429 protein-coding genes, 5 tRNA genes, 1 other RNA gene, 5 pseudogenes and 4 riboswitches (2 of these 444 only partly in view) are annotated in these 448,577 nt (G+C 66.5%); of the genes and pseudogenes, 195 read left to right on the top strand and 245 right to left on the bottom strand.

All coding sequences use genetic code 11. From position 1 onward, the window contains the following. Together ACIGJD_RS03040 and ACIGJD_RS03035 are read left to right on the top strand one after the other, a co-directional pair. On the top strand, window positions 1-5,094 hold the 3' portion of the coding sequence (locus ACIGJD_RS03040; protein WP_483689414.1) for a DNA glycosylase AlkZ-like family protein. The gene continues 45 nt to the left of window position 1, outside the view; only the last 5,094 of its 5,139 coding nucleotides appear in the window; its start codon lies off the left edge, out of view; it ends in the stop codon at window positions 5,092-5,094. Beyond that, window positions 5,087-5,917 (top strand): Fpg/Nei family DNA glycosylase, encoded by an 831-nt coding sequence (locus ACIGJD_RS03035; protein ID WP_483688243.1) that lies wholly within the window; start codon window positions 5,087-5,089, stop codon window positions 5,915-5,917. Before ACIGJD_RS03040 ends, ACIGJD_RS03035 begins: the two co-directional genes overlap by 8 nt. Before the next feature lie 17 nt (window positions 5,918-5,934). Here ACIGJD_RS03035 and yczE read toward each other — a convergent pair whose 3' ends face one another. Continuing rightward, window positions 5,935-6,555: a membrane protein YczE gene (yczE, locus tag ACIGJD_RS03030; protein WP_483688242.1), complete on the bottom strand. Its 621-nt coding sequence runs from the start codon at window positions 6,553-6,555 to the stop codon at window positions 5,935-5,937. Between the two features lie 60 nt (window positions 6,556-6,615). Here yczE and yczR point away from each other — a divergent pair, with 60 nt between their 5' ends. Further along, window positions 6,616-8,112, top strand: a complete 1,497-nt coding sequence (gene yczR / locus ACIGJD_RS03025) for a MocR-like transcription factor YczR (RefSeq protein WP_483688241.1) — start codon at window positions 6,616-6,618, stop codon at window positions 8,110-8,112. Window positions 8,113-8,218: 106 nt separating this feature from the next. Here the strand turns inward: yczR and ACIGJD_RS03020 are convergent, their stop codons facing one another. Further along, entirely contained in the window at window positions 8,219-8,911 is a 693-nt protein-coding gene (locus ACIGJD_RS03020; protein ID WP_483688240.1) for an SRPBCC family protein, read from the bottom strand. Continuing rightward, entirely contained in the window at window positions 8,904-9,542 is a 639-nt protein-coding gene (locus ACIGJD_RS03015; protein WP_483688239.1) for an ArsR/SmtB family transcription factor, read from the bottom strand. The genes ACIGJD_RS03020 and ACIGJD_RS03015 overlap by 8 nt, the downstream gene beginning before the upstream one ends. Window positions 9,543-9,648: 106 nt before the next feature. Here ACIGJD_RS03015 and ACIGJD_RS03010 point away from each other — a divergent pair, with 106 nt between their 5' ends. Continuing rightward, window positions 9,649-10,632: an RluA family pseudouridine synthase gene (locus ACIGJD_RS03010; RefSeq protein ID WP_483689413.1), complete on the top strand. Its 984-nt coding sequence runs from the start codon at window positions 9,649-9,651 to the stop codon at window positions 10,630-10,632. Window positions 10,633-10,640: 8 nt separating this feature from the next. Here the strand turns inward: ACIGJD_RS03010 and ACIGJD_RS03005 are convergent, their stop codons facing one another. After that, entirely contained in the window at window positions 10,641-11,165 is a 525-nt protein-coding gene (locus ACIGJD_RS03005; protein ID WP_483688238.1) for an O-acetyl-ADP-ribose deacetylase, read from the bottom strand. On the opposite strand from ACIGJD_RS03005, the gene ACIGJD_RS03000 reads away from it, so the two are divergent. Next, a complete protein-coding gene (locus ACIGJD_RS03000) occupies window positions 11,164-11,823 on the top strand; it encodes a DedA family protein (RefSeq protein WP_483688237.1) in 660 nt (219 codons plus the stop codon). The genes ACIGJD_RS03005 and ACIGJD_RS03000 overlap by 2 nt on opposite strands. On the opposite strand, the gene ACIGJD_RS02995 is transcribed toward ACIGJD_RS03000, so the two are convergent. The 4 genes from ACIGJD_RS02995 to ACIGJD_RS02980 form a co-directional block, all read right to left on the bottom strand. Beyond that, the gene (locus tag ACIGJD_RS02995; RefSeq protein WP_483688236.1) at window positions 11,820-12,125 is read right to left on the bottom strand and encodes a hypothetical protein; all 306 of its coding nucleotides are present in this window, start codon (window positions 12,123-12,125) and stop codon (window positions 11,820-11,822) included. The two genes, ACIGJD_RS03000 and ACIGJD_RS02995, sit on opposite strands and share 4 nt — an antisense overlap. A 121-nt stretch (window positions 12,126-12,246) precedes the next feature. Next, a complete protein-coding gene (gene ppc, locus ACIGJD_RS02990; RefSeq protein ID WP_483688235.1) occupies window positions 12,247-15,054 on the bottom strand; it encodes a phosphoenolpyruvate carboxylase in 2,808 nt (935 codons plus the stop codon). Between the two features lie 79 nt (window positions 15,055-15,133). Then, the gene (locus ACIGJD_RS02985; RefSeq protein WP_483688234.1) at window positions 15,134-15,706 is read right to left on the bottom strand and encodes a hypothetical protein; all 573 of its coding nucleotides are present in this window, start codon (window positions 15,704-15,706) and stop codon (window positions 15,134-15,136) included. An 8-nt stretch (window positions 15,707-15,714) separates the two neighbouring features. After that, window positions 15,715-16,401: an NADPH-dependent F420 reductase gene (locus ACIGJD_RS02980; protein ID WP_483688233.1), complete on the bottom strand. Its 687-nt coding sequence runs from the start codon at window positions 16,399-16,401 to the stop codon at window positions 15,715-15,717. A 103-nt stretch (window positions 16,402-16,504) separates the two neighbouring features. Between ACIGJD_RS02980 and ACIGJD_RS02975 the strand changes: the two genes are divergently transcribed. After that, window positions 16,505-17,377, top strand: a complete 873-nt coding sequence (locus tag ACIGJD_RS02975) for a DUF1684 domain-containing protein (RefSeq protein WP_483688232.1) — start codon at window positions 16,505-16,507, stop codon at window positions 17,375-17,377. A gap of 12 nt (window positions 17,378-17,389) precedes the next feature. Here the strand turns inward: ACIGJD_RS02975 and ACIGJD_RS02970 are convergent, their stop codons facing one another. Then, on the bottom strand, window positions 17,390-18,595 hold the full coding sequence (locus tag ACIGJD_RS02970) for an acyl-CoA dehydrogenase family protein (protein WP_483688231.1): 1,206 nt from the start codon (window positions 18,593-18,595) through the stop codon (window positions 17,390-17,392). Beyond that, window positions 18,592-19,386: a 3-hydroxyacyl-CoA dehydrogenase gene (locus ACIGJD_RS02965; RefSeq protein WP_483688230.1), complete on the bottom strand. Its 795-nt coding sequence runs from the start codon at window positions 19,384-19,386 to the stop codon at window positions 18,592-18,594. The genes ACIGJD_RS02970 and ACIGJD_RS02965 overlap by 4 nt, the downstream gene beginning before the upstream one ends. Window positions 19,387-19,530: 144 nt before the next feature. Here ACIGJD_RS02965 and ACIGJD_RS02960 point away from each other — a divergent pair, with 144 nt between their 5' ends. Continuing rightward, the gene (locus ACIGJD_RS02960; RefSeq protein WP_483688229.1) at window positions 19,531-20,814 is read left to right on the top strand and encodes a glycoside hydrolase family 76 protein; all 1,284 of its coding nucleotides are present in this window, start codon (window positions 19,531-19,533) and stop codon (window positions 20,812-20,814) included. Between the two features lie 15 nt (window positions 20,815-20,829). On the opposite strand, the gene ACIGJD_RS02955 is transcribed toward ACIGJD_RS02960, so the two are convergent. Beyond that, window positions 20,830-21,432 (bottom strand): YdeI/OmpD-associated family protein, encoded by a 603-nt coding sequence (locus ACIGJD_RS02955; RefSeq protein ID WP_483688228.1) that lies wholly within the window; start codon window positions 21,430-21,432, stop codon window positions 20,830-20,832. Between the two features lie 105 nt (window positions 21,433-21,537). Between ACIGJD_RS02955 and ACIGJD_RS02950 the strand changes: the two genes are divergently transcribed. From ACIGJD_RS02950 to ACIGJD_RS02920, 7 genes are all read left to right on the top strand, one after another. Then, on the top strand, window positions 21,538-22,281 hold the full coding sequence (locus tag ACIGJD_RS02950) for a VOC family protein (RefSeq protein ID WP_483689412.1): 744 nt from the start codon (window positions 21,538-21,540) through the stop codon (window positions 22,279-22,281). Between the two features lie 9 nt (window positions 22,282-22,290). After that, window positions 22,291-22,830, top strand: coding sequence for an NUDIX hydrolase family protein (locus tag ACIGJD_RS02945; protein WP_483688227.1), 540 nt, complete (start codon window positions 22,291-22,293; stop codon window positions 22,828-22,830). A gap of 88 nt (window positions 22,831-22,918) precedes the next feature. After that, window positions 22,919-23,950, top strand: coding sequence for a DUF6707 family protein (locus tag ACIGJD_RS02940; protein WP_483688226.1), 1,032 nt, complete (start codon window positions 22,919-22,921; stop codon window positions 23,948-23,950). A 72-nt stretch (window positions 23,951-24,022) separates the two neighbouring features. Further along, window positions 24,023-24,751: an SRPBCC family protein gene (locus ACIGJD_RS02935; protein ID WP_483688225.1), complete on the top strand. Its 729-nt coding sequence runs from the start codon at window positions 24,023-24,025 to the stop codon at window positions 24,749-24,751. Between the two features lie 69 nt (window positions 24,752-24,820). Beyond that, complete coding sequence (tgt, locus tag ACIGJD_RS02930; RefSeq protein WP_483688224.1) at window positions 24,821-26,107, top strand: tRNA guanosine(34) transglycosylase Tgt; 1,287 nt, start codon at window positions 24,821-24,823, stop codon at window positions 26,105-26,107. Window positions 26,108-26,143: 36 nt separating this feature from the next. Next, window positions 26,144-26,893, top strand: coding sequence for a dienelactone hydrolase family protein (locus ACIGJD_RS02925; protein WP_483688223.1), 750 nt, complete (start codon window positions 26,144-26,146; stop codon window positions 26,891-26,893). 156 nt (window positions 26,894-27,049) lie between these two features. Further along, on the top strand, window positions 27,050-27,988 hold the full coding sequence (locus ACIGJD_RS02920) for a type IV toxin-antitoxin system AbiEi family antitoxin domain-containing protein (protein WP_483688222.1): 939 nt from the start codon (window positions 27,050-27,052) through the stop codon (window positions 27,986-27,988). Between the two features lie 102 nt (window positions 27,989-28,090). Here the strand turns inward: ACIGJD_RS02920 and ACIGJD_RS02915 are convergent, their stop codons facing one another. Next, complete coding sequence (locus ACIGJD_RS02915) at window positions 28,091-28,852, bottom strand: queuosine precursor transporter (protein WP_483688221.1); 762 nt, start codon at window positions 28,850-28,852, stop codon at window positions 28,091-28,093. A 195-nt stretch (window positions 28,853-29,047) separates the two neighbouring features. Between ACIGJD_RS02915 and ACIGJD_RS02910 the strand changes: the two genes are divergently transcribed. From ACIGJD_RS02910 to ACIGJD_RS02895, 4 genes are all read left to right on the top strand, one after another. Beyond that, window positions 29,048-29,704, top strand: coding sequence for a TetR/AcrR family transcriptional regulator (locus ACIGJD_RS02910; RefSeq protein WP_483688220.1), 657 nt, complete (start codon window positions 29,048-29,050; stop codon window positions 29,702-29,704). 22 nt (window positions 29,705-29,726) lie between these two features. After that, entirely contained in the window at window positions 29,727-30,638 is a 912-nt protein-coding gene (locus ACIGJD_RS02905) for a TIGR01777 family oxidoreductase (RefSeq protein ID WP_483688219.1), read from the top strand. Further along, complete coding sequence (locus ACIGJD_RS02900; RefSeq protein WP_483688218.1) at window positions 30,635-31,039, top strand: hypothetical protein; 405 nt, start codon at window positions 30,635-30,637, stop codon at window positions 31,037-31,039. The genes ACIGJD_RS02905 and ACIGJD_RS02900 overlap by 4 nt, the downstream gene beginning before the upstream one ends. A gap of 71 nt (window positions 31,040-31,110) precedes the next feature. Further along, on the top strand, window positions 31,111-31,968 hold the full coding sequence (locus tag ACIGJD_RS02895; RefSeq protein ID WP_483688217.1) for a hydroxymethylpyrimidine/phosphomethylpyrimidine kinase: 858 nt from the start codon (window positions 31,111-31,113) through the stop codon (window positions 31,966-31,968). Between the two features lie 70 nt (window positions 31,969-32,038). Here ACIGJD_RS02895 and ACIGJD_RS02890 read toward each other — a convergent pair whose 3' ends face one another. From ACIGJD_RS02890 to ACIGJD_RS02870, 5 genes are all read right to left on the bottom strand, one after another. Beyond that, the gene (locus tag ACIGJD_RS02890) at window positions 32,039-33,313 is read right to left on the bottom strand and encodes a serpin family protein (RefSeq protein WP_483688216.1); all 1,275 of its coding nucleotides are present in this window, start codon (window positions 33,311-33,313) and stop codon (window positions 32,039-32,041) included. 138 nt (window positions 33,314-33,451) lie between these two features. Beyond that, window positions 33,452-35,200, bottom strand: coding sequence for a pyruvate dehydrogenase (locus ACIGJD_RS02885; protein WP_483688215.1), 1,749 nt, complete (start codon window positions 35,198-35,200; stop codon window positions 33,452-33,454). Between the two features lie 77 nt (window positions 35,201-35,277). Beyond that, window positions 35,278-35,892, bottom strand: a complete 615-nt coding sequence (locus tag ACIGJD_RS02880) for a TetR/AcrR family transcriptional regulator (protein ID WP_483688214.1) — start codon at window positions 35,890-35,892, stop codon at window positions 35,278-35,280. A 9-nt stretch (window positions 35,893-35,901) separates the two neighbouring features. Next, window positions 35,902-36,192, bottom strand: a complete 291-nt coding sequence (locus tag ACIGJD_RS02875) for a hypothetical protein (RefSeq protein WP_483688213.1) — start codon at window positions 36,190-36,192, stop codon at window positions 35,902-35,904. Window positions 36,193-36,391: 199 nt separating this feature from the next. Continuing rightward, complete coding sequence (locus ACIGJD_RS02870) at window positions 36,392-37,786, bottom strand: MFS transporter (RefSeq protein WP_483688212.1); 1,395 nt, start codon at window positions 37,784-37,786, stop codon at window positions 36,392-36,394. Between the two features lie 245 nt (window positions 37,787-38,031). Between ACIGJD_RS02870 and ACIGJD_RS02865 the strand changes: the two genes are divergently transcribed. The 4 genes from ACIGJD_RS02865 to ACIGJD_RS02850 are packed head-to-tail and all read left to right on the top strand — an operon-like array spanning window position 38,032 to window position 42,500. Further along, on the top strand, window positions 38,032-38,703 hold the full coding sequence (locus ACIGJD_RS02865) for a response regulator transcription factor (protein ID WP_483688211.1): 672 nt from the start codon (window positions 38,032-38,034) through the stop codon (window positions 38,701-38,703). Beyond that, window positions 38,700-40,151 (top strand): sensor histidine kinase, encoded by a 1,452-nt coding sequence (locus ACIGJD_RS02860; RefSeq protein WP_483688210.1) that lies wholly within the window; start codon window positions 38,700-38,702, stop codon window positions 40,149-40,151. Before ACIGJD_RS02865 ends, ACIGJD_RS02860 begins: the two co-directional genes overlap by 4 nt. Further along, the gene (locus ACIGJD_RS02855; RefSeq protein WP_483688209.1) at window positions 40,135-41,190 is read left to right on the top strand and encodes a TAXI family TRAP transporter solute-binding subunit; all 1,056 of its coding nucleotides are present in this window, start codon (window positions 40,135-40,137) and stop codon (window positions 41,188-41,190) included. The genes ACIGJD_RS02860 and ACIGJD_RS02855 overlap by 17 nt, the downstream gene beginning before the upstream one ends. Before the next feature lie 53 nt (window positions 41,191-41,243). Then, window positions 41,244-42,500, top strand: coding sequence for a hypothetical protein (locus ACIGJD_RS02850; RefSeq protein ID WP_483688208.1), 1,257 nt, complete (start codon window positions 41,244-41,246; stop codon window positions 42,498-42,500). A 19-nt stretch (window positions 42,501-42,519) separates the two neighbouring features. On the opposite strand, the gene ACIGJD_RS02845 is transcribed toward ACIGJD_RS02850, so the two are convergent. Then, on the bottom strand, window positions 42,520-44,031 hold the full coding sequence (locus ACIGJD_RS02845; RefSeq protein ID WP_483688207.1) for a helix-turn-helix domain-containing protein: 1,512 nt from the start codon (window positions 44,029-44,031) through the stop codon (window positions 42,520-42,522). 149 nt (window positions 44,032-44,180) lie between these two features. Here ACIGJD_RS02845 and aceA point away from each other — a divergent pair, with 149 nt between their 5' ends. Continuing rightward, a complete protein-coding gene (gene aceA, locus ACIGJD_RS02840; RefSeq protein WP_483688206.1) occupies window positions 44,181-45,497 on the top strand; it encodes an isocitrate lyase in 1,317 nt (438 codons plus the stop codon). A 224-nt stretch (window positions 45,498-45,721) separates the two neighbouring features. Next, window positions 45,722-47,374 carry a malate synthase A gene (gene aceB, locus ACIGJD_RS02835; RefSeq protein WP_483688205.1) on the top strand — a complete coding sequence of 551 codons (1,653 nt, stop codon included), beginning with the start codon at window positions 45,722-45,724 and terminating at the stop codon, window positions 47,372-47,374. A gap of 233 nt (window positions 47,375-47,607) precedes the next feature. Here the strand turns inward: aceB and ACIGJD_RS02830 are convergent, their stop codons facing one another. Further along, window positions 47,608-48,801 carry an MFS transporter gene (locus tag ACIGJD_RS02830; protein ID WP_483688204.1) on the bottom strand — a complete coding sequence of 398 codons (1,194 nt, stop codon included), beginning with the start codon at window positions 48,799-48,801 and terminating at the stop codon, window positions 47,608-47,610. A gap of 143 nt (window positions 48,802-48,944) precedes the next feature. Here ACIGJD_RS02830 and ACIGJD_RS02825 point away from each other — a divergent pair, with 143 nt between their 5' ends. Both ACIGJD_RS02825 and ACIGJD_RS02820 read left to right on the top strand, forming a co-directional pair. After that, complete coding sequence (locus tag ACIGJD_RS02825; RefSeq protein ID WP_483688203.1) at window positions 48,945-49,904, top strand: D-2-hydroxyacid dehydrogenase family protein; 960 nt, start codon at window positions 48,945-48,947, stop codon at window positions 49,902-49,904. A gap of 15 nt (window positions 49,905-49,919) precedes the next feature. After that, entirely contained in the window at window positions 49,920-50,453 is a 534-nt protein-coding gene (locus tag ACIGJD_RS02820) for a GNAT family N-acetyltransferase (RefSeq protein ID WP_483688202.1), read from the top strand. Between the two features lie 18 nt (window positions 50,454-50,471). On the opposite strand, the gene ACIGJD_RS02815 is transcribed toward ACIGJD_RS02820, so the two are convergent. Continuing rightward, window positions 50,472-52,652: an amylo-alpha-1,6-glucosidase gene (locus ACIGJD_RS02815; protein ID WP_483688201.1), complete on the bottom strand. Its 2,181-nt coding sequence runs from the start codon at window positions 52,650-52,652 to the stop codon at window positions 50,472-50,474. A gap of 58 nt (window positions 52,653-52,710) precedes the next feature. Further along, entirely contained in the window at window positions 52,711-53,772 is a 1,062-nt protein-coding gene (locus ACIGJD_RS02810) for a glycosyltransferase family 4 protein (protein WP_483688200.1), read from the bottom strand. Between the two features lie 220 nt (window positions 53,773-53,992). On the opposite strand from ACIGJD_RS02810, the gene ACIGJD_RS02805 reads away from it, so the two are divergent. Together ACIGJD_RS02805 and ACIGJD_RS02800 are read left to right on the top strand one after the other, a co-directional pair. Next, window positions 53,993-54,691 carry a DsbA family oxidoreductase gene (locus tag ACIGJD_RS02805; protein WP_483688199.1) on the top strand — a complete coding sequence of 233 codons (699 nt, stop codon included), beginning with the start codon at window positions 53,993-53,995 and terminating at the stop codon, window positions 54,689-54,691. A gap of 35 nt (window positions 54,692-54,726) precedes the next feature. Then, window positions 54,727-55,377: a TetR/AcrR family transcriptional regulator gene (locus tag ACIGJD_RS02800; protein WP_483688198.1), complete on the top strand. Its 651-nt coding sequence runs from the start codon at window positions 54,727-54,729 to the stop codon at window positions 55,375-55,377. 45 nt (window positions 55,378-55,422) lie between these two features. Here the strand turns inward: ACIGJD_RS02800 and ACIGJD_RS02795 are convergent, their stop codons facing one another. Together ACIGJD_RS02795 and ACIGJD_RS02790 are read right to left on the bottom strand one after the other, a co-directional pair. Further along, window positions 55,423-56,085: a LytR C-terminal domain-containing protein gene (locus ACIGJD_RS02795; protein ID WP_483688197.1), complete on the bottom strand. Its 663-nt coding sequence runs from the start codon at window positions 56,083-56,085 to the stop codon at window positions 55,423-55,425. Continuing rightward, on the bottom strand, window positions 56,078-56,377 hold the full coding sequence (locus ACIGJD_RS02790) for a type II toxin-antitoxin system VapB family antitoxin (RefSeq protein WP_286404266.1): 300 nt from the start codon (window positions 56,375-56,377) through the stop codon (window positions 56,078-56,080). Before ACIGJD_RS02790 ends, ACIGJD_RS02795 begins: the two co-directional genes overlap by 8 nt. A 142-nt stretch (window positions 56,378-56,519) precedes the next feature. On the opposite strand from ACIGJD_RS02790, the gene ACIGJD_RS02785 reads away from it, so the two are divergent. Both ACIGJD_RS02785 and ACIGJD_RS02780 read left to right on the top strand, forming a co-directional pair. Beyond that, window positions 56,520-57,449: a hypothetical protein gene (locus ACIGJD_RS02785; RefSeq protein WP_483688196.1), complete on the top strand. Its 930-nt coding sequence runs from the start codon at window positions 56,520-56,522 to the stop codon at window positions 57,447-57,449. An 82-nt stretch (window positions 57,450-57,531) separates the two neighbouring features. Next, window positions 57,532-59,169, top strand: coding sequence for a stealth family protein (locus ACIGJD_RS02780; protein ID WP_483688195.1), 1,638 nt, complete (start codon window positions 57,532-57,534; stop codon window positions 59,167-59,169). 58 nt (window positions 59,170-59,227) lie between these two features. On the opposite strand, the gene ACIGJD_RS02775 is transcribed toward ACIGJD_RS02780, so the two are convergent. After that, window positions 59,228-60,157 (bottom strand): phosphodiesterase, encoded by a 930-nt coding sequence (locus tag ACIGJD_RS02775; protein ID WP_483688194.1) that lies wholly within the window; start codon window positions 60,155-60,157, stop codon window positions 59,228-59,230. 159 nt (window positions 60,158-60,316) lie between these two features. After that, a complete protein-coding gene (locus ACIGJD_RS02770; protein WP_483688193.1) occupies window positions 60,317-60,829 on the bottom strand; it encodes a glutathione peroxidase in 513 nt (170 codons plus the stop codon). A 101-nt stretch (window positions 60,830-60,930) separates the two neighbouring features. Between ACIGJD_RS02770 and ACIGJD_RS02765 the strand changes: the two genes are divergently transcribed. Continuing rightward, window positions 60,931-61,725, top strand: coding sequence for a hypothetical protein (locus ACIGJD_RS02765; RefSeq protein WP_483689567.1), 795 nt, complete (start codon window positions 60,931-60,933; stop codon window positions 61,723-61,725). A 47-nt stretch (window positions 61,726-61,772) separates the two neighbouring features. Here ACIGJD_RS02765 and ACIGJD_RS02760 read toward each other — a convergent pair. Beyond that, a pseudogene (locus ACIGJD_RS02760) lies at window positions 61,773-62,078 on the bottom strand (M23 family metallopeptidase); the annotation flags it as partial. Between the two features lie 606 nt (window positions 62,079-62,684). On the opposite strand from ACIGJD_RS02760, the gene ACIGJD_RS02755 reads away from it, so the two are divergent. After that, window positions 62,685-63,620 (top strand): oxygenase MpaB family protein, encoded by a 936-nt coding sequence (locus tag ACIGJD_RS02755; RefSeq protein ID WP_483688192.1) that lies wholly within the window; start codon window positions 62,685-62,687, stop codon window positions 63,618-63,620. 114 nt (window positions 63,621-63,734) lie between these two features. Here the strand turns inward: ACIGJD_RS02755 and ACIGJD_RS02750 are convergent. Continuing rightward, window positions 63,735-63,819, bottom strand: a tRNA-Ser gene (locus tag ACIGJD_RS02750). Between the two features lie 334 nt (window positions 63,820-64,153). On the opposite strand from ACIGJD_RS02750, the gene ACIGJD_RS02745 reads away from it, so the two are divergent. The 5 genes from ACIGJD_RS02745 to ACIGJD_RS02725 all read left to right on the top strand — a co-directional run bounded on the left by ACIGJD_RS02745 (window position 64,154) and on the right by ACIGJD_RS02725 (window position 70,451). Continuing rightward, window positions 64,154-64,477, top strand: a complete 324-nt coding sequence (locus ACIGJD_RS02745) for a hypothetical protein (protein WP_483688191.1) — start codon at window positions 64,154-64,156, stop codon at window positions 64,475-64,477. Window positions 64,478-64,522: 45 nt separating this feature from the next. Further along, window positions 64,523-64,619, top strand: an RNA gene (ffs, locus tag ACIGJD_RS02740) — signal recognition particle sRNA small type. A gap of 21 nt (window positions 64,620-64,640) precedes the next feature. Continuing rightward, window positions 64,641-68,219: a DNA polymerase III subunit gamma and tau gene (locus ACIGJD_RS02735; RefSeq protein WP_483688190.1), complete on the top strand. Its 3,579-nt coding sequence runs from the start codon at window positions 64,641-64,643 to the stop codon at window positions 68,217-68,219. Window positions 68,220-68,294: 75 nt separating this feature from the next. Further along, on the top strand, window positions 68,295-68,894 hold the full coding sequence (gene recR / locus ACIGJD_RS02730; protein WP_236800949.1) for a recombination mediator RecR: 600 nt from the start codon (window positions 68,295-68,297) through the stop codon (window positions 68,892-68,894). A gap of 198 nt (window positions 68,895-69,092) precedes the next feature. Next, a complete protein-coding gene (locus tag ACIGJD_RS02725; RefSeq protein WP_483688189.1) occupies window positions 69,093-70,451 on the top strand; it encodes an aspartate kinase in 1,359 nt (452 codons plus the stop codon). A 113-nt stretch (window positions 70,452-70,564) separates the two neighbouring features. On the opposite strand, the gene ACIGJD_RS02720 is transcribed toward ACIGJD_RS02725, so the two are convergent. After that, window positions 70,565-70,780 (bottom strand): hypothetical protein, encoded by a 216-nt coding sequence (locus ACIGJD_RS02720; RefSeq protein ID WP_483688188.1) that lies wholly within the window; start codon window positions 70,778-70,780, stop codon window positions 70,565-70,567. A gap of 116 nt (window positions 70,781-70,896) precedes the next feature. Further along, window positions 70,897-71,139 carry a hypothetical protein gene (locus ACIGJD_RS02715; RefSeq protein ID WP_483688187.1) on the bottom strand — a complete coding sequence of 81 codons (243 nt, stop codon included), beginning with the start codon at window positions 71,137-71,139 and terminating at the stop codon, window positions 70,897-70,899. Window positions 71,140-71,216: 77 nt separating this feature from the next. On the opposite strand from ACIGJD_RS02715, the gene ACIGJD_RS02710 reads away from it, so the two are divergent. The 4 genes from ACIGJD_RS02710 to ACIGJD_RS02695 all read left to right on the top strand — a co-directional run bounded on the left by ACIGJD_RS02710 (window position 71,217) and on the right by ACIGJD_RS02695 (window position 73,610). Then, window positions 71,217-71,726, top strand: coding sequence for a MarR family winged helix-turn-helix transcriptional regulator (locus ACIGJD_RS02710; RefSeq protein ID WP_483688186.1), 510 nt, complete (start codon window positions 71,217-71,219; stop codon window positions 71,724-71,726). A 75-nt stretch (window positions 71,727-71,801) separates the two neighbouring features. Then, window positions 71,802-72,371: an SSI family serine proteinase inhibitor gene (locus tag ACIGJD_RS02705; protein ID WP_483688185.1), complete on the top strand. Its 570-nt coding sequence runs from the start codon at window positions 71,802-71,804 to the stop codon at window positions 72,369-72,371. Then, window positions 72,349-73,281 (top strand): 3-methyladenine DNA glycosylase, encoded by a 933-nt coding sequence (locus tag ACIGJD_RS02700; protein WP_483688184.1) that lies wholly within the window; start codon window positions 72,349-72,351, stop codon window positions 73,279-73,281. Before ACIGJD_RS02705 ends, ACIGJD_RS02700 begins: the two co-directional genes overlap by 23 nt. After that, on the top strand, window positions 73,278-73,610 hold the full coding sequence (locus ACIGJD_RS02695) for a serine protease inhibitor (RefSeq protein WP_483688183.1): 333 nt from the start codon (window positions 73,278-73,280) through the stop codon (window positions 73,608-73,610). The genes ACIGJD_RS02700 and ACIGJD_RS02695 overlap by 4 nt, the downstream gene beginning before the upstream one ends. A gap of 91 nt (window positions 73,611-73,701) precedes the next feature. Here the strand turns inward: ACIGJD_RS02695 and ACIGJD_RS02690 are convergent, their stop codons facing one another. Both ACIGJD_RS02690 and ACIGJD_RS02685 read right to left on the bottom strand, forming a co-directional pair. Then, entirely contained in the window at window positions 73,702-76,833 is a 3,132-nt protein-coding gene (locus ACIGJD_RS02690; RefSeq protein ID WP_483688182.1) for a S8 family serine peptidase, read from the bottom strand. A 250-nt stretch (window positions 76,834-77,083) separates the two neighbouring features. Beyond that, complete coding sequence (locus tag ACIGJD_RS02685) at window positions 77,084-77,269, bottom strand: hypothetical protein (protein ID WP_142131278.1); 186 nt, start codon at window positions 77,267-77,269, stop codon at window positions 77,084-77,086. Between the two features lie 245 nt (window positions 77,270-77,514). On the opposite strand from ACIGJD_RS02685, the gene purS reads away from it, so the two are divergent. The 3 genes from purS to purL are packed head-to-tail and all read left to right on the top strand — an operon-like array spanning window position 77,515 to window position 80,847. Then, the gene (gene purS, locus ACIGJD_RS02680; RefSeq protein ID WP_015935902.1) at window positions 77,515-77,766 is read left to right on the top strand and encodes a phosphoribosylformylglycinamidine synthase subunit PurS; all 252 of its coding nucleotides are present in this window, start codon (window positions 77,515-77,517) and stop codon (window positions 77,764-77,766) included. A 1-nt stretch (window position 77,767) separates the two neighbouring features. Beyond that, window positions 77,768-78,541, top strand: coding sequence for a phosphoribosylformylglycinamidine synthase subunit PurQ (gene purQ / locus ACIGJD_RS02675; RefSeq protein ID WP_483688181.1), 774 nt, complete (start codon window positions 77,768-77,770; stop codon window positions 78,539-78,541). Continuing rightward, window positions 78,538-80,847 carry a phosphoribosylformylglycinamidine synthase subunit PurL gene (gene purL / locus ACIGJD_RS02670; RefSeq protein WP_483688180.1) on the top strand — a complete coding sequence of 770 codons (2,310 nt, stop codon included), beginning with the start codon at window positions 78,538-78,540 and terminating at the stop codon, window positions 80,845-80,847. Before purQ ends, purL begins: the two co-directional genes overlap by 4 nt. Before the next feature lie 129 nt (window positions 80,848-80,976). Here the strand turns inward: purL and ACIGJD_RS02665 are convergent, their stop codons facing one another. The 5 genes from ACIGJD_RS02665 to ACIGJD_RS02645 form a co-directional block, all read right to left on the bottom strand. Next, window positions 80,977-81,786: a hypothetical protein gene (locus ACIGJD_RS02665; RefSeq protein ID WP_483688179.1), complete on the bottom strand. Its 810-nt coding sequence runs from the start codon at window positions 81,784-81,786 to the stop codon at window positions 80,977-80,979. Between the two features lie 254 nt (window positions 81,787-82,040). Continuing rightward, a complete protein-coding gene (locus ACIGJD_RS02660; protein ID WP_483688178.1) occupies window positions 82,041-82,334 on the bottom strand; it encodes a DUF503 domain-containing protein in 294 nt (97 codons plus the stop codon). Window positions 82,335-82,410: 76 nt separating this feature from the next. Next, entirely contained in the window at window positions 82,411-82,728 is a 318-nt protein-coding gene (locus ACIGJD_RS02655; RefSeq protein ID WP_483688177.1) for a putative quinol monooxygenase, read from the bottom strand. Further along, complete coding sequence (locus ACIGJD_RS02650) at window positions 82,725-83,279, bottom strand: DUF1990 family protein (protein WP_483688176.1); 555 nt, start codon at window positions 83,277-83,279, stop codon at window positions 82,725-82,727. Before ACIGJD_RS02650 ends, ACIGJD_RS02655 begins: the two co-directional genes overlap by 4 nt. Beyond that, complete coding sequence (locus tag ACIGJD_RS02645) at window positions 83,272-83,685, bottom strand: MmcQ/YjbR family DNA-binding protein (protein WP_483688175.1); 414 nt, start codon at window positions 83,683-83,685, stop codon at window positions 83,272-83,274. The genes ACIGJD_RS02650 and ACIGJD_RS02645 overlap by 8 nt, the downstream gene beginning before the upstream one ends. Before the next feature lie 45 nt (window positions 83,686-83,730). Between ACIGJD_RS02645 and ACIGJD_RS02640 the strand changes: the two genes are divergently transcribed. Then, window positions 83,731-84,765, top strand: coding sequence for an isopenicillin N synthase family dioxygenase (locus ACIGJD_RS02640; RefSeq protein WP_483688174.1), 1,035 nt, complete (start codon window positions 83,731-83,733; stop codon window positions 84,763-84,765). Between the two features lie 7 nt (window positions 84,766-84,772). Here the strand turns inward: ACIGJD_RS02640 and ACIGJD_RS02635 are convergent, their stop codons facing one another. Beyond that, on the bottom strand, window positions 84,773-85,198 hold the full coding sequence (locus ACIGJD_RS02635; protein ID WP_483688173.1) for a CoA-binding protein: 426 nt from the start codon (window positions 85,196-85,198) through the stop codon (window positions 84,773-84,775). A 319-nt stretch (window positions 85,199-85,517) separates the two neighbouring features. On the opposite strand from ACIGJD_RS02635, the gene ACIGJD_RS02630 reads away from it, so the two are divergent. The 7 genes from ACIGJD_RS02630 (at window position 85,518) to ACIGJD_RS02600 (ending at window position 93,397) form a co-directional block, all read left to right on the top strand. Beyond that, window positions 85,518-86,333, top strand: a complete 816-nt coding sequence (locus ACIGJD_RS02630; protein ID WP_483688172.1) for an ABC transporter ATP-binding protein — start codon at window positions 85,518-85,520, stop codon at window positions 86,331-86,333. Between the two features lie 148 nt (window positions 86,334-86,481). Then, window positions 86,482-87,534 (top strand): aliphatic sulfonate ABC transporter substrate-binding protein, encoded by a 1,053-nt coding sequence (locus ACIGJD_RS02625; protein WP_483688171.1) that lies wholly within the window; start codon window positions 86,482-86,484, stop codon window positions 87,532-87,534. Continuing rightward, window positions 87,534-88,436, top strand: coding sequence for an ABC transporter permease (locus tag ACIGJD_RS02620; protein WP_483688170.1), 903 nt, complete (start codon window positions 87,534-87,536; stop codon window positions 88,434-88,436). Before ACIGJD_RS02625 ends, ACIGJD_RS02620 begins: the two co-directional genes overlap by 1 nt. Beyond that, a complete protein-coding gene (gene acs, locus ACIGJD_RS02615) occupies window positions 88,427-90,379 on the top strand; it encodes an acetate--CoA ligase (protein ID WP_483688169.1) in 1,953 nt (650 codons plus the stop codon). Before ACIGJD_RS02620 ends, acs begins: the two co-directional genes overlap by 10 nt. After that, a complete protein-coding gene (gene sfnG, locus ACIGJD_RS02610) occupies window positions 90,376-91,560 on the top strand; it encodes a dimethylsulfone monooxygenase SfnG (protein ID WP_483688168.1) in 1,185 nt (394 codons plus the stop codon). The genes acs and sfnG overlap by 4 nt, the downstream gene beginning before the upstream one ends. Then, window positions 91,560-92,906: an O-acetylhomoserine aminocarboxypropyltransferase/cysteine synthase family protein gene (locus tag ACIGJD_RS02605; protein WP_483688167.1), complete on the top strand. Its 1,347-nt coding sequence runs from the start codon at window positions 91,560-91,562 to the stop codon at window positions 92,904-92,906. The genes sfnG and ACIGJD_RS02605 overlap by 1 nt, the downstream gene beginning before the upstream one ends. Beyond that, complete coding sequence (locus ACIGJD_RS02600; RefSeq protein ID WP_483688166.1) at window positions 92,903-93,397, top strand: CoA-binding protein; 495 nt, start codon at window positions 92,903-92,905, stop codon at window positions 93,395-93,397. The genes ACIGJD_RS02605 and ACIGJD_RS02600 overlap by 4 nt, the downstream gene beginning before the upstream one ends. Before the next feature lie 60 nt (window positions 93,398-93,457). Here the strand turns inward: ACIGJD_RS02600 and ACIGJD_RS02595 are convergent, their stop codons facing one another. The 5 genes from ACIGJD_RS02595 to ACIGJD_RS02575 form a co-directional block, all read right to left on the bottom strand. Continuing rightward, on the bottom strand, window positions 93,458-94,411 hold the full coding sequence (locus ACIGJD_RS02595; protein ID WP_483688165.1) for a hypothetical protein: 954 nt from the start codon (window positions 94,409-94,411) through the stop codon (window positions 93,458-93,460). Continuing rightward, entirely contained in the window at window positions 94,408-94,959 is a 552-nt protein-coding gene (locus tag ACIGJD_RS02590) for an RNA polymerase sigma factor (protein ID WP_483688164.1), read from the bottom strand. Before ACIGJD_RS02590 ends, ACIGJD_RS02595 begins: the two co-directional genes overlap by 4 nt. 271 nt (window positions 94,960-95,230) lie before the next feature. After that, the gene (locus tag ACIGJD_RS02585; protein ID WP_483688163.1) at window positions 95,231-95,623 is read right to left on the bottom strand and encodes a YegP family protein; all 393 of its coding nucleotides are present in this window, start codon (window positions 95,621-95,623) and stop codon (window positions 95,231-95,233) included. Between the two features lie 177 nt (window positions 95,624-95,800). Next, complete coding sequence (locus tag ACIGJD_RS02580) at window positions 95,801-97,090, bottom strand: adenylosuccinate synthase (protein WP_142131297.1); 1,290 nt, start codon at window positions 97,088-97,090, stop codon at window positions 95,801-95,803. A gap of 258 nt (window positions 97,091-97,348) precedes the next feature. Then, a complete protein-coding gene (locus tag ACIGJD_RS02575; RefSeq protein WP_483688162.1) occupies window positions 97,349-98,413 on the bottom strand; it encodes a M14 family zinc carboxypeptidase in 1,065 nt (354 codons plus the stop codon). A 235-nt stretch (window positions 98,414-98,648) separates the two neighbouring features. Beyond that, window positions 98,649-98,753: riboswitch (SAM riboswitch) on the top strand. 13 nt (window positions 98,754-98,766) lie between these two features. Between ACIGJD_RS02575 and ACIGJD_RS02570 the strand changes: the two genes are divergently transcribed. Next, a complete protein-coding gene (locus ACIGJD_RS02570) occupies window positions 98,767-99,975 on the top strand; it encodes a cobalamin-independent methionine synthase II family protein (protein WP_483688161.1) in 1,209 nt (402 codons plus the stop codon). Between the two features lie 204 nt (window positions 99,976-100,179). Next, window positions 100,180-100,812: a uracil-DNA glycosylase family protein gene (locus ACIGJD_RS02565; RefSeq protein ID WP_483688160.1), complete on the top strand. Its 633-nt coding sequence runs from the start codon at window positions 100,180-100,182 to the stop codon at window positions 100,810-100,812. Between the two features lie 126 nt (window positions 100,813-100,938). On the opposite strand, the gene ACIGJD_RS02560 is transcribed toward ACIGJD_RS02565, so the two are convergent. The 3 genes from ACIGJD_RS02560 to ACIGJD_RS02550 form a co-directional block, all read right to left on the bottom strand. Further along, entirely contained in the window at window positions 100,939-101,361 is a 423-nt protein-coding gene (locus tag ACIGJD_RS02560) for a DUF3151 domain-containing protein (protein ID WP_483688159.1), read from the bottom strand. Next, complete coding sequence (gene fbaA, locus ACIGJD_RS02555; RefSeq protein WP_483688158.1) at window positions 101,362-102,381, bottom strand: class II fructose-bisphosphate aldolase; 1,020 nt, start codon at window positions 102,379-102,381, stop codon at window positions 101,362-101,364. Between the two features lie 205 nt (window positions 102,382-102,586). Beyond that, window positions 102,587-103,243, bottom strand: a complete 657-nt coding sequence (locus ACIGJD_RS02550; RefSeq protein ID WP_483688157.1) for a TrmH family RNA methyltransferase — start codon at window positions 103,241-103,243, stop codon at window positions 102,587-102,589. Window positions 103,244-103,313: 70 nt separating this feature from the next. Here ACIGJD_RS02550 and ACIGJD_RS02545 point away from each other — a divergent pair, with 70 nt between their 5' ends. After that, window positions 103,314-104,150, top strand: a complete 837-nt coding sequence (locus ACIGJD_RS02545; protein ID WP_483688156.1) for an HAD-IIA family hydrolase — start codon at window positions 103,314-103,316, stop codon at window positions 104,148-104,150. Here the strand turns inward: ACIGJD_RS02545 and ACIGJD_RS02540 are convergent. The 4 genes from ACIGJD_RS02540 to ACIGJD_RS02525 form a co-directional block, all read right to left on the bottom strand. Then, complete coding sequence (locus ACIGJD_RS02540; protein WP_483688155.1) at window positions 104,147-105,187, bottom strand: alpha/beta fold hydrolase; 1,041 nt, start codon at window positions 105,185-105,187, stop codon at window positions 104,147-104,149. The two genes, ACIGJD_RS02545 and ACIGJD_RS02540, sit on opposite strands and share 4 nt — an antisense overlap. A 69-nt stretch (window positions 105,188-105,256) precedes the next feature. Continuing rightward, on the bottom strand, window positions 105,257-105,877 hold the full coding sequence (locus tag ACIGJD_RS02535; protein WP_483688154.1) for a hypothetical protein: 621 nt from the start codon (window positions 105,875-105,877) through the stop codon (window positions 105,257-105,259). 81 nt (window positions 105,878-105,958) lie between these two features. Continuing rightward, the gene (locus ACIGJD_RS02530) at window positions 105,959-106,705 is read right to left on the bottom strand and encodes a GAF and ANTAR domain-containing protein (protein ID WP_483688153.1); all 747 of its coding nucleotides are present in this window, start codon (window positions 106,703-106,705) and stop codon (window positions 105,959-105,961) included. A gap of 61 nt (window positions 106,706-106,766) precedes the next feature. Further along, window positions 106,767-107,480: an ArsR/SmtB family transcription factor gene (locus tag ACIGJD_RS02525; protein WP_483688152.1), complete on the bottom strand. Its 714-nt coding sequence runs from the start codon at window positions 107,478-107,480 to the stop codon at window positions 106,767-106,769. A gap of 64 nt (window positions 107,481-107,544) precedes the next feature. On the opposite strand from ACIGJD_RS02525, the gene ACIGJD_RS02520 reads away from it, so the two are divergent. Beyond that, window positions 107,545-108,174: a flavin reductase family protein gene (locus ACIGJD_RS02520; protein WP_483688151.1), complete on the top strand. Its 630-nt coding sequence runs from the start codon at window positions 107,545-107,547 to the stop codon at window positions 108,172-108,174. Here ACIGJD_RS02520 and pyrE read toward each other — a convergent pair. Beyond that, window positions 108,171-108,755: an orotate phosphoribosyltransferase gene (gene pyrE, locus ACIGJD_RS02515; RefSeq protein WP_483689411.1), complete on the bottom strand. Its 585-nt coding sequence runs from the start codon at window positions 108,753-108,755 to the stop codon at window positions 108,171-108,173. The genes ACIGJD_RS02520 and pyrE overlap by 4 nt on opposite strands. A 96-nt stretch (window positions 108,756-108,851) precedes the next feature. Further along, window positions 108,852-110,006: pseudogene (locus tag ACIGJD_RS02510) on the bottom strand (FAD-dependent oxidoreductase); the annotation flags it as partial. Window positions 110,007-110,129: 123 nt separating this feature from the next. Between ACIGJD_RS02510 and nadE the strand changes: the two are divergent. Next, entirely contained in the window at window positions 110,130-110,984 is an 855-nt protein-coding gene (gene nadE / locus ACIGJD_RS02505) for an ammonia-dependent NAD(+) synthetase (RefSeq protein WP_483688150.1), read from the top strand. A gap of 104 nt (window positions 110,985-111,088) precedes the next feature. Here the strand turns inward: nadE and ACIGJD_RS02500 are convergent, their stop codons facing one another. Further along, complete coding sequence (locus tag ACIGJD_RS02500; protein WP_483689410.1) at window positions 111,089-111,886, bottom strand: IclR family transcriptional regulator; 798 nt, start codon at window positions 111,884-111,886, stop codon at window positions 111,089-111,091. A gap of 162 nt (window positions 111,887-112,048) precedes the next feature. Here ACIGJD_RS02500 and ACIGJD_RS02495 point away from each other — a divergent pair, with 162 nt between their 5' ends. The 8 genes and pseudogenes from ACIGJD_RS02495 to ACIGJD_RS02460 all read left to right on the top strand — a co-directional run bounded on the left by ACIGJD_RS02495 (window position 112,049) and on the right by ACIGJD_RS02460 (window position 118,139). After that, window positions 112,049-112,765, top strand: coding sequence for a CoA transferase subunit A (locus tag ACIGJD_RS02495; protein WP_483688149.1), 717 nt, complete (start codon window positions 112,049-112,051; stop codon window positions 112,763-112,765). Window positions 112,766-112,864: 99 nt separating this feature from the next. Then, on the top strand, window positions 112,865-114,304 hold the full coding sequence (locus tag ACIGJD_RS02490; RefSeq protein WP_483688148.1) for a short-chain fatty acid transporter: 1,440 nt from the start codon (window positions 112,865-112,867) through the stop codon (window positions 114,302-114,304). Between the two features lie 28 nt (window positions 114,305-114,332). Beyond that, window positions 114,333-115,004 (top strand): CoA transferase subunit B, encoded by a 672-nt coding sequence (locus ACIGJD_RS02485; protein ID WP_483688147.1) that lies wholly within the window; start codon window positions 114,333-114,335, stop codon window positions 115,002-115,004. Beyond that, complete coding sequence (locus ACIGJD_RS02480; protein WP_483688146.1) at window positions 115,001-116,185, top strand: acetyl-CoA acetyltransferase; 1,185 nt, start codon at window positions 115,001-115,003, stop codon at window positions 116,183-116,185. Before ACIGJD_RS02485 ends, ACIGJD_RS02480 begins: the two co-directional genes overlap by 4 nt. A 208-nt stretch (window positions 116,186-116,393) precedes the next feature. After that, a pseudogene (locus ACIGJD_RS02475) lies at window positions 116,394-116,477 on the top strand (DNA-binding response regulator); the annotation flags it as partial. Between the two features lie 132 nt (window positions 116,478-116,609). Further along, window positions 116,610-116,813, top strand: a complete 204-nt coding sequence (locus tag ACIGJD_RS02470) for a cold-shock protein (protein ID WP_009357211.1) — start codon at window positions 116,610-116,612, stop codon at window positions 116,811-116,813. 141 nt (window positions 116,814-116,954) lie between these two features. Then, entirely contained in the window at window positions 116,955-117,290 is a 336-nt protein-coding gene (locus tag ACIGJD_RS02465) for a hypothetical protein (protein WP_483688145.1), read from the top strand. Window positions 117,291-117,356: 66 nt separating this feature from the next. After that, entirely contained in the window at window positions 117,357-118,139 is a 783-nt protein-coding gene (locus ACIGJD_RS02460; protein WP_483688144.1) for a MerR family transcriptional regulator, read from the top strand. A gap of 39 nt (window positions 118,140-118,178) precedes the next feature. Here the strand turns inward: ACIGJD_RS02460 and ACIGJD_RS02455 are convergent, their stop codons facing one another. From ACIGJD_RS02455 to ACIGJD_RS02440, 4 genes are all read right to left on the bottom strand, one after another. Beyond that, on the bottom strand, window positions 118,179-118,850 hold the full coding sequence (locus ACIGJD_RS02455) for a DedA family protein (protein ID WP_483688143.1): 672 nt from the start codon (window positions 118,848-118,850) through the stop codon (window positions 118,179-118,181). A gap of 109 nt (window positions 118,851-118,959) precedes the next feature. Further along, window positions 118,960-119,736 (bottom strand): enoyl-CoA hydratase, encoded by a 777-nt coding sequence (locus ACIGJD_RS02450; protein ID WP_483688142.1) that lies wholly within the window; start codon window positions 119,734-119,736, stop codon window positions 118,960-118,962. Further along, a complete protein-coding gene (gene mmsB / locus ACIGJD_RS02445; RefSeq protein ID WP_483689409.1) occupies window positions 119,733-120,692 on the bottom strand; it encodes a 3-hydroxyisobutyrate dehydrogenase in 960 nt (319 codons plus the stop codon). Before mmsB ends, ACIGJD_RS02450 begins: the two co-directional genes overlap by 4 nt. 34 nt (window positions 120,693-120,726) lie before the next feature. Further along, a complete protein-coding gene (locus ACIGJD_RS02440; RefSeq protein ID WP_483688141.1) occupies window positions 120,727-121,833 on the bottom strand; it encodes an enoyl-CoA hydratase/isomerase family protein in 1,107 nt (368 codons plus the stop codon). A gap of 160 nt (window positions 121,834-121,993) precedes the next feature. Between ACIGJD_RS02440 and ACIGJD_RS02435 the strand changes: the two genes are divergently transcribed. After that, on the top strand, window positions 121,994-122,800 hold the full coding sequence (locus ACIGJD_RS02435; RefSeq protein WP_286401434.1) for an exodeoxyribonuclease III: 807 nt from the start codon (window positions 121,994-121,996) through the stop codon (window positions 122,798-122,800). A gap of 34 nt (window positions 122,801-122,834) precedes the next feature. Beyond that, complete coding sequence (locus ACIGJD_RS02430) at window positions 122,835-123,725, top strand: DUF8083 family protein (RefSeq protein ID WP_483688140.1); 891 nt, start codon at window positions 122,835-122,837, stop codon at window positions 123,723-123,725. 14 nt (window positions 123,726-123,739) lie between these two features. Here the strand turns inward: ACIGJD_RS02430 and ACIGJD_RS02425 are convergent, their stop codons facing one another. The 5 genes from ACIGJD_RS02425 to ACIGJD_RS02405 form a co-directional block, all read right to left on the bottom strand. Continuing rightward, window positions 123,740-124,795, bottom strand: coding sequence for a LacI family DNA-binding transcriptional regulator (locus ACIGJD_RS02425; protein WP_483688139.1), 1,056 nt, complete (start codon window positions 124,793-124,795; stop codon window positions 123,740-123,742). Window positions 124,796-124,946: 151 nt separating this feature from the next. Continuing rightward, window positions 124,947-125,195: a hypothetical protein gene (locus ACIGJD_RS02420; RefSeq protein ID WP_142131326.1), complete on the bottom strand. Its 249-nt coding sequence runs from the start codon at window positions 125,193-125,195 to the stop codon at window positions 124,947-124,949. Next, window positions 125,192-126,091 carry a carbohydrate ABC transporter permease gene (locus tag ACIGJD_RS02415; protein WP_483688138.1) on the bottom strand — a complete coding sequence of 300 codons (900 nt, stop codon included), beginning with the start codon at window positions 126,089-126,091 and terminating at the stop codon, window positions 125,192-125,194. The genes ACIGJD_RS02420 and ACIGJD_RS02415 overlap by 4 nt, the downstream gene beginning before the upstream one ends. Further along, the gene (locus ACIGJD_RS02410; protein ID WP_483688137.1) at window positions 126,088-127,125 is read right to left on the bottom strand and encodes a carbohydrate ABC transporter permease; all 1,038 of its coding nucleotides are present in this window, start codon (window positions 127,123-127,125) and stop codon (window positions 126,088-126,090) included. Before ACIGJD_RS02410 ends, ACIGJD_RS02415 begins: the two co-directional genes overlap by 4 nt. Before the next feature lie 7 nt (window positions 127,126-127,132). Further along, window positions 127,133-128,428 carry an ABC transporter substrate-binding protein gene (locus ACIGJD_RS02405; RefSeq protein WP_483688136.1) on the bottom strand — a complete coding sequence of 432 codons (1,296 nt, stop codon included), beginning with the start codon at window positions 128,426-128,428 and terminating at the stop codon, window positions 127,133-127,135. A 140-nt stretch (window positions 128,429-128,568) separates the two neighbouring features. On the opposite strand from ACIGJD_RS02405, the gene ACIGJD_RS02400 reads away from it, so the two are divergent. Next, complete coding sequence (locus ACIGJD_RS02400) at window positions 128,569-130,395, top strand: glycoside hydrolase family 13 protein (protein WP_483688135.1); 1,827 nt, start codon at window positions 128,569-128,571, stop codon at window positions 130,393-130,395. A 71-nt stretch (window positions 130,396-130,466) separates the two neighbouring features. On the opposite strand, the gene ACIGJD_RS02395 is transcribed toward ACIGJD_RS02400, so the two are convergent. The 8 genes from ACIGJD_RS02395 to ACIGJD_RS02360 all read right to left on the bottom strand — a co-directional run bounded on the left by ACIGJD_RS02395 (window position 130,467) and on the right by ACIGJD_RS02360 (window position 133,215). Beyond that, window positions 130,467-131,078: a hypothetical protein gene (locus ACIGJD_RS02395; protein WP_483688134.1), complete on the bottom strand. Its 612-nt coding sequence runs from the start codon at window positions 131,076-131,078 to the stop codon at window positions 130,467-130,469. After that, a complete protein-coding gene (locus tag ACIGJD_RS02390) occupies window positions 131,075-131,713 on the bottom strand; it encodes a hypothetical protein (protein WP_483688133.1) in 639 nt (212 codons plus the stop codon). The genes ACIGJD_RS02395 and ACIGJD_RS02390 overlap by 4 nt, the downstream gene beginning before the upstream one ends. Then, window positions 131,710-132,105, bottom strand: coding sequence for a hypothetical protein (locus tag ACIGJD_RS02385; protein ID WP_483688132.1), 396 nt, complete (start codon window positions 132,103-132,105; stop codon window positions 131,710-131,712). The genes ACIGJD_RS02390 and ACIGJD_RS02385 overlap by 4 nt, the downstream gene beginning before the upstream one ends. Further along, window positions 132,102-132,293 carry a hypothetical protein gene (locus ACIGJD_RS02380; RefSeq protein WP_483688131.1) on the bottom strand — a complete coding sequence of 64 codons (192 nt, stop codon included), beginning with the start codon at window positions 132,291-132,293 and terminating at the stop codon, window positions 132,102-132,104. Before ACIGJD_RS02380 ends, ACIGJD_RS02385 begins: the two co-directional genes overlap by 4 nt. Beyond that, window positions 132,290-132,739, bottom strand: coding sequence for an Asp23/Gls24 family envelope stress response protein (locus tag ACIGJD_RS02375; RefSeq protein WP_483688130.1), 450 nt, complete (start codon window positions 132,737-132,739; stop codon window positions 132,290-132,292). The genes ACIGJD_RS02380 and ACIGJD_RS02375 overlap by 4 nt, the downstream gene beginning before the upstream one ends. A gap of 116 nt (window positions 132,740-132,855) precedes the next feature. Continuing rightward, window positions 132,856-132,931 (bottom strand) — tRNA-Phe (locus ACIGJD_RS02370). Window positions 132,932-132,979: 48 nt separating this feature from the next. Continuing rightward, window positions 132,980-133,053, bottom strand: a tRNA-Asp gene (locus ACIGJD_RS02365). Between the two features lie 89 nt (window positions 133,054-133,142). Then, a tRNA-Glu gene (locus ACIGJD_RS02360) sits at window positions 133,143-133,215 on the bottom strand. Between the two features lie 174 nt (window positions 133,216-133,389). Between ACIGJD_RS02360 and ACIGJD_RS02355 the strand changes: the two genes are divergently transcribed. The 5 genes from ACIGJD_RS02355 (at window position 133,390) to ACIGJD_RS02335 (ending at window position 138,539) form a co-directional block, all read left to right on the top strand. Next, window positions 133,390-134,406, top strand: coding sequence for a PHP domain-containing protein (locus ACIGJD_RS02355; RefSeq protein ID WP_483688129.1), 1,017 nt, complete (start codon window positions 133,390-133,392; stop codon window positions 134,404-134,406). Between the two features lie 97 nt (window positions 134,407-134,503). Next, window positions 134,504-135,484, top strand: coding sequence for a DMT family transporter (locus ACIGJD_RS02350; protein WP_483688128.1), 981 nt, complete (start codon window positions 134,504-134,506; stop codon window positions 135,482-135,484). 9 nt (window positions 135,485-135,493) lie between these two features. Beyond that, window positions 135,494-135,922, top strand: coding sequence for a metallopeptidase family protein (locus ACIGJD_RS02345; RefSeq protein ID WP_483688127.1), 429 nt, complete (start codon window positions 135,494-135,496; stop codon window positions 135,920-135,922). Window positions 135,923-135,932: 10 nt separating this feature from the next. After that, entirely contained in the window at window positions 135,933-136,853 is a 921-nt protein-coding gene (locus tag ACIGJD_RS02340) for a cation diffusion facilitator family transporter (protein WP_483688126.1), read from the top strand. A gap of 183 nt (window positions 136,854-137,036) precedes the next feature. Beyond that, the gene (locus ACIGJD_RS02335; protein WP_483688125.1) at window positions 137,037-138,539 is read left to right on the top strand and encodes a C40 family peptidase; all 1,503 of its coding nucleotides are present in this window, start codon (window positions 137,037-137,039) and stop codon (window positions 138,537-138,539) included. Between the two features lie 72 nt (window positions 138,540-138,611). Here the strand turns inward: ACIGJD_RS02335 and ACIGJD_RS02330 are convergent, their stop codons facing one another. The 5 genes from ACIGJD_RS02330 to ACIGJD_RS02310 are packed head-to-tail and all read right to left on the bottom strand — an operon-like array spanning window position 138,612 to window position 145,614. Continuing rightward, the gene (locus ACIGJD_RS02330; RefSeq protein WP_483688124.1) at window positions 138,612-139,499 is read right to left on the bottom strand and encodes an ABC transporter permease; all 888 of its coding nucleotides are present in this window, start codon (window positions 139,497-139,499) and stop codon (window positions 138,612-138,614) included. Next, window positions 139,486-140,484 (bottom strand): ABC transporter ATP-binding protein, encoded by a 999-nt coding sequence (locus tag ACIGJD_RS02325; RefSeq protein WP_483688123.1) that lies wholly within the window; start codon window positions 140,482-140,484, stop codon window positions 139,486-139,488. The genes ACIGJD_RS02330 and ACIGJD_RS02325 overlap by 14 nt, the downstream gene beginning before the upstream one ends. A gap of 18 nt (window positions 140,485-140,502) precedes the next feature. Continuing rightward, complete coding sequence (locus ACIGJD_RS02320; RefSeq protein ID WP_483688122.1) at window positions 140,503-141,624, bottom strand: LolA family protein; 1,122 nt, start codon at window positions 141,622-141,624, stop codon at window positions 140,503-140,505. A gap of 48 nt (window positions 141,625-141,672) precedes the next feature. Continuing rightward, window positions 141,673-144,522: a PEP/pyruvate-binding domain-containing protein gene (locus tag ACIGJD_RS02315; RefSeq protein WP_483688121.1), complete on the bottom strand. Its 2,850-nt coding sequence runs from the start codon at window positions 144,520-144,522 to the stop codon at window positions 141,673-141,675. A gap of 51 nt (window positions 144,523-144,573) precedes the next feature. Next, window positions 144,574-145,614, bottom strand: a complete 1,041-nt coding sequence (locus ACIGJD_RS02310) for a universal stress protein (protein WP_483688120.1) — start codon at window positions 145,612-145,614, stop codon at window positions 144,574-144,576. A gap of 473 nt (window positions 145,615-146,087) precedes the next feature. Between ACIGJD_RS02310 and ACIGJD_RS02305 the strand changes: the two genes are divergently transcribed. After that, window positions 146,088-146,723 carry an NAD(P)-binding protein gene (locus ACIGJD_RS02305; protein WP_483689408.1) on the top strand — a complete coding sequence of 212 codons (636 nt, stop codon included), beginning with the start codon at window positions 146,088-146,090 and terminating at the stop codon, window positions 146,721-146,723. A gap of 55 nt (window positions 146,724-146,778) precedes the next feature. Here ACIGJD_RS02305 and ACIGJD_RS02300 read toward each other — a convergent pair whose 3' ends face one another. Further along, entirely contained in the window at window positions 146,779-147,414 is a 636-nt protein-coding gene (locus ACIGJD_RS02300) for a copper resistance CopC family protein (protein ID WP_483688119.1), read from the bottom strand. Window positions 147,415-147,525: 111 nt separating this feature from the next. Here ACIGJD_RS02300 and ACIGJD_RS02295 point away from each other — a divergent pair, with 111 nt between their 5' ends. Further along, complete coding sequence (locus tag ACIGJD_RS02295) at window positions 147,526-148,968, top strand: NCS2 family permease (RefSeq protein WP_483688118.1); 1,443 nt, start codon at window positions 147,526-147,528, stop codon at window positions 148,966-148,968. A gap of 65 nt (window positions 148,969-149,033) precedes the next feature. On the opposite strand, the gene ACIGJD_RS02290 is transcribed toward ACIGJD_RS02295, so the two are convergent. After that, window positions 149,034-150,338, bottom strand: coding sequence for a cation:proton antiporter (locus ACIGJD_RS02290; RefSeq protein WP_483688117.1), 1,305 nt, complete (start codon window positions 150,336-150,338; stop codon window positions 149,034-149,036). A gap of 204 nt (window positions 150,339-150,542) precedes the next feature. Between ACIGJD_RS02290 and hutG the strand changes: the two genes are divergently transcribed. After that, a complete protein-coding gene (gene hutG / locus ACIGJD_RS02285) occupies window positions 150,543-151,496 on the top strand; it encodes a formimidoylglutamase (RefSeq protein ID WP_483688116.1) in 954 nt (317 codons plus the stop codon). Window positions 151,497-151,520: 24 nt separating this feature from the next. Here hutG and ACIGJD_RS02280 read toward each other — a convergent pair whose 3' ends face one another. Together ACIGJD_RS02280 and ACIGJD_RS02275 are read right to left on the bottom strand one after the other, a co-directional pair. After that, window positions 151,521-152,186, bottom strand: a complete 666-nt coding sequence (locus ACIGJD_RS02280) for a response regulator (protein WP_483688115.1) — start codon at window positions 152,184-152,186, stop codon at window positions 151,521-151,523. Beyond that, a complete protein-coding gene (locus ACIGJD_RS02275; RefSeq protein WP_483689407.1) occupies window positions 152,183-153,763 on the bottom strand; it encodes a sensor histidine kinase in 1,581 nt (526 codons plus the stop codon). The genes ACIGJD_RS02280 and ACIGJD_RS02275 overlap by 4 nt, the downstream gene beginning before the upstream one ends. A gap of 317 nt (window positions 153,764-154,080) precedes the next feature. On the opposite strand from ACIGJD_RS02275, the gene ACIGJD_RS02270 reads away from it, so the two are divergent. The 4 genes from ACIGJD_RS02270 to ACIGJD_RS02255 are packed head-to-tail and all read left to right on the top strand — an operon-like array spanning window position 154,081 to window position 157,600. Continuing rightward, on the top strand, window positions 154,081-155,091 hold the full coding sequence (locus ACIGJD_RS02270) for a Bug family tripartite tricarboxylate transporter substrate binding protein (RefSeq protein WP_483688114.1): 1,011 nt from the start codon (window positions 154,081-154,083) through the stop codon (window positions 155,089-155,091). Further along, entirely contained in the window at window positions 155,088-155,591 is a 504-nt protein-coding gene (locus ACIGJD_RS02265) for a tripartite tricarboxylate transporter TctB family protein (protein ID WP_483688113.1), read from the top strand. Before ACIGJD_RS02270 ends, ACIGJD_RS02265 begins: the two co-directional genes overlap by 4 nt. After that, window positions 155,592-157,211: a tripartite tricarboxylate transporter permease gene (locus tag ACIGJD_RS02260; RefSeq protein WP_483688112.1), complete on the top strand. Its 1,620-nt coding sequence runs from the start codon at window positions 155,592-155,594 to the stop codon at window positions 157,209-157,211. After that, window positions 157,208-157,600 (top strand): universal stress protein, encoded by a 393-nt coding sequence (locus ACIGJD_RS02255; RefSeq protein WP_483688111.1) that lies wholly within the window; start codon window positions 157,208-157,210, stop codon window positions 157,598-157,600. Before ACIGJD_RS02260 ends, ACIGJD_RS02255 begins: the two co-directional genes overlap by 4 nt. Window positions 157,601-157,610: 10 nt before the next feature. On the opposite strand, the gene ACIGJD_RS02250 is transcribed toward ACIGJD_RS02255, so the two are convergent. Next, the gene (locus ACIGJD_RS02250) at window positions 157,611-158,492 is read right to left on the bottom strand and encodes a fumarylacetoacetate hydrolase family protein (protein ID WP_483688110.1); all 882 of its coding nucleotides are present in this window, start codon (window positions 158,490-158,492) and stop codon (window positions 157,611-157,613) included. Between the two features lie 194 nt (window positions 158,493-158,686). Between ACIGJD_RS02250 and ACIGJD_RS02245 the strand changes: the two genes are divergently transcribed. Then, complete coding sequence (locus ACIGJD_RS02245) at window positions 158,687-158,947, top strand: hypothetical protein (RefSeq protein WP_236821157.1); 261 nt, start codon at window positions 158,687-158,689, stop codon at window positions 158,945-158,947. Between the two features lie 109 nt (window positions 158,948-159,056). Here ACIGJD_RS02245 and ACIGJD_RS02240 read toward each other — a convergent pair whose 3' ends face one another. The 5 genes from ACIGJD_RS02240 to ACIGJD_RS02220 form a co-directional block, all read right to left on the bottom strand. Next, the gene (locus ACIGJD_RS02240) at window positions 159,057-159,302 is read right to left on the bottom strand and encodes a hypothetical protein (protein WP_159633722.1); all 246 of its coding nucleotides are present in this window, start codon (window positions 159,300-159,302) and stop codon (window positions 159,057-159,059) included. A 162-nt stretch (window positions 159,303-159,464) separates the two neighbouring features. Continuing rightward, window positions 159,465-161,057, bottom strand: a complete 1,593-nt coding sequence (hutH, locus tag ACIGJD_RS02235) for a histidine ammonia-lyase (protein WP_483688109.1) — start codon at window positions 161,055-161,057, stop codon at window positions 159,465-159,467. Between the two features lie 98 nt (window positions 161,058-161,155). Then, complete coding sequence (gene hutU / locus ACIGJD_RS02230; RefSeq protein ID WP_483688108.1) at window positions 161,156-162,910, bottom strand: urocanate hydratase; 1,755 nt, start codon at window positions 162,908-162,910, stop codon at window positions 161,156-161,158. Between the two features lie 126 nt (window positions 162,911-163,036). Continuing rightward, entirely contained in the window at window positions 163,037-163,894 is an 858-nt protein-coding gene (locus ACIGJD_RS02225) for an IclR family transcriptional regulator (RefSeq protein WP_483688107.1), read from the bottom strand. A 137-nt stretch (window positions 163,895-164,031) separates the two neighbouring features. Beyond that, window positions 164,032-165,606, bottom strand: coding sequence for an HNH endonuclease signature motif containing protein (locus ACIGJD_RS02220; RefSeq protein ID WP_483688106.1), 1,575 nt, complete (start codon window positions 165,604-165,606; stop codon window positions 164,032-164,034). Between the two features lie 230 nt (window positions 165,607-165,836). Here ACIGJD_RS02220 and ACIGJD_RS02215 point away from each other — a divergent pair, with 230 nt between their 5' ends. Beyond that, window positions 165,837-167,306 carry an amino acid permease gene (locus tag ACIGJD_RS02215; RefSeq protein WP_483688105.1) on the top strand — a complete coding sequence of 490 codons (1,470 nt, stop codon included), beginning with the start codon at window positions 165,837-165,839 and terminating at the stop codon, window positions 167,304-167,306. Here ACIGJD_RS02215 and ACIGJD_RS02210 read toward each other — a convergent pair. The 3 genes from ACIGJD_RS02210 to ACIGJD_RS02200 form a co-directional block, all read right to left on the bottom strand. Beyond that, window positions 167,303-168,235 (bottom strand): hydroxymethylglutaryl-CoA lyase, encoded by a 933-nt coding sequence (locus tag ACIGJD_RS02210; RefSeq protein WP_236821151.1) that lies wholly within the window; start codon window positions 168,233-168,235, stop codon window positions 167,303-167,305. The two genes, ACIGJD_RS02215 and ACIGJD_RS02210, sit on opposite strands and share 4 nt — an antisense overlap. After that, window positions 168,235-169,476, bottom strand: a complete 1,242-nt coding sequence (locus ACIGJD_RS02205; protein ID WP_483688104.1) for a CaiB/BaiF CoA transferase family protein — start codon at window positions 169,474-169,476, stop codon at window positions 168,235-168,237. Before ACIGJD_RS02205 ends, ACIGJD_RS02210 begins: the two co-directional genes overlap by 1 nt. Window positions 169,477-169,735: 259 nt before the next feature. Then, window positions 169,736-170,509: an IclR family transcriptional regulator gene (locus ACIGJD_RS02200; protein WP_483688103.1), complete on the bottom strand. Its 774-nt coding sequence runs from the start codon at window positions 170,507-170,509 to the stop codon at window positions 169,736-169,738. Window positions 170,510-170,740: 231 nt separating this feature from the next. Between ACIGJD_RS02200 and ACIGJD_RS02195 the strand changes: the two genes are divergently transcribed. The 3 genes from ACIGJD_RS02195 (at window position 170,741) to ACIGJD_RS02185 (ending at window position 173,589) form a co-directional block, all read left to right on the top strand. After that, a complete protein-coding gene (locus ACIGJD_RS02195) occupies window positions 170,741-171,580 on the top strand; it encodes an ABC transporter ATP-binding protein (RefSeq protein WP_236821148.1) in 840 nt (279 codons plus the stop codon). Then, complete coding sequence (locus ACIGJD_RS02190; protein WP_483688102.1) at window positions 171,577-172,440, top strand: ABC transporter permease; 864 nt, start codon at window positions 171,577-171,579, stop codon at window positions 172,438-172,440. The genes ACIGJD_RS02195 and ACIGJD_RS02190 overlap by 4 nt, the downstream gene beginning before the upstream one ends. Window positions 172,441-172,506: 66 nt before the next feature. Further along, on the top strand, window positions 172,507-173,589 hold the full coding sequence (locus ACIGJD_RS02185) for an ABC transporter substrate-binding protein (RefSeq protein ID WP_483688101.1): 1,083 nt from the start codon (window positions 172,507-172,509) through the stop codon (window positions 173,587-173,589). A 95-nt stretch (window positions 173,590-173,684) separates the two neighbouring features. Here the strand turns inward: ACIGJD_RS02185 and ACIGJD_RS02180 are convergent, their stop codons facing one another. After that, complete coding sequence (locus ACIGJD_RS02180; RefSeq protein WP_236821146.1) at window positions 173,685-174,548, bottom strand: SDR family oxidoreductase; 864 nt, start codon at window positions 174,546-174,548, stop codon at window positions 173,685-173,687. 119 nt (window positions 174,549-174,667) lie between these two features. Here ACIGJD_RS02180 and ACIGJD_RS02175 point away from each other — a divergent pair, with 119 nt between their 5' ends. Next, a complete protein-coding gene (locus ACIGJD_RS02175; protein ID WP_236800826.1) occupies window positions 174,668-175,042 on the top strand; it encodes a winged helix-turn-helix transcriptional regulator in 375 nt (124 codons plus the stop codon). A 166-nt stretch (window positions 175,043-175,208) separates the two neighbouring features. Next, window positions 175,209-175,472, top strand: a complete 264-nt coding sequence (locus tag ACIGJD_RS02170; RefSeq protein WP_483688100.1) for a hypothetical protein — start codon at window positions 175,209-175,211, stop codon at window positions 175,470-175,472. Between the two features lie 18 nt (window positions 175,473-175,490). On the opposite strand, the gene ACIGJD_RS02165 is transcribed toward ACIGJD_RS02170, so the two are convergent. After that, window positions 175,491-176,240, bottom strand: coding sequence for a 3-hydroxybutyrate dehydrogenase (locus ACIGJD_RS02165; protein WP_236821145.1), 750 nt, complete (start codon window positions 176,238-176,240; stop codon window positions 175,491-175,493). Between the two features lie 61 nt (window positions 176,241-176,301). After that, entirely contained in the window at window positions 176,302-177,678 is a 1,377-nt protein-coding gene (locus ACIGJD_RS02160; protein ID WP_236821144.1) for an MFS transporter, read from the bottom strand. A gap of 127 nt (window positions 177,679-177,805) precedes the next feature. Here ACIGJD_RS02160 and ACIGJD_RS02155 point away from each other — a divergent pair, with 127 nt between their 5' ends. Then, on the top strand, window positions 177,806-178,723 hold the full coding sequence (locus tag ACIGJD_RS02155; RefSeq protein ID WP_236821143.1) for a LysR family transcriptional regulator: 918 nt from the start codon (window positions 177,806-177,808) through the stop codon (window positions 178,721-178,723). A gap of 46 nt (window positions 178,724-178,769) precedes the next feature. Here ACIGJD_RS02155 and ACIGJD_RS02150 read toward each other — a convergent pair whose 3' ends face one another. The 11 genes from ACIGJD_RS02150 to ACIGJD_RS02100 all read right to left on the bottom strand — a co-directional run bounded on the left by ACIGJD_RS02150 (window position 178,770) and on the right by ACIGJD_RS02100 (window position 190,936). Beyond that, window positions 178,770-179,732 carry a spermidine synthase gene (locus ACIGJD_RS02150; RefSeq protein ID WP_483688099.1) on the bottom strand — a complete coding sequence of 321 codons (963 nt, stop codon included), beginning with the start codon at window positions 179,730-179,732 and terminating at the stop codon, window positions 178,770-178,772. Window positions 179,733-179,764: 32 nt separating this feature from the next. After that, the gene (rfaE2, locus tag ACIGJD_RS02145; RefSeq protein ID WP_483688098.1) at window positions 179,765-181,300 is read right to left on the bottom strand and encodes a D-glycero-beta-D-manno-heptose 1-phosphate adenylyltransferase; all 1,536 of its coding nucleotides are present in this window, start codon (window positions 181,298-181,300) and stop codon (window positions 179,765-179,767) included. Beyond that, complete coding sequence (locus ACIGJD_RS02140; protein ID WP_483688097.1) at window positions 181,297-182,748, bottom strand: aldehyde dehydrogenase family protein; 1,452 nt, start codon at window positions 182,746-182,748, stop codon at window positions 181,297-181,299. Before ACIGJD_RS02140 ends, rfaE2 begins: the two co-directional genes overlap by 4 nt. 103 nt (window positions 182,749-182,851) lie before the next feature. Then, complete coding sequence (locus ACIGJD_RS02135) at window positions 182,852-183,568, bottom strand: SDR family oxidoreductase (protein WP_483688096.1); 717 nt, start codon at window positions 183,566-183,568, stop codon at window positions 182,852-182,854. 43 nt (window positions 183,569-183,611) lie between these two features. Further along, on the bottom strand, window positions 183,612-185,018 hold the full coding sequence (locus tag ACIGJD_RS02130) for a PfkB family carbohydrate kinase (protein ID WP_483688095.1): 1,407 nt from the start codon (window positions 185,016-185,018) through the stop codon (window positions 183,612-183,614). After that, the gene (locus tag ACIGJD_RS02125; protein ID WP_236821965.1) at window positions 185,015-185,680 is read right to left on the bottom strand and encodes a D-sedoheptulose-7-phosphate isomerase; all 666 of its coding nucleotides are present in this window, start codon (window positions 185,678-185,680) and stop codon (window positions 185,015-185,017) included. Before ACIGJD_RS02125 ends, ACIGJD_RS02130 begins: the two co-directional genes overlap by 4 nt. Before the next feature lie 56 nt (window positions 185,681-185,736). Then, complete coding sequence (locus ACIGJD_RS02120) at window positions 185,737-187,014, bottom strand: glycosyltransferase (RefSeq protein ID WP_483688094.1); 1,278 nt, start codon at window positions 187,012-187,014, stop codon at window positions 185,737-185,739. Further along, a complete protein-coding gene (locus ACIGJD_RS02115) occupies window positions 187,011-188,045 on the bottom strand; it encodes a glycosyltransferase (RefSeq protein WP_483688093.1) in 1,035 nt (344 codons plus the stop codon). Before ACIGJD_RS02115 ends, ACIGJD_RS02120 begins: the two co-directional genes overlap by 4 nt. After that, complete coding sequence (locus ACIGJD_RS02110) at window positions 188,042-189,130, bottom strand: glycosyltransferase family 9 protein (protein ID WP_483688092.1); 1,089 nt, start codon at window positions 189,128-189,130, stop codon at window positions 188,042-188,044. Before ACIGJD_RS02110 ends, ACIGJD_RS02115 begins: the two co-directional genes overlap by 4 nt. Next, window positions 189,130-189,666 (bottom strand): D-glycero-alpha-D-manno-heptose-1,7-bisphosphate 7-phosphatase, encoded by a 537-nt coding sequence (locus ACIGJD_RS02105; protein WP_483688091.1) that lies wholly within the window; start codon window positions 189,664-189,666, stop codon window positions 189,130-189,132. Before ACIGJD_RS02105 ends, ACIGJD_RS02110 begins: the two co-directional genes overlap by 1 nt. Window positions 189,667-189,976: 310 nt before the next feature. Then, window positions 189,977-190,936 (bottom strand): sigma-70 family RNA polymerase sigma factor, encoded by a 960-nt coding sequence (locus tag ACIGJD_RS02100; RefSeq protein ID WP_483688090.1) that lies wholly within the window; start codon window positions 190,934-190,936, stop codon window positions 189,977-189,979. Between the two features lie 148 nt (window positions 190,937-191,084). Here ACIGJD_RS02100 and ACIGJD_RS02095 point away from each other — a divergent pair, with 148 nt between their 5' ends. Continuing rightward, a complete protein-coding gene (locus ACIGJD_RS02095) occupies window positions 191,085-192,125 on the top strand; it encodes an NAD-dependent epimerase/dehydratase family protein (RefSeq protein WP_483688089.1) in 1,041 nt (346 codons plus the stop codon). Window positions 192,126-192,182: 57 nt separating this feature from the next. Here the strand turns inward: ACIGJD_RS02095 and ACIGJD_RS02090 are convergent, their stop codons facing one another. Beyond that, complete coding sequence (locus ACIGJD_RS02090) at window positions 192,183-192,842, bottom strand: hypothetical protein (RefSeq protein WP_483688088.1); 660 nt, start codon at window positions 192,840-192,842, stop codon at window positions 192,183-192,185. 186 nt (window positions 192,843-193,028) lie between these two features. Between ACIGJD_RS02090 and ACIGJD_RS02085 the strand changes: the two genes are divergently transcribed. From ACIGJD_RS02085 to ACIGJD_RS02065, 5 genes are all read left to right on the top strand, one after another. Beyond that, complete coding sequence (locus ACIGJD_RS02085) at window positions 193,029-194,030, top strand: hypothetical protein (protein WP_483688087.1); 1,002 nt, start codon at window positions 193,029-193,031, stop codon at window positions 194,028-194,030. Beyond that, the gene (locus ACIGJD_RS02080; protein ID WP_286400676.1) at window positions 194,030-194,461 is read left to right on the top strand and encodes a phage holin family protein; all 432 of its coding nucleotides are present in this window, start codon (window positions 194,030-194,032) and stop codon (window positions 194,459-194,461) included. Before ACIGJD_RS02085 ends, ACIGJD_RS02080 begins: the two co-directional genes overlap by 1 nt. Then, entirely contained in the window at window positions 194,458-195,120 is a 663-nt protein-coding gene (locus tag ACIGJD_RS02075) for a DUF3618 domain-containing protein (protein ID WP_483688086.1), read from the top strand. The genes ACIGJD_RS02080 and ACIGJD_RS02075 overlap by 4 nt, the downstream gene beginning before the upstream one ends. Window positions 195,121-195,226: 106 nt before the next feature. Continuing rightward, complete coding sequence (locus ACIGJD_RS02070; RefSeq protein ID WP_483688085.1) at window positions 195,227-196,444, top strand: YihY/virulence factor BrkB family protein; 1,218 nt, start codon at window positions 195,227-195,229, stop codon at window positions 196,442-196,444. A 353-nt stretch (window positions 196,445-196,797) separates the two neighbouring features. Beyond that, complete coding sequence (locus tag ACIGJD_RS02065; RefSeq protein ID WP_483688084.1) at window positions 196,798-197,055, top strand: hypothetical protein; 258 nt, start codon at window positions 196,798-196,800, stop codon at window positions 197,053-197,055. Between the two features lie 105 nt (window positions 197,056-197,160). Here the strand turns inward: ACIGJD_RS02065 and ACIGJD_RS02060 are convergent, their stop codons facing one another. Genes ACIGJD_RS02060 through ACIGJD_RS02040 form a run of 5 tightly spaced genes read right to left on the bottom strand, consistent with a single transcriptional unit; the run spans window position 197,161 to window position 201,548 of the window. Beyond that, a complete protein-coding gene (locus tag ACIGJD_RS02060) occupies window positions 197,161-197,961 on the bottom strand; it encodes a glycosyltransferase family 2 protein (protein WP_483688083.1) in 801 nt (266 codons plus the stop codon). After that, complete coding sequence (locus tag ACIGJD_RS02055; RefSeq protein WP_483688082.1) at window positions 197,958-199,337, bottom strand: PIG-L family deacetylase; 1,380 nt, start codon at window positions 199,335-199,337, stop codon at window positions 197,958-197,960. The genes ACIGJD_RS02060 and ACIGJD_RS02055 overlap by 4 nt, the downstream gene beginning before the upstream one ends. Next, a complete protein-coding gene (locus ACIGJD_RS02050; RefSeq protein WP_483688081.1) occupies window positions 199,331-200,419 on the bottom strand; it encodes an acyl-CoA dehydrogenase family protein in 1,089 nt (362 codons plus the stop codon). The genes ACIGJD_RS02055 and ACIGJD_RS02050 overlap by 7 nt, the downstream gene beginning before the upstream one ends. Window positions 200,420-200,471: 52 nt before the next feature. Beyond that, the gene (locus ACIGJD_RS02045; protein WP_483688080.1) at window positions 200,472-201,164 is read right to left on the bottom strand and encodes an O-methyltransferase; all 693 of its coding nucleotides are present in this window, start codon (window positions 201,162-201,164) and stop codon (window positions 200,472-200,474) included. A 60-nt stretch (window positions 201,165-201,224) separates the two neighbouring features. Then, a complete protein-coding gene (locus ACIGJD_RS02040) occupies window positions 201,225-201,548 on the bottom strand; it encodes a thiamine-binding protein (RefSeq protein WP_214945464.1) in 324 nt (107 codons plus the stop codon). 121 nt (window positions 201,549-201,669) lie between these two features. Here ACIGJD_RS02040 and ACIGJD_RS02035 point away from each other — a divergent pair, with 121 nt between their 5' ends. Beyond that, window positions 201,670-202,293 carry a TetR/AcrR family transcriptional regulator gene (locus tag ACIGJD_RS02035; protein WP_483688079.1) on the top strand — a complete coding sequence of 208 codons (624 nt, stop codon included), beginning with the start codon at window positions 201,670-201,672 and terminating at the stop codon, window positions 202,291-202,293. A 210-nt stretch (window positions 202,294-202,503) separates the two neighbouring features. After that, window positions 202,504-202,731, top strand: coding sequence for a hypothetical protein (locus ACIGJD_RS02030; RefSeq protein ID WP_483688078.1), 228 nt, complete (start codon window positions 202,504-202,506; stop codon window positions 202,729-202,731). A gap of 118 nt (window positions 202,732-202,849) precedes the next feature. Here ACIGJD_RS02030 and ACIGJD_RS02025 read toward each other — a convergent pair whose 3' ends face one another. The 7 genes from ACIGJD_RS02025 to ACIGJD_RS01995 all read right to left on the bottom strand — a co-directional run bounded on the left by ACIGJD_RS02025 (window position 202,850) and on the right by ACIGJD_RS01995 (window position 207,760). Then, complete coding sequence (locus tag ACIGJD_RS02025; RefSeq protein WP_483688077.1) at window positions 202,850-203,269, bottom strand: hypothetical protein; 420 nt, start codon at window positions 203,267-203,269, stop codon at window positions 202,850-202,852. Window positions 203,270-203,352: 83 nt separating this feature from the next. Then, a complete protein-coding gene (locus ACIGJD_RS02020; protein ID WP_483688076.1) occupies window positions 203,353-203,610 on the bottom strand; it encodes a hypothetical protein in 258 nt (85 codons plus the stop codon). Between the two features lie 104 nt (window positions 203,611-203,714). After that, window positions 203,715-204,026: an AzlD domain-containing protein gene (locus tag ACIGJD_RS02015; RefSeq protein WP_483688075.1), complete on the bottom strand. Its 312-nt coding sequence runs from the start codon at window positions 204,024-204,026 to the stop codon at window positions 203,715-203,717. Next, window positions 204,023-204,811 carry an AzlC family ABC transporter permease gene (locus ACIGJD_RS02010; RefSeq protein WP_483688074.1) on the bottom strand — a complete coding sequence of 263 codons (789 nt, stop codon included), beginning with the start codon at window positions 204,809-204,811 and terminating at the stop codon, window positions 204,023-204,025. Before ACIGJD_RS02010 ends, ACIGJD_RS02015 begins: the two co-directional genes overlap by 4 nt. Beyond that, window positions 204,808-205,302: a DoxX family protein gene (locus tag ACIGJD_RS02005; protein WP_483688073.1), complete on the bottom strand. Its 495-nt coding sequence runs from the start codon at window positions 205,300-205,302 to the stop codon at window positions 204,808-204,810. Before ACIGJD_RS02005 ends, ACIGJD_RS02010 begins: the two co-directional genes overlap by 4 nt. Before the next feature lie 200 nt (window positions 205,303-205,502). Next, complete coding sequence (locus tag ACIGJD_RS02000; RefSeq protein WP_483688072.1) at window positions 205,503-206,852, bottom strand: CoA transferase; 1,350 nt, start codon at window positions 206,850-206,852, stop codon at window positions 205,503-205,505. Window positions 206,853-206,860: 8 nt separating this feature from the next. Continuing rightward, complete coding sequence (locus ACIGJD_RS01995) at window positions 206,861-207,760, bottom strand: glycerophosphodiester phosphodiesterase (RefSeq protein WP_483688071.1); 900 nt, start codon at window positions 207,758-207,760, stop codon at window positions 206,861-206,863. Between the two features lie 49 nt (window positions 207,761-207,809). Here ACIGJD_RS01995 and ACIGJD_RS01990 point away from each other — a divergent pair, with 49 nt between their 5' ends. Further along, window positions 207,810-209,171: a DUF445 domain-containing protein gene (locus ACIGJD_RS01990; protein ID WP_483688070.1), complete on the top strand. Its 1,362-nt coding sequence runs from the start codon at window positions 207,810-207,812 to the stop codon at window positions 209,169-209,171. Window positions 209,172-209,302: 131 nt separating this feature from the next. Here the strand turns inward: ACIGJD_RS01990 and ACIGJD_RS01985 are convergent, their stop codons facing one another. The 3 genes from ACIGJD_RS01985 to cycA all read right to left on the bottom strand — a co-directional run bounded on the left by ACIGJD_RS01985 (window position 209,303) and on the right by cycA (window position 212,550). After that, window positions 209,303-210,052 carry a LamB/YcsF family protein gene (locus tag ACIGJD_RS01985; protein WP_483688069.1) on the bottom strand — a complete coding sequence of 250 codons (750 nt, stop codon included), beginning with the start codon at window positions 210,050-210,052 and terminating at the stop codon, window positions 209,303-209,305. Beyond that, window positions 210,036-210,845, bottom strand: a complete 810-nt coding sequence (locus ACIGJD_RS01980; RefSeq protein WP_483689406.1) for a hypothetical protein — start codon at window positions 210,843-210,845, stop codon at window positions 210,036-210,038. The genes ACIGJD_RS01985 and ACIGJD_RS01980 overlap by 17 nt, the downstream gene beginning before the upstream one ends. Window positions 210,846-211,020: 175 nt before the next feature. After that, window positions 211,021-212,550 (bottom strand): D-serine/D-alanine/glycine transporter, encoded by a 1,530-nt coding sequence (gene cycA, locus ACIGJD_RS01975; RefSeq protein ID WP_483688068.1) that lies wholly within the window; start codon window positions 212,548-212,550, stop codon window positions 211,021-211,023. A 51-nt stretch (window positions 212,551-212,601) separates the two neighbouring features. Continuing rightward, window positions 212,602-212,696: riboswitch (glycine riboswitch) on the bottom strand. Continuing rightward, a riboswitch (glycine riboswitch) is annotated at window positions 212,697-212,795 on the bottom strand. A 291-nt stretch (window positions 212,796-213,086) separates the two neighbouring features. Continuing rightward, window positions 213,087-213,188, top strand: a riboswitch (glycine riboswitch). 159 nt (window positions 213,189-213,347) lie between these two features. Here cycA and gcvP point away from each other — a divergent pair. From gcvP to lipA, 6 genes are all read left to right on the top strand, one after another. After that, window positions 213,348-216,209 (top strand): aminomethyl-transferring glycine dehydrogenase, encoded by a 2,862-nt coding sequence (gcvP, locus tag ACIGJD_RS01970; RefSeq protein ID WP_483688067.1) that lies wholly within the window; start codon window positions 213,348-213,350, stop codon window positions 216,207-216,209. Window positions 216,210-216,220: 11 nt separating this feature from the next. After that, window positions 216,221-217,342 (top strand): glycine cleavage system aminomethyltransferase GcvT, encoded by a 1,122-nt coding sequence (gcvT, locus tag ACIGJD_RS01965; RefSeq protein ID WP_483688066.1) that lies wholly within the window; start codon window positions 216,221-216,223, stop codon window positions 217,340-217,342. Between the two features lie 161 nt (window positions 217,343-217,503). Next, entirely contained in the window at window positions 217,504-217,887 is a 384-nt protein-coding gene (gene gcvH / locus ACIGJD_RS01960) for a glycine cleavage system protein GcvH (RefSeq protein WP_483688065.1), read from the top strand. Continuing rightward, window positions 217,884-219,194 (top strand): serine hydroxymethyltransferase, encoded by a 1,311-nt coding sequence (glyA, locus tag ACIGJD_RS01955; protein ID WP_483688064.1) that lies wholly within the window; start codon window positions 217,884-217,886, stop codon window positions 219,192-219,194. The genes gcvH and glyA overlap by 4 nt, the downstream gene beginning before the upstream one ends. A gap of 95 nt (window positions 219,195-219,289) precedes the next feature. Next, window positions 219,290-220,750 (top strand): L-serine ammonia-lyase, encoded by a 1,461-nt coding sequence (locus ACIGJD_RS01950; RefSeq protein WP_483688063.1) that lies wholly within the window; start codon window positions 219,290-219,292, stop codon window positions 220,748-220,750. A gap of 58 nt (window positions 220,751-220,808) precedes the next feature. After that, on the top strand, window positions 220,809-221,822 hold the full coding sequence (gene lipA / locus ACIGJD_RS01945) for a lipoyl synthase (RefSeq protein ID WP_483688062.1): 1,014 nt from the start codon (window positions 220,809-220,811) through the stop codon (window positions 221,820-221,822). A 10-nt stretch (window positions 221,823-221,832) separates the two neighbouring features. Here the strand turns inward: lipA and ACIGJD_RS01940 are convergent, their stop codons facing one another. From ACIGJD_RS01940 to ACIGJD_RS01930, 3 genes are all read right to left on the bottom strand, one after another. Further along, complete coding sequence (locus ACIGJD_RS01940) at window positions 221,833-224,178, bottom strand: glycoside hydrolase family 65 protein (protein ID WP_483688061.1); 2,346 nt, start codon at window positions 224,176-224,178, stop codon at window positions 221,833-221,835. 140 nt (window positions 224,179-224,318) lie between these two features. Beyond that, window positions 224,319-225,056 carry an HAD family hydrolase gene (locus ACIGJD_RS01935; protein ID WP_483688060.1) on the bottom strand — a complete coding sequence of 246 codons (738 nt, stop codon included), beginning with the start codon at window positions 225,054-225,056 and terminating at the stop codon, window positions 224,319-224,321. Between the two features lie 200 nt (window positions 225,057-225,256). Then, window positions 225,257-225,874: an alpha/beta hydrolase gene (locus ACIGJD_RS01930; protein ID WP_483688059.1), complete on the bottom strand. Its 618-nt coding sequence runs from the start codon at window positions 225,872-225,874 to the stop codon at window positions 225,257-225,259. 172 nt (window positions 225,875-226,046) lie between these two features. Here ACIGJD_RS01930 and ACIGJD_RS01925 point away from each other — a divergent pair, with 172 nt between their 5' ends. From ACIGJD_RS01925 to ACIGJD_RS01905, 5 genes are all read left to right on the top strand, one after another. Continuing rightward, a complete protein-coding gene (locus ACIGJD_RS01925; RefSeq protein ID WP_141158415.1) occupies window positions 226,047-226,304 on the top strand; it encodes a DUF6458 family protein in 258 nt (85 codons plus the stop codon). Between the two features lie 294 nt (window positions 226,305-226,598). Next, on the top strand, window positions 226,599-227,405 hold the full coding sequence (locus tag ACIGJD_RS01920; protein ID WP_483688058.1) for a DeoR/GlpR family DNA-binding transcription regulator: 807 nt from the start codon (window positions 226,599-226,601) through the stop codon (window positions 227,403-227,405). Then, window positions 227,402-228,424 (top strand): 1-phosphofructokinase family hexose kinase, encoded by a 1,023-nt coding sequence (locus ACIGJD_RS01915; protein ID WP_483688057.1) that lies wholly within the window; start codon window positions 227,402-227,404, stop codon window positions 228,422-228,424. Before ACIGJD_RS01920 ends, ACIGJD_RS01915 begins: the two co-directional genes overlap by 4 nt. Window positions 228,425-228,426: 2 nt before the next feature. Further along, a complete protein-coding gene (locus ACIGJD_RS01910; protein ID WP_483688056.1) occupies window positions 228,427-230,523 on the top strand; it encodes a PTS fructose transporter subunit IIABC in 2,097 nt (698 codons plus the stop codon). A gap of 65 nt (window positions 230,524-230,588) precedes the next feature. Beyond that, the gene (locus ACIGJD_RS01905) at window positions 230,589-230,867 is read left to right on the top strand and encodes an HPr family phosphocarrier protein (protein WP_142131405.1); all 279 of its coding nucleotides are present in this window, start codon (window positions 230,589-230,591) and stop codon (window positions 230,865-230,867) included. Window positions 230,868-230,987: 120 nt separating this feature from the next. On the opposite strand, the gene ACIGJD_RS01900 is transcribed toward ACIGJD_RS01905, so the two are convergent. The 3 genes from ACIGJD_RS01900 to ku all read right to left on the bottom strand — a co-directional run bounded on the left by ACIGJD_RS01900 (window position 230,988) and on the right by ku (window position 233,556). Further along, entirely contained in the window at window positions 230,988-231,419 is a 432-nt protein-coding gene (locus tag ACIGJD_RS01900) for an SRPBCC domain-containing protein (protein WP_483688055.1), read from the bottom strand. Window positions 231,420-231,422: 3 nt separating this feature from the next. Beyond that, the gene (locus ACIGJD_RS01895) at window positions 231,423-232,265 is read right to left on the bottom strand and encodes a class I SAM-dependent methyltransferase (protein ID WP_483688054.1); all 843 of its coding nucleotides are present in this window, start codon (window positions 232,263-232,265) and stop codon (window positions 231,423-231,425) included. A 148-nt stretch (window positions 232,266-232,413) separates the two neighbouring features. Next, a complete protein-coding gene (gene ku / locus ACIGJD_RS01890) occupies window positions 232,414-233,556 on the bottom strand; it encodes a non-homologous end joining protein Ku (protein WP_483688053.1) in 1,143 nt (380 codons plus the stop codon). A gap of 40 nt (window positions 233,557-233,596) precedes the next feature. Between ku and ACIGJD_RS01885 the strand changes: the two genes are divergently transcribed. Further along, window positions 233,597-236,125: an ATP-dependent DNA ligase gene (locus ACIGJD_RS01885; protein ID WP_483688052.1), complete on the top strand. Its 2,529-nt coding sequence runs from the start codon at window positions 233,597-233,599 to the stop codon at window positions 236,123-236,125. Window positions 236,126-236,232: 107 nt separating this feature from the next. Here ACIGJD_RS01885 and ACIGJD_RS01880 read toward each other — a convergent pair whose 3' ends face one another. Then, window positions 236,233-236,490 (bottom strand): hypothetical protein, encoded by a 258-nt coding sequence (locus tag ACIGJD_RS01880; protein ID WP_483688051.1) that lies wholly within the window; start codon window positions 236,488-236,490, stop codon window positions 236,233-236,235. Window positions 236,491-236,927: 437 nt separating this feature from the next. Between ACIGJD_RS01880 and ACIGJD_RS01875 the strand changes: the two genes are divergently transcribed. Both ACIGJD_RS01875 and ACIGJD_RS01870 read left to right on the top strand, forming a co-directional pair. Further along, complete coding sequence (locus ACIGJD_RS01875) at window positions 236,928-238,517, top strand: MFS transporter (RefSeq protein ID WP_483688050.1); 1,590 nt, start codon at window positions 236,928-236,930, stop codon at window positions 238,515-238,517. A gap of 203 nt (window positions 238,518-238,720) precedes the next feature. Further along, on the top strand, window positions 238,721-239,827 hold the full coding sequence (locus ACIGJD_RS01870) for an FUSC family protein (RefSeq protein ID WP_483688049.1): 1,107 nt from the start codon (window positions 238,721-238,723) through the stop codon (window positions 239,825-239,827). Here ACIGJD_RS01870 and ACIGJD_RS01865 read toward each other — a convergent pair. Next, the gene (locus tag ACIGJD_RS01865) at window positions 239,795-240,568 is read right to left on the bottom strand and encodes an SDR family NAD(P)-dependent oxidoreductase (protein WP_483688048.1); all 774 of its coding nucleotides are present in this window, start codon (window positions 240,566-240,568) and stop codon (window positions 239,795-239,797) included. The two genes, ACIGJD_RS01870 and ACIGJD_RS01865, sit on opposite strands and share 33 nt — an antisense overlap. An 89-nt stretch (window positions 240,569-240,657) precedes the next feature. On the opposite strand from ACIGJD_RS01865, the gene ACIGJD_RS01860 reads away from it, so the two are divergent. Together ACIGJD_RS01860 and ACIGJD_RS01855 are read left to right on the top strand one after the other, a co-directional pair. Beyond that, entirely contained in the window at window positions 240,658-240,990 is a 333-nt protein-coding gene (locus tag ACIGJD_RS01860) for a hypothetical protein (RefSeq protein ID WP_483688047.1), read from the top strand. A gap of 276 nt (window positions 240,991-241,266) precedes the next feature. Continuing rightward, window positions 241,267-241,452: a hypothetical protein gene (locus ACIGJD_RS01855; RefSeq protein WP_483688046.1), complete on the top strand. Its 186-nt coding sequence runs from the start codon at window positions 241,267-241,269 to the stop codon at window positions 241,450-241,452. 85 nt (window positions 241,453-241,537) lie between these two features. Here the strand turns inward: ACIGJD_RS01855 and ACIGJD_RS01850 are convergent, their stop codons facing one another. The 7 genes from ACIGJD_RS01850 to ACIGJD_RS01820 form a co-directional block, all read right to left on the bottom strand. Beyond that, window positions 241,538-241,867: a GNAT family N-acetyltransferase gene (locus ACIGJD_RS01850; protein ID WP_483688045.1), complete on the bottom strand. Its 330-nt coding sequence runs from the start codon at window positions 241,865-241,867 to the stop codon at window positions 241,538-241,540. Between the two features lie 15 nt (window positions 241,868-241,882). Then, entirely contained in the window at window positions 241,883-243,163 is a 1,281-nt protein-coding gene (locus ACIGJD_RS01845) for an acyltransferase family protein (protein WP_483688044.1), read from the bottom strand. A 120-nt stretch (window positions 243,164-243,283) separates the two neighbouring features. Further along, on the bottom strand, window positions 243,284-243,688 hold the full coding sequence (locus ACIGJD_RS01840; protein ID WP_483688043.1) for a DUF1304 domain-containing protein: 405 nt from the start codon (window positions 243,686-243,688) through the stop codon (window positions 243,284-243,286). Window positions 243,689-243,804: 116 nt separating this feature from the next. Next, window positions 243,805-244,656 (bottom strand): class II fructose-bisphosphate aldolase, encoded by an 852-nt coding sequence (locus ACIGJD_RS01835; protein ID WP_483688042.1) that lies wholly within the window; start codon window positions 244,654-244,656, stop codon window positions 243,805-243,807. Beyond that, complete coding sequence (locus ACIGJD_RS01830) at window positions 244,656-246,122, bottom strand: GntP family transporter (protein WP_483688041.1); 1,467 nt, start codon at window positions 246,120-246,122, stop codon at window positions 244,656-244,658. Before ACIGJD_RS01830 ends, ACIGJD_RS01835 begins: the two co-directional genes overlap by 1 nt. A 185-nt stretch (window positions 246,123-246,307) precedes the next feature. Next, the gene (locus ACIGJD_RS01825; protein ID WP_483688040.1) at window positions 246,308-247,210 is read right to left on the bottom strand and encodes an NAD(P)-dependent oxidoreductase; all 903 of its coding nucleotides are present in this window, start codon (window positions 247,208-247,210) and stop codon (window positions 246,308-246,310) included. A 28-nt stretch (window positions 247,211-247,238) separates the two neighbouring features. Continuing rightward, complete coding sequence (locus ACIGJD_RS01820) at window positions 247,239-248,720, bottom strand: four-carbon acid sugar kinase family protein (protein ID WP_483688039.1); 1,482 nt, start codon at window positions 248,718-248,720, stop codon at window positions 247,239-247,241. A 172-nt stretch (window positions 248,721-248,892) separates the two neighbouring features. Between ACIGJD_RS01820 and ACIGJD_RS01815 the strand changes: the two genes are divergently transcribed. Beyond that, the gene (locus tag ACIGJD_RS01815) at window positions 248,893-249,597 is read left to right on the top strand and encodes a FadR/GntR family transcriptional regulator (RefSeq protein WP_483688038.1); all 705 of its coding nucleotides are present in this window, start codon (window positions 248,893-248,895) and stop codon (window positions 249,595-249,597) included. 121 nt (window positions 249,598-249,718) lie between these two features. After that, window positions 249,719-249,931 carry a dodecin gene (locus ACIGJD_RS01810; RefSeq protein WP_142131425.1) on the top strand — a complete coding sequence of 71 codons (213 nt, stop codon included), beginning with the start codon at window positions 249,719-249,721 and terminating at the stop codon, window positions 249,929-249,931. A gap of 73 nt (window positions 249,932-250,004) precedes the next feature. Here ACIGJD_RS01810 and ACIGJD_RS01805 read toward each other — a convergent pair whose 3' ends face one another. Then, window positions 250,005-250,211 carry a hypothetical protein gene (locus tag ACIGJD_RS01805; protein ID WP_056331347.1) on the bottom strand — a complete coding sequence of 69 codons (207 nt, stop codon included), beginning with the start codon at window positions 250,209-250,211 and terminating at the stop codon, window positions 250,005-250,007. 150 nt (window positions 250,212-250,361) lie between these two features. Beyond that, window positions 250,362-251,261 carry a helix-turn-helix domain-containing protein gene (locus tag ACIGJD_RS01800; RefSeq protein ID WP_483688037.1) on the bottom strand — a complete coding sequence of 300 codons (900 nt, stop codon included), beginning with the start codon at window positions 251,259-251,261 and terminating at the stop codon, window positions 250,362-250,364. Between the two features lie 220 nt (window positions 251,262-251,481). Between ACIGJD_RS01800 and ACIGJD_RS01795 the strand changes: the two genes are divergently transcribed. From ACIGJD_RS01795 to ACIGJD_RS01740, 12 genes are all read left to right on the top strand, one after another. Further along, a complete protein-coding gene (locus ACIGJD_RS01795) occupies window positions 251,482-252,303 on the top strand; it encodes an aldo/keto reductase (RefSeq protein WP_483688036.1) in 822 nt (273 codons plus the stop codon). Between the two features lie 53 nt (window positions 252,304-252,356). Continuing rightward, complete coding sequence (locus ACIGJD_RS01790) at window positions 252,357-253,328, top strand: aldo/keto reductase (RefSeq protein ID WP_483688035.1); 972 nt, start codon at window positions 252,357-252,359, stop codon at window positions 253,326-253,328. Then, window positions 253,322-254,344, top strand: coding sequence for an SDR family oxidoreductase (locus ACIGJD_RS01785; RefSeq protein WP_483688034.1), 1,023 nt, complete (start codon window positions 253,322-253,324; stop codon window positions 254,342-254,344). The genes ACIGJD_RS01790 and ACIGJD_RS01785 overlap by 7 nt, the downstream gene beginning before the upstream one ends. An 81-nt stretch (window positions 254,345-254,425) precedes the next feature. Next, window positions 254,426-255,151, top strand: coding sequence for a TetR/AcrR family transcriptional regulator (locus ACIGJD_RS01780; RefSeq protein WP_483688033.1), 726 nt, complete (start codon window positions 254,426-254,428; stop codon window positions 255,149-255,151). Between the two features lie 128 nt (window positions 255,152-255,279). Then, on the top strand, window positions 255,280-256,536 hold the full coding sequence (locus ACIGJD_RS01775) for an acyl-CoA dehydrogenase family protein (RefSeq protein ID WP_483688032.1): 1,257 nt from the start codon (window positions 255,280-255,282) through the stop codon (window positions 256,534-256,536). Between the two features lie 30 nt (window positions 256,537-256,566). Next, window positions 256,567-257,763: an acetyl-CoA C-acetyltransferase gene (locus ACIGJD_RS01770; protein ID WP_483688031.1), complete on the top strand. Its 1,197-nt coding sequence runs from the start codon at window positions 256,567-256,569 to the stop codon at window positions 257,761-257,763. Window positions 257,764-257,787: 24 nt separating this feature from the next. Beyond that, complete coding sequence (locus tag ACIGJD_RS01765; RefSeq protein WP_483688030.1) at window positions 257,788-259,347, top strand: long-chain-fatty-acid--CoA ligase; 1,560 nt, start codon at window positions 257,788-257,790, stop codon at window positions 259,345-259,347. A 284-nt stretch (window positions 259,348-259,631) separates the two neighbouring features. Further along, window positions 259,632-262,193: a rhamnogalacturonan lyase gene (locus ACIGJD_RS01760; protein ID WP_483688029.1), complete on the top strand. Its 2,562-nt coding sequence runs from the start codon at window positions 259,632-259,634 to the stop codon at window positions 262,191-262,193. Between the two features lie 35 nt (window positions 262,194-262,228). Continuing rightward, complete coding sequence (locus tag ACIGJD_RS01755) at window positions 262,229-263,062, top strand: aldo/keto reductase (protein WP_483688028.1); 834 nt, start codon at window positions 262,229-262,231, stop codon at window positions 263,060-263,062. Window positions 263,063-263,194: 132 nt separating this feature from the next. Beyond that, entirely contained in the window at window positions 263,195-263,461 is a 267-nt protein-coding gene (locus ACIGJD_RS01750; RefSeq protein ID WP_483688027.1) for a GlsB/YeaQ/YmgE family stress response membrane protein, read from the top strand. A 124-nt stretch (window positions 263,462-263,585) separates the two neighbouring features. Further along, a complete protein-coding gene (locus tag ACIGJD_RS01745; RefSeq protein ID WP_483688026.1) occupies window positions 263,586-263,993 on the top strand; it encodes a YtxH domain-containing protein in 408 nt (135 codons plus the stop codon). A 339-nt stretch (window positions 263,994-264,332) separates the two neighbouring features. Then, the gene (locus tag ACIGJD_RS01740; RefSeq protein ID WP_483688025.1) at window positions 264,333-266,252 is read left to right on the top strand and encodes an HNH endonuclease signature motif containing protein; all 1,920 of its coding nucleotides are present in this window, start codon (window positions 264,333-264,335) and stop codon (window positions 266,250-266,252) included. A gap of 323 nt (window positions 266,253-266,575) precedes the next feature. On the opposite strand, the gene ACIGJD_RS01735 is transcribed toward ACIGJD_RS01740, so the two are convergent. Next, window positions 266,576-267,502 carry a putative protein N(5)-glutamine methyltransferase gene (locus ACIGJD_RS01735; protein ID WP_483688024.1) on the bottom strand — a complete coding sequence of 309 codons (927 nt, stop codon included), beginning with the start codon at window positions 267,500-267,502 and terminating at the stop codon, window positions 266,576-266,578. Between the two features lie 156 nt (window positions 267,503-267,658). On the opposite strand from ACIGJD_RS01735, the gene ACIGJD_RS01730 reads away from it, so the two are divergent. Both ACIGJD_RS01730 and ACIGJD_RS01725 read left to right on the top strand, forming a co-directional pair. Then, window positions 267,659-268,720 carry a lactonase family protein gene (locus ACIGJD_RS01730; RefSeq protein WP_483688023.1) on the top strand — a complete coding sequence of 354 codons (1,062 nt, stop codon included), beginning with the start codon at window positions 267,659-267,661 and terminating at the stop codon, window positions 268,718-268,720. 176 nt (window positions 268,721-268,896) lie between these two features. Beyond that, window positions 268,897-272,055: an alpha-amylase family glycosyl hydrolase gene (locus tag ACIGJD_RS01725; RefSeq protein ID WP_483688022.1), complete on the top strand. Its 3,159-nt coding sequence runs from the start codon at window positions 268,897-268,899 to the stop codon at window positions 272,053-272,055. Window positions 272,056-272,139: 84 nt separating this feature from the next. Here the strand turns inward: ACIGJD_RS01725 and malQ are convergent, their stop codons facing one another. Both malQ and ACIGJD_RS01715 read right to left on the bottom strand, forming a co-directional pair. Continuing rightward, a complete protein-coding gene (gene malQ / locus ACIGJD_RS01720) occupies window positions 272,140-274,362 on the bottom strand; it encodes a 4-alpha-glucanotransferase (protein WP_483688021.1) in 2,223 nt (740 codons plus the stop codon). Between the two features lie 195 nt (window positions 274,363-274,557). Next, window positions 274,558-275,292 carry an ANTAR domain-containing protein gene (locus ACIGJD_RS01715; protein WP_483688020.1) on the bottom strand — a complete coding sequence of 245 codons (735 nt, stop codon included), beginning with the start codon at window positions 275,290-275,292 and terminating at the stop codon, window positions 274,558-274,560. A gap of 177 nt (window positions 275,293-275,469) precedes the next feature. Here ACIGJD_RS01715 and ACIGJD_RS01710 point away from each other — a divergent pair, with 177 nt between their 5' ends. The 3 genes from ACIGJD_RS01710 (at window position 275,470) to ACIGJD_RS01700 (ending at window position 277,548) form a co-directional block, all read left to right on the top strand. After that, on the top strand, window positions 275,470-276,513 hold the full coding sequence (locus ACIGJD_RS01710) for an aldo/keto reductase (RefSeq protein ID WP_483688019.1): 1,044 nt from the start codon (window positions 275,470-275,472) through the stop codon (window positions 276,511-276,513). A 105-nt stretch (window positions 276,514-276,618) separates the two neighbouring features. Beyond that, window positions 276,619-277,143, top strand: a complete 525-nt coding sequence (locus ACIGJD_RS01705) for a DUF488 domain-containing protein (RefSeq protein ID WP_483688018.1) — start codon at window positions 276,619-276,621, stop codon at window positions 277,141-277,143. 108 nt (window positions 277,144-277,251) lie between these two features. Continuing rightward, window positions 277,252-277,548, top strand: a complete 297-nt coding sequence (locus ACIGJD_RS01700; RefSeq protein WP_483688017.1) for a DUF3040 domain-containing protein — start codon at window positions 277,252-277,254, stop codon at window positions 277,546-277,548. Here the strand turns inward: ACIGJD_RS01700 and ACIGJD_RS01695 are convergent. From ACIGJD_RS01695 to ACIGJD_RS01685, 3 genes are all read right to left on the bottom strand, one after another. Then, window positions 277,435-278,499, bottom strand: coding sequence for a DMT family transporter (locus tag ACIGJD_RS01695; RefSeq protein ID WP_483688016.1), 1,065 nt, complete (start codon window positions 278,497-278,499; stop codon window positions 277,435-277,437). The two genes, ACIGJD_RS01700 and ACIGJD_RS01695, sit on opposite strands and share 114 nt — an antisense overlap. A gap of 124 nt (window positions 278,500-278,623) precedes the next feature. Beyond that, window positions 278,624-279,694, bottom strand: a complete 1,071-nt coding sequence (locus ACIGJD_RS01690) for an L-idonate 5-dehydrogenase (protein WP_483688015.1) — start codon at window positions 279,692-279,694, stop codon at window positions 278,624-278,626. A gap of 8 nt (window positions 279,695-279,702) precedes the next feature. Beyond that, the gene (locus tag ACIGJD_RS01685) at window positions 279,703-280,473 is read right to left on the bottom strand and encodes an SDR family oxidoreductase (RefSeq protein ID WP_483688014.1); all 771 of its coding nucleotides are present in this window, start codon (window positions 280,471-280,473) and stop codon (window positions 279,703-279,705) included. A 213-nt stretch (window positions 280,474-280,686) separates the two neighbouring features. Between ACIGJD_RS01685 and ACIGJD_RS01680 the strand changes: the two genes are divergently transcribed. After that, window positions 280,687-280,986 (top strand): DUF4193 domain-containing protein, encoded by a 300-nt coding sequence (locus ACIGJD_RS01680; protein WP_141944270.1) that lies wholly within the window; start codon window positions 280,687-280,689, stop codon window positions 280,984-280,986. A 78-nt stretch (window positions 280,987-281,064) separates the two neighbouring features. Next, complete coding sequence (locus tag ACIGJD_RS01675; protein ID WP_483688013.1) at window positions 281,065-281,820, top strand: MerR family transcriptional regulator; 756 nt, start codon at window positions 281,065-281,067, stop codon at window positions 281,818-281,820. 45 nt (window positions 281,821-281,865) lie between these two features. On the opposite strand, the gene ACIGJD_RS01670 is transcribed toward ACIGJD_RS01675, so the two are convergent. The 9 genes from ACIGJD_RS01670 to ACIGJD_RS01630 form a co-directional block, all read right to left on the bottom strand. Beyond that, a complete protein-coding gene (locus tag ACIGJD_RS01670) occupies window positions 281,866-282,348 on the bottom strand; it encodes a hypothetical protein (RefSeq protein ID WP_142131448.1) in 483 nt (160 codons plus the stop codon). After that, entirely contained in the window at window positions 282,345-284,810 is a 2,466-nt protein-coding gene (locus tag ACIGJD_RS01665) for a molybdopterin oxidoreductase family protein (protein ID WP_483688012.1), read from the bottom strand. Before ACIGJD_RS01665 ends, ACIGJD_RS01670 begins: the two co-directional genes overlap by 4 nt. Before the next feature lie 124 nt (window positions 284,811-284,934). Then, the gene (locus tag ACIGJD_RS01660) at window positions 284,935-285,957 is read right to left on the bottom strand and encodes a bile acid:sodium symporter family protein (protein WP_483688011.1); all 1,023 of its coding nucleotides are present in this window, start codon (window positions 285,955-285,957) and stop codon (window positions 284,935-284,937) included. Between the two features lie 110 nt (window positions 285,958-286,067). After that, on the bottom strand, window positions 286,068-287,630 hold the full coding sequence (locus tag ACIGJD_RS01655; protein ID WP_483688010.1) for an acyl-CoA synthetase: 1,563 nt from the start codon (window positions 287,628-287,630) through the stop codon (window positions 286,068-286,070). Between the two features lie 7 nt (window positions 287,631-287,637). Beyond that, window positions 287,638-288,963: an MFS transporter gene (locus ACIGJD_RS01650; RefSeq protein ID WP_483688009.1), complete on the bottom strand. Its 1,326-nt coding sequence runs from the start codon at window positions 288,961-288,963 to the stop codon at window positions 287,638-287,640. A 122-nt stretch (window positions 288,964-289,085) separates the two neighbouring features. Further along, entirely contained in the window at window positions 289,086-289,541 is a 456-nt protein-coding gene (locus tag ACIGJD_RS01645) for a MaoC family dehydratase (RefSeq protein WP_483688008.1), read from the bottom strand. Between the two features lie 53 nt (window positions 289,542-289,594). Further along, window positions 289,595-290,821, bottom strand: a complete 1,227-nt coding sequence (locus tag ACIGJD_RS01640; protein WP_483688007.1) for an acyl-CoA dehydrogenase family protein — start codon at window positions 290,819-290,821, stop codon at window positions 289,595-289,597. A gap of 1 nt (window position 290,822) precedes the next feature. Continuing rightward, complete coding sequence (locus ACIGJD_RS01635; RefSeq protein ID WP_483688006.1) at window positions 290,823-291,713, bottom strand: amidohydrolase family protein; 891 nt, start codon at window positions 291,711-291,713, stop codon at window positions 290,823-290,825. Window positions 291,714-291,715: 2 nt separating this feature from the next. Continuing rightward, window positions 291,716-292,657, bottom strand: a complete 942-nt coding sequence (locus ACIGJD_RS01630; RefSeq protein ID WP_483688005.1) for an SDR family NAD(P)-dependent oxidoreductase — start codon at window positions 292,655-292,657, stop codon at window positions 291,716-291,718. A gap of 130 nt (window positions 292,658-292,787) precedes the next feature. Between ACIGJD_RS01630 and ACIGJD_RS01625 the strand changes: the two genes are divergently transcribed. After that, window positions 292,788-293,255, top strand: a complete 468-nt coding sequence (locus ACIGJD_RS01625) for a MarR family winged helix-turn-helix transcriptional regulator (protein ID WP_307309780.1) — start codon at window positions 292,788-292,790, stop codon at window positions 293,253-293,255. A gap of 32 nt (window positions 293,256-293,287) precedes the next feature. Here the strand turns inward: ACIGJD_RS01625 and ACIGJD_RS01620 are convergent, their stop codons facing one another. The 8 genes from ACIGJD_RS01620 to ACIGJD_RS01585 all read right to left on the bottom strand — a co-directional run bounded on the left by ACIGJD_RS01620 (window position 293,288) and on the right by ACIGJD_RS01585 (window position 301,582). Continuing rightward, window positions 293,288-294,112, bottom strand: a complete 825-nt coding sequence (locus ACIGJD_RS01620) for a class I SAM-dependent methyltransferase (protein ID WP_483688004.1) — start codon at window positions 294,110-294,112, stop codon at window positions 293,288-293,290. Window positions 294,113-294,194: 82 nt separating this feature from the next. Further along, complete coding sequence (gene manD, locus ACIGJD_RS01615; protein ID WP_483688003.1) at window positions 294,195-295,424, bottom strand: D-mannonate dehydratase ManD; 1,230 nt, start codon at window positions 295,422-295,424, stop codon at window positions 294,195-294,197. Between the two features lie 56 nt (window positions 295,425-295,480). Then, window positions 295,481-296,521 (bottom strand): sugar kinase, encoded by a 1,041-nt coding sequence (locus ACIGJD_RS01610; protein WP_483688002.1) that lies wholly within the window; start codon window positions 296,519-296,521, stop codon window positions 295,481-295,483. After that, a complete protein-coding gene (locus ACIGJD_RS01605; RefSeq protein WP_483688001.1) occupies window positions 296,518-297,195 on the bottom strand; it encodes a bifunctional 4-hydroxy-2-oxoglutarate aldolase/2-dehydro-3-deoxy-phosphogluconate aldolase in 678 nt (225 codons plus the stop codon). Before ACIGJD_RS01605 ends, ACIGJD_RS01610 begins: the two co-directional genes overlap by 4 nt. 5 nt (window positions 297,196-297,200) lie before the next feature. Beyond that, window positions 297,201-298,349: a galactonate dehydratase gene (gene dgoD, locus ACIGJD_RS01600; RefSeq protein WP_483688000.1), complete on the bottom strand. Its 1,149-nt coding sequence runs from the start codon at window positions 298,347-298,349 to the stop codon at window positions 297,201-297,203. 9 nt (window positions 298,350-298,358) lie between these two features. After that, window positions 298,359-299,237 carry a carbohydrate ABC transporter permease gene (locus tag ACIGJD_RS01595; protein ID WP_483687999.1) on the bottom strand — a complete coding sequence of 293 codons (879 nt, stop codon included), beginning with the start codon at window positions 299,235-299,237 and terminating at the stop codon, window positions 298,359-298,361. Further along, window positions 299,234-300,187, bottom strand: coding sequence for a carbohydrate ABC transporter permease (locus ACIGJD_RS01590; protein WP_483687998.1), 954 nt, complete (start codon window positions 300,185-300,187; stop codon window positions 299,234-299,236). The genes ACIGJD_RS01595 and ACIGJD_RS01590 overlap by 4 nt, the downstream gene beginning before the upstream one ends. 96 nt (window positions 300,188-300,283) lie before the next feature. Then, the gene (locus tag ACIGJD_RS01585) at window positions 300,284-301,582 is read right to left on the bottom strand and encodes an ABC transporter substrate-binding protein (RefSeq protein ID WP_483687997.1); all 1,299 of its coding nucleotides are present in this window, start codon (window positions 301,580-301,582) and stop codon (window positions 300,284-300,286) included. Between the two features lie 138 nt (window positions 301,583-301,720). Here ACIGJD_RS01585 and ACIGJD_RS01580 point away from each other — a divergent pair, with 138 nt between their 5' ends. Then, window positions 301,721-302,470, top strand: a complete 750-nt coding sequence (locus ACIGJD_RS01580; protein ID WP_483687996.1) for a FadR/GntR family transcriptional regulator — start codon at window positions 301,721-301,723, stop codon at window positions 302,468-302,470. Window positions 302,471-302,595: 125 nt separating this feature from the next. Here the strand turns inward: ACIGJD_RS01580 and ACIGJD_RS01575 are convergent, their stop codons facing one another. The 3 genes from ACIGJD_RS01575 to ACIGJD_RS01565 all read right to left on the bottom strand — a co-directional run bounded on the left by ACIGJD_RS01575 (window position 302,596) and on the right by ACIGJD_RS01565 (window position 304,197). Beyond that, window positions 302,596-303,033, bottom strand: a complete 438-nt coding sequence (locus ACIGJD_RS01575) for a universal stress protein (RefSeq protein WP_483687995.1) — start codon at window positions 303,031-303,033, stop codon at window positions 302,596-302,598. A gap of 36 nt (window positions 303,034-303,069) precedes the next feature. Further along, the gene (locus tag ACIGJD_RS01570) at window positions 303,070-303,354 is read right to left on the bottom strand and encodes a hypothetical protein (protein ID WP_483687994.1); all 285 of its coding nucleotides are present in this window, start codon (window positions 303,352-303,354) and stop codon (window positions 303,070-303,072) included. A 120-nt stretch (window positions 303,355-303,474) separates the two neighbouring features. Next, the gene (locus tag ACIGJD_RS01565; RefSeq protein ID WP_483687993.1) at window positions 303,475-304,197 is read right to left on the bottom strand and encodes an AAA family ATPase; all 723 of its coding nucleotides are present in this window, start codon (window positions 304,195-304,197) and stop codon (window positions 303,475-303,477) included. Window positions 304,198-304,300: 103 nt separating this feature from the next. Here ACIGJD_RS01565 and ACIGJD_RS01560 point away from each other — a divergent pair, with 103 nt between their 5' ends. Then, on the top strand, window positions 304,301-304,621 hold the full coding sequence (locus ACIGJD_RS01560) for a hypothetical protein (RefSeq protein ID WP_483687992.1): 321 nt from the start codon (window positions 304,301-304,303) through the stop codon (window positions 304,619-304,621). On the opposite strand, the gene ACIGJD_RS01555 is transcribed toward ACIGJD_RS01560, so the two are convergent. Next, window positions 304,606-305,355 (bottom strand): GAF and ANTAR domain-containing protein, encoded by a 750-nt coding sequence (locus ACIGJD_RS01555; RefSeq protein WP_483687991.1) that lies wholly within the window; start codon window positions 305,353-305,355, stop codon window positions 304,606-304,608. The two genes, ACIGJD_RS01560 and ACIGJD_RS01555, sit on opposite strands and share 16 nt — an antisense overlap. Window positions 305,356-305,457: 102 nt before the next feature. On the opposite strand from ACIGJD_RS01555, the gene ACIGJD_RS01550 reads away from it, so the two are divergent. Continuing rightward, on the top strand, window positions 305,458-307,017 hold the full coding sequence (locus ACIGJD_RS01550; protein ID WP_483687990.1) for a carboxylesterase/lipase family protein: 1,560 nt from the start codon (window positions 305,458-305,460) through the stop codon (window positions 307,015-307,017). Here the strand turns inward: ACIGJD_RS01550 and ACIGJD_RS01545 are convergent. The 6 genes from ACIGJD_RS01545 to ACIGJD_RS01520 all read right to left on the bottom strand — a co-directional run bounded on the left by ACIGJD_RS01545 (window position 306,995) and on the right by ACIGJD_RS01520 (window position 311,724). Continuing rightward, the gene (locus tag ACIGJD_RS01545) at window positions 306,995-307,435 is read right to left on the bottom strand and encodes an SRPBCC family protein (protein ID WP_483687989.1); all 441 of its coding nucleotides are present in this window, start codon (window positions 307,433-307,435) and stop codon (window positions 306,995-306,997) included. The two genes, ACIGJD_RS01550 and ACIGJD_RS01545, sit on opposite strands and share 23 nt — an antisense overlap. Continuing rightward, window positions 307,432-307,704, bottom strand: coding sequence for a hypothetical protein (locus tag ACIGJD_RS01540; RefSeq protein ID WP_483687988.1), 273 nt, complete (start codon window positions 307,702-307,704; stop codon window positions 307,432-307,434). Before ACIGJD_RS01540 ends, ACIGJD_RS01545 begins: the two co-directional genes overlap by 4 nt. A 23-nt stretch (window positions 307,705-307,727) precedes the next feature. Further along, window positions 307,728-308,219 (bottom strand): RpiB/LacA/LacB family sugar-phosphate isomerase, encoded by a 492-nt coding sequence (locus ACIGJD_RS01535; RefSeq protein ID WP_483687987.1) that lies wholly within the window; start codon window positions 308,217-308,219, stop codon window positions 307,728-307,730. After that, window positions 308,219-309,967 carry a dihydroxyacetone kinase family protein gene (locus ACIGJD_RS01530; protein WP_483687986.1) on the bottom strand — a complete coding sequence of 583 codons (1,749 nt, stop codon included), beginning with the start codon at window positions 309,965-309,967 and terminating at the stop codon, window positions 308,219-308,221. The genes ACIGJD_RS01535 and ACIGJD_RS01530 overlap by 1 nt, the downstream gene beginning before the upstream one ends. Window positions 309,968-310,024: 57 nt before the next feature. Next, entirely contained in the window at window positions 310,025-310,798 is a 774-nt protein-coding gene (locus tag ACIGJD_RS01525; protein ID WP_142131488.1) for an SDR family NAD(P)-dependent oxidoreductase, read from the bottom strand. Between the two features lie 101 nt (window positions 310,799-310,899). Further along, window positions 310,900-311,724, bottom strand: a complete 825-nt coding sequence (locus ACIGJD_RS01520; protein WP_483687985.1) for a sugar phosphate isomerase/epimerase family protein — start codon at window positions 311,722-311,724, stop codon at window positions 310,900-310,902. Window positions 311,725-311,908: 184 nt separating this feature from the next. Between ACIGJD_RS01520 and ACIGJD_RS01515 the strand changes: the two genes are divergently transcribed. The 5 genes from ACIGJD_RS01515 (at window position 311,909) to ACIGJD_RS01495 (ending at window position 316,558) form a co-directional block, all read left to right on the top strand. After that, entirely contained in the window at window positions 311,909-313,246 is a 1,338-nt protein-coding gene (locus ACIGJD_RS01515) for an MFS transporter (RefSeq protein WP_483687984.1), read from the top strand. Window positions 313,247-313,282: 36 nt separating this feature from the next. Further along, entirely contained in the window at window positions 313,283-314,206 is a 924-nt protein-coding gene (locus tag ACIGJD_RS01510) for a transketolase (protein ID WP_483687983.1), read from the top strand. Then, the gene (locus ACIGJD_RS01505; protein ID WP_483687982.1) at window positions 314,203-315,237 is read left to right on the top strand and encodes a transketolase family protein; all 1,035 of its coding nucleotides are present in this window, start codon (window positions 314,203-314,205) and stop codon (window positions 315,235-315,237) included. The genes ACIGJD_RS01510 and ACIGJD_RS01505 overlap by 4 nt, the downstream gene beginning before the upstream one ends. 118 nt (window positions 315,238-315,355) lie before the next feature. After that, the gene (locus ACIGJD_RS01500; RefSeq protein WP_483689564.1) at window positions 315,356-316,015 is read left to right on the top strand and encodes a GntR family transcriptional regulator; all 660 of its coding nucleotides are present in this window, start codon (window positions 315,356-315,358) and stop codon (window positions 316,013-316,015) included. A 93-nt stretch (window positions 316,016-316,108) separates the two neighbouring features. After that, window positions 316,109-316,558 (top strand): DapH/DapD/GlmU-related protein, encoded by a 450-nt coding sequence (locus tag ACIGJD_RS01495; protein WP_483687981.1) that lies wholly within the window; start codon window positions 316,109-316,111, stop codon window positions 316,556-316,558. Here ACIGJD_RS01495 and ACIGJD_RS01490 read toward each other — a convergent pair. Then, the gene (locus tag ACIGJD_RS01490; RefSeq protein ID WP_483687980.1) at window positions 316,555-317,613 is read right to left on the bottom strand and encodes a LacI family DNA-binding transcriptional regulator; all 1,059 of its coding nucleotides are present in this window, start codon (window positions 317,611-317,613) and stop codon (window positions 316,555-316,557) included. The genes ACIGJD_RS01495 and ACIGJD_RS01490 overlap by 4 nt on opposite strands. Before the next feature lie 166 nt (window positions 317,614-317,779). On the opposite strand from ACIGJD_RS01490, the gene ACIGJD_RS01485 reads away from it, so the two are divergent. Next, the gene (locus tag ACIGJD_RS01485; RefSeq protein WP_483687979.1) at window positions 317,780-319,711 is read left to right on the top strand and encodes an adenylyl cyclase; all 1,932 of its coding nucleotides are present in this window, start codon (window positions 317,780-317,782) and stop codon (window positions 319,709-319,711) included. Window positions 319,712-319,768: 57 nt separating this feature from the next. On the opposite strand, the gene ACIGJD_RS01480 is transcribed toward ACIGJD_RS01485, so the two are convergent. The 12 genes from ACIGJD_RS01480 to arfA form a co-directional block, all read right to left on the bottom strand. Then, a complete protein-coding gene (locus tag ACIGJD_RS01480) occupies window positions 319,769-320,830 on the bottom strand; it encodes a HoxN/HupN/NixA family nickel/cobalt transporter (RefSeq protein WP_483687978.1) in 1,062 nt (353 codons plus the stop codon). Then, on the bottom strand, window positions 320,830-321,576 hold the full coding sequence (locus tag ACIGJD_RS01475; RefSeq protein ID WP_483687977.1) for an urease accessory protein UreD: 747 nt from the start codon (window positions 321,574-321,576) through the stop codon (window positions 320,830-320,832). The genes ACIGJD_RS01480 and ACIGJD_RS01475 overlap by 1 nt, the downstream gene beginning before the upstream one ends. Window positions 321,577-321,812: 236 nt before the next feature. Continuing rightward, window positions 321,813-322,427, bottom strand: coding sequence for an urease accessory protein UreG (gene ureG / locus ACIGJD_RS01470; RefSeq protein ID WP_483687976.1), 615 nt, complete (start codon window positions 322,425-322,427; stop codon window positions 321,813-321,815). Window positions 322,428-322,457: 30 nt separating this feature from the next. After that, on the bottom strand, window positions 322,458-323,168 hold the full coding sequence (locus ACIGJD_RS01465) for an urease accessory protein UreF (protein WP_483689563.1): 711 nt from the start codon (window positions 323,166-323,168) through the stop codon (window positions 322,458-322,460). 55 nt (window positions 323,169-323,223) lie between these two features. Next, on the bottom strand, window positions 323,224-323,709 hold the full coding sequence (gene ureE / locus ACIGJD_RS01460; protein WP_483687975.1) for an urease accessory protein UreE: 486 nt from the start codon (window positions 323,707-323,709) through the stop codon (window positions 323,224-323,226). 21 nt (window positions 323,710-323,730) lie between these two features. Further along, entirely contained in the window at window positions 323,731-325,461 is a 1,731-nt protein-coding gene (ureC, locus tag ACIGJD_RS01455) for an urease subunit alpha (protein ID WP_483687974.1), read from the bottom strand. Then, complete coding sequence (locus ACIGJD_RS01450) at window positions 325,458-325,811, bottom strand: urease subunit beta (RefSeq protein WP_483687973.1); 354 nt, start codon at window positions 325,809-325,811, stop codon at window positions 325,458-325,460. The genes ureC and ACIGJD_RS01450 overlap by 4 nt, the downstream gene beginning before the upstream one ends. Before the next feature lie 11 nt (window positions 325,812-325,822). Next, window positions 325,823-326,125 carry an urease subunit gamma gene (locus ACIGJD_RS01445; protein ID WP_286401053.1) on the bottom strand — a complete coding sequence of 101 codons (303 nt, stop codon included), beginning with the start codon at window positions 326,123-326,125 and terminating at the stop codon, window positions 325,823-325,825. 94 nt (window positions 326,126-326,219) lie between these two features. Then, on the bottom strand, window positions 326,220-326,777 hold the full coding sequence (locus tag ACIGJD_RS01440) for a cysteine hydrolase family protein (RefSeq protein ID WP_483687972.1): 558 nt from the start codon (window positions 326,775-326,777) through the stop codon (window positions 326,220-326,222). A 99-nt stretch (window positions 326,778-326,876) separates the two neighbouring features. Next, complete coding sequence (locus ACIGJD_RS01435) at window positions 326,877-327,881, bottom strand: LacI family DNA-binding transcriptional regulator (protein ID WP_483687971.1); 1,005 nt, start codon at window positions 327,879-327,881, stop codon at window positions 326,877-326,879. Then, window positions 327,881-328,468: an HhH-GPD-type base excision DNA repair protein gene (locus tag ACIGJD_RS01430; protein WP_483687970.1), complete on the bottom strand. Its 588-nt coding sequence runs from the start codon at window positions 328,466-328,468 to the stop codon at window positions 327,881-327,883. Before ACIGJD_RS01430 ends, ACIGJD_RS01435 begins: the two co-directional genes overlap by 1 nt. 57 nt (window positions 328,469-328,525) lie before the next feature. Continuing rightward, complete coding sequence (gene arfA / locus ACIGJD_RS01425) at window positions 328,526-330,052, bottom strand: arabinosylfuranosidase ArfA (RefSeq protein WP_483687969.1); 1,527 nt, start codon at window positions 330,050-330,052, stop codon at window positions 328,526-328,528. A gap of 466 nt (window positions 330,053-330,518) precedes the next feature. Here arfA and ACIGJD_RS01420 point away from each other — a divergent pair, with 466 nt between their 5' ends. Next, complete coding sequence (locus tag ACIGJD_RS01420) at window positions 330,519-331,307, top strand: ANTAR domain-containing response regulator (protein ID WP_483687968.1); 789 nt, start codon at window positions 330,519-330,521, stop codon at window positions 331,305-331,307. A gap of 104 nt (window positions 331,308-331,411) precedes the next feature. Continuing rightward, a complete protein-coding gene (locus tag ACIGJD_RS01415) occupies window positions 331,412-331,888 on the top strand; it encodes a hypothetical protein (protein WP_483687967.1) in 477 nt (158 codons plus the stop codon). Here ACIGJD_RS01415 and ACIGJD_RS01410 read toward each other — a convergent pair. The 5 genes from ACIGJD_RS01410 to ACIGJD_RS01390 form a co-directional block, all read right to left on the bottom strand. After that, window positions 331,878-332,687 (bottom strand): anti-sigma factor, encoded by an 810-nt coding sequence (locus ACIGJD_RS01410; RefSeq protein ID WP_483687966.1) that lies wholly within the window; start codon window positions 332,685-332,687, stop codon window positions 331,878-331,880. The two genes, ACIGJD_RS01415 and ACIGJD_RS01410, sit on opposite strands and share 11 nt — an antisense overlap. Continuing rightward, complete coding sequence (locus ACIGJD_RS01405) at window positions 332,674-333,288, bottom strand: RNA polymerase sigma factor (protein WP_483689562.1); 615 nt, start codon at window positions 333,286-333,288, stop codon at window positions 332,674-332,676. The genes ACIGJD_RS01410 and ACIGJD_RS01405 overlap by 14 nt, the downstream gene beginning before the upstream one ends. A gap of 45 nt (window positions 333,289-333,333) precedes the next feature. Then, window positions 333,334-334,056, bottom strand: coding sequence for a class F sortase (locus ACIGJD_RS01400; RefSeq protein ID WP_483687965.1), 723 nt, complete (start codon window positions 334,054-334,056; stop codon window positions 333,334-333,336). 115 nt (window positions 334,057-334,171) lie between these two features. Then, complete coding sequence (locus tag ACIGJD_RS01395) at window positions 334,172-335,008, bottom strand: DUF4397 domain-containing protein (RefSeq protein ID WP_483687964.1); 837 nt, start codon at window positions 335,006-335,008, stop codon at window positions 334,172-334,174. Between the two features lie 110 nt (window positions 335,009-335,118). Next, on the bottom strand, window positions 335,119-336,138 hold the full coding sequence (locus ACIGJD_RS01390) for a LacI family DNA-binding transcriptional regulator (RefSeq protein ID WP_483687963.1): 1,020 nt from the start codon (window positions 336,136-336,138) through the stop codon (window positions 335,119-335,121). 146 nt (window positions 336,139-336,284) lie between these two features. On the opposite strand from ACIGJD_RS01390, the pseudogene ACIGJD_RS01385 reads away from it, so the two are divergent. Beyond that, window positions 336,285-336,625: pseudogene (locus ACIGJD_RS01385) on the top strand (YciI family protein). A 32-nt stretch (window positions 336,626-336,657) separates the two neighbouring features. After that, on the top strand, window positions 336,658-337,257 hold the full coding sequence (locus ACIGJD_RS01380; protein ID WP_483687962.1) for a M23 family metallopeptidase: 600 nt from the start codon (window positions 336,658-336,660) through the stop codon (window positions 337,255-337,257). Between the two features lie 85 nt (window positions 337,258-337,342). Here ACIGJD_RS01380 and ACIGJD_RS01375 read toward each other — a convergent pair. Then, window positions 337,343-337,415, bottom strand: a tRNA-Lys gene (locus ACIGJD_RS01375). 210 nt (window positions 337,416-337,625) lie between these two features. Between ACIGJD_RS01375 and ACIGJD_RS01370 the strand changes: the two genes are divergently transcribed. The 4 genes from ACIGJD_RS01370 to ACIGJD_RS01355 all read left to right on the top strand — a co-directional run bounded on the left by ACIGJD_RS01370 (window position 337,626) and on the right by ACIGJD_RS01355 (window position 340,828). Continuing rightward, entirely contained in the window at window positions 337,626-338,285 is a 660-nt protein-coding gene (locus tag ACIGJD_RS01370; RefSeq protein ID WP_142131545.1) for a hypothetical protein, read from the top strand. A gap of 325 nt (window positions 338,286-338,610) precedes the next feature. Next, a complete protein-coding gene (locus tag ACIGJD_RS01365) occupies window positions 338,611-339,228 on the top strand; it encodes a DUF47 domain-containing protein (protein ID WP_483687961.1) in 618 nt (205 codons plus the stop codon). Window position 339,229: 1 nt separating this feature from the next. Then, window positions 339,230-340,240: an anion permease gene (locus tag ACIGJD_RS01360; RefSeq protein ID WP_483687960.1), complete on the top strand. Its 1,011-nt coding sequence runs from the start codon at window positions 339,230-339,232 to the stop codon at window positions 340,238-340,240. A gap of 180 nt (window positions 340,241-340,420) precedes the next feature. After that, window positions 340,421-340,828, top strand: a complete 408-nt coding sequence (locus ACIGJD_RS01355) for a hypothetical protein (protein WP_483687959.1) — start codon at window positions 340,421-340,423, stop codon at window positions 340,826-340,828. Between the two features lie 120 nt (window positions 340,829-340,948). Here the strand turns inward: ACIGJD_RS01355 and ACIGJD_RS01350 are convergent, their stop codons facing one another. From ACIGJD_RS01350 to pstS, 5 genes are all read right to left on the bottom strand, one after another. Then, window positions 340,949-341,404, bottom strand: coding sequence for a hypothetical protein (locus tag ACIGJD_RS01350; RefSeq protein ID WP_483687958.1), 456 nt, complete (start codon window positions 341,402-341,404; stop codon window positions 340,949-340,951). Between the two features lie 92 nt (window positions 341,405-341,496). Continuing rightward, window positions 341,497-342,276, bottom strand: coding sequence for a phosphate ABC transporter ATP-binding protein PstB (gene pstB, locus ACIGJD_RS01345; RefSeq protein ID WP_018763202.1), 780 nt, complete (start codon window positions 342,274-342,276; stop codon window positions 341,497-341,499). A 73-nt stretch (window positions 342,277-342,349) separates the two neighbouring features. Beyond that, window positions 342,350-343,462 (bottom strand): phosphate ABC transporter permease PstA, encoded by a 1,113-nt coding sequence (gene pstA, locus ACIGJD_RS01340; protein WP_483687957.1) that lies wholly within the window; start codon window positions 343,460-343,462, stop codon window positions 342,350-342,352. After that, window positions 343,463-344,395 carry a phosphate ABC transporter permease subunit PstC gene (gene pstC / locus ACIGJD_RS01335; protein ID WP_483687956.1) on the bottom strand — a complete coding sequence of 311 codons (933 nt, stop codon included), beginning with the start codon at window positions 344,393-344,395 and terminating at the stop codon, window positions 343,463-343,465. A 103-nt stretch (window positions 344,396-344,498) separates the two neighbouring features. After that, window positions 344,499-345,620 carry a phosphate ABC transporter substrate-binding protein PstS gene (pstS, locus tag ACIGJD_RS01330; RefSeq protein ID WP_483687955.1) on the bottom strand — a complete coding sequence of 374 codons (1,122 nt, stop codon included), beginning with the start codon at window positions 345,618-345,620 and terminating at the stop codon, window positions 344,499-344,501. A gap of 250 nt (window positions 345,621-345,870) precedes the next feature. Between pstS and ACIGJD_RS01325 the strand changes: the two genes are divergently transcribed. From ACIGJD_RS01325 to ACIGJD_RS01315, 3 genes are all read left to right on the top strand, one after another. After that, window positions 345,871-346,998, top strand: coding sequence for an FUSC family protein (locus tag ACIGJD_RS01325; RefSeq protein ID WP_286401016.1), 1,128 nt, complete (start codon window positions 345,871-345,873; stop codon window positions 346,996-346,998). 29 nt (window positions 346,999-347,027) lie between these two features. After that, window positions 347,028-348,401 (top strand): DNA repair protein RadA, encoded by a 1,374-nt coding sequence (gene radA, locus ACIGJD_RS01320; protein WP_376978407.1) that lies wholly within the window; start codon window positions 347,028-347,030, stop codon window positions 348,399-348,401. 122 nt (window positions 348,402-348,523) lie between these two features. After that, window positions 348,524-350,230: a sensor histidine kinase gene (locus ACIGJD_RS01315; RefSeq protein ID WP_483687954.1), complete on the top strand. Its 1,707-nt coding sequence runs from the start codon at window positions 348,524-348,526 to the stop codon at window positions 350,228-350,230. 53 nt (window positions 350,231-350,283) lie between these two features. On the opposite strand, the gene ACIGJD_RS01310 is transcribed toward ACIGJD_RS01315, so the two are convergent. Beyond that, entirely contained in the window at window positions 350,284-350,520 is a 237-nt protein-coding gene (locus tag ACIGJD_RS01310; RefSeq protein ID WP_483687953.1) for a hypothetical protein, read from the bottom strand. A 129-nt stretch (window positions 350,521-350,649) separates the two neighbouring features. On the opposite strand from ACIGJD_RS01310, the gene ACIGJD_RS01305 reads away from it, so the two are divergent. After that, window positions 350,650-351,150 (top strand): NUDIX hydrolase, encoded by a 501-nt coding sequence (locus tag ACIGJD_RS01305; RefSeq protein ID WP_483687952.1) that lies wholly within the window; start codon window positions 350,650-350,652, stop codon window positions 351,148-351,150. Between the two features lie 88 nt (window positions 351,151-351,238). On the opposite strand, the gene ACIGJD_RS01300 is transcribed toward ACIGJD_RS01305, so the two are convergent. Both ACIGJD_RS01300 and ACIGJD_RS01295 read right to left on the bottom strand, forming a co-directional pair. Further along, the gene (locus ACIGJD_RS01300; protein WP_483687951.1) at window positions 351,239-352,468 is read right to left on the bottom strand and encodes a beta-ketoacyl-[acyl-carrier-protein] synthase family protein; all 1,230 of its coding nucleotides are present in this window, start codon (window positions 352,466-352,468) and stop codon (window positions 351,239-351,241) included. A gap of 16 nt (window positions 352,469-352,484) precedes the next feature. Then, the gene (locus ACIGJD_RS01295) at window positions 352,485-354,098 is read right to left on the bottom strand and encodes a peptide chain release factor 3 (protein ID WP_483687950.1); all 1,614 of its coding nucleotides are present in this window, start codon (window positions 354,096-354,098) and stop codon (window positions 352,485-352,487) included. A 194-nt stretch (window positions 354,099-354,292) separates the two neighbouring features. Here ACIGJD_RS01295 and ACIGJD_RS01290 point away from each other — a divergent pair, with 194 nt between their 5' ends. From ACIGJD_RS01290 to disA, 3 genes are all read left to right on the top strand, one after another. Next, window positions 354,293-354,538, top strand: a complete 246-nt coding sequence (locus ACIGJD_RS01290; protein ID WP_483687949.1) for a hypothetical protein — start codon at window positions 354,293-354,295, stop codon at window positions 354,536-354,538. Between the two features lie 17 nt (window positions 354,539-354,555). Beyond that, window positions 354,556-355,056, top strand: coding sequence for a 2'-5' RNA ligase family protein (locus ACIGJD_RS01285; RefSeq protein ID WP_483687948.1), 501 nt, complete (start codon window positions 354,556-354,558; stop codon window positions 355,054-355,056). A gap of 247 nt (window positions 355,057-355,303) precedes the next feature. Further along, window positions 355,304-356,380 carry a DNA integrity scanning diadenylate cyclase DisA gene (disA, locus tag ACIGJD_RS01280; protein WP_142131575.1) on the top strand — a complete coding sequence of 359 codons (1,077 nt, stop codon included), beginning with the start codon at window positions 355,304-355,306 and terminating at the stop codon, window positions 356,378-356,380. Window positions 356,381-356,470: 90 nt separating this feature from the next. Here the strand turns inward: disA and ACIGJD_RS01275 are convergent, their stop codons facing one another. After that, window positions 356,471-357,166 (bottom strand): hypothetical protein, encoded by a 696-nt coding sequence (locus ACIGJD_RS01275; RefSeq protein ID WP_483687947.1) that lies wholly within the window; start codon window positions 357,164-357,166, stop codon window positions 356,471-356,473. 273 nt (window positions 357,167-357,439) lie between these two features. Between ACIGJD_RS01275 and ACIGJD_RS01270 the strand changes: the two genes are divergently transcribed. Both ACIGJD_RS01270 and ACIGJD_RS01265 read left to right on the top strand, forming a co-directional pair. Continuing rightward, window positions 357,440-358,258, top strand: coding sequence for an HhH-GPD family protein (locus tag ACIGJD_RS01270; protein WP_483689561.1), 819 nt, complete (start codon window positions 357,440-357,442; stop codon window positions 358,256-358,258). A 58-nt stretch (window positions 358,259-358,316) separates the two neighbouring features. Continuing rightward, entirely contained in the window at window positions 358,317-358,748 is a 432-nt protein-coding gene (locus ACIGJD_RS01265; RefSeq protein ID WP_483687946.1) for a DUF3592 domain-containing protein, read from the top strand. A 30-nt stretch (window positions 358,749-358,778) separates the two neighbouring features. On the opposite strand, the gene ACIGJD_RS01260 is transcribed toward ACIGJD_RS01265, so the two are convergent. The 10 genes from ACIGJD_RS01260 to lysS all read right to left on the bottom strand — a co-directional run bounded on the left by ACIGJD_RS01260 (window position 358,779) and on the right by lysS (window position 369,773). After that, the gene (locus tag ACIGJD_RS01260) at window positions 358,779-358,952 is read right to left on the bottom strand and encodes a hypothetical protein (protein WP_483687945.1); all 174 of its coding nucleotides are present in this window, start codon (window positions 358,950-358,952) and stop codon (window positions 358,779-358,781) included. A gap of 35 nt (window positions 358,953-358,987) precedes the next feature. Then, on the bottom strand, window positions 358,988-359,698 hold the full coding sequence (gene dhaM / locus ACIGJD_RS01255; protein WP_483687944.1) for a dihydroxyacetone kinase phosphoryl donor subunit DhaM: 711 nt from the start codon (window positions 359,696-359,698) through the stop codon (window positions 358,988-358,990). After that, the gene (gene dhaL / locus ACIGJD_RS01250; RefSeq protein ID WP_142131584.1) at window positions 359,695-360,327 is read right to left on the bottom strand and encodes a dihydroxyacetone kinase subunit DhaL; all 633 of its coding nucleotides are present in this window, start codon (window positions 360,325-360,327) and stop codon (window positions 359,695-359,697) included. Before dhaL ends, dhaM begins: the two co-directional genes overlap by 4 nt. A gap of 2 nt (window positions 360,328-360,329) precedes the next feature. Continuing rightward, window positions 360,330-361,331 (bottom strand): dihydroxyacetone kinase subunit DhaK, encoded by a 1,002-nt coding sequence (gene dhaK, locus ACIGJD_RS01245; RefSeq protein ID WP_483687943.1) that lies wholly within the window; start codon window positions 361,329-361,331, stop codon window positions 360,330-360,332. A 251-nt stretch (window positions 361,332-361,582) separates the two neighbouring features. Continuing rightward, entirely contained in the window at window positions 361,583-362,092 is a 510-nt protein-coding gene (locus tag ACIGJD_RS01240) for an amino-acid N-acetyltransferase (protein ID WP_142131588.1), read from the bottom strand. Window positions 362,093-362,253: 161 nt separating this feature from the next. After that, window positions 362,254-364,377 (bottom strand): S9 family peptidase, encoded by a 2,124-nt coding sequence (locus ACIGJD_RS01235; protein WP_483687942.1) that lies wholly within the window; start codon window positions 364,375-364,377, stop codon window positions 362,254-362,256. 350 nt (window positions 364,378-364,727) lie between these two features. Continuing rightward, on the bottom strand, window positions 364,728-367,220 hold the full coding sequence (locus ACIGJD_RS01230; RefSeq protein ID WP_142131592.1) for an ATP-dependent Clp protease ATP-binding subunit: 2,493 nt from the start codon (window positions 367,218-367,220) through the stop codon (window positions 364,728-364,730). A 364-nt stretch (window positions 367,221-367,584) separates the two neighbouring features. Beyond that, complete coding sequence (locus ACIGJD_RS01225) at window positions 367,585-367,917, bottom strand: histone-like nucleoid-structuring protein Lsr2 (protein ID WP_286400989.1); 333 nt, start codon at window positions 367,915-367,917, stop codon at window positions 367,585-367,587. Window positions 367,918-368,055: 138 nt separating this feature from the next. Next, the gene (locus ACIGJD_RS01220) at window positions 368,056-368,232 is read right to left on the bottom strand and encodes a hypothetical protein (RefSeq protein WP_483687941.1); all 177 of its coding nucleotides are present in this window, start codon (window positions 368,230-368,232) and stop codon (window positions 368,056-368,058) included. Window positions 368,233-368,234: 2 nt separating this feature from the next. Beyond that, a complete protein-coding gene (gene lysS, locus ACIGJD_RS01215) occupies window positions 368,235-369,773 on the bottom strand; it encodes a lysine--tRNA ligase (protein WP_483687940.1) in 1,539 nt (512 codons plus the stop codon). Between the two features lie 68 nt (window positions 369,774-369,841). Between lysS and ACIGJD_RS01210 the strand changes: the two are divergent. Next, window positions 369,842-370,754: pseudogene (locus ACIGJD_RS01210) on the top strand (alpha/beta fold hydrolase). Here the strand turns inward: ACIGJD_RS01210 and atzF are convergent. From atzF to ACIGJD_RS01185, 5 genes are read right to left on the bottom strand one after another with little or no spacing between them, the layout of a single operon-like run. Then, window positions 370,732-372,606: an allophanate hydrolase gene (gene atzF, locus ACIGJD_RS01205; RefSeq protein ID WP_483687939.1), complete on the bottom strand. Its 1,875-nt coding sequence runs from the start codon at window positions 372,604-372,606 to the stop codon at window positions 370,732-370,734. The pseudogene ACIGJD_RS01210 and the gene atzF sit on opposite strands and share 23 nt — an antisense overlap. Beyond that, window positions 372,603-376,331, bottom strand: a complete 3,729-nt coding sequence (gene uca / locus ACIGJD_RS01200; protein ID WP_483687938.1) for an urea carboxylase — start codon at window positions 376,329-376,331, stop codon at window positions 372,603-372,605. The genes atzF and uca overlap by 4 nt, the downstream gene beginning before the upstream one ends. After that, complete coding sequence (locus ACIGJD_RS01195; RefSeq protein ID WP_483687937.1) at window positions 376,328-377,023, bottom strand: urea amidolyase associated protein UAAP2; 696 nt, start codon at window positions 377,021-377,023, stop codon at window positions 376,328-376,330. The genes uca and ACIGJD_RS01195 overlap by 4 nt, the downstream gene beginning before the upstream one ends. After that, window positions 377,020-377,910: an urea amidolyase associated protein UAAP1 gene (locus ACIGJD_RS01190; RefSeq protein ID WP_483687936.1), complete on the bottom strand. Its 891-nt coding sequence runs from the start codon at window positions 377,908-377,910 to the stop codon at window positions 377,020-377,022. The genes ACIGJD_RS01195 and ACIGJD_RS01190 overlap by 4 nt, the downstream gene beginning before the upstream one ends. 41 nt (window positions 377,911-377,951) lie before the next feature. Continuing rightward, window positions 377,952-379,454, bottom strand: coding sequence for an amino acid permease (locus ACIGJD_RS01185; RefSeq protein ID WP_483687935.1), 1,503 nt, complete (start codon window positions 379,452-379,454; stop codon window positions 377,952-377,954). 239 nt (window positions 379,455-379,693) lie between these two features. On the opposite strand from ACIGJD_RS01185, the gene ACIGJD_RS01180 reads away from it, so the two are divergent. Together ACIGJD_RS01180 and ACIGJD_RS01175 are read left to right on the top strand one after the other, a co-directional pair. Next, window positions 379,694-380,365: a TetR/AcrR family transcriptional regulator gene (locus ACIGJD_RS01180; protein ID WP_483687934.1), complete on the top strand. Its 672-nt coding sequence runs from the start codon at window positions 379,694-379,696 to the stop codon at window positions 380,363-380,365. Window positions 380,366-380,422: 57 nt separating this feature from the next. After that, entirely contained in the window at window positions 380,423-381,259 is an 837-nt protein-coding gene (locus ACIGJD_RS01175; protein ID WP_483687933.1) for an alpha/beta fold hydrolase, read from the top strand. A gap of 11 nt (window positions 381,260-381,270) precedes the next feature. On the opposite strand, the gene ACIGJD_RS01170 is transcribed toward ACIGJD_RS01175, so the two are convergent. Together ACIGJD_RS01170 and ACIGJD_RS01165 are read right to left on the bottom strand one after the other, a co-directional pair. After that, complete coding sequence (locus ACIGJD_RS01170) at window positions 381,271-382,785, bottom strand: DHA2 family efflux MFS transporter permease subunit (protein WP_483687932.1); 1,515 nt, start codon at window positions 382,783-382,785, stop codon at window positions 381,271-381,273. Between the two features lie 122 nt (window positions 382,786-382,907). Next, complete coding sequence (locus tag ACIGJD_RS01165) at window positions 382,908-383,474, bottom strand: type 1 glutamine amidotransferase domain-containing protein (RefSeq protein WP_483687931.1); 567 nt, start codon at window positions 383,472-383,474, stop codon at window positions 382,908-382,910. Window positions 383,475-383,785: 311 nt separating this feature from the next. Between ACIGJD_RS01165 and ACIGJD_RS01160 the strand changes: the two genes are divergently transcribed. Then, window positions 383,786-385,243 carry an HNH endonuclease signature motif containing protein gene (locus ACIGJD_RS01160; protein WP_483687930.1) on the top strand — a complete coding sequence of 486 codons (1,458 nt, stop codon included), beginning with the start codon at window positions 383,786-383,788 and terminating at the stop codon, window positions 385,241-385,243. A gap of 32 nt (window positions 385,244-385,275) precedes the next feature. Here the strand turns inward: ACIGJD_RS01160 and ACIGJD_RS01155 are convergent, their stop codons facing one another. Next, complete coding sequence (locus tag ACIGJD_RS01155; RefSeq protein WP_483687929.1) at window positions 385,276-385,950, bottom strand: TetR/AcrR family transcriptional regulator; 675 nt, start codon at window positions 385,948-385,950, stop codon at window positions 385,276-385,278. Window positions 385,951-386,079: 129 nt separating this feature from the next. Between ACIGJD_RS01155 and ACIGJD_RS01150 the strand changes: the two genes are divergently transcribed. Then, window positions 386,080-386,346 carry a hypothetical protein gene (locus tag ACIGJD_RS01150; protein ID WP_483687928.1) on the top strand — a complete coding sequence of 89 codons (267 nt, stop codon included), beginning with the start codon at window positions 386,080-386,082 and terminating at the stop codon, window positions 386,344-386,346. Window positions 386,347-386,357: 11 nt separating this feature from the next. On the opposite strand, the gene ACIGJD_RS01145 is transcribed toward ACIGJD_RS01150, so the two are convergent. The 13 genes from ACIGJD_RS01145 to ACIGJD_RS01085 form a co-directional block, all read right to left on the bottom strand. Next, complete coding sequence (locus tag ACIGJD_RS01145) at window positions 386,358-387,281, bottom strand: 4-phosphopantoate--beta-alanine ligase (RefSeq protein ID WP_483687927.1); 924 nt, start codon at window positions 387,279-387,281, stop codon at window positions 386,358-386,360. Then, window positions 387,282-388,175, bottom strand: coding sequence for a Rossmann-like and DUF2520 domain-containing protein (locus ACIGJD_RS01140; RefSeq protein ID WP_483687926.1), 894 nt, complete (start codon window positions 388,173-388,175; stop codon window positions 387,282-387,284). Continuing rightward, window positions 388,168-389,787 (bottom strand): PH domain-containing protein, encoded by a 1,620-nt coding sequence (locus ACIGJD_RS01135; RefSeq protein ID WP_483687925.1) that lies wholly within the window; start codon window positions 389,785-389,787, stop codon window positions 388,168-388,170. Before ACIGJD_RS01135 ends, ACIGJD_RS01140 begins: the two co-directional genes overlap by 8 nt. Next, the gene (locus tag ACIGJD_RS01130; RefSeq protein WP_483687924.1) at window positions 389,784-390,296 is read right to left on the bottom strand and encodes a PH domain-containing protein; all 513 of its coding nucleotides are present in this window, start codon (window positions 390,294-390,296) and stop codon (window positions 389,784-389,786) included. Before ACIGJD_RS01130 ends, ACIGJD_RS01135 begins: the two co-directional genes overlap by 4 nt. Then, window positions 390,277-390,822 carry a DUF3180 domain-containing protein gene (locus tag ACIGJD_RS01125; RefSeq protein WP_483687923.1) on the bottom strand — a complete coding sequence of 182 codons (546 nt, stop codon included), beginning with the start codon at window positions 390,820-390,822 and terminating at the stop codon, window positions 390,277-390,279. The genes ACIGJD_RS01130 and ACIGJD_RS01125 overlap by 20 nt, the downstream gene beginning before the upstream one ends. Then, entirely contained in the window at window positions 390,819-391,364 is a 546-nt protein-coding gene (gene folK / locus ACIGJD_RS01120; protein ID WP_483687922.1) for a 2-amino-4-hydroxy-6-hydroxymethyldihydropteridine diphosphokinase, read from the bottom strand. Before folK ends, ACIGJD_RS01125 begins: the two co-directional genes overlap by 4 nt. Further along, the gene (gene folB / locus ACIGJD_RS01115; protein ID WP_483687921.1) at window positions 391,361-391,750 is read right to left on the bottom strand and encodes a dihydroneopterin aldolase; all 390 of its coding nucleotides are present in this window, start codon (window positions 391,748-391,750) and stop codon (window positions 391,361-391,363) included. The genes folK and folB overlap by 4 nt, the downstream gene beginning before the upstream one ends. 13 nt (window positions 391,751-391,763) lie before the next feature. Then, the gene (folP, locus tag ACIGJD_RS01110; protein WP_483687920.1) at window positions 391,764-392,702 is read right to left on the bottom strand and encodes a dihydropteroate synthase; all 939 of its coding nucleotides are present in this window, start codon (window positions 392,700-392,702) and stop codon (window positions 391,764-391,766) included. 9 nt (window positions 392,703-392,711) lie between these two features. Beyond that, window positions 392,712-393,356: a GTP cyclohydrolase I FolE gene (folE, locus tag ACIGJD_RS01105; protein ID WP_483687919.1), complete on the bottom strand. Its 645-nt coding sequence runs from the start codon at window positions 393,354-393,356 to the stop codon at window positions 392,712-392,714. 9 nt (window positions 393,357-393,365) lie between these two features. Next, window positions 393,366-395,426 carry an ATP-dependent zinc metalloprotease FtsH gene (gene ftsH, locus ACIGJD_RS01100; protein ID WP_483687918.1) on the bottom strand — a complete coding sequence of 687 codons (2,061 nt, stop codon included), beginning with the start codon at window positions 395,424-395,426 and terminating at the stop codon, window positions 393,366-393,368. A 184-nt stretch (window positions 395,427-395,610) separates the two neighbouring features. After that, window positions 395,611-396,162 carry a hypoxanthine phosphoribosyltransferase gene (gene hpt / locus ACIGJD_RS01095; RefSeq protein ID WP_142042755.1) on the bottom strand — a complete coding sequence of 184 codons (552 nt, stop codon included), beginning with the start codon at window positions 396,160-396,162 and terminating at the stop codon, window positions 395,611-395,613. Between the two features lie 30 nt (window positions 396,163-396,192). Continuing rightward, entirely contained in the window at window positions 396,193-397,251 is a 1,059-nt protein-coding gene (gene tilS / locus ACIGJD_RS01090) for a tRNA lysidine(34) synthetase TilS (protein ID WP_483689560.1), read from the bottom strand. 99 nt (window positions 397,252-397,350) lie between these two features. Further along, a complete protein-coding gene (locus ACIGJD_RS01085; RefSeq protein ID WP_483687917.1) occupies window positions 397,351-398,526 on the bottom strand; it encodes a zinc-dependent metalloprotease in 1,176 nt (391 codons plus the stop codon). A gap of 152 nt (window positions 398,527-398,678) precedes the next feature. On the opposite strand from ACIGJD_RS01085, the gene ACIGJD_RS01080 reads away from it, so the two are divergent. Then, window positions 398,679-398,804, top strand: coding sequence for a hypothetical protein (locus tag ACIGJD_RS01080; protein WP_483687916.1), 126 nt, complete (start codon window positions 398,679-398,681; stop codon window positions 398,802-398,804). Here the strand turns inward: ACIGJD_RS01080 and dacB are convergent. Next, on the bottom strand, window positions 398,801-400,297 hold the full coding sequence (dacB, locus tag ACIGJD_RS01075; RefSeq protein ID WP_483687915.1) for a D-alanyl-D-alanine carboxypeptidase/D-alanyl-D-alanine endopeptidase: 1,497 nt from the start codon (window positions 400,295-400,297) through the stop codon (window positions 398,801-398,803). The two genes, ACIGJD_RS01080 and dacB, sit on opposite strands and share 4 nt — an antisense overlap. Window positions 400,298-400,453: 156 nt before the next feature. Between dacB and ACIGJD_RS01070 the strand changes: the two genes are divergently transcribed. From ACIGJD_RS01070 to ACIGJD_RS01060, 3 genes are all read left to right on the top strand, one after another. After that, window positions 400,454-400,942 (top strand): inorganic diphosphatase, encoded by a 489-nt coding sequence (locus tag ACIGJD_RS01070; RefSeq protein WP_018762663.1) that lies wholly within the window; start codon window positions 400,454-400,456, stop codon window positions 400,940-400,942. A gap of 124 nt (window positions 400,943-401,066) precedes the next feature. After that, on the top strand, window positions 401,067-402,410 hold the full coding sequence (locus tag ACIGJD_RS01065) for a carboxylesterase family protein (RefSeq protein WP_483687914.1): 1,344 nt from the start codon (window positions 401,067-401,069) through the stop codon (window positions 402,408-402,410). 7 nt (window positions 402,411-402,417) lie between these two features. Continuing rightward, on the top strand, window positions 402,418-403,173 hold the full coding sequence (locus ACIGJD_RS01060) for a DUF429 domain-containing protein (RefSeq protein ID WP_483687913.1): 756 nt from the start codon (window positions 402,418-402,420) through the stop codon (window positions 403,171-403,173). A 1-nt stretch (window position 403,174) separates the two neighbouring features. Here ACIGJD_RS01060 and ACIGJD_RS01055 read toward each other — a convergent pair whose 3' ends face one another. After that, window positions 403,175-405,598, bottom strand: coding sequence for a phosphoketolase family protein (locus ACIGJD_RS01055; protein WP_483687912.1), 2,424 nt, complete (start codon window positions 405,596-405,598; stop codon window positions 403,175-403,177). Window positions 405,599-405,784: 186 nt separating this feature from the next. On the opposite strand from ACIGJD_RS01055, the gene ACIGJD_RS01050 reads away from it, so the two are divergent. Both ACIGJD_RS01050 and ACIGJD_RS01045 read left to right on the top strand, forming a co-directional pair. Continuing rightward, window positions 405,785-408,028 (top strand): catalase, encoded by a 2,244-nt coding sequence (locus tag ACIGJD_RS01050; RefSeq protein ID WP_483687911.1) that lies wholly within the window; start codon window positions 405,785-405,787, stop codon window positions 408,026-408,028. A gap of 153 nt (window positions 408,029-408,181) precedes the next feature. After that, window positions 408,182-408,781 (top strand): hypothetical protein, encoded by a 600-nt coding sequence (locus ACIGJD_RS01045; protein ID WP_483687910.1) that lies wholly within the window; start codon window positions 408,182-408,184, stop codon window positions 408,779-408,781. Window positions 408,782-408,832: 51 nt separating this feature from the next. Here ACIGJD_RS01045 and ACIGJD_RS01040 read toward each other — a convergent pair whose 3' ends face one another. Both ACIGJD_RS01040 and ACIGJD_RS01035 read right to left on the bottom strand, forming a co-directional pair. Further along, a complete protein-coding gene (locus ACIGJD_RS01040; protein ID WP_483687909.1) occupies window positions 408,833-409,417 on the bottom strand; it encodes a histidine phosphatase family protein in 585 nt (194 codons plus the stop codon). Window positions 409,418-409,484: 67 nt separating this feature from the next. Then, window positions 409,485-410,372: an HAD family hydrolase gene (locus tag ACIGJD_RS01035; RefSeq protein WP_483687908.1), complete on the bottom strand. Its 888-nt coding sequence runs from the start codon at window positions 410,370-410,372 to the stop codon at window positions 409,485-409,487. Window positions 410,373-410,817: 445 nt separating this feature from the next. Between ACIGJD_RS01035 and ACIGJD_RS01030 the strand changes: the two genes are divergently transcribed. Beyond that, on the top strand, window positions 410,818-411,663 hold the full coding sequence (locus tag ACIGJD_RS01030; protein WP_483687907.1) for a hypothetical protein: 846 nt from the start codon (window positions 410,818-410,820) through the stop codon (window positions 411,661-411,663). Window positions 411,664-411,704: 41 nt separating this feature from the next. Here ACIGJD_RS01030 and serS read toward each other — a convergent pair whose 3' ends face one another. Then, window positions 411,705-412,985 (bottom strand): serine--tRNA ligase, encoded by a 1,281-nt coding sequence (serS, locus tag ACIGJD_RS01025; RefSeq protein WP_142131656.1) that lies wholly within the window; start codon window positions 412,983-412,985, stop codon window positions 411,705-411,707. 88 nt (window positions 412,986-413,073) lie between these two features. On the opposite strand from serS, the gene ACIGJD_RS01020 reads away from it, so the two are divergent. After that, a complete protein-coding gene (locus ACIGJD_RS01020; RefSeq protein WP_483687906.1) occupies window positions 413,074-414,153 on the top strand; it encodes a diacylglycerol/lipid kinase family protein in 1,080 nt (359 codons plus the stop codon). Between the two features lie 58 nt (window positions 414,154-414,211). Here ACIGJD_RS01020 and ACIGJD_RS01015 read toward each other — a convergent pair whose 3' ends face one another. From ACIGJD_RS01015 to ACIGJD_RS01005, 3 genes are all read right to left on the bottom strand, one after another. Then, entirely contained in the window at window positions 414,212-414,436 is a 225-nt protein-coding gene (locus ACIGJD_RS01015; protein ID WP_142131659.1) for a hypothetical protein, read from the bottom strand. Window positions 414,437-414,530: 94 nt separating this feature from the next. Continuing rightward, on the bottom strand, window positions 414,531-415,511 hold the full coding sequence (gene pheA, locus ACIGJD_RS01010; protein ID WP_483687905.1) for a prephenate dehydratase: 981 nt from the start codon (window positions 415,509-415,511) through the stop codon (window positions 414,531-414,533). Continuing rightward, entirely contained in the window at window positions 415,511-415,837 is a 327-nt protein-coding gene (locus ACIGJD_RS01005; RefSeq protein WP_142131663.1) for a rhodanese-like domain-containing protein, read from the bottom strand. Before ACIGJD_RS01005 ends, pheA begins: the two co-directional genes overlap by 1 nt. 210 nt (window positions 415,838-416,047) lie before the next feature. Between ACIGJD_RS01005 and ACIGJD_RS01000 the strand changes: the two genes are divergently transcribed. The 5 genes from ACIGJD_RS01000 (at window position 416,048) to ACIGJD_RS00980 (ending at window position 419,421) form a co-directional block, all read left to right on the top strand. Further along, window positions 416,048-417,454, top strand: a complete 1,407-nt coding sequence (locus tag ACIGJD_RS01000; RefSeq protein WP_483687904.1) for an amidase — start codon at window positions 416,048-416,050, stop codon at window positions 417,452-417,454. A 145-nt stretch (window positions 417,455-417,599) separates the two neighbouring features. Further along, window positions 417,600-417,827 carry a hypothetical protein gene (locus ACIGJD_RS00995; protein WP_483687903.1) on the top strand — a complete coding sequence of 76 codons (228 nt, stop codon included), beginning with the start codon at window positions 417,600-417,602 and terminating at the stop codon, window positions 417,825-417,827. Between the two features lie 79 nt (window positions 417,828-417,906). After that, a complete protein-coding gene (locus ACIGJD_RS00990) occupies window positions 417,907-418,131 on the top strand; it encodes a hypothetical protein (RefSeq protein WP_483687902.1) in 225 nt (74 codons plus the stop codon). A gap of 202 nt (window positions 418,132-418,333) precedes the next feature. After that, a complete protein-coding gene (locus tag ACIGJD_RS00985) occupies window positions 418,334-418,786 on the top strand; it encodes a LapA family protein (RefSeq protein WP_483687901.1) in 453 nt (150 codons plus the stop codon). 50 nt (window positions 418,787-418,836) lie between these two features. Next, window positions 418,837-419,421, top strand: a complete 585-nt coding sequence (locus ACIGJD_RS00980) for a dihydrofolate reductase family protein (RefSeq protein WP_483687900.1) — start codon at window positions 418,837-418,839, stop codon at window positions 419,419-419,421. 73 nt (window positions 419,422-419,494) lie between these two features. On the opposite strand, the gene ACIGJD_RS00975 is transcribed toward ACIGJD_RS00980, so the two are convergent. From ACIGJD_RS00975 to ACIGJD_RS00965, 3 genes are read right to left on the bottom strand one after another with little or no spacing between them, the layout of a single operon-like run. After that, window positions 419,495-421,012 carry a carboxyl transferase domain-containing protein gene (locus tag ACIGJD_RS00975; protein WP_483687899.1) on the bottom strand — a complete coding sequence of 506 codons (1,518 nt, stop codon included), beginning with the start codon at window positions 421,010-421,012 and terminating at the stop codon, window positions 419,495-419,497. 1 nt (window position 421,013) lies between these two features. Continuing rightward, window positions 421,014-422,222: a CaiB/BaiF CoA transferase family protein gene (locus tag ACIGJD_RS00970; protein ID WP_483687898.1), complete on the bottom strand. Its 1,209-nt coding sequence runs from the start codon at window positions 422,220-422,222 to the stop codon at window positions 421,014-421,016. A gap of 49 nt (window positions 422,223-422,271) precedes the next feature. Continuing rightward, the gene (locus tag ACIGJD_RS00965; protein ID WP_483687897.1) at window positions 422,272-423,642 is read right to left on the bottom strand and encodes an SLC13 family permease; all 1,371 of its coding nucleotides are present in this window, start codon (window positions 423,640-423,642) and stop codon (window positions 422,272-422,274) included. 144 nt (window positions 423,643-423,786) lie between these two features. Between ACIGJD_RS00965 and ACIGJD_RS00960 the strand changes: the two genes are divergently transcribed. After that, on the top strand, window positions 423,787-424,485 hold the full coding sequence (locus tag ACIGJD_RS00960) for a FadR/GntR family transcriptional regulator (protein ID WP_483687896.1): 699 nt from the start codon (window positions 423,787-423,789) through the stop codon (window positions 424,483-424,485). Between the two features lie 119 nt (window positions 424,486-424,604). Here ACIGJD_RS00960 and ACIGJD_RS00955 read toward each other — a convergent pair whose 3' ends face one another. Together ACIGJD_RS00955 and ACIGJD_RS00950 are read right to left on the bottom strand one after the other, a co-directional pair. After that, a complete protein-coding gene (locus ACIGJD_RS00955; protein WP_483687895.1) occupies window positions 424,605-425,072 on the bottom strand; it encodes a DUF4190 domain-containing protein in 468 nt (155 codons plus the stop codon). 34 nt (window positions 425,073-425,106) lie between these two features. Continuing rightward, window positions 425,107-425,679: a LysE/ArgO family amino acid transporter gene (locus ACIGJD_RS00950; protein WP_483687894.1), complete on the bottom strand. Its 573-nt coding sequence runs from the start codon at window positions 425,677-425,679 to the stop codon at window positions 425,107-425,109. A gap of 94 nt (window positions 425,680-425,773) precedes the next feature. Between ACIGJD_RS00950 and ACIGJD_RS00945 the strand changes: the two genes are divergently transcribed. After that, window positions 425,774-426,700, top strand: a complete 927-nt coding sequence (locus tag ACIGJD_RS00945; protein WP_483687893.1) for a LysR family transcriptional regulator ArgP — start codon at window positions 425,774-425,776, stop codon at window positions 426,698-426,700. Here ACIGJD_RS00945 and ACIGJD_RS00940 read toward each other — a convergent pair. Further along, entirely contained in the window at window positions 426,660-427,625 is a 966-nt protein-coding gene (locus ACIGJD_RS00940; protein WP_483687892.1) for a nuclease-related domain-containing protein, read from the bottom strand. The two genes, ACIGJD_RS00945 and ACIGJD_RS00940, sit on opposite strands and share 41 nt — an antisense overlap. Before the next feature lie 240 nt (window positions 427,626-427,865). On the opposite strand from ACIGJD_RS00940, the gene pgm reads away from it, so the two are divergent. Further along, a complete protein-coding gene (gene pgm, locus ACIGJD_RS00935; RefSeq protein WP_483687891.1) occupies window positions 427,866-429,530 on the top strand; it encodes a phosphoglucomutase (alpha-D-glucose-1,6-bisphosphate-dependent) in 1,665 nt (554 codons plus the stop codon). Here the strand turns inward: pgm and ACIGJD_RS00930 are convergent. Beyond that, window positions 429,527-430,075: a 2'-5' RNA ligase family protein gene (locus tag ACIGJD_RS00930; protein ID WP_483687890.1), complete on the bottom strand. Its 549-nt coding sequence runs from the start codon at window positions 430,073-430,075 to the stop codon at window positions 429,527-429,529. The genes pgm and ACIGJD_RS00930 overlap by 4 nt on opposite strands. Window positions 430,076-430,245: 170 nt before the next feature. Next, a complete protein-coding gene (locus ACIGJD_RS00925; protein WP_483687889.1) occupies window positions 430,246-430,851 on the bottom strand; it encodes a malonic semialdehyde reductase in 606 nt (201 codons plus the stop codon). A gap of 200 nt (window positions 430,852-431,051) precedes the next feature. Between ACIGJD_RS00925 and ACIGJD_RS00920 the strand changes: the two genes are divergently transcribed. Continuing rightward, entirely contained in the window at window positions 431,052-432,404 is a 1,353-nt protein-coding gene (locus ACIGJD_RS00920; protein WP_483687888.1) for a uracil-xanthine permease family protein, read from the top strand. A gap of 80 nt (window positions 432,405-432,484) precedes the next feature. Next, complete coding sequence (locus tag ACIGJD_RS00915) at window positions 432,485-432,952, top strand: hypothetical protein (protein ID WP_483687887.1); 468 nt, start codon at window positions 432,485-432,487, stop codon at window positions 432,950-432,952. Between the two features lie 65 nt (window positions 432,953-433,017). Here the strand turns inward: ACIGJD_RS00915 and ACIGJD_RS00910 are convergent, their stop codons facing one another. Both ACIGJD_RS00910 and ACIGJD_RS00905 read right to left on the bottom strand, forming a co-directional pair. Then, entirely contained in the window at window positions 433,018-433,926 is a 909-nt protein-coding gene (locus ACIGJD_RS00910) for an SGNH/GDSL hydrolase family protein (protein ID WP_483687886.1), read from the bottom strand. Continuing rightward, complete coding sequence (locus ACIGJD_RS00905; RefSeq protein ID WP_483687885.1) at window positions 433,923-434,807, bottom strand: GAF domain-containing protein; 885 nt, start codon at window positions 434,805-434,807, stop codon at window positions 433,923-433,925. Before ACIGJD_RS00905 ends, ACIGJD_RS00910 begins: the two co-directional genes overlap by 4 nt. A 277-nt stretch (window positions 434,808-435,084) precedes the next feature. On the opposite strand from ACIGJD_RS00905, the gene treS reads away from it, so the two are divergent. Continuing rightward, complete coding sequence (treS, locus tag ACIGJD_RS00900; RefSeq protein ID WP_483687884.1) at window positions 435,085-437,361, top strand: maltose alpha-D-glucosyltransferase; 2,277 nt, start codon at window positions 435,085-435,087, stop codon at window positions 437,359-437,361. Between the two features lie 31 nt (window positions 437,362-437,392). Here the strand turns inward: treS and ACIGJD_RS00895 are convergent, their stop codons facing one another. After that, on the bottom strand, window positions 437,393-438,610 hold the full coding sequence (locus ACIGJD_RS00895; RefSeq protein ID WP_483687883.1) for an ROK family transcriptional regulator: 1,218 nt from the start codon (window positions 438,608-438,610) through the stop codon (window positions 437,393-437,395). 192 nt (window positions 438,611-438,802) lie between these two features. Between ACIGJD_RS00895 and ACIGJD_RS00890 the strand changes: the two genes are divergently transcribed. The 10 genes from ACIGJD_RS00890 to ACIGJD_RS00845 all read left to right on the top strand — a co-directional run. Beyond that, a complete protein-coding gene (locus ACIGJD_RS00890; protein WP_483687882.1) occupies window positions 438,803-439,900 on the top strand; it encodes a Gfo/Idh/MocA family protein in 1,098 nt (365 codons plus the stop codon). Then, on the top strand, window positions 439,897-440,727 hold the full coding sequence (locus tag ACIGJD_RS00885) for a hypothetical protein (RefSeq protein WP_483687881.1): 831 nt from the start codon (window positions 439,897-439,899) through the stop codon (window positions 440,725-440,727). The genes ACIGJD_RS00890 and ACIGJD_RS00885 overlap by 4 nt, the downstream gene beginning before the upstream one ends. Before the next feature lie 114 nt (window positions 440,728-440,841). Further along, window positions 440,842-442,170 carry an ABC transporter substrate-binding protein gene (locus tag ACIGJD_RS00880; protein ID WP_286400879.1) on the top strand — a complete coding sequence of 443 codons (1,329 nt, stop codon included), beginning with the start codon at window positions 440,842-440,844 and terminating at the stop codon, window positions 442,168-442,170. A gap of 12 nt (window positions 442,171-442,182) precedes the next feature. Beyond that, window positions 442,183-443,145: a carbohydrate ABC transporter permease gene (locus ACIGJD_RS00875; protein WP_286400877.1), complete on the top strand. Its 963-nt coding sequence runs from the start codon at window positions 442,183-442,185 to the stop codon at window positions 443,143-443,145. Beyond that, on the top strand, window positions 443,145-444,035 hold the full coding sequence (locus ACIGJD_RS00870) for a carbohydrate ABC transporter permease (RefSeq protein WP_142131714.1): 891 nt from the start codon (window positions 443,145-443,147) through the stop codon (window positions 444,033-444,035). The genes ACIGJD_RS00875 and ACIGJD_RS00870 overlap by 1 nt, the downstream gene beginning before the upstream one ends. 41 nt (window positions 444,036-444,076) lie before the next feature. After that, entirely contained in the window at window positions 444,077-444,823 is a 747-nt protein-coding gene (locus ACIGJD_RS00865) for a sugar phosphate isomerase/epimerase family protein (protein ID WP_483687880.1), read from the top strand. Continuing rightward, complete coding sequence (locus ACIGJD_RS00860) at window positions 444,820-445,938, top strand: Gfo/Idh/MocA family protein (RefSeq protein WP_483687879.1); 1,119 nt, start codon at window positions 444,820-444,822, stop codon at window positions 445,936-445,938. The genes ACIGJD_RS00865 and ACIGJD_RS00860 overlap by 4 nt, the downstream gene beginning before the upstream one ends. 45 nt (window positions 445,939-445,983) lie before the next feature. Then, the gene (locus tag ACIGJD_RS00855; RefSeq protein WP_483687878.1) at window positions 445,984-447,162 is read left to right on the top strand and encodes a Gfo/Idh/MocA family protein; all 1,179 of its coding nucleotides are present in this window, start codon (window positions 445,984-445,986) and stop codon (window positions 447,160-447,162) included. A 23-nt stretch (window positions 447,163-447,185) separates the two neighbouring features. Further along, the gene (locus tag ACIGJD_RS00850) at window positions 447,186-448,187 is read left to right on the top strand and encodes a sugar phosphate isomerase/epimerase family protein (RefSeq protein WP_483687877.1); all 1,002 of its coding nucleotides are present in this window, start codon (window positions 447,186-447,188) and stop codon (window positions 448,185-448,187) included. 44 nt (window positions 448,188-448,231) lie between these two features. Beyond that, on the top strand, window positions 448,232-448,577 hold the start of the coding sequence (locus ACIGJD_RS00845; protein ID WP_483687876.1) for a TolB family protein. The gene runs 503 nt beyond the window's last position; 346 of the gene's 849 nt are visible here — the first part of the coding sequence; the start codon lies at window positions 448,232-448,234; its stop codon lies off the right edge, out of view.

The raw sequence follows: 448,577 nt of genomic DNA, 5'->3' as shown, positions 1-448,577 counted from the left end.
TTTTCCGAGCCAACACCTGCGCAGGCAGGAGCCTGGAACGCCATTTCCTCGGGCTCGCATGCGCTGGTGGTGGCCCCCACGGGCTCCGGCAAAACCCTTGCCGCCTTCCTTTGGGCACTGGACCGGCTCTTGGCGTCTGCCCCCGGAGCCCCTGAACCCGTGGCAGCTGAGAAGCCCGCGAAGGGAAAGCGGGCCCGCGCGCCCAAGCGCAAGACCCGGGTCCTTTACATTTCGCCCCTGAAGGCTTTGGGCGTGGACGTGGAACGCAACCTGCGGTCACCCCTGATCGGCATCACCCAGACAGCCAAGCGGCTGGGGCTTCCCGCGCCGCTGATCACTGTGGGGGTCCGGTCCGGGGATACGCCCGCCGCGGACCGGCGTGCCCTTTTGAGCAACCCGCCGGACATCCTCATCACCACCCCCGAGTCCCTGTTTCTCATGCTCACCTCCAAGGCCCGGGAGACCCTTACCGAGGTGGACACCATCATCATCGACGAGGTTCACGCCGTGGCCGGGACCAAGCGCGGCGCGCACCTTGCGGTATCCCTGGAGCGGCTGGACGCGCTGCTGCCTAAACCTGCACAGCGCATCGGGCTTTCCGCCACGGTGGAACCCAAGGAACTCGTAGCCCAGTTCCTTGCCGGTTCAGCTCCAGTGGAGATTGTGGCACCGCCTGCCAGGAAAAATTGGGACCTCACGGTCTCCGTACCCGTGGAGGACATGTCGGACCTGCAGGGTGCAGCGGGAGCGTTCGATTCCGGGCCGGCCTCCGGGCTCCAACCGCAGGCATCCATCTGGCCGCATGTGGAAGAGAAGATCGTGGACCTGGTGCTGGCCAACCAGTCCACCATTGTCTTCGCCAACTCCCGGCGCCTCGCCGAGCGCCTGACGGCCCGGCTCAACGAGATTTACGCTGAACGCCAACTGATCGCGGTAGGCGGTGGCTGGGACGACCCCAGTCCGGAAGGGCACGCGGGTGCGTCCGGTACCCGGGAGGCAACGGCGTCGGGCATTCCCGCGTCAACCGCCACGCCCGCCCACATGATGGCCCAGGCCGGAAGCTCCGCCGGTGCGGATCCTGTCATGGCCCGCGCCCACCACGGCTCCGTCTCCAAGGACCAGCGCGCCCTCATTGAGGACGACCTCAAGTCCGGCCGGCTGCGCTGCGTGGTGGCCACGTCGTCCCTGGAGCTCGGCATCGACATGGGAGCAGTGGACCTGGTGGTGCAGGTGGAGTCGCCGCCTTCGGTGGCCAGCGGCCTGCAGCGCGTGGGCCGGGCCGGGCACCAGGTGGGTGAGATCTCCCAGGGCGTCCTTTTCCCCAAGCACCGGGCGGACCTGGTCCACACCGCCATCACTGTGGAGCGCATGCTGGACGGCAAGATTGAGCGCCTCAGCATCCCGGCCAACCCACTGGACATCTTGGCCCAGCAGACCGTGGCCGCCACCGCCCTGGGCAGCATCGATGTGGAGGAATGGTTCAGCACCGTCCGGCGCTCAGCACCATTTGCCTCCCTTCCCCGGTCAGCATTCGAGGCCACCCTGGACCTGCTGGCCGGCCGCTACCCCTCCGATGAGTTCGCTGAGCTGCGGCCCAGGATCATTTGGGACCGCAATGCCGGCACCATCGAAGGCCGGCCCGGCGCCCAGCGCCTGGCCGTCACGTCCGGCGGCACCATTCCGGACCGCGGTTTGTTCGGCGTCTACATCATCGGCACCGAGCAGGAAGGGGCGGCGTCCCCTGCGGAGGACGGAAAACCGGCGCGTGCCCCGAAGGGCGGCCGTCGCGTGGGCGAGCTGGACGAAGAGATGGTCTACGAGTCCCGGGTGGGCGACGTCTTTGCCCTGGGTGCCACCAGCTGGAAGATCGAGGACATCACACACGACCGCGTCCTGGTCTCCCCCGCTTTCGGGCAACCCGGCAAACTTCCGTTCTGGAAGGGTGACTCCCTGGGGCGGCCGGTGGACCTGGGCCGTGCGCTGGGAGCGTTTGTCCGCGAGCTGTCGGCGTCCGACGCCGGCCCTGCCGCTGCGCGTTGCAAGGCCAGCGGGCTGGACGACTTCGCGGCGAACAACCTTATCCAGTACCTCACCGAGCAAAAGCAGGCCACGGAGGTGGTCCCCAGCGACACCACCCTGGTGGTGGAGCGGTTCCACGACGAACTGGGCGACTGGCGCGTCATCCTGCACAGCCCCTTCGGCATGCCGGTGCACGCGCCGTGGGCACTGGCCGTGGGGCAGCGGCTCCACCAGCGCTACGGGCTGGACGGCTCGGCAATGGCGGCCGACGACGGCATCGTGCTGCGGGTACCCATGATGGAGGACGAGCCGCCGGGCGCTGAACTGTTCCTCTTCGATCCGGAGGAACTGGAGCAGATCATCACTGCCGAGGTCGGCGGCAGCGCCTTGTTTGCGTCGCGGTTCCGCGAATGTGCAGCCCGCGCGCTCCTGCTGCCCCGGCAGACCCCCGGCAAGCGGCAGCCGCTGTGGCAGCAACGCCAGCGGTCAGCCCAGTTGCTGGATGTGGCCCGGAAGTACCCCACGTTCCCAATCGTCCTGGAAACAGTGCGTGAATGCCTCCAGGATGTCTACGACCTGCCGGCGTTGAAGGACATCGCTGCATCCGTGGAACGGCGGGAACTGCGGATCCTGCAGACCACCACCCAGCAGCCCTCACCGTTCGCCAAGTCCCTGCTCTTCGGCTACGTGGCCCAGTTCCTCTACGAGGGCGATTCCCCGCTCGCGGAACGGCGGGCAGCGGCCCTGGCGCTGGACTCCACCCTCCTGAACGAACTGCTGGGCCGGGTGGAACTGCGCGAACTCCTGGATGCCAAGGTCATCGAGACCACCGAGCGCGAGTTGCAGCGCCTGGCGCCGGACCGCAGGGCACGCGGGATGGAAGGCGTCGCGGACCTGCTGCGGCTGCTGGGCCCGCTGGCGCCCGAAGAAACCGCGGCACGGCTGCAGGGTGGGGCTGGGGCTGATCAGGAAACTACCACGCCGGGGCCGGCCGGAAGCGCGGCCACTGCAGCTCCGGAGCCGCCGAGTGAAAGCGGCAACATGGGGCAGGCTGAAGCGGAACCCGCCTCCAGGCCGGCCGCCACCGTGGCAGAAGCGGCAGCACATCTCGCGGCGCTGCAGCGAGCCAACCGCGCCATCAAGGTCAACATCGGCGGGGTTGAGCGTTTCGCCGCCGTGGAAGACGCAGCGCGGCTGCGGGATGCCATCGGTGTGCCGCTGCCCATGGGTGTGCCGCTGGCTTTCATTGAACCGGCTGCCGATCCCCTGGGTGATCTTGTCTCCCGGTACGCACGGACGCACGGCCCCTTCACGGCGGCCGAAGCAGCCGCCCGGCTCGGCCTGGGCGTGGCCGTGGTGGGAACCGCGCTGAAACGGCTGGCAGCGGACGGACGCGTCGTTGAGGGCGAATTCCGGCCCCATGTCACCTCGACGGCAGCCGCACTCGCTGAACCAGCGGTGGATGAAGCCGCACTCGCTGAAGCGGCGCCGGCAGAAGCCGGCGCCGCTGGGGCCGCCCCGCTGGAAGCGGGCCATCCTGCCACCGCACCTGGCGCTGATGAACCAGCGCGGCCAACTGACGAAGTGGTTCCGCCGCCCGCTGAAGCACCCGCGCCGGAGGTGCCGCACTCCATCGCCAGCGAATGGTGTGACGCCGAGGTGCTGCGCAAGCTCCGACGTCGTTCGCTGGCTGCCCTGCGGGCGGAAGTGGAGCCGGTGGATGCCGCTGCCTATGGGCGCTTCCTGCCCGCGTGGCAGCACGTCAGGACACCCGGCGGTGGCCGCGGCCAGCCCTCGCTGCGCGGACTGGACGGCATCATCACCGCCATCGACCAGCTCTCGGGGGTGCCCGTCCCGGCGTCAGCCTGGGAGCCGCTGGTGCTGGCCACCCGTGTATCCAACTACCAGCCCGCCATGCTGGACGAGCTCATGGCCGCCGGCGAGGTGCTCTGGTCCGGGGCAGGCGCCCTTCCCGGCAACGACGGCTGGATCAGCCTGCACCTGGCGGACTCGGCCGAGTTAACGCTCAATCCCGCGCCCGAGTTCGAACCGGGGGACGCTGGACAGCGCCTCCTGGACCATCTGCGCAACAACGGCGGAGGATACTTCTTCCGGCAACTGACGGAGGTGGCCGGCGGCATGGACGCCGTCCTGGGCGACCAGGAAGTGGTGGCTGCGCTCTGGGATCTCGCGTGGGCAGGCAGAATCACCGGCGACACCTTCGCCCCCGTCCGGGCCCTGATCGCCGGTGGCCACACTGCACACCGGCAGGTGGCCCGTGCCCCGCGTGCCAGGGCGCCGCGGCTTAGCCGATTGGGCCGTTCCCATGGCACCGGCCTGATGGGGTCGCCCGGGCTGTCCGGCGGCCGGTACGGAACGCAGGGTGCCGCCGCGCCGCCCACCGCGGCTGGCCGCTGGTCCGCGCTCCCGAAGCCGGAACTCGATCCCACCATCCATGCCCGCGCCACCGCCGAACTCCTGCTGGACCGCTACGGCGTGGTCACCAGGGGCTCGGTCATGGCGGAACAAATCCTGGGCGGCTTCGGGCTCATGTACAAGGTGCTCGCGCGGCTCGAGGAAGCAGGCCGGTGCCGGCGGGGCTACTTCATCGAGCACCTGGGCGCCGCCCAGTTCGCGGTTCCCGCCACCGTGGACAGGCTCCGCTCCTATTCGGAGGACACCCAGCTGGCAAAAGCCGAACCGGTGGCCCTGGCCCTCGCCGCCACCGACCCTGCCAACCCCTACGGCGCCGCCCTGCCCTGGCCGGCGCTCCAGCAGGACGCCGGCACTGGCCACCGGCCGGGCCGCAAAGCGGGGGCCCTGGTGGTGCTGGTGGATGGTGCGCTGGTGCTCTACGTGGAGCGCGGCGGAAAGACCCTCCTGGCGTTCAGCGAGGACGACGCCGTGCTGGCGGCAGCAGGTGCTGCGCTGGTGGGGGTGGTGACCCGCGGGGCGGTGGACAAGCTGATCATGGAGAAGGTGAACGGTCACGACCTCCTGGACACCCCGGTCGCTGCTGCCCTTAGCTCCGCCGGCGCCTACTCCACCCCGAAGGGACTGAGGATCCGTGCCTGAGGGCGATTCCGTTTGGCGGGCCGCCCACCAACTGCACGAAGCCCTGGCCGGACAGACACTGCTTGCCTCCGACTTCCGCGTGCCCCGGTTCGCCACACTGAACCTTGCCGGCTGGACCGTGGACGAGGTGGTCCCCCGCGGCAAGCACCTGCTGATGCGGGTGATCAGCCCGGAGGACAAGAGACTCACCATCCACTCACACCTGAAGATGGAAGGCGCGTGGCAGGTCTATCCGCCCGGCGGAAGGTGGCGCAAGCCGGGCTTCACCGCCCGGTGCGTGCTGCGCACGGCAGCGGCAGACGCCGTCGGCTTTTCGCTTGGCATTGTGGAAGTGGTGGCAACAGCCAACGAAGACTCCATCGTCGGATTCCTCGGCCCGGACCTCCTGGGTCCGGACTGGGATCTGGACGAGGCCGAACGCCGCATCCGCTCCCGTCCCGAAGTCCCCATCGGAGTAGCCCTGCTGGACCAGCGAAACCTTGCGGGCATCGGCAACATCTACCGCTGCGAAGCGTGCTTCCTGTCAGGGGTGCATCCCGCCACGCCTGTCTCCGAGGTGGCCGACGTCCGAACCATGATGACCGACGCCAAGCAGCTCCTGGAGGTCAACCTCGGTCCGGGCCGCCGCGTCACCATTCTCAACAGCCGGGGCATGCCGGTGGGCCGGCTGGCAGGCAGGCCCGGGTACTGGGTCTACGGCCGTGAACGCCAGCCGTGCCTCAAATGCCGCACACCCATCCGGCGTGGGCTCCTCGGCAAGCCGAACGGCGAGGAAGAACGCGACATCTACTTCTGCCCGAAGTGCCAGCCGGCGCCTACCTGACGTCGTTCAGCGGGCCGTCAACAGTTCGCGGCGCTGCTTTCACTGCTGGATGTCCGCGGCGCGGCAGCCACCGTGAAACGCGGCAGCAGCACATGCACCAGGGGGCCGATGGCCAGGGCGTAGACCACCGTGCCCACGCCCACCGAACCGCCCAGCAGCCACCCGGCCGCCAGCACTGTCACCTCAATGAGGGTGCGTGACACCCTGACGGTCCATCCGGTACGGCGGGCCAGGCCGGTCATCAGGCCGTCGCGTGCGCCCGGGCCAAAGCCGGCGCCAATGTAGCAGGCTGAGGCCACGGCATTTACCAGCACGGCCCCCGCGAGGAGCACAATCTGCAGGGCCAGGTGGGACACCAGCGGCAGCATTGCCAGTCCGATGTCCGCGAAGACCCCCACGAGGATGGCGTTGCACAGTGTTCCAAAGCCGGGCATCTGCCGCAGCGGGATCCAGAGCAGCAACACCAGGAAACTCACGATGATGACCACCAGGCCGATGCTCAGCCCGGACCGGTTGGCCAGTCCCTGATGGAAGACGTCCCAGGGATCCAGGCCCAGTCCGGCACGGATGAACATGGCCAGGGAGATGCCGTAAAGGGCAAGGCCGGTGAAGAGCTGGATCAGTCTGCGGGTCATCATGGAATCATGCTCGCAGCCAACTGGCATTCAATTACATATCCAGTCTGAAATACTGGCTACATGGCTGCCGCGCTTACTGCCCTTGCTTTGTCCCGCCTCCTTGGCCCCTGGAACAGTGGAACCGGCCCGGCCTACCGTGAACTGGCCGACGTGGTGCGCCTGCTCATCCTCGATGGCCGGATCCCACTCGACACGGCCCTCCCCAGTGAGCGCTCGCTGTGCGCAACCCTGGCAGTCAGCCGGACCACCGTCACCGCGGCCTACGCCAGCCTCCGGGACCAGGGCTTCCTCAGCAGCGGGCAAGGCAGCCGCGGCAAGACCCGCATCCCCGAACTGACTCCGTTCGGCCCGGCCCTTTTCGGCCCCCAGCCACCTACCGCCGGCCCCTCGGCGGGGCCAGGGCTGACAGCCCCCGGGCTGGCTGCGCCCGGAGGACTCATCGATCTCGCATACTCCGCGCTGCCCGCAAGCGGCGAGGTGGTGCACCGGGCGTTCGCCGCGGCACTTACGGAGCTCCCGGCCCTGCTGCCAGGATTCGGTTACGACGCTTTGGGCCTGCTGCCGTTGCGCCAGGCCGTGGCGGACCGGTATTCAGCGGCCGGAGTGCCCACCCAGCCGGGCCAGATCATGGTGACCTCCGGCGCCCAGCACGCCCTCACCATCATCATCCGCACCCTGACGGACCGGCAGGACCGGGTCCTGGTGGAACATCCCAGCTACCCCCACGCACTGGATGCCATCCGCGCCGCCCGGTGCCGTCCCGTCCCGGTCGCGTTCACAGACTCCGGCTGGGACCTGGCCGCACTGGAATCCGCCATCGCGCAGCAACAGCCAAAACTTGCCTACGTGGTCCCGGACTTTCACAACCCCACTGGCATGATCATGCCTGACGCCCAACGCCGCCGGCTGGCGCGCGCGGCCGCCGCGGCCGGAACCGTGCTGGTGGCAGATGAGACGCTTCGCGACCTCAACCTCGACGGCGTTGCCACTACTCCCCTCGCCGGGTTCAGCAGCACCGTGGTGTCCATCGGGTCGCTGAGCAAATCCCACTGGGGCGGCCTGCGGACTGGCTGGATCCGGGCATCGGAACCAATGATCCAGCGTTTCGCCGCCGCGCGTACCACCTTGGACCTGGGCGGCCCTGTGATGGAGCAACTGGCAGCAGCCCACCTGGTCCGGGCACTGGAGGAACCACTGCCCGCGCTGCTGCAGACGCTCCACCGCAACCGGTCCGCACTGCTCGGCTTCCTTGCCGAGCACCTCCCGGCATGGCAGGTGGCACCACCGCCCGGGGGGCTGTCCGTCTGGTGCCGGCTGCCTGGACCCATCAGCACGGCCCTGACCGTGCTGGCACCGGACTTTGGCCTCAGGCTTGCAGCCGGTCCACGATTCGGGATCGGCGGCGCCTTCGAACGCAACCTGCGGCTGCCGTTCACTCTTCCGCCCGACAAGCTGGAGACCGCGGTCCTGGCGCTGCGGGCGGCCCAGGACAAACTCGACGCCGCACCCCAGCTCCGGCGGTCTCTGACCCAGGCCCCCGCCGTCGCCATCGCGTGACCGGCCGCGGAACCAGCGCGGAACCGCCGAAAGCGTGCCAAATCGCCGGGAAGGTACGGCGGCCCCGCACCGTTCCGGCGATCCGGGCGGGAAACGGAAGGAACCGCTACGCGTACACACGCTCCAGGAATCCACCCCACGCCTTGGCAGTTGCCTCGGAATCACCCGCGCCGCTGAAGTCGTGCACCGTCATGCCCACGGGGGCGCCCCACGCGTTGCGGCCGAAGAACCGGTACATCGCGTCAGCGGTGCGAATGCCCAGGAAGTGCTGGTTGGAGAAGTCCACCTCGCCCTCAAGCCGGCCGACGCCGTCGAGTTCCACGCCAATCCGCGCCCCCTGTCCGGAAGCGCCGAGGCCCAGGGCTTCGCGCAGCCGGGTGAATCCGCCCGGCTCTTGGGAGGCCGCAGGCGCCTGGATGTCGGTGAAGACCACGGGCCGCCCGTCAAAGTACTGCAGGTACTGGCCCAGCGTGTGCAGGTAGAACTCGGTGTGGCGGCTGGCGCCGTCGTACTGCTGGTCCCAGTTGTCCGCGAAGATTCCACTGTGGACGTAGTGGAGCCGGGCGCGTCCGCCGTCGAGCGGTTCCAGGACGTGCTCCAGCTGGTTGAACCAACCGTCCGGGCCGTCCATCCGGGACACCAGGTGGCGGGGGTACTCCTCCACGGTCTTGACGTCCGGCCACTGGTCCGTGGGGAACATCCACGCCGGCGTCCCGTTGGTGACGGCTTCCCAGACCCGCTCGGGAGTGCCGGGAAGTTCAGTGTCGTAGACGATTTCGAAGTCTCGGTTCTCAGTCATTGTCCTGCTCCTTTTGCGAAGGGGTGTGATCGGGAGTTGGGAGTGCCGGTTCTTTGAGGGCAGGGTGCAGCGCCACGACGAGCCGGTGCCGCCGCCCCTGGGGTGCTGCCCCGACGTCGTGGTACTTGTCCACCAACCGTGTGACCTCCACACCGAGCTCTTCGGCGAAGGCGGCCCGGTCAGCGGCGCTGCGGAAGGTGATGTCGCCGTCGATGGCGAACGTGGCCAGCTTTTGCCTGGCAGCAGCGGCGCCGGCAATCAGCTTGCCCACCTCCTGGACCATGCGGCCCGCCAGCGCCAGCAGCCAGAAGGCGGAGAAACGGTCCGCGAACCGCCGCGGGTCCGGGGACACCGCCGCGAGCGCGGTGGGTGAGATGAGGTAGGACGCCGCCGTGGCCTGCACCACGCGCTCGGTGACATTTCCCTTGCGCCGCTCCTCCACCAGCTCCACCAGTCCGTGCCGCTCCAGGGCCTTGAGGTGGTAGTTCACTTTCTGGCGCGGCAGGCCCACGCGGACCGCCACCTGCGTGGCTGAGCCCGGCTGGACCAGCTCGCGCAGGATCTGCGTACGGATGGGGTCAAGGGATGCCCCGGCCGCCGCCGGGTCCTCGATGATTGCGATGTCCTGCATGCCTTCAGTCTGGCAACCGACAAGTTTTTTTGTCAAAACTTTTTTATCGTCGGAGGGGGCCCGCGTCAGGAAGGCGCCGACCCCGCCCCGGTAGAATGGACCGGTGATGCAATCCCCCCTCCCCGTGCGCGACGGCGTCAACGCCACCCGCCTGCGGCTTCCGGACGAGGGGCCGTGGGACACCGCGATGGACTACATGATGCACCGCTGGGGCCACATCGATCCGCAGGGCATCGAGGACCGGTTCGACGCCGGCGAGATCGTCGGCGAGGGCGGCATCCCCCTGAGCCGGCACACCAAGCTGGAGGACCACACCTTCATCTGGTACTACCGGACCCTGCCGCCGGAAACCCGCCTGCCGGTGGAGCTCAGCATCCTGCACCAGGACGAGCACCTGCTGGTGGTGGACAAGCCGCACTTCCTGCCCACCACGCCGGGCGGCACCTACATCCAGGAATCCGCCTTGGTGCGCCTGCGGAACCAGCTGGACCTGCCGGACCTGATCCCCATGCACCGGCTGGACCGCATGACCGCCGGCGTCCTGCTCTTTTCCACCAATCCGCAGACACGCGGCAAGTACCAGGTGCTGTTCGAAAAGCGGCAGGTGCAGAAAGAGTACGAGTGCGTGTCCGCCGCCGAGCCCGCGCCGGGGTATCCCGCCGTCGAATTTCCGGTGGTGGTCCGCAACCGGATGACCAAGTCCCGCAGCTACCTCCTTGCGGAAGTCATCGACGGCGAGCCGAACGCCGAAACCAGGATTGAGCGGCTGGAAACGTTCGACGGCGGCACGGCCACGAGTGCCCGGGGAACCAGTGCGAACGGAACCTCGGGCGCCAGGCGCCTCGCCAGGTACCGGCTGGAACCGCACACCGGCAAGACCCACCAACTGCGCGTCCACATGGCCTCGCTGGGGCTGGGGATCGTGAACGATGCCTTCTACCCGGACCTGCTGGACAAGGCCCCGGACGACTACACCAAGCCGCTCCAGCTCCTGGCCCGCGGCATCCGGTTCGTGGACCCGATCTCGGGGAAGCCTATGGAGTACCGCAGCGGCCTGGAGCTCAGCGAAGCGGTCCGGGCACGGCCTTAGCACCGGCCTTAAGCACCGAGCACGTCCCTGAACACAGCTTCGACCTCGGCGGTGTGCAGCACGAACTCCACCAGTTCCAGTCCACTGTCCCGGTGCAGGGATTGGAACCCCGCCACGGCATCTTCCGCCGCCTGCGCCACGACCGCCGCACTCCACCCATAGGCTCCTGCCCCCACCGCGGGAAAGGCCATGTCCTGGGCGCCCAGCGAATGGGCCAGCCGCAGGCTTTCGCTGAAGCAGGACACCAGGAGCGCGCGGTTGGTCTGGCCGGCGTGCCGGTTGGGCCCCACGGTGTGGACCACCCAGCGGGCAGGCAGCCTGAACGCAGGGGTTGCCACGGCGGCTCCGGTCTGGAGCCCGTGCGGCAACGCGTTTTCCCGCAGTTCCCGGCACGCGGCCAACAGTTCCGGCCCCGCAGCCCGGTGCGGCGCCCCATCCACTCCCCCGCCGCCGAGCAGCGACGCATTGGCGGCGTTTACCACCACGTCCACCCGCCGCTGGGTAATGTCGCCCTGCAGAACAGAGATCCGCATGCCGCCAGTTTCCCAAGTGCGGTACCTTGTGGCAATGGACTTCGGCGGCATCGACAGCTGGGGAGCGACCTTCTATTTGTGGGTCATCCCCATGGTGATCGGGGACGCCATTTTTCCGCCCATCCCGTCCGAAATGGTGGTGATCACCGGCGGGGCGCTGTCCGCGGACGGGCGGGCCAACGTGTTGCTGGTGCTGGTACTCGCTGCCCTGGCGTCCTGGCTGGGCGACATGGTGGTCTTCCATCTCTTCCGGCGCCGCCTCAGCCATGTGCTGGACCGCTGGAAGTGGGGCAGGCGCGTCCATGCCGGCATCCATTCGGCCCTGGCCAAGGCGGGGCGGTCCTCCACCTACGGAACCATCATCGGCGCCCGCTTCATCCCCGGCGGCCGGCTTGCCACCTCGGCAGCGTCCGGGGTGGCAAACGTTTCGGTCCGCGGCTTCAGCCTGTGCGCGGGCCTGGGGGCGGTGCTGTGGGCCTGCTGGCTGGTGGGGCTTGGCTACTTTACCGGCTCAACCACCAAGCTGCCGTTCTGGGCCAGCTCGCTCATCGGCGTGGCGGTGGGCCTGGTGATCGGCGCCGTCGTGGGCATCATCGTCACCCGCCGGCGGGGCACCCGCTCCCCTGTCGAGGATGAGCCCCTCCCCGACGCAGGCTAGACGGGCAGCCACTTGCCGCGGCTGCGCCGCAGCACGCTGAGGGTTCCCGTCAGCGCAACGCGTTCGACGGCGTCGCGCATCATGGCTGCCGATTCCACCGCCTGGCGGTTCTCGCCGCTGTATTCGCTCGCCTCCACGAGGAAGCGCAGGTTCAGCTGCGGCACGCCTCCGGCGATCTGGAGCTGGTGCGCCTCCACGTGGTGCCGGGTGCCCAGCGCCTCCACGGCCGCGTCCATGACGGACTCCGGCGGATTGCCCGGCCGGAGCCCGGTGATCTTGAGGCGGGTCTGGAAGGAAGGCATGCCCCCAACCCTATCCAAACCCCCGCTCACATCCGGCCCTTAAAACCCAAACGCCCGCTCACTCTGCATAAGAAAGTGAGCGGGCGTTTGAGGAAAAGCCGCCAAAAGTGAGCGGGCGTTTCTAGCCGGTGTTGCGGAGTCCGGCGGCCACCCCGTTGACAGTGATCAACATGGCCCGCTGGAGGCGTTCGTCGAGCTCGGCCCCGGTAATTTCAGCCTCGGTGCGGATGCGGCGCAGGAGTTCCACCTGCAGGTAGCTGATGGGATCAAGGTACTGGTCGCGGATCTCCAGGGAGCGCTTCAGCGTGGGCTGCGCGTCCAGGAGGACATTCTCGCCGGTGAGCTTCTGGATCTCTGCCACGGTGAGCTCGTACTCTTCGCGGATGGCCCGGAACAGGTGGTGCAGTTCCTCGGGGACCAGCGTGGACACGTAGTAGCCGGCGATGTCCATGTCCGTCTTGGCAAGCGTCATTTCCACGTTGGACAGCACGGAGCGGAAGAAGTGCCAGTGGTCCATCATCTCCACCAGCTGGGCGGAATGCCCGGCCTCACGTGCGGCCTTCAGCCCGGAGCCCACACCGAACCAGCCGGGCACGATCTGCCGGGACTGGGTCCAGCCGAAAACCCACGGGATGGCGCGGAGGCCTCCCAGGCCGGCCCCCGAATCAGGGCGCTTGGAGGGGCGGGACCCAATGTTCAGGGAGCCCAGCTGCTCCACGGGGGTGGAGGCCATGAAATAGGCGGGCAGGTCCGGGTGGTCGATGAGCTTCCGGTACCGGTCAAAGGCGGCGTCCGAGATGGCCTCCATGACATGCCCGTAGCGCTCGCGCTGGTCCTCGGAGGTGCGCGGGTCGCGGTGCAGGGCCGAGCCCTGCAGCACCGCCGCCAGGGAGAGCTCAAGGTTTTCCCGCGCGAGCTCCGGCAGGGAGTACTTGTCGGAAATGACTTCGCCCTGCTCGGTGAACTTGATCTCGCCTTCCAGGACGCCGTTGGGCTGCGCCAGGATGGCATCATAGGTGGGCCCGCCGCCGCGGCCCACGGAACCGCCGCGGCCGTGGAACAGGCGGACACGGACACCGTGCTTGGCGGCGACGTCGCGCAGCTTGCGCTGGGTCTTGTGGATCTCCCACTGGCTCGTCATCACACCGGATTCCTTATTGGAGTCCGAGTAGCCCAACATGACTTCCTGGATGTCGCCGCGCAGCCGCACCAGTTCGCGGTAGGAGGGGTCGGACAGGAGCTGGTCGATGATCTCGGCGGAGGCCCGCAGTTCCTCCACGGTCTCCAGCAGCGGCGCGAAGCCGAGCTTCGCGTAGGGCTTGTCACCGAAGAGGTTGATCAGCCCGGCCTCGCGGGCCAGCACGGCTGCGGCCAGGACGTCGTCGGCACCGCGGGTCATGGAGATGATGTACGTCTCGATGACGTCCGGACCGTACATGCGCAGGGCGCGGCGGATTTCGCGGAAGACGTCGTAGGTGCCGTCTGCGGCGCCGTCGAGCTTGATCGGGTGGCCGGACAGCGGGCGGCGGGAGGCCAGCTCGGAGCCCAGCACCTCAAAGCGTTCTTCCCGGCTGAGTTCGGCGTAGCGCAGCCCCGGACCGCCGATCCGGTCCATCAGCTGCCCTACGGCGTCGTGGTGGTGGTCCGCATGTTCGCGGATGTCCAGGGTGGCCAGGTGCAGGCCGAAGGAGGCGATGGCCCGGCGGACCCGGGCCAGGGAGCCGTCCGCGGCGAGGGCTGCGGAGTGGTTGCGGAGCGACAGCTCCAGCAGGTGCAGGTCAGCCAGGAGCTCGTCGGTGCCGCTGTAATCGCGGCCATGCTCGTGGTTGGAGTTCACGGCAACGCGCTTGCCGGTATTGATGAGCTTGGCCTTGATGCATGTGAGCTTAAGCCGGTAGGGCTCCTGCGCGTTCAGCTCCAGGACGCGCTTGTCCAGGCCGGGGAGCTTCTTCAGGTCCTCGTCGATGGAGGTGAGCAGCGCTTCGTCCGCGCCTGCGAGTGCGGTGGAGTTGGAGAGGATGGAGATGAGCTCGTCGATCATCCCGATGCTGATCCGGATGGCGCTCTGGTTCTGGATCTGCAGGATTTCCCGGGTGACGGCCGCGGTAACGTTCGGGTTGCCGTCACGGTCACCGCCGATCCAGGAGCCGAACCGGATGGGGGCGTCCTTGGAGGCAAGCGTGACGCCGTGTTCGCCCAGGAGTTCGGAGAGTTCGGAGAACATCTCGGGCATGGCGTCGGTGAGGATGCCGCCCAGGTAGTAGATGGCGTTCCGGGCCTCGTCCACCGGGGTGGGCCGGACCTGGCGCAGCTCGTCCGTCTGCCACATCTGGTCGATGATCTCCGCCAGCTGGCGGTCCTGCCGGCGCCGGGCCGTGGACCCTTCGGGGGCGGACTGGGACAGCACGTCGGAAAGCTTCCGGATCTTGTCCAGGACGGAGCGGCGGGACGCCTCCGTGGGGTGGGCAGTGAAAATGGGGCGCACGTCCAGCCCGTTGACCACTTCCTGAAGCACGTCCGGGCCGGCCTTGGCGGCGATGTCCGCCACAGTCTTGGCAAGCCAGCCGTCCTTTTCGGCGCGGGTCCGCAGCCCGCGGACGCGGTGGACCTGCTCGGCGGCGTTGGCCAGGTGGAAGTAGAACGCGAACGCGCGCACCAGGTCGGTTGCCTGCTCAATGGGCAGGGAGCCGAGCAGTTCGCGGACCTGGGCAACGACGTCGTGGGCGCTCCAGGGCCCGGTGGCGTGCGCACCGCCACGCGCGGCTTCCTTGGATTCCTTGGTCAGGAGCCGGACCTGCTCCACGAGGTGCAGGAGTTCCGGTCCGTGCTGGCGGACCAGGGATTCGCCCAGCAGGGTGGACACGCGCCGGACATCCGCGCGCAGTTCGGAGGCAAGATCGGTCTCGGGAGGTGTTGCAGTGTGAGCCATTGAAACAATCTTTCGAGGGATTCGGACTTGGCTCGTACACTGCGCTGGATACTGTGAGCCACGTTACTAGCTAAAGATGCTACCCCCGCTCCTGCGCGGCAGGGGAATCCGTCTCAAAAGATGTCGTGATACCCACGTGGCGTTTGACGGCGTCGAGTTCCATCCGTAGTTTTTCCACTTCGCCCTGCCACGCAGCAGCCTCAGCCTTTCGGCGTCGTGCGCGCCTGGCCTGCACTGCCGCGGCTGCCAGCGCCACCGGGACGGAAAAGGCCAGCGCCCAACCTGCGGCCGCGAAAAAACCCAGCGCAACAGGAAGCGCGGTCCGGAAGTCGATGAAGTCGTTGACTCCGCCGGCCATTCCGGCCATGGCACCGTCAAGGGGTTCGAGGAACTGCCCCACCACCGGGGTCCCGGACAGTGACGGCGGAGCGAGCTTGGCCTGCCCATCCCCGCCCCAGCGCCCGTCCGCCAGGTGGTTGAGGACGTAGATGCCTGCGCCTACGTTCGCTGCCATGAAGACGACGACGGCGGCGAGCGCAGCGAGGTCCGCCCGCCTTCGCCGCCACACCAGTACGCCCGCACAGGCAGCCGCGGTTGCTATCCAAGTGAGCGCCGCCAGCCACTCCCGATTCACTCCGCCAAGAATGTCCACCTCCCCATTCAACCGCGGCGGACGATCTTGAAGTTGAAATCCGGGGTGCCCAGCGCGCCGAACAGCCGCAGCCAGAGCGGCAGCACCATCTCGGCACCGCGGGCCGTGGTGATGTCGCCGAGGTCGATGATGTCCTGGTGCCCCAGGGATTCCAGCAGGCCGGTGACAAGCTTCTTGGCTTCGGCGTCGTCGCCGGAAACGAACACGGAGTGGTCTCCGTCCGCCAGCCGGCGCGGGTCCACCATCAGGCCGGCATTCATGGTGTTGAGCGTTTTTACCACCCGCGCCTCCGGGAACGAGCGCTGGATCCGTTCGCCCAGACTTTCGGTATTGACGGGATTCAGCACCGGCGGCATGCCCTGCGAGAAGTCGAGCGGATTGGAGACGTCCATCAGGACTTTTCCGGCCAGCCGCGCGGCACCGGCCGCCCCCAGGGCCGCAAGGGAAGCGGCGCCGTTGGTGGCATTGACCACCAGCTCACAGTCACCCGCCGCGGCCGCGAAGGTGTCCAGCCGGATTTTGCCGTGCCCTGCATGCCATTCCTTGAAGGGCGGGCCGCCCATGGGATCCGGGCTGGTCCGGCTCCCGGTTTCGGCGGGGTCCCGCGTACCCAGGACCACCTCGTGGCCCAACCCGCTGAATGCTGCTGCCAGCGCGCGCCCTACAGTGCCGGTACCAAGAACTGCGATCTTCATGGCAGAACGCTACTCCCGGCGGCGCAGGGAACAAGAGGACTTAGGGCGGAATGAACACGCCATGCATGCGGTTGTAGCGGGGGCACACGCAACGGAAGGAACCATGGCAACCACCCCAGCCGCCCCAACGTCAACTGCCACAGCACCAACTGCCACCGCCCCAGCCGCGAAAGTGGAGCGCTGGCAGCGCTTCCGCACCAACCGGGACAAGGCACTGGCCTCGCCCCACGGCTGGCTCACCCTCACCTCCTTCCAGTGGCTCGCGGACTCCCCTGCCGCCGTCGACCTTGCCCCGGGCCTGTGGTCCACTGACGCAAAGGGTACGACGGCGTTCCTCACCGCCGTCCCGTCCGACGGGCTCACGCTGGTGGAGACAGGCGAAAAGGTGGACGGCACCGTGTCCGCCGTCCTGGCGGACGAGGAATCCCTGATGTGGGTGCGGTACGGCGGCCCGGACGGGGACCAGGTGGTGGTGGAACTGGCCATGCGCGGCGGCCGGTACGCCATCCGCACCCGGGACGCGGCCTCACCGGTCTTCACGGAGTTCGACGGCGTCCCCACCTACCCCTACAACCCGGACTGGGAAGTGACGGGCCGGTTTGAGCCGTACCCCGAGCCGGTGGACGTTCCGATCGGCACTGCGAACCCATTGGTGGACGGCGTGCACCGGAGCGTGGGCGAGGTGGTCTTCCGCCTGCCTGGCAGCAGCCACGAGTTCCGGCTTCAGGCCGAGGAGGAGAAACTCGCCGCCCTGACCGTCACCTTCCACGACGAGACGAATGGGGACACGACGGACGACTGGCGAAAGCTCGCGGTGCCCAGGCCGCGGCCGGACGGCTCCGTAGTCCTGGACTTCAACAGGTCCATCAACTATCCCAGCGCCTTCACCCCGTACGGCACCTGCCCCATGCCGGTGAAGAACAACAGCCTGGATGTGCGGGTTGAGGCAGGCGAGAAGCGGCCGTATCCCGCGTAGCGTCCGGGAAGCTCAGGAAATAGCGGATATCCCGGTGATGGCCCGGCCCACGATCAGGGTGTTGACCTCAAATGAGCCCTCGTAGGTATAGATGGCTTCCGCGTCAGCGAAGATCTTGGCCATCCGGTAGTCGGTGACGATGCCGTTTCCGCCCAGGATGGAACGGCCCAGCGCCACGGTTTCCCGCATCCTGGCGCTGAGGTAGGACTTGGCCAGGGCCACCTGCGGCATGTCGGCGGCGTCCTGGTCCTGCAGCCTGGCGATCCCGGCCATCATGGACATGCTGGCCACGGCGTTGCCCAGCATGGTCACCAGCTGCTGCTGGATCAGCTGGAAATGGGCCAGGGGCTGGCCGAACTGGTGGCGTTCCACCGCGTACTGCCGGGCGACGTCGAAGGCCGCCAACTGCTGGCCCACCGCCTGCCACGCCACCATGATCCGGGAGCTGCGGAGCAGTTCCTTGGTGTCCTCGAAGCTGTTGATTCCGGCAAAGCGGTCCGCTTCCGGCACCACGACGTCCCGGAACTCAATGTTGGCGTTTTGGACCGTGCGCAGGGCGATCTTGTTCTCGATCCTGTTCCGGCTGACCCCTGGCAGCGTGGCGTCGACAATGAAGCCCCGGACCGCGCCGTCCGCCTCGTCCCGGGCCCACACCAGCATGTAGTCGCAGAACGTCCCGTTGCCGATCCAGCGCTTGGCGCCGTTGAGCACCCAGGCGTCGCCGTCGTCGTCTGCTTCTCCTGTTGTGGACGAAATCCGCCGGGCCCGCGTCTCCATGCCGCCGGCCACGTCCGAACCGTGCAGTGGTTCGGTGAGCGCGAAGGCACCGGTGGTGCGCAACTCCGAGGCGTCGGCGAGCAGCCGCTCCTTCTGGTCGTCGGTGCCGAAGGTGTGGAGGGATTCAACAAAGAGGTCGTGGTGGACCAGGAAGAAGGTGGCCAGGGATGTGTCCACCCGGGTGATCTCCGCGATGACCAGCCCGGCGAACAGGTGGCTGTAGCCGCGGTGCACAGGCGTACTCAGCTCCAGGGCGGCCAGCTTGGGAAGGATGTGCGCCGGAAACTCGGCCTTGTTCCACCAGTCCCCCGCGTAGGGTGCGACCTCGGCGGCCAGGAAGTCACGGAGCTCGGCCAGCTTGTTCCGTTCGGCCTGCCCCAGCATGGATTCGACCTCGAAGAAGTCCGCGGCAGGCAACTGTGAAAGGTCCGGGACGCTCATTTCGGCCCCATCCGAATGGCACCGTCCAGGCGGATGGTTTCGCCGTTCAGCATGGCGTTGTCCACAATATGCGCCACCAGGTTGGCATACTCCTCGGGCTTGCCCAGGCGGGAGGGGTGCGGGACCTGGGCGCCGAGTGAGTCCTGCGCCTCCTGCGGCAGGCCCGCCATCATGGGCGTCTCGAAGATGCCCGGGGCGATGGTGACCACCCGGACCAGCGAGCGCGCCAGCTCCCGGGCGATGGGCAAGGTCATCGCCGCCACCGCGCCCTTGGATGCGGAGTACGCGGGCTGGCCGATCTGGCCGTCGAAGGCCGCCACGGAGGCCGTATTGATGATGACCCCGCGTTCGGGGCCGCCCAGCGGGGTTTCGGTGGGCTCCGTGGCCACCATGGCTTCGGCCGCCAGCCGCAGGACGTTGAACGTGCCCACCAGGTTCACCTGGATGACGCGGCTGAACGTCTCCAGCGGCAGCACGCCGTCGCGTCCCAGCACCTTGCCGGGCGTGGCGATCCCGGCGCAGTTCACCACGATCCGGAGCGGGCCCAGCCCCGCGGCGGTCCCGACGGCGGCCCGCACGTCAGTCTCATTGGTCACGTCCGCGGGGGCGAAGACGGCGGACTGGCCGGCTTCGGCGCGGCCGTTGAGTTCGTCCGCTTTTGCCTGCCCATTGGAGGACGGCAGGTCAACAAGCACCACCGATGCGCCGCCGTCGAACAATCTCTGCGCGGTGGCCGCTCCCAACCCGGACGCACCGCCTGTCACCAGTGCGACGCTGCCTTTGATGTCCATACATCCTCCTTGATGCGTGTCCCCGTGCCGCGGCGCGGCGTCGAGCAACAGTTAATGCATGTTAACTGAAATTGTGATCTCCCGCACCCTGCACGCATGGCGCCTTGCCCCGGCGGCTCCGCAGGCACGGTTAGGGTGGACGGCATGACGTCCAGCAGCACTTCCATGACCGCCTGGCCGGACAGGGCAAACCACGCGGCCCAGTCCGTCACCGCCCTGTTCGGGCACAAGCTGCTGTTCCTCCCCGGCACCCATCTGGGCGCGGTGCTGTGGCAGGGCAGGCACCCGGGCCGGCAGGCCCAGCAGGAACAACAGGATCAAGCCGCCCATCCGGGTACCCGGTGGCTCGCTTTGCTCCGGCGTGCCCGGCCGGCGGCTGCCCTGGCCCTTCCCTGGCACTACTGGTGGCAGGCACATTATGTGGACTGCCTGGTGGATGCCGGCCGGCGCGAACTTGGCGGCGGAGGAACACCCGCGGCCCGGTTCGAGGGCCCGGAGCGTCCCAGCGCTGGCCGCCTGGCCTCCCGGCTGGTGACGGGCATCAGGCTCCGCAACGCCCTGACCTTCGTGAACAGCTACTACGACGACATGGCATGGCTTGCCCTGGCAACCCTGCGGCTTGACCGGCTGGCCGAGGAGACGCGCCGCCCCGGCCGCCGCCGCAACGCCAAAGTCCGTGCGTCACTGGCGCTCCAGTTCGACGCCGCCTGCACCGACGACCTGGGCGGCGGCACATTCTGGAGCAAGAAGCGCGACTTCAAGAACACGCCTGCCACCGCGCCGGTGGCACTGTTTTATGCCCGCACCGGCCGGCACGCCAAAGCGCAGGCACTGCTGGACTGGCTGGACGCCACCTTGTTCGACGGCGGGCAGGGGCTGTACCTGGACGGCGTCCGCCTCAACCCGGCCGGCGAGGTGGTGGTGGAACGGGCCGTGTACACCTATAACCAGGGCCCGGTGCTGGGCGCGCTCCTGGAATTGGGCGGCGAAGCGAACCTGGCCCGGGCGGCCGCCCTGGTGGACGCGGTGCAGCGGCTCCTGACGGTCCCGGCCGGCGGGCCGGAGGCGGATTCCGCCGGCGGTTCGGTGCTCCGCTGCGAAGGAACCGGCGACGGCGGCCTGTTCACCGGGATCCTGTGCCGTTACCTGGCGCTTGCGGCGGCTGATAACCGGCTTCCCCAAACCACCCGCACCACGGCTGCCCGGCTGGTGACGGACACGGCCCAAGCGTTCTGGTCCGGCCGCCGTCCGGTGGGTCCCGGTGAAGCCGGTGCGCGGCTGCGGGGCAGGAGCATTTTCTCTATGCACGCTGCGCAACCGGCGGGTGCGACGTATCCGCCGGGCGCCGCCGTCGAGCTCGCCACCCAACTGCAGGCATGGATGGTGCTGGAGGCTGCCGCGGCGGTAACCGCCGCGGGCCTGCCCTAGCCTCCCCTGACTTCCCTAATCCAGCCCGGCGGGCCGCTTCTTCTGCGGGTAGGGCGTCTCGCCGCGCGCCAGCATCTCAACAAACCCGGCGATCCTGCGCTCCCGTGTGGCCGCCTGCTTCGCCGAGTTGGTCCGGTACACCAGGGAGAACAAGTTGGTTTTGGTGAGCACATCGAAGGTTGCCTGGGCCGCCGGGTTCGCGGCGATGGCCGCTGCCAGGTCTGCCGGTACCTGCACGTCGGCCTGCCCGCCGTAGGCCGCATCCCAGCGGCCGTCGGCTTTGGCGGCCTCCACTGCCGCCCTGCCGGCATCGGTCATCTTCCCCTCCTTCTCCAGCCGGGCAACGTGGCCCACATTCCGTGCCGACCAGATGCTGCGCGGGCGGCGGGGCGTCATCCGCTGGAACACGCTTTCGGCGTCGCGGCGCTTGCCCTGCCCGTCGATCCAGCCAAAGCAGAGCGCTTCGTCCAGCGCCGCCGGATAGTCCAGGCTGGTCACGTTCCCGCCTTTCTTGTGCAGGACCAGCCATACGCCCGGGCTGGTCCGGTGGTTTTCTTCCAGCCAGGCGCGCCAGGCAGCGGCATCAGGCACCAGCAGTTCCTTAAGGTCATCGGCCATGGCCCAATTGTGCCCCCGGAAGCACAGGCCACAAGCCCCATGTGCACCGGGTCTTCACGTGGCATCATGGCCGTACAGACCGTCCCCCTCCTCAAGGACAACGCCATGCTTCGAGTCCGCCCCATCCACTTCACCTCACGCACCGACTCCTGGAAGCGGTTCCTCGCCGCGCTGGGCATGGTGCAGACAGAGGACGACGGCGGCTGGCACGTCTTCGATTCAGCGTCCGGACGGCTGGCGCTCCACGGAGCGGAGGCCGGGTCCGGGCAGGACGGCCACACCGTATTCGCGGTGGAGGTGGGCGACGTGGCCGAATTCGCGCGCCGCACCAACCTGTCCGCGCAGGAGAATGGGACACAGGCGGAAGGAGCGCAGCCGGCCGAGCTGGTCACGGTGGCCCACGGCGAAGCCTGCCGGATCAGCGCCCCGGACGGCTTCAGTTTCATGGCTGACAAAGCAGCCCACGGCGCCCAGTGCGCCGACGCCGACCCCGCCCTGGCCGTCGTCGCGGTCTGGTACACAGCGGACCCCGAGGGAGCCGTCCGCACCCTGCTGCATGTCGGCGCGCGTCCCCGCCCCGTCCCGGACAATGACGAGACCGCCGACTTCACGGCCAAGAACGGCGGCGTCCTCCTGGTGCGGCCGGCGGCAGGGCCATCACGGTCCGGCCTGGGCTTTGAGTACGACGGCGGACTGGAACCTTTGCGGGACCGGCTCACCGCTGCCGGTTTTGCCGCCAGCCTCACCGAGGAGGCGTTTGGAAGCACCCTCCACGTGGCCAATCCGGACGCCGGCAGCCCCAACGCGCCCGCCACGGTGTGGATCTCCCAGCGCCGCCCCATGGGGTAGAACTTAAGCATGAACGTGCGCACACCTGACCCGAACCCCGGCTGGCTCTCCGAAGAAGACCTCTTTGAGGCGCGCGGGCGGCTGCCCATGGTGTACGTGGAGGCAGTACCGGTCAGGCTGGACCCGCTGGGTTATGTGAATGAAGTGGGCACGCTGCTGCAGGCGGATGCCGACGGGACCATGGTGCGCTCCCTGGTGTCCGGCAGGGTTATCTACCGCGAGACCATCCGCGCCGCCCTGCTGCGGCATATGGAAAAGGACCTGGGTCCGCTGGCGTTCCCGCAGCTGCCGCTGAGCCCCGTGCCGTTCACCGTTGCCGAATACTTCCCAGCGCCCTCACAGACGGGGTTCACTGACGAGCGGCAACACGCCGTGTCCCTGGCCTACGTCATCCCTGTGACAGGCGAGTGCGAACCGCGCCAGGACGCCCTGGAACTGACCTGGATGACTCCCGAGGAAGTCCTCAGCCCGGGCGTCCAACTGGAGTTTTCCGGCGGCCGCGGCGGCCTCATCCGGCAGGCCCTGGCGTTCGCAGGCGTGGGCTTCTAACCACCCCGCCGGGACGTGGGGGTCCCCGGTTTTGAGTGCCCGCCTTTGTAGACTGTAGGGCGGACCGCAAGAGAACTTAAGGACTCCCATGACCGAATCACCAGCCGCCAGGCACCACAGTGAACAGCAGGCTGGATCTCTGACCACCGGCAGCCACATCCTCCTTCCCGACGGCCGGCGCACTGCCGAAATCGACCAGGTGGAGCTGGAGCACGACGACTACGGTTCCCCGGCACTGGTGCTGGCAAGCCTTTCCGGCGGCGGCACGCTGCGCGTGGCCATCGGCACCATGGTCACGGTGGTGGAAGGAGCGCACGACGACGTCACCCAGCTTCCGCTGCCGGCAAACCTCCCGGAGCCCACACCGCCGGCGGAAACAGCCGCACCCAACGACGGGCGGCAGGAGCAGCCCGGCGCCGGGACCGGTCCCATCAACGTGGCGCCCGCCGTCGTCGTCCCTCCCCTTCCGCCGGTGCCGCCGGCGGTGATGGGCCCCAGCGAAGAGGAACTCGCGCTCATCCCGGCCCCTGCCGGCACCCCTGAATCGGTGGTGGAAGCCGCCGCCGAGGCGCACCCGGATGCGGAGGGCGTCCTGCTCCTGGCCGACCGGCTGTCCAAGGGCGTCAACTTCAAGTCCGGAAGCTGCCTGAAGGACCTCAGCGACCTGGCGCATGAGCTGTTCATCACGCTCAAGGACGCCGACGGGGCATTGTCCGTGGCGGACCTTTTGACCGTGCTGCCCTATGACGGAAACCCGGGCCGGTGGACCTCGGTGGAGGCATCCCTGGCGCTGGCCAGCTACATCTGCCGGCAGGACGGCCAGGACGAACGCGCCGAGGTCTACGAGAAGCTGATCCGAACGCCGGAAAACCAGGAAACGGACCCGTTCAAGGCCCGCATGGCCGCCAAAGTGCGGCAGCGCTCGCTCAACGAGCCCAACCTGTACGACAAAGAGATTTTCCGCTCCATCGACAACTCCAACCATGACGCCGAGCGTGAATGGCGGCTGCTGCGGCTGGAGTCCCTGCTCTTCCTGCGGGCGCACGGCGGCTCGGAAACCATCGGGATGTCGGAGCTGGAACGGCGCATCAACAACGAGCTGGAGGCCGTCCGCTCCTGAGCTTTCCGGTGACTGCCCGGGTGGGGAAATTACCCCTACCCGGGGCAGTTTCCGGAGCGTACATTCGGGGCTATGACGAACAATCTCAGCGTAGTGATCAATGCCGACGCGCCGCAGGTCTGGACCATGCTGCGTGAACCGTCCAGGGTGGCCCAGTGGCATGGCTGGCAGGCCGAAGACCTGGAATCCGAGATCAAGGAGATCTATTTCTCCGGCGACGTCGAGGAAGCCGCGGACCACACCAGTCTTACCGTGCACGGCGGGGACACGTTTGAACTGCATCCGGTGGCCGGCGGGACTCAGGTTTCAGTTACCCGCGGAGCCGTGGACCACGATTCCGAGTGGGCTGCCTGGGACGAAGACATCACCCAGGGCTGGCTGACGTTCCTGCAGCAGCTCCGCTTCGCCCTGGAACGGCACCCGCACGGCAAGCGGCACACCCTGTTCCTTCACCTGACCGAAGGCAACGGCTCGGCCATCGAGAAGCTTGGTCTTTCAGACCTCCCGGCACCTGGGGAGCCGTACCAGGTGACACTGGGCACCGGCGAGGAGATCAGCGGCAAGGTCTGGTACCGCACCAGCCACCAGGTGGGTCTCACGGTGCACAGCTACGCGGAGCACGGCGAAGGGCTGCTGGTGGTGGCCGACCATCCCGCCATCAAGGATGTGCGTGCCGAGGGCGACGGCTCGCTGGTTGTCGCCTCCACCTACGACCTCGGGGCCGGGGCGTTCGACGCCATCCGGCAGTCCTGGGATTCCTGGCGGGCGGCGAACTACCCGGCCTCGGAACCAGCCAGCTAGGCGTTCGGGCACCCGGCCTGCGGGGCCGGCGTTTACGGGGCGCGGGCGGATTGCTGGCACACTGGTACGGTGCCTGCCGACCCCGCCTTCGCCCTGCCTGGAACCCAATCACAGTTCTCCTTCACCGTAGGCACCCGCCTGGCGGAATCCTGCCCGCCCTCCGGCGCACAGGTGGCGGACAACGGCGGGGAGTTCCTGGGCCGTACCGGCACCATCACCACCCCGCACGGTGAGATCCAAACGCCCGCGTTCATCGCCGTCGGCACCAAGGCCACGGTCAAAGCCGTGCTGCCCGAATCCATGGCGGACCTTGGCGCCCAGGCGCTGTTGGCCAACGCTTACCACCTGTACCTGCAGCCCGGACCGGACATCCTGGACGAGGCCGGCGGGCTGGGCGCCTTCATGAACTGGCCCGGCCCCACGTTCACTGATTCCGGTGGATTCCAGGTGATGAGCCTCGGTTCGGGGTTCAAGAAGGTCATCGACATGAAGTCCGTGGATACCTCCGGGCCCGATGATGCCGTGGCCCCCGGCAAGGAGCGCCTGGCGCACATCGACGACGACGGCGTCTGGTTCAAGTCCCACCTGAACGGCGACCGCCACCGGTTCTCCCCCGAGATCTCCATGCAGGTCCAGCACCAGATCGGCGCGGACATCATGTTCGCGTTCGACGAGCTCACCACCCTGCAGAACTCGCGGCGGTACCAGGAGGAGTCACTCGAGCGCACCCGGCTGTGGGCGGAGCGGTGCATATCGGAGCACTTCCGGCTGACGGAGGCACGTTCGGCCAAGCCTTACCAGGCCTTGTTCGGCGTGATCCAGGGCGCCCAGTACGAGGACCTGCGCCGCAAGGCCTGCCGGGACCTTGGGGCCATGCCCTTCGACGGATTCGGCATCGGAGGTGCCCTGGAGAAGGAAAACCTGGGCACCATTGTCCGCTGGTGCAACGAGGAACTCCCGGAGGACAAGCCGCGGCACCTGCTGGGCATTTCCGAACCGGATGACATCTTCACCGCCATCGAAAACGGCGCCGACACCTTCGACTGCGTCTCCCCCACCCGGGTGGCCCGGAACTCCGCCTTCTACACTCCGGAAGGCCGGTTCAACCTCTCCGGTGCCAAGTACAAGCGGGACTTCGGGCCGCTGCAGGAGGGCTGCGACTGCTACGCCTGCGCCAATTACTCGCGGGCGTACATCCACCACCTGTTCAAGGCCAAGGAAATGGTTTCCGCCACCCTGATCTCCATCCACAATGAGCGGTTCGTGGTGAAGATGGTGGACGACGCCCGGTTGGCCATCGAGTCCGGCACGTTCTTCGACTTCAAGGCCGAGACCCTGGGCCGGTACTACTCCTGAGCGTCCCTCCAGGGCGCCTCCGGTAGGGTATCCCCCATGTTCATCGAGATTCCTGCCGCAGACGGCACCGCCGAAGCCATCGTTGCCCGACCCACCACCGGTGAAGGCCCGTTCCCGGGGGTCATCTTCTACATGGACGCGTTCGGCCTGCGCCCGCGCATCCAGGAGATGGCCCAGCGCATCGCCGACTGGGGATACGTGGTGCTCGCGCCCAACGTCTTCTACCGTGAAGGAACCGTCGCCGAGCTGGCACCCTCCGGAGACATGTCCACCCAGGAGGGCCGGGAAGCTGCCGGCAAGGCTGCGTTCCCGCGCGTTGGTCGCCTCACCAGCGACAAGGCCGGTCCGGACATTGACGCGTGGGTCCGCGACCTTCGCGAGCTCGACAGCGTCGCGGACGGTCCCATCGGCACCACCGGCTACTGCATGGGCGCCCGGCTCGCGGTCCGCACCGCCACTTCCCACCCGGAACAGGTGGCAGCGTGCGGCGGCTTCCACGGCGGCGGGCTGGCAACCGAGGATCCGGACAGCCCGCACCTGCGGCTCGGCAATGCGCGGGCACGGTTCGTCTTCGGCCACGCGGACCACGACCGGAGCATGGCCCCCGACGCCGTGGCCCGCCTGGGCGAAGCGCTCCAGGCTGCGGGACTGGAGGCATCCAACGAGATCTACGGGGGCGCGCCGCACGGCTACTCCATGGCGGACACCTCGGCGTTCCACCCGGAAGCCACCGAGCGGCATTTCCAGGAACTGCGCGCCCTGCTGGACGGTACGCTGAAGGCCTAAGCCGGCCAGCCGCCGTCGAACCCGCCGGAAAGCTGCCGGCCCGCCGGAACGTTCCGGCGACCCCGCACATTTCCGGCGAGCCCGGGAGGCAGGACGTTGTCCACATGACGACGGCGGCCCCTTCCGGAGGTGCCACAGCTGCAGGATCGTGTCGGCATGACACCACAGCAGCCGGTCCGCCTCCCCGCCCTTCCGAGCACCGGCAACCTGTGGCGGACGGGACAATTGCACGAGCACGGGCTCAATTCCCGGGCCATCAAGGCGCTGGTGCTCCACGGGAAGCTTGTCCGCCTCCGCCACGGCTGCTACATCCGCTCCGAGCTGTGGGAGAAGCAGTCAGGGCCTGTCCGCAGCAGGCAGTTGATTTACGCCCATGCCCACGGGACGCTGACCTCCTCAGCAGGCGGCTATGTGTACAGCCACACTTCGGCGGCCCGGCTGCACCGTTTGTATGTCTGGGACGTCGATGACCTGATCCACCTTCTGCTGCCAGGCAGCCCATCAAGCGAACGGCTCGGCAAGGATGTCCGTGGCCACACCCGGCCCTGGACGGAGGCGGATGTGGTGACTCTCGGCAGCCTCCGGGTGACATCGCTTGAGCGGACGGTAGTGGATTGCGCCATGATGCTGGGCCACCGGCAGGCACTGGTGCTGATGGACCACGCCCTCCGGCTCGGTGCGGACAAAGCCGTCATGGAAAGCATGGCTGACGGCCTGCCGGGAAGCCGTGGGATCCGGTGGCTCCGGCTCGCGCTCACCCACGCAGATCCTCGATCGGAGTCGGCCGGTGAGACGCTTACCCGTGAACTCCTCATACGGCTGAACCTTCCCCTGCCGGAGCCCCAAGTCACCGTTGACACGCGCGCGGGCCGGTACCGCCTTGATTTTGCCTGGAAGGAAAAGAAGGTCGCCCTGGAATTCGACGGTAAAACGAAGTACTTCGACTACAAACCGGCCGCCGAAGTGCTGTACCAGGAACGGCAGCGGGAGAATGCCCTCACCGAGGGCGGCTGGACCTTCGTCCGCGTGAAATGGGCCGACCTCTTCCGCGAACAGGAGTTCAAAGCCCAAGTTCTTGGCGCGCTCCGGCGGTAGTCATGCCACGGGGCACCAAAACGCCGGTAATTTCCGTCGATCCGGCACCTTTCCGGCGATCCCACGCGATCAGCAGTCGGAAGGCACGACGCCGGGAGGTAGCTATGCGGCGTTGGTCACCGCTTCCGCGGGGCGGGCCGGGGCGCCGTAACCGGGCTCGCGCCGCTTGACCCAGTTGATGGCCAGCGAGGTCACGGGGATGAAGAGGAACTCCACCAGTATCTTGTAGACGAAACCCACCAGCACGTAGTTCACGAAGCTGCCGAAGTCGGCGATGCCGATGACGGGCGCGGCGATGCTGCAGAAGATCAGCGTGTCCACAAACTCCCCGGCCCCCGAGGATCCCATGAGCCGTGCCCACAGGGATTTCTCCCCCGTGCGGGCCTTCATTTGGACCAGGATCCAGGAGTTGATGGTCTGCCCGGCCAGGAATGCCAGCAGCGAAGCCAGGACGATCTGCGGCACGGGGCCAAGGGCGCCTTCCAGGGCGGACTGCTTGGCTGCGCCGTACTCGTCGTCGAACCCGGGCAACGCAATGACCACCCAGTAGCAAAGGGAAGCGAAAACAGACAACGCGAAGGTGGTGAAAATGGCCTTCCGGGCAACTTTGAAGCCGTAAACCTCACTGATCACGTCCCCGAGGATGTACGCGAGCGGGAAGAGGAAAAAGCCGCCGTCGGTGACGATGGGGCCGAATGCCACTCCCTTGGACGCTCCGATGTTGGACAGGATCAGCACCACTGCCATGACCGCCAGCATGATCCCGAAGTAGGGCGAACCGATGTCCGCGAATCTGGCGGCGGAACGTGCGGCAGTTTGCTGAATGTCTTCGGGCACGGCGCTGCGGCCGGGGGCAGGGGTCATCAGGGAATCCGTTCAGGAGTGGTTGGCCGGCCTGCCGTCATGGGCGGCCGGTTGTATTAGCACTCGTGCCATTCTCGCACCGCGTTGCTCAACAAAGCTCTTCGAGCAGCAGGGCTGACCGGCGCAGAGCATTTTTTGAACATGTTCAAGTAGTGTGGCACACTGCTTTTGAACACGTTCAAGAATGGGGATGCCGTGGCAGCGAAGAGTGAACTGACCAGGCAGTTGGTGGCGGACACCGCGCTACGCATGTTCCGGGACATCGGGTTCGAGAAAACCACCATGCGCGCCATCGCCGCCGAGGCAGGCGTCTCTGTGGGCAACGCCTACTACTACTTCGCATCCAAGGATGACCTGGTTCACGAGCTGTACATCCAGGTACAGGCAGAGCATGCGGCGCGGGCCTCGGAGGCGCTGGACGGGACCGCCGCCCTGGCCGACCGGTTGAAGGCCACGCTTCATGCGGGCCTGGACGTCATGGCCCCGTACCACCGCTTCGGTGCGGACTTCGTGGCCACCGCTATCCGGCCCACGTCACCGGTGAACCCCTTTTCAGCAGGCTCCACGACCGCGAGGGAGGCATCCTTGGACATCTTCAGGAACACGGTGGATGGTGCCAAACCTGCCGTGCCGAAGAAGCTGCGGGCTGACCTGCCGGAACTGCTGTGGCTCTGCTACATGGGCATCACCCTGTTTTGGGTCTACGACACCTCGGAAGGCCAGCAGCGAACCCGGAAACTGGTGGACGGAGCGGCGCCGCTCGTTGCGCGCGGACTATCACTGGCCCGCATTCCGGGAGTCAACAAGGTTCTGGACGATGTCCTGGACCTGAGCCGCAGCATCCGCGATTAGGGAAGAAACATTGGGGGAAAAGATGGGCAGCACAAAGACCGTTGTGGTGGCAGGGGCTTCCGGCTTCATCGGCACGTACCTTCGCCGGCGTTTTCAGGAGGACGGGTGGACGGTGCGGACCATAGGACGCAAGGGAACCGGCAGTTCCGCGGCAGCGTGGGACGACGACGCCGGCATGGTCCGGGTGCTCAGCGGCGCCGGGTTGGTGGTCAACCTCGCTGGACGCTCCGTCTCGTGCCGTTACAACGACCGGAACAAGGCGGAGATTCTGAACTCGCGGGTGGCCACCACCGAGGCACTCGGCCGGGCCATCGCGCAGTGCCAGGAGCCGCCGTCGACCTGGCTGAACGCCAGCACGGGAACCATCTACCGCGACGCCCGGGACCGTCCACAGTCCGAGGACGACGGCGACCTGGGTGCGGGATTCTCCGTGGACGTGGCCAAGGCCTGGGAGGCAGCCCTCGAGGCCGCCGCCACGCCGGACACCCGGAAGATCCCGCTGCGCATCGCCATCGCGTTGGGCCGCGGCGGCGGTGCACTGGCGCCGTTCGCCAACCTCGCGCGGCTGGGGCTGGGCGGCCATATGGGCGACGGCAGGCAGCGCTTCAGCTGGATCCATGTGGAGGACCTGTACCGCAGTGTCCGCTTCCTGCACGCCCACACCGCGGTCACAGGGCCGGTCAACGTGGCCTCACCTGACGTGGTCAGCAACCGGGAGATGATGCGCCTGGTGCGGCGGGCTTACGGCGCGCGCTTTGGGCTCCCCACCCCTGCGTGGCTGCTGCGGGCCGGGGCCGTGCTGATCCGCACCGAAACCGAGTTGGTACTCAAAAGCAGGTGGGTCCAGCCGCAGAAGCTCCTGGACGCAGGCTTTGTCTACAGCCAACCGGAGTTGGGGCGGGCACTGCTGCAGATCGCCAAGGGCCACGGATGAGCCGCCCGGTGCGCGTCACCTTCGGTCCCGGCGCGTTCCTTGCCGGCGCGTTCCTCACAGTCCTGGTCTTCGGGTTCCCCCTGGGTTTCCCCGGCTATCTCTACGGAACGCTCTCCGCGCTGCTTCTAGGCATGCCCCTGGCGCTGGCTACCGGAGTTTGCATGCGGCCGGTCCGCAACCAACTGCTGCACGTCCTGGCCGTCGGCGCGGCAGGGCTGGTTACCGGGATGCTCACGCTCATGTTCATTACCGGGAGCCACTGGCCCGCCATGTGGGGCACAGTCCTGTGGACGGGGTTCTGCGCAGCCCTGGGGCGCGCTGCCGTGTCCGGCCTCGTCACCATCCATGACGCAGCCGGGCACCAACCCGGGGTACCCGCACCTGCACCGCTGGAACCCTGACCATACGGGGTCCCGGCGCACTGTACGCCACCACATGGAACGCGTCCGACGCCGGGTGGCAGGATGGGTGCATGACTTCCGTATTCCCTGACGCAACGCTGTCCGCGGACGCCCCCGCCGTCGTCCTCACCATCGCAGGCTCCGAGGCCACCGGCGGTGCCGGCGCGCAGGCCGACCTCAAGACCTTCCAGGAGCTCGGTGTCTTCGGCATCGCCAACCTGACCTGCATCGTCTCCTTCGATCCCAAGGACAGCTGGAACCACCGCTTCGTCCCGGTGGACCAGCAGGTGATCGCGGACCAGCTGGAAGCAACGACGGCGGCGTACGGGCCGGCGTCGGGCGCCCCTTCCGCCCTGGACACGGTGAAGATCGGCATGCTGGGCAGCCCGGCCACCATCGGCACGGTGGCCGGCGCCCTGCAGGAGAACAGCTTCGCCAATGTGGTGCTGGACCCGGTGCTGATCTGCAAGGGCCAGGAGCCGGGGCACGCCCTGGACACAGACCAGGCCCTGAAGGCGCAGATCCTGCCGCTGGCCACGTTCGTCACGCCCAACCACTTCGAGGCCGAATCGCTCTCCGGTTTGGAAATCACCGATGTCGAGTCCCTCAAAGCCGCGGCCGTCCGCATCCATGAGCTGAGCGGCGCCGCCGTCCTGGCCAAAGGCGGGGTTCGGCTGAAAGGCTCTGACGCCGTCGACGTCTTCTACGACGGCGACACCCTCGAGGTCCTGAGCGCTCCCAAGGTGGGCGAGGTGGCTGTCTCCGGTGCCGGCTGCTCGCTGGCTGCGGCCGTGACGGCGGAGCTTGCCAAGGGTGCCAGTCCGCTGGAGGCGGCACGGACGGCCAAGGAATTCGTCACCGCCGGCATCCGGAACCGGGTTGCCTCCGGCGCCCCCTTCGATGCCCTGTGGCAGGGCGGCCCGCGCTAGCCCTGGCCCCGACGCTCCCTCGCAGCTGAGGGAACGTCAGGACAGGCCTGCAGAATCCCCAGGGAAGGTCTCATGAGGAGCTGGGGTCGGACACCCTGCCCATAAACAGCGGCAGCCCGGTTTCGACGTGGACGATCTCGTAGAGGAACGGCCGGTCGAAACAGATCGTGCGCGAGGAGGCGGTGCCACTCACCGATCGCGCGTTGATCTGGGTCGCGGCGGCCGCAATGGTGCCCTTCTCCGCTACGGTGATGTTGGCGGCCTGCGCGGCCTGTGTGATCTTCAGGCCAGGCTGGATGGAGTCGAAGCCCGTCGCGGTCTCAAGCGTCTCCCGCAGGCCGAGGCGAGCGAAGACGTCCCGCAGCTCGAAGGTGCTCTTGTGGTCCCAGTGCGGTAGGTAAATCTGCGTAGGCTCCGGGGCAGCCGCGGCCAGTGCCGGGGCGGCGTCGGCCAGGTATGGCACCCCGGCGCCGGGGGTCCCTGCATCGGGGAGAACCAGCCGCATCACGAACCCCTCGGCGTAGGGAAGGTCGACGGCCTGCCAACCCTCGCCCCGGGCAAAGGAGACGTCCTGGACGCCGGACATGGTGGGAACGGATACCTTCTCCCCCGTGGCAGTCGTGAAGGGACGGTCTGCGGTGTCCGCCGGGTCGAAGGGAACCTTCCAGGCAGAGGCGAAATACACGGTGTTGACCATGCTGAAGGTGTTCTCGCGGCGGTATTCCGCGGGTGCCCTTTTGGTCCGTCCGCCGGTGTTCTTGTCCACCCAGGCGTCGATCGCCGGTTTGGTGGTGCCCTGATCCTGGAAATCCACCGGGTACACGCCGGCACCGTAATATCGGGCCAGGGACCGCAAGTAACCCTCCCCCGTGGGCACGCCCTTGTCCACGAACAGGCCGTTGGCGGTGTGCAGGACCGGCCGGCGTGGAGGGTTCTTTTCGTCCACGGAGCCGGGGTCGCCGTCGAAAGCCTCCAGGGAAGCGAGCAGCGCGGCCAGCGCCTCGTCGCGGTGCTGTGCGGGGAGGTCCAGGACGTTGTCCATCTCGGCGGCCGTCGCACCGGACGCACCCGTGCGCAGCATGGCCAGGGCAAGCAGCAGGCTGCCCTGGGACGCAACGACGTTGCCGTTTCCACCCTCCCCGCCGTTGGCGAGGAGCGTTGCGCCCAGTTTCCGGGCTGATGCCTGGAGCTGCGCCAGCTCGGCCTGGTAGGCGGACCGGTCCACCGACACGCGTTCGACGCCGTCGGCCTTCAGCACTGCCGGCGGCGAGGCCGCACAGGCTGTCAGAACCAGCGCCAGGCCCGCTGCGCCCGCAAGAATACGTGCCGGAATCTTTCGTTTCATCGCGTCCCCCAACGCCCGTACAAACCGCGAATAATGGCGGAGAACCGCCTACCGCCAGTCAAGCACCGGCAACAGGATAGCGGGACCGCGCCCGGGTCACGATTTGGTGCCGTTTCGTGTGGGAACCGGCGCACCGCTTTACCGACGCGGGATGTTGCGGAGGTTGCTGCGGGCCATGCTCACGGCCTCGCCTGCGCCGCGGTTGAGCACCACCTTTGACATGGCGGTGGCGAAGCCGAGGACCTGCGATCCGGAGATCTTGGGCGGGATGGACAGTGCGTTGGGGTCGGTGATGAGCTCTACCAGCGACGGGCCGGGGTGGGCGAATGCCTCCCGGTAGGCCGCCTCGATCTGGCCTGGGTCAACCACCCGCACGGCGTGGAAACCCAGCGCCTGTGCCACGGCTGCGTAGTTCGCGTCCGGCACGTCCACGCCGAAGTCGGGCAGGCCGTCCACCAGCATCTCCAGCTTCACCATGCCCAGGGTGGAGTTGTTGAACACCACAACATTGACCGGCAGCTTGTACGCGGCGGCGGTGATGAGCTCGCCCAGCAGCATGGACAGGCCGCCGTCGCCGGAGACCGAGATGACCTGGCGGCCCGGATACGCCAGCTGGGCGCCGATGGCGTGCGGGAGGGCGTTGGCCATGGAGCCGTGCAGGAAAGACCCGATCAGCCGGCGCGTGCCCAGCGGGTTGATGTAACGCGCGGTCCAGACGTTGCACATGCCGGTGTCCGCGGTAAAGATGGCATCCTCGGCCGCCACCTGGTCCAGCAGCGACGCCGCGTATTCCGGGTGGATGGGCTGCTTCTTCTCAACCTTCCGCGTGTAGGCGCCCACAGCCTTGTTCATCAGCCGGTCGTGCTTCTTCAGCATCTGGTCCAGGAACCGGCGGCTCTTCTTGGCCTTCACCAGCGGGATCAGCGCCCGCAGCGTGGGCAGTATGTCACCGTGGACAGCTATGTCGACGTCGGTCCGCCGGCCCAGCCGCTGCGCTGCCCGGTCCACCTGCGCGGTGCGGGTGTCCGGCAGGAACTGGTCGTACGGGAAGTCCGTTCCCAGGAGGATGAGCAGGTCGGCGTCCTCGATGCCTTCCGCCGCGGCCCCGTAGCCGAGGAGGCCGGTCATGCCGATGTCGAACGGGTTGTCGTACTGGACAAAGTCCTTGCCGCGCAGCGAGTGTCCCACCGGTGCCTTGGCCAGCTCTGCGAGCGCCATAAGCTCACTGTGCGCCCCCTCGACGCCGGCACCGGCAAAGATGGCCACCTTGCCGGCGTCGTTAATCGCATCGGCGAGCTCCTGCACGCTGGCGGGATCCGGCACCAGTGCGGCTGGCCGGAAGGTGGCCGGTGCAGGGGTGGAACCTACAGCCTCCAGGCCGGCAATGTCCCCGGGAAGGGTCACGACCGCGACTCCCCCAAGCCCCAGCGCATGCTGGATGGCGCTGTGCATCACGCGCGGCGCCTGCTCGGCGGTGCTGACCAGTTCGGAGTACACCGAGCACTCGTTGAAGAGCCGGTCCGGGTGGGTTTCCTGGAAAAAGTCCGTGCCGATCTGCTTGCTGGGGATGTGCGAGGCGATGGCCAGCACGGGCGCCCCGGAGCGGTTGGCGTCGTAGAGGCCGTTGATCAGGTGCAGGTTGCCGGGCCCGCAGGATCCTGCGCAAACGGCGAGCCGTCCGGTGAGCTGCGCTTCGGCCGCTGCGGCGAAAGCGGCTGCTTCCTCATGCCGGACGTGGATCCAGTCGATGCCGCCCTTCGCAGAGCCTCCCGTCTGGCGGACGGCGTCCACGATCGGGTTGAGGCTGTCACCCACGATTCCATAGATCCGCTGCACGCCGGCAGCCTGGAGTTGTTCGATGAGCTGGGTGGCAAGTTCCTTGGCCATGGATGCAGACTCCCGCGTTTGTGGTGGTGTTCTGACATGGCCCAATATAGTCCGCCCGCCTCAGCGCCCTGCCTCCCCTAGTTCAGGGCGGCCTCCGGTGCGGGCTTCGCCTCAGCCGCGAGGGCTTCAGCGAGCAGCGTTGCGGTCCGCACAATGAACGCACGACGCCGGGTGGTGCGGTCTGCGCTGCTGCCGGCCAGAAGGGTGTCGATCTGGGGCAGCACGGGCCAGCCGTCGCAGAGGGTGATGACGGTAATCAACAGGTCCGCCGCGTCTGTCCGGTCGATCCCCGGCAGGACGTCCAGGACCTGGCCCACCTTGATGGCGCAATGGTCGGAGCGGGTGGCCCGGCTTACGGTATCCCCGCCCCGCTCCAGGCCCTCCCAGAACAGGAGCCTGGGCAGAACGCCGTCGGTGGTATGCCGATCGAAAAGACGGCCGGCGTATTCGCCGAACGCCGCCGGCCCGCTGCCCGTAATGGGCACCTCGGTCATCACCCGGACCATTTCGGCGGCCAGGACGGCATCGAACAGCTCGTCCTTCTTGCCGAAGTACTGGTAGATGCGTTCCTTGTTCACGCCTGCTGCAGCTGCGATACGGTCCACCCGGGCGCCGGCCAGGCCCTTGGCACTGAACTCCTCGGTGGCAGCTGCCAGCAGCAGCTCCTTGGTCCGCTCCGTGTTCCATGCCATGACATAAGTCTACGCAATTCCAACCAAATAGTTGCAATTGTAAACAACCGCCTTTATTGTCAATGCAAGCAAAAGCAACCAACTAGTTGGAGTTTCTATGGACACGGTTACAAAACCCGCAGCCGCCGCGAGCGCCCGACCGGCCGCGCCAACCCCGTCGGAGCCCGTGGCTGTGGCTGCGCCGATATCGATCCATGTCCGGGCCGTCATCACCTGGCTGGCGATTTTCCCGCTTGTTGCCATCGGAATGATCGCTTCCGCCCCCTTGATGGAAAATTGGCACCCAATTTTCCGTGCCATGGGGCTGACCATGGCGGTGGTCCCCACTGCGGTCTATCTGGTGCTTCCGCGGTTGTTCGCTGTTCACGGTTTCCTGGCAGCCAGGCGGAGCACCCGCCGCTAGGGCCCCTAACGCACGCAAAAGGAGGCGTACGACGGCGGCCCGGCAGCCGCCGTCGTACGCCTCCTTGGGAGACACGTCCCTTTGGACGCCCGAACGTTAGACGCCGAGCGCGTCCTTGTCCTTGCCGCCGCCCTGCGGCGCCTGCTCCCAGGCGTGGCCCTGCTCATCGTCGAGGTGGGTGGCCTTCTTGTTCTTCAGGGCGAAGATGTAGACCACCAGCGAGATGGCGATCGCCACGGTGACGTAGGTGAAGAAAAGGTCCTCCCGCTCCGCCTTCTGGAAAGCCGCACCGATCAGCGGCACGGTGCCGCCGAAGAGTGAGTTGGCGATGGCGTAGCCCAGGCCCACGCCGAGGGCGCGGATGGAGGCGGGGAAGAGTTCAGCCTTCACCAGGGCGTTGATGGAGGTGTAGCCGCCCACGATCACCAGGCCACCCATCATGAGCAGGAACGCTGTGAACGGATCCTTGGTGCCGGCCAGGGTGGACAGCAGCGGCCAGGTGAACAATACGCCGGTGATGCCGAACCACATCAGCAAGGGCTTGCGGCCCACCTTGTCGGAAATGATGCCGTAGACGGGCTGGAGCAGCATGAAGATGAACAGGGCCCAGAAGTTGATCACGGAGGTGTCCGTCTTGGCGATGCCGGACGTATCGTTCATGAACTTCAGGATGAAGTTGGTGTAGGTGTAGAAGGCCACGGTGCCGCCCAGGGTGATGCCGATGCAGACCAGCAGCGGCTTCCAGTAACCGGTGAAGAGCAGCTTGAGTGTGCCGGGCTGTGCCTGGCCGGACTTCGCAGGCGTCTTGGCGGCGTTGATCTGTTCAGCGGAAACGGTCTCTTCCATGGAGCGCCGCAGCCACAGCACCACCAATGCGGCCACGCCGCCGATTGCGAACGGAATGCGCCAGCCCCACTCGCCCAGGTCACCCTTGGGCATGACGTTCTGAAGGATCACCAGGACCAGCAGGGCCAGCATCTGGCCGCCCACCAGGGTGACGTACTGGAAGCTGGAGAAGAAGCCGCGGCGCTTGGTGGTGGCGGCCTCGGACATGTAGGTGGCGCTGGTGCCGTATTCGCCGCCGACGGAGAAGCCCTGGATCACGCGGATGAGGACCAGCAGGATCATGGCCCACAAGCCGATGACGTCCTGGGTGGGCAGCACGGCGATGGCGAAGGAGCCTGCGGACATCAGGGTGACACTGAGTGTCAGCGCAGCCTTCCGGCCGTGGCGGTCGGCGTACCGGCCGAAGAACCAGGCACCGATGGGCCGCATGAGGAAGGACGTCGAGAAGACGGCCATCGCTTCGAGGCCCGCCTGGAGCTCATCCTTGGAGTTGAAGAAGTGGGCCTGGAAGTAGGCGGCGAAGACGGTGTAGACGTAGAGGTCGTACCATTCCACAAGGTTGCCCGCGGAACCCTTCAGGATGTTGCCCACGGCACGCCGGGTCTGGGCGGCCTCCGATAAGGGCGCGGTTTTTTGGGTGCTCATCGGTGAGTTCCTCCTTGTGGTGACGTGCGTCCTCCAACGCCGGAGGGCCTCATCAACGGTATGGGTGATCCACCGCACAACCAACGTGGCGGAGCATTTCCTAACACTTCCTTAGGTTTTGGCTGACTGCCCTCCCCGCCTTGCCCGCTTTGCCGGGCCGCCGCCGTCGGGCATAACCGTTCCTTAGGCGGTAGTCTCCAAAGGCGGGGGATGATCCGGAACCGCGGCAAGAGCAAGGAATGGCAATGGACGTGCTGATCGTCGAGGACGACGACGCCATGGCCGGCGCCCTCACCGCCGCCGTCGAAAGCGCAGGGCACCACCCGCAGCGGCTCGCCCGCGGCGCCGACGCGCTGCTGTCCCACCGGAACTTCCAGGTGATCCTCCTGGACCTTGGCCTGCCGGACATGGACGGGCTGGAGGTGCTGCGCAAACTCCGGCAGGTTACCGACGTTCCCATCCTCATCCTGACCGCCCGCGACGACGAGCGCAGCGTGGTGCTGGGGCTCCGGTCCGGCGCGGACGACTACCTGGTCAAGCCGGTCAAGCTGGTGGAACTGCTGGCCCGGATCGAGGCGGTGACCCGGCGGGCCGGGCGCGCGGGCAGGACCCCGCAGGAGGACGTCGTCGTGCTGGACGACCTCGCCATCGACCTGAACCGGCGCACGGCGTTCAAGGCCGGCCTTCCCATCCCCCTGACGGCCACTGAGTTCGAACTCCTGGCCCTGCTGGCACGCCACGCGGGGTCTGTCGTCACCCGCGAGCAGATTCTCGACGCCCTGTGGGGCGACGCCTTCCTGGCCTCATCCCGGTCGCTGGACGTCCACCTCACCGGCCTGCGGGCGAAACTGCAGAAGCCCGGTTTCATTATCAACGTCCGCGGCGTGGGCTACCGGGTGGAGGCGGCCGGCGCATGAGGCTGCGGGTCCTGGGCGTGCTCAGCGTCCTCTGCCTGGTGGTGGTTTTCCTGATTTCGGGCACCATCCTCACGTCGGCATCCCGCGAACTGACCCAGGAACTGCAGATCAACCGGGCGGCGTCGCTGAACCGCGTGGCGCAGGTGGCCTTCGATGCGGCTAATGACGGCGACACCGTGCGCCTGCAGCGGGAGATGGACACCTACTCCGGGCTGTATGGCGAGGGAATAGTGGTGCGGGTGCAGGCGTCCACCCTGGCCTCCGGCGGCCTGTCCGCCGAACGCGCGGATGTGCAGACTGCCTTGTCCCTGGCCCGGCTGAATGTGAGCGGCACATCGCTGAAGCCGCTGGAGCCGTTCAGTTCCGGCTCCCAGGTCATCTTCCGCCCCTTCGGCAGCGCCAGCCAGGTCCTTGGTGCAGTGGTCCTGGACGTCCACGCGGACACGGCGCGGCAGAAGCTGCGCGAACGCTGGCTGGGGGTAGGCGTGGCCGCGCTCGCGCTGGCCACCATACTCCTGGTGGGGGCGGCACGGGTTACAGGCTGGGTCCTGAGGCCCGTCCTCCGCCTGGATTCGGCGGTGCACGAGCTGGAGCGGACCGGGCGGATGGAACGGCTCCCGGAGGACGGCCCACCGGAGCTGCGGGAGCTGAGCCGGTCCTTTACGGCGATGGCCAGGACCGTGAGCGCCAGCATGGCGGCGCAGCGGCAGCTGATCGCCGATACCTCGCACCAGCTGCGAAACCCGGTGGGTGCCCTCCGGCTGCGGCTTGACCTGCTGCAACTCGAGCTGAAGACGGCCCGCGAACACGATGCGGCCGAGCGTGCCGTGGCGGAGCTGGACCGGGTGGAGGAGATCCTGGACGGGGTGCTGAAGCTTGCCGCGGCGGAGCACCGGGCGTCCGAAGGCTACCTGCGGGCTGCCGGCAGTTCCGGGGAGCATTTGCCTGCCCGGCCGGTGGATCCTTATCCGGTGCTTCAGGGTGAGATCGAGCGTGCAGCTCCGCTGGCGGAACAGGCGGGCTGCCGGCTGGTCCTCGCCGGGCCGCCGCGGCCGCCGGCGCTGGTTGTCTGCCACCCGGCAGAGCTTGCCCAGATGGCGGGCGAACTCCTCAACAACGCCATCAAGTACGCCCCCGGTGCCACGGTGGCGGCGGGGGTCCGGCCGGAGCAGGACGTGGTGGTTGTGGAAATTTCCGACGACGGTCCTGGGCTTCCGGCCGCAGAACGCGCCTCCGCTGCCACCCGGTTCTGGCGGTCCCCGCGGCACTCTTCGATTCCTGGGACCGGGCTGGGCATGACGATCGTGGGTGAGCTTGCCGCGGCCAACGGCGGCCGGCTGGTGCTGGCCGAGGCCTCTCCGCATGGCTTGTCAGCACGGATCGAGTTTCCTGTGCCCCGCGCCGGCGGTGTGGAGCCGGCGTCCAACGGGGGTGATGCCCGTGCGTGATCCTGGTGCCCTGGATGGCTCTGGTGCCTGGGGCCATGCCGGCTCCCCCGGCAAGGCTGGCCCCCTGCCGCGGCGACGGTTCGTGCTGAAGTCAGCCTTCGCCGTCGGACTCGCAGCGATCCTGCCGCCTGCCCTCAGCGCCTGTACCGGCAGCGACCGGCCAGAGAATCTCGTGGTGGCCGGCGGCGAACCGGGCGGGTTCTACCTGGAGTTCTCAACGCTGCTGGCCGCGGCCCTGGAACGGCACGGCGTTGCCGCCCACGCGCGGGCGGTGGCCACCGGCGGAAGCCTGGACAACATCGCGGAACTGCGGGCCGGGCGGGCCGCCTTTGCCGTAGCCCTGGCCGACGCCGCCAGCCAACCCGGCGGGGAGACGGCGGAGATCGCCGCGATCGGGAAGGTGTACGAAAACTACGTCCACTGCGTGGTGCGCAAGGACAGCGGCATCCGGGATATTTCCGGGCTGGCCGGGCGCAGGGTCGCGGTGGGCCAGCCGGGATCGGGCACCTCGCTCACCACTCCCAGGCTCCTGGAAGCGGCCGGGCTGGGCACCTCAACGGACGGAGCCGCGCCCGCTGCCGGAACTGCCGCCGTCGAAAATCTTGGCCTGAATGACGGGATCGCCGCCCTCAAGACGGGAAGCGTGGATGCCCTTTTCTGGTCCGGCGGGGTTCCCACCGCTGCCATCGCCGCGGCCCAGCAGGAGGTTGCTCTGAGACTGCTGGACCTGTCCGGCCTGCTGCCGGAACTGCGCCGGCGATATGGCGGCATGTACGACCGAGTCCTCATTCCGGAAGGCAGCTACCCCGGAATCCCGGCGGTATGGACGGTGGGCGCACCCAACCTGCTCCTGTGCCGCAGCGACCTGGACAACGCCACCGTGGAGCGGACCGTCCAGTTGCTGGTGCACAACGCCGGCGAGCTGATTCCGCAGTCCACCCTGGGCGTGCAGTTCCTCAGCGCGGAAAGCCTCATCAACACCGCCGGCGTCCCCCTGCACCCCGCCGCCGCGGACGCCTACCGGGCCCTCCACGGCTAGACGCAGGCACCTCTCTAGAAGAAACTGTCACAGGTCGCCCCTAATGTGATGACATGTTTGGTCCCGGAATGTTGGCATCTGTAAATCACCTTCACGAGACTGGTCGCCAGGAGCGAAGAAATATTGCCTGGGACGCAGCTCCAATCTTCGGCGGAGGCCTTGTCCTTTACGTGATGCTTGTACTGCTGGTCAGCAATCCCGGCTTCGCTTCCGCAGAAGGATCGTCCGAGGCATTTTCGAAGCTCAGTAATTCGCTGAACTACGTCGCACTGGACGCAGCCGGGATGGCACAGTTTGTGGCCGTTGCTGGTGTGGTCTTAGCCCTTAACCGACTCGATCGCCACTCCCCGGACGAACTAGGCGTTGACGACGCTGTGCGGCTTTGGACGCGATTAGAGTATCGAAGCATCCTCCAATTCCTGTTGACTCTGACAGCAGCTACTGCGCCATATCGATCAATGTCCTGGATATTGCTGCATTCCGGCGAGGCCGATTGGCACAAGAAATCCATGGAGATTGCGGGGGCTTGCACGATTCTCTGGCTGCTCTTGCTGGTGGCTGGGCCCATGGGAAGGACGTTCGGGCTTCATGTCATTCAGCGGCAATGGCAGCTAAGAGACATTGTTTACCGTGCGGGCCGACTCGAGCACGTTTGGGGAAATCGTTGGGGCCTGAGCTTGGATCTTCCACCGCTCAAAAGTGGGCAAGCGTTGCGAATTACGCTCAACTGGGCGGCAATCACGACTCTCACCGCATCTACGTCTCTACTGGTCACTGCGCTCACGTATCACCGCTTCCCTTTCGAAATTACCAGTTCGTATTGGCAGTTCCTATTCATGCTCTGGATCTACTTCTCATTTGTTGGGTTGTTCGTGCTGGTTCTCGCCGTGAGCGCTTCCCTCATGGCATTGCGCACATCCAAGGACAGCCGGTCGAAAGCAACCACGTTCTGGAAGTTTGCAGCCATCGTTCTTCCGTTTGGCTTCGCCGCTGGGAGTGTTTGGGTATTTGCCAGAGATTATTTGCCGGTTACAGTTCCAGTTCTTGTCATGGGAGCAGCACAGTACGCCTGCGTCCAAGGCATTCTCCGTGTGAGCCCTTTGCAGCCGCGCGCGTGGGATCCCATTCGCAACCTTGTCTTGGCTATAAGGACGCTGTCGCATCAAAGGGCATGCACAAATTGGCAGTCCTTAAAGTCCCAGTGGGATTTGCGTTTGGACCATATGCCGAGACGTGAGTCCCGGAAGGCTAGAAGAGAAGCACAACATTGGAGAAAGAAGCACAACCTGACAGCTCCTTTTCTCGACTGACACCAGCCCCGACCCAATATCAGCTCCCTGAGTGCGCCTGGAGGAAGCTGTACACCTCGGTCTCATCCACGCCGGGGAAGGCTCCCGGCGGCATGGCGGCCAGCAGGTGGGAGTGGGCCCGGGCTGACGGCCAGGCGTTGCCCGCCCACTGGGTGGCCAGCTCGGCTGGCGGACGCTTGCAGCAGGTGGGGTCCGGGCAGTTGGACGTTGCCCGGGCGGTGGTTTCGCGTCCCCGGAACCACTTCACATGCTGGTACGGCACCCCAATGCTGAGCGAAAATTCACCGCTGGCGGACCTCTCAGTGCGGGCGGTGCACCAGTAGGTTCCGGACGGCGTATCCGTGTACTGGCTGTAGGCACTGAACTTGTCAGGAACATCGAACACGGCGCGGGAAGTCCAGGCCTTACACGACGGCTGCCCCTCGATGGCGCCGGTGTGGTCCTGGGGGAAATTCACGCCGTCGTTCTCGTAGGCCTTGTAGATGATGCCGCTCTGGTGCGTCTTCTGGAAATGCGTGGTGAGGCCCAGATGCTTGGTGGCCAGGTTGGTGAAGCGGTGCGCTGCGGTCTCGTAGGACACGGCGAAAGCATCCCGGATATCCTCCACCGCGATCTCCTTGGCCGCTTTGGCTTTCTGCAAGAAATCCACGGTGGCCTGCTCGGGCAGGAGCAGGGCGGCGGCAAAATAATTGGTGGCAACCCGCTGGGCCAGGAAGTCGCCGTAGTTCTTGGGCGTCTCGTGGCCCAAAACGTAGTGGCCCAAGGCCTGCAGCAGCACCGAGCGGGGGTCGTGGTCCTGCCGCTGGCTCTGCGTCAGGTAAATTTTCCGGTTCTTCAAATCCGTCACGGAACGGGTGGAATGCGGCAGATCCCCCACGTGGTGCAGGGTGAACCCGAGGTGCTCGGCGATGTCTGCGATGACGTGCTGGCTCAGCGGGCCGGTGGTGTACCCCACCTCTTTGAGGACCTTCTGCGCCTCGGCCTCATACTCCGGGAAATAGTTGCCGCGCTCCCGCATCATGGCCCGCAGTTCACCGTTGGCGCGGCGGGCTTCCTCGGGCGTGGCCACCTGCTCGTTCATCTTCCGTTCCAGCTCGTGCAGCAGCCCCACCTGGGCCTCCAGCACATCCAGTGGCAGCCGCGAGCTGATGCGGATCCTGGGCAGGTTCAGCGACTCGTACAGCGGCCCCCGCTGGTACCGTTCCAGCTCGATTTCCAACGCAGCCCGGCGGCTCGGGGGCTCGGCGCCCAGCAGCTGGTCGATGGTGACATTGAGCGCCGCCGCCAAGTGCTGGAGGAGCGTCAGTTTGGGTTCACGCTTGCCGTTCTCGATGAGGCTCAGCTGGCTGGGAGCGGTCCCGACGGCGGCGCTCAGGTCATCGAGCGTGAGCCCGGCTTGTTTGCGCAAATGGCGGACGCGGCGGCCCAGTGCGATGACGTCCAGTTCGGCTGCGGCGGCTGAGGTTGGCTGGGAAACGTCCCTGTTCCAGCTTGAAGGCGACATTTCTGAAGAATACGTGAAGAACTGCATTTCTTTCCATACTTTTTCTCTAGAAAGTGGATTGAAAGTGCTGAAAAGTAGTTGTCACGGAAAGAAACACCGCACCGGATAAGCCGGTGGGAACCTCAACGACGCGGTTCCCACCTACTCCATCCGGAGCTCAATCAAGGAGATCAACGATGACTGCAGCATTTGAGCCAACCCAGCAGACGCCAGAAGAGCAGGCCGCCGCCCTGGAGCTCGAGTGGGCCGCCAACCCCCGCTGGGAAGGTGTGACCCGGGACTACTCAGCCTCCGACGTCGTCCGCCTCCGCGGCCGCGTCTCCGAAGAGCACACCCTGGCCCGCCGCGGCTCCGAGAAGCTGTGGAAGCAGCTCACCGAGGAGCACAAGACCGGCGGCTACACCAACGCCCTGGGCGCCCTCACCGGCAACCAGGCCGTGCAGCAGGTCAAGGCAGGCCTGCGGGCCATCTACCTTTCCGGCTGGCAGGTAGCCGCGGACGCCAACAACTCCGGCCACACCTACCCGGACCAGTCCCTCTACCCGGCCAACTCGGTCCCCACCGTGGTCCGCCGCATCAACAACGCCCTGCTCCGCGCAGACCAGATCGAATTCTCCGAAGGCATCCAGACCGTCGAGGACTGGCTGGTCCCGATCGTTGCCGACGCCGAGGCCGGCTTCGGCGGCCCGCTGAACGCCTACGAACTCATGAAGTCCATGATCCAGGCCGGCGCCTCCGGCGTTCACTGGGAAGACCAGCTCGCATCCGAAAAGAAGTGCGGCCACCTGGGCGGCAAAGTGCTCATCCCCACCCAGCAGCACGTCCGCACCCTGAGCGCCGCCCGCCTGGCAGCCGATGTTGCCGGCACCCCCACCGTCGTCATCGCCCGCACGGACGCCGAGGCCGCCACCCTCATCACCTCCGACGTCGACGAGCGCGACCAGGAATTCATCACCGGCGAGCGCACCGCCGAGGGCTTCTACAAGGTCCGCAACGGCATCGACCCCTGCATCGCCCGCGCCAAGGCCTACGCCCCGTACTCCGACCTCATCTGGATGGAAACCGGCACCCCGGACCTGGAGCTGGCCCGCAAGTTCGCCGAGTCCGTCAAGGCCGAGTTCCCGGACCAGATGCTCTCCTACAACTGCTCCCCGTCGTTCAACTGGCGCAAGCACCTGGACGACGACACCATCGCCAAGTTCCAGCGTGAACTCGGCGCCATGGGCTTCACCTTCCAGTTCATCACCCTGGCCGGCTTCCACGCCCTGAACTACTCGATGTTCGACCTCGCCCACGGCTACGCCCGCAACGGCATGAGCGCCTACGTCGAACTCCAGGAGAAGGAATTCGCCTCCGAATCCCGCGGCTACACCGCAACCAAGCACCAGCGCGAAGTCGGCACCGGCTACTTCGACAGCATCTCCACGGCGCTCAACCCTAACGCGTCCACCCTCGCCCTCGTGGGATCCACCGAAGAGGGCCAGTTCCACTAACGCTTAGCGTTCGACGGCGGACCGGTCACCTTCGCCTTCGGAGCGGCAATGCTCTGCCTGCTATCCCCATGCCCGCCCCATGACCTCGTAGAACTCGGTCGGGGGCGGGCACAGGGCCCCTTTACGCAGGCTGCCGCATCACCGCTCCTTCGGCGTTGCGTCTTCCCCGCCTTTGGTGCCGCTACCCGCCGTCGAACTTCCCTTCCGTCTTTAAGGAGACTGAGATGAACAGCTTCACTGATAGCTTCACCATCAATGGCATTACCCTGACTGCGCAGCCGATTTGCCGGCAGGACGAGGTGCTCACGCCGGATGCCCTGTCCTTTATTGCCAAGCTGCACCGGGCCACCGCCGAGCGGCGGCAGGAGCTGCTCCAGGCGCGGCGCACGCGGCGGGCCGACATCGCAGCCGGAGCCGATCCGCAGTTCCTGCGGGAGACCGAGCACATCCGCAACGATTCCTCCTGGCGGGTCGCTCCCCCGGCCCCGGGCTTGGAAGACCGCCGGGTCGAGATCACCGGCCCGGTGGACAAGAAAATGACCATCAACGCCCTGAACTCGGGGGCCAAGGTCTGGCTCGCGGACATGGAGGACTCCTCCACCCCCACCTGGCGCAACGTCATCAAGGGCCAGCTGAACCTGACTGATGCCCTGGAGCGCCGGATCGACTTCACCAGTGAAGAGGGCAAGGAATACAAGCTCCGCCCGGCCGGGGACCTGCCCACCATCGTGGTCCGGCCCCGCGGCTGGCACCTGCCGGAGAAGCACATGCTCATCGACGGCCAGCCGATCGCCGGCGGCATCGTGGACTTCGGCCTGTTCTTCTTCCACAACGCCCGCCGCCTGCTGGCCCAGGGCAAGGGCCCGTACTTCTACCTGCCCAAGATCGAGAACCACCTTGAAGCCCGGCTGTGGAACGACATCTTCATCCTGGCCCAGGACCTGCTCGGCATCCCGCAGGGCACCATCCGCGCCACGGTACTGATCGAAACCATCACCGCCGCGTTCGAAATGGAGGAGATCCTCTACGAACTGCGCGACCACGCCGCCGGCCTGAACGCCGGCCGCTGGGACTACATCTTCTCCATCATCAAGAACTTCCGCACCCGCGGTCCCCGCTTCGTGATGCCGGACCGCAGCCAGGTAACCATGACCGCCCCCTTCATGCGCGCCTACACCGAACAGCTGGTCCGCGCCTGCCACAAGCGCGGCGCCATGGCAATCGGCGGCATGGCAGCGGCCGTCCCCAACCGCAAGGACCCCGAGGCCAACGCCAACGCCCTTGAGAAGGTCCGCGCCGACAAGACCCGCGAGGCCAACGACGGCTTCGACGGCTCCTGGGTTGCCCACCCGGACCTGGTGCCCATCTGCCGCGAGGTGTTCGACGGCGTCCTCGGCGAGCGCCCCAACCAGCTCGGTAAGCTCCGCGAGGACGTCACCCCTGATGACCGTGCCCTCATCGATATCGCCTCCCTGCACGGCACCATCACCGAACAGGGCATCCGGAACAACATCGAAGTGGGCATCCGCTACATCGAGTCCTGGCTGCGCGGCAACGGCGCGGTGGCCATCCACAACCTGATGGAGGACGCCGCCACGGCCGAGATCTCCCGCTCTCAGCTCTGGCAGTGGATCTATGCCCGGGCCATCACCGACCACGGCGAGATTGTCAGCCACGAGTGGGTGGAGGAGCTCCTGGACGAGGAATTCGCCCGGCTGGAACGCTTCGACGGCGACCGGTTCGAGGACGCCCGCGACATCTTCGAGGAAGTCACCCTGGCCACCGAGTTCCCGTCCTTCCTCACTCTCCCCGCCTACGCCCGCTACCTGACCGAAGCCCGCGAGAAGGCAACGGTCGAGGAGCTGGCTGCCGCCTAGCCAGGAATAACAACTTCCGTTTGCCGGGCCGGCACGCCCTTCGCAACAGGCCCCCCCGAAATCCGGGGCGCCGGCCCGGCAACGGAGTACCATCAAACGCCCGCTCACTTGATGCGGAAAAACCCGGGCACGCCCGCTCACTTTCGCCAGGAAAGTGAGCGGGCGTCGTCGTATTCGCTACGAGACGTGAGCGGGCGTTGCCGGGAGGGAACGGACGACGGCGGGACGTCGCCTTAGCGTCCCTTCGGCACCTGGCGCACGGACAGCGTGGTGCTGACGAAGAAAGTCAGTACCGAGGCCAGGATGACAAGCAATGCCGGGGTCCATGACTCCGAGCTGTCGTGCACGAAGCCCACCAGCGGCGGGGCGACGGCGCCGAGGCAGTAGCCCAGGCCCTGGACCGTGGCAGACATCCGGCCAGCGGAAGCCTGGTCCCGGGCCAGCTTGATGATGGCGATGAATATGAGGGTGATGCCGCCGCCCTGGGCAATGCCGCCGGAGGTGGACCACAGCCACCACAGCTGCGGTGCGAGAAGCAGCCCCACGGGAACGGGAAGCCACAGGGCACCCAGGGTGACCGCCACCGCCGTCGTACTCATATATTTGGCTGCAAATGGCACGCCGAGCCCGCCCACGATGGCAAGGATCTGGAAGATGGAGGAGGCGGCCCCGGCTTCCGCGGCGGTCATGCCCAGCTCATCGTGCAGGTAGCTGGGCAGCCACGCCGTGACGCCGTAGTAGGAGAACGCCTGGCCACCGAACCCGGCCGTGAGCCCGAAGGTGATCCAGCCGGAACGGGCCGCCGGGGCCTGGGGTGCATCCCCGCCGTCCTCAGCCACGGCCAGGAATGCGGTCCGGGGCCCAACAGCCAGCACCCACACCACCACCGCGGCAACTGCCAGCACGGCGACCGCTGCCAAAGCCAGCCGCCACCCAGTCGCGGCCGCAAGCGGGGCCATGATGACCGAGGTCAGGAAGGACCCGATGTTCAGTGCGGCGGTGTAGATCCCCATGGCGGTTCCCTGCCGCCGCGGCGCAAAGTCCCGCCGGATGATCAGGGGAACAGCAATGTTGCCCACGGTGATGGCGACACCGAGCACCACCGTACCGGCCACCACCAGCACCGGTCCCCCGGCGGAGCGCACCAGCACACCGGCCAGGACCCCCAGGATGGTCAGCGTGACGGCGAACTCTGCACCGAATTTCCTGGCCGCCAGTGAGGCCAACGGAGCAGCAAGTGAAAAACAGAGCACCGGGATGCTGGTCAGCAGCCCCAGCATGACCGGCGAAAAGTGCAGTTCCGCCTGCATGAGGTCCACCAGGGGTGCGACGGCAACGAAGGGGCCGCGGAGGTTCAGCGCAAGCAGGCCGATGCAGGCCAGCAGGACCCAGCTCTTCGGGATGCGGGAGAGGACGCGGCCGCTCACAGGGGCAAAATCGGGAATGGGCGTGGATTCATCACTCCCATTGCTATCATGCCCGGCGTTGCTGGAGTTTAGGCACCCTCCCCGGCCGGCGCTGCCATACGATGAACGTGACCCAAGGACGCAGCACGCTGGGAAGGACACCCATGACGCACCGCCTCGCCATCCTCGACGACTACCAGGACGTGGCCCACGGCTTCGCCGACTTCGCGGCCCTGGAGGCGGAGGGGGTCACCGTGACGTCCTACCGTGAGCCTTTCGCTTCCCGGGATGCCATGGTTTCGGCGCTGGCGGACACCACCATGGTGATCGCCATGCGCGAGCGAACCGCGTTCCCGCGTGAGGTGTTTGAGAAGCTTCCGGGGCTTGAGCTGCTGGTCACCACCGGAATGGCGAACGCCGCGATCGACGTGGAAGCAGCGGCCGAGCACGGGGTGACAGTGTGCGGCACCCCCGGTTCACCCACGGCCGCGCCGGAACTGACCTGGGCCCTGCTGCTGGCCATCGCCCGGCACCTCCCAGCCGAGGAGGCCTCCCTCCGGGCCGGAACGTGGCAGTCGACGGTCGGGGTGGAGCTGGCCGGAAAGACCCTGGGCATCGTGGGGCTGGGCAAGATCGGACGGCGGGTTGCCGCCTACGGGCAGGCGTTCGGCATGGACGTGGTGGCGTGGAGCCAGAACCTCACTGCGGAGGCAGCCAAGGAGGCCGGGGCCCGGCTGGTGTCCAAGGAGGAGCTCTTCACGGTTGCCGATGTCGCCACCCTTCACCTGCGGCTCTCCCCGCGTTCGGAGAACACGGTGGGCGAGGCCGAACTGCGGCTGCTGGGCCCCGAGGGCATCCTGGTGAACACCGCCCGCGGGCCGCTGGTGGACCAGGAGGCGCTGATCAAAGCGCTGAACAACGGGTGGATCCGCGGCGCCGCCTTAGACGTTTTCGACCAGGAACCCCTGCAGGCCGGCCACCCCCTCCTGGCTGCACCAAACACTGTGCTCTCCCCGCACCTGGGCTACGTCACGCAGGAAAGCTACCGGCAGTTCTATGGCGGCGCCCTTGAGGACGTCACCGCCTGGTTGGCCGGCTCCCCCATCCGAACCATCACCGCCTGAACCCGAAAGACAAGCATGACCCACACCATCCGCAGGGCCACAGCGGACGACGCCGGAGCGCTGGCTGCGCTGGCGGCCGTCACCTTTCCGCTGGCCTGCCCGCCGTCGTCCTCACCTGCCGATATTGCCGCCCACCTGGCCAACACGCTGAGTGAGGAACACTTCAAGGGGTACCTTGCGGACCCGGACACCACCATCCTGGTCATCGACACCGAAGGCCGGCTCAACGGCTACAGCCTGCTGGTGGGCCGGCCCGCCTCCGACCCCGACGTGGCATCTGTCCTGACGCTGCTGCCGTCCGTGGAAGTCAGCAAGTGCTACGTCCACCCTGACTACCACGGCCTGGGCGCGGCCGCCGAGCTCATGCACGCCAGCCTCCAGGCAGCGGCAGAATGCGGGGGCGCCGGGGCATGGCTGGGCGTGAACAGCCAGAACGCCCGGGCCATCCGGTTCTACGAAAAGTCCGGTTTCCGCAAGGTGGGCACCAAGTCGTTCCGGCTGGGCAGCACCGTTGAACACGACTTCGTGCTGGAGCGCTCCCTGCCCTGAACCGGCAAGGCAACCGGTTCAGGCGCCGGGCTGGTTCAGCCCGTGCCGCACCGAACTGCCGGCAAAACCGTTCGGCGGGTAGGCCAGCGGCGGACGGGGCTCGGTCAGGAGCTTGAGCCCCGGCGGAAGGCCCTCGATGCTGCCCTTGGTTCCGGCTGCGCTGATGGTGACCCGACTGGAGTCCAGCAGGACGTTTTCCGCCCGGAAGGTGCCCACCACTTCGGGCAGGATGGGTGAAAGATGCACCACGTCGCGGGTGAAGACGGGGTCGAACCGGAGCAGGATCCGGGCGAGCTGCACGGGCGCCGCCGCCGCCCACGCTTGAGGCGAGCAGGCCGTGGGATACGGCACCGGGCTGGGAAACTCTCCGCGGTCGAAGCCGCAGAACAGTTCCGGCAGCCGGCCGTCGAAGTGGGCAGCGGCGCCGAAGATTCCCAGGGCCACGCGCTTGGCCTCGTCCACGAATCCGTAGCGCATCAGGCCGGTGGCCACCAGTGCCGTATCGTGCGGCCACACTGAGCCGTTGTGGTAGCTGACCGGGTTGTAGGCGCCCATGTCCGAGGCCAACGTGCGGATGCCCCAACCCGTGAACATCTGCGGGGACATCAGGTGCTCCATCACCGACACGGCTTTGTCCTGGTCCACGATGCCGGTCCACAGGCAATGGCCGATGTTGGACGTCAACGCGTCGACCGGCCGCTTGTCCTTGTCCAGTGCCACGGCGAAATAGCCCTTGTCCGGCAGCCAGAACTTCTTGTTGAACTCCTCCTTGAACGCCGCGGCTTTGTCGGCCCACTGCACCTCCAGGGCCGGGTCCCCGCTCCAGTGGGCCAGCAGCGACCTGCCCAGGTAGGCCGAATACACATAGGCCTGGACCTCGCACAGGGCGATCGGGGCTTCGGCGATGGTGCCGTCGGCGAAGTTGATGCCGTCCCAGGAGTCCTTCCAGCCCTGGTTGACCAGGCCGTGGTCATTGGCGCGCAGATATTCGACGAATCCATCACCGTCCCGGTCGCCGTATTTTTCGATCCAGTCCAGTGCACGGTCAGCGTGGGCCAGCAACGGCTGGATCTTGTCCCGGGACAGCCCCCAGCGGCTCAGCTCCCCGAGGACCGCCACGAAAAGCGGTGTTGCATCCGCCGTGCCGTAGTACGCCGTACCGCCCAGCGAAAGGCCCGCCGTCACGCCCAGCCGGACCTCGTGTGGAATGCGCCCGGGTTCCTCCTCCGAATCCGGGTCCACCTTCTTCCCCTGGATCCCGGCCAAGGTCTGCAGCGTGCCCAGGGCAAGGTTGGGATTGACCATCAGGCTCATGTAGGAGGTCAGCAGCGAGTCCCGTCCGAACAGGGCCATGAACCACGGTGCGCCCGCAGCAACGGCAGCCCGTTCCGGATGGTGCGCGTCGAAAATGCGCAGTGCACCGAGATCGCTTTGGCTTCGGTTGAGCAGATCCTGGAGCCCGGAGTCCTCGATGCTGATCCTGGGGAGGGCCTCCTCCCAGGCCAGGTGCCGGCGCACACCCTCGCGGTGGTGGGGCAGTTGTCCTTCCTTGAATGGCTCTTCCGGCGCTTCACCGTTCACCAGCGGCACCACAATCACACTGGTGGCCCATTTTCCCCGGGCCGGGACGGTCACCCGGAAGCGCAGTCCGTCCGTGCTGACCTCCGCGTCCCTGGCCCCGATCGCGGAGCCGCGCTGCTGGCCATGGCGGCCGGCCTCGATGACAAGCCTGCCCCCGGACACGGTCCGGGTGGTGTCATCCGCTCCCGAGGTCCGTCCACCCTTTACGTCGAACAGATCGGCTTGGTCGGCGCCGACCAGGAGTTCGATGTCACATTCCACGGGTTCGGCGGCATAATTCTCCAGCGTGATGTCGTCCTGCAGGCCCGGTCCGATATGCCGGACCTGCCGGACCACCAGTGGGCTGTCGAATCTCCCGCCGGGCCACTTTGCCCGCCCTACGAAGGTGGCCTGGAAGGGTTGCGGCCGCTGGGCCGAAAGCGGTTCGCGCAGCGAGCCGTTGACGCGGAGTACCCAGCGGGACACGATGCGGGTGTCCTGGTAGAACGCTCCGTTCGTGCCGGCGTCTGGACTGATGTCGCCACTGCCCGAGGAAATACAGAAGGACGAGCCCTCCAGGACCGTGACTGAGCCCGACTCGGAAACGGTTGCCTCATTGTCTGCATTCCAGGCGGTCATGGAAGGACTCCCTTCTGAAGGGGACGCTTCCCGGGGGATCGGGAAAGCAGTTCTGCCCCTATCGATTCTGGTGCAACCGGGTACCGTGCGGAACCCCCGGAGGCATCCGCCCTTCAATCAGGTCGCTGTACAGTTCCAGGTGCTCGGCAACCATCCGTTCAGCACTGAACCTGTCCTCCACGGATTTGCGGCAACCGGCCCTGTCCAGTGCCGCAGCAGCAGGAACGAAGCCGGCCAGTTCCTCTGTCTTTCCCAGGAATCCCGTGCGTCCGTGCTTGACAATCTCCGGGGCGGAGCCGATGTATGTCCCCACCACGGGCGTTCCGGTGGCCAGGGCTTCGATCATCACCAGGCCGAACGGCTCCGACCACTGGATGGGGTTCAGGAAGGCTGCCGCCTCCCCCATCAGCCGGTACTTGGTGGCGTCGTCCACCTCACCTACGAAGTCCTCGTTGGGACCCAACATGGGTTCAATAACATCCTGGAAGTAGCGGATTTCTTCCGGCTCCCGCATTTTGACCGCAATTTTAAGGTGCATGCCGGCCTCCCGTGCGATGGTGATGGCCTCAACCAGCCCCTTGTCCGGGCACGACCGGCCCACGAAGCACAGGTAACCGCCGCTTCCGGGCCCCACCGGCACGGCGGAAAGGTCCATTCCATGGTGGATCACGCGGGTCACGGGAACCGTGGGGGCATGTGATGCCTGGTCCCTGGAGATGGCTATGACCGCCCCACTCCTGGCTACGGCACGGTATATGTCTGCCGCCTGCTCGTGGATGGGCCCGTGGATGGTGGTTGCCAACGGAACCCCACCGGGCCGGTGCAGGTAGAGGGGACCTGCCAGCGTGTGGTCGTGGATAATATCCACGCCCTTCAGCCCCTCGTAGGCCCTGACCACGTGGCTGAGTTCGGAGAGCGTGGTCCCCAGTCCCCCATAGTCCGTGGGCCGCATCCCGGGCACCAGTTGCACGGGGCAGGTGCTGTCTGACGGTGCCGCCAAAAGCACCTCATGCCCGGCGGCCGCGAAGCCCCTGGCCAGTGTGTCCACTACCCTCTCGGTTCCGCCGTAAGTTGCCGGTGGAACCTGAATCCACGGCCCTGTGACAAGTCCAATCCGCATTCCTGGCTCCCAGGTTTGAGAGGCCGGGCTCCCCAGCTGGCCGGGCAATACTTCACCGGGCGGATTTCGTGCGCCGCGGTGCTTTCCACTACGAAAGGGCCCGCTGCTTGACCTCTGCTCCGACTATTCCGCAGGATCGCCCGCGCCACAAGACCCGGTTGTGGGCCATCTCATACCCAGGGCCAGGAATGGCGGCCGCAGCACGCAGGTTGTGCAGGACATGAAGATTGAGATCTGGTCTGACGTCGCGTGCCCGTGGTGCTTCATCGGCAAGCGCCGTTTTGAGGCTGCCCTGGCTGCATTTCCGCACCGCGACGCCGTGGACGTAGTGTGGCGGAGCTACCAGCTGGATCCCACGCTTCCGGAACACTACGACGGCACGGAACTGGAGTACCTAAGCAGCCGCAAGGGTATGCCGGCCCAGCAGGTTTCCCAAATGTTCGAGCACGTAGCCCGGCAGGCAAAAGGCGAAGGCCTGGACTACCGGTTCGACAAAGTGGTGGTGGCCAACAGCTTCACCGCCCACCGCCTCATTCACCTGGCCGCGGCACACGGCAAACAGGATGCGGCGAAGGAACGCCTGCTCAGCGACCACTTCGAGCACGGCAAGGACATCGGCAGCCGCGAGTACCTGATATCCCTGGGCAATGACCTGGGCCTGCCGGACGGCGAGGTGGAGGAACTGTTCACCACCGACAAGTATTCCGACGAGGTCCGGTTCGACTTCCAGGAGGCCCGGGGCCTGGGCATCAGCGGGGTTCCGTTCTTCGTGATCGACCGTAAGTTCGGGCTGTCGGGAGCCCAGCCCGCGGAGACGTTCACCGCTGCCTTGAACCAGGCGTGGCAGGATGCCAACCCGCTGGTCATGGTGAGTTCCCCCGACGCCGAAGCCTGCGGTCCGGACGGCTGTGCCGTCTAGCGCTTTTTACTGACACATAGCGGTAAAGTGTCTGCATGCCCAGGATTTCAGCGGCCAGCAATGCCGAACAACGCGCGGAGACCCAGCGCCGCATCCTCACCGCTTTCGGCGAGCTCCTGTTCACCCACGGCCTTCCAGGGCTGACCATGACCGACGTAGCCCGCCACGCAGGCATTGGCAGGACCGCCGTCTACAACTACTTCGCCGATATCGAAGAGCTGCTGATCTCCTACGCCCTCGATGAGACCGAGAAGTTCCTCTCCGACCTGCGCGACGCCCTGGAGCGCCTGGAGAACCCGGTGGAACGGCTGGCCCTGTACGTCCGCGCCCAGGTGGAGGACCTCACCCGCCGCCACCTCCCTCCGGGACCTGCCATGGGGGCTGTACTGTCGCCGTCGTCCTTTGCCAAACTTTCGGACCACGTAGGCGAGCTCAGCGTCCTGCTCCAGGGCATCCTGCGGGACGGCATGGAACAGGGCTACCTGCCCGCAGCCGACGTGGGCCAGCAGTCGCAGCTGATCCTGGGCACCCTGTCCTCCAGCGCGGCGCGGGGCAGCGACGAGCCTGCCGAGCTGGAGGCCCGGGTGGCCCGGACGGTGCGGTTCATCCAGTTGGGCGCCGGTGCAAGGTTCGACGACGCGGGACGGCCCATCAGGGTGGCGCAGATTCCGGCGGTGGCCAGCTGACGGGCAGGCGCCAAGTGCCCGGACAGCGGATCGGGGGCCGGAGGGTCAGGCCGCGGGCGTAACGGGCAGCTTGTCAGGATCTGCTATGCGCCGGCTTTCCCGGGGGCAGCTGAGCTGGCCTGGAGTCTGGTCAACGAGTTCCGGCGGGACGAGGCCCTTGTAGTCCTGGGCCAGGATCAAATCAACGCTGGCGTCGGTCCTGCCGTCCTGGAAGTAGTCGGACCCCTGGAGATTGCGCTGCACCGTGAAAGCGGCCGCTTGTCCGGCCGCACCTGACACCACCGCAGCCACGCCCCGGTAACCGGCGTTGATGTTCGATACGTTGCCCACCACGAACTTCCGGGCCAGGAACTCGTCCGCCACAGACCGGGCCAGCCCGGACCGGCTCGTGGAGTTCAGGACATTGAGGTTGACCTTTTCGTTGGGTGTGTAATCGAACTGCGAGGCGGGGCAGGATGACACCGGCGTCGGGGCCGGTTCGGCGGCAGGGATTTTCAGCCGCCCGTTGATGATGGCCATGGCAACGATGATGCCGGCGGCGATCAGGCCGATCAGCAGGACCAGCACCACCCCGTGCAGAACGCGGCGACGGACCCGGGCGGTCTCGTCGGCGTCTTTGGCCGCCTCCATGGCGGCGCGCAGCTCCGGGCCGGAAACAACATGGTGGCCGTGAAGGACGCTGGGGTCCTGCGGCCGCTTCCTAGCCATCGAGCACCAGGACCCGGGCGTGGATTGCGGTGCGCTGGTGCAGGGCGGTGCGGACCGCGCGGTGCAGCCCGTCCTCCAGGTACAGGGTTCCCCGGTACTGCACCACGTGCGGGAAAAGGTCGCCGAAGAAGGTGGAATCCTCCGCCAGCAGGGCCTCCAGGTCCAGGGTGCGCTTGGTGGTCACCAGTTCGTCCAGCCGGACGGGCCGGGGCGGCAGGGAGGCCCACTGTTTAGGGGTGTTGAAACCATGGTCGGGGTAAGGGCGGCCCTCGCCCACAGCTTTGAATATCACCATGCCACAGTAGGCACCGCGCCGCGCCAGCGAAAGTAGCAGGGCTGGCGGGTGCCAGGTTGTAGCCAAACAGTGACAAAACGCCATGTCACGCCCTGGCGGCCGCGCAGCGCAGCACCGTCCGTGCTGAGACAATGGAGCCATGACAGCAACCGAGTCCCCAGCCGTGCCCGCACCCGGAATCCGCCTGCCGTCCGCACCGCCGCTGGCGCTCCTGCTGGATGTGGACGGACCGGTGGCCAGCCCGGTGACCCGGGACGTGAAGGCGGACATCATCCTGGACCTCGTGGCCCTCGCCGCGGCAGGGATCCCCGTCATCTTCAACACCGGCCGCTCCGACGCCTTCATCCGGGAGCAGGTGATGGAACCGATGATCGCAGCCGGCATTCCGGCAGGCACCGTCATCCACGCCATCTGCGAAAAGGGGGCGGTCTGGTTCAGCTACACCTCCGCCGGGCCCGGACCCATCCACGTGGACCGGGAGCTGGCCGTGCCGGCAGCGTACGGCGACGACATCCGCCGGCTGGTGGCAGAGGACTATGCCGCGCACATGTTCTTTGACGAGACCAAGCGGGCAATGGTGTCCGTGGAGCAGCACATCGATGTGCCGAGCGCCGACTACCTGGCCGAGCAGAAGCTGTTTGACGCCGAGGCAATGGAGCTCATGGCGCGCCATGGCCTCGGCGTTGTCCGGCTGGACCACCACGTCCCCAATTCCGACGACGAGGTGGACTACCGCGTGGATCCCACCATTATTTCCACTGACATCGAGTCCGTGCGCCTGGGGAAGGACCTGGGCGCCAGCCGCGCCGTGGAACTCCTCGCGGCCCAGGGCATCACGCCGCAGGCGTGGCGGACCGTGGGCGATTCGCGCACCGACTACGCCATGGCCGATTGGCTGCACCACAACGACCACCCCGTGAAGCACGTAGACGTGCGCCCGGCGGACGGCGTACCCAACAAGCCCTATCCGGTACTCACGGCGGAGGACCTGGGGCTGGAAGCAACAGTGATCCACGACGACGCCGGCGGCGCCTTCCTGCGCGCCTGGCGGGAGGCGCTGGACGCCTGAGCCGCTGACGGACCGCCGTCGAACCTTCACCGGGGCGCCCCGACGGCGCTCCGAAACCTCCCGTTACTACCGCAGGACTATCATGCAGGTAAGAAGGCCCACTTCCACCAGCACGGAGACAACCATTACAGAAGCACCGGTCCAGGACGAGGTCTACTACGGCGCCCAGGCGTCCGTGGAGGAACAATTTCATGCCGAGATCACGTCACCAGCGGCGGAGCAGCGGCTCAGCCACCGGCCGGACGTCATCCGGCACAAGGGCCGCTATGCCCTGATTAATGACACCAGGACCCCTTACCAGGCCATGGTGGAAGACCTGCTGTTCCTGCGCAATGTCCTGGCCAACGCCGGCCTCTCCTACCTCCTGGTCCGGGGGAACAACGACCGTCCCGTACTGGCTTTGGACTGGAAGGACCGGAAGAAGCTTCGCGCTGCCCTGGTTGAGGCCTGCCGGGACGAGCCCTTCTACTCCATGACCGTGGATGCCAAGAAGAAGACCTCCGTCCTGGTGGCCGACGGCGAACTCTCCCCCAACCGCCAGGGCCGCATCTTCCGCCTCTACCGTCCGCGGGTGGAGCCGGTGGGCGGCTTCGAGTTTGGCGCCTCCGCCGGCGTCCAGATCGAACTGTGGTCCTTCGAGGGCGAACAACTCACCCTCCCCATCGAAAACTCCCTGACCCGCAGGACCCTGCTGCGCCAGGACGCGGTCCGCGGCACGGTGGAGCGCTACGGCCACACGTGGCCCACCATCGAAAACATGTTCGCCGACCACGCAAGCGACATCAGCTTCGACATCGACATCGTGTTCTCCTGGGTGGACGGCAGCTCCCCCGAATACATCGCGGCCCGGCGCGCCCAGCAAAAGGGACATGTCCTGGGTGAAGGCGACGACCACGAAGCCCGCTTCCGGCAGATCAACGAGCTCAAATACGCGCTGCGCTCCGTGTACATGTTTGCGCCCTGGATCCGCCGCATCTTCATCGCCACGGACTCCCCCGCGCCTGCCTGGCTGGCCGACCACCCCTCCGTCACGATCGTACGCAGCGAGGAGTTCTTCTCGGATCCCTCCGTGCTGCCCACCCACAACTCACAGGCGGTGGAGTGCCAGCTGCACAACATCGAGGGGTTGTCCGAGCACTTCCTCTACTCCAACGACGACATGTTCTTTGGCCGCCCCGTGGGCCCGGACATGTTCTTCACCCCCGGCGGCATCACCAAGTTCATCGAGGCGGAAACCAGGATCGGCCTGGGCGAGAACGATGCCGAGCGCAGCGGATTCGAGAACGCCGCCCGCGTGAACCGCAAGCTCCTGTGGAACCGGTTCGGCCGGATCACCACCCGGCACCTTGAGCACACCGCCGCGCCCCTGAGGCGCAGCGTGGTAAGCCAGATGGAGCAAGAGTTCCCTGAGGAATTCCGCAAGACGGCGGCCAGCCGGTTCCGTGCCGCGGACAACATCTCCGTGACCAACTCGTTCTACCACTACTACGCCCTGCTCACCGGCCTGGCCGTCACCCAGACAGCGGCCAAGGTGCGTTACGTGGACACCACAATGCGGTCCGGGCTGAAGTACCTGCCCAAGCTGCTGGGTAAGCGGAACATGGACTTCTTCTGCCTGAACGACGGCAGTTTCCCCGAGGTCAGCGCGGACGAACGTGCCGAACTGGTAACCGACTTCCTTGAGCGGTACTTCCCCATCAAGGCACCCTGGGAAAAGTAGCCAGGCAAAAGCCGATGCCAGTCCCTAACGGGGACCGGCATCGGCCCTCAAGCGGTTCCTAGCGCCGCGCGCTGATCCCGAGTTTGGAGCTGCCCAGCTGCTTGGTGGTTTCCGGGATCCGGACGCCCGCCGCTTCAAGACGCCGCGCCGTTTCCTCGGGTGAAACGTACTCGCCCACCGTGGGCGAACTGCCCAGCGGAACCACCGAATGCACGATGGTGTGCTCGTAGACGTGCACCAGGTTGAACGCCTGGCCGCCGTCCTGCCCGCGGGTGCCTCCCACTGCAACATTGAGGTCCTGCGTGTAGCAGGACGCGGACGCGACCGACACGGGCACGCCGGCGAAGCTGGCAGTGGTGGAGTAGTGCAGGTGGCCGGCCAGAATGGTGCGGACGTCCGAGTTGCGCACAACGGCGGCCAGAGACGCCTGGTCCCGCAGTTCCACCAGCACTGAAAGGTCCAGGACCGACGGGACCGGAGGATGGTGGAGGGCCAGGATGGTGCCGTCCGGCGCGGGCGTCTCCAGCTGCCGCGCCAGCCACTCCAACTGGGCAGCACTCAGTTCGCCGTGGTGGAAACCCGGGACGGTGGTGTCCAGTGTGATGACGCGCAGCCCATTGATGAAATAGCTGTGGTCCACCGGCTCGTCCGTGCCGGGCTGGTCGAGCAGGCCCTTGCGGAAATTGGCGCGGTCGTCGTGGTTGCCCATGGCCCAGATGACCTGGGCGCCGAGCTCCTTGCAGGCGGGTTCGACGATGGCGCGCAGTTTCACGTAGGCCTGTGCGTCGCCCTTGTCGGCGAGGTCGCCGGTAAAGATCACTGCTTCGGGCCTGGCGCCGGACGCTTTGACTTCGTCGAACAGCTGGATAAGCCTGGCTTCGCTGTCGACGGTTCCGTAGAGGGGTTCTGGACCTCCCAACAGGTGGGGATCGCTCAGGTGGAGTAGGAAGTGGCGTGGCCGTGGATGTTCGGCCTCGATGTGCTCCATTGCTACCTCTATGGTCGGTGGGAAGCCGTTCTTCCCTTGTACCCTTCAGTAATATTTATCCAATCAGACATTTGGCAAACTTGGGGTGAATCGCCGTTGCTGATGTGGAAAAAGTTAAAAGAACTGCGGTTTTGCAGAAGAAATTCGGACAACGCGCGCTTATCCGAGCGCCTGCTCGATCGCGTCCATTACTGCTGCTGAGTCCGGCTCCACGGTGGGACCGAAGCGGGCCACCACATTCCCCTCGCGGTTGACCAGGAACTTCTCGAAGTTCCACTTCACCATCCCCGGCAGCAGGCCGGTCCGGAACTTGGTGAGCTCGCCGTAGAGCAGGTGCTGGTTCCTGCCGCGGACATCGGTCTTGGCTGTGAGTGCGAACGTGACGCCAAAGTTCCGTTCGCAAAAGTCCGCAATTTCGTCGTCGGTGCCGGGTTCCTGCCCAGCGAACTGGTTGCAGGGGACACCCAGGACTTCGAACCCCCGGTCCCGGAACTTGCCGTAGAGGGCTTCGAGGCCTGCGTATTGGCGGGTGAATCCGCAGTTCGAGGCGACATTGACCACCAGCACTACTTTTCCTTCGAACTGTCCAAAATTCGTCCTGGTCCCGTCATTGAGGATCAGCGGAATGGGGTACAGGGGCCGCGGGCTTCGCATCAGCAAAGGATTGTTCATGTGAGGAGTTCGTTGCCGAAGCCCCCATGTACGGGTATGGACTGGAGATTTCCTAGGCTGGCGGCGCTGTTGGAACGGGGCCGGTCAACGAGGGTGATGGCGTGGGGGTTGGCGCAGGCGCTACCGTCGTCGGGGCCGGCGCCGGAGCAGGCGCCACAGTCGTCGGCGCCGGGGCAGGTGCGGGAGCCGGGGCCGGGGCGGGAGCAGGAGCCGGGACGGGAGCAGGAGCCGGGACGGGAGCAGGAGCAGGTGCGACTGGAGTTGGCGCAGGTTCAACCGGGGCTGGCGCGGGGGCGGTCGGGGCAGGAGCCGGGTCGACGGGGGTCGGCGAAGTGGGCGTTGGAGTCGGGCTGACAGGCTCAGCGGGGGTCGGCGACGGCGCCGGATCAGTGGGCGTGGGAGTCGGGCTCACCGGCTCTGTTGGGGTCGGCGCGGTCGGCGAAGGCGACGGCGACGGGCTCGGTGAAGTGGGTGCCGGCGTCGGCGCGGTCGGCGACGGCGACGGCGACGGGCTTGGCGAAGTGGGCGACGGCGTCGGGCTTGGCTGGGCAGCCGGCGGTCCGCTGGGTGCCGGGCCGGACCAAGGCGGCACGGCACCTCCGGAAGGCTCGGGCGGTGGCGGGGCCGACGTCGTCGTTTGCGTGCTGGGAGGTGGGAGCACAATGCCCGTCGCCTCGGACGGCACCGGGTTTGGAACACGTGGCAGGAGCGGCGGGAAGGGCGACGGCAGCAGCCCGGCCGCCGGCGACCCATCGCCCGGGTCCACCTGGAGGGGAATAGTCCAGCTGATCATGCCCGCGGAGGTCCCCTGCCCCGGCGCGTACGAAACCACGTCGGCCGGAACCTGGCCCAGCGCGCGGAGCTGGAGGAAGCTCCACCGCAGGGGGTTGGTGTAGCGGCCGTTGAGGATGGCCTCGAAATGCAGGTGGCAGCCCGTGGACCACCCGGTGGTGCCCACACGGGCGATGGCCTGGCCAACCTTCACCTTGTCGCCGGTATGCACGCCGATGGACTCAAGGTGGTTGTAGGTGGTGATGAGGCCGTCGCCATGGTCGATCTCTATCCGGTTGCCGCCGCCCCACGGATGCCAGCCGGCGGCCCGCACAACACCCGAATCAGCCGCGTAGACGGGCGTGTCGCAGGCTGCCGCATAGTCCTGGCCCAAATGGAAGTCCCCCGACGTCCCGCTGAGCGGGCTGACCCGGAAACCGAAAGGCGAACTCGGATCGAGGAACTGGAGCGGTGACATCAGGAAGCCGGCCAACGGTCTGGCCGCCCCTGCCGATCCCAAGGTCAAGGCGCCCGGACCCACTTGCCCGGCGCCACCGATGGAAGTGTGCGGGAACGCCAGCGTGACCTCGGGGCTGGACAGGACGGCAGGCGGAAGCGCACCGGCCACAACGTGGTCTGAGGCAGGCGGAGCTGGTTGCCCTTGGGTCTTTTTGCCTGGATCGGTACCCGGAGTTTCGAACCGGGCGGCAGCCCCCGGAGTTAGCCCGGCAGGGGAAACTGATCCTGCCAGTTGTCCCGGTTCTGCGGAACCGGCGGAAAGATTAACAGCGTAAACAGATGCGGCCAGCACACCCGCAACGGCGGCGGCGCGGGCAACGGGGGGAAACGTGCGCTGGTCCGGCTTCCTGCTGCCGGGTACGGATTTCTTAGCCAATTAACTGACTCCACGACGTGGCCTGCCGCACGTTGTCTCGACGGTACGTCCCATGGGACCACAGGACTGCACGGGTGGAAACCCCGCGTACGGGCAATGCGGGTTTTTTATCGGGCGTTAGGGGGGTGCGCGGTTGTGGGCATGAGCCGGCGGCCCTGCTCTCCCGAACGGAATAGGCAACAATGGTTCATGCGCAATGTCCTTCGAACATGGCAGGACGAGGTCAAGAAGACCTTCTCAGGCAAGGCCGACGCTCCGCCGGAGTGGTCGCTGCGCCTGGCGGAAGGCGACGACGCGGGCTACCACCTGCCCGGTTCAGCGGTCTGGGCTGTCCATGGCTCCATGACGCCCATCGTGGGAGGAATCCGCACGCTGCTCATGCAGTCGCTGCATCCGGGCGCCCTGGCGGGCGTCCATGAACACTCCAACTTCCGCGAGGACCCCCTGCGCCGGCTGGCCAACACCATCCGCTGGATCTTCACGGTGACGTATGGATCCACGGCCGCGGCGGAAGAGGCAACCCGGCGTGTCCGCCAGCTACATGAGCCAGTCCAGGGCAGCTACCAGGACAACGACGGCGGCCAGCGCACCTACAGTGCCAACGATCCCGCTCTTGCCGGCTGGATCCACCTCGCCTTCACGGATGGCTTCCTCGCAGCGCACAAGCTTTGGGGTGGCCCCATTCCGGGAGGGGCCGACGCCTACGTCCGGGAGTGGGCCCAGGCGGGGCGGCTGATGGGGGTGGAGAACCCGCCGACGACGGAGGCGGAGATGCGGTGTCAGCTGGAACGGTGGTACGCGCAGGGCCAGCTGAGGGCAGACGGGCGGGTGAAAGAGACCGTGGAGTTCATCCGCAAGGCTCCGCTGCATCCCCTGCTCAGGCCCGGCTACCGGATCCTGTTTGCCGGCGCCGTGTACAGCCTGGAACCCCGGTACCGCGAGATGTTGGGGCTTTCCGTGCCACGGCTGGGCCCCTTTCCCCTTCCGGTGAAGCTGGCCACGAAGGTTGTGCTCGGCGTCGTACACCTCGCCCTGGGCGGAATCGGCCGGCGCATGGGTCCGAGCGAAATCGCTGCAAGGCAGCGCCTGAAGCGGCTCGGGGAGCCCGCGGCGAACCTGGCCTGAGCACAAATCTCTGCCGGTACGGCGGGCAACAAGAAAGCCGGCAACAACAGTGCCGGCGTCGGCGGAAAAGCAAGAACCCGGCCCCAGGGTTGCTGGGACCGGGTTCTCAACCGGCGGAGAATGGGGGATTTGAACCCCCGAGGGCGTTAACCCAACACGCGTTCCAGGCGTGCGCCATAGGCCGCTAGGCGAATTCTCCATCTGCTTCTGAATCAAAAGCAGGTACTAGATTACCTGAACTTTTCCGCATCGCCCAATTGGCCCGTACGGAGCAGGTTTGGGGCGTCGGTGTCCGGCCATCGCGAAGCCCTTTTCGGGGAGAGTCCTTAATCTGAAAATGGACGCCCCCAATGCGCCCATTCCCTGGTGCACCGTTGAGCTGCCGGGTCCGGCCCGCCCAACCAGGCCACGCAGCTCACACCTTGAGATTGCCCCAATCGGTGTACGTTTCCATGATCGCGGCTGGGACGGAGTTAAGCAATGGAATCCGTGACGTGCCCGCCCCCCTGGCAGCATCGGGCAGGATGGGGTTCATGGCCGAGCTGCATGCACTGGTGGTTTATGTTCCCGCGTCCCACACCAGGAAGGTTCTCGATGCCATCGGCGACGCTGGAGCCGGCCGGCTGGGCAATTACTCCCACTGCTCTTTTGTCACGCCGGGGACCGGGAGGTTCACACCGCAGGAGGGCGCCCGGCCCTTCCTTGGGCAGCCAGGCGCCCCTGAAGCAGTTGCCGAAGAACGCATTGAGTGCGTGGTGGAAGAGCAGGTGCTGGCCGCCGTCGTGGCCGCCTTGCGGGCCGCGCACCCGTACGAGGAGCCAGCCTTCATGACCTGGCGCGTGGACGGCTGGCGGTGACGGAAGCCCGATTCGAGTCGGGCCACATGTTCGGGTAAAGTATCTGACGGCCCCTCATGTGGCGTCATCCTGTTGAACTCCCCCAGGACCGGAAGGTAGCAAGGGTAGACGGGCTCTGGCGGGTGCATGGGGGGTCTTTACTATTCCCCCACAGGGCGGCATTATGTCAGCCCGGATTGGTAGGGTTTTCTCTGTGACAGTTACTACCGCCCTGTACCGCAGATACCGTCCCGACTCGTTCGCTGACGTTATCGGGCAGGAGCACGTCACCGAGCCGCTGATGACGGCTTTGCGGAAGAACCGGGTCAATCACGCCTACCTTTTCTCCGGCCCCAGGGGCTGCGGAAAGACCACGTCCGCCCGCATCCTGGCCCGTTGCCTCAACTGCGCCCAGGGTCCCACCGACACCCCCTGCGGAACCTGCCCCAGCTGCATTGAACTGGCGCGTGGCGGCTCGGGATCCCTCGACGTCATCGAGATTGATGCCGCCAGCCACGGCGGCGTTGATGACGCACGCGACCTCCGCGAGCGGGCCACCTTCGCCCCCGTGCGCGACCGCTACAAAATCTTCATCATCGACGAAGCCCACATGGTCACCTCCGCGGGTTTCAACGCCCTGCTGAAGATCGTGGAAGAGCCGCCGGAACACATCAAGTTCATTTTCGCCACCACGGAGCCGGACAAGGTCATCGGAACCATCCGCTCCCGGACCCACCACTACCCGTTCCGGCTGGTGCCGCCGGAACCGCTGATGGCCTACCTCGAGCTCCTGTGCCGCCAGGAAAACGTCCCCGTTGCCCCGGGCGTGCTGTCACTGGTCATCCGGGCCGGCGGCGGTTCCGTCCGGGACTCGCTTTCAGTCCTGGACCAGCTCATGGCGGGTGCCGGCCCCAACGGCCTCGACTATGAACTCGCCGTCGCGCTGCTGGGCTACACCCACGCCTCACTGCTGGACGACGTCGTGGAGGCCATCGCCGCCTCCGACTCCGCCACCGTCTTCCGCGCCGTGGACCGGGTCATCCAAACCGGCCACGATCCGCGCCGGTTCGTAGAGGACCTGCTGGAGCGCTTCCGCGACCTGATCATCGTCCAGGCCATGCCCGAGAGCGCCCACGCCATCCTGCGGGGGATGCCGGCCGACCAGATCGCGCGCCTGCAGAACCAGGCCCATAACCTGGGTGCTGCGGAACTTTCCCGCGCCGCGGATGTCACCAATACTGCGCTGACCGAAATGACCGGCGCCACGTCCCCGCGGCTGCATCTGGAACTGCTGTGCGCCCGGATCCTGCTGCCCAGCTCCGAGCAGAACGAGCGCGGCATGGCTGCACGGATCGACCGGGTGGAGCGGCGGCTGAACTACGCAGGGAACGACGTCGGAGCTCCCGCCACCTCAGCGCCTGCAGCCGTTTCAGCCCAGGCAGGGCCAGCAGCGCCAGCAGCGCCAGCAGCCCAGGCAACAGCGCCTACTGGAACTCCTGGTGCGGCTTCCGGCGAGTCGCCTGCCGGACTTGGCCCGGCCCGGGGGCAGGCCAGCCCTGCTATGGGATATGCGCCGGAGCAGGCCAGCCCCGTGTCGCAGCCGGCCCAGGAAACAGACACTCCATCCGCGCCCGCTGCATCGGCGGCACCCTCGTCGGGCAGCAAGGACTCTCCTGCCGCCGAGGCACCCCGTAGCCCGCTTACGCCGCCAAGGGTCAGCACCAGCGACTGGCCAGTCGAGGAACCGGCCCGGCCCCGTGCACAACAGGGCCCGGAGACGGCCGGTTTAAACCGGACGGCAGCACAGCCGAACGCGGCGCCGCAACCCGGCGCAGCCCCGGAGCCACAGGAACACCGGCATGCGCCCGGACAGGCTTCCGCTACGCCCGCCACCCCCCACGCGCCAACACAGGGCGAAACCCAGGCCCAGGAACGGCCGTACGCCCCGGACCGCCAATCTCCAAGCCCCCAGGCGCCTGCCCACCAAACACCAGCCGGCGCGCCAGCCCTTGGCAACCAGGCACCCGCGCCGCAGCACCGGGCACCCGGAAGGCCAGCACCCGCCGGTCCCCCGGCCATGGGTGATGTGGAGGTCCTCCGCAGGGCATGGCCGGACGTCCTGCAGGCACTGTCCAAGATCAAGCGCAGCACCTGGGCGCTGGTTGAGCCGAATGCTCAGGTAAGTGCGTTCGACGGCAGCGTCCTCACCCTGTCCTTCACTACGTCGGGACTTGCAGGCGCCTTCGGCCGGGCGGACCACTCTGACAACCTGCGCCAGGCCATCCACAGGACCGTTGGCCTTGACTGCCAGATCAACGCCGTTGCCGGTGGCGCCAGCCAGGCGAGCTCTGAGCCAAACCCAAAAGTGCCCGCCAGCCCGGTGGTTCCGGCCACTTCAGCTGACGTCGCGTGGGGGCTGGCTCCTGCGCCAGCCCAACCAGCGTCCCCGGCACAGGGACCCTCCTCACCGCTCCATCAGGCACCGCCCACTCCGACCACGCCCGGGACCGCCCCTGGAACTCCGGCCGGCCCGGCAGCCCAGTCTGGCGGAAGTCCTGATGGTCCCTCCGCTGCCGGTACCAACCCAAGTGGCGGAACTTCCGGGAGCGCTGCTGTTGCCGACCGCCAAGCCATGGCCGCACCGGTGGGTAGGCCTGCTGCGGCCACCACCGCTGAAACACGGCCCGCACAGGGTGCGAACGGCCGCGCCCAGCAGGACCCGGAGCCAGTACAGACGGCGGTCGGGAGCCCCGGAACCCCTCGCAGCGCCTCCGGCCAGTCCCCCTATCCGTCAACCGGCGGCGACTATTCCTACTCGGATGACGACTGGGGCCCGCCGCGGGACGAGGACGCTCCCCCGCTGGACGAGGAACCCCCCATGGACTGGGAGCCCTCCGCGGGTCCCGGCAACCGCGGAGCCTTGTCCTCCCGTGGACCTGGCGGCCGCCAGCCTGCCAGCGGCCAAGGGGAGGCCGGGACACGTTCCCACGGAAGTTCAGCCGTTGCTCCGCGGGCAGACAGTGCCGCCCAGCAACCTGCCCCATCCTCCGCCCAGCCGGCAGACGCGCCGCACGATCCATGGACACGTGCGGTAGAGCAGGCCCCTGGTGTCTGGGTTGTTGGAGACAAGAGCAATGTGGGTGCCCAACCCGTAGCCGCCTCCGGCAGCGACAACATCGGAGCACAGGCCAACGTTCCGCACTATGCGCCGGCAACGGCCCAGGTTCCACCGTCTATTCCTGTGGCTTCGGTGCCTGCTGCCGGTGCTCCGGGGCACGGCTGGGATCCGGCGTCGGTTTCCGGCAACGGCCATGCGGCCTCCGCTACGGAAAGCTACCAGGCGTCGTCACCGCAGCCCGCCCCGGTACCCGAATACGCCATGGCCTCCGCCGCCCCCGCCGCGGGTGTGCCCGCTGCCCCTGCCCGCGCCCAGGCGCCTGCAGCTGCGTCGGCCACGGTTGCACCCGCTGCCCCGGCCCGCGCGCAGCCGCCTGCAGATGCTCCGGTCGCTGGAAGAACCGAAACACGGCAAAGCCTGTACCAGCGGCTTTCAAGCAGTCCGGAAGCTGAGGCCGGCCGGGCCAAGGCGCCTGCCAGGGCGGCTGCCGCTCCCAGCACCTATGTCCAGGACATCCCAAGCGCCGATGATGAGACCATCGAGGAATCGGGCGTGTTCGGCCGGGCGGCCGTGGAGCGAATCCTGGGTGGCAAGCTGATCGAGGAGCGGTCCCTGGACGGCAGCCCGGTCACCCCACGCTATTGACAGTGGGTGGGGCTGCCCCGGCAGTCCCACCCATGACCGCTCCATCCGCATCCATACGAATTTGAAGAGGGAAACGTGTACGAAGGTGCTGTCCAGGAGCTGATCGATGAGCTCGGACGCCTTCCGGGGGTGGGCCCCAAGTCCGCACAGCGGCTGGCGTTCCACATCCTTGAAGCTGATCCCCAGGACATGAAGCGGCTGGTGGAGGCCATCACCACCGTCAAGGAACGGGTCAAGTTCTGCACCGTTTGCGGCAACGTCACCGAGCAGGAGCTGTGCAACATCTGCCGCGACCCGCGCCGTGATCCCGCTGTCATCTGCGTGGTGGAGGAGTCCAAGGACGTGCTCGCGGTGGAGCGCACCCGGTCGTTCCGCGGCCGGTACCACGTGCTGGGCGGTGCCATTAATCCCATCGCCGGTGTGGGACCGGACCAGCTGCGGATCCGCGAACTGCTCACCCGTTTGAACGACGGCGAAATCCAGGAAGTCATTATCGCCACGGACCCCAACCTGGAAGGTGAGGCAACGGCCACGTACCTGGCCCGCATGCTGAAGACGATCGGCATCGCCGTCACCCGCCTTGCCTCCGGCCTTCCCGTGGGCGGGGACCTGGAATACGCCGACGAGGTTACTTTGGGCCGCGCCTTCGAAGGCCGCCGGAACGCCCTGGGCTGAAGCACCTGGCCGCCTTCCGCCGTCGTACGTCATCCCACCTTGACCTGCCGGCACCGGGAGGTGCTGTGGCCGGTATGTGGTCACAATTAAACGTCCCTCCGGGCACGGCGATAAACTGTCCCAAGGAAAGCTGCGCCCGCCCGGCGCCGGGCCGCCTGGCCTCCCAGAACTTCCAATTGACCCAATGAAGGTACGCGCATGAGTACGCCCACCACCGAAGTGCACAACGCAACAGAGCCGCAGGCAGCACCCGCCGCCGGCGCGGTGACCAAGCAGCTCATTGTGCAGAAATTCGGCGGCTCGTCCGTTGCGGACGCGGCAGGGATCAAACGCGTGGCCGCGCGAGTGGTGGCTGCCCAGCAGGCCGGCAACGAGGTGGTGGTGGTTGTTTCGGCAATGGGCGACACCACCGACGAACTCCTCGACCTCGCCGCCGAGGTCACCGACTCCGCGCCCGCCCGCGAAATGGACATGCTCCTTTCGGCCGGTGAACGTATCTCCATGGCCCTGCTTGCCATGGCCATAAACAAGCTTGGCGCTTCCGCCCAGTCCTTCACCGGATCCCAGGCAGGCATGATCACCGATGGTATCCACGGCAAGGCGCGGATTATCGACGTCGACCCGCACCGCATCCGCACCGCCCTGGACAAGGGCAACATCGCCATCGTGGCCGGTTTCCAGGGCATGAGCCGCACCACCCACGAGATCACCACGCTGGGCCGCGGCGGTTCGGACACCACCGCAGTGGCCCTGGCCGCAGCCCTTGAAGCTGATGTATGCGAGATCTACACGGACGTGGACGGCATTTTCACGGCCGACCCCCGCGTTGTCCCCTCCGCACAGAAAATTGACACCATCTCCAGCGAAGAGATGCTGGAACTCGCGGCCTCGGGTGCCAAGATCCTCCACCTGCGCTGCGTCGAGTACGCCCGCCGGTTCGGTGTGCCACTGCACGTCCGTTCCTCATTCAGCCAGCATGAAGGCACCTGGGTCATCCCCAGCGCCGACGACAAGATCACCACTCAAGAGGGAGTTGCCTTGGAGCAGCCAATCATCTCCGGCGTTGCGCATGACCGTTCCGAAGCGAAGGTCACCGTGGTCGGCGTCCCCGACATCCCCGGCAAGGCCGCCGCGATCTTCCAGGTCATCGCCGATGCACACTCGAATATCGACATGATCGTGCAGAACGTCTCCACCCACGGCACGGGCAAGACCGACATCTCCTTCACCCTGCCCATCATCGAAGGTGCCGACGCCCTGGCCGCCCTTCACGCGGCGCAGGACCAGATCGGCTTCGAGGCCATCGAATACAACGAGAAGATAGGCAAGCTCTCCCTGATCGGTGCCGGCATGCGGTCCCACCCCGGAGTCTCCGCCACGTTCTTCAAGGCGCTCTCCGACGCCGGCATCAACATCAACATGATCTCCACGTCCGAAATCCGGATCTCCGTGGTGACGCACGCGGACCTGCTCGACGAAGCTGTGCGGGTCATCCACAAAGCGTTCGGGCTCGATACCGAAAGCGAAGCCACGGTTTACGGCGGCACCGGCCGCTAAAACCGCGCTGGCAAAAGGCCGGGCTCCCTTTCCCTGGATTTCCCAGAGGGAAGGGCAGCCCGGCTTTTTGGTGCCGTGGTGCTTTGCGCTTTCAGGAAGCGCGGCGGAAAGAATCAGCTTTCGCGTTCCAGGTCTTCGCGGCGCACGGCGTAGTGGTGTCCGGTTGAGTCGGTTTCAACGACGAAGTGCGTGAGTTCCTCTTCGGAGGCCTGTTCAAATTCATCGTGCTTGTGCACCACCGGCGCATCGGCATCCAGTCGGGTGGCGGGACCGAAGACGAAACGGAGCCTGTCAGTCAGGCTCATGAAGCCGCTGAGGACATGTGCCACTGTATCCACCCCCTTCCCGAGCCTCGGGCGAAAGTGCAGCCGGCTCCGGTGGGAGCCAGTGCCCCTATTTTAAGCCCGGGCAGCGAAAAAGGAGCCGGCGCGTGGAGGCGGACCCGTCACCGCAGGGAGCGGTCTTCGGGGTTCTTTGGGACGACGTAGGTGCTGCCGTCCGGCCTGGTGATGGTTTCCCATTGCCGGGTCTCCGCCTGGCGCTGGGCAAGCAGCGTGCGGTTCTCTTCGGTCATGTCGTGTCCCAGGGCGGTGCGGCTGGCGGGGCCGAAGATGGCCCTCAACTTTCCCGTGGCACGCATAAAGCGTTGGGAGGCGTTGCCCTTGTCCGCGGACTTGTCCCTGCCCATGAAGAAGTTCCTTCCACTCACCGTCCAACTACATCAAATGTACACTAATAATTAGTGCACTAACAGTTGGAGGGGCCATGACCGCCACAACGGCGACGGAAGCAAAAGCAACAGACGCGGCAGGAGCAGATGTGCAGGAGGCGGCAGGAGCAGATGTGCAGGAGGAAGACCTGCTGCTGGAACACCAACTCTGCTTTGCCCTCACAGTGGCTGCCCGCAGCGTGGTGGGAGCCTATAAACCCGTGCTGGAAAAGCTCAATCTCACCCATCCGCAGTACCTGGTGATGCTCTGCCTTTGGGAAGACAGCCCGCGGACGGTCCGGAACATCAGTGAGGCGCTCGCGCAGGAGCCGGCCACGATTTCCCCGCTCCTCCGCCGATTGGAGGCAGCGGACCTGATCACTCGCCAGCGGGCCGACGGGAACGAGCGCGCGCTCTCCGTCGAATTGACACCCAAGGGTGCCGCATTGAGGCAGCAGGCACTGAGGGTGCCGGGCACCATGATGGAGCGGCTGGGGCTGACCCGCGAACAGGTCGCCGAACTGCATGCCTCGATGATGGGGCTGATTGCCGCCACCTCCCAATGAGTGATTGCGGCCAAACGAAAACCTGCCGCCGTACGCCAAGCGACTAGAATTACTGGACGAACGAGAGGTGGGCTGATGCGCAATTTTCGGACACTCGCGGTCTTCCTGGCCGTGACCGCCGGGCTGGTCTCCGGTTGCAGTGGTACCCCCGACAACGGCACAACCGGGTCCACAGCCCCTTCCACCAACCCGGGCAGCTCCTCGAGTTCTCCCGCCGGCTCTGCCACCCCCTCCCCTGACACGGAAACCTCGGTACCGGCCCCCGCTCCCGCTTCATCGCGTCCAAGCGCCGGCCCGGGACTGGGGAACGCCGAACTGGCCATCACGGTGGTGCCGTCCCAGGGCGCACCTGAGGTCGACTACACGCTGGTCTGCACCTCGGGAACACCGGCCGCGGAAAGCAGCCATCCCAATGCCGCTGCGGCCTGCGCGGCAATCAAGGCAAACCCGGACATCCTGGCTCCGTCGAAGCCGACAAGCTCCCAGGCCTGCACCCAGCAGTACGGCGGCCCCCAAAAGGCGACCATCACGGGGGTAGTGGATGGTGTCGCCGTCGATTCATCCTTCGCCCGGACCAATGGATGTGAAATCAGCGCGTGGGATGCCGCCAAGGACGTTTTGGGTGCGGCCGGTGGAGCGTCTTAAGCTCCTGGCGGCTGACGGTGCGCGGGACAGGGAGGAAGCCCATGTGCAGCGTGTCAGCCGCTATGCCGATCCCTACCTGGCCCGCCGGTCGGCCGGGCAAAAACACCCTGTTGAGGATTTTCTCTTCACCTACTACACGCAAAAACCCGGCCAGCTGAAGCGCTGGCACCCAGGTGCCGGGACAGTCCTCACCGGCGGCCAGGCCGCCGCGCGGGTTGGCTGGAAGCACTACCGGAGGCTCGACGACGACGAGCTCGCCTCCCTGGGGCTGGCGGCGGGCAGCACCGCGGTCACCTTCGACCGGAGCGCCTTCCTCGACGACCGCAAGGAAGCGGTGGCCTTTGCCGGCATTATCCTTCGCGGCACTGCGGCCAGGCCCGCCCAGTTTGGCTGCTTCGGCCTGCACGAGTGGGCCATGGTCTACCGGCAGGACAAGTTCGACCTCCGCCATGAGTACCTGCAGCTCCGGCTGGGAGCCGCCGGCACGGACAAGGTGGTGGAGGACAACAGGATCCGCTGCACCCACTTCGATGCGTTCCGCTTCTACACTCCGGACGCCATCCCGCTCAATGAACATTCCCCCAGCCGGGAAACGCAGCGGCACCTGGAGCAGCCCGGTTGCCTCCACGCCAATATGGACCTGTACAAGTGGGCCTACAAACTGCTGCCTGCACTGTCCAGCGAACTGGTCATGGACTGCTTTGAACTGTCATGGCGGATCAGGGCCATGGACATGCAGGCATCCCCCTACGATCTGGCCGACTGGGGCTACCCTGCCATCGCCATCGAGACGCCCCAGGGCAAAGCCGCCTACGTCGAGTACCAGCGCGCATTTGCAGCGGAAGCGGGAGTCCTGCGGAACAGGGTCGCGGCGGAGCTTGGGGCCATGGCAGAAGAGGTATCACGGTGATTGACCTGACTATCAGCCTCCGGGAAGATCCGGAAGCTCCCGAACACGTGTTCCGCCTGCTGGCCGGGGACGGCCACCCCCATGCCGGGACCACCTTGCCGGACCCGGGGGCGGCCCTGGCAGCCGTAGAGCGTTTCGGCGAGGATATCTTCTTCCCCAAGCCCGGGCCACCCAGGCTGTGCACCCAGCAGTACGGCGGGCCGCAGGTAGCCGTGGTCACCGGGACGTTCCATGGGCGCACCGTGCATTCGACCTTCACCCGCACAGACGGGTGCGAAATCGCGCGCTGGAAAGCGATGGCCCCCTTGCTGGGCGGCACGGCCACCTAGCTACTCCCAGGCAAGGGAAGACTCCGCAGGAACGGAAAAGGTCCCGGGCGGCCTGGCGACCACCCGGGACCTCCCCCCCATCTCTACCCTGTCAGGTGGCGGGTACCGCCTGGGCCAGGCCAAGCTGGGGAGCGCCGGCCGGGGCAGGTGTGGTGCCTGCTCCCACCTGGACGTTCACCCAGGTCTTGATGCCGTTGCTGCCGAGGCTCAGGCGCGAGAGGTAGGAGCCTTCAGCGAGCCCGGTCCAGTTCAGCGTCGCCGAGGTGGCGGTTCCGTTCGGTGCCACAATGGGGTTCGGGTTCACCGTAAGGTTGCCTGCGTCACCGGCGAAGGTCACCGCCTGCACTGAGGCAGTGGCAGGCCCGTTGTCCGGCGTGGCGTACAGATTGGCCACCACATAGTAGGTTCCGGCGCGCGGAGACTCGATGTCCAGGAACTCACTCGCAGATGCCGTGGCCACCTGGGTGGCCGTCAGCCCGCCCGAACCGTTCGGTGCGTAGACCACCATGTCCCAGTCGACGTCGTTCGACTGCGCCTGGATGCCCAGACGGGCAAACGAGACGCCTGCCGGGACTTTCACCTGGAGCAGGGCGTTGTGCGCGTCATTTGTAGGCGCGTACTCGCCCGGCGTCTTGGTGATTGCGGTCTGGCTCAGGGGTGCAAGGCCCTCGACGCCCACGGCGATGGGGCTGTCCGAGCCGGAGACCAGTTCCATGGTGCCGCTGCCGGTGCCGGTGGCGGAGCTGAAGGAGAACGACGGAGCGATCTGTGCGTCGACCGGGCGGATGGCGATCGGTGAGGTCACCGTCCGCGGGCCCTTCCAGGTGAGGCTTCCGGTGCTGAACTTGCCCACCGGTGCACTGGCGTTGCGGATGGTCACGGTCACTTCGCGGGTCTGGCCCGCCTTGGCGAAGTTCAGCGCCTTGGGTTCCACATTGACGTTGAAGCCCGGCATGTTCACCTCCGGGCGGTACATGCCCGGGACCAGTGCGGTCAGCTTGCGCTTCACCTGGACCTCTCCCACCAGGCTGCCCAGCGCAATGGAGGGCAGGTTGAGGTCGCGGGCAGCAATGGAGCCTGCCTGCGGGGCCCCGGTGTCCACGCCCTGGCCGTTGAGGAAGCCGAGCCAGTCCTGGATGCCGGAGTCATAGACCAGGCCTGGATCGAGGACCCGGGTTGAATCGATGTGTCCGGCACCGCCCTGGAAGGGGTCGGTGTTGGGCGAGCCATCGGCGTTGACCAGCGGGTAGGCGGTGGTCATCATGGCGGACTTCACCATGGCGGGGGTCCACTTGGGCTGCTTGCCCAGTACCAGGGCGCCGAAGCCGGAGATGTGCGGTGCGGCCATGGACGTGCCGGACATGAACCCGAACTGGTCGCCGTGGTTGCCAATGGTGGAGACGCCGGCCAGGACGTTGACGCCCGGGGCGGAGATGTCCGGCTTCAGCAGGTCACCGCCGGAGGCGAGGGTGGGTCCGCGCGATGAGAACCCTGCAATCTGGGGTGCCGGAGCCGGGGGAAGGCCGGTCAGGTCGCCCTTGACCAGGCTGACGGTCAGCGCCGGGTTGGCTTCCAGCTTGGACTTCAGTTCCAGGCTCTTGGGCGCATTGACGTGGACCGTGGGAATGACGTGGTTGTCGGCGTCCTCCGAGCTGCTGGTGAGGTTCACCAGGATCATACCCACGCCGCCCTTGTCCTGGACCTCCTTGCTCTTGGCGGTCCGGTCCACCACTCCGCGGTCGCAGACCACAACCTTGCCGGCCACCTTGGTGGCGTCAAGGGTTCCCGGACCGCACAGGTTGGGATTTGCGGCGCCGGGAGCAGCGGCTGCAGCGGCAACCACAACAGGCTTGTCCGCCACTTCGGACTTCATGATGGAGGCGCCGCGGTACAGCGATCCGTCGGAGACCTTGACCGTGCCCTGCAGGTCGCTGGGGAAGGTGGAGGCGGCCACCGTGGTCAGCCACGGTGATGCGTGGTTCACGGTGGAGGCCGTGGGGCCGGAGTTCCCTGCAGAGGCCGAGACGAAGATTCCTGCGGCTGCGGCGTTCAGGAAGGCCAGCGCGACCGGATCGGTGGTGCTGTTGTTGTTGCCCGAAATGGAGTAGTTCAGGACGTCGACGCCGTCCTTGATGGCTGCGTCCACAGCCTCAACGGAAGCCGAGGAGTAGCACCCGCCGGTGTCCGGGTTGGTGTCCTCCCAGCAGACTTTGTAAACGGAAACTTTGGCGGCCGGGGCCACGCCCGAGCTCTTGCCGAAGCTGGCCCCGTCGATCACCTGCTCAACATTGGCGTTGCCGGCTGCCGTGGTGGCGGTGTGGGTGCCGTGGCTGCCGACGTCCACCGGGGAGATCTGCTCCTCCGGTGCCCGGTTTCCCGGCGCAACGTACTGGAGGAAGGAATCGGCGAAGTAGCGGGCGCCGATGACCTTCGAATTGCAGAGCGAGCCGTCAAAGCCTGCCCCGGTCCCCTCACCCTTTTGGCATTCGCCCTCGAACGTGGTGCCGTCCGACTTCAGCATGGCGATCTTGCCGTCAGCGGTGCGGTAGGGGACGCCCACCTGCGGGCTGCCCTGCAGCGGCTGCAGCGCTTCGCCCTGGAGGAAGGGGTTGTCCGGTGCGTAGCCTGAGTCGATGACGCCCACCACCACGCCCTTGCCGGCGTTGGCTTCTCCGCCGAACTGCTTGGCCCAGGAACCGTCGGGACCGGTGAGCTTGAGGAAGTCGGTGGTTGTGTAATCCGGCTTGTTTTCGACGTCGGGTGCCACCACCAGGACCCGGCTGTCCTTGGACAGCGCCGAGGCCTGCGCGGCGGTCAGTTCCGCGGTGAACCCGTTCAAGGCCGCGGTGTATTGCTTGGCCGGAGTGACCCCCTGGGCGGCCGCAACGTCGCGCTGCTGCTTGCGAAGGTGGGCGTCGTACGCCTTGTAGTTGGGGCTGCCGGCGTCGAGCTTCCTGCCCTGCTGGGGCTTGGTTGCACCAAGCCCGGCAGTTCCCCCTTCATATGCCGCGGCAGCGGGTCCGGCCAGCACCACGATGTACCGGCCATCCTTGAATTGACTGTCCTTTGCGCTGGAGGAAGCGTTCCCCCCGCCCTGGCCGTCAGGGGCCGCCGATGCGGGACCCACTGCCAGCGAGCTGAGGATAAGGGGCAACCCAACGGCCAGCGCGGCCGCCTTCCGGAGTCCCCCAGCCCGCGAGGGGCTCTTTCCAGTTGATTTCACGTGCAACCCTTTCACGATGTGCCGCCCAGACTTGGTGGGCGCCCCCGAACGACTGGCACTGCAGAAGGAAATTACAGGTCTTGTAATTCGCTGAGACCAGACTGTTCACAGAGTACAGACTGAGAGCAGGATATGACATAGAGCACATTTACGAATTTTTCGCTTGTCACACCGGCATGCCCGGGCAGTTCCGGGCATGAAAAAGGGCGCCCCAAAGGACGCCCCGACGATTTGCGGGCGGGAGGCCGCGTTAGTGGCGCGGAGTCCGCACCACGTCGCTGATCCACTGCCTGGTCTTTTCGTCCACAGGGCCGGCTACCCGCGTCTCGCGGGCCACCCGGTCCGCTTTTATCTTCTGAAAAACCATCCTGCCCAGGCCGGCGAACACCGCCGCGGCGACCATCGGCAACAGCACGGACTTTGAATTCTCAGCCATCCAGCAATCCTAGTGAAGGCCTCCAGGCAACTCCATAGCACCCCTGGAAGCGGAACCGGAGCTGACGTCCGGCGGCGCATCCCTCCCCCGAACCCGCCGAATACAGAGGGACGCGCCCGGGCCGGTAGAATGATAGGGCAAGCTCGCGGAGCGCCCGTCCACCATGTCCCCCGACACCCCGGTACGGCGTGAGACGGCACCACTCCGCTGCGCCCTTACCCAAGCTCACGCACAGGAGTTACCGGATGCCCCGGATCGTTGTTGACGTCATGCCCAAGCCCGAGATTCTGGACCCGCAGGGGAAGGCAATCGTTGGCGCTCTCCCCCGGCTGGGCTTCACCAGCTTCAGCTCTGTCCGCCAGGGCAAGCGCTTCGAACTGACGGTCGACGGCGAGGTGACCGAGGAAATCCTGGCCCAGGCCCGCGATGCCGCCGAGACCCTCCTCTCCAACCCGGTCATCGAGGACGTCGTCAACGTCGAGGTCGTCGAGGCCTGAGATGAGTGAACTTCCCCTTATCGGCGAAGCTGTCGCTGTCGCGGCGGAACCGCGCCTCGCCGGCGCCCGGATCGGCGTCGTTACCTTCCCTGGCACCCTGGACGACCGGGACGCTGCCCGCGCCGTCCGCCTGGCCGGCGCCACCGCCGTCGAACTTTGGCACGGCGACACCGAACTTGGTGACGTGGACGCCGTAGTCATCCCCGGCGGCTTCTCCTACGGTGACTACCTCCGGGCGGGCGCCATTGCCCGCTTCGCCCCGCTGATGTCAAAGATCATCGACGCCGCCAACAGCGACGCCAAGCTGCCGGTCCTCGGCATCTGCAACGGTTTCCAGATCCTTACCGAGTCGCACCTGCTGCCCGGTTCGATGATCAAAAACGACCACCTGAAGTTCCTCTGCCGCGACCAGGTCCTTCGCGTGGAGAACAACAACACCGCGTGGACGCTGGACTATGAGGCGGGCCAGCAAATCACCATCCCGCTGAAGAACCAGGACGGCCAGTACATCGCTGACGAGAAAACCCTGGATGCCCTTGAGGCCGAGGGCCGCGTGGTGTTCCGCTACGTGGGCTTCAACCCGAACGGCTCCCGCCGCGACATCGCCGGCATCTCCAACGCCGCCGGCAACGTGGTGGGCCTCATGCCGCACCCCGAGCATGCCGTGGAGGCGGGCTTTGGCCCCGAGTCGCTGGACGGGATCGGCGGGTCCGACACCGACGGCCTCGGTTTCTTCACCTCCGTACTGAACAAGATTGTGGGAGGCGACAAGTGACCACCGAAACCACCAAGAAGTTCAACATCGACACCGTCGAGAACGCTGCCAAGACTCCGGACACCGAACTGCCCTGGGCCGAGCTGGGCCTGAAGCAGAACGAGTTCGACGAGATCGTCAAGGTCCTGGGCCGGCGCCCCACCGGCGCCGAGCTGGCCATGTACTCCGTCATGTGGAGCGAGCACTGCTCCTACAAGTCCTCCAAGAACCACCTGCGCCAGTTCGGCCAGAAGGTCACCGAGGAAATGAAGAAGGACATGCTGGTGGGCATCGGCGAAAACGCCGGCGTGACCAACCTGGGGGACGGCTGGGCCGTGACCTTCAAGATCGAATCGCACAACTCGCCGTCGTTCGTTGAGCCCTATCAGGGTGCCGCGACCGGCATCGGCGGCATTGTCCGCGACATCATCTCCATGGGCGCCCGCCCGGTGGCCGTCATGGACCCGCTGCGCTTCGGCGCGATTGACCACCCGGACACCGCCCGCGTCATGCACGGTGCCGTGGCCGGCATCGGCGGCTATGGCAACTCCCTGGGCCTGCCGAACATCGGCGGAGAGATGGTGTTCGACTCCGTCTACCAGGGCAACCCGCTGGTCAACGCCCTGGCCGTGGGCGTCATGCGCCACGAGGACATCCGCCTGGCCAACGCGTCCGGCAAGGGCAACAAGGTGGTCCTCTTCGGTGCACGCACCGGCGGCGACGGCATCGGCGGAGCCTCCGTTCTGGCCTCCGAGTCCTTCGACGACACCAAGCCGTCCAAGCGCCCCGCCGTGCAGGTGGGCGACCCGTTTGCCGAAAAGGTGCTCATCGAGTGCTGCCTGGAGCTCTTCAAGGGCTCCCTGGTGGAAGGCATCCAGGACCTTGGCGCGGCGGGCATCTCCTGCGCCACGTCCGAGCTGGCCTCCAACGGCGACGGCGGCATGCAGGTTGAGCTGACCTCCGTCCTGCTGCGCGACCCCACGCTGACCCCGGGCGAGATCCTGATGTCCGAGTCGCAGGAACGCATGATGGCCGTGGTCACCCCCGAGAACGTGGAAGCGTTTGAGGCCGTCATGGACAAGTGGGCCGTCGAGTACTCATGGCTGGGCGAGGTGACCGACACCGGCCGCCTCATCATCACCTGGGAAGGCGACGTGATTGTCGACGTCGATCCCCGCACCGTGGCGCACGACGGCCCCGTCTACGACCGCCCGTACGCCCGTCCCGAGTGGCAGGATTCCGTCCAGGCCGACACGTTCACCGGTTCCGTCCAGGATGCTGGCCGCCCGGCCGCCCCGGCTGAGCTGGCAAAGGCCGTCACCGAACTCGTGGCATCGCCGAACATGTGCTCCAAGTCCTGGATCACCAACCAGTACGACCGCTACGTGGGCGGCAACACCTCCATGGCATTCCCCGACGACGCCGGCGTGGTCCGCGTTGACGAGGAAACCGGCCTGGGCGTGGCCCTGGCCACTGATGCCAACGGCCGCTACACCTACCTCGATCCGTACCACGGTGCACAGCTGGCGCTGGCCGAGGCCTACCGCAACGTAGCCACCGCGGGCGCCATCCCCATGGCCGTCAGCGACTGCCTGAACTTCGGCTCCCCAGAGGACCCGGATGTCATGTGGCAGTTGGCCGAAGCCATCCGGGGCCTGTCCGACGCCTGCATGGTGCTGGGCATCCCGGTCACCGGCGGCAACGTCTCGCTGTACAACCAGACGGGCACCACGCCCATCCACCCCTCCCCCGTGGTGGCGGTCCTGGGCAAGCTCGACGACGTCGCGCGGCGCACGCCGTCAGGCTGGCGCGAGGACGGGCAGGCCATCTACCTGCTGGGCACCACCGGTGCCGAGCTGGACGGTTCCGAGTGGGCCAACATGCGCGGGCACCTGGGCGGGCAGCCGCCGAAGGTGGACCTCGAGGCCGAGCGCGCCCTGGGTGAGATCCTGATCAACGCTTCCCGCGACGGGATGATCGACGCCGCGCACGACCTCTCCGAAGGCGGCCTCGCCGCTGCCCTTGTGGAGTCTTCACTGCGCTACGGTGTGGGTGCGCGGATTGCCCTGCAGGACGTCATGGACCGGGACGGCGTGGACCTGTTCACGGCGCTCTTCTCCGAGTCGCAGGGCCGCGCCATCGTGGGCGTCCCGCGTTCCGAGGAAGTCCGCTTCACCGACATGTGCACCGCCCGCGGTTTCGCCCACACCCGCATCGGTGTGGTGGACGCAGCCAGCGGTGCCCTGGAGATCAACGGCGTGGAGAGCCTGTCCCTCGACGCCCTCCGCGAAGCCCACGAGGGGACCCTGCCGAAGTACTTCGGCTAGTCTTCCCCACCATCGATTGCTCCGTACTTGTCGTTTTGAACCGTCAGAACGACAAGTACGGTGGGCCCCCGCCGGCGAGGGGCCCGGCCTGAGCTTGCGAAGGCTGGGAGCCGGTGGGGACAATCGTTTTTAAGAACCCCTCCGCCAGCCGGCCTGAACCAGGGCAACAAGTACCTTGGCCGCGGCCGGCTTGGCGTCGTTGAGCATATGACGCTTTGAAATCATGACTTCCGTCCATCCCAGGGCCGCGTACCGTTCTGAGCGCGCTATGTCCCTGGCGATCTGGCCTTCCTCGCCGTGGTGCTCGCCCTCGTACTCAATGCCGATCTTGTATTTGCGGTAAGACAGGTCAGGTTCATGGTGCCTGGCGCCGTCCCCACTGATAATCGGAACGTTCAGCTCGGGTTCGGGCAGGCCCGCGCGGACGATGGCGAGCCGGAGCATCGTTTCCTGGGGCGAATCCGATCCGACCCGGATGAGTTCCAGGGCCTCCTTCGCCTTCCGGAGCCCCCGCTTTCCCCGGTGCCTGTCAATCGTTCGCTGCAGGTCCCTTATGCTGCACAGTGGCATGTCCCGGTCCTCAAACCCGGGCCTGGGTACGCGGACGCAGTGGTCCCCCATGGCCACGATTTCGTCGACGGACAGCAGCTCAGCCATATCCAGCCAGGTTCGCGCCCGCGTCGTCACCGGAATCCCGTTAATTTTCATGACTTCGTCCTCATACAGCTTCATCCGGTGCACGATGACGTGGGGCCTGTCCAGGTGGGCGGCGCCCTCCGGACGGATGAGGTGGTAAACGTCAAAGGCGTCGTCCTGGCGCCGCTGTGGCAGCGAATGTAGCTCCGCAGCAGTCACGTGCGAGGCTGCACACAGCTCATTGACCTCGAGGAAAGGCCGGACCCGCGTGCCCAACGGAAGCTCCGCCGTCGTTCCCTCCATCCTGATACCCCTGCCACGGTACGTTAGCGACCTGTGCCGCCAGCGGCGTGGGGAGACTCCGGCACCTGAAGCGTCAACAAGGGTGAAGGGGCGGCCCCGGAGTTCCTCCGGTAATGAGCGTGGGGTCTTCATCGGTCCATGACACCAGAACCGCGGAACCCGTGCAGAAGTTATCCACACCCTCCATCGGTTGCTCCGTACTTGTCGTTTTGAGCCGCCAAAACGACAAGTAGTCAGCAACCGATGAAGTGGGATTAATCTTCGCTGTGGAGCTCCCGCTGGCGGACGCTGAGCAGTTCAATTTCCGGGCGGCCTGCCACGAAGCGTTCGACGGCGGCCAGCACCTCCACGAGGTGCGCCCTGTCGGCTGCCACCAGGCCAACGCCAAGCTGCGTGCGCCGGTACTGGCTGTGGTCCCCCACCTCGGCGACTGAGACCTCAAAACGGCGCTTGAGCTCAGCCAGGAGCGGCCGGACCACGGAGCGTTTCTCCTTCAGGCTGTGTACGTCACCAAGGAGGATGTCGAACTCACTCCAGCCAATCCACATGGCTTCATGCTATCGACTGCTGCGTACTTGTCGTTCTGACGGGTCAAAACGACAAGTACGGAGCAATCGACGGGGGTTAGATGGTGAGTTCGCCCATGAGGTCCCAGCCTTCGCCGTCGAGCTGGCGGCTGATGATCCTGGGCGTCTCGACGAGGGCCTGGGGCATGTCAGCCATGGCCTTCTGGAAATGGTCACTGTTCACGTGGTCACCGGCGGCGTCGTCCTTGAAGGCTTCCACCAGGACATACTCGTTGGGGTCGTCCAGGCTGCGGGACCAGTCGAACCACAGGTTGCCCGGTTCTTTACGGGTGGCTTCGGTGAAATCAGCCACGAGGTCCGGCCAGCGCTCGGACCACTCGGGCTTGACCTTGAACTTGACGACGATAAAGATCACTGGGATTTTCCTTCCGCGGCGAGACTGCGTGCCCCTTCAATGTACCGGGAAGTAACGTAGCGCTGCGCCGCCCGCGTGACCGGGCCGCCTGCCGCATAGAACCAGTTGGAGGGCCTGCTGAAGGCACGGATCCTCAGCCACACCTCCCCCTGGCTGTTGATCTCCACCTCGAATGACTCCTCCCCGCGGGCGGGGTGGCCCGGCAGGGTGCCGTAACCGAAGCCGGCGGACTGCGGAACGCCGTCAGGGGCCGGCTCGTTGACCCACACCACCTGGCACGGTGCGGGCAGGCGGAAGGGCCCGACGCCGAATCCGCTCACCACGTGTGCCCCGGCCACGGCCCGCGGCGAATCAGCGCGGACCCGAAGGCCCGCCCGCCGCTGCAGTTCCCAGCCCAGGATGCCTTCTGCCACCCGCCGGTAAACGTCCAGCCCGGCGCCCAGCCGGGCTTCCTCAAGGACGCGGTCGTAACCTTCGGGCACGCTGCCCTGCTCGGTGCCGCCCACCCCCGGGTAACCGAACTTGCCGGAAAAGTGTCCCTCTTCAGTCATTGCCGCCTGCCCTCCCGAGGCGTGCCCACCCCAGTTGCTCTCGTTGCTTCCGGCTCAAGCCTGCCACCACAAGGTCGTACGAGTCCTCCACCATGTCCCGGACCATTCCGTCCGGCAGCGAGCCGTCGAGGCGGATGCCATTCCAGTGGGTTTTGTTCATATGCCAGGCGCCGGTGATCGCCGGGTGCACTGCGCGCAACTGCACGGCCAGGGCCGGTTCGCACTTCAGGTTCACGTAGAAATCGGCCTGGTCCATGGACGACAGGGCAAACAGCTTGGCCTCGTGGCGGGCCCCGCCGGCAATGTGGGCACGGACCTTGAACACCGAGGTTTCGGGCCCGAAGGGGAAATCCTCATAGGTTCCCGGGAAGGACAGGCAGATCTCCCGCAGCGCAGTTGGGTCCATAAAGGAAGCCTATAAAGCGGGCCCGCGCGGTGCTAGTGTGCAGGGATGTCACGTGACCAGGGAGCAATACCTGTTCTGGATTTGAGTTCCGCACGGCAGCCTTACGGGTCGTTCCGCCCTGAGTTTATTGAGGAGCTGCGGCACGCCACCCACGATGTGGGGTTCTTCCAGATCACCGGTTACGGCGGCCGACCGGGCCAGGCCGAAGAACTCCTGGACCTGGTCCGGCAATTCTTCAGCCTGCCGCTTGGGGAGCGGATGAAGCTGGACAACCGCCTTTCCCCGCACTTCCGCGGCTACACCCGCATGGGCACGGAGGTGACCCAGGGCCGGGCGGACGCCCGCGAGCAAATTGACTATTCGCCGGAGCGGGAACCGGTCAGGGACTATCCGGACGACCAGCCTTACTGGCTGCTGCAGGGACCCAACCTGTGGCCGGACGCGGCATTTCCCGAACTTCGGCCTGCCGCCATGGAGTGGGCCGACCTGATGTCCGGGGTGGGGATGGAGCTGCTGCGGGCCATTGCTGTTTCCCTGCAGTTGCCGGAGGATTACTTCGACGAGCCTTTCCGCGATTCACCTGCATGGATGGGCAAGCTGGTGCATTACGTGGGCGGGGTGGTGGAGGCCGCCGGCGACCAGGGCGTGGGCTCACACGCGGACTACGGCTTCGTGACCCTCCTGCTGCAGGACGAGGTGGGCGGCCTTGAAGTACTGCCGCCCGGTACCACCGAGTGGCTGCCAGTGGAACCCCTCCCCGGAGCGCTGGTGGTAAACCTTGGCGAGATGCTGGAAGTGGCCACCGAGGGGTACCTGGCGGCGACCGTCCATCGCGTGCAGGCGCCCCCGCCCGGTGTTGATCGCTACTCGGTGCCGTTCTTTTGGTCGCCACGGCTGGACGCGGTCATTGAACCCGTGCCGCTGGCTCCTGACCTGAAGGCGGCTGCCAGGGGAATCACCGATGACCCCGCCAACCCGCTCCTGGCTTCCTTCGGCATGAACATGCTCAAGGGCCGGATGCGCGCCCACCCGGACGTCACGGAACGGCACTATCCGCAGTTGCTCAAGCGCTCCAGTTGACGGCGCCCTAAAGGTTGTACTTCCACGCGAGCTGGGCGGGGCACGCGTTCATCACCACGTCCAGCCCTGCAGCCTTGGCGCGCTCCGCGGCAGCCTCGTCGATGACGCCCAGCTGCAGCCACACAGCTTTGGCCCCCACGGCAATGGCCTGGTCAACCACGCTGCCTACCTTCTGCGAGTTCACAAAGCAATCGACGACGTCGATGGGCCGCTTTTCGGCGGGAATGTCACCGAGGGTGCGGTACCCGGTTTCGCCGTGGACAGCGTCGCCGGGCAGGTTGACGGGGATGATCTCCATGCCCAGCCGGTCGCGGACGAACAGCGAGACATCATAGGCGGCACGCCATTCATTGGTGGTCAAACCCACGATGGCCCAACGCCCCTTGGTTCGCATGAGGCGTTCAATGACTGCAGGATCGTTCGTGTGGCCCATGGGATTAGCCTACGCTCCACTTTGACTGGGCAGCGGCGTCGAATAAAAGACCGATAATTGCTTACCGATTCCTCCGTGAACGAATATTACGCGCCGCGCGCGAGAGTTTGCTCTCGGAGATTCATTACGGTGTAGTGGTGCTTGACCATCCCGAGCGGCCGAGAGACCTGGATCGATGACGCCGCAGCAACCCTGGTCGCCGGACGCTCCCCAACGGCCCCGGCGATAGCAAGGATTGCAGCCGTGGGTACCGGAACTGACCACTCCGGCGAAGGCTGCCTCCGTAGGGTGCTACTGCCAGGACCGATGGAGTGATCCTATGACCGCAGTTTTGTCGCCCCTTCCTGCCGGAGCGAACCCCGCCCACGCGCCTGCCCTCCCCGTATCCTTTCGGAACCTGCGCCGCACGTTCGGAGCCGGCCCCGCAGCCCATACCGTCCTCCGCGATGTGACCTTCCATGTGGCGGCAGGGGAAGTGCTGGCCATCCTGGGACCGTCCGGCTGCGGAAAGTCCACGCTCCTGCGCGCCACGGCCGGCTTGGACTTCCCGAGCGCCGGTTCCGTGGTGATCGAGGACACCCCGGTGCACGGCATCGATCCCCGCTGCGCCTTCGCCTTCCAGGAACCCCGGCTGCTGCCCTGGCACACACTGCAGGCCAACGTGGCCATCGGCCTTCCCACCGGATGCAGCGCGAAGGAGGGGAAGGCCAAGGTGGCCCGCCTCCTGGAACTGGTGGGGCTTGAGAAATTCGCCAAGCACCGCCCGCGCGAGGTATCCGGCGGCATGGCGCAGCGCGCGTCCCTGGCCAGGGCACTGGCCCGCAATCCCGGCGTCCTGCTGCTCGATGAACCCTTCGGCGCCTTGGATGCCCTCACCCGGATCAAGATGCAGGACCTGCTCCTGGACATCCACCGCCAAGAACCCACCACCGTCCTGCTGGTCACCCACGACGTGGACGAGGCCCTGCAGCTCGCCGACCGCATCATCGTCCTCGGCCCCGACGCCGCCGGGCAGGGTGCGACCATCGTCAGGACCGTCGAGGTGCCCGGCAGCCGGCCACGCGAACGCGCCTCAGCCGAACTCGCCCTCATGCGCAGCTCGCTCCTGGAAACGCTGGGCGTCGACGGGCACTAGGCGCTTCTGACCCCGCCAAAACCCACACTCACCCGGGTTGCCCCGCGACGCCGTCGCGCTTTACCGCCTTGGCAGGCACCGCCTGGCCAACCCAGTTCCGCACCATCTATTTCCGCACCGTTCCATCACCCGCCTCCAAAGGAAACCAATGCCGCACGCATCGCCCATCTCCCGCCGTTCAGTCCTTGGCGCAGCAGCCCTTGCCGTCTCCACGGTCCTGGCACTCACCGGATGCGTTGCAGGTGAAGGTTCCTCCGGCAGTGCCGCCGCGGCCGGCAGCAGCAAGGGCGGTGGAACCCTGAATATCGACTTCGCCACCTACAACCCGCTGAGCCTGGTGATCAAGAAGCAGGGGTGGCTCGAGGCCAGCCTCAAGGACCAGGGCGTCACCGTGAACTGGGTGCAGTCCGCGGGGTCCAACAAAGCCAACGAGGCGCTGCGTTCCGGGGCCATCGACGTCGGATCCACCGCCGGATCCGCGGCTCTCCTGGCACGGGCCAACGGTTCGGAAATCAAGACCATCGACATTTTCTCGCAGCCGGAGTGGGCAGCCCTGGTGGCACCGGCCGGCTCGGACATCAAGTCCGTGGCCGACCTCAAGGGCAAGTCCGTGGCCGCTACCAAGGGCACCGACCCCTACTTCTTCCTCCTGCAGGCACTGGAACAGGCCGGACTGAAGCCCGGGGACGTGACCGTCCAGAACCTGCAGCACGCCGACGGCCGGACCGCCTTGGAGAATGGCTCGGTCCAGGCCTGGTCCGGGCTGGACCCGATCATGGCAGGGGCGGAGCAGAAGGGCGCCAAGCTCTTCTACCGCAACCTGGACTTCAACACCTACGGCTTCCTCAACGCCACCGAATCCTTCCTGAAAAACAAGCCTGAACTGGCCCAGGCCGTGGTGAACGCCTATGAAAAGGCCCGTGCCTGGGCAGCGCAGAACCCGGATCAGACCGCCCAGATCCTGGCAGACGTAGCCGGCCTGGACCTTTCCGTGGCCAAGACCGTGGTCCTGGAGCGGAGCAACCTGGACGTCAACCCGGCACCGGGTGACGCCCAGCGCAAAGTATTGGAGAAGATCGGCCCCACCTTCGTGGAAACCGGCGACGTCAAGACGCAGAAGCAGATTGACGACGCCGTAGCCTCCCTTCTCGACGACTCGCTGGTGAAGAAGGCTGATCCATCAGCCATCAAGGCCTCCTGATGAGCTACCCAGGAGAGCCCCACACCACCGGCGCAAGTGTTGCGGATGGGCGTGCTGCAGCCGCCACCGCAACCGCGGCAGACGCCGCCCAGACGGGTGCCGGCACGGCACCCGCTCCGGCACCGGGATGGTCTCCCGCCGGAGTCCGTTCCAGGAACTGGGCGCGTCTGCCCCTTGGCCTGATCATTCCGGCAGCCCTGCTGGCAGCGTGGCAGCTCGCCTCCACCAGCGGGATGTTCACCGTAGTCCAGCTCCCCCCGCCGGCCATGGTGCTGTCCGCTGCCGGCGAGCTCGTGGACCGTGGCGAACTGGGAACGCACATCGCCATCTCCACCCAGCGGGTCCTCATCGGATTCCTGGTGGGCGCGGCCCTGGGCCTGGTCCTCGGCGCAACCGTGGGGCTGTCCAAACTCGCCGACGCCCTGCTGGCACCCACTATCGGCGCCCTCCGGGCAGTGCCGTCCCTCGCCTGGGTGCCGCTGCTGATCCTGTGGATGAAGATTGGCGAGGACTCGAAGGTCACGCTCATCATCATCGGCGCCTTCTTCCCGGTCTTCACCACCGTCTCCCTGGCGCTGCGGCACGTGGACCGCAACCTGGTGGAAGCCGCCCGTGCCTTCGGCCTCAAGGGGATCCGGCTGCTGACCACCGTGCAGCTGCCCGCCGTCGTCCCTGCCGTGTTTTCCGGTCTGCGCCTGGCCCTCGCCCAGGCCTGGCTGTTCCTGGTGGCAGCCGAGCTCATCGCGTCCTCCATGGGCCTGGGCTTCCTGCTGATTGACTCCCAAAACAACGGCCGCACGGACCGGCTTCTCCTGGCCATCGTGATGCTGGCAGTGATTGGAAAAATTACCGACGCCCTGCTGGGCCTGGCCGAAAAATGGGCGGTGAAACGATGGGCTTGAGCACCACCGAAACGTTGGACCTGAACGCGGGGGTACACCCGGACAACGTTGCCTTTTGGGAGCAGCAGGCGCTGCGCCTCGACTGGGACACCCCCTGGGACACCGCGCACCGCTGGATCCCGGCAGACGCTGAGGCGGGCCGCGGCCCGGGCATCACCTGGTTCGAGGGCGGCAAACTGAACGTGGCCGTAAACTGCGTGGACCGGCACGTCGCTGCCGGGCGCGGCAACAAGGTGGCCCTCCACTTCGAAGGTGAGCCCGGCGACCGCCGCTCCATCACCTACGCGGAGCTCCAGCGCGAGGTATCCAAGGCGGCCAACGCCCTCCTGGCACTGGGCATCACCAAGGGTGACCGGGTGGTCATCTACCTTCCGGTCATCCCCGAAACCATCATCATCACCCTCGCCGTGGCGCGGATCGGCGCCATCCACTCGCTGGTGTTTGGCGGCTTCTCCGCCGAGGCGCTGAAGTTCCGGGTGGAGGACACCCGCGCCAAGCTGCTGGTGACCACGGACGGCCAGTTCCGCCGCGGCGTCGCCGTTCACGTCAAGGACAACGCCGACGCGGCCGTCGCCGGCGAGAACGCCATTGAGCACGTCCTGGTGGTCAACCGCACCACCCCGGCAGCCGAACTGGCAACCGTCCCCATGACGGAAGGCCGCGACGTGTGGTGGCACGACGTCGTCGACACCGCCGCGGATGTCCACGAGCCGGAGACGTTCGACGCCGAGACACCGCTGTTCATCATGTACACCTCCGGCACCACCGGCAAGCCCAAGGGCCTGGTGCACACCTCCGGCGGCTACCTCACGCAGGCCTCGTGGAGCTTCGAGCATCTGTTCAGCAACCCGGATCCGGCACTGCGGGACCGGGACGTGCACTGGTGCACCGCCGACCTTGCCTGGGTCACGGCCCACACCTACGAAATCTACGGCCCGCTCTCCAACGGCGTCACCCAGGTGATCTTCGAGGGTACGCCCAACACCCCGCACCCGGGCCGGCACTTCGAGATCATCGAACGCTACGGCGTGACGCAGTACTACACCGCGCCCACACTGGTCCGGTCCCTCATGGGCTGGTTCCCGGAAGGCGTTCCGGACACCTACGACCTGTCCTCCATCCGCCTGCTGGGCACCGTGGGCGAGGCCGTCAACCCCGAGGCGTGGCGCTGGCTGCGGGAGAACGTGGGCGCCGGCACCGCTCCCATGGTGGACACATGGTGGCAGTCAGAGACCGGCGCCACCATCCTTTCCCCCGCCCCCACGGACACCAGCTTCAAGCCGGGCTGCGCGGCACGCCCGCTGCCCGGCGTCAGCACCAGGATCGTGGACGACGGCGGCACCACCGTTGCGCCCGGAGTCCAGGGAAACATCGTGGTCGACTCCCCCGGGCCCGCCATCGCGCGCACGGTCTGGGGAAACCCCCGGCGCTACTTCGACTCCTACTGGAGCAAGTACGCGGACCAGGGCTGGTTCCTGGCCGGCGACGGCGCCAAATACGATTCCGACGGCGACATCTGGATCCTGGGCCGGGTGGATGACACCCTCAACGTGTCAGGCCACCTGCTCTCCACCATCGAGATCGAGTCCGCCCTGGTCTCGCATCCTGACGTGGTGGAAGCCGGCGTCTGCCCGGTGGCGGACCCGAAAACGGGGCACGCCGTCGTCGCGTTCGTGGTGCTGAAGGCCGGGTCCCCGGCTGACTGTGCCGAAGCCCTCCGCAACCACGTCGCCAAGGAGATCGGCCCCATCGCCAAGCCGCGCGACGTCGTCGTGGTCCCTGACGTTCCCAAGACCCGCAGCGGCAAGATCATGCGCCGGCTGCTCACCCAACTGTTCGAAGGAACACCCCTGGGCGACACTACCTCACTCCAGAACGAGCCGGCCATTGCCGGCATTCAGGAAGTCCTGCACCAGCGGGCCCTACCGAAGGAAGAATCATGACAGACATCAGCAACGTCGCACGTCTCTCCGAGCCCCTCAAGTTCGCCTACTGGGTACCCAACGTCTCCGGAGGCCTGGTGGTATCCACCATCGAGCAGCGCACCGGCTGGGACTTCGACTACAACAAGAAGCTGGCGCGCATCGCGGAGGAGTCCGGCTTCGAGTACGCGCTGACCCAGACCCGGTACGCCGCCTCCTACGGGGCGGACAAGCAGCACGAGGCAACCTCGTTCAGCCTGGCCCTGCTGGCTGCCACCGAGCGGCTCAAGGTGATCGCCGCGGTCCACCCCGGCATGTGGCACCCCGGCGTGCTGGCGAAGTACATCATCACCGCGGACCACATCTCCAACGGCCGCGCCGCGGTGAACATCGTCTCCGGCTGGCTGAAGAGCGAGTTCACCAACTTCGGCTTGGAGTGGCTGGAGCACGACGAACGCTACGTCCGCACCGAGGAATTCATCAACGTGCTGCGCGGCCTGTGGACCGAGCAGGAGTACAGCCAGTCCGGCAAGTACTACAACATCACCGACTTCACCCTGAACCCCGGCCCGGTGGACGTTCCGGGCCGCGCCCACCCGGAGATCTTCTTCGGCGGCAACTCGACCGCGGCCCAGGCCACCGCGGGCCGCGTGGCTGACTGGTACTTCTCCAACGGCAAGGACCTGGAGGGCTTCAAGGAGAACATCGCCGGCGTCGTCGCCTCGGCCGGTGAAGCCCGCCGCGGCACACCGGGCCAGCTGGCCGCTCCCCGGTTCGGACTGAATGGCTTCGTCATCGCCCGCGACTCCGAGAAGGAAGCACGGGACACCCTGCGCGAGATCGTGGAGAAGGCACATAAGCCGGCCGTCCAGGGCTTCCGCGACGCCGTCCAGGAAGCCGGTGCTTCCACCAAAGACGGCAAGGGCATGTGGGCCGACTCCACGTTCGAGGACCTGATCCAGTACAACGACGGCTTCAAGACCCAGCTGATCGGCACCCCGGAGCAGATCGCCGAAAGGATCGTTGGATACAAGAAGATCGGCGTGAACCTGTTCCTCACCTGCTACCTGCACTTCCAAGAGGAGGTGGCGGCGTTCGGCCGGGACATCCTCCCGATTGTCCGCGAACTGGAGGCCGACCTGGCCCGCAAGAACGGCACCGAGCTCGTCCCCACCCCGGCCGCCGAGGCGGTGGCTGTCTGATGGCTGAACGTACCTTCGGTTTCCGCACCCGCGCCCTGCACGCGGGCGGCACCCCCGACGCCGAGCACGGCGCCCGTGCCGTCCCCATCTACCAAACCACGTCCTTCGTCTTCAAGGACACCAACGATGCCGCCAACCTGTTCGCCCTGCAGAAGTACGGCAACATCTACTCCCGCATCGGCAACCCCACGGTGGCGGCGTTTGAGGAGCGCATCGCCTCCCTGGAAGGCGGCATCGGAGCGGTTGCGACGTCGTCCGGCATGGCTGCCGAATTCATCACCTTCGCTGCCCTGACCCAGGCGGGAGACCACATCGTGGCAGCCTCCCAGCTGTACGGCGGCACGGTGACCCAGCTGGACGTGACCCTCCGCCGGTTCGGCGTTGACACCACCTTCGTCCCCGGCACGGACCCCGCAGACTACGCCGCGGCGGTCCAGGACAACACCAAAGCGATCTTCGTGGAGGCGGTGGCCAACCCGTCGTCGGAGGTCCAGGACCTTGCGGCGCTGGCAAAGGTGGCGCACGACGCCGGCATCCCCCTGGTGGTCGACGCCACCTTGAGCACGCCGTACCTCGTGCGGCCCATCGAACACGGCGCCGATATCGTGATCCACTCCGCCACCAAGTTCCTGGGCGGCCATGGCACCACGCTGGGCGGCGTGGTGGTGGAAAGCGGCCGGTTTAACTGGGGCAACGGCAAGTTCCCCACCATGACCGAGCCGGTGGCTTCCTACGGCAACGTCTCCTGGTGGGGCAACTTCGGCGAGTACGGCTTCCTTACCAAGCTCCGCTCTGAACAGCTGCGGGACATTGGCCCGGCCCTTTCGCCGCAGTCCGCGTTCCAGCTGCTCCAGGGTGTTGAAACCCTGCCGCAGCGGCTTGACGAGCACCTGAAGAACGCACAGGCCGTGGCCGAATGGTTGGAAAACGATGACCGGGTGGCCTACGTCAACTACTCCGGCCTGCCGTCGCACCCGCACTTCGAACGGGCACGCAAGTACCTGCCGCAGGGCCCCGGCTCGGTGTTCTCCTTCGGGGTCAAGGGCGGGCGCGCTGCCGGCCAGAAGTTCATCGAGTCCCTGCAGCTGGCATCGCACCTGGCAAACGTGGGCGACTCCCGGACCTTGGTGATCCACCCCGGCTCCACCACCCATCAGCAGCTCAGTGCGGCACAGCTGGAGTCGGCGGGTGTGCCGGAGGACCTGGTCCGCATCTCGGTTGGCCTCGAGGATATTGAGGACATCCTGTGGGACCTGGACCAGGCGCTCACAGAGGCGTCCAAAGCAGTGCCCGGAGCCGTCCCTGAAGAATCCGCAGAAGCCTGCACGATCGGAGCAACCGCATGAGCACCGCCCAACGTACCTGGACTGGCCCGTCCGCGCCGGAGCGGCTCTCCCTGCTCCGGCAGGCGAAGTCCATTGCGATTGTTGGAGCGTCGGACAAGCCGTCGCGCGCCAGCTATTTCGTGGCCACCTACCTGCTGTCCTCCACGCGCTACAAGGTGTACTTCGTCAACCCGGTGGTCAAGGAGATCCTGGGCCAGCCCACCTACGCCTCGCTGGCGGACCTTCCGGAACGCCCGGACATTGTCGACGTGTTCCGCAAGCATGACGACCTTCCCGGTGTCCTTGACGAGGCGGTGGCCGCGGGCGCCAAGACGCTCTGGCTTCAGCTGGGCTCATGGCATGAAGGCGTGGCAGCAGCCGCGGAAGCCGCGGGGCTCAATGTGGTTATGGACCGCTGCGTGAAGATCGAGCACGCGCGCTTCCATGGCGGACTTCACCTGGCCGGTTTCGATACCGGCGTGGTTTCCTCCAAGCGCCAGGTCCTGGCCTAACGCTTCCGCTCGAATAACGAAAGCGGGCCCGTTGGCACGGGCCCGCTTTCGTCTTAAGGGCTATTTGGACGGGGAGGCGCCCTTCTGCGCGTTGCCCGGGCTTCCGCCTTGTGTCTGGCTTTGGGGCTGGCCCTGCCCCGCATTGCCCGTGGAGCCTCCCGGCTTCTGCGCGCCGGCACCCGTTGTGCCTGGAGCCCCGGCTGGAGTGCCGGCCGACGGCGGGTCGGCCTTCGCCGCTCCCTGCGCGCCCGGTGCCGCCGGAACTACATCTCCGGCCGGTCCGGCCGTGTCCTTGGCGCTGCCGGACCCATTGCCCTGTGCAGGTGCCCCGGATGCGCCGTTGCCCCCGGTCGCCCCGCACTTCGCTGGACCGGTTTCGGCGTCGTGCCGCAACGGGGCGGTGCATGGCGGGAAGTTTCCGGACAGGCCTGCAGCACCCCGCAGGAACCGGGAGGCAAGATTCGTGGCATCGGCGGCCCCGCCGGGAGCAGCGGTCGAAGCGGGTTCACCGTCTTCCGCCACTTCAGGGGCGCGGTAACCTGCCCGCATGCCCCCGGCACCTTCCCCGGCGGCGGACGCGTCCGCGGCCGGCCGGCTCCACGGCGCCCACTCCTCCAGCAGTTGCCCAATGGCGTTGCCCTCAGGAGCAGTGGTGCTGGCAGCAACTCCGCCGACGCCCAGTCCCATCCCGGCCACCAGCACCAGGCCCAGCGCGGTGGGGCGGTGGCGGCGGCGACGGCGTCGGGCGAGTTCATCCTGCGGCTGGTCACCAGGCTGCTCCTGCGTCCGGCCTGGTTGCTCTGCGGTCGGCTCACCTGCATCAGGCACTCCAGCCGTTGGCGGCACACCGGCAGCAAGCAATGCGGCCAGCTCCCCGGTGGGAGCGGGTACGCGCAGCGATGCCAGGGTGCCGAGGGAGAGCAGGGCGTCACGGAGTTCCGCGTCCTGGCCGCAGCCTGCGTCCTGGAGCATGCCATCCACCAGGGTGGCGAGGTTATCCGAGGCGGATGTCATGGCGTGAGATACTCCTTCACTGCCCTAAGTTCCCGGAGTTTGAGCAAGGCGCGCCGCTGGAGTTGTTTCACCGCACCGGCGCTCTTATCCATGGTTTCCGCTGTCTGTTCTATGGAAAGGCCGCCCACCAGCCGGAGCGACAACACTTCCCGCTGGTCCTGGGGCAGTCCGTCCAGCAACCCAAGGACCTCCCGGGGCGAGATGCGCTGCAGGGCTTCCTTCTCCGCAGAGGTGTCTTCGCGCTGGTCGAGTTCGGGCTCGAAGGACAGCTTGGCGGGAGTACGGCTTTGGCGGCGGTGGTCATCCACCATCCGGGCATGGGCCACGGAAAAGATGAATGTCTTGAGCCCGGCTTCTCCTCCATGGACGGTGTCAAGCCTGGGCAGCACCGAAAGGAACACTTCCTGCATGGCGGCCTCCGGATCCTCGACTCCCCGGGCCGTGAGATAGCCCAGTACCTGTGATGCGTATGTCCTGTACACGAGGCTGAAGGCAGCGGTACTGGAAACTGGCCGCTCCGGAGCCTCGTCTGTGTGTGCATCGGTCACTGACGTAGTGCTTTCCGTCAAAGAGGGTGTTGGCAAGGCAAGCGCTCAGTACATCCGGAACGCTGGCCCCCACTCTACCCTCCGGTAACCACCCTGCCGGAACGCCACGGTGCCCGGGACGGGCCGGTGCTGGGAAGCTACCCACGGGGAAAGATAAAAGAGCCGGTCTGGAACGTGATGGGGGACAGGTTCCAGACCGGCACTTCATAGGGGTAATCGCCAACGCTGCCGGAAGGGTTACGCGTTTTCAAAAAAACTTCCAAAAGTTTTTTCAGCGGGCTGCTGCCCTGGTCCACCGAGGGGAAGTGGCCTGCCGCCGGGGCGACTTGGCCAGCGCAAATGCGTGCAGCCTGACGGGCATGCGCGCTTCGCCGCAGACGGGTACGACGGCGGCCGGCGGCTCCGCGGCCCTGGCGGCGGCTTCCGCGGCCCTGGCGGCGGCTTCCGCAGCGGGCGGGGTTCCGGGACGGGTTACGGCTCCCGTGGGGCACAGGTCGGTGACCAGGCCGGTGCCGGCACATTCGCGTACCGCGGCGATCCCGGCTGCCACCGATGCTTTATCTTCGTAGGGACCGGAGACCGCGATTACTCCCCCGTCAGGGGCCAGGAGCCGGAACCGGAAGAACGAATCAGCGTCGACGAATGCTTCGAATTTTCCGGCCATGTCAGTCCTTCCTTGGGCACCAGGGGGTACTACCGAGTGTGGCGGCCGCGCCAACCGCCTCACAAGACCGGCGGCGTTAAGCCTTTGTAAATTGCTTCCACCCCAGTCCCAAAGCAAACGGCAGGCCACCCGCAAAGGTGGCCTGCCGCCGTCGTCATCCTGCGCTCGAAGCGCAGGTTAGTCGTTGATGAGGTCGTTCACCACGATGGTCTGGTCCCGGTCCGGCCCTACGCCGATGGCGGAGAAGCGGGTGCCGGAGAGCTTTTCCAGTGCCAGCACGTAGTTCCGGGCGTTCTCCGGCAAGTCCGCAAGGGTGCGGGCACCGGTGATGTCCTCGGTCCAGCCGTCAAAGTACTCAAAGATCGGCTTGGCGTGGTGGAACTCCGTCTGCGTCATGGGCATCTCGTCGTGGCGGACACCGTCAACGTCGTAGGCCACGCACACGGGGATCTGTTCGATGCCGGTGAGCACGTCCAGTTTGGTCACGAAGTAGTCCGTGAAGCCGTTGACGCGGGAAGCGTGACGGGCCAGGACTGCGTCATACCAGCCGCAGCGGCGCGGCCGGCCCGTGTTGACGCCGAACTCACCGCCGGTCTTCTGCAGGTACATGCCCATCTCGTCGAAGAGTTCCGTGGGGAACGGGCCGGCGCCAACGCGGGTGGTGTAGGCCTTGATGATGCCGATGGAGCGCGAGATCCGGGTGGGGCCAATGCCGGAGCCCACCGACGCGCCGCCGGCGGTGGGGTTGGAGGAGGTCACGAACGGGTAGGTGCCATGGTCCACGTCCAGGAAGGTGGCCTGGCCGCCCTCCATCAGCACCACTTTCCCTTCGTCCAGGGCGGAGTTCAGGACCAGGGTGCTGTCGATGACCAGCGGGCGGAGCCGCTCAGCATAGGACAGGAAGTACTCCACGATCTCGTCCACCACCACGCTGCGGCGGTTGTAGACCTTGACCAGGAGTTCGTTCTTCTGGCGCAGCGAGCCTTCCACCTTCTGGCGGAGGATGGATTCGTCAAAGACGTCCTGGACCCGGATGCCCAGCCGCGCCACCTTGTCCATGTAAGCGGGGCCAATGCCACGGCCGGTGGTGCCGATGGCACGCTTGCCGAGGAAACGCTCGGTCACCTTGTCCAGGACCTGGTGGTACGGGGCTACCAGGTGGGCGTTGGCGGAGACCCGCAGCTTGGAGGTGTCGGCGCCGCGGGCCTGCAGGCCGTCGATTTCCTGGAATAGGGCCTCGAGGTTCACCACGCAGCCGTTGCCGATGATGGGAACGGCATTGGGGCTGAGGATGCCCGCCGGCAGCAGTTTGAGTTCGTACTTTTCACCGCCCACGACGACGGTGTGCCCTGCGTTGTTGCCGCCGTTGGGCTTGACGACGTAGTCAACACGGCCGCCCAGCAAATCGGTGGCCTTGCCTTTTCCTTCGTCGCCCCACTGGGCTCCTACGATCACAATTGCTGGCATGGGATCCTCCCCCATTCGTTCGGGCTGCCCGGGTCCGGCCACCAGGTGGCAGGCCCATGCAGCGCCGTTCATGAGAATGCCCCGAACATACCGGCCTTCGCGCGGCCGCAGCGCGGCACGGCGAAGGAAGAGTCCCGGGGCTCTTACCACCCAAGTTTAGCCGATGGGGCACTTTGTCCATTGTTGGCCCGCCGCGGCCCGTCATGCGGGAAGAGCCGCGGCAGCCCTGGTCAGAACCGCCGCGGCGAGCCGGTGCTGCTACTCGTCTTCCGCCTCCCCTGCAGGCCGGGACGTCTGCTCGGCGAGCGTGTCCCAGAAGGAGGTGTCGGCGTCGGCAATTGAACCGTCCGCAATGGCGGCGGCGGTGGACGTCAGCGTGGTGACCGTCTGCTTGATCAGGTAGCCGTTGCTGCGCTGGCCCAACGCGTAGCCGTCCAGGTAGTGGTCGGACATGCCGCGCATCTCGAAGAGCAAAGTTGCGATGCCGTATTCCACGGAGATGCCGTTGCGGCTGATTGTCTCGGCGCTGCCGCCCTGGTACTTGCCCAGGTGGCCCCAGCCGGTGGAGTCGACGCTGTTGAAGACCACGGCGCCCAGCTGCTTCGACTTTTCGACGACGGCGGGATCTGCGTTGGGGGTGGTGGGGTACAGGATGGAGCCGGAGACCAGCTTGCCGTCACGCTCAGCGCGGGTGCCCTGGTGGTGCAGGTCAATCATGTAGTCGATCCGGTACTTGCGCATCACGTTGTTGTGCAGCGCCTGGGTCTCCGGCTGGATCTTGGCCACGTGGTCGCGGTTCAGGTCCACACCCTCGGCGTTGTAGCGGGTGAGATGCCGGTCCCCCTTGGCGAGGTAGTTGTCCAGGGAGAAGTTCACGTCCCCCATGGCGCCGTCCGCGTTGAGCATGGGCAGCACCAGGATGTTCACGCCCTTGAGGATGTCCGCCGATTTGCCGGTACCCAGGTGCTTGATGAACTCCATGGCCCCCTCGGTGGTGAGCTGTTCGTTGCCGTGCTGCTGCGTCAGGTAGAGGATGGTGGGCTTGGCCGGGTCCGAGATGTACTTGACCAGGTGGATGTCCCGGCCCTTCACGGTCTGGCCGATGACTTCCAGTTCCATGGCGGGCTGCTTGGCATCCTGGTCCTTCAGGAAGGAAACCATCTGGTCATAGGTGGCCAGTTTTGTCGTGGTGATCTGGCCGTTGCCGTCGTAGCCGGGGCCTTCGCCCACCGCGTTCGCCAGCGGAGCCGGTCCCGCCACGACGGCCAGCGCCAAGGCGCCGGAAAGGGCAAGGTTCCTGAAGGTTGCCAGGGATTTATTCACGGTGGATGACCTCTTCTTTGAGTGCGGTGGTTCTTGGGTGCAGTGGGTGCGCAGCCGCCATGTTCCCCATTTCGGCTGTGACAAAGAGCCAACCAAGCTGGACAGAATCTGTCAATACGCTGGACGAAACCTGTAAGCATGCCAAGAGGACAGCAGGGGTGAGATCAGGCCTACTGGCGCGACACAAAGCGGACCGGACTTGCCCGCGCGCAGCGGTGTCGATTTAGGTGGGAGGGAACCATCCGGAGCGGCCGAGAGACCTGGCTCGATGACGCCGCAGCAACCACGGTCCAGCAGGAGCCCTGCTGGTCGAAGGTGCTACTGCCAGGACCGATGGAAAGGAAGATTCCAGCATGTCCCTGAACACCGACCACATCCGCGTCACCCACGCCGGTTCCCTGCCCCGCACCCCGGAACTCATCGCAGCCAATGCGGCCAAGGAAGCCGACGGCATCACCCCGGAATTCCTTGATCTCCTTGAGGCCTCGGTGGCGGACATTGTCCAGCGCCAAAAAGACCTGGGCGTCGACATCGCCAACGACGGCGAGTACGGCCACACCATGTCCAGTTCCGTGGACTACGGTGCCTGGTGGAACTACTCGTTCTCCCGACTCGGCGGCCTGGAACCGACCAACGTGGACCGCTGGGCCGACTCGCAGGTGCACCGCTCCTCGCCGGGCCACATCGTCCTGACCTCCTTCCCGGACCGCCGCGACCGGCAAAAGTTCAACGAGGCCTATAACGACCCGTCCTCGGGCATCCTCTCGCACCGCAAGTCGGTCACCCAGCCCAAGATCGCCGGGCCGCTGACCTACACGGGCCAGGACCTTGTAGCGTCGGACATCAGGAACCTGAAGACCGGGCTCGCCGCCGCGGGCCTCTCCGACGGTTTCGTGGCCTCGCTCTCCCCCGGCTCCTGCGCCCGGGTGGCCAACGAGTACTACAAAACGGACGAGGAACTGGTCTACGCCTGCGCCGACGCCATGCGGGAGGAATACAAGGCGATCATCGACGCCGGCCTCACCGTGCAGCTCGATGACCCGTCCCTGGCCGAGAGCTGGGACCAAATCAACCCCGAGCCCTCCCTGGAGGACTACCTGAAGTTCATCCAGCTGCGCGTCGAGGCCACCAACTGGGCCCTCCGGGACCTCCCGCAGGAACAGATCCGGCTGCACGTCTGCTGGGGCTCCTGGCACGGCCCGCACACCACCGACATCCCGTTCGCGGACATCATCGGGTCCGTGCTGCAGGTCAACGCCGGCGCCTACTCCTTCGAGGCCGCCAACGTGCGCCACGAACACGAATGGCGGGTCTGGGAGGACACCAAACTCCCGGAAGGCAAGGTGATCATTCCGGGCGTCGTATCGCATGCCACCAATGTGGTGGAGCACCCGGACCTGGTGGCGGACCGCATTGTCCGCTTTGCCGACGTCGTGGGCAGGGAAAACGTCATTGCCTCCACTGACTGCGGCCTGGGCGGCAGGGTCCACCCGCAGATCGCCTTTGCCAAGCTGGAAGCACTGGGCGAGGGCGCCCGCCGCGCCACCAGGCGCCTCTGGTAAACGGCCGGCCGTGCCGCCGCGCCGGCTGTTCCTTCCATCACCGGAATGGGACAGCCGGCGTTTCGCTTCCGGGGGCTTGCTAAACTGGACCAGGCCGGCGAGGTCCGGCCCACCCCAACCAACCGCTGCTGATGCGTCGCGCCTCCCCGCGCCCTCATCCGGCCGCGGCAGCAACGCCAATCCCCGCAGGAGAACCAGCACTTCATGACAGCCCTGGCCACCGAAACTTTCCACGAACAGCTCATGAGCCGCCGCTACGAACCCAGCGTTGCTGCCGTCAACGAGCTGTGCGATTCCCTGCAGGAGGCCAAGCCCGGAACTGTGGTCCCCTACGTCGACCCCATGCACGACGTGGAGGAATGCCGCATCATCAGCCTGTTCTCCAACATCGGCGAGGCGGACCCGTCCGGTTTCATCACCGCCGGCGACCAGGACGCCGCCACCCGGATGCTGGGGATCCAGTGGAAGCTGGGCCTGCGCCCCGAGTTCGTGATGCCGTGGAACGTCCACCCGTGGCACGTCCCCGGCGAAGCGAACGGCAAGTTCACCCCGGACCAGGTCCAGGCCGGCCTCAAGCCCCTGCTGAAGTTCCTGGCCCTGGTGCCGCGTGCATCGGTCATCGTGGCGCACGGCACTGAAGCCAACCGCCTGGCCAACCTGCTGCTGAAGACCGAGGTCCCCCTGCTGTGGCGCCGCGGCCTGAAGACCTACAAGGTGCGTTCCCTCAGCGGCCGCGCGTTCGCCGGTTCACCTGCACGCCAGGAGGAGTTCCTCGAGGACATGCGCACGGCCTACGCAGACGCCATGGCCCGCACCGGCATCGCCCGCAAGGCTTAACTGTTGGGCCCAGCCCGCAGGGTTCCCTGGCCGAGCTTGCGAGGCCAGGGTGGGTGGGGACGACGGCGGGTGGTGACTTTCATCTGAAAGTCACCACCCGCCGTCGTCATTTAAGCTCGTGGCGTTTCACTTGCCCTCGATGGCCGCTTTCGCCGTGGGGTCGGAGTCGTTGAGGAACTTCTCGATCCGCTCCGGCTCGTCAGCCTCTCCGATTGCCGAGGATGCCCGGCCCAGCGAGTAGAGGGCGCGCAGGAAGCCGCGGTTGGGCTCGTGTTCCCATGGGATAGGTCCAACGCCGCGCCAGCCGTTGCGGCGGAGCGAATCCAGGCCGCGGTGGTAGCCCACCCGCGCATAGGCGTAGGAGTCGATAGTGCGCCCCTCCGCCCACGCTTCTTCGGCCAGGATGGCCCACAGGAGCGAGGAAGTGGGGTGCTTCTCCACCAAGTCCAGCGCTTCCTGCCCGGCGTCCAACTGTCCGTACACGTCGGTCTCGGCGGGCAGGAGCGTGGGCTCCGGCCCCATCAGGTTCCGGCGGAACTCGTCCGACATCTAGAAGGTCTTTCCGGCCGAACCGAGCTGCTTGGTGGCTTCCACCACGCGGGCTGCCAGGCCGGCTTCGGCGGAGGCGCCCCAGACGCGGGGGTCGTAGGTCTTCTTGTTTCCCACTTCGCCGTCCACCTTCAGGACGCCGTCGTAGTTCTTGAACATGTGGTCCGCCACGGGACGCGTGTAGGCGTACTGGGTGTCGGTGTCGATGTTCATCTTGATCACGCCGTAGGAAACGGCGTCCGCGATTTCCTGGTCCGAGGAACCGGAGCCGCCGTGGAACACCAGGTCGAACGGGTTCTCCTTGCCGATCTTGGCACCAACCTGGGCCTGGATGTCCTTGAGGATCTCCGGGCGCAGCTTAACGCCGCCGGGCTTGTACACGCCGTGCACGTTGCCGAAGGTCAGGGCGGTGATATAGCGGCCGTTCTCGCCGGCACCCAGGGCGTCGATGGTGGCCAGGGCGTCCTCAACCGTGGTGTACAGCTTGTCGTTGATGGCGTTCTCCACGCCGTCCTCTTCACCGCCGACGGTGCCGATTTCAACCTCGAGGATCATCTTTGCCGCAGCGGTGCGTGCCAGCAGGTCGCGGGCGATCTTCAGGTTCTCCTGCAGGGTTTCGGCGGAGCCGTCCCACATGTGGGAGTTGAACAGCGGGTTGCGGCCGGCCTTGACCTCGGCCTCGGAAGCCTCGAGCAGGGGCAGGACGAAGCCGTCCAGCTTGTCCTTGGGGCAGTGGTCCGTGTGCAGGGCGATGTTCACGCCGTAGTTCTTGGCAACCTCGCGGGCGAAAGCCGCGAAGCCCAGGGAGCCGGCGATCATGTCCTTTGTGGAGGCGCCGGACCAGTAGGCTGCGCCGCCGGTGGAAACCTGGACGATGCCGTCGGACTCGGCCTCAGCGAAGCCGCGGAGGGCAGCGTTCAGCGTCTGCGAGGACGTGACGTTCACGGCCGGGTATGCGAAGCCGCCCGCCTTCGCGCGGTCGATCATCTCGGAGTAGATCTCTGGGGTTGCAATGGGCATGCTGGCTCCTCTGCTGAGTTTCGTCTGTGGGTGGATGACCCTCAAGTAGACCGCTTACGGCTTGGCACCATCCTAGCCATTAGCGGGCCGGGAGTGCTCTGGGTTACGCCCCACCCGCACCCTAACTTCGCAAGCTCAGCCAGGGAACCCTGCGGGCGTGGGCCCACCACCCGTACCCTAGCCGTCCAAAGGGAGCGGCCCTTTCCTAGACAGGCTGGTTGAAGACGTGCCGACGGATCCAGGCGTGCATGGCGATGGCCGCGGCGGAGGCGGCGTTGATGGACCGGGTGGAACCGAACTGCTCAATGGACAGGGTGGCCAGGGCGGCCTGGTGGACTTCCGGGGTCAGGCCCGGCCCCTCCTGTCCGAAGACCAGCACGCAGTCCCGGGGCAGCTCGTAGGTTTCCAGCGGCACGGAGTCCGGGAAGATGTCGATTCCGATGATCGCGAGCCCCTCGCCCTGCGCCCACTGGACGAAGTCCTCAACGGTGGGGTGGTGGCGGACGTGCTGGTAGCGGTCGGTGACCATGGCACCGCGCCGGTTCCACCGCCGTCGTCCGATGATGTGCACTTCCTTGGCGAGGAAGGCGTTGGCGGTGCGCACGACGGTGCCGATGTTCAGGTCGTGCTGCCAATTTTCGATGGCCACGTGGAAGTTGTGCCGCCGCGAGTCCAGCTCCGCAACAATCGCCTCGTGCTTCCAGTACCGGTACTTGTCCAGGACGTTCCGCCGGTCGCCGTCAGCCAGCAGGTCGGGGTCCCAATGGTCGCCTTCGGGCAGTTCGCCTTCCCAGGGCCCGACGCCGACCTCCGCCTTTGCGGGTTCGGCCTCCCCGGGCGTGTGGTCGGGTTCGTCTGTCATGCCGGGCGTTTGGTTCACCCTCCAACACTAGACTGGACTCTTCGGGCAACCATCACAGGCGGAGGCAGGCATGGCAGAAGCAGACGAGGTAACAGGCAACCCCGCGGTTTACCGCAGCGGCCAGGAGATCGAATGCTGGCTGACGGACATGGACGGCGTCCTGGTCCACGAGAACCAGCCCATCCCGGGAGCCGCGGAACTGATCCAGCGCTGGGTGGACACCTCAAAGCGCTTCCTGGTGCTTACCAACAACTCCATTTTCACGCCCCGCGACCTCGCCGCCCGCCTGCGCGCGTCGGGCCTGGAGATTCCGGAAGAGAACATCTGGACCTCCGCCCTCGCCACGGCACAGTTCCTGAAGGACCAGGTGTCCGCCGGGGGCGCTGAATCCGGAAACCGCGCCTACACCATCGGTGAGGCAGGGCTGACGACGGCGTTGCACGAGGCCGGCTTCATCCTCACCGACCAGAGCCCGGACTTCGTGGTGCTCGGCGAGACGCGCACGTACTCTTTCGAAGCGATCACCACCGCCATCCGCCTGATCCTGGCCGGTGCCCGGTTCATCGCCACCAACCCGGATGCCACCGGTCCCTCCAAGGACGGCCCGATGCCCGCCACCGGCGCCATCGCGGCCCTGATCACCAAGGCCACCGGCAGGGAGCCTTACATTGTGGGCAAGCCGAACCCCATGATGTTCCGTTCGGCGATGAACCAGATCGACGCCCATTCAGAAACCACCGCCATGATCGGTGACCGGATGGATACGGACATCATCGCCGGAATGGAGGCCGGACTGCACACGGTCCTGGTCCTGAGCGGCATCACGCACAAGGATGACATCGCGGCGTACCCGTTCCGGCCCAACCAGGTGCTGAACTCGGTGGCGGACCTGAAGAACCAGATCTAGAAGATGCTGACCCGGGAACCGCCCCGGGGCAGGGGGAAGTACTCGTCCAGCAGTTCCTTCACCAGGGGCCGGTAGATCTGCGGATTCCAGCCGGGGCTGGCGTGGGCGGGGGCAGCCCCGGTGGTCTGCAGGTTGCTTGAGACCATGTTGGTCTTGAACACCACGGACCACGTTTCGGATGCGGTCTCGTAGTCCACGGTCCCGTCCTTGGGGTTGCCGATGTAGGCCATCTTGGCTGTGCCAAGATGGCCGGCAAACTGGCTTCCCTCGAAGTGGTAGATGTAGGCGGACTCCGTCTGGACCAGGACGTTGGACGGGGCAATCGGTGACAACTGCTCCAGCGTCTGGTTCAGGATCTGCCGCCAGCTCCGTTCGTCCTTGTGGATGATCCGCTCCCCCAGTTCATAACCGCCGCGGAGGGTGGACGGGAACCTGACGCCGCTCTCGTAGAGGAACACCACGCCGTCGAACCAGCTCTGGTCCAGGACGTCGTGGGCACTGTAGGGGCTGGAGTCCAGGAGAATGAACTGCACCTGGACTCCCTGCAATGCCAGCAGCCGGGCAGCCACCTGCGTTGCCAGCATCCCGCCGAAGCTATGTCCGTAAAAGAAGAGCTTGGTGATCTTCTCTGCGGCGATGTAGTCAGTGATTGCGTTAACCACCTCGGTGATGTTCAGGCCTAGATTGGAGTACCCGACGGCGGCGAGCCGGGCCCGCTTGTTCAGGGCACCGCGCATGGTGTTGAGGATCCACTGCGCCTCCTCCCAGCTGGTTTTGTAACCCGGGAACAGGAACCAGCTGGCGTCCGGGTAATAGGCGTCGGCGAAGTCATCGGGAACAGTCAGGATCCTGGTGCTGCGGCGCTGCGACTGCACGTCGCGGGTCACCAGCATGTCGGCAGCCAGAAGTCCGGACGCGCTGGCACCGGCCAGGAAAGTGCGCCGCGAAAAGCGCTTCAGGGCAGCCGCTTCCACCAGCAGCCGGGCGTCTGGGACCCAGCGCCGGCCCTGCGGACTTACCTCCCCCTCATACGGCACCCTCCTACCGTAAGCCCACCGAAAGTGGCCACTGCAACCGGTTCAGGTAACCGTTTGGTGACGGGAGGGTCAGCTGGCGGCCTGCCCTTCCGCAGCCGGGAACGGCGTGTGGGGTTCCTGCCGGCGGCGGAGGATTTCCAGGCCGATGTCGTTGTAGCGGCCCAGCAGGTCTGCGCCGTCGGGGGCTTCCGGGGTGTCCAGGAGCGCGAAGACAGAGTCACTCGCCTGGAGCAGTTCTTCGTCCGTGTATTCGGTCAGCGGGCGGCCGTACAGTTCCTCGATCCACATGACCGGCAGCTGGGGGAACTCGCCGGCAAACTCGCCGCCGGGAAAGAGTTCACGGACGTCGTCGTCCATCAGGAGCGGCCGGCGGCTGGCGGTGTCCTCCGGGGCCCAGTCATGGGCGGAGGGCGCGAGCTGAAGGCCGACTGAGGCGGAAGGAACACCCAGCAACGAGTTGGTGGCGATGGCGTTGAGATCTGTCCGCAGCCCTGCCAGCGCTGAGGATTCAATGAGCTCGGCCTGCGAAAGGTCAACGCAGATGCGGCAACGGATACCCATTTTTCGGACGCGGCGAATGATGTGGACCAGTTCGGCACGGGTGCCATGGTGAAGGGTCCCCCGGACTTCAATCCGGACGATGTCGGCAGGGACATCCAGGTTAACGAGTGCGTCTAATTCGCGGTCCATAGGTACTCCAAAAGAGGTCTATGGCCGACGGCTCAACCTCGGCAAGCGTACCCCCGTAGGAGCCCCCGCACAACCTGCCCCTCAGGCGCCGGGGCCCGACCCGACCTTTCCTGGCTCCTGATAATAGGTGCGCGCACCGGGACCGCCCACCGAATCAACCAGCGACTTGGCGATGTCCCGCAGCTTGGTGTTGCTGTTGCTGGACGCCTCGGTGAGGATTTCGACGGCGGCCTCCTGGCTGCAGCGGTTTTGCGCCATGACGATGCCCACCGCGATGTCGATGATGGTGCGGGATTCCAGGGTGGCCTTGAGGTTGGTCGCGCTGTCTGCGTGCAGCGAGAACCTGACGGCCAGGCGCAGGGCCTGCGAGATCTCCCGGGTGAAGTCCCTGGCCCTCTCCGCAGCCCGCCCGTCGAACTTGTGCGGGAAATCAGAGTAGAGGTTCAGGGCTGCCCGGGCTTCGCCCTGCAGGTTGAAGGGCAGGGAAAAGACCGAGCGCAGCCCATGGGAGGCAACAGCAGCGGCATAGTCCGGGCCCCACCGGTCCTCCTCCAGCAAGTCCGGAACGTAGACTTCCCGCTCTTCCTTCGCCGCAGTCAGGCACGGACCTTGGGAAAGGGAGTACTGGATTTCGTCCACTTCCCGGGCCGAGGGGCTGCTCCAGCCAATGGTGGCCGCCTTGCGGTCGCGGAGCAGTGTGATGCCGCACAGCGCGTCGTCGCCGTCCCCTGCCATCTGGTGGGCGGAGAACCGGGCGAGTTCGTTGAGAAAATCCTCGAAATCAGCGCTTTCCAGGATCAGGTTCTGCACCTGGTCGGTTGCACTCAAGGGCTGTTCTGGGGGGAGCAAGATGCATGGTCTCCAAGCAACTGAAAAGTGTTAACGCACATCATAAATCAGCGCCAATGGGGGCTCCAAGTGCATTGGCCAGCCCAAAGCCGGCGAGCTGCCCGGCGCCTGATTCGGTCAGGACGACGGAGCGGGGATGCGATCCGCGCTTGAGCCACCCTGACGACAGTGCGTGCCGGGTGAAAAGATCCGGCAGCACGCCGGCGGCATGGTCAACACGTTCGGTCCAGTCCAGGCACGGCCGGACCAAGGGGCGTGGCGGCTTGTCGGGCAACCGCAGGCCAATCGATTCCGCCCAGTCAAACCCGGCCCCGCTCACCTCCCAAGCCGGGGTGATGAACCCACGGGTTTGCCACAGGGCGGTCAGTTTGACCCCCATTGCCCCGGCCAAATGCTGGTAGCAGGTCCGGCCATGTTGCAGCTCCTGCTTATGCCTGCCTCCGCGGTAGGTCGAGGGAACTTCCGGGCCGGGCGAAGGACTGAGCCGGACCATGGCTTCGATCGCGTCGGCTACTTCCTGGTTCTTCAGCCGTACATACCGGTGCCGCCCCTGGCGCACTTCGTCCAGCAGACCGACATCAACGAGGTGGTTCAAATGCGTGGTGGCCGTGCCCTTGCTGATCCGCGCACAGCCGGCAAGTTCTGTGGCTGTCCAGGCCCGGGCATCCATGAGGGCAACCAGGATCCGCGCCCGCGACGCTTCTCCCATCGCCCTGGCTATGAGGGCGAGGTCCTCAGCCCAATACGCTGTCATACAGCCATCCTGCCCGGCGGACAGTTTGTCCCCCCTCAAACCTTCCCCCGGAAAGGATGAAGCCATGTTCACCACGATTTCCCCAAGCGTCCACTACTTCGGATCCCTGGTGGTCCTGCTGACCACCAGCAACCCGGATGGAACCACCAACATCACGCCCATCTCCTCCGCGTGGTCGCTGGGAGACCACTACGTCCTGGGGCTCAGCTCCCATCACCAGGGTTACCGGAACCTGATCCGCACCGGGGAGGTGGTGCTCAATCTTCCCGAGGAAGGCATGGCGCCGGCCATCGAACGGATCTCCATGACCACCGGCAGGGACCCGGTGCCGCCCGTGAAGGGCAGCAGCTACAGCACCGAGCACGACAAATGGGCAGTGGCGGGCTGGGACCCGCTGCCGGGCGTGCGTACCGCTCCCCAACGGATTGCGCAATGTCCCGTCCATATCGAGGCGACCCTGGACAACTCGTGGCCCTTGGAAGCCGACCTGCATGCAATCCATGTGCGCGTCCGGCAGGTGCATGTCCGCGATGACCTGGCGCTCGGTTCCTCCCGTGTGGACGTGCGAACCTGGCGGCCCATCTTCTATACGTTCCGCCACTACTTTGGGAAAGGTAGCCATCTTGGCCAAAACGCAAGGGCGGAGCAGCGGTTCACCGCCCAGACCAGCGGCCCGTCAGGCCGCGGGGTCTAGTCCAGCCCCAGTTCGTCCTTGCCGAACGCGAACAGGTACGGCACGCCGGTTTCGGCTTCGATCTTTTCCTTGGCACCGGTGTCGCGGTCCACGATCACGGCCACTGCCACAACGTTGCCGCCGGCTTTCCGGACGCCTTCGACTGCCGTGAGCGCGGAGCCGCCCGTGGTGGAGGTGTCCTCCAGGACCAGCACCTTGCGGCCATCGACGGAGGGGCCCTCCACCTGGCGGCCCATGCCGTAGGACTTCTGCGCCTTGCGGACCACAAACGCATCGACGGTGCGGCCGGCGTTAGCGGCGGCGTGCATCACGGCGGTGCCCACGGGGTCCGCACCCATGGTCAGCCCGCCGGCGCACTCAAAGTCGATGCCGGCGTCGTCCGCCAGCGCCAGCATGACCTGGCCCACCAGCTTGGACGCCTCGTGGTGCAGCGTGATGCGGCGGAGGTCGATGTAGTAGTCGGCCTCAGCTCCACTGGAAAGGATCACCTTGCCGCGGACCACGGCGAGCTCCTTGATCAGTTCGAGCAGTCGGGCGCGGGCAGCCGCGGTGTCTACCGCAGTGTCAGTGGGCGAAGTCATGGCTTCAAGTTTAGTGGGTGGGCGGACCGTGAGTGGGCGCGCAAACCCCGGCGCATGCTCCGGGCGCGGTCCCAGCGCGATGACGCGCGGGAGCACGCGCTTGACCACGGGGTTGTGGCGGAGGATGAAGAAGATGGCCCGCTGTATCGGGAACCTGCCGCCAGCCCCCTTGCCTGCCAGTGTGTCACCGGACAGCCGCCCCTCGAAGAGCGGAACGAACACCACCCTGTGCATGACGCGCTGCACGGTCTGCACCACCACCGTGGGCATGCGGCGGCGGCGCTGGATCGCGGCAAGGGTTTTGGTGCGCACGTATCCCCGGCGAAGGTCCGGGGCCAGCCGTTCCGCGGCCGCCACTGCGTCCTGGATGGCGAGGTTGATCCCCACTCCCCCGGCGGGGGACATCGCGTGCGCCGCGTCCCCAATGCACAGGAAGCCGTCCACATACCATCGGCGCAGGCGGTTCAGTTTGACGTCCAGCCAGTGCAGGTCCTCCACGCTGCGGATGGACTCGACGCGGTCCGCGAGGTCCGGGCGGAGCGCCGCCACCCGCTGCCGGAACCGGTCCACACCATTGGAGCGAATCAGGGCGTCGGAACCCTTGGGGGCGAGATAGCCCATCTGGTAGTACTTGGTGCGGTTGAGGGCGATCATGGCGTCCCGGTCGCCGATGGCGGGCACCACCCCGGCAACTTCACCTTTCTCGGAGGCGTGGCGTGGGAGCGTGAACCACCAAACGTCGAAAGGCACGGGATACTCCTTGGTCCGCATCCCGGCCGCCTGGCGCAGCACCGAATGCCGTCCATCCGCGGCCACCACCACGTCGGCGTGCAGCACCTGCTCGCCGGTGGCTCCGGCCCTGCGGCAGCGCACTCCGGTGACCCGCCCGCCGTCGAACTCCAAACCCGTTGCTTCGGTTTCCAGGAGCAATGTGAACGTCGGTTCCTCCGCGGCCGCGGACGCGAGGAAATCCAGGAAGTCCCACTGGGGCATCATAGCCACGTAGTTGTACGGGGGTTTCAGGGAGTCGAAGGCGGCAAGGGTGACCAGGCCGGTGCCGGGGACCGGGACGGCTACATTGCTCAGGCGGCTTTGCGGCAGGGCGCGGAACCCCGCGCCCAAACCCAGTTCGTCGATCAGCCGGACAGTGGAGGCATGCACCGTGTCACCGCGGAAGTCCCGCAGGAAATCGCGGTGCTTTTCCAGGACCGTTACGTGCACCCCGGCCCGGGCCAGCAGCAGGCCCAGCATCATCCCCGCCGGGCCCCCGCCCACCACGGCACACCCCGTCCGCTTCATGGCAATACGCTACGCCCCACAGAACCCTCGTGGAACAGTTGAGGGTTGTTGACAGCGCTGGCTAGGCTGGACCACATGCGCGAACTCCAGGCCAAGATCATTGCAGAAATGGGCGTCCAGCCCCGGATCGATCCAGCAGGGGAGGTGCGCAAACGCGTTACGTTCCTCAAGGAATACCTCAAGGCCACCGGCACCAAGGGTTTTGTCCTGGGCATCTCGGGTGGGCTGGATTCATCCCTCGCGGGGAAGCTTGCCCAGCTGGCAGTCGATGAGCTTGAGGCCGAGGGCGTCGAAGCCAATTTCGTGGCCGTCCGCCTGCCCTACGGGGTGCAGCACGACGAGGAAGACGCCCAGGCGGCCCTGGACTTCATCAAGGCCAAGACGGAATGGACCTTCAACATCTCCGCGGCCGTGGACGGTTTCGAGGAAGAGTTCGAAAAGACCGTGGGCTCGGAGATCTCCGACTTCCACAAGGGCAATACCAAGGCCCGCACCCGCATGACGGCCCAGTATGCGCTGGCCGGCGAGTTCAACTACCTGGTGCTCGGCACGGACCACGGCGCCGAATCCGTCACCGGGTTCTTCACCAAGTACGGCGACGGCGGCGCGGACATCCTGCCCCTGTTCGGCCTCAACAAGCGCCAGAACCGTGCCCTCCTGGCCGAGCTGGGAGCGCCGGCGCGCGTTTGGGAGAAGGTGCCCACCGCCGACCTGCTGGACGACCGGCCGGGCCGCACGGACGAAGACGAGCTGGGCATCAGCTACGACCAGATCGACGACTACCTCGAAGGCCGCGAGATTCCGGACGCCGTGGCCGAGTCGATCGAGCAGAAGTACCTGCGGACCCGCCACAAGCGCACCGTGCCGGTGACCATCTTCGACACGTGGTGGAAGGAAGAAGGCCCGGAGGAGCCCCGGGCAGGACTGTAGCCAACTCCTGAAGCTGATTCTCCCCACCTTTGGGGCGTACGACGGCGGGTCGCACCGGAAAAGCGCGGGCCGCCGTCGTCGTTCCAGGCCAAAGCCGGGGAGACTCAGCGGGTGCGCCGCCCACCGTCGCCTCCCCCGCCCAGCTGCTGGGTGATTCGATGCGCTTCCGCCATCAGCAGGCCACCCAGCTCCTCCTGCCGCTCGGGCTTGAAGCGCGGCTCGATGCCGGTCAGGGACAGCGCCCAGGCAGGCTTCCCGGATTGGTCGAACACGGTGGCACCCATTCCCCAGCTTCCCTCCAGGACCAGCCCGGGGTTCACCGAGTAGCCGGCCAGCCTGGTGCGGGCCAGGTTCTCCCGCACCAGTTGCGGGGTGTGGTTCGCGGCGAAGGCTCCGGCGTGTTCGCTCCAGTGGGCCAGCAGTTCCTCCTGCTCGCTCTTCGGCAGGAAGGCCAGGATGGCGGTTCCGGCCGAAGCTACCCCCAGCGGGAACCGGACGCCTTCGTGCAGGACGAAGGACCGGACCGGGAAGCTGCCTTCTTCACGCAGCAGGCAGACCGTCTCCGCCCCGCGCCGGATTGAGAAAAAGGCGCTCTCTCCCGTTGCCTGTGCAAGCCGGCGGAGGCTGGGCCGGGCAATGTCCTCCATGGGAAACCGGGCCGAAGCAACCGACCCCATCAACAGGACTTCCGGTCCCAGCACCCAGTTGCCCGTGACCGGGTCGTGGTCCAGGAGGCCTTCCGCCGCCAGCGAGGCCAGGAGCCGGTGGACCGTGGGCCGGGTGAGGCCCGATTCCCGGACCAGGCCGGCAAGCGGCATTCCTTCGGCGCTCCGCCCCACCAAACGCAGCAGCCCTGCGATCCGTGCCACGACCTGGGCACCCTGAACCGGCGCGGCTGCCATAAACCCTCCCGTGTCCACAATATGGATGCTTTTCATCCTACTGTCCATACTGTAATGCCTTCCATAGTGATTCTTGACACTCTTGACCACGCGCCCGTAGTCTCCAAACTCAGATCCAGGCGTCCACTAAGTGGACGCCACTGCGCTCAACGAGGAGACGTCATGAAGAAACTCCAGGCTTCTGCCGCCGCCGCCCTGGAAGGGGCTTTGCAGGACGGCATCACCCTCGCCGTCGGCGGGTTTGGCCTCAGCGGCATTCCAGCCGATCTGATCGAGGCCGTCAGGGATTCCGGTGTCCGGGAGCTCACCGTCGTGTCCAACAACATGGGCGTTGACGGCAAGGGCCTGGGCGTCCTCATCGAGGCGGGCCAGGTCCGCAAGGTGATTGCCTCCTACGTGGGCGAAAACAAACTGTTCGCCGAGCAGTACCTCGCCGGCAAGCTCGAGGTGGAATTCACCCCGCAGGGCACCCTCGCCGAGCGGCTCCGCGCCGGCGGCGCCGGCATCCCGGCCTTCTACACCAAGACCGGCGTGGGCACCCTGGTTGCCGAAGGCAAGCCGCACGAGGTGTTCGACGGCGAAAAGTACGTCCAGGAGCGCGCCATCGTGGCCGACGTCGCCCTGGTCCACGCCCATACCGCGGACACGGACGGCAACCTCATCTATCGCTACACCGCCCGGAACTTCAACCCGGTGGTGGCAACGGCGGGGATCCTCACGGTCGCGGAGGCGGAAGTGATCGTGGAGCCCGGCCAGCTGGACCCCAACCACATCGTCACCCCCGGCGTCTTTGTCCAGCGGCTGGTCCAGGCAACGGACCGGGTCAAGGACATTGAGCAGCGGACCGTCCGGCAGCGCGCCGGACTTGTCCCGGCCTAACCGTCACAGCCGCCAGACCCCGCCGCCTATAGGACGCCTGAAGGGCGCCGCGCCTAAAAGGGCTCCTGCAGCCACTACTCAATGGAGAGAAACACTGTCATGACCACCGCGCAATTGAACCACCAGGATGTCCGCCAGAAGGGCTTGGCCCGGATGGCTGAAAAGCTGGCCGGGTGGACGCAGAAGTGGTTCCCGGATGCCTATATCTTTGCCTTGGCGGGCGTACTGCTGGTGGCAATCGCGGCGCTGGCCATCGGCGCCTCACCCAAGGCCGTGGTGGATTCCTTCGGTAACGGGTTCTGGGACCTCACCGCGTTCACCCTGCAGATGGCCATGGTGGTGTTGACCGGCTACGTCGTGGCGACGTCCCCGCCGGTGGCCCGGCTGATCGACCGCCTGGCGCAGGTTCCCGGCTCCGCCCGCTCCGCCGTCAGCTTCGTGGCCGTCCTGTCCATGTCGGTGTCATTCGTCAACTGGGGCTTGAGCCTGATCTTCGGCGGCCTCCTGGCGCGTGCCGTGGCCCGGCGGGCGGACCTCCACGTCGACTACCGGGCCCTCGGTGCAGCGGCCTTCATGGGTCTGGGCGCAGTCTGGGCCCTGGGGATGTCCTCCTCCGCAGCCCAGCTGCAGGCCACCAAGGCCTCCATCCCGCCGGCACTGCTGAAGATCACGGGCGTCCTTGACTTCGGAACCACCATCTTCACCTGGCAGTCCCTGCTGACCCTGGCCATCCTGATGCTGCTGACCACGGTCATTGCGCACTTTTCCGCCCCGACGGGAAGTGCGGTGAAGACCGCGGCCGATCTCGGCGTCGACCTCGATGACCAGCCCGAACCGCCGGCCGAAAAGTCCCGGCCCGGCGAATGGCTGGAATACAGCAGGATCCTGCCCATCCTGGCCGGCGTACTGACCCTGGGCTGGCTGGTGTCCCAGCTGATGACCCTGCCCATCCTGAGCGTTGTCAGCTCGCTCAACGGCTACCTGCTGGTCTTCCTGATGCTGGGGCTGGTGCTGCACGGAACACCGCGCAAGTTCCTCCAGTCAGTCACCAAAGCCGTCCCTGCCACGGCAGGCATCCTGGTGCAGTTTCCGCTCTACGCCGCCATGGCCGCCATCCTTACCAAGGCCACCGGCGCCGGCGGCCTCTCAGTGTCGGAGCACCTTGCCCACTTCTTCACCAGCATCGGCGGAAACGGGGCGTTCGCCGTCATCATCGCAATCTATACGGCCCTCCTGGGCATGTTCGTGCCGTCGGGCGGCGGAAAGTGGCTGGTGGAGGCACCGTACGTCATGCAGTCCGCCACAGACGTGAACATGAACCTCGGCTGGACCGTGCAGATCTACAACATGGCCGAAGCTCTGCCCAACCTCGTCAACCCGTTCTTCATGCTGCCGCTGCTGGCGGTCCTGGGCCTGCGCGCCCGGGACCTGGTGGGCTTCACCTTCCAGCAGTTCCTGTTCCACCTGCCGGTGGTCCTGCTGCTGGCCTGGCTGCTGGGGATGACGTTCCAGTTCGTGCCGCCGGTGATACCCAACTGAGTCAGCTAAGAGATTAAGGAGAAACCCCATGGGATGGACCAGGGATGAAATGGCCGCCATCGCGGCCGAGGAACTGAACGACGGCGACTACGTCAACCTGGGGATCGGCATCCCCACGCTGGTGGCCAACAACCTGCCCGAGGGCGTGCGGGTGGTCCTGCAGAGCGAGAACGGCCTGCTGGGCATGGGACCGTTCCCGTACGAAGGCGACGAGGACGCGGACCTGATCAACGCCGGCAAGCAGACGGTCACGGTGCTGCCCGGCGGGAGCATCTTCGATTCCGCCACCTCCTTCGGGATGATCCGCGGCGGGCACGTCAAGGTGGCCATCCTGGGCGCCATGCAGGTCTCCGGCAACGGTGACCTGGCCAACTGGACCATCCCGGGCAAGATGGTCAAGGGCATGGGCGGGGCCATGGACCTGGTCGCCGGCACCCCGCGCGTGGTGGTCCTCACCGAGCACAACGCCAAGGACGGCACCGCGAAAATCGTCCGCGAGTGCACCTTGCCGCTGACCGGCCTCAGCTGCGTGGACCGGATCATCAGCGACCTGGCCGTCTTCGACCTGCACAAGACTGACGACGGCGGGCGGCAGCTCACGCTCACCCGGCTGGCGCCGGGGGTCACAGTGGAGGAGATCCGGGAAAAGACCGAAGCCGGCTTTGAGGTCAGGCTCGAGAATGAGGAAGTGGCAGCATGAGCCTGAAGGAACAGTTCGGCAAGGACGTCCTGCTCACCGGCTGGGGCCACAGCCGGTTTGGGAAGCTGACGGAGGAGACGCTTGAGTCCCTGATCGTCCAGGTGGCCACCGAAGCGATTGGCAACGCCGGGATCGAGCCCGGGCAGATCGACGAGATCTACGTGGGCCAGTTCAATTCGGGCATGATGCCGCTGGCGTTCCCGTCCTCGCTGGCCCTGCAGGTCTCGCCGGATCTGGCTAATGTACCCTCCACGCGCGTGGAGAATGCCTGCGCCTCGGGTTCGGCCGCGTTCCAGCAGGGCACCAAGTCGCTGCTGGCTGGGACCGCGAAGACTGTGCTGGTCATTGGCGCGGAGAAGATGACCCACGCCGGCGCCGACGTTGTGGGCGCGGCCCTGCTCGGGGCCGACTACGACATGGCCGGCAAACCCTCCACGACAGGCTTCACCGGCCTCTTCGCGGAGGTGGCCAAGCACTACGAGAAGCGTTACGGGCCGGTGTCCGACGTGTTGGGCACCATTGCAGCGAAGAACCACCGCAACGGCGTGGACAACCCGTACGCCCAGCTCCGGAAGGACCTTGGCGAGGAGTTCTGCCAGACCGTTTCGGACAAGAACCCCATGGTCGCCGATCCGCTGCGCCGCACCGACTGTTCCCCGGTCTCCGACGGCGCTGCTGCCGTGGTGCTCAGCGTGGCGCCCACGGGTGGTGCCACCGCACCGGTGCGGCTCGCCGGCTTCGGCCAGGCCAACGACTTCTTCCCCACCGACCGCAGGGACCCCACCGCCTTCGCCGCGACCCGCGCCTCCTGGCAGCGCGCCTTGGGCATGGCCGGCGTTGGACTGGAGGACCTGGACTTCGCCGAGGTGCACGACTGCTTCACTATCGCGGAGCTGCTCATGTACGAGGCCATCGGCCTGACCGAACCCGGCCAAGGCGCCCGCGCGGTCAAGGAAGGCTGGGTCTTCAAGGACGGCAAGCTTCCCGTCAACGTCTCGGGCGGCCTCAAATCCAAGGGCCACCCGGTGGGGGCCACCGGAGTCTCGCAGCACGTCATCAGTGCAATGCAGCTCACCGGAACCGCCGGTGACATGCAGTTGGCCAACGCGCGCCGGGCAGCCGTGCAGAACATGGGCGGCGTCGGCATCGCCAACTACGTCAGCGTGCTTGAAGCGGTGTAGCTGGCGGCTTCGCTGAATTTCCCCGGCTTTCACGGCCGACGGCGGCGCGTGGCACCAAAAGTGCGGCACGCCGCCGTCGTCATCCAGTCAAAGGTGGGGAATTTCGGCGGTTCGGCAAACCAAAGCGCTGGCCCCGCCCGCTGATCAGCGCTGCCCGCCACGTCCGCCCCCGCCGCCAAGGTCAACTGCAGGACCTCGTTGAAGCCTTCTGGCGCACATCTACGCCAAGCTCGGAGTGGATACACGAGCCGCCGCTATTGCCACCGCGATCTGCCGCGAGGGCATGCGCTGACGGGCTTTCTCGCGGTTACCCTTGCACCACGGCCTTGCGCCCCGTACGTTTGGGGACAGTGGGGGATTAACTCCCGCGCACTCCGGGACGATCCCCGGGGAGAGAATCAGAGTCACATGAAGGAATGCAGCCATGGCAACAGGCACAGTTAAATGGTTCAACGCCGAAAAGGGTTTTGGCTTCATTGCCCCCGATGACGGGTCCGCTGACGTTTTCGCCCACTACTCGGCAATCGCCACCAGCGGCTACCGCTCACTGGACGAGAACCAGAAGGTCGAATTCGATGTGACCCAGGGCCCCAAGGGCCCGCAGGCAGAGAACATCCGCCCGCTTTAGTCTTCGGCGGCCTCCGGCATTAGCCGCGGACCCCATCCAGCGGCCTCTCCACCACAAGGTGGAGAGGCCGCTGTTTTTGTCGACGCTGCCCCCTCCCTGCGCGGCGGCGCCCTGCGGTTCCGGTTTTGGGATAATTGACCCATGACCGGACAGGACCAGGACAGGGATCCGTGGGAGGAGTTCGATTCCCTGGGGCCCGCTATACCTGACCGCGTCCCTGGCCAGCCCGGCGGGGAGCCTCACGGCTTCGGATTCCGGACCGGCGTGCGCAGCGCCCGGGTGGCCGTCGGGTTCGCCATCTACGCGCTCGCCCTGGGCACCATCCTTGCCCTGACGGGATGCATCGTCTTCATTGCCCGGCAGCAGTGGCTGCTCATGGGCCTGATGCTGTTGTTCGAAGCGGTCTTTATTTTCGCGTTCACGCGGCTGGTGGCCCAGGCCCGGCACCGCAGGCCCCGGGACCGGCACGCCAAGTAATCCCGCTGGCGGCTGCCATCGACCGGCGGTTGACCTTGACGCAGCGTCAAACCCTAGGCTCGAAGCATGGAAGAACCACCAGGACGCGCGGGCAGGGACTGGTCCATCCAGGAGGTGGCCAGGATTGCCGGTACCACCAGCCGCACGCTGAGACACTATGACGACATCGGCCTGCTGAAACCCAGCCGGGTGGGCAGCAACGGTTACCGCTATTACGACGGCACCGCGCTCCTCCAGCTGCAGCGCATCCTTTTGCTGCGCGGGCTGGGCCTGGGCCTGCCCGCCATCCAGGAGGTCTTCCACCGCCACGCCGACCCCGTTGCGGCGCTCACCCGGCATCTCGATTGGCTGGGCCAGGAGCAGCGCCGGCTGGCCCTGCAGGCAGAGTCGGTGCGGCAGACCATTGAAACAGTGAGGGCAGGAGGCCAACTGGTGGCAGAGAAAATGTTCGAGGGCTTCGATCACAGCAAGTACAAGGATGAGGTCGAGGAGCGCTGGGGCAAGGACGCCTACGCAAGGTCAGATGCGTGGTGGCGTGGCATGTTTGCAGCGGAAAAGCGGGAGTGGAAGTCCGCGGCGGAGGAACTGGGCCGGGACTGGACGGCGGCCGCCGCGGCGGGAGCAGCGCCGGACGGAGCGGACGCCCACGATCTGGCACGGCGGCACCTTGCCTGGCTGAAGTCCATCCCCGGTACGCCTGCTGCCGGCAACGGAGACCTTCGTAAGTACGTGCTCGGGTTGGCTGACATGTACGTGGCGGACCCGCGCTTCGCCGCCAACTACGGAGGAGAGCAGGGAGCACGCTTCGTGCAGGCAGCGCTGCACGCTTACGTCGACTCGTCCCTGTAAAGACCGGGGGGACGCGGGACGTTGGGTCAGTGCTTGGTTTCAGCCCGCTCGTCCGGCGCCCGCCTGGCTCTTCGCCCGTTTGGTCCGCCGGATGACGAGCAGGACCACGGCAACGGCGAGCGCGGCGTACACGGCGTAGTTCAGGTAGTGCGAGTACTCCTCAATGAGCCGGTACTGGGTTCCCAGCAGGTAGCCCAGTCCGATGAGGGCGCCGTTCCAGAGCCCACTGCCCGCGAGGGTAAAGAGGCTGAAGGTTCCCACGGGCATGGCCGCTGCTCCCGCAGGCAGGGAAATGAGGCTGCGCACCCCGGGCAGCAGGCGGCCAAAGAAAATGGAGGACCTGCCGTGGCGCCGGAACCAGCCTGCCGCGCGTTCAAAGTCTTCCCGGTCCACCAGCGGCAGCTTGGACAACCACCGGATGGACCGCTCCAGGCCCAGCTTGGCGCCCAGCCAGTAGAGCAACAATGCCCCCAGGTACGCGCCGAGGGTGCTGGTGCCGAAGACGAGGAAGAGGTTCAGGGAACCCTGCTTGGCAAGGTAGCCCGCCAGCGGGAGTATCACCTCGCTGGGAATGGGCGGCAGCACCGTCTCGGCGAGCGTGAAGGCACCAACACCCCACTCCCCCAGCGCATCAATCGCCCTCGCCGCAAAGCCCACAATTCCCGTGAGCCCCTCGGTGGGGCTGGCTGCACCGGTCATGATTGTCCACATACGTCTGTCCCGTTCCGCTGCATGCCATGGCCGCGTGCTGGCCCGTCATGCCTACCTTACGGGGCTTCCCGTCGTCGCACGCTTTATCCGGGTAGGCGGGGCATGTGCATTACCGGTGCTTGAACTCCGGCTGGCGCTTCTCGGTGAACGCTGCCATGCCTTCCTTTTGGTCCTCGGTGGCGAACAGGGAATGGAAGAGCCGCCGTTCGAACTGGACGCCTTGGGCCAGGCCGGTTTCGAAGGCCGCGTTGACCGCTTCCACAGCGGCCATAGCAGCTGGCTTGGATTTGCCGGCTATCACCTCGGCCGCCGCCAGCGCCTCGGACACCACGTCCGCTGCCGGAACCACACGCGAAACCAGCCCGCACCGGTCCGCTTCGTCCGCGTCGATAAACCTGCCGGTGAGGATCATGTCCATCGCCTTGGCCTTGCCTACGGCCCGGGTGAGGCGCTGCGACCCGCCCATGCCAGGGAGGACGCCAAGGTTGATTTCCGGCTGGCCGAACTTCGCGTTGTCGCCGGCGATGATGAGGTGGCACATCATGGCCAGTTCGCAGCCGCCGCCCAGGGCAAAGCCGGACACAGCAGCGATCGTGGGGATTCGCAGCCGGGCGAAGTCCTCCCAACCCCGGAACCAGTCCGCCAGGTACATGTCCATGTAGCCCTGGTCCGCCATCTCCTTGATGTCGGCTCCTGCCGCGAACGCCTTGCCCGAGCCCGTGATCACCACCGCCCCCACGCCGGGATCGGAATCCATGGCGGTGACGGCTGCCACCAGCTCTTCCATGGTGGCCTTGTTCAGCGCGTTCAGCGCGGAGGGCCTGTTGAGCGTCACCAGCCCTACCCTGCCCTGCTGCTCCACCAGGATGTTGGCGTACTCCGTCATTCGGGACTCCCGTCGTCGTGTGCTGTTGTACCGTGCTTGCCGGGCGACTCCCCGGGAGGCTCCCCACTTGCCGCGTTCCGGCCAGGCTTGCCGGACGCCCGGCGGATCTCCGTGATGATGGCGGAAAAGTCACGGCCCGCGCCGCCCTCCGCCGCAAACCTATCGTAGATGTGGGCGGCGAGGGCTCCCATCTCCCCCGCCACCCCCGTGCCGTTGAGGGCGTTGACCGCGAGGTTCAGGTCCTTTGCCATCAGTGCAGATGCAAACCCCGGCTGGTAGTCCCGGTTGGCAGGGCTGGCGGGAACCGGTCCCGGCACCGGGCAGTTGGTGGTCAGCGCCCAGCACTGGCCGGAGGCGGCGGAGGCGACGTCGAACAACGCCTGATGGGTCAGGCCCAGCTTTTCGCCCAGGACGAAGGCCTCGCTCACCGCAATCATGGAGACGCCCAGGATCAGGTTGTTGCAGATCTTGGCAGCCTGGCCGGCGCCGTGGCTGCCGCAGTGCACCACCCGCTTGCCCATGACCTCCAGGAGCGGCCGCACGGCCTCGAAGTCCGCGTCGACTCCGCCCGCCATGAAGGTCAGGGTGCCGGCCTCGGCACCCACCACGCCGCCGGAAACCGGGGCGTCAACGGACCGGTGGCCTGCCTCGATGGCCAGGCGGGCACCTTCGCGGGCCTCATCGACGTTGATGGTGGAGCAGTCCAGGAACATGGTTCCCGGGCGGGCTGCTTCCAGCAGACCGGGCTCCCCGCTGGCGCCCGTGTAGGCGTCCAGGACATGCCTGCCGCTGGGGAACATCGTCAACACCACGTCGGCGCCGGCCAGGGCGTCGACGGCGGAACCCGCCACGGGGACACCTTGCGCCTGTGCCGCTTCACGTGCCTCCGGAACGACGTCGAAACCTGCCACCCGGTAGCCGGCGCGGGCCAGGTTCACGGCCATCGGGCCGCCCATGTGCCCCAGTCCCAGGAAGGCAACGCGGAATGTGTCAGGCACGGCCGGCGTCCTTCACCTGCAGGTCCAGTTCCCCGCCGTCCAGCGGCTGGAAAAACCGATCCACATCCTGGGGAAGCACCTCGGCAAGGGTTGCCGGTTTCCATTGCGGGTTCCTGTCCTTGTCCACCACCTGCGCGCGGATTCCCTCGCGGAAATCCGGCCCCTGCAGGAAGCGGAGTCCTGCCCGGTACTCCTGGGCCAGCGCTTCATCCAGGGTCAGGTTTGAAGCGCGGCGCAAGGATGCCAGGGTGACTTTCACCGACGTCGGCGACTTGGCTTCGATGGTGTCCGCAGCCGCTGCGGCGTCTTCGTGCCCGGGCCCGGTCCAGGCGCGAAGGCGGGCGACAATTTCCCCCGCATCGTCGGAGTCATAGCAGGCATCAATCCACTCCCGCTGCCCTGCCAGCACCGAGGCAGGGGCCTGCTCAGCGTAACGGGCGACGGCGTCCTCCGGGCTTTCGGTTTCCAGCGCCGCCGGCAGGCGGGGCAGCGCGGATGACGGAACATAATGGTCTGCAAGGCCCAGGAACAGGGCATCCGCGGCGCCCAGGTGTGCGCCCGTGAGGGCGGCGTGGGTTCCCGTTTCGCCCGGTGCGCGCGAGAGCAGGAAGGTCCCGCCGACGTCGGGCGCAAACCCAATAGTGGTTTCCGGCATCCCCATCCTGGTCCGCTCGGTGACCACCCGGACGTTCCCGTGCGCCGAAACGCCCACCCCGCCGCCAAGCACCAGTCCGTCCATCAGCGCGATGTACGGCTTGGGGTACCTGGAGATCAGCGAGTTCAGGCGGTACTCGGTTTGCCAGAAACCCGCCGTCGCGCTTCCGCCGTGCAGCATGTCCTGGTAAATGGCCACGATGTCTCCGCCCGCGCACAGGCCCCGCTCCCCGGCGCCCTGCACCAGGACGGCGGCCACGCCGTCGTCCCCCGCCCACTTGGTGAGCTGCCTCAGCAGCAGGTCCACCATGTCCGCCGTCAGGGCGTTGACCGCGCGGGGCCGGTTGAGGGTGGCCAAGCCCAGCCTGCCGCGGAGCTCAAAAAGTACGTCCGCACCTCCGCCGCCTGTCGTGCTGTCCGTTGTGTTCCCCGTGGCTGCGGTCATCGGCTGGGTGCTCCTTCGCATGGTGGCCCGGTGAGTGATCCAGGTCATTCTGCTTGCGAATATACCCGCCCCTTCCGGTCCGTAACCAACCTTGGGGCACCAGGGGCGGGGCCGCCTCTGGCTTTACCCGGCGTGCGGCTGCCAAGGTAAGTTAGGAACCGTGAAGATAGCTACCTGGAATGTGAACTCGCTCCGTGCCCGCGCCGACCGCGTTGAAGCGTGGTTGCAGCGCAGCGACTGCGACGTCCTGGCCATCCAGGAGACCAAATGCAAGGACGACAACTTCCCCTGGGAACTCTTTGAGCGGATGGGTTACGAGGTGGCCCACTTTGGGGTGAACCAGTGGAACGGCGTGGCCATCGCCTCCCGGGTGGGACTGGAGGACGTCGAGCGGACGTTCCTGGACCAGCCCTCGTTTGGCAAGGCCGGCAAGGACCCGGTCCAGGAGGCACGGGCTATGGCTGCCACCTGCGCAGGCGTGCGGATCTGGAGCCTGTACGTCCCCAATGGCCGCTCCCTCGACGATGAGCACATGCCGTACAAGTTGAAGTGGCTGGAAAGCCTCAAGACGCACGCCCAGGCCCTGGTCACGGACAACCCCCAGGCGCAGGTGGCACTGATGGGCGACTGGAACATCGCCCCCTTCGACGAGGACGTCTGGGACATTGACCTGTTCATCAACAACCGGTCCACGCACGTCAGCCCGCCCGAGCGGGAGGCATTCCACGCGTTCGAAACCGCCGGCTACACGGACGTAGTGCGCCCCTACACCCCCGGCCCCGGCGTCTACACCTACTGGGACTACACCCAGCTGCGGTTCCCGAAAAAGGAAGGCATGCGGATCGACTTCGTCCTGGCCTCCCCCGCCCTGGCCGCGCGCGTCACCGGCGCCTCGATCGATCGCGAGGAACGCAAGGGCAAGGGCGCTTCCGACCACGCGCCCGTGCTGGTGGAACTGGCGGATTGATGACCATGGCCTGGACCCATGCAAGGAGACCGCAATGACGGGAAACCTCTACCGGGGCCAGACAGGCCTGCCTTTCTCCTCCACCCTGCGCGTCTACGAACCCCTGGAAGCCTTTCCGGAGGAACAACGCCCGGCCATCCAGGCGGCCGGAGCGCAGGCAGTCTCCCGCGCCGCCGTCGAAAACGCTGAACTGCTGGCCTCGCTGGGACGCATCACCCGCGCCGGCGGCGATCCCTTCCCCACCGGGCGCACCGACCTTGTACGCGTCACCACAGCGCCGGCATCGGAAGGCGGAACGGCCGACGACGGTGCTGACGCCGGCTCTGAGCCCGTCCTGCTGTATTGCCCCAGCCAGCTGGTCCTGCGCGCCGGACTGGCAGCCAACGCCTTGATGGAAGGCATCCACGGCCCGCTGGCCGAGCTGCTGATTCCGGAGGAGCAGCGGGACCGGCACCAGGAGCGGATCGACCTGGTGAAAGCCAGGGACGGTTCCGTCCGGGTGCACACGCGGGCTTCCACCTGGGGTATCCCGTTCAGCTGGTTCTCGCTGTTCGCCGAATCCGACCGCAAGGACGTGGTGGAAGCCGGCGGGCGGATCCTCACCGTTCGTGTCTGGGTGTCCATCACCGATGCCCTGGAGCGGGCCCGCTATGCCGTGGCCAACCTGGCCCTCGCCGCCCCGGACCTGGACATGCTTGACGACCTGGCGCAGCTGACGGAATGGCTGGAACTGTTCCACGTGAACTCCATGGTGGAGCTGGACTACGGCGCCGTGGCGGACAAGGTCTACCCGGACGAGTCCCCCATGGATATCAGGCTGGGCATCGAGTGCCTGGCGGAGGGTGACATGACCGGTGCTGCAGCGGCCTACCGGCGGCTTGCCTCGCGCTGGATTCCCATCCGGCAACTGGCCCGCGCCTCGTAAAGGCTTCCTGGCTTTTAGAGGTTCTGAGGCGGCGCCGTGGTGCGCCGGACAATCAGCTCATGGGGTGCGACGGCGGAGCGGACAGCTCCTGCCTGGCCATCCAGTTCGTCGAGAAGCATCTTGGTGGCCAGTTCGGCCTGCTCGTCCGGCCGCTGCCCCACCGTGGTGAGGCCCATGGGTTCAGCAAAGTCGTGGTTGTCGATGCCCACCACGGAGAGTTCCTCCGGCACCCTGATCCCAAGGCGGTTGGCTTCGAAGATGACGCCCATGGCCATCTCATCAGAAGCGCAGAAAATTGCGGTCGGCTTATCCCCCTCCCGCGACCAAAGCCGGCGCAGGGCTTCCTGGCCGCTGCGTACGGTGAAGTCGCCCCATTCGTCCCATTCCGGGCGCGTGGGCAGACCGGCTGCCGCCATGACGTCCTTGAACGCCAGGATGCGCACCCGGGGAACGTCGAAGTTAAGGTCGGTCTCGTCGTCGCCGTGAAGCAGGGCGATCTTCTTATGGCCGAGGTCGATCAGGTGCCGCACGGCCGTTGAGGCGGCTCCGTAGTCGTCGATTCCGATGTACGAGCACTCCTCGACGTGGCCGCCGACGACGATGAGTGGGATGTCGATTTTCTGGAGATGGTCCAGTTCGTCATGGCTAAGCGCCATACACAAGACCAGGAGAGCGTCGATCTGCTTGTAGACCATGGTCTTGCTGAAAAGCCGCTCCCGGTTGCTGCCGTGGCCGCCGAGGTTGAAAAGGGACAAGTTGTAGTTGCGGGCATGCAGTTCGCGGTCTGCACCCTCAATGGCTTTTGAGAAGAACCAACGGCTTACGAACGGGGCCAGCACTCCGATTGTCCTGGTCCGCCCTGTCGCCAGGCCGGAAGCCGATGAGGATGCAACGTAGCCCAGGTTCCCGGCCACCTCGAGAATCTTCTCGCGGGTGGCCGGCGAAACCCTGGGCAGCCCTCTGACTGCGCGGGACACCGTGGCGGTGGAGACTCCGGCGGCCGCCGCCACGTCCTCGATGCTGACGCCGTTATGGCCGCCCCGCTGGGACCTTTCCGTTGTCCGTGCCACCGTGTCCCCTCTTTGACTCCTTTGCGGCGTAAGGCCGTCCGGCCCCGCGTTTACCCCCGGCCCCGTATTTTTCCATCCCCGGGCGGACAGTGAAAATCTAGACAGCGCGACTCCACACAGTTGCCGCGAAGGCGGGCATACGCATCAGTGCCTACCTGCGGGCCGGCAGTTTCCTGCGCAGCCGCACCATGCCGTACAGCGCCAGCAGAGTTGCCAGCAGGCCCAGCGCCCACCCAAGGGCCGGCTGGGCAGTAACTTCCATCCACACGGTGACCACCAGCAGGACCAGTGCCCAGAACCCAAGGAAGCCGATGATGATGTCGAAGTCCTCGCCGGAGCGGACCAGCCGGCTGCGGTTTCCCGCCCCCGGAGTGCGGGGACGGGAACCGTTATTCGTCACTTGACTGCACCTGCCGTGAGGCCGGCGACAATCTTGCGCTGGAAGACCAGCACCAGGATCACCAGCGGAATGGTGACGATGGTGCCCGCGGCCATGATGGCCGTGTATGGGATCTGGTTGGGCTGTGCCCCGGCGAAGTTGGCGATGGCCACTGTCACCGGCTGGGTTGCGTCGCTGGACAGCTGGCTGGCAATCAGGAATTCATTCCACGATGAAATGAACGCCAGGATTGCCGTGGTGAAGATTGCCGGTGCGGCCAGGGGCATGATGACCTTACGGAAGGCCTGTCCCTGGGTGCAACCGTCAACACGTGCGGATTCCTCCAGTTCCCATGGCATCTCGCGGAAGAACGATGTCATGGTGTAGACCGTCAGCGGGAGCACGAAGGAGATGTTCGGGATGATCAGCGCCTGGTACGTTCCCATCCAGCCGATGTTGGTGAACAGCTGGAACAGCGGGGTGATCAGGGCAACACCGGGGAACATGGAAGCGCCCAGGATGAAGCCGAGCACAAGGAACTTGCCCTTGAAGTTCAGCCGGGCCAGTGCGTAGGCCGCGAACACGCCAATGAGCAGGGACACCAGCGTCACGACGCCGCCGATGAAGACACTGTTCAGCAGTGCCTGGCCGAACCGGTTGCCGAACGATGTGTCGAAGGCGGTCTTGAAGTTGTCCAGCGTCACGTGGGTGGGCAGGATCGACGTGTCGTAGGTGAAGCCCACTTCGCGGAATGCAGTGACCACCATCCAGTACGCCGGCGCCAGGCACCAGAGCAGGATGATGGCGGCGCTTAGGTACGTACGCCCGTGGGCCCACTTTTCGCGGTTCTGGGCGGCCTTGCGGCCTTTGTCCTGTTGGGCCCGGAGCGCCGAGGCATCTGCTGTTGCCGTGGTCATTTCTTCCCCTTTCCGGTGGCGCCGCTCTGCTCAACGACGTTCGCCCCAAGGAAGCGGACGAAGATGAAGGCGACGAGGAAGATGATGATGAATGTGATGGTGGACAGCGCGGCTGCGGAGTTGAAGCCCTGCCTGATTTGGTTGATCACCAGGATGGACAGCGTGGTGGTGTTGTTCGCGCCGCCGGTCAGGATGTAGGGCAGGTCGAACATACGCAGCGCGTCCAGTGTCCTGAAGAGGATTGCCACCATCAGTGCCGGTTTCACCAGCGGCAGGGTGATCAGCCGGAACCGCTGCCAAGCAGTGGCCCCGTCCACTTTTGCTGCTTCGTAGACGTCCGCCGGAATCATCTGCAGGCCTGCAAGGATCAGCAATGCCATGAACGGAGTGGTCTTCCAAACGTCCGCGATGACGACGGCCCACTTGGCCGGCCACTCACTGCCCGTCCACAGGATGGTGGTGTTGAACAGCTTGTTGGCGATGCCCTCGAAGGCGAAGATGAAGAACCAGAGCTTGGCCGTCACGGCAGTGGGGATGGCCCACGGCACCAGGACAGCTGCGCGGACCAGGCTGCGGCCACGGAACTCACGGGCCATGATCATGGCCATCCAGAAACCCAGAACAGTTTCGAAAGCCACCGTCACCACCGTGAAGAAGAACGTGGTGGCCGTGGCAGACCAGAACTGGCCGCCCAAGGTGCCGGGCGGGCAAGCGACCGTCCCGCCGTCCGGGGCCGCACACTGCTGCGCAAGCCAGTTGACGTAGTTCTGGATGCCGGCCGGACCACCTGCAGTGAAGAGCCCGGTGGCTGGATCCAGGCCGGCGTCCTTCTGGAAGGACATGACGATGGCACTGATGATCGGGTAAACGATCACGATGCCCAGGGCGATGATGGTGGGGGCAAGCAGCCAGGACGCCCAGCGCCCCTGGCTTGCAATCCTGTTGTCCTCCCCCACGCCCTTGGGCGCATGACGGACGGGGGTCCCGCCCGACGCCGGTGACTTAACCGGCGTCGGGCCTAGTTCGGTTGCCATGGCAGAACTACGATCCCGCACCGGCGGATTCGATGGACTTCTGCATGTCGGAGAGTGCGTTATCCACTGTCTTTTCTCCCTTGATAGCGGAGTAGGCATTGTCTTGAATTGCCTTGGTGACAGCCGGGTAGAAAGGCGTCACAGGACGCGGAACGGCGTTCTCGATGGACGTCTTCAGAACCGGCAGGTAGGGCAGCTTGGCAACGAGTTCCTTGTCGTCATACAGCGATCCGAGAACCGGAGCCAGCGAACCCTGGGTAGCGTAGAATTTCTCAGTTTCCTCCGAGGTCATGAACTTCATGAAGTCCAGCGCAGTGGCCTTGTTCTTGGAGTACACGCTGGTAGCCAGGTTGTGGCCGCCCAGTGAGGATGCACCGGGTCCATCCTTGCCGGGGAGCGCAGCCAGCCCCGTCTTGTCCTTCACGGCGGAGGAGCCTTCAGTGGTGATCAGGTTGAAGGCGTACGGCCAGTTGCGCAGGAAAAGGAGCTTGCCGCTCTGGAATGCCTGGCGGCTGTCCTCTTCCTTGTAGGTGATGGCTTCCTTGGGGATGTTGCCATCCGCGTAGGCCTTTGCGAGGTTCCCCAGGCCGGCCTTGGCCTCGGGGGTGTTCAGGTCCGGCTTGCCGTCCTTGTTGAGGACCGAGCCGCCGGCCGAGTTGATGGCCTCGGAAGCGTTTACCGTGAGGCCCTCATACTTGCTGAACTGGCCCGCGTAGCAGCCGATGTTGTTCTGCTTCGCGATGGAGCACATGCTCATCATCTCGTCCCAGGTCTTGGGCGGGGTGGGAACCAGGTCCTTCCGGTAGTACAGGATGCCGCCGTCAGAGGTCTGCGGGGCCGCGTACAGGGTGCCCTTGTAGGTTGCGCTCTCCACTGTCGGCTTGAGCATGGCGCTGGTGTCGATCGCCATCTTGTCCTTCAGCGGCTGCAGCCAGCCCTTGGCCGCGAATTCAGCGGTCCAGACAACGTCCACATCCACAACGTCGTAGTCGGACTGCTTGGCCTGGAAATGCTGGACGAGGTCATCGTGCTGCTGGTCGGCCTGGTCCGTCTGCTCCTTGAAGGTGACCTTCTCATTCGGGTGGGCGGCATTCCACTTATCGACCAGGGGGCGGACCACATTGCTGTTGTCCTTGCCCTGTACGTAGGTGATGGGGCCACGGCCGTCCAGGTTGGCGCCAGCGTCACCGCCGCCACCGCTACCGCCTGTAGAGCCCCCTCCACCTCCGCCGCCGCAGGCGGACAACGTAAGGGCCAGGATGCCGGCCGTGGCAGCCGGAAGCAGGAATCTCGGGGTTTTCATTAGCTTGAAGCTCCTCGCTGAGTGACAAGTAAGTCGACAGTGCGCTTGCTAGGTGAGGTTGATGTGGTGACTGTCACACTAGTAAGGTACCTGTCAGTAATGCAAGCGTTTACATCAAAAAGTTATCAGAGGGGAACCTAATGCCCGACTCATCCGTTCCCGCATCCGGACCGGCCCCCTCTGCCTGGTGGGCCGACGCCGTCGTGTACCAGATCTACCCCCGCTCCTTCGCAGATGGCAACGGCGACGGCATGGGGGATCTGCGCGGCGTCCTGGACCGCCTGCCCTACCTTGAACGGTTGGGAGTGGATGCCATCTGGCTGTCACCCTTCTATAAGTCACCCCAGGCCGATGGCGGCTACGACGTGGCGGACTACCGCCAGGTGGACCCTCTCTTCGGCTCCCTGGCGGACTTCGACGCAATGTTGCAGGACGCTCACCGCCGCGGATTAAAAGTCATCGTGGACCTGGTTCCCAACCACACCTCAGACGAACACGCGTGGTTCCGGGAGGCGCTGGCCGCAGCCCCTGGAAGCCCGCAGCGGGACCGGTATATGTTCCGTGACGGCAAGGACGAGGTGCCTGGCTCCGGGGACGGCAGGCTGGCACCGAACAACTGGAAGTCCGTGTTCGGCGGTCCGGCCTGGAGCCGGGTAACCGAGGCGGATGGATCGCCCGGCCAGTGGTATCTGCACCTCTTCGACACCAAGCAGCCGGACCTGAACTGGGAGAACCCGGAAGTTCAGGAAGAGATGCGCTCGGTGCTGCGGTTCTGGCTTGACCGCGGGGCGGACGGTTTCCGGGTGGATGTTGCCCACGGCTTGGTCAAGGAGGCGGGACTGCCGGATTGGGACGGCGTGGCTGCCATGGTGGAGGGAACATCAGGCCCCAGGCGGGAGAGCCACCTGCCCGGGGATGCTCCCCATGCCCACACCGACGCGGAGGAACCACACAGGGCAGTCTCCCCGATGTATCCGCCGTCGCCGTTCTTTGACCAGGACGGTGTGCACGCCATCTACCGTGACTGGAACCAGGTCCTGGCCGAATACGGCGGAGACCGGATGATGGTTGCCGAGGCCTGGGTGGAGCCGGCTGAGCGACTGGCACGTTACGTCCGGCCCGATGAGATGCAGCAGGCCTTCAACTTCGATTTCCTGCTGGCCGGCTGGGATGCCGAGCGCATGGCGGAGGCCATCGACGCGTCGCTGGCAGCGGCAGCATCAGTAGGTGCCCCCTGCACGTGGGTACTAAGCAACCACGACACCGTGCGTCATGCGACCCGGTTCGGGCTGACAGACCCCACCACGTTCCCAAAGGGCATTGGCCCTGGCGACGAACAGCCGGACGCAGCCCTGGGCCTGGCCCGCGCCCGTGCCGCCACGCTGGTTGCGCTGGCGCTGCCGGGTTCGGCATATCTTTACCAGGGTGAGGAGTTGGGACTTCCGGAGCACACAACCCTCCCTGCAGAGGCCAGGCAGGACCCGACGTTCTTCCGGACCCGCGGCGCCGAGATCGGGCGGGACGGTTGCCGGGTCCCACTGCCGTGGGCAGGGGAAGAACCCGGCTTTGGCTTTTCCGGAGGTGTCTCCCCTGGAGCGCCCGGGCCGTGGCTCCCGCAGCCGGAAAGCTTCGGCCCCCTGGCTGCCGACCAGCAGGACGGCGAGGAAGGCTCAACGCTGGAGCTGTACCGCGCCGCATTGGCATTCAGGGCAACCCAGCGCCTGGGCAGCGGCACCGTGGAGTGGACCGATGAACACGCGCCGGAAAGCGGGCTGCTGGCGTTCCGCAATGGGGAAACAGTTGTCCTGTCCAACATGGGCTTCGCCTCGGCCCCCGTGCCCGAAGGCTATGCCGTGGTCCTGTCCAGTGGTCCCGAGCCCGCCGAAGAATGGGCCGGCATGCAGGAGGTTCCGGTGGACTGCACTGTTTATCTTCAAAACGTGCGGGGTCTTCAAGGCGGGCAGTAGCCGGAAAGGTCAGGCGGTAGCCGTAACGGGCGTGCAGTACCGGCAGCATTGCCAGCGGAACCAGCGGTAATCTAGCGGACGCGTTCGGCCCGGCTGAAGCGGGTCCGTGCCCCGGCTCCGATGTGGATGAGGACCGGCACCTCCTTGCCCACAACGGACTCCAGCGCGTGCAGGAGTCCTGACACCTCGGCTGCGAGCAGATGCGGTGCCACACCCTGGCGCGGCAGGAGACGGACCTTCAACGCGGGCGTTCCCTTGACGTCATAGGTAGTGACGGTGGCCCCAGCCAAATCAGGCCTTCCCTCCAGGGCCTGCTTCAGCGCCTGTTCCGCCACGCCGCCACCGATTCGGACATCGCCGGGAACGTCGCCGGGATCATATTCGGCCGCGAGGAGGTTTGACCGGCCCTTTCCCTGCTGGGCGATCCAGGCCACCATGAGCCCCATCAGCGCCAGCAAGGCCAGTGCCACGACAATCCACAACCAGCTTTCCGGCCGGCCCGGAAAACGGGTGGAGTCGAAAAGCCGGGTGATCCCGGTCCAGACTCCGCCGGACCAGGCATGCCACCAGGAAGCGACGGGAGGAACCGCCGCCAGCAGCACCAGCAGGATCCCTGCCCCAAGCAGGATCAGGCCCAGCACAGTGAGCAGGATGCGGTTGAGCATTGCCGGCGTGCTGTTCATGCCCCGATCACCCCGGAAGCAGTGACGTTGACGCGGGGAACAGGAGCCGGTTCCAGCAGCATCTGATCCAGCTCGTCGCGGACGGCGTCCAGCACCCTGTCCTGGTCCACGGGGATTCCGGACGTGGGACGCACGTTGACCAGCACCTGGCGCTGGGAAACAACGACCATGACCTGTTCAGGCGTGACGTTGGCGGCCAACCGTGCGCGGCGGGCGAGTGAGGATGCGATGACTTCGTCATCCACCACCACGGCAGGGAGCCCCTCGCCGGGCGCACCGGCCAGCAGATGGCGGGCGCGCTTTCCGGGAAGCACGCCGTTAAGGAAGAAAATTAATCCCAGCATGGCAAGAACGGCGCCGATCGCTGCCAGGAGCAATGGGGAGATTCCGGCCGGAAGGTCCACGATTCGCTGCGCGGCCACCTGCGGCTCGATCAGCCAGGCCGGCTGGCCCACTGCGTGGACCCCGGATTCCAGAACCCCGTAGGCGGCCACCACCAGGACCAGGACGGCGGCGGCGACGGACACCGCTGCACGGGACGAGTGGGTTTCCCGGTAAAGGACCCGGCGCATCCCGGGCCCGTTGTTCCCGCGGGTTCCACCAGTGACTCCGCGGTCTTCCACGCTGCTGCTCACCGCACCCGCCCTTCCGTGCTGATCCTTGCTGTACTGATCCGCGCCCCGCTGATGCGGATGTCCACGCGGCTCAACCGGGAACCGCTTAGTTGGGAAACTGTTGCCAGGATGCTTGCCTTGGCCTTGACGGTGCGGTCCCAGATGGACCCGCCGGCCGCCTGCACCCGTGCGGGGTCCAGGACCACGGAGTGCAAAGGCGGGATGCTGATGGGGGCAACGAGGGATAAAGCCAGCAGGCCGTCGTCGTCCGTCCATTCCGCCCGCACGTCCTGGGCGTCGACACCCAGGGCCCGCGCCGCTGCCACCCTGGCAAGACTGGTCAATGCCTGGGTGCTGATCCGGTTATGGCCGCTGAGCGCCCGCCCACGCACAACGGGTGCGGGTGTTGTCATGAGGAGGAACGCCGGCCGGTGATGGCATCGAACACGCCGCGCAAGTCCAGTTTTCCTTCCGCAGCTCGGCCCAGCAGTGCTCCGATGGCCATGAAGAGCAAGGAAACAAGGAAGCCCCACAGGCCGAACTGCAGGGACATGAAAGCAACGAAGGCGCCAATCGCCGCGCCTGCCACCGTAAGGCTCACAGCAGTTCCTCCCGTTCCGCGCCGGCGGGCGGGGTGGTTTTGACGGGCGGGGGTACGTAGACGTCCGTTATTTCCACGTTCACCTCGATGACCTGCAGGCCCACCAGTTCCTCGACGGCCCGGTAGACAGTGGCGCGGACGTCATTGGCCAATGAGTGCAGGGGTGTTCCATAGCTTGCCACCAGGGTGATGTCCACGGCCACCTGGGTTTCGCCCACTTCAGCATGGACACCGGCGGCATGGTCTGAGCTTCCGACGGCGTCACGGATGGCACCCAGAGCGCGGGACGGACCCGAACCAAGGGAGTAGACGCCCGGAACTGCCCGCGCGGCAATTCCTGCGACCTTTGCCACTGCAGTCTCGGAGATGACGGTCCGTCCGGGGCCCGGGGCCGGGCTTGCGGCGGGACGGCTTGGCACCACGGGTTGTGGGTTCTGGTATTCCATCAGGCACTCCCCCTTCTGTTGCTTCCACCCTATCCCCAGCCTGTGACACTGCGCTGGAAGAGTGACCAGGGGTTAAAGCAGAAAAGCACCAGCTCCGAAGAACTGATGCTTCCCAGTGGTGGCTCCGACCGGCGTCGATCCGGTGACCTTTCGATTTTCAGTCGAACGCTCTACCAACTGAGCTACAGAGCCTAGGTGACTAGTCACCATGACAGCCGGAATTTCTTCCAACAATCAGAGCGACCCTGACGGGACTTGAACCCGCGACCTCCGCCGTGACAGGGCGGCGCGCTAACCAACTGCGCTACAGGGCCTTGCGTTTCTTGCTTTGCGGTATCTCTACCGCTTTTTCAAGGCTTCCAGCCTACCAGACTTTTTCAGCCTGCTTGACCAGTTCCTTGCGTACCCCCAACGGGATTCGAACCCGTGCCGCCGCCGTGAAAGGGCGGTGTCCTAGGCCGCTAGACGATGGGGGCCAGAACCTGTCCGGAACAAAATAAAAGGCGTCAAGCGGGGCTTTCCGTCTTTGTCCTCTGCGTTTCTCCGAACGGGACTCCACAACTATAGGGGGTAACCGGGAATAATCCAAAATCGCCGGAAAACCCGCGATCCCGCCGCCGTGCGCGGTAAATACGGGTAAAGATGGACGGATGGATGCCGTCGCAGCGCTCAACGAGATTGCTTTCTGGCTTGAGCGCGGACGCGCCGCCACGTTCAAGGTCCAGGCCTTCCGCAAGGCGGCGGCCGCCATCGGGCCCCTTGGCCCTGATGAAGTGGCCGCACGCGCCCGCACCGGCCGGCTCAAATCCATGAAGGGGATCGGTGACCGCACCTATGCGGTGATCCGGCAGGCCGTGGACGGACAGGTCCCCGATTACCTCGCTGACCTCAGGGAGAAGGGGGCCCAGCCGCTGGCATCCGGCGGCGCGGACCTGCGGGCGGCACTTCGCGGAGACCTGCACAGCCACAGCGAATGGTCCGACGGCGGCTCCCCCATTGAGCTGATGGTGGCTGCTGCGGAGGTGCTGGGCAGGGAGTACGTGGCCCTGACCGACCACTCCCCCAACCTCACGATTGCCAACGGACTGTCCGCCGAGCGCCTGCTTGAGCAGCTGGATGTGGTGGCCGGTATCAACAGCAACGGCGGGACCACCCGGCTCCTGACCGGGATCGAGGTGGACATCCTGGAGTCCGGCGAACTGGACCAGGAGCCGCAACTGCTGGACCGCCTGGACATTGTGGTGGCCAGTGTCCATTCAAAGCTGCGCGCTGACCGGAAAACCATGACCACCCGGATGCTCGGCGGCATCCGGGACCCGCAGACCAACGTCCTGGGCCACTGCACCGGCCGCCTGGTGGAGGGCTCCCGCGGGACCCGGCCGCCGTCGGAATTCGACGCCAAGGAGGTCTTCGCAGCTTGCGCGGAGCACAACGTTGCCGTGGAGATCAATTCCCGCCCGGAGCGGCAGGATCCGCCCGACGCCCTGATCCAGCTGGCACTGGAGGCGGGGTGCCTGTTCTCCATCGACAGTGATGCCCACGCACCGGGGCAACTGGACTTCCTGCAGTACGGTGCAGAGCGGGCCGCCCGCAACGACGTTCCTGCCGAACGGATCATCACCACCTGGCCTGTGGAGAAGCTGCTCGCCTGGGCTGGTGGTAAGTAGGGGCCAAAGGAAAGAGGGACTCGCCCCAGCGCCAGCCGGGCACCGACGTGGCCGATTCCCGCCAGTCCGGTGCCCGCATCCGCCGTAGATTTATCTCATGCCTTCCACCAGCCCCGCCCGCCAACCACTTCCTCCCCAAGCTCCAGCGGCTGCTCCCGTCAAGGCCCTGGGCGTGGCGGCCATGGTGGTCACCGTGGTGCTGTGGGCCTCGGCGTTCGTGGGCATCCGGGCCATCGGCCCGCACTTCTCCCCCGGCTCCCTGACGCTGGGCAGGCTGGCGATTGCCGCCGTCGTCCTGGCCTTCCTGGTGGTGCCGCAACTTCTCAAGAGCCGGCTGTTGCCCATGGGCCGCGAGTGGCTGCCCATCCTCGCCTACGGCGTGATGTGGTTCGGCGGGTACAACGTGGCGTTGAACGCCGCGGAGCACATCCTGGATGCCGGCACCAGTGCCCTGCTGATCAACGTCAACCCCATTTTGGTGGCCATCATGGCGGGCATCTTCCTCAAGGAAGGGTTTCCGCGCTGGCTCCTCATCGGTAGCACGGTGGCGTTTGCCGGGGTCGCGTTGATCGCCCTCGGTTCAGGGCAGCCGCGCACACCAGGGGAAGATTCGACGGCGGACCTGGCGGGTGTGGCGCTTTGCCTCCTTGCAGCGGTCCTCGCCGCGGTCAGCGTCATCATCCAGAAACCGGTTGTGCGGAAATTCCCGGCGGCCCAGGCCACGTGGTTCGGCATCGTGGTGGGAGCGCTGTGCTGCCTGCCCTTCGCAGGGCAGCTGGCGGCCGAAGTGCAGGCCGCCCCGCCGCAGGCCACGCTGGGGCTCGTGTACCTTGGCGTTTTCCCGACCGCCATCGCCTTCACCACCTGGGCCTACGCGTTGTCACTCGTGGATGCCGGGAAGCTGGCCGCCACCACCTACCTGGTTCCGGGCACCACCGTCCTGATCTCCTGGCTGCTGCTGGGCGAGATCCCCACCGCCTGGGGCCTGGTGGGCGGGCTGGTGTGCCTGGTGGGAGTGGGGCTGACCCGGCGCAGGTCCCGGGCGGACCGCCTCCGGCAACAACGCGTCCAGCGTTAGGGTCTGGGCATGCCAGCCAATTTGCCACCGGGCCTGCCGATCGTTCCCGACGGGCCGCACGAACCTTCCGGTTTCACCATGTCCCCCGACGACTTTGAGGCCGCCGTCCAGGTCGCCCTGGACAGCATTCCCGAACGGCTGGCCCGCGCCATGGACAACGTTGCGGTCTTCATCGACGACGATTACGTGCCGGGGCCCGGCGAGGATCCGGACACCGTGCTGCTGGGGCTGTACGAAGGGGTTCCGCTGACGGAGCGCGATTCGTGGTGGGAAGCCGGCTCCCTCCCGGACCGGATAACAATCTTCCGCGAACCGATCCTGGAGATCTGTGCCTCCCGGGACGACGTGATCCACGAAGTGGCGGTGACCGTGGTCCACGAAATCGCGCACCACTTCGGCATTTCCGATGACCGGCTGCATGAACTGGGCTGGGGCTAGCCTTGTAAACATGGGACACGACCACAGCCACAGCCACGGGATCACCGCCACCGGGCGGCACCGGAAACGCCTCGTGGCCGTCCTGGGAATCACCCTTGGCGTGGTGGTCATCCAGATCGTGGGGTCCGTGTTTTCCGGGTCGCTCTCCCTGCTGGCGGACGCGGGGCACATGCTCTCCGACGCGGCCGGCGTCACCATCGCACTGCTGGCTGCATGGATTGCGGGCCGGCCCGCGAGCGATCAGCGGACTTATGGCTTCCAGCGGGCCGAGGTTCTTGCGGCGTTGGCCAACGCGCTGATCCTGATCGTGATTTCCGTGGTCATATTCACTGAAGCCATCAGGCGGTTCAGCGCACCCCCGGAAGTGCAGACGGGCATCATGCTGTTTGCCGCCATCCTCGGCGCCGTGGCCAACCTGGCGTCGCTGCTGGTCCTGCGTACTGCGCAGGAGGAAAGCCTAAACATCCGCGGCGCCTACCTGGAAGTGCTGGGCGACCTCCTGGGTTCGGTGGCCGTCATCATCGCCGCCGTGGTGATCATGCTGACCGGCTTCCAGGCAGCGGACACCATCGCCTCCGTCCTGATCGCACTGATGATCCTCCCGCGGGCCTGGAGCCTGCTGCGCGATGTGGTGGACGTCCTGCTGGAAGCCAGCCCGAAGGGAGTGGAGGTGCAAATGATCCGCGAGCACATCCTTTCGGTGGCGGGCGTAACCGACGTCCATGACATCCACATCTGGACCATCACGTCGGGCGTTCCGGTGTTCTCGGCCCACGTGGTGGTGGAGGACGGCGTGCTCAACGCCCGCGGCGCCGACCAGCTGCTGGACAAGCTCATCACCTGCCTGGGATCCCACTTCGATACGGACCACTGCACCTTCCAGCTGGAACCGGCCAGCCACTCGGAACACGAGGAACGCCAACACGCCTGAACCGACACACCCCCGCGGATTCCGACGCTAATAACACTGTTGTGGTTTATGTTATTGATGTGACTAGTGTTGCCAATGTGCAAATGGTCACGTAGCCTCGGACTGCTGGCGAGCAGCTGAGGGGCACAGTTGTGCCGCATCCAGAACCTCACTCCCAGCCTTACTGTTGCGAGGTCTCTGCAGATGGCTTTATCCGGATCCGGCCGCAGGACGGCCGTGCTTTGCGCCGCCGTCGTCCTTTTTGCTTCCGTGGCAACGCCGGCAGCCGCGGTCCCCGCGCAGTCCCTTCCTCTCACCGTTCCGGCGTCGCCCGAGATCCCGTCGCCCGAGGACATTGCCGCAGCCAAGGCCAGCGAGTCCGCGACGGCGGACAAGGTCACGGACATCGAGCGCATCCTGGCTGACGCGTCCACCGCCCAGCAGGCCGCATTCGCGGTGGCCATGCAGGCCAACAACGCCTACAGCGAGGCCCTGGTGGAACTGCAGCAGCGGACCGAGGCGGCATCAGTCGCCTCAGCCAAGGCCGACTCCGCCCGGGAACAGCAGGACAAAACCCGCAAGCAGGTGGGGCAGCTCGCCGGTGACCTGTACCGGAACGGCGGCCTGAACCCCACCCTCGGAAGCTTCGCCAGCGGCAGTGAAACCTTGCAGCAGGCCGCCACGCTCGAGGCCCTCTCCGCCAGCCGCAGCCGGGCTTTCGAAGCTGCCGACGCCGCAGCCACCGCCTACCGTTCCCTGACCGCAGCTGCGGACGACGCCACCAAGGCTGCCGACGATGCAGCCAAGACGGCGGAACAGCGGAAGTCCCAGGCGGAACAGGCCAACGCCGCGCAGGCCAAGGCCGTGGCCGACGCCAAGGCCCAGCGGACCGTCCTGGTGGACCAACTCGCACAGCTCCGCAACACCACGGTGGCGCTCGAATCAGCCCGCGTAGATGCCTTGGACCGGCAGCGCGAGGAGGCGCGCCTCGCCGCGCTGTCCGCCGCCGCGGACAAAGCGGCAGCGGACAAGGCCGCCCAGGATCAGGCAGCCCAAAACCAGGCAGCGCAGAACCAAGGCGGGCAGAACCAGGCTGCCGCCGGCCAGAACAACCGCAGCCAGGAGGCGGTTCCTGCGGCACCCGCTCCGGCGGCAGCGCCGGCCGCACCGGCACCTGTTGCACCCGCGCCGGCCCCGGCGCCCGCTGCTCCGGCACCTGCTCCTGCTGCACCTGAACCCGCTGCGCCGGCTCCTGCCCCTGCTCCCGTGGCGCCGGCACCAGCACCTGCGCCGGCACCAGCACCAGCCCCCGCCCCTGCACCTTCAACCGGTTCAGGCACCTATGAGGCAGCGATCTCCGTAGCCCTGGGGAAGGTGGGCGCCCCGTACTACTACCAGTGGGGTGGTACCGGGGTTTACGGTTTCGACTGCTCCGGGCTGGTGCAGAACGCCTTCGCCGCAGCCGGCCAGTACCTGCCGCGCACAGCCTCCCAGCAGTACGCGGCTGCCCCGGTCCACGTCCCGATTTCGCAGGCCCGCCGCGGCGACCTGCTGGTCTGGGGCTCGGCACCGAACTTCTACCACGTAGCCATCTACCTGGGGAACGGCCAGGTGGTGCAGGCCCTCAATCCGCAGGAAGGAATCACTGTTTCCAGCATCAGCTCCATGGTGGGCATGGAGCTTTACCCGTACGCGGCCCGCTACTGACAGCCCGCTACTGACCCTCACCGCTGCACCGTGCGGCGGAGGTGCCGGCACTCACATGCCCCGCCGCCGTCGTCAGCTCAGGATGTCCTTGGTAACGAACCGGCCGTAGGCAAGTGCCCCGAACACGGCTACATAGCCCGCTTGGAGCAGCGCGTTGCTGGCGAAGGAATCCCACACCAGCGGCTGGCGCAGCATGTCGCCGAAACCGAGCCAGTAGTGGCTGAAGAGCCACGGGTGCAGCCACTCCAGCTGCGGCAGCTGGTCCGCGACCTGCGACACCACCGAAACCACCACGGTGGCGGCCATCGCGCCCACCGGAACCACGGTCAGGGTGGACAGGAACAGCCCGATCGCTGACAGGCCCGCCAGGGACACGGCCAGGTAGGCGGCGATCAGCACTATGCGCAGGGCAGCTTCGCCCGGCTGGACCACGCCCCCGGAGAGCAGCGTCACCGGGCCTACCGGGAAAAGGGCCGCTCCGATGGCCGCACCGGCGACACCCACGGTCAAAGGTGCCGCGATGCAGAAGGCCAGCGCGCCTGCGTACTTGACCAGCAGGAGGCGCACCCGCCCGGCCGGCGCCACCAGCAGGTAGCGAAGGGTTCCCAGGCTGGCCTCCCCCGCAATCGTGTCCCCGGCCACCACCCCCACCGCAAGCGGCATGAACAGCGGTACGGAGACCAGCATGGCGGTGAAGGCAACGAACAGGCCGTTTTGGGTGATCCGGTCGAGGAAGGCCGGTCCCCGGCCGGGCGGGACGGCGGAGGAGACCTTCACAGCAATGGCGATGAGGACCGGGATGGCGGCCAGGGCCAGGAGCAACGCCCAGGTCCGCCGGCGCCCGAACAGTACTTTGAGCTCGGACCCCAGCAGGGAGAATCCGGAGCTTCGCGGAGCTGCTGCCAGCCGGGCCGTGCCGGCGGCTTCGGGCCTCTCGGCGGGCACGCTACTGGGCAACATCGAATCCTTCCCCGGTGAGGGCAACAAAGCGGTCTTCAAGGCTTTCACGCTCGACGGCGAAGCCCCGGACCCGGACGCCGGCCTGAACCAGGTGCGCCACGACGTCCTCCGGAAGCACCGCCGGCTGTTGGGCGCCGGTCTGGAGCACTGCCACAAGGGTCTCCCCATCGGCGTGAGCACGCGGTTCAGCCTGTCCGGGGTCAGGTGCCAGCCCCAGCCGGGCCAGGACCTCCCGGGCCGCCACGCCGTCGGGCGTCACCAACCGGAGCCGGGTGGGCCCTGCCTGCCGCAGCTCAGCCAGCGGCCCCTGCGCCACCAGCCTGCCGGCCCTCATCACCGCGGCGTGGGTGCACATCTGGTCCACCTCGGCCAGCAGGTGGCTGGACACAAAAATGGTGGTGCCCTCATGCGCCAGGGACCGCACCAGGTTGCGGACTTCCCGGGTGCCCTGCGGATCCAGCCCATTGGTGGGCTCGTCCAGCACCAGCAGGTCCCGCGGCGAGAGCAGGGCGTTCGCTATGCCCAGCCGCTGCTTCATTCCCAGCGAGTACGCGTGCACGCGTTTGCCTGCGGCGTGTTCCAGGCCCACACGCTCCAGCGCCTGCTGCACCCGCGCCTTCCGGGTGGCGGGCACGGTGTGGGGGCTGGCCGCATCCAGCCGGCGGAGGTTGGCGGCGCCGGAGAGGAAGGGGTAGAAGGCCGGCCCTTCAACCAGGGCGCCCACGCGCGGCAAGACCTCGTGGAGTTTGTCCGGCATTTCGCGGCCCAGCAGGCTTACCGTCCCGGCGGACGCAGCGGCCAGGCCCAGCAGCATGCGGATGGTGGTGGTCTTGCCGGACCCGTTGGGCCCCAGGAAGCCGAACACCGTCCCGTGCGGAACGGCCAAATCCACGCGGTCTACGGCGGCCTGCTGGCCAAAGTGCTTGCTCAGGCTCCGGGTTTCAATCGCCAGGGCGCCGCTCACCGGAGCAGCCCCTGCCACCATTCCCCCTCCGGCCACCACTTACTGGGCCGCTGCTGCTGACTGCAGCTGTTCCGGCGGCACCATTCCCGCGAAGACGCGTCCGTCGTCGGTGACCAGGACGTTCAGGAGTGCGGTGGAGAGCAGCCGGCCACCGGGTACGGCGACTGCGGCCTGGGACAGCAGTGGATCCTGCAGGACGGATGCGGCTGCCGAGGCATTACCCTTTGCGGTGCCCACCACGGTTTCCCAGCCGGTGCCGGTCACGGATACCTGTCCCTTGGCGCCCTTGGGCAGGGCATCCTGATGGGAACCGTCAGCGTGCCCACGGGACTTGTCCGGAACCGGAAGTTCCTTGACGGTGCTGCCCGGCGGCGGCGTGAAGGCGAAGACGGACTGGTCGGGCACGGCCAGGGAGAGGCTGGTGAAGCCGGAGCTGAAGGCGGGCTTGTCTGCTCCGCGTGCGGTTACCTGGATGGACAGGGGCATGCCGTTTTGACCGTCGACGGCGATGGCCACCTTGCCCACCAGGGTTGCGTCCGTGCGTGGCTGAATCAGCAGGTTGTAGGCTGTCCGGCCGGCAACGGAAACGTCCGGACCCACGGAAACGGCGGTGGTGGCGTCAACCTTTGACAGGAACTGCTGGGCCAGTTCGGCCGGCGTGTGCATTCCGCCCGCACCCTGGTGGTCCTTTGACAGCGCGGCGTCGTGCGCAGGCATCGCAATATGCGCTGCCGTGTTGTCCTTCGACGAGTAGAACCACACATCCCTGCCGTGGCGGACGACATCCCGCTCGGCCAGCTGGTCCATCACCTGCACCCGGGCATTGTCCTTGCCGTCCATGAAGACACGGGCGGTGTGCTTTCCGGACAACAGCTCAATCATGGAAGCGGCGCTGCCGGGGGTGGCAGGCGCGGATGGCTTGCCGGTGGCAGGAAGCTCCGGCAGCCCCAGATCGGCCGACTGCTCCACGGTCCCCGAGAATGCCTGCACCTGATGGCTGGCTGCCAGCTCCAGGACTTGGGCGGGCGTCTTGGCCGGCAAGGGGTCGCTGGCCCCTGCCGGGAGGGACCCTGCGAGGGCGCCCGCGGCAATGACGACCGGGGCCGCCACGGCAGGCAGCCACCGCAGCCACGCCCGCCGGCCTGGTGCTGCGGTATTCACTTGCAAGCGTCCGCTGGAATCCAGCCTGTTGGAGCCCATAAGTAAAGACTACGCCCGCGCCGGCGGCTCCGCGCCCTTTCGCAGCCCTCCGTCCAGGGGCGTTTCTGGAGGTTGCGGCACTACGGTTCCCGCACCGCCGTCGACCGTTATTTCCTGGCCGGTGCTGATGCGGCCGGTGGCGTCCGGGACTCCCACCACCGCCGGAATGCCATACTCCCGTGCCACCACGGCGCCGTGCGAGTTGGCTCCACCCATCTCCATCACCAGTCCTCCTGCAGTAAGGAACAGCGGAGTCCAGCCAGGGTCCGTGGACGGCGCCACCAGGATCTCGCCCGGTTCAAGGCGGGCGCCGACCGGGTCCAAAATGACCCGCGCCGGGGCAGTCACCGTTCCCGCCGAGGCCGGGCTGCCGGCCAAGGTCCCATTCCCGGAAGTTCCGTCCCCGGAGTTTCCGACGGCGGTCCGCACCGCTTCGGGTTCGGTACCGTCAGAGAGCAGCACCCTGGGGATGTGCCGGCGCCTGAGCTCGCGGTCGTACTCCTGGCGGCGCTCCGCCACAAGCCGCCGCAGGTCCCGACCGGGCTTTTCCGCGTCCGAAGTGGTGCCGGCCAATGCCCTGCGAACCTCAACGAAGTCCAGGAAGAAGACGTCCTCCCGGCCATCAATGGCGCCTGCCTGCTCCAGTTCCCTGCCCACCAGGAGCAGCTGCCGGCGAACTTCCCCGAGGCCAAGCACCAGCAGGTACTTTGGCAGCTCGCGAAGGCCGGCGAACAACCGGGCCCGGCGCAGGGCGGCACGCACCAGCAGTCCCCGGATCCTGCCACGGGCGGCGGCCCGGGCCACCAGGCGGTCCACCTGCTCTTCCGCGTCCTCGGCTGCCTTGCTGAACTGGGCGTCAGGGGCCAGCGCCGGGTTATCCAGCCGGAGGTAGTTTGCCAGGGTCCCCAGGATGTGTGCCGGTTCCTCCGACCATCGCGGCAGCCCGACATCGATTTCACCCACTGCCCGCTGGCCGTACCTGTCCAGGAACCGTGCCAGGCCGGCGTCCAGGCGGGCAGGCAGCTCCCCGGCGTGGAAAGCGGCCGCCAGGACGGAGGGATTCTCCGCCAGGAGCGCGGTGCGTGAGTCAGTGTCTTCCCGGATGGCCGTTGCCAAGCGCCACAATTCCAGGTCCATCTCCGTGGTGACATTGTGCGGCAGGCCGCGGATCACCGTCTGCAGCTCATCCCATGCGCTCCCGCCCAGCAGCTTTCCGGAAAGGCCCACCATGGCGAAGCCCAGGGCGGGAAGTGGAAGGATGGCCGGCACAATGAGGAACAGGCGTGACCCTACCAGCGCTTCGGCGTGGTCCAGGCGGGCCATGATGTCAGCGCCGGCATCGGGGGCCAGCGAGGCCTCAAAGTCCCGGGTGAACTGGTCCAGCCGGCGCAGGGCCGCGCGGGGCCGGAACAGTGCCTGGACGAAGGTGGCGGGAACCTTGGCGCGGATCGCTACTGGCGCGACGTGGCGCAGCAGCCCGAACGGCGTCCTGCTGGTCACCGAAAAGGCTGGATCCTCCATCAGCCGGCGCATGACCGTGGCGGTCCGCGCTTCCATGATGTCGAAAACCCGGGGAATGATGCGTCGACCTATGGCGCTGCGGATGGGGGTAGTGAAGTCAACGTAGATCCGCTGCCCGGCCTCGGCATAGGGCGACGGCCCGCGCCGGGGATCAGGGACAGGGAAACCGGCAGCCGTGGCAACGGAGGAAGCAATGAGGCGGACTGCCGCGAGCCCCATGGGGGTGAGCGGCCGGGTGAGCCCCTGGGCCAGGCTGAAGCAGAGGTAGGCCCGTGTACCGCCAACGGATTTCCCCCGCGCAGCCCTGCCCGCGGCACCGTTGCTCTTCGGAACCGGGTACAGGGTGGTAATGGGCCTGGACTGCGTGAGCCAGAGGGCGCCTGCCCCGTCGATGGCCCACTCGGTGTCCTGCGGAGCACCGAAATGCTCCTCGGCCTGCAGGCCCAGCCTGGCGAGCGCACGCAACTGGCTGTCCGTCAGGCACGCCGTGTCACGGTCCTCCGGCAACTCCCGCATATGCGTCCCGCCGCCTGGGGCTGGTAGTACCTCAATGCCCTTCGCGCCCAGTTCCCGTTCCAGCACCCTGCCGGTCAGCGCATCCACCACAAAGTGGTCGGGATTGACCGCGCCGGAGACAACCGACTCGCCCAGGCCGGGACTGGCGTCCACCACTACCTGCCGGCGGCTGCCGGTGAGCGGATTCGCTGTAAACATGACGCCCGCGATCTCCGCGTCCACCATCCGCTGCACCACCACCGCGAGCGCCACCCCCGCGGGGTCGATCCCCAGGCCTGCCCGGTACGCTGTTGCACGGTCCGTCCACAGCGACGCCCAGCAACGCCGGACGGCGTCCAGCACCGCTGGCACTCCCACCACATTGAGGTACGTGTCCTGTTGCCCAGCGAAACTGGCGAACGGCAGGTCCTCGGCGGTGGCCGAGGACCTGACCGCCACCGGAACGTTCGGACCGAGGGCCCGGTAGGCATGCTCTACGGCCTGGGCGACGGCGGCGGGAATGGGGGCCGCCTGGATTGCCGCCCGCGCCTTTCCGGCCAGCACGGCTATGCCAGGTGGTTCCCCTCCGGCTGCATCCTTCCAGGCTGCGTAGACCCCTGCCAGCTCGGGAAGCAGGGTACCGTGGGCCCCGATTGCCTGCCGATATGCGGCTGTAGCGAGGCAGAACCCCTCCGGAACCGGCAAGCCGGCGGACAACAGCTCTCCGAGGTTGGCTGCCTTGCCGCCCACCAGTGCCAGCATCCCGGCGTCGAGGCCGCGCAGCTCCAGCACCAGCCCATCGTCCGGGCTGGTGCCAGCCAACGGCGGCCCTTGCTGCGCCATGTCCCAGATGCCGTATGCCCGAAAACCCGTGTTGCCTGGCAGTCCTGTGGCTTAGGCGGCGTCGCCCAGTATCGGGCCGAACCGCGCACGGTCCGCCATCCGCGGGTCCTCCCGGTCCGGGACCACCATGACCGGTCCCTTGGCGTGGTGGAGCACGCCGTCGGACGTCGAACCCAGGAGCATGCCGGTGAACCCGCCTCGGCCGCGGGTGCCGACTACCACCAGCTCCACGTGCCGGCTTTCTTCAACGAGCACGTCAACCGGGGAACCGTCCTTCAGCTGGTACTCGGCCTCAAGGTGGGGGTAGTGGCTGCGGAGCCAGGCCATGCCGGCCTCCAGGGTGACCCGGATGTCATCGAACAGCGCTTTGCGGTCCATGGGCGCCGGAACCCAGGCCAGGGAACCGCTGTACTGGGGTACGGCGCACACCACGCGCAGGGAGGCGCCAAGGCGTTCAGCCTGGTCGGCCGCCTCAAGGACGGCAACGCGCGCCTGATCGGAGCCATCCACCCCCACCACCACCACGTTCTCCACTTGCCGGTGCCCGGCCTTGGCCTGCTCGGCCTTGACCCGGCGGTCCTCGGTGGTCTCGCCGAGCCTGTCTGAGCAGAACAACGGCACCGTCACTGTGGGGCATTTGGCGTGGGCGGGAAGTGCACTGCTGACCGAGCCCAGGAGCCGGCCCACGAAACCGCCGCGGCCGCGGGTTCCCACCACCAGCAGTTCCGCGCTTTCGGAGATTTCCAGCAGCACTCCTGCCGCGTCACCGTTTTCCACGGAGGACGTTACGTCCACGTCGTACGGCGCGATCTTCTCCAGCGCCTGCTTGAGGATGGCCTCTGCCCCTTCCCGAATGACGGAGTCGTCCACCGTGGCGTAGCCACCGTCCAGCCCGGACGCGGCAAAGATCGGCACCGAATAGGCGGTGACTATATGGAGCGGGCGACGGCGGCGCTGGGCTTCCCGCGCGGCCCACACCAGGGCGCACTGGCCATGGTCCGAGCCGTCAACGCCCACCACGATGCCATGGGGGGCGTCAGACGCACCGCCACCTTCCCGGGCCGGGTCCGGATGCAACTCTCGTGAGCCCATGGGGGCCGCCTCCTCGCGATACGCCTGATGTTGCGGCTATTCTGCCAGAAAACCGGCCCTCCCCTGCACATCCCGACCCCGGGCTGCACCGGCAGGAAATGACTGTCTTCCGACTCCCACTATTCTCCGTCCCCCTAGGCTTAGCAAGCCTGCTCAGGAGCACATTGGCCGGGTTATCCACAGGCTCAGCCAGCCCATTCAGGGGCACGCGGGTCCAGCTATCCACAGGCTTTGTGGGAACCTTCGGAAAGCGCCTTCACACGCGGAGGAATGTTTTCGCCATTGGGCTATTCACAGCCGCTTTTGTTCTGTAGTCTTCAGGACATTGTTGGTCCGGGACACCAAGTGCAACTTCCTGCCAGGACGGTTCCGGCCATGTTCTGCGTCCGGAATTTGGGGTTGCCGGAACGCGGGCCGGCGAGGATGCCGGCACCTGCTGAAAGCTTCGAAGGAGGGAAACTGTAGTGTCAAGCATGCCTGGGGATGCCGGGACCGAACAGACCACCACGGTGATCATTGGCACGGGCCTGTCCGGGCTGGCCGTGGCCGCAGAACTGCGCCGCCACGGCGTGGACTCCATTGTGGTGGACGGCCTGGACATCCTTGGCGCCAACCAACCCGCCAACACCTCCTCCCTGCAGCGCTGCGATGCAGCAGACGGGGACTCCCTCCGGGAACGGAACGAGATCCTCCGCCACCTCCGGAATTACGCGGCAAGCCATCGTGTCGATGTCCGAAACACCACCCGCGCGGTCCAGCTGACCATGGTGGAAGGCCCGGAAAACGAATCGACCCCGCAGTGGCGGGTGCACACCCCCACCGGCGTCCTGGTGGCGGACCACATTGTGCTGACCCGCTGTGCACACAGCCAGCTGCGGCGGATGCTCAACGACTTCGGCATTACTGTTGGCCGCAACGTGGCCACAGCCATGCGGGCCATCGGGATCTACCTGGTGGGAGTTGGCGAGCTGATTACGCCCTCGCCCAAGGAAGTGCTGCGCCAGGCCAAGACCGTGGGCCAGGCAATCTCCGCCAAGGTCAACCAGGGCACCGCCCAACTACCCGGCGCCTTCCCGGCAACGGGGAGCTTTGCGGTGCTGAGCTGCTGACGCTCCACCCTCTTCCCGGCGTCCGGCCACGGCCTTCCGGCTCTTCCGGCGGCAGCTACTCCCCGCCATTCCCTCCCGCATCCCCGTCGCCGTTAAGCCGTCGCCGGGCCAGGACGCCAAGGGCCACCAGCAGCCCCACCGCGACGACCGCAAAAATCACGATGCTCCACTGGAAGGGCTCCTCCGCATTGGCGGGCCTGGACGGCTCTTCCGTCACCCCGGGCTGTGCCGTGCCCATGCTTGGCACCGTACCCGCCGCCGTCGAACTTTTCGCCGTGGAAGTTCCGGAGGGCGCAGCACCGGGTGCGCCGGCGGCCACGGTAAAGGTAAAGGTGCCCTCGATGGGGTGGGAGTCGGAGCCGACCACGCGCCATGCGACGGTGTACGCACCCGACGGACCGCCCTGCCGAAGCTTCTGGGTTGCCACGTTGTCAACGATCCGGACGGAGCCGTCAGCCCATTCCGTACCACCCGCATCCTTGACCGAGAAGGACGATCCGATGCCCAGCGGCTTGTCGCTGAAGGTCACGGAGACCTCCTCCGGCGGCGCGGCGAGCGAAGCCCCTTGGGCCGGGCTGGTGGACTCCGCAGCATCGTGGGCGGAGGCCGGGCCTGCCAGGCCCAGCATCGCGGCTGCAAGGATAGAGGACCCGAGCGCAAGGCCCAGCAACTGGCGGCGAATTTGGCGCATGTTCGGGGTGCTCCTTGTGTTGGCTTCCTTACAGACTAGGCGCATTTGGCGGCCCAACCCCTCCCGCACCATTAGGATGCAGGTATTCCCACACTCTCCCCCGGAGGACTAATGCTTAAGCAAGGCTCTGCCCTGGACCGGTATTTCAGGGTCACTGAGCGCGGCTCAAACCTTTCCCGCGAGATCCGGGGCGGGTTCGCCACGTTCTTCGCCATGAGCTACATCGTGGTGCTGAATCCCCTGATCCTGTCCGGCCCCGACTCCAGCGGCACCACGCTCGGCTTCACCGCGGTGGCCGCCGTGACCGCACTCGTGGCAGGCATCCTCACCATCCTCATGGGGGCATGGGGGCGGCACCCCTTCGCCCTGGCCACCGGCCTGGGCGTCAACGCCTTCGTCGCAGTCACCGTGGCCACCAACCCCGGCTTGACCTGGCCGGACATGATGGGCCTGGTAGTCCTCTCCGGTGTCACCATGCTGATCCTGGTCCTCACCGGCTTCCGCACCGCCGTCTTCAAGGCCGTTCCGGACGGACTCAAGACCGCCATTGTGGTGGGCATTGGCCTGTTTATCGCCCTGATCGGCCTGGTCAACGCCGGCTTCGTGCGGCGCATCCCGGACGTCGCAGGCACCACAGTGCCCGTTGGCCTGGGCTTCGAAGGCAAGCTGCTGGGCTGGCCCACCGCCGTTTTCGTGTTCGGCCTGATCCTGACCATCGCCCTGGTGGTGCGCAAGGTCAAGGGCGCCATCCTGATCGGCATCATCACTTCCACGGTGCTGGCCGTCATCCTTGAATCGACCCTGCACATCGGACCCAGCTTCGATGGCAAGAACTTCAACCCGCAGGGCTGGTCCCTGGTGGCCCCCGCATTCTCCGGCTGGGCCGCCCCGGACCTGTCCCTGATTGGCAAGGCCAACCCGTTCGGCGCCTTCCAGCACCTCGGTTTCGTCGCGGCCACGCTGCTGGCCTTCGTCATCCTGCTCAGCATCTTCTTTGACGCCATGGGCACCATGGTGGGCCTGGCCAACGAGGCCGGCACGGTAGACGAGCACGGCAACATCCCCGACGTCGACCGTGTGCTCCAGGTGGACGCGCTCGGCGCCATCATCGGCGGCGGCGCCTCAGTATCCTCCAACCAGATCTACGTGGAAGCCGGCGCCGGTATCGGCGAAGGTGCCCGCACCGGCATCGCCTCCGTTGTTACCGGCCTGCTGTTCCTGGTGGCCATGTTCTTCACCCCGCTGATCAACCTGGTCCCGTTCGAGGCCGTGGCCCCGGCCCTTGTGGTGGTGGGCTTCATGATGGTGTCCCAGGTGGGCAAGATTGACTGGCAGGACTGGGGCATCGCCATCCCGGCATTCCTGACCTTCGCCCTGATGCCGTTCACCTACTCAATCGCCAACGGCCTCGGCGCCGGCTTCATCAGCTACGTCATCATCCGGACCGTCCAGGGCCGCACCAAAGACATCCACCCCCTCATGTGGGCCGTGGCCGCGGCCTTCGCGCTGTTCTTCGCCATCGGCCCCATCGAGGCTGCACTGGGCATCAAGTAACCCCCTGCGCAGAAAGGGCTGGTGCGGCATTCGCCGCACCAGCCCTTTCTCTTTTGAACCAGCGTTTACACCGGGGTGTTCGGTGCCAGCCCCTCGTCCCCGGATACTGCCAGCGCCTTCTTCTGACGCAGCCGATCGAGCCGGTTCATCAGCGGTGACGTTGTGGCACCGTGGATCACGATGGACAGCGCAATGACCAACCCAACGAAGGACCAGAGCCAGTGTGCCTGGTCCGTGAAGTGGCCCTCCGCCAACGCGAACGCAATGTAGTACACGGAACCTATTCCGCGGATGCCGAAGAAGGACAGTGCCACGCGTTCCCGCGGACCGGTCTTGCCGCCCAGCAGGCCCAGCCAGCCGGCCAGCGGCCGGACCACCAGCAGGAATGCCAGTGCCACCAGCACTTCCGCAGGGCCGACGCCGGCTAGCAACCCCCGGGCAATGGCGCCGCCGAGCAGGACCAGGATCACCACGGTCAGGAGCCGCTCCAATTGCTCCACGTAGGAGTGCAGCACACGGTGGTAGCCGTGGGTACGTTCTGCTGCGCGGATGGTCAGGGCACAGACAAACACCGCGATGAACCCGTAGCCCTCCACCATGTCCGTCAGCCCGTACGCCAGGAACGTCGCCGCCAGTGCTACGAACCCTTCGGAGTGATTGGACAGCCGGAGGCTGTCGGCACGGGCCGAGAAGAACAGCCTCGCGAGCAGCTTGCCGGTAAGGAAACCCACGAGAAGCCCCACCGCCAGCCGCCACAGCACGTCCAGGCCGAACCATTCGCCGAACCAGGCGGACGGGCTGGCCCCGACAACGCTGATGGCAATGGCCAGGTAGACGAACGGGAACGCCAGGCCGTCATTGAGCCCGGCTTCCGACGTGAGGCCGAACCGGACCTCGTCTTCCTTGTCCGCGTGCTCGTCCTGGTCCGCGGGCTCGCCCACCTGCACCTCCGAGGCGAGCACAGGGTCCGTGGGGGCGAGGCTGGCGGCCACCAGCAGCGCCGCGCCCAACCCCAGGCCCAGTAACCACATGCCCAGCAGGGTCAGGCCCACGATGCACAGCGGCATGGCAATACCCAGCAGCCGCCATGTGGTGGCCCACCGCTTCCGCCCCAGTGGCCGGTCCAGGGCAAGCCCGGCACCCATCAGCGAGATGATCACGCAGACTTCCGCGAGGTGCATCACGAAGTCGCTGTGCTCCACCGGATTCGGGTCCGGCAGCGACGGGATCAGCGCAAAGGCCCCCATCCCGGCGCCAAGGAAGACCATCGGCATGGACAGGGGCATATTGCGCAGCAGCTTGGGCAGCACCGCGGCAGTGAAGACGGCAAGGCCGGCCGCGGCAAAAAGGATGTCGGGGGCTTCAAACATGGGCTCTCCAGCCTGGAATTGTTGGGTTGACGGCCGGCAGGAATTGCATGCTGCCGCGGACCCGCTGGGTCTCACCCTATTCCTTGTACCCATCGGGCGCGCTGTCTCCCGTAAAGGCTTGCTGGAAGTGCGGGTTCTTGGATCCCGGACAGGACGACGGCGGCCTTGCTGGTTTTCGCGGCCGGCATGCGGTGAGCTTGGAGCATGTCTCTCCAGCTCCCCGCCGTCGATGTCCCGCCGCAGCCCTGGACAGGAAGGTTCGACGGCGACGGTCCCGGCCACCGCCGCTGGTGGCAGGCCGTGAACTCCGGCAGCGCATCGTGGAATGGAGAAGCGGCTGGGAAGCCTGCCGCCCTGCTGGGCTTCGCCAGCGATGAGGGCGTGCGGCGCAACAAGGGCCGCACCGGAGCCTCCGCGGCCCCGGCTGCCCTGCGCAAGGCCCTTGGCCCGCTGGCCTTCCATGTGGACCGCGCAGTGGCTGACGTTGGTGACGTGGTGGTTTCCGGCGAAGACCTGGAAGCCGGCCAGGAACGGCTTGGCCGGGCAGTGGCGGCCCTGCTCGACGCCGGGCACCAGACTGTCGTGCTGGGCGGCGGCCACGAAACGGCCTACGCCAGCTACCTCGGCGTCGCCGCATCGCGCGCCGTTCAACGCGGGCAGCGCCTCGGCGTCCTGAACCTCGATGCCCACTTCGACCTCCGCGACGAGGCCATCCCCAGCTCAGGTACCCCGTTCCTGCAGATGGCCCGCGCCGAGGCGGACGCCGGCCGCGAATTCCGGTACGCCGTCGTGGGCATCTCTGAGCCGAACAATACGCGGGTCCTGTTCGACACCGCTGAAAAGCTGGGCGTCCGGTACCTGCTGGATGAGGACTGCGACGCGGACCGGGTCCGGGACTTCGTCGACGGTTTCCTGGCAGACATTGACGTCCTGTACCTGACCATCGACCTGGACGTGCTGCCCGCAGCCGTGGCACCCGGGGTCAGCGCACCCGCCGCCTACGGGGTGCCGCTGCCCGTCATTTCCGCGGCATGCCGGCAGGTGGCACAAAGCGGCAAGCTGCTGCATCTCGACGTGGCGGAACTCAACCCTGAATTCGACATCGACGGCCGCACCGCGCGCACCGCGGCACGGCTGGTGGACACCCTGCTGCACTGACGGCCAAGGTCCCCCCATAAAGGGTCAGGCCTTCAGGACGTACCGCCGTTCCGGACGGCCCACGCCGTACTTGAGCCGCACGTCCAGCGTTCCCTCGTCATGGAGGTATTCCAGGTAGCGGCGTGCGCTGACCCGGGAGGTTCCAAGTTCCTCGGCCACCTCGGCAGCGGAGACGTCGCCGGTGGCGGCGTTCAACGCGGCCTCCACCAGCCTCAGCGTCTCGATGCTGCAGCCCTTGGGCAGCGGCCGTTCGGCGCGGTCCAGGCCGAAGACCCTGTTGACGTCGGACTGCTCTGCCACGTCCTTGGACGAGTCCAGGCTTTGGTAGGCGTTGCGGTAGTGCTCCAGCCGTTCCTGCAGATCGGTCTGCGAGAAGGGCTTGATCAGGTAGTGGACAATGCCGCCGCGCAGGGCCATCCGCACGGTCTCCACCTCGCGCGCCGCGCTGATCACCAGCACGTCCAGCTCGGGGGCCACAGCCCGCAGGCGTTGCATCAGGTCCAGGCCGTTGATGTCCGGCAGGTGGATGTCCAGCAACACCAGGTCGGGCTGGAGGCGCCCGGTCTCCGCAACCGCCTGGGCACCGGTATGCGCTGCGCCCACCACGGTGAAGCCCGGCGTGCGCTGGATGAAGCCGGCATGCACCTTGGCCACCATGAAGTCGTCGTCGACAATCAGGACCTTGATCATGGCTGGTTGGTTCCTCGTTTCAGCACAGCGGTAAAGACAGCCCCATTATCGTTGGCCACGGTCAGGTTCCCGCCAGTCCGGCGGCAGACCACCCGGGACAGCGCCAGTCCGAAGCCGCGGCTGCCGGCGGGACCCGGTTCCTTGGTGGTGAAGCCCTGGCGGAAAATCCGGTCGGTGGCTCCACCGGGAACGCCGGGGCCGTTGTCCCGCACCGTTACCACAACGTCTTCCCCGGCTCTGCCTTCCACCAACACCCTGACCGCGGCGTGCGGGAGGCCCGTGACGGCGTCGAACGCGTTGTCCACGAGGTTCCCCACCACGGTGGTGAGGTCCCTGGACAGCCCGTCATCGACCCTGTCCAGCATCGAGTCCGGGTCCAGCTGCAGGGCTGCGCCGCGCTCTGCGGCAAGGCTCGACTTGGCGATCAGCAGGGCCGCGAGCGCGGGGTCCTTGATCCGGCCGGTCACCTCATCGTTGAGCCGGGTCCGGTCCACGGTGGCACCGTTGACGAACTGAACCACGGAATCGTACTCACCGATCTGGATCAGTCCCGAGATCACGTGCAGTTGGTTGGCGAACTCGTGGGCCTGGGCGCGGAGGGTGTCCGTGGCGGTGCGGGTGGTCCCCAGTTCCTGCTCCAGCTCGGAGAGTTCCGTGCGGTCGCGCAAAGTGGTGACGGAGCCGATCACGCGGCCGCGGGATTCAAACGGCAGCCGGTTCATCACCACCAGCCGGTCCCCCACCAGCACCAGCTGGTCCGGCCCGGGCTGCTCGTGGGTGAGGACTTCCTTCAGGGCAGGTTCGACGGCGAGTCCCGACACACGCTTGCCCACACAGTCGGGCGGGAGGCCCAGCAAGGCACGCGCGCTGTGGTTGGCCACCGTAATCCGGTCGTGCAGGTCCAGCGCAACCACACCTTCCTTGAGGCCGTGCAGCATGGCTTCGCGGTTTTCCACCAGGCTGGTGATTTCGCTCGGTTCCATGCCCAGGGTTTGCCGCTTCACCCGCCGCGACAGCAGCAGCGACCCGGCGATGCCCAGGACACTCGCCACGCCCAGGTACGTCAGGAGGTTGGGGACGGCGTCGCCCAACCTCTCGAGCATGGTGGGATAGCTGCGGCTGATGGAAGCGATCCCGATCATGTGCCCGGTGTCATCCAGAACCGGGACGTGCGCGGACAGCAGCGGCGCAGGGGTTCCGCCCACCACTCCGGTCCAGGCCCTGCCCTCCATCACCCTGCTGGCGCCGAGCTCCAACGGCTCACCCAGCAGGCTGGGATCCGAGGACGCCACCACCGTTCGGTCAATTCTGGCCAGCGCCACCCTCGAGGAGCCCGACACAATGCGAACCGACTCCGCCACTGCCGGCAACACGGCGCCGCCGCGCGCCTGGGACTCGGGGAGGAGTTCACGCACCACGGGATTACCGCCCAGGGCTTCTGCAGCGGACAGGGCCCTCCTGCCTTCAGTGCGCTCGAAGGCGGCAGCGGACTGGGCCAGCGAGATGGCCACCACGCCCACCAGGACCGCGAGGACAATGAGCAACTGCAGCAGCAGGTACTGTCCCGCAAGGGACATTCCTCGTCGTCGAGTCACAATGGTCTTCCTGGTGGTGCGGCAGGGCGGGTCCTCCGGCACGGCGGGTGGCTGGCAAAGTCCGCGCAGCGGCATGGGCGCACGGCCGGGTGTACCGGGAACTATATCCCAAAGCCACGCTCCCAAGACCTGGACGGGGACGCTGTGGGGTCTCGGAAACATGAACGCAATGAACACAACTTTCTCTGCGTACACAAGAGTGATCGCCGTCACGGCCGCCCCTAGCATCGGAACCGCAAGGCATCGGAAACACAAGTCAACTGATGCTGATCAGATTTGTTTTGAGAGAAGAGGAACACATGCGCCAGATCCGCGCATTGCGAATTGCCGCCGTTGCTGCCGGCATCGCCCTGATGGCCACCGGCTGCGGTGCCACCGGCAAGAGCTCCACCGGTTCGGAAAGCACCGGCGCCGCCGCCGGACCCATCACCGGCCTGCAGATCATGGTCCCCAACTCCCCGGGCGGCGGCTACGACACAACTGCCCGCGCCGCCGCCAAGGTCCTGGACGACGCGAAGATCTCCACCAACACCGAGGTCTTCAACCTGGCCGGCGCCGGGGGCACCGTGGGCCTGGCCCGCATCGTCAACGAAAAGGGCAACGGAGACCTGGCCATGCTCATGGGCCTGGGCGTTGTAGGCGCCAGCTACACCAACAAGTCCGAGTCCAAGCTGACCTCCACCACCCCGCTGGCCCGACTCATCGAGGAACCGGGCGCCATCATGGTCAGCAAGGATTCGCCCTACAAGACCATTGACGACCTGGTGAAGGCCTGGAAGGCCGATCCCGGCTCTATTGCAGTCGGCGGCGGCTCCTCCCCCGGCGGCCCGGACCACCTGCTGCCCATGCAGCTGGCCGGTGCGGTGGGCATCGATGCCACCAAGGTCAACTACGTGGCCTATGACGGCGGCGGCGACCTGCTGCCTGCGATCCTGGGCAACAAGCTGGGCTTCGCAGCGTCCGGTGCCGGCGAGTACCTGAAGCAGATCGAGTCCGGCGAGGTCCGCGTCCTGGCCACCAGCGGCGAGAAGCGGCTGGACGGCGTGGACGCGCCCACGCTGAAGGAATCCAATATCGACCTGGTGTTCACCAACTGGCGCGGCGTCGTGGCCCCTCCGGGCATCAGCGACAAGGACAAGGAAGCCCTGATCGCTGCCTTGGAGAAGATGCACGGCACCGACGGCTGGAAGGAAGCGCTGAAGACCCACAGCTGGACTGACGCCTTCATCACCGGTGAGCAGTTCAAGACCTTCCTCACCGAGCAGGACAAGCGGGTGGCGGACGTCCTCACCAAGCTTGGGTTGGCGTGACGTCCCTGACAACAGGCCTCAAAGGCCGCTCCGAGCTGGGAGTCGCACTCCTGCTCGGGGCGGCCGGCGTCCTGGTCTTCCTGGACGCCAACGGCCTGGTAACCCCGTATTCGAAGTCGGACCCGGTAGGGCCCAAGACTGTCCCGTTCATCGTGGCCGGCATGCTGGTGGTCTGCGCGGTCCTGCTGGCCGTTAACGTGCTGCGCGGCGGCAGGGGCGAGGCCGAAGGCGGCGAGGACGTCGACCTGGACCACCCCGCCGACTGGAAGACCATCCTGCCGCTGGCAGGAGCCTTCGTTGCGAACATCCTGCTCATTGACTGGGCCGGCTGGGTGATCTCCGGGACTGTCCTGTTCTGGGGCAGCGTCCTGGCACTGGGCAGCCGCCGCTACATCCGGGACGGGCTGATCTCCGTGGCACTGTCCCTGCTGACCTTCTACGGCTTCTACCTCGGCCTGGGCATTGCCCTGCCTGCCGGCCTCCTGGAAGGAATCCTTTAAATGGACGTCTGGTCCTCATTGATGGACGGCTTCGCCACCGCCCTGACCCCCATGAATTTCCTGTACGCCGTGATCGGTGTCATTTTGGGCACCGCCGTCGGCGTCCTCCCCGGCCTCGGCCCGGCCATGACCGTCGCCCTGCTGCTTCCCGTCACCTACGCCCTGGAACCCACCAGCGCTTTCATCATGTTCGCCGGCATCTACTACGGCGGCATGTACGGCGGCTCCACCACTTCCATCCTCCTCAACACCCCCGGCGAATCGTCCTCCGTGGTTACCGCCATCGAAGGCAACAAGATGGCCAAGGCGGGACGGGCGGCACAGGCGCTTGCGACGGCGGCCATCGGCTCGTTCGTTGCCGGCACCATTGGCACCGCGCTGCTGGCCGTCTGCGCACCGATTGTGGTGAAGTTCGCCGTCAGCCTTGGCGCCCCCAGCTACTTCGCTATCATGGTCCTCGCCCTGCTGGCGGTCACGGCCGTACTCGGCTCGTCGCGGCTGCGTGGCTTCGCCTCCCTTGGCCTTGGCCTGGCCATCGGCCTGGTGGGCATGGACTCGGTCACCGGCCAGCGCCGCCTGACGTTCGGCCAGCCGCTCCTGGCGGACGGCCTGGACATCGTGGTGGTGGCCGTGGCCATCTTCGCCGTGGGCGAGGCCCTCTGGGTGGCGGCACACCTCCGCCGGACCCCGCTGCACGCGATCCCCGTGGGGCAGCCCTGGATGGGCAAGTCCGACTGGAAGCGTTCCTGGAAGCCGTGGCTGCGCGGAACCGCGTTCGGATTCCCCTTCGGTGCGCTGCCGGCCGGTGGCGCCGAGATCCCCACTTTCCTCTCATATGTCACGGAAAAGCGCCTCAGCAAGCACCCGGAGGAGTTCGGCAAGGGCGCCATTGAAGGTGTCGCGGGCCCGGAAGCGGCCAACAATGCTGCCGCCGCCGGCACCCTGACGCCGATGCTGGCCCTGGGCCTGCCCACCAACGCCACGGCGGCGGTGATGCTCGCCGCTTTCACGTCCTACGGCATCCAGCCGGGCCCGCAGCTCTTCACCAGCGAAGGCCCCCTGGTGTGGGCGCTAATCGCCAGCCTCTTCATCGGCAACCTCCTGCTGCTGATCATCAACCTGCCGCTGGCACCGATGTGGGCCAAGCTGCTGCAGCTCCCCCGCCCGTACCTGTACGCCGGCATCCTGTTCTTCGCCACACTGGGCGCCTACTCGGTGAACCTGCAGGCGTTCGACCTTGTGATCCTGCTGGTTTTGGGTGCCCTCGGGTTCATGATGCGCCGCTTCGGGCTGCCCGTGCTGCCGCTGATCCTCGGCGTGATCCTGGGACCGCGGATCGAGGGGCAACTCCGGAAGACCCTGCAGCTGAGCGCGGGTGATCCGGCAGGGCTCTTCGGCGAGCCGATCGCCGTCGTCATCTACGTCATCATTGCCCTCATCCTGCTCTGGCCCTTCGCCTACAAGCTCTTCCGCCGCAACCGCCCGGTTGCTGCTCCTGCCGGCGGGGCGGAGTCGGGCGAGGCTGAGTCCGGCGGGGCATCAGCCCTTGCCACGGAAGCCGATGATACGGTCCACTCGAACCACACTGCCGTGTATTCCGACCATAAGGAGCGACCATGACCGTTGTTGTGGGATACGTCCCCACCCCTGAAGGCGAAGCCGCCTTGACGCAGGCCATCACCGAAGCCCGGAAGAACAACAGCACCCTGGTGCTGATCAACTCCTCCAAGGGCGAGGCAACAGTGGACAACCGGTTTGCGCCCGAAGGCGAAATCCAGGACATTGAGCAACGGCTGGCCAGCCAGGGTATCCAGTACCTGATCAAGCGGCCGGTCCGGGGCCACGACGCCGCGGCCGAGGTGCTGGACGCGGCCGAGGAACACAACGCTGACCTCATCGTGATTGGCCTGCGCCGCCGCACCCCGGTGGGCAAACTGATCATGGGCAGCACGTCCCAGCGCATCCTGCTGGAGGCGGACTGCCCGGTGCTGGCCGTCAAGGCCGGCTGAGTCAGTCCGGCTAAACCGTGGTGGCCGCCGGCGTCCGGTACAGCTCCTGGCGCTGGCGGCCCAGGCCCTCCACTTCCACTTCCACCACGTCGCCGGGCTGGAGGTAAGGGAAGCGGCCGCTGAGGGCCACACCCTGCGGGGTCCCGGTGAGAATCACGTCGCCCGGCTCCAGCCGCATGTACTGGCTGCAGTGGTGGACCAGTGTGGCGGCGTCAAAGATGAGCTCAGCCGATGTTGAATCCTGCCGCGGCTCACCGTTCACCCAACTGCGCAGCCGCAGGTTGCCGCCGTCGATCTCTCCTGCCGGAACCAGCCACGGGCCCAGCGGCGTTGACCCGGGAAGCGATTTGCCCTTGGTCCATTGCCCTGCTGCCCCCGGCAGCTGGTACTCACGCTCGGAGAAATCATTGGCGGTGACGTAACCTGCAATGCACCCCGCCGCTTCGGCAGTGGAGCGGAGGTAAAGGGCTTCCCTCCCGATCACGATCCCCAGTTCCACTTCCCAGTCGTACCGGGTGGAGCGCGGGGGCATCGGGGCGGGGTCGCAGGGACCGGTGACAGTGTTGCTGGGCTTGAGGAACACGACTGGGATGGTGGGCGGCTCTGCCCCGGATTCCGCGGCGTGGGCGGCGTAGTTCATTCCAATTCCTAGGACAGAGCCGGGGCGGGCCACGGGTGAACCAATGCGGAGCGAAGCGGCGTCTTTGATCTCCGGAAGCTCCCCCGCCTCCAGCGCCTTCCGGGCCTTGTCCAGGCCACCGGACGCAAGGAACGCACCATCCACCTCCGCGGTAACCGGCAGAAGGCTGAAGTACCGGTCCTGTCCATCCTCGGAGGGAACCAGCACGGCGGGCTGTTCGCTGCCGGCGTCGCCCAGGCGCATGATCTTCATACCGAATTCTCCTCAAGGTCTTGGTAGGGGTCTTGGAGCCTGTAGCGGCTCCATCCCATGGTCCGTGATTCCCTGTCCCGCCTGCGAACGGACGCTTTATGACCGACCGCGGAAGAGCAGACATCTGACATATCGCTGGAGCAGTCGATAGAATATCGAAGCCATCTTGGCACGAAACACAGAAAGTTCAGTACATGACTACAGCCACTTTGGAGCGGATCCCCGCCGCTGCCGAAAGCATCGAAGGGTCCGCCCAGCGGTCCATCAGCCTGGAATTCTCCACCGCCGACGAGGTCCATGCCGGACTGGAAGACGCAGTAGCCCAGCTGATCGAGGTTGCTGCGAAAGACGCGTCCTGCGGCATCCTGGTCACCCGGGTACACCCCGGACGCTACACGGTCGCCCTGGACGACTCAGTGCCCTTCGGCGAGACGTACGAGTCCACCGCCGCTTAGCACCTGCAAAACCCTCGGCTTGCCCCCTGTGTCCCCGCACGGGGCGCCGGCAACAAAAATCCCCGCATGGCGTCTTGGCACTGCGGGGATTTTTTTGCTTCTGGCGGGACTAGCCGCGGCGGACCTGGACGCCGTCGGACTTCAGGAAAAGCTCCTTCTCCGCAGGACCTGACGGACCCGCCGGAACCAGCCAAAGGACGTTGCCGCTCTGCGACACCTCTTCCACTTCGCCGGCCGCCACCACATGCGCATGCTTGATGATCTCGACCCGGTCCCCGGCCTGGAGGGATTTCCAGTTGGATACCGCGGCGGAATGGGCATTGCGCCTCGACAGGACTGCCCCACGTGCTTTCATTTGAACTTCTACCCCTTTGTATCGTTCTGCTGCCACAGCTTCTTCGATGTGACTTTCACTACATCTTCAGTTCTACTACACTCCCGGCGCCACGGCGGACCGTGGCGCCGGAAATTCCGCCTTTCAGACGGGACTGCGGCAGGAGCTGAAGATCCTTCGGCGTCAGGCGAGGGGCCCGACGGCGGATTCGGCCGCCCGGAGCACGTCGCCTGAGGCCACCAGCCGGTCAGCCGCTTCCAGTTCCGGTGACAGGAACCGGTCCGTCCCCGGTCCTTCCACCACTTCCCGGAGAGCTGCCACGACCGCCGAACCTGCGGGCCCCGGCGTAAGGACACCTCCCGAGAGCTGGGTCCGGATATCGAGGGCCCGCGCGGAGGTCACCAGTTCGATGGCCAGCACCCGGCGAAGGTTCTCCACGGCTTTGCGAAGCTTCCGCGCGGCGTGCCAGCCCATGGACACGTGGTCTTCCTGCATGGCCGAGCTGGGGATGGAGTCCACGGACGCCGGGACGGCCAGCCGCTTGTTGTCCGATACCAGGCCGGCCTGCGTGTACTGCGCGATCATGAGTCCTGAGTCCACGCCGGGGTCTGCTGCCAGGAAAGCCGGGAGGCCATGTGAGCGGGCAGGGTCCAGCATCCGGTCGGTGCGGCGTTCGGCGATGGAGCTGAGGTCCGCGACGGCGATGGCCAGGTAGTCCAGGACGTAGGCCACGGGTGCGCCGTGGAAGTTGCCGTTGGAGCTGACCCGGCCGTCCGGGAGCACCACCGGGTTGTCGATGGCGGCGGCCAGCTCGCGGGTGGCCACCAGTTCGGCGTGGTCCACGGTGTCGCGGACGGCGCCGGCCACCTGCGGGGCGCAGCGCAGTGAGTAGGCGTCCTGCACCCGGGAGTCCCCCACCTTATGGGAGGCGACAATGGGCGAATCCGAGAGCACGCGCAGCATGTTGTCCGCACTTGCCGCCTGGCCCGGGTGTGGCCGCAGTGCGGCGTGCAGTTCGGGCAGGAACACCTGGTCGGTGCCCAGCAGCGCCTCGACGCTGAGCGCGGCGGTGATGTCCGCCGTCGACAGCAGCCGGCGGAGGTCCGCGATGGCCATCAGGAGCATGCCCAGCATGCCTTCGGTGCCGTTGACCAGCGCCAGCCCCTCTTTTTCGGCGAGGGTGACCGGCTCGATGCCGTGTTCTGCAAGCAGCTCAGCTACAGGCCGCTCGCCGGGCCCGCCGTACCTGACGCCGTCGGGCCCTTCCGCTTCGCCTTCCCCCATCAGCACCAGTGCGCAGTGCGAGAGGGGTGCCAGGTCGCCGGAGCAGCCGAGCGATCCGAACTCACGGACCACGGGCGTGATGCCGGCATTGAGCACGTCAACCATGGTCTGCAGGACCACGGGGCGGACGCCGGTGCGGCCGGAGGCAAGGGTCTTGGCGCGGAGGAACATGATGCCGCGGACCACTTCACGCTCCACCGCCGGCCCCATGCCGGCCGCGTGGCTGCGGATCAGGGACTTCTGCAGCTGGGTGCGCAGTTCGTTGGGAATGTGCCGGTTGGCCAGGGCGCCGAAACCGGTGGAGATGCCGTAGGCGGGGACGTCGCTGGAGGCGAGGTCGTCGATGTGCGCGCGGACCTTGGCAACGATTTCCAGGGCTTCGGGCGCGATGGTCACCTTGGCGCCTCCGCGCCCGACGGCGAGCACATCCTGGGGCGTGACGCCCGCCGGGCCAAGGGTGACGGTAAGCGGTTCGTGGGTAATGGCTGTCATTGAAATTCCTTGAAGAGGTTCCATCGACTGCTCCGTAACTGTCGTTTTCGGGACTCTAAACGACACTTACGGAGCAATCGATGTGGGGTTTGGCCGGGTCAGCTGTTTTCTGGGGCCACGCGGACAGGGTTCCCTGGCCGAGCTTGCGAGGTTAGGGAGTCCGTGGGGAGCATGGGGATGCGGACGCCGCGTTCCTTGGCAACGTCGAGGGCGCGCTCGTAGCCGGCGTCGGCGTGGCGGATGACCCCCATGCCGGGGTCGTTGGTGAGGAGGCGTTCGAGCTTCTGCGCGGCGAGGTCGGTGCCGTCTGCGACGGAGACCTGTCCCGCGTGGATGGAGCGGCCGATGCCGACGCCGCCGCCGTGGTGCAGGGACACCCAGGTGGCACCGGAGGCGGTGTTCAGCAGGGCGTTCAGCATGGGCCAGTCGGCGATGGCGTCAGAGCCGTCGGCCATGGCTTCCGTTTCGCGGTACGGGGAGGCGACGGAGCCGGAGTCCAGGTGGTCGCGGCCGATCACGATGGGTGCCTTGACCTTGCCTTCCTTGACGAGTTGGTTGAAGAGCAGCCCGGCCTTGGCGCGTTCGCCGTAACCCAGCCAGCAAATGCGAGCGGGCAGGCCTTCGAATTCCACGCGGTCCTGGGCGGCGTCGATCCAGCGGTGCAGGTGCTTGTTTTCGGGGAAGAGCTCCTTGATCGCTTCGTCGGTGACGCGGATGTCTTCCGGGTCACCGGAAAGTGCCACCCAGCGGAAGGGACCAAGCCCCTCGCAGAACTGCGGCCGGATGTAGGCGGGGACGAAGCCTGGGAATTCGAAAGCCCGCTCGTAGCCGCCCTTGCGGGCCTCGTCGCGGATGGAGTTGCCGTAGTCGAAGACCTCGGCGCCGGCATCCTGGAATTCCACCATGGCCTGGACGTGCCGTGCCATGGAGGCCTGGGCCTTCTTCGTGAAGCCCTCCGGGTCAGCTTCCGCTTCGCGATGCCATTCGTCCACGGAGATGCCCTCGGGCAGGTAGCTCAGGGGGTCGTGGGCGGAGGTCTGGTCGGTGACGATGTCCACAGTGAGCTCGCCGGCCTTGTGGCGGCGCAGGATCTCGGGGAAAACCTCGGCGGCGTTGCCCACGTAGCCCACGGACCAGCCACGGCGCTCTTCCTTGGCCTTGAGCACCTTGGCGATGGCGGTGTCGAGGTCTGTTTCCACTTCGTCCAGGTAGCGCTTGCCGGCGCGGCGGCGCAGGCGGTTTTCGTCGACGTCGACGATCAGGCAGGCGCCCTCGTTCAGGGTGACGGCGAGCGGCTGGGCGCCGCCCATGCCGCCGCACCCTCCGGTGAGGGTCAGCGTGCCGGCAAGGGTGCCGTTCTCGTCTCCGGCCAGCTTGCGGGCGATCGCGGCGAACGTTTCGAAGGTGCCCTGCAGGATGCCCTGGGTGCCGATGTAGATCCAGGAACCGGCCGTCATCTGGCCGTACATCATCAGGCCTTCTGCCTCGAGGCGGCGGAATTCGGGCCAGGTGGCCCAGTCGCCTACGAGGTTGGAGTTGGCCAGGAGTACCCGCGGGGCCCATTCATTGGTGCGGAAGACGCCGACAGGCTTGCCGGACTGGACCAGGAGCGTTTCGTCCTTTTCCATGGTTTCCAGGGTGCGGGTAATGGCGTCGAACGCGGCCCAGGAGCGGACGGCGCGGCCGGTGCCCCCGTAGACCACAAGGTCATCGGGGCGTTCTGCCACTTCGGGATCCAGGTTGTTCATCAGCATGCGCAGCGGCGCTTCGGTCTGCCAGGACTTTGCGGTGAGCTCGGTGCCGCGGGCTGCTTTGACCGGGCGGGCACCGGTGGTGAAATCGGCGGGTGCCATGATGGGCTCCTTCTGGTGATTGTCTGGTTGGGGAATGAAGTTCTGTATCAACTAAAGCCCTTCGGATGGGGCCCCCGCAGGGCTTTCATAGTTGTAGTGTCTCGTATTCCAGACGCGCGCCAGAGGCTATTTGCCGGGGCGGCCGTGGATGCGCACGGAGAGCTCGTCGGCCACTTTCTGGACGCGGGCAGCCAGCACGGGCCACTCCTCCGCGGGCAGCTTGTCCTCCAAAAAGGTGACGGCGACAGCGGCCGTGGGCCACCCCAGGTGATCGGTGACGGCGGCGGCGATGGAGCCGAAGCCGGGGGTGACTTCGCCGTGTTCGGTGGCGTACCCGCGTTGCCGGACCTGGTCCAGGTGTGAGGACAGGGCCGAGTACTTCATGATGGCTCCCTCCACCTCATGTCGTGCCGTGAAGGCCGCGGCATTCGGATAGAGCGCGCGCACCTGGGATTTGGGCAGCGCGGCCAGGATGGCGCGGCCGCTGGCGGTGAGGTGGCTGGGAAGGCGGACGCCGACGTCGGTCACCAGGGACGGGCGGTTCTTGGCCCGCTCCTCCACGATGTAAAGCACGTCCCGGCCGTGCAATACGGCAAGGTGCGCGCTCTCGCCAATAGCGTCCACAAGGCTGGCAAGCAGGGGCCGGCCGAGGCGTGACAGCGGTTCCTGCCGGGAGTAGGCGGAGCTGAGCTCGAAGGCACTGATGCCCAGCCCATACCGCTGCTCCTCATGGAGATGCAGGACGAAGCCGTTGGCCTCCATCACCCCAAGCAGGTGATAGACGCTTGACCGCGGCAGCTCCAGGCTGGAGGCGATCTGTGACGCCGCCATGGGGCCCCGCCGCGAAGCCAGCAGCTTAAGGATGCGCAGGGTGTTTTCCGCAGCAGGAACTTTCGACGACGCCTTGGCGGATGCCCGGGGCGCCTGCGTTTCGGTGTTGGGTGTTGTAGTGCCCCGTGTTGCGGCGCCTAGTGCAGTGCTCATGGAGTGGAAGGATCTTTCTGGCTAGCTCTGTCCGGTATCCCGTACTTAAGCTTGCGGCCTCTTGGACGCTCAGCGCGCCTCTTTTTGGAACCCTCCCGTCTGGAATACCAGATAGGTCATCTTGGTCAGAGGCACGCTCAGCTCGAGAGAACCGGCGCTTCCATATCTTCGAAGTCCAAGAACAGCTTCCACTCCGGGCTGGGATCAGGAGGAAGCTGATCATCCAGCGGCCCCGGGTCATCCGGGACGCCTAGCTCCTCAAGCAAGCCGGGGTGTTCGGGTACGTACACGTCCGGCCACTGCAGTGCCCGTGTTGAGGTCTCCCGTTCCGAGGTGTCGCCGAACAACGCCAGGAGCCATTGCGGCCAGCGGGTTGGTTCGGGGTCGGGGCGTTCTGGGTTGTAGTGCCGTCCTGTTGGTGAGGTCCACCCGGGTGGTTCATTCTTGTTCGCCGGGTCCGGTGTCCACTGACTGTGGTGTTTGAGCCGGTGGTGTTTCGGGCAGAGCTGTGCCAGGTTGCTGACATCAGTACTGCCGCCGTGTTCCCAGGCTTGGAGGTGGTCGGTTTCGTTGTCCGGGGTGCGGTTGGTGCAGCCGGGGAAGGTGCATTTTCCGTCGCGCATCCTGATCCAGCGTTTGATGGTCTCCGTCAGCCGGTAGTTCTTCCTCCCGATCTCCAAGGGTGTCCCGTCGCGGGGGTCGACGAGGACGCGGTAGAAGGACTCCGCCCCGTCCGCGACGAGTTTCCGGGCCATTGACGCGGGGATGGGGCCGAGTCCGTCAAGTACTGCCGGCTCATCGGTCGCCCCGAGCAGCGAGAGTACCGGCACCATGACCAGGACATCGGCCCGCGGGGTGGGTACTTCGCCGAGTTCGCTCGCTGATCCAAGGAGCTGGGAGGCTGCGATGTCGGGGCGGAGTTGGGTGATGGTGCGTGGTTCGTTGGGGCCTTGGAGGCCACGGGCGGTGGCGGTGGTGCGGTTCCAGATGGCGCAGGCGGTGTCGCCGGGCAGGTAGAGCGAGACCCAGGCCATGCCGTCACGGTCCGGGGTGTATTCCATCCGCCGGTCAGCCACGCCCTTGGCGTGGCGCTTCTCGATCGAATCGGGGTGGTGGCGTTCCCGCCACCCACGCACCTTCGCCCGGAACCGGGACGGGACGAGTTCGCCCGGGGCTGGTCCGCTGGCGGGGTGGGGAGCATCGGGGTCGAAGAAATGCGCCACCAACGCCGCCGCACCGGCCGGGTCGAGGCCTTCGGTTTCATCGGTGATGACCTTCGCGTGCTGCCACGACATATCACCGGCAGACAGAGCCTCGAACACCAACGGTAGTGAGCAGACCTTCCGGGACTGTTCCACGAACGCGCCTGCAGCGGCAGAGCTGACAGTGAGGACCCCGGCGATCTCCTCCACCGTGGACATCTCCGCGTAGGTGCGGTCGGGCAGCGACGCGTCCGGCGGCGTCATGGCCTGCTGAAACCCAACGGCTTCGGCAGCATCCCGCGCCTTCACCGCTGCAAGATGTGCTTCCAGGCATGCCGTCACCTCCAGCCGTTCCAGCCGGATCTCATACCGCCGCTGCAGTACGTCAATGCCGGTACCAATGCAGGCACCGGAAGCCAGGGAAGCGTCCTCGAACTCCAGGCCAGCGAGGGCAGCCACAGAGGCATGAACACCCTCCAAAACCGCCCCAACACCGCTGCCGCTTGCCATACCCATATCATCCATTGACCCACTGACATTCAGACTCCGGGGCTGCCGGGCGCCAAGCCCCCTGCAGCGCGGTCGTGCCTCGGCGCGTCAAGCCGCCTGCCGCCGTCCTACGCATCTCACGGCGACAGTCTGTAACCGAAGACACCAACCCCGCGTGAGCCTCATCACGGCAGGGCCGAAAATGGTCTGCTGGTTACCGGCTCCCCTCCCAAAGACGAGAAGGTAACTCTATGCAACCCACCCCAACCCGGACCGAAAGTCCGGTGGAAAAGCAAAAGCCGGCAGCCGTCGTCGGACAAGCCCTTAGCCGTGGTCTGAACGTGCGGCACATCCGCTTCATGGCCCTCGGCTCGGCCATCGGAACCGGCCTCTTCTACGGCTCGGCCTCGGCGATCCAGAAAGCCGGCCCGGCCGTGCTGTTGGCCTACATCATCGGCGGCGCTGCCGTGTTCATGGTGATGCGCGCACTTGGCGAAATGGCGGTACGGCATCCGGTATCCGGCTCCTTCAGCCAGTATGCGAGCCGCTACCTGGGCCCGCTCGCCGGCTTCGTAACCGGCTGGACGTATGTTTTCGAGATGGCCATCGTGGCCATTGCCGACGTCACCGCCTTCAGCATCTACATGGGTTTCTGGTTCCCGCAGGTGGACCGCTGGATCTGGATCCTGGCCGTCATCTGCTTCCTGGCCGCGTTGAACCTCCTCAGCGTGAAGGTCTTCGGTGAACTCGAATTCTGGTTCTCCCTGATCAAGGTCGCAGCCATCATCGCCATGATCGCAGGCGGCGCAGCGATCATCGTTTTCGGTTTCCAAACCGCCGATTCCCCGGTCGCGCCGGGCCTGGGCAACCTGGTTGAGCACGGCGGCCTGTTCCCCAACGGCTTCGAAGGCCTCCTGGCATCCTTCGCCGTGGTGATGTTCGCCTTCGGCGGCGTTGAGACCCTCGGCATCACGGCCGGCGAGGCCGCCGATCCGAAGAAGGTCATTCCCAAGGCCGTTAACACCGTCCCCGTCCGCGTGCTGCTCTTCTACGTCCTCACCCTTGGCGTACTCATGAGCCTCTTCCCGTGGGACCAGGTGGGCACCAGCGGCAGCCCGTTCGTCCAAATTTTCAGCAGCCTGGGCATCCCGGCCGCACCGCACATCCTCAACGCGGTGGTCATCACGGCCGCCCTCTCGGCCATCAACAGCGACATCTTCGGCGCCGGACGCATCCTCTTCGGACTCTCGAACCAGGGCCACGCGCCCGCCGCCTTCGGCAAGGTCTCCCGGCACGGCGTCCCGTGGATGACTGTGGTCATGATGGCGGGCATCCTGCTGGTGGGCGTAGTCCTCAACGCTGTCATTCCGGAGGATGTGTTCCTGGTGATTGCCTCGATCGCAACCTTCGCCACAGTCTGGGTATGGGTGATGATCCTGGCATCCCATGTGGCCATGAAGCGGGAAATCACGCGGAAGGGCCTGCCGGCGTCGGAATTCCCGTCACCGTGGTGGCCTGCGGCATCCGTGCTCACCATCGCCTTCATGGCGCTGGTGATCGCCGTCCTGGGCGCCTTCGAGGACACCCGGATCGCCCTGTACGTGGGCGCGGTGTGGCTGGGGCTGCTGGTCCTCGCCTACCGCCTGTGGATCAAAGGTGACGGACGACGGCGGGCCCACCTTGAGGACGAAACCTCGCCTCTGCCGGTGGTCTCCCCCTAGGCGGCGGCCTTGGGGAACACTCCTGCTCCGGCGAGGCCGGAGCGGGGAGCCGTCTCCACCTTGGCGCAGATCCAGCGGCCCAACTCCGTGGCTGCACGGGGGTCGATGGACGTGGAGTAGCCTGCCCGCTCCAACATCCAGGCCAAGTCCTCGGTGGAAACATTCCCGGCCGCGCCGGGCGCGAAGGGGCAACCGCCCAGGCCTCCCACGGCACTGTCAAAGACGCTGACCCCGGCAGCCATGGCCGCATAGGTATTCGCCAAAGCAGTGTGGCGCGTCTCGTGCAGGTGGGCGCGGAGCGGCACGTCCGTTTCCGATGCCAGGGCGGCAAAAACCCCGCCCACCTGCCAGGGGACGGCGCAGCCGATGGTGTCTGCTAGGGCAACTTCGGCCAACTGCGCCCTTTGAAGTGCGCTTCGAACGACGGAAAGAGCCTGTTCCCCGGGCACGTCGCCCTGGTAGGGGCAGCCAAAGGCGACGGCGGCCGTGACGGTGAGCGGGATGGCCGAAGCGGCAGCAATTCCGGACACTTCCTCAAGGGCACCGAGGGCGGCGGCCACCGTGGTGTTCTGGTTGGCCGCCGCGAAGGCATCCGTTACGGGCAGGACGTAGTTGATCTCGTCCACCCCTGCATCCACCGCCCTGTACGCGCCCCGGGTGTTCAATACGAGGCCGATGTAGCTGGCTCCCGCATCCCGCGGCACCCCGGCCATGACGGCGTCGGCGTCAGCCATCTGCGGAACCTTTTTGGGATTCACGAAGCTCACTGCCTCGATCCGCCTGGCCCCCAGGGCGATCAGCTCGTTGATCAGGCGCAGCTTGTCGTGGGTACTGACGGGAACCTTTTCATTCTGCAGCCCGTCCCGGGGACTGACATCCACGATGGAGACTGCGCCCCTGGACTTATCGCTTCCCGCAATTCCGTTCATCAGATCGCACCTTCATCCTTGGCATCCTGCAGTTCTTCGGCGCTGAGCTTGAGTAGGCCCGCGTAGACGTCGCTGTTGTGCGAACCGGGCGCCAGAGGCCCGTTCCATGCGATGCCGCCACTGGTCCGGGACAGCTTGGGGATGATGCCCGGCTGGACCACCGTCCCCAACTGTTCATCCGCAACGTCCACCAGCATCCCGCGCGCCCGCAGCTGTGGGTCCTCGAAGATGTCCTCGATGGTGCTCACGGTGCTGTTGGGAACAGCGTGCCGGTCAAGGCACGCCACCAGTTCCGAGTGGTTGAAGCCTGCGGCCCACTCGGCGATCAATTGTTCCAACGCCTCCTGGTTGACGCCGCGGGAAGCGTGGTTGCTGTAGAGGGGGTCGGAAGCCAGCTCCGGGGCGCCCATCGCGGCAGCAAGCCGCACGAACACCGAGTCCTGGTTGGCCGCGATCACCACCCACTTTCCGTCGCTGGAGCGGAAAATATTCGACGGCGCTATCCCCTTCAGTCCTGAACCGCTGGGTCCCGGCACAACGCCCGCAGCCGCGTAATCGGGCACGGCACTTTCCAAAAGGGAGAAGCAAGCCTCTACGAGGGACACGTCCACAACCTGCCCCGTCCCTCCCTTGGCATCCCGCCAGTACAGAGCCAACAGGATTCCCTGCAGCGCGTAGAGCGACGCCAAGCTGTCCCCCAAAGAGATGCCTGTCCGTGGCGGGGCCTGGTCCGGGTATCCGTTGAGGTGGCGCAGGCCGCCTCGCGCTTCGGCCACGGAAGCGTAGCCCGGCTTGTCCGCATCAGGCCCGGTCTGACCATAGCCGGAGACCCTGGCGATCACCAGGCCGGGGTTGCGCTGCCAGAGCACTTCGGGGGAAAGGCCAAGTTTTTCGAGCGTTCCCGGGCGGAAATTCTCAAGGATGACATCGGCTTCCTTGCAGAGTTCCAGGAACAGGTCCCGCCCGCGAGGCGACTTGAGGTCCAACGTCGCGCACTTCTTCCCCCTGGACTGGACTGACCACCAGAGGGTGTGGCCCTCGATCCGTGCCCGGCCCCATTCGCGCATGGGATCGGGACGGTCGGGAGACTCAATCTTGATGACCTCCGCACCGAAATCGGCCAGCTGCCGTCCCGCAAACGGGCCCGCGATGAGGGATCCGAGCTCCAACACACGCACGCCGGCCAAGGGGCCGCCGACCGCATCTGCGGCGGCAGCGGGATCAGGGGTAACGCCGGACATAGCGGCAACGGGCCGGGTTCCGGTCCGGGGCGCAGCTCCAGAATCCGGGTTCTGAGCACCGCGCATTTCCCCAGCGGGTGCGGATTGTGAAATTTCCACCATCTTTGGGACTCCTGTTCTGCCGGCAGCCGGCACCCGGGCCGGGCCGCGTTGCCCGGGTTGCCCGGCCTGCCGCGGGATCGCGAAGCATCGTTGGCACGACGACAATTCATATTGTGGACTGAAATCCACGATGTGGATAGAGGGAGGCGGAAAACAGCTACTGCGGGATGGTGCCTCCGATGACCCTGGTGGACTCCTCGGCCGCAGCCAGGACCTGTTCCACCCAGGACGCGCAAACGTCATAGGGCATCCTCAAAGCGGGCCCCATCACCGTGAGTGCCCCAAAAAGTTCGCCTTGGGGTCCGAAGATAGGCGCCGAAATGCCACTGGCACCGGACACCCGCTCACCGGTGGTGATGGCGAAACCATCTGCGCGGGCTTTGGTCACCGCCTCCTCCAGGCTCGCGGCATCGGTGATTGTCTGGTTGGTGAGGGATTTCAGGCCCGACCGGTACACGCGCTCCGCGACCTCCGGATTCCAGGCGAGGAGGACGCGCCCTGCCGCGCCGACGTGCAGCGGCATGATTTCACCCACGCTCACCACGCGCCGGAGCATGCGACGGGTCTCGGCCAAAGCGATGCACACCCGCTTCCCTTGGGACTCGCGAAAAATGCACGCTGTCTCGCCCAAGTCATCACGCAGCCTGCGCAGCACCGGGGTCAGCAGCTCCAGGAAATCCAGCCCCTGGGTTGCCGGCGCCGCCCAATGGGCCATGCGAACCCCCACCCGGTACCGGTCCCCGTGCCGGTCCAGGATTCCCTCCTGCACCATGTTCGCCACCAACCGCTGCACCGTGGAGTGCGGCACGCCGGTACTGGAACGGATCTCGGCCAGCGACAGCTCGGGCCGGGCGAGGGAGAAAGCATCAAGGATGGCGGTGATCTTCCGAAGGACCAACAAGGGGGTGGCCGAGGTTTCGCTGGAGCTCATGGGGAAAGTGTATGAGTCGCGGAGGCGTTGAGTGTGACGGAAGTAACTGTTAGCATCAGGTCCACATCATGATGGAGAACCCACGATGTGGCAGGAAATCAACCTGCATTGAGCAAGAACACCGGAGTCCGCAAGCGGTTCTCCGTACGCGGACCGATAAACCACTTTCGTGCCGCAGACGCGAACCAACAGGGGGAACAAGCGGCCGGAGCCGGCCGGGAAGAGGCAAAGATGCCAGCTGCACAGCCAGGCACGTCCGGATATGCGGTGGAGCTCACCGGGTGCACTAAACAATTTCCAACGTCCGGAGGCGAGACCTACTTCGCCGTGCGGGACATCGACCTGAAAGTCGAGCCCGGCCGCTTCGTCTCGATTGTTGGCCCTACGGGATCCGGCAAGTCCACCATCCTCAACATGGCAGCCGGCCTGCTGACACCCAGCTTTGGGGAAGTCAGGAGCTTCGGGGAACCCGTGACCGGCGTGAACCGCCGGGCGTCCTACATGTTCCAGCAGGACGCCCTGCTGCCGTGGAAAACCGTAATCGACAATGTCAGCCTCGGATTGACTATGGCCGGTGTCTCCAAGGCGGAGGCCCACGCTGAGTCCCGGCGCTGGCTGGAAAAAGTGGGCCTTAAGAATTTTGCGGACCGCTACCCGCACCAGCTCAGCGGCGGCATGCGCAAACGCACAGCCATTGCCCAGGCCTGGATCGTGAACCCGGACATCCTCCTGATGGACGAGCCCTTCTCTGCCCTGGACGTCCAGACCCGCCAAATCATGGAGAACGAACTTCTGCAGCTTTGGCAGGAATCCGGCAAGGCAGTGGTATTCATTACCCACGACCTCGACGAAGCGATCGCGCTGTCCGATGAAGTGCTCATCCTTGGAGCAGGCCCCGGAAGCACTGTGGTGGGAAGCTACGACATCGACATTCCCCGCCCGCGCGATCTGCTGGACATTCGGGACGACCCCCGCTTCGTGGCCCTGCACCGGGAAATCTGGGGCCGGCTGAAAGTCGAAGTCTCAAAGACCTACGAAAGTGCGCTCGCCGAGGAAGGTGAGGCCGCGTGACCATCCTCGGCTCAAGGAAAACAGGTTCAAGGAAGAACGGTTCCTTTGCGGCACAGGACCGACACACCGGCAACCGCCAGCCACGTCGAGGTGAGATGTCGTCCCTGGCCATGCGGAGCATCCAACTCCTCCTCACGGTCCTCGTGCTGGGAGCGTGGGAGGTCCTGGGCCGGGCCGGGGTGATTGATGAATTCTTCTTCCCCCTTCCCTCCGACATCTTCCAGACCGTGTGGCTCTGGGTGTCATCAGGGTTTGTGTTCCCCCATCTTTGGGTGACCATGCAGGAGGCCATCCTCGCCTTCCTGGTGGGGGCCGCCGTCGGACTCCTCCTGGGTTTCATCCTTGCCCGGGTCCGTTTCCTGGAACGGTTGCTGGACCCGTTCCTCCAGATGTTCAATGCGCTCCCGCGCGTGGTCCTCGCTCCGATCTTCCTCCTCTGGTTCGGACTGGGTATCTGGTCGAAGGTGGCGTTCGGCTTCACCCTGGTGTTCTTCATCGTCTTCTTCAACACCTTGGAAGGCGTCAAGAGCGTCGACCGGGTCCTGGTGGACAACGCCAAAATGCTGGGGGCCAGCGAAAAGCAGCTCCTGCGCCATGTCTTCATTCCCAGTGCCCTCACGTGGATCTTCTCCAGCCTGCACATCAGCGTGGGCTTCGCCATCACCGGCGCAGTGGTGGGTGAGTACCTGGGCGCCTCAGGTGGCATGGGCTACGCCATTGCCCAGGCCCAGGGCGTCTTCGACACCAAGGGCGTCTTCGCCGGGATGTTCATCCTCATGATTGTGGTCCTCATCATCGACCTCCTCGTCAACCGCCTGGAGCGGCACCTCCTCAGATGGCGCCCTGTCCGGTCCTCCTGACCAGGTGCCACAGCCCAAAGCCGCCTACCAGCGCCAACTTTCCGTAACCGCCTGAAAGGGATACCCATGACAGACAAATCAACCCGGCGCCGTGGCCGGGTCCTCCTCCGGCCGCTGACCCTGATTGCTGCAGTTGCCCTGGCACTCTCGGCCTGTGGTGCCCCCGCCGCAGCCCCTCCCGGCCAGAGCGGATCAGCCGCGGCCGGCGGAGGCGGCGGGGGCGGCAAGGTGGTTATCGGCGTGGGCGGCCAGACCCTCCTGACCTACCTTCCGACGACGCTGGCTCAGCAGCTTGGGTACTACAAGGATGAAGGCGTGGACGTCGAACTCCAGGACCTCCAAGGCGGCTCGAAGGCCCTGACCGCCATGGTTGGTGGCAGCACCAATGTGACCAGCGGCTACTACGAGCACACCATCCAGATGCAGGCCAAGAACCAGCAGATCAAGGCCTTCGTGGACATGGGCCAGTCTTCCGGCCTTGCCCTGCTGGTGGCGCCGAAGAACGAAGGCCAGATCAAGACAATTGCCGATCTCAAAGGCAAGAACGTGGGAGTGACGGCGCCGGGCTCCTCCACGGACATGTTCGTGAAGTTCCTGCTGGCCAAGAACAACATGCAGCAGTCCGATGCAGCGGTGTCCGCCATCGGCGCGGGATCTTCCGCCGTTGCCGCTGTTGAGCAGGGCCAGGTTGACGCAGCCGTAATGCTCGAACCGGACGTATCGGTCCTCACCAAGCGCATTGGCCACATTCCTGTAGTCCTGGAGGACGTCCGCACGGCCGAGGGGCTGAAGGAAGTGTTCTCCACTGATTCCTGGCCTTCCGCCTGCCTTTACGCCAAGACGGACTGGCTGAACCAGAACAAGGACACGGCCGCCAAGCTGGCCAAGGCCATCAAGCGCACCCTTGAGTACATCAACGGTCACTCCGGTGCCGAAATCGCGGCCAAGATGCCGGAAAGCTTCGCCGGCGGCGACAAGGATCTCTACGCGAAAGTCATCGACGACCTCAAGAAGACCCTGAGCAAGGACGGTACGTTCACCGAAGACGGCGTCCAGGCTGTCCTGAAAACCCAGCAGGTAGCCAACCCGGACGTGGGAAACAAGGACATCAAGCTTGCCGATACGTACACCAACGACCTCGTGAAGTAGCTGCTGCCGACGGCAGCGAACCACGCCCGGGGAGCAGCTTAAAAACGAAAGGTGCCCGGTCCCCCAAAGGGGCCGGGCACCTCGCCGTTTCTGTCCTAGGCGGAAGCAGCGGCGGAGCTGACCGCCTGGCCCAGCGACGTCGTCGGGCGCCCGATCAGCCGACGCAGGTCGCCGGTGCTGACCAGGAGATCGCCGCGCGCGATGCCAAGGTCGGAATCCGCAAGGATTTCAGCGAAAGCCTCCGGTACGCCAACACCAGTGAGCACGCCAACGTATTCCTCCGCGGGCAGGTCGTTGTACTTAATGGCCTTTCCGGTTGCGGCGCTGATCTCCGCCGCCAGGTCCGCCATGCTGAAAGCGTCATCGCCGCCCAGTTCGTAAACCTTGCCGGCCTGGGCGTCGGCCACCAGGACTGCAGCGGCCGCGTGCGCGTAGTCCACCCTGGCGGCCCCGCTGACCTTGCCCTCGCCGGCACTGCCCGCGAGAGCGCCCTGGGCAAGGGTTCCGGGCAGCTGCTCCGTGTAGTTCTCCAGGTACCAGCCGTTGCGCAGCAGCACGAAGGGCACTCCGGATTCGCGCAGCAGCGCCTCGGTTGCCTTGTGTTCATCGGCCAGCTTCATGGCCGTGGTGTCCGCGTTGGCGATGCTGGTGTAGGCCAGCAACTCCACGCCCTCCGCCTTGGCGGCTTCAATGACAGTCCGGTGCTGCTGGACCCGCTGTCCCACTTCGCTGCCGGAAATGAGCAGCACGCGCCGCGCACCCTTGAGGGCGGCTGCGACCGAGCCTGCATCGGCGTAGTCCATGGGCTTGACCTGCAACCCGCGCCCGGCGAAGTCCGCGAGCTTGTCCACCGAACGGCCGGCCGCCACGATTTCCTCCGCAGGTACTCCCCGCTCCAGGAGGGCTTCCAGAACGTGCCGGCCCAACTGTCCAGTGGCGCCTGTAACAACAATGCTCACGATGATTCCTTTCGGGATTTTGCTCTGTCGAAGAGCACAACCGCCGCCCGCGGACAAAACTTCCCAAAAGGGAGTACGCACTTCTAAGTAAGGTACTGACCTTTAGGTAAGCTACCGGTATGAAAGCAGCTCCCCTGCCCTTGGCGTTTGACGACGGCGTGTTCCCGGCAGGGTGCCCCAGCCGTGTGGTGCTGGACCACATCACCAGCAAATGGGGTGTCCTGATCCTGCTTGCGCTGTCCGAGGGCGAACAGCGCTGGAGCGATCTGCGACGCCGGGCCGAGGGCATCAGCGAGAAGATGCTGGCACAGACGTTGAAGACACTCGAGCGTGACGGCCTGGTGAGCAGGAACGCGCAGCCCGTCATTCCGCCGAGGGTGGACTACAGCCTCACCGAGCGGGGCTACGAGTTGAGCGCGCTCCTGGTACCACTTGTGGCGTGGGCATTCGAGAACGCGGAGGAGATCGTCAACGGGACCGGAGCGGGCAAGTAGCGGGTCTTCGAAACGCGAGTACCTGTTACTGGTGTGACTGGTGTGAATAGCACCTAGCGTAGGAGTACGGTGGCGGCCGGAATGGGAGGACCATCCTCTGCTGGGAGCGTTCCGCCGACCAGCACCGTTAGCAGGCGGCGGGCTGCCGCTTGAAGGAGTTGGTCACGTGGCCAAGGACTATGCGCAGGATCTTTCGGAGATGGGACAGCCCGTCAGCCTCGGCACTGTCCTCGCGGCAGCCTGGGGCCGGACGGTGGCGGCCCTCGGACCCCGTTGCCCTTACCGGGTTGGGGACACGGTGATAGGCGACGACCCCTTCAGCGGCAGGCGCGAAGGGGTCGTCGTATGGCAGGACCGCTGGTCGGTGGGAGTCAAGACGCCGTACGGTGTCTTCTTTTTCGACCACCGGATGGTCAAGCCCCTGGACTAGGGTGCCAGGGGGCCTGCGCTAGCGTGCGGACCAGCCGCCGTCCATCGTGTAGCTGGCGCCGGTGACCATGCCGGCGTCGTTCGACGCCAGCCACGCCACCAGGGAGGCCACCTCTTCCGGTTCCACCAGGCGCTTGATGGCGGATTCGGTGAGCATCACCTTGGACAGCACCTCGGATTCGGGGATGCCGTGCACCTGGGCCTGGTCCGCCAATTGTTTCTCCACCAGCGGTGTGCGCACATATCCGGGGTTGATGCAGTTGGAGGTGACTCCGTGCGGGCCGCCCTCCAGCGCCGTCACCTTGCTCAGCCCCTCCAGGCCGTGCTTGGCGGAGACGTACGCGCTCTTGAACGGGGAGGCACGGATGCCGTGCACCGAAGACACATTGATGATGCGGCCGAAGTTGTTGGCATACATATGCGGCAAGGCTGCCCGGATCAGCAGGAACGGCGCCTCCAGCATCAAAGTAACGATCCGGCGGAAGTCCGCGGGATCGAACTCCTGGATGGGGTTGATGCGCTGGATTCCGGCATTGTTGACCAGGATGTCGCAGTCCAGGCTCAGGGTGGCCAGTGCGTCTGTGTCCAGCAGGTCAACGCCCCATGCGCTGCCGCCCACCTCGTCCGCGAGAGCCTCGGCAGCGGCGGCATCGACGTCGGCCACCACCACTTTCGCGCCGCGCGCCGAGAGTGCGCGCACGCAGGCGGCACCGATTCCACTGGCACCACCGGTGACCAGGGCCTTGCGTCCATTCAGCGTGTTGTCCATTCCAGTTCTCCTTTATATGCCCTCACGATTCGTACGCCCCGCACGGTTGAGCGGGTTTCAGTCAGCGTGCGGCGGTCAGCAGCCCTTCGCGGGCAGCATCTTCCTTGTCAACGTCCTCCAGCGCAACACCCTTGGTCTCCTTCAGGCTCAGCACGGCCACTGCGGTGATGACGCAGGCGACCACCAGGTAGATGGCGGTGGGCAGCCAGGACCCGGTGTCCTTGAGCCACTGGGTGGCCAGCAGCGGCGCCAATGACCCGGCAAAGATGGACGTGACCTGCGAGCCCAGGGAGGCACCGGAGTACCGCATGCGGGTGGGGAACATTTCGGCCATGATGGCTGGCTGCCCGGCGTACATGAGGCCGTGCAGGATGAGGCCGATGGTCACGGCCAGGACGATCACCACGGCGTTGCGGGTATCGAACATGGGGAACGCGAAGAACGGCCAGGTGGCTCCGAGGACGGCGCCGGCCAGGTAGACGGGCTTGCGGCCGATCCGGTCCGCCAGGCGGCCGTACTGCGGAATGATGGCGAAGTGGATGATGTGCGCGATCAGCAGCGCCAGCAGCAGCGATGAGGTGTCGTACTTGTGCACGCTCTTGAGGTAGACAATCGAGAAGCTGACCACCAGGTAGTACATGATGTTTTCCGCGAACCGCAGGCCCATGGCCTGGAAGATGCCCTTGGGGTACTTACGGAGCACTTCGAACACGCCGTAGCTGACGGCCTGTTCCTTTTCGACCAACTCCTTGGCCTCGAGGAAGATGCGCGACTCGCTGACGTTGGTGCGGATGTAGTAGCCCACGAAGACGATTACGGCGGAGAGCCAGAAGGCCACGCGCCAGCCCCAGCCGAGGAAGGCCTCGCTGCTGAGAGTGGTGGACATGATATAGAGCACCAGGGTGGCCAGCAGGTTGCCCACCGGGACGGCGGCCTGCGGCCAGCTGGACCAGAAGGCGCGGGTCTTGTTCGGGCTCTGTTCGGCCACGAGGAGGACTGCTCCGCCCCATTCGCCGCCCAGCGCGAAGCCCTGGATAAAGCGCAGGGCCACCAGCAGCGCCGGAGCCAGGTATCCGATGTCGGCGAAACCGGGGAGGCAGCCCATCAGGAACGTGGACACGCCGATGATGACGATGGTCAGCTGCAGGGTGGGCTTGCGGCCCAGCTTGTCGCCAATCTGGCCGAACACGATGCCGCCCAGCGGGCGGGCGATGAAGCCCACGGCATAGGTCAGGAAGGCCTGGATGATTCCGTCCAGGTCATTCCCCGTGGCGGGAAAGAAGTACTTGCCGAATACCAGGGTGGCGGCAGTGGCGTACAGGAAGAACTCGTACCATTCCACCACCGTGCCCACCATTGATGCGGCAACAACCCTCTTCAGTCCCGATTCCTTGGGTGCATGCCCGGCGTCGATTGCCCGGCCTTGCTCAATGCTCATGGTTCTCCTCAGTGTCCACATTGACACGCGCTGTGATCTCCAGCACAAGTGACTCAGATGAGTATTGCTGCACAAAGAAGGCACTTCAATGGCTAAAAGAGCACTAAGTGTGTGCACAATTGCAGATATGAACGCGAATCCCGATGACCTGCTGGTCCTGCTTGCGGTGTCACGCTCGGCAAAATTTACGACGGCGGCACAGGCTTTGGGCCTGAACCACACCACGGTCTCGCGCAGGGTAGCCGCGTTGGAAAAGGCGCTCGGCGGCAGGGTCCTGTCCCGGGCCGCCGGAGGCTGGGAATTGACGGAGCTTGGCGAACAGGCGGTGCGGGCGGCGGAACAGGTGGAGGCGGTGCTGGGCACGCTGGGACCGACGGGCCAGGCACCCGACGCGATTGCCGGCGTCGTACGAATGACCGCGACGGATGGCTTCAGCGCCTATATTGCCGCCCCGGCCGTGGCACGGCTGCGCCGGGACCACCCCGGCCTCAGCGTGGAAGTGGTCACCATGACCCGCCGGGCCCTGCAACAGCGGTCGGGGCTGGACATCGAGGTGGTGGTGGGCGTACCCCAGGTGCACCGGGCCGAGGCCATCCGGCTGGGCGACTACCGGCTGGGCATGTACGCCTCCCGCACCTACCTCGAGGAGCATGGGATGCCGGCCACCGTGGCCGAACTCAACCAGCACCCACTGGTGTACTTCGTGGACTCGATGCTGCAGGTGGACGACCTCGACGCACCTCGCCGGCTGGTCCCGGCCATGCGCGATGGCCTTACCTCCACCAATGTGTTCGTCCATGTGGAAGCCACCCGGGCCGGCGCCGGCGTGGGATTCCTGCCGTGCTTCATGGCAGACCTCCACGATGACCTGGTCCGGCTGCTGCCCGACAAGATCGGCGAACTGCTCCCCTACTGGATGGTCCTGCGCCCGGACTCGCTGCGCCGTCCTGCCGTGGCTGCCGTCGTACAGGCGCTCCAGGACCGGATGGCGGAGCACCGCGAAGCGCTCCTGGGGAAGCAGGAATCCTCATCGACTGCTGGGTAACTGCCGTTTTGGACGCTGAAATTAAAAAGGGCCCACGCCGGCAGGGTTACCTGGCCGAACTTGTGAGGTCAGGGGGCCGGTGGGGATCAATCGATGGGGGCGGGACGGGGTCGTGGCGGACCGGCGTGCCGGCCGCGAACGCCCGCACCTGGGCGTCGTCCCAAAGGTGCGCGGGGACGGCACCGCCCAGGAGCCGGCGGCGCAGCTGGGGGTCGTCGCCGAAGGGCACGTCGCTGCCGGCCATCACCATGTTCCCGTAGCGCCTGCCCTTGAGCATGGCGGGGTCGGCGATGATCACCGTGTGCTTGAACGCGGCCGCGATGGTGGCGGCATCCTCCCGTGCGTTCCTGAGGTCCGGGGCATCGCCGGAGTTGGCCACGTACAGGCCGCCCGGCGCCAGGACCCGCTTGGCGTGGGCGGTGAACTCCGCCGTGGTCAGCGGGCGCGGGGTATGGGCGCCGGCAAAGACGTCCCGGATGATGAAGTCACGGGTCTGGGCGGTGAGGGTTTCGGTCACGGCGCGGGCCTCCCCCACGCGGATCCGCAGCAAAGGCGCCTTGGGAAGGTCGAACCACCCGCGCACGTACTCCGCCAGCTTCCCGTCCAGTTCCACCACCACCTGCCGGGCGTCCGGGTAGGCAGCGGAGAAGTAGCGCGCCATGGAGCAGGCGCCACCGCCCAGATGCAGCCCACGGAGTTTGTGGCCGCCCCCGGCAGGGGAACCGGCAGCGGACGACGGCGGCCACCGGGACTCGATGAGCGCCGCCATCCACCGCATGTACTCGAAGTCCAGGAACAGCGGATCAGCCAGGTCGATGTGCGAGCTCATGACGCCGTTGATCTTCAGGAGCCAACCGGTGGAATTGTCCTGGTCCGCCACCAGCTCGCAGTCACCGGTATCGATGTAATAGACACCCTCCACCGGACCAGTGGGGGCAGCACCCTTGGGCACCTCCACCACTCCCGGTGCGGGCCGGCCCCGGCCGCCTGACTTTCCGCGTTTGCCCATTACCCGTGCCCCGCTTCAGTCATGCCTCAACCCTAGTTGACCGGGCTGGCTGCCCCCTTGCCGTCCCGGATCCGGTTCACCACGGCCGTGGTGGACCGCTCTGCCACATAGTCCAGGATGGCCACCCGGCCGCCATACTCCTCCACGGCCGGTGTCTCTTCCAGCATTTCGGGGGTGTAGTCCCCGCCCTTGGCGTACACCTCAGGCCGGAGCCTGCGGATCAGCGGCGTGGCCGTAGGGGTGTCGAACACCGTCACGTAGTCCACGCAGCTGAGGGCCGCCACCACCGCTGCCCGGTCCACCCCGTTGTTGATGGGCCGGCCGGCACCCTTGAGCCGGCGCACGGAGTCGTCGCTGTTCAGGGCCACCACCAGGACGTCACCCAGCTGTTTGGCCTGGTTCAGGTAGCGGGTGTGACCGCTGTGCAGCACGTCGAAGCAGCCGTTGGTCAACACGATCCGCTGGCCCTGGGCCCGGTGCAGCTCCATCTGCCGCTCCAGCTCATCCGCGCTTAGCGCCGTGTCCGCGAAAGCCTCCAGATACCGGCTGAGCTGGGCGGTGCTGCACACGGAGGTGCCGGGCTGGTGCACCACCACGTCGGCAGCCGACTGGGCGAGGTCCAGGCTGGCGGTCAGCGGCAGCCCGGCTGCGCGGGCCAAGGTCAGGGCCGCCACAAAGGTATCGCCCGCCCCGGATGCCTGTTTCTCGGCTGCCGGCCGTGCCCACGTGCGGTGCCGCACGCCGTCGGACGTCAACAGCACGGTGCCGTCCCGGTCCAGCGTGACCACCACGGCGCGCGCGCCGGTTCCCTGGAGCAACGTTGCAGCCTCGGCACCCACCGCGTCCACCCGTTCCTGGCCTTCCGGCAGTTTCCGGTCCAGCAGCTGCGCGGCCTCCTGCGCATTCGGGGTCACCAGGTCGGGCTGCAGGGCGGCCCACGGGCGGGGGTCATGCGCGTCAACCACCACGAGCGGACGGTCGGTTCCGGCAGTGCCGCTGCCAAGGACCTCGGCAAGAGCTGTGCGGACGGGGTCCGCCACCACGCCGGTTCCGTAGTCGCACACCAGGACAGCATCCCGGCGTTCGACGGCGGCACCCACCGACGCGGTGAGCGCGGCGAGGGCGTCGGCAGGGACAGTTTTGGCCGAGTCGTCGAGGCGCAGCATCACCTGGCCCCCGCTGCTGATCCGGATCTTGGTGGTGGTGACCATGTCCGGGTGCGTGTGCAGGTGCTGGACATCGATGCCTGCGGCGGCAAGCTGCCCGCGCAGGTCCTCACCGGCGTCGTCGGCGCCGATGATGCCGGCCACCGACACCTTCGCGCCCAAGGCAGCCAAGTTCATGGCGGTGTTGGCCGCCCCGCCCGGAACCGATTCACGGGTCTGGATGTCCACCACCGGCGCCGGGGCTTCCCGGCACAGCCGTTCAATGTTGCCGCTCCACCAGCCGTCCAGCATGACGTCACCGATTACCAGGATCGAAGGCTGCTCCGCGGCCAGCCGGCCGGGCAGCCAGTCGGACAGTGCCCGCTGGGTGGAGAGATCGGCATGTTCCGGGGACGCACTCATGGCAGGTCCTGTTCCTCGGGGACGGAACCGGCTCCGGAACCTGCCGGTGCCGGCGGAGCTTCGATGTGCACCACCTTGACCTGGGTGAACTCGTCCAGCAGCTCGGGCCCGTAGCCGAACCCGGCACCGCTCTCTCCGCGTGGCTGGGCAGCACCTCCGGGTGCGCCGCCAAACACTGCGTTGACCTTCACGGTTCCCACGGGCAGCGCGGCCACTGCCTGCTGGATGTGTGCGATGTTGCCGCTCAGGACGGTGGCGGCCAGGCCGTACCTGCCGCTGCAGGCCAGGCGCAGGCCGTCGTCGAACGTGTCCACCACCTGCACCGGCGCCACCGGACCGAACGTCTCTTCGGCCATGACCTGCATATCATCGGTGCAGTCCAGCAGGACCGTAGCGGGGTAAAAGGAACCGGGCCCGTCCGGCACGCTGCCGCCCTCGACGGCGCGCGCGCCCTGCGCCAGGGCATCGGCAACGTGGGCGTGGACGGCGTCCCGCATCCGCAGGTCCACAAGCGGCGCCACGGTGCCATTGTTGTTCCGGAGCGCCGCCTCTGCCTCCAGGGCGTTGCAGAACTCCTTGGCGATATCGCGGTGGACATAGATCCGTTCCACCGAAGTACAGATCTGCCCGCTGTTGGCGAACGCACCGATCGCGGCCTGCTCCGCCGCCCAGGCCGGGTCGACGTCACGGTCCACCAGCAACGGGTCATTGCCGCCGTTTTCCCTGATGACATGGGCGCCCGTGAGGGCTCCTGCCTGGGCTATCCGGGCACCGGATGCGCTGGATCCAACATGGGCAATGACGTCCACCTCCGCCTGGGACAGGGCGGCACCTACTCCGGCCCCGCCGGAAATGGTCAGGAAGACACCGGAGGGGAAGGCCGGGGCCAGGACCTCGCCCAGCGCCTCGCCCAGGCGCGGGCAGCGCTCACTGGGTTTGTGGATCACCGCGTTGCCTGTGACCAGCGCGGCGCCGATGAGTCCGCAGGCTACGGCTACGGGGTCGTTCCACGGGGTCAGCAGGACTGCCACCCCGCGCGGTTCAGCGATGGTGTAGTCGGTGGCTGACCGGCTGCCGCGGAGGCTGTGGCCGCGCTGGACCGGGCCCAGTTCGGCATACTGCTCCAGGGTGGAGACACCGGCGGCGATGCCTGCCAATGCCTCGGCTTCCGGCCGTCCGGTTTCGCTGGCGTTCAGGCCCGCGAGTTCCTGTGCAGCTGCTTCGAGCGCCTTGGCGGCGGCACGGAGGGCTGCACCGCGTTCGGCGGGAGCTGTTGCTGCCCAGCCGGAAGCAGCCCTGCGGGCCACGCTCACGGCATCGTTCACTGCGTCCGGTTCCGCTTCGGGAACTGTCCAAAGCACCTCCCCGGTTCGCGGGTCCTGGATGGTGACGCCGGCGCCCTGGGCTGTTTCATTGCCTGCGGTTGTTTCGATGGCTGTGGTGGGCATGGTGTTCCTCCCGCCTTTCGGTGCTGGATGAGTTGCTGCTGGTGGTCCTGCTGTGGCCGCACCAGGTGCGTGCGGCCACGGCAGTGGTTCGGCCGGTTCCGGCTTAGGGCCAGGAGCCTTCTTCCTCGTGGCAGATCAGCATTTCGCGGACCTCGCAGCCCGTTGGCTGGTTGAGGGCGAACAGGATGGCCTGCGCAGTGTTGGCGGGGTCGTTGAGCCGGGAATCGTCCTGCGGCTTGTACTGCTCCGTCCGGTCATCGAAGAAGCGCGTCTTCATGCCGCCGGGGATCATGGTGGTCACGCCGATTTCGCCACCGGTTTCCGCAGCGAGCGCGTGGCTGAAGCCCACAACGCCGAACTTGGAGGCGCAGTAGGCGGTGGCATCGGCCACGGCGCGCTTGCCCAGGGTTGAGGCGACGGTGACTACCCGGCCGTGGGTTTCCTTAAGGTAGGGCAGCGCCGCGCGCACGGTGGAAACGGTGCCCATCAGGTTGACCCCGATGACCTTTTCCCATTCGGTGGCTTCGACGTCGGCCAGCTTGCCGCAGCGGTCAATCCCGGCAGCGGTGACCACCGCGTCCAGGCCGCCCAAGGTCTCGGCGGCTTCCCTGACAGCGTGCTCCACGGCGGCGCGGTCCGCCACATCCACTTCGAACGCCTTCACGCCGGAGACGCTGCTGATGTCGCGGTCCAGGACAACCGGGGTGCCTCCTGAACGGAGGACAGCGTCGACGACGGCGGCCCCCAGTCCGGAGGCACCTCCCGTTACCAGGACGCGGCCGGGCGTGGTGGAGGCAGTTGCAGTTGGTTCTGCAGTCATGGTGTTCCTTTCAATGGGGAAAACAAGTTTGCGAAGTAGCGGATCAGCTGACCTTGGCGAGTGCGTCCGCCAAGCCTGTCGTGGAGCGGGCGGGGTGGAAGGGGACGGTAAGGCAGCGGCCGCCCCAGCTTTCCACCAGGTCCGCCTCGGGGAGGCGGGCGCCTTTGTAGTCGCCGCCCTTGACCCAGATATCGGGGCGGAGCCGGTCCAGCGCGGCCTCGGGGGTGTCCTCGTCGAAGACCATCACGGCGTCCACGCACTCCATGGCCAGAAGCAGTTCCGCCCTGTCGTGCTGGCCAATGATGGGGCGCTCCGGGCCCTTGAGCCGCCGCACCGAGTCATCGGAGTTCAGGCAGACTATGAGGCAGTCCCCCAGCTCCCGGGCTGCTGCGAGGGACCGGATGTGGCCCGCGTGGATCAGGTCGAAGCAACCACCCGTAGCCACCACCTTTCCGCCGCTTTCGCGCACCGAGCGGGCAAGCAGCAGCGGCTCGGTGGTTCGCCGGGCCGGGGCCGGCGTGGGCCTGGGACTACCGGCGGCAGCATCGGGTTCATCGGTCTCCGGCAATGCCGAGACTCCCCCTGCCGCCAGGAAATCCGCGGCGTCATGGACTGCCAGCGCGGCCGCTTCCGGCAGGTCGCGTCCGGCCAGGAGGTGCACTGCAAGGCTGGCCGCCAACCGGTCGCCGGCGCCGCACGGGTCGCCCGCTTCCACCCGCGGCGCAGGAACGGCATGGGAAGCGGCCTCTCCCTGCTGCAGCAGGACGGCCCCCTCCTCACCCTTCGTCACCAGGACGGCCTGGCTGCGCCAACGCTCCAGCAGGACCTCCGCTACGGCTGCCGCGGGGTCATCGGAGTCGGGCAGGCCGCCGGCTCCGGACTGCACGGCCTTGGTGGCTTCGGAAATGTTCGGAGTCACGACGGCGACGCCCGGCACGGGTTCGGGCCCGGAGGGGTGCGGATCCCAGATGATGGGCACGGTGCCGGCGAGCCGTGCGAGCAGGTCCCGCAGCTGCGGGTTGGCCGCCAGGCCCCTGCCGTAATCGGCAACGATGACCACGCCGGCTTTCTCTACGGCACGGAGCATGGCGGGGCTGACGTCGGGGACCGGGGTCTTCTCACAGCCCTGGTCAAAACGGACCACCGGATGGGAACCTGCCCGCACCCGGGTCTTGACCGGCGAAGGGTGGCCGCTGTTCCCCGCCACGAGCCGCACCCCGGCGAGCTGTGCACGCAGCTGGCTGCCGGCGTCGTCATTCCCCAGGACCGTCACCAGGGTGACTGGCCAGCCGTCCTGCGCCAGCATGCGCGCCACCAGGCCCGCACCGCCGGCACGGCGGCGGACGCCCGAGACGTCCACCACGGGGACGGGGGCATCAGGGCTGAGCCGGGTTGCCTCACCGGAAAGGTCGACGTCGAGCATCACGTCGCCCACCACAACGATCCTCATCGCAGGCCACCGTTTGCCACCGCGGTGGTCAGGGAGGGAGTGTGCCGGGCCACCTCAAGGTCGAAGGCGCGGCACACGGCGTGCAGCGCGATCAGGTGCCCTTCCTGGGCATTGGCGTTCAAGGCGTCAACCATGACCGCCTCGTCGCAGGCCTCGGACAAGGGGTTGGGTCCGGAGCCGGTAAGCGCCCAGGTGGTCACGTTGAGGCGGGAGGCAGCTTCCGCAGCCCGCAGCAGGTTGGGGCTCTTGCCGCTGGTGGACAGCAGCATCAGCACGTCGCCCGAGCGGCCGTGCGCCCGCACCTGCCGGGCAAAGACGTCGTCGTACCCGTAGTCGTTGGCGATCGCGGTGACGGCGGACGACTCGGCATGCAGGGAAATTGCGGAGAAGGGCACCCGCTCGGAGTCGAACCGCCCCACCAATTCGGCGGTCAGGTGCTGCGCCTCCGCGGCCGAGCCGCCGTTTCCTGCCGCCAGGAGCCGATGCCCGCGAAGCAGGCGCTGGGCCAGCTCCACACCCCAGGCGGCAAGCCGGCCGGACTGGCTGCGCAGCGATTCCAGCGCCGGAAGCACGTTGTCCAGGTGGGTGCGGACGGCGTCCGCACTGGCGGGGTCCACGAACGTGGCTCCCGGAAGCACCGCAGGCAGCGCCGGCGGCACCATCAGTGTGCGGAGGTCTGCTTCGCGCAGGCTTGATTCACGCAGGGATGATTCGGCAGTCACAGTGCGGCTCCTTCCATCGGTACGATCCCGGCCGGAGCGCCCGCCTGGGCGCTTTTCTGGACGCCGGCCACGGCCAACTGGTAGGCCTTTTCGGTTTCCGCTGCCACCCGGTCCCAGGAGTAGCGGGTGCGGGCCCGGCGCTCGCCAGCCTGGCCGAGCTTGGCCCTGAGGGTTGGATTTTCCAGCAGCAGCGACAGGGCCGACGCAATGGCCTCAGGGTCCTTGGGCGGCACGTGCAGGCCGGTGGCGTGGTCCACCACCGTGTCCCGGAGCCCACCCACCACGGCGGCCACCACGGGAACACCGCAGGCCATGGCCTCAAGCGGCACGATGCCGAAGGGCTCGTACCAGGGAGCGCAGACCACGGCGTCGGCGCTGCGGAAGATGCCGGGCATTTCGGTCCGCGAGACCTGGCCCTGCAGCGTCACCTGTTCGGACACGCCGAGCTCGGCGGCCAGGTCCAGAAGGCGGCGGATTTCCGGGTCGGTGTGCATGCTGTTCGAGTCCCCGCCACCGCCCACGATCAGGAGTTCGACGTCCTCGAATCCCGCAGCCTTGAGGTACGGGAGCGCGCGGATGACCAAGTCCACGCCCTTGCGCGGCACCAGCCGCCCCACCGACAGGATCCGGTAGCGGCGCTTCCGCTCGGCCACCGGCCCCTTCGGCGAGAAGAAGGCAAGGTCCACACCGCAGGGGGCGATGGAAATCTTGCCAGTTGCGATGCCCATGGCCTTGAGCTCGAAGACCTCGTCCGAACAGGTGGCGATGATCCGGTCCGCCGAACGTCCGACGCCCGGTTCCAGCCAGCGGCGTGCCTCCGGGCTGGTGTCCTCCGCTCCCTGGTGCCTGCGCTTCACGGTTCCCAGCGCGTGGAAAGTCTGCAGCATGGGCACGCGGTACCCGGTTTCGGGCCGCCTGGCGGCGTCCAGGGCGGCGAGGCCGGACATCCAGAAGTGTCCGTGCACCACGTCCGGCGGTCGCTGGCCCCAGTCGCTGGCCACGCCGTCGGCGAGTTCACCCATATAGGGCAGCAGCTCGTCCTTGGGCACATGGCGGGCAGGACCGGCGTCGACGTGGACCACCTCCAGGCGGCGTCCCACGCGGACCCGTTCGGGGAGCTCCGTTGCGTCCCTGCGGGTATAGACGGTGACATGGTGTCCCCGGTTGGCAAGGGCTTCCGACAGCGCGGCGACGTGCACGTTTTGCCCGCCGGCATCCACCCCGCCCAGTGCCGCCAGCGGACTGGCGTGCTCGGAAATCATGGCGATCTTCATGGGGTCTTCCTCTCCCGCGCCGGAACGAGGATCCGCTCGTCCGGACGTTCGTTGTCGGAGTGCCGGGGCCGGCTCCGCAGGTCCGCCAGGAGCTCGTCCCAGCGGTCCTGGAACCTGCCCAGGCCGTAACGCTCCAGCGCCGCCTCACGGGCGGCGACTCCCCGCCGTCGGGCCTCATCCGGGTTGGCGATCAGCCGCGCCGCGCAGCGGAGCAGCTCGTCGACGTCCGCGGAAACGATGCCGGCTTCCTGGGGTACCGCCCTGGGGGCCTCCGTGGCCGCGAGCACCACCACCGGCATGCCCAGATGCATGGCTTCCAGGAGGGACAGGCCCAGCGAGGTCCAGCGCATCGGGTGGATGTAGACCCGGCAGCGGGCGAGTTCCCGGTGCAGGTCACGGGTTTTCAGGTCGCCCCGGGCCGTCAGCCGTGAAGCTTCGATTCCGGTGGCTTCGGCGAGGCCGTCCGTTTTCATGCCGAACACCTGCAGCGGCGCCACTGAGGCGAAGCCGGACAGCAGGTCCGTTCCAGTGACGCGGCCCCGGCGGACGGGCTCGTTGATCACGACGCCCAGTTCCGGCAGCTCGCCGGTGTAGAGCTGTCCCGGGTCAGGGATGCCGTGCTCGATCACTGTGGTGGGAGCGGAGCCGTTGTCCCAGGCCAGCCGGTTGAAATGGGTGACGTGCACAACGGGGATGCTTCTTTGGTCAGCGAGCGGGTGGCTGATGTTCGGGAAGTTGCCTTTGGGCGTGTTGTGCTCCACGAACACGGCGGGAAGGTCGACGCCGGGCATGCGTCCCAAAGTACGGACCACTTCGTCGATCTCTTCGGCCCGTTGGAGGACGACGGCGTCCACGGAGTCGGCGTCGAGCGTCGCCAGGTCCACCTCCCGCACGGATTCCGGCCAGTCCCTGCCGGCGCGGCCCAGCCCCCAGGCCCCACCCCCGGGCAGGACGGGGAGCAGGTACTCATGACGGCCGCGGACAAACGCGTCCGTCCAGGAACCGTGGACATGCCAGAGCAGGATTCTCATCTGTGGCGGGCCTTTCTACGGGTACTGACGTGGGTGCTGAAGGAACTCACTCCGCTGATCAGGCGTTCCACCGCCGCCACCACTTCTTCGGGCGAAACGGAGTCGAGGCAGGGGTGGCCGGGGACCGGGCAAACCCGGGCGCGGGACATGCGGCAGGGGGCGTTTTGGTCCCCGAGGAGTTCCAGGGGCACGCCGTACGGCGCCCAGCGGATGGCCGGGACCACGGGGGAAAACAGGCACGCGACGGGTGTGCCCACCGCGGCGGCCAGGTGGGCCGGCCCTGTGTTACCGCTGACCACGGCATCGGCGCCGGCCATGACGCCCGCCATGGTGGAAAGATCAGTACGTCCGCCCAGGTCCAGGGCGGAGGGGCCGGCCACCGTGGCGGTCAGCGACTTTTCCGCCGGCCCGCCGGTGACCACCACGCGGTACCCGGCACCCTGGAGGAGTTCGACGGCGGCGGCATGGTGCAGCGGCGGCCACGCCCTTGCGGGGACGGCCGCTCCGGGATGGACCACAACGTAGGGTTCGTCGCCTACCAGGCCGGTTACGTCGGGGATGGAGCCGACATGGAGTTTCCCGTCGTCCCCGGCCGGAAGCCGGAAACCTGCGGCCTCGGCAATGCCAAGCGCCCGTTCCGCCTCCGGCTGGTCTTCGGGGAAGTCCTCGCCGGGCTTGAGTCGAACGTCCAGCAGGGAGCCTGCATAGTCCGTTGAGGCCCCCGTAATGCGCTCTACGCCGGCGAGCCGCAGCAGCAGCGCCAGCGGCAGCGGCGACTGGTGGAAGGACGTAAGGATGACGGCTTCGGTGATCCGGGAATTGCGGACGAATTCGATCAGCCGGTCGGCATGCGGACCGGTCATCCGGGGCGCCGGATTCATGATCCAGGGGCTGTCCCAGCTGTACACCTCTGCCACCCCCGGCAGCATCGCGGCAGCAGCTTCACCCTGCCGGCCGCACAGCATCACCACGTGGTTGGTGCTGCCGCCGTACTGTGCCCGCCCGTTGGCCACTGCCCGGACGGCGGGGCCGGCCAGCAGGACATCGCCCATGCTGTCCAGCCGGGCCACCAGGACCCGCCCCATCAGGCAGTCCCCTGCAGGAGTCCGACGGCGGACGCAAGATCCGGGGCGACCAACCGCGCAGCGGCCACCTCTTCGGCACGCGTCACGGGGGTGGGAACCAGCACTCCGGTGGCACCGGCCGCTTCGGCAGCGCCCACGTCCGCGCCGATGTCCCCGATCAGCGCGGCTTCGGATTCGGGGATCCCAAGTTTGCGGCAGGCGCTGTGCACCATCCCGGGGGCAGGTTTGCGGCAGTCGCAGCCGTCCTGTTCCGCATGCGGGCAGACCTCCCACACGTCGAACGGTCCCAGGAGTTCTTCCACGCGGGCATTGACTTTTGACACGTCCTCTGCCGTGATCAGGCCGCGGGCAATGCCCGACTGGTTGCTGATCACGCCGGTGGCGATGCCGTCTGCCCGCAGGCTGTCCAGCACGGCCTTGGCGCCGGCCATGGGCCGTACTTTGCCGGGGTCCCCGTTGTAGGGCACATCGACCACCAGGGTCCCGTCCCGGTCGAACAGGACAGCCCGGAGCTTGGAGGTTTCAGAGCTTCCCATAACCAACCTGTTCCCTCCTGCTGCTGCTCCTAAACAGCGCCCCAGGCTTTTTCGGCCGTAGAAGCTGGCTCTTACACGGGTTTGAACAGGCAAGATAGGCATCAGGTTGCCGCAGCTGCTCCTTCCAGGGCTCTTTTCAGCCTCTCCGCGCAGGCCCGAAACGACGCCTGTGAAGCCGCCTGCCGCCGTCGTTATCAGCTGCCCAGTCGCCAAAAACCGGGACCTTGACAAAGACTGCGCTGCCGCGGGAACTGCCGGGGGCGTCCTAGACGGACTATTGCTGCGGGGACTGCTGGTTCGAGGGCCGCTGCTACCTGGTCCGTGTGCCACCAAGCCGGCGGCCGGCTCCTGTGCGGACCATGCCCTGGTGCCCGGCGCTCCTGGTCTGGCGGAACGGCGCAACCGGGCTGCCCATACGGTCAGCCCGCCCGGCATGGGTCGAGGTTCCTATGCCGGCCGCGTCCTCCGGCCGGGAGAACTGGGCGCTTGATTCCAGGCGCCGCTGCAGTTCCACCAGCACCTTGGCCAGGCGGCGGGATACCTGCATCTGGGACATCCCCAACCGCTTCCCCAGCTGCACCTGTGTTTCCTCGCAGAAGTAACGGCGGTACAAAAGCTCGCGGTCCGAGTCGTCCAGGTCCTGCATGGCATCGCGGAGGCAGGCGAGTTCCTCAAGCCGCTCGAGTGGGGTTTCCGGGCATGCCAGCACTTCGCCGATGGAGGGTGCGTCGGAGTTCGGGTTTACCGCGTCGAGGGAGTCCGGGTGCATGCTGCTCGATGCCGAAATGGCTTCCTGAACATCAGCCGGATCAGTTCCCAGTTCCCCGGCCAGCTCAGCAACGCTGGGGCTCCGGCCCAATGACTGGGTGAGCTCAGGCTCCGCCCGGAACAGACGGGTCCTCAGGTCCTGGATGTGGCGCGGCGGGCGGACAACCCACGTGCGGTCGCGGAGGTACCTCTTGAGTTCCCCGGTGATGGTGGGGGCGGCATAAGCGGGAAAGCTTTCACCCTTCGCCTGGTCGAATCCGCGTGCCGCTTTCACCAGGCCCAGGTAAGCCACTTGGTTCAGGTCAGCGCGTTCCCTCCCCCGGGCCTCAAACCGCGCAGCAAGGGCTTCGGCGAGGTCCAGGTAGCGGAGGACCAGGTCGTTTTCGAACGTCTCCCGCAGCCGTCCTGAGGTGGCGGGGGGACTCTGTTGTGGTGCCGGTTCCGGCTGTTGATGGTGGACAGGCGCAGCATCCACGGCAAATGCGGCAAAGGATTCGGGCATGAGTGTTGGTTTCCCTCGGTCTGGTTCCGAAAGCCTGCGGCAAGACTTAGAAGCAGCAAATCATAAGGTTGCTTATAAAACAATCCTTCTCCGCTGTAGGCTCGGGGTGTAAGCGGCGACCGGACCAACCCGCCAAGGAGTTTTTGCCATGCGCATCGCCATCACCGGAGCCAGCGGAAACGCCGGTACAGCGCTGCTGCGCAAGCTGCAGGGCCAGCTTGCGCGGAAGCCCGGCAGCCTGCAGCTGGTGGGCATCAGCCGCAGGCTGCCCGACACTTCGCAGGAGCCCTACGTTGGCGTGCAGTGGCACACCCTGGACGTGGGCCTGGAGCAGGACAGGCCGAAGTTGGAGAACGCCCTCCTGGGCGTCGAGGCTGTGGTCCACCTGGCGTGGCAAATCCAGCCGAACCACAATCTGGACCTCCTGCACAGGACCAATGTCACCGGCACGAAGAACCTGCTGGAAGCTGCTGCCAGGGCGGGCGTAAAACAGGTTGTCTGCGCGTCCTCCGTGGGCGCCTACAGCAAGGCTGGCAAGGAGCTGCGCAGGGACGAGTCCTGGCCGGCAACCGGAATGCCCGGCTCGCACTACAGCCGGCACAAAGCCGAGCAGGAAAAACTGCTGGATGAGTTCGCTGCCGCCCATCCGGACATTTCGGTGGCAAGGCTCAGGCCGGGACTCATCTTCCAGGGCCGGGCGGGAAGTGAGATTGGCAGATACTTCCTGGGGCACGTCTTTCCGCGGCTCATCCCGAGGAAACCATGGCTTCCGCTTCTGCTGGCTCCGGACAACCTGGTATTCCAGGCAGTCCATGCGGACGACGTTGCGGAGGCCTACTGGCGCGCGGTGGATCAGCGGGCAAGCGGCGCCTTTAACATTGCCGCAGAGCCCGTCCTGAACCCCCAGGAACTGGCCCGCATCCTCGGCGCGAAGCGGATACTGCCCGTCCCCATGCGGCTGCTCCACGCCATAGTCGACCTGACATGGCGGGCAAGGATCCAGCCCACCGATTCCGGCTGGGTGGAGATGGCCGCCGGTGCGCCCATCATGGACACCAGCCGGGCCCGGCGCATCCTGGGGTGGGAACCAAAGGTATCCTCCATTGACGCCGTCAAGGAACTCCTCGGGGGCATGGGAACGGGGGAAGGAACAGCCCCTTCCCCCGTCCTCAAACCGCGCAAGCCCTAGCCCTCTGCGGCAGCCAGCCCGCGGTTGATTTCCGCCGCGGGGAAAAAATCCGGAACCCTAGATGCGCGGATTTCCCTCGCCCCGCGCACCCTGCCCGGTGGCGGCATCCCCGGGGCCAGGCTGGCGCCTGCGCCCGGATTCGTCCCCGGGAATTTCCCGGTTCGCACCCTCAGCTGCCGCCTCCCGGTGCGCGCCGAGGCCAGGTTCGACGTCGGAATGTCCAATGTTCGAATACCCGGCGGCCGTTTGGTCCGCATTCCTTTCGTCGGCATTCACGTGGCCGGCATCCTGGTATCCGGCATTGGCATGCCCACCGTCCACGTACCCCGCATCGCGGCCGGCGGGAGTGTCATGGCGGCTGCGGCCCGCTCCGGCGTCCGGGTCGATCTCATCTGCCTTGCGGGTATGGCTGGCAACGTCACCACGCAGGGACTGGGCTTCGTGGCTGCGCTGTTCAGCCTCTTTTTGCAACCGCGCTGCATCAACCTTCGCCTGTTCGGCGTCAGCACGCGCCCGGATGGCTTTGGCCTCCCGTTCGCGGGCGTCGATTTCCATGTTCTCGGCTTCGCGCCGGATCTCCGCAGCCTTTTCCCGGTGCTCCTGGTCCCGCTTCTCCTGCATTGCTTTCCGGCGCCTTCCTCCGGCCAGAAGCAGCACCACGATGAGCACCACCACAACAACGGCAACTATCACCCATACCCATGGAGCTGTGTCCATTTTTCCCACCACTTTCCACTTCGTTGTGACCGGGCAGGCCCTCGCCATTCCGGCTGACATTTTTGGAACGGTTATAACTCTCTTAGCAAGGGTACTTACCTTTTATTAGTAATCATGCTTATCATTTTACGGCCAGTATTGCTGGTTCTTGATTCAACTACCGGCCTTCTTGGAAAGAGAGCGAAGATGACAGAGAACCAATGGTCCGAGGATCCCGCTTACACGGCCCCTCCGGCCAGCACAGGAATCCCTGGCGAGCGGGAGCCCGCCACCTTCCCATCCACCGCCGCTCCCCTCACCGGCGAGAGCCAGGCCGGCTACGCCCCAAACTTTGATGCCCAGGCCGGTGACGCCTCCGGTTCATCCCGCAAGGATGCAGCCAAGGAAGAAGCAGCCGATGTAGCCCGGACCGCCAAGGGATCGGCGCAGGGAGTGGCGGAGACTGCCAAGGGTGAGGCTGCGAACGTTGCGCAGGAGGCGAAGGCAAACGCGCAGGATTTGCTGCACCAGGCCAAGTCGGGGCTGACCAGCCAGGCGGGCACGCAGCAGCAGAAGGCTGCCGAAGGAATGCGCAACATTTCCAGCCAGCTCCACAGCATGGCCAGTGCACCGGACCAGCAGGGCGTGGCCAGCGATCTGGTCCGGCAGGCGGCAGAGCGCACCTCCACGGTGGCGTCCTGGCTGGAGAACCGCGAGCCCGGTGACCTCCTGAACGAGGTCACGCGCTTCGCCCGCAACCGCCCCGGCACCTTCCTGCTCCTCGCCGCAGGCGCCGGCGTCCTGGCCGGCCGCCTCACCCGCGGCCTCACCGCAGGCGCCCCGGAAGCCACCACCTCTACCGGCACCGGCGCCGCAGGCTTGTCCGGCCAGTACTCCGGCACCGCGTACGGCGACCAGTACAACCAGTCCTATCCCGTTGCCGGTGGAACCGTTCCGCCACCGCCCGTCCAGCTCCCCGGCCCGGCCACCACCACGGCCGGTTACGACAGCGGCGCCCCGGGCAGCAACTACGCCGAGACTGCCGGTCCGGCCAGCGGGCTCGACAGCCCGCAGCTGGTGGAGGAACCTTGGTCCGGAAACCAGCTGTCCGACGACCCGCTGCGTGACCGTGCCCTTGCTGACGATCCCATGGCGAACGATCCCCTCACCCAGGACCGCACCCGGGGTGGCCAGACGGGTGGTCTGTGATGAGTAGCCAGATTCCTGAGCCGCCACCCAGTGCGGCGCATGTGAAAGCGGACAACGCGTCCCTGGGCGAACTGTTTGGTGATGTGACCCGGGACCTGTCCACCCTGATGCGCCAGGAAGTGGAGCTGGCCAAGGCCGAACTCAAACAGTCCACCTCCCGGGCAGGCAAGGGCGCGGGCATGCTCGCCGGCGCCGGCGTGGGCGGACACTTCGTCCTGCTCTTCCTCTCCCTGGCCCTGATGTGGGCCCTGGGCGCCGTCATGGCCCTGGGCTGGGCCGCGCTGATCGTCGCCGTGATCTGGGCGATCATCGCCGCGGTCCTGGCCTCGGTAGGCCGCAAGGAACTCAAGCAGATCAAGGGCCTGCCCCAGACAGGGGAAACCCTCTCAGAAATTCCCCCAACCCTAAAACCAGGTGAGGTAAACCGATGAGCGAAAACCCTGACGTCATCCGAGCAGACATCGAAGCCACCCGGGCACGCCTGGGCACCAACGTGGACGCCGTCGCCGACAAAGTCACCCCGTCCAACATCGTCCACCGCCAAACCGACAAAGTCCGCGATGCCGTGACCGGGGTGAAGGAGAAAATCATGGGAGCCGCAGACACCGCCACCACCAAAGTCCACGACACCACCTCCACCGGCGCCGGGCACACCACCAACGCCATGCACACCGCCGGGGACAGCCTCCACCAGGCAGGAGACACCGTCTCGGCCAAACTCTCCGACGCCGGCCACACCGTCTCCGCCGCCCCGGACCAGGTCAAAGCCAAAACCGCAGGCAACCCCCTCGCCGCAGGACTCATCGCCTTCGGCGCCGGGCTGCTGGTCTCCTCCCTGATCCCGGCAAGCCAAAAAGAACGCGAAGCCGCGGACCAACTCAAAACCGCAGCCCAACCCCTGGCAACCCAGGTCACCGACGCCGCCAAAACCGTCGCCCAGGACCTGAAGGAACCCGCCCAGGAAGCCATGGAAAACGTCAAAGCCACCGCCACCGACGCCGCCCAAAACGTCAAAACCGAAGGCCAACAAGCCGCCACCGACGTCAAAGACCGCGCCACCGACGCCAAAGACAACGTCCAAAACACCTAACCCGGCCGGTCACGGCACCGCAAAGGCAACAGCCCTGTCCAGCAGGCCGGCACCGCTTCCCGCGGGCCGGCCTGTTGGCTTCGCCCCCTGATTGAGAGGACGCCCCATGGCCACTCACGACGATTCCGAAACCAGTACCGCAAAGGCGGGACAGGCCCCGGCCCCAGACGATCCACGAAAACCCAACAGCGTGCGGGATTTGGATGGCACGTCCTGGAAATACATCGCCAAGAAAACCCTCCGCGAGTTCACCAAGGACCAGTGCCCCGACCTGGCGGCAGGCCTGACGTACTACGCAGTCCTCTCACTGTTCCCGGCCCTGCTGGCTTTGGTTTCGGTGCTTGGACTCTTTGGCGACCCGCAAAAGACCACCAATGCGCTGCTCGAAATTGTGCGCGGCTTTGCTCCGGCGGAAACCGTGAACACCATCAGCGGCCCGGTATCGGAACTGACCAGTGCGCCGGCGGCAGGATTCACACTGGTCATCGGCCTCGTAACTGCACTGTGGTCCGCATCCGGCTATGTGGGCGGGTTTGGCCGGGCCATGAACCGTATCTATGAAGTGGACGAGGGCCGTGGCTTCGTGAAGCTGCGGAGCACCTTGCTCGCCATCACCCTCCTTGCCGTGGTCATCGTGGCGCTTCTGGCCGGCATGCTGGTCCTCAGCGGCCCGGTTTCCGAGGCAGTGGGCGGACTGATTGGCCTGAGCGGTGCTTTCCTCATGGTCTGGAACATCGCCAAATGGCCAGTCATGATCATCCTGATCATCGCCATCATCGCCGTGCTCTACTACGCCACCCCCAACGTCAAGCAGCCCAAGTTCCGCTGGATGAGCATGGGTTCCGCCATCGCGCTGGTGGTGTTCCTGATCGCTTCGCTGGGCTTCGGCTTCTATGTGGGCAACTTCGGCAACTACAACAAGACCTACGGCGCCCTGGGCAGTGTGATCATCATGCTGCTGTGGCTCTGGATCCTGAACATGTCGCTTCTTTTCGGCGCCGAGTTCGATGCCGAGGTGGAGCGCGCCCGTGAGCTCCAGGCCGGCATCAAGGCAGAGGAAACCATCCAGCTGCCGCCTAGGGACACCAAGAAGAGCGAGAAGCTGCAGAAACAGCTCGAGGACGACGTAAAGTACGGCCGCGAACTCCGGGAGAAGCACAGCTCGGAGAACGGCGAGGATGGACGGCACGGTTCCGATGGGGACCGGGACGGCCAGAATGACCCACGCCCCGGGGAAAGCCACCGGGACAGGATCCGTGAGAAGGTACAGCATCGTGCCGGCAGCGCAGAGTCCGACGGCGGTCCGCGGGGCGGGAGCGCCTAGGAGAGCGGGTGCAGGGCCCCACGGAAAGGGGCCGGCAAGGGGACTAGGCAGGACCTTCAGGATGGAGGAAAATTCATCTTGAAGGTCCTGTCGAGTTTTCCCGGGTTTGCACCGAACCCGGGGCATAGCGGGGTCGGCGGTGAGATGGCCTCTTCTGAGACCGAGGCCAGTCCCCCCAGTCGCCGTCGGCCCCCTCAGTCTCCCTTGGGGCGGGGCCGCAGCTGGACGGAACCGACTGGACAAATTGCACTGAACTGCAATACTTTCTTGAATACCTCGCCGGGATCCTTTGGAGACCGGCAGGTCCGCTGAAGCAGCCGGCGGCACCAAGGTCAACCTTTTAATGAGCGGACATGCCTGCTACCCATTTTGAACAGTTTCTTGCCGAAGCCGTTGTCCCTGACAAGGAGCCTGGCCTGGGCTTGGGACGCGACGAGCTATACGGCCTCTATACGAGTTGGTGCCTTCTGCAGAAGGCTGAACTCCAGCAGCCAGCCGCCCTTTGGGAGGCCATGCAGGAAGCCGGAATCAATCCGGACAGCAATAACCTGTCCATGACGGGACCAGCTGCGGCTGACTACATCGTTTCCAGCGCTCCAGATTTGGTGTAATGCGGAGATGATGGGTCTTCCAAAAGATTGACTCCTTGACCACAAGAGGGCTGTTGCCAAAAGGCAACAGCCCTTTTGCATGCCATCAAGCCGTGCTTCCTGCTGTCACGGGCAAGGCTGTGCCAGCGCCAGGAGGTAGGCCGCGAAACCCTTCGGCGCGCGTCCTGCGGTTCTCCCCGATGTGAGGATGCGTGTTGTGTCTGTGGCAATAATGTCGGCACCGCCGGCACGAAGCCGGTCCACCAGCGCGCGGTCCTCATCAAAATCAACGCCGGGGAAACCGCCCGCGGCAAGGTAGGACGAGGCACGGACGCCCAGATTGGCGCCATACACGTGCGGATGGTCCTCGGTGGAGGCATGGCGGGCGTGCCATCGGGCCACGAGTTCGTGGTGCATACCGTGCGGATCCGGGTGCACGGTGCCAAGGACACCGTCGCGTCCTGACGCAGCCAGTTCCAGCTGCCGGACCAGCCAGTGCCCGGGGACCGACGAATCGGCGTCGGTATTCGCCACCCAAACCCACTGCATCGGGTCGTCGGCAGCGGCACCGTCATCATGTGGACGCGTCCTCACGTTTTCCAGCGCTGCATTGACGCCGGCCCGCCGGCTCTTTCCGACACTTCCAAAGCTGACGGGCAGGATGTGGAACCGGGGGTCCACTTCAGCTGTTGCCGCGGCTATTGACGGTGACGCGTCAGTGCAGCTGTCCAGGACAACCACCACCTGCACCTCCACACCTGGACGTTCCGACTCGAGCAGGTCTGCGGCGCTGCCCACGGCGGCAAGTGCGTGCGTGAGGTGTTGCTCCTCGTTGTGTACTGGAATTACCACTGCCACATGCTGGATGCTGCGTGGATCGAGGCCCTTGGATTCCGCTTCGTCCCCCTGTGCGGCCGGCAGCGTCACGTCGACACCCCCTGCCCGGGAGCCACAAAGACTTCCAGCACAAAATCGCGTTCCTGGTAAAGCCCTGCCGTTCGCCAGCCCAGCCGCTGCCGGGCCAGCGCGTGGACTGTGTCGCCGTCGAGCTCCCACCCGTTGATGGGGTGCCGCCAGTGGCACAGGAGCAGGGTTCCCTTAGGTTGCAGGGAAGCCTCCACCCGGTCCCACAGCGTGGTTAGCTCTTCAGCCGCCAAGTAATAGCCGACCTCGGAAACCACCACCAGGTCATAGTTCCCCTCCGGCCAGTCGCCGGGGAGCACCCGCTGCTCCAGTTGGACGCCGGGCAAGCCCTCCAGCAACTGCCCGGCGTGCCGCAACGCAGACCCGCTGGCGTCCACAGCCAGCAGGCTGCGGCAGCGGGCTGCAAGCTCGGCCGTCAGGGTTCCGATGGAACATCCCACTTCCAGGCCTTTTTCGTAGGAAGGAGCTGGAAGTGCAGCAAGGGTCAGCGCCCGTTTGCGGCGTTCATACCAGCTCCTGGTGTAGTTCCACGGATCTGCCGAGCCGTCGTGGACTCCGTCAAAGACCGCCTCGGCATCGCTGCTGGAGTACACCTCTTCGGAGCTAGATGGCGCGGGCGTCCAGGCAAACACCTCGAAGCTGCGTGAGAAGTGCTCCAGGAATTCGCTGCTGAGCAGTGTTTCGTCCCCGGGCAGCGGTGACAGGGGCTGCACCTGTGTTGCGTGCTGGGCCATGGCCCGCTGTTTGGCCCGGCGGGAAGGTTGGTCTAGATGGAACCGGCCCCAGTCCCGCCAGTCCCGGTTCTGGGTGGATGCCCAATGCCAGAACCAGATGGGGTATTCCAGCAGTGCGTGGCCGTCCTCCCGGGCAACCTTTGCCGCCACCGCGCCGAGCGCATCATGGTCGCCGTGTCCGTCTGCGCGGTATGGCGCCACGAGGGCCAGCGTGTCGGCATTACCGGGCAGTCGGTGTGCAGCACCGCGGACAGCGCGGGCGATCGCCTCCGCGTGCCCGGCAAGCCCGCGGTCCGGCAGGCCGAGGAAGGTCCAGTGGTCCTTCAACCCGAAGACTGTGAGGGCTTCGGAAAACTCGGCCAGGCGGACCTGCGCCAGCTGTTCGGGAGTGGTGGTGGCTGATTCCGGGTGCGACCCCTCCCCCGCAGTGCAGAGCAGGACTTCCACCTTGGCCCCCAGAGCCACCAACGAGGCCATGAGGCCGCCGGCGCCGAGTGTTTCGTCGTCGGGATGTGCCGCGAGCACCACAAAGCGCATGTTGGCCAGTTCGGCCGGATCAAGCGGCAGCTCCGGCATTGTGGACAGTCCGCCGGCCGCCCAGGCGGCCTCGCTGGTTCCAGAGTCTGTATGCGAAAAGGTCACCACGGGCAGTCTCCCTTGAGCGCGAGGCGACCCAGCTGGGCATCATCGCGTGCGCCGTGATGCTGGCGCACGTAAAGTGCCAGGTCTGCCATTCTCTTGGCGTACGGTTCGTCGAAGGCGAGCGGGCCTGGACCGCGGTTGGAGCCCACCAGGGTAAGGACGCGTTCGACGGCGGCAGCAACAGTTCCGCGGACCCGCTGGGCCTCGCTCCAGGTACTGGGGCCGCCCGCGCCGCCGAGAAGGCCATCGTCCAGCCGTGCAGCAGTCCGGGCAAGATACTGCAGGGCGGCCGTAAGCGTACGGTCCACCTCACCAAGTGCGGCGAGCGCCACTTGGTCAGGTTCCCGTCCTCCCTCCGCTCCCGCAAGCAGGCCGGCGCGGAAATCCCGAGCCACGCCCACCGCGCCACCCAGCCAGCATGCAGCCACACCCATACCGCCCCAGGCGAAGCCTGGCCTGCTGTGGTACCAGCCTGTTCCGCCAAGAGGGACGGCCGGAACGTGTTCGAAGTGAACGCTTCCGCTGGGTATTTCCCGCAGCCCGCGCGCAATCCACTCCGGCTGCCCACATGTCACTCCCGGGTGGCGAAGGCTTACCGCGAAAGCCGCGCGGCCGCCGTCGTCCGTGTGGGCGGTGATAACAGCGGAGTCCAAGCTCCCGGCAAGGGAACACCACGGCTTGGTCCCGCTTATGACCGTCCCGGTGCCGGCGGAGCTCGCAACAAGTCTGGTGCCGGGGGCTTCCGCTGCGAATACACCCCAGGCTCCGTCTCCGGCGCCCTTCGGTTTGGGGTGTATGTCCGGAGACGCCTGGGCGGACTGGGCGAGAATGGCAACGGCATCGAGGTGCGGCTCCAGGACGCGGGCCGCTGCCACGTCGATGGCGGCCACGGAAGCCAGGAGCTCCCACAGCACCGCAGTCCGGCCTCCTCCGGGTTGCGGCCACGTCCGTCCGGCCTCAACAGCCAGCGACAGCAGGGCAGGGATGTCACCGATGGCAGCGGAGATTGAATCGACGGCGGGAAGCCAGGGGGACAGGTCGGTGGGGGTAGAGCTGAGGAGCACGGGATTGGATGCCGCTTGCAAGAAGGTCCTCCATCGAAGATGGCCGGCAGGGCACCGGTCGCATCTCCACAGCTTACTTACTGTTTTCCGGAAGAATGCGGGCCAGCGCGAAGCCATCCCAGCCCTTGGAGCCGACGGTCTGAATGACAGTGGCGTCCAACCGTGGATGGTCCCCGAGCAGCTTGAGCGCGTCGATGATGCCCGGGGCATTGACGGGATCGATGTCCGGGTCCAGGACAGCCCCTTCCCAGATGGTGTTGTCCAGGACCACCACGGCACCCGGCCTGCCGAGCCGCACCGCCCAGTCAAGGTAGCGGCTGTTGTTCTGCTTGTCCGCGTCAATGAAAATGAAGTCGAACGGCTCCCGCTCCTCTTCCTCGAGGGCAGCGAGCGTATCCAGAGCAGGGCCCAGCCGGATCTCCACCCTTTCACCCAGGCCAGCGGCATCGATGTTCGCCCACGCCACCTCCGCATGCTGCGGGAGGTATTCGCAGGTGACCAAGGTGCCGCTGCGTGGAAGTCCCCGTCCCATCCAGATGGTGCTGTAGCCGGCCAGCGTCCCGATCTCCAGGATCCTGTGCGCCCCGGACAGCTGGACCAAAAGTTTCAGGAACTTTCCGGAGTTCGGCGCCACCTCGATGGGCGGCATTCCCGCTTCCGCAGCCGCGCGGATGGCTTGCTGGACCGCCGCATCCGGATGCACCACGGCGCTGGACAGGAACTCCTCAGTGGCAATCCACTCCGGCCGGGGCTTGTGCTCGAACATGGGCACAGTCTGGCACGCGGCGTTGCGGCGGTCCAGATACTTTAGCCCCTCCGGACAGGCTTAGGGCTCCTGCGCCAGGGCGTTCTCCAGGCGGTCCACTTTCGCCGTCAACTCGCCGCTGTATCCGGGCCTGATGTCCGCCTTGATCACCAGTGATACGCGGCTTCCGTAGCGGCCCACGGCCTCGGTTGCGCGTTTTACGACATCGAACACTTCGTCCCACTCGCCCTCGATGGTGGTGAACATGGAATCCGTATGGTTGGGCAGCCCCGACTCCCGGACGATCTTCACTGCGGCGGCGACGGCGTCGTGCACTGACGCATCGTTGGGCCGGGAGCCTTCGCTGGGAACGCCTGACGGAGCAACAGAAAATGCAAGCAACATGCCCCCAGTCTCCCACGTGGCTGCGGGCAGTCGGCCGGGAAAACCGGCTGCTTTCCGTCACATAAGGGCCTACCCTGGAGTAACCGTGTTGGCCGCAGGCTCCGTTGCTACCCTTTTGGGCATGAGCCTCGCAGTCGCCCGAAAGCCCCTCCGCGCAGACGCAGCGCGGAACGTGGACAAGATCATCACGGCGGCGCGAAAGTGCTTCCGCGAGTTCGGACCGGACGTGCCGCTCCAGACCATCGCCACCACCGCCGGCGTGGGCCCGGCAACCCTGTTCCGCAACTTCGCGGACAAGGAGGAACTGGTGCTTGCGGCGCTCAACCGGCAGCTCCGGCTCACGGTGGACCCGGTTATGGACGGAGCGCTGGCCGATATCGATGCCGCAGCCGGGCTGCTGCGCGTCCTCGAAGCCCTGATGGCGGCGGCAAGTAACGACGCCAACCTGTTGTGCGCTGTGGCAGGGCGCCGTGAACTCCTCCCCGGAATCACGGGATCGCTCATGGACTCCATGGGTTTGCTGCTGGTTCGGGGACAGGGCCAGGGAAGCCTTCGCACGGACATCTCCATGACGGACATGTTCCGGCTGCTGGCCATGCTGATTGGGGTGGTGGACACCATGGAACCCGGCTCGGACGCCTGGCGCCGGCCGCTGGCGCTTGTCGAGGACGCCATCCGCACCGTCCGTCCGACACGCCCGCTGCCCGTGCTGGTGCCGGTTCCGGCTGCCGCGCCCAGCCTGTAACAGGCCGGGCCCGGGCAGGGCCGGCCCGCTTTTCACGGGTTCCTGGCAGACCGAGCACGCTGTTCACCGGGTTCCTTGTTAACGGGTTCGTTGTTAGCGCCGGGAAGGTGCAATAGACTTCCACTTGGGGTTAGGCAGCCAGCCTCGGTACTTCCAGCGGGAGCGACCCATGCACTTTGTGCCTATCCGCCGTTCGACGGCTGCGCTGCAATGAATCACTCAAAGCTTCTCCACTACCTCACCGATCCCCGCGGGCCGGAGGAGGTCCTGCCTGCGCTGACAGCCGGGGAACTCGTCGAACTGCTTGACGCGCTGTACCAGAACCTTGACACCCCTGAGCCAGAGTTCGGCGCGCAGGTTTGGTATGAGATGGGCGTGGAAGAAACGTGCCGCCGCCGGGCAGTGTCGCCGGACGGCACCGCCCATGGAGTGGCTTAGCCGACTGCCGCAGCAGGCGGCGCGTCGGTGCCGTCCGCCGTCCCGCAATACGAGCGTCCTGCACCACCCGCCGGCAGCGCGAAAGGACTGACTTCGTACCCGCAGTGGGAGTCACTCCCTACGCGTTGCCTTCCGTCCCGTCGTGTTGGGGCTGGCCTGGGCCTTGGTGATGCGTTTGCGTGGCAGCTTGCTCATCACCATGCTGTTCATGGCCCTGCTGTTCATGACCGGGGTGCTCACGGCCCGGGTACCCGTGTCCTTCATGCCCGTGGTGGTGCTCATGGAACTCGTTGGGAACGTGGTCCTTCGCTTCCATCAGGTGCTGCTGGAGTTTTTCTTCGGCATCACGGCGCCTCCTTGCCGTGTCCCGCAACTCCCGGGTCGACTCCGAACCCCTGGGATCCAGGTAGGCGGCCCGCTGCTTTCCTGTCTGCTCTGCCGCCGGCACCCCGGTGCCCTGCTCTTCCCTGGCGATCCTGCCGGTGTCCTCGGTGCCCTGGCCGTCCTGCGGCTCAACCGGCCGTGACTGTTCGTCCATCTCGATTCCTCCTTTGGTGGCCGCCTGGGTGTGGGCTGCCTCTCTTCCAGTGCACCACACATGGCACCCGGAAGATGCCGGCGCTAGGCGCTGCCGGCTTCTTCCCGCCTGCGGATTTCCTGATGCACCAGGGCCTGCAGCGCCGGTACGGGCGACGCCGGATCGACTTCGAGCGCCTCGCGCAGCCTTTGGGAAAGCATCTCCAGGTCCTCTTCCGGCACGTCCGAAAGCCTGGAAAAACGCCTAAAGAAGCGTTTGGCAGGCAGGCCTGCCCGCCGTCGGGCATTTTTGTGACGGGGCTTGCCCGCTAAGCCCCCTGCAGGATGCAGCTGATTTTCCATGGTCGCCGTTCATAGGAATGCCATGGCCAACTGCATAAGCCGATCTCATAGTACAACCGGCACCTTGCAGTTGGAGTGATCTGGATCACTAACCGGTGCGCCGCCTAACTCCAGCCCAGGAACCTCAACAGCGCCGCCGTGCCGGCGCCCGCGATGACCACCACCAGGAAAGGAGCCCGGAGCGTCAGGGCGATTGCAGCCGCGCCAAGCGCGCCAAGCCTCGCATCGGCGGCAAGGCCCTGCCCTGACACCACCGCGTTCACCACGGTCAGCGAAGCGAGCAGGCCGATGGTCATGGTGCCCGCGATGCGTGACGTGCGCGGATCCTCGAGGAATTTGGCGGGCACAAAGTACCCCACGATTTTCCAGGCGTAGGCCAGGGCGCAGGCAATCAGCAGCCAGATCCACAGGCTCATGTACCTGCCTCCGGATCCGTTCCTTCCCGGCATTGCAGTCCCGGACGGGTTCCGGCAGTGTCCTGGTGATGGCCGGCGTGATGCGTGTAAGGCTCGACGTCGGGCTCCAGGCCTTCGTCGCGTCGGCCATGGCTGAACCACCCCACAAGTGCAGCCACTACGGCGGCCACCAGGATGGGCACGCCTGGCGGCACGAAGGGAACAGCCACGACGGTGGCCACGGCGCAAACGGCTGCGATGGCGATGGGCTCCCGGCCCTTAAGCCGGGGCCACAGCAAGGCAAGGAAGGCGGCGACGGCAGCACCATCGAGCCCCCACTGTTTGGGATCGCCCAACCCGCTGCCGGCGAGCGCACCCACGGCCGTGAAGAGGTTCCACAGCACGTACACGCCAATTCCGGCTGTCCAGAAACCACGGCGCTGCTCCGCGGGGTCCGTCTGGCCGGTACTGGTCGCCGTGGATTCGTCGATAGTCAGCTGGGCTCCGACGTACTTGCGCCATCCGGATGGCCGGAGCAGCGCGTTCAGCTGCATGCCATAGATGCCATTGCGCATGCCCAGGAGGGTCGCGGCGCTCATGGCCGCGATGCCCGATCCGCCGCCGGCCACAACGCCAATGAAGGCGAACTGTGATCCGCCGCTGAAGAGGAGCAGGCTCAAGGCCATTGCCTGCCAGAAGTTGAGCCCTGACGTCACCGCGAGCGCGCCGAAGGAGATCCCATACAGGCCGGTGGCGATGCTGATGGAGAGGCCTACCCTGACCGCCGGCGAGGCCAGCAGCTTCACGCCCGGCCTCCGCGCCGGCTCATGGGCAGGGACGGTTTGCGCAGGCTCCAGGCCCACAGGATGAGGGGTGCCTGCAGCGGCAGCCGCACGGTGTGGATCTTCCGACGGCGGGACGTCCCTGCCGGCCCGTACGCCCGCACGAGGGCGTCCACATGCCCGGCCAGGAACGCGGTGAACATGGCGGTGAGGGCGGTGGCCGTCAGTCTTCGGGTGGGCGGCAGCAGGATTCCGACGGCGGCAGCCAGCTCCAGCAGGCCGCTCACGGCGATCCACTCGTCCCGCGACAAAAGGGCCAAAGGATGCTGCGCTGCGGCGCCCTGGTCCCCGTTACCCTGGTTTCCGCTGCTCCGGTCCGCGTTGCTTTGGTCGCCGCTGCCCTGGGTGATGCCTGGCGCGGCATCCTGGCGGCACAGGTAGTCGGGAACTACCTCCCGGTAAAAGCCCGGATCCCGGAAATGCTTGCTTGCGCTGGCCAGCAGGAGGGCTCCCATTGCAGCCGCGGACAGGTTCTGGACGGCTGGGCCTTGAATGGACAGGCTCCGAAACGCGGGGCCGGGCCAGGGAACATACATGGGACCACTCAATCACAGCAACTGCGGCGGCCAGAAACCGGCGGCTGCCGCAAGGCGGTGACGGCAGAAGAAGGCATCGTGCAGCCGTCACCCAGGACATCTGTCGCACTGCGCACCTGTCACACCCAGGCGAGCGGTGAGGCCCCATACGGCGGTGGCGGGAACGGGTAGTCCAAGGGCCGCCCGGCATCCGTCAGCGGGGGCCCAACATAGCGGAGTTCGCCATATGCGCTGCCCGTGGACCCGTAGTCGGGGGCGGGCACTTCTGAAGGACGTTCCGTGTTCCTGCCCAGTGAGAAGAGCTCCTCCGCAGTCCGGGCGAGGGACAGGTGCGCTGCGCCCCCGGTCCCCGCCTCCCGGCGTCGGCCCAACAGGTGGATGGCAGCGGCAGCGACGCCGTAGCCCGTGGCGTGGTCCAGCGCCTGGACGGGCAAGGCACCCGGGCGCCATTCGCCGTCGTGGTTTTCCTTGCCGTAGACGTGCGCGATTCCGCACGCTGCCTGGACGATGCTGTCAAAGCCGCGCAGCCCGCTCCATGGACCGGCGCTCCCCCAGCTGTCCAGGGTGGCCACCACAAGCCCGGGGTACGAGCCCAGCAGTTCCCGGGGGTTGAGCCCAAAGCGGTCCAACGCCCCATGCCGGTAGCCGGCAACCACCACGTCCGCGCCTGCCAGGAGTTGCCGGAGCCGGTGCTGGTTATCCGGCAAACTGAGATCTACCTCGGCACTGCGCTTTCCGAATGCCGTGTCCACGAACTGGTCTTCAATTTCGGGGAAGGCAGGCGGATCGATCCGCAGGACATCTGCTCCGAGGGCCGCGAGAAGGCGGGTGGCCACTGGTCCCGCGATCACCCGCGTCAGGTCCAGGACCCGCAGGCCTTGCAAAGGCAGAGCCTCCGCCTGGCCACTGCGTCGTCCGGCGCTGTTTCCGCCTGAACTTTCCTCCCCAAAATCCCGCAGCCCCATCCCGGCCGTCGTCCCGTCCGCGAACTCGAAGGCAACCCAAGCTCCTGACCCCGCCGCACGGCCCATATCCGAGGCAAGCCATTCGCTGCGCGTCCTGACTGCAGCAGCGATCCCGGCATTGCTTTGGATGGCAGCCTCGGCTTCCAGCGCGGCCATGGAGCGGAGCCGCCGCTCCGCCTCCTCGGGTGAGGTGACGCCCAGAGCCTGCAGCAGCCGCTGCTCATGGTGGGGGTAGTTGGCGTGGAGGCGGATCCAGCCGTCGCTGGTGCGGTGGAAGCCCGAAAGAGGCGCGAACCCTTTCGGTTTCCGCCCGGCAATGCGCAAGTGGCCAAAGGAGTCGAAAGCTGCTGCGGTGAGCGCAGACGTAGTCCCGAACCGGCCGGGGGTACCGGCATACAGGTTGAGGGCAGCCGCCGCGGCCTCCACCGAATGCAGTGCCAGGCCTTCGACATCGAGCGGGCCGGCCCACCACCGGCGCGGGGAGTACGTGACCGCCGCATCCACGCCAGGCCCTACTTTCCCTGCGGCGAAGCCATCCGGAGCTGGTCAAGGACACGACCCGGAACGTTGGTGGTGATCTCCTGGATGCCCAAGTCCTGGCAGAGGGTCACATCCTCCGGCGAGTCCACCGTCCACACGCGGAAGCGCCGACCCGATTCGAGCCAGCGGCGGACGGTGGCCGGGCGCTCCCGGACGTAGTCGATGCCGGGGCCAGCCATGCCCACTTCCCGGTCATCCAGGATCCGTTCGCCCTCCAGCTGCGTAGCCTTCATCAGGTTGGCGATGGCACCGCCGGTAAATGGCCCAACCCCCAGTCCGCCACGGATCTCGTGGATGGTGAGGTCGTCCACAAGCTGGCAGATGTACTGCGGTGGAACGGAAAGAAGCAGGTGGCGAACCGAATCCGGGCTGAAACTCATGAAGGTCACGGCCACGTTGTCCACCGTGGAGCTTTGCGGGTCCCATCCCTCGGCGCGAAGCACCTCGAGCACCCGGTCCTCCAGTTTGAGCTGGTACGGGCTGGGATGCTTCAGCTCGATGGCAAGTTTCACGGGGCGGCCCGCTCCGCGGAGGATGTCCAGCAGCTCCGGCAGGGTGAGGAGCTGCTCCGAGCGTGCGCCGTAGGTGTCGGGGATGCGGGCTCCCTTCCAGGACGAGAAATCCAGTTGGCGCAGCTCCCCCAGCGTCCGTTCTGCCACCGGCCCGGTCCCGTCCGAGGTGCGGTCCAGGTTGGCGTCGTGCAGCAGGACCACATGCTGGTCCCGGGTCAGGTGGACGTCGCACTCCACCCCGTCGGCTCCGTCAGCCAGGGCCTGCAGGTAGGCGGCACGGGTGTGTTCGGCATAGGTGCCGCTCGATCCGCGGTGGGCAAAGACCAGCGGCCGCTGCGGCACGGACTCGTCAGTTGTCATGGTCACACCGTAGCCGACCCGCCCCCGCCTTCGGGGCTAGGCTTGGCACATGCAGGTGAACTCTGAGGCAACTACTGGGCCAACCACGCAGGAAGCACCCGCCGAAGCAGCGCAGCCGGTGAGGCCGGGCACCAGGGCGGCAGGCGCCGTCGTAAGCAGCCAGCTTGGTGCCGGCGACGCCGAAAAGGCGGCAGCGCTGCGGAAGATGAAGCTGCTGGCGCTGAGCCTGCTCATTGCCATGGCACTGATCTTTGTCTTCGCCTTCGCGCTGCAAAAAGACTATCCGTGGCTGCAGTACGTCCGCGCGGCCGCGGAAGGCGGCATGGTAGGTGCGCTGGCCGATTGGTTCGCTGTTACGGCCCTGTTCAAGTACCCCATGGGCATCAAGATTCCGCACACAGCCATCATTCCGCGGCGGAAGGACCAGATCGGCGCCTCCCTGGGCGAATTCGTGGAAACCAACTTCCTGTCCGAACAAGTGGTCCAGGACAAACTGGCGAGCGTCAACATTGCCCGCCGGGCCGGTCAATGGCTTTCTGCACCCGCCGGTGCTGACCGGGTGGCCAAGGAGGGTGCAGCAGTGATCCGCGGCGCCTTCAAGGTGTTGAACGACGACGACGTCCAGGCCGTCATCGAGGGAATGGTCCGCAAGCACCTGCTCACTCCGCCGTGGGGACCTCCGGTGGGCAGGCTGGCGGAGCGGATCTTCCATGACGGGCACCACCACACGCTGGTGGACCTGCTGGTGGACCGTGCCGCTGACTGGGTGGACGACAACCACCAGACCGTGACCCGGCTGGTGTCCGACCGCTCCCCCACCTGGGTCCCGCAGTTCGTGGACGGGCTGGTGGGCGACAAGGTCTACCTCGAGATCCTCAAGTTCGTGCGCGCCGTCCAGGCGGACCCCAGGCACCAGGTGCGGCAGTCGATCGACAAGTACCTCAACGACCTGGCACAGGACCTGCAGCATGACCCCGCGATGATCGCCCGCGCGGAGGACATCAAGGCCCAGGTGCTGGGCGATCCCGAGGTGCGCGAACTGGCGTCCCGGACCTGGGGCACCGTGAAGAACGCGCTGCTGGGTGCCGTGGACGATCCGGACAGCGAGCTCACCATCAAGTTCAAGGCAGCGGTGCGTGATTTCGGGTCGCGGCTGGTGGACGATCCGGAACTGGCAGGGAAGGTCAACGCCTGGATCGGTGACGCAGCAGGCTACCTGGTCCGGACCTACCGTTCCGACATCGCCGGCGTCATCACAGACACCGTGGCCCGCTGGGACGCCGAAGAGACCTCGCAGAAGATCGAACTCCAGGTGGGCAAGGATCTGCAGTTTATCCGCATCAACGGCACAGTGGTGGGGTCCCTGGCCGGCCTGGCGATTTTCACGGTGGCGCAGCTGATCTTTGGGTGATTTCGAGGCGGCTAACCCCTGGCGCTGCGCATATTCCTTTCCGCGCTGGTTATTTCGGGTGCGGCAAGGAAAGTGCGCGGCGAAAACGTACGACGGCGGCGGGCGGCACGGCCAGTCCAGCACCGCGCGCTCTAGGCGAAGGCCTCCAGTTCCACGCCTGCAGCCTCAAGACCCGCCCGAACACGGGCGGCTATCTCCAAGGCACCCGGGCTGCCGCCCTGCAGTCGCAAGGAGTCCGGGCGGATCTTGACCACTGTCCCGTCCACGGCCACCACTTCCCCTTGCGTTGCAAGACGGACGGCGCGCTCAACCACCACGTCAACATCCTGCAGGAACGCGTCCTCCTCGGAGAGCGGCACCAGGCCGCCGTCGGCAAGATAGGCGCGGTCGGCGAAAGCCTCAATGAAGACCGGGTGCCCGGCTTCCTTGGCCTGCTTCAGCAGCTCGGAGCCCGGGAAACCCAGGATGGGAAGCCCTGGGTCATAGGCATTCACAGCCGCAATCACGGCGGACGCCTGCTCGGCGTCGGAAATCAGTGCGTCGTACAGCGCTCCGTGTGCTTTCACATAGTCCACCGAGGCACCCACGGCATGCGCGACGCCGTCGAGCGCCCCCAACTGGTACAGCACGTCGCCGAACAGCTCGTCGAAACCCATGCCCAGCGCGCGCTGCCCATAGCCCGCCAGGTCACGGTAGCCGAGGTGCGCCCCGACGGTGACATCGAGCTCGTACGCTGCGCGGCAGCTGTCCAGCATGGTGACGGGGTCGCCCGCGTGCAGGCCGCAGGCCACGTTGGCACTGGTGATCAGCTGGAACATGGCCGGGTCGCCTCCTGCCGTCCAGGAGCCGAATGATTGGCCTACGTCAGCGTTGAGATCCAAGTATGTTGCCTTCCAGGGTCAGGTGGTCCGGCCCGGGAGCTGCGGTCAGCTCCCCGGGGATGGTGTCCGGCATCGGCCCGAACGCCTCACGGGCATTCTTGGCCACCGCACGGCCCATCACGAGGTTACCGGCTCCACCCACAACGGCCCCTATGCCAAACGGGAGCGCCCTGCCGAACAGGGCAGTACCCTGCCGCTTGAGCAGGTTCTTGAGGAAGGCGTGCTGGATACGCTTCCGTACGCTGCCGAAGCCCGGCCCCACCATCGACTTGGAGAGGACATTGCCCCAATTATTGGCGGCACTGGTGCCGCTGCCGGAGGCCTGGCCACTCAGCGTTCCCAGCAGTGCCGTACCCTCCTCGCCGAGCATGATGGCCATGACCATGGTGCCGGCCTTCTCCGGGTTGGTGAGGCGGATGCCGTGAAGTTCGGCCAGCGAGGTTGCGTACAGCGCCGTTGCTTCCAGGAAGCCCACGGTGGCGGCGGCGGACAGTCCCAGCGACGCCACAGTGCCAACACCGGGTACGACGGCGGTAGCGCCCACCACGGCGCCGCCACCGGCGACAGCACGCAGGTAGTCGCGCTCGGCGATGTCCGCCAACTGGGCAGCCGTTGCGCGGGGGTGCTTCTTTTGGAGCCGCCGGATGTAGCCAACCACCAACGGCCGCTGGATCTGAACCGCTTTCAGGAGCATGTTGTGGACGCCGGGCTTGGGCTTGCCGTCGGAGTCGAACATGGTTCTGTGGGCGGTTTCCTGTGCGATACGAAGTGCGGGATTGCTGCGCCGGGCCATGGTCACCTTCATTCAAATCGACCTGCAGCGGGAGGCTGCCGTGCTCTTTCCATCCTATGTGGATAAACACTAAGCATGCTTAACTTCCGCGCCCGGCACCCGCGGGCGGGCTGCCTTGGCAGGCCGGACCCACCATTGGATCCAACGCACCTGCCCGGCAACCCGCCGTCGGCCGTTACTTCCTGGCCTGCTCCGCCTCTGTTACGGACGCCCCGGCGGTGCTTCGCCCGTTAGCCTCCGCGTCATTGCGGAGCTCGGCGCGGAAGACCTCAAAGCGGGCAAGGTGTGCAGGCCGGCGCCGCAGGACGGCCCAGGCCACGCCAAGGACGACGAACCAGATGGGCGTCACCAACAAAGCGATGAGGGTGTCCGGCTGGGTGGTCAGCGCCCAAAGAACGAACGCGAAGAACGCGTAAACCACCCAGACCGCGGGGATGCCGCCGGGCATCTTGAAGTTCGACGCCGCGTGCAGCTGGGGGCGGCGGCGACGGAACGAGATGTAGCTGGCCAGAATGATCGACCAGACGAAGATGAAGCAGACGGCGGACACGGTGGTCACCATTTCGAAGGCCTTGCCAACGTCCTGGCCGGCGTACATGAGGACGACGCCGGAGAGCAGCAGGACGCAGGACAGGAACAGTGCGTTGCTGGGCACCTTCCTCGTGGACAGGCGGCTGAAGATGCCCGGCGCGTCGCCCTCCTGGGCGAGGCCGAAGACCATGCGGGACGTGGAGTAGATGCCGGAATTGGCGGAGGACATGGCCGAGGTGAGGACCACCAGGTTGACCACGGTGGCCGCAGCGCCGAGGCCGGCCAGGGAGAACATGCCGATGAAGGGGCTGTGGCCGGCGGCGAACTGGGTCCACGGAGTGACGGCCATCAGGATGACCAGCGCGCCCACGTAGAACAGGAGTACGCGGACCGGGATGGCATTGATGGCCTTGGGCAGGGTCTTCTCCGGGTTCTTGGCCTCGGCGGCGGTGGTGCCCACCAGTTCAATGCCGACGAAGGCGAACACGGCAATCTGGAATCCGGCAACGAAGCCCATGAACTCGTTGGGGAAGAACCCGCCGTGGCTCCACAGGTTGGTGAAGCTGGCCGTGCCCGTGTCGGACTGGAAGCCGGTGAAGATCATGAAAAGGCCCACGATGATGAGCGCAGCGATGGCGACGATCTTGATGAGGGCGAACCAGAACTCGGTTTCGCCGAAGGCCCTGACCGTGGCGAGGTTCAGCACGAGCAGGATGCCTATGGTGGCCAGGCCCGGGATCCAGAGCGGCAGCGCCGGCCACAGTTCCTTGGAGTAGCCGGCAATGGCGATAACGTCCGCAATACCGGTGATCACCCAGCAGAACCAGTATGTCCAGCCGGTGAAGAAGCCGGCCCAGGGCCCAAGGAGGTCCGCGGCGAAGTCGCTGAAGGACTTGTAGTTGAGGTTGCTCAGCAGCAGTTCGCCCATGGCGCGCATGACGAAGAAGAGCATGAATCCGATGATCATGTACACGAAGATCACGGACGGCCCGGCCGCGGAAATGGTCTTGCCGGAGCCCATGAAGAGGCCGGTGCCGATCGCGCCGCCGATGGCAATGAGCTGGATATGGCGGTTGGTCAGCTGCCGTTCCAGGTGGGGAGGCTCGCTGCGGACCGCCGTGCGCGCGCCGTTGCGCGCTGGTTCGCCGTTGGACGTGGGGGGATGAATCGCCATGAGGAACTCCATCGATAAAGCGGCATTTTGGGTACCGCAAAAGATTTGGTTCCTCCCCGCTCTGTAGGGAACCTGAGAGTTTCCGCAGCCCAAGCCGCTTGCACCGTCGGTGAGCCAGGGCATGCCTGGCTGCTTTCCAGAGTTGCCTGTCCGCGGCGGTACGTGGGCCTGAGAGTTTCCTGGGGAGGGTTTGCTCCTACGGCGCCTGCTAAATTTACCCGGCAGGGCTCTCCCGCCGCAGGTCGAAGGCATGTTCAGTTGGACGTCGCGGCCGGTCGGGGCCACGGCGGTCATGCAATGGGACAGGCGCCGCACGGTTGAGCCGCTCCGGTTACGCTGAGCCAGCCGCCGGCAGCGCCGATCCCGGGGATCAGTGTGGTGTCCGTCACGATGCAATGTCAAACCCTGCCTGCCGCAAGCGGAGCAAGGCCCCGTCATCTTGGGATCTTTCGGGCCGTTCAGAGTCCCGCGATTTGCCACCGGCCGCTTATCCCGATACCTTGTGAGCCGAATCACCCACATTTGAATAAGCCTTTCGAGCTGTGACGGGAGAGTCCTCCCGGCGAAAACACCGGGCAGGCGCCGTAGGAGCAAATCCTCCCCAGGAATCTCTCAGGCCCCCGTACCGTCATGGCGAGGCGACTCTGGAAAGCAACCGGGCTCTTGCCTGGTTCACCGACGGTGCAAGCGGCCCCTGCCAAGAGCAGGCAACGCGGAATCTCTCAGGTCCAATACAGAGCGGGGAGGAACCCATCCCACGCCGTGCCACCTTCGGCCGGCCAGAACTGGAGTTCCTCATGACGATTCAATCCCTTCCAACATCGTTTGTTGACCGCCACATCGGCGCGCGCCGCCAGGCCGACGTCGACACCATGCTCAAGGCCGTGGGCTACGACAGCGTGGACGGCCTGGTGGACGTTGCCGTTCCGGCCTCCATCCGGCAGGAAACAGCCCTCAAGCTCTCCGACGCCCTCAGCGAAGTGGAAGTCCTCGCCGAACTGCGCCGCATTGCCGGCAAAAACAAGACCGCTGTCCAGCTGATCGGTCAGGGGTACTTCGACACCGTCACTCCGCCGGTCATTCGCCGCAACATCCTTGAGTCCCCGGCCTGGTACACGGCCTACACGCCCTACCAGCCCGAAATTTCCCAGGGCCGGCTCGAAGCCCTGCTGAACTTTCAGACCATGGTCCAGGACCTCACGGCACTCCCCGTGGCCAACGCCTCGCTGCTTGACGAGGCCACCGCGGTGGCCGAGGCCGTGCTCCTGATGCGGCGTGCCAATAAGAACAAAGACGCCAGGGACGGCAGGACCGTCCTGGACGCCGACTGCCTTCCCCAGACCATCGCCATCGTGAAGGGCCGCGCTGAGGCGCTAGGCTTCGACGTCGAAGTGGCTGATCTCTCCACGGGCCTGCCGGAAGGTGCCATTAACGGCATCGTCCTGCAGCAGCCCGGGGTTTCCGGCCGGGTGTGGGACCAGTCCGGGGTCATCAGCGCAGCCAAGGAGCGCGGTGCGCTCGTGACCGTCGCCGCGGACCTCCTGGCCCTCACGCTGATCATCCCTCCGGGTGAGCAGGGCGCAGACATTGCCGTCGGCTCCACCCAGCGATTCGGCGTGCCGCTGTTCTTCGGCGGACCGCACGCCGCCTACATGGCCGTCCGCAAGGGGATGGAACGCTCGCTCCCCGGCCGACTGGTGGGCGTGTCCAAGGACGACGCCGGAGTCCCCGCCTACCGATTGGCTTTGCAGACCCGCGAGCAGCACATCCGCCGCGAGAAGGCCACCTCCAACATCTGCACGGCGCAGGCGCTGCTGGCCATCGTTGCCTCAATGTACGCCGTGTACCACGGCCCGGACGGTCTGAAGGCCATCGCCGAAGGCGTCCACCACAAGGCCCGCGTCCTGGCCACCACCCTCACTTCCATGGGCCGTGAACTGGTCAGCGACTCCTTCTTCGACACCCTCACCGTTCACGTCCCGGGTAAGGCCGCCAAGGTCATCAACGCCGCCGAAGCACGCGGTATCAACCTGCGCTTCATCGACCAGGACACGGTGGGCGTCTCCATTGATGAGACGACGACGGCGGCAACGCTTTCCGCCGTCGCCGTCGCCTTTGGTGCCGGCCCGGTGGGGGACGGCAAGGGCTTCGAACTGCCGGGAACTGTACTGCGCACATCCGGCTACCTGCAGCACCCGGTCTTCAATACCCACCGGTCCGAGACGCAGCTGCTGCGCTACATCCGGAAGCTCTCGGACCGGGACCTGGCGCTGGACCGCACCATGATCCCGCTGGGTTCCTGCACCATGAAGCTGAACGCCACCGTTGAAATGGAAGCGATCTCGTGGCCGGAGTTCGCCTCCATCCACCCGTTCGCGCCGGACTCCCAGACCGAGGGCTGGCGCGAACTCATTGCCGGGCTGGAAACCGACCTGGCAGAGATCACCGGCTATGACCAGGTGTCCATCCAGCCCAACGCCGGATCCCAGGGCGAGCTCGCGGGCCTGCTGGCGATCCGCGGCTACCACCACTCCCGCGGTGAGCAGCAGCGCAACGTGTGCCTGATTCCGGCGTCGGCGCACGGCACAAATGCCGCCTCCGCCGTTCTCGCCGGGATGAAGGTGGTTGTCGTGGCCTCCGCCTCCGATGGCACCATCGACCATGACGACCTCTACGCCAAGATCGAAGCGAACAAGGACGTCCTGTCCTGCATCATGATCACCTACCCCTCCACCCACGGTGTCTACGACGGGGACGTCCGCGAGGTCTGCGATGCAGTGCACGCCGCCGGGGGTCAGGTGTACGTGGACGGGGCCAACCTGAACGCACTCGTTGGGCTGGCGCAACCGGGCAAGTTCGGCGGCGACGTGTCCCACCTGAACCTGCACAAGACCTTCTGCATCCCGCACGGCGGCGGCGGACCGGGCGTCGGCCCCGTTGCGGCCAAGGCACATCTGGCACCGTTCATGCCCGGGGACGCCAATAACGCTTCTTCCGGGGGCGCAGTGGAGGGGCACGGCGTTGCCATCTCAGCCTCGCGGTTCGGTTCCGCCGGGGTGCTGCCGATCTCCTGGGCGTACGTGAAGCTGATGGGCGGGGAGGGCCTGACCGAGGCCACCAAGTCCGCGCTGCTGGCTGCCAACTACGTTGCCTCCCGGCTGAACGAGTTCTACCCGGTCCTCTTCACCGGTGAAAGCGGCCTGGTGGCGCACGAGTGCATCCTGGACCTGCGTGAACTCACCGCCCGGACCGGTGTGACCGCCGAGGACGTGGCCAAGCGGCTGATCGACTTCGGCTTCCACGCCCCTACCCTGGCGTTCCCCGTCGCCGGGACCCTGATGGTGGAGCCCACCGAATCCGAGGACCTCGCCGAGATCGACCGCTTCATCGACGCCATGATCACCATCCACGCCGAGATTGAGCAGGTAGCTGCCGGGGACTTCTCCCTGGAGGCATCTCCGGTGCGCAACGCACCCCACACCGCTGCCGCCGTCGTCAGCTCCGACTGGGACCGCGCCTACCCCCGCGAACAGGCCGCCTTCCCCGTGCCCTCGCTGCGGCAAAACAAGTACTTCCCCCCGGTGGGACGCATCGACGGCGCCGCCGGCGACCGCAACCTGATCTGCTCCTGCCCGCCCCTTGAAGACTTCGAAAACTAAGGACTCACCCAATGACTGAGAACTACACCGCTCTTCACGAGCAGCACAAGAAAGCCGGGGCCTCCTTCACGGACTTCGGTGGCTGGCAGATGCCGCTGAAGTACAACTCCGAGCTCGCCGAACACCACGCCGTGCGGAAGACTGCCGGCCTGTTCGACCTCTCCCACATGGGCGAGGTCTGGGTGACCGGCCCGGACGCTGCCGCGTTCCTGGACTACGCCCTTGCCGGCAAGCTGTCCGCGGTCGCCATCGGAAAAGCCAAGTACTCGCTGATCTGCGACACCGACGGCGGCATCATTGACGACCTCATTTCCTACCGCAGGGCGGACGACAAGTTCCTCGTAGTGCCGAATGCGGGCAACGCCACAGTGGTGGCCCGGGCACTCGCCGAACGCGCCGCCAACTTCGATGTGACAGTCGAGGATGCGTCCGCCGAAACCTCGCTGATTGCTGTCCAGGGACCCGCGGCGGAAGCCATATTGCTGACGCTGGTTCCCGCGGAACAGCACGCGCTGGTGACGGAGCTGAAGTACTACGCTGCAGTCGAGGTGAAGATTGGCGGCCAAATGCTGCTGCTCGCCAGGACGGGATACACCGGCGAGGACGGGTTCGAAATTTACGTTCCCAACCTGGACGCGCCCGCGCTGTGGGAAGCACTGCTGGAAGCCGGTGAAGGCCATGGCCTGGTACCCGCCGGCCTGGCCGCCCGTGATTCGCTCCGGCTCGAAGCCGGCATGCCGCTCTACGGCAACGAACTTTCCCGCCACGTGAACGCCTACGCCGCCGGGCTGGGCCCCGTGGTGTCCCTGGCCAAGGAAAGCGACTTCGTGGGCAAGGAAGCCCTTGCCGCCATCAAGGCTGCCGGCGTCGGAGCCACCATCGGACAGAAGCTCGTGGGCCTCAAGGGTGCCGGACGCCGCGCCGCCCGCGGCCACTACCCTGTCCTCAAGGATGGGACCCTCGTAGGCGAGGTGACCTCCGGCCAGCCGTCGCCCACCCTCGGCTACCCCATCGCCATGGCCTATGTCGACGTCGAATTCGCTGAACCCGGCACCGTCCTGGACGTAGACCTCCGCGGCAAGCCCGAACGCTTCGAAGTAGTAGCCCTGCCGTTCTACCGTCGCCAAAAGTAGGCCGGCGCGGCTGGTTGGCCCAACGGGCCGCCCTCCTCTGCATGCTCGGTCGCGTAGACGCCCGCTCACTTTTGGCCGGTATTTGTCCGACGCCCGCTCACTTTTGGCGGGTTTAGTGCGGACGCTCTCTCACTTTTCACACACGAACAATAGGAAAAATTATGAGCAAAGTTGTAGCTGAACTGAAGTACTCCGCAGAACACGAATGGGTTGCTGCTGACGGGACCGGGCCGGCGGGGATTGGGATTTCCGCTGTGGCCGCCGATGCCCTGGGTGACATCGTGTATGTGGACCTGCCGGAGGTCGGTTCTACGGTTACCGCCGGCGAAACATGCGGCGAGGTGGAATCCACCAAGTCCGTGTCCGACCTGTACGCGCCCGTCACCGGTGAGGTCACCGAGATCAACGACGGCGTGGTTTCCGACCCCGCCCTGATCAACAGCGACCCCTACGGCGCCGGCTGGCTTTTCAAGGTGTCCGTCACCGAGGAAGGTCCGCTGATGTCGGCCGAGGAATACGCCGCAGCAAACGGCGGCGAACTGTGAGCGCCCCCGCGGAAGTCACCGCTTTCGAGCAGGTGGTCTCCCCCAGCCTGAACGCCGACCTGTCGGCACTGGACCCCGAGATCGCCGCCAAGATCGACGACGAACTGGGCCGCCAGCGCGACGGACTGGAAATGATCGCCTCGGAGAACCACACGGCCGCCGCCGTGATGCAGGCACAGGGTTCGGTGCTGACCAATAAGTACGCCGAGGGCTACCCGGGCAAGCGCTACTACGGCGGCTGCGAGCATGTTGACGTGATCGAGCAGTTGGCGATCGACCGTGTGAAAGCCCTCTTCGGTGCGGAGTACGCCAACGTCCAGCCGCACTCCGGCGCGCAGGCGAACGCCTCGGTGATGCACGCGCTGATCAAGCCGGGCGACACCATCATGGGCCTGAACCTGGCCCACGGCGGACACCTGACCCACGGCATGCGGATCAACTTCTCGGGCAAGCTGTACAACGTGGTGCCGTACCAGGTCCGCGAGGATACCCACACCATCGACATGGCTGAGGTGGAGCGGCTGGCGCAGGAGCACAAGCCGCAGCTGATCGTGGCTGGTTGGTCAGCCTACGCAAGGCAGCTGGATTTCGCGGAGTTCCGCAGGATCGCCGACTCCGTTGGCGCCTACCTGATGGTGGACATGGCGCACTTCGCCGGGCTGGTTGCCGCAGGCCTGCACCCGTCACCGGTCCCGCATGCCCACGTCACCACCTCCACCACGCACAAGACCCTTGCTGGTCCCCGCGGCGGCATCATCCTCTCCAACGACCCCGACGTTGCCAAGAAGATCAACTCCGCCGTGTTCCCGGGGCAGCAGGGCGGGCCGCTGGAGCACGTGATCGCCGGCAAGGCCGTGGCCTTCAAGATTGCCGCGTCCGAGGAGTTCAAGGAGCGGCAGGAGCGGGTCCTCGCCGGTGCCCGTATCCTGGCCGAGCGCCTGGTCCAGCCCGATGTCACCGCCAAAGGCATCTCCGTGGTGTCCGGCGGCACGGACGTGCACCTGGTCCTGGTGGACCTGCGCAACTGCGAGCTCGACGGGCAACAGGCCGAAGACCGGCTGGCGGCAATCGACATCACCGTCAACCGCAATGCCGTCCCCTTCGACCCCCGCCCGCCCATGGTCACTTCCGGCCTGCGCATCGGCACCCCCGCCTTGGCCACCCGTGGCTTCGGCGAGGACGCGTTCCGCCAAGTTGCAGACATCATCGCCGAGGCGTTAGTTGCCGACGCCGATGCCGACCTTTCCAGCCTGCGTCACCGCGTCGAGGAATTGGCAAAGGCCCACCCGCTTTACCCGGGGCTTTAAACCCAATCACGGCACATCGAGATGGCAGTTGACGGCAGTAGTTCGACCTGCGTGAACTGCCATCTCGGCAACAACTACCCCTAGGAGCCTCTCGCATGGCCGTTGGTGTCTTCGACCTTTTTTCGATCGGTATTGGTCCTTCTTCTTCTCATACTGTGGGGCCGATGCGGGCTGCTGCTGTGTTTGCGGAGGAGTTGGTGGGGTCCGGGGTGCTGGGTTCTGTTTCGTCGTTGCGGGTGGATTTGTATGGGTCTCTGGCGGCGACGGGGCATGGGCATGGGACGATGACCGCGATTTTGTTGGGGTTGGAGGGGTTTCATCCGGAGTTGATCCTGCCGGTGGAGGTGGAGGAGCGGTTGGCCTCGATCGCGGAGACGCGGACCCTGCACCTGGCTGCCGTGGTGGAGGGTTCCGGTGGTGGTGTGGCGTTGCCGTATGGGGTTGAGGATATGGTGCTGCGCCCGTTGACGGTGCTGCCGCGGCACACGAACGGGATGACGTTCACCGTCTCCGGCGCCGAGGGGGAGGTGCTGCATGCGGCGACGTTCTTCTCGGTCGGTGGCGGGTTCATCGTTCGGGAGGGTGAGGAGGACGCCGCGCAGCAGGAACTGGACGCGTCCAAGGAAGAGTTGCCGTTGCCGTTCCGGACCGCGGCGGAGCTGCTGGAGCACTGCGCGGTGACCGGGCTGGGCATCGCGGACGTGATGCTCCTGAACGAGAAGGCTTCCCGGGATGAGGGGGAGATCCGGGAGGGCCTGTTGCACATCTGGTCCGTGATGGAAAACTGTGTGGCCACCTCGTTGAAGCGCGAAGGGGTGCTGCCGGGCGGGTTGAAGGTCCGCCGCCGCGCCCCGGACTGGTTCGACCGGCTGCGGAAGGAATGCGCCGGTGCCCTGGAGGAGGACCGGGGCGCGGCGTGGGACGCGGGCCCGCACGATCCCCGGTATTGGCAGGAGTGGGTTAACTTGGTGGCGCTGGCGGTGAACGAGGAGAACGCTTCCGGCGGCCGGGTGGTCACCGCGCCCACGAACGGGGCGGCCGGGATCATCCCGGCGGTGCTGTACTACGCCCTGCACTTCGCCCCCGGCATGGACCAGGCCACGCAACAGGACCGGAACGGGGTGGTGGTGCGGTTCCTGCTGGCCGCCGGCGCGGTCGGGGTGCTGTACAAGGAACAGGCGTCGATCTCCGGGGCCGAGGTGGGCTGCCAGGGCGAGGTGGGGTCCGCGTCGTCGATGGCCGCAGCTGGCCTGGCCGAGGTCATGGGCGGCACCCCCGCCCAGGTGGAAAACGCGGCCGAGATCGCGATGGAACACAACCTGGGCCTGACCTGCGACCCGATCGGCGGCCTGGTCCAGGTCCCCTGCATCGAACGGAACGCGATCGCCGCCGCGAAGGCGATCAACGCCGCGAAAATGGCGCTCTGGGGCGACGGCACCCACCGGGTCTCCCTCGACGAAGTCATCATCACCATGCGCGAAACCGGCAAAGACATGAGCGACAAATACAAAGAAACCGCCATGGGCGGCCTCGCCGTCAACGTCGTCGAATGCTGACACCGGTTCCCGACACGTTCAACCAACGGCAAAACCACCAAACAAAGGAAACAAGACCATGACCCTGGCACCTGAAGGCCGGAAGATGCTGCGGATCGAGCAGCGCAACGCTGCAGTTCCGGTGGAACGCAAGCCGGAATGGATCAAGGCCAAGGTCCAGATGGGGCCGGAGTTCGTCGGCCTGAAGAACCTGGTGAAAAAAGAAGGCCTGCACACCGTCTGCGAGGAAGCCGGCTGCCCCAACATCTTCGAATGCTGGGAAGACAAGGAAGCCACCTTCCTCATCGGTGGCTCCGAATGCACCCGCCGCTGCGACTTCTGCCAGATCGACACCGGCAAACCCTCACCCCTGGACCGGTTCGAACCCACCAAGGTAGCCCGCTCCGTCCAATCCATGCAGCTCCGGTACGCCACCGTCACCGGCGTCGCCCGCGACGACCTCGAAGACGAAGGCGTCTGGCTCTACGCCGAAACCGTCCGCAAGATCCACGAACTGAACCCCGGCACCGGCGTCGAACTGCTCATCCCCGACTTCTCCGGCAACCCCGACCACATCAAAGAGATCTGCGACTCCAACCCCGAAGTCTTCGCCCACAACGTCGAAACAGTCCCCCGGATCTTCAAAAGGATCCGCCCCGCATTCCGCTACGAACGCTCCCTGGACGTCATCACCCAGGGCCACAACCACGGCATGGTCACCAAATCCAACCTCATCCTGGGCATGGGCGAAACCCGCGAAGAAATCTCCGAAGCCCTCCGCGACCTCCACCAGGCCGGCTGCGACCTGATCACCATCACCCAATACCTCCGCCCCAGTGAGCGGCACCTGCCCGTGGACCGCTGGGTCAAACCCCAGGAATTCGTCGACCTCCAGCACGAAGCCGAAGAAATCGGCTTCCTCGGCGTCATGTCCGGCCCCCTGGTCCGCTCCTCCTACCGCGCCGGCCGCCTCTGGGCCGCCGCCATGCGCAAAAAAGGCCGCGACATCCCCGCCGAACTCGCCCACATCGCCGACGGCATCCAGGACTCCGGCACCACCCGCCAGGAAGCCGCCACCCTCCTGGCAGGCTAGTAGCGCAACGTCAGCTGTTCCCGCGCACCACCGGGATGCTCGCCGTCGGCAGTCCGCTGGGGAAGACCGTGGGCTCCGGCTCCACGACAGGTTCAAGCGGGACCTGCACGGGCCCTGCCCCCACCGTGAGGAGCTGGCCGCGGACATCCACCTCCAGCGGCGCACCCTCCTGCACCGTGAGGGTGATGGAGCCGGCGGCGAGCCGGACCAGCAGCAGGCGGCCGCGGATCTTCAGGTGGAAGGCCAGTCCCTCCCACTCGGCGGGCAGCCGCGGATCGAAGTACGGCACCGGGCCCTGGTCCCGCATGCCGGCGAACCCGCAAACGAGCGAACTCCACACTCCCCCGGTGGAGGCGATGTGGACGCCGTCGATGGTGTTGCCGTGGGTGTCGTCCAGGTCGATGAAAGCGGCGTTGGTGAAGTGCTCCAGCGCTTCCTTCGAGTAGCCCACCTCCGCCGCCATGATCCCCTGCACGCAGGCGGACAGTGTGGAGTCGCCGGTGGTGAGGGGATCGTAGAAGTCGAAGGCGCGCTGCTTTTCCTGGGCAGTGAAGTCCTGCCACTGCAGGAACATGGCCAGGACAGTGTCCGCCTGCTTCAGCACCTGGTGGCGGTAAATCACCAGGGGGTGGAAGTGCAGCAGCAACGGGTACTTGGACCGGGGAGTGGTCCAGTCCCAGGCCTCCAGGGTCATGAAGTCGTTGTCCTGCGAGTGGACCTGCATGCGTTCGTCGAACGGCAGGTTCATTCTGCTGGCAGCAGCCTCCCACAGCTGGCGCTCCTCCAGCGTGATGCCGGCGTGCTCAAGGGCAGCGGCCGCGCGAAGGTTGAAGCGGGCCATGACGTTCGTATACAGATTGTCGTTCACCACTGCCGTGTACTCGTCCGGACCGGTGACGCCGTGGATATGGAAGAGCCCGTCCTTCCCGAAGAAGCCGAGGGAGATCCACATCCGGGCGGTCTCGATCAGCAGCTCAGCGCCCATTCCGTCCCGGAATGCGGTGTCACCGGTGGCCCAGAGGTACCTGTTGGTGGCGAAGGCGATGGCTGCCGCGATATGGAACTGGGCGGTTCCGGCAGCGTAGTAGGCGCTGGCTTCGAGCCCATTGATGGTGCGCCATGGGAACAGGGCACCGTCCACGCTTAGCTCCTTGGCCCGGATCCTGGCTTCGGGAAGCATGCTGTGCCGGAATTCCAGGACCTGCCGGGCGCCGTCGGGATTGGTGTAGGTAAGGTACGGCAGCAGGTACACCTCCTGGTCCCAGAAGTAGTGGCCCTCGTAGCCGGACCCGGTCACGCCTTTGGCGGGAATGCCGGCAACATCCGCACGCGCGGTGGCCTGGGCCAACTGGAACAGGTTCCACCGGATGGCCTGCTGCAGCCCGGGCCGGCCGCCTTCCACCACGATGTCGGAGGTGGCCCAGTAGCCGCGGAAGTGTTCCTCGCTCTCGGCAAAGATGTCGTTTACCGGCCGCAACGCCTCTTCCGCCACCGCGGCTGCGTCGATGTCCGGGTCCTGGATGGTGCGGCCGGCGGCGTAGCTGACGCTTTTCTCCAGCCGGAACGGCTCATCAGCGTCCACCGCAAGGACGTACCGGACGCTGCTGTCGTCCTGGTCAACCAGCGTCTCGAACGGCTGGTAGCCGGGCGAGGTCCAGTGGTCCACTGCAATGCCCACCCGCTGCTTGGACTCCGCCGCTTCCCAGGACAGGCGCAGGGAACCGTCGCCGCCGTCGAGCCTTACGGGCAGCAGCACGCGCCCCGCGTGGCGGCCGGCGCGGCGGGGATCGTGCACGGAGTGGTCTTCCACCGGCTGGTCCTGGCGATTGATCACGGATGAGGTGACGTCCAGGGAAACCTGCTGGTTCGTCGCAACTTCCAACGAAATGCCAAGGCCGCCACGGGACGCAAAGCCCACGGCCCTCCGCTCCGTGGTGGTCACCGTGGCGCCGGACCGGCATTGCCAGGTGATGCGGCATTCGTAGATTCCGGTGCAGAAATCGACAGTCCTCCGGTAGTCCACTACCTCGGACTCGGCCAGGCTGAGGCTCTCCCCGTCCACCACGATGGTGAAGTTGTTGGCGTCCGGAATGTAGAGGATGCGCTGTCCGGTCCGGGCGAAGCCAAAAGCGTTCTCGGCGTGCTTGATGTCCCAGATCTCGTGCAGCCCGTTGATGAAGCTTCCCGGCAGTTCGGCATCGGCCGACGCCCAGTGCGCGCCCCGGATGCCCAGATGTCCGTTACCCAGCGCAAACAGTGTCTCAAGTGTTCCGGCGGCGTCGGTCCCGTAGCGGGTTTCGACGAGCTGCCAGGGGGTGTCGGGGAACCGTTCGCGGTCCGCGGTGATCAATGCCATGGTCGGGGTCCTTTTGGCCTTGCTGTGCTGCCGGGCTGGCCGGCACGGAGTATTCGGGGGAAATGCTGTGGCTGGATTGGTGCTGCCGGGTGTGGAATAGCGGGGTTGCCCCGGGGAAGGCAACACCGGACGGAGTGGGTTTAGGGGATGAGTTCCTGAAGGTCGTTGACCACCAGGGTGGCGCCGGCGTCCAGGAGCGTCTGCCGCCCGGCGCCGCGGTCCACGCCGATGACGGAATGGAATGATCCCGCCTGCCCTGCCTGCACGCCGGACACCGCATCTTCGACCACCACGCACTCGGAGCTGGACAGGTCCAGCAGCTTGGCGGCGTATTCGTACGTGGCCGGGTTTGGCTTGCCGGGCAGGCCCTGCTCCGCGGCCACCACCCCGTCCACCACGACGGCGAAGTGCCGGCTGAGGCCGGCGGCCTTCAGGACCGCGGGGGCATTGCGGGAGGAAGAGACGACAGCGACCTTGAGTCCGCGGTCCAGCGCGGCTTGGAGGAAGCGGACAGAGCCCTGGAAGGGTTCGACGCCGGCGCTCACGATGTCATTGAAGACCGCATTCTTCCGGTTGCCCAGGCCATGGACGGTGTCGTGGGAGGGATCGTCATCCAGCGGGCCCTCCGGCAGGGTGATCCCGCGTGAGGCCAGGAAGTCGCGTACCCCGTCAAAGCGCGGCTTGCCGTCGATGTGGTCGAAGTAGTCGCTTTCCCGGTAGCCGGGAACACCTGGCTGTGAGGCAAGGTAGCCATCGAACAGTTCCTGCCAGGCCCGCTCATGCACGCTGGCGGTGGGCGTCAGCACTCCGTCCAGGTCGAACAGGATTGCTTTGGCGCCGGTCCAGGCGGCGGTATCAGCTGCAGTTTCTTGTGTCATCGGCGGTGCGGTGTCCTCTCGGTTTGTGGACAGCCGGCCCCGCCGGGCAGCCGAAAGGAGGTTCTGCCGCGCGGCGTGCGCGCAGCATCACTCCCTTGTCCGCCCACTGCAGGACCGATCATGGCCGTAGACGAGTGTAAGCGCTTGCAAATTTCGCTGGCAACTGTTTTTTCTTACCCTCCGCTGCAGCGGATAATCAGTCAGCGCAGGACGTAATGGCGGAGGAAAGCGCTGACGTCCACCATCTCCGTTTTGGACATCGCGTGCCCCATGCCCGGGTAAGTCCGCGGGGTCAACAACGTGTTCTGTTCCAGCCATTCGGCGGTGTAGGCGATGGCGTCCTCGTTGATGACCAGATCGGCCTTGTCCCGCCCCCAGAAGAAGGGCGGCTTGGCCTCGAAGGAATCCATGACCGAGAGGAGCTCGTTCTTGAGGACGAAGCCGGACAACCCCACAACGGCCTTGTAGTCCTCCGGGTGCAGCCGCAGGAGCGTGCTGGCCATGGCCATCCCCTGGGAATAGCCCATGAGGGTGACGCTGCTGTGCTGGTCCCTGACGGAACTGATCCATGCGCGGACGGAGTTGGCTGCGGAAATGACGTCGGCGAAGTCGTTCGCCAGGAAGTAGTCCAGCAGGAACCAGCCCCAGTGGTCGCCAATCGGCATCGGGGCGCGCAGGGCGGCAAAGGTGAACTCCTGGGGAAGGTACTCGAACAGGCGCACCATCCGGGACTCGTCCGTGCCGTAACCATGCATCATCACCAGCAACGGAGTGCCGGCTCGCCGGCCTTCCGGTTTGGACCACACAACTGTTTCCACCGGAACAGCCTAACGAGACATGTCCGTCCGCACGGCCGGGGTCATTGAATCCCGAATCACCGGGAGGTAGCGTGACGCTTGACAGACAGCAGGCTTAGCTTTTGGCAGTGACGCACCACCCTTCCGTAACGCCCTACCAGTGCCGCGCAGGACGCGGTTAAAGGAGCAAGTCATGAGAATCGGCTCGTCAATCTTCCTTATCGCCCTCGGCGCCATCCTTGCCTGGGCAGTGGCTCCCGGCCTGATTCCGTTCGTGGACCAGCAACTGGTGGGCTACATCCTGATGGCCGTGGGCGTGATCGGACTGATCGCTTCCCTCATCCTCGCCTCCCCCGGCCGCAGCCGACGCGTCAGCGAGTCCCGTTCCGTGATCGATCCCAACACCGGCGAGCGCATCACCCGCCACGAAAGCCGCGACGGCGGAATCTAACCACCGGCGGGACCGGGGACAGGGCGCCGCGAACCAAAAGAACCCGAAGAGCCGGGCTGGGCAAAATCGCCTAGCCCGGCTTTTTCGTGTCCCGCCCCATCCAATTTTGTCCGGGTCCACAGGCTTACACCCCGCCCAAGCCCGCCTTCGGAGCCAACAACTCCGACCCTTCACAGATCCGGATCTTGTTTCATGTTGGTTTCCATTGACAAACCAACAGAAGCAAAGATAAAGTCAAGTAACTCAACATCAGAGTGATCCAAGTCACGAAAGCCACTACGCAACGGAGGGTACGTGTTCGCCGAGGAGCGCCAGCAGAAGATTGCCGAGCTTGTGGCCGGCAACGGCCGGGTCAGTGTGACCCTGCTGGCTGAGCGCTTCAGCATCACCACGGAAACAGTCCGCCGTGACCTTGCCGCATTGGAAAACGCGGGTACCGTACGGCGGGTCCACGGAGGCGCCGTGGCGGCAGACCGTTTCAGCACCACCGAGGAAAGCGTCACCGAGCGGGCCATCCAGCGCCCGGACCAAAAGGTCCGGATCGCCCAGGCCGCCCTGGACCTGATCCCCCGGAACTCGCCGGCCAGCGTCCTCATGGATGGCGGCACCACCACCGAGGTGCTGGCCGACCTGCTGGCGCGGCGCACCGCCGTCGAACCTTCCGACGGCACCGGGCCGCAGCACGAACTGGTGGTCATTACCCACGCTGTACCCATCGCCAGCAAGCTCTCCAACGTCCCCGGCCTCGCCCTGCAGATCCTGGGCGGCCGCGTCCGCGGACTCACCCAGGTGGCGGTGGGCCAGGCAACGGTGAATGCCGCTGCCCGGATCCGCCCGGACATCGCGTTCATCGGAACCAACGGCATCCACGCCACCTTTGGCGTCAGCACTCCCGATCCTGAAGAAGCCGCCGTCAAGGCAGCCTTCGTCCAGTCGGCCCGCCGCATTGTGGTGCTGGCCGACTCCTCCAAGCTGGACACGGAAACCCTGGTCCAGTTCGCCTCCCTGAAAGATCTGGACACCTTGATCACAGACAGTGAACCCGGACCTGACCTCGCGGCCGCTTTGGAAGAGGCCGGCGTAGATGTGGTGATCGCATGATCGTCACCTTCACGGCCAACCCAAGCCTCGACCGCACAGTGGCCCTCCCCGGCCCCCTGGCACGCGGCGAAGTACAGCGCGCCGTCTCCGTCCGCCAGGAATCCGGCGGCAAGGGCGTCAACGTCTCCCGCGCCCTGGTGGCCTCCGGACTCGAATCCCTCGCCGTCCTGCCAGGTGCTGACAGCGATCCCGTCCTGGCCGGCCTGCGCGAAAGTGCAGTGCCCTTCGTATCCCTTCCCATCGACGAGCCGCTGCGCACCAACGTGGCGCTCACCGAGCCCGGCGGCGTGACCACGAAGATCAACGAGCCCGGGCCCCTCCTTGCCGCGGACCAGCAGGAAGCCCTCATCAAGCTGCTGCTGGAAAGCTCCCGCGGCGCCAGCTGGGTGGTCCTGGCCGGCTCGCTCCCGCCCGGATTCCCGGATAACTTCTACGCCACGGTGGCCCGACGGATCCGGGAGGCGGGCAACGGCACTGCGCCGCTGATCGCCGTCGACTCCTCCGGGGCGCCCCTCGCCGCTGCCCTCACCGACGCCGGAATCCCCGACGACGGCACAGGCACCAGCGGAACAACCACGGGTTCCGGGAAACCGGACCTCCTCAAGCCCAACGCCGAGGAACTGGCGGAGCTGGCCGCTGCCGCGGGTTTTGCCCCGGCCTCCGGTGACGATCTGGAAGCGGACCCGGCGGCTGCCGCTGCCGCCGCAGCCGCCGTCGTACGTTCCGGCGTGGGTGCTGTGCTGGCAACTCTCGGTTCCAAGGGAGCTGTCCTTGTCACGGCCGACGGCGCGTGGCTGGCCACACACCCGCCGGTCGCCGCGGTCAGCACGGTGGGTGCGGGCGACTCCGCACTTGCCGGCTACCTGCTCGCCCACGGCCGGGGCGCCGCCCCCGCCGACTGCCTTCGTCAGGCGGTGGCCCATGGTGCCGCCGCTGCCTCGCTGCCCGGATCCACTGTTCCGGCAGCAGACCAAACCACCCCGGATGCCGTAACCATCACGGCCCTTCGAAAGGATTGACAGTGACCCAGCTCATCACCACGGACCTGGTCGAGCTCGACCAGAACCTGGGCAACGCCCCCGAGACGGTGATCCGGCATCTGGCAAGCAAGGTAGCTGCCACCGGACGCGCGTCGGAAGTCGAAGGACTCTTCGCCGATGCCTTCGCCCGCGAGCAGAAGACCGCAACCGGCATACCCGGCGGCATCGCCATTCCGCACTGCCGTTCGGCCGCCGTCACGGTACCCACCCTGGCCATGGCCCGGCTGGACCCGAAGGTTGACTTCGGCGCCAAGGACGGCCCCGCTGACCTGGTGTTCTTCATCGCCGCTCCGGACGGGGCAGACCAGGAGCACCTGAAGCTGCTCTCCAAGCTGGCCCGGTCCCTCATCAAGAAGGACTTCACCGCGGCCCTCCGCAACGCGTCCTCGCAGGCCGAAATCGTGGAGCTCGTGGACGGCGCCCTGGCCGACAAGCCCGCCGCGCACGCTGCTGCCGCCCCGGTTGACGCCGTACCGGTTGGCGCCGGCGTTGGCGCTGCAGCAGGTTCATCCGTGGCCGGTGCGGCCGCAGGCGAGCCGGCAGCAGGTACTGCCCGCGGGCCCAAGCGCCTCGTGGCTGTTACGGCTTGCCCCACGGGTATCGCGCACACCTACATGGCTGCCGACTCATTGGTGGCAGCCGCCAAGGAAGTGGGCGTTGAGCTGCAGGTTGAAACCCAGGGATCCTCCGGTGCAAAGGCACTGGACCCCGCGGTCATCGCAGCCGCCGACGCCGTGATCTTCGCCGTTGACGTGGACGTGCGCGGCAAGGAACGGTTCGCCGGCAAGCCGGTCGTCAACGCACCGGTCAAGCGTGGCATCGACGAACCGGACAAGATGGTCCAGGAGGCCCTCGCAGCCGCTGACAACCCCCACGCCCGCCGCGTCCCGCACTTCGGAGCGGAGGAACAGGCAGAACACGAGGCAGAGGAAAAGGGCGAGCACATTGGGCAGAAGCTCAAGAAAGCCCTGCTCACCGGCGTGTCCTACATGATCCCGTTCGTGGCAGGCGGCGGCCTGCTCATCGCCCTGGGCTTCCTCATGGGCGGCTACCTGATCACCAAGTACGCGGACACGATCGTGGTCCAGAACAGCCTGTTCAACCTGCCCACCCAGTTCCCGGACAACGCTTGGGGCCCGCTGGGCGCCTACCTCGGCGCCGTGCTTTTCAAGATCGGTGCACTGTCCCTGGGCTTCCTTGTCCCTGCGCTGGCCGGCTACATCGCCTATGCGATCGCTGACCGTCCGGGCATCGCCCCCGGCTTCGTTGCCGGTGCAGTGGCCGGATTCATGGGCGCGGGCTTCCTTGGCGGCATTGTTGGCGGCCTGCTGGCCGGCTACATTGCCCACGTGGTGGGCCGCCTGCAGGTGGCCCGCTGGCTGCGCGGCCTGATGCCCGTGGTGATCATCCCGCTGCTGGCGTCGCTGGTCGCTTCCGGCCTGATGTTCGTGATCCTTGGCGGCCCGATCGTGGCCATCACCAACGGCCTGAACAGCTGGCTCTCCGGACTCACGGGTGCCGGTGCCATTGCCCTCGGCGTGATCCTCGGCCTGATGATGTGCTTCGACCTCGGCGGCCCGGTCAACAAGGTTGCCTACTCCTTCGCCGTTGCCGGCCTGGGCGCTGCAACCATCGACAACCAGGCCCCGTGGCAGATCATGGCAGCGGTCATGGCATCCGGCATGGTTCCGCCGCTGGCCATGGCGCTGGCCTCGACCGTCCTGAACAAGAAGCTGTTCAGCCTCGCCGAGCAGGAAAACGGCAAGGCCGCCTGGCTGCTGGGTGCATCCTTCATCTCCGAAGGCGCCATCCCGTTCGCCGCAGCCGATCCGCTGCGCGTCATCCCCGCCAGCATGCTGGGCGGTGCGGTGACCGGAGCCATCTCCATGGCTGCGGGCGTCGGTTCCAAGGCACCGCACGGCGGCCTGTTCGTCTTCTTCGCCATCGACAACTTCCTGATGTTCGTCATCTCGATCGCCGTCGGCACAGTGATCACGGCCCTGTCGGTGATCGCCCTGAAGCGCTGGGCAGTCAAGAAGACCGTTGATACGGTTGAACCGGTTCCCGTAACCGTCTGAGCCGGCTTAGCCACACACCTCACCGGCCGCTGAACCTCAGCACGCCGAAAGACAAAGGAGCAAAAATGCCAGAACGCACCGCAACCGTTGCCAGCCGCGTGGGCCTGCACGCCCGCCCGGCCGCCATCTTTGCCGAGGCAGCCGGAGAGTTCGACCTGGACATCACCATCGCCCGTGAAGGCGAGCCGGCCGACGAAGCCATGGACGCTGCCAGCATCCTGTCCCTCATGAGCCTGGGCGCCTCGCACGGCGACGTAGTGGTCCTCCGCGCCGAAGGTGCCGGCGCAGACGACGCGCTGGACCGGCTGGTGCAGATCCTGGAAACGGACCACGACGCCGAGTAGCAGCAAAGCTGCCTCAAGCAGCGCAACGCAAGCGGCCGACGTCGGGCGTTCCTCCGAAAGGGAAACGTCCGACGGCGGCCGCTTGGCTTTAAGCGCCCGGCCCCCGGGTGCCGGGAACAGTCAGCCGCGCTCGGCGAGCGACTTCACGTCCGCCAGGAGTTTGTCCCACATGCCCTTGGAGTGTGCGGCGGCTTCCTCGGTGGGGTTGTTGTCCTGCGCCAGCGACAGGCGGGTGGTGCTGCCCTGGTCCTCGAGCGTCCATTCGAGCGTGTGGTAGTTCTCCGGCTTGTCCTCCTGGCCGGACAGGGGGCTGAAGTGGGTATGCACCAGTTTCCGCCCCGGTTCCACCTGAAGGATCCGCCCTTTGTCCTGGTACGTCTTTCCGTCCCATTCGCCCTGCCAGATGATGGGGCTGCCAACCTTCCAGTCGGTCTGCAAGGTGGCGCCGAACATGAACTCCTTCACGGCGGCAGGGTCCGTGATCACGCCCCAGACGTGTTCGGCAGGTGCGTTGATGGTGGTGACGGAGGTTGCCACATGGTTTTCCGCCATTGCTCAGGCCTTCTTGGCCGTGAAGAGCAGGTATTCCCATTCCATCTGGAACGGGGAGTCGCCGTGGGCGTCGCCAAAGGAATCAGCCAAATCGGTAAGGGCTTTGTCCAACGCTTTGACCTTGTCATGGTCTTCCGCGAGCGACTTGTAAACGGAGATCATGGGTCCGTAGTGGGACTTGAAGTACCTGACGAAATCCGCGGGCTGGTGGAAGCTTTTGACGGCCAGGTTCTGCTTGCGGGTACGGACGTCCGTGATCCTGTCCCCCAGCAGTTCGCGGACATGGTCCTCGCTCCCCCACAGCGGTGCAGGCTGCGCGCCCGGCGGGGGCGGCGGCGCGAAAGGCTTCATGGCGGCAAGCATCCGGCCCACGAATCCTTCCGGTGTCCAGCACAGCAGCCCAATGGAGCCTCCCGGTTTGCAGACCCTGAGCATTTCGTCCGCGGCCACCTGGTGGTGCGGCGCGAACATCACTCCGATGCAGGACATGACAGCGTCGAACTCGGCATCGCCGAAAGGCAGGGCCTCGGCGTCGCCTTCCTGCCATTCCAGGGTGACGCCGCGGTTTGCGGCTTCCCGGCGCCCTGCTTCAAACAGCTCGGGGGTGAGGTCGCTGGCCATCACCTTGGCGCCCATCATTGCTGCCGGAATGGCAGCGTTGCCGGTTCCAGCCGCCACGTCCAGGACGCGCTGGCGCGGCCTGATGCCGCTGGCCTCCACCAGGACGGCGCCCAGTTCAAGGAGCATCTCGTCCGCGAGGGCCGGGTAGTCCCCGGACGCCCACATTGCCCGGTGCTTCCGTTTGAGCTCCCGGTCCGCCTCCACTGCATCGGTCTGCTGGCTCATGCCCGTGCCCCTCTACGTGTCCGGTCCGAATGGCTGACAGCACGCTGTTGGCACAGCGGAGGCTGTGATGCGACTCATTGTGGACGCGATGGAGTCAGCTGTAAAGGCAGGACTGCAGGCGTGCAGGCTTACCGGGCAGGCTTCCCGATCAGGCGGGCTTGCGTGTCCTGGTCTTGGCGGCCGGCTTGGCTGCGGTCTTTGTTCCGCTGGATTTGGTGTCCGCTGCCTTTGCTGCAGTCGATTTGGACGCGCTGGACCTGGACGCTGTCGACTTCGCCGCGGACGATTTGGAAGCGGTGGACTTTGCCGACGTGGATTTCGTGGACGACTTGGGGGCCGGCTTTGCATCGTCCGTGCCGGTCTTCGCGGCCGTCTTCGAGGCCGCCCCGGTGCCGGACGCTTTGGTGCCGGAGGCCTTGCGGGCGGGCTTGGCTGGCTCGGCTTCCCCATCCCCGGTGTCCGCTTCGCCGCCGGAACTTCCGCCGGCGGAGGCGGCCTCCCCGCCGCCGCGCTTCCTGTCCAGACTCCGTTTCAAGGCCTCCATCAGGTCGATCACCTCGCCCTTGCCGCCCTCGCCGGCCTCGACGCCGAAGGTCTCCTCCGTGTCCAGCGATTCGCCCTGTTCGAGCTTGGCATCGATGAGCTGGCGGAGCTGCACCTGGTACTCATCGGTAAAGGAGTCGGGTTCGAAGTCGGCAGCCATGGACTCCACCAGCGCCGCGGACATGTCCCGCTCCTGCGCAGAAATCCTGATGTCCGCTTCCAGGGACGGGAAGTTGGCCTCCCGCACCTCATCTGGCCACAGGAGGGATTGGAGCACCAGCACGTCGTCCTTGATCCGCAGCGCCCCCAGCCGGGTCTTTTCCCGCAGTGCGAACTGGACGATGGCCACCCGGTCCGTGTCCTCCAGCGCCCGGCGCAGCAGCACGTAGGCCTTGGGCGACTTGGAGTCGGGCTCCAGGTAGTAGCTTTTCTCGAACATCATGGGTTCAAGCTGCTCGGACGGGACGAACTGCACCACTTCGATCTCGTGGCTGTTTTCCGCCGGGATGGATTTGAGCTCATCCTTGGACAGCACCACGGTACGGCCGTCCTCGTCGAACGCCTTCTCGATGTCCGAGTAGTCCACCACCTCGCCGCACACCTCGCACCGGCGCTGGTAGCGGATCCTGCCACCGTCGGCATTGTGAACCTGGTGCAGACTGATGTCATGATCCTCAGTGGCGCTGTAGACCTTCACGGGCACGTTGACCAGGCCGAACGCGATGGCACCTTTCCAGATGGCTCTCATTCCTACAGTCAACATCAGAGCGGGCCGGAGGTGAAGCCCTGTGGCCGGTAGCAGGGAGCGTGTCCGGGTGGCGGGGCGGGAACTGACCCTCACCAACCTGGACAAAATCATCTATCCGGAGACCGGCACCACCAAGGCGGACGTGCTGGCCTACTACGCCGCGGTGGCCCACGTCCTGGTTCCTGCGGCAGCCAACCGCCCGGCCACCCGCAAGCGGTGGGTTAACGGAGTGGGCACGGCGGACAAGCCCGGGGAAGTGTTTTTCCAAAAGGAGCTGGAGGATTCGGCCCCGGGATGGCTGCCGCGCGCGGCGATCACGCACAAGGACCGCACCATCCACTACCCCTTGGTCAACGATGCCGCAACCCTGACCTGGTTCGGCCAGATCAACTCGCTGGAGATCCACGTGCCGCAGTGGCGGGTGGACTCGCACGGCAACCAGCTGAATCCGGACCGGCTGGTGCTGGATCTGGACCCGGGCGAGGGAGCCGGCCTGCAGGAGTGCCGCGAAGTGGCCCTCCTAGCCCGCGACATCCTGCAGGACGTGGGCCTGGACCCGGTGCCGGTGACCAGCGGCAGCAAGGGCATCCACCTCTACGCCGCCCTCGACGGGACCCAGACCTCCGAACAGATTTCCGCGTTCGCCCGGGAGCTGGCGCGCGCACTCGAGGCCGACCACCCGGACCTCGCCGTCAGCGACATGAAGAAGTCGCTGCGCAAAGGCAAGGTGCTGGTGGACTGGAGCCAGAACAATGCGGCGAAAACCACCATCGTCCCCTACTCGTTGCGTGGCCGGCCCACCCCCCTGGTGGCTGCACCGCGGACGTGGCGGGAGATCGACTCGCCCAACCTGAAGCACCTCGACTACCAGGAGGTGCTGCGGAGGGTGCGGGACGGGAAGGACCCGTTTGCCGCCGTCGTCAGCGCCGCAGGTGGCGGGGCACCAAGCGCGGCGGACGACCACGAGGAAGCGAACGACGCCGATCCCCGCCTGGGCAAGTACCGCGCCATGCGCGATCCCAGGGCCACGCCCGAGCCGTTCGCGGGCCTCCCCGCGGGCGGCAACAGCTTTGTCATCCAGGAGCACCACGCCAGCCGGCTGCACTGGGACCTCCGGCTGGAACATGAGGGTGTCCTGGCATCCTGGGCACTGCCCAAGGGCGTTCCGGAGTCCGGCGGCAAGAACCACCTGGCTGTCCAGACCGAGGACCACCCCATGGACTACCTCACCTTCCACGGGACCATCCCCAAGGGCGAGTATGGCGCGGGCGTCATGACCATTTGGGACACCGGCACCTACGAACTGCACAAGTGGATCAACGGGAGGGAGGTCATCGTCACGCTGACCGGCGCCGAGGACGGCGGGCTGGGCGGCACCAAGAAGATTGCGCTGATCCACACCGGAAGGGGCCGGGGGAAAGATGCCGAGGGGCAGTGGCTCATCCACCTGATGGACCAGGAGCAGACAGGCGGACGACGGCGGCACGCGGCACCGGCTGAGGAGCCGGCCGAGGAGCCGGACGATCCCGAAAAGGACGACGACGCTGGGCCGCCCGGGCGGGAGGCCGCGCCTCAAGTGCCAGCAGAGCCTGCCACCGGCACCGTTGCGGACCCGCTGGAATACCAGCCCATGATGGCCACGTCCGGCACCACGGTTGACCTGCAGGGCAGCTCGTGGCAATACGAGCTCAAGTGGGACGGCGTCCGGGCCATCCTGGTGGCCGACAGGGAAAGGGTGCGCATCTTCTCGCGCAACGGCAACGACGTCAGCCGCACCTATCCCGAGTTCACGGACCGGGGCTGCTGGCCGGAGCAGCCCTTCGTGGCGGACGGTGAGATCATCGCCGTCGGGCCCGGCGGACGGCCTGACTTTGGCCTCCTGCAGGGCCGGATGAAGCTCACCCGGGGCGCCGACGCCGCAAAAGCCCGCACCACCATCCCGGTCCAGCTGATGCTGTTCGACCTCCTGTTCGACGACGGGAAGGACCTCCGGCGCCTGCCGCTCAGCAAACGGCGGCAACGGCTCGAGGAGTTTTTCGAGCCGTCCGACTGCCCTGTGGACCTGTCCATGGTGCTGGCGGAGTCCGTTGAACTCCTCATGGCCAGCGCGCAGGAGCTTGGGCTTGAAGGCATCATGGCCAAGCGGACCGACAGCCGCTACGTCAGCGGCCAGCGGACCCGGACATGGATCAAACTCAAGACGGAACAGACGCAGGAAGTGGTGGTGGGCGGCTGGCGTCCGGGCAAGGGCGGCCGCCAGGAGACCGTTGGATCACTGCTGGTGGGGATTCCCGACGGCGACAAGCTGCAGTACGTGGGCCGCGTCGGCTCCGGCTTCAGCGCCCGTGAACTCACGGAGCTGCGGCAAACGGTGGAGCGGCTGGGCCGGAAGAGCTCGCCGTTCCACGAGGTCCCCCGCCCCGATTCTGCCGACGCGCACTGGGTGGCACCGGAGCTGGTGGGCGAAGTGACCTACAGCGAATGGACCGGACCGGGCAGGCTCCGGCACCCACGGTGGCGGGGCTGGCGCGTGGACAAGGACCCGGCGGATGTGGTCCGGGAAAGCTGACGGGCCTTCGATGGCTTAGTCACCCCACGATGCGCAAAGTACCTGGCGCCCACCGAATTTTGGGGGCACCAGGTACTTTGCGTAACGGCTTCGGTTTTCGGTGTCGCCTACGAGGAGTGCGGCATCTGCGGCCTTCCCGTGCGGTGGACCGCCGTCACGGCTGCTTCATGTCCCATCCGGCCATGGCCTGCAGCGTTGTCCTTCGGATGGCGCCGCTTGCCGTAGCCGTCAGGCCACCCGCTTTGCTGTGCCAGCGGGACGCCGCCGATTGCTGCCGGACCGGGCGCCACCGGCGCATCCATGGCCGCTGCGAGGTGGTCTGCCACCTCCGGCTTGAGATGGAACTGGTTGGATTCTTCACCCATTTTTGGTTCTTCCCTTCTTCCCTCGTTCTTCCTTGAAACGAAACGCCTAACGGACGTGCCCGGGCACGCGCGGACTACTGCCCGGAAAGAAGTGTTTTCATCGCTCTACCATAGGCACCCCCGGGGCGCCTGTGAACCCCCTCCAGGAACCGTGGTTGCTGTCACTTTTGCGGCCGGTTTCCCGGAAGTTGGCGGGTCCAAACGGAGCAATTTGGAAAATTTTTGGTAACGGTGCTGTTCATCAGCCTGCTTCCCAGTGATAACGCGGGAAAAGCCGGGGCAAAAAACCTCTGGAACAGGCCCGGAACGGCCCCAAAAGAGCGCACTCTACGCCATCAAACCGAACGTGCGCCAGCAGAATCCCGTAAAATTGAAGGCCTGCCCAGAGCGGGGCAGCTACAAGTCGCAAGCAAATGACCTCCACAGGAGTTGCCCAAATGCCCACAGACCGAAGCAGGACCGACTCTTCAGCAGGCGCCACAAACGCCCGCGGAACCGACCCGGCAGCCTCCACGGCTGCCAAGAAGCCCAGGCTGCTGCCACGCCGCCGCCTCAAGGAATCTGACGTCAACGTGGTTGACCAGCCGATGCTCAAAAAAGCGCTCGGCGGAACCATCGTGGGCAACACGATGGAATGGTACGACGTAGGTGTCTTCGGCTACCTCATCACCACCATGGGGCCCGTATTCCTGCCGGAATCCGATCCCACAACGCAAAACCTGTTCCTGTTGGGAACGTTCGCTGCGACCTTCATCGCCCGTCCTCTCGGTGGCGTCATCTTCGGCTGGCTCGGCGACAAGGTGGGCCGCCAGAAGATCCTGGCCACCACGCTGATGATCATGGCGGCCAGCACGTTCGCCGTCGGCCTCCTGCCCGGGTACGCCCAGATTGGACTGTGGGCGGCAGCGCTGCTGGTGCTCCTCAAGGTGATCCAGGGTTTCTCCACCGGCGGTGAATACGCCGGCGCCACCACGTTCGTCAGCGAATATGCCGCTGACAAGCGCCGCGGCTTCTTTGCCAGCTTCCTGGACCTCGGCAGCTACATGGGCTTCGCCATCGGCGCCGCTTTGGTTTCGGTCCTGCAGCTGACCCTGGGCCAGGCCACCATGGAGGACTGGGGATGGCGCATCCCGTTCCTGATCGCCGGGCCGCTGGGCCTGATCGCCGTGTACTTCCGGAGCAAGATCGAGGAATCGCCGCAGTTCCAGGCCACCCTCGATGCCCAGGAGGAGAACGCCAAGAACGCATCCGACGGTGAGACCGCCCAGGCCAAGGGACCCGTGGGGATTATCAAGGCCTACTGGCGGCCCATTATCGTCGCCATGGTTGTGGTGGCTGCTGCGAACACGGCCGGTTATGCCCTGACGTCCTACATGCCCACGTACCTGACCGACGCAAAGGGTTACGACGAGCTCCACGGCACGTTGCTGACCATTCCCGTACTGGTGGTCATGAGCCTCTGCATCCCGCTGACGGGCAAGCTGTCCGACCGTATTGGCCGCCGCCCGGTACTCTGGATCGGCGCCGTGAGCACCATCGTCCTGGCCGTGCCGGCGTTCCTGTTGATCGGCATCGGCGCCGTCTGGTCCACCCTGGCCGGACTGGCCCTGGTTGCCTTCCCGGTCACCTTCTACGTGGCCAACCTTGCCTCGGCCCTGCCGGCCCAGTTCCCCACCTCCAGCCGCTACGGCGCGATGGGCATCGCATACAACTTCGCGGTGGCGATCTTCGGTGGAACCACCCCGTTCATCGTGGAGCTGCTGATCAAGTCGACCGGCAACGACATGATGCCGGCGTACTACTTGATGGCGACCTCCTTCGTTGGCGCAGTAGCGATCTACTTCCTGAAGGAATCCGCTAACCGCCCCCTCCCGGGATCAATGCCCAGCGTTGACACCGAGGCGGAGGCCAAGGAACTGGTGGCCACCCAGGACGAGAACCCGCTGATCAACCTGGACGAGCTGCCGTTTGATACCCACGATGGCACCGACCCCCAGGCGCACCGCGGGGTTCCGGCCGGGGCATAGCTCCGCTCCTGGCGCTCTTGTAGCCCACGCTCGCAGGCCCGTCCCGCGTGCTTCCTTGGGGGAAGCACGCGGGGCGGGCCTTTGCGCGCCCGACGCATGTCCGATTGTGACCTCCGGGAATGTGACTCCTCCTGAGGGCCAGTGATACGTTCCGAAAGGCCTCCGGGCTAAGGCAGCACACCAAAACAGAACAGGTTCGGTACATGAAGCAGGTAGTGGAGCAGGTGCGGGCGCTCCACCGGCTGGAACCTGCCAGCGGGGACCACCTTGCCGCACTCCGCGTGGCGATCAGCGTTGCAATCCCCTCGCTGCTGCTGTTGACTGCGGGCCGAACCGACCTCATGATCTACGCAGTGTTCGGAGCTCTCACCGGCATGTACGGCAGGTCCGAACCCCACCAGCTGCGGCTCCGCCACCAGGGACAGGGTGCCCTGGTGCTGCTCAGCGGCGTGGCCGTGGGAGTAACGCTGTCCATCAACCACATCCACTCGTGGTGGCTGGTGGCCGTGGAAGCCACCTTGGCAGGAGTTGGCTCGGTCTACGCTGACCGGGTACGCCTCAAGCCGAACGGTCCCTTCTTCGGCATTCTTGCCCTCGGCGCCTGCGCTTCCGTTCCCACCGTGGTCCCCTGGTACGCCGCCATGGCCATCGCCTGCGCATCGTCGATGTTCTCGATCCTGATCGGCTTCAGCGGCTGGGTGCGGAGCCGGGCATGGGAACCGGGCGCAACCCGGAGCATGCCGCCCCGTTCATCGGCACGGCACCGCGAACTCTCGGTCCACGCTGCACGGTATGTTCTGGCAGTGGGGGCCGCGGGGACGGCGGGCGTCATCAGCGGCACCGGCCATCCGCACTGGGCCATGGCAGCAGCGGCAGTACCGCTCGCCGGCGCAGACCTGCCCAGCAGCGTCCGGCGCGGCGTCCACCGCATCGTGGGGACGTTCGTGGGGCTGGCAGTCACCGCCGTCGTCCTCCTGCCGGAACCTTGGGCACTGACCGGCCTCTACCCCGCACTCCGGGAGCCGGCGCACCGGGCCGCTGTGCTGGCCCTGCTGGTAATCCTCTTCCAGTTCGCCACCGAATTGTTCATGACCAGACACTATGGCTTGGCGATGGTCTGGTTCACCCCTGTCATCCTGCTGATGACCCAACTGGCCTCGCCCACCGAGCCGAGGGTCCTGATCCTTGAGCGCGCTGTGGAGACGCTGGTGGGCGCACTGCTGGGGATTCTGGTGGTGGTAACTGTGCGCCGGCCGGGTTCCCGTACCCGGATCCCCCTACTTCGGCTTCCGGGCCGGTCCGGCCATTAGGCGCGCCGGAGCAACCTTGGCCACCGCGGCCACCACCTTGTAGCGCTTGGACGGGATGGAGACTGCCTTGCCGCGCTCGTTGTCCGCCAGGCCTTCCCTGACCACCCGCTCGGCGCGCAGCCACGTCCAGGACGGGGCCACCGACTTGTCCATCCCCATCCGGTCGTGGAACTCCGTGTGGGTGAAGCCGGGGCACACAGCCGTGACCTTGATGCCACGCTTGCGGTAGGCGAGGTTGGCCCACCGGCTGAAACTCACCAGCCAGGCCTTCGCCGCCGAGTAGGTGCCGCGGGGCAGGAACGCGGCCACGCTGGCCACGTTGATGATCCTGCCCTCCCCGCGTTCCAGCATCCCTTTCAGCGCTGCGTGGGTGAGCAGCATGGACGTTTCCGCGTGCAGCTTCAGGTGCTTTTTCTCCTCCGCTGCGTGGTTGTCCTCAAAGTTGTTCAGCAGGCCAATCCCTGCGTTGTTCACCAGGATCCCCACCGGCCGCGTCGCGTCCTCGAGGCGTTCGACGACGGCCGCGACGTCGTCGTCCTGGGTCAGGTCAGCGGGAAGCACCTCAGCCGTGATGCCGTACTGCCGGCGGAAGTCTTCCGCTGTTTCTGCCAGCCTGGACGCGTTGCGCGCCACCAGGACCAGGTGGTGCCCCTGGGCCGCAAGCTGCTTGGCGAATTCATGGCCCAGCCCTGCGCTGGCTCCGGTGACGAGTGCTGTGGTTCGGGTGCTGGATGACGTCATGCTGCAAGCCTAGCCAGCAAGTGTATTTTGTGGGGCGCTAGGCTGGTACCTCCGGCGGCCTGCCAGGCTGCTGCCGTGGAGGGGGAAACATGGATCAGCAACAAACCGGAGTGGCAGGCTTTCGCGAGGTGGACCAGGACGGGAACCCGGTCCCGCCTGAACCCGAAGGTATGGAATACGCCAGGTCATGGCACGCACCCAACCCGTTCATCGTGGTGTTGTGGCTGCTGGCTGCAGGCCTGATTGCCGGCGGAGCGGGGGCGCTGTTTAGCGGACCCATGGTCACAGGGCCGTCATCGGGCGGGATCCCGCTCGCGTACATCGTTTACACCTTTGCCCCGCAGGTGGTTGTTGCCGGTTTTGCCACCGTGGTTTTCCTGTTTTTCTGGCATGCCTGGCAGTGGCAACGCCGCCGCGGCTGACCCCAATTTCCCACTTTTAACTTGTGCAACATTTAGTAAGCATGCTTTGCTTGTGGGGATAGATGAACCTCCGCAAGCAGTTCGCGGCGGGGTTGCCAATGTTGGCGGCTCCGTGAAAGAAGCCCAGGGAAGAACATAATGACCACCGCAATGGAAGACCAGTTGGCAGCGTTTGGGGAGCGCACTGAGGCAGCTGGAAATGTCTTGACCGCTACCGTACCCGTGGACGCAGGGCTGCTATTAACCCTCAACTCACGCATGCATTGCCGCACGCCTATGCAGCGCGTCGACCACGACGAACTTCCGGTCCGGCAGCCCGTGTACGTTGACGGAAACTCCGTCGTTGCCCTTCGGCCGGGATCCGTCCCGGAGAGTGTGGTCACCTACCGCTGCGCCTGCGGCTTTACGATCGATGACCCGGGAACCGCCATGACGGTCAGTGACCAGGCCCTCGCCAGCTAACCGGTCCCTGTTTGACTCCTAAGGCCCCCGCCAGCTCATCAGCCGGCGGGGGCCTTCGCGTCCCACAGGTACCCGCGCCAACGGCTCAGCGGTCCGGCCAGTCGACGAACTGTTCGTAGCCTTCGTGCTTGCGGAGGTAGCCGGAAATGAACGGGCAGTGCGGGATGATGCGCTTGCCGGTTGCCACTACGTCGTCCAGGGCGAAGTGCGCCAGGACCTTTCCCAGGCCCTGGCCTTCAAAATCCTGTCCTGTCTCGGTGTGCGTGAAGTCGATGTGCCCGGGAAGGTCGCGGAAAAAGGCCTGCACCGCAAGCCGGCCATCCACCAGGAGTTCGTACCGGTGCTGCGCGTCGTTGCGCCGCAGCGAGACGTTGGCGGTGAACTTGTCCTCAGCGGACGCGGTGTTCTCGGTCATGGTTCGACACTGGCACTACTTCACCCCGCTGGCAATGCCCCTTCTCCCCCTCTTCCTCTTCCGCCGGTCACCCAACGGAACGCCACCCAGCAGGAGAGTGGCCACGAAAAAAAAGACGGCGCCGGCTGCGAGCAGTCCCAGTGACAGTCCGTTAAGGGCGGCGTCCGCAACGGGGATGAAGACCACCACGACGCCGGCCCCCGCCAAGGCGGGCCGGCAACGGAAGGCGTGCATCGCCGTCGTCCGTTCCTCCAAGCGGCCAAAGGCCGCCGCCACCGGCAGGAGCAGCAGGACCAGTACAAGGACCACCAGGGGCCGCGACCACCACCATGCGGCCGTGCCGGAACCGGGTTTGGGGATCGGGGCCAGGAGCAGCAGCCCGGACATAGCCACAAGGAGCGGCAGGTGCCACAGGTACACCGTCAGGGACCTCCCCCCGGCCAGCTTCAGCATCCGGCTGATCCAGCCCACTTCCGCCAGCGGTGCCAGGAGCGGCCGCGCCAGTTCCATCACGGCCAACTGCGCGACGCCCAGGATCACCAGGGTCAGGTTGGGTGGGTTGAGGTTGACCAGCATGTTTCCCCGGTACAGCCCCAGCCCGGTCACGAGTCCCAGCAGCAGGTGTGCCGCCACGGCGACGCCCAGCAGCCCCGAGCGGGAAAGGCGGGAAAAGTAGCCGTCGGCGGCCAGGAACCCCAGTTGCTGAACCGCGCACCACACGAAGACCAGGTTCGCGTTGGCAAGGTCAGGCAGCGCGCCGCGGAGGCAGTCCACGGCAACCACCAACCCGGCGAGCAAGCCGAGGGTGAGCCAGGGGGCACGGGCGTGCAGCACCGCCAAAGCCGGAATGTTCAACTGCGCCGCGAGGTACGCGGCCAGGAACCATAGGGGCATGGCTGCGCCGGTGGCCATGAGCTGGACCACCTCCTGGTCGACTCCCAGCGCGCCGGCCACGGAAAGGCCAGCCACCATGGAGGCAAGCAGGGCGGTTGCGGGGCGGACCAGGCGCAGGAGCCGGGCGCGGATGAACTGTGCCGCCGTGCCGCCGCCCGCCTTGAGCCGGCGCCAGGACTGCAGCCCGGTGATGCCGCCGGTGACGAAAAACAAGGGCATGACCATGAAGATCCAGATGACCGGCTCGAACCAGTGCTGATCACCCAGGGTATTTTCCGTGGTCACGGTACCGTCCGGGTGCAGGACGGGGCTGACCATCATGGAGTGCCCCACCACCACCAGCGCCAAGCAGATGAAGCGGACAAGGTCGATGGCCGGATCACGGTTCGCCGTGTCCGGCACAGAATCTGGCCCGTGCCTGCCGGTGTTGCGCACGGGGCCCTACAAGCGCTCGAGGCTGCCCACGGCACTATTGTGCCCCCGTTGCCTGTGCTGGTTAAGGACCTTGGGCCCCTTCCGCCGCTACTGCAACACGGCCAGCAGGCCCAGAACGACGGCGAGCACGGGCGTGGTGCCCTGCGTGACGGCGGCGCGGAGGTACTTGCGTCCGGTCAGGGCCAGGACAGCCGCAGCGAGCAGCATGGACCCGCAGCAGCTGAAAATAAGGGTCCAGCCCGCCACGGCCTGCGCTGTCCCCTGGCCGCCAAACGCCAGGAGCCCGACGCCGACAAAAGTCCCTACGGCCAGGAACAGGTTGTAGAAGCCCTGGTTGTACGCCATCGGTTTCGTGGTCTCCGCATCCGACTGGGAGGCGATCCCGAAGCGCTTCCAGGTGGCCGGCCGCGTCCAAGTGAGCGACTCCATGGTGAAGATGAACACGTGGAGAGCGGCGGCAAGGAAGGCAAAAAACAAGGAGGCCAGGATCATTGCTTGATCCTAGCCTCCCTCCGCAAACTTCGGCCCGCCTGGCCGGCGGGCGATCAGGGCAAAAAGGAGGCCAGGACCGGCTGCTTGATCCTGGCCTCCCGCTTGTGGAAGATCAGCTACCGGGCCAGCGTGGCCAGGGTGGTGGCGGCAAAGCCCTTCGCGGACTGGTTCCACGTGGCCAGCAGGCCCTGAAGGTTCTCGCCGTCCACACGGTGAGCCGGAAGCTGGTCCTGGAGGGTGGCCAGCACGCCGGTCCGGAGCTCGGTGTTGAAGTTGACCTTGCCAACGTTCATTGCCGCAGCCTTGACCAGTTCCTCCGCCGGAATGCCGGAGGCGCCGTGCAGCACCAGCGGAATGTGGATCCGCGCGGCGATGTCCTGCAGCACGTCCCAGCGCAGCTTTGGCTCACCCTTGTACTTGCCGTGGACGTTGCCCACGGCCACGGCCAGCAGCTCCGCCCCGGTGCGGGACACGAAGTCCTCCACCTGCGCGGAGTCGGTCAGGCCTGCCACGTCGACACCCGCCTGGTCAGCGGAGAAGGCACGGTCCTCATCTCCCGCCAGGCCGCCCAGTTCGGCTTCGAGGACCACCTCCGAGCCCAGCAGGGCACGGGCTGCCTGGACCAGCGCAATGTTGTCCTCGTACGGGAGGGACGAACCGTCGGCGAGGACGGAATCCGCCCCTGCCGCGACGGCGTCGGCCATCACTTTGAGGTCGGAGGCGTGGTCAAGCTGTACCGCGACGGGCACGGCAGCGGCATCGGCCAAGCCACGCAGCGCCGTGATGAGGCGGAGGCCGTTGGCGGTGGCGGCGGTCTTGGGTGCCACCAGCAGGATCACGCCCCTGCCGGATTCTTCCGCGGCACCCACCACAGCCAGCGCGGTGGTGAAGTCGTAGCAGGTGAAGGCCGGCACTGCGGAACCCTGCTGCAGGGCGGAGGTGACCAGGTGGTCCAGTCGGGTATGCATCAGGCGCCCAGCCCTCCCACCAGGATCCAGGCGACGAAGGTCAGCAGGAAGCCGGCTACGCCCAGGATGGTGGTCAGGACGGTCCAGGTCTTCAGGCCGTCGGACACCGTCAGGCCGTAGTAGCGGACCACCACCCAGAAGCCGGCGTCCGTCACGTGGGACAGGCCCAGGGCGCCGAAACCGATGGCGATCACGATTACGGCGATCTGTGCCGGGCTGTACCCGCCGGCGCTGACCGCCGCGGACAGCAGGCCGGTGGTGGTCACGATGGCCACAGTGGCCGAACCCTGGGCGGCGCGCAGTGCCAGGGAGATGATGAAGCCGAGCAGCAGCAGCGGCACGCCCAGGGTGTCCAGCGTTTTGGAGAGAGCGCCGCCAATGCCGGAGACCTGCAGCACGTTGCCGAACACGCCGCCGGCGGCCACCACCATCAGGATCGAGGCGATGGGCGGCAGGGAGCCCTCGAAGATTTCGCCGGTTTCCTTGAAGGACCAGCCACGGCGGACCGCCAGCAGGAAGAAGGACAGCGCCACGGCCACCAGCAGGGCAAGGAACGGGTTGCCGATGAACGACGCGAGGCCGTACAAGGGGTCCGACTTGGAGATGACGAGCGTGCCCACGGTACCGAGCAGGATCTGCACAATCGGCGCGGCGATCAGGAAGATGATCAGGCCCGGCCGCGGCGGGGCGATGGTGGCGGCGCCGGGGCCGTCGTGGCCCACCTTGACCAGCGAATCGGATCCGAATTCCTCCACCTGGGTCTTTACAGCCGGCAGGAGCTCGTAGTCCTTGCGGTTCATGATGGACGCCACCCAGTAGGACAGGAAGCCCAGGGGAACGCAGATCAGCAGCGAGATCAGGGCGATGAGTCCGATGTCGGCGCCCAGCACGCCCGCGCCGGCCACGATGCCCGGGTGCGGCGGGACTGCCACGTGGATGGAGAGCATGATGCCGGCCATGGGGAGGCCGAACTTCACCGGGTGGACCTTGGCAATCTTGGCGAAGGCGTACACGATGGGCACCAGCACGATGATGCCCACCTCGAAGAAGACGGGGATGGCCACCAGGAAGCCAACGGCGGTCAGGGCGACGGCCACGCGGCGGGCACCGAGCTTGCGGGTGAAGTGGTCGGCCAGGGACTGGACGCCGCCGGACACCTCGATCATGCGGCCCAGCACGGCGCCCAGTGCGATCAGGATGGCAACCTTGCCCATGGTGCTGCCCACACCGCTGGAGACCACGGTGAAGATGTCCTGCAGCGGGATGGTGGCGGCCACGGCCACCAGGATGCTGACGGTGAGCAGGGCCACGAAGGCCTGGATCTTGAAGCGGATGATCATCACCAGCAGGATGGCGATGCCTGCCGCTGCGATGGTGAGCAGCAGCGGGGTGCCCAGCTCGACGGCAGGCTTGATGGCCGGAGCATCGGCCGCCCGCTGTATCAGCGGGTTGATCAGGTGGTTCACGGGGAGGTGTCTCCTATAACGTGCCGGCCTGAGGGCAGGCGGCAGCAGGGAATGGTGGGGTGGGGAATATAGGTTGCGGGACTGCGCCGGCAACGCTGGGAGGTACGACGACGGCGGAGGGGGGACCGCCGTCGTCGTACCTTTTTGCCGCAAGGGCAGGAGGGTGGCTTGTTTGGTGCGCTGGCTTACTTGGTGCGCTTGGCGGGGGCGACCACCTTGATGACCGCGGAATCATCGGCGGCCGCGAGGCCCTGGGCCTGGCCCAGCAGGTAGAGCTGTTCCGCCGCGGCGGCGACGGGGGCTGCCAGGCCGGCGGCGCGTGCGGCCTTGCCTACGATGCCCATGTCCTTCACGAAGATGTCCAGGCGGGAAAGGACCTCGGCGCCTTCCTCGTTGTAGGCCTCCAGGATGCGGGGGCCGCGGTTGGAGAGCATGAAGGAACCTGCGGCACCCGCTTCCAGCGCGGCGAGGGTCTTGGCCTGGTCCAGTCCCAGCGCGTCGGCCAGTGCCAGGGCCTCTGCAGCGGCGGCGATGTGGACGCCGCAGAGCAGCTGGTTGACGGTCTTCAGAGCCTGGCCGTCACCGGGGTTGTCGCCCACCACAGTGAGGGTGGAGGCCAGCAGTTCCAGGGCCGGAGCAGCTTTTTCGCGGGCTTCGGGGGAAGCGCCGACGACGATCAGCAGGTCGCCTTCGCCGGCGCGCTTGGGGCCGCCGGACAGCGGGGCGTCCACCAGGTCCACGCCGTATTCGGCCAGCTTGGCCACGGTGGCGGGGATGGCGTCAGTGCCCACCGTGCTGCCGAGGATGACGACGGCGCCCGGCTCCAGCACGGAGGCCACGCCGTTTTCGCCGAAGAGGACGTCGTTGAGCTGCTCACCGTTGCGGACGGCCAGGAGGACTGCGTTGGCGCCCTTGGCGGCGTCGCGGGCCGTGGTGAAGGTGGTGATGCCGGCTTCTTCAGCGAGCTTGAGGCGCGCCTCGGCGATGTCGAAGCCGTGGACGGTGAGCTGGGAAGCCAGTCGGGTGGCCATGGGCAGGCCCATGGCGCCGAGGCCCAGGACGGTGACGGTGTAGTTGCTGCTGGTCATGGTGTTTCTCCGTTGAATTCTTAGGATGTCAGAACTTAGCGCTGAGTTTGCGGGTGACCTGGGCCAGGGAGTCATCGTCGCCCACGTTGCCGGCAAAGACGATGTACGGGATGCCCGTGGCGGGGCCGTCCACGGGCTCCCACAGGCTGACGATGCCCGGAAGCATGGGGCCGCGGACAATCGCGTGGCGGATTTCCAGGCCGTGGGCGGCGACGTCCGAGGACGTGATGCCGCCCTTGGCAATGACGAACCGGGGCGGGAAGGTCTTCAGGGTCCGGTTGACCACGTCCACGACGGCGGCCGAAACGGTCCGCGCGATCCGCAGGCTTTCGGCCGGGTCATCGGTCTTGATGAGCAGCCGGCTGGTGTGGACGATCACATCGCCGGCGTGGAGGGCCTCGACGACGGCGTCCACGGTCTGGTCCAAGTGGGCGGTGGCTTCGTTTTCTTCGCCGAGGAGCTTTTCGACGTCGATCTCAATGATCCGCGCGGAGCTGTGTTCCGCGGTGAGCACGTTGAGCTGGCGCGTCGTGAGGCCAACGTGCGAGCCCACCACGATAAGGCCGCCGGCCTCCGATGGGGTGTTGCCCGCGTACGCTTCTTCGGCGGTCAGGGCGGCGCGGACTTCCTGGCCGATGCGGCCGCGGACGAACGGCGGGCCCACGCGGTACAGGAGCTTCTTGCCGCGGCGTTCGGCTTCTTCCAGGCCCAGGGCCAGGGCACGGAAGTCGTTCTCGGTGACAATGTCCGCAACGATCGGAGTGGAGTCGGTGGCTGGTTCAATGGCGTCCGCGATGGCCTTGGCGGAAATGGCGGGGTCCTGCGCGGAAGCACCGGCGCGGATGATGTTCAGGTCCAGGACGATCACGGAGTCTGCCGGGAACCGGCCCTGCGATTTCTCGGCGATGTAATCGGCCATGACGGAGGTGCTGAAGCCGAAGGTGGCGTCCTTGGCGAACTCGGTTTCGGACACCGGGACCAGGGTTCCCGTGGCGTCACCGGTGCCGCGCATGTAGTGGACTCCGCCAATGGTGAGCCGACCGGCATCCGGGAATGCCGGAACCAGCACAACGCCGTCGGTCTTCTCGCCGCTGACCTCTGCCACCGTGGCCGCGATAACGTCCGGCTCCAGGGGGAAGTGGCCGCGGAGGGTGGAGTCGCTGCGGCTGACGAAGCCCACCCGGATGTCTGCCCCCGTGGCTGCGGCCAGAGCGTTGCGGACTACTTCCTCGTTGCGGGCTGCCGCCTCGGCCGGGTCGAGGCTGCGGGTGTTGGTCAGGACGTACACGGCGGGCTTGCCCTGGCCAAAGGCCCAATCGAAGTCCTGGACCTCCCAGCGGGTGAGCACAGGCAGGTCTGCCACGGACTGCGTGCCGGTGGGATCGTCGTCGAGCACTACCAGGACGCGGGGAACCTCCGAATTGGAAGCGGCAAGCGTGCCGGCTACCAGTCCTGCGGGGATCTCGAGGTCTGCCGGATAAGCGGCCAGAACGTCTGCTTCATGCGTCACAGTGCACTCCGTTGTGTAGCGATCCGCGTAGGCGGATCCAGATGTAAAGGTAACTGTAAGATGTCTGACATCTTGCATTTGAATTTTAGTGTGGCACACGGCATACCGACGCGCAAGTACACTTGTCTGACATATCCGCCGCGGGAAGCCGGACGCAGGAATCGGGGGCAGCATGGCAAGGAAATCGCTGGTTGGCGTGGTGGCCGACGAGCTGCTGGACCGCATCATCGAAGGCGAGTTCCCGCCCGGCTCCACCGTCCCGGGCGAGCACGAACTCAGCGCCCGCCACGAGGTCAGCCGCATGACGGTCCGCGAAGCGATGAAGACCCTGCAGGCCCAGCGCATCCTGAGCGTGGAGCGCGGCCGCGGAACATTCGTGAACCCGCTGAGCAGTTGGGCCTCGCTGGAAGCCGTCCTTCGCGCCGCATCCGAGGGCAAGAACGACGCCGATGCCTCCATCCAGCTCATCGAACTCCGCCGGATGCTCGAAACCGGAGCCTGCGAGCTTGCCGCCGGACGGATCGCGGAAGAAGACATCGCCTCCCTCTTCAACTACATTTCGGCGATGAAGGCCGCCCACACCATTAATGACGTCGGCGCGTTCGTGGAAGCAGACCTTGCCTTCCACGACGTCATCCTGCGAGCCTCCGGCAACGTGTTTGTGTCTGTACTGTTTGAGCCGCTGCACCGGGTCCTGGAGAAGCGCAGGACCGAGACCTCCGCCGTTCCTGAAATCCAGGAGCACGCCATCGGCCATCACCAGAACATTGCCGAAGCCCTGCAGTCCCGGGACGCAGTCCGGTCCCGCCAGGCCATGGACGCGCACATGCAGCAGACCCTCGACGACTTGAAGCATCTGGTACTGGAAACCAAGTAGCCCCCGGTCATGCGAAAGCGGCTCCCCTAATTGCCGTTGGCCCTGTTCAACGCTCCGGCAGTCCTACTAGGCTTCAGGGACGGCCCGCAACCGGGAGCATCGACGATCACGAGGAGCGAAGTTGTCCAACCACACGTACAGCATTTCTGAAATTGTCGGCACCTCCACCGAAGGCGTGGACGACGCCGTCCGCAACGGTATTGCCAAGGCGTCCCAGACCCTGCGGAACCTCGACTGGTTCGAGGTCAAGGAAGTCCGCGGTCACCTGGAGGACGGCAAGGTCGCGGACTGGCAGGTCACCATCAAGATCGGCTTCCGCCTGGAAGAGCACTGATCTAAAGCAACCGGCGCGCAGCCGACACTTCTGGAGGTGTTGGCTGCGCGCCGTTTTTGCTTTTGCAGCTGTCCTAGTTTGCGGTGCCGGGGCTGCGCCGCCGCCATACCGTTGGGACGCCGTCGAACGCGGGGAAAACGTGGCCCTCGAAGAAAGACAGGACCGTATGGGGATCAAGGTCCGGGCTCCATAGACCGGAGGCAGGGCAGTGCGAACCGGTGGCAGTGGAGGCGGCGCCGGCGGATGCCTGGCGCTCCTTCAGCAGGGCGATGCGTTTCATCGTTGAGACCATCCTGGGGTGACATAAAGCGGGCAAAGAAGCAGTACTCCCCACCCTAGGAAAGGGTGCGCACCGGACCAATGGGCGGCCGGCCAGAATCCCCTGCTTCTGCTGGACGAATGTACAGTGGCTCACACCCAGCAAGGCAAGTCAGCCCAGTTCGCCGCTTTCCGCCACGACGGCAGCGTCCCGTTCCACGGCAAGGTCCGGCCCCGCACCAAGGCTTCCCAGCAGGGCCAGGGCGTCCGACGACGGCGATCCGGGCCGCGCGGAATACACCCGGAGCGTCTGGTCGGGGTCCTCCGGCAGGACAAGGTTTTCAAAGTTCAGTTCCAGGTCCCCCACCGCAGGATGGTGCAGCCTGACGGTGCCGGCTGCGCGGGTTGCCACCCGGTGCCCGGCCCACCACTGGCGGAAGTGTTCACTGTGGACGGCCAATTCACCCACCAGGTGGTTCGCCTGTGGATCGTTCGGATGCCGGCCCACATCCAGGCGGAGCGATCCGGCGGCTTCGGCCGCCACCGTCTTCCAGTCCCTGAAGAGTTCCCGGGCGGCTGGGTCAAGAATGGTCCAGCGGGTGAGGTTCCGCTCCGCGGGCGGCAGCGCCGAAAAATCGGTGAACAGCAGGAACGCCATCCTGTTGCCGGCAAGGACGTCGTTGCGCCGGCCTAACACCAGGGCGGGCACGTCCCCCACCGCGTCGAGCAGCTGGCGCAGCGCCGGCCGGACGCCTTGGGCCGCACCGGCACCGGGGTCCCGGGGAGCGCTGGCGCAGTTCTCGAGCAGATCCAGCATGTGCGCGTGCTCGCTGCTGTCCAGCCGCAGAGCCCGGGCCACCGCGTCCAGGACGGTGCGGGACGGGTGGATGTTGCGTCCCTGCTCCAGCCGCACGTAGTAGTCGGTGCTGACGCCGGCCAGCCGCGCCACTTCCTCCCGGCGCAGGCCGGGAACCCTGCGGGCGCCCGTGCTGGGCCCCGTCCCGGCGACTTCCGGGGTCAACCGGGACCGCATGGCTTTGAGGAATTTTCCGAACTCGGCACTTTGACCCATGCAGACCATTCTGCCTGCGTTGGGTGCCACGCTCTACAACGAAGGTAGGACTGGCAGTCCTAGGAAAAACAGGAACAGCTTTCCCTGCTGACTTGATAGCGGAAAGTGCATAGGCTCAGGAGTGAGCCGGTGGAAACCGCTTTCTCATTTGTCGAGCAGCCGGCACCGTTTTTCCAGCACCTCATCTTTCAGCCACACCTCCCAGAGAAGGAGCACACCCATGTCAGAGCTGACACTCAACAATGGCGTCACCATTCCGCAGCTTGGCTTCGGCGTTTTCCAGGTCCCGCCGGAAGACACCCAGCGGACCGTGGAGGATGCCTTGGAAGCGGGCTACCGCCACATTGACACCGCTGCGGCTTACCGCAACGAGGCCGGAGTGGGGGCCGCGCTGGCCGCCACCGGAATCGCCCGCGAGGAGATCTTCGTGACCACCAAGCTCCGCAACGGCGAGCAGGGCCGGGCCCAGGAAGCATTCCAGAACAGCCGTAAAGCGCTGGGCCTGGACTTCGTCGACCTCTACCTCATCCACTGGCCTGTCCCGTCGCAGGGGCTCTTTGTCCAGGCCTGGAAGGAGATGGAACGGCTGTACGAAAACAAGGAAATCCGCGCCATTGGTGTCTCCAACTTCCTCTCGGAGCACCTGGACACCCTGCTGGAGTCCGCTGAAACCGTGCCGGCCGTCAACCAGATCGAACTCCACCCCAGCTACCAGCAGGCGGACCTTGCCGCCAAGTGCCGCGGCCGGGGCATTGCCGTCGAGGCCTACAGCCCGCTGGGACAGGGTGGGGACCTCAATGGAAACGCCGTCACGGAAATCGCTGCTGCCCACAACGCCAGCACCGCGCAGGTGGTGCTCGCCTGGCACCTTGCCAACGGAAACATCGTCATTCCCAAGTCAGCCAACCCGGACCGCATCCGCGAGAACTTTGCGGCGTCGTCCCTGACGCTGTCCCAGGACGAACTGGCCGCCATCACGGCGCTGGAATCCGGTGCCCGCATTGGTTCCGATCCCGCAGTCGCCTCCTTTAGCCAGATGTAGGGTCCCGCGGGCTCAACATTCCCTGCAGGCTCCCCCCACCGAAAGGATTTTCCATGCAGTACACCCATCTGGGCCGCTCCGGCCTGAAAGTTTCCCGCCTCTGCCTCGGCACCATGAATTTTGGACCGCAGACGGAGGAAGCGGACGCCCACAGCATCATGGACTCCGCCCATGAGGCCGGGATCAACTTCTTCGACACCGCCAACGTGTACGGCGGTGCGGACCACCGCGGCTGGACCGAGGAAATCATCGGGCGCTGGTTCGCCAAGGGCGGCGAGCGCCGTGAGCACACCGTCCTGGCCACCAAGCTCTATGGCACCATGACGGACCGGCCGAACGAGTCCAAGCTGTCCGCGCTGAACATCCGCAGGGCCCTGGATGCAAGCCTCAAGCGCCTGCAGACCGACTACATCGATGTGTACCAGTTCCACCACATCGACCGCGACACCCCGTGGGACGAAATCTGGCAGGCCATCGAGGTTGCCGTGCAGCAGGGGAAGATCCTGTACTCGGGCAGCAGCAACTTTGCCGGCTGGCACATTGCCCAGGCCCAGGAAGCGGCGCGCCGCCGGAACTACACCGGGCTGGTCAGCGAGCAGTCTATCTACAACCTGTTCCGCCGCGAGCTCGAGCTTGAGGTCATCCCGGCGGCGCAACAGTACGGCCTGGGCCTGATCCCCTGGTCACCGCTGCAGGGCGGCCTGCTGGGCGGCGTGCTGAAGAAGGAACGCGAGGGCGTGCGGCGGACCGAAGGACGGGCCGCCGAAACGCTGAAGAAGCACCAGGACCAGATCCGTCAGTACGAGGACTTCGCGGACGAACTGGGCCACGAACCCGGCGACGTCGCCCTGGCCTGGCTCCTGCACCGGCCCGCCGTCACTGCTCCGATTGTGGGCCCCCGCACCCAGGAACAGCTGGATGCCGCGATCCGCGCCCTGGACGTCTCGCTCGACGAAGACGCCCTCAAGCGCCTGGACGACATCTTCCCCGGGCACCGCACGGCACCGGAAGACTACGCGTGGTAACCCCACTTGCGGCCGATACTGTGGCGCCGAGGAGCATCCTCTTCATCGGCGGCACCGGGGTCATCAGCGCGGCGGCAGCAGAACGCGCCGTCGCGCTGGGCCACCGGCTCACCATCCTGAACCGTGGCCAGTCCACCCGGCCCATCCCGGAGGGCACGGAGGTGCTGCACGCCGACGTCCGCGATGCGGCAGCCGTGCGGGAGGTGCTGGGCAGCAGGGAGTTCGACGCCGTCGCGGACTTCATCTCCTACACCCCGGACCAGGCGCAGACCAGTATGGAATTGTTCCGGGAGCGGACCGGGCAGTACGTCTTCATCAGCTCCGCCTCCGCGTACCAGAAGCCGCCCACGCGGCTGCCCATCCGCGAGTCAACGCCGTTGAAGAACCCCTTCTGGCAGTACTCCCGGGACAAGATCGCGTGCGAGGAGCTGCTCTTCCGGGCCTACCGGGAGGATGACTTTCCGCTGACTGTGATCCGGCCGTCGCACACCTACGACCGCACCAAGATCGCCATGGTGGGTGCATGGACGGACATCCACCGCATGCGCAACGGCCTTCCGGTCATGGTGCACGGTGACGGTACCTCGCTGTGGACACTGACGCACAGCAAGGATTTCGCCAAGGCGTTCGTCGGGCTGCTCGGCCGGCCGCAGGCGGTGGGCGAGAGCTACACCATCACCTCGGATGAGTACCTGCCCTGGAACCAGATCTACCAGCTGTTCGCCCGGGCAGCAGGGGTCCGGGAACCGGAACTGGTGCATGTGGCGTCCGAAACCATCGCCGCCCATGATGATGAACTGGGTTCCAACCTCCTGGGCGACCGCTCCCACTCGGTGGTCTTTGACAACGCCAAGATCAAATCGCTGGTCCCGGACTTCACGGCCACCATCCCTTTCGCGGACGGCGCCCGGGAGATCGTTCAGTGGTACGACAGCCACCCGGAACTGCAGCAGGTGAACGAGGCCTACATGCAGCTCTCCGACAAGCTGACCGGCTGGGCACGCCAGGGAGCCTGAGCCCACGTCCACCGTCAACTGCCCTGCCTCCGTCCGGAGGCAGGGCAGTTGCGCAGGGGCGGCTGTGCTACATTTCGGCGCATGACTTCGCCCCCTTCCAGCCAGCCCGACGACGGGCATCCCGCCGACGGGCCTGTCGCGGCAGCCATCGGACTCCTGGCGAAGCAGGGCTTCGATGCAACGTCCGTCGAGGAGCTCGCCGAGGCCTCGGGAATGAGCCGCAGCACGTTCTTCCGCAGGTTCGGGTCCAAGGAGGACGTGGTCTTTGCCGACCATGAGCGGATCCTGCGCCAGGTCAATGACCGGCTGGTCGAATCAAGGCTTGAGCCGCCCGCCGCCGTTGCGGACGCCGCCATGCTGGTCTTTGAGCACCACCTGCGGAACCCGGCAACGTCCCGCGCCCGGTACGGACTCCTGCAGGCAGTCCCGGCCCTCCGCGACCGGGAGCTGGTCACCTCCCACCGGTACGAGCGGGCATTCCTCCAGTTCCTCAATGACACGCTGCCCGGAAAGGGCCGGCACGAGTACAAGGCCGTCGCCTTCGCCGCGGCCGTGGTGGCCGTGCACAACGCCTTCCTCCGCCAGTGGCTGCGCACCACACCCAAGGCCGGGGACACCGCTGCGGCAGATCGGAAAAGGGCAGCCGCCCTGGCCGCCGAGCTCCAGTCCCTGGCGGAAACGTTCCGGCCTGCGCTCCTCGGTTCCCCAGCCCCCTCCCAACCGGCCCCGACCGTCGTCGTGACCGTCCTTCCCGGCACCGCCGACAGGGAAGCAATCGCCCAGGCGGTCCGGGACGCCCTCCCCTAGCATCCCAACCCAACTTGGAACGCAGTTTCTTGACGTGGAACTTAGTTTCATTGCATCCTTGTTTCGTGTGGCGCAAGCCACACGGCCCCGGCAGTCCCGCCGCCGCTGATTCAAAAGGATGCAGATACATGACGACGACGTCCCCCACCCGAGTGCCCGCCCGCACCGAAAGTCCCACCAGCTTTCCTGCCGGCACCGTGGAGCCGGACTACCTCCTCACTGAGGCGCTGGGCACGGACCCGGCCTCCGTCCTGGCAGGCATCGGTGCCGAGGACCGGGCGTACTGGGACCGCGCCCGCAACTTTGTCCAGGATGAGGTCCTCCCCGTCATCGATGGCTACTGGGAACGCGGCGAGTACCCCCTGCACCTCCTCCGGCGCCTCGGCGAACTGGACCTCCTGCGCGACGGCATAGCGGTGGAGGGCTATGCACCCATGAGCAGTATGGCCGCCGGACTGGTGAACATGGAGGTCAGCCGAGGCGACGGCTCCGTGGCAACGATGATCGCGGTCCAGGGCGGCCTGGCCCTGCGGTCAGTCGCGGAATGCGGTTCCCCGGAGCAGAAGGAGCGCTGGCTCCCGACGATCGCAGGCGGTGCCGCATACGCAGCCTTCGCCCTCACCGAGCCCACGCACGGATCCGACTCGGTTGCCCTCGAGACCACGGCTACCCGCACCGAGGGGGGTTTCCTGCTCAACGGTGAAAAGAAGTGGATCGGCAACGGCTCCGTAGGCGGCGTCAGCATCGTGTGGGCCCGGGGCGAGGACGGCCAGGTCCATGGCTACCTGGTTCCGCAGGACTCCCCCGGCTACACCGCCACCAAAATCGAAGGCAAGCTGGCCCTCCGCGCCATCTGGCAGGCCCACATCCGGCTGGAAGACGTCTTCGTCCCCGACGAAAATGTCCTGCCGGGCGCCCGCACCTTCAAGGACACAGCCCGTGTCCTGTTGGCGACCCGGCTGGGCGTTGCCTGGTCCGCCGTCGGGCATGCCACCGCCTGCTACGAAACGGCCGTCCAGTATGCCAAGCAGCGCAAGCAGTTCGGCCGGCCCCTGGCCGCCTCCCAGATCGTGCAGGAACGGCTGGCCCGGATGCTCAGCGAACTGGCCACCATGCAGCTGATGGTGGTGCAAATGACCCGGCTCGATGAAGCCGGGACGCTCACCCCTGAGCAGGCGTCCCTGGCAAAGTACACCTGCACCCGAACTGCCCGCGGCATCGCTTCGAACGCACGCGACCTGCTGGGCGGCAACGGCATCCTGCTGGAAAACCGCGTGGCCCGGCATCTCGCCGATATTGAAGCCATCCACACCTACGAAGGCACCGAAACCATGCAGGCCCTCATCATCGGCCGCGGCATCACCGGTACCTCCGCCTTCGCGTAACTCCGCCCAACACCTCCGAAAGGAACGTTCTTGAACCAGAACGCCAACATCCCCGTCATCCTGGGCGGCGCCCGCACCCCGTTCGGCAAGTTCCGCGGCGGCCTCACCCCCTTCTCCTCCAGCGACCTCGGCGCCCACGCAATCCGGGCCGCCCTGGAACGGACAGGAGTGGCGCCGGAGCAGATCGGTGCCGTCATCGTGGGGCAGGTGATCCAGGCCGGCGCCGGCCAGGGCCCCGCACGGCAGGCCAGCCTGGCCGCGGGAATCGGCTGGGACGTCCCCACCATCACCATCAACAAGCTTTGCCTGTCGGGTCTGACGGCCGTCATCGACGCCGCCAGGATGATCCGCACCGGGGAAGCGGACTTCATTGTCGCCGCAGGCCAGGAGTCCATGACCAATGCACCACACCTGGTACCGGGGCTCCGTGCGGGCGTGGTCATCGGTGACGCCCCAATGCTGGACTCCCTCAACCACGACGGGCTGCAGGACCCGGTGAGCAAGAAGCTCATGGGTGAGGCCACCGACGCCGGAAACGCCGAACGCGGCATCACGCGCGAAGAGCAGGACGCCGTCGCGGCCCGCTCCCACCAGCGTGCCGAGGCCGCCCGCGCCGCCGGGATCATGGCGGAGGAGATCGCGCCGATCGAGATACCGCAGCGCAAGGGACCCGCCGTGACCCTTGAGCACGACGAGGGCATCCGTCCGGACACCACAGCGGAATCCCTGGCCCAGCTCCGCCCGGCGTTCTCCAAGGCGGAGACCGCCACCATTACCGCTGGTTCGTCGTCGCCCCTGTCCGATGGCGCGGCCGCCCTGGTCATCGCCAACAAGGCGGCAGCCGAAGCCGCAGGCCTGGAATGGATCGCCGAGATTGGCGCCCACGGCCAGACCGCCGGACCTGACGGATCTTTGCACTCCCAGCCCGCCCGGGCCATCGAGCGCGCGCTCAAGGTCCAGGGACTCTCCGTCCAGGACCTGGACCTGGTGGAAATCAACGAAGCGTTCGCTTCCGTCCTCATCCAGTCCGCCAACGACCTCGGCATTGATACCGAGGCCGTGAACGCTGAAGGTGGTGCCATCGCCCTGGGCCACCCTGTGGGAGCGTCGGGGGCACGCCTGGTGCTGCACCAGGCGCTGGCCCTGAAGCGCCGCGGCGGCGGCACTGGCGTCGTGGCACTCTGTGGCGGCGGCGGCCAGGGCGACGCCCTGATCCTCTCAGCGTGACCCAACCCAACGAAGAAGCAGGCCATGACCAACACCAACTCCGCTGACGGCTTCGCCACCATCTCGGTGGCAGCCGTGCTGTCTGAATCAGCCAAAAGGACTCCGGACAACATCGCGCTGGTAGTCGGCGAGGACCAGGTCAGCTACGGCGACCTCTGGCGCCAGACCCGCGCCTATGCCGGCGCACTGCGGGCGCGCGGTATCGGCCCGGGAGACGCCGTCGCCGTCCTGATCCCCAACGTCCCCGACTTCGCCCGGGTGTACTACGCCGTCCTGTCGCTCGGTGCCATTGTTGTGCCCGTGCATGCCCTGCTCAAGGCCCGCGAAATCGAGTACGTCCTGCAGGACAGCGGCGCCAAACTGCTGATCTGCGCCGCACCGCTGCTGGGCGAGGGTGCGGCGGGTGCCTCGGCCAGCGGCACCGACGTGCTGACCGTGATGGCTTCCGACGACGGCGGGTTCCCCCGGCTGGAAGCGGAAGCTGCGGCGGCGGAACCGATCCAGACATACGAACCGTGCCGCCCCTCGGACACGGCCACCATCCTTTACACGTCAGGCACCACCGGCAAACCGAAAGGCGCACTCGGCACCCACTTTGCCTTGGTGGAACAGACCAGCACCCTGCTGACCAGCGTGATGGATTTCCGGCCCGGCGATGTCCTGTTCGGCGGGCTGCCACTCTTCCACACCTTCGGCCAGACCGTGGTCCTCAACACGGGGCTGCGCGCCGGCGCCACCATCGTCCTGATGCCGCGGTTCGCCGGCCCGGACGCCCTGAAGCTGCTGGCCAAGCACAACGTCAACATCTTCATCGGCGTGCCCACCATGTACGTGGCGCTCCTGGAAGCCGCCAAGACCGTACCCGACCGGCCCGCTGCCCTGCGTTACGGCATCTCCGGCGGCGCGGCCCTGCCGCTTGCCGTCCTGGACAAGTTCCGCGACGTCTACGGGGTGGAGATCCACGAAGGCTATGGGCTGACGGAGACCTCGCCGGTTGCCGCCTTCAACCACGTGGGCACGGCACCCCGGCCGGGCACCATCGGGATCCCGATCTGGGGCGTTGACATCGAGATCGCCCGGCCCGAGGTGACGGAGCGGATCGAGCTGCTTCCCAACGGGGAGTTGGGCGAGCTGGTCATACGCGGCCACCTGCTGATGAAGGGCTACCTGAACCGGCCCGAAGCAACGGCGGAGGCCGTGGTGGACGGCTGGTTCCGCAGCGGGGACCTTGGGACAAAGGACGACGACGGCTACCTCACCATCGTGGACCGCAAGAAGGACATGATCATCCGGAACGGCTACAACGTCTACCCCCGGGAAGTGGAGGAGGTCATCCTGACCCACCCCGCCGTGGTCAGTGCCGCCGTGTACGGGATCCCGGATGACGTCCACGGGCAGGAAATCGCGGCAGCCATCGTACTGGACGCCGGAACCAGCGTGACCGAGGCCGAATTGATCGACTTCACCAGCGCGCAGCTGGCCGCCTACAAGTACCCGCGGGTGGTCCGGATCCTCTCCGAACTCCCCCTGGGGCCAAGCGGAAAGATCCTCAAGCGCAAGCTGGCCGAAGACCTCGTTCAGTAAGTACGGCACCGGCAAGTACGGCCCCGGCCGGCCGGTGCCCGGCAAGGGCAGGCCTGGCGCAGCCTTGGGGGCATCTCGCGGGCGGTGCGGGCCGCTGGGCAGGTGTGTCATGGAGATTGGTGCTTGGTTGAAGGGCCTGCCGCTGAAGCAGCAGGCCCTTCGCGCTTCTACAACGTTCTAAATACCCTCTCCGAGCTCGGAAAACAAGGCTTCCCCTACCCCTTCCCCCGCGGCTAGATTGCTGGGGAAGCGTTTTCCGGTCTCAAAATTGAAAGGATTCACCGATGAATCCCCGAACCCTCCCCCTTCGCCTGCTCTCCGTCGGCGCAGCCGGCCTGGCACTCACGGTGGGCTGCCTCGCGGCCCCGGCATCCGCCGTCGAACCCTCCCCCAGGCCGGGCAGCCCCGGCGTCCAACTGGACCATCTGGACCGCGGACTGGTGGCCGCCGGGACCTCCGAGGGCGTGTTCCTCAGCTGGCGGCTGCTGGGCAACGAGGCCACCGGATCTTCCGCCACCGGCCTAACCGGCACCGACTTCAACGTCTACCGGGACGGCCAAAAACTGGCCACCGTCACGGACAGCACCAACTTCCTGGACCGGGCCGGAACCGCAGGATCGGCCTACCAGGTGCGGGCCGTCGTCGGCGGCGTTGAGGTGGACCGGAGCGCCGGCACCACGCCGTGGGGCAGCAACTTCAAGGACATCCCGCTCAGGAAGCCGGCCGACGGCGTCACCCCGGCCGGCCAGGCCTACACCTATTTCGCCAACGACACCTCGGTGGGGGACGTGGACGGCGACGGGCAGTATGAATTCATCGTCAAATGGGACCCGAACAACTCCAAGGACGTCTCGCAGGTGGGCTACACGGGCAACACCTACGTCGACACCTACAAAGCGGACGGGACGCTCCTCAGCCGCATCGACCTGGGCGTCAACATCCGCTCGGGCGCGCACTACACCCAGCTGCTGGTGAACGACTTTGACGGCGACGGCCGGGCAGAGATGATGATGAAGACGGCCCCGGGGACCAAGAGCACCAGCTTCAACGCGGACGGCAGCGTGGCGGCCAGCTCGTTCATCTCCCTGCTCCAGTCCGATATCGACGCCGGGTACTCCAACACCGATGACTACCGCATGAGCGCGGCGGATTACTACCGGCACATGGTGAAAACGTTCCAGGGCTGGACCGAGCACCCGGAGGTCAAGGCGGGCCGCTGGCCGGCAACCCTGGAGGAAGCCTTCGGAATCGCCCCGCAGTACAAGTACCCGCTCTCCCAGGCTGATGCGGAAAAACTCACCGACTACTTCATGGACGTCTACGCCCCGTCCCGCAGCGCACGCAACAACCTGCGTGCATTTGAGGGCTTCATCGTGTCGGGTCCGGAATACCTGACGGTTTTCGAAGGCGCCACGGGCAAGGAACTGAAGACGGTGGCCTACACCCCGGGACGGACGGACGACGGCCTGATGTGGGGCGACTACGCCATGGCGCGGATAGAGCCGGGGAACCGCGTGGACCGGTTCCTGGCCGGCGTCGCCTACCTGGACGGCAAGAAACCGGCGGCGGTCTTCGCCCGCGGCTACTACACCCGCACCACTCTCGCCACCTACACCTGGGACGGAACAAACCTTTCGCCCGTTTGGCACGTGGACTCGGGCTGGACGCCCATGACCAACCCGTTCAACGACTCCCCGCACGGCCGTGATGGAACGGACCCCACCTACGGGAAGCTCACCACGCAGGGCTTCCACTCCCTGAGTGCCTCGGACGTGGACGGCGACGGCAAGCAGGAGATTGTGTACGGGTCTGCAACGCTCGACGACGACGGCTCGGTTTTGTACACATCCTTCGACACCCTGCCGACGGGCAGTGCCGCTCCCGGCGAAGAGGCGCGCCTGGGCCACGGCGACGCCATGCATGTCACCGACATCGATCCCAACCGGCCCGGAAAGGAAATCTTCACCGTCCACGAAGGAGCGGCATACGCCCCTTACGGCTACGCTATGCGGGATGCCGCCACCGGCGAGGTGCTGTTCGGCGCGTACTCAGGCAAGGACACCGGACGCGGCATGATCGGCGATGTGGATCCGTCTGTTCCGGGCATTGAGAACTGGGCCATCGGCATGCAGTCCGCGGACGGCCGTAAGCTTTCCAGCAGCGCACCGGGAACCAACATGAGCATCAAGTGGGCCGCGGACATGACCACGCAGATCATCAACGGCTCGGGAGACCAGACACCCACCATCGATGACTGGAAGCGCGGCCGGCTGCTCACGGCCGACGGCACCCGGACCAACAACAGCACCAAGGGAACCCCCAGCCTGGTGGCCGACATCCTGGGCGACTGGCGCGAGGAAATGGTGGTCCGCACCGCTGACAGCTCCGCCTTGCGGATTTTCATGAGCACCGAAGTGACCAGCCACAAGCTCTACACGCTCATGCACGATCCGCAGTACAGGGCCGAGGTTGCCCGGCAGAACACGGCCTATAACCAGCCGGCCTACACCGACTTCTACTTCGCGTCCGACATGAAGTTTGGCAACGTCCCGCTGCGTGCTGCCTGGCTTCCGGGCAGCATCAAGGCCCTGCAGGACATCCTGGCGGATCTGAGGGATTCGGGGGACGTTTCCGGACCGGTGGCCAGCCAGCTTGCCGCAAGCATCCAGCAGGCGGCAAAGGCGGTCCAGGACGGCGACCCGGCCAAGGCGGGGCAGGCCGTGCAGCGGTTCGCGGACTTCCTTGCCCAGCAAAAGAAGCCGGATACGGTATCAAGTACGGCCCGGGTGGCGCTGGAGTACAACGCCGGCAATATCCTCCGGGCATTCTCGAATAGCGGGCACTGAGAGCCGGAACGGACGATGGAGGGGAGACTGATGGCATGACACTTGCACCGCTCATAGAACTCAATGACGGCAACAGGATTCCACAGCTGGGGCTTGGCACCTGGCCGCTGGACGACGAACAGGTGGCAGCCGCCGTCGTACAAGCCGTGGAAGCCGGGTACCGGCACATCGATACCGCCGTGAAGTACGGCAACGAACGGGGTGTTGGCAACGGCATCCGCGCCAGCGGCGTGGACCGCAGCGAGCTGTTCATCACCACCAAGCTGGACGGCGAATTCCAAGGCCACGACCGTGCTGTTACCGGCCTGGAGGGATCGCTGAAGCGTCTGGGGCTTGATTATGTGGACCTACTGCTGATCCACTGGCCACTCCCCGGCCGGGACCAGTACGTTTCCACCTGGCAGACGTTTGAACGGCTGCAGGCAGAGGGGAAGGTCCGGTCCATCGGGGTGTCCAACTTCAAGCCCGCCCACCTTGAGCGGCTGATGGCGGAGACCGATGTGGTGCCGGCGGTGAACCAGATCCAGCTCAGCCCCGCAATCACCCGGACTGCTGAGCGGGAATTCCATGCCCGGCATGGGATAGTTACTGAGTCCTACAGTCCGCTGGGCGGTTCGGGAGCAGGTTTGCTGAGTGCTCCCGTCCTTTCCCAACTGGCTGAAAAGCATGGAAAAACACCTGGCCAACTGGTCCTCCGGTGGCACATACAAAACGGATTGGTAACGATTCCCAAGTCGGCTTCCCCGGAGCGTATGGCCGAGAACCTGGACGTGTTCGATTTCGCCCTGGATCCGCAGGATCTAGCGGAACTTTCGGTCCTGGACGAGGGCCCCGGAGCGGGCAACGACTCGGACAAAACGGGGCATTAAACTCGGCCTGAACAGCACTTTTTTCCTAAAACGGGGTTGGCAAACAGATAGTAAGCATGATTACTATTGAGCCAGAAGGACGAAGTGCCTCCCGAACATGGGGGCCTCCTTTACTTAGGAAGAGAGCGACAAATGGGATTTATTGCATTTCTGATTCTCGGACTTATCGCCGGCGCGATTGCCAAGGCAATCCTTCCGGGACGTCAGGGTGGCGGCTGGATCATCACCATGGTGCTGGGCGTCGTTGGCGCACTGCTCGGTGGCTGGATCGGTAGCGCCCTGTTCGGCGGCGGACTGCAGGAGTTCTTCTCGCTGCAGACCTGGCTGCTGGCGATTGTTGGCTCGCTGATCGTTCTTGCGATCTACGGCATGGTCACTAAGCGCGGCGCACGCGGCTAATAACCGCGCACGCCAGGAAGCCGGCCTGGGGACACTATCCCCAGGCCGGCTTTCACTTTCTCCAGCCGGGGGCGTCACCGCTCCCCGCCAGATTGACAACCTTCTCGCAGAGCAGGAGTTCAACGTGAAAAACAAGCTTCTTCTGGGTGTAGGCGTTGCCGTCGGCTACGTCCTCGGCTCGCGGTCGGGCCGTGCTGCTTACGACAAGCTGAAGGCCCGTGCGGCCGGCATCTGGGACAGCAAGCCGGTACAGGACAAAGTTTCCGTAGCTACGGAGGCCATCAAGGAAAAGGCGCCTGAAGTGGCGGACCAGCTGGGCGAAGCCGCACGCAGGGCAGGGACCGTGCTTGGTTCTGCCGTGCACCGGGATGGCTCGTCCAACGGCGGCCAGGCTTCCGCAGCGGCCGGCACCGCCACTGGCACCTCTACAACCAGCGAGGGCGGCCTTGGCGAAGACCACATTCCCGCACACAGCACCCACCCGGAAACCACCAACCTTGGTACCTCCGATGGGACCGGTGCAAAGTCCTGATTCCCGTTTCATTACGCGGTCACTGCCGCGTGACATGGGACTGAGCGGGCTTTGTGCTACAACTGAATCGCCTTGCCGGCCGTCGCGATCCTTGGGGGACGCGGCGGCCGGCAGTGTTTAAAGAGGCCGCTTCCCGGAGAAAATCGGCAGCAGTGCCCTGGCGTCACTCATTGCTGGCCCAGCTTTTCCACATAGGGGTTTTGGGGTCTCTTGATTGTCAGTGGTGACTGGCAGGGTTGGGTTATGGAGGCTGTTGGGGAAGATTTTGGGAGGGCGTACGACGCCGGCAGTTGGCTGCCGCGCCCGGCCCGCCTTCACCCGGTCCCCAGTGGGGATCCTTTGACAGGTCCTTTGCAGGCATCGGCCTCGGGGCCCGGTGGGCAGGACGTGTTGGACGGGCTGGCCGCACAGCTGGCGGCCGCCGCCCTGGCCGTCCCGGACCTGCTGGCAACGGCCTCTTATGTCGAGGCTGCCGATTATGCCGCCCGGATCGAGGGCCTGGCCCGCTCCATGGAATACCTCCAACTCCTGGCCGCGGGGGCCGTCGACCGGACCCGCACCCAGGCCATCAAGGACGCCGCTACAGCCAAGACCCGCCCAGCCCGAACCCGCCCAGACTCGTCCTCCGCGACCCGGGCCACGGACTGGATCACCGGGTGGAACGCCAACGGCATCGAAACCTTCCACACCACCCCCAGCACCGGCGCCTTGGACCACGCCAGCACAGCGTGCGTGACCGGGACTTTTACCGGGACCGGCGCGGTGAGCGAGACCGACGCCAACTGGCCCGGGTCGCCCTCCACACGAGGCCTGATGCGCCCCGTGGTGGTGTCCCCGGCCGATGACGGGTGCCGGAACACCGCCGAGTTCCTCCGCCTGCGCCTGCAGATCCCCATCCGCGAAGCCCGCCGCCGCCTCACCCTCGCCCAGCACGTCCTGCCCGCCACCACCATCGCAGGCGAACCACTCCCACCAACCCGGCCACACCTCGCCGCCGCCCTCACCCCCACACCCCGGACCACAGTTGAAGGTGACACCACCGAAAACGCCCAGGACCCGGCGGTGTCCTCACACGCAGCGACCATCATCACCGCCACCCTCGACCGGCTCCAACACCACACCACACAAGAAACCCTCGACACGATCGAACACCACCTCACCAAAGCCGCCACCAGCTGCGACCCCGACTTCCTCACCCGCCTGGCCCAACGCTGGATGGACACCATCGACGCCGACGGCACCGAACCCACCGAAGAAGCCCTCCGCCACACCCAAGGCGCCTTCATCCGCAAACCCCGCCACGGCCTGCACCGCGTCGAAATCTTCGCCACCACCGACCAATACGAACACCTCCTCACCGTCATGAACACCGCCACCAACCCCCGCACCACCACCCCCAACACCGCAACCAACAACACCGACACCGGCAACGGCAACGGCACGGGCACGGGCGGCGGCAGCGGAGGGAGAGGTACCGGCACGGGCGGCGGCAGCGGCAACGGCAACGGCAACGGAGACAGCACACCGGCAGGCAACGCCACCGAGCACACCGCCCTGCCGGACCTGGACCGGCGCACCCGCGCCCAAAAACAACTCGACGGCCTCGTCACCGCCGCCAAAGCCGCCCTCACCACCAACACCCTGCCCACCACCGGCGGCAACCGACCCCAAATCATCGCCACCATCCACTACCAAGACCTCTTCCCCCACACCACCGGCACCACATCCGGGAAAACAGAACCAGGATCAGAGGCCCGAACGCACTCACAAGCGGAACCGGAAACGGCCCCGGAAGCCCAGGCAGGGACCTCCACCGGGACCGGAGCATTCATGTTCACCGGGCCCGTCGCCGCCACCACCCTGCGCAAAACCGCCTGCGACGCCGACATCATCCCCACACTCCTCGGCACCAACGGCGAAATCCTCGACCTCGGCCGCAGAACCCGCCTCTTCACCCCCGCCCAACGCCTCGCCCTCACCGCAAGAGACCAAGGCTGCGCCTTCCCCAACTGCACCATCCCCGCCCCCTGGTGCGAAGCACACCACATCACCTACTGGTCAAACGGCGGACCCACCACCACCAACAACGGCGTCCTGCTCTGCAGCCACCACCACCACCTCATCCACAAAGAACAATGGAAAATCACCACCACCCACGGCACACCCACCTTCATCCCCCCACCCCACCTCGACCCCACCCAAACACCCCAACAAAACCACTACTTCAAACCACCCCCACCACCCCACCCACGGGAATGAAAAGTGAGGTGCCCGCAAAACGTCGACAGCCAATCAGGCGGTTTGTGCGGCTGGACCATGCCGTTGATAAGCAGCCGTTCGCGCTCCACGGTGGTTGTTGTCGCCGGAGGTCGTGTGCCGGTATAGAGGGTTATCCGTCCTGGAGGATCGACACCGATGGCCGGTGTGAGAAGTTGGTTGTCCGCCCACCTGCGCTTAACCGGTTGTCCGTCTGAGGCAGAACCGCAAAAGGGAAAGCTGATGGCGTTTGGTATTGGACGGTCCCAGTCCCGGGCTGAGCTCGAAAGTTTCTGTCTGGGGCCTGAGCTGGAGCGGAGGGGACTCTAACGCCGCATACTCTCCGGAATCAGGCGCCCGATAACCACGGTCCCATCAAGTTCTTCCGACCGTACCGTCCAGACAACGAACCCCGCTGCGCACAGGATTTCCGAGGTGCCGACGGACTGCCGCTCGCTGGTTTCGATGAGCACGTGACCACCCGGAGCCAGCCACTGCCCACCTTCCACGGCAATCCGTCGGTGGAAGTCCAGGCCGTCGGGACCGCCGTCCAGCGAAACGGCAGGTTCGTGCATGCGTGCTTCCAACGGCATGGTACGGATGGCTTCAGTGGGCACGTAGGGAGCGTTAACTGCGAGCACCCGGATCCGACCGCGTAGTACGGGCGGGAGTGCTCCGAACAAGTCGCCCGCGTGCACGGCTCCGCCCAACGGCTCAAGGTTCTGCCGCGCGCACCGCACGGCTGCGGGTTCGATGTCTGCGGCGTGGAGTTCCACCCGCGGGGCCTGGCGAAGGATTGCCGCTCCCACGGCACCCGAACCACAGCAAAGGTCGACCACGACCGGCGGCATCGGCCGCATCGGCAGGGCCGGCATGGCATCCTCCTGCAGGACAGCCACGGCCTCTCCAACCAGCAGCTCAGTGCGGCGCCGCGGCACGAAGACGCTAGGCTCAACCAGGACCCGGCCGCCTGCGAACTCTGCCCAGCCCAGGATGTGTTCCAGGGGAACCCCGTTTATCCGGCTTTTGATATTCCGGAAAAGCTCCGCGGGGCTGGTGGCTTCTGCAAGCAGGAGCGCGGCTTCCTCCTCGGCGAAAACGCAGCCCGCAGACCGCAGCAGGGAGACGATCCGGCCGACGCCACGTGCCCCGGGTGCGTCGGGCCTGTCGGGATCAACCCGTGAGACGCCATCAATCCCTGATTCACGAGGAGGTAGGACACCACCCTCCTGGAAGCCAGCGGGCGCTTCCATTCCGGCTAGGCCCGGTTCTCCGTACAGCGCCTGGACAAGGCATTCGACACTGATACAGGCGTCAACACGCCACCTCCTTCTGCCGCTGCCGGAAATCCCATGCTAATCGGCGGCCCGGCACTCCGGAATAGCAGCAGCTGTTGGCAGGATAGGACCATGACCACCGACGCAGCCAACAGCAACGCAGGCAGCAACATCATTTGGATCGGCGCGTACACCCCCGACGGCGGCGGCCGGGCCGAAGGCATCGGTGCCGCCCGCGAGCACCAGGACGGAAGCCTCGAATGGTTGGGGACGGCAGTCGAGGCCGAGTCACCGTCGTTTGTGGCCGTCCATCTCACACTGCCCGTGGTGTATGCGGCGGCCGAGCAGCGCAAGAAGGTCCAGGCATACCGGCGCCTGGGGGACTTTGGCCTGGAAATACACGGGGAAGGACAGCCTGCGGGTGAGGCCACCTGCCACGTTGCCGTCGACCCGGGCGGCCGCTTCGTCACCGCGACGTGCTGGGGTGACGGGCAGGTCCTCCTCTACGAGTTGGATGCCGACGGCGGGATGACCGGACGGTTTCCTGCCGCACCGTCGGTTGATCCCCACGGCAGCCTTTCTCCCGACAACCCGCGGCAAAGCCGTGCCCACGCCAGCCTGATGCTCAGCGACGGCCGCGTCATGACCACGGACCTGGGCCACGACACCCTGCGCATCTGGAACTATGAACCGGGAACCGGACTGGTAGCCGACCACGAGGTAGTCCTCCCCCACGGCAGTGGCCCTCGGCACATGGTGGAGCACCCCACCGGTAACGTGTTCATCGTGTCGGAATACTCCGTGGAGGTCTTCGTGGTGCGACCCGAAGCGGGCACCTACGAGCTGGTCTTCCGTGGACCCGCGACGGCGGGCGGAAGCCAGGACGGCGACTCCGCGGCCGAAATCTGCCTTGGCGCGCAGGGAAACTTCGCGTATGCCGGCGTCAGGGGCTCAAACATCATCAGCGTCCTGGAAGTAGCAGCGGGCGCCAGCGAACTGATCCCCGTCAAGGACATAGACAGCGGCGGGGATTGGCCGCGGCACCATCTGGTCCGGGGAAACTGGCTGCACGTGGCCCACGAACGGTCGGACAACATCGCCACCTTCGAACTGGACCCTGTCACGGGCCTCCCCGGCCCGATGCTGCACAACCTGCCTACCCCCTCACCGACGGCCCTGGAACCTGCCACCTGAACCAGGCATCACGCCAGCGCAGACACCTTCCCTAAACACTGGAGTAATCCAGTGCAAGCGCTTACAGTTGTGACTTGGTTCACAGAACAGCATGCTGTCCTTCGAACCCTCCTGCCGCATCCCCATGTCAACGGCAAGCCTGTACAGCAGCGCTGCTTCCCAGGAAGGTCTCACCCTTGTTATTCCGCACCCCTCCGGGCGCGCCCCCACGCGCCCAACTGCCGGCAAAGCCCGCAGGACCACAACCCGTCCCCGGCCGGCGAACCCTCGGCCGTACCACCGCCGTCCGATCGGCAGCCGGCCTCCTGGCAGCCGCCGTCGCACTCTCCGCTGCAGTCCTCCCGGCCCATGCCGCGCCAGGCCCGAACGGCCCCGGCTCCGACAGCGCCGGCACAAAAGACAACAGGTCCGGGTCCGGCCTCCACTCGCTCCGCGGCCCGGTAACTGACGAGAACTTCTACTTCGTCATGGCGGACCGGTTCAGCAACGGCAGCACCGCCAACGACCAGGGCGGCCTTGGCCCCGACCCCATGGTTTCAGGCTTCGACCCCACCAAGAAGGGCTTCTACAACGGCGGTGACCTGGCCGGCCTGCGCAGCAAGATCGACTACATCCAGGGCCTCGGCACCACGTCGATCTGGCTGACCCCCAGCTTCAAGAACAAGGCAGTCCAGCCGGAGGACAAGTCGGCCGGCTACCACGGCTACTGGGTCACCGACTTCACCCAAATCGATCCGCACCTTGGCACCAATGACGAACTCAAGGGCCTAATTGACGAGGCCCATGCCCGCGGCATGAAGGTGTACTTCGACATCATCACCAACCACACAGCGGACGTTATCGGCTACCAGGAAGGCGACCGCAAGGGCTACGTGTCAAAGGACGCCGTCCCCTACAAGACGGCCTCCGGCGAAGCGTTCGACGACCGCGACTATGCCGGCACCGGAACCTTCCCGAAGCTGGACGCGAACACCTCATTCCCCTACAAGCCGGTCCTGGCCCCCGGAGAAGAAAACCTCAAGGTTCCCGCCTGGCTGAACGACCCCACGCTCTACCACAACCGCGGCGACACCACCTTCACTGGCGAGGACTCCATGTACGGGGACTTCTACGGCCTGGACGACCTCTTCACCGAGAACCCGAAAGTGGTGCACGGCATGGAGGACATCTACAAGTCCTGGATCGGCGACTTCGGCGTGGACGGTTTCCGGATCGACACCATGAAGCATGTCAACAACGAGTTCTGGCAGGAATTCGGCCCCAATGTCCTCAGCTACGCCAAGGAACACGGCAAGGACGAATTCTTCATGTTCGGCGAGGTCTTCGACACCAGCAAGAGCTTCACCTCGCAGTTCACCACCCGCAACAAGATGCAGGCGGTCCTGGACTTCCCCTTCCAGGACGCCGCCCGCAACTTCGCCTCCAAGAGCCAGGACGCCCGGGCGCTGCAGACCTTCTTCGCGGGTGATGACTGGTATACCGACGCCGACTCCAACGTTTACGAGCTGCCCACCTTCCTGGGCAACCACGACATGGGCCGCATCGGCAGCTTCATTGCCCAGGACAACCCTGCCGCCACCGATGCCGAGAAGGTGGCCCGGGATGAACTGGCCCACGAGCTGATGTACTTCTCCCGCGGCAACCCGGTGGTCTACTACGGCGACGAGCAGGGCTTCACCGGACCGGGCGGCGACCAGGACGCGCGTCAGACCCTCTTCGCCAGCAAGGTGCCCGAGTACCTTGACGACGACCTGCTGGGCACGGACGCCACCCACGCCACCGACAACTTCAACCCGGGCCACCCCCTGTATGCCAAGATCAAGGAGCTGGCTACCCTCACCAAGGAGCACCCGGCACTGCGCAACGGCGCCCACCAGCACCGCTACGCCTCAGACGGGCCGGGCATTTACGCCTTCTCCCGCACCGACGCGCAGGACCAGCGCGAATACGTGGTGGCCCTGAACAACAGCGCCCAGCCGCAGACGGCGCAGGTTCCCACCTACATCGCCAAGCGCAGCTACACCCGCATCTATGGCCAGGGCGCAGACGAGGTGAAGACGTCAGACGACACCAAACTGGCCGTCACCGTGCCGCCGCTCTCCGCCGTCGTCTACGAATCCTCCGGCCGGATCCCGCACTCCAAAGCAGCCCCCGCCGTCGCCCTGCAGCAGCCGGCCGCCGCCCAGGGTGACAACGGGCGCATCAACGTGACGGCCGACGTCGACGGTACTTCGTTCTACGAGGTCACCTTTGAAGCAAGGACGGCAGGCGGACAGTGGCAGCAGATCGGTACCGACGACACCGCGCCGTACCAGGTCTTCCACGACGTGGCGGCACTGGACGCAGGCACTCCGCTGGAGTACCGCGCCACCGTGCTGGACAACGGCGGGCATACTGCCACGAGCCAGAGCCAATCGGCAAGCGTCCCGGCGCCCGTCCTGACCCTGCAGAAGCCCACCGAGGGCAGCAGCGTGGAGGGCAAGGTCGAGCTGAGCGCCACCGCCGATCCGGAGAAGGCCAGCCATGTGGTGTCCTTCGAGCGCAGCGTCAACGGTGGGGACTGGGCCGCGGTGGGCAGCGACTCGTCGTCGCCCGTGTACACGGCAATCGATGACGTAACCGGGCTCGCCGACGGCACCAAAGTCCAGTACCGGGCTGCCATGGCGGGCGCCGGCTTCAGCGTCACCAGCGAAACCAGGACCGTCACGGTGGGCCAGGCGCCCCAGCCCGACTCAGTGACCGTTGCCGGCTCGCTCAACCAGGCACTGGGGTGCAGCGCGCAATGGGACCCGGCCTGCCCGCAGGCGAAGATGGTGCTGGACCCGGCGGACCGGATCTGGCGGCTGACCGTAGACCTGCCGGCCGGGAAGTATGAGTACAAGGCTGCGCTCAACGGCGGCTGGGACGAGAACTACGGCGCGGACGGCCAGCTCAACGGCCAGAACATTGTGCTGGACCATCCCGGCGGCCGCGTCACTTTCCGCTACGACAACAGCACGCACGTGCTCAGCGCCGTGTACGCGTCGCAGCAACCGGCCGCGGTGGCGGCAGCGGGAAGCATGGACAGCGAGCTCGGCTGCGCAAGCGACTGGGAGCCCTCCTGCACGCAGGCCCAGCTGGTGCTGGATCCGGCGGACCTGGTCTGGAAGCTGACGGTCCCGGACCTGCCGGCGGGAAGCTACGAGTTCAAGGCCGCGCTGAACAAGTCATGGGACGTGAGCTACGGGGCGGGCGGGGCATCCCCGGGCGCCAACATCGCCTTTGAGCACGACGGCGGCCCGGTCACCTTCCGGTACGACCACTTCACGCACGTGATCACCGCGGGCCGGGGTTAGCCCCGGAAACGAAAACCGTGGCCCCGCCGCTTCCAGGAGCGGCGGGGCCACGGCTTTTTCATGTCCGGTTAGGGGCGGTGCCAATTATCGGCGGTGCATTGCTCCCTCGACCGCCGCGAGCAGGGAATTGAACCGTTTGTTGCCGGGAAGGTCATCGAGGTAGACCGGCCTTCCGTCCGGGCCGCCGAGCGGAACCTGCCAGTTGGGGTACAGCTCCTCCGTGGTGCCGGGCTGGTTTTGGACCCGCCGCTCCCCCACCGCGTCCACCAAGGCCACACCCAGCAGCACCGACGGCGCCTGGGCCAGCAGGAGATGCAGCGCCTCGATGGTGTGCTCCTCGGTTGTGGGCCGGGCCCCGTCAATGGCACTGCCCTCGGCAAGGTAACCGCGCTCCCGCAGCAGGGCGAACATCTTCTCCAGCGATGCATTGTGCTCCGCCCGCTCTTCGGACTCGGAGCGTTCCAGCAGCCCCAGCCGGCTCCGGAGCCCCACGTGGTCCCCGGCAAGGTAGCCAGCCGTGGGCGGGAGGTCGTGGGTGTTCACGCTGGCCAGCGCCTGCGTGCGGTACTTTTCCGGCGCAAGGGGTGAATCGCCGTCGTACTCAAACCACAGGATGGACGTGCCCAGGATGCCGCGTGCCGCCAGGTAATCACGCACCCACGGCTCGAAGGTGCCCAGGTCCTCGCCGATCACCACGGCACCGGCCCGGTGTGCCTCAAGGGCAAGGATGCCGATCAGAGCCTCGTGGTCGTAGCGGACATAGGCACCGTCTCCCGGGGCGTTCCCCATGGGAATCCACCACAGCCGGAACAAGCCCAGGATGTGGTCCACCCGGATGCCGCCGGCGTGCCGGAGCACGTTGGCCAGCATGTTGCGGAACGGCTGGTAGCCGGCCTCCGCCAGCCGGGTGGGGTGCCATGGCGGCTGCCCCCAGTCCTGGCCCTGCTGGTTGTACATGTCCGGCGGGGCGCCCACGCTGGTGTCCGGGGCCAGCGCGCCGCGCAGCGTCCAGGCATCGGCGCTGCTGTGGTCCACGCCGACGGCGAGGTCGTGCACCACGCCGAGGCGCATTCCGGACTGCAGCGCGGTGCGCTGGGCGTTCTCCAGCTGCTCATCGCAGATCCATTGCAGCCAGCGGTGGAACCCTATACGGTCCGCCAGCTTCTCCCGGAGCGCTTCCGCCTCCGGTGTGCCGATGGCATACGCAGGGTCCTTCCAGAGCGGGTCGCCCGGCGGGAGGTCCTCCCGGATGGCTGACCAGAGGGCAAAATCCTCCAGCCCCTTGCCGGAGAGGCGGCAGAACTCATCGAAGGCGGCCTGCCTGGCCGGTGATCGGCGGGTGTGGTAGAGCATCTCCAGCGCCTGCAGCTTCGCCGCGTACACCGCGTCGCGGTCCAGCCGGGCGCCTTCCTTGTTCAACCCTGCCACTTCCTCGTGGAGTTTTTCCAGCGCCGCCCTTTTCCGTGGGCGCAGGTAGGCCAGTTCCGGGACGGCTTCGATGCGGATGTACAGCGGGTTGAAGAACCGCCGGGTGGACGGCGAGTAGGGCGAGGGCTGGACCGGCGGAACCGGCTCCGCCGCGTGCAGCGGGTTGACCAGGACGTAGTCGGCGCCGCGGGCCCCACTGATGGCGGCCAGGTCCGCCAGGTCGGCGAAGTCACCGATGCCCCACGACCGTTTTGAGCGGACGGAGTACAACTGCGTGGCCAGGCCCCAGCCGCGACGCTCCTCCAGCGGCTTGGCAGTGGCCAGCCGCGCGGGCGTCACCACCAGGGTTGCAGTGGAAGTGGCGCCCTCCGACTCCGCGTGGAGGGTGTGCCAGCCCAACGGCAGGTCCTCGGGAAGGGAGAACGTGGCACGTCCCGTGGAAACACCGTCCACCTCCCGGGGCTGCACCCAGACGTCCTGGTGGAGGGCCTCCCGGGACCCTGCGCCCCCTTCAAGGGTGATGGTCAGGCGGGTTGTGGCCCCGTCCCGGACGTGAACCGGAACCTGCGCGGGCTCGCCCTGTTTGATGACGACGGCGGGCGGCAGCATCCGCCGCCAGGGCGCAAGATCCGCCTCGGCCAGGGCAGCCTCGATGTGCCGGTTGGTGTGGGCGTCAACGCCCAGGGCGGCTAGCACCTTGACCAACGTCGATTCCGCAACGGAATGCGGGAGCCCGTCCCAGCCCTGGAAGGAGGTGCCCACGCCGTGCGCGTCGGCCAGTTGCTGCAGCAGGTGCGGATCCACGGGTTCAGGGGCAGCGGCGGGAGGGTCGGCGGGCATAGCTGGCCGTGGTGCGTGCTGCTGGTCTGAAGCCGTCATGGGTGTCCGCCTCGTCTGTGATGGTCCCGGAACTTACAGTGCTGCTGTTGTTGTACCCGGGCAGTGTCACCCCATGCACAACCGTTGGTTCAGATTATTGCAGGGCTGCTCAGAGGCGAAACCCGGGCTGCATGCAGGCGGGTCGGGACAGGTGCACGCAGGTCGGGACAGACGGGTCGGGACAGGTGCAGCGAATTACGGATCGAAGTGCGTGTTCACCGCGCCGTCGCTGACGCGGCCAATGATCTCGCCGGCCAGGTCCCGCAGCTTCTGGTTCCGGTGGCTGGACGCCTTGGTGAGGAGGGCCATGGCTTCCTCCTGGGAACACCGGTTCTGTGCCATGATCACCCCGCACGCCATGTCGATGGTGGTGCGGCTTGCCATGGCGGCCTTGAGGTCATCGGCCAGGTTCTGGGCGTCCGCGATCCGCAGCGCCAACCGCAGTGCCCGGCCGGCAAGGTCCGCGAACCCTTCCGCCCGGCGGACGACTCCGGGGCCAAACACATCCGGCTCCGCTGCAAAGAAGTTCAGGGCGGCCGCCTGGTGTTCATCGAGGGCCAGCGGAACTCCCAGCGCGCTGCGGCAACCGTTCTGGGCCAGCACCTCCTGGTAAGCGGGCCAGCGCGTATCAGTGTGCACGTCGGACAGGACCATCGGCTTCATGGCGTCCAGTGACGCGATGCAGGGCCCGTCCCCCAGCGCCTGCTCCAGCTTGTCCAGCACGGCTGCGCGTTCACTGCTGCCGGCAATGGTGGCGGTGCGTTTGCGGCGGCGTAGCGTCACCCCGCACTCGATGAAGACACCGGCCGTATCGCTGAGCGTTGAAGCGGCAACCGTGGAGAGCTCAGTCAGGAAGCCGGCAACGTTGCTGCTGCCAATGATGAGGTCGTGCAGTTGGACGAACTCATCACCACTTGTAGGGGTACTCATGCCTCAATATAAGCGCTGTCGGCGGCTGTTTGGGCGCCACAAAACGTCATTCCGGCGGCCCTGGTTACTCCATGCGACGAAAAGCGAAGGACTAAGGCGGCATTCTGCAGCGGCCTGCGGAATCTGTGTAGCGTCGTGACGACCCAAGGCATGGCAACCAGATGGAGGAGACCGCGGATGAGCCTCAGCGAACTGCGGGTGTTCGGCAGGTCGGGAACCCCCATCAGTCCCCTCACCCTGGGCACCATGAACTTCGGCGAAGGAACCGGCAGCCACAGCGCCCCGACCGGCGCGGATGAGAGCATCCGCATCATCCATGCCGCGCTGGACGCCGGCATCACGGCGATCGACACAGCGGACGTCTACTCCCAGGGCGAGTCTGAACAGGTGGTGGGCCGGGCGCTCCGCGGCCGCCGGGACGACGTCTTCCTGGCCACCAAGTTCCATGGCCAGATGAGCCTCAATCCGGCGCACTCCGGGAACTCCCGGCGCTGGATCACCCAGGCCGTGGAGGGCAGCCTGCGCCGGCTCCAGACAGACCGGATCGATCTCTACCAGGCGCACCGGCCGGACTACAACACCGACGTCCTGGAAACCATCACCACCCTCAATGACCTGATTCGCCAGGGCAAGATCCTCTACTACGGCACCTCGGTGTTCACCCCCGCGCAGCTTGTGGAGGCACAGTGGCTGGCTACCACCAACCACCTGATCCCGCCACTGGGCAACCAGGTCCCGTACTCCATGCTGGTCCGCGGCAACGAGCGGGACGTCCTGCCCATTGCCCAGCAGTACGGGCTGGGGGTTCTTGCCTACGGCCCGCTGGCGGGTGGCTGGCTCTCCGGCAGCTTCGTCCTGGAATCCGGCCAGCCGCCCACCCGGGTCCACACGCTTCCGGGCCGGTACGACATCTCCGGGCCCTCCAGCGAGCGGAAACTGCTTGCCGCGGACTCGTTGGCCCGGCTGGCGGACAAGCTGGAACTGTCCCTGGTGGACCTGGCCGTGGGCTTTGCCCTGACCCATCCCGCCATCAGCAGCGTGATCATCGGCCCGCGCAGCGAGGAACACCTTTCCGCCTACCTCCGCGCCGCGGACGTCCGGCTGGGCGAGTCCGTCCTGGACGCCATCGACGACCTGGTGCCGCCGGGCACCAACTTCGTGGAGCGGGATGCGGGCGCCATTGTCCCGTCCATCGAGTTCGCGGAATTACGACGGCGGTAGCCGGCTTTCCGGGGCCGTATCCAAGGTGGGGACAACCGGGGAAGCCGCGGGCCGCCGTCGTACCCCACCTAAGCCCACCCCACCGGCCTGCCTATGATGGCCGGGATGGAAACGCTGTTCACGGTAGGTCACGGTACCTCCTCCCAGGCGGACTTCACGGCGCTGCTGAGGAGCGCGGGGGTGACGTCGCTGGTGGACGTGCGGATTGGGCCGGGCAGCCGCAAGCATCCGCACTTCGGCAAGGACCTGATGGCGGAATGGCTGCCCACTGCGGGCATCGGTTACCGCTGGGAGAAACGGCTGGGCGGGTTCCGAAAGCTGCCCCCGGACTCCCCTGATACGGCCCTCCGCAATGAGTCGTTCCGCGCCTATGCAAGCTATATGCGCACCGGGGACTTCCTGGCCGCTGCTGAAGAACTCGTTGCCGGCTCCCAGGCGGCGCGGACCGCGATCATGTGCAGCGAAACCCTCTGGTGGCGCTGCCACCGCCGTCTCATCTCCGACCACTGCCTCCTGCTGGCCGGCCTGCCCGTTGAGCACCTGATGCCGCCCGGAAAGGCGGTGCCGCACGTTCCCACCAAGGGCGTGCGGGTACTGGAACACGAACTGCGCTACGACGTGGCCGGGTGACACCGTCGCGGCGGCCCCGGCCATAGTGGCACTGGAGCTATTGACTAACCGGTAGAACGCTCCTACGGTCGATACCGATACCGCCTCCCAGGGAAGCAGGGGCCCACCATGCCGATGTCAGATGAGGAGCGACGCCTGCTCAAGGAGCTGGAACTGGGACTCATCGCGGATGATCCCCATCTGGCCATGGAACTGTTGTCCGGTTATCCCGCGCGCCGTTTCCCCTCCGGCCTGCTTCCTGGAATGGCAGCGGCGCTGATCGGCGTTGTGCTCATTCTTGCCGGGGCAGGGCTACCGGCGCCCGGCGCGGTGGTGCTGGGAATTTTGCTGCTGGGGCTGGGCGCCTGCCTGCTGCTGGGCCCCACCGTGCTGGCCCGCAGCGCCGGACGCCAGCCCACCGGCTGAGAACTTTGACGCGGCGCGCGCCGGTGCCGGGCGGGGCCTTTTCGGCCGCGGCGTAAGGATGAACAGGCTGGCCAGTACGACGGCGGCGCCAAGCCAGCCAAGTGCCGGAAGGCGTTCGCCCACCACCAGCACCGCCAGGACGGCAGCCACCACGGTTTCGAGCAGGGAGATGCTGGTGGCCGTGCTCGCCCCGACCCGGGCCAGCCCCCAGCCGAACAGGAGATACCCGGCGAACATCGGGACTGCGGCCATGTAGGCGCCCACGCCGACGCTGCGCCAGGACTCCAGCAGCGGAGCGCCGGTCAGCGCGAGGACCGGCATCAGGAGGAGCCCGCCCACGCCGAAGACCGCCCCCATGGCGGCCCTGGCGGTGAGACCCTGGCCGGTCAGCCGGTGCGCTGCCCAGGAATACAGTGCATAGGTGGTTCCGGCCAGCAGCCCCAGGAGGATGCCCGCCGTCGAGGTCCATGGATCGGCGCCCAGGCCTGGTCCTGCCGAGGCGTGCCCAGCCAGGGACAGGAGGACTGCCCCGCCCACTCCCAGCAGGGCCCCCAAAATCCATTGCCGGCTCAGTGGTTTCCGGTCCGCGAAGCGTTCGATGAGGGCGGCCGCCACCGGGGCCGATCCGATCGAGACTACGGTGCCCACGGCCACTCCGGACAGGTGCATGGAGCTGTAGAAGGCCAGCGGATACACGGCCACCGCCACGGCGCCCAGCGAAACGAGGCGCCACCGCTCAAACAGGCTGCCGGCCTGGATCCTGATGTGCCGTGCGGCGTACAGACTCTGCAGCAGCCCGCCGAGCCCCATGGCAACGGCGCCGATAGCCAGCGGGCTCACGGCGGGGGCGAAGGTGGCGGCGGTCCCGGTGGTGCCCCAGAGGACCGACGCGGCCACCACGGCCAGGGCACCCTGGAGCTGAACCTTCGAGTGGCCTTGGGTGCTGCTCACAGGGCAGCCAGCAGATGCCCGGCGGTGAACCTGGCTACCAGGTCTGCCTTGGAGCTGCAGTTGTTGTAGAGGCTCTTCCTGGCCACGCGGCCAGTCTACCTACTCCCAGTTAGAGCCACGGCGGCTACCCGCTCTGGACCTTCGCCGTTTGGCCGAAGCTGAGCAGCACCTTGCCGGAGATGGTGGAATCCTTCGCTACCTCGAAGGCGCGCAGGGCGTCGGCAAGCGGGAATTCATGGGTGACGATGGGGCTGATGTGCAAGGAGCCGTCGGCGAGGGCGGCGATCACGTCATCGATCTCGTTGTTGAACCGGAACGAGCCTTTCAGGTCCAATTCGCGGGTGATTGCCAGCGAAATGGGCACCGGCTGCCCGCCGGTGGGCAGCAGCCCCACCATCACCACGGTGCCGCCGCGCACGGCGCCTCGGATGGCCGAGGCAAGTCCGTGATGGTTGCCGGAAGATTCGATCACGACGTCGGCCTCCACGGCGGCGATCGCTGCGGTGTCCGCAGCGTTGATGACCTGGTCCGCGCCGACGGCCGTGGCGATCTCCAGCGGCTTGGGATGGAGGTCGACGGCGGTGATCCGGGCGGCGCCGGAACGCTTCAGGACGGCAACGGCGAGGGCCCCGATGGGGCCGGCGCCGATGACCAGCGCGGTCTTTCCGCGGACGGAGCCGGCGCGGGAGACTCCGTGCCAGGCGACCGATGCAGGCTCGATCAGCGCCGCCGTGCGGAGGTTCATGCCCTCCGGAAGGGGCCGGAGCATCCGCACCGGCAGGGTGACGTACCGGCTGAAGGCGCCGTCCGTGTGCGGGTAGCGGGCGGCGCTGCCCAGATAGGTGCATCCCGGTGAGAGGTTGGGCCGGTCGGCCGGATATTTCGCAGCGCCGGGGCCCGGCGTTGCGGGGTGGACAGCGACGCCGGTGCCGGCTTGGGGGCCCGCACCGTTGGCTGCCGGGCGCACCACCACGCCGGAGATCTCGTGGCCCAGGACCAGCGGCGCCTTGAGGATGGACTCCCCCGCGGCGCCGTGCAGCCAGTAGTGCAGGTCCGACCCGCAGATGCCGCCGTACCGGACCTCCACCACAGCTTCATCGGACTCCGGTTGGGGCAGCGGCACCTCGTCGATGCGCAGGTCACCGGCGGCGTGCGCCACCAAGGCCGGGCCGGTTGCCGGGAGTTCTTCAGTCATTGCAGCCACTAGACCACCACCGTCATTCCGCCATCGATGAAGATGGTTTGTCCGTTCACGAAGTTGGAGCCGTCAGAGGCCAGCCACACCACAGGACCGGCCAGGTCCTCCACCGTGCCCCAGCGGTGCGCTGGCGTCCGGCCCAGGATCCAGGAGTTGAAGTCCTCGTCGTCCACCAGGTTCTGCGTCATCTCGGTGTGGATGTAGCCCGGCGCAACCGCATTGATCTGCAGCCCTGATGCGGCCCACTCTGCCGTCATGGCACGCGTGAGGTTCCGCAACCCGCCCTTAGCCGCGATGTACGGGGCGATCGTGGGGCGGGCCAGATCCGTCTGGACCGAGCAGATGTTGATGATCTTGCCCCGGCCGCGGCCGATCATGTGCCGGGCCGCTTCCCGGCCCACCAGGAAGGCACTGGTGAGGTCAGTGGAGAGGACGCGTTCCCAGTCCGCGACGTCCAGATCCAGCATGGGCACCCGGTGCTGGATGCCGGCGTTGTTCACCAGGATCTCCAGCGGACCCACGTTCTCCTCGACCCACAGGATGCTCCGGGCCGCAGCGTGGTCATCAGTCACGTCGAAGGCGACGCTGTGGATGCGGCCCGGCGGGAATTCCTGGGCCAGCGCGTCTTCAGCAGCCTTGAGCCGCTCCCCGTTCACACCGTTCAGCACCACCTTGGCACCGGCCTCCGCCAATGCCCGCGCCAAGGCCGAACCGATTCCCCGGCTCGAACCCGTCACCAGGGCAACCCGCCCGGTGAGATCAAAAAGCCCTGTCATGTTGTGGCTACTTCCTGTCGTGGTCGTTCAGCATCTGCTGCGCAGGTACCCCTGGGTTAATTAGAACGGTCCTGGTGGGTCGATGGCGCTTTCGGTGGCAATTGTGCCTGCAACCCGCACCCAGGGAACCGGGAATTAGTTGCGCCCGTCCGGCGTTGTCGATCTGTTCAGAACAATCTGGGCACGGAAATCCTGGACAGGAGAACACACCACATGTCAGTTGACTACGACGCTCCGCGGGTGACTCCCGAGGAAGAGCCGAATGTCGCCCTGGAGGAGCTGAAGTCCGATAAGTCCGGCCGCCGGGAGGCTGCTCCCGACCTGGACGAAACGGACCTCGCGGACAGCTTTGAGCTGCCCGGCGCAGACCTCTCCAACGAGGAACTCCTCATTCAGGTGGTCCCGGTGCAGGCAGACGAATTCACCTGTATGTCCTGCTTCCTGGTCCACCACCGCAGCCAGTTGGCGCGGGAGAAGGACGGCAAGAAGTACTGCAAGGAATGTGAGGGCTAGCAGGGCCTTTCGCGAATGCGGGCCCCAGCATTTGACCCCGCTTGCACCTGACGCCGCGTCAGGTCCTACGGTTGCGGTATGGAGGAACTGGAAGAACCCCGCTGGAGTACCGGTGAGCTGTCCGCGGCCACGGGCGTAACCGTCAGGGCGCTGCACCACTACGACAGCATAGGGCTGCTCCAGGCAAGCACCCGGACCGGCGCAGGGCACCGCCGCTATACAGAGCGGGACCTCCGGCGGCTCTACGGCATCCGGACGCTGCGGAGCCTGGGTGTGCCACTGGGTGACATCGCCACGGTGCTGGACGGTGCCGGCACAGGTCCGGACGCCCTGCAAAGGCTGTTGCGGCGGCAGCTCGATGCCCTGGCCGGGCAGGTCCTGCAGCTGGAAGAGCTCCAGCGGACCATCAGGGATCTGCTCGAGCGCCTCAACGGCACTGCGGCTAATGCCTCCGCTGGCTTCATGACCGTTTTGGAGAGGATGAGCATGTTTGAGAACTACTTCACCGAGGACCAGCGCCGGGAACTCGACGAGCGGCGCAGCCTGCTGGGCCAGGAGGCAACGGACGAGACTCGGACAGAGTGGGTCGGCCTGGTGGAGGAAGGCCTTCGCCAGGTCGACGGCGGGATCCCCGCCGGCAGCCCCGAGGCAAGGGATCTGGTGCGCCGCTGGGACGAACTGGGCTCCCGGTTCCACGGCAGCGAGGGTACCAAAGCGGCCGCCCGGGCCATGTGGAATGACAACAGCGTCCAACTCAGCCAGGCCCTGCCGTGGACTGCCGGCCAGCTGCAGGCACTGATGACGCATTTGCAGGCTGCACGCGACGCCGGCTGAGGGCTGCTGCCCTGGCTGGCTGGGTTGCCGGACTGGCAGGCTTCCCTAGCTGACCAGCACCTGCGTGGCAGACTCCTTCAGCTTGCCGTTGGCCCACTTCATCTGGCGGATGGTCTGGGGGTGGCACTTCTCGGCCAAGGCGAGGAGGTCCTTGTCCTTCTTCCCTTGGGCTGCCTGGGCCAGCAGTTCCCAGTCCGCCGATACCCCGCAGGCCTTCAGGTAGAGCTCCCGCAGATCACGCAGCAGCAGCATGCCGGTTTCGGGGCGCCGGCCCACCATCTCGCTGCCCTTTTCGCGAATGGTTTCCATCAGCCCCATTTCGCCGCGCGGTTCAGGATCCAGGTCCAGGCCGTAGTTCTTGCCCATGGCCGCGATGTCCCGCACGTGTTGCTGGGACCAGCGCGCCAGGTCCCGGGCCAGATGGTAAATCTCATGGTCCACCTTGTGCCGCTCCGAGATGGTCAGCAGGTGGTGCGCCAGATCGTTCTCGGAGCGGTGCATTTCCTCAAGTACAAGCCCGAATTTCATCGTGCGCCTCCTGCCATCTCCGGAGCCTCATCGGCCATCGCGGACGGGATGCCCTTCGTCGCGGCTTCCTCCGGGAAGCTACCAACGGGAGCCGAGGCTGTGGTGGTGGGCGCCAATGACGGACCATCGCCGGCGGAAACCCTGGTGATGCGTGCCGCCGCCGTCTTGAAAATGGGCTGCTTGGATGCTGCATCCCAGTCGGTGATGGTCAGCTCGTTCGCGGCCCGCCCTGCCCCGTCCGGCTGATGGCCGCCGTCGGTGTCCCAGTAGCCGTAATGGAAGGGCAGGAACAGCACCCCGCTGCGGATGCCGCTGATCCGCACCTTGGCACGGACGGAACCGCGGGGTGTCTCCACTTCCGCAAGGTCCCCCTCGGAAATCCCGTAAGCGCCGGCGTCGTCCGCTGACAACTCAACCCAAACGTCAGGCGCGGCTGCCTGAAGCTCAGGTGCCCTGCCCGTCTTGGTGCGGGTGTGGAACTGGTAGAGCGTGCGGCCGGTGATGAGCTGGAGCGGAAAGTCCTGGCTGGGCAGCTCGTGCGGCGGCATGTACTCGGCGGCCTTGATGATGGCTTTGCCCTCCGGGTTGAGGGCTTTGTACTCGGACGGGTCCACGGGCGCGCCGGTGATGAGGTCACGGCCGTAGGTCTCGCAGTACTCCGGGTGCGCCCAGAACTTCCCGTCGGCATAGATCCGCTCCGTGCCGTCCGGGTTCTCCTCGTTGCACGGCCACTGGATGCCCGAGCCGCCCCGCAGCTTTTCATAGGTGATGCCCGTGTAGTCGCAGGGCCGCCCGCGGGTGCATTCCTTCCAGGCCTCAAAGGCGGACTCGGGATCATGCCACTTGATCAGCGGCTGACCGTCCTTGTCCTGCAGGCCCATCCTGTGGGCGTAGTCGATGAAGATCGCCAGGTCCGGGCGGGCCTCCCCTGGCGGGTCCACGGCCTTCTCCGAAAGGTGGACGGTGCGGTCCACGTTGGTGAAGGTCCCCGTCTTCTCACCCCACGTGGCCGCGGGGAGCACAACGTCCGCGAGCTGGGCGGTCTCGGACAGGAAGATGTCCTGCACCACCAGGAACAGCCGCTCCTGTTCCAGGATGCCGCGGATACGTGCCAGCTCGGGCAGCGAGACCGCCGGGTTGGTGCCGCTGACCCACAGCATCCGGATGGAGCCGTCCTCCACATATCGCATCATCTGCATGACGTGGGTGGGCGGGGAGTAGTGCGGGATGGACATGGGGTCGATGTTCCAGACGCGTGCCAGGTCCTTGATGTGCGCATCGTTGGACCAGTTCCGGAAGGCGGCCAGGTCGCCGTCGGCCCCGCACTCGCGGGTGTTTTCCGCCGTGGGCTGGCCGTTCATCTGCAGGATGCCGCAGCCGGGCTTGCCCAGCATGCCGCGGATGATGTGCACGTTGTTGACCTGGACCGCGGCGGCGGTGGCCTGGTTGGACTGGTAGAAGCCCTGCAGGACGGTGGACAGCAGTCGCTCCGCGTGGCCGATGATGCTGGCCGCCTCCTGGATCTGCTGCGCCGGAACACCGCAGATCTCCGCCACCAGGGCCGGCGGGTAGTTCTTGACCTCTTTTTCAAGCTCGGAGAACCCCACCGTGTGCGCCTGGATGTACTCCTGGTCCACCCAGCCGTTGGAGATGATCTCGTGCAGGATGCCGTTCATCAGCGCCACGTTGGTGCCCGGCCGTGGGGCCAGGTGCAGCGTGGCGGCCTTGGCCACGGGTGTCATGCGGGGGTCCACGCAGATGATCTTGGGTGGGTTGGGCCCGGCGAGGCGGTCCAGCATCCTGGTCCACAGGACGGTTTGGGTCTCCGCCACGTTATGCCCGTAAAGGGCGATCACGTCAGCGTGGTCAACGTCCGTGTAGGAGCCGGGCTGGCCGTCGCAGCCGAACGATTCCTTCAGCGCCTCACCCGCGGTGGCCGTGCACAGCCTGGTATTGCCGTCCACGTGGTTGGTGCCGATCCCGCCGTGCGCAATCGCGCCCAGGGTGTAGTACTCCTCGGAGAAGAGCTGCCCCGTGGTGTAGAAGCCGAGTGCACTGGGCCCCTGTTCGGCCAGCAGCGCCTTGGACCTATCCACGATGCGCTGCATAGCGGTGTCCCAGTCCGTCTCCACCAGTTTGCCGCCCTCGCGGATGAGGGGCTTGGTGAGCCGGTCCGGGGAGGCGTTGGCCTGCCACCCGTACAGGTCCTTGGGGCCCAGGCGGCCGTGGTTGACGCGGTCCACGGCGCGTCCCCGCACCCCGACGATCCTGTTGTCCTTGACGGCGATATCCATGGCATCACCGTTGGAGTGGAGGAGCGACGCCGTCTGGACCCACCGATCCACATCCTCCGCGGCCACCCCCTCGGCCAGGTGGGTGTCCACCCTGACCGGCCAATCACCGCCGCTGCCGTACGGCGTCCTTGTCCCCCATGGTTCAGCTATTCGGTCAATCCGAGCCATCTGTCCATCTCCTGTCCGGAACCGGCGGGCAGCGTCGAAACGACGTTGTCCCTACCGGTTCCTGTACCCAGGAGGGGCCGCTGGTAACAGGGGTTTTTGTGCCGGCTGGGAGAGGCGGTGCTGGTCAGGCCTGTTTGGCCGGCGACAGCGCGTTGGCAGGCTTGTCCTGCAGCGGACGCCGCGCCAGCCAGGCAGCCACGATGGCGCCGGAGACGTTGTGCCACAGCGAGAAGACGGCGGACGGGAGGGCTGCCAGCGGGGTGAAGTGCGCGGTGGCCAGGGTCGCGGCAAGGCCGGAATTCTGCATGCCCACCTCGAAGGCGAGGGCCCGGCGGGCCTTGTCGTCCAGGCGGCCCAGCTTGCCGGCCAGGTAGCCCAGGCCCAGCCCGAAGCCGTTGTGCAGCACCACGGCGAGGAACACGATGGCCCCGGCGCTGATGATCTTGCTGGCGCTGCCGGCCACCACGATGGCCACGATCAGGGAGATTACGACGGCGGACGCCCACGGCAGTGCCGGCAGCACCTTCGCGACGAGCTTCTTGAGGAACAGCCGGGCAAGGAGGCCGGCGATCACCGGCAGCAGCACGGTCTTGACGATGTCCCCCACCATGCCGGCGGCGTCGATCTGGAGGTAGGAACCTGCCAGGAACAGGACCAGCAGCGGGGTGACGATCGGGGCGATCAGGGTGGAAACGGAGGCAACTGCCACGGAGAGCGCAACATCGCCCTTGGCCAGGAAGGCCATCACGTTGGAGGCGGTTCCGGAAGGCGCGCAGCCCACCAGGATGACCCCGACGGCCAGCTCCGGCTCAAGGTTGAGGGCCCCGGCGATCAGCCAGCCGGCGCCGGGCATGATGATGTAGTGCGCCACGATTCCCAGCGCCACGGCCCACGGGCGCTTGGCCACGGCGGCGAAGTCAGGCGGTGTCAGGGTCAAACCCATGCAGAACATGATGATGCCCAGCAGGTACGGCACGCTGGGCGCGATGGGCTTGAAGACTCCGGGGAGCAGGAAGCCAATAATGCCTGCGACAACCACCAGGATGGGGAATACGGTCACCGCGATGCGGGCGATTTTGCTTTCCGCTTCGAGCGCGGGGTTGACGGGTGTCCCGTCCGAATTCTGGGGTTTAGTTGCCTCAAGCATCCAATAATGGTGGCACTGTCCTATAGGATTCCGCCAATTGATGACCGTGAACGGTAACAACGGCGGAATCCCCACGACCCCTCAACGTTGGGGCCGCGGGGATCACTGCGTCAGAGCTGCCGCCGAAGCTCCGTCTTCCGGATCTTGCCGCTGGCCGTACGCGGCATGTCCGCCACCACCACCAACGACTTGGGAATCTTGTAGCGCGCCAGTCGGCCGTCCAGGAAGCCGCGCAGCTCCTCCGCAGTCAGCGATTCACCCTCACGCAGGGTCACGATGGCCTGCGGCACCTCGCCCCACTTATCGTCGCTGACGCCGATCACGGCCACGCTGCCCACGGCGCTGTGCTCCGAGATGACGGCTTCCACCTCGGCCGGGTAGATATTCTCGCCGCCGGAAATGATCATGTCCTTGAGCCGGTCCGAGACGAACAGGAAGCCTTCCTCATCCCGGTAGCCCATGTCGCCCGAGCGGAACCAGGCGCCGTCCGCGTAACTGCCGGCTGTGGCTTCCGGCCGGTTCCAGTACTCCTTGATGACGTTGGGGCCGGAGATCTGGATTTCCCCCACCTCGCCCTGGGCCACCGCGCCGCCCATGGGATCGGCAATGCGGACGTCAGTGAAGAAGTGGGGCAGTCCTGCCGAGCCGGCCTTGTCCCGGGACCGTTCCACGGGCAGCATGGTGACGCCGGGGGCTGTTTCGGTCATGCCGTAGCAGCTGGTGAAGCCGATGCCGCGGTCCTCGTACGCGTCCAGGACACGCCGGGGTATGGCCGATCCGCCGCAGGTCAGCTTGTCCAGCGAGCCGAGGTCTGCAGCCGCCCAGCCCGGATGCTCGCAGAGCAGCTGGAACGTGGTGGGCACCCCGTTGAGGGAGGTGACCTTGTGTTCCTGGATCAGTTCCAAAGCCTTGGCGGGATCGAACTTGGCTTCAAGGACCACGGTGGCGCCCTTCAGGAGCATCGGGAGCAGGCCCATGTCCAGGGATGCCACATGGAACAGCGGCGAGATCATCAGCGCCACGTCGTTGCGGTTGACGTCCACGTCCACGATGGTGTTGATGCAGTTCCAGGTGATGTTCCCATGGGTCAGCAACGCACCCTTGGGCTTGCCCGTGGTCCCGGAGGTATAGAGGATCATTGCCGCATCGTCATGGCTCACCGGCACATCGGGATGGTCCGGCGCTGCCGCCTGCAGTGCCTCCTCGTAGCTTTCAGGCACGGCTTGGCGTTCGACGGCGGCCGGTGCGGCCGCTGTGGGAGGTTCCGTCCCGCCGTCGGGCGCTATGACGAAGCGGTGGGTCACCGCAGTCTCCTGCACGGCGGCGGCGGCTTGCGCCTCAAGTCCGCCGGCGTTGACCAGGAGCCTGGCACCGGAATCCTGCAGCTGGAACTGGAGTTCCGGTGGTGCGAGCCGGGTGTTGAGCGGCACGAAGATGGCACCCAGGAGGCCGCAGGCGAAGAACGTCTCCACGAAGGAAGGATGGTTCTCCCCCAAGTAAGCCACCCGGCCTCCCTTCGCCACTCCCCTGTCCCGGAGGGCGTTGGCCAAACGGTCGGCCCGTTCGGCGAGCTCTTCGTAGCTCAGGGTGCCGGTTCCGGACACGAGGGCCGTCTTGGCACCTGATTTCCGGCGGCGCCGGTGCAGCCAGGAACCAACTCCGTTGTTGTCCATGGTTCTCCTAACGGACCGTGGTGAGGTCGTTGTTCTTAGATTCCCGCGTCAGGGCGATGAAGACAATCGAGACGAGGGCCATGACGGACAGGAACACCACCACCGGGAGGATGTTCTGGCCGGAATCCTTGTAGAGCCCGGCGATGATGCCCGGGGTGAAGCCTGCGCCGATGAGGGTGGCCAGCTGGTAGCCCACCGCGGCGCCGGTGTAGCGGGAGGTGGTGCCGAACTGTTCGGACACGAACGCGGCCAGCGGTCCGTAGAGGCTTGAGTGCAGGATCAGCGCCACGGTGAAGGCCACGAAAACCATCCCCACGTTGCCGGAACCGAGCATGCCGAACATGGGGAAGAGATAGGCGATGAACAGTGCCAGGCCGGCGATCATCACCGGCCGGCGCCCGAAACGGTCCGAAAGGCGGCCGCCCAGCAGGACGAAAACGATGGAGATGGCCGAGGCTCCGGCGAAGGCGTAGAGCACCCCCTGCTGCGGTGCACCCTTGGAGACGGCGTAGGTCACCGAGAACGTGGGCAGCACCACCTGCAGGCCGAACCCAGCCGCGCCGGCGAACATGATCATGATTAGTGCCTTGGGCCGGCGGAGCACGTCCAGCAGCGGGATCTTGCGCTTGGCGCCCTGTGCTTCTTCCTTGGCCACGGCCTCGGCGAAGATAGGGCTTTCGGAAACCCGGAGGCGGACGAACATGCCCACGATGAGGAGCACGAAGGACAGCAGGAACGGCACGCGCCAGCCCCAGGCCAGGAAGGCGTCCTGCGGCAGGGCCGAGAAGGCGCCCATCACCAGGGTGCCCAGCACGGCGCCGGTGGGCGCCCCGGCGTTGACGAACGACGCCGCGAAGCCGCGCCGTTTCGGGTCCGAGTGTTCCAGCGCCATGAGCGCGGCCCCGCCCCATTCACCGCCGACGGCGATGCCCTGGCAGACCCGCAGGAGCACCAGGATGACGGCGCCCCAAGGTCCGATCACACTCGAACCGGGGATCAGGCCAATGAGGGTGGACGCGATGCCCATCATGGCCATGGAGATGATCAACATCCCCTTGCGGCCCACCTTGTCGCCGAAGTGGCCAAAGATCATCCCGCCCAGCGGCCTGGCCACGTACCCGGCAGCAAAGGTGGCGTAGGCGGCGACGACGCCCACCCATTCATCCGTGCCGGCGAAGAAGACCTTGGGGAAGGCCACTGCTGCGGCCGTGGCGTAGAGCAGGAAGTCGTAGAACTCGATGGTGCTGCCCAGATAGCTGGACAGGATGACCGTGCGCGCTTCCTTGCGCTTGGCGGCCGTGCCCGCGGGTGCGAGCGTGGTGTGTCCGGACATGGCTGTTCCTAAAGACGGAGGAATGTGGGGTTTTGGGGTTGCCTGAGGCGGCGGCGCCGGAGGGCGCCGCCTGGGGTGGGAACTGTTGATCCTTCTAGGAGCGGCTTACTTGTAGAAGCGGGCTACTTGTAGAAGCGGGCCAGGAATTCGGCGACGACGGCCGGGCGTTCCTGGCCTTCGATTTCGATGGTGGCGTTGACCTTGATCTGGGCGCCGCCCTTGACCTCGGTGACGTCGGCGATGGTGGCCTGCATGCGGACCTTGGAGCCCACCTTCACCGGAGAGGTGAAGCGGACCTTGTCCAGGCCGTAGTTCACCTTGGTGGTAACGCCTTCGACGTCGAACAGCTCGCCCCAGAACGGGATGATCAGGGAGAGCGTGAGGAAGCCGTGGGCGATAGGGGCGCCGAACGGGCCCTCCTTGGCGCGTTCGGGGTCGGTGTGGATCCACTGCTGGTCATCGGTGGCGTCCGCGAACAGGTTGATCTGGTCCTGGGTGATCTGGCGGTAGTCGGTGGTGCCGAGGTCCTTGCCGGACAGGGTGAGCAGGGTGTCGAAATCGACCACGAGATTGGGCATCTTTGCCTCCTGGATGGGTGTGTGGTTGTGGTGCTGTGCAGGTGTTGCAGGGCTTAGCGTGTGAAGGCACTTTCGCCGGTGAGGGCGCGGCCGATGATGAGGGCGTTGATCTCGTGGGTGCCCTCGTAGGAGTAGACGGCTTCGGCGTCGGCGTGGAAACGCGCGACGTCGGCTGCCAGGGTGATGCCGTTGCCGCCCACCACTTCGCGGGCCAGGGCTACGGTGTCGCGCATGAACAGGGACGTTTGCATCTTGGCCAGGGCGGAGTCCTGGTCGCGGTAGATGCCTTTTGCCTGCTGCTCGGTAAGCCGGACCACCAGGGAGAGGCTGGCGGTGACGTTGCCGAGCATGCGGGCCAGTTTCTCCTGGACCAGCTGGAAGGACCCGAGGGTCCGGCCGAACTGCCGGCGTTCGTTGACGTATGCGAGGGCCGCCTCGAAGGCGCCCGCGGCGATGCCGGTGGCGATCCAGGCCACGTCCGAGCGCATGGCCCGGAGCATTGCCGCCACATCCCGGAAGGAGTTCACGTTGTGCAGGCGCATGGCCTCGGGGACGCGGACGCCGGTGAGGGTGATGTGGGCGTTCTGCATCATCCGCAGCGAGGTCTTGCCGTGGATCTTCTCCAGGCTGACGCCGTCGGCTGTGCGCGCCACCAGGAAGGCCTTAACCTGCCCGTCGGCGGTGTCCCGGGCGAATACCGCGAGGACGTCCGCGGTGGCCGCGCCGCCGATCCAGCGCTTGGCGCCGTCCAGGACCCAGCTTCCGTCGGCCTCGCGCCTGGCTGTGGTGGAGAGTCCGCCGGCGATGTCCGATCCGGACTCGGGTTCGGTCAGCGAGAAGACGCCTTTGAGCGAGAAATCGATGACTTTGGGCATCCATTCGGCCTGCTGTTCCGCCGAGGCACCAATGCGGATGGCTGTCCGGAACAGGCCGGCCTGGGCGGTGTACCAGGTGGCAAGCGAGGCGTCCGTGCGGGCAAGCTCGAAGATCCGGAAGCCCTGGTAGATCCCGCGGGCCGGGCTGCGTTCTGCACCCGCGGCGCCAGCGAGTTCGGCGGGTTCCATCAGGTCCAGGTCGATCAGCGGCCGGGCCAGCTGCTCCGGAAACTCCCCGCGTTCCCAGTACTCGGCCAGCAGGGGCTTGGCTTCGGAGTCGAGGAAGCTGCGCAGCCGCGCGAGCACCCGGCGCTCCTCCGGCGTGAGGAGGGACTCGGCGTCGTACCAGTCCGATGCCTGGTACAGCCGGGCATCCACGGCGCGTTCCGCCGTCGTGGTTCCCATCTCAGCCCCCCAGCCCGAGGAGGCGGACCGCGTTTTCCTTGAGGATCTTCGGCCGGACCTCGTCCTTTAGCGGCAGTTCGGCGAAGGCGCCGAGCCACTTTTGCGGGGTGATCAGCGGGAAGTCGGTGCCGAACAGCACCTTGTCCTGCAGGTAGGAGTTGGAGGCCTTTACCAGGGACTCGGGGAAGTATTTGGGCGACCAGCCGGAGAGGTCGATGAACACGTTGGCCTTATGCGTGGCGATGGAATTGGCCTCGTCCTGCCATGGCACCGAGGGGTGGGCCATGATGATCTGCAGGCCTGGGAAGTCCGCGGCCACAGCGTCCAGCAGCAGGGGGTTGGAGTAGGCCAGCTTGATGCCGAAGCCGCCGGGAAGGCCCGCGCCCATGCCGTTCTGGCCGGTGTGGAAGATGGCGGGCAGGCCGAGTTCCTGCAGCGTCTCCCACAGCGGGTAGAAGCGTTCGCTGGAGGGGTCGAAGCCCTGCAGCGAGGGGTGGAACTTGAAGCCGCGCGCACCGAGTTCGATGGCCTGGTGCTTGGCGCCGGCAACGGCGTCCTCGCCGGTGCGCGGATCCACGCTGCCGAACGGAATCAGGACGTCGTTGTTCCGAGCGGCCCCGGCGATGAGCTCGGGGATGCTGTTGGGCTCGTGCTTGAGCTGGGTGCGTGCGTCCACGGTGAACACGACGGCGGCCATGTTCAGTTCGCGGTACACCTCGGCGATGCGGTCCAGGGACGGGGTGCGGTCCTCGGCCTTGAAGTACTTGGCCGAGGCTTCGGTCAGTTCCTCCGGCAGGGAGCCGTGGCCGCAGCTGTCCACCTCGAGGTGGACGTGCATGTCGATGGCATCGAGTTTTGCCGGGTCGATGCCCAGTTCGTAGCGGTCCGCCATGGTCAGCGGGCCTCGGCGGGCTGTGCGGGCTTCAGGTCCTCCGGCAGCGGGAGGAATTCCTCGCCGTAGGTCTGGAGGGTTTCGGCAGTGAACAGCTTCCCCGCGTTTTCCTGCAGCGCCTCGTAGCTCCAGCCGCCCTCGCGGTACTCGGTGGTGGCGGCCTCGGGGTGGGTCCAGACCTGGAGCCGGTCACCGCCGGCTCCGATGGCTTGGCCGGTGATGTTGGCTGCCTCCTCGGAGGCGAGGTAGGCAACCAGTCCGGAGACGTCGTCGGCCGTTCCAAAGCCCAGGTCGTGGCGGAAGAAGGATGGCATGGCCTCGCCGCGCTCGTCCGCTTCCACGGCTTTCTGGAAGTAGGGCACGGTCTTGGTCATGGCGGTGGCGGCGACGGGGATGACGCTGTTGACCGTTACGCCGGCCTTCTTCATTTCCAGCGCCCAGGTGCGGACCATGCCTACGATGCCGGCCTTGGCGGCGGCGTAGTTGGTCTGGCCGAAGTTGCCGCGCTGGCCGGTGGGTGAACCGATGGTGATGATGCGGCCCTGGATGTTGTGTTCCTTGAAGTAGGCGTAGGCCTCGCGGACGCAGGTGAACGTACCCTTGAGGTGGACGTTGATCACCAGGTCGAAGTCCTCGTCCGTCATCTTCAGCAGGGACTTGTCCCGCAGGATCCCGGCGTTGGTGACCAGGATGTCCAGCCGGCCGAAGGTGTCCACGGCGCCGGCCACCAGGGCCTTCGCTGCGTCTGTTGTTCCTACGGGAACCACCACAGCGGTGGCGCGGCCGCCGTCGGCCTCGATCTGGGCGACGGCCTGCGCGGCCGTGTCGGCGTTCACGTCATTGATGACGACGGCGGCACCCTGGCGGGCCAGTTCCCGTGCGTACGCGAGCCCGAGGCCCTGCCCGCTGCCGGTGACGATTGCAACCTTGCCGTTCAAGCTCATGGCCTGCTCCTTCGCATGCGCCGGCCGAAGCCGTTGGGGTGGTCCCACTGCGGTGTGAGATCCTTGTTGAAATCAATGAAATTACGGATCATTGAAAAAGTCAACGATTGTTTTTTACACCGGAGTTGTGATGGCCACCTTGGGCACCGAAGTTCAGACCCCCCGCCTTGCTGCGGCCAGGATCGGCAGCGATGTGGGCTTGCTGCTCGCCAAACTGCATGCCGCGGGCTCTGTGCTGAACAACAAGGCACTGGCCGACTTCGGGCTGAGGGAGCGCTCGTTTTCGGTCCTCACGTTGGCGTGCAGCGGGCTGGAGCCTACCCAGCGGGAACTGGCCGACTTCCTCAGCTTGGACCCCAGCCAGGTGGTCACCCTGGTGGATGACCTGGAGCACCGCGGCCTGGTGGAGCGCGCGCAGGGAAAGCAGGACCGCCGCGCCAAGATCATCGTGTCCACCGCGGAGGGGCGGAAGATGCACGCCAAGGCCCGCGCTGCCATGGATGCTGCGGAACTGAATCAGCTGGCCGTGCTGTCTGGGGAGGAGTCGCAGGAGTTGAAGCGGCTGCTCCGCAAGGCACTGTGGGGTGCGGCGGAGTAGGCGGGGTTGGATTTCGGGGCCTTTACGAGCCGTCAGGCTGGCCTTGAGCAGGTAAACATAACGGTCCGGATGCGTCGTTCGGCGAGGTTGGCCACCTGGTTGGCCGTCATCTGCGCGTAGCTGTCGCCGAGGAAGGTCGCGAAGGTAACCGGTGGTGGCCCCTCCCGCTGCATTTTGGCACGCATGTGCTGGAACCAGGCCAGGCTCCCGTCGGATGAGTCGACCTCTGAGCTGACATCGAAGCCTGCCGCGGGGAGGAGTTGGCGCATGTCTTCCAGGGTTGCGGGGAAGCTTGTCGAGGGGTCGGCGGCCCACGGCACCGGATAGTGGATGTCACCACCTTCACCCTGCAGCACGTCGTAAACCACGAACCTGCCGCCCGGCCGCAGGACCCGGAAAGCCTCGGCATACAGCGCATGTTTGTCCCGGATGTTCATCGCCACGTGCACCGTCATCGCGGCATCCATGGATTCGTCCGTAAGGCCCGTGGCTGTGGCGTCCCCAACGTGGAAGCGGGTGCGGCGGGACAATCCTGTCCACTCCGAAAGCGACGTCGCTACCTGGCAGAACTCCGGTGTCAGGTCCACCCCTGTCACCGTGCACCCCGTCACCTCGGCGAGCGTCCGGGCAGGGCCGCCCAATCCGCTGCCGAGATCGAGCACTTGGGAGTCCGCAGTTAGGGCGAGTGCTTCGATGATTTCCAGCGTGGCCCTGCGTCCACGGATGTGGAATTCGTCGACAGCAGCGAGGTCGGGTGGCCGCAGCTCTGTACGGTCCACGCCGGCCGCATCCAGGGCAGAACTGATGGCCGCCAAAAGCTGGCCGGGGCCGGTGTAAAAGGCCGAAACCTCATTCATGGCGCCATCCTCACACCGGCTGGCCCCAAGGGTCAACGGGAACCCCGCCGGTGGTGGCTTGGTTGCCGGTCAGTGGCTTGTGTTACCAGTCGTGGACGGTGCCGTCGACGAGGCGGTTGTAGGGCAGGTAGGCCTGCTGGTACGGGTAGGCGTTGGCGGCTTCTTCGTTGAACTCGACCCCGATGCCGGGATTGTCGCCCGGGTGCAGGTACCCGTCCACGAACGTCATGGACTGCTCAAAAACCTCGTTGGTCTTCACCGAGTGCTGCATGTACTCCTGGATGCCGTAGTTATGGATTGCCAACCCCACATGCAGCTGCGCCGCGAACCCCACCGGGGAAATATCCGTCGGCCCATGGAACCCGGATTTGATCTGGTACTGCGCAGCGAAATCCATCACCTTCTTCAACGGCGAAATCCCGCCAAAATGCGTGGACGCGGCCCGGACGTAATCGATCAGCTGTTCCTTGATCAGCGTCTGGTAATCCCACACCGTGTTGAAGACCTCCCCGATCGCCAACGGCGTGGTGGTGTGCTGCCGCACCAGGCGCAACCCCTCCTGGTTCTCCGCCGGCGTGCAATCCTCCAACCAGAACAAGTCATACGGCTCCAACGCCTTGCCCAGCTTCGCCGCCTGGATCGGCGTCATCCGGTGATGCCCGTCATGCAGCAACGGGATCTCCGGACCAAACTCATTCCGGACCGCCTCAAACACCGACGGCAAATGCCGCAGGTACGCCCTGGTGTCCCAGTCCTCCTCCACCGGAAACGCACCCCGCCCCGCCGGTTCGTAGTCATACCGCTCCCCCGACGCCTGCGCCTGCGCAGCCACCCCATACAACGCCTTGATCCCCGGCACCGCCGTCTGGATCCGGATCGACTTATACCCCAACTCCAGATGCTCGCGCACCGAATCAAACAACGACTCAATATCCGCACCCGAGGCATGCCCGTACGCCCGCAACCCGTTCCGCGACGCCCCACCGAGCAACTGGTACACCGGGAGCCCGGCGATCTTGCCCTTGATATCCCAAAGAGCCATATCCACCGCCGCGATCGCCGCCATCGTCACCGGACCCCGCCGCCAATACGAAGACCGGTACAGGAACTGCCACGTATCCTCAATCCGGTGCGGATCCTTCCCGATCAACAACTGCGCCACGTGCTCCTTCAAATACGCGGCAACAGCCAACTCACGCCCATTCAAGGTCGCATCACCAATCCCCGTCACCCCGTCCTCCGTCGTAATCCGGAGCGTCACAAAATTCCGGGACGGACTGGTCACAAACACATCGGCGGCAATGATCTTCATGGCTGGCTTTCGGGTCGGAATGGTCGGTATTGGGAAAGCAGGTTGGTGGGCAAAATTCAGCGCTGGGTGCTGCCCCTGGCGGCGTCGAGCAGGGCCAGTTCGTCCCGGCGGGGCAGCCCTTCCCAGTCGCCGCGGGTGCTGACGGCGAAGGCGCCAGCCAAGGTGCCGCGCCTAAGGCGTTCGGGAACGCCCTCGCCATCGAGCAGGCCGGAAAGGTAACCGGCGGTAAACGCGTCACCGGCCCCGACGGTGTCCAGGCAGGTCACCGCGATGGCAGGCACGTCGAGGCACCCTTCCGCGGTATAGACGGCGGCGCCGGCCGCACCGCGCTTAACCACCACTTCGCGGACCCCCGCTTCCAGCAGCCGCTTCGCATTGCAGGTTTCACCGTCGGCAGGGGTTTCGTCACCGGCCCCGGCATCGCCAAGATGCTTTGCCGCACCGTTCCCCGCCTGGGGCGGGGCAATCAGGTCCAGTTCGTCGTCGGACGCTATGACGATGGTGGCGTGCCGCGCCAGGGGGCCAAGCACGGCCCGTGCCTGATCCCGGGACCACAGCTTGCTGCGGTAGTTCACATCCAAGGAAACGACAATGCCTTCGCCGGCAGCGCGTTCGGCAGCATACTCCACCGCGTCCCGCGCCTCGGCACTGAGCGCAGGCGTGATGCCGGTGAGGTGCAGGATCCGCGCGCCCCCGTCCAGCGCGGCAGCCACGTGAGCACGCGCAATGGTGGCCCCGGCCGAACCGGCGCGGTAGTAGAAGGCCCTGCTGAGGTCTGCGGTGCGCTGTTCCAGGAACATCACCCCGGTGCTGCGGTCCGGATGCAGGGTGTGGTGCAACCGGACGCCCTCGCCCCGCAGCTGCTTCACGATGAACTCACCCTGCGGATCCGCGCCCACCGAACCCGCCCAGGCGGAGGTGTGGCCCAGGCGTGCGACACCGATGGCAACGTTGGATTCCGCACCGGCCACCTTCATGTTCAGGGCTCCGCCGTTCGCCAGGGGGCCGGCGGACCGCAGCGAAACCATGGATTCACCGAAAGTCAGCAGGTCCACCGGTGCCCGGCTGTTCGGAGCGGTACCGGCACTATCAGTCATGAGCCGGTCCCGGTCCGCGCGGCGAACTCGGCGGCGAGGTGCAGGAAGCTGCGGGCCCGGTCCCGCATTTCCGTCAGGTCCCCTCCTGACGCTGAGGCGCCGAACAGGGGTCCGCCCAGTCCAACGGCGATGGCGCCGGCTTCCCAGTAACCGGTGGCCTCACCGAGTCCCACGCCGCCCACGGCGATGAACGGGATGTCCGGGAAGGGATCCCGCACGGCCTTCAGGTAGCCCGGCCCGCCGATGGAAGCCGGGAATAACTTGATGGCCGTGGCGCCGCGTTCCATCGCCTCATATGCCTCAGTGGGCGTCAGCGCCCCGGCCAGGACCGGGATGCCGGCGGCAGCTGCCTCACTGATCGAGGGCGCCAGGGAGGGAGTGACGATGAACTGGCCGCCGGCGGCGGTGACACGTTCGACGTCGGCCTCGCTGAGGACGGTGCCGGCGCCCACCAGGCAGCCGGCCGGGGCAGCCGCGCGGACCTCGCGGATGGCTTCCAGCGCGTTGGGCGTGGTGAGGGCGATCTCCACGTACTGGAAACCCTCCTCCATCGCCGCCAGCGCAGCCTTGGCGGCAGCACCGCCGTCGTTCCCACGGACAATGCCGACGAGGCGCGCTTGCCGGATGCCGGCCAAAAGGCTGGCAGAGGTAACAGCTGAATTCGGGGACGTCATAGGGTTCACCATTCTGCGAAGGATCCGTCGGGGTGCCGCCACACCGGACCGCGCCAGGCGTGGCCGCGCTTGTCCGCTGCCCGGACCACAGCCTCGTCGATTTCGATGCCCAGCCCGGGCCCGGTGAGCCGCTCGATGTGGCCGTTCACGAACTTGAACGGCGTCTTGTCCACCACGTAGTCAAGGACTTCGGCTCCCTGGTTGTAGTGGATGCCGATGCTTTGTTCCTGGATCAGGAAGTTGGGCGTGGCGAAGCCAACCTGGAGGCAGGCCGCGAGCGCCAGCGGCCCCAGCGGGCAATGAGGTGCCAGCTGGACTTCGTAGACCTCGGCCAGCGCGGCGATCTTGCGGACCTCGGTGATGCCGCCGGCGTGGGAGAGGTCCGGTTGCGCCACCGCTATTCCTGCCTGCAGGGCGGGAAGGAACTCCTGCCGGTTGTACAGCCGTTCTCCGGTGGACACCGGGGTGGTGGTGGAGGAGGTGAATTCACGGAGCAGGTGGGTGTTTTCCGGGACCACGGGCTCTTCGAGGAAGAAGGGCCGGAACGGCTCCAGCAGTGGTGCCACCCGTTTGGCGTTGGCCAGGCTGAAGCGCCCGTGGAAGTCGACTGCGACGTCGCGGTGGTCGCCCAGGACCTGGCGGGCCGCGGCAACACGGCGGATGACGCCGTCGATCTCCGCGACGGACGCCACCGGGCTCATCCGGCCGCTGGCGTTCATCTTCACGGCGGTCAGCCCCACTTCAAGCTGCGCGCTGATCTGGTCCGCCACCTCGTTGGGTTCGTCGCCGCCCACCCAGCCGTACATCCGGATCCGGTCACGGACGTGCCCGCCCAGGAGCTGGTGCACGGGTGTGTTGAAGTGCTTTCCGGCGATGTCCCACAGGGCCTGGTCAAGGCCGGAGACGGCACTGGCCAGGATGGGCCCGCCGCGGTAGAAGGACCCCTTGGTCATAACCTGCCAGTGGTCTTCGATCCGGAAGGCGTCCCTGCCGATGAGCAGTTCCGAGAGTTGTTCGACGGCGGCGCGAACCGTTTCGCTGCGGCCCTCGCAGGTGGCCTCGCCCCACCCCACGATGCCGCTTTCGGTCTCGATCCGGATAAAGAGCCAGCGGGGCGGGACCAGGAATGTTTCGATCCGGCTGATGACGGTCACGGGACGGTCCTAACCCTTGGTGGCGCCGGCGGTCAGGCCGGAGACGATGTACTTCTGCGTGAAGAGCGCAATGATCATGATGGGGATGGTCACCACCGTGGCCGCTGCCATCAGCCCGCCCCAGTCGATGCTGGCGTAGGAGACGAAGTCGAAGATCGCCACCGGCAAAGTCTTGGTCTTGGCGCCGGAGAGCACCAGCGCGAACATGAAGTTGTTCCACGAGAAGATGAAGGACAGGATGCCGGCGGTGGCGATGCCGGAGACCGCCAGCGGCAGGGTGATCAGCCGGAAGGCGCCGATCGGGGTCAGGCCGTCCACTTCCGCGGATTCCTCCAGCTCCAGGGGCAGCGAATCGAAGTAGCTCATCATGATGTAGACGATCAGCGGCAGGGCAACGAACATGTGGCTGAGGATCAGTACCTCGAACTTGCCCACCATGCGCAGGTTGGAGAAAACGTAGTACCAGGGCACCAGCAGTGAAACACCCGGGATGACGCGCGCCATCAGGACAACCAGCGCAGAGCGGTGCATGGTGAACCGGCTCATGGCGTAGGCAGCGGGGACGCCCAAAACGATGGACAGCGCCGTGGAGACAAACGCCACCCAGAAGCTGTTGACGACGAACACGAAGTAGTTGTTGCGCTGCAGCACGTTGGCGTAGTTCTCGAAAGTGGGCGAGAAGATGAATGCCTTGGCGGTGTCATAGATGTCCACGTTGGTCTTCAGCGACGCCAGGAGCATCCAGAACAGCGGCGCGAGCAGGAACAGCACCACCACGATCAGCGCCACCACACGGAACACTTTGTAGGCGCGGGTGCCCAGGGGCTTGCGGCGGCGCCGGGGCGTGTTGTCCGCGGCCGGGGCGGCGGAGTCTGTCATGACGGTCATTTGCTTACCGCTTTCTTGCGCATGGTGAGCAGCCACATGGAACCGATGATGATCATGAAGAACAGGATCAGCACCGCCGAGGAGAGCCCGTACTGGTTGTAGTCGAAGCTCAGCCCGTAGGCGTAGACATTCAGCGTCTCCACTTCGTGGAACGAGCCGCCGCCCTTGCCCTTGGTGGCGTAGAGGATGTCGAAGGTCTTCAGGGCGTCGATGCCGCGCAGCAGGATGGCCACGATCACGGTGGGCATCATGAGGGGCAGGGTGATGAAGAAGAACCGCTGGAAGGCGTTGGCGCCGTCCACGCGAGCGGCCTCGTCCGGTTCATCGGACAGCGAGGTCAGGCCGGCCAGCAGGATCAGGACCACCATGGGGGTCCACTGCCAGACGTCCATGAAGATGGTGGTGCCCAGGGCGGTGTCCTGGCCGGACAGCCACGGCTGGGGCGGGATGCCCACCATGCCCAGGAGCTGGTTGACGAAGCCGATGTTGGGGTCGAAGATCAGCCGCCACATCATGCCGACGGCCACGGGGGTGGCCACCAGGGGCAGCAGGATGGCCACCCGGACCCACTTTTCACCCCGGAACGGCCGCCAAAGGAGCAGCGCGATGCCCATGCCCAGCACCACTTCGAAGGCCAGCGCGACGCCGGTGAAGGCCAGGGTGCGGCCCACTGCGGGCCAGAAACGCTCGGTGTCGCTGAGGACCGTGAGGTAGTTCTGGAGCCCGATGAATTCCGTGGCGGCCCGGACGGAGCCCTGGGAGTCGGTGAGGCTGAGGTACAGGGTCCAGGCCAGTGGGAAAACGATCAGGACACCGACGAAGATCATGGCCGGTGCCGCGAACAACCACTTGCGGTGCCGGTTGGCCCAGGCGGAAAAGCTCCCCCTGGCTCCGGAGGGGCCGTCGGCCCGGCGGGTGCGGGCACTGCGGGGAGGGTTCAATACAGACATGTTTCACCTAAGGAGTTCGGGGGTGAAGCGGGCCGCGCCGGGACGGCCTTGGGGCCGTCCCGGCGGGATGGGTGGGCGCGGTGCGCGCCTGGCGTCCTACTTCTTTTCGCTGTCCAGGAAGGTCTGGAAAGCAGTCTGGGCGTCGTTTGCCGCGGCGGCGGAATCAGCGCCGGTGATGGTGGCAACAATCGGAGCGCCCACGATTTCGCGGGCCTTGCCTACAGTGACCACCTCGGGACGGTCATGGCCCACGCCGTTCTTGGCGCTGGCGGCAATCGCGTCGGCGAGGTCCTTGGGGTAGGTGGAGGTTCCGTCAGGGTTGGCCCAGACGGAGGTGCGGGGTCCGGGGACGCCGGCCTTCTGGGCTTCCAGCGTGCGCTCCTTGCTGGTGGCCCACTGGATGAACTTCCAGGCGTTCTCCTGGTTGCTGGAGTTCTGGTTCACGCCCAGGGCCCAGGAGGGGATGTTGTACGGCTTGGAACCGGCAGGGCCTGCGGGAAGCGCGGCGAAGCCAACCTTGTCCGCAACCTTGGACTTAGCGGGGTCGGTGGCGTTCTTGTAGAGCGAATCGGCCTCGGTGTAGAAGGCAGCGCCGCCCTGGGTGAAGATGGCCATCGCCTCGGGCCAGCTCATGTCCGTGCTGACGTTGGCGGGGCCGTAGTTCTTGATCAAGCCACCGTAGAAGGAGTAGGCCTTCTTGGCGGCATCGGTGTTGACGGAGGCCTTGCCGCTGGAGTCGACGAAGTCGCCACCGAAGCTGTACAGGAAGCTGGAGAACTGGGTGACGGCGGCGGACTTGCCGGTGCGGGCTACGAAGCCTGCGGTGTCCGGGGAGGATGCCTTGATGGCCTTGGCTGCGGCTTCCAGTTCATCCATGGTCTTGGGCACCTGGAGCCCGGCGGCCTGCAGCAGGTCCTTGCGGTAGTAGAGGACTTCGCGTTCGGTGATGATCGGGACACCAACCACCTTGCCGTCAACAGTGGTGGCCTTGACCGGGCCTTCCTGGTAGTCCTTCCAGTCCCAGTTGGAATCGGAGGAGACGTTCTTGGTCAGGTCCGCCAGGTAGCCGTTCTTGGCGAATGCCTTGCCTTCCTGGAGCGGGCGGTACATCATGACGTCGATCTCGTCGCTGCCTGCGTTGAGCTTGACGTTGTACTGGTCCGACAGCTGGTCTTCACCCAACTGGGTGAGCTCGACTTTGAGTCCACTGGACTTTTCGAACTCGGGAATGGCTGCCTTGATGCCATCAGTCCAGACGTGGTTGGCGAGGGTGACGCGGACCGTGCCGGACTGCTTGGCCTGGTCGCTGCCACCTCCACCGCCGCTGCAGGCTGTCAGCCCCAGCGACATGGCTGCGGCGACTGCCGCGTACTTCACAATTGAACGCCGCTTCATTACGACTCCCTTTGCCTTCAGGGCCCGCAGCTCCGCGGACCGGTTACAAACGCCTCGTTACGTCTGTTGTGTTCAGCGAGCATAAACAAATAAGGCAGACATATACAAGAGCTTGCTGTGCCGCCATATGATTTATTCATGACCATCCCAAAGGCGGCGTTGTCCCCGGACCTGCATTCATCGCTGGTCGAGAACCTGGGGCTCGCCATTGCCGAGGGAACGCTGGCTCCGAATTCCATCCTGCGGCTGGATGAGCTGGAGTCGCAGCACAAGGTGTCCCGCTCCGTGATCCGGGAGGCCACCCGCGTCCTGTCCTCCATGGGAATGCTTGAGTCCCGGCGCCGGCTGGGGACAGTGGTCCAGCCGGAAGCAAGCTGGAACCTCTACGACCCTCAAGTGATCCGGTGGCGGCTGGCGTCGGCCAAGCGGCTGGAGCAGCTGCAGGCGTTGAACGAACTGCGCGGCGCGATCGAGCCGCAGGCTGCCCGCTTGGCCGCCGAACGGGCGTCCCTGGATGAGGCCAGCGATCTTGTTTCCATGGCGGCCCGGCTGTGGGCCGCCGGGCAACGGGGGGACCAGGACGAATTCCTGCGCCTGGATATCGAATTCCACGCCGCGGTGCTCAATGCTTCCGGCAACCTGATGTTTTCGCAGCTTCATAAGCTCGTGGCCGAAGTGCTGGCAGGGCGCACCCAGCACGGCTTGATGCCCCATCTTCCGGATCACGAGGCACTGCAGATGCACGTGGACGTAGCCAGCGCCATCCAACACCGCGACGCCGGCGCCGCCCACGCCGCCATGAGCAGGATCGTGGAGCAGTCCACGGAGGAAATGGGCGATATCTGGTCCAGCAGCCACCCGGGCGGAGAACCTGCCGGGAAGAAGTGAGCCCCTGTTTGGCGCGGCGCTGCCCCGGCCTGCCCTTCCATTAGGCATGCCTCCGGAGCGGTATGTGGAAAGCGGCCCCTCAGGGAATTTGCAGGGGCCGATTGGCAGGCACCAGCGAGTCCGGTTTACGCAGGTGATGGTTCCCGGATCACCAGCACGGGGCAGTGCGCGTGGTGGATGGTCTGGTGGGACACGGAGCCGAGGAGCATTCCGGTGAACCCGCCGTGACCGCGCGAACCGACGGCAACCAAATCGGCGTCGCGGGAAGCATCGATGAGCGCCGACGCCGGATTCCCTTCCACGACGCGCCCGGAAATGGTGACACCCCGGTCCTTGACGCGTTCGAGTTCCGCTTCAAGAATTGCCTGTGCGTCCTTCTCGAAGATGTCGTAGTCCCAGGCCGTACCCATGGCGTCGCTGACGTAAGGAAAGCTCCAGGCCGTCAACGCCTGGACCTCACCCTTGCGCAGCCTGGATTCCTCGATGGCCCAGTCCATCGCCGCCTTGGACTGGTCGGAGCCGTCCACCCCCACGACGATCCTGAAACTTCCGTTGCCTGCCACGACTCCCCTTTTCCTGTTGTACCGGTGCTGGCGCGACTAACCGTGGTCCGCCGTCGTGCCCTGTGCCGGGACAGCCACCGTGGAGTGCTCCGTCTTGGCGGCCTGGTGTGGATTTCCTGCTTCCCTGGCGCAGTGGAGGCAGCAATAAATGCCGGCTTCGCTTTCAACGGGGTGGCCCAAAATCCGGCAGCCGCAGTGCTCACAGGCGGGCGCCATCATATGGATGGCGCATTCGAAGCTGTCGAACGTGCCGGTTTGGCTGCCCATGCTTACGGTGAACATCCGGCCCTCGCTGCTGCCGCAGACATCACATGCGCCCATGGTCCGTGCCTCCTGTTGTAGTCACCTGCTCCAGACACTCAAGTTGACTGCTTTCCCGGGTGCCTGCCTAGGGGCAAAAGTCCTTGGCACATGGACGTGCTGCACCCGGGGCGAAGGCAGCTAGATGTGCCTGAGGTAGCGCTCGGGCGAGCCCAGGAAGTTCCGCCAGTTGGCAACGAGCTCCAGCTCCTCCCAGGACCGCCGCCGCAGGCCCCAGGGTCCTACTTCGAGAATGGTGGCGCCGGGAAAAGCCGCCAGCAGAGGGGAATGGGTGGACAGCACCACTTGGGATCTACCGTCGGCCACCAGTTCCTTCAGGACCGACAGCAGGCTGAGGCAACCGGAAAAGGACAGTGCGGATTCCGGCTCGTCCAGGATCCACAGGCCCGGGCCATGGAACCTGTCAGCGGCCAACTGCAGGAAGGACTCGCCATGCGACATGTCATGGAACGGGATGTCAGGAAGGGAAGTGCTGGGGTTCTTTTCCAAATAGGTGTAGAACCCATGCATGGTTTCCGCGCGCAGGAAATAGCCGCGGCGGGTCGCACCGGCGTTGCGGACCAGCTGGAGGTGGTTCCCCAAGACTGATTCGCTGGGCCGGGTAACATGCCGGGCACCTGTTGACCCGCCTTCGGGAGACAACCCGTAGGCGAGCGCTATGGCTTCCACCAGCGTGGATTTACCGGAACCGTTTTCGCCGACCAGGACCGTGGCAGGTCCCAGGTCGAGCCCCTGTTCAAGGACCTGGGCCACCGGCGGCAGGTCGGCCGGCCAGCGTGAGCGGTCAAGGACGTTTCCAGGGTCCTCTGCCAGCCGCCGGATCGGGTAAGTGCGCAGGGGCATGGAGCCATTCTTGCAGTAAAACTTTGTCCAAACCGTTCCCATCCGCCCGCCGGGACGTTCCGAACTCCGGATGTAGCAGTGCAAGCAAGGCTAGGACGGGACGATGGATGCCGTGGACCAGCAGGCCCTGACCGGTGCCGTTATCAAGGAGCACCAGTTGGATTTGGCGCAACTGTGGCTGGAATTCGTTGGATTGGGCGGGGATGCCTCCGAACAGCTCATCCGCGATTACTGCGCAGGCGAAGCCACCCTTTCTCCGAAGGAGCGCGACGCTCTGGCGCAGGCAGTCAACGAGCATTGTTCTGCCGAGGGCCTGCCGCTGCGGGCTCCCTTCAGCAGCTCCGCTCTTTTCCTTCCGCAGCCGGACCGGAAGGACCCGGAGCGGCATGACCCGGATCGGAAAGACCCCTACTCGTCGAAGTAGGTGAAGGTATCCGCCACCCCGGCAACCGACGCGACCACAGCGGCCGCAACCTCGCGGAGCTTCATGTTCCGGCTGTTGGACGCGTCCTTCAGCAGCTTGAAGGCAGCGGCCTGGCTGCACCTGTTCTGTGCCATGATGGCGCCCGTGGCCAGGTCGATGACCGTGCGCGTCTGCATGGCTGCGCTCATGCCGTCCCTGGTTTCCTCCAGCTTCAGCATGCGCAGGGCGAGCGTGAGCCCCTTCGAGGCCTGCCGCACAAAGGTCTCGGCAACGTGGATTTCGTCAGTTATGTCAACAGGCGCTGTGCAGTAGAACGTCATCATGCCCCGGGCATCCCCTTCCAGCGCTGCGGGGATGCTTAGCACCGAAAGGAAACCGTGCCTCCGCACTGCCCGGACGTACTCCGGCCAACGTTGCTCCCGCCGCAGGTCCGCCACCAGCACGGTACTGCCGGTCCGCATCGCCAGCAGGCCCGGGCCGTCACCATGGTGGGACTCCAACGGGCTCAACAGCGTTCCATCGGCCCTGCTGCCGGCAGTTGCTGCGGGTTTCTTGGGCCGCAGCACCGTGATTTCACAGCAGCATTCATGGTTCAGCGGAGCCAGCCTGGACGCGGCATACCCGGCCAGGTCCCGAAGGAATGCCTCAACCTCAGGGTTCTGCAGGAACGACTCCTGGAGATGCAGGGCAACGTCTGCAAAGTCCCCGCGTTCAGGGACGCCGGCGTTGAGCACGGGTCTTACCTCCGGACAGTGGTTGAACTCCACAGCATCGTGGCCGCCCACTGCCGAACGGTGATGACAGCCTACCTGTGGTGAGGCCGTAATCTGGCCTCCATGACGCGTCTTTCCACCCCGAGCGGTTTGGTCCACGGGAGCTCCCTGGAAACTGACGGAACCACCATCCGACGGTTCCTGGGCATCCCGTACGCGGAGCCGCCGTCGGGGGCCAACCGCTTCCGGCCGCCGGTCCCGCTGGTGCCGTGGCAGGGGGTGCAGGACTGCACCGCTCCCGGCCCCGCCGCGCCCCAGAACCCCGAATCCCCCGCTCCCCCGGGCGCCACGCCGCGCAACTGGAGCGAGGACGGGTGCCTCAACCTGAACATCTGGACGCCGGGGACGGACGGTGCGGCCAGGCCGGTGATGGTTTGGATTCATGGCGGCGCCTACCTTTTGGGCGCCAACAGCGACGGGATGTACGACGGCGGCAGGCTCGCCGCTGCGGCGGGCGTAGTGCTGGTGTCCATCAACTACCGCCTGGGCGCGTTCGGCTTCCTGCACCTGGCAGAGCTGCTGGGTCCCGGCTACGAGGACTCCTCCAACCTTGCCCTGCTGGACCAGCTGGAGGCCTTGCGCTGGGTCCGCCGCAACATCAGCGCCTTCGGGGGCGACCCGGACAACGTGACCGTTTTCGGTGAGTCCGCAGGCGCTGCAGCAATCGGCACCTTGCTGGGCATGCCGGCGTCGGAAGGACTGTTCCGCCGGGCCATCATGCAGAGTGGGACTGCCGAACGGTACCGGCAGCCGGAGGAATCGGCGCGTCTCAGTGCCGTATTCCTTGAACTCTGCGGCCTAAACCGCGGCTCAGCCACAGAGTTGCTGACCCTGCCAGTGCAGCGGCTGCTCGAGGCCCAGGCCGCCCTGGAACGGCGAATTGCCGCTGAGTCCTATGCCGTTCCGCTGCCGTTCCAACCCACTGTGGGCACTCCATCGCTACCGGCCCCGCCACTTGAAAGCGTGCGCAGCGGGGTCAACGCCGGAGTGGACCTGCTGATCGGAACCAATCTCAACGAGGGCTCCTTCGCAGTGGAGATGCGTCCGCCCTCTGCCGGTGACCCGGCCTACCCCGAGCGCGCGGCCGCAGTGCTCGCAGGGGCAGGGATCCCCGCCATCAAAGCACCCGGCTACGCGGGAGCGCTTTCAAAGGTGCTCAACCGGGAGCCGTCCGGAAAGGAACTTCTTGAGGCCGCCATTGCCGATTCCGTTTACCGCCAGCCCAGCAACCGGCTGCTTGGCGCGAGGCTGCTGGGCGCCGTCCACCCGCCTGCCGCCGGCAAAAACTTCGCCTACCTGTTCACGTGGCACAGCCCGGCCATGGGCGGAAAGCTCGGCGCCTGCCACGCCCTGGACATCCCTTTCGTGTTCCGGCACCTGGATGCACCGCAAGCGGCCTTCCTCACCCGGGGCAAGGCGCCACAGGCGCTGAGCGACATCATGAGCAGCGCCTGGGCCGCCTTCGCGCACACTGGACAGCCGGCCGTCCCTGGGCTCGAGTGGCCGGAGTACGGGGAGCAGCGCAGAACCTTGGTGCTCGACGCCGACACCCGGCTTGAAGATGATCCGCGCCGGGAGCTCCGGGAGTTCTTCGAGGACGTCAGGCCGCTGCCAGCGAATTGAGCTTGTCCCGGATGCCGTTCAACGCGGGATCACGCAGCGACATGAACGCGGGCTTCAGGAGCGGCTGGATGATCTTGGCCGGGCCCTTGATGCTGAACTCGGCGGTGTACTTGACTACGGAGCCGGCACCGTTGGGGCTGACGTCCACCGAATCGAAGGCGGTAACGGTCTTGTTTTCACCCCGCAGCTTGATGTGGTTGGCGGTCAGTTCGATGACTTCGTATTCCAGCGACTGGCGCTTCCCCCGGAACTCGGACTCTGCGTGGTAACGGTGCCCCACAGCCACCGGCCCCGGGGTGAGCTTTTCCATGACAGGGGTGTTGGGGTCCCACTCGCTGGTGTTCTCGAACTCACTCATGAAGGCAAAAGCCTTCTCCGCGGACAGGTTGGTTTCCACACTTCCGGTGACTGTGATCATCGTCCAAGTGTAGGAGCACCATGCAACTGGTGGGCAGTCATCTTGTAGCAGAGCTTCCCGCCCAGCGTGTGCGGCCTAATCCATGCCTCGTAGCCTTCGGCGGCAGTGAACAGGGCACGGCCACCGGACGCGTCGGCGGCGAGCCACAGGGCGGCCGGGACCGGCATGGCGTCTTCCACCACGCCGGTCCGGACCACCTCGGAGTCCTTCCGGATCTCCACGGGGACGCCGATGAGCCGGTTCCAGGCGTGATGGGGGTAGGGCTTCATGGCGGTTCCCCTGGCGCTTCCGGCTAGCAGGACTCGAAGTCGGTGAGGACCTTTACCTTGCCCGCGGAGGCCGACGCCGGGTCGAACGTGTACCCGATCCATTCCCTGGCCAGGCGGCGGGCGAGCTCTATGCCCACCACGCGCTGCCCCATGGTCAGCACCTGGCAGTCGTTGGACAGGATGGACCGCTCCACGGAGAAGGAGTCATGCGCGGCGGTTGCGCGGATGCCCTCCACCTTGTTCGCGGCGATGGCAACACCGATTCCCGTCCCGCAGAACAGGATGGCGCGGTCCGCTTTACCGTCCCGGATCATTTCGCCGGCTGCGATGCCCACGTAGGGGTAGGGCCGGGAGAAGTCGTCCGGCTCATCGGTCCGGTTGACCCCGATATCGGTGACCTCGGAGACTCGGGGATCGTTGCGCAGGTCGGCCAGGACTTTGTCCTTGTAATCAACGCCGGCTTCGTCCGCGCCGACAATGAGCCGCAGCCCCATGGTGTGTCCTTCCATCGTCATTATTTGGCTCCTGCCGGCGCTGCGCCGGCTGTGGTGGTGGTGAAGTGCGGCCCCATCACTGCGAACACCATGGCCAGGGAAGTGGCACCCGGGTCCGGCGTGCCCAGGCTCTTCTCGGCCAGCGGGCGGGCGCGGCCCTTCAAAGGCAGCAAGTCGGCCGTTGCCTCAGCCGCGGAAGCAGCTTCGCGGGCGGCGTCCTGCCAGGCTTGGCCCGGTTCGGTCCCATCGGCCACGTCCCTACTGAACGCGGCAGCGAACGGCAGCAGGGCGTCCACCATGGTCTTGTCGCCGATTTCGGCCTTGCCCAGCTGGATGATGCGGTCCGCGAAGGCGGTCACCCCGGCGGCAAGTTCCGACGCGGCGGGGACCGAGGCGTTGCCCACTGACTCACCAAAAGCGCGCAGGCCCGCGCCCCACAGCACCCCGGAGGTTCCGCCGGCCTTGTCTGCCCAGGCATCACCGGCGGCGGCAAGGACGTCGCCCGCGCCGGCGCCCTGCTTGAATGCTTCGGAGGCAGCTGCGGCTGCGGCGTCCACGCCGCGGACCATGCCGCGTCCGTGGTCGCCGTCGCCGGCGATGGCATCCATCCGGCCCAGCCGTTCCTCGGCCTCATGCAGCGACGCCTGTGCTGCCCCGAGGGCCGCAACGCAGGCCGCGGCGTACTCACGGGAGGCGTCCGTGGCGACGAACGCCGCAGCGGCGGCGCCGCCGTCGTACGTTTCCTCCCCGGCGAAAGTTCCCGCCTGGCTGGCCGCCTCACCGCGGCGGTAGGCGGGAGTTTCTGCCGGAGCGGTCCACAGCGGCTCCAGCTCCTCATCCAGCCACGTAATGGTCAGCGAGACGCCGGCCATGTCCAGGCTGGTGACCAATTCGCCCACCTCGGGCATCACCAGGGTGTAGCTGGCGGCACGGAGCAGCGGCGCCACGGTCCCCCAAAGAACGAACAGTTCTTCGTGTTTCGTGGAGCCGAGCCCGTTGAGGATGACGGCGATCCGGTCCCCCGCGTTTGGCGGTGTTTCGGAGAGCACGCGGGCCACCAGTTCGCGGCCCAGTTCCTTTGCCGAAGGCAGATCGGTGTCGTGCAGGCCCGGCTCGCCGTGGATGCCGAGGCCGAGGCCCATCTGCCCTTCCGGAAGAGTGAACAGCGGGGCTTCGGCTCCCGGGAAGGTGCAGCCGGCGATTGCACTGCCGATGGTGCGGGTCAGGTCATTGGCCTTGCGGCCCAGGCGGACCACCTCGGCCAGGTCCGCTCCGTTCTCCGCGGCGGCACCCATCACCTTGAAGACCGTGAAGTCACCGGCGATGCCGCGCCGTTTGGCGGATTCCGACGGCGGGGCGCTGGCGATGTCGTCCGTCACCAGGACGTTCTCCACGGCGATGCCCTCGGCGGCGAGCCGCTCGCTGGCCATGCCGAAGTTCATCACGTCGCCGGCGTAGTTGCCGTAGGTAAACACGACGCCGGCGCCGGACTCGGCTGCCTTCGCCACGGAGTAAGCCTGCTGCGCGGATGGCGAGGTGAAGATGTTGCCCACCACGGCGCCGTCGGCGAAGCCGGTGCCGATCAGCCCGGCGAAGGCCGGGTAGTGGCCGGAGCCGCCGCCGGTGAGGACGGCAACCTTGGGCCGGGCCGGCCGGTAGCGGCGGACGGCGCCGCCGGAAACCTGCCGGACCAGGTCGGAGTGGACGTCGCAGAAACCTGCAAGGGCTTCCTCGGCGAACTCTGAGGGATCGTTGAAGATTTTGGTCATGGGGGGTTCTCCGGCGTGCGCGGTGGGGGTCGGGCGGTGGGCTGTTGGGGCGGACTGCTAGTGGATGTGGCTGCCGCCGTTGATGTCGATGGTGGTGCCGGTGAGGTAGGCCGAGTCCTCAGAGGACAGGAAGGTGATCACGGAGGCAACTTCCTCGGTGGTGGCGTTGCGGCCCAGCGGGATGCCGGCGTTGATGGCGGCTTCCTGCTCCTCGGTGCTGCCCACGCGGATGTTGGTGTCCACGGCGCCGGGGGTGATGGCGTTGACCGTGACGCCGGTTTCGCCGATTTCGCGGGCCAGTGCCTTGGTGAAGCCGAGGATGGCTGCCTTGGCGGCCGAGTAGGGGACTTTGCCGAAGACGCCGCCGCCGCGCTGGGCGGAAACGGAGGACATGTTCACGATGCGGCCCCAGCCGTTGGCGATCATGTCCGGCAGGAACGCCTTGGTCACCAGGTAGGTGCCCGTGGCGTTGACGTCCATGACCTTGTGCCACAGCTCCAGGGTGGTCTCCAGGAACGGGATGGGCGAGGTGATGCCGGCGATGTTGGCCAGCGCGCCGACGGGCGGGAGGTTGCCGGCGGCCACTTCAGCGGCGACGGCTGCCTGGGCGGCGGTGACGGAGGCTTCGTTGGCGACGTCGATCTCGTGGCCGAAGGCGGGGACGTTGAATTCATTGCCGATTTCGGCTGCGACCTTGGCGGACTTCTCGCCGTCGAGGTCCAGGATCACGATGCCCCAGCCTTCACGGGCGTAGCGGCGGGCGGTGGTGATGCCGATGCCGCGGTCCGAGGTGGCTCCGGTGAGGACGGCGGTGCGCTGGATGGTGGTCATGGTGGTGCTCCTTGAATTGTTTTGGTGGATCGATTGCTCCGTAAGTGTCGTTTTGGACGTTCAAAACGACACCTGCTCAGCAGTCGATGGAGGGGTGGGGTTCAGATGAGGTCGGTGATGAAGCTTGCTGCCTTGGCGGTTGCTGCGGGGCGTTCGTCATTGGTGACGTCCCGGGTTTCGAGTTCGAGCGAGAAGTGGCCGGTATAGCCGTCGGCGGCAAGCCGCTTGAGGCCGCCGGCGAAGTCGGCGTCCCCGTTGCCGATGCTGAGGTTGATGTTCCCCGGCACGGCGTCACGCAGGTGGACGTGGCTGATCCGGCCCTGGTGGACGTCCAGGTACGCCTGGATGTCCTCGCCGGACGCCACGATGTGGCTGAAGTCCATGACGATTCCCACGCCGGACCCGGCAAGGCGGTCGGCCAGCAGTCCGGCGCGCTCCAGGTTCCAGCAGAACCGGAGGAAGTGCAGGGATTCGGTCCAGAGTTCGACGCCGAACTCCGCCGCCCGCTGTCCGGCAGCAATGAGCTGGGCGGCAATGAGGTCCAGGTCTTCCTCGACGCTTCGGACCGGGGTGTGGTCCAGCGCGCCGCAGGGAAGGACCAGCGCCTTCGCCCCGGTCTTTGCGGTGAGGGTCAGCAGGGCGTCCAGGTGGCGTCCCCGGGCAGCCTGGCCGTCGCCGTCGAGCACCCTGTTGAGGTCCCCGCTGTCGCCGTTAACCGACCGCACCCGCAGTCCGGAAGCATTGACTTCGGCCGAAACGGCAGCGACTGCGGCCGCGTCGAGTTCATAGGGAACGTGGTTGCAAACGCCTGGGAGGGCGCCCAGGTCGATCTCTTCGAAGCCCAGTTCCTTCATGGTGCGCAGGGCCGTCCGGAGGTCCTGGTGCCGGAAGCTGATGGATGAGCACCCAAGTCTGGAGTGGAACATCATTGATCCTTTGGTTCGTGCCGGGCGGTAGTGATGGGGACCACAATACTTTCGTTAACTGTCAACAGTCAACTCTAGAAGTCGACTGTTGACAGTAAGAATGATGTGGGTCACACTGGTGTCCATCAATTGTTAACAGTCGACAGCGGCGACCTCAACAGCCGCTTTTCGAAAGGGAACCACCATGAGCAAAGATGCTCTGACCATGCGCGGCCCGGTCCACGGCACCAAGGACGCCCGGCGAGTTGCCATCGGATCCGGCGTGGGGGCCGTGATTGAGACGTACGACTTCATCGGCTTCGGCACCGCTGCCGCACTGTACTTCGGAACTGCGTTCTTCCCCGGAAGCGATCCAGTCACCGGTACCCTCGCCTCCTTCGCCACCTTGGGCGTCGGCTTCGCCGCCCGCCCCCTGGGCGGCATCATCGGCGGGCACCTCGGTGACAAGGTGGGCCGCAAGCCTGTCCTGGTCGCCTCCCTCATCCTGATGGGTCTGGCCACCTTCGCCATTGGCCTGCTCCCCACCTACGCCGCGGTGGGGTTGCTGGCCCCGGCACTGCTGGTTTTCGTCCGCATCGTCCAGGGCCTCGCCTTCGGCGCGGAGTGGGGCGGTGCCATCCTGATGAGCTACGAGCACGCGCCATGGAAGACCAAGGGCAAGTACACCGGTATTGTCCAGGCCGGCTTCCCCGTGGGCCTGCTGCTGGCCAACCTGACGTTCCTGTTCAGCGTGCAGCTGGGCGGCGAACTCGCCTGGCGCATCCCGTTCCTGGCCAGCATCGTGTTGGTGATCGTGGGGCTGATCATCCGTTCCAACGTCCCCGAGTCCCCCGTCTTCGATGAGGTCAAGGACAGCGGCACCATCGTCAAGGCCCCCATCGTGGAGGTCATCAAGACTGACTGGCGCAACATCGTCAAGGGCATCGGTCTCCGCATCGCCGAAACCGCCGGCTACGCCGTGTCCATCACCTACATGATTTCCTACATCAACAGCCAGCACCTGGCGGACAAGACCCAGACGCTGATCGCCCTCTGCATCGCCTCGGCCATCGGCATCTTCGCCACCCAGGCCTGGGGTGCCTTGACCGACCGTATCGGCCGCCGCCCCCTGTATGTGTGGTCCACCGCGTTCGCCGCCCTGTTCGCCATCCCGATGTTTCTGCTGGTCAACACCGGTCTGTTCATCGCCATCATCCTCACCATCGTGATCTCCTACGCCGTGTGCCAGAACTCCCTGGCCGGCGCCCAGGGCGCCTGGTTCCCGGAGCTCTTCCAGGCCAAGACCCGCGCCTCCGGCGCCAGCCTGGCCTACCAGATCTCGGCCATGGTGTCCGGTTTTACCCCGTTCATCACCACACTGCTGTTCGTCAGCTTCGGCTGGATGGGCCCGGCACTGCTGTTCGGCGCCTACGCGCTGATCGGCCTCTGGGCCGCCGTCGCCACCCGGGAAACCTGGGGCAAGCGGGAGCGCGAACTGGCCGAGGAAGCCACCAAAAGCACCCCCAACACCGTCAACGCCTGAATGACCACCGCGCACGAAACGACCACGGAGCACGCAATGCCTACAGAAACCGTCCAGGACGCCCCGCAGGGACAGACGCTGCGGGGAGAAACACTGCAGGCCGCAGTGACCCCGCAACGCGTGGACAAGATCAGCGCCGCCGCCTACCGGATCCGGCACCACGCCCTGAACATGGGCGAGGTGCAGGGCCAGGGCTATGTGGGCCAGGCCCTGGGCGCGGCGGACATGCTCGCCACCGTCTACGGGGACCAGTTGCGGTTCCGTGCCGAGGACCCGCACTGGGAAGCCCGCGACCGGTTCCTGCTCTCCACCGGCCACTACGCTATCGGCCACTATGCCGCTCTCGCCGAGGCCGGGGTGGTCCCGGTGGAGGAACTGGAAACGTACGGCTCGGATGACTCCCGGCTGCCGATGTCCGGGATGTCCACTTACACCCCCGGCATGGAAATCTCCGGCGGTTCATTGGGGCACGGCCTGACCATCGCCGTCGGTATGGCCCTTGGCCTGCGTTACCAGGGCTCGGACGCCCGGGTGTTCAACTTCCTCTCCGACGGCGAACTGGACGAGGGCTCTACGTGGGAGGCCGCCATGGGCGCCCACCACCACCAGCTGGGCAACCTGACCGCCATGGTGGATATCAACGCCCTGCAGGCGGACGGCAAGACCGACACGGTGCTGCGCACCGAACCGGTGACCGAGAAGTGGGAATCGTTCGGCTGGTACACCCAGCGGGTGGACGGCAATGACGTCGCCGCCCTGCTCGCAGCGTTCGACAACGCAGCCGCCCAGGCCGCCGCCGTCGGACGTCCGTCCGTGATCCTGTGCGACACCAAGGTGGGCCGCGGCGTTCCGCTGCTGGAAGACCGCGAAAAGGCGCACTTCATGCGCATCGAAGAGAACGAATGGCAGATCTGCCGCGAGCAGCTCACCGCCGGATACGAAGGAAAGGCTTCAGCATGAGCACCACCACCTCGGCCGCTGCTGCGGCACATTCAGCCACTGCAGCGGCGGCCACGCCGAAGCTGAAGACGTCGGCGATGATCGCATCGTTCGCCGACCCCGGCCAGAAGACCTCCTCCGCGCCGTTCGGGCACGCCCTGGTCAAGGCCGCGCAGGAAAACGACAAGATCGTGGGCCTGACCGCGGACCTGGGCAAGTACACGGACATGCACATCTTCGCCAAGGCCTTCCCGGAACGGTTCTTCCAGATGGGCATGGCCGAGCAGTTGCTCTTCGGGGCCGCCGCCGGCCTGGCCGAGTCCGGCCTGGTGCCGTTCGCGTCCACCTACTCGGTGTTCGCCGCGCGCCGGGCCTACGATTTCCTTTGCCTGGACGCGGCCGAACCGAACCTGAACGTTAACATCGTGGGCGGCCTGCCCGGCCTGACCACCGGGTACGGCCCCAGCCACCAGGCCACCGAAGACATGGCGATCTTCCGCGGCATGCCCAACCTGACCATCGTTGACCCGTGCGACTCGCTAGACATCGAGCAGGCCGTTCCGCAGCTCGCAGCCTCCGAAGGCCCCACCTACCTGCGGCTGCTGCGCGGCAACGTGCCCACCGTCCTGGACGAGTACGACTACACGTTCGAACTCGGCAAAGCAAAGGTGCTGCGCGGCGGCAACGACGTCGTGTTCATCTCCTCCGGCCTGATGACCATGCGCGCCCTCCAGGCAGCCAAGGCACTCGAGGCACACAACGTGGACGTCGCCGTCGTGCACACCCCCACCATCAAGCCGTTCGACGCCGAGACTGTCCTTAAGGAGGTCAACACCGACCGCTTGGCCGTCACCCTGGAAAACCACACGGTGGTGGGCGGCCTGTTCGAGACCGTCGCCTCCGCCGTCGTCGCCGCCGGAGTCGGCAAGCGCGTGGTGCCCGTGGCACTGCCGGACCAGTTCCTCGACGCCGGCGCCCTCCCCACCCTGCACGACCGCTACGGCCTCGCCACTGACCGCATCGTGGCCAAGGTCCTCGCGGAACTCGGCTAAGGCAGCACCAACGCAGAAAGCACGGCGCCGGTCCTCAGCCGGTGTCGTGCTTTCTGCCGTAATATCGAATTCACTATCGACTGTAAACAGTCGACTTATGACATTGAGGACAGAAGCCATGGCCGGACTGACCGCCCCGCTGCTGGGACTGGAAAAGAAAAGCCTGCGCGAGCAGGCACTCTCGGCGCTGCGCACCGCCATCACCAGCGGCGAGCTGGAACCCGGCCGGCACCTGGTGGAGACTGAACTGTCCGAGATGCTCCAGATCAGCCGCGGCACCCTGCGCGAAGCCCTCCGCCAGTTGGAGCAGGAGGGCTTGCTGTCCGCGGGACCCCGCGGCCGCCTTTCCGTCCGTCACCTGGACGAAAAGGAAATCCGGGACATCTACGCCGTCCGGGCCGCCTTGGAATCCCTCGCCGCCCGGACCCTGTGCGAACTCCCGGACCGGCAGCACGTCACCGAGTCGCTGCACAAAGCGGTCGACGCCATGTCCCACGCCGCCAGCGGAAGCCTGGAGGAACGGATCGAATCCGATCTCGAGTTCCACCGCACGCTTTGCCGCCTCACCGGCAACGAAACCCTCCTGCACTCCTGGGAATCCCTCGAGGGCTCCATACGCATGTCCATCATGTTCGCTGGCTTGGAAAAGGGTGTCAGCAACATGAGCGTTGACCGGCACGAGGACATCGTGGCTGCCATCGACACCGGTGACGCCACCCTTGCCCGCAAGACCATCCTGGAGCACATGGACACCGCCGCTGCCAATCTGGTGGCCTAACCCCTTCCCACCTGCCCGTTTGGGAATCCCAGCACCCTCCTGCCCGTTAACTTACTGAGCGGTAAATAGCCGCAGCGCTTAACGAGGGATGGTATGACCGCAAAGTTTGTGTCAGTTGAGGACGATACCGGGAAGGTCACCCGGTATGCCCGCCATGACAACGGCGGCGGGCTGATTGCCCCGGGGGCAAGGGTGGCCGACAGCGCCCGCATCGGCCCCATGACCTACATTGAACACGGTGCCCAGGTGGGCTCGGGTTGCCGGATTGGACACGGCAGCTGGATCGACCGGGACGCCACCATCGGGGACCGGACGGTGATCGGCGACGGCGTGCGGATCGGCCGCGGAACGGTGATCGGCAACCGTGTGCACATTGGGAGCCACTCACGCATTGGGTCCAGTGTCCTGATTGAGCACGGCGTCCACCTGGACAGCGACAGCACGGTGCCCAACGGCAGCGAGGTCCTCGCCGGGGCGCACTCCCGCCTGGCACCGGCAACGCACCGGCAGCACCGCAAGCCCAAGAGCGGGATGGCCGCCTAGGTGTACGGAACAGTACTTCCGCGGACCACGAGTTCCGCCGGATAGATAACCGGTTCCAACTCCACCCCGGTGTTCTCAATGGCGCGGATTAAAAGCTGCCCTGCATTTTTGGCGATCTCCATCATTGGATGGGCCACCGTAGTGAGTTCCACGCCGTTCGGAGCCCGGATGGAGTGATTGTCGAAGCCCACAACGGCCACGTCCTCCGGCACGCCCTTGCCCGCACTGCCTACGGCATCGAGCACTCCCAGCGCCATGAGGTCCGAGGCGGCGAACACGCCGTCCAGCCCAGGTGCCTGGGCGAAAAGTCTGCGTGCAGCCTCGGCGCCGCCCGCCGTCGTAAAGTCCCCGTAGACGACAGGCCCGGGCGGCAGGCCGGCCTCCTTAAGCCCCTGCATCCAGCCCTCCAGCCGGTCGACGGCGGCCGTCATGTCGCCGGGGCCGGCAACAGTTCCGAGGTGGGTACGGCCGATGCCGGCAAGGTGCCGGGCCGCCAGCCTGCCGCCCTCGAAGTTGTCCACGTCCACAAACGGAAGTTCCGATTTCCTGTCCCACGGCCTGCCGATGAAGACGGTGGGCAGCCCGGTGGAACCCAGGTTTTCCACCCAGTCGTCCGCGCGGTGGTGGGACACCACGATGGCGCCGTCCACATGGCCGCCGCGCAGGTAGCGTAGCGTCCGCGAAGAATCGTCCCCCGCCCGCGACATCAGCAGCACCAGCTGCACGTCGGTATCACGCAGGGCTTGGTTGACACCCGTCACCACGGCAGCAAAGTACGGATCCATCATCACCCTGGCATCCGGTTCCGGGATGACCAGCGCCACCGATCCGGCCCGCCGGGTGACCAGGCTTCGTGCCGCACGGTTGGGAATGTACCCCAATTCCGCGATCGCAGCGTCGACGGCGGCCTGGGCCGCGGGGCTTACCCTGGACCCACCGTTGATGGCCCGGGAGGCAGTGGACCGGGAAACTCCAGCGGCCTTGGCCAGGTCCTCGAGCGTCGGGAGCGGCCGTCCCTCCCTGGCCGGCCCAGCTGGAGTGGTCTTTGGGTTCACTCAACAGACATTACGACACCAGCGGTATGAGAGCGTTTCCGTCAACCCTTGCTGGGGCAGGAGGGCGATGCTACTCTTCCCCGATGGGAGCGCTCCCACCATTGATCCCCGGTTGCACAGTGCAGCTGACGGGGGTCGTCCAGCCCACAGAATGACAGGACCAGCAATGCCGCTAGCCCCTTGCCCTGATCCATCCCACCCCTCACCGGCAGGCCGGCGGCACAGCCGCGGTGTCGTCGCCGCCAGTGCCGCCCTTCTCATTGGGCTTTTCGCCGCAGGCGGGACAGTCCCGGCCCAGGCCGCGCCGTCAGTGCCGTACGCAGCACCGGCCCAGCAGGCTCCCGCCTCACCGCCGGCACTTCCCCAGCCCGTGCAGAACCCGTTCGGGCCCAATGTTTACGTCTTCGATCCCAGCATGCCGGTGGCGCAGATCCAGGCCACGGTGGACTCCATCGCTGCCCAGCAGGTAGACGACGAAATGGGAACCAAGCGTTACTCCCTGCTGTTCAAGCCCGGCACCTACGGCACTCCCGCAGAACCCCTCATTGTCCAAGTGGGCTACTCCACCGAGGTGGCGGGGCTGGGAGCTTCTCCCACCGACGTCACCATCAACGGGCACGTGGACGTCTACAACCGCTGCCTGACCGCGGACAACTGCATCGCCCTCAACAACTTCTGGCGGTCGCTGTCCAACCTCACCATCAATGTCACGGGCCTCGAAGGCTGCCGCAGCTCGGCGAATTTCTGGGCAGCGTCACAGGCCTCCCCCATGCGCCGCGTCAATATCACCGGTGGCAACCTCTCCCTCATGGACTACTGCACCGCCGGCCCGCAGTACGCCAGTGGCGGCTTCATCGCAGATTCGAAGACGGGGGCCATCATCAACGGTTCCCAGCAGCAATACCTGGTCCGTGACACCAGCATTGGAAGCTGGTCCAACGGAGTATGGAACCAGGTGTTCTCGGGCGTGAACGGCGCACCCGCCGATTCCTTTCCGACCCCGCCCTACACCACGCTGCCCAACACCCCCATCAGCCGCGAAAAGCCATACCTGACGCTGGATGCGGGCGGCCAGTACAACGTCTTTGTTCCGGCCGTCCGCCAGAACTCCGCGGGGACCACGTGGGAGAACGGTCCTACCGCAGGCCGCAGCATCCCCTTGGCCGACTTCTACATCGCAACCCCCGGCGATTCAGTCCAAACCATTAATTCTCAGCTTGCCAGGGGGAAGAACCTGCTCCTTACCCCCGGGGTTTACGACGTTGACCGCAGCATCGAAGTCAAGCGGGCCAACACCGTGGTGCTTGGGCTGGGCATGACCACCCTGACGGCCGTCAACGGAGCAGTTCCGCTGACCGTGGCTGATGTGCCCGGAGTTGATATCGCCGCAGTCACAGTGGATGCCGGCGAGGTGAATTCCCCTGCCCTCATGCGCCTCGGCAAGACAATTCCGGGCGAAGGCAGCGGACCGGCCAACTCTGCCGTCCACAGCGATCCCGCAAACCCCACCACACTCCATGACGTGTTCTTCCGCATCGGTGGCCCGCACGTGGGCAAGGCCTCGGTGAGCCTGGAGGTCAACAGCGACAATGTGCTCCTGGACCACATCTGGGCGTGGCGTGCCGACCACGGCAACGGGGTGGGCTGGACAACCAATACCGGCCGGAACGGCGTGATCGTCAACGGCAACAATGTCACCGCCACGGGCCTCTTTGTGGAGCATTACCAGGAGTACAACGTCGTCTGGAACGGGGAGAACGGCAAGACCATCTTCTTCCAAAACGAACTGCCCTACGACGCGCCCAACCAGGCAGCATGGCAGCACGACGGGATCCTGGGCTGGGCGGGTTACAAGGTCGCCGACTCCGTGAAGAGCCACGAACTGTGGGGTGGCGGCAGCTACGTGTACACCAACGTGGACCCCACCATCCACGCCTCCAGGGGTTTCGAGGTACCGGTGACGCCCGGCGTGAAGCTGCACAGCCTGCTGACCGTGAATCTCGGCGCTGGAACACTGGACCACGTTGTCAACGACACGGGGGCGCCTGTGTCCACGGACGCCGTCGGATTTCCCAGCTACGTGGCCGATTTTGGCTAGGAGCCAAGCCTCACAACAGGGCGCGGTGCCGGCAGTCGTTGCCGGCTCCGCGCCCTGTCAGTTCCGCTGTCGCGATGTGTTCCGGGCCTGCCTCCACGCCAGCGCCGCCCCACCCCAGACGGCCAGCAGCAGCGCCACGAGCAGGAGGCCGGCGTCCCCGAGGTCCACCGATCCAAGCCATGCCGTAACGGGATCGTCCAGGGCGAAGGCGGCGTGGACAAAACCGCCCAGGGTGATGACGGCAATGAACAGTGCCGAGACCGCGGAAATCCCCGTAACCAGTGCGTTGAAGCCCAGCATCCGCTGAGGATCATCGAGTGCCGAGCGGTACATCCGCATCATGGCCAGACCGTTCAGGGAATCACACAGCGTCATCGCGGCTGCGAAGGCCAACGGCAGCGCGAGCAGGGCGAACGGCGGCACCCCGGCCAGGGACGCCGCCGTCGTCATCATGAGCAGCCCGATGGTGGTGGCGGTATCGAAGCCGAGGCCGAACAGGAACCCGATCATGTAGATGTTCCGCGGCCGCCGCACCCTGGCCAGCGGCCGGGCGAGGAGCCGCGCCACCAGCCCCTGCGGCTCCAGGTCCCGGGGATGCACCGCGGCGCCGTGCCGGGCGCGGCGGTGGGCCCGCGCCGAGAGTGCGAAAGCGGAGCCGTTGAACAGGCCCATGGCCAGCAGGAACAGCCCGGACACCCCGCTGCCGATCAGGCCGAGCACCAGGTTTCCGGCGCTTCCGTCCTCCATGAACTCCCCCACCATGGTTGCGCCGGCGATCACCAGCACGCCCGCCAGGGTCACCACCGAACTGTGCCCCAGGCTGAAGGCGAATCCGACGCTCACCGGATCCTGCCGCTGCGCCACGAACTTGCGCGTGGAGTTATCGATCGCCGCCAGGTGGTCCCAGTCGTAGCTGTGCTTCACCCCCGCCAGGTAGGCGGTGAGCACCAGTCCCCAGGTCAGCGCTTGCCCGCCTCCGCTAAGGGTCCCGGCAAGCAAGAGGACGACGGCGGCAGCATGCAGCACGGCCACCGCACCGAAGGTAAAGGCCAGGCGGGTCCGGAGCGGCAGTGATTCCCGGTCCCGGTAGAGGGCGGTGATGGTGGTCAGTGCCGTCATCAGTGCTTCCTCAGGTCCAGGGGACCCTGGCCGAACCAGCGTTCCCGGAGGAGGTTGCCGCAGGCACCGAGGAGCCGGTTGAGTTCCCCGGTGCTGTTGGACAGGGCCCGCAGCACCAGCCCTGTGGTTCCCCCGACCGTGCGGGTCAGCGAGAGGCCGGTCCTGGCGTCCAACGGCTGGGTCAACTGATGCAGTTCGTCGGCGAGCGCCTGGTCCACTCGCGGATCCACCACCACCAACGAGCCCAGGTGGCTAAAACCCTCCATGAACCCGAGCCCCGTGACATCGTTCAGCGGCGGCCGGATCAACAGGTTGTCCAGCGCCAGCAGTTCGGTGCCGCCCTCAGTCTCCACCCGGAGGTCGTTCCGCAGCCGGACCTCCTCGTAGCGGAACGCGGCCCCGTCCGGTGACCATCCGGGTGTCACCACCTCGGCCATGACGAGGCTCGACGACGGCCGCAAGGCCACCGAGGTCCGTTGCCGGTAGCTCGCCTCCCGGTAGGCGATGAGCTGGTCCGGCATCAGCTCCAACCGGGCCCCCTCCCCCAACCGCACAGTCATCCGCTGCTCGGCAAAAGACCCAGGAGTCCGATAAACCTTCGTAGCGGACTGTGACGTCAACAACAGAGAAGCAGAGTCACCAACCTCAACATCCAGCAGAAAGAGGTCAGCCCCAAGATAGGCCCCGCCCGGATTCACGACGACATAGCAAACCTGCCCGGAGTCATCGAGGTAATGCGGCCGCATCACCCTTAAGGCACCCCGGTGGTACTGGTGCTTCGCAACTGAGCGCTGACCACGAACGTCGACCAAAAGCTCAAGCTCACCCATTGGTGACGGGGGCTCTGAGGCGGCGAGGCCGGATTTTGGGGCCGCGGCGTGGTGGGCACCGCGCAGCGGGCACGGCCCCAAATCCGGCGAAGCCGCCGGACCCAGCCCGGCACCCGGTGACGGACGCGCGGAACTTGCCTCCGCCGTCGTACTCATGCGAGGTCGAGCATCAGGACGTCGTGCCGGATCCATTCGATGACGGCGTCGAGTCCCTCGTCGGTTTTGAGGTTCGTCAAGCAGAATGGACGCTCGCCCCTGAACTCCTTCGAGTCCTTCTCCATGACTGACAAATCGGCGCCGACGTGGGGAGCCAGGTCAGTTTTGTTGATGATGAATAGGTCCGATTTGATCATGCCTTGGCCGGCTTTGCGGGGGATCTTTTCGCCCTGAGCCACGTCGATGATGTAGATGGAGAAGTCCACCAGTTCGGGGCTGAAGGTGGCGGAGAGGTTGTCGCCGCCGGATTCGACGAAGATGACCTGAAGGTCGGGATGCCGGGCTTTGAGTTCTTCGATGGCGGCGGTGTTCATGGAGGTGTCTTCGCGGATGGCGGTGTGGGGGCAGCCGCCGGTTTCGACACCGATGATCCGGTCCACGGGGAGGATGCCGTCTGCGGCGAGGATTTTGGCGTCCTCGATGGTGTAAATGTCGTTGGTGATGGCGGCCATGGAGATGTCGCCGCTCATGTGCCGGGTGAGCCGCTCGACGAGCTGGGTCTTGCCGGCGCCGACGGGCCCGCCGATGCCGATCTTGATGGGTTCAGTCATGGTGTTCCTCCTGTGAAGCGGTGTGCACGGTTAGCTCATGAACATCCGGGCACGTTGGCGTTCGTGCCGCATTTGCGAGATTTCCAGTCCGGGGCTGACGGCACCGAGGTCGTCAGGCGTGAGGCGCCCTATCACCTCGATGGCGGCAGCGACGTCGTCGTGCGCTTTGCGCAGCACCCGCTGTCCGGCGTTCTGGCCGAGGGGGATGGCGCGGACGGCGTTCTGGGTGAGGGACGTAACGGTGGCGAAGAGGTAGGCGGCAAGTGCTTCCTGCAGCGGCACCCCGAGGGAGCGGGCGACGACGGCGAACGCCAGCGGCTGGTGCCCTGCGGCGCGGCCGGTGGCCACCAGGTCCCGGTACAGTTCCAGCGCGGGCGAGGGAAACACCTCCCCACCAATTTCGAGCAGCCGAGACCCCATTTTGAGGGAGGCCTCCCGAACCTGCCGGGGCAAAAGGGAAGCAGAGAGGAGAGCATCCAGCTCCCCCAGATCAACGCCCTCATAGAAAAGCCGAACAGCAAGCCCATCCGAGTACGTCAACGACTGAGAGATGAAAGCAGACAGCCATACCCCAAAACCAGCCTCATCAGCGACAACACCGGTGTCGACATAGGTCTCAAACCCAAGAGAGTGAGCAAAGGCCCCAGTAGGAAGCGCAGAGTCAGTGAGCTGCTGCAAAGCAAGCTGGTAACTGCCGACCCCGGCGGTGGCGGGTGAAGGGGGCTGCGGTGTGGTGGGCACCGCGAAGCGGGCACAGCCCCCTTCACCCGCCACCGCGCCCAAGGTGCCGCTGGTACTAGTGCGAATGTTCAGCATGGCGGAAAGGTACAGGGAGGACGCGTTCCTGGCGGGTGTAAGGCACACCAGCATGGCGAAGGTAGTCCTCGACGGTGTGGTCGTAGGCGCACACCATGACTTCGGCTTCATATTCCGAGGACGCGTCAAAGAACTGTGCCTGGAGGTGCCGGTTGCCGAGGGAGTGTGCGGTGATGCCCATTTCGGTGATGGTCCTGGGAGCGATGACCAGGACGTCGGTGGGCAGGACGGAGACGACGACCATGTTGGTGTCTTCGACGTGCAGGATGTCCCCGTCCCGGAGGTCGCCGGAGCCAGCGGGGAGCCGGATGCCGATCTCCTTGCCGTGGTCCGTCGTCGCCCGCTGAATGCGTTTCACCAGGGAAGCGCTGGGCAGGACGACTTTTTCGCGGTGCAGGCCGGCGTAGGCGGCGAGGTCTGTGTCCGGCAGGTCGTGGAGGTTGCCGAGGACTCGTTCGATGATCACGTGCTTACTTTCTGGGTGTGACTAGAAGAGGAAGTACCGCTGCGCCATGGGGAGCACGTCGGACGGCTCGCAGGTGACGTCCTCGCCGTCGACGGTCACTTGGTAGGTTTCCGGGTCCACCTGGATGTCCGGGGTGGCGTCGTTGTACTTGAGGTCGGCCTTGGTGAGGTTCCGGATGCCGGACACGGGCCGGATGACCTTTTGGAGCCCCAGCTCTTCCGGGACACCGGCGTCGATCGCGGCCTTGGACAGGAACGTGATGGAGGACTGCTGGACGGCCTTGCCGAAGGTGGCGAACATGGGCCGCATGGACCGCGGCTGCGGCGTGGGGATGGAGCCGTTGGAGTCCCCCATCAGCGCGTAAGCGATCTGGCCGCCCTTGAGCACCACTTCCGGCTTGACGCCGAAGAATGCCGGGTCCCAGAGCACCAGGTCGGCGAACTTGCCCACTTCAACGGACCCGACGAAGCCAGCGATGCCCTGGGCGATAGCGGGGTTGATGGTGTATTTGGCCACGTAGCGCTTGAGCCGGAAGTTGTCGCTGTCCGCACTCCCGTGCGTCCCGCCGTCGCCATCCTCCAGCACGCCCCGTTGCTTCTTCATCTTGTCTGCCACCTGCCAGGTGCGGGTGATGACTTCACCCACCCGGCCCATGGCCTGGGAGTCCGAGGAGGTGATGGAAAAGATGCCCAGGTCCTGCAGGACGTCCTCGGCGGCGATGGTTTCGGCGCGGATGCGGGAATCGGCGAAGGCCACGTCCTCGGGGATGTCCGGGTTGAGGTGGTGGCACACCATCAGCATGTCCAGGTGCTCTTCGATGGTGTTGCGCGTGTACGGCAGGGTGGGGTTTGTAGAGGCGGGCAGGACGTTCGGCATCCCGGCGATCTTGATAATGTCCGGCGCATGCCCGCCGCCGGCGCCTTCGGTGTGGAAGGTGTGGATGACCCGGCCGTCGATGGCCCGGATGGTGTCCTCCACGAAGCCGCACTCGTTGAGGGTGTCGGTGTGGATGGCCACCTGGATGTCGTACTCGTCAGCCACCTTGAGCGAGGTATCGATCGACGAAGTGGTAGCGCCCCAGTCCTCGTGGACCTTCAGCCCGATGGCGCCGGCGCGGATCTGCTCGGCCAGGGGTTCGACGGCGGACGCGTGGCCTTTGCCGAACAGGCCGATGTTCATGGGGAACGCCTCGGCCGCCTGCAGCATCCGCTGGATGTGCCACTTCCCCGGGGTCACCGTGGTGGCTTTGGTGCCTTCAGCGGGGCCGGTGCCGCCGCCGATCATGGTGGTCACACCGCTGGCCAGCGCCGTGGGGATCTGGTCCGGTGAAATGAAATGGATGTGGGTGTCAATGCCGCCTGCCGTGAGGATTTTCCGTTCCCCGGCGATGATTTCCGTGCTGGCGCCGATGATGATGTCCACGCCGTCGGTGATCTGCGGGTTTCCGGCCTTTCCGATCCGGAAGATATGCCCGTCCTTTAGCGCGATGTCCGCCTTGTAGGTGCCGGTGTAGTCCAGGATGACGGCGTTCGTAATCACGGTGTCCGGAATGTCCTCATCCCGGATGGCCTGGCCGTTCTGCCCCATGCCGTCGCGGATCACCTTGCCGCCGCCGAACACCACTTCCTCGCCGTGGACGGTGAGGTCCTTTTCGATCTCGAGGAAGAGCTCAGTGTCCGCCAGGCGGATTTTGTCCCCGGTGGTCGGTCCATAAAGGTCGGCGTATTGCCGGCGCGGGATCTCGAAGCTCACTTGGCGTCCCCTTCCGTGAGTGGCCCGATTTGGCGAGTGCCGGCGTCGAGCTTTCCGTTGACTCCGTTGCTGAGGCCGTAGACCTCGCGGGAGCCTGCCAGCTCAATGAGCCGGACGGTCCGTGAGTCCCCCGGCTCGAACCGGGCAGCCGTGCCCGCCGGGATGTCCAGGCGCCGGCCGTAGGCAGCTACACGGTCAAAGTCCAGGGCCGCGTTGGCCTCGGCGAAGTGGTAGTGGGAACCCACCTGCACGGGCCGGTCGCCGGTGTTGGTCACGGCGACCTCGACTGCCTCCCTGCCCGCATTCGCGGTGATGGGCTCCGGCCGGAGGACATACTCGCCTGGAATCATTGCCGCGCTCCTTAGCGGATGGGGTTGTGGACGGTGACCAGCTTGGTGCCGTCGGGGAAGGTGGCCTCGATCTGGACGTCGTGGATCATCTCCGGCACGCCTTCCATCACGTCGTCGCGGGTGAGCAGCGTGGTGCCGTAGCTCATGAGCTCCGCCACGCTGCGGCCGTCGCGGGCGCCTTCGATCAGCTCATAGCTGATGATGGCCACAGCCTCGGGGTAGTTGAGCTTGAGGCCGCGGGACTGACGCCGGCGGGCGAGGTCGGCGGCCACCACGATGAGGAGCTTTTCCTGCTCACGCGGCATCAGATGCATGGGGTTCCCTTCGACGGCCTGGGGCGTGCTGCCAGCGTAAGCCCGGCACGTTTCCGCCAGGTTTCAGGAGTATCAGTAAAGGCTGTGGGTCCGCCTACTTGGCGTCGCTGAGCCGGCCGAGGATCTCATCGCTTGACTGGATGGGCTGGCGGTAGGTGGTGGAAAGGATGCGGAGCATGTCGGCGGCGTCCTGGTCGGCTTCGGAGGCCATGGCGTCCTTGGCGTAAGTGACCCGGATGTTGTGGGCGAACGCGTCCGCGGCGGTCTGGGCGATGCAGTTGTGCGTGGAGACGCCGGCGAGCACCACTTCCTCGGCGCCCCAATTCCGCAGCCTGGCCAGCAGGTTGGTGCCCACGAACGCGCTGTCCCTCGTCTTGTTCAATTGGGGCAGGTCCTCCTTCAAGAGCCCCGGCACCGACTGGGCCTGCCCGCTGCCGCGGAAGATGAACCCCTGGTCGTCGTCAAGCATGCTCAGGGTCCAGGTGGATTTGTCCCGTTCGTGTTCGGTGCCCACCAGGAGCGCGCTGTGTCCGGCTGCCTTGAACCCTTCAATCAGCCGGTTGCACTCACTGACCACCCGCTCCTGCTGGGCTGCCAATTCGGGTGTTTCGAAGAATGCGTTCTGCATGTCGATGACCAGGAGGGCAATCATGTGGGCACCTTTCCTCGTTGAGCGGGTTTACGGAAAGGTACCCGCCAGCGGTGCACGCGAAACCCCTGGCGGGAGGTGGTGGGCCAGGTGCGGGGGGAGTCAGGGGGCGGACTCCCGGACCTTCAACTCGAACCCGGCCTCCACGTGCACGCCCTGTTCCGATGTCTCGCGGCCTGCGATCCGGTCCAGCAGCAGGCCGATGGAGCGCTCGGCGATTTCGTCCATGCCCGGCGAGACGGTGGTCAGGGACGGGGAGGCGAACCGCGCCTCGTCAATGTCGTCAAAACCGGCCACCGCTACGTCCTGCGGCACCTTCACGCCGCGAATCAGCAGCTGGTGCATGGCGCCGAGTGCCAGCACGTCGTTAAGTCCGAAGACGGCGTCGAACTGCACGCCGGACTCCAGCAGGCTGGCCACCGCCGCGGCACCGGTATCGCGCCGCCACTCAGCAGGGGCGATCAGCGCGGGGTCGAAGGGAACGCCTGCCTCCTCCAACGCCTTCCGGTAGCCGTTCAGGCGCAGGCCGGCTGTCCCTGCAGACTCCCCCGTGTTGGCACCAACCACGGCAATACGACGGCGGCCGCCGGCCAGCAGGTGCCTGGTCAGCGCGGCCGCGGCTTCCTCGTTTTTCATGGTCACCAGATCGAAGCGGGGATCCAGGATGTGTTCGCCGAGCATCACCATGGGCTTGTTGCCCGCCCGCGCGGCAATGGCATCCGCGTCCACCACCAGTGGAGTGAACAGCAGCCCGTCGGTGAGCTGGCGGAAGGTCCCCTGGAGGGCGCCAAGTTCAACGGAGGCTTCGGCATCGGACTGCTCCACCATCACCCGGTAGCCGTGGCGGGCGGCAGCCTTCATCAGCTTGGACGCCAGCTCGGCGTAGTAGGGGGCGGAGAGGTCGGACAGGACCAGGCCCAGCATGGACGTCTTGCCGGACCGCAGGCTGCGGGCGGTGAGATTGGCTTCGTAGCCCAGCTCCGCGATGGCATCCTGCACGCGTTGCTTGGTGTCGGGCCGGATGAATTCGTAGTCGTTCAGGACGTTGGAAACCGTCTTGAGGGAAACCCCTGCCGCCCGCGCAACGTCGTTCATGGTGACTGCCATTAACGCTCTTTCTCTGCCTTCGCCGCGGCTTTGGCGGCCTGCTTGCTGGCGCGGACCTTGGCCAGGGACTCCGGGTCCACGATGTCCGCCACCGAAAGGTAGGAGCCGTCCTCGCCGTAGTGACCGGCAGCTTCCCGCCACCCCGGCGCCTCAAGGCCGCGCTGCTTGCCCAACAGGGCCAGGAAAATCTTGGCCTTCTGCTCCCCGAATCCGGGCAGGGCCTTGAGCCTGCGCAGCACCTCGGCACCGTCGGGGGACCCCTTGGTCCAGATGGCTGCGGCATCGCCGTCCCACTCGCTGTGCACTGCTTCGGCGAGCGCCTGCACCCGCGCGGCCATGGAGCCGGGGAAGCGGTGGACCGCCGGGCGTTCCTTGAATACCTCCACGAACGCGGCGGGATCGTGCGCGGCAATGGCCCCGGGTTCCAGCGACCCGAGCCGGGCCCGGATCTTCTCCGGCCCCGCGAAGGCTGATTCCATGGTGACCTGCTGGTCCAGCAGCATGCCGGTCAGCAGGGCGAAGGCGTCCTCACTCAACAACTTGTCCGCGGCGGGATCCCCCGTGATGTGCAGTTCCATGCCGTCCATCCTCCCACCTGCGGCCCGCCATCGTCATAAGGACGCCCCCGCCTTCCCACCCGGGGGTCAGGCGCTGACAGCCAGCCGGATCATGGACCAGGACACGGCCGGAAGCTCGGCGGTGAGCCGGCCGCCGTCCACCTTCACCGTTCCGTTTTCGGACGGCAGGACCGACGTTGAATCGTCGGCGCTGGCCTGCCAGTAGGGGTCCTTGTTGGCGTAGGTCACGGCTTCCACCACTCGCACGTTGCCCAGCGAGGCCACGGCGGCATCCAGGTTCAGTGCCTGGCCTGCCGAGCGGTTGACCGCGAACACCACGGCCTCGCCCTTGTCCGCGTCATAGGTGGCGACGGCGGACAGGGCCGCGATGTCGGCGGTCTTGCCGCTGCTGACCAGCGGCGATTCGACGGCGAGCTGCAGTACGGTACCGGAGGCGTAGCGGGAGGTCAGGGCGAAGGGGTGGAAGGTGGTCTGCTTCCAGGACCGGCCGCCCGGCTCGGTCATGATGGGCGCGATGACGTTCACCAGCTGTGCCAGGCTTGCCGAGTGGACGCGGTCCGTGTTCCGGAGCAGCGTGACCAGCAAGTCCCCAACTACCACGGCGTCGGCAACCGTGTAGGTGTCCTCAAGCAGCACGGGGGCCACGGGCCAGTCCTTGCCGGTGGGCACCTTGGATTCATCGCGGCTCATGTGCCAGACGTTCCACTCATCGAACGAGATGTTCACCTGCTTGGTGGACTTCTTCACCGACTTCACATGGTCGATGTGGCTCACGAGGTCGCGGATGAAAGCGTCCATCTTGTGTCCGGCGGCGAGGTGTTCCTGCAGGTCGCCAAAGTCCTCAAAGTACTGGTGGGCGGAGATCAGGTCCACCAGTTCGTAGGTTTCGGACAGCACCACACGCTCCCACTCACCGAACGTGGGCATGGTGGGCCCGGAACTGCCGCACGCCACCAGCTCCAGATCCGGCTCCATCATGCGCATTCCGCGGGCGGTGTCGGCAGCGAGCCTGCCGTACTCCAGGGCGTTCTTGTGGCCGATCTGCCAGGGACCGTCCATCTCATTGCCCAGGCACCACATCTTGATGCCGTAGCCATCGGCGGCCCCGTTGGCCCGGCGCTGTTCGGAAAGCTCGGTACCGCCGTCGATGTTGCAGTATTCCAGGAGGTCCAGCGCCTCCTGCGTGCCGCGCGTGCCCAGGTTCACCGCCATCATGGGTTCCACGCCGGCCTTGACGGACCATTTGGCGAACTCGTCCACCCCCACGGTGTTGGGGTCGGTGGAGTGCCAGGCGAGGTCCAGCCGCACGGGGCGCCGGTCCACCGGGCCCACGCCGTCCTCCCAGCGGTAGCCGGAGACGAAGTTTCCGCCCGGGTAGCGGACGGTGGAGACTCCCAGTTCCCGGGTCAGCGCCAGGACGTCCCTGCGGAAGCCGTCCTCGTCGGCGTCCGGGTGGTCCGGCTCGAAGATGCCGGTGTACACACACCGGCCAAGGTGTTCCACGAAGGCACCGAAAGTACGACGGCGGACGGGGCCCACGGTGAAGGAGGGGTCAAGGGTGATTTTGGCTGCAGCGGGTTCTGGCTGGGTCACGAAGGTATCCTCGGCTTGGTTTTTACAACGTTATAGAAGACATTGTTGAGGCTTCCGCTTCATGCGTCAAGGGTTGGACCAATCCATTCCTGCTTGGGGATTCCGCCGGCGACGGGAGCGGAAGGCGGACTGACCTGCGGCGGGACTCCGAACAGCCTCGCGGCCCCGGGCCTCCAAGTACTACCTAACCGAAAAGACAGGTACCAGTTACGCATTCACGGGGGCCCGGAGGGCAATTAGGTTTCTTTACCAGAGACAAGACCCGTTCTGGTTCTCGGTACTTGGCTCACTAGGGGGTGTGAGACTGGCAATGCACGCACGACACTTAGGCCCAGGCTTCCCGGTCCACAGGACGCGGGTAATAGGCGGGGCCGGCGACGAGGAGTCCTTTGAGACCAAGGACTCTCCCCCAGCCGTCGCCGGCCCTCTTGCCCCTTCGGACGCCCGAAGGGGTCGCACACCCCTGTTGAAGGCCAGCCATGACCAGGGCACGCCCACAAACCCGGGCCTCCTGCTGGACCTGGTCAACGGAGCACAGACCCTGGCCGATTCCCTTGACCTGCTGGTGGCGGCCTCTGCCGGGCATGTGGCCAGGACAGCCAACCTGGATGTTGGCTGCGGCCTGGTGCTGCGCCAGCCAAAGCGGAGCCTTGCCATCACCGGCACTTCGGGCGAGGTGGTCCGGCTGCTGGACTGGGAACGGGAGATGGCCGAGGGGCCGGTGACCGATGTGATGTCCGGCGGCCACCCCGTGGCGGTCCTCCAGAGGAACGGCGACTTCCGGTGGCGGCAATATTCCACCCAACTGCAGTCAGCCGGGTTCGGCAGCGCCCTTGCGGTGCGGCTCCGCCTCGATGCAGACATTCCGGCCGACGACGGGATCCCCGGCAGCGCTGAACTGGGCCAGTCCAGCGCCGCGCTCGCCTTCTTTGCGCAGGACGCGAAGGCCTTTCCGCTCCAGGCCATCGCGGAAGCGCGCACCTTCGCCGCCCTGGCAACCAAGAGCCTGCAGATGGCCATCAACCTGCACACCGCCCGTTCGCTGGCCACCGATCTCCGCTCAGCCCTGGACAGCCGTACGTCCATCAACGTGGCCTGCGGCGTGATCATGGCCCAGAACAGGTGCTCCTACCAGGAGGCGTTTTCCATCCTGGCCAAGGCATCCAGCCACCGGAACATCAAAGTGCGCAAGGTGGCCGAGGACATCCTTGAGCGCCTGCCGGAGGGCACACCGCACTCACACTTCGGCCGCTAGCCACCCCGCTGACCACGCCGCAGGCCACCCCTGCCTGCCTCCTTGGTTCACTCCTGCCGGAATGGGTAGGGAACAATGAGGTCCAGCAGCGGAAGGGCAGGCGGATGGAGAGCACGCAGGCAGCCGTTCCGCGCACCCGCCGGAGTGTCCTTACCTGTCTGGCAGGTCCCCTGGCCACCGCCCTGGGACTGGCCGCGCATGTTGCGGGGGGAGGCGCCTCTCCCGCCGTCGTCATCGTCGTTGCACTGGCGGTGCTGCTGGGCCTGGGCGCAGTGCTCCTTGAACGGCTGGCGCCCCCGCAGCTGCCGGGCTGGGCTGTCCTGGCGGCATCCGCGGTCGCCCAGCAACTGCTGCACCTTGCCTTCTCAGCTTTCTCAACCGCCAGCGCCGTCCCCTTGCCGGGCCACGACCATGGCGCCGGAAGCACGCCGGACGTGCCGTCGTCGTCGGCCGCTGCTCCGGCCGCGCACTCACTGCACCTGATGCTGTACCTGCACGCGGGCGCTGCGCTGGCAGCCGCTGCCGTTGTTGCCCAGTGGAGCAGGGTCTCCGCGTGGGTCCGGGCACGCATCAGGACGTGAGGGTGCCCCTGGCGATGCTCACGGTGGAGTGGGCGGGATTGCCGTCCATGGGCTCGTCGGACACATCCACCACCGGATACTGCGACAAGTCAAGGCCGGCGGGCACCTGGAAAGTTCCCGACGTGGAGTTCATGACGCCGAGGCTGACCAGCCTGGAGAGGTCCGGGGCGATCAGCCACACCTCCTGGTAACCCTTGGCTTCATCCTTGTCCAGGCTGACCTCCAGGCTGCGTGAACCGTCGGCGGCGGACACCACCTTGGCTGATCCGGCGGCGGAGTGCTGGGCCAGCGGGGTCAGTTGGGCCTCGGCAAGTTCCCGGGGCTGCGGCGGGCGGTTCAAGGCCCAGACCGCGCCCGCGACCACCAGGACAGCAGCGGCCGCTGTCGCCAGCCACGCGCCGGGGCGCTGCCACCAGGCGGCCTTCGTTCGGGCACGTTTTGTCCGTGCACCTTCCGGCCGGGCAGGCATGGGAACAACGTTGGACGGCGCCGCGTCCCCGGGTGCTGCCGTGGCGGCAGGCGTTGCCCCGGCTTCCGTGGGTGGTTCCGCAGCCAGCGGGTCCTCGTGGACGGACTCCCCCAAGCCGAGTTCGCGGTGGATCCCCGCCCAGACCTGCGGCCCGGGAACGGACAGGCGGCTGGTGTCCGGCGTCGTCTTCACTGCCTCCACCGTGCGGCGCAGGGCGGCGTAGTCGGCGGCGCACCCAGGGCATTCCAGGAGGTGTTCGCGGCCTGCCGGGTCCTCCCAGTCGTCGTAGAGTGCCAGGAGGCTCAACTGTTCCGGATCAAGATGCGGCATGGTCTACCTCCAATCTGCTTCTCAGGTGCGTCAGGCTGCGCCGGATGTGGCTCTTGACGGTACCAAGGGGCAGGTCAAGTTTCCGCGAGATCTGTTCGTGCGTCAGGTCCTCATAGAAGGCAAGCTTCATGATGGAGCCCTGGGGCTCGCCGAGCCTGTCCAGTTCGCCGTCCAGGAGCAGCCGGTCCGCAAGGGTTTCCGCAGCCTCAGTTCCCGCCCCAGGATCCGCAGCGAGGCCGGCCCCGGCAGCAGCATGCGCCTTGCGTGCTTCGCGGGCCGATGACTGCTGCGCATCGGTGATTGCGTTCCGCGTGATCCCCACGATCCATGCGGGAAGCCGCGCCACCTGCGGGTTGAAGGTGCTCCGCGAGCGCCACACCCGGATGAAGACCTCCTGCGTCACGTCGTCCGCCGCGGCCCGGTCGGCGAGCGACCGCAGGGCCAGGGTATGCACCAGGGGCGCGAACTCACGATAGGCCGCTGCCAGCGCATGCTCATCGCCGGACAGGAAGGAGGCGGTCAGCCCGTCGTCCCATCCTTGGGCGGCGCGGCCGGGGAGCGTCACAGGCGGCTCCCTCCCGGCTTCGGCGACGAGATACATTGCGGGCCACCGCTTATCCAGGAAGTGGTTCATCCGGGGACCGGTTCATTCAGGGACTGCGGTGACAATGACATTGTCGCTGTAGTCCATCCGCGCGTCCAGCCATCTGCCGCCGCAGGTGACCAGCTTGAGTTCGTGCGGTCCTGAGCGGCGGAAAACGGCGGCACCGTCGAACGTGTCCTTCGCCATCAGCTCCACGCCCACAACCCGGTAGGAAACGGCCGGGGCGCCTTCCCGTCCCACCGTGATGATGGTTCCCGCCGCGAGCGACTTCAGCGCGGAGAACGGCGCGCGGTCCGAGGTCGTGTCGATGTGTCCGGCGATGACGGCTGTGCCTTCGGCAGCCCCGGGGGCCGCGCCGTACTTGTACCAGGCAGCACGGTCGAACACGTCTGGAATTTCCATCGCTCCCCCGGCTGACACTCCCCCGGGCACCACCGGCATGTCGATGGCGGTACCGGCCACAATAAGCGAGGCGGGTGGAGGCGCGGCAGCGGCGGCCGGCGGAGTTGCCGGCCGGACCGGGATGGCCTTTGGCGGCGCTGCAGCAAGGGTGGAAGGCGCAGCTTCAACGGCGGTAACAAGGGGTTTTGGGGTGCCGGGCGGAGCGGGCGCACTGGTGGCCACTGCAGGAGCTGGCGACTGAGTGGCGGGGTCCGCGGCGCCGCAGCCGGAAAGAACCAGCGCAGCGGCCGCCAGCGCTGCTGCCCCGGCACTCAAGGAATGCCGGCGGCGCTGGGCGCCTACCGTCGTCGTACCTGCCTTCATGCCTGCCACCTTTCCTGGGCACGTGGTGCGCCGAACAACTGGAAGGACCGGGGCAGGGGCCCGCCCGCGGGTGCGCGGCCGGGCCCCTGCCTTCTACGGTCCTGCGAAGGGAGCGTCAGAGCTGCGCGCGGCGGGCGCGGACCACGCGGTTTACGCCCACCGCCGCGGCCAGCAGCGCCACGGCTGCCAGGCCGAATCCGGCGGTGGCGGCAGCGGAGCCTGCCCCGGCGGAATCAGCGGAACCGTTGAGGGCGCCGGGCACGGAGGCCGGAGCCGAGTGCGGGCCGTCGATGGTTTGCACCGCGAGCTTCAGGTTCTGGTCCGCCAGGCTGCCCCATGCGTAGACGATGGTGTGCGTCCCTTCCGCCACAGCCACGTCCGCCGGGCCGATCACGGGAGTGGTGGTGCCGGCAGCGGCAACTGCGGCCGGGACTGTGCCGGGATCGAGGGTCAGGGTTTGCTCGTTCGGGTTGGCCAGATTGGTGACGACGGCGGTGCCGCCTGCCAGGACATCGACGGCGGGTGCGGCAGCGGCGTGCCGGACGGTCAGTTTGCCCTTGCCGGCCGGGATCTGGGACGTGTCGTTGGTGAACAGGCTGGCGGTGGGCTTGCCGTCCGCGCCCAGGTGGGCAGCAGCGGTGTAGTTTCCGTTGGCGGCCAGGTTGACGCTGACCGGGCCAATGGCCGGTGCGGACGCGTCGGCGGCGTCGGCTGCCGTGATGGCAATGTCGTAGGTGCCCGCCGGAAGCGCCAGTGGCCCGGCAAGGGTCCCCGGGGTGAAATCATCGAGCGTGCGTTCGCCGTTGACCCACACGTCCACGGTCAGTCCGGGGACCCCGTGCAGGACGGAAAGCTGGGCGTCCCCGTCTGCTGCGCTGGCGGGACCTGCCAGCGCGATTGCCGCTGCAATGGCTGCTGCACCGGCACCTGCGGCGAAGATTGTGTTGCGCATGTCCATCTCCTTGATCGGCCCGGCTCGCGGGCGTTTTTTGCTGACACCCCTACTACCGGCGGAGCACCGGATTTGGATGCAGATTCATGGAGATTTTTTTGGCGGAGCTCCTACGCGGATGCCGGAGCGGCGGTGCTGGCGCGGAGGACCAGTTCCGGCGCGACCACGGTGGAGCTCACCGGGGCGCCGGACTCGATCTCCTTAAGCATCATGTCCATGCACCGGCGGCCCAGTTCCTCGAAGTCCTGACGGACGGTGGTCAGCGGGGGCGTGAAGTACCCCGCCTCCGGCTGGTCGTCGAAGCCCACCACGGAGACGTCGTCGGGCACTTTGACCCCCGCCTCGGTGAAGGCGCGCAGCAGGCCCAGTGCCATCTGGTCGTTTCCCACGAAAATGGCCGTCGCCGCGCGTCCGGACGCCAGCTCGCGGCCAATCGAGTAGCCGCTGCCGGCACTCCAGTCGCCTTCCACCAGCAGGGACTCATCCAGCCCTGCGTCCCGGAGGGCGGCGCGCCAGCCCTCCGCTCGCTCGGCGCCGTCTGTCCAGTCCGGCGGCCCCGCGATGTGCCCGATCTGCCGGTGGCCTTCCTTGATGAGATGTTCGACGGCGAGCCTGGCGCCCGCGCGCTGGTCCACCATGGCGCCGCTCACCGAAGCACTGCCTGCCGAGCCCACAGCCACCACGGGCACGGGAAGGTTCATCTGTTCCAGCACGGCCAGGGTTTGCGAGTGCGGCACCAGCACGGCGATGCCGTCCACGGCCTGGTCCATGAAGTGGCCAACAGCGTCCGAGATGGCGTCCCTGCTGACTTCCCGCAGGGCGGCGATGCTGACAAAGTAGCCGGCGTTCCGGGCGGCATTTTCAACGCCTACCAGGGTGTTGGCCGGGCCGTACTGCGAGAGCTCGCTGGCCAGTACGCCGATGGTCTGCGAGCGCCGCGTGACAAGGCTCCGGGCAGCGGTATTGCGCCGGTATCCCAGTTCCGCGATGGCCGCTTCCACCTTTTCCCGGGTCGCCTTGCTGACGTTGGGGTGGTTGTTCACCACGCGGGACACGGTCTGGTGGGAGACCCCGGCGATCTTTGCCACGTCTTCCAGGCGCGGCATCCGGCCCTTGCTGGTTTTTGCCATGTGCCTATTGTGCCTGCTGCGGCCCCTGCGGCTGCCTGTGTTGCGGGTGCAAATAGGCGGTGCTGATTGTCGATGAATGCTTGCGCTGACCCGGCGGGATGGGAAGGATGAAGGCCATCCGCGTCTGCAGCGAAGGAGCCGGCCCAATGACCAAGTACCTGATCTCGTTTCCCAGCGGCGCGATGGACATCCCCGACGGCGGCCTGCAGGAAGTTGCCGACGCCGCCCATGCGGTGGTGCAGGAGGCCAAGGACGCGGGCGTCTGGGTGTTCGGCGGCGGCATCGACGAGAGCGTCCCGCCGGTCATGGTCGACGGCGGCGGATCCGTCACGGAGGGCACCTACCCGCAGACGGCGCAGATGGAAGGCGGCTACACAGTACTGGAGCTGCCCAGCCACGACGCTGCACTGCACTGGGCCGCGAAGATCGCCGCCGCCTGCCGGTGTGCCCAGGAGTGCGGGCGTTCCAGTACGACCCCGCCAGCTGAACGCGGGACCGCCGCCTGGAGCTGGAGGGATTGTGGAACTGCAGTATCCGTTCACGGGTGCCTGGCTGGTGCAGAACTCGCCCGCGGACAGGGTTCCCAGCCACGGGACGCGGCTTTTGGGCACGAGTTACGCCATCGACTTCACGCCGGTGGACGCGAAAGGGCGGTCTGCGCGGTTCACCCTGGCGTCGCTGGTCCGGCCGGAGCCGCCGGAGCACTTCGCCGGTTTCGGCAGGGCAGTCCGGGCGCCGGTGTCCGGCCTGGTGTGCTCCGCCCACGACGGCGGGACTGACCACGCCGCCTTCCGCGGCTTCCCCTCAATCGGCTATGCCGCCACCCAGGCCAGGCGTGTTCGGGAAGGGTGGCTGGCCCTGGCCGGCAACCACGTGGTGATCGAGAGCGCGGGCTTGTTCGTGGCGCTGTGCCACCTCAAGCGGGGAAGCGTGAGGGTCCGGCCGGGGCAGCGGATTGAGTGCGGCGAAGTGGTGGGAGCGTGCGGCAACTCCGGCAACAGCACGGAACCGCATCTGCACCTGCAGGCCATGGATGGCCCGGCTCCGGAGCAGGCTTCCGCGGTTCCCATCACGTTTCCTGACGGGCTTCCCAGGAACGGGACTGTGCTGTCAGTTTGAGGGCAGCCCAGACGCGGTTTGCGTTGGTTCCAGGCCTTAAAACAACGGCAGGCCAGCGGCTGCATGCCGCTGACCTGCTAAGAGGTGGGCCCTGTGGGGCTCGAACCCACGACCCACGGATTAAAAGTCCGATGCTCTACCAACTGAGCTAAAGGCCCCTGCCGGCCGGTCAAACACGTGTGTCCGCCCGTCCGGCCCAATCCATTTCTGGACGTTAATACTCTAACCCATGGTTCCGGCGTCTTTCGCACCTGCTCCGGGAGCCGCCGTCGTGCGCCCAAACCGACTGGTGAAGGCCCTTTTTGCCCTGAACGGGACGAACGCAAACGTGCTCGATTTCCACTGCAGCACAGGAGTAGCGTGGGGGCATGAGCGAGCAAGCAGGAACCAGTCCGTACGGCGGCAGCAACCGGCACCACAAGCCCAAGCCTTTCGCGCCGATGGACTTCGAGCCGTTCGCCGGCGGCGCTGATCCTGCACGAGTGTCCGAGGCCGCCCACCTCGCTGCCCAGGCCTTGGTCCGCCACGGCCGCGACAGCGACGACCCCCAGATCACCGAACGCCTGGTGCGGCTCGCCGACGAACAGGGTCTGGACGCCATTGCCGAAATGTGGGCCGAAAGCCCCGCGCGTTCCCTTCCAGGCGCGCTCTGGCGTCTCTACGCCCTCCGCGCCGCCACCGTCCAGGACCCGGAGCGAATCTCCGTCTACTTCCGTGCCGGCAGGGACACCGCCCAGGTCTCCAATGTGGTGGCCGGCGCCGCTGAGCCGCCGGGCGCTGATGAAATGCGCACCATGGCTGACGCCATCCTCTCCGGCGCATTCGACGGCGATTTCGACGTGGCACTGGAACGTTCCGCCGCGTTCTGCCGCGTGGTGGCGCTCGGCCAGGCCACCCTCGCCGACGGCGCCGAGCACGCCAACGAGGCCCATGCCAGCAAGCTGACGCGGAACTCGCACCAACTGGTGAAGACCGCCGAGGACCTGGAACACGCCGCCAACGCCTGGCGCCTGGGCGAGCTGGACTGAGTCCTCTTTTCCGGCGGCTTCCCCCGAAGAACCGGATTTTCCGGGAGAAACCGGGGCCCCGCTGTCAAGATTGACTTGCGCCGGGTGAAGTAGAAGACTGAAACCGGTGCCGAGCCGCGAAACCCCCGGGCTTCAACAATTAGCCGCCTAGAGCGGCCTACCGCCGAGAGGCGTATCCGGTTCGGCACCATTTTTCTGCCCTCATCCAGGTGGCCGATTCAGAGGGTACTGTCAGGGGCCGGTAGAGTAAGCGACAGTTGCCCGCCGGCGTCAAGTCACACCGCAGCAACCCCGCCTTGATAAGTCCCCGGAGACCGGTAAATACGTGAAGCTGCGCCTTTTTCCCCAGGAGCCCGAAGGGCTGAAGCTGCTCTCGCAGATGGCACAACAGATCGTGCTGGCCAGTGCCACCCTGGCCGAGATCCTTGGCGTACCCGCGGACGAGCATGCCAAGCTCGTCGAGGACATGCACAACATCGAGGCCAAGTCCGCGGAACTGCACTTCGCCCTGCTGACCCACATGCGCAGCAGCTTTGTGAATCCACTCCCCCGCGAGGACATGTATGCGCTGTCCCGGTACCTCAACGAGGCCATGGAGAAGATGGATGCCGCCGCGGAGCTGGTAGCCCTGTACAAGCTGGACCGCCTTCCCAAGCGTGCCGCCGACCAGCTTGAGATCATCAGCCGGCAGGCCGAACTGACCGTGGACGCGATGCGCAGGCTCAATGACCTGGATGACCTCGAGGATTACTGGATCGAGATCCTGCGCCTCGCCAAACGGGCCGAGCGGACCCACCGGGTCTGGGTGGCGGACATGATCGCGGACATGAAGTGGGCCCAATACTCCCGCAACCGGGACATCGCCAACCAGTTGGTGGAGGTCACCAAGGACATGCGGCGGGTGGCCACCCAGGTAGGCAGCATCATCGTCAAGGAATCCTGAGGTGGCGGCGGTCATCTTCGGCGCGGTGGTCCTTCTGGCGGCGGCGTTTGCCTTCCTGAACGGCTTCCGCGATGCGTCCACCTCCGTTGCCCTGGCGGTGCGGAACCGTGCCCTCACCCCCAGCGTTGGCGTGCTCCTGGCCGCGTTCTTCAACTTTGTCGGCGCCCTCCTCAGCGCCCTGCTCGCCGTCGCCGCAAGCCAGACCTGGATCAACCTTCCCAGCGGCGCCGACGGCCTCACCATCCTGGTGGCCGGGCTGGCGAGCGCCTGCGCCTGGGGACTGCTGATGTGGTGGCGCGGTATTCCCGCCTCCTCCACCCATGCCCTGGTGGGCGGCCTTGCCGGCGCGGGCCTTGCCAGCCTGGCGATCGGCGGACCGGGAGTTGCCGGCGTGGACCAGTCCCTGCTGTTCCAGGTGGTCCTGCCGCTGGTCCTGTCTCCGCTGGTGGCCTACAGCGGCTCCTTCCTCCTGGTGTATCCGGCCACGTGGGTGGCCCGCTACACCCAGCCCAACGTGGTGAACCAGCGCTTCCGCCGGGGCCAGGCTGTTGCCGCCGGTGCGGTGGCCTTCGGCCACGGCCTGCAGGACGGGCAACGCGTCAGCGCCGTGCTGCTGCTGGCCCTCCTGGCGGCAGGCTATTCCGACGGCGGGATCCCCACCTGGGTGGCAGCACTGTCCGCCGTCATGATGACGGCCGGGACACTTTTTGGCGGCTGGCGGATCTCGCAAACCATCGGCTACAAAATCACCAGGATTGATCCCCTCCGCGGCTCCGTGGCCCAGACATTCAGCGCGCTGATGCTCTTTGTCGGCGCCATCGGGCTGCACTGGCCTTTGTCCACCACGCACACCGTCACCGCCGGGGCCCTGGGCGCCGGCGAAAACCAGCACTTCTCCGTGACCAACCGGAAGCTGGTCATCCGGATCCTGTGGCTCTGGGCCCTGACTCCCCTGGCCACCTGCGCCCTGGCCTTCGTGCTGGCCCTGGCACTCTCCCCCATCTCCGTCTAGGCGGGGTCAGCGCAGGTTCCGGCTCCCCTGTACAGGGAATCGGCCGTGACGTACATTCGAAAGTGCGCCCCCGGTCAATGGTGCCGGGGACCGGCGTCCGCGCCGTGTGCAGGGCTGCGGATAAGCGCCGCTGCAGCCACACGGCGGCTTGGATGCACCACGCGGAAATGAGCACGCGTCATGTCTTTCCAGTATTCCCGGCGCCCCCTGCCACAGCCCCGGCAGCCGCAGTGCGAGGCCTGTGGAACCGAGCACCAGCTGACCATCCACGCCATCACGGCCATCGGCGCCGCGGGCGGAGACCTGGTGACGGTCTCCTACACCTGCAACGACTGCAACCTGTTCCAGGAACACACCGCCTACGCTACCGACGTCGCAGCTGCGCTTAACCAGGTCCGGTGGATGGCCAAAGTGGTCATCTTCGGGGACGACTACATCCACTGCGGTTTTCCCATGGAGGAGGCCGAGTTCGAAGTTGAGCGGCTCTGCTACCGCAGCAGCAGGACCGGCCGCAGCCTCAATGCTGTGTCCCTGCCTACCCGGGTGCTGCGCTGCCACTGCGGGTTCCAGCTGGAACTCCCGGAATGACAGCGCCTGGAGCCCGCACCGGGCTGCGCAGTGACAGGCGGGTACGCTGCGCAGGGGCAGCCCTTAAGCACTGAGCCCCGCGTTCGGCGCGGAGTTATGCCGCCGGAGCCCAGCTCTTGGCTAGAGCTGGGTGGCCGCCGGACCGCCCGGCGCGGCCAGAAGGACGGCCGCAAGCTCTTCCGCGGTCAGGTTCGCGGCCGAACAGAGCTCATCCTGCGCAATCCCGGCAGTGGAAGCTGCGCGGACTGCCTGCCGCAGGGCCTCCTGGGCATTGTCCAGTTCCCACTGCATGCTTTCAACGAGCGAACTGGCCCGCCAGACTACCGAGAGGACGTCCTCCTCCTCGGCGGCGACCGCAAGGTGGGGGTCGAGTTCCGGGGCCAGGGGTCCGGCCGCGAGGGGTCCGGCCAAACCGGCCGCAGCGGCAAAACCCTCCGCTGGCAGGACGGGGTCAGGCAGTACGGGATCCGGGAACCCGAGATCCGGCAGGACCGCGTCCTGCACCGCTGCGCCTGCGTCCACCGCTACGGAAACCGTAAGCTGGGGGCCCAGAGGGCTGCTCGCCGTCTGCGTCATGGCAAAACTCCTTAAGCTGGCTTACTACTAGTTCCGTAAGTATCTAGTTGAGCGTACTAAACGAATGGGTAGAGCGCCAACAGGAGACGGACTTATCCGAAGCGGCCCGAGACGTAGTCTTCGGTGGCCTTCTGGACCGGGTTGCTGAAGATGGTGTGGGTGTCGCCGTATTCGATCAGCTTGCCCGGCTTGCCGGTGCCCGCGATGTTGAAGAATGCGGTCTTGTCCGACACGCGCGCGGCCTGCTGCATGTTGTGGGTAACGATCACCACCGTGTACTGGTCCTTGAGCTCATTGATGAGGTCCTCGATGGCCAGGGTGGAGATGGGGTCCAGGGCGGAGCATGGCTCGTCCATGAGGATCACCTGCGGCTCCACTGCGATGGCGCGGGCAATGCAGAGGCGCTGCTGCTGGCCGCCGGAAAGGCCGGAGCCGGGCTTCTCCAGCCGGTCCTTGACCTCGTTCCAGAGGTTGGCGCCCTTGAGCGAGCGCTCCACCAGGACGTCGGCCTCACCCTTGGAAATCTTCTTGTTGTTCAGCTTCACGCCCGCCAGCACGTTGTCCCGGATGGACATGGTGGGGAACGGGTTGGGCCGCTGGAAGACCATGCCGATCTGCGACCGCACGGTCACGGGGTCCACGCCGGGGCCGTACAGGTTGTCGCCGTCAAGCAGGACCTCGCCCTCCACGCGGGCGCCGGGGATGACTTCGTGCATGCGGTTCAGGGTGCGGAGGAAGGTGGACTTTCCGCAGCCGGACGGGCCGATGAACGCGGTGACGGACTTGGCCTCGATGTTGATGCTGACGTCCTCCACGGCGAGGAAATCGCCGTAGTACACGTTCAGGTCCTTGACGTCGATGCGCTTAGACATGGTGTTCCTTCACTTACTGGGTATGGATTGAAGTCTAGGATCCGCCGCGAAGGGGCGGAAGGGCGGCTGCTGTTTACCGGCCCGTTTTGGGAGCGAAGATCCTGGCGATCAGGCGTGCCACCAGGTTCAGGACCATCACCAGGATGATCAGCACCAGCGCTGCTCCCCATGCCCGCTGCGAGGACGGGTCCGGGTTGGAGGGCGAGGTGGGGTTGAGGATCTGGGTGTAGATGAAGGTGGGCAGCGAGGCCATCCACCCGCCGAACACGTTCGAGTTGATGCTGGTGGCAAAGCCGGCGGTGACCAGGATGGGCGCCGTCTCGCCGATCACCCGGGCGATTGCCAAGGTGACGCCGGACGCGATGCCGGAAATCGCCGTCGGGATAACCACCTTGAGGATGGTCCGCCACTTGCGCACGCCCAGCGCGTAGGCGGCCTCACGGAGTTCGTTGGGGACGATCTTGAGCATTTCCTCGCTGGAACGGACCACCACGGGGATCATCAGCACGGAAAGCGCGACGGCGGCCACCGCACCGGTCTTGGTGCCGGGGCCCACCACCGCGAAGAAGAATGCGGCGGCGAACAGGCCGGCCACGATGGAGGGGATGCCGGTCATGACATCCACGAAGAACGTGATGGCCCTGGCCAGCCGTCCGTTCTGGCCGTACTCCACCAGGTAGATGGCGGTGAGCAGCCCCACGGGGACAGAGATCACCGTGGCCAGCAGCGTGATCTGCACGGTGCCCAGGATGGCGTGGTAAATGCCGCCCATCACGGGGGCGCCGCTCTCCACGGACTTGTTGTCGAAAGCACCGGTCACACCGTTCATGGAGGTGGTGAGGAATCCGGGATCGAGGAGCCCTGGGATGCCGTTGACCAGTACGGTCCAGATGACCGAAACCAGCGGCAGCAGCGCCACCAGGAACGAGCCCACCACCAGGCAGGTGGCCAGCTTGTCCTTTGCCTTGCGGGAGCCTTCCACGGCCGCGCTCCAGGACACCAGGCCGATCGCGAACAGAATCGCGGAAACCACGCCCCAGCCAAACGGGTTGAAGCCGATCAGGGCCATGATGGCAGCGCCGGCGATCAGGGCCGCGCCGAGCACGGCGTACGGCGCGTACTTGGGCAGCTGGCCCTTGGTGAGTGCCGACCGCTTGCTGCGGACGGGGGTAAGCGTGGAGGTCATTTAGTTGGCTCCCGAAAATTCTTTGTGCCGGGTGATGACCCAGCGCGCGATCATGTTCACGGCCAGGGTGATGATGAACAGCACCAGGCCGGCGGCGATCAGCGTGCTGACCTTGATGCCGCTGGCTTCCGGGAAGTTCAGGGCGATCTCGGCAGCGATGGTCTGGTTACCGGACTGGATCAGGCTGGCAGTCAGGGCACCCGAGGAGAGCACCAGGGCCACGGCCATGGTCTCGCCCAGCGCGCGGCCCAGGCCCAGCATGACGGCGCTGATGATGCCCGGGCGGGCGAAGGGCAGCACGGCCATCTTGATCATTTCCCAGCGGGTTGCGCCGAGCGCCAGCGCCGCTTCCTCGTGCAGCTTGGGGGTCTGCAGGAAGATCTCGCGCGACAGCGAGGTGATGATCGGCAGGACCATGACGGCCAGGACAATGCCGGCGGTGAGGATGGTCTTGCCGGTGGTGGACGCCGGACCCTCGAAGATGGGCAGCCAGCCCATGTTTGCCGCGAGCCAGCTGTAGGCGGGCGAGATTTCCTTGGCCAGGAAGGCCGCACCCCAGGCGCCGTAGACCACAGAGGGGATGGCGGCCAGCAGGTCCACCACGTAGCCGAGTCCGGAGGCCAGGCCACGGGGTGCGAAGTGCGAGATGAACAGCGCCACGCCGATGGCGATGGGGGTGGCGATCACCAGCGCGATGACGGCGGCGATCAGGGTGCCGATCACGATGGGCCAGATGTAGGCAAAGAAGCCCTGGCCGCCTTGGATTTTGTCAGCGGGTGCGGTCAGCGCGGGGATTGCCTGAACGACCAGGAAGAGCGCGACGCCGAAGAGGACGGCGAGGATCAGGCACCCGGCTGCAAGCGCGGCGCCGGAAAAGACTTTATCCCCGGCGCGCCCGGCGCCCTGGGTACTGGTCAGGGTGGTGGCGGTCATTCGACGGCCCTTCGATTCGTTGCTGGATTAAGGAAGCGGGGTGCAAAGCCAAGTTCCCCGCACTGCCTTCCGGCAGGCGGGGAACCCGGTTTTGCAGCGTTGGCTAGGACTTGACCTTGATGGAGTCGATGGACTTGGCGGCCTTGGCTGCGAGGTCCGAGGACAGCGGGGCGGACTTGGCCGACTCGGCTGCGGCCTTCTGGCCCTCTTCGGACACTACGTAGTGTTCGAAGGCCTTGACCAGGTCAACGGTCTCCTGCTTGTCGTAGGTGGTGCACAGGACATGGAAGGACACCAGGACGATCGGGTAGGCACCGGCGATGGTGGTCTTGCGGTCCAGCTTGATGGAGAGGTCGTTGGCGGCGCGGCCTTCAACCGGCTTGCCTGCGTCCACGGCCTTGGCAGCGGCCTCTGCGGAGATCTTGGTGAAGGAATCGCCCACCTTGATCTGGGCCACGCCGAGCTTGCCGCTCACGGCGGAGTCGTCAGCGTAGGTCACGGCACCGGGGGTGTCCGTGACGGTCTTGACCACGCCGGAAGTGCCCTTGGCGTTCTCGCCCTGGAGGCTGGCGGGCCACACACCGGCGGCCTTGTCGGTCCAGACGTCCGGAGCAGCAGCAGAAAGGTAGTCGGTGAAGTTCTGGGTGGTGCCCGAGTCGTCGGAGCGGTTCACCGGGGTGACCTTGAGGTCGGGCAGCGAGACACCTGCGTTGAGGGCTGCGATGGCGGGATCGTTCCACTTGGCGATCTGGCCGCGGAAGATCTTGGCCACGGTGGCCGCATCCAGCTTCAGGTCCGTGACGCCGGGAACGTTGAAGGCCACGGCGATCGGGGAGATGTAGACCGGGACGTTGATGGCGCCGTCGGGGCCGCAGACGGACTTGGAGGACGCGTATTCGTCATCCTTCAGGTAGGCGTCGGAGCCGGCGAACTGGGCCGAGCCGTCCAGGATGGCCTTGCGGCCTGCGCCGGAGCCGTCCGGGGAGTACTGCACGCTGGCGCCGGAGTTGGCGGAAGCGAAGTTGGTCTTCCAGGCGTCCATGGCTGCGCCCTGGGCGGAAGAGCCGATGCCGGTCAGCGTGCCGGTGACCTTGGTACCGCCGGCGGACTGGCTGCCGGCAGGAGCGGTGCCAGTGGCGTTGTCTGAACCGCAGGCGCTGAGCGCGAGTGCGCCGGCTGCGATAACAGCGATAGCCGCGTGGCGGCCGAAACGGAGTGCCTTCACTAGATGTACCCCTTCCAGGGTTATTCAGGTGCGGGACAGGGACGGAGAACCCTGCTGCGCGATGCGTACGTTGTGTACCTTCAAGAAAGTTATGGGCCGCAGGTAACGGGATGGGCTGTCCAAAGTGAACGGAATATTAACGACGGCGGGACATTGGCTGACAAATGCCGGGTCGCCATTGCGCGGATCACATGCCCGGCCGTAGTGGCGTCACGATTTGCAGGACCGGGCAGCAAATAGACTGAACGGCATGGCTCCAGCAGCAGGACTTTCAGCAGGCAAACGGTTCCTGCACGGCCGCATCCGCACCGGGCTGATCCGCAGCCGGAATTCCCTTGTTCCGGCACTCCAGATGACCGTGTGCGCGGTCGCGGCCTACGCCTTCGCCGAGTACGTCCTGGGGCACACGGGACCGCTTTTCGCGGCCACGTCGTCCCTGATTGCCCTTGGTTTTTCCCGTGAGCCGCGGCTGCGGCGGGTAGTGGAGGTGGGCCTGGGCTGCACCATCGGGATTGCCGTGGGTGATCTTCTCCTGCACTGGCTGGGCAGCGGAATCTGGCAGGCCGCCGTCGTCCTTCTTTTCTCAATCCTGCTGGCCCGCTTCCTCGACAGTGGTGTCATCTTTACCACCCAACTGGCCCTGCAGTCGGTGCTTGTGGTGTTGCTGCCGGCGCCGGCGGGCGGCCCGTTCACCCGCAGCATCGACGCCGTGGTGGGTGGAGTTTGCGCGCTGCTGGTGACCATCCTGATGCCCAAGGATCCGCGCCGGGAGCCGCGCAGGGACGTCCAGAAGCTGCTCCATGAGCTGGCGGAGGTGCTCCGGGAGTGCGCCGATGCCATGGTCAACAGTGATTCCAGCCAGGCGTGGCATGCCCTCATCCGGGGCCGCAACTGCCAGCCGCTTGTCGATGCAATGCGCCAGTCGCTCCGCGCCTCCGGGGAGGTTGCCACCCTGGCGCCCGCCTACCGCCGGCACCGGGATGAGCTGGACCGGCTCAAGCAGTCCCTGGATTTCATCGACCTGGCCCTGCGGAACAGCCGCGTTTTTGCGCGCCGGCTGACCAGTGCCATCAACAATGCGGCGCTGTCCGACGAGGCGACGGACAGCATCGCCGGAGTGCTGCAGGAGACCGCTGCCGCGATTGATGAGCTGTCGCTGGGCCTGGCGGAGTCGCACGACGGCGTCCGCCGCGCCCACCTGCGCACCGCCCGGCGGGACCTGAGCGAAATCGCACTCCGCCTCCATCCCAAGCTGCTGGAGGTGCAGCGGCTTGAGGGTGAAACGGTGGTCATGCTGTTCCGGCCGCTGATGGTGGACCTGCTGGAGGCCACCGGAATGGACGCGGACGAGGCCAGGGACGTGCTGCCCGCACTGTAGTGTCAGTGCCCGCCACTAGGGTTTAACGCATGGCAACAAAGACTTCCCGGGCATCCAAGGCGCCCGCGTACAAATGCGCCGAATGCGGCTGGACCACGGTCAAGTGGGTGGGCCGCTGCGGCGAGTGCCAGGCCTGGGGCACCGTTGAGGAAACAGGCACCGCGGTGGCCCGGACGACGGCGGCCACAACAGTCGTGGAGCCGGCCCGGAAGATTGCTGACGTGGACGCCACCACGGCCGCGTTCCTTCCCACCGGGGTGGACGAACTGGACCGGGTGCTGGGCGGCGGGCTGGTTCCGGGTGCCGTCATCCTGCTGGCCGGTGAGCCGGGCGTGGGTAAATCCACGCTCCTGCTGGACGTCGCTGCCAAGTTCGCGCGGACTGCCCAGGACGTCCTCTACGTGACCGGTGAAGAGTCGGCCGCCCAGGTGAAGCTGCGCGCGGAGCGGATCGATGCCGTGGCCGAATCCCTGTACCTGTCCGCAGAGACCGATCTTGGCCAGGCGCTGGGGCAGGTGGAGAAGATCGAGCCGCGGCTGCTGATCGTGGACTCGGTACAGACCCTGAGCAGCGCAGACGTGGATGGCAGTGCCGGGGGTGTGTCCCAGGTGCGCGAAGTGGCGGCTTCCATCATCGCCGCGGCCAAGCGGCGGAACATGACCACCTTGCTGGTGGGGCACGTCACCAAGGACGGGTCCATCGCGGGGCCGCGGCTGCTCGAACACCTGGTGGACGTGGTGTGCCAGTTCGAGGGCGAGCGGCATTCGAGGCTGCGGCTGCTCCGGGCGGTCAAGAACCGGTACGGGCCCACCGACGACGTAGGCTGCTTCGACCTGAACGAGAACGGCATTGAGGGCCTGGCCGATCCCAGCGGCCTGTTCGTCAGCCGCACCAAGGACCCAGTGTCGGGGACCTGTATCACCGTCACCATGGAGGGGCGGCGTCCACTACTGGCGGAGGTGCAGTCACTGCTGGCGGAAAGCCCCAATTCGCAGCCCCGGCGGGCCACCAGCGGCCTGGACAGTTCGCGGGTGTCCATGCTCCTGGCCGTGCTGCAGCAGCGGGCCGGAACCCTGCTGCACAAGGACGATTCCTACGTCGCCACCGTTGGCGGGGTGAAGCTCAGCGAGCCCGCCACTGATCTTGCAGTTGCTCTTGCCGTGGCGTCGGCCAAAGCCCGCAAACCCCTGCCCATCCGGCTGATCGCCTTTGGGGAAGTGGGGCTGGCCGGGGAGGTCAGGCCGGTGCCAGGCATCAACCAGCGCATCCAAGAGGCCCACCGGCTGGGATTCACCCACGCGGTGGTTCCTGCCAGCCACACCGGTCCGGGCCCGGTACCCCCAGGGTTCTCCGTGCGCGAAGTGGAGCACCTTACGGAGGCGCTCAGTCTCCTGATCGGTTAGCAGCCCCGGCTTTTCGGTCAGCCGCTGGCCTCTGTGCTTAGGCAGATGGCGCTCCAGCTCAGGGTACTGTGAGTGGGAGCCTTCTCGCAGATGGAGGCTTACACGTCTGTGCTGGGGGAAGCTTGGTAATCCAGGAACAGCAGGGCACCGCCGAAGAAGCGGGCCATGCACGCAGGGCACCGGTGCAGCCGGTGGTGTCGGACCGGCTTGATGGACTGTTCGGGAGCTTCAGCGCCCGCATGCGGGTGGTGGCTGCCCAGTCGCCGGTCACGTTGGCCATGGCCCTTGTGTTGGCGGCAACGGTTGCTTTCAGCCCTGAAACATTCACCAACGATATGTTCGTGGCGGCCCTGGTGTTCCACCTGGTGATTGCCGCACTGTGCGTCGCCATGCCGTGGGGCCGGGTGCCGGCCGGGGCGTTTGCCGTGGTCCCGCTTATGGATTGTGTTGCCATCGGGCTTACCCGGCAGGCGGGCGGCCCCACGTTCAGTGTGCTGAGCGTGATGCTGGTGTTCCCCGTCATCTGGCTCTCTGCACAGGTCCGGCCCTACATGCCTGCTCTTGCCATTGGAGGGACCGCCCTCAGCATCGTTGCCCCCGCGGCGCTGCAAGGCGCTCCGCCTGCGGGCGGCTCGATGATCCGCACACTGATACTCCCCTTGGTCATGTCCGTCATTGCGGTCACGGCGCATGTAGTGGCAACCACCATCCGCCGGCAGCGCCAAACTTTGGTCGAAAACGAGCACGACATGGCCCGGACCCTCGACGAAAGCGTCCGCAGGCAAAGCCTCCTCGACGCCGTACTCAAGGCCGTCGGAGTCGGCGTTTGGGTGGTGGACACCACGGGGATCACTGTCCTGGCCAACAGGGCCATGCGGTCGGACCCCATCCTCGCAAGCGTCATCGGGTCCGAGGGTGGAAGCAGCCCTGCCGGTGGGCCGGGGCTGCTCATGGCGGCAGACCGCTCCACCCCTGTCACAGCCGGCCGGCTTCCCGCGGCCCGCGCCGCCGCAGGGGAAGCTTTCACGGACGAGTTGTACTGGGCAGGTCCTGCCGGCCGCCAGCGCGCCTACTCCGTAAGCTCGCAGTCTTTCCCTCCGGCCGGCGGGCAGGAGGGCGGTGCCGTCATCACTTTCGTCGACGTCACCAGCCTGATCAGCGCGCTGGCAGCAAAAGACCACTTTGTTGCCACTGTCTCGCATGAACTCCGGACCCCGCTCACGTCGATCCTCGGCTACCTGGAACTGGTCCTGGACGAACCCGGGCACGAGGAGATCCAGGAAGAGCTCCTGGTAGTCCGCCGCAATGCAGAGCACCTGCTGAACCTGGTCAACGACCTGATTGCTGTGGCGTCCGAGCGGATTGACCTGTCTTTGGAGGAGACGGACCTGGCCCGGCTGCTCGCCGTCGAGGTCGACGCAGCCTTGCCCAAGGCGGCCAGCAGCGCGCTGCAGCTGGTGCTCGATTCGGAGCAGCCGCTGCCCGGCAGGATGGACCCGAAGCGGATCAGCCAGGTGATCCAGAACCTGCTCTCGAACGCAATCAAGTACTCCCCCGACGGCGGCCTGATCACCGCAAGGGCCTACCGCGACTCAGCAGGTTTGGTCTGCACCATCAGGGACACCGGCCTTGGGATGACAGAGGAGGAGCAGGAACAGGCGTTCACCAAGTTCTTCCGTGCGGCACGCTCACGTGAAACAGCCATCCCCGGCGCAGGCCTGGGACTGTCCGTCAGCAAGACCATCGTCGAGGGCCATGGAGGATCGATCAGCCTGGACAGTGCGCCCGGGGTGGGCACCACCGTAACCTTCATCCTGCCGGCATCCTGAGCGGGTTCCCGGTGGATCCCCCCGGTGGGCGGGGGTCCGCGAAAGGTCAGCGGTCAGGAACCGGCAGTCAACCAGCGGGAAACATCGCTGCGCAACACCAGCAGCGGGCCGCCGGTGGCGCTCACGTTGCCGTTGGCCACGTAGTACCCGCGGCCGGACCCCGCTCCCCCGGCCGCCCGGTCCAGGGCGTCCACAAGGTGCCGCGGCAGGTGCCCTTGCGGGCCCAGGCTGCGCAGCTCGTCCACTTCTTCCGGTGTCAGCCGTCCCATAACTTCAGCAATGCTGGCCATGAGTGGTCCCTTCGAGCGAAGTGCCTGGCGAAGTGCCTGAAGGAATAACCTAGAGCAGCGCCGTGAACTGCACGTTAACGGCGGACGGCAATTGCACTTCCGCTGGGAAGTGACCTGTTTGGAGGATCAATGCCCATTCGAAGCGCAGGCATACTGCTGTACCGGCAGGACCTGCCCACGCCCCCCGGCACCTCTGCCGGTACCCACGATGGGTTGCAGGTATGGATCGGCCATATGGGCGGCCCCTTCTGGGCACGCAAGGATGCGCACGCATGGTCCATTCCCAAGGGCGAGTACGTTGACGGTGAGGACCCGCTGGCTGCGGCCCTGCGCGAATTCGCCGAGGAGATGGGCACTGAAGCTCCTGGAGTTGAGTACAGGCTGCTTGGCGAATTCCGGCAATCCTCCGGAAAGCTCATCACCGTCTATACAGCGGAAGCTGCTTTCGACCCGGAGGTCATCAACAGCAACACCTTTCCGCTCGAGTGGCCCAAGGGGTCCGGCAGGATCCAGCACTACCCGGAAATTGACGACGCCCGCTGGTTCCCGGAGGAGGAAGCGCGGCTCAAGCTCGTCAAGGGCCAGCTGCCCATCCTCGACGCACTGGTTAAGGCCACCGCCGCGACATGACGCACACCCGGACACCGAACGACAGCACTCCCGCCCCCGGGATCGCTGGAACGGTGCCGGGACGCCGTAACGTCACGGCGACCCAGGGCTAGACGCCCGTGATCACTAACGCAACGCTGTGGCCGCCGAAACCGAAGGCATTCACCAGCCCTGCCGGCGCACAATCCGGCGGCAATTGGTGGGTGCCTTCGGTGATGACGTTGAGGTCCACTTCCGGATCCAGCGCCTCGACGTTCAGGGTTTCCGGCAGCCGGCCGGTGCGCAGGGCTTCAAGGACCACGACGGCGGCCAGCGCGCCGGCCCCGCCCAGCAGATGGCCGGTATGCCCCTTGGTGGAGGTGACCGGCACCCTGGCGCCAAAGACGGCGTTGATCGCCTGGCCTTCAAGCCGGTCGCCTACAGGAGTGGACGTGGCGTGGGCGTGCACGAAGCCAATGTCCGCCGGCTGCAGGCCAGCCGAATCCAGTGCTTTTTGCATGACCCTGCGCTGCATGGCGGGATCGGCGGCGACAATGTCGTTCGCATCGGATGTCACCGCTCCGCCGGCCACCGCTCCCAGAATGGCGGCCCCTCGGGCCCGCGCATGCTCTTCACTTTCCAACACCACCACCGCGGCCCCCTCCGCGAGCACAAAGCCGTCCCTGCCGCCGTCGAACGGGCGTGAGGCGCGCTGCGGATCGTCGGAGCGCGTGGACAGGGCGCGGATCTGGGCAAAGCCGCTGAGCACCAGGTCGTTGACCGAGGCGTCAACACCACCGGCAATTACGACGTCGGCAGCACCTGAGCGGATCAGCTCGGCTGCCTGGACAATCGCCTCAGCCCCGGAGGCGCAGGCGCTGACAGGCGTCCGGGCACCGCCACGCGCACCGAGATCGATGGAGACCCAGGCCGCGGGGCCGTTGGCCATCAGCCGGGTTAGGGTATGCGGCGAGACTTTCCGCGGGCCGGACGCCGCCAGCACCCGGTCCTGTTCGATGGTGGAGCCCAGCCCGCCGTACGCTGAGCCGATCACCACGGCAAACCGCTCAGGATCTGCCTCGGGGGCACCTGCCTGAACCCATGCTTCCCGGGCCGCAATCAGGGCGAGCTGGCCGCAGCGGTCCATCCGTTTCATTTCGCGGGTGCTGAGGTGCTCCGCGAGATCCGTCGTCACCTGCCCGGCGATTTTGACCGGCAGCTGCTCCGCCCAGTCCTGCTCCAGCACCCCAATCCCGGACCGCCCGTCAAGCAGGGCCTCCCAGGTCTCCTTGACCGTTGCACCGAGCGGATTAATTGTGCCGATTCCGGTCACCACGGCGCGGGCCTGTGCCGGGCCCACCGGAAGGTTGGCCACCCTACTTCGCCGGGTTGTGCGTGCCGATGGGCACAAGCGTCAGGTCCGGGTGGTTCTTCTCAATCCGCCGCAGGGCCCAGACGTCGTTGAACAAGGCGAGGTACTCGCCGTCGGACCGCAAAAGCACCTCCGCGCCCGGTACGTTGGCCAGCGCGGGCATCGCGTCCGCCGTCGTAATCCTTGCCAGGGAGTAGGGCAGGCGTTCCAGCCGCATGGGGGCACTGAAGTCGTGCGCCATACGGTCCTCCACTACTTCGAACTGCATGGGTCCGACGGCGGCGAGCACCGGCGCCTGGTCACCGCGAAGGTCGGAGCGGAGCAGCTGGATGACGCCCTCGTGCTCGAGCTGCTCGATGCCGCGGCGGAACTGCTTGAACTTGCTGGGGTCCTTGGACCGGGCCACCTGGAAGTGCTCCGGGGCGAACAGCGGGATGGCCGGGTACTCCACCGCTTCCTCAAGGAAGAGGCTGTCACCCACCCGCAGCGAGGACGCGTTGACCAGCCCCACTACGTCCCCGGGGTAGGCCTCGTCGATGACCTCGCGTTCGCGGCCGAACACCTGCTGCGCGTACTTGGTGGCGAAGGACTTGCCGGTGCGGGTTTGGGTGACCACCATGCCGCGCTCGAAGACGCCGGAGCAGACCCGGATGAAGGCCACGTGGTCGCGGTGTGCCTTGTTCATGCCGGCCTGGACCTTGAACACGAAGCCGGAGAACGGGGACTCCACCGGGCGGGGGTTGCCGTCCACGTCCGGGCGTGGCGATGCCGGCGGAGCGAAGTCCACCAGGGCGTCCAGCAGTTCCTTGACGCCGAAGTTCAGCGCGGCGGAACTGAAGAGGATGGGTGTGGCCTTGCCGGCGTGGAAGGCCTCGACGTCGAACTCGAGGTTGGACTCGATCACCAGTCCCGCCTCGTCCACGGCGTCGGACCAGTTGCTGCCCTGGTCTTCCGCGGCTTCCTCAGGCGTGAAGTAGTCCGTAATGGCGATCTGCGCGCCTGCATTGTTGCGCTGGAACCGGGCAAAGCGGTCGTTGCGCAGGTCCCAGACGCCGCGGAAGTCACCGGAGATGCCCACGGCCCAGGTCAGCGGCATGGGCTGCAGTCCGGTGCGTTCGGTGATCTCGTCCATGAGCGCCAGGGCGTCCAGGCCCGGGCGGTCCCATTTGTTGATCACCGTGATGATGGGCAGGTTGCGCTGCTTGCAGACCTCGAAGAGTTTCATGGTCTGGGTTTCCAGGCCCTTGGCGGCGTCCACCAGCATCACGGCGCAGTCGACGGCGGCCAGCACCCGGTAGGTGTCCTCAGAAAAGTCGGCGTGGCCGGGGGTGTCCAGGAGGTTGATCACGGTGTCGCGGTAGGAGAACTGAAGGGCGGCCGAGCTGATGGAGATGCCGCGGTCCTTTTCCATCTGCATCCAGTCGGAGACGGTTTCCCTGCGGTTGGCCTTGCCGCTGGAGGCGCCCGCGGTTCCGATCACCTTGGCATGCAGGGCCAGGGCCTCTGTGAGCGTGGACTTACCGGCGTCAGGGTGGGAAATGACGGCGAAGGTCCTGCGGCGGCCCGCCTCCTTATGAATCTCGGAGATTCGGGCTGGGGTCAGGACATCTTGGGACACGGTGCTACTTTCGCTGCGGTTGTGGCTGCCCAGGGCCTTTCGGGTTCTGCACTGCGGCTCAAGGGCGGGAATGTCATTGGCAAACGGCCAAAGTACAAGTTTATCGCAGGGCCGCAAACCGGTACCGGCTGCGCTTAACGCGTGCGAAACCGGACGTTCAAAGCCTCGAAATGCCGGGCCGTTAGCTTTGGCGCATGATGCATGGCGCCACCTTTACCGGCAACCTCTTCTTCGACCCGCTGGCCACCAACCTTGACCGCTTCGGTGCCGTCAACAGCTTCGATGCGGCCGCAACACAGGGTTCCGATTCCAGCCTTTCCTCCGGCTCATCGCGAAAGCGCGGGGTCCAGACAGCGGAAGAACACAAGGCACTTCGGGCCGCCTCCCTTTCAAAAGTCAGCAGGGACCTGGAGCGGATGCTCAGGGACCTGAAGCGCTGATCCCGCATGATGGGTTCATGCGCAGCATCGAGTTGGTCTTTGACAGCTCCACCGATTCCCTGATCAGGGCGGACTGGGGGCGGCTGCAGGCTGCAGGCCTTCCGAGCCTTGCAGCCCACACCTCCCCCAGTAACAGCCCGCACATCACGCTTGCCGCCGGGGCAGACCTGCAGGCTGATGGGAACGGTCCGTGGCAGGCGTTGCCCGTGGATATCACGTTCTCCGGCGCCATCGTCTTCCCCGCGGGCACAGGCAAGTATGTCCTGGCGAGGGCGGTCCTGCTGACCGATCCCCTGCTGGACCTGCACAGGGGCCTCCACCAGGACCTGTCCGGCGCGTTGCCGCTCACACTGCCGGGCGCATGGACGCCGCACGTCACCGTTTCCCGCCGTATCTCCGGACACCAAATAGGAACGGCCATGGACCTGCTGGACCTGCGCCTTGAAGGCCAGTGCACGGCGGCCCGGCTCTGGGACAGCAGCACCCGGGCCATCGCGCCGCTGGGAGGGATGGCCTGAGCAAGGGCACTCAACCGGGACTAAAAGGGCGCGAAAGTACCCTGCCCGCAGCCGCCGTCGAACGCGTTTTCCCGGCACTATCCGAAACCCCCTAATGGGGCACTTTGGGGCTTGCCCGTGCGGAACTTGGGTTTCTTACCCCTATCATTGAGCTTGCGGGAATCAGAGCACTTTTTGATCCTGCCGGCCAACTGCGGATGCCGGCATTCCTGCGGGCGGCGGTCCGCACCATTGAAGGGAAACACCTATGGCGCGGAGCCCCGAAGAATCGCTGAGGGCCACTCTGGGCAGGGTTGCACCCGGAACTCCCCTTCGCGACGGCCTGGAACGAATCCTCCGGGGGCGCACCGGCGCGCTCATCGTGCTGGGGTCTGACCGCACCATCGATTCCATCTGCTCGGGTGGCTTCGATATCGGCATTGAGTTCTCGCCCACCCGCCTGCGTGAGCTGGCCAAGATGGACGGCGCCATCATCTGCGACAAGGACGCCGGCAACATCCTGCGCGCCGCCGTCCAGCTGGTCCCGGACTCCAGCATCGAAACCCAGGAGTCAGGCACCCGCCACCGTACGGCAGAACGGGTGGCAAAACAGACGGGCGTTCCGGTCATATCGGTCAGCCAGTCCATGCAGATCATCGCCCTCTACGTCAACGGCCTGCGACACGTCCTGGAGGGCTCGGAAAACGTCCTGGCCCGCGCCAACCAGGCCCTTGCCACCCTGGAGCGCTACCGCGCCCGCCTTGACCAGGTCACCAGTTCGCTCTCAGCCCTGGAAATCGAGGCCATGGTGACGGTGCGCGATGTGGCCGTCACCCTCCAGCGGCAGGAGATGGTCCGCCGCATTTCAGAGGAAATATCGCAGTACGTCCTGGAACTGGGCGAGGACGGCCGCCTGCTCTCCCTTCAGCTGGACGAGCTCACCGTTGGACGTGGTCCGGGCAGCGACGTAATCATCCGCGACTACGCCAGCCCCAATGCCTCCGCCGAAGACATCGAAAAAGCCGTCAATGAGCTGGTCAACCTGGGCCCCACCGAGCTGATCGACCTCGGCAAGATCTCGGCAATTGTCGGCTTTGCCGGCGGCGAGGCGAACCTTGACGCGGTGGTCCAGCCCCGCGGCTACCGGCTGCTGTCCGGCCTCAAGGCAGTTCCCAAGGCCGTCGCCGACCGCCTGGTGGACCACTTCGGGGGCCTCCAGTTCCTGATGGCCGCCACCATTGACGACCTCATGACCGTTGACGGCATCGGCGACCAGCGCGCCCGGACCGTACGCGAGGGCCTGAGCCGCATGGCCGAAGCAAGCCTCCTGGACCGCTTCCTCTAAACACCCCGGGATAACACCCATCGATTGCTCCGTAGTTGTCGTTACGGAGCCTGAAAACGGCAATTACGGAGCACTCGATGAAGTGGGCGCTCAGTTCAGCTGGAAGACGGCCTTGGGGCTGGCCCGTGAGCCCAGCTTCGCTGTGTAGATGTAGTACGCCCCGCCACCGCCCGGAGCGGCGGCCACCTCTTTGCAGCCATCGGCGCTGCGGTTCCGGTTCCACGGGAAGTTGGCGGTTTCGCTGGCGCCGGGCGCAATAACCTTCACCAGGTCCTCGCTGGACGCCTGGCAGTCCTTGGAAGAGAAGATCCGGTCCGAGCCGCTGGTCACCAGGAATTCCATCTGCGAGGTGCCTATGTTGACCTCACAGGGGACCTTGCCGCCGTTGGTCACCTTCAGGGTGAGCATCGGGTTTTCGCCGGGGCCGTAGGCGGGCTTGTCGGTGGAGGCAGTGACCGTCACCAGGTTCTGGTTGCAGGCGGGGGTTGCGGAGGCAGTGGGCGACGGCGTGGCGGATGCAGTTGCCGAGGCGGAGGCAGATGGAGTGGCTGAGGCAGCCGGATTTGCGGAGGCACGGTCAGTGGGAGAAGCCGTGGTGGAAGAGGCCTGCTGCGAACCGCCCTTGAAGGCGCCCGCCAAGGCAAAACCGCTGACCACGAGTGCGATTACGAACAGCAGGGCGCCGCCAACAACCAGCCGGCGGCGGCGGTACACAGCGGCGCTCGGTTTCCGGACGCTGCTGGAACCCGACGTGCCGCGTGCTGATGAATTGCCTTGCCTGCCCATCCTTCTAGGCTAGGGAACGCCTCCGGTTCTGCACGGCCACCACGCCGCCGCCAGACCATTGCTCTGGTCACACCGGTTTTCGGCGCGCCGGAATCCATCCACTACAGTGTTGGCATCGAAACTCAAACCTCCCCCATTACGGACGCACCAGTCGCCTCCACGGACCTGGAGCTGCTGCACCGGCGGATCAACGACTGGTTCGCCGGCATTGCCCGCGACCTGCCGTGGCGGGAACCTGACTGCTCTCCCTGGGGCGTGCTGGTCAGCGAAATCATGCTGCAGCAGACCCCCGTGGTCCGGGTGCTCCCGGTCTGGTACGAGTGGCTCAAGCGCTGGCCCACTCCCGCCGGCCTGGCAGGTGAACCGGCAGGCGAAGCTGTCCGTTCCTGGGGCCGGCTGGGCTACCCCCGGAGGGCCCTGAGGCTGCACGCCGCGGCAACGGCCATCGTGCAGGACCACGCCGGCAAGGTCCCCGACACTTACGCGGAACTGCTGGCGCTTCCCGGCGTGGGCAGTTACACCGCCGCGGCCGTGGCAGCTTTTGCCTACGGCCGTCGGGAAACGGTGGTGGACACCAACATCCGCAGGGTGCACGCCCGGCTCATCTCCGGCACGGCGCTGCCCGCCCCGGCCCTGACGGCGGCGGAAATGCGCCTTGCTGCCGCCCTGCTGCCGGACAATGACGAAACCTCCGTGCGCTGGAACGCCGCAGTCATGGAACTGGGGGCGCTGGTATGCACGGCCCGCGCACCCAAATGCGCCGACTGTCCCGTGAGAGACTCCTGCGCTTGGCTCGCCGCCGGTGAGCCCCCGCCGTCGTACGTTCCCAAGGGCCAGGCGTGGCATGGCACCGACCGCCAGGTCCGCGGCGCCGTGCTGGCCGTGCTTCGGCTGGCCGACGCACCCGTGCCGCCGGACATGTTCCACCGCGAACCCGCCGATCTTGGTTACGCGCCGGAGGGAATCGGCGTGCCCCTGGCCGCCCTGCACCGGCTCAACTCCGCCCCCGAGCAACTGGACCGGGCGCTGGCAGGGCTGCTGGCGGACGGGCTGGCGGAGATGCACGACGGCGGCTTGCGGCTGCCAGCCTGAGCAACCGGCCGCGGGGGCCGGGATGGCATACTTCTTGGTGACCGGAACCGGGGGAACCATGAAAACCATCCTGTACATCGTGTGGGCGCTGTTTGTTGCCGCCGCCATATTTTCGCTGGTCTACACCGCACGGAGGACCAAGCGCCAGCAGCAACAGATGGCAGCGTGGCCCAAGGCGCAGGCTACTGTCACCGGCAGCGCCACGGGATGGACCGGCGGCGCCGGCGGCTCCAGCAGAAACCTGCGCTACTACCCCACCTACCAGTTCACCGATCCGCAGGGCACCCTCTTCATGGGAAAGTCAGAGATTTCAACGGTGGAGCAGCCGGCACCGGGCTCGCTGATCGAGGTTGCCTACAACCCTGTCAACCCGAACGAGTCGCTCCAGGTTTCCTCAGAACCGCGTACCGTAATGGGCTGCCTGATTGCGTTTTTCGCAGTCTTTGCCGTGGTTTCGTTCTGGTTTATCGGGGTCTTCCCGCTGGGTTAGTGACACCCGGGCCGGACCAGGAGCGGCCAGCTAGAACAGCGCGGGCTGACTGAAGTCGTCGCCCTCGGAGGCGCCGGCTGCCGGGCCGCCGCCCACAGGTTCTGCCGTCCAGTTGAAGCCGAGTTCGGCGAGCAGTTCCTCCACGGAGATCTGACCGTCCAGCACTTCGATTTCCTGGGAGTTGTCTGTAAGCGGCCGTTCCATGCCACCGAGCTTATTAGCAGGAACGGCCGGGGTGGTCAGGGCTCGCCGAAGCCGGCCTCCACCAGGCCGCCCACATACTCCACGGCACGTTCCGCATCGGGGCCCCACGCTTCCACGTGCAGCACGGTGCCTTTGCCGGCGCCCAGGGTCATCAACCCGGTCATGGACGCGCCATCCACGCCGTTGATGGTGACCTCGGCATCCAGGGAAGCCAGTCCCCCGGCCACCTTTGCGGCAGGCCGCGCGTGCATGCCTGCCTGGTTGACCAGTTCGAAGTCCCCGGTGCTGTCGGGCGGGGCGCTGGTGACAGGCTCCACCGCCCGGGATGCGGCCGATCCAGCCGGATGCGCCGGGCCCCCTGCAGCTTCAGCCGCTTTCCGTACCGCTTGCACGTCAGCTCCACCCTGGGCAGCGACGGCGGCGGCTACCAAACCTTCTACCAGCGGCGCGTCGGCGAGCAGGACGCCGGCCGGGTTCTCCAGGAATTCGAGCGCCGATTCCGCTGTCATCACTGCCGATCCCAGGTCCGTGATGACCACGGTTCCATCCGGGCCAGGCTCCCCTCCTGCCTGTTCGCCGGCCTTTTCCAGGGCTGCGAGGACCTTCTCCAGGCTGGTACCGATCCTGCCGTCGTCGGTGCCGCCGGCAGGCAGGATCATCACGTCCGGCGCCATTTGGGCGGCAAGCTCCACGGCGCCGTCGGCAATTTTTTCGCTATGGGACACCACAACGATGCTGACGGTCACGCAGCCGCCCCAACGGCTGCGCGCAGGATCAGCGCGCTGGACACCGCGCCGGGGTCCCGGTGGCCGGCGCTGCGTTCGCCCAGGTAGCTGGCCCGGCCTTTCCGCGCGACCATCGGATCGGTTGCCACGGCCCCGGCCTCCGCTGCCTCGGCGGCCGCCACCAGGACGCCCAGGACATCCGCGCTGCCGCCGTCAGCTGCCGCCCGGGCAGCGTCGACAGCTGGAGTCCAGGCGTCCACCATGGTCTTGTCCCCGGACTCCGCCTTCCCGCGCGCCACAATCCCGTCCCGCGCAGCCGCCAGGGCCCCGGCCAGGGCGGCCGCATCAACCTCAGCGGAATCTCCAAGTGCGGTGGCGGCGCGAAGGAAGGCCGTGCCGTAGAGGGGGCCTGCGGCGCCGCCGACCTTGGACATCAGCGTCATGGCGGTCATCTTCAACGCAGCGCCGGGCGTCTCCGGTGTTGATTCGCCGAGCTTGGCCAGCACAGCCTGAAACCCGCGGTCCATGTTCTCGCCGTGGTCCGAGTCCCCAATGGCCCGGTCCAGTTCGATGAGTTCAACGCGGTGTTCAGCCATGGCCTGCGCACACAGCGTCAGCCACTTCACGGCCCAGTTGACGTCCAAAACCACGGTTACACGCCCCAGCGCAGCGCGGGGGTGTGCACGGGCGCGTCCCAGAGTTCCGTCATCTCATCATCAAGCCGCAGGACGGAGATGGAGCAGCCCTGCATCTCCAGGGCCGTGATGTAGTTGCCCACCAGCGAGCGTTCCACCGTGGCGCCGGCATCTCTGAGTACCTGCACCGCCCGCCGGTACACGATGTACAGCTCACTCAGCGGGGTGCCGCCCATGCCGTTGACGAAGAGCAGCACCTTGTCCCCGGAGGTGATCTTGAGGTCGGCCAGGACGGGCTCCAGCAGGCGGTTGGTGATGTTGTCCGCGGTTTCCATGGGAATCCGGTGCCTGCCCGGCTCACCATGGATGCCGATGCCGATCTCGATTTCATCCTCGGCGAGGTCGAAACTGGGTGTGCCGGCGTGCGGGACGGTGCAGGCGGACAGCGCCACGCCCATGGTCCTGACGTTGGCGTTTACCCGTTCGCCGATGGCGGCAACCGCGTCGAGGTCGTCACCGCGTTCGGCCGCGGCCCCCGCAATCTTCTCCACCAGCACAGTGCCGCCCACACCACGTCGGCCTGCGGTGTACAGCGAGTCTTCCACCGCCACGTCATCATTGACCAGGACGGTACGGACACTGACGCCTTCGGCCTCAGCCAGTTCGGCAGCCGTCTCGAAGTTCAGCACGTCGCCGGTGTAGTTCTTGACGATGTGCACGACGCCGGCACCTGAGTTCACTGCGAGGGTGGCGGGAAGGATCTGGTCCGGCGTAGGTGAGGTGAACACCGCCCCCGGCACCGCGGCGTCGAGCATTCCCTGCCCCACGTAACCGGCGTGCAGCGGCTCGTGTCCGCTTCCGCCGCCGGAAACCAGCCCCACCTTGCCGGCCACAGGCGCGTCCTTGCGCGTGATGTAGATGGGGTCTTCGCTGACGGTGACCAGTGCGGCATGTGCCAGGCCAAAGCCCTGGACAGCTTCCTGGACAACGGATTTTGGATCGTTGATGAGTTTCTTCATGGCGTTGCTCCTGGCTGTGCTCCTGAAGGATGTGTGTCTGACCCTACTACCGGGATCGCGGCTGGCGGTAGGTTCGTCCAGCCCGCTTTTCCGCACTTAACCCACAGGCTTGTGCCTTCGACGCAGCAAAGGGACAGCCCCCAATGACTGTCCCTTTCCTGCGGCCCCCCACATATCGGCCTCCAGCAGTTTATCCATCAATTCGAGTAAAGCAAAGAGGGCTTTGCCGAATGCTGTCTCCGGGCGCCGTGTTACAGTGCGCGGATCATCCGGGTGTTGCCCAGGGTGTTGGGCTTGACGCGTGCCAGATCCAGGAATTCAGCCACGCCCTCGTCGTGGGAGCGCAGGAGCTCCGAATAGACTTCCGGATCCACCGCTGACTGGTCTGCCATCACTTCGAAGCCATGGCGCTTGAAGAAGTCCACCTCAAAGGTGAGGCAGAAGACGCGGGACACTCCCAGCGCCTTGGCTTCCTCCAGCAGGCTCTCCACCAGCACATGCCCCACCCCTTTGCCGCGCCACTCCCCCGACGCTGCAAGGGTGCGGATTTCGGCCAGGTCCTCCCACATGACATGCAGCGCTCCGCAGCCGATCATTTCGCCGTCGCTGGACTCGGCGATGCGGAACTCCTGGAGGCTCTCGTAATAGGCCACCGTCTCCTTCGCCATCAGGATGCGCTCCTCGGCCAAGGGCGCCACCAGCCTCTTGATGGCAGGGACGTCGCTGGTGCGTGCTGGGCGGATGTGGAAGGAGTCGGTCACAAGGCCATCCTACGAGGCGTGACGGCTCGCGGCTCGGTGGCTGAGGCATTTACCGCGTGCTCGCTCGTTCCTCGCTTAGACGCACGCTACGTAAATACCTCAGCCCCCTTCACCGTTTGCGCTGCCCCGCCTGGCGGTGCCCTGTACCGGTCAGAGAGAGATTAGAGGCCGAGTTCGGCCGGCAGGTCGAGGTCCTGGCCCAGGACGTTCTTTGCCAGGAACCACTCCACCACCTGGTACCAGACCTTGGCGTGCTGTGGCTTGAGGACCCAGTGGTTCTCGTCCGGGAAGTAGAGGAACCGGTGCGGCGTCTGGCCGTCCTGGTCCGCCGCCAGCTTTGACTTGGAAAGCAGTTCGTACCAGAGCCGAAGGCCTTCGCCGATGGGTACCCGGTAGTCCTTGTCGCCGTGGATTACCAGCATAGGGGTGCTGATGTTTTCGGCGTGGAGGTGCGGCGAGTTCTCCAGCGCCATCTCCTCGGTCATTTCCTTCAGCCAATACTGCGATGCGTCGGTGGTGGGCCCGAACTGGTCCAGGGCCCAGAGGCTGGCGTGGGTAACAACCGCTTTGAACCGGTCCGTGTTGCCCGCCACCCAGTTGGCCATGTAGCCGCCGAAGGATCCGCCCATCGCCGCGGTCCGGGTCTGGTCGATGTCCGGGCGCTCTGTGGCGGCATCGGTCACTGCCATGAGGTCCGTGAAGGGCGCCTTCCCCCAGGCACCCCAGCCGCGCTGGATGTACGACTGCCCATAACCCGTGGACAGCGCCGGATCCGGCAGCAGCACCGCGTACCCCTTCGCGGTCAGGAGCCAGGGGTTCCATCGCCACGTCCACGCGTTCCAGGATCCCAGCGGGCCGCCGTGGATCCACAGGAGCAGCGGTGCCGGCTGGTCAGCGGAAGCACCTTCCGGGAGGGCGAGGTAGGCGGGCACGCGCGAGCCGTCGGCAGCGGTTGCGGCGATGCGCTCCAGCCTGCCCGGAAAGGCCGGCCGGTCAGCTGGAGCAGGCAGGCGGGTGGTTTCCCCAGTGGCAAGGTCGATCCGTACGGCCTCGGCAGGGAACCCGTAAGAACTGCGCAGGGCATAGGCGCTGCGCCCCTCCGGCGAAATGACGACGTCGGAGTAGGCCGCAGCGTCCTGCGTCACCCGGGTGACGCCCACCTCAGCGGCGGCCGACGGAACGCTGACCCGGAAAACGGGCGACGCGCCGTCGTCGTCCGCTGTGACCAGGAGGCCGGAGCCGTCCGGAAGCCACGCGGCCGGCTTGGGCCAGCGGTCCCAGTCGTGCGCCAAAGGCTGGAGCCCGGCGCCGTCCTCCGCTGCCTGGCCGGAGACGTCAAGCAGGTGCATCTTGATCTCGGGGGCCCGCCGCGGGGTGGAATCGCTCTCGCTGACCACCACAAGCGTGCGCCCATCGGGGCTGACCGGGCCCGGGAAGTAGTTCATGCCTTCCTGGTCCAGCAGTACCTTCAGGTTGCCGGACGCCACATCCACGGCCACCAGGATGGACCGGCTGTCTGCCTTGGCAAGGGGCCTGGTGTAGCCGCTGTAGATGGTCTTCCCGTCGGGACTGACCACGGTCTCCGCCTCCCGAAGCCGCGGTCCGGCGTCGGTGGTGAGGTTGCGCAGGACCAAGGGTGCGGTGGCGTCAATCGTTGTTGGCTTGCCGGCTCCTTCGATTTCCCCTTCTTCCACCGCGAAAATCCGCGGCTGGCCCGGCCCCAGGTCCGCGTCCCAGTAACGGACCGGATATTCGCTGTGGAGGATGGCCGAGACCTTCCTGTCCTTGCGGGACTTGCGCCGTTCGGCATCGTCCTCCTCATCGGCTGACCCCGCCAGGACCTCGGCGGTCACAAACGCAGCATCTGCGCCCTTGGCAGTGATCACCCTGCTGACGCCGCCCGGCCGGCTAAGGACCACGCGCGCTTCACCGCCGTCGGCCGGAAGCAGCCACAGCGCACTCACCGGATCCTCGTCCGGGCTGTCCGGATCGGGACGGGCTGATGTGAAGTAGACGTCCCCGTTGGCCGCGAAGGCGGCGCCGGCTTCGCCCTTCGCGCTGCGGGTTATGCGCCGGGCGTGCTTCTGCCCGGCAGGGTCCAGCTCCCACAGGGCGCTGGCGAATTCGGTGCCCTTGCCGTTCAAGGTGCTCACCGTGGTTACCAGCCGCGAGCCGTCCGGGCTCAGGGCCAGGCCGCTTACCCGGGGGATGGACAGGTAATGGTCGAGGTCGTGGAAAGGGGTCAGTGGTTGCTCGTCCGGGATCGCCGGATTCTGATTAGCCATGCTCCCGATTCAACACGTTTTGTGCCCGCCATCACAGTCGCCACACGGCGCCCGGCCACGTGCGTGGGTGCCTCTCCGCGGCTGGGTCCGCTCCGGCCCCGGCGCCATTTGCCGCTTGCTGCTCCTTCGTCGCTTTGACGCAAGCTACACAAATGACCCCGGCGCCCTCGCTTGGCGCCTCCCGGCACGAGGTGGCGGACATCAGGGATTTATGTAGGCGCCGTCAAAGCGAGGAACGAGCAGGCGCCGGGAAATCTCTGATGCCCGCCACCGGACCCAACCACGGTGTCGTTAAAGAGCGAAAGCCCCGCCGCTCCTTTTTTGGAGTGGCGGGGCTTTCGGTGTTGCGCTTAGACGCTGGGGGCGATTTCCGGGATGCGCGGCTTGGCGTTGCCGGCGAAGGTGAACTTCGCGTCGTCGCCTTCGCCTTCGACATCCACTACGACGATGTCGCCGGTGTGGATCTCGCCGAAGAGGATCTTCTCGGAGAGCTGGTCCTCGATCTCGCGCTGGATGGTGCGGCGCAGCGGCCGGGCACCCATGGCGGGATCGTAGCCGCGGGTTGCCAGGAGCACCTTGGCGGCCTTGGTGAGCTCGATGCCCATGTCCTTGTCCTTGAGGCGCTTCTCCAGGCGGGTCACGAACAGGTCCACGATCTCGATGATCTCGTCCTGGGTGAGCTGCGGGAACACCACGACGTCGTCAACACGGTTCAGGAACTCGGGGCGGAAGTGCTGCTTGAGTTCCTCCGTAACGCGGGCACGCATGCGGTTGTAGCCGGTCTGCGTGTCGGTGCCGGACTGGAAGCCGGTGGCGACGCTCTTGGAGATGTCCCGGGTACCCAGGTTGGTGGTCATGATGATCACGGTGTTCTTGAAGTCCACCACGCGGCCCTGGGAGTCGGTCAGGCGGCCGTCTTCCAGGATCTGCAGCAGCGAGTTGAAGAGGTCCGCGTGGGCCTTCTCAACTTCGTCGAACAGCACCACGGAGAACGGACGGCGGCGGACCTTCTCGGTCAGCTGGCCACCCTCTTCGTAGCCCACGTAGCCCGGAGGGGCACCGAAGAGCCGCGAAACGGTGTGCTTCTCGGAGTACTCCGACATGTCCAGGGTGATGAGGGCGTCCTCTTCACCGAACAGGAACTCCGCGAGTGCCTTGGCGAGTTCGGTCTTGCCGACGCCGGTGGGGCCGGCGAAGATGAACGAGCCACCGGGGCGCTTGGGGTCCTTGAGCCCTGCACGGGTGCGGCGGATGGCCTGGGACAGCGCCTTGATGGCCTCGTCCTGGCCGACGACCCGCTTGTGCAGTTCCTCTTCCATCTTGAGCAGGCGCGAGGATTCTTCCTCGGTCAGCTTGAAGACGGGGATGCCGGTGGAGTTGGCCAGCACCTCGGCGATGAGATCCTCATCCACTTCGGAGATGTCGTCCATGCCGCCGGACTTCCAGTTGCGCTCCTTCTCCGCGCGTTCGGAGATCATCTTCTGCTCCTTGTCGCGGAGCGAAGCTGCACCTTCGAAGTCCTGGGCGTCGATGGCGGATTCCTTCTCCATCTTCAGCTTGGCGATGCGCTCGTCCATGGCCTTGAGCTCCGGCGGAGCGGTCATGCGGCGGATGCGCAGCCGGGCGCCGGCTTCGTCGATCAGGTCGATCGCCTTGTCCGGGAGGAAGCGGTCCGAGATGTAGCGCTCTGCGAGGCTGGCGGCCGAGGCCAGGGCCCCGTCGGTGATGGTGACGCGGTGGTGTGCCTCGTACCGGTCGCGCAGGCCCTTGAGGATCTCGATGGCGTGCGCCACGGAGGGTTCCTTGACCTGGATCGGCTGGAAGCGGCGCTCCAGGGCGGCGTCCTTCTCGATGTGCTTGCGGTACTCGTCCAGGGTGGTGGCACCGATGGTCTGCAGCTCGCCGCGGGCCAGCATGGGCTTCAGGATCGAGGCTGCGTCGATGGCACCTTCGGCGGCACCGGCACCCACCAGGGTGTGGATCTCGTCGATGAACAGGATGATGTCGCCGCGCGTGCGAATCTCCTTGAGGACCTTCTTCAGGCGCTCTTCGAAGTCACCGCGGTAGCGGGAGCCTGCCACCAGGGAACCGAGGTCCAGGGTGTACAGCTGCTTGTCGCGGATAGTCTCCGGGACGTCGCCGCGCACAATGGCCTGGGCAAGGCCTTCGACGACGGCGGTCTTGCCGACGCCGGGCTCGCCGATGAGGACAGGGTTGTTCTTGGTACGGCGGGAAAGGACCTGCATGACGCGTTCCATTTCCTGCTCGCGGCCGATGACCGGGTCCAGCTTGTTCTCGCGCGCAGCCTGGGTCAGGTTGCGGCCGAACTGGTCCAGGACTACGGAACCGGCGGGTGCGCCCTCGGGCTGTCCGCCGCCGACGCCTGCGCCGGTGGTTTCCTTGCCCTGGTAACCGGAGAGGAGCTGGATGACCTGCTGGCGGACCCGGTTCAGGTCGGCGCCGAGCTTGACCAGAACCTGGGCGGCAACGCCTTCACCTTCGCGGATCAGGCCGAGCAGGATGTGCTCGGTGCCGATGTAGTTGTGGCCCAGCTGCAGGGCTTCGCGCAGCGAGAGCTCCAGTACCTTCTTGGCACGGGGGGTGAAGGGGATGTGACCCGAGGGAGCCTGCTGGCCCTGCCCGATGATCTCCTGCACCTGCTCGCGAACGCCGTCGAGCGAAATGCTCAAGGACTCAAGAGCTTTGGCGGCAACGCCCTCTCCCTCATGGATCAGACCCAAGAGGATGTGTTCGGTACCGATGTAATTGTGGTTCAGCATGCGTGCCTCTTCTTGGGCAAGCACAACTACGCGACGGGCACGGTCCGTAAATCGCTCAAACATTTCGCCACACTCCTAGCTACGACGTACTTTGATGCTACGTGGCCCGTCCGGCGATGTGGAGCGTGTTCGCCACAGGGGAAACCCGGCCTCTTGCGGGAATAGACGCAGCAGTGGAGCACAGCGCTGCGGAACCGGCCGGGAAACGTGCTGGAGGCAGGCACTGAAACCGGGCCCCCGGGGTTCGCCAGGTCATGGAGCGCACAGGAACCCAAATACTTCCGGAGGCCGTCCAGCTGCAGCAAGCCCCCGGAATACGGCAATTGGCGCATGGACGGATCCCGCCCATAGCAGGATTATCGGGAAATTGAAAAACCCCGCACCGCCGTGTGGCGGTAAGCGGGGTTCCGTGGAGCTAAAGCCGGCCCTAGGAATTTGCCTTTTGGTAGGCTTCCTGGATTTCGGCCTGAATTCGGCCGCGGCTGTTAACCGTGTAGCCGTTATCCCGTGCCCATTGCCGGATTTGTGCTGAATCGTGGCTGCGGCCCCCGGTGGATGCCTTGGTGGCCCGCTGGCTGCGGCCTCCGGACGCCTTGCGCGCAGCGTTGATGAACCTCTCCAACGAAGACCGAAGTTCAGCGGCATTGGCTGCCGACAGGTCAATCTCGTAGTTGGCCCCGTCGAGGCCGAACTTAACATTCTCGTCTGCGGATCCCCCATCCAGATCATCAACGAGGATGATGTTTACTTTCTGTGCCATTAAGGTCTTCCTCTTGCTGGAAAGTCGGTTTTCAGAAAAGCAGGATGTTTCCCAAAAAAAGTATGACTCTTATCTTGGCAACGCGTCAAAGCGCCTAATGGTTCCTTGGGGATAATTCCCGAAAGTAGGGGGTTTTATCTATTTGGATTCGAAACCCGGGCCGTCCGTGGGTTGCGCCGGGAGGGAATCCGCCTCGGCCTGGGCGCGGGCCTCCGCCTGCCGCTCGGCCTTGTCAGCGTTAAAAATGGCTTTCATGGCGAACCAGAACAGCAGGCCCACCACCAGGGAGGGAAGGAGTACAGCTACATATTCCATGATCAGTGCCCTTCGGGCTTCAGCAGGGGGAACAGGATGGTTTCGCGGATACCGGCACCGGTGAAGAGCATCACCAGCCGGTCGATGCCCAGGCCAATGCCACCCATGGGGGGAGCACCGTATTCGAGGGCGCGCAGGAAGTCCTCGTCAAGCTGCATGGCTTCGACGTCCCCGGCGGCCGCGTGCATGGACTGTTCGGTAAGCCGCTCGCGCTGGATGACGGGGTCGATCAGCTCGGAGAAAGCCGTGCCGCGCTCCATGCCGCCGATGATCAGGTCCCAGGCCTCGATCAGCCGGCCGTCCTCGCGGTGCGGCCGGGCCAGCGGCTGCGCGGAGGGCGGGTAGTCGTAGACAAAGGTGGGGTTCAGCAGGGTGGGCTCGACGATTTCGCCGAAGAGCTCCACCACCAGCTTCTCGGCGTCCCACTTGGGATCCACCTTGACGTCGTGCTTGGCGGCAAGCTCCCGAAGCACCTCAACCGGGGTGTCCGGGGTGATCTCCTGCCCAACGGCGTCGGAAAGCCCAGGGTAGACGGGCAGCCAGGCCCAGTCGCCGTCGAGGTTGATCTCCCCCGCCTCGGTCTGAAGGACGCGCCCGGCACCCACGGCGTCGGCGGCGTCAAGGATGATTTCCTTGATCCGCTGCGCCATGACGAACTGGTCGGCCCAGGCCTCGTAGCACTCCAGCGTGGTGAACTCGGGGCTGTGGGTGGAGTCAACACCCTCGTTGCGGAACACGCGGCCCATGTCGTAGACGCGGTCGATGCCGCCCACCACTGCACGCTTGAGGTACAGCTCGGTGGCGATGCGCAGGGTCATCTTCTGGTCGAAGGCGTTCATGTGGGTCTCGAACGGCCGCGCCAGGGCACCGCCGTGGACCAACTGCAGGATGGGCGTCTCCACCTCCACGTAGCGGTGCCGGAACAGCGTTTCGCGGATGGAACGGGTAATGGCAGCGCGCGTGTAGACCATCTCGCGGGCCTCGTCGCGGACCATCAGGTCAACGTAGCGCTGGCGGACGCGGGTCTCCTCGTTCAGGTCCGCGTGCAGCACCGGCAGTGGGCGCAGGGCCTTGGAGGCCATGGACCAGGAATCCGCCATGATGGACAGCTCGCCGCGGCGGGACGAAATGACCTCCCCCTTGATGAACACGTGGTCGCCCAGGTCAACCAGGGCCTTCCAGTCGGCGAGCGCTTCCTCCCCGATGTTGGCCAGGCTCAGCATGGCCTGCAGGCGCGTTCCCTTGCCGTCGGTGCCGCCTTCCTGCAGGGTGGCGAAGCAGAGCTTGCCGGTGTTGCGGACAAAGACCACGCGGCCGGTGACGCCGACGATGTCGCCGGTGGTGTCGTCCGCCTCAAGGTGGGCGTACTTTTCCCGGATCTCGGCAAGCGAGTGCGTGCGTTCCACTCCCACGGGGTATGCCTCAGTGCCGCGCTCAAGGAGTTTGGCGCGCTTTTCCATGCGGATCCGCATCTGCTCGCTGGCATCGACGGGCTCTGGGGCATTCTTGGGCGCGGGGGTGTTTTGGGAAGTCACAATCATCAAGTTTACCGGGCATTGGCCACCCGGGTTCCCAGCTGCCGCGCAGCCTTGCTGCCTAGGATGGGCTGGTGAAAGAACGGGTCCTTCCAACGCACGACGGCGGCCGGCTGGCTTTGTACAGCTACGGCGCCGAGGATGCGCCGGGCGAAAAGCGGGTGCTGCTGATCGGCGGCGCGTTCCTCACGGCCCTGATCTACCGCCCGTTCTCCATTGCGCTGGCGAAGGGCCTGGGCGACGGGTGGGCCGTTGACGTCTATGACCGGCGGGGCAGGGGCAACTCGTCCGAACAGCCGCCTGACTACAGCATGGCCACCGAGATCGGGGATGTCCGGACCGTCCTCACCGCCACCGGCGCCCGGAACATCCTGGGCCACAGCCTGGGCGGATCGGTTGCCCTTAACGCGGTCCAGGAGTTCACGGGGACACCGTTTGTCCCGGACAAGCTGGCGGTGTACGACGCAGCGGTGAACATCGACGGCAGCATCGACACCCGGTGGCTGGATGGGTTCGAGGACGCCGTGAACAACGGCAGGGTGGGCCACGCCCTTGCGCACATGAAGAAGGCCACCAGCCCGGGCTCGGCCATGGCCAGGATCCCGGAACCCGTCCTGGCCGGCCTGATGGCAGTCCTCTCCGGGACCAAGGTGAACAAAATCTTCCGGCAGGTGATGCCCAGTGGTGTGGGCGAGCTGCGCGGCCTACGACGAAAAAGACCATGCCCGGGACTTCAGCGTCCTGCCCGCAGGAACGCACTTCATGGCCGGCGGGAAGAGTCCCAGCTATTACCGGGTGACTGCCGAGAGGCTTCATGCGGCCGTGCCGGGCAGCACCTACCAGCTCTCGCCGAAGTGCTTCCACGGTTCTGTCCCCGCAGCCGTTAAGGAACTGGTGGCGGCCATCGCGGCATACTTCAAGGACGAACGTCCGGACGGGGAGGCCCGCCCCGACCAGGCTGGCGCTATCCCCGCTCCCCGCGGCTGAACCCCGCCAACGCTGCTTCCCCGAGGTTCCGCCACACCGTGCGCGGCTTTGGTTCCGCGCTCCGGTCCGCCAGCCAGTCGCCCCACGCGGTGATGTCCTCCCCATCTGCAGCGGCAACGGCATCGCAGGCAAACCCGACGGCGGTGGTCCCGTCGGAGAGCACCACTGAGCCCAGCAGCATGGGTTCGGGAAGGGCGGCCAGGAAAGTCCCCAAAGCCGCCGGGGACACCAGCCACCGCTCCCCCACCAGTTCCGCGCCGTCGTCGGACCGGTAGACGCCGGGTTTGGGCGGCACGGTATCCAGCGCCACCATCCGGTACCGCGCCGCTGTGCGGACCGGGCCATCCCAAAACGCTCCGGGTTCCTCCAACTGCGGTGCCAGCGGCTGTCCCTTGCGGTGTGCACCCACCACCACCAGCGGAACGGCCACCGCGCCCGCGGCCAACGGCCAGGGAACGGACGACGACGGCTGGCCGGCTTCAGTGCCGGCCCCGGCTTGGTTGCCGGGAACCGCTGCTACGCCGGCGATGAGTTCCGGAGCGGGCGGTGTAGCTTCGATCCGGCGCGCGATGTCCGCAGCCACAGCGTCGGCGAAGGTCCGGCCCACCACCGTGAGCCCGAACTGGGCGCCGTCCACCTCCCCGGCGGGGATGGCCACTGCGCAAAGATCAAAAAGGTTGCAGAAGTTGGTGTAGGTGCCCATCAGGGAGTTCACGCCCACGGGGTCCGCAGCCACCTCGGCAAGCGTGGGGTGGAACGGCGCGGTGGGGACCAGGAGCGCGTCGAAGCCTTCCAGCCGGGCCATGGCCGTGGCCTTCAACTCGTCCAGCCTGGCGGTATCGGCGACGTACCGGTGGGCGGGCACTGTGCCGGCCGCGCTGATGATGCCCCGCACCGTGGGATCGATGCCCGCACTGCCCTCGGCGCCGTCGGCCATTTCAACTGACGCAGCCTCCACGAAGCTGCCCACGGCGGCGTAGCGCTCGGCCACCAGCGCGCCGTCGTACAGCAGCCGGGCTGCCTGGAGGAAGTCGCCGAATTCGATTGGTTCGGCGTCCACTCCCGAGGCGCGCAGGCGGTCAACCTGCCGGACAAATTCTGCTGCCCACTCCGGCGGCAGCGCAGGCAGTGCGGCCGGATAGGCCACTCGAGGCCTGGACGGCGCGGCGAGCCGGATGTCCGCGGGCCAGGCCCGGGCGTCTCCCGCCATAACGCCCATGGCCAGTTCGGCGGTGGCCAAGTGCCGGGCAAAGATGGTGACGGCGTCCCAGGACCGGCAGGCGGGCACCACCCCGGCTGTGGAGACCACATTGAGGGTGGCCTTGATCCCAACGATGCCCTGCAGGCCGGCCGGGACGCGGCCAGAGCCGGCAGTGTCAGTCCCGATCGCGATGTCCGCCAGCCCCAGTGCCACTGCAACAGCGGAGCCGGAACTGGAGCCGCCCGAGATGTAGTCCGGCCGGCGTGAGTCGCGGACTGCGCCGTACGGACTCCGCGTCCCCACCAGTCCCGTGGCGAACTGGTCCAGGTTGGTGGCCCCCAGGACCAGGGCACCGGCGGCGCGGAGTCGGGCCACTGCGTCCGCGTCCTTGTCCGGGGTGTAAGCGAACCCTGGGCAGGCTGCCGTGGTGGGGATGCCGGCCACATCAACGTTGTTCTTGACGGCGAGCAGGAATCCGGCCAGTGGCAGGTCCGCGCCACCTGCCACGGCCCTGTCGATTTCGGCGGCCTCGGCCAGCAGGTCCTCGCCACCTCGAAGCGTGATCCAGATTTCCGGCCGGTCCACCTTTTCAATCGCCGCGAGCGCTGCCTTGACCCGGCGGGTGGCACTGCCAGTGGATGCGATGTTCATACTGCTGCCTCTTCCAGTTCCTGCGCCTCGAGGTCCAGGGTGTCCGTACCAACGGCTTCCAGCTCACTGCCACCCAAGACCACCACGGGCTCGCCGGCCACCACCTGCGAGCCCGCGGCCGGCAGGACGCGGAGCACCACGCCCTCGCAGGGAGCCTCCAGGACGGTTTCCATCTTCATGGCCTCCAGCGAGACCAGCGGCTGGCCCTTGGCGACTCGGTCGCCTTCCGCCACGTCCACCTTCCAGACGCTGGCGGCGAACGGTGCCGAAACCAGCGAGCCGCCCTCCGGGACTTCCACTTCATCTGCGTCAGGGGCAACGACGGCGGCAAGGGCCTCCGCCCGGTCGAACTCGCCGGCGTCGGCCCAGGCCTGGCGTTCCACTGCGAAGGCCGCTCCCTGTTTTTCCCGGAACGCGTCGATGGACCCGCGGTTCTCCGCCAGAAAGAGTTCGTGCTCGGCCAGCGAGAACGTGCCCTCCTCGATCTCCACGCCCCGTCCCCGGCCCGCGGCCATGTCGGCACGGAGGTCCAGGAGCTCTTCCGGGCTGACCGGGTACCAGGAGATGCGGTCGAAGAAGCGCAGCAGCCAGGGCGATCCGGGCTCGAACGGGGCTGCGTCGGCGTAGCGGGACCAGACCTGGGTGGTGCGGCCCACGAACTGGTAACCGCCGGGGCCTTCCATGCCGTAGATGCACATGTAGGCTCCGCCGATGCCCACGGCGTTCTCCGGCGTCCAGGTGCGGGCCGGGTTGTACTTGGTGGTTACCAGGCGGTGGCGGGGGTCCAGCGGCGTGGCCACCGGAGCGCCGAGGTAGACGTCGCCGAGGCCCAGGACCAGGTACTTGGCGTTGAAGACGGTGTCGAAGACGTCGTTGACCGAGTCCAGGCCGTTGATGCGCCGGATGAACTCGATGTTCCAGGGGCACCAGGGGGCGTCGTCGCGGACGCCTGCCATGTACCGCTCAATAGCCTCGCGGGTGGCGGGATCGTCCCAGGACAGCGGCAACCGTACGGTTCGGCTGGGCACCACCAGTTCGGAGCTCGCAGGCAGGGCGGCCTCGACTTCCTGCACCAGGTCCAGCAGCCGCGTGGTGGACAGGACGGACGGGTCCACCTTGATCTGCAGCGACCGGATGCCCGGGGTCAGGTCCACGACGCCCGGCACCCGGAGCCCTTCGATCTGCTGGTGCAGGGCGTGGACCCGGGCGCGCAGGCCAAGGTCCAAGACCATGTCGCCGTATTCGACCAGCAGGTTGTCATCACCCGAGCGGCGGTAGGTGACCGCCGGACGGCCGGAACCTTCCGGCACCCGGGCCAACACGCCGTCGTCGCCATCGCCTTGGAACGAACGTGCCGGATTGCCCAGCGAAGGGGTTGACGACCACCCGGCATCGCCCGGCAGCACCAGCTGCCGGCCTGGCCCCAGGTCCTTGGCCGACGGCGCCTGGCTGGCTTTGATGGGCACGAACCGGACCTTGTCCCCCGGGCGCAATTGACCGAGCTTCCAGCGCTCCGCTGTCACCACCGTGACGGGGCAGACGAAGCCGCCCAGGCTGGGTCCGTCGGGACCGAGCAGGATGGGGGTGTCGCCGGTGAAGTCCAGGGCGCCCACGGAGTAGGCGGTGTCGTGGATGTTGGACGGGTGCAGGCCTGCCTCGCCGCCGTCGGTCCGGGCCCAGCGCGGCTTGGGTCCGATGAGCCGGACGCCGGTGCGGGCGGAGTTGAAGTGCACCTCGTACTCCGTGGCGTACAGTTCGTCGATGTCTTCGCGCCGGAAGAATTCCGGGGCACCGTGTGGGCCTTCGGCTACGGCGAGCTCCCAGGTGGAGGTCAGGGCGGGGCGGCTGTCCAGCGGCACCGCTGCCGCAGGGGCTTGTTCGACGCCGGACTTCACCGTGCGAAGGACGTCGCCTGCCCGCAGGACCCGTCCGGCATGGCCGCCGAACTGGCCCAGGGTGAAGGTGGAGGCGCTGCCCAGGTATTCCGGGATGTCCAGTCCGCCCTTGAACAGGATGTAGCCGCGCAGGCCCTTCCCGGCGGCCGTGCCGACGTCGAGCGTTCCTCCCGCGGGGACCGTGACGGGGGTCCACGCAGGCACCTCCGCACCCTCAACCGTCACCGTTACTTCTGCGCCGGTGACGCAGACGGTGGTGGCGTGGGTGAAGGTGAGACTGGGGCCGGTCATGGTGAACTCCAGGCCGGGGGCGCCTTCCGGGTTGCCCAGTGCGGTGTTGCCAAGGCGGAAGGAAAGATCATCCATGGGGCCGCTGGGCGGGACACCGATCTGCCACAGCCCGGTGCGGCCCGGCCAGTCCTGCACGGTGGTCTGCAGCCCGGGGCGGTTCACGGTGATGCGCGGCTCGGGGTCGCCAACGTTGTCCAGGGTGCTGGTGGAGTGCTGGACGCTGCGGACCACGTCCATTCCACTGACGGCCCGGAGCATGCCGAGGTTGGTTTCGATGCCGTCGATGCGGGTGTTTTCCAGGGCTGCCGCGAGCCGGTCGAAGGCGTCTGAGCGGCTTGCGCCGGAGGTGATGATCTTGCCCAGGAGGGGGTCGTAGTTGGTGGCCACCTCGGTTCCGGTTTCCACCCAGGCGTCCACCCTCGCTTGGTCCGCTGTGGGGTAGGCGGCGTTGGTGACGGTTCCGGCGCTGGGCTGGAAGCCGCGGGCTGGGTCCTCGGCGTAGACTCGGGCCTCCACGGCGTGGCCGGTCACGGGCAGGGCGTCCGGGACGTGGCCGAGGACGGCCTTGGCGTCCGGGCCGCCCTGAGCCAGGCGGAGCATCCATTCCACCAGGTCGACGCCGGTGACGGCTTCGGTGACGGGGTGTTCCACCTGGAGCCGGGCGTTGACTTCCAGGAAGGAGGCTTCCTTGCGGGCGGGGTCGTAGACGAATTCGACGGTGCCGGCGGAGCGGTAGTTAAGGGAGGCGCACAGGGCGCGGGATGTACGGTGCAGTTCCGCCCGCAGCGCGCCGGGGAGGTCCGGGGCAGGTGCTTCCTCGAGGACCTTCTGGTGGCGGCGCTGGAGCGAGCAGTCCCGGTCGCCGAGGCTCACCACCCGGCCCTCGCCGTCGCCAAAGACCTGCACTTCCACGTGGCGGGCGTTTTCCACGTACCGTTCGGCGAACACGCCCGCGGTGCCGAAGCTGGCACTGGCCAGCCGGGCCACGCGGGGGAAGCTTTCGGCCAGCTCTGCCTCGGAACGGCAGACGGTCATGCCGATGCCACCGCCACCGCCGGTGGCCTTGAGCATCAGCGGGAAGCCGATCTCCTTGCCGGCCGCGACCGCGGCGTCCACGTCCTCAAGCAGCCCGGAGCCGGCGATCATCGGCACCCCGGCCGCACGGGCGGCGTCGCGCGCTGTGTGCTTGGTGCCGAAGATGCGCAGCTGGTCGGGCGTGGGGCCCACGAAGACAAGTCCGGCCGCTTGCACGGCCTCGGCGAAGTCTGCGTCCTCTGACAGGAACCCGTAACCGGGGTGGATGGCGCCCGCGCCGCTGGCCTTGGCAGCTTCCAGGATCGCGTCGACGCGGAGGTAGGACTCTTTGGCGGGTGCGGGCCCCAGGAGCACGGCCTCGTCGGCGAGCCGGACGTGCCTGGCGCCGCGGTCCGCCTCCGAGAAGACGGCGATGGTTCGCAGCCCCAGCTTCCTGGCGGACTCGATGATGCGGCAGGCGATCTCGCCGCGGTTGGCGATCAGCAGGGTGTCAAAGGTACTCATCGTGCAGCCTCCGGCCTTGTGACGATCATGCGGACAGGCGTGGGGTTGAACCCGTTGCAGGGGTTGTTGATCTGCGGGCAGTTGGAGACCAGGACCAGGGTGTCCACCTCGGCACGGAGGGCCACGCGCTTGCCGGGGGCGGACAGGCCGTCAACGATGCCCAAGGCGCCGTCCGGGTCCACCGGGACGTTCATGAACCAGTTGATGTTGGACACCAGGTCCCGCTTGCCCAGGCCCCAGCGTGAGCCCTCGATCAGGAAGTTCTCCACGCAGGCATGCTGTTCGCGTGTGTGCTGGCCGTAGCGAAGGGTGTTGGATTCCTGCGAGCAGGCACCGCCAATGGTGTCGTGCACCCCCACCTCGTCAGCCACCACGGTCATCAGTGGTGTGCCCGTGTCGGCCCTTAGGACCGAGCCCGTGGTGAGGACGATGGACTGCTGCACTGCGATCGTTGCGGAGGCGGAGTAGCGGACGGTGGTGTCGGCGGCGGAATACAGCAGGCAGTCGACGGCCTGGTTGCCCTCCAGGTCCACGATGGTCAGGACGTCACCGGCCGCCACCACCGCCGACCATGGGCCGCGGGCTTCGACGAATTCGTCCAGGATCACGGGGCCGGTGGCGAGCGCGGTAGCCGCCGCGTCAGAGATGGGCTTGGTGTCCGCGGGGGTTTCGGTGAAAGTGGCGGTGTTCATCGGGCGTTCCTTGCCGTGAGGTCGTGGTCGGTGTTGCGGAGGGCCTGCAGGTGTTCGGGTGCCAACGGCCCGATGAGGCCGCCCGCTTCCAGTTCCTCGAGATCCTTGGGCGCGTGCCAGGAGACGATGTCGACGGCGGTGCCGGTGAAGTCCGGGCGGGGGTCCAGCGGGTGGGCGGTATTGGCCAGGACCAGCACGGCGTCCATCTGGAGCAGCAGTTCGACGGCGGCGCCCGGCCCGGCGCTTCCGGTGAAGGTAATGCTGCCCGCCGGGTCAACGGTGATGCCTTTGAAGAAGGCGAGCGACGGCGCCACGTCCCTGGTGCCCAGGCCGTTCTTAAGGGCGCCCAAAGTAAGCAGTTCGCGAGCTGCCGGGGAGGCGCTGTGGGCGGTTCCGGCTCCGTACTTCGCGGTGTTCCCCGCGAGTGTAGTGGCGCCGGTGAGGGCATCGTGCCGGCTGGAGGTGTCCGCGACGATCGTGGCCATCAGCCGGCCGGCGTCGGACAGCAGCGGGTGCCCGGCTCCAGGGTAGGCCTGCCATGGGACCTTGACGGTGTCCGCGATGTTCAGCCGCTCGTGCAGGTTGCCGGCGCGGTAGAGGAGTGCGTGGACGCACGCGTCGCCGGCGATGTCGGTGAGGCGGATGCGGCTGCCGCGGGCCAGCGCCATGGTGGTGTAGCGGCCAAAGGCGAGGGATTCCGCCCACGTGGGGACCACGCCGTCGGGCGTTCCCGCCAAAAGGTGCGCCGGGGCGGAAGCTGCGGGCACAAAGCGCATGGTGTCCGCTGTCTTGCCGTGCTGTTCCCTGGCGTGGGCGCGGGCGCCGGCCGTCGTGGCCGTCCCGCTGGTTGACGCGCCGGTGACTGGTGTTTCGAGGGTCTGTGTCATGTCAGTCCTGTACTGATGGAAGTTCGGAAAGTTCTGGAGTCTCAGGCTTTGGCTGCCAGGTTCCGCTGCCGGACCCAGACGCCCAGGAGCAGGACGGCGGCGACCATCAGCGGTGCGGACCAGAGGAGGAGTCCGTTCCCGCCGGTGGGGTCGTACACCTCGGGCCGGGGCCAGGCGAGGTTGACCACCATGAGGCCGCCGTAGAGGACGGCGAGGATGTTGACGGGAAGGCCCCAGCGGCCGAGGGAGAAAAGGCCTGCCGGCATGGTCTGCCCCACCCGGTCCCAGTCGCCGCGGAGGCGGTTGACCAGCTGCGGGACGGTGACCAGGAGGTAGGCGATGTAGACCATGACGATGCAGACGCTGCACAGGGTGGTGAACAGGGCAGCGTTGCCAACGTTGATGGCCAGCACTCCCACTGCCAGGGCGCCGATCACTATGGAGGGCCACATCGGGGTGCCGCGGGTGGCGTGGACGGAGGAAAGCAGGGCCGACGCCGGGAGCTTGCCGTCGCGGGCCATGGAGAACACCAGCCGGGAACCGGCGGTCTGGATGGCCAGGGTGCAGACGAAGATGGCGATGGCCACGTCCACCAGCAGGACCTTGCCCCAGAAGGTACCCAGGACCGCGGTGAGGACGTAGGGCAGGCCTTCGGTGGCCAGGCGGCCGTCGTCAAGGCTGGGTGCAGCCATCAGGGCGGTGATGATCATCAGCGCCCCGCCGATCCCGGAAATGAGGAGGGCGGAGAGGATGGTCCGCGGAGCGGTGCGGCGCGGGTCCTTGGTTTCCTCGGACAGCTCGCCGGCGGAGTTGAAGCCCACCATTACGTAGGCGGCCATCAGTCCTGAGACCAGGAAGGCCCCCACCGCGCCGAGGTCCGAGCCCTGCAGCACCGTGGTGTCCGCGACAACATCCGGTCCGCGCTGGGCGGCGCTGACGAGGGCAAGGATGACGGCGGCAACGCCTACGATCTCGCAGGTGACACCCACCGAGTTCACGTGGGCCATGAGCTTGACGCCCAGGGAGTTGATGACAGTGGTGGCCACCAGGAGCACGGCGCCCAGGACCACGGCGTTGCTGGCGCCGGTGACTGTGTTGAGTGCGGGGTCGCCGCCCACCACCTGGAAGCCGTCCCAGAGTTGGGGCAGGACCACCTGCAGGGCGATGGCCGCGGCAGCTGCGGTCACCACCTGCGCGATGGCCATGAACCAGCCGGCGAACCAGCCGACGCCCTCTCCCCCGACGCGCCGCGCCCACTGGTACACGGCCCCGGAGAGGGGGTAGCGGGCGGCGAGTTCGGCGAAGTTCAGGGCCACCAGCAACTGGCCTACCAGGACGACAGGCCAGGTCCAGAAGAACGCGGGCCCGGCGAAGGAGTAACCGAACGCGAAGAGCTGGAAGATGGTGGTGAGGATCGAAACGAAAGAGAAGCCGGCGGCAAAGGAAGCGTAGCGGCCGAGCTTTCGGTGGAGGGTGGGCTGGTAGCCAAGGGACGTCAGGTCTGCATCGTCCTGGTGGACGGTGGGAAGAACGGTTGAAGTCATCGGGAATCTCCGGGCTGGAAAGGGATTGTGGGGCAAAGCCTCCCGGCACTGCAGCGCTCGGCCGAAGGCTGCGGATTACCGGTCAGTTGATAGTTTTCCAGCGGGATGTCCCCAAACAGTTTCACCCCTGTAAAAGGCGGATAGACATCTTGTTTCGCGCAAGTTTCCGTTCCCTCACAAGGGCGGAAGGCCTCTCCCGGGTTGTCCTTTGGTCCCGTGCGTGGTGCAAGAATGAGGCCGTGACTTCAGCCGGACCGGGACGTCCCCGCCACCAACAGCCCTCGCGGCCAGGCGCCACCGCACGTGACGAAATCCTCGACGCCGCGGCGGAACTGTTCACCACCCAGGGCTTTGCCAGCACCTCCACCCGCTCCATCGCGGACGCCGTGGGCATCCGGCAGTCATCCCTCTACCACCACTTCAAAACCAAGGACGACATTCTCGAGGACCTGCTGGAGGGAACCGTGTCCGGCGGCCTGAAGTTCGCCCGCACAGTTGCCGCGTTGCCCGCCGAGCAGGCTGGAACCGGCGGCCCGGTTGGAAGCCGCCTTCACGCCGTCGCGCTTTATGACGGAACGCAGCTGTGCAGCGCAAGGTGGAACCTTGGCGTCCTTTACCACTTGCCGGAAGTCCGCAGCACGCGCTTTGCCCGGTTCCTCAGTGAGCGGCAGGAGCTGCGGCGGCTGTACGGGCAGCTGGGTGGCGGGCTGTCAGCCACCGCCGCGGGCCCGGACGGGGGCGACTTCACCTTCCGACTGGTCGAATCCCTGATCTATCTGCGTGCCGATGGTGCCGTGACGGCGGAGTCCGCAATGCAGGCGGCGGACGCGGGACTGATCCTTTGCGGTCTGGGGGATCAACTGCCGGCCATCCGCACAGCGAGCCAGGCCTTGCTCAACCAACTGGCGTGAGCTGGAGACGCCCGCGTCCGTGATGCCCCGCCCAGCTTGCTCGGCTAGGCTCGGACCATGACGCGAGAGAACATCAGGACCCCCGACGGCGGCACTGTGGAGCTCTTTTCCACCGGCGCGGAACTGGCTTCGGCAGGTTCGGGCGTGGTGGTGGTGCCGCCCTCCATGGTGACGGCCGCTGACTACACCAAGTTTGCCCAGAAACTGAGTGCCTCGCTGGGGCGGCCGGTGCACACCTTTAACCGGCGCGGCCGCGGCTCGTCGTCGCCTCAGCCGGAGGACTACACGCTGGACGTGGACATCCGGGACCTGGACACCGTTATGAAGCACACCTCCAGCACGGACGTCTTCGGCCACAGCTTTGGCGGCGCCGTGGCCCTGCACGCCGCGCGGACCCTGCCCGTGGAACGGCTCGCTGTCTACGACCCCGCCGTTTCCGTGAACGGCAGCGTGACCGCCACCTGGATCGCCGAGTACGAGAAGGCCATTGCCGCCGGTGACGATGACCGCGCCCTCGCCGTGATCCAGCGCGGCCTGGAAGCCGGCGGATCCTTCTCATCGCGCATGCCGCTCTCCATGCTTACCCTCGCCAACAAGCTCACGGCCGGCACCACTGAAGGAAAGCAGCAGCGCGAACTCATGCGCACCGGCGTGCGGGAGATCAAGGCCATCATCGCGGCGGACATGCCTGCGGAGCCGTTCCTGGACCTGCCCCTGGAGACGCTGATCGTGGTGGGCGAAAAGAGCCCGGCCTACTTCGGCATCGCCTGCGGCCAGATCCACGACGTGCTGTCCGGCTCCAGCTACACCATCCTGCCCGGCTTCGGCCACGACGGCGCCATCAAGGCCCCGGACAAGCTGATCAAGGAACTGAGCGACTTCTTCGCCGGCTAGCGCGGCTTGCGCTAGTGTCCTGCGCCGTGGCCCGGACCGGCGCCCTCGGTCTTGCGCATCATGGCGGAAAGTACGACGGCGGCAAAGGCTATGACGGTTGCCGTCATGAACGCGGCGCTCATCCCGGCGACGAGCCCTGAAGCCGCACTCACCACCGCGAAGATGGACACCAGCAGTGCCGTGCCGGCGGCACCGGCCACCTGCTGGGTGGTGCTCATGATCGCCGACCCGTGGGAGTAGAGGTGCGGCGGCAGCGGGTTCAGGCCGGTGGTGAAGGCAGGGGTGAACAGCAGCGCCAGGCCGAAACTCAGCCCCACGTGAAGGGTGATGATCCACCAAACTGCCGTGCCGGCGTCGAGCATTGAAAACTGCCAGAGGGTCACCACCATCAGGATGGATCCGGTGACCGTGAGCGGCAGCGGGCCCACCTTGTCGAACGCGCGGCCGATCACCGGGCCCAGCAGGCCCATGGCCAGGCCGCCGGGGAGCAGCGCAAGGCCGGTTTCGAGCGAGCCGAGGCCGCGGACCTGCTGGAGGTAGAGCGGAAGCAGGATGACCCCTCCGAACAGGGCCATCATGGCCACCACCATCAGCAGGACCGAGACTGTGAACATCCGGAAGTTGAAGGCGCGCAGGTCCAGCAACGGCGCGGCGGCCTTCTGCAGCCGGACCTGGCGGAGGACAAACACGGCCAGGGCGGCGACGCCGATCACCAGGGCCGCGATGGCGCCGGCGCCCGGACCGGCCTGGCCGCCGTGGCCGCCGCCGATCTGGCTGAGCCCGTAGACCAGGCCGCCGAAGGCGGGGACGGTGAGGATGACGGACAGGGTATCCAGCCGCGCCTTTTCCACCTCGCCGACGTTGGTGAGGTACCTGGCGCCGATAGCCAGCGCCGCGAGGGCCACCGGGAGGACGAAGACGAACATGAAGCGCCAGGTGAAGTGTTCCAGGATCAGTCCGGAAACCGTGGGACCCATTGCCGGCGCAACCGAGATGGCGATGCTCACGTTTCCCATGACGGCGCCGCGCTTGGCCAGCGGGACCAGGGTGAGGATGGTGGTCATCAGCAGCGGCAGCATGATCGCGGTGCCGCCGGCTTGGACGATGCGGGCCAGCAGCAGGACCTCGAACCCCGGGGCCACCGCGGCAAGTGCGGTTCCGCCGGCGAACAGGCCCATGGCCAGCATGAAGACGCCTCGCGTGGAGAGGCGCTGGAGGATGAAGCCGGTGGTGGGGATGACCACGGCCATGGTGAGCATGAAGCCGGTGGACAGCCACTGGACGGTAGGCGCGTCGACGCGCAGGTCCACCATGAGCCGCTGCAGGGCGACGTTCATGATGGTCTCGTTGAGGATCACCACGAACGTCGCCACCAGCAGCGTGCTGATGATGGTCACTGACTCCCGGGACATCTTCTCCGGCGCGGCGGGTTGGCCGCCTTGGTGGGGTCCACCGCGGAATTCGTCGCGGGTGCCTTCGCCTGGGACGGGCTGGCCGCCGGCGTTCGGAGAGACTTCGGTAGACATGGGTGTTCCCTCAGGGGTGTTTTATGAGTGATGCGCGGTCGGCGCCGCTGCAGGTTCCAACACTCTACCCGCTGGAGTAATTCCTCCATACAGGGATAAAAACCCTGAGGGAACTTTAGGGGTTAGGCAGTCTGGCCTGCGTGCTGGCCTTCGGAGATTTCCTCAATCAGCTTGTTGTTGAAGGCCGGGAGGTCGTCCGGGTTCCGGCTGGTCACCAGGCCCTGGTCCACCACCACTTCCTGGTCGGTCCAGTTGGCGCCCGCGTTCTTCAGGTCTGTCTCCAGCGTGAAGTAGGACGTGACGTTCCGGCCCTTGATCACGCCGGCCTCGATCAGCAGCCAGGGACCGTGGCAGATCGATGCCACGGGCTTGTGCTGTTCGAAGAAGCTGCGGGTGAAGTTCTGCGCATCCTTGTCGACGCGCAGGTGGTCCGCGTTGACGACGCCGCCGGGAAGTACCAGGGCGTCAAAGTCTGAGGCGTTTGCTTCGGCGACGGTGAGGTCGACGTCGAAGGTGTCGCCCTTCTCCGTGCCCTCGTAGCCCTGCAGCTTGCCGCTCTTGGGAGCCACCAGGGTGGGCTCGCCGCCGGCGTCCTTCACTGCCTGCCAGGGACTGGTGAGCTCTACCTGCTCCACGCCGTCAGTCAGCAGGAATGCGACCTTCTTGCCTGCGATGCTGTGCTCTGACACTGTTCCTCCTCGCCTGAGGCGGTCCGCGGCCCTGAGGCGCGCAGCAACCGCCCGAGAGTTGATTGCCTGACATGTTCCAGCCTAGGAAAACCGAAAGTAATAAGCAAGCTGACTATCTTGGGCGCGGCAGAAGCCTGGAGATTCCTGCGCTGCGCAAGTTCCTTTTCGCTTCGGATGTTTGGGGTTCGACAAAGAGCCTTCGCATCGAAAACGTACGACGGCGGCGGCACGGGTTGGGTGCGCCGGCTTGCCTGCGCGGGTCCGGCGCCAGCGAGGCTCACAATGTCACACCCTCGCTGGATGATTCTCTTATGGGAATCAGCAGCGGCGTTGGGGTGGTCTTGGAAGGTGTTCCTGCCTCTGTGGCTGCCCTCGATGCCCTGGACCGTGAAGATGCTGCGATTGCGTCCGGGGCTGCTGTTGGTTCCGGTGTTGATGTTTGTTCGGGGGCTGCTGTTGGTTCCGGTGTTGACGTAATGCAGCGGCGGTATGAGATCCGGCTGGAACGGCTCGAAGTTATCGCCCGGCTGGAGGCCCGGCTGTCCGCGATGAAAGCCCGGGACGCCGCCGACGCCATCGGGTTCCAGCAGGCCCTGACGCCGCCCGACGCGTCCCTGCACGACCGCACCTACACGGAGATGTCCGTGGTCGAGGAGATCGCGGGGGTCCTGACCATCAGCTCCGCCACTGCGGGCGCGTTCGTGGAACAGTCCCGGAAGGTCTGCTCCCTGCCACCCGTCTTCGAGGCCCTGGCCGCCGGCGGCATGTCGTGGCAGCACGCGAAGGTCATCGCCGATGAAACCGAGGGCCTCGACCCCGCCGGTGCTGCCGGGCTGGTGGCGCACTTCTTCGACCCCGACGCACCCCACCCCGCCCGCGGGGCAGCCCCGGGCGAACTCGTCCCGTCCCGGTTCCGGGCCAAGGTGCGTGCCTGGCGGGAACGCCACCACCCCGAATCGATCGAGAAACGCCACGCCAAAGGGGTGGCAGACCGGCGGATGGAATACACCCCGGACAAGGACGGCATGGCCTGGGTCTCGCTCTACCTGCCCGGAGACACCGCCTGCGCCATCTGGAACCGCACCACCGCCATCGCCCGCGGACTCCAGGGCCCGGACGAACCACGCACCATCACCCAACTCCGTCCCGACATCGCAGCCTCCCTGCTCCTCGGATCAGGAACAGCAAGCGAACTCAAGGAAGTACCCACCCCGCGGGCCGATGTCCTGGTCATGGTGCCGGTACTCTCGCTGCTCGGGGCGGCCGATGAGCCGGCAGTACTGGACGGACTCGGCCCGATCCCGGCATCCATGGCCCGGAAACTCGTCGCCGACGGTGCCGACTCGTTCTACCGCGTCCTCGTCGACCCCAGGGACGGGGCACCGCTGGAAATCGGGAGGAAGAACTACCGGCTGACGGAGACCATCAAACGCTGGATCAGGATGCGCGACGCCAAATGCACCTTCCCCGGCTGCACCAACCGCACCCCGGACAACGAAACCGTCCACCTCCAAGCCTGGGAACACGGCGGCACCACCGGCACAACCAACCTGGCGCAGCTCTGCCCCAAGCACCACCGACTCAAACACCGCAGCACTTGGACACCGGACCCGGCCACCAACAACGACCCGCCCGGCTGGACCTCACCAACAGGATGCCACTACAACCCCGAACACCCAGACCCCCAACCAACCCACTGGCCACCAGGCATCGTGCCGGGACAACGAAGCCCGCTCGAAGAAGTTCTTCTGCAGCTGCTTGCTGCCTAGCCGCCTTGGCAACGTCACAACAGCCCGTGGTGCTAAGCCCTGTGGTGCTCGATGAGCCAGATTGCCATCTGCTGGGCACGCTGTGCGGCCAGCCGGTCTCCCTCGGTGGCCGAGATGATTGAGCCCTTCATCAGGATCTGGCAGGAACGGGCAAATTCTTCAGCACGCACCAGGCCGGCTTCTTCTGCCAAGGCCTGGATATGTCCTCGGATTCTGGCCAAGTAGTCGATGCTGGCCTGGCCCAAGGGGTGGGCAGGACCCATTTCCAGCAGGACGTTAACAAAGGAGCAAGCTTCGAAGTCATCACGCTGGAACCAGTCGCCAAACACGTCAAAAATGGCCAGCAACTGCTCCACCGGCCTACTCCCCCGGCGGCGCGCCTCAGTAAGGATGGCGTCAACCGTCCACTGCCGGTCCCGCCGCTCGAGGAACGCCAGCACCAACGAGTCCTTCGAGGGAAAATGCCGGTAAAAAGTGGCCTTGGCTACGCCGGACCGTTCGATGAGCTCGTTGACGCCCACATCTCGAACCCCGCGCCGCGAAAACAGCTCGTACGCCACCGAAAGGATCCGCTCCGCAGGGTTGGCATGCTCTGCCGGGTTGGCAAGATCCGTGAGGTTGGCAGGCTCTGTGGGGTGGGCAGGAGCAACCGCCGCCCCGGCTGTGAGGGCCGCGGCAGACGGTGAAAAATCTGCATTGGGATCCATTGCAATTGAAGTGTACTCCGGGGCAGACAGACCGGTCTTTCCCGCTGTACTGTTTTCCTACGCGCAGTGCTTTGAAGGCCGCGTAGGCCAGACCACCGGCCGCTTCGGAATGGTGCAAGGAGGCTCCAGATGACAGCAGAGCGGATGTTCGAGGGCGTTCCCTCAGCCCCGGACCCCTGGACGTCAAGTGACACTCCTGCCGAGATCCGGCAATTCGCCCTCGAGTCCCTCCGCTGGCAGGCCCAGGAGATCATCGACGAATTGCTGGCGGACACCAACCCCGCCGAAGAACTGGCCAGGGCACGGCTTCGCCGTTGCGTCGCCCGTAACCCGGGCCAGCCGGAGAAGGCACTCCTGGAACAGCTGATGGCCAGCGAGGACGGGTTGCACCTCTAGGCGGCGGCAAGTCAGGAACTCAGCGGGACATTGTCGATTAACCGCACAGGGCCCACCTTGGCCGCGATAAGCGCCAGGGCTTCGCCGCGGAAGGGAGTTTCCCGGCAGTTCTCCGCCAGCGGCTCAAGGGTCCCCGGATCCACCACATCGAAGTAGTCCAGTTCCACCAGGGGCTGGGACTCAACCATCGCCAGCGCAGAATCAAGGTCTAGAGGCTCGTGGGCATTCGCACGCTCCTCCAGCAGACGCAGCGCCCTGGACAGGACCAGCGCGGCATCCCGTTCGTCATCGGACAGGAAGCGGTTCCGGCTGGACAAGGCCAGCCCGTCCTCGGCACGGACCGTGGGGACGCCTACAATCTCCACCGGGAAGTTCAGGTCCGCAGCCATGCGCCGGACTAGTGCCAGCTGCTGGGCGTCCTTCTGGCCGAAGTAAGCCCGGTAGGCGGGGAGGCTGCCGGCGGATGTGCCCGCAGATCCCCCCGGAAGGCCGGCCGCCGGCAGGCCGTAGTGCAGCAGTTTGGCAACGACAGTCAGGGCGCCGTCGAAGTGGCCGGGCCGGGAGGCGCCTTCCCACTTCTCCCCAAGGCGTCCGGAGGTGATCCGCACCAAAGGCTCCCCGCCGGGATAGACCTCTTCCACGGAGGGTGCGAAGGCCAGGTCCACGCCCTGCTCCTCCAGCAGCGCAAGGTCCGCGTCAAGCGTCCGCGGGTAGCGGTCCAGGTCCGCGGCGTCGCCGAACTGAAGCGGGTTGACGAAGATGCTCGCCACCACCACGTCATTGTTTTCGACGGCGGTGCGGGCCAGCGCGGCGTGTCCCTCATGGAGCGCTCCCATGGTGGGCACCAGCCCCTGGGAGGTCCCCTGCTTTGCCGTAAGGAGACGGGCGCTTTCGGCGTGCAGGCCGGCCACGGTGGTGACGAGTTGTATGGACATTCAGTCCTCCTTCGGATCGAGGGCCTCGTGCAGCCCCTTCAGCTGGTCGGGTTTCAGCAGCCCGCGCCCTTCGGCGCGGAGGGCTGTGGCGCGCGCCATTGCAAGGTAGGCCTCCAGCACGTCCCCGTGCCCGCCGGCGTCGTACTCCCGCAACGCCTCGGCATGGGCACGGACCGTTCCCACGTCCCCGCGTGCCACGGGACCAGTCAGCGCAGACTCCCCCGAGGCCAGTGCGTTCTCCAACGTGGCCCGCAGCAGCGGCCCCAGCATACGCTCGGGCAATTCAACGCCCACCTCGCGCAGCAGTTGCGACGCCTGCGCCACCAGGGTGACCAGATGGTTGGACCCGTGGGCCAGGGCGGCGTGGTACAGCGTTCGGTCCGCCTCGGCAATGGCCACGGGTTCGGCCCCCATCTCCACCACCAGTGCCTGGGCGATGGGCAGCATGGGGGCGTCGGCCGTCACCCCGAAGGTGCAGTCCAGCAGCCGGGTGAGGTCCAGGCTCATGCCGGTGAAGGTCATGGCTGGGTGCAGTGCCAGTGGAACGGCGCCGGCGGCGCGGACCGGATGAAGTACGCCGACGCCGAACCGGCCGGAGGTGTGCGCCACGAGCTGGCCGGGCTGCCAGGCGCCGAGCTTGGCCAGCCCCTCCACCAGATCAGGCAGCGCGTCGTCCGGCACCGCCAGCAGTACCAGTTCCGCTCGTTCCACGATGTCCTGCACTTCCAGGATGGGCACGCCGGGGAGCAGGGTCTCGGCCCGCTCCCGGCTGGCGTCGGAGACGGCTGACACCCCGACGACGGCGTGCTCGGCTGCGCGCAGGGCGGCGCCAAGCACCGCCCCTACCTTGCCGGCGCCGATGATTCCCACGCCGAGGCGTCCGGGCTTAGCCATGGTGCTGACCTTCCTGTTGGTAATGAGTGCGGGGCTCTGGTGCAGCCGCAGGCTCGACGGCCGGCGTGGATTCGGGAACTGATACAACTGCCGGGACAACCTGCCGCAACCATTGTTCGGTGGTTTGACGCTTCCGTGCCAGCCGGGCGCGTGCGGACTGCCCGTCGAAGAGTTGCCGGGCCTCTTCCACCCCCGCCTGGGTCAGCCGCGGGGCCACCGGCCCGGCGGTGGTGTGCAGCACCAGGTCCGCCACCCGGAAATGGCGCGCCACGGGCCCTTGGTGAAGCGCCATCGACTGCGTGCGCTGGTGCGGGACAACAACCAGTTCCCGCCACCAGCGGCCGGAACGGATCAACAGAGCCGTGTCCGTGGCCGCAAAGCCGTTGCGCCGCCATGCCAAGGGTGCCAGCAGCCACGCCCGCCGCGGGGTGGTGACAAAGCCGCCGTCGGAATCGAAGCCGCCAAGCCCGGCATCGAAAACCGCCTCCGGCTGGTCGGTTCCGGGGTCTGGCAGGACCAGCGAGATCATCGCCAGGACGTCGGCAAATTTACCGACCGGCAGCAGGATGGTCCTGGTATTGCCTTCGACGGCGTTGCCCGACGTCCCGTAGCCAGCCACGTTCACCTGAATCCGGTACCAGCCGAACAGGCGCCACAGCGGCGGGTGGGCAATCTTCACGGCCTGGATCCGGCCCGGCGGCAGCGTCTGTGCCTGCGTGTCCAGCAGCCCGTACCGCAGCCGGATGCCATCCGGCGAGATGGCCGCGGTGAAGTTATACCCCTTGTTGAAGAAGTTCCAATAGCTTGCCGCCAGGCCAAGCGCGGCGGGCACCAGGTAAAAGTAGAAGGCCCGGTTGTCCGTCAGCGCGGACAGGACCACCGAAGCGGCGCCGCCCACCACGATGAAGAAGCTTTGCTCACTCAGCAGCAGCGATCCAATAAGGCGCGACGGCGGCACGGCCAGCACCGTAAACTCCGGCGCCTCAGGTGCGGGCTGGGTAAGCTGCCCCGCACCGTCCAAACCGCCCACGGAGCCACTGCCTGGGCTGGCGCCGGCAACAGCCCCGGAAGCGCGCGCCAGGATTGTGGCCCGCAGTTGGCGGGCGTCGGCGATCTTCAGGTAAGCCAGCCGCACCGCTGATTCGCCGGCGTCTGCCACCTCGAACCTGAGTTCGGCCAGGCCAAAGATGCGCGCCAGGAGGGGCTGCACGATATCGATGGCCTGTACCCGGTCCAGCCGCGCCTGCCGGTGCTGGCGGAAGAGGAGCCCGCTGTTGACCCGGACGTACCCGGCGGACACCTGGTATTTGGTGAAGTACCAGGTCAGGACGAATCCCAGCACGGCCACGGCCAGCACCACGGCACCGCCGCCAAGGAGCCAGGGTGCGCGGCGGTCAAACCCCTCCTCAAAAACTGGCTGGCCCTGCAGGGAACGCTCAAAAAGGTCCCGGCCAAAAAAGAAGGCGATGGCAGCCAGGGCAACCCAGCCGCGGACGAAAGGTGACGCCGGATGCACACGCAGCCACTCGCCGTCGGACGTTCTGCTGCTTTCCGGCCCCGCCGCCGCAGGAGGCAGGACCGGCTGCCCGGGCAGCTGGCCGTCAGCCGTCACAGCCCTGCCAGCCCTGCTTCGCCGCGGGCGGCCAGCTGTTCCCGGAGCCGTGCGCCTTCAGCAGCCGGAAGGCCGGGGATGCGGGCGTTGGTGCCGGGCGATGCCGTATGGAGCTTCACGGTACACAGTCCCAGGCCGCGCTCCACCGGGCCGACAGCAATGTCCACGTACTGCATGCGCCCGTAGGGAACGGCCATGGTGCGCTGGAAGAAGATGCCGCTCCTGACCAGCAGGTCGTCGCCGCGCTCAGCGTAGCCAATGGCCCTGACCTGCCGCGGGATGAGCACCAGCCGCCATACGGCAACCACCAGCATGACGGCCGGAACGGCAATGGCCAGCCACAGCGGGGGCCAGCGCCACCAGCCGAGGAGGACAAACACCAGCGGCGCGGAAAGGACCAGGACAGCGGCCAGGTTGGCCAGGGCCCATTCCACGAGGCGGACTGTTATGTACTTTGGTGACACCCGCTGCCAGGCGATACCCGGCGGGTCAATCGCCTCGGTACGCATATTCGCCTTCCCCAGCGGCCTCCCCGCGGGCAGGGCGGCCCTTCTTCCCGTCCAGGTTTGGGTCACCGTCTTCGGGCGGAATCTTGCAGAACCGCTCCACGATCAGCCCCACCACGATCATCACCAGGCCGCCGCCGGCCATGGCCAACGCCAGCCAGGTGATTCCCTGGTCACTGCGCATGCTCCAGATCCGCAACTGGTCCAGGAAGATGCCCACATGCCAGCCGAGCAGCACCGTTCCGGCGTACGCGCAGGCCTGGGCCAGGACCAGGGTCCGGGCGGCCAGGAGGGGGTCCAACTGCGTCTTCTTCGCCGTGCTGTTGGGCTTGTGGCTGTTGCGCCACCTCAGGACGCGGATACCCAGGATCAACGTGATGATGACGATGACGCCCATGGTGGCAAGCGCGGTGGCAGGAAGGACGGGCGTGGCGATGCTGTACCGGCTGGTCACCACTGTGGCAGACCAGCCGGCAATGGCGAGGATGACGCCGATCAGCAGCAGGCGCAGGGGGTTGATGGGTTTCATCGCTCCTCCACCGCGCCGGCCGTGGGCATCCCGTCAAAGTCACCGAAGCCGTCGAAGGGTGCCAGGCCGGCGAAGTCATCCGCCCGGGCGGCCAATACGCTGATCCTTTCGCCCCCCAGGGTGGCGGCCGGTTCGATCAGCGACCAGGGGTAGAGGACGAACGCGCGGGAGGCCGCACGGGGGTGCGGAATCGTCAGTGCGGGATCGTCGCTGCGGAGGTCCCCGTAGGTGATGATGTCGACGTCGAGCGTCCGCGGCCCCCAGTGCACCTCGCGGACGCGGAGGTGCTTGTTCTCCACGGCCTGGCAATGTTTCAGCAGTTCCATGGGTGTGAGGCTGGTTTCCACGGTAATGACCATGTTCAGGAAGTCGGGCTGTCCGGCGGGTCCGCCTACGGCCTTCGTCTGGACAATGGGTGAGACGGCAAGGAGGCGAACCTCCGGCGGATCCACCAGGTCCGCCACGGCCTCGGTCAGGGTCTCGTTCCGCTCACCAAGGTTACTGCCGAGGGCGAGCACCGCCTTTGTGTAGATGCCGTTCATGTCCCGGTCCCGGACAGTGCGTCGGCGGGGACCCGCGTCCGGTGGACGGTGACCGCCACGTCGCCGAAGGGAACCTCGATCGGGGCCTGCGGTTTGTGGACGGTGATCTCCACGGCCTGGAGCTTGAACTCGGCAAGGAGGCTGTCGGCGATCCGCACCGCAAGTGCCTCGATGAGGTTCAGGGGCTCCCCGGAGATCCACTCGGTTATACGCTGCGCCACCTCGCCGTAGTGTGCAGTGTCCCGGACGTCGTCGGACTGCGCCGCTTCGGTGAAGTCGAGGTAGAGCACCGCGTCCACCACGAAGGGCTGGCCCTCCCGGCGTTCGAAATCGAAGACACCGTGATGACCCACTGCGGTCACTCCGGTCAGCGTAATCCTGTCCATGGGTCCCCCGGCCCTACTGAGTTTTGGGTACGGCTGGTGTTGTGGGTCCGGCCGCCATGCGCGCGGCCACCTTGACGGCGTCCAGGCTTGAGCCGACGTCGTGGACGCGGACCGCCCAGGCACCGCGGTAGGCGCTGATGGCCGTGATGGCCGCCGTGGCGCCGTCCCGTTCCTCGGGACCGGCGGCTTTCCCGGCCACCGTGAGCAGGGTACCCAGGAAGCGCTTGCGGGAGGCACCCACCAGGACCCTGTGGCCCAGGCTGTCCAGCTGGTCCAGGTTTTGCAGCAGTTCCCAGTTCTGGGCGTCGTTCTTGGCGAATCCCAGGCCCGGGTCAATGATGATCTGTTCCGGGCTGACGCCGGCGGCATAAAGCTTGTCGCGTACTCCCGCCAGTTCCGCCACCACTTCCCCGGCGACATCGGTGTACTCGGCAAGCGAGTTCATGGTGCGGGCGTCGCCGCGGCGGTGGGTGAGCACGTAGGGGACCTTGGACGCTGCCACGAACTCGGCCATTTCGGGCTCGATGCTCAGGCCCGAAATGTCGTTGATGATGGCGGCGCCTGCCTTGACTGCCGCTTCCGCAGTGGAGGCATGGGTGGTGTCGATGCTGACCAGGGCCCCGGCCTTAACCAGGGCCTCGATAACGGGCAGGACCCGGCGCTGCTCTTCGTCCGGGCTGACGTCGTCCGCACCCGGTCTGGTGGACTCGCCGCCGACGTCGATGATGTCCGCACCGGCGTAGAACATCCGCAGGCCGGCCGCGATGGCGGTGTCCGCCGTGGCGTGCTTTCCGCCGTCGCTGAAGGAATCAGGGGTGACGTTCAGGATGCCCATGACCAGGGTCCGGCCGGTGGGCAGGTCTTCGAAGCGCGCCGCCGGGCGGGGCTTGCGCAGGATGGGCAGCGGGGAGGTTGCGGGCCCCGTTCCGGGGGCTGCAGCGAGTGAATCCATGGTGTGTGGTTACCTTCCGAGGATGAGGCTCATGGCTTCGGCACGGGTGGCCGGGTCATGAAGCTGCCCGCGGACCGCACTGGTGACGGTCTTCGCTCCGGGCTTGCGGATGCCGCGCATGGACATGCACATGTGCTCGCATTCAACGACGACGATGGCGCCGCGGGGCTTGAGGTGGCTGACCAGCGCTTCGACGATCTCAGTGGTGAGCCGTTCCTGCACCTGCGGCCGGCGGGCGTACATGTCCACCACCCGGGCAAGCTTGCTCAGCCCGGTGACCCTTCCGTCGTGCGAGGGGATGTAGCCAACGTGGGCCACGCCGTGGAACGGCACCAGGTGGTGCTCGCAGGTGGAGTAGAAGGGAATGTCCTTGACCAGGACCAGTTCCTCGTGGTCCAGGTCAAAGGTGGTGGAAAGAATTTCCGCAGGATCGTGGTGCAGCCCGGCAAACATCTCGGCGTACGCTTTTGCCACCCTCTTCGGGGTGTCGAGGAGGCCGCCGCGGTCCGGGTCCTCGCCGATGGCGAGGAGGATTTCGCGGACGGCCGCCTCAATCCGTGGCCGGTCCACCTTCTGGCTTGTTGGATGGTGGGAACCGTCCTCCGCCAGGTATCCGGCGGAGGCGGGAACGTCGTCGTCGTCGAAGGAAGTCACAGGGAAAGCTTAGCCGCGAAGGGTGTCAGGCCCCGAGTCGGTGACTCCGCCCTTGAACGGTGCATCCTCCGGAACGCCCTGCGGATGCGGAGGCTGGGCGTCCAGCGGCTCATCCAGCCGGGCCTTCTTCGCCTCTTCCTGGGCTTCACGCTCGGCCCGCTCCTGGCGGGTCTCCACCGGTCCAGCCAGGACGGGGCGGGTTTCCTTGGACAGCCACACCTCGCGGAAGTCGCGCTTACGCACGTCCCGGAAGATGTCGGCGATCTCAGCCTGGTTGAGGGTTTCCCGCTCCAGCAGCTCAAGGGCCAGCAGGTCCAGGATGTCTCGGTTCTCGGTGAGGATTTCGTAGGCCTCATCGTGGGCCTGCTCAATCAGGCGGCGCACTTCCTCATCCACCACGTAGGCGATCTGGTCCGAGTAGTTGCGCTCATGCCCGGCGTCCCGGCCCAGGAAAGGCTCGCCGCCGCCCTGGCCCAGGCGCACGGCACCGACGCGTTCGCTCATGCCGTATTCGGTGACCATCTTGCGTGCGGTCCCGGTGGCCTTCTCAATGTCGTTCGAAGCGCCCGTGGACGGGTCGTGGAAGACGATCTCCTCGGCCACGCGGCCGCCCATGGCGTAGGCCATCTGGTCCAGGAGCTCGTTGCGGGTGACGGAGTACTTGTCATTCTCCGGAACCACCATGGTGTAGCCCAAGGCACGGCCGCGGGGAAGGATGGTGATCTTGGTGACCGGGGCCGAGTTCCGCAGGGCCGCGGCCACCAGGGCGTGGCCGCCTTCGTGGTAGGCAGTGATCTTGCGCTCGTGTTCCTTCATGACGCGGCTGCGCTTCTGCGGGCCGGCCATGACGCGGTCGATCGCTTCGTCCAGCGCGCGGTCATCGATCAGATTGGCGTTGGAGCGCGCGGTGAGCAGCGCTGCTTCGTTCAGGACGTTGGCGAGGTCCGCACCGGTGTAGCCGGGGGTCTTCTTGGCCACAGCCTTGAGGTCGACGCCGGGCGCCATCGGCTTGCCCTTGGCGTGCACCTGCAGGATCTGGTCGCGTCCGATCAGGTCCGGCGCTTCCACCGAGACCTGGCGGTCGAATCGGCCGGGGCGCAGCAGCGCGGGGTCCAGGACGTCGGGCCGGTTGGTGGCGGCGATCAGGATTACGTTGGTCTTGACGTCGAAGCCGTCCATCTCCACCAGCAGCTGGTTGAGGGTCTGCTCGCGTTCGTCGTTGCCACCGCCGATGCCGGCGCCGCGGTGGCGGCCAACAGCATCGATTTCGTCCACGAAGATGATGGCCGGCGAGTTGGCCTTGGCCTGCTCGAAGAGGTCGCGGACGCGGGACGCGCCGACACCGACGAACATTTCCACGAAGTCCGAGCCCGAGATAGAGAAGAAGGGCACGCCTGCTTCGCCGGCAACTGCGCGGGCCAGCAGGGTCTTACCGGTGCCTGGAGGGCCGTAGAGCAGCACGCCCTTGGGGATCTTGGCGCCCACCGCCTGGAACTTGGCCGGTTCCTGCAGGAATTCCTTGATTTCCTGCAGTTCCTCCACAGCCTCGTCCGCGCCTGCTACGTCAGCGAAAGTGACCTGCGGCATGTCCTTGCTGACCATCTTGGCCTTGGACTTGCCGAACTGCATGATCTTGGAGCCGCCGCCCTGCATGCGGGTCATCAGGAACCAGAAGAGGGCGCCCAGCAGGATGACAGGGATCAGGAGGGAGAGCAGGCCGGAGAACCAGTTGCTTTCGATCGGCTGGTCGGTGAAGCCCTGGGCAGGCTTGGCGTCGGTGACAGCCTTCACCACATCCTGGGCACGGGCGTCCACGAAGAAGAACTGGACACTCTTGCCCTTGTCCTGCCCGTCCAGCTGCAGGTCGTCCTTCAGCGTGAGGTCAACGCGGTTCTCGCCGTCGAAGATCTTGGCCTGCTCCACCTTGTTGCTGGAGAGCAGTTCCAGGCCCTTGTCCGTGTCGATCCGGGCCGCACCGCCGGGGGCGAGCGTTGCAAAAGCCACGAGGAGCAGACCGACCACAACGACGATCCAGATGCCCGGGCCTTTGAAGAAGTTCTTAGCTTTCATCTGTTCGGGGGCTGGCCCCGTCCTTCCGGTAGTGCTTCACGGCGAGTACTCTGCGCACGTGATGGTGCTGCGTCAGCTTCTAGCTATACACCGTCCGGAGTACATCACGCATAGCGAAAAGCAAAAGTTCCCTGTGGGCGTAGCGGGACAGACAGCGCACCGAATGCGTTGGAAGGGGCTGGGTTTACTCGTATACGTGCGGGGCCAGGGTTCCGACGAAGTCCAGGTTCCGGTACTTCTCGGCATAGTCCAGGCCGTATCCCACCACGAACTCGTTGGGGATGTCGTAGCCGACGTACTTGACGTCGATCTCCACCTTGGCGGCGGTGGGCTTGCGGAACGCGGTGCAGATTTCCACCGAGGCGGTCCCGCGGGATTCCAGGTTGGTCTTGAGCCAGGACAGGGTGAGGCCGGAGTCGATGATGTCCTCGACGATCAGCACGTCCTTGCCCATGAGGTCCGTGTCCAGGTCCTTAAGGATGCGCACCACACCGGAGGACTGGGTTCCCGAACCGTAGGAGGACACGGCCATCCAGTCCATGGAGATGTGGCTGTGCAATGCCCGGGCCAGGTCCGCCATAACCATCACAGCGCCCTTGAGGACGCCCACAATGAGGATCTCGCGGCCTTCGTAGTCCTTGTCGATCTGCGCAGCGAGTTCTGTGATCCGCTGCTGGATCTGCTCCCTGGAGTAGAGAACGTGCTTGAGGTCTGCCTGGACGTCGTTTGAATCCACCAATGGCTCCTGTTTAGATGCGGGGTGCGACTATTTTGCGGGCGGTTTTTGAGGCCGGAATACTAGCTTCCCACAGCGCGCCCGTTCGCGGGGAACAGAAGAGCCACCCCCGGCCGCAGCCGGGCCGGTGCTGCCCTTCGATTCCTCAAGTTGCGCCAGCGACAACCGGTACACACTTACGCCGCCGGGAAGCTCAACAGGACCGGCCGAACCCTGCCGCCGCAGCAGCGCTTCCGCCGCCAAAAGGCGCTGGTAGCTGGGCTGCTGCCCGCCGACGTCGGCCGCTGCCTTGGCGATCACCCGGAACCGGATGGCCGGGGCCAGGGCGCGCAACGCTTCCTCCGGCAGGCTCAGCCCGCCGTCGTCCCGCATCACGAGCGATGCGTAGGTGCTTTCCGCCACATCCTCCAGGTAGTCAGCGTCCAGCTGCAGGATGGCGGCGGTGCGGGCCAGCGATTCGGCCACGCCGGGGCCGAGTTTTTCCTCAAGGTGCGGGAGGACCTCCACGCGCGTCCGCGACCGTGCAAAGGCGGGATCGGCGTTGGTGGGGTCGTGCCATGGGTCCAGCTCCTCCACCGCGCAGATCTCCTCCGTATCTGCCCGACGGAGCCCCAGGAAAGGACGGAGCAGTTTGCCCCGGGTTGGACGCATGCCGGCGAGCGAGCGGGTGCCGGAGCCGCGGGCCAAGCCCAGCAGTACCTGTTCGGCCTGGTCGTCGAGGGTGTGGCCCAGCAGGATTGCCTCCGCGCCTTGTTCCGCGGCGGCGGCTTCAAGGGCCGCGTGCCGGGCCTCGCGGGCAGCTGCTTCCGGGCCCATGCCGGCGCCGGCCACGGTGACCGTCCGGACTTCCACCGGTGAGAGGCCAAGCTCCTGCAATGCCCGGGCGGTGCGGGCGGCAATGTCGGCCGATCCGTCCTGCAGCTGATGGTCCACCACCGCAGCCCCCACGGTGACAGGGTGGCCTTCCACGTGGCCGCGGCGGGCAAAGTAGGATGCGACGGCGGCAAGCGCCAGGGAATCCGGGCCTCCGCTGCATGCCACCATGACGTGGCGGGGGTAACCCGCCTCCGCCAGGGCGTTCTGCAGCATCTTGCGCGCAGTGCCGACGACGGGCGCAAGCCTGCCGGGCCGGCGTCGTCCGGTGGGCAAGGCGGCTGGCGACGCTTCGGGCAACTGGGCGTCAGGCAATCAGAGGCCCATCCGCTCAAGCCACAGCTTGGCGTCGTGGATCTCTGGCTCGGTGGGCAGGTGGTCCGCCGACTCCCAGACCTTGTTGAACCCGTCCATGCCTGCCACATCCACCACAGCGCGGACAAACCGGGCGCCGTCGGAGTACTGGCGCATCTTGGCGTCCAGGCCCAGGAGGCTGCGGATGAACTTCTCCACCACGCCGCGGTCCTTGCCGCGGTCGTTGAAGCGCTGCCGGATGGTCTTGACCGAGGGGACGATGCCGGCGTCCACGGCATCCATCACCACGTTGGCATGGCCTTCGAGCAGGCTCATCACCGCTGTGAGGTGTGAAATGGCGGCCTTTTCCTCCGGGTCCTGCAGCAGGTCAAGGATGGCGCCGCGGCGCGGCGCGTCACCGGTTGCCGAGCGGTCCTTCAGGGAGCGGGCGGCAGCGGAGGCCCGCTCCATCAGGGAATCGACGTTGCCCAGGAGGTGGCCGCTGAGGTTGTCGATTTGCTCCAGCATGTGGTGGCGCAGCCAGGGTGCGGCCGCAAACTGGACGCGGTGGGTTTGCTCGTGGAGGCATACCCAGAGCCGGAAATCCTCCGGCGTGACGTTGAGCTCGCGCTCCACCGAGACGATATTCGGCGCCACCAGCAGGAGCCGGCCGCCGGCGGGAGCCGTGGAGTTCTCGGCCAGTGCGGCGAAGGGGTCGTACTGGCCCAGAACCTTGCTGGACAGGAAGGCCAGGACGGCGCCCAACTGGCTGCCGGTGATGGCGCCGCTGACGCCGGCCGCCGAGGGGCTCAGGGATCCGCGCCGGCTGTCCAGCATCTTTTGCATGGCAGGCTTGAGCATCACCGCGAAGCTCTGGGTGTTGGCCTTGGCCCACGATGCCCGGTCCACCACCAGCACCGAGGAGTCCCGGAGGTCGCGTGCCGCCTCCAGCCCGGTGATTTCATGGACGTGCTGCACTGAGGCGTCCGCAAGACGGCGCAGGCTGTCCACCGCATCGCCGATGGCCTTTTCGTCGAGCACAGGACCGGCCGGAGCCAGCCGCGCGGCGGTGGAAGCAGCGAGGTCCCAGTTGATCAGGGCCTGCGCCTGGTCGGGCTGGACCCCATTGGATTGGGCCCCGCTGGACTGGGCTGCTGAGGACAACGTCGATGCGGACTCGCGCGCAGTGGACTCCATGAGTCCCATCAGAACACAGCAGGCTGGGGATCGTCCTTAAGTTCGCTCACCGGCGAACTTCCACAGCCGCTGCACAGGAGGCCGAAAGCGCGGCCCCAGCCAGGGCGGCCAAGCTGGAATTACAGGAAGATACCGCCCCGAAGGAGGCCGCCATGATCCCCTACCGCCCTGTTCCTCCCCTGGCCGCGGGCCCGCGCAAGGGCTGGGCATCGGTGCTTGCCGCCGTCGTGATGGCTGCGTTCCTGGGAGTCCAGCCGCAGCAGCGGCAGCGGTATTAGCGGCAGCCGCAGCCTGCAAGTGCCGTGGCCGCCCTGTCCAGTGCTTCCTTGTTGCCGGCTGCCCCGGGCGTCAGGCCGTTGCCGAGGAACGAGAACACCAGGAGCCTGCCATCGGCGTCCACCACATAGCCGCTCAGCGCCAGCACCGTGTTCAAGGTCCCGGTTTTGGCCCGCACCAGCCCGGCTCCGCCGGAGGTGGTGGCGTCTCCGTACCGCATGTCCAAAGTGCCGGACAAGCCACCCACCGGGAAGCCGTCCAGGACGGCACGAAGCCTGGTATCGGCACCGGTGGTGATGGCCCGCACCACGTCCGTGAACTGGCGGGCCGAAACCTGGTTGCCCATGGCCAGTCCGCAAACATCCACGAGCTTCATGGTGTCCTGGGACAAGCCCGCGGCCCCGGCTTCGGCGGCAACCACCGCGGTGGCGCCGTCATTGCTGCCCGGCCGCCCGGTGGCCACCGCTGCCATGCGCCCCATGGTCTCGGCCAGGTAATTGTCCGAGACCTGCAGCATGAGGTTCACCTGCTCCGCCACGGTGGCGGACTCAGCGGCAGCGAGGACTGCGGCGTTGGATGGGGAAGCTCCGGGGGAACGTTCGACGGCGGCCGCAACGGTGAGTCCCGCGCCGGCACCTGCCGCACGGAGCCGGGCAGCGAATTCCTGGGCCGCAGCCACGGCGGAGTCCTGCGGGCGGGGGCCGGTGGTGACGGCGGGATCGAACCGCCCGGAGTTCAGCGCCAGCGGGTACAGCGGAGCGATTTCCCCGGCTTCCACGTCGCCGGACTGCCAGTTGGGGTTCAATGCGGGACCTGAAAAGAGGGAATCATCCACCAGCACTGTGACTTCCCCGGTGGTTCTGGCGGCCTGCAACGCCTGCACGGTGGCTGCGGCAAGCGTGGCCAGGCCCGCGTGGCCCATCACCTGTTCCGGCTGCGACTCCCCGGCGCCCAGCAGGACGTCGCCGCCGCCCACCAGCACCACCTGTCCCGGGGCAGGGCCCTGCACCACCCGCGTGGTGAAGCGGTGGTCGGGGCCCATGGTCCGCAGCGCGGCCAGCGATGTGAGCAGCTTAAGGTTCGACGCCGGAACCCGGCCTTCCGCGCCGCCCCGGTCAAAGAGGACCTGGCCCGTGAGCGCGTCCTGCACCATGCCCGTGAAAGTACCGCCGCCGTCGGCCTTCAACACCGGGTCCACCTGCGCTGTCACCGCCGGCTGCGCGGGGACCGGAGCGGACGGCTGGAGCGGGGCAAGCACCTGCGGAGCGGAAAGCGTGGCGGGCGGTTGCTGCCATGCAGGCGGCGCGGGGGCGGGCGCCGGAGCCCCGGGGCCTCTGAATCCCGGGACCACCAGCAGGACTCCCGGGATGGCAAGGACGACCAGGATCAAGGCGGCGAGGGCCAGCGGCCAGGGCTTGCGCGGACGTTGGACCTGGCTTTCCCGACGGCTGGACCGACGGGCGCGCAACGGTTCCCCGCCGGTTGATTTGGTCATGCTGGTGCTGGTCCTCAAGTCCTGAAATTTCCCCACAAGTTCCTGATTCCAGGGCCTCTCGCTATATCCTCAATTGTAGTCGGCGGCACCGACACTCTTTTTTGTGGGCCCGTCAAGTGTGCCGCGCACCCCCTGCAATTGCCGAGGAGCATTCCCATGAAGCACGACGTGACCATCGAGATCCCCAAGGGATCACGCGTCAAGTACGAAGTTGACCACGAGACCGGCCGCGTCCGCCTGGACCGCGTCCTCTTCACCTCCATGCAGTACCCCACGCACTACGGGTACTTCGAGAACACCCTCGGCGAGGACGGCGACCCGCTGGACGCACTGGTGCTCCTGCAGGACTTCGACCTGCACCCCGGCGTCATCGTTGAGTCCCGCCCCATCGGCGTCTTCAACATGACCGACGACGGCGGCGGAGACGCCAAGATCCTCTGCGTTCCCGTGGATGCCCGCTTTGACCACATCCAGGAAGTCAGCGACGTCAACGAATTCCTGATCAAGGAAATCGAGCACTTCTTCACCCGTTACAAGGACCTGGAGCCCGGCAAGTGGGTCAAGGCCGAGGGCTGGGGCGACCGCGCCGCCGCCGAAGCCGAGCTGGAAGCGTCCATCAAGCGCTACGTGCCCACCGGACACTGATTTACCGGCGGACCAGAAGTCCCCGTCTGCTGGACAAATCCCCGCGCAACGCGAGGGGGAATTGTCCGGAAGGCGGGGACTTTCCGTTTGAACCGGCCCCGTGAACTTGTGGCATGGTGGGGCTGTGAGTCCCGAGCCAGCCCTGACCTCCCAGCTTCTGTTCCACCCGCCCTGCGGTCCCGTCAGCGGATGGCGCGACAGTGACGTCATCCGTGCCACCGGCATCCCCTACGCCCGGGCCCAACGGTTCCAACCGCCGGCCCCGGTCCCGGACTGGACTGCCGAGTTTGCCGCAACGTCCCTCTCCCCGGCGTGCCCCCAGGCGCCGGTGCCGTTCCTCGACGCCGTCCTGGGCACCAAATATGGTGAGCTTCCCGGCAGCGAGGACTGCCAGAACCTGTCCATCACCATGCCCGGCGACCTCATGCCTGACGAGAAACTGCCCGTCATGGTCTGGATCCACGGCGGTTCCTACACCACGGGATCCGGGGACCTGGCGATCTTTGACCCTGCCCGGCTGGTGGCCGAGAACCGGGTCCTCGTGGTCTCCGTGACGTACCGCCTGGGTTTGTTCGGTTTCCTGGCGACGCCTGCCGGGCGTCCCGGCAACCTGGGGCTCCTCGACCAGCTCGAGGCCTTCCGCTGGGTGCAGCGGAACATCGCTGCCTTCGGCGGCGACCCCGGCCGGGTCACTGCCTTCGGCCAGTCCGCCGGTGGTGATGCGATCGCCCACCTGATGGCCACGCCGGAAGCGCCGGCCCTCTTCCAGCGCGCCATCATCCAGAGTGCGCCGTTGGGCATCACCCGGGGCCGGGCGAAAATGAACCACGCCATGGGCGTCGCTGCCAACGGAGTCACGGAACAGACGCCCGCCATGGACGTGGTGGCCCTCGAAGCACGGGTCACGCAGGTGGCCAAGAAGTTCGGCATGCTCGCGGCCATGCCCTTTGGCACCCAGTATGGCCACGATCCGCTCCCCGAGGAGTCCGGGATCGAGGCGGCGTGGAACCGGACTGCCCCTGCCATCGAGGTGCTGATCGGGCATACCTCGGAGGAGGCGCGACTGTTCCTCCCCCGCAGCCCGCGGCTGATGCGCCTGGCCAGGGTTCCACTTGTGGGCCGTGCCGCCGTGCGGGCCATCGACTGGGTGGTGACCGAAACCGTGTACGGACGGGCAACCCGTCGCTTCGCCCGCCGGCATGCCAAAGCAGGCGGACAAGTGCACCGCTACGTCATGGACTGGCACGCGCCCGGCAACATCTTCGGCGCCGCCCATACTGTGGACCTGCCGCTCCTGTTGGGAAACCGGAAGACCTGGGAGGGTGTGGGGCTGATCGCCGGCACCCGCTGGGAGGACGTGGACATGACCGGCAGGGCGGTGAGGTCCTTGTGGGCCGGTTTTGCCCGCGGGGATGACCTGGGTGAGGCCGGTGCAGTGGACGACGCCCTCCGCTACCGGCGCGTCTGACAGGACAATGAGGACCCTTGGCGTGGACCTGGCCGCCGCCACGAAGAAGACCGCCGTGGCGGTCATCGAATGGCGCGATGACCAGGCCACACTCGCCCACCTTGCCCTGGACGTAAACGACCAGGAGATTGTGGACCTGTTCGGCACCTGTGACATGACCGGCGTCGACTGTCCCGTGGGCTGGCCGGACGCGCTGATCCCCTTCCTGGCCGGCCACCTGAACTTCGATGCCGCCCCGGTCCTTGGGCACGACGGGATCGCCGGCCGCAGGTTGTTGGCCTACCGGGACACCGACCGCTTCGTCACCAGGGAAACAGGGCTGATTCCGCTCAGCGTGTCCGCGGACAGGCTGGCCCACCCCGCCATGCGCTGCGCCGTGATCCAGGCAAAGATCGCGGCGCTCCACGGCCCGCAGCTGCGCGACGGCTCAGGGCGCCTTGCCGAGGTGTACCCGGCGGCATCACTGAAGATCTGGGGCCTCAACGGGCGCGGCTATAAGGGCCGCGGCGTCCCCGAAGCCGAACGCCTGGGCCTCCTGCTGGCGGCCCTCGAAGAGCAGGCCCCGTGGCTGGACCTGGCCGGCCATCGGGACCGGATCACCGCTTCGGACGACCTGTTTGACGCCGTTATCGCCTCGCTGACCGCCCGGGCCGTGGCCCGCCGTCGTACGCTCCTGCCGGATGCCGCCCACGCGGCTGCCGCCCGCAGCGAAGGCTGGATCCACCTGCCGTCCTGCCCCCTGGACGAACTCCCGCAGGATTAGGTCAGCCGCCCAACTTCCAGTTGCGGATCTCCTCCGGGTCCTCGCCGTGGGTACGGGTGTGCTCGCGGGCCCGGGCGCGGCGGTCCTGCAGTTCCTGGCGCAGGAGTGAGTGCTTCTCGGCCAGGCCGGGAACCCTGTCGATGGCGTCGATGGCCAGGGTGTAGCGGTCGATGCCGTTCAGCATGGCCATGTCAAAGGGCGTGGTGGTGGTCCCCTCTTCCTTATAACCGTGCACGTGCAGGCCCTGCTGGTTGGTCCGCCGGTAGGCCAGCCGGTGGATCAGCGCCGGGTAGCCGTGGTAAGCGAAGATGACTGGCTTGTCCGGGGTGAAGATCCCGTCGAAGTCGTGGGCCGGCAAGCCGTGGGGATGCTCGCTCTCGTCCTGGAGCCGCATCAGGTCCACCACGTTCACCACGCGGACCTTGAGCCCCGGCGCACCGTCGCGGAGCAGTTCGGCGGCTGCCACGGTCTCCACGGTGGGGACGTCTCCCGCGCACGCAAGCACGACATCGGGCTCCTCGCCGGGCACTTCCGAGCCGGCGAAGGTCCAGATGCCCAGGCCGCGGCGGCAGTGGTTGGCGGCGTCGGCGGGGCCAAGCCAGGTGGGCGAGGGCTGCTTGCCGCTGACCACGATGTTCACGTAGTCCGTGGACGCCAGGCAATGCTCCATGACGGACAGCAGGGTGTTGGCATCCGGCGGCAGGTAGACGCGGATGACCTCGGCCTTCTTGTTCACGGCATGGTCGATGAACCCCGGGTCCTGGTGCGAGAACCCGTTGTGGTCCTGCTGCCACACGTGCGAGGACAGCAGGTAGTTCAGCGACGGGACGGGCTGGCGCCAGTGCAGTTTGCGGGACACCTTCAGCCACTTGGCGTGCTGGTTGAACATGGAGTCGACGATGTGCACGAAGGCCTCGTAGCAGTTGAACACCCCGTGCCGTCCAGTCAGGAGGTAACCCTCCAGCCAGCCCTGGCACAGGTGCTCGCTCAGCACCTCCAGGACCCTGCCGGAGCGCGAAAGGTGCTCGTCGACGTCGTCAATCCGGTACTGCCACACCTTGTCGGTGACCTCGTAAACGTTCTGGAGCCGGTTGGACGCCGTCTCGTCCGGGCCGAACAGCCGGAAGTTCTCCATGTTCTGCCCGATGACGTCCCGCATCCAGGAGCCGAGCGTCACCATGGGGCTGACGCGCTCGACGCCGGCGCTGGGAACCTCCACGGCGTGGTCCTGGTATGCGGGCAGTTTCAGCGCGCGCCGCAGCAGCCCGCCGTTGGCGTGCGGTGTGGCGCTCATGCGGAAGTCGCCGGTGGGCGCGGCTTCGGCGACGTCGGGCCGGAGGCGGCCGTCGCCGTCGAACAGTTCGTCCGGGCGGTAGGACTCCAGCCACTCCTCCAGCTGCTTCAGGTGCTCGCCATTGGTGCGGACCTCGGACAACGGCACCTGGTGGGCCCGCCAGGTGCCCTCTACCTGCAGCCCGTCCACGGTGCGGGGCCCGGTCCAGCCCTTCGGCGAGCGCAGGACGATCATGGGCCAGCGGTGCCCGCGCTCCCCCGCCTCTTCCCCGGCCGCGTCCTGCCGGTGGGCGTCCTGGATGGCCCTGATACCGGCCAGGCAGCGGTCCAGCACGGCCGCGAAATCCCGGTGTGCCTGCGCGGTGTCATCCGGGTCCGCCACTGTCACGAAGTACGGCTCATGGCCGTAGCCGCGCAGCAGCTGCTCCAGCTGCTCCTGCGGCATCCGGGCCAGGACGGTGGGGTTGGCGATCTTGTAGCCGTTGAGGTGCAGAATGGGCAGCACAGCGCCGTCCACGGCCGGGTCCAGGAAGTTGTGCGAGTGCCAGCTGGCGGCCAGCGGCCCGGTCTCCGCCTCGCCATCACCGATGACGACGGCGGTCACCAGCTGGGGGTTGTCGAACACCGATCCGTAGGCGTGGGCCAGGGAATACCCGAGCTCGCCGCCCTCGCTGATGGAGCCGGGGCTTTCCGGGGCCGCGTGGCTGGGGATCCCGCCGGGGTAGGAGAACTGCCGGAATAGTTCGGCCAGGCCGGCCTCGTCATTGCCCACGTGCGCATAGATTTCGGAGTACGTCCCCTCCAGCCAGGCATTGGCGACGACGGCGGGACCGCCATGGCCGGGGCCTGCAACAAAGAGCATCTCGAGGTTGTCGCGGCGGATTGCGCGGTTCAGGTGGGCATAGACGAAGTTGAGTCCAGGGGTGGTGCCCCAGTGGCCCAGCAGGCGGGACTTGGTGTCCTCGGCCTGCAGCGGTTCGCGCAGCAGCGGGTTGGAGCGCAGGTAGATCTGGCCTACCGACAGGTAATTGGCCGCCCGCCACCATTTGTCGACGAGTTCGAGTTCTTCCTGGGGAAGGTCATTCTGCGGTGTTTCGTCCTGCATCTCATCCTGCCCAGTGCTGCCGGCCATAACCATCCTCACCTCGGGTGTGCCGCTGCAGGCGGCCGTTCCCCCATCGCAACAGATGAAGGGGCAGGCAGGCAACCCCCGCCGTCGAACCTTGCCCTGTGGGCCGTGGGCACCTGTAGGGTAATAAGCAAGCTTAGTTTTCGCTGCGGCGAAGGCTGGGAACATCAAATGTGGGGAGATCAAGACATGCCAGCCGAAGACGACGTCGTAATTCCCGGAGTTCCGTCCAGCGAACCTCCGGCACTCGAGGAGCCCACCACCCCGCGGGAGCCGCTGCCCCCGAAACCGGACCAGCGCGGCCCCGAAGCCGTATCCCCCACCGGCAGCCCGACGGGTGCGCCGGCCACCGCCCGCGCCCAGTCCGGCCAGTACCTGACCACGGCCCAGGGGCTGCGGCTGCACGATACGGACCATTCCCTGAAGGCCGGGGCGCGCGGTCCCATCCTTCTGCAGGACCATCATCTGCGCGAAAAGATTACCCATTTCGACCATGAACGGATTCCTGAGCGCGTGGTCCATGCACGGGGCGCGGGAGCCCACGGCGTGTTCCGTTCCTACGGGACGGCTGCCAAAGTCACGCGCGCCGGTTTCCTTGCCGCGGACGTGGAGACGCCGGTGTTCGTCCGGTTCTCCACCGTGCTGGGCTCCCGGGGCTCCGCGGATGCGGTCCGGGACACCCGCGGATTCTCCACCAAGTTCTACACGGATGAGGGCACCTACGACCTCGTGGGAAACAACATCCCGGTGTTCTTCATCCAGGACGGCATCAAGTTCCCGGACGTAGTGCACGCGGCCAAGCCGCATCCGGACCGCGAAATTCCGCAGGCCCAAAGCGCGCACGACACCTTCTGGGATTTCGTGTCGCTCCACACCGAGGCGCAGGCCCATACCCTGTGGAACATGTCCGACCGCGGCATTCCCCGGTCGTACCGGACCATGGAGGGCTTCGGCGTCCACACCTTCCGGCTGGTCAACGCCGCCGGTGACACCACCCTGGTGAAGTTCCACTGGAAGCCCAAACAGGGCGTGCACTCGCTGGTCTGGGAGGAAGCCCAGATCATCAACGGCATGGACCCGGACTTCCACCGCCGCGATCTGGCCGACGCCATCGAAGCCGGCGCCTACCCGGAATGGGAGCTCGGTATCCAGACGTTCCCGGACACCGAAGACCAGATGTTTGAGGGCATCGACCTGCTCGATCCCACCAAGTTCGTCCCCGAGGAACTCGCGCCGGTCCAGCCCATCGGGCTCATGACCCTGAACGCGAACCCGACGAACTACTTCGCAGAGACCGAGCAGGTGGCGTTCCACCCCGGGCATCTGGTGCCGGGCATCGATGTCACCAACGATCCCCTGCTGCAGGTGCGCCTGTTTTCCTACCTGGACACCCAGATCTCGCGCCTGGGCGGGCCCAACTTCGCGCAAATCCCCATCAACCGGCCGCACGCGCCGGTCAATGACATGCTCCGCGACGGCATGCACCAGACGGCGGACCACGCCGGAGTAGCGCCGTACCGGCCCAATTCGCTGGACGGCGGCTGCCCCTTCCTGGCTGGGCAGGACATGGGTGCGTATGTGGACGTGCCCGAGGCGGTTGCGGAATCCATCAAGGAACGCCGCAACCCGGCCTCCTTCGACGACCACTACAGCCAGGCCCGGTTGTTCTTCCGGAGCCTCAGCGCGGTGGAGCAGGACCACGTGATCCAGGCGTACACCTTCGAACTCGGCAAGTGCTTCGAAACCGCCGTCCGCGAACGCCAGCTCCAGGCATTGGCCAACATCGACGCCGGGCTTTGCGCCGCCGTCGCCGCCGGTCTGGGCATGCCCGCCCCCGAAGCCACCGAGCAGGTCGCGGACCGCGGCCCCAGCCCGGCCGTGTCCCAGGTGGGTAAAACCTGGCCGGTTGCCGGGCGGGTGGTGGGCATTATTGCCGATTCCTCCAGCGACCTGGCCGAAGTGGAGGCGGCCCGCAAAGCGCTCGACGGCGATGGCATGGTTCCGCTGGTCATCGCACCAACAGGCGGCATGCTTTCCTCCGACGGGCTTTCGGTGACGGTGCAGCGCACCTTCCTTACGGCGCGGTCAACCGAGTTCGATGCGCTGATCGTCGCCGGAGGAAAGCAGCCCGGCCCTGACGCCACCGCCGGGCGCGACGCCAAGGCCGGGGAGCCGGTTGCCGGCCCGGATCCGCGGGTGGCCCTCATGCTGTCCGAGGCGTACCGCCACGCCAAGGCCATCGGCGTCTGGGGCTCCGGCTCCGCCGTTCTTGAGGCGATCGGTATCCAGCAGGAAACGGTAGGCGTCGCCGCGGGAGACAACGCTGCCGACGTGACTGCCGAAGTTTCCGGGCTGCTCGCCGCGCACCGCGCCTGGGACCGGTTCCCGGCAACCGGAGCAGCTGGTCCCGCAGCTTCGCCCGCAGAGCGGTAGGCCGGGCGCGGCCCCTGGTCTGCGGATCCACGGCCGGAGCCTGCATCGAACACTGATGCGGGCCCCGGCCGTGTCTTGGCGGGTTACTCAGGGCTGCCTTGTGCAGAATCCGGCCGTTCCCCAGTTCCTACTTCCGGGTAGGGTGGACCCAGAATGTTCACCCTCACCATCAACCAGACGGACAGCCGGCGCGACGGCGACCAGGTGCCGCAGCTGCTCAAGGCTCTGCGGCACATTCCCGCGCGGCTGGACTTCGACCGGTCTGTCGAGGACGAGGTCCAGGGAATTGTCGACTGCCCGAACCAGGCCGTGGACGCCGCCCTCATCGCCCTTCGCAGCGGGCACTGGTACGTGGGCATCGGGGCAGGGCCGGTGGATGAGCCACTGCCCAACCAGATCAAGCATGCATCCGGCCACGGCCTGGTCTACGCCCGCCGCGCGGTGGACCGGCTCCGCAACGGCAAGGAGCGGATCCCGGTTGCCGTGGAGGGGCCGCGGGCTGACGTAGCCCACGATGCCGAAGCCATCCTCCGGTTGCTGGGCCACATCGTGCGGGAACGCTCAGGCGCGGAATGGCGGGTCCTGGACCTCTTGACTCCCGGCGTCCGCGGGCAGCAGAAAGCGGTGGCGCAGGAACTGGGGATCACCACCCAGGCCGTCAGCAAAGCCGTCGCGCGGGCGCAGTGGAACGAGGAACATGCCGCGCGGCCCGCAGCTGCCCGGTTGCTGGCGCTGATCCTGGCGGCGGGTTAACCGCGTCAGCCGGGTGCCGCCGTCGTCCTCTGTTTGGGCCCGTTGGGCTCCTTAGCTGCCGGTAGCCGCCATCACGGGCTCGCCGTTGAAGTACTCCAGTTTCCAGCCATCGATTGCGTGGTGGTGCGCCAGGTTGAGGGCGGCGTTGTCCACGCTGGCCAAAGTCTGGCCGATGGCGCGGCTGAGGCTGACGCGCAGCAGGGTTCCGTGAGTGACCACCAGGAGCCGCTGGCCCCGGAACTCCTCCGCCAAGGTTTCCAGTGCTGCAAGCCCACGGTCCGCGGCCTCGTCTTCGCTTTCGGCACCCTTGAACCCGCCGGGGACACGAAGCGCGTCCAGCTCCGGTCCGGCCTGCATCCCTTCAGCGGGGCCGAAGCTGCGTTCGGTCAGTTCCGGAACGCGCCGGGATACTGTCAGCCCGAGCCCCGCGGCAATGAGGTCCGCGGTTTCGGCGGCGCGGCTCAGCGGCGAGGAAACGATCGCGTCCCACTCGTACGGAGCAAGGATGGCGACGGCGTCCCGCGCCTGGCCGCGTCCCACGTCGTTCAGGGGGATGTCGGTTGCCCCCTGCAGCCGGCGCTCGGCATTCCAGTCGGTCTGGCCATGGCGGACGAGGGCGAACGTCGTAAGGGTCATGCACCTATTCTGCCTTGGCTCCGGGCCGGGACCGGAATCGCGGCAGCGGGCTTTGTCTACAGGCGCCTTACAGGAGGCTGCGCAGCACGTGGGCGGCGCCGTCGTCGTGCACTGAGTGGGTGACCTCATCCGCAGCGGCCACCACTTCGGCCGGAGCCTGCCCCATGGCGACGCCGCGGCCTGCCCAGGTGAGCATCTCGATGTCGTTCCGGCCGTCACCCACGGCAACGGTGAGGTGCTCCTCGAAGCCGAGCCGCACCCGGAGGTTTTCCAAGGCGCTGGCCTTGGTCACCCCTGCGGCCGCGATGTCCAGCCATGCGGTCCAGCCCACGGAGTAGGTCACTCCCGCCAGGCCCACGTGGTTGATGGCCTCGTTGAACTCCTCGGGCGTGTTCTCGGTGCTGAACACCACAACGCGGACGGCGGTAGACTCCAGCATGGTGTGGAAGTCGACCCCCACGGCCTCGACGCCAAAGCTGGCGTCCTGGAACCGCTCCGTTGACAGGAAGTTGCCGTCGGCATCCTCCAGCGCATACTTGGCGGACGGGAGGCGTTCGCGGAGGGCGCGCAGGGCGGGGGCGGGATCAAAGGTGGCCTTGTGGATCACCTCGTAGCCCTTTTCCAACCCGGGATGGAGCCGAAGCGTCACGCCGCCATTGGAGCAGACGGCGTATCCGCGCTCGATGCCGATCTTCTCGATGATGGGAAGCGTGGCATTCAGGGAACGGCCGGTGGCGATCATCACCTCGTGCCCGGCGGCCACTACGGCCTGCGCCGCCTCGCGTACCCCAGGGGACATGTGGCCATCATGGTTCACCAAGGTGCCATCTACGTCCAGGGCGACCATGAACTTCTGGTCGATAGCGGTGAACTCGATGTTGTTCAGGGTGTTGTTCTTGTTGTTCTCTCGCCGGTCATCGTTGCCGGCGACTGAGGTTTCAGTCAGCGTTGTCATCCACATAGTGAACCAGACGTAACTGACACGCGCTAGGACGGGGACCACAGGTTTATTGAACTGTTGATTAACTCGGCGGGTTTCCACACTCTTCAAATGTGCTCGCATTAACGGCGGAACGATGGGCCCGGCAGGACTCCCCTCAAATCGGACTAATCCCCCCGCCGTTCACTAGGGAATTGTCTGCGGGACGGGGAATGTTCCACCGTTATCCACATGGCAACTCCTGGCTGCCGCTTCAGCCGACCGGTAGGCCGAGTATGTGCTTATGAGATCGGATGAAGCTGTCCTGATTTTGGCCAGCCGGCGCCGGGCCTTGACGGGGAACAGTCGGTCACTGAGCCGCGGGTACAGGAACGGCACCTTGGTCAGGGTCAGGGCCGGTGTCTATTTCGGCAAGGCGGCCTGGCTTGCCCTCCAGCCCTGGAAGCGGTACGGAACCACCGTGGCCGCAGTGGCTGCAGCCTATCCCGACACCGCCTTCTGCTATGTGACGGCCCTGCGTCTTTGGAATCTTCCACATCCCGGTGTTCCAAGCCATGTCCACGTCATTACCCGCTCTCCACACAAGGCGGGCAAAAAATCATCGGGGACCACTGCAGCGCGCGATCCTGCGACCGGGCTCACCGGCTTGGAGAACGTCCGCAGCTACGGTCTGGACCGTCACTTTTGGCCGGCTGAAACGGTGCAGCGTGGAGCCTTCAGCGTTACGTCCCTTCGCCAGACGGCGATGGACTGCATTGTAAGGCTGGAACTGCCGGATGCTGTGGCTGTTGTAGATGCAGTACTTGGCCCGGAAAGACGTCCCGGAGAAGGACTTACACGTCAGGAACTGATAGATGCATCTGAAGATCTGGCGTCTGCGGCAAAGCGCCGCCGGGTCCGGGAAGTGCTGGCGCTTGCCAATGAGGCTTCTGAGTCAGTCGGCGAGTCCCGCAGCAGGGCGCTTATCCACGTGCTAGGACTGCCCGCACCCGTCCTCCAACGCGTGTTCCATGACCACGAGGGTTTCATTGCGCGGACGGATTTCTTCTGGCCTGAGGCCGGAGTGATCGGCGAGTTTGACGGCGACGCAAAGTATCTCGATGAAAGCTTGCTGAGCGGACGAACTACCCAGGAAGCCATCCTGGCGGAGAAGAAGCGGGAAGACAGGTTGCGGGCCCTTGGCTACAAGGTGGTCCGCTGGGACTGGAAGACCCTGGCCAACCCGGACCTCCTGCGTCAACGGCTCGCGGCTGCCGGCGTCGTGCCACGGAAAACCCCGCCCCGTGGTCGAGACCCCCATGCATGACGGGGGGAATAGTCCACAAGGCGGGGATTTTCCGCACGACCTTACAGGACCGGAAGAACCTCGAGGCCGCCCAGGTACTTCTGCAGCGCCTTGGGCACGTTGACCGAGCCGTCCGCGTTCTGGTGGTGCTCCAGCAGGGCCACGATCCACCGGGTGGTGGCCAGGGTGCCGTTCAAGGTTGCCACGGCGCGGGTGCCCTTGGAGACGCCCTCCGCATTGACGATGCGTTCGCGGATGTTCAGGCGGCGGGCCTGGAACGTGGTGCAGTTGGAGGTGGAGGTCAGTTCACGGTAGGCGCCCTGGGTGGGAACCCAGGCTTCGCAGTCGAACTTGCGTGCCGCGGAAGTGCCGAGGTCGCCGGCGGCGGTGTCGATCACCCGGTACGGCAGCTCGCACTTGGCCAGCATCTCCTCTTCCCAGGCCAGCAGGCGCTGGTGCTCGGCAGCGGCTTCCTCGACAGTGGTGTAGATAAACATCTCCACCTTGTTGAACTGGTGCACGCGGATGATGCCGCGGGTGTCCTTGCCGTGCGAACCGGCCTCGCGGCGGTAGCAGGAACTCTGGCCGGCGTAGCGGATGGGGCCGGCGGAGAAGTCCAGGATCTCGTCGGCGTGATAGCCGGCCAAAGCCACCTCGGAGGTGCCCACCAGGTAAAGGTCGTCTTCGGCGAGACGGTAGATCTCAGCGTCGTGCTTCACGTCAAAGCCGGTGCCCTGCATGGTCTCCGGACGCACCAGGGTGGGCGTGATCATGGGAACGAAGCCCGCTTCGATGGCCTGGTCCATGGCCATCTGCAGCAGCGCCATCTCCAGCCGGGCACCCACGCCCTTGAGGAAGTAGAAGCGGGCACCGGAAACCTTGGCACCGCGTTCCATGTCGATCGCACCGAGCAGCTCGCCGATCTCCAGGTGGTCGCGCGGTTCGAAATCCGGGAATTCGCGCGGCGTGCCGACGGTCTTGACCACCACGTAGTCGTCCTCGCCGCCTTCAGGAACGCCGTCCTCCACGAGGTTGGGAATGGTGCGGAGCAGTTCTTCCTGCTTGGTCTGCGCGGCATCGGCCTCAGCGGAGGCGGCCTTGACGGAGTTGGCCAGCTCCTTGACCTCGGCCAGCAGGGCCTGCTTCTCCTCGCCCTTGGCCTTCGCCACCTTCTTGCCGAACACGTTCTGCTCGGCGCGGAGGTTCTCGAAGCGGAGCAAGGCCTCGCGGCGGGCGGAATTCGCGGAGATGATCGCGTCCACCACTGATTCGTCCGCGCCGCGGGCGCGCTGGCTGGCACGGTACTTGTCCGGGTTTTCGCTGAGGTCTTTTACGTCGATCACCTGACAAGGGTATCCAATTCACCGCACGACGGCGGGCGGCCGGCTCCGTGCCCCCTCCCGCCGCGCGCCGGGCTACTGTTGAAACACCATGAGCGACTGGATTCTCTACCTGCTGATTGCGGTGGCGCTTGCCTTCGCCACCTCCAGCTGGTGGGGGGTACGGCGCCTCAAGGCCCTGCATGTGCGCAGTACCGTGGCCGGCGAAGCCTACGACTCCGGGCTGGCGCAGCAGCGCGTGGCAGTAGTCCTGAACCCCATCAAGGCGCGGGCCGGGGAAGCCAGGGAAATGATTCAAAGGGCCTGCCTTGCGGCAGGGTGGGACGAACCGGTCTTCTTCGAGACGACGGCGGAGGACCCCGGCTTCTCCCAGATGCAGGCAGCGCTGGCAGGAAAGCCCGACGTCGTCCTGGTGGGCGGCGGGGACGGCACGGTACGCGTCGTGGCTGAGGCCCTCGCACGCACCGATGTTGCCATGGGCCTGATTCCCCTGGGCACCGGCAACCTGTTGGCCCGCAACGTGGACCTGGACGTGAACGACCTCCACGGAAATATCCAAACGGCCCTTTTCGGCCGGCAGCGCTATATCGACACCGCCCGGATGGCCATTGAGAACTCGCGGACCGGGCACTACTCCGAGCACGTGTTCCTGGTCATCGCGGGCATCGGCATGGATGCCGAGGTCCTGGCCGACACCAACGCGGGGCTGAAGAAGGCCGTGGGCTGGCTGGCCTACACCGAGGCCGGCGTGCGGCACCTCCCGGGCCGGCGGAAGAAGGTGTCCATCGCCCTGGACGGGAATCCCGAGCAGATCCGGAACATCCGCAGCGTACTGTTCGCCAACTGCGGCCTGGTGCCGGGCGGCATCGATTTCATCCCGCAGGCCATGATCGACGACGGCATGCTGGACGTGGTGGTGATGAGCCCGCGCAGCGCCATTGGCTGGCTCCTGATGTACGTAAAGATCATGTTCAAGCACAGCGGGAAGCTGCCCATCATGACCGTATACCGGTCAACCAAGGTGGTCATCAAGTGCCCCGAGCCGATGCCCACACAGCTCGACGGCGATACGTCCGGGGAAGCAACGCAGCTTACGGTTCAGGTGGAGCCCCGGTCGCTCCTGGTCCGGGTTAAGGGTCAGGTACAGGCCAGCGGGGCAACCGCGCGGTAAGGGGGAGCGGCGCCCGGCGGGATGCCGGAATCGACGCAGCGCCGGAATCCGGCCGCTGTCAGTCCCCGGATTCCGTCTCCGCCTCAGCACCGTGCTTGGCAGCGGTATGGGCTTCTTTCGCAGCGGCATGCGCTTCGGATTGCTCGCGGATCATGGCCTGCTCCTCTTCGAAGCGCAGGCGGTCGGCGCGGTCCGCGTCGTCCCCGTCCCAATCCTGGTTGTCCGCCGCCGGCTTGGGGTTGACGATCATCCCCTGGCCGTCGTTGTCATTGCTGCTGGTCATGACCCGCTCCCTTCATCAGGGGCCATACCCCATGTGGATCAGGCAAGCATACGCATTGTCCACAGCCCGCGGAAGTACTTCCAGAGGCATACGCCTACGCTGTGCGCGAAGCCTCGGAACCGCTTTCACCTGCAACGGACTCCGCGGCGAGTATGGATTGGACCCAGGTGTCCGCCGCTGAGAAGGCTGCATCGGAGGTATGCGCCGCGACTGGGGTGACCTGCCCGTCGGCCCTGGCGTACGAGCCCAGGTAGCGGGTTCCCGGGCTGATGCGGTGCAGCCCCGCGAGCGCATCAGCCACCCTTGCGTCGCAGGCATGGCCGTCCGCGTCGATACTGAAGAAGTAGTGGCCCAAGTACTGCCCCGTGGGCCGGGATTCAATCCGGCTGAGGTTGACGCCGCGGGTGGCGAACTGGTCCAGGATCTCCATCAACGCGCCCGGGCGGTCCTCCGGAAGCGGGACCACAACCGTCGTCTTGTCCGCTCCGGTACGCGCCGGGAGCGCACCGGGCCGGCTGACCAGGACGAAGCGCGTCACGGCTCCGGGATTGTCGCCAATGTCCTCTCCCAGCACTGACAGCTCCGGCTGCTCCCGGGCCACGAGCGGGGCGCAGATTGCGGCGTCGTAGGTGCAGTCCTGTTCCAGCAATCCGAGTGCGGCCGCAGCAGTTGATGAGCCAGGCACATATTCCGCTTCAGGTATGTGCTTATCCACCCACAACCGGCACTGGGCCCAGGCATGGCCATGGGTCGAAACCCGCCGCACCTCTTCCAGCCCTATGCCGGGCCGGGCTACCAGGACAAAGCTGATGGGAACCAGGACCTCGCGGATGATGCGCAGTTCCTCGCCGGAGGCGATTGCATCCAAGGTGGCGGTAACTCCGCCCTCAACCGAGTTCTCGATGGGGACCATGGCGGCGTCTGCTGATCCGTCGCGCACCCGGTCGAGAGCTGCGTTGACGTTCGAGGCCGGGACCCTGACGGCCTGGAGCGCGTCCGGCACCTGCAGGAGGGCAGCCTCGGTGAAGGTGCCTTCCGGGCCCAGGAAGGCGTAGGTTCGGGAGCTGCCGGGCACTAAAGGACCAGCGGCTTAAGTCCGTTGTCCGAGACCAGGGGCTTGCCGGATTCCAGCCACTGGTCCATGCCGCCGGAGACGTTAATGGCGGTGTAGCCCTGGCCGGTAAGCCACTGGGCAACGCGGAAGGACCGCCCGCCCGTGCGGCAAATGACGTAGAGGTCCTCATCCGGATCGAGTTCCCCGAGCCGGGCCGGGATCTGGTCCATGGGGATGTGGAGTGCGCCGTCGGCGTGCCCTGCAACCCACTCGTAGTCTTCCCGGACGTCCAGGATCACTGCGTCGGCGGGGACGTCGTGGACGGGGACGGTATCGAAATCGCTCATCGGAGTCCTGTCTTGGCGGATCAGAGTTCGCTTTAAGCCTAGCCCTTCCGCCCCTTGGCACCCCGAAAGGGCCGGAAAAGCCGCGGGTTAGGCTGGAGGAACCCAAGGAGGTTTCCATGTCCCAAAAGATCGCCGCCCTCACCGGGGCATCGGCAGAGCCCGGCCGCAACATGGAACCCGCGGCCAGGCCACGAACGGCCGCGCATATACATGGCTGAACTCCACGAACTCCCGGCACTGGCCCTGCGGGACCTCCTGCGGAGCGGAACAGTATCCTCCGTGGACACCGCCACCCATTTCCTGTCTCAGATTGAACAGCGGAACCCCCTGCTCGGCGCGTTCATCACCGTGACCGCGGACCGGGCATTAAAAGAGGCCCGGGCGGCTGATATCCAGCACTCGCGCACCGACGTTGGGGACCTGTCCATGCTGCACGGCATGCCGCTTGCCTTTAAGGACCTTACGGACGTCGCGGGCGTAGTGACCACGCACGGCAGTGCCGCGCTGGAGCACAAGGCCGCCCCCGTCGACAGCCCACTGGTCTCCCTCTTTAGGGATGCCGGCGTGACCATGCTGGGCAAGACGCAGGTGCCCGAGTTTGGACTGACCGCTTACAGCGAAAACCGCATCGCACCGCCGTCGCGCAACCCCCACGCACCCAGCAGGAGTTCCGGAGGCTCCTCCGGCGGCAGCGCCGCTGCCGTGGCGGCAGGGCTCCTGCCTTTCGCCCCGGGGACCGACGGCGGCGGATCCGTCAGGATTCCGGCCGCCGCGTGCGGGCTGGTGGGGTTAAAGCCGGGCCGGGGGCTCGTGACGGCCGGGGAAGGCGCGGGCGACCCCGCCCGGCTGGTGGTGCCCGGCCCCCTCGCGCGGAGTTCAGGGGACGCAGCGCTGATGATGGACGTCCTGGCTCCGGGGAACGCCTACCTCCAGGCGCTCCAACAGGAGCCGCCGCGGCTGCGGATTGGGATCACCCTGGACAGCCCGTGGTCAAGCACTTTCCCCTTCACGGTGGAGCAGGAGTCCCTGGACGCGCTCCGCGCCGGCGTTGCCCTCCTGGAGCATGCCGGCCACGTTCTCGGTGATGCCGCCATCCGCTACGACAACCGCTATCCGGATGCCTTCACCACCGCCTGGACAGCTGGTGTGGGTGCCGCCAGGATCAGCCCCACCCGGGAGGCGCTGCTGGCACCCCTTACCCGGACCTTTCGGCGGCGGGCCCAGCAGCGAAGCCCCGCCAGGCTCGCGGAGGCGCTGGCCTTCCTGCGGCAGTTCCAGCACGACACGGTGACGCAGTTCGGGCAATGGGACCTGATGCTGATGCCCACGCTGGCACAGACTCCACGGCCCGTGGGCTGGTTCACCGGCACGGGCCACGGAAGCGACCGCTGGCCGGCCGCTGAGTGGCCCGGGGATGCCGACGGCGACTACCGGAAACAGTGCGAATACGCGCCGTGGTCCTCCATGGTGAACGTGTGCGGACTGCCGGCCATCACCCTTCCCGTGCACTGGACGGGAGGAGCTGCCGGCTGCGGACTTCCCATGGGCATCCAACTGGTGGGTCCCATGGGCTCGGAAGCCCTCCTCCTGCAGGTGGCGCACCAGCTGGGCTATTAGGAATAGCCGCCCTATCAGGAGGCTGCCCCGGGCCTGTTGACCTGGATCTAACGCCCCCTTAACCCGCTGGTAACCGGGGCCGCGCACACTGGAAATGCACGTTTCAGCACCCTCCATTCGCCCTCCCCCACGAGGAGTTGCCACCATGAACGCTGAACAGGCTGCGGCGAGCGCCGTGCCCACAGAGACCGTCGACGACGAACGGCCGGACCTGAGCAACGCAAATGTCAGGGAGGACCTGGCCTTGGCCGGCCGGTGCGCACTGGTCCACCTGCCCACGGGCCGGACCTGCCTCCTCCCGCTCCGGCACCAGGGGCCCTGCGAGTTCCACGGCCCCCAGGAGGCGCAGGATGTGGTGTCCAGCGGCGACTGACAGCTGCCGGCTCTGCTCTCTCGACTCCCGCACCCGGCAGGAGGACGATTAAAGGGCAGTCACCATAAGGAGGTCTGTGATGTGCTACGCATCGAGCAAGGACTTCGGGTGGGGCGCAAAGAAGGAAACCAAGCGTCGCCCTGAAGCGGAACCGGCAACCCCTGCGGAACTTCCGGAGGAGCCGGTCAAGGCACAGAACTTCACGTTCTGGGCCTTCCCCAACTGGCGCAGGACGCCTGCGCCGCGCACCCGCACCCCCTCAGCCGAAGCGGACAAGGACCAACGGAGCAGGGAGAGGGTCTGACGCCCGGGGAATCACCCGGGGTAGAAGTCAGGAATGAACGGAAGGGTTCTCATGGAGGGCCCTTCCGCCATGTGCCCCGCAATCGGTCCTTGACTCATGCAGCTCCCGACACCGGGCCAGGCGGCCGGTCGTTGTGCTGTCCCACCAGGCCGTCTATGGTTGAACAATAAGCATGCTTAGCATTCTGGGAAAGGGGACGAGCATGAGCGCAGGACAGTACACTCCGGGGCCGGACCGCCGGCCGGAAGGGGACACCGGCACGGCGCCGTCTGACGCCGCCCGGCCGGCGTCAGACCGCGCAACCTATGGCAACGCACCGTCCTACTCAACGGGTGAGCCGGTGACGCCTGCCGCCGGAACCACCCCCGCCCCCAGGGCCGGCGGCGCCCCGGACCGCAAAGTCACGCGCACCGGAGTCATTTGGGCAGCGGTGGTGGCGGCCCTGGTGCTGCTGATCCTGCTGATCATCTTCATCCTGCAGAACCAGGAACTGGTCCTGGTGAAGTTCCTGGGCTTCGAAGGTTCCGTCCCGCTGGGAATGGCCCTGTTCATCGCCGCCGTGACCGGTGCTGTCCTGGTGGCCGTGGCAGGCGGTGCGAGGATCCTGCAGCTGCGCCGGAACGCCCATCGGTCCAGGGTGCAACAGCGCAGGTAAGGGCACCGGGCACAACCAAAAGAGCCACCGGCAAGGAAAGGCGGCTGGGGATGGGCAAGGTTGTGGTGATGAACCACGTGACGCTCGACGGCGTCATGCAGGGTCCAGGCCGGCCGGATGAGGATACGCGGGGCGGATTCAGCGACGGTGGCTGGGCGGTTCCGTACGCCGACCAGGCCACCGTGCAGAAGATGGGCGAACGGATGGGCCCGGACCACGCCTTCCTGCTCGGGCGGCGTACCTACGGGCAGCTCCTCGAGTCATGGAACGCCCGGGGCGGCCCCTTCAAGGAGGCCCTGAATAACACGCCCAAGTACGTCGCCTCAACGGACCCCGCAGCCAGGCTGGAGTGGCCCAACTCCAGCCTCCTGCACGGTGACGTTCCCGCAGCCGTAAAGGAACTCCGGGAAGGCCTTCCCTCCAACCTCGTGATCATGGGCAGCGGGGTGCTGATCCGCGCACTCATGGCGGCCGGGCAGATCGACGAATACCTGCTCATGATCCACCCGGTGGTCCTGGGCAACGGGCAACAGCTTTTCGCCCGCGGCACCAAGGTCCGGCTGCGGCTCATCGAAGCCGCTCCCACAAGCACCGGCGTCCTCCTGGCCTTGTACACCCCGGACAAGCAGGATTAGGGACGCCAGCCGGAGCAGGGGAAGAGCGCAGGGGGAACCGGGAACCCCGGTTCCCCCTGCGCGGAACCAAGCGTCAGCGGAAGCCCAGACTGGCGAACTTGCCGGCCCGGGCGGCCACCAGTTCAGGGACCGGAACGCCTGCGACGGAAGCCAGCTCATACTCAATGGCCTTCGCCATCCGGTGGCAGAACTCGCGCGGTTCCAAAGAAGCATCGCCTTGCTCATCCACGATGTGGTCCACCAGGCCGTTGGCATACAGCGCCCCGACGTTCACGCCCTGTGCCTGCGCCATGGCCGGAGCGAACGCGGTGGTCCGGTGCACGATGGCGCTGGCACCTTCCGGAGGCAGCGGTGAAAGCCAGCTGTGCTGGGCCGCAATGGTCCGGTCGGCGGGCAGCAGGGCCAACGCCCCTCCCCCGGCCCCCTGGCCAAGCAGCACGGAGACCGACGGCGATTCCAGCCCGATCAGTTCGTGCAGCGAGCGCGCAATCTCCCCCGCAAGCCCGCCTTCCTCCGCCTCCTGCGACAGGGCCGCCCCCGCGGTGTCGATGACGGTGAGCAGGGGCAGGCGCAGCTCCTCCGCCAGCTTCATCCCCCGGCGGGCCTCGCGCAGCGAACCGGGCCCCATCCCGGCCGCATCCTTCCGCAGCGGCCGCGCGTGTCCCAGCACGATGCACGACTGGCTGCCGAAGCGGGCCAGGGCCAGCAGCAGCCCCGGGTCCTTCTCCCCCTGCCCGGTGCCGTTCAGGGGCAGCGCGTCACCGGCACCGAACTTCAGCAGCTGGCGCAGGTCGGGCCGACGCTGGCGCCGGGAAATCTCGATGGACGTCCAGGCATCGACGGTCGAAGGCCGGATGTTCAGGGTCTCGGGCGGGGCAGGCACCGCGGAGGCCGTGCCTTCCTCCGCGGAGAGGATGTCCAGGGCACGTCCCACCAGGTCGGCAAGCTCACCGGGTTCCACGACGCCGTCGATCAAGCCCTTGTGGAAGAGGTTCTCGGCAACCTGCACGTTCTCCGGAAACGGTTCGCCGTACAGCGCCTCATACACCCGCGGCCCCAGGAAGCCCAACAGTGCGCCGGGCTCGGCCACGTTGATGTGCCCCAGGGAACCCCAGGACGCCATGACGCCGCCGGTGGTGGGGTGCCGCAGGTAGACCAGGTACGGAAGCCCGGCCTGGCGGTGCGCGCGGACGGCGCCGGTGATTTTCACCATGGACAGGAACGCGAGCGTTCCTTCCTGCATCCGCGTCCCCCCGGACGCAGGGCCGGCGAGCAGTGGCAGGCCCTCCGCCGTGGCGCGTTCGACGGCGGCAACGATCCTTTGCGCCGCCGCGTGGCCGATCGAGCCGGCCAGGAAGGAAAATTCGCTGACGATCAGCGCCACCCGGCGGCCGCGGATGAGGCCCGCACCGGTGATCACCGACTCGTCGGCGCCACTGCGTTCGCGGGCCCTGGCAAGGTCGCGAGCGTACTCCTCGGACAAGGCCGGCTGTTCCGGCTCGGTATCCCAGGAGATGAACGAACCCGGGTCCACCACTGCATCCAGCAGTTCGGTTGCTTTCAAGTGCCGCACCTTCTCCGCCGTCGCCATGCTATTCGGCACCGGGAGCCGCAGGTGCGAGGCCCAGCCACTCCCGGATCGCCGCCCCGTCCTCGTTGAGCAACGGCGGGGCGTCATGGTGTTTTTCCGTTGTTTCGGCGGCGTCGCCAGGGGCGAAGAAGCGCAGCGACGGGCCTGGCAGGCTCACTTTGCCAAGCAGCGGATGTTCAACATCCACCACCAGACCCTGGGACGCCACCTGCTCCCAGGCGTACACCTCGTCAAGCGAGCGGACCTTCCCGGCCGGGATCCCGGCGTCGTTCAGTTTTTGCAGCAGTTCCTCCGCGCCATACTGTGCAAAAGCGCCTTCGACGGCGGCAATCACCTGGGCGCGGTTCCGCACCCTTTCGGCGTTGCTGGCAAAGCCCGGGGCCGCCGGATCCAGGCCAAAGGCCGCCGCGAACGACTGCCACAGCTTCTCGCTGCCGACGCTGATCTGCACGCTCCCGTCCTTGCAGTTGAACAGGCCGTACGGGGCGATGGACGGATGGTGGTTGCCCTGCGCCTGCGGAACTTCACCGGCGACGGTGGTCCTGGTGCCCTGGAAGGCGTGGACCCCGATCAGGGAGGCCAGCAGCGAGGTGCGCACCACCTTGCCCTGGCCGGTCCGGTTCCGCTCCACCAGGGCGGCCAGCACACCGAAGGCCCCGTTCATCCCGGAGAGCAGGTCGGCGATGGGGACGCCCACGCGCTGGGGGTCGTCGGGCCCGGAGCCGGTGAGGGACATGAGCCCGGCTTCGCCCTGCAGGATCTGGTCGTAGCCGCTGCGCTGGGACTCGGGCCCGTCGTGGCCAAAGCCGGTGATGGAGAGGATAACCAGGCGCGGGTTGATCTCGTGCATCGCTGCGGTGGAGAACCCCAGCCGGTCCATGACGCCGGGCCGGAAGTTCTCGATCACCACGTCCGCCCGCTCCAGCAGGCCGCGGAGCACCGCCTTGCCGTCGTCGCTCTTCAGGTCCAGGGTGATGGATTCCTTATTGCGGTTGCAGGACATGAAGTAGGTGGACTGCAGGTCGTCCTCCGGGCCGACGAAGGGCGGCCCCCATCCGCGGGTGTCGTCCCCCGTGCCCGGGTTTTCCACCTTTATGACGCGGGCGCCGAGGTCCGCCAGCATCATGCCGGCGTGCGGTCCGGCCAGTGCCCGGCTGAGGTCGACGACGGTGTGCCCGGCCAGCGGGCCTTGGCGGTTCTCGGTGCTCATGTTCTGGTTTCCTTTCTAAAAGACAGGCGGCGTTGGGGTGCGGAGGCCGTTAGAGCCAGCCGGGGACCACCAGCGCCAGCCATGCCAGGACCGGTCCGGCCACAATGACGATTCCGCTGTAGCCGAGGATCCGCTTGTAGAACTGGTCCTTGTCCACGCCCTCCGGCGCATTGGCAAGGACCAGGGCGCCGTTGGTGGAGAACGGCGAGACGTCCACGATGGTCGCGGAGACGGCGAGGGCGCAGATAACGCCCACGGCGCCGATTTCGCCGGTGGACAGGAACGGGACGGCGAGCGGGATGAGCGCTGCCAGGATGGCCGTGGAGGAGGCGAAGGCGGAGACGATGGCGCCGATGAAGCAGATGATGAGGGCTGCCAGCAGCGGCATTCCCATTCCTGCCACGCCGCCGGACACGAACTCAATGGTGCCGGCTTCCTCCAGCACACCGACGAACGTCAGCATGCCGCAGATCAGCAGCACGGTGGACCAGCTGATCTTGTTGATCGCGCCCTTCTGGGCGGCGGGCGACACCAGGGCCAGCACGATGGCGATGGTGATGGACACGAAGCCCACGTCCATCTTGAACCCAAGGGCCACGACGGCCAGCACCACCAGTCCGGCAATGGTGACCAGCTGCGGGATCCGGTCCTTGCGCTCCTTGGTGGCAGCGACGCCGTCACCGGCCGGGTCCCGGGGGCCGTACATGCCGGAGCCGAAGCCCTTGAAGGGGACGTCGCCGCCGGCGGCCTTGGCCCCGACACTGACGGCCATCCGCGCCTCGGCCGCCTGCTCCACGAAGTGGCCCACCTTGGAGGACATCAGGTTCTTGCCACCCAGGACCACGAAGAGCACCAGTGCAATGACCAGGTTGAAGATGAGGCTGGAGAGGAACAGGGCCGTGGGGCTGAAGGCGAGGTCGGTCTTGGCCAGGATGCCGTTGACGGTGACGCCGTACACCGCGATGGGCGAGAAACCGCCGGCCTGGGCGCCGTGGATCACCATCATGCCCATCAGCAGCGGGCTGATCTTGTACTTGCCGGCGAAGCTCAGTGCGATGGGGGCAATGATGGCGACGGCGGCGGGAGACAGTGCGCCCACGGCAGTGATGACCGCAGTGATGGCGAACATCACCCACGGGATGAGGGCCACGCGGCTGCCTACCAGCTTGACGGCGCCGCGGACCAGCAGGTCGATGGTGCCGTTGTTCTGTGCGATGGCGAACAGGTAGGTGACGCCGACGATGGTCAGGAAGAGGCCGCCGGGGAAGTTGGCCAGGATCTCGTTGGTGGACATGCCCAGCACCACGGCGCCGAGCAGGAAGGCGCCCACGAAAGCGAGCGCGCCCATGTTGAGGGGCAGGACGGTGGCGAGCAGGAACATCGCCGCCAGGATGATGATCGATAAGACAGGAGCGGACATCGTTGGTCCTCCATTGGGGGAGCGAGGGGAAGCGAGAGTGTGACGTGAGTTACTGGCTCACTGGACTAGCCTCTTAGACAGTGAGTCTATCTGTCAATAGAGGAAGCAGGTATTCTGGTCCGGTACGTCCCAAGGGAGGGCTTTGTGGAGAAGACAGCGCGGCTGGGTCTGGAGCGGGTCTCGCGCCCGCGGCTATACGAGCAGCTGGTGGAACAGATCCTTGCCTACATCGAGTCCGCCCAGCTGAAGCCGGGGGACCTCCTCCCGGCCGAGCGCGACCTCGCCGAGCGGCTGGGTGTCTCCCGAGCCACCTTGGCCCAGGCCCTGGTGGCCCTGGAAGTACTCGGCGTGATCGACGTGCAGCATGGCACCGGAGCTGTCCTGGCCCGGCGGCCCAGCGTGGCCTCGGTAGTCAAGGGCCTGCGCGAGCACCAGAGCCGGCTGCCGGAAATCGTGGAGGCCCGCAGCACCCTGGAAGTCAAGCTTGCCGCCCTGGCAGCAGAACGCCGGACCGACGCAGACCTGGCAGCCATCGACAAGGCCCTGGACGTCATGTCGCATGAAATCGACGGCGGCGACCGCGGCACCCAGGGCGATGAATTGTTCCACCAGGCCATCACCGCCGCTGCCCACTCCTCGGTGCTGGCGCAGCTGATGGCCTTCATTGCCGAAATGATCCTGGAAACCAGGATGGAATCCCTGGGCCAGCCCGGGCGCCCCGAGCAGTCCCTCGCCTCGCACCGCAAAATCGCCGACGCGATCCGCGCGCAGGACGCTGACGCCGCCGCGAGTGCAATGCTGGCGCACATCGAGCTGGTCTCGGACGTGGAACTGCTCCGCTAGGGGAGCCAAGCAACGCCGCGTTGGAAAACTCCCCGCCCCACACACCAGTCCCCCCGGCATGCGCAGGGGAATAGTCCATCCAGAGGGGACTTTTGAGTACCGGGCTAAAGGGTGCCGGGCTAGAACGTGCCGGTATTCGACCCGTTGGTGGCAGCGACGGTGACGCCAATGATGAACAGCAGCCAGATTGCGCCGTAGCCCAGCAGGCAGAGGTAGCCCAACACCAGGCCGGTGATGGACATTCCCTTGCCGGCGGGTTCACGGCGCAGGGCCAGGTGGCCGGTGATGATGGCGGCGAACTGGGGAAGCAACAGCCAGCCCATGATCACCGAGGCGATACCGCAGACCATGCTGGCGATGCTCAGGGTCTTCGGTTCGACTGCCCTGCCGTAGTACGGCTGGCCATAGTACTGGGGCTGGCCGTACTGGGCGTTGTTGTACTGGCCGTACTGTCCCGGGCTGTATTGGCCCTGGTTGTACTGGGGCTGCCCGTAGGCGGACCCCTGGTTCTGCGGCGGCTGGTAGCCGGGCCATGGTGAGGAACCGCTGCGCTGGTAGTCAGGTCCCTGGGATGGCTGGTTGCTCATGATTTCTCCCCTGTAAATCTGGGTACAGCCTACTTCAGTGCAGCGCCAGGCGGATGGCCAGGACCACCATCAGCACTCCGATGGCCCCGTCGATCCACCGCCAAGTGCGGGGGCTGCTGAGCACGCCTGCCAACGCCCTGGCCCCGTAACCCAGCCCGGAAAACCACAGCACGCTCCCGGCCACCGCGCCGGCGGCAAAAATCCACCGCAGGTCCGGGCCCTGCTGGTTGGCCAGGCTGCCCAACAACACCACCGTGTCCAGGTAGACATGGGGGTTAAGGAAGGTCAGGGCGGCCGTGGTGGCCACTACCGAATTCCTTGACCGGGGCGCCTGCTCGGCCAGGACGGCGGGCTTCACCGCAGCCATGAAGGACCGCACCGCAAACCACAGCAGGTAGGCGGCCCCGGCCCAGCGCAGGACTTCCAGCACCTCCGGGAAGTGGGTGACAACCGCCCCGATGCCCGCGGTTCCGCCCACAATCAGCAGGGCGTCGCCCGCCATGCACACAGCCACCACCGCACCGATATGCTCCCGGCGGATTCCCTGGCGCAGCACGAAGGCATTCTGCGCACCGATGGCTACAATCAGCGCCAGGCCTGTCAGCATTCCGGTTATTCCTGCGGTCCACACACATACGACGGTAGGATCCGGAGGAGGTGCAGGCAAATAACGGATTCTTGGGAATCATTAGAATTGCTTCATGAACCTTGAGCACCTCAAAGCCCTCGTGGCCGTTGTCGACGAGGGGACATTCGAGGCAGCGGCAGACCTGCTCCGGATTACGCCCTCCGCTGTGAGCCAGCGGATCAAGGCCCTCGAAGCCTCCGTGGGCCAGGTCCTGGTCCGCCGCCGGCTGCCCTGCACCGCCACCGACGCCGGCGCGCTGCTGCTGCGGATGGCCCGCCAGGTGCAGGTACTGGAGGCGGAGACGTCGGCGGCGCTTGGTTCAGGAACGAACATCCGGGCCCAACTGCCGGTGGCCATCAATGCGGATTCCCTGGCCACCTGGTTCGTCCCCGTCCTGCACCAGGCCGCCGGCTGGGAGGACTCCACGGTCGATCTCCACGTGGAGGACCAGGGCTTCAGCAGCCAGCTGCTCCGCAACGGCGACGTCATGGGGGCCGTGACCTCTGACCCTGTTCCCGTCAGCGGCTGCCGGGTTGAGCTGCTGGGCTCCATGCGGTACATCCCGATGGCTGCCCCGGAACTTCGCCGGCGCTTTTCCACCTCCCGGGGCGTGGACTGGGCCGCAATGCCGGTCCTGAAATTCAATACGAAGGACAACCTGCAGCAGCAACTGCTCGCCGCAAGAAACGTGCAGCAGCTTCCGCCCACGCACACCGTGCCGTCCTCCCAGGGATTCCTCGCCGCGGTCACAGCCGGGCTGGGATGGGGCATGATCCCCGAACTCCAGCTCACCGATGAGCTGGCAGACGACGCCCTGGTCCGGTTGGAGGACACTGCCTACCAGGATGTGGCGCTCTACTGGCAGGCCTGGACGCTCGACTCTGAACGGCTCAACCGGCTCACCGACGCAGTGCGCAGCGCCGCCAAAGACCTCCTGCGGCCGGGTGATCCGCGGAAAGCTACCGGCCCAAGTAGGGCAGGAAATAGACGGCGAAAATGACGAAGGCCGCCAGCAGGGCCAGTTTTCCTCCGCTGGTGCTGCCGTGCTGCTGCACTTTGCCGTTCCGGCCATGCCGGACGGGTCCCCCGGGTGTTCCTGCCCGGTGTCCCGAAGCCGCCTGCCGGCTTTCCGCGGACTTTCCTGCCGGCGTTCCCCTTGCGGTTCCCTTCGCAGGCAGGGCCCGGCCGGCGGGGTGCCTCGACACACTTCGGCTCCGGTCCGCATCCTCGCCTGAACCCGTCTTTCCCCGCGGGTTTGCCGAGGGGCCGGCGGGCGGAAGTGCTCCTGCCGGCCGCACCACTGTTCCAGGCCGCACGTTCCGGAGGGCAGTGATGCCGGGCTCCTGCTCATGGGTGAGCTGTTGGCCCAGGTGCGCGTACACTCCCACAACTGCCTGCTGGTCGAGTACTTCCGGCAGCGCCTCGATGGCTCCCACCAACCGCTGGAAACCGGCCACGGCCACGTCCGAGTCGGTCACCCCGAACAGGTCCGGCTGCGCAGCCATGCAGATCAGCGGACGCACCAGCCTGCGGTGCGGCGGAGACAACACGGAAGCCACGGCAGCACATTGGGCCAGCGCACCTTCCACCGCCTGGGTCCGGGCGTAACGGCCCTGCCAAAGCACGCCGGACGCCACACGGACTTCTCCTGTCCAGTTCTTGGAATCGACCACCACCACCCCGCCGGGACCCACCAGGACGTGGTCCAGGTTTGCCTTGGGGCGGCCCGGCCAATGGACATCGTGCAGCACGTACCAGCCGCGCGGCACCAGCTCACGGAGCTTGTCCGCCACCACCCGCTCCCCCACGGCCCCGGCGTCCCACGACTTCGTGGAGCGTTCGGCCTGGTCGAGCCGGCGCTTCAGCCGCGCGACGCGCTCGGCCGCCAGCCTGGACTGTTCCGCTGCCCCGTCTCCTGCCCCCATCGGACGTCCCCGTTTCCTTGCCGGAACGGACCAGGGCGGCGGCCCGCCGTCGTCCGTTCCCTTTGCTTGTTTTCGTGGAATTTTTCCGAAATTAGCAGTGCGGGAAAGGCCCGGTATATAGGTACTTTCCAGGCCGTGTACTCAGGTGTACTACTTGGTTGCCGGTGTCATGGCGTGTCACAGGGTCCGGATCTTGGGCGGGTCGTTTTGCCTCCTGCCAGGTTCTGGCATGCTGGAGCCATGGCTAGCCGCGCGGGCACAGTTGCCCAACCCCAGGACCTTGTTGACATCACTGCGCTCCTTGACGCGTATTACGACATCACACCGGACCTTGGTGATCCGGGCCAGCGCGTGGTGTTCGGAACATCCGGCCACCGGGGTTCCAGCCTCAAGGCCTCCTTCAACGAGCAGCACATCGTGGCCATCACGCAGGCGATCGTTGAATACCGGACAGCGCAGAACGTGACCGGCCCGCTGTTCCTGGCCAAGGACACCCACGCACTAAGCGAGCCGGCCCAGAACTCGGCCCTGGAGGTGCTGGCGGCCAACGGCGTACAGGTCCTGGTGGACGCCCGCCACGGCTACACCCCCACCCCGGCACTGAGCCACGCCATCCTCACGTACAACCGCAAAGCGGCACCGGGCGCACCCCAGGCGGACGGCATCGTGGTTACCCCCAGCCACAACCCGCCCGCCGACGGCGGCTTCAAGTACAACCCCCCGCATGGCGGCCCCGCAGACTCCGACGCCACCGGCTGGATCGCCAACCGCGCCAACGAACTGCTGGAAAACGGCCTGCGCGGCGTAAAGCGGATCCCGCTGGCCGAGGCCCAGTCCGCGGAGACCACCGGCAAGTTCGACTTCCTCAGCAGCTACGTGGACGACCTCCCGTCCGTCCTGAACCTGGATGCCATCCGCAACGCAGGCGTGCGGATCGGCGCGGACCCCATGGGCGGCGCCTCCGTGGACTACTGGGGCGAGATCGCCGAGCGCCACCACCTGGACCTCACCGTCGTGAACCCCACCGTGGACCCGCAGTGGGCGTTCATGACCCTGGACTGGGACGAGAAGATCCGGATGGACTGCTCGTCGCCGTCGGCCATGGCCTCGCTGATCCAGCGCATGTCCGACGCCGCCGCATCCGGCCAGCCCGCCTTCGACGTGGCCACGGGCAACGACGCCGACGCCGACCGGCACGGCATCGTCACCCCCGACGGCGGCCTGATGAACCCCAACCACTACCTCGCCGTGGCCATCGACTACCTCTACCGCAACCGCAGCGGCTGGAACCCGGCCTCGGTGGTGGGCAAGACCCTGGTGTCCTCCTCGATCATCGACCGCGTTGCGGAGAGCCTGGGCCGCAAGCTTGTTGAGGTGCCGGTGGGCTTCAAGTGGTTCGTGCCCGGCCTGCTCTCCGGCGAAGGGGCGTTTGGCGGTGAGGAATCCGCCGGCGCGTCCTTCAACAAGCTGGACGGCAGCGTGTGGACCACGGACAAGGACGGCATCCTGCTGGCCCTGCTTGCGTCCGAGATCACCGCCGTCACCGGCCAGTCCCCGTCGCAGCTCTACAAGGGCCTGACGGACCAGTTCGGCGCACCGGTCTACGCGCGGATCGACGCCGCGGCCACGCGTGAGCAGAAGGCGAAGCTGGGCAAGCTTTCCGCTGGGGACGTCACCGCCACGGAACTGGCCGGCGAAACCATCACCGCCAAGCTCACCGAGGCCCCGGGCAATGGCGCACCCATCGGCGGACTGAAGGTGGTCACCGAGAACGCCTGGTTCGCTGCCCGCCCGTCCGGCACCGAGGATGTCTACAAGATCTACGCCGAGTCGTTCAAGGGCGAGGAGCACCTAAAGCAGGTGCAGGCCGAGGCCAAGGCCCTGGTGGACAGCGTCATCGCCTAGCTTTCACCGTCCCGGCTCCACAGCCGGAGGATGCGCCGAATGGTGTGGTCGCCGTCGGGAGCCATGTCCACCAGGGCAATACGGTTAAGCACGACGGCGTCACCCGGGTGGAGGCGCCTAGCTTCAGTATCTGCGCTGGCTGGGCTGGTGCCGGCTGGGTTGGTGGCTGCCTGGTGGGACACATGCGGGCGGTAGCCGGTCAAGGTGTGGTGCGGGGTGAGGATCCTGCCGCCCACGTCGGTGACCACCTGCACCAGCCGTTCGTGCAGCTCCTGCAGGGCGGGATGCGGTTGAACCAGGTTGACGGGGACGGAGCCGTTGCGGCCGAAAGCGGCATCCTTCCCCACCGTCAGCCCGGCACCAAGCGCTGTGCCGGCGGCGTCCTCCGCGAGCCTGGCGATGCGTTCGGCGACGTCGGTACGTTCCTGGCTGCCGGCGTCGAACCGCACCAAGGTGATGTGCAGCGGCCAGGCCGTCCGCCGGAAAACCTGGCCCTCAGCCACGGGTTCCACGAAGGCCACAAAGATCAGGTTCCGCACCGGCATAGCCCCAGTCTCCCACCGGCCCCTCAGACGCCCGCTCACTTTTGGCAACGAATGTTCAAACGCCCACTCATTTCTGACCGCTAAACAACAAACGCCCGCTCACCACAGTGAGCGGGCGTTTACCGAAAGACCGTCAAAGGTGAGCGGGCGTTTCGTTTTTGAGGGAACTGTTAGACGGTGCGGACGGCCTCGTCGTAGGAGAACTTCGGCTTGGCTTCGCCCCAGGCTTCTTCACCGGGCTGGCCGATGTTGACCACCAGGAAGCTCTTCTGGTCGCCGGCCGGGAAGAATGCGGCGTCGATCGCATTGAAGTCCGCGCCGGTCATGGGGCCGGCGGCGAAGCCAAGCGAGCGGACGGCGAGGATGAAGTAGCCGGCCTGCAGGTGCGCGTTGTTGTTGCCCGTGGCGGCCGCGAGGGCGGGATCGGCGTCGTACATGGCCTTGGGGGCGTTGTAGCCGGGGAGGAACTCATCCCATTTTCCGGCCCAGTCGGTGTCGTAGCTGAGGATGGCCACGAGCGGGGCGGAGGCGGTCTTGGCCTGGTTGCCGCGGGAGAGTGCGTCCACCAGGGTGGCCCGGGCCTCCGCCGAACGGACGTAGGTGACGCGCATCGGCTGGGAGTTAAAGGCGGTGGGACCGAACTTGGTGAGCTCGTAGATGGCCTGGGCCTGTTCTTCGGTCACCTCGCCGGTGAAGGAGTTGGCGGTGCGGGCCTGGGCGAAGATGGCGTCCACGGCTGCCGAATCGATAACCGCTTCGTCATGGGCAATGGTCATTGGCTTACCTTTCGCTGTGCCGCCCGCCTGCCCGGGTGGCCTCTGTTGCTTTCCATAGTTGCAACTTCAAGTGCTTTCCTCCTCTTCCCGTGACGCCGGGTGACCTTGGACACAGCAGGGCAGCGCGAAAAACTTGGCGGTATTCTTGAGCGAGTTGATCTTCGCCCCCTCGCGGCACCCCCTGAAAGGCATTCCTTCCCATGAGCATGCTCGGAATCAAATGGAAGCTGCACGGCACCGGCAAAAACATCAAGCCCGGCCAGGTAGTTGCCCCGGACGAGCGGTTGGCGTGGCCGCTGACCATTGGCGTTGGAATGCAGCACGTGGTGGCCATGTTCGGCGCCACCTTCCTGGTTCCCATCATCACCGGGATGCCGCCGGCCACCACACTGTTCTTCTCCGGCATCGGAACGCTCCTGTTCCTGGTGATCACCAAGGGCCGGGTGCCCAGCTACCTGGGCTCCAGCTTCGCGTTCATCGCGCCCATCACCGCGTCGCAGGCGCAGTTCGGCATTCCCGGAGCCTTGGGCGGCGTGGTACTGGCAGGCACCACCCTGGCCCTGGTGGGTGCCGTGGTGCAGAAGTTCGGCGCCGGCTGGATCAACAGGCTGATGCCACCCATCGTCACCGGCGCCATCGTGGCCCTGATCGGCCTGAACCTTGCCCCCGCCGCGAAACAGAATTTCGACGCCGCCCCCATCACAGCCCTGGTCACGCTGGTCACCATCATCCTGGTCAGCGTCCTGTTCCGCGGAATCCTGGGCCGGCTCAGCATCCTGGTGGGCGTTGTTGTGGGCTACATCGTGGCCATGCTCCGCGGCGAGGTGAAGTACGACAAAATGGACGCGGCCGCCTGGGTGGGCCTGCCGCACTTCCAGACCCCCGAATTCCACATCGGCGTCCTGGGCCTGTTCGTCCCTGTGGTCCTGGTGCTGGTGGCGGAGAACATCGGCCACGTGAAGTCGGTTGCGGCCATGACGGGGCAGAACCTCGACGGCGTCTCCGGACGCGCCCTGATGGCTGACGGTGCCGCCACCATGCTGGCCGGCTTCGGCGGCGGCTCCGGCACCACCACCTACGCGGAAAACATCGGCGTCATGGCGGCCACCAAGGTCTATTCGACGGCGGCCTACTGGGTTGCGGGCATGTTCGCTGTCCTGCTCAGCTTCTCGCCGAAGTTCGGCGAACTGATCGCCACCGTCCCGGCAGGCGTGCTGGGCGGCGCGGCCACCATGCTCTACGGCATGATCGGCATCCTGGGCGTGAAGATCTGGGTGCAGAACAAGGTGAACTTCTCCAACCCCGTCAACCTGACCACAGCCGCCGTGGCCCTGATCATCGGCATCGCGGACTACACCTGGACCATCGGCGACCTGAAGTTCACCGGCATCGCCCTGGGCTCGGCTGCCGCACTGGCGATTTACCACGGCATGAAGGCGATTGCGAACGCACGCGGAACCGTGGCCGAACCCGAAACCGAACAGGCCGTGCTGCCTCCCGCGGCCAAGGCCGCGATGAAGGCAGCCGCGAAACGGGCACCGAAGAAGCGCTAGGGCGGAACGCCGGGAAGGGGCGGGCTCCGGGGCTGCCCCTGTAGGGTAGACGGACATCAGGCACTACCTTTGGGGGGACCATGCTTGAGAACACTGCACGTCCGTCGCAGCCGCCACCGCCGGCAACCCACCGCCACGTCCAACAGGCGGACCTGCCGCCGGAGCAGATCCATACCCTGCCTCCAATACCCAAAGGCCGCTTGGCAGGCTGCGTCCTCGCGGTTCTCTTGGGCGGCTGGATGCTCGCAGTTCCGGTGGCACTCATTGACCGGCTAAAGGATGCTTCCGGGCCTGGGGTCGCGGTCATATCAGGGACTGTCATCGTCACCGCCGTGGCCACCGCGGGCCTTGGGGGTTTCCGTTTCTTCAACGCAAGGGACCGTCGCAGGTGGTTGTCCCTTGCGCTTATCGCGGCCCTGGCTGCAGCCGTCATCGCGGCGATACTTTCAGCGTCCCAACCCGACTTCGGGCTGCTGCTGGCCGCTCCCGCCGTGGCGGCGGGAGTCCCGGCACTCATGGCTCTGATAAGGGACGCCCGCAGGTCGTGACGCCGGCCTGGTTGGCGGCGTCGCGACAAGAGGATCCGCCTTTGGTTAGGCCAGGCGGGTAGCAGCTAGGCCGCATGTCCTTCCGGTGCCGGTCCGCCGGCCATGCCGGTGTGCAGGCCCGCGACGGGGTGGCCCGGCGGGAACGGACCCGGACGGCCAAGGCCGAACACCGGACCGGGCAGCGGCCGCTTCGCCGCCAGGGAGTCGTCGGACTGGTGCGGGTGCAGCCGCTTCAGCACCCACGGCACGAAATACTGCCGCGCCCACACCAGGTCCTCGGCCCGCGCCTGCGTCCACCCGTGCGCCGGAAGCGGCCGCGGCTGGAGCGGCTTGAGCGTGTGTGGCACGCCCAGGGCGTTAAGGGTGGCCACGGCAACTGAGTGATGGCCCAGCGGGGACAGGTGCAGCCGGTCCGGGTCCCACATCAGCGCGTGCTGGAGCTCCGGCAGGCACCACAGGTCCACCATGATTGCGTGATGCCTGGCCCCGATCCGGTGCAGGTGCTCGTTGTAGATCGCCACGCGGCCGCGGATCTTGCCGAAGACCGGCGTATTCCCCCAGTCGGGGCCGGCGTACAGCAGCACCGTGGCACCCGTGGCGGCCAGGACGGCTACAGCCTCATCAATCTTTTCCGCCAGCTTGTCCGGGTCACCGTGGCGGAACACGATATCGTTGCCGCCACCGGACATGGCCACCAGGTCGGGTTTGAGTTCCAGGGCCGGCGCCAATTGCCCGTCGAGGATCTGCCTCAGCAGCATGCCGCGAATGGCCAGGTTGGCATAGGCAAAGTCAGGCTGGCCGGCGGCCAATTCCTCCGCCACCCGGTCGGCCCAGCCCCGCAGGCCGCCCAGGCTGTGCGGTTCGGGGTCGCCAATTCCTTCGGTGTAGGAGTCCCCCAGTGCGACGAACCGGTGCCATGGATGCCGGGCCGGCCCTCCCTCAATGGAGCGCAGTTCCTGCTTCTCGATGGTCATGCCGTCCTCCCTTCTGCAGCTGACGGGGGTTCCTTCCCCGCCGCCGCGTCTTTGCGGGGCGACGTTCCGGATGGAAAGTCACGCCCCGCCGCCGACGGCCGCGGGAGCTCCGACACGCCGTCGTACGTTTCCTGCCGCAGCCCCGAAGGCTGCCCGGCCCCGCGATCCATTCCGCCGGGGGCCACAACATTAAGTGCCACGTCCCGGAGGTCCAGTTCGTGGTGCAGCGCCTGCGTCTGCAGGAACCGCAGGGCACCCTCACGGGTGAGCCCGTATTCGTTCATGAGGCTGCGCACCGCCAGGTCCACCAGGACCAGGGAGCTTTGGACGACGGCGAGGCCCGCCGTCGTTTCCGCGCGTTCAGCCACCCGGACCACGACGCGGAGGGCACGCGCCACCTGGCGCGCGTAGCTTTGGCTGAGGACCAGGTCGTCGCTGGTGAAGGTGTGCGGAGACGGCGCGTAAAGGTTGATGGCGGCACTGGTGGCGCCCTCGGTGAGGATGGGGACGGAGAGCAGGGACTGCACGCCGTGGACGGCGGCGGCGCTGGAGTACCCAGGCCAGCGGCGGTCCCGGCTCAGGTCTGACAGCAGGACGAATTCCCCGGTGCGCAGGGCTTCCATGACCGGTCCGTCGGCGAACGAGCATTGCTCCCGGTCCGCTTCGCGTGCCTGTTCCGTGCTGGCGGCGAGGGTGCGTGCCTTGCCGAGGCGAAAGAGGGTGGCCGCCCAGCTGATGCTGCGGCGCTCACCTTTGATACCCGCCATGAAATCGCGGGTCACTTCCCGGAGGTAGTCTTCAACGTCCTTGCTGTCGAAAACCGGCTCCGGGGTAACTGGAAGCGGTCCCCAGCCAACCTGCCCCGTGGGATCAGCGGCCATGCTCCAGCCCTGCTATCAGCGCTTCGGCCCACTGCAAAACCTTTGCTCTAAGAATACGACCCCATAACCCCCTGATGGGGGAAAGCGGGGAAACAAGGGGGATTCACCGGGTTAGGGATGAGCGGCGCGCCGGAGTCCCTTCCGCCGGCCCCGCAGCGCAGTAGCATCGGGAGAGGGAACGCCGAATACTCCCTGCTCGCCTGGGTACCTGTCCTTGAGCAAGGGGTCTTGGAGCATCCATGCCAGCACGGAAACGAGCAACGGAAAGAGGAGCTTTATGCAGGAGCCGGGCACCAGCGAGCACACTTCAGAAGCGGATACAGCCGCAGGCAACGGGGAAGTGGAAGCGGGCGCTGCGGAGCAGGCAGCGGAACTGGACGTCAACTTCGACGAACAGTTCTTTGCCGCCCGGCCGAAGGCACTGCGGCCCATCGCGCGCCGGCGCCAGTTCGTGGGCAGCAGGCCGTCCTTCGAATTCGACGGGCGCAACGCCGCCTACGTGGAATGGCTGCGCAACCAGGCCATGCTCGGGGACGCCAACACGCTGGCACGCCAGTTGTCGGGGCAGGCCAGCATGTGGCAAAACTCGTACGCGCACCCAAACCCGCGTGCCGCCGTCGAACGCGCCTCCGTGTGGTTCACCGCCTACCCGCTGTCCTTCATCACCCCCACCGGCCAGTCGTTCCTCTCCGCTTTGGGTGACCCGGAGATGTGGAAGGCGTTCCGCGAAATCGGAATCCGCGGCATCCACACCGGACCGGTGAAACTTGCCGGCGGCATCAGCGGCTGGTCCCACACGCCCAGCGTGGACGGGCACTTCGACCGCATCAGCATGGCCATCGACCCGGTCTTCGGTACCGAGGACGAGTTCCGCAGGATGTGCGAGGTGGCTGCTGAGCACGAGGGCACCATTATCGACGACATCGTCCCCGGCCACACCGGCAAGGGGGCCGACTTCCGGCTCGCCGAAATGAACTTCCGCGACTACCCCGGCATTTACCACATGATCGACATCCCGGAGGAGGACTGGAACCTGCTTCCGGACGTCCCGGAAGGGGCCGATTCGGTCAACCTCAGCCCGGACGCCGAGCAGGCGCTGCAGAAGGCCGGGTACATCATCGGCCGGCTGCAGCGCGTGATCTTCTACGAGCCCGGGGTGAAGGAAACCAACTGGAGCGTCACCCGGCCCATCGTGGACACCACGGGCAAGACCCGCCGCTGGGTCTACCTGCACTACTTCAAGGCCGGACAGCCCTCCATCAACTGGCTGGACCCCACCTTCGCCGGAATGCGGCTGGTGGTGGGCGATGCCCTGCACTCGCTCGTGGACCTTGGCACCGGTGCGCTGCGCCTGGACGCCAACGGCTTCCTGGGCGTGGAAAAGAGCGCTGAGGAACAGCCCGGCTGGTCCGAAGGCCACCCGCTCTCCGAGGCCGCCAACCAGCTCATCGGGTCCATGATCCGCAAGGTCGGCGGGTTCTCCTTCCAGGAACTGAACCTGACCATTGACGACATCAAGGCAACCTCGGAGTCCGGCCCGGACCTCTCCTACGACTTCATCACCCGGCCGGCGTACCACTACTCCCTGGTCACCGGCGATACCGAGTTCCTGCGGCTGACCCTCCGCCTGTCCCGGGAAATCGGCGTCGACCAGGCCTCGCTGGTGCATGCCCTGCAGAACCATGACGAGCTCACCTACGAACTCCTGCACTTCGCTGCCGGGCACCGGGACGAGATGTTCGAGCTCAACGGCGAAGAACTGACCGGCGCCCAGCTGGCGGAGCAGATCCAGCAGACCCTGCGGGACCGTCTCACCGGCGAAAACGCACCCTACAACGCCGTCTTCACCACCAATGGCATTGCCTGCACCTCGGTCAGCTTCATCATGGCCGCGCTGGGAATCCAGGACCCGGATGCCGTCACCCCGGAGCAGGAAGCCCAGATCCGCGACGTCCACCTGCTCCTGGCCATGTACAACGCCCTGCAGCCCGGCGTCTTCGCGCTTTCCGGCTGGGACCTTGCCGGCATCATGGCCCTGGACCGCAGCAAGGTCCGGGAACTTACCTCCCAGGGCGATACGCGCTGGATCAACCGCGGCGCCCACGACCTCATGGGGACAAGCCCGGACGCCACCACCTCGTCGGCCGGAATGCCGCGGGCCCGCAGCCTCTACGGACCGCTGCCCGAACAGCTGAAGGACCAGGACTCGTTCGCACGCCGGCTGCAGCGGATCCTCGCCGTCCGCGAGGACAACGAAATTGCCACCGGCACGCTGCTGGACGTGCCGGACGTCTCCAACCGGGGCGCACTGGTGCTGGTGAACCGGCTGAAGGACGGGGCCCTCCAGGTGACGGCCTTGAACTTCTCCGGCCAGGACATCTCCGGCAGCATCCAGTCCAACGAACTGCCGTCCGGCGCCAACGTCCGTGACCTGTTCAGCGGCGAGACCGTGGGGCAGGTTGACGATCTGCACAGCTTCTTCCTGGAACTGCCCGCCTATGGCGGAACCGCGCTGCGGCTGACCGAAGCACCGGAGCCGGAGACGGAGGCCTAAAAGCCGGGGGTGGCGCCGGGAATCCCCGGCGCTACCCGGCTGCTGCGGCCGTCAGCGTCGCTTCGATGATGGCCGGCGACAGGACGTACTGGGTGACCAGCTGGCTGGCCCCGAGGACGCCCGCATGGGCACCGGACCGCGAAACATTGATGCGCAGGTGCGAGGTGGCCAGGGGCGGAGAACGCCGGTACACCACCTCGCGGATGCCGGCCACCAGGTGCTCCCCCGTCTCGCCAACACTGCCGCCCACCACAATGACGGATGGGTTGAGCAGGTTGACCACGGTGGCCAGCACCTCGCCGATGTCCCGCCCGGCCTGGCGCAGGGCCTGGATGGCCTGCAGGTTGCCGTCGGCGGCGAGCCGGAGCACGTCGGCGCCTATTGCCACATCAAGTCCCTGATCCTTCAGGGAGCGCACGACGGCGGGACCTGACGCGAGTGCCTCCAGGCACCCATAGTTCCCACAGGCACACAGCACGTCAGCGCCCCGCGCCACCTGGACATGCCCCAGGTCCCCTGCCGTGCCATTGGCACCGCGCTGCAGCTCCCCGTTGCTGATGATGCCGGAGCCGATTCCGGTGGCCACCTTCACGAAGAAGAAGTTGCTGTGCTCGGGCCAGTGCGCGGACTGCTCCCCCAGCGCCATGATGTTCACGTCGTTGTCCACCAGCACGTGGACCGGCAATGAGCGCTGGACGTAGCTGACCACATCGAACCCGTCCCACCCGGGCATGATGGGCGGCTTCACGGGCTTGCCGGTGTCGTGTTCCACCGGGCCGGGCAGCCCGATGCCGATCCCGGCGAGTTCCCCTACGCTGCGTCCCACGGAGGCCAGCAGTTCCTTGCCCTGGGCCACCACCCGGTCCAGCACTGTCTCCGGCCCATCGGCCACCTGCTGCGCCAGCCGGTGTTCGGCAAGGATGGTCCCGCCAAGGTCGGTGACCGCCACGATGACATGCGTGGCACCCACGTCCACGGCCAGGACCAGGCGGGCTGATGGGTTGAAGGCAAAGCGCGACGGCGGCCTTCCGCCGCTGGAGAGGGCCTCCCCTGCCGGACCCACCAGTCCGGACAGCATCAGTGCGTCAATCCTGGAAGCGACGGTGGAACGGGCCAGCCCGGTGGTCAGCGCCAGCTCGGCCCGGGTGCGGGCCCGGCCGTCCCGGAGCAGCTGGAAGAGGTCGCCCGCCCGTGACAGGCTGCCGACGTCAGCGTCCTTCGCGGCCTGTTTCCCCGTGGCTTGAGTCATGTCTAAGTCATAACACTCTTACTTACTGCTGTCATCACGGCAGAAGAATGACGCGCAACAAACAACTTTTGCTTGACGCGCGTCAAAAGTCGTCCTAGGTTGTGACTCACGGCACATTCGCGAATCCCATGCGTGGCATCGGCCGCAGTGATGGCCCCGCACTCCCGAGTCCGCTTACAAAGAGGTAGGAACTTGTCCCAGCACGCAGCGCCCGCAGACCGGCCCCTCGGCGTCGGCATCCTCGGCGCCGGACCGGTCACGCAGGCCATCCACCTCCCGGCCCTGGCCCGACTCCAGAACATCCTGCAGGTGCGGCACATCATGGATGTGGACTCCGCCGTGGCCTCCTCCGTGGCCGCCCGCGTCGGCGCCGCGGCCGGCACCAGCATGGACGCCCTGCTGGCGGACCCCGCCGTGGACATCGTGGCGATCTGCAGCCCGCACCAATTCCACGCAGACCAGGTCATTGCCGCCTGCAGGGCCGGCAAGAAAGCCGTCCTCTGCGAGAAGCCGTTCGCCATGAATGCTGAAGAAGCGGCGCGCATCTCGGCCGTCAGCACCGAAACCGGCGTTCCGATCGTCGTCGGGGCCATGCACACGTTCGATCCAGGCTGGCTGGCGGCCGAACAGAACTGGGGCGACCTTCCGGAGCAGGTGCACACCATCCGCTCTTCGATCGTGTTGCCGCCCAATGCCCGGTTCGAGGACTTCGCTACCGAAATCATCACCCGGCCCGCCGCCGGCAACCCCGACTATTCGGATATCGAAGTCATCAAGGGCGCACTGCAGGGCGGGATCATGGGGCTGGCCATCCACGACCTGCCCCTGGTGCGCCGGTTCACGCCCGACTTCACGGACATCGAGGTCCTCAACGTGTTCCACGTCCGCCCCTTCGGCTACGCAGTTTCGCTCCGCACTCCCACCCGCGTCATTGAACTGCGCGCCGTCATGAACAGCACCTGGAAGCCGGAATGGACCTTCGAGGCCATCGGGGATGATGCTGCGCTGCATATCGACTTCACGCCGTCCTACGTCCAGGCTGGGTCCGCAGTCGCCATGATTTCCCGTGGCAACGGGAGCGAAACCAGCGTTTTCGGCCCGTACGGCCACAACGGCTACGAGGGTGAATGGCGTGAACTCGCTGGGCTCGCACGGGGAACCCGCCCTGCCCCCTCCGCCCAAACCCTGATTGACGACCTCACCTTCGCCCTGGCGATCGCGGATGCAACGGTGGCAAGCGCCGGGGCAGGACACGCGGCCGCCGCACAAGAAGCAGGAGTTTCGGCATGAGCGCCCAGTACACGGTTGCGGCGGGCACGGCAGCCCGGGTAGCCGGGGCAGTCATCCCAACCGTGGCTTCACTGCCTGAAACCTTCGGCCCCGCCCAGGACACCCAATCGGATACAGCGGATGTGCTGGTGGTTGTGGGCGGCCCCGGTTGGACCGCCGAGGCCGCCAGTGCCGCCGCGTCCGGTGCCCGCGGAATCGTGGTGGCCAACCCTTTTCCCGAAGACACCACACAGCTGGCAGCCGCGGCAGGCGCCGCAGGAACCGCCGTCGTCCTTGACCTCCGTTGGGCTTCCAACCCGGCCCTGGTGGGTAACGCCGCGGAACCGGACGCCCGCGACGCGGTGCGCAGTGCCGCGGGCACCGCGTCGCTGTTGGACAGTGTGGCGACAGCGGCTCCGGGCACGCATCCGCAGCGGCTCCTTGCCGACCATCTCGCCGCGCTGCTGGCCGTTTGCGGGCCGCTTGATGCCGTGCGCGTCCTGCGCAGCGGTGCCACCGGGTACACGTTGGGCGGCAGGCTGGCCAACGGAGCCCCATTCACCGCGCAAGGCGTGCTCACCCCCGCGCGGGCGGCCGGCGTCGACATCCGCCTCTACACCGCCGACGGCGGGGTAAGCGTCCAGGTTCCCGATCCGGACGCCGCCTGGCCCGCCGAAGTCCGGGTCACCGACCCCCACGGTGAGCTTTTGCTTCCCACTCTCTACGAATCCGCCCACCGGTCAGCGTGGCGGCGCCTGAAGGACCATCTTCGCGCCGGCACCAGCCCGGACGATTTGGCCGGGTTCGCCCGGCTGACCGACCTCTACGCAACCCTCGCTGCCACGTAACCAGCCCCGACCGATACGCAACCGAAAAAAGCAGTCCAGTCCCACCTCCACTCTCAACGATGAGCAGGACCGCACCAACGGCGCACAGCGCAAGCGGTCCCGAAAGGACACATCATGAACGCAACTTCCGAACAGCGCCGCTCCTTCTCCCGGCGCGGTTTCCTGGGCCTGACGGCTGCCGCTGCCGCAACACCCCTCCTCGCGGCCTGCGGCGGCGGTTCGGCTTCACAGGGCGGCGGCGGAGGCGGAGCCGGCGGGACCGTGAAGTTCTGGGACATGCCGTGGGCAACACCGGCGTACAACGACGCCGCCAAGGGCATCGCGGAGGGCTTCAACGGTGCCAACGGCGCCAAGGCGAGCTACCAGATCATCCAGTGGAACAACTTCTACCAGACCTTCTCCTCCGCCATCGCCTCCAAGACCGGCCCGGCTGTGTCCACGGGCGGCGGCTTCCAGGCTTTCCAGTTCGAACAGCAGGGCCAGATCGCCTACGCGGACAAGGTCATCGAGAAGCTGAAGGCCAACGGCCAGTTCGACGACTTCCTGCCAGGCGTACTGGACCCGTTCAAGTCGGACAAGGGCTACGTGGCCGTCCCGTGGCAGCTGGACATGCGCGTCTTCTGGTACCGCAAGTCCCTGTTCGAGAAGGCCAACGTGGCACTTCCCACGGACTGGCCGTCCCTGCTGGAAGCCGGCAAGGCCCTGAAGAAGGTGGGAGCGTTCGGTTTCACCACCGGCGCCGGTGCGGGCAACAACTACGCCAACCACTCCATGATCATGATGATGGTCAACAACGGCGGCGGTGTCTGGAACAAGGACGGCGAGCTGGACCTGATGAACGACCGCAATGTCGAGGCCATGGAGTTCGTCCTGGAACTCGTGTCCAACGGCATCATCGATCCCGCCGCAGTCAGCTACACCACGGACAACATGTCGGCGCAGTGGAAGGACGGAAAGGCAGGCTACGGCCTGTTCCAGGTGAACGTGCCGCAGCGTGTCGGCGACACCTCGGGCGACCTCCTGGTAGCTGACCCCATCAAGGGCCCGCACGGCGACAAGGCCACCATCGTGTTCCCGAACAACATCATGATGTACACCAACACCCCGTCGCAGGACGCCTCGGAGGAGTTCCTGGTGTACTACCTGGGCCAGCTCAAGCAGCTGTGGCAGAAGAAGCTGATGTCCGCCCTGCCGGTCTTCAAGTCGATCACAGAGATTCCCGAGTTCGCCAACGACCCCAACAACGTCAAGATCGTCAAGGACTGGCAGCCCATCGCCAAGACCTTTGCTGCCCAGGGGAGCAAGCTGAACGCCAACCTCGCGGCGCTCGACGGCGGGCAGGCCCTGAACCAGTTCAGCCAGACCATCATCACCGGGAAGTCGGACGCCAAGACCGCCCTGCAGACCTTCCAGTCCGGCCTCGAATCGGTCCTGAAGAAGTAGGACGTACCGCCCATGTCCAGCGCCACCACCCAGTCCGGCCTGTCCCGGGCCCGCCGCGGGGTTGCCCCCGGCGGGTCCGGGCCCGTCCCCGGAAAACGCAAGAGCAAGCTTTCGGCGCAGGCCACCAGGACATTCTTCTGGCTCCTGCTCCCCTCCGTGGTCCTCCTTGTCCTGATCCACGGTTACCCCCTGATCTATGCCGCCGTCCAGGCGACGCACGACGGAAACCTGCTCCAGACCGGCAACTTCGTGGGCGGGCAGAACTTCGCCACCGTCCTGACCTCGCCGGCGTTCTGGAAGGCCGCGCAGTTCACGCTGTGGTTCACCATCGTGGGTGTCTTCGGATCCTGGCTGGTGGGGCTGGGCCTGGCCCTGCTCCTGCGCACCAAGATCCCGGCCGCCGGCACGTTCAAGGTCCTGCTGCTCCTGCCTTGGGTGGTGCCCATCGTGGTCTCATCCACCGCATGGAACTGGCTGGTGGCCACCCCGGACAGCCTGATCCCGTCGCTGTTCCGGAACCTGGGCATGGGCACCCCCCTCTTCCTGGCCGACCCCAACCTGGCCTCCATCACGGTGATGGTGTTCAAGGTCTGGGTCAGCTTCCCGTTCATGATGATGATGATCTCGGCCGCGCTGGCGTCCGTGGACACCACCGTCTATGAGGCAGCGAGCATGGATGGAGCCAGCCGCTGGCAGCAGTTCACCCAGATCACCCTGCCGCTGATTGCGCGCTCCACCTACATCAGCTGGATCCTGATGACCATCTTCTGCGTGAACGACTTCCCCACCATCTACCTGCTCACCGGCGGCGGCCCGGTCAACGCCACCACATCCCTGGTGGTCCTGGCCTACCGGACCGTGTTCCAGGACTTCGCCACGGGCCCCGGCGTGGCCATCGCCTTCCTCATGACCATGACCCTGGTGGTCATCTCGGTCATCCTGTACCGCCAGATCCGAAAGTCGAGCGTCGAATAATGAGCGCAGTCCTCCACGCCCATCCCGAATCCGGCCCGTCTCTTGGCATCGATGCCGGCAAACGCCGTAGGTCCCTCTCCGAAGCCGGCCAGCGCGGCCGCTGGTGGCGGTTCGCCGCGATCCTGATCATCACCGGGATCGTTTTGGTGCCCATCATGGTCACGGTTCTGCTGGCCTTCACGCCCGGACCCAACAGCACCGCCACCGGCTTCACCTTCGAAAACCTCAGCAATGTCTTCTCCAAGACCCTGGCCGCCACCTGGCTGAAGAACAGCCTGGTCACCACGCTCTCCACCGTGGTGGTTTCCGTAGCCGTCGCCGCCCCTGCCGGCTATGTCCTCTCCCGCGGCCGCAGCAAGGCAGTCTCCGGCTACTCGCTGCTGCTGTTCGTGATGCAGTCGCTGCCCATCATCACCTCGGTGGTGCCGCTGTTCATCCTGTTCGCCGGCATGGGCCTGGTGGACAACCTCCTGGGCCTGACCATCATCTACGTTGGTTCCACCATGACCGTGGCCACCTGGATGATGGCGGCGTACTTCGATTCCATTCCCATCAGCCTGGAGGAAGCTTCCTGGATCGACGGCTGCTCCGTCTTCGGGTCCTTCACCCGGGTGGTCCTGCGGAACTCGCTTCCGGGTGTCCTGTCCACCGCGATCTTCGCTTTCCTCCTGGCCTGGAACGACTACCTGGTAGCCATCGTGTTCCTGCGCTCCAACGAAATCTTCACCCTTCCCATGGGTGTGCAGTCCTTCTTCCAGCAGAACGCGACAGACTGGACTTCGGTCATGGCCCTGGCAGTGGTCATGATGCTCCCGCCCGTGATTGTCTTCGCCACCCTGAATAAGTACTTCAGCGTCGGCGGCATCGGCGGCTCGCTCGCCGGCCGCTGACTTCCAACTTCCCCTGAACAACGACTCCACAAAGGAAATCCATGTCCTACTCATTGCAGCTTTACACCCTCCGCAACGCCATATCGGAGGACCTTCCCGGAACCATCAAAAAGGTGGCGCAGATCGGCTACACCCAGGTTGAGCCGTACAACTTCGTGGCCACGGCCAAGGAGCTTGGTGCGGCCCTGAAGGAGAACGGCCTGACCGCACCGTCCGGCCACGCGCCCCTGATGAGCCAGGACCAGGACGAGATCTTTGCGGCAGCCAAAGAATTGGGCATCACCACAGTCATCGATCCGTTCCTGCCGGCCGAGCACTGGCAGAAGGCCGAAGATATCCAGGCCACGGCCGCGAAGCTCAACGCAGCCGCGAAGAAGGGTGCGGAGTACGGCATCCGGGTGGGTTACCACAACCATGCCTGGGAGCTGGAGTCCACCATCGAGGGCCGCACCGCTTTGGAGTACTTCGAGTCGCTGCTGGATCCGGAACTGGTCCTGGAAGTGGACACCTACTGGGCGGCAGTGGGCGGCCAGGACCCCGTGGAACTCCTCCAGCGGCTTGGCGACCGGGTGAAGTTCATCCACATCAAGGACGGGCCCCTGAACAAGGACAACAAAGCCCAGCAGCCGGCAGGCCAGGGCAAGGTGCCGGTCATGGACGTCATCGCAGCCGCGAAGTCCCTTGAGGTGGGCGTGGTGGAGTTCGACGACTACGCCGGGGACATCTTCGAGGGCATCACCCAGAGCCTGTCCTTCCTGGACGCTGCAGGCGAAGGAGTCAAGGCATGAGCACCTCAGCATCCCGCAAGGGACCTGTCGGCGTTGGCGTCATCGGCGCCGGCGTGATCAGCAAGCAGTACCTGGACAACCTCACCGCATTCCCGGATCTGAAGGTCCACGTCATTGCGGACCTCTTCGAGGAAGCAGCCGAGGCACGTGCCAAGGAATACGGCATCGCCGAGTGGGGCGGGGTGGACAAGGCCCTGAACCACCCCGACGTCGAAATCATCGTCAACCTCACCATCCCCGCCGCGCACGTGGAGGTGGCAACCGCCGCCGTCAACGCCGGCAAGCACGTCTGGACCGAAAAGCCTTTTTCCCTGGACCGTGAATCCGGGCTGGGCCTGCTGAAGACCGCCGACGCCGCCGGCATCCGGCTGGGCTGCGCCCCGGACACTTTCCTTGGTGCGGGCTTGCAGACCGCGCTGCGGCTGATCCGGCGCGGTGACATCGGCACACCGCTGACGGCGATGACCACGTTCCAGACCCCCGGTCCGGAGTCCTGGCACCCCAACCCGGCGTTCCTCTTCCAGCACGGCGCCGGGCCCCTGTTCGACATGGGCCCGTACTACCTCACCACCCTGGTCCAGGCCTTCGGTTCCATCCGCAAGGTGGCCGCCGTCGGCTCCAAGTCAAAGGACGTGCGCGTGATCGGTTCCGGACCCAAGGCGGGCGAGGAGTTCACCGTGGAGGTGCCCACCCACGTCTCCGCGATGGCGCAGTTCGAATCCGGCGCCTCCTCGCACAGCGTCTTCTCCTTCGAGTCCCCCCGCACGCGCATGGGCTTCGTGGAAATCACCGGCACCGAGGCCACCATCTCGCTGCCGGACCCCAACTACTTCACCGGCGACATCAAGCTGTGGCGCGCCGGCGACGAGGACTGGACCACCGTTCCCGCCACCGGGCCCGCCAACGGCCGCGGTATGGGCGTCCTGGACATGGCCCGCTCACTCCGCGCCGGTGTCCCGCACCGCGCCACCGGTGAGCTGGCCTACCACGTCCTGGACACGATGGTCTCCATCTCGGAATCCATCGACGCCGGCACGTTTATCGACGTGGAAAGCTCGGCCCCGGCCTCCCCCGCCCTCCCCGAGGACTGGGCCCCGGAAACCGCAACCATCTAACCCGGCAAACCCAGCTGGCCAGCAGGAAGCACGCAGGAACGCATCATGACCACACCCGCACACCCGTCCGAACCCCGGGCCTCCCGCCCGGTTTCCCGCCCCTTGGGGGTGGCCGCCATTGGTTATGCCTTCATGGGCAAAGCCCATTCCAACGCGTGGCGGAACGTGGCCAGCTTCTTCGACGTCCCGGCCTTCGAGCAGAAAGTCCTCGTGGGCCGGGACGCCGGCGCCGTCGCGGAGGCCGCGGCCAAGTATGGCTGGGCGGAGTCGGCCACGGACTGGCGCACGGTGATCAGCCGGGATGACATCGACATCGTGGACATCTGCGCACCGGGCTGGATGCACGCCGAGATCGCCATCGCCGCCCTGGAAGCAGGAAAGCACGTGCTGGTGGAAAAGCCGCTGGCCAACACCTTGGCCGAGGCCGAACTCATGACCGCCGCCGCTGCCAAGGCCCGGGCCAAGGGAGTGCAGTCGATGATCGGCTTCAACTACCGCCGTGTCCCCGCCCTGGCCCTGGCCAAGGAGCTCATCGCCGAAGGCCGGGTCGGCACGGTCCGGCACGTGCGCGCCGCGTACCTTCAGGACTGGCTCGCCGAGGCCCACGCGCCCATGACCTGGCGGCTGCGCAAGGAAACCGCCGGGTCCGGAGCGCTCGGGGACATCGCCTCCCACGCCATCGACCAGGTCCTGTTCCTCCTTGGGGACCAGGTCACCGAGGTGTCCGGCCGGCTCAACACCTTCGTCAACCAGCGGCCCGGGAAGGACGGCACCGAGGATGTAACGGTCGACGACGCCGCCTGGGCCACGCTGTCCCTTACCTCAGGGGCCATCGCCTCCGTGGAGGTTTCCCGGGTGGCCACCGGCAGGAAGAACAGCCTCCAGATCGAAATCTACGGCGACAAGGGCAGCCTCCTGTTCGACCTGGAAAACCTCAACGAACTCGGCTTCCTGGACGCCACCCTCCCGGTCCGCGAGCAGGGCTTCCGCCGCATCCTGGTCAACGAGCCCGAACATCCCTACCTCGAGGCATGGTGGCCGCAGGGCCACATCATCGGCTGGGAGCACACCTTCACCCACCAAATCCGCGACTTCCTCAGCGCGATCAAGGACGGAACCCAGCCCTCCCCGTCGTTCGAAGAAGGACTGAACGTCCAGTACGTGCTGAACGCGGTGGAGGAATCCGCCGCCAACAAGAGCACCCTCACCGTCGTCCGCCACTAGCGCCCACCAGTTAAGGACCCCCCATGCCCCGCCCCTTTACCCTGTTCACCGGCCAGTGGGCCGACCTGCCCTTAGAAGAAGTCGCGAAGCTTGCTTCCGGCTGGGGCTACGACGGCCTCGAAATCGCGGTCTCCGGCGACCACCTGGACGCCTGGCGCTGGGACGAACCCGGCTACGTCGAATCCAAACTCGAGATCCTGGACAAGTACAACCTCAAGGTGTGGGCCATCTCCAACCACCTCAAAGGCCAGGCCGTGTGCGATGACCCCATCGACTTCCGCCACCAGGCCATCGTGGGGTCCAAGGTCTGGGGCGACGGCGATCCTGAAGGCGTCCGCCAGCGCGCCGCCGAGGAAATGAAACACACCGCCCGGCTGGCCAAGGCCCTCGGCGTGGACACGGTCGTCGGCTTCACTGGCTCCTCCATCTGGCAGTACGTTGCCATGTTCCCGCCCGTCCCGGAAAAAGTCATTGACGCCGGCTACCAGGACTTCGCCGACCGCTGGAACCCCATCCTGGACGTCTTCGACGAAAACGGCGTCCGCTTCGCCCACGAAGTCCACCCGAGCGAAATCGCCTACGACTACTGGACCACCGTCCGAACCTTGGAAGCCATCGGCCACCGCGAAGCCTTCGGCCTGAACTGGGACCCCTCGCACATGATGTGGCAGGGCATCGATCCTGTCTCCTTCATCTGGGACTTCAAGGACCGGATCTACCACGTGGACTGCAAGGACACCAAGGTCCGCCAGACCGGCCGCAACACCGTCATGGGCTCCCACCTGCCCTGGGGCGATCCCCGCCGGGGCTGGGACTTCGTCTCCGCAGGGCGCGGCGACGTCCCCTGGGAAGCCTCCTTCCGCGCCCTGACCGCCATCGGCTACGACGGCCCCATCAGCATCGAATGGGAAGATGCCGGCATGGACCGCCTCCACGGCGCCCCCGAAGCCCTCGCCGCCCTCAAGAAATACGACTTCCCCGCCTCCCAAACCAGCTTCGACGCCGCGTTCAGCAGCAAGGACTGAGCCCGGTGCGCAGGCTTCAGCCGGGCCAGCGTTGCGAAGTGTGGGTGGCCTCAGAGACGGCGGAACAGGAACTTGCATACTCCACCGGGAATATGCTCCTCGAGGCACCCAACTGGACACTCGATGGCCGCGCATTGATCCTCAACGGAAATGGCAGGCTGTGGCGGTTCGACCTTGCGTCCGGTGCCCTCGCGGAGGTTCCGCTCCACGGCGTCCCGGAGCTTAATAACGACCACGTCCTGCACCCGGACGGCAGCAGCATCTTCCTGTCAGGCGAGGACGGCCATATCTACCGGGCGCCCCTTGCGGGCGGCTCGGCCACCAGGATCACGAACGACGACGGGTCCTGGCACTTCCTGCACGGTGTCAGCCCCGACGGACGGCAACTGG

The sequence above is a fragment of the Arthrobacter sp. E1SS-5 genome (assembly GCF_057073715.1).
The sequence above is the reverse complement of the archived record's forward strand: the minus strand, read 5'-3'. Positions and strand labels throughout refer to the sequence as shown.

Bases quoted from the DNA above. Each gene is read 5' to 3' on its own strand.
- ACIGJD_RS02035 (WP_483688079.1), top strand. From the start codon at position 201,670: ATGAGCCTCGCAGTCGCCCGAAAGCCCCTCCGCGCAGACGCAGCGCGG.
- ACIGJD_RS01500 (WP_483689564.1), top strand. From the start codon at position 315,356: ATGGCCGGACTGACCGCCCCGCTGCTGGGACTGGAAAAGAAAAGCCTG.
- ACIGJD_RS01155 (WP_483687929.1), bottom strand. From the start codon at position 385,950: ATGGATCCCAATGCAGATTTTTCACCGTCTGCCGCGGCCCTCACAGCC.
- ACIGJD_RS02065 (WP_483688084.1), top strand. From the start codon at position 196,798: ATGCCTGCTACCCATTTTGAACAGTTTCTTGCCGAAGCCGTTGTCCCT.
- ACIGJD_RS01755 (WP_483688028.1), top strand. From the start codon at position 262,229: ATGACACTTGCACCGCTCATAGAACTCAATGACGGCAACAGGATTCCA.
- ACIGJD_RS01450 (WP_483687973.1), bottom strand. From the start codon at position 325,811: ATGATTCCAGGCGAGTATGTCCTCCGGCCGGAGCCCATCACCGCGAAT.
- disA (WP_142131575.1), top strand. From the start codon at position 355,304: ATGGCGCGGAGCCCCGAAGAATCGCTGAGGGCCACTCTGGGCAGGGTT.
- dacB (WP_483687915.1), bottom strand. From the start codon at position 400,297: ATGACCAAATCAACCGGCGGGGAACCGTTGCGCGCCCGTCGGTCCAGC.
- ACIGJD_RS02865 (WP_483688211.1), top strand. From the start codon at position 38,032: ATGGACGTGCTGATCGTCGAGGACGACGACGCCATGGCCGGCGCCCTC.
- ACIGJD_RS02080 (WP_286400676.1), top strand. From the start codon at position 194,030: ATGAGTAGCCAGATTCCTGAGCCGCCACCCAGTGCGGCGCATGTGAAA.
- ACIGJD_RS01690 (WP_483688015.1), bottom strand. From the start codon at position 279,694: ATGACTGAAGAACTCCCGGCAACCGGCCCGGCCTTGGTGGCGCACGCC.
- ACIGJD_RS02440 (WP_483688141.1), bottom strand. From the start codon at position 121,833: ATGACCGCAGCCACGGGGAACACAACGGACAGCACGACAGGCGGCGGA.
- ACIGJD_RS02915 (WP_483688221.1), bottom strand. From the start codon at position 28,852: ATGACCCCTGCCCCCGGCCGCAGCGCCGTGCCCGAAGACATTCAGCAA.
- ACIGJD_RS01590 (WP_483687998.1), bottom strand. From the start codon at position 300,187: ATGTCTGTATTGAACCCTCCCCGCAGTGCCCGCACCCGCCGGGCCGAC.
- ACIGJD_RS02600 (WP_483688166.1), top strand. From the start codon at position 92,903: ATGAGCACCGCCCAACGTACCTGGACTGGCCCGTCCGCGCCGGAGCGG.
- ACIGJD_RS01550 (WP_483687990.1), top strand. From the start codon at position 305,458: ATGACGCGTCTTTCCACCCCGAGCGGTTTGGTCCACGGGAGCTCCCTG.
- ACIGJD_RS02715 (WP_483688187.1), bottom strand. From the start codon at position 71,139: ATGGGCAGGGACAAGTCCGCGGACAAGGGCAACGCCTCCCAACGCTTT.
- ACIGJD_RS01630 (WP_483688005.1), bottom strand. From the start codon at position 292,657: ATGAGCTTGAACGGCAAGGTTGCAATCGTCACCGGCAGCGGGCAGGGC.
- ACIGJD_RS02725 (WP_483688189.1), top strand. From the start codon at position 69,093: ATGAGTACGCCCACCACCGAAGTGCACAACGCAACAGAGCCGCAGGCA.
- ACIGJD_RS01660 (WP_483688011.1), bottom strand. From the start codon at position 285,957: ATGCTTGAGGCAACTAAACCCCAGAATTCGGACGGGACACCCGTCAAC.
- ACIGJD_RS02625 (WP_483688171.1), top strand. From the start codon at position 86,482: ATGCCGCACGCATCGCCCATCTCCCGCCGTTCAGTCCTTGGCGCAGCA.
- ACIGJD_RS01015 (WP_142131659.1), bottom strand. From the start codon at position 414,436: ATGACCAGCAGCAATGACAACGACGGCCAGGGGATGATCGTCAACCCC.
- ACIGJD_RS02595 (WP_483688165.1), bottom strand. From the start codon at position 94,411: ATGACATCCGCCTCGGATAACCTCGCCACCCTGGTGGATGGCATGCTC.
- ACIGJD_RS02075 (WP_483688086.1), top strand. From the start codon at position 194,458: ATGAGCGAAAACCCTGACGTCATCCGAGCAGACATCGAAGCCACCCGG.
- ACIGJD_RS02920 (WP_483688222.1), top strand. From the start codon at position 27,050: ATGACACCACAGCAGCCGGTCCGCCTCCCCGCCCTTCCGAGCACCGGC.
- tilS (WP_483689560.1), bottom strand. From the start codon at position 397,251: ATGCTGCAGAACGCCCTGGCGGAGGCGGGTTACCCCCGCCACGTCATG.
- ACIGJD_RS02135 (WP_483688096.1), bottom strand. From the start codon at position 183,568: ATGACTGCAGAACCAACTGCAACTGCCTCCACCACGCCCGGCCGCGTC.
- ACIGJD_RS01145 (WP_483687927.1), bottom strand. From the start codon at position 387,281: ATGTCCATACAACTCGTCACCACCGTGGCCGGCCTGCACGCCGAAAGC.
- fbaA (WP_483688158.1), bottom strand. From the start codon at position 102,381: ATGCCCATTGCAACCCCAGAGATCTACTCCGAGATGATCGACCGCGCG.
- ureG (WP_483687976.1), bottom strand. From the start codon at position 322,427: ATGACTGAACCCATCAAGATCGGCATCGGCGGGCCCGTCGGCGCCGGC.
- ACIGJD_RS02110 (WP_483688092.1), bottom strand. From the start codon at position 189,130: ATGGGGCGGGTCCTGGTGGCCCGGCTGGACAGCATGGGCGATGTCCTG.
- ACIGJD_RS01415 (WP_483687967.1), top strand. From the start codon at position 331,412: ATGGAGAGCACGCAGGCAGCCGTTCCGCGCACCCGCCGGAGTGTCCTT.
- ACIGJD_RS02975 (WP_483688232.1), top strand. From the start codon at position 16,505: ATGGCAACCACCCCAGCCGCCCCAACGTCAACTGCCACAGCACCAACT.
- ACIGJD_RS01915 (WP_483688057.1), top strand. From the start codon at position 227,402: ATGATCGTCACCTTCACGGCCAACCCAAGCCTCGACCGCACAGTGGCC.
- ACIGJD_RS01700 (WP_483688017.1), top strand. From the start codon at position 277,252: ATGCCGATGTCAGATGAGGAGCGACGCCTGCTCAAGGAGCTGGAACTG.
- ACIGJD_RS02020 (WP_483688076.1), bottom strand. From the start codon at position 203,610: ATGGAAAATCAGCTGCATCCTGCAGGGGGCTTAGCGGGCAAGCCCCGT.
- ACIGJD_RS03000 (WP_483688237.1), top strand. From the start codon at position 11,164: ATGCCGCCAGTTTCCCAAGTGCGGTACCTTGTGGCAATGGACTTCGGC.
- ACIGJD_RS02850 (WP_483688208.1), top strand. From the start codon at position 41,244: ATGTTTGGTCCCGGAATGTTGGCATCTGTAAATCACCTTCACGAGACT.
- ACIGJD_RS01040 (WP_483687909.1), bottom strand. From the start codon at position 409,417: ATGACCCTTACGACGTTCGCCCTCGTCCGCCATGGCCAGACCGACTGG.
- acs (WP_483688169.1), top strand. From the start codon at position 88,427: ATGGGCTTGAGCACCACCGAAACGTTGGACCTGAACGCGGGGGTACAC.
- ACIGJD_RS01310 (WP_483687953.1), bottom strand. From the start codon at position 350,520: ATGGCCAGCATTGCTGAAGTTATGGGACGGCTGACACCGGAAGAAGTG.
- ACIGJD_RS02150 (WP_483688099.1), bottom strand. From the start codon at position 179,732: ATGGGCAAACGCGGAAAGTCAGGCGGCCGGGGCCGGCCCGCACCGGGA.
- aceA (WP_483688206.1), top strand. From the start codon at position 44,181: ATGACTGCAGCATTTGAGCCAACCCAGCAGACGCCAGAAGAGCAGGCC.
- malQ (WP_483688021.1), bottom strand. From the start codon at position 274,362: ATGACGGCTTCAGACCAGCAGCACGCACCACGGCCAGCTATGCCCGCC.
- ACIGJD_RS00895 (WP_483687883.1), bottom strand. From the start codon at position 438,610: ATGACTCAAGCCACGGGGAAACAGGCCGCGAAGGACGCTGACGTCGGC.
- ACIGJD_RS02270 (WP_483688114.1), top strand. From the start codon at position 154,081: ATGCGCCAGATCCGCGCATTGCGAATTGCCGCCGTTGCTGCCGGCATC.
- ACIGJD_RS00875 (WP_286400877.1), top strand. From the start codon at position 442,183: ATGTCCAGCGCCACCACCCAGTCCGGCCTGTCCCGGGCCCGCCGCGGG.
- ACIGJD_RS01990 (WP_483688070.1), top strand. From the start codon at position 207,810: ATGCAGGTGAACTCTGAGGCAACTACTGGGCCAACCACGCAGGAAGCA.
- ACIGJD_RS02815 (WP_483688201.1), bottom strand. From the start codon at position 52,652: ATGACCGCCTGGAATGCAGACAATGAGGCAACCGTTTCCGAGTCGGGC.
- ACIGJD_RS02970 (WP_483688231.1), bottom strand. From the start codon at position 18,595: ATGAGCGTCCCGGACCTTTCACAGTTGCCTGCCGCGGACTTCTTCGAG.
- ACIGJD_RS02405 (WP_483688136.1), bottom strand. From the start codon at position 128,428: ATGAAAACCCCGAGATTCCTGCTTCCGGCTGCCACGGCCGGCATCCTG.
- ACIGJD_RS01665 (WP_483688012.1), bottom strand. From the start codon at position 284,810: ATGGCTCGGATTGACCGAATAGCTGAACCATGGGGGACAAGGACGCCG.
- ACIGJD_RS01395 (WP_483687964.1), bottom strand. From the start codon at position 335,008: ATGCGCAACACAATCTTCGCCGCAGGTGCCGGTGCAGCAGCCATTGCA.
- ACIGJD_RS02200 (WP_483688103.1), bottom strand. From the start codon at position 170,509: ATGAGCTCCAGCGAAACCTCGGCCACCCCCTTGTTGGTCCTTCGGAAG.
- ACIGJD_RS01895 (WP_483688054.1), bottom strand. From the start codon at position 232,265: ATGAGCCAGCAGACCGATGCAGTGGAGGCGGACCGGGAGCTCAAACGG.
- ACIGJD_RS02860 (WP_483688210.1), top strand. From the start codon at position 38,700: ATGAGGCTGCGGGTCCTGGGCGTGCTCAGCGTCCTCTGCCTGGTGGTG.
- ACIGJD_RS02735 (WP_483688190.1), top strand. From the start codon at position 64,641: ATGTCAGCCCGGATTGGTAGGGTTTTCTCTGTGACAGTTACTACCGCC.
- ACIGJD_RS02495 (WP_483688149.1), top strand. From the start codon at position 112,049: ATGAAGAAACTCCAGGCTTCTGCCGCCGCCGCCCTGGAAGGGGCTTTG.
- ACIGJD_RS01795 (WP_483688036.1), top strand. From the start codon at position 251,482: ATGTCAGAGCTGACACTCAACAATGGCGTCACCATTCCGCAGCTTGGC.
- ACIGJD_RS02485 (WP_483688147.1), top strand. From the start codon at position 114,333: ATGGGATGGACCAGGGATGAAATGGCCGCCATCGCGGCCGAGGAACTG.
- ACIGJD_RS00925 (WP_483687889.1), bottom strand. From the start codon at position 430,851: ATGACCATTGCCCATGACGAAGCGGTTATCGATTCGGCAGCCGTGGAC.
- ACIGJD_RS01370 (WP_142131545.1), top strand. From the start codon at position 337,626: ATGAGCGAGCAAGCAGGAACCAGTCCGTACGGCGGCAGCAACCGGCAC.
- folP (WP_483687920.1), bottom strand. From the start codon at position 392,702: ATGGATTCACTCGCTGCAGCCCCCGGAACGGGGCCCGCAACCTCCCCG.
- gcvP (WP_483688067.1), top strand. From the start codon at position 213,348: ATGACGATTCAATCCCTTCCAACATCGTTTGTTGACCGCCACATCGGC.
- ACIGJD_RS01765 (WP_483688030.1), top strand. From the start codon at position 257,788: ATGACCAACACCAACTCCGCTGACGGCTTCGCCACCATCTCGGTGGCA.
- ppc (WP_483688235.1), bottom strand. From the start codon at position 15,054: ATGGCTCACACTGCAACACCTCCCGAGACCGATCTTGCCTCCGAACTG.
- cycA (WP_483688068.1), bottom strand. From the start codon at position 212,550: ATGGCGATTCATCCCCCCACGTCCAACGGCGAACCAGCGCGCAACGGC.
- ACIGJD_RS02810 (WP_483688200.1), bottom strand. From the start codon at position 53,772: ATGCGGATTGGACTTGTCACAGGGCCGTGGATTCAGGTTCCACCGGCA.
- ACIGJD_RS02165 (WP_236821145.1), bottom strand. From the start codon at position 176,240: ATGGACAACACGCTGAATGGACGCAAGGCCCTGGTCACCGGTGGTGCC.
- ACIGJD_RS01045 (WP_483687910.1), top strand. From the start codon at position 408,182: ATGTTCACCCTCACCATCAACCAGACGGACAGCCGGCGCGACGGCGAC.
- ACIGJD_RS02635 (WP_483688173.1), bottom strand. From the start codon at position 85,198: ATGGGCCACACGAACGATCCTGCAGTCATTGAACGCCTCATGCGAACC.
- ACIGJD_RS02890 (WP_483688216.1), bottom strand. From the start codon at position 33,313: ATGAAACGAAAGATTCCGGCACGTATTCTTGCGGGCGCAGCGGGCCTG.
- ACIGJD_RS02195 (WP_236821148.1), top strand. From the start codon at position 170,741: ATGCCAGCTGCACAGCCAGGCACGTCCGGATATGCGGTGGAGCTCACC.
- ACIGJD_RS02940 (WP_483688226.1), top strand. From the start codon at position 22,919: ATGACCGAATCACCAGCCGCCAGGCACCACAGTGAACAGCAGGCTGGA.
- ACIGJD_RS01805 (WP_056331347.1), bottom strand. From the start codon at position 250,211: ATGAAACGCATCGCCCTGCTGAAGGAGCGCCAGGCATCCGCCGGCGCC.
- ku (WP_483688053.1), bottom strand. From the start codon at position 233,556: ATGAGAGCCATCTGGAAAGGTGCCATCGCGTTCGGCCTGGTCAACGTG.
- ACIGJD_RS00930 (WP_483687890.1), bottom strand. From the start codon at position 430,075: ATGCCGGTGCGGAACCTGATCTTTGTGGCCTTCGTGGAACCCGTGGCT.
- ACIGJD_RS02685 (WP_142131278.1), bottom strand. From the start codon at position 77,269: ATGGCTGAGAATTCAAAGTCCGTGCTGTTGCCGATGGTCGCCGCGGCG.
- ACIGJD_RS02260 (WP_483688112.1), top strand. From the start codon at position 155,592: ATGGACGTCTGGTCCTCATTGATGGACGGCTTCGCCACCGCCCTGACC.
- ACIGJD_RS02280 (WP_483688115.1), bottom strand. From the start codon at position 152,186: ATGATCAAGGTCCTGATTGTCGACGACGACTTCATGGTGGCCAAGGTG.
- ACIGJD_RS02355 (WP_483688129.1), top strand. From the start codon at position 133,390: ATGGATGCCGTCGCAGCGCTCAACGAGATTGCTTTCTGGCTTGAGCGC.
- ACIGJD_RS01510 (WP_483687983.1), top strand. From the start codon at position 313,283: ATGCCTACAGAAACCGTCCAGGACGCCCCGCAGGGACAGACGCTGCGG.
- ACIGJD_RS02460 (WP_483688144.1), top strand. From the start codon at position 117,357: ATGGAAGAACCACCAGGACGCGCGGGCAGGGACTGGTCCATCCAGGAG.
- ACIGJD_RS02350 (WP_483688128.1), top strand. From the start codon at position 134,504: ATGCCTTCCACCAGCCCCGCCCGCCAACCACTTCCTCCCCAAGCTCCA.
- ACIGJD_RS01980 (WP_483689406.1), bottom strand. From the start codon at position 210,845: ATGGCCCGGCGCAGCAATCCCGCACTTCGTATCGCACAGGAAACCGCC.
- ACIGJD_RS01475 (WP_483687977.1), bottom strand. From the start codon at position 321,576: ATGCGGCCGCATTACCTCGATGACTCCGGGCAGGTTTGCTATGTCGTC.
- ACIGJD_RS02220 (WP_483688106.1), bottom strand. From the start codon at position 165,606: ATGGCAAGCGGCAGCGGTGTTGGGGCGGTTTTGGAGGGTGTTCATGCC.
- ACIGJD_RS01060 (WP_483687913.1), top strand. From the start codon at position 402,418: ATGAGGACCCTTGGCGTGGACCTGGCCGCCGCCACGAAGAAGACCGCC.
- yczR (WP_483688241.1), top strand. From the start codon at position 6,616: ATGGCTGCCGCGCTTACTGCCCTTGCTTTGTCCCGCCTCCTTGGCCCC.
- ACIGJD_RS02845 (WP_483688207.1), bottom strand. From the start codon at position 44,031: ATGCAGTTCTTCACGTATTCTTCAGAAATGTCGCCTTCAAGCTGGAAC.
- ACIGJD_RS02245 (WP_236821157.1), top strand. From the start codon at position 158,687: ATGACTACAGCCACTTTGGAGCGGATCCCCGCCGCTGCCGAAAGCATC.
- ACIGJD_RS02620 (WP_483688170.1), top strand. From the start codon at position 87,534: ATGAGCTACCCAGGAGAGCCCCACACCACCGGCGCAAGTGTTGCGGAT.
- ACIGJD_RS02250 (WP_483688110.1), bottom strand. From the start codon at position 158,492: ATGAAGATCATGCGCCTGGGCGACGCCGGCAGCGAACAGCCCGCCGTG.
- folK (WP_483687922.1), bottom strand. From the start codon at position 391,364: ATGAACGGCATCTACACAAAGGCGGTGCTCGCCCTCGGCAGTAACCTT.
- ACIGJD_RS01170 (WP_483687932.1), bottom strand. From the start codon at position 382,785: ATGTCTACCGAAGTCTCTCCGAACGCCGGCGGCCAGCCCGTCCCAGGC.
- ACIGJD_RS00850 (WP_483687877.1), top strand. From the start codon at position 447,186: ATGCCCCGCCCCTTTACCCTGTTCACCGGCCAGTGGGCCGACCTGCCC.
- ACIGJD_RS00965 (WP_483687897.1), bottom strand. From the start codon at position 423,642: ATGTCCGCTCCTGTCTTATCGATCATCATCCTGGCGGCGATGTTCCTG.
- ACIGJD_RS02295 (WP_483688118.1), top strand. From the start codon at position 147,526: ATGCTTAAGCAAGGCTCTGCCCTGGACCGGTATTTCAGGGTCACTGAG.
- ACIGJD_RS02325 (WP_483688123.1), bottom strand. From the start codon at position 140,484: ATGGTGGCAGGGGCTGCTCCGGTGAGCGGCGCCCTGGCGATTGAAACC.
- ACIGJD_RS01560 (WP_483687992.1), top strand. From the start codon at position 304,301: ATGGATGCCGTGGACCAGCAGGCCCTGACCGGTGCCGTTATCAAGGAG.
- ACIGJD_RS02115 (WP_483688093.1), bottom strand. From the start codon at position 188,045: ATGAGAATCCTGCTCTGGCATGTCCACGGTTCCTGGACGGACGCGTTT.
- ACIGJD_RS01400 (WP_483687965.1), bottom strand. From the start codon at position 334,056: ATGAAGGCAGGTACGACGACGGTAGGCGCCCAGCGCCGCCGGCATTCC.
- ACIGJD_RS01190 (WP_483687936.1), bottom strand. From the start codon at position 377,910: ATGACACAGACCCTCGAAACACCAGTCACCGGCGCGTCAACCAGCGGG.
- ACIGJD_RS02465 (WP_483688145.1), top strand. From the start codon at position 116,955: ATGACCGGACAGGACCAGGACAGGGATCCGTGGGAGGAGTTCGATTCC.
- ACIGJD_RS02385 (WP_483688132.1), bottom strand. From the start codon at position 132,105: ATGACAACACCCGCACCCGTTGTGCGTGGGCGGGCGCTCAGCGGCCAT.
- ACIGJD_RS01565 (WP_483687993.1), bottom strand. From the start codon at position 304,197: ATGCCCCTGCGCACTTACCCGATCCGGCGGCTGGCAGAGGACCCTGGA.
- ACIGJD_RS01390 (WP_483687963.1), bottom strand. From the start codon at position 336,138: ATGGCAAAAACCAGCAAGGGCCGGATGCCGCGCCTGGAAGACGTGGCA.
- hutU (WP_483688108.1), bottom strand. From the start codon at position 162,910: ATGGCACCCGCCGATTTCACCACCGGTGCCCGCCCGGTCAAAGCAGCC.
- ACIGJD_RS00885 (WP_483687881.1), top strand. From the start codon at position 439,897: ATGAGCGCCCAGTACACGGTTGCGGCGGGCACGGCAGCCCGGGTAGCC.
- ACIGJD_RS00970 (WP_483687898.1), bottom strand. From the start codon at position 422,222: ATGAGCACCGAGAACCGCCAAGGCCCGCTGGCCGGGCACACCGTCGTC.
- ACIGJD_RS01865 (WP_483688048.1), bottom strand. From the start codon at position 240,568: ATGACGTCATCCAGCACCCGAACCACAGCACTCGTCACCGGAGCCAGC.
- gcvH (WP_483688065.1), top strand. From the start codon at position 217,504: ATGAGCAAAGTTGTAGCTGAACTGAAGTACTCCGCAGAACACGAATGG.
- ACIGJD_RS01005 (WP_142131663.1), bottom strand. From the start codon at position 415,837: ATGAGCGATTTCGATACCGTCCCCGTCCACGACGTCCCCGCCGACGCA.
- ACIGJD_RS01125 (WP_483687923.1), bottom strand. From the start codon at position 390,822: ATGAAACCCATCAACCCCCTGCGCCTGCTGCTGATCGGCGTCATCCTC.
- ACIGJD_RS01875 (WP_483688050.1), top strand. From the start codon at position 236,928: ATGCCCACAGACCGAAGCAGGACCGACTCTTCAGCAGGCGCCACAAAC.
- ACIGJD_RS02870 (WP_483688212.1), bottom strand. From the start codon at position 37,786: ATGAGCACCCAAAAAACCGCGCCCTTATCGGAGGCCGCCCAGACCCGG.
- ACIGJD_RS02950 (WP_483689412.1), top strand. From the start codon at position 21,538: ATGCTTCGAGTCCGCCCCATCCACTTCACCTCACGCACCGACTCCTGG.
- ACIGJD_RS01080 (WP_483687916.1), top strand. From the start codon at position 398,679: ATGATCCCCTACCGCCCTGTTCCTCCCCTGGCCGCGGGCCCGCGCAAG.
- ACIGJD_RS02585 (WP_483688163.1), bottom strand. From the start codon at position 95,623: ATGGCCGGAAAATTCGAAGCATTCGTCGACGCTGATTCGTTCTTCCGG.
- ACIGJD_RS02315 (WP_483688121.1), bottom strand. From the start codon at position 144,522: ATGGCGCAGCAAGGGCCGCCGTTGGCTGGCACCAGCCCGGACGATGGG.
- ACIGJD_RS01995 (WP_483688071.1), bottom strand. From the start codon at position 207,760: ATGACAACTGACGAGTCCGTGCCGCAGCGGCCGCTGGTCTTTGCCCAC.
- ACIGJD_RS02335 (WP_483688125.1), top strand. From the start codon at position 137,037: ATGGCTTTATCCGGATCCGGCCGCAGGACGGCCGTGCTTTGCGCCGCC.
- ACIGJD_RS01710 (WP_483688019.1), top strand. From the start codon at position 275,470: ATGAGCCTCAGCGAACTGCGGGTGTTCGGCAGGTCGGGAACCCCCATC.
- ACIGJD_RS02900 (WP_483688218.1), top strand. From the start codon at position 30,635: ATGAGCCGCCCGGTGCGCGTCACCTTCGGTCCCGGCGCGTTCCTTGCC.
- ACIGJD_RS02305 (WP_483689408.1), top strand. From the start codon at position 146,088: ATGCCTGGGGATGCCGGGACCGAACAGACCACCACGGTGATCATTGGC.
- ACIGJD_RS02645 (WP_483688175.1), bottom strand. From the start codon at position 83,685: ATGGACCCAACTGCGCTGCGGGAGATCTGCCTGTCCTTCCCGGGAACC.
- ACIGJD_RS03010 (WP_483689413.1), top strand. From the start codon at position 9,649: ATGCAATCCCCCCTCCCCGTGCGCGACGGCGTCAACGCCACCCGCCTG.
- ACIGJD_RS01680 (WP_141944270.1), top strand. From the start codon at position 280,687: ATGTCAGTTGACTACGACGCTCCGCGGGTGACTCCCGAGGAAGAGCCG.
- pstB (WP_018763202.1), bottom strand. From the start codon at position 342,276: ATGTCTAAGCGCATCGACGTCAAGGACCTGAACGTGTACTACGGCGAT.
- ACIGJD_RS00990 (WP_483687902.1), top strand. From the start codon at position 417,907: ATGTGCTACGCATCGAGCAAGGACTTCGGGTGGGGCGCAAAGAAGGAA.
- ACIGJD_RS01675 (WP_483688013.1), top strand. From the start codon at position 281,065: ATGGAGGAACTGGAAGAACCCCGCTGGAGTACCGGTGAGCTGTCCGCG.
- ACIGJD_RS01650 (WP_483688009.1), bottom strand. From the start codon at position 288,963: ATGTCCGGACACACCACGCTCGCACCCGCGGGCACGGCCGCCAAGCGC.
- ACIGJD_RS01870 (WP_483688049.1), top strand. From the start codon at position 238,721: ATGAAGCAGGTAGTGGAGCAGGTGCGGGCGCTCCACCGGCTGGAACCT.
- hutG (WP_483688116.1), top strand. From the start codon at position 150,543: ATGTCTCTCCAGCTCCCCGCCGTCGATGTCCCGCCGCAGCCCTGGACA.
- aceB (WP_483688205.1), top strand. From the start codon at position 45,722: ATGAACAGCTTCACTGATAGCTTCACCATCAATGGCATTACCCTGACT.
- ACIGJD_RS01355 (WP_483687959.1), top strand. From the start codon at position 340,421: ATGTCTTTCCAGTATTCCCGGCGCCCCCTGCCACAGCCCCGGCAGCCG.
- ACIGJD_RS02015 (WP_483688075.1), bottom strand. From the start codon at position 204,026: ATGAGCCTGTGGATCTGGCTGCTGATTGCCTGCGCCCTGGCCTACGCC.
- ACIGJD_RS02450 (WP_483688142.1), bottom strand. From the start codon at position 119,736: ATGACGGAGTACGCCAACATCCTGGTGGAGCAGCAGGGCAGGGTAGGG.
- ACIGJD_RS01440 (WP_483687972.1), bottom strand. From the start codon at position 326,777: ATGATTGCCCTCCTGGTCATCGACATGCAGAACGCATTCTTCGAAACA.
- ACIGJD_RS01535 (WP_483687987.1), bottom strand. From the start codon at position 308,219: ATGACGATGGAAGGACACACCATGGGGCTGCGGCTCATTGTCGGCGCG.
- ACIGJD_RS02650 (WP_483688176.1), bottom strand. From the start codon at position 83,279: ATGACTGAAGAGGGACACTTTTCCGGCAAGTTCGGTTACCCGGGGGTG.
- ACIGJD_RS02300 (WP_483688119.1), bottom strand. From the start codon at position 147,414: ATGCGCCAAATTCGCCGCCAGTTGCTGGGCCTTGCGCTCGGGTCCTCT.
- ACIGJD_RS01055 (WP_483687912.1), bottom strand. From the start codon at position 405,598: ATGGCCGGCAGCACTGGGCAGGATGAGATGCAGGACGAAACACCGCAG.
- ACIGJD_RS01880 (WP_483688051.1), bottom strand. From the start codon at position 236,490: ATGGGTGAAGAATCCAACCAGTTCCATCTCAAGCCGGAGGTGGCAGAC.
- ACIGJD_RS00980 (WP_483687900.1), top strand. From the start codon at position 418,837: ATGGGCAAGGTTGTGGTGATGAACCACGTGACGCTCGACGGCGTCATG.
- ACIGJD_RS01235 (WP_483687942.1), bottom strand. From the start codon at position 364,377: ATGGCTAATCAGAATCCGGCGATCCCGGACGAGCAACCACTGACCCCT.
- ACIGJD_RS02965 (WP_483688230.1), bottom strand. From the start codon at position 19,386: ATGGACATCAAAGGCAGCGTCGCACTGGTGACAGGCGGTGCGTCCGGG.
- rfaE2 (WP_483688098.1), bottom strand. From the start codon at position 181,300: ATGAGTGCGTCCCCGGAACATGCCGATCTCTCCACCCAGCGGGCACTG.
- ACIGJD_RS02100 (WP_483688090.1), bottom strand. From the start codon at position 190,936: ATGCCCGAATCCTTTGCCGCATTTGCCGTGGATGCTGCGCCTGTCCAC.
- ACIGJD_RS02130 (WP_483688095.1), bottom strand. From the start codon at position 185,018: ATGAGGATCGTTGTGGTGGGCGACGTGATGCTCGACGTCGACCTTTCC.
- ACIGJD_RS01505 (WP_483687982.1), top strand. From the start codon at position 314,203: ATGAGCACCACCACCTCGGCCGCTGCTGCGGCACATTCAGCCACTGCA.
- ACIGJD_RS01325 (WP_286401016.1), top strand. From the start codon at position 345,871: ATGGCTCCAGCAGCAGGACTTTCAGCAGGCAAACGGTTCCTGCACGGC.
- lysS (WP_483687940.1), bottom strand. From the start codon at position 369,773: ATGATTGTGACTTCCCAAAACACCCCCGCGCCCAAGAATGCCCCAGAG.
- ACIGJD_RS01585 (WP_483687997.1), bottom strand. From the start codon at position 301,582: ATGAAGCGGCGTTCAATTGTGAAGTACGCGGCAGTCGCCGCAGCCATG.
- ACIGJD_RS00905 (WP_483687885.1), bottom strand. From the start codon at position 434,807: ATGGCCGCTGATCCCACGGGGCAGGTTGGCTGGGGACCGCTTCCAGTT.
- ACIGJD_RS02875 (WP_483688213.1), bottom strand. From the start codon at position 36,192: ATGGCACGGAAAATTGGGTGCCAATTTTCCATCAAGGGGGCGGAAGCG.
- ACIGJD_RS01605 (WP_483688001.1), bottom strand. From the start codon at position 297,195: ATGACGTCCCCGAATTCAGCTGTTACCTCTGCCAGCCTTTTGGCCGGC.
- ACIGJD_RS01265 (WP_483687946.1), top strand. From the start codon at position 358,317: ATGAAAACCATCCTGTACATCGTGTGGGCGCTGTTTGTTGCCGCCGCC.
- ACIGJD_RS00920 (WP_483687888.1), top strand. From the start codon at position 431,052: ATGAGCATGCTCGGAATCAAATGGAAGCTGCACGGCACCGGCAAAAAC.
- ACIGJD_RS02755 (WP_483688192.1), top strand. From the start codon at position 62,685: ATGCGCAATGTCCTTCGAACATGGCAGGACGAGGTCAAGAAGACCTTC.
- ACIGJD_RS00870 (WP_142131714.1), top strand. From the start codon at position 443,145: ATGAGCGCAGTCCTCCACGCCCATCCCGAATCCGGCCCGTCTCTTGGC.
- hutH (WP_483688109.1), bottom strand. From the start codon at position 161,057: ATGACAGCCATTACCCACGAACCGCTTACCGTCACCCTTGGCCCGGCG.
- ACIGJD_RS01790 (WP_483688035.1), top strand. From the start codon at position 252,357: ATGCAGTACACCCATCTGGGCCGCTCCGGCCTGAAAGTTTCCCGCCTC.
- ACIGJD_RS03020 (WP_483688240.1), bottom strand. From the start codon at position 8,911: ATGACTGAGAACCGAGACTTCGAAATCGTCTACGACACTGAACTTCCC.
- ACIGJD_RS01260 (WP_483687945.1), bottom strand. From the start codon at position 358,952: ATGGAACGGCCGCTTACAGACAACTCCCAGGAAATCGAAGTGCTGGAC.
- ACIGJD_RS01225 (WP_286400989.1), bottom strand. From the start codon at position 367,917: ATGGCACAGAAAGTAAACATCATCCTCGTTGATGATCTGGATGGGGGA.
- gcvT (WP_483688066.1), top strand. From the start codon at position 216,221: ATGACTGAGAACTACACCGCTCTTCACGAGCAGCACAAGAAAGCCGGG.
- ACIGJD_RS01855 (WP_483688046.1), top strand. From the start codon at position 241,267: ATGCAGCGCGTCGACCACGACGAACTTCCGGTCCGGCAGCCCGTGTAC.
- ACIGJD_RS02560 (WP_483688159.1), bottom strand. From the start codon at position 101,361: ATGTCGGACGAGTTCCGCCGGAACCTGATGGGGCCGGAGCCCACGCTC.
- ACIGJD_RS01085 (WP_483687917.1), bottom strand. From the start codon at position 398,526: ATGGAGTCCACTGCGCGCGAGTCCGCATCGACGTTGTCCTCAGCAGCC.
- ACIGJD_RS02215 (WP_483688105.1), top strand. From the start codon at position 165,837: ATGCAACCCACCCCAACCCGGACCGAAAGTCCGGTGGAAAAGCAAAAG.
- ACIGJD_RS02140 (WP_483688097.1), bottom strand. From the start codon at position 182,748: ATGCCCACCACAGCCATCGAAACAACCGCAGGCAATGAAACAGCCCAG.
- sfnG (WP_483688168.1), top strand. From the start codon at position 90,376: ATGACAGACATCAGCAACGTCGCACGTCTCTCCGAGCCCCTCAAGTTC.
- ACIGJD_RS02290 (WP_483688117.1), bottom strand. From the start codon at position 150,338: ATGTTTGAAGCCCCCGACATCCTTTTTGCCGCGGCCGGCCTTGCCGTC.
- ACIGJD_RS02105 (WP_483688091.1), bottom strand. From the start codon at position 189,666: ATGGGAAGCTCTGAAACCTCCAAGCTCCGGGCTGTCCTGTTCGACCGG.
- ACIGJD_RS01655 (WP_483688010.1), bottom strand. From the start codon at position 287,630: ATGGACAACAACGGAGTTGGTTCCTGGCTGCACCGGCGCCGCCGGAAA.
- ACIGJD_RS03015 (WP_483688239.1), bottom strand. From the start codon at position 9,542: ATGCAGGACATCGCAATCATCGAGGACCCGGCGGCGGCCGGGGCATCC.
- ACIGJD_RS02800 (WP_483688198.1), top strand. From the start codon at position 54,727: ATGCCCAGGATTTCAGCGGCCAGCAATGCCGAACAACGCGCGGAGACC.
- ACIGJD_RS02415 (WP_483688138.1), bottom strand. From the start codon at position 126,091: ATGACCACGGCAACAGCAGATGCCTCGGCGCTCCGGGCCCAACAGGAC.
- ACIGJD_RS00975 (WP_483687899.1), bottom strand. From the start codon at position 421,012: ATGGCGACGGCGGAGAAGGTGCGGCACTTGAAAGCAACCGAACTGCTG.
- ACIGJD_RS02630 (WP_483688172.1), top strand. From the start codon at position 85,518: ATGACCGCAGTTTTGTCGCCCCTTCCTGCCGGAGCGAACCCCGCCCAC.
- ACIGJD_RS01290 (WP_483687949.1), top strand. From the start codon at position 354,293: ATGATGCATGGCGCCACCTTTACCGGCAACCTCTTCTTCGACCCGCTG.
- ACIGJD_RS00950 (WP_483687894.1), bottom strand. From the start codon at position 425,679: ATGCTGACAGGCCTGGCGCTGATTGTAGCCATCGGTGCGCAGAATGCC.
- ACIGJD_RS00855 (WP_483687878.1), top strand. From the start codon at position 445,984: ATGACCACACCCGCACACCCGTCCGAACCCCGGGCCTCCCGCCCGGTT.
- ACIGJD_RS01150 (WP_483687928.1), top strand. From the start codon at position 386,080: ATGACAGCAGAGCGGATGTTCGAGGGCGTTCCCTCAGCCCCGGACCCC.
- ACIGJD_RS02430 (WP_483688140.1), top strand. From the start codon at position 122,835: ATGACGGGAAACCTCTACCGGGGCCAGACAGGCCTGCCTTTCTCCTCC.
- ACIGJD_RS01435 (WP_483687971.1), bottom strand. From the start codon at position 327,881: ATGGCAGTCACCATGAACGACGTTGCGCGGGCGGCAGGGGTTTCCCTC.
- dhaK (WP_483687943.1), bottom strand. From the start codon at position 361,331: ATGAAGAAACTCATCAACGATCCAAAATCCGTTGTCCAGGAAGCTGTC.
- ACIGJD_RS02125 (WP_236821965.1), bottom strand. From the start codon at position 185,680: ATGGTGCCGCCGGCGCTGCCTGCGGTGCTTCCGGGAGCCACGTTCGTG.
- ACIGJD_RS01705 (WP_483688018.1), top strand. From the start codon at position 276,619: ATGGAAACGCTGTTCACGGTAGGTCACGGTACCTCCTCCCAGGCGGAC.
- ACIGJD_RS01715 (WP_483688020.1), bottom strand. From the start codon at position 275,292: ATGAGTACCCCTACAAGTGGTGATGAGTTCGTCCAACTGCACGACCTC.
- ACIGJD_RS02500 (WP_483689410.1), bottom strand. From the start codon at position 111,886: ATGGCAGCCGCGCCGGTTCAGGGTGCCCAGGTCGTGGCACGGATCGCA.
- ACIGJD_RS01815 (WP_483688038.1), top strand. From the start codon at position 248,893: ATGGCAAGGAAATCGCTGGTTGGCGTGGTGGCCGACGAGCTGCTGGAC.
- folB (WP_483687921.1), bottom strand. From the start codon at position 391,750: ATGGACAGGATTACGCTGACCGGAGTGACCGCAGTGGGTCATCACGGT.
- treS (WP_483687884.1), top strand. From the start codon at position 435,085: ATGCAGGAGCCGGGCACCAGCGAGCACACTTCAGAAGCGGATACAGCC.
- ACIGJD_RS02905 (WP_483688219.1), top strand. From the start codon at position 29,727: ATGGGCAGCACAAAGACCGTTGTGGTGGCAGGGGCTTCCGGCTTCATC.
- ACIGJD_RS00880 (WP_286400879.1), top strand. From the start codon at position 440,842: ATGAACGCAACTTCCGAACAGCGCCGCTCCTTCTCCCGGCGCGGTTTC.
- ACIGJD_RS01545 (WP_483687989.1), bottom strand. From the start codon at position 307,435: ATGATCACAGTCACCGGAAGTGTGGAAACCAACCTGTCCGCGGAGAAG.
- ACIGJD_RS02550 (WP_483688157.1), bottom strand. From the start codon at position 103,243: ATGACAGACGAACCCGACCACACGCCCGGGGAGGCCGAACCCGCAAAG.
- ACIGJD_RS01520 (WP_483687985.1), bottom strand. From the start codon at position 311,724: ATGTTCCACTCCAGACTTGGGTGCTCATCCATCAGCTTCCGGCACCAG.
- ACIGJD_RS01800 (WP_483688037.1), bottom strand. From the start codon at position 251,261: ATGGGTCAAAGTGCCGAGTTCGGAAAATTCCTCAAAGCCATGCGGTCC.
- ACIGJD_RS02665 (WP_483688179.1), bottom strand. From the start codon at position 81,786: ATGGAGGGAACGACGGCGGAGCTTCCGTTGGGCACGCGGGTCCGGCCT.
- ACIGJD_RS02275 (WP_483689407.1), bottom strand. From the start codon at position 153,763: ATGTCCCTTGCGGGACAGTACCTGCTGCTGCAGTTGCTCATTGTCCTC.
- nadE (WP_483688150.1), top strand. From the start codon at position 110,130: ATGCGCGAACTCCAGGCCAAGATCATTGCAGAAATGGGCGTCCAGCCC.
- ACIGJD_RS02935 (WP_483688225.1), top strand. From the start codon at position 24,023: ATGACGAACAATCTCAGCGTAGTGATCAATGCCGACGCGCCGCAGGTC.
- ACIGJD_RS00940 (WP_483687892.1), bottom strand. From the start codon at position 427,625: ATGGGGGCAGGAGACGGGGCAGCGGAACAGTCCAGGCTGGCGGCCGAG.
- ACIGJD_RS01670 (WP_142131448.1), bottom strand. From the start codon at position 282,348: ATGAAATTCGGGCTTGTACTTGAGGAAATGCACCGCTCCGAGAACGAT.
- ACIGJD_RS02330 (WP_483688124.1), bottom strand. From the start codon at position 139,499: ATGTTGCCCAGTAGCGTGCCCGCCGAGAGGCCCGAAGCCGCCGGCACG.
- ACIGJD_RS01610 (WP_483688002.1), bottom strand. From the start codon at position 296,521: ATGACTGATAGTGCCGGTACCGCTCCGAACAGCCGGGCACCGGTGGAC.
- ACIGJD_RS02470 (WP_009357211.1), top strand. From the start codon at position 116,610: ATGGCAACAGGCACAGTTAAATGGTTCAACGCCGAAAAGGGTTTTGGC.
- ACIGJD_RS01410 (WP_483687966.1), bottom strand. From the start codon at position 332,687: ATGCCGCATCTTGATCCGGAACAGTTGAGCCTCCTGGCACTCTACGAC.
- ACIGJD_RS01835 (WP_483688042.1), bottom strand. From the start codon at position 244,656: ATGCATACCCGACTGGACCACCTGGTCACCTCCGCCCTGCAGCAGGGT.
- ACIGJD_RS02120 (WP_483688094.1), bottom strand. From the start codon at position 187,014: ATGAAGATCGCCATGATTTCCGAGCACGCCAGTCCGCTGGCGGCACTG.
- ACIGJD_RS02085 (WP_483688087.1), top strand. From the start codon at position 193,029: ATGACAGAGAACCAATGGTCCGAGGATCCCGCTTACACGGCCCCTCCG.
- ACIGJD_RS01640 (WP_483688007.1), bottom strand. From the start codon at position 290,821: ATGGGAACCACGACGGCGGAACGCGCCGTGGATGCCCGGCTGTACCAG.
- ACIGJD_RS01070 (WP_018762663.1), top strand. From the start codon at position 400,454: ATGAAGCACGACGTGACCATCGAGATCCCCAAGGGATCACGCGTCAAG.
- ACIGJD_RS01925 (WP_141158415.1), top strand. From the start codon at position 226,047: ATGAGAATCGGCTCGTCAATCTTCCTTATCGCCCTCGGCGCCATCCTT.
- ACIGJD_RS02225 (WP_483688107.1), bottom strand. From the start codon at position 163,894: ATGAGCACTGCACTAGGCGCCGCAACACGGGGCACTACAACACCCAAC.
- ACIGJD_RS01685 (WP_483688014.1), bottom strand. From the start codon at position 280,473: ATGACAGGGCTTTTTGATCTCACCGGGCGGGTTGCCCTGGTGACGGGT.
- ACIGJD_RS01905 (WP_142131405.1), top strand. From the start codon at position 230,589: ATGCCAGAACGCACCGCAACCGTTGCCAGCCGCGTGGGCCTGCACGCC.
- ACIGJD_RS01275 (WP_483687947.1), bottom strand. From the start codon at position 357,166: ATGGGCAGGCAAGGCAATTCATCAGCACGCGGCACGTCGGGTTCCAGC.
- ACIGJD_RS02805 (WP_483688199.1), top strand. From the start codon at position 53,993: ATGAAGATTGAGATCTGGTCTGACGTCGCGTGCCCGTGGTGCTTCATC.
- ACIGJD_RS02400 (WP_483688135.1), top strand. From the start codon at position 128,569: ATGCCCGACTCATCCGTTCCCGCATCCGGACCGGCCCCCTCTGCCTGG.
- ACIGJD_RS02005 (WP_483688073.1), bottom strand. From the start codon at position 205,302: ATGGGAGCCCTCCTGCTGGCCAGCGCAAGCAAGCATTTCCGGGATCCG.
- ACIGJD_RS02565 (WP_483688160.1), top strand. From the start codon at position 100,180: ATGACAGCCCTGGCCACCGAAACTTTCCACGAACAGCTCATGAGCCGC.
- ACIGJD_RS01540 (WP_483687988.1), bottom strand. From the start codon at position 307,704: ATGAAGCCCTACCCCCATCACGCCTGGAACCGGCTCATCGGCGTCCCC.
- ACIGJD_RS02885 (WP_483688215.1), bottom strand. From the start codon at position 35,200: ATGGCCAAGGAACTTGCCACCCAGCTCATCGAACAACTCCAGGCTGCC.
- ACIGJD_RS02980 (WP_483688233.1), bottom strand. From the start codon at position 16,401: ATGAAGATCGCAGTTCTTGGTACCGGCACTGTAGGGCGCGCGCTGGCA.
- ACIGJD_RS02820 (WP_483688202.1), top strand. From the start codon at position 49,920: ATGACCCACACCATCCGCAGGGCCACAGCGGACGACGCCGGAGCGCTG.
- ACIGJD_RS00995 (WP_483687903.1), top strand. From the start codon at position 417,600: ATGAACGCTGAACAGGCTGCGGCGAGCGCCGTGCCCACAGAGACCGTC.
- ACIGJD_RS01620 (WP_483688004.1), bottom strand. From the start codon at position 294,112: ATGAATGAGGTTTCGGCCTTTTACACCGGCCCCGGCCAGCTTTTGGCG.
- radA (WP_376978407.1), top strand. From the start codon at position 347,028: ATGGCAACAAAGACTTCCCGGGCATCCAAGGCGCCCGCGTACAAATGC.
- ACIGJD_RS02525 (WP_483688152.1), bottom strand. From the start codon at position 107,480: ATGACAGCGTATTGGGCTGAGGACCTCGCCCTCATAGCCAGGGCGATG.
- ACIGJD_RS01485 (WP_483687979.1), top strand. From the start codon at position 317,780: ATGCCGCTAGCCCCTTGCCCTGATCCATCCCACCCCTCACCGGCAGGC.
- ACIGJD_RS01530 (WP_483687986.1), bottom strand. From the start codon at position 309,967: ATGACCAAAATCTTCAACGATCCCTCAGAGTTCGCCGAGGAAGCCCTT.
- ACIGJD_RS02925 (WP_483688223.1), top strand. From the start codon at position 26,144: ATGTTCATCGAGATTCCTGCCGCAGACGGCACCGCCGAAGCCATCGTT.
- ACIGJD_RS02795 (WP_483688197.1), bottom strand. From the start codon at position 56,085: ATGGCTAGGAAGCGGCCGCAGGACCCCAGCGTCCTTCACGGCCACCAT.
- ACIGJD_RS01000 (WP_483687904.1), top strand. From the start codon at position 416,048: ATGGCTGAACTCCACGAACTCCCGGCACTGGCCCTGCGGGACCTCCTG.
- ACIGJD_RS01405 (WP_483689562.1), bottom strand. From the start codon at position 333,288: ATGTATCTCGTCGCCGAAGCCGGGAGGGAGCCGCCTGTGACGCTCCCC.
- ACIGJD_RS01195 (WP_483687937.1), bottom strand. From the start codon at position 377,023: ATGAACACCGCCACTTTCACCGAAACCCCCGCGGACACCAAGCCCATC.
- ACIGJD_RS01625 (WP_307309780.1), top strand. From the start codon at position 292,788: ATGGCCACCTTGGGCACCGAAGTTCAGACCCCCCGCCTTGCTGCGGCC.
- ACIGJD_RS01635 (WP_483688006.1), bottom strand. From the start codon at position 291,713: ATGGCGGACCGCTACGAACTGGGCATCGACCCGGCAAAACTCGATGCC.
- ACIGJD_RS01760 (WP_483688029.1), top strand. From the start codon at position 259,632: ATGAATCCCCGAACCCTCCCCCTTCGCCTGCTCTCCGTCGGCGCAGCC.
- ACIGJD_RS02210 (WP_236821151.1), bottom strand. From the start codon at position 168,235: ATGAACGGAATTGCGGGAAGCGATAAGTCCAGGGGCGCAGTCTCCATC.
- ACIGJD_RS00865 (WP_483687880.1), top strand. From the start codon at position 444,077: ATGTCCTACTCATTGCAGCTTTACACCCTCCGCAACGCCATATCGGAG.
- ACIGJD_RS02710 (WP_483688186.1), top strand. From the start codon at position 71,217: ATGACCGCCACAACGGCGACGGAAGCAAAAGCAACAGACGCGGCAGGA.
- ACIGJD_RS01950 (WP_483688063.1), top strand. From the start codon at position 219,290: ATGGCCGTTGGTGTCTTCGACCTTTTTTCGATCGGTATTGGTCCTTCT.
- ACIGJD_RS02535 (WP_483688154.1), bottom strand. From the start codon at position 105,877: ATGGACCGCGAATTAGACGCACTCGTTAACCTGGATGTCCCTGCCGAC.
- purS (WP_015935902.1), top strand. From the start codon at position 77,515: ATGCCCCGGATCGTTGTTGACGTCATGCCCAAGCCCGAGATTCTGGAC.
- ftsH (WP_483687918.1), bottom strand. From the start codon at position 395,426: ATGAAAGCTAAGAACTTCTTCAAAGGCCCGGGCATCTGGATCGTCGTT.
- ACIGJD_RS00945 (WP_483687893.1), top strand. From the start codon at position 425,774: ATGAACCTTGAGCACCTCAAAGCCCTCGTGGCCGTTGTCGACGAGGGG.
- ACIGJD_RS02785 (WP_483688196.1), top strand. From the start codon at position 56,520: ATGACAGCAACCGAGTCCCCAGCCGTGCCCGCACCCGGAATCCGCCTG.
- ACIGJD_RS01730 (WP_483688023.1), top strand. From the start codon at position 267,659: ATGACCACCGACGCAGCCAACAGCAACGCAGGCAGCAACATCATTTGG.
- ACIGJD_RS02580 (WP_142131297.1), bottom strand. From the start codon at position 97,090: ATGCCAGCAATTGTGATCGTAGGAGCCCAGTGGGGCGACGAAGGAAAA.
- ACIGJD_RS01825 (WP_483688040.1), bottom strand. From the start codon at position 247,210: ATGACCAGCAGCAACTACACCGTCACCGTCCTGGGCCTCGGCGCCATG.
- ACIGJD_RS02160 (WP_236821144.1), bottom strand. From the start codon at position 177,678: ATGAGCATTGAGCAAGGCCGGGCAATCGACGCCGGGCATGCACCCAAG.
- ACIGJD_RS02090 (WP_483688088.1), bottom strand. From the start codon at position 192,842: ATGGACACAGCTCCATGGGTATGGGTGATAGTTGCCGTTGTTGTGGTG.
- ACIGJD_RS01935 (WP_483688060.1), bottom strand. From the start codon at position 225,056: ATGACACAAGAAACTGCAGCTGATACCGCCGCCTGGACCGGCGCCAAA.
- ACIGJD_RS01850 (WP_483688045.1), bottom strand. From the start codon at position 241,867: ATGACCGAGAACACCGCGTCCGCTGAGGACAAGTTCACCGCCAACGTC.
- ACIGJD_RS02340 (WP_483688126.1), top strand. From the start codon at position 135,933: ATGGGACACGACCACAGCCACAGCCACGGGATCACCGCCACCGGGCGG.
- yczE (WP_483688242.1), bottom strand. From the start codon at position 6,555: ATGATGACCCGCAGACTGATCCAGCTCTTCACCGGCCTTGCCCTTTAC.
- ACIGJD_RS02995 (WP_483688236.1), bottom strand. From the start codon at position 12,125: ATGCCTTCCTTCCAGACCCGCCTCAAGATCACCGGGCTCCGGCCGGGC.
- ACIGJD_RS01285 (WP_483687948.1), top strand. From the start codon at position 354,556: ATGCGCAGCATCGAGTTGGTCTTTGACAGCTCCACCGATTCCCTGATC.
- pyrE (WP_483689411.1), bottom strand. From the start codon at position 108,755: ATGACTTCGCCCACTGACACTGCGGTAGACACCGCGGCTGCCCGCGCC.
- ACIGJD_RS02780 (WP_483688195.1), top strand. From the start codon at position 57,532: ATGCAGGTAAGAAGGCCCACTTCCACCAGCACGGAGACAACCATTACA.
- ACIGJD_RS02895 (WP_483688217.1), top strand. From the start codon at position 31,111: ATGACTTCCGTATTCCCTGACGCAACGCTGTCCGCGGACGCCCCCGCC.
- ACIGJD_RS00985 (WP_483687901.1), top strand. From the start codon at position 418,334: ATGAGCGCAGGACAGTACACTCCGGGGCCGGACCGCCGGCCGGAAGGG.
- lipA (WP_483688062.1), top strand. From the start codon at position 220,809: ATGACCCTGGCACCTGAAGGCCGGAAGATGCTGCGGATCGAGCAGCGC.
- ACIGJD_RS01595 (WP_483687999.1), bottom strand. From the start codon at position 299,237: ATGACCGTCATGACAGACTCCGCCGCCCCGGCCGCGGACAACACGCCC.
- ACIGJD_RS00910 (WP_483687886.1), bottom strand. From the start codon at position 433,926: ATGACCATCGAGAAGCAGGAACTGCGCTCCATTGAGGGAGGGCCGGCC.
- ACIGJD_RS01140 (WP_483687926.1), bottom strand. From the start codon at position 388,175: ATGGCTAAGCCCGGACGCCTCGGCGTGGGAATCATCGGCGCCGGCAAG.
- ACIGJD_RS02095 (WP_483688089.1), top strand. From the start codon at position 191,085: ATGCGCATCGCCATCACCGGAGCCAGCGGAAACGCCGGTACAGCGCTG.
- ACIGJD_RS01860 (WP_483688047.1), top strand. From the start codon at position 240,658: ATGGATCAGCAACAAACCGGAGTGGCAGGCTTTCGCGAGGTGGACCAG.
- ACIGJD_RS01020 (WP_483687906.1), top strand. From the start codon at position 413,074: ATGAGCGACTGGATTCTCTACCTGCTGATTGCGGTGGCGCTTGCCTTC.
- ACIGJD_RS01130 (WP_483687924.1), bottom strand. From the start codon at position 390,296: ATGCGTACCGAGGCGATTGACCCGCCGGGTATCGCCTGGCAGCGGGTG.
- ACIGJD_RS01445 (WP_286401053.1), bottom strand. From the start codon at position 326,125: ATGCATCTGATGCCGCGTGAGCAGGAAAAGCTCCTCATCGTGGTGGCC.
- ACIGJD_RS02410 (WP_483688137.1), bottom strand. From the start codon at position 127,125: ATGGCAACCGAACTAGGCCCGACGCCGGTTAAGTCACCGGCGTCGGGC.
- ACIGJD_RS01570 (WP_483687994.1), bottom strand. From the start codon at position 303,354: ATGGGCGCATGTGATGTCTGCGGCAGCAGCGAGGGCCGGATGTTCACC.
- ACIGJD_RS01780 (WP_483688033.1), top strand. From the start codon at position 254,426: ATGACTTCGCCCCCTTCCAGCCAGCCCGACGACGGGCATCCCGCCGAC.
- manD (WP_483688003.1), bottom strand. From the start codon at position 295,424: ATGAAGATCATTGCCGCCGATGTGTTTGTGACCAGTCCGTCCCGGAAT.
- ACIGJD_RS01900 (WP_483688055.1), bottom strand. From the start codon at position 231,419: ATGGCGGAAAACCATGTGGCAACCTCCGTCACCACCATCAACGCACCT.
- ACIGJD_RS02880 (WP_483688214.1), bottom strand. From the start codon at position 35,892: ATGGCATGGAACACGGAGCGGACCAAGGAGCTGCTGCTGGCAGCTGCC.
- ACIGJD_RS02185 (WP_483688101.1), top strand. From the start codon at position 172,507: ATGACAGACAAATCAACCCGGCGCCGTGGCCGGGTCCTCCTCCGGCCG.
- ACIGJD_RS00860 (WP_483687879.1), top strand. From the start codon at position 444,820: ATGAGCACCTCAGCATCCCGCAAGGGACCTGTCGGCGTTGGCGTCATC.
- ACIGJD_RS02640 (WP_483688174.1), top strand. From the start codon at position 83,731: ATGTCACGTGACCAGGGAGCAATACCTGTTCTGGATTTGAGTTCCGCA.
- ACIGJD_RS01050 (WP_483687911.1), top strand. From the start codon at position 405,785: ATGCCAGCCGAAGACGACGTCGTAATTCCCGGAGTTCCGTCCAGCGAA.
- ACIGJD_RS03005 (WP_483688238.1), bottom strand. From the start codon at position 11,165: ATGCGGATCTCTGTTCTGCAGGGCGACATTACCCAGCGGCGGGTGGAC.
- ACIGJD_RS02960 (WP_483688229.1), top strand. From the start codon at position 19,531: ATGACGTCCAGCAGCACTTCCATGACCGCCTGGCCGGACAGGGCAAAC.
- ACIGJD_RS01185 (WP_483687935.1), bottom strand. From the start codon at position 379,454: ATGACTTCAACCGTTCTTCCCACCGTCCACCAGGACGATGCAGACCTG.
- ACIGJD_RS02205 (WP_483688104.1), bottom strand. From the start codon at position 169,476: ATGTCCGGCGTTACCCCTGATCCCGCTGCCGCCGCAGATGCGGTCGGC.
- ACIGJD_RS02480 (WP_483688146.1), top strand. From the start codon at position 115,001: ATGAGCCTGAAGGAACAGTTCGGCAAGGACGTCCTGCTCACCGGCTGG.
- ACIGJD_RS01735 (WP_483688024.1), bottom strand. From the start codon at position 267,502: ATGGAAGCGCCCGCTGGCTTCCAGGAGGGTGGTGTCCTACCTCCTCGT.
- ACIGJD_RS01840 (WP_483688043.1), bottom strand. From the start codon at position 243,688: ATGATCCTGGCCTCCTTGTTTTTTGCCTTCCTTGCCGCCGCTCTCCAC.
- ACIGJD_RS02945 (WP_483688227.1), top strand. From the start codon at position 22,291: ATGAACGTGCGCACACCTGACCCGAACCCCGGCTGGCTCTCCGAAGAA.
- ACIGJD_RS01350 (WP_483687958.1), bottom strand. From the start codon at position 341,404: ATGACGCAGACGGCGAGCAGCCCTCTGGGCCCCCAGCTTACGGTTTCC.
- ACIGJD_RS02545 (WP_483688156.1), top strand. From the start codon at position 103,314: ATGGCAGAAGCAGACGAGGTAACAGGCAACCCCGCGGTTTACCGCAGC.
- ACIGJD_RS02045 (WP_483688080.1), bottom strand. From the start codon at position 201,164: ATGTTCGAGCACAAGCCCCGGCCGGAGTGGATTGCCACTGAGGAGTTC.
- ACIGJD_RS01775 (WP_483688032.1), top strand. From the start codon at position 255,280: ATGACGACGACGTCCCCCACCCGAGTGCCCGCCCGCACCGAAAGTCCC.
- ACIGJD_RS01230 (WP_142131592.1), bottom strand. From the start codon at position 367,220: ATGTTTGAGCGATTTACGGACCGTGCCCGTCGCGTAGTTGTGCTTGCC.
- atzF (WP_483687939.1), bottom strand. From the start codon at position 372,606: ATGAACATCGCATCCACTGGCAGTGCCACCCGCCGGGTCAAGGCAGCG.
- ACIGJD_RS02955 (WP_483688228.1), bottom strand. From the start codon at position 21,432: ATGGCCGATGACCTTAAGGAACTGCTGGTGCCTGATGCCGCTGCCTGG.
- ACIGJD_RS02375 (WP_483688130.1), bottom strand. From the start codon at position 132,739: ATGGAATACCAGAACCCACAACCCGTGGTGCCAAGCCGTCCCGCCGCA.
- ACIGJD_RS02745 (WP_483688191.1), top strand. From the start codon at position 64,154: ATGGCCGAGCTGCATGCACTGGTGGTTTATGTTCCCGCGTCCCACACC.
- ACIGJD_RS02030 (WP_483688078.1), top strand. From the start codon at position 202,504: ATGAATCACTCAAAGCTTCTCCACTACCTCACCGATCCCCGCGGGCCG.
- ACIGJD_RS02570 (WP_483688161.1), top strand. From the start codon at position 98,767: ATGTCCCTGAACACCGACCACATCCGCGTCACCCACGCCGGTTCCCTG.
- ACIGJD_RS02310 (WP_483688120.1), bottom strand. From the start codon at position 145,614: ATGGGCTCACGAGAGTTGCATCCGGACCCGGCCCGGGAAGGTGGCGGT.
- ACIGJD_RS01430 (WP_483687970.1), bottom strand. From the start codon at position 328,468: ATGGACGGCATGGAACTGCACATCACGGGGGATCCCGCCGCGGACAAG.
- ACIGJD_RS01270 (WP_483689561.1), top strand. From the start codon at position 357,440: ATGCTGCAGCAGACCCCCGTGGTCCGGGTGCTCCCGGTCTGGTACGAG.
- ACIGJD_RS01525 (WP_142131488.1), bottom strand. From the start codon at position 310,798: ATGACCACCATCCAGCGCACCGCCGTCCTCACCGGAGCCACCTCGGAC.
- ACIGJD_RS02660 (WP_483688178.1), bottom strand. From the start codon at position 82,334: ATGTGGATTGGCTGGAGTGAGTTCGACATCCTCCTTGGTGACGTACAC.
- ACIGJD_RS02175 (WP_236800826.1), top strand. From the start codon at position 174,668: ATGAAAGCAGCTCCCCTGCCCTTGGCGTTTGACGACGGCGTGTTCCCG.
- ACIGJD_RS02520 (WP_483688151.1), top strand. From the start codon at position 107,545: ATGTTCACCACGATTTCCCCAAGCGTCCACTACTTCGGATCCCTGGTG.
- ACIGJD_RS01220 (WP_483687941.1), bottom strand. From the start codon at position 368,232: ATGGAATATGTAGCTGTACTCCTTCCCTCCCTGGTGGTGGGCCTGCTG.
- pgm (WP_483687891.1), top strand. From the start codon at position 427,866: ATGGCTAGCCGCGCGGGCACAGTTGCCCAACCCCAGGACCTTGTTGAC.
- ACIGJD_RS02025 (WP_483688077.1), bottom strand. From the start codon at position 203,269: ATGGACGAACAGTCACGGCCGGTTGAGCCGCAGGACGGCCAGGGCACC.
- ACIGJD_RS01515 (WP_483687984.1), top strand. From the start codon at position 311,909: ATGAGCAAAGATGCTCTGACCATGCGCGGCCCGGTCCACGGCACCAAG.
- ACIGJD_RS00915 (WP_483687887.1), top strand. From the start codon at position 432,485: ATGCTTGAGAACACTGCACGTCCGTCGCAGCCGCCACCGCCGGCAACC.
- mmsB (WP_483689409.1), bottom strand. From the start codon at position 120,692: ATGGGCGGCCCGATGGCCGTGAACCTGGCCCGCGCCGGCTACCGGGTG.
- ACIGJD_RS02070 (WP_483688085.1), top strand. From the start codon at position 195,227: ATGGCCACTCACGACGATTCCGAAACCAGTACCGCAAAGGCGGGACAG.
- ACIGJD_RS02155 (WP_236821143.1), top strand. From the start codon at position 177,806: ATGAACGCGAATCCCGATGACCTGCTGGTCCTGCTTGCGGTGTCACGC.
- ACIGJD_RS02775 (WP_483688194.1), bottom strand. From the start codon at position 60,157: ATGGAGCACATCGAGGCCGAACATCCACGGCCACGCCACTTCCTACTC.
- uca (WP_483687938.1), bottom strand. From the start codon at position 376,331: ATGAGTACCTTTGACACCCTGCTGATCGCCAACCGCGGCGAGATCGCC.
- ACIGJD_RS00955 (WP_483687895.1), bottom strand. From the start codon at position 425,072: ATGAGCAACCAGCCATCCCAGGGACCTGACTACCAGCGCAGCGGTTCC.
- ACIGJD_RS02345 (WP_483688127.1), top strand. From the start codon at position 135,494: ATGCCAGCCAATTTGCCACCGGGCCTGCCGATCGTTCCCGACGGGCCG.
- ACIGJD_RS01035 (WP_483687908.1), bottom strand. From the start codon at position 410,372: ATGACAACGCTGACTGAAACCTCAGTCGCCGGCAACGATGACCGGCGA.
- ACIGJD_RS01480 (WP_483687978.1), bottom strand. From the start codon at position 320,830: ATGACGGCACTGACCACCATCACCGCCCTCTACCGGGACCGGGAATCA.
- ACIGJD_RS02040 (WP_214945464.1), bottom strand. From the start codon at position 201,548: ATGTTGCTTGCATTTTCTGTTGCTCCGTCAGGCGTTCCCAGCGAAGGC.
- ACIGJD_RS02705 (WP_483688185.1), top strand. From the start codon at position 71,802: ATGCGCAATTTTCGGACACTCGCGGTCTTCCTGGCCGTGACCGCCGGG.
- ACIGJD_RS02395 (WP_483688134.1), bottom strand. From the start codon at position 131,078: ATGAACAGCACGCCGGCAATGCTCAACCGCATCCTGCTCACTGTGCTG.
- ACIGJD_RS01750 (WP_483688027.1), top strand. From the start codon at position 263,195: ATGGGATTTATTGCATTTCTGATTCTCGGACTTATCGCCGGCGCGATT.
- ACIGJD_RS02825 (WP_483688203.1), top strand. From the start codon at position 48,945: ATGACGCACCGCCTCGCCATCCTCGACGACTACCAGGACGTGGCCCAC.
- ACIGJD_RS02255 (WP_483688111.1), top strand. From the start codon at position 157,208: ATGACCGTTGTTGTGGGATACGTCCCCACCCCTGAAGGCGAAGCCGCC.
- ACIGJD_RS01645 (WP_483688008.1), bottom strand. From the start codon at position 289,541: ATGCCCAATCTCGTGGTCGATTTCGACACCCTGCTCACCCTGTCCGGC.
- ACIGJD_RS01305 (WP_483687952.1), top strand. From the start codon at position 350,650: ATGCCCATTCGAAGCGCAGGCATACTGCTGTACCGGCAGGACCTGCCC.
- pstA (WP_483687957.1), bottom strand. From the start codon at position 343,462: ATGACCTCCACGCTTACCCCCGTCCGCAGCAAGCGGTCGGCACTCACC.
- ACIGJD_RS01175 (WP_483687933.1), top strand. From the start codon at position 380,423: ATGACGCGAGAGAACATCAGGACCCCCGACGGCGGCACTGTGGAGCTC.
- pstC (WP_483687956.1), bottom strand. From the start codon at position 344,395: ATGACCGCCACCACCCTGACCAGTACCCAGGGCGCCGGGCGCGCCGGG.
- ACIGJD_RS02455 (WP_483688143.1), bottom strand. From the start codon at position 118,850: ATGTGGACAATCATGACCGGTGCAGCCAGCCCCACCGAGGGGCTCACG.
- ACIGJD_RS02770 (WP_483688193.1), bottom strand. From the start codon at position 60,829: ATGAACAATCCTTTGCTGATGCGAAGCCCGCGGCCCCTGTACCCCATT.
- ACIGJD_RS01940 (WP_483688061.1), bottom strand. From the start codon at position 224,178: ATGGCATTGATCACCGCGGACCGCGAACGGTTCCCCGACACCCCCTGG.
- ACIGJD_RS02240 (WP_159633722.1), bottom strand. From the start codon at position 159,302: ATGAAAGCACGTGGGGCAGTCCTGTCGAGGCGCAATGCCCATTCCGCC.
- ACIGJD_RS01160 (WP_483687930.1), top strand. From the start codon at position 383,786: ATGGGAATCAGCAGCGGCGTTGGGGTGGTCTTGGAAGGTGTTCCTGCC.
- ACIGJD_RS01580 (WP_483687996.1), top strand. From the start codon at position 301,721: ATGACCATCCCAAAGGCGGCGTTGTCCCCGGACCTGCATTCATCGCTG.
- ACIGJD_RS01495 (WP_483687981.1), top strand. From the start codon at position 316,109: ATGACCGCAAAGTTTGTGTCAGTTGAGGACGATACCGGGAAGGTCACC.
- purQ (WP_483688181.1), top strand. From the start codon at position 77,768: ATGAGTGAACTTCCCCTTATCGGCGAAGCTGTCGCTGTCGCGGCGGAA.
- ACIGJD_RS02490 (WP_483688148.1), top strand. From the start codon at position 112,865: ATGACCACCGCGCAATTGAACCACCAGGATGTCCGCCAGAAGGGCTTG.
- ACIGJD_RS02605 (WP_483688167.1), top strand. From the start codon at position 91,560: ATGGCTGAACGTACCTTCGGTTTCCGCACCCGCGCCCTGCACGCGGGC.